Here is a 454709-nt window from a genome sequence, read left to right on the forward strand (position 1 = left end):
TTGCTCGGCCATCGGTGGCGGTCGCTCTGGCGTGATCGAAACCAACTTCCGCGAAGAATGCGAAACCGACCTGTTCGGCGAGCAAGCGGTTCTCTGTGGCGGTCTGGTTGAACTGATCCGCATGGGTTTCGAGACGCTGGTCGAAGCTGGCTACGAGCCCGAAATGGCGTACTTCGAGTGCCTGCACGAAGTGAAGCTGATCGTGGATCTGATCTACGAAGGCGGCATTGCCAACATGAACTACTCGATCTCGAACACCGCGGAATACGGTGAATACGTCTCTGGCCCGCGCATCCTGCCGTACGACGAGACCAAAAAGCGGATGAAAGAGGTTCTGACCGACATTCAGACCGGCAAATTCGTGCGTGACTTCATGCTGGAAAACGCCGTGGGTCAGCCGTCGTTCAAAGCGACGCGCAAGATCAACGACGAGCATTCCATCGAAGCCACCGGTGCGAAACTGCGCGGCATGATGCCGTGGATTTCGGCTGGCAAAATGGTCGACAAAGAAAAGAACTGATCCCTTTCGGGATTTTTCGATAAAATTGAACCCGGCAGCGACGGAAGCTGCCGGGTTTTTCGTTTCATGGTCAGATACTGGAAATAATCGGACCTAAGATCATGAAGCTGCCTACGCTCATCGCGCCCATCGTCCTCCTCGCGGCCTGCATCACCCTTGCCACACTCATCACGGCACAGGCGAATTCAGTGCCCCCGGTCGATGCCTTCGTCGAACCGCCCGCTGTCCATACGACATCCGCGGCCGAACAGTCCGACAGCCTCCACCTTATGTCCGGTCAAACGGCCCATGACGGCTGGGCTATGGGTGTGCATGACATCTGACGTTTGCTCACTCCGGTCGACGTACCCCAAGCCCGAGTTGCATGAGTTTGCGGCGCACCGGCGTGGCCCCGTGCAGCGCCGAAATCCCCGCCGCGCGCAGATCGCGCATCGGCTGTGACGCCAGCATCGAGGTGCGGTTCAGCGCGATGATACCGGCAGTGCGGGCGCGGATGTCGGTGATCCGGGCGCGGTGATAGGCGTCGAGCATTGCCGCATCGCCCAACTCCTCGGGGTTGGCCAGCGCCAGTTCTAGCAGCGTCGACAGATCCGTCAGCGACATATTCAGCCCCTGCGCCCCGATCGGCGGCAGCACATGTGCGGCTTCGGCCACCAGCGCCAAGCGTTCGCTGCTCAGCGTCTCGGCATGTTGCGCGATGATCGGCCAAAGGCTGCGGCGCGAGGCCAGCGTCAGCGGCCCGAGCAGATGGGTCGAGCGTTCGGTCATCGCCGCCTCAAACGCTTTGGTGCCTAACTGGTGGAGGGCGGCGGCTTTCGGGCCATCCTCCATCCAGACCACGGCCGACGAGGGTCGCCCCTTGTGATCGGGCAGCGGCACCAAGGTGAACGGCCCACCGGTGCGGTGGATCTCGGTCGAGACATTGCCATGCGGCAGCGGGTGGGTGACGGCAAAGGCCAGTGCTTTCTGCCCGAAGCGCGTGGTTTTGACCCCGATCCCCGCCGCCTGTCGCAGCGCGGAATTGCGGCCATCGGCGGCAATCACCATGCGGCACCGCCGGGCGCTGCCATCCGACAGACTGACGCGGGCCTCGGCTGTGCGGGTGAACAGCTTAGTCGCGGCGACGCCTGTCAGGAAGGTGACGTTGGGCAGTTCACCCAGCCGCCCCGACATCTCGCGGCGCAGCAGCCAGTTCGGCAGGTTCCAGCCAAACGGCTGATCCGAGATGTCATCGGCCTCAAAATCGCGGCTGACGCGCGCCTCAGAAGTGGTGCCGCCGGCATCGATGATCCGCATGGTCTCAAGCGGCATCGCATATGGCGCGAGCCGGGGCCAAAGCCCGGCGCTGTCCAGAAACGCCTGTGCGGGTTGCAAAAACGCTGTGCTGCGCATGTCGGCACCCTCGGCGTCGCGGTCGGTCACCGGCGGGGCGGGGTCGACGCAGAGCACGGAAAACCCGGCCTGGCCAAAGGCGGCGGCAGCGGTCAGCCCGGCAATCCCACCACCGGCGATCAGAATGTCGTGGTCCATCAGAGGCTCCTTTGCGCAGGTCTGCACCGGATAATAGCGCGGCACATCGCTGCGGCCATGCGGCAGATTTGGCTCAGGTCAGACCCGAGAGAAACCCGCTGAGATCATTGGTGTGATGATGGATGTGATCGGCAACCAGCCGCTCGGGCGCGACATGCACGGTGCGCATCCCCATCGCATGCGGCGCGGCGAGGTTGCGCGGATCATCCTCAAACATCGCGGCGCGGGCGGGATCGGTGCCGTCTTGGGCAAAGATCGCCTCAAAGGCTTCGCGCTCGGGCTTGGGCCGGAATTCCGCATGCTCAACGCCGTAAACCGCATCAAACAGCCCGCTAAGTCCCCGTGCGGCCAGCACTTCTTCGGCATAAGGCGCGGTGCCGTTGGTATAAACAATCCGCCGCCCCGGCAGTGCGCGAATGTGGGCGGCCAGCTTGGGATCGGGGGCGAGCACCGAGAAATCGATCTGGTGCACGTCATGCAGATAGGGCCCCGGATCGACGTCATGTTCGCGCATCAGACCGGCCAACGTGGTGCCATAGGTGTGCCAATAATGCTGACGCAGGTGATTGGCCTCCGCCTCGGCAACCCCCAAGGCTGACATCACATAAGCCGTCATGCGCGGCTCGATCTGCGAAAACAGCCGGGTTTCGGGCGGGTACAACGTGTTGTCGAGGTCAAAGACCCAATGCGCAACGTGTGAAAACAGATCCTTAGCCATAAGCCGGACGCTAGCCCCGCCGGGCGGTGGGCGCAATGGCCGTATTGCGGCGCCGGTGCCCGATCATTAAGGTGGCCGGATGCGGACCGGAGGAGACGCGCGTGAGCCAGAAGACGACGCCCCAGAAAGATGCCTATTCGATGATCCTGGAGGCGATCGACATCGGCACGTTCAAGCCCGGTGACCGACTGGTGGAAAGCGACCTTGCCGACCGGCTCGGGATGAGCCGGACCCCGATTAGGGAAGCCCTGCAACGCCTTGAAACTCAATCTCTTTTGTCGCGTGACGGGCGGTCTTTGATCGTCGCTTCGCTGGATCATAATCAGATGGCCGAGCTTTACGTGGTGCGCACCGAGCTTGAGGGGCTTGCGGCGCGGCTTGCAGCCCGCCACGCCACCAGTGAAGAGGTGCGCGTGCTGCGCGATATGGTCGAGGATGACCGGCGGCTGATCAATGACCCTTCGGCGCTGTCGCGGGCCAATCGGCGGTTTCACAAACAGATCCACCTCGCCTCGCACAACCGGTTCCTGGTGCAGCAACTTGACCTTGTGCATCGCTCAATGGCTCTGATGGCGACAACCTCGCTTGCCGCCGAGGGCCGGGGTGAAAATGCGCTCGCCGAACATGCGGCGATTGTGAGCGCGATCGAGGGCCGCGATGAGGCTGCGGCCTATGACGCGCTGAAGTCGCATATCTCGGTGGCGTTTGTGACGCGGCTGAAACTGGACAGTAAGAACGACGGATAGTCCACTGATCTTAGATGGTTTTATCAGGAAGGGTGTGATCGACTTGCTCTTGGTGGTTTGAGACGCCGTGATCAGTTTTGTCCCAGAAAAACGGTCTGAACAGCAGCTCGACCAACGCCTTATATGCCGCGATGGTGGCGAGCGGGAAATAGAACATCAAGGTCGGCACCCAAGGGATCAACCCGCGGTGTTGTGGGCTGGCCACTGCTGTGGCTCCGATGACAAGGCCCATGCATTCAGTTGAAAGAAAGAACGAAATTATAAAGACTTGCGCGCCATTGCTCATCCAATCCAGCAGCGGGTGGGGAAAGCCGAAAATGGCCAGCCAGAAGGACCAGAGCACCGGAGCCATTACAAACTGGCTCAGCGCGCCGAGAAACAGCACCTGAAAGCCGAAGAACCGCCGAAATCCGAGATCTTTCAGCAGTTTGCCGGGTCTGCGCATATGCACCCGGTAGGTGGCCATATATCCCTTGAGCCAGCGGGAGCGTTGTCTGATCCAAGGCCAGAACCGGCAGTTCGCCTCTTCCAAAGTCACGCTGTCGATCATCTCGATCCGAAAGCCGTGCCGCGCCAATCGCATGCCAAGGTCGGCATCCTCGGTGACGTTATAGGCATCCCATCCGCCCAAATCCTCAAGCACCTTGCGGCGGCAAAACAGCGTCGTGCCGCCCAGCGGAATGGCAAACCGCATGCGCGACATGCCGGGCAGAACGATGCGAAACCAGGTGGCGTATTCAATGGTGAAACACCGCGACAGCCAGTTTGCGAAGGGGTTGTAGTAGTCGAGAATGCCTTGCAGACAGGCGACATCGGGCGGGGCGGTGGCGAAATGTTTGGCTACGAGATCGATCTGGTCGGGGGCCGGATTGTCCTCGGCATCATAGATCCCGATGATCTCGCCCTCGCAAAACCGCAGACCATAGTTCAACGCGCGCGGCTTTGTCGTCAGATCCCCCGGTGGCACCACTACAATCCGCATCCACGGTGGCAGCTCGGCCTCGTCTAGTGCCGCGCGGGTCTGTTCGTCTTCCGCTTCGAGCAGCAACGTCACGTCAAGGCGGGATTTCGGATAGGTCAGCCGGGACAGGCGCGCCACCAATCGGTTGGCGATGGCGGTTTCCCGGAACAGCGGCACGAGAATCGATACTTTGGGGGGCGGTTTCCCCGGGGGTGGCGTCACCGCCGCCGGGGGATGGAACGGGCCGCGCAGACGGGCAATACAGGCCGCCGCCTTGACAAAAGCGATGCAGAACAAGGTGAACACCGCCCAACCCGCGGCAAGCGCATACAGAAAGGTGGGGGCGATGAACACCACCCCGGCAAACAGCGCCGCCACCAACGCGACACCGCGCATCTGCTTTGGCGTGGCGACCACGCGCATGTTACGACAACTGTCCTCGGCCGGAAGCCCGGTTTCAGCGAGGGCCACCAACCGGGCAGAGTGGCTTTTTGCGATGGCGGCGTGAATGTCGGCCTCGCTGGCGATGCCCATGACGATGGGCCCCGTCGCGGGCGGCAGCAGCGCAAGGATCGCATCAAATCGGTCTGGGTTGCAGGTGGCGATGACAAGGGTATCGCCCAGACGCAGCCACGGGATGATGCCGAATTCGAGACAAAGCAGGGGGTCAAGGCTCGTCGCGCAATCAGGATCAGGCGGGGCCTCGTCGAGGTTAAGCGATATCGCCGCCCACTGCGCCGCCTGGGCGCGCCGCACGTCTTGGGTGCTGGCATAACCCTCGGACAGCAGCACCTGATGCATCGGGGCCTGACACTGCGACTGGATCGTCAGCGCGCGCAGCAGATCGTCGGGGGACATCACCCCCATATCCACGAGGATACGCCCCAGCGGAAGCTGATAATAGCGACTGAGTCGCGCGGTCTGAAGGCCGCGCAATTGCAGTTGTGGAGGACTCATGTTCCCGGCCTTGTTGCTACTGGCCGAGAATGACGAATTTTACCTTAACATCCCGTTAACATTAACTTAACGGAAGATTAATCTGCCCTCGCAGGCGTTAACCCTTTGCCGCCATAGCCTCGGCAAATTGCTCGAACAGATAGAAACTGTCCTGCGGGCCGGGGCTGGCTTCGGGGTGGTGCTGGACCGAATACACCCGGCGGCTGTCAGAGTTCAGCGCAATGCCGCAGTTCGAGCCGTCAAACAGCGAAACATGGGTCTGAACCACATTGTCGGGCAGGGTGGCGGCATCGACGGCAAAGCCGTGGTTCATCGAGGTGATCTCGACCTTGCCGGTGACCATGTCCTTGACGGGATGGTTGGCGCCGTGGTGGCCGTGGTTCATCTTGATGGTGCGGCCGCCAAGGGCCAGCGCCAGCATCTGGTGCCCAAGACAGATGCCAAAGATCGGCAGATCGGTGTCGTTGAGCAGTGATTTGATCATCGGCACGGCATATTCGCCAGTTGCCGCCGGATCGCCGGGGCCGTTCGACAGGAAGATGCCGTCGGGGTCATGCGCCATCACCTCATCGGCAGTGGCAGAGGCGGGCAGCACGGTTACATCACAGCCAGCCGACGCAAGGCAGCGCAGGATATTGCGTTTCGCGCCGTAATCGATAGCAACCACCTTGTGCTTGGGGGCCTCTTGGCGGGCATAGCCCTCGGGCCAGGCCCAGCGCATTTCGTCCCAGCGATAGCTTTTGGCGCAGGTGACCTCTTTGGCGAGGTCGAGCCCCATCAGGCCCTTGAAGGCACGGGCCTTGGCCACCAGCTCTTCGAGGTTGAAATTGCCATCGGGATCATGCGCCAGCGCCACATGCGGCGCGCCTTGCTGGCGGATCGCACGGGTCAGGCGGCGGGTGTCGATGCCACCGATGGCGATGCGGTCGCGTGCGACAAGCCAGTCGCCCAACTCTTGCGCGACGCGCCAGTTCGAGGCGTCGGTTGGCATCCATTTGACAACCATGCCCTCGGCCCCGGAATCGCCGGTTTCGTCATCCTCGGGATTGACGCCGGTGTTGCCGATGTGGGGGAAGGTGAAGGTGACAATCTGACCGGCATAGGACGGGTCGGTCATGATTTCCTGATACCCGGTCATGGCGGTGTTAAAGCACAGCTCGGCCACGCGGGTTCCGGTGGCACCGAAACCGGTGCCGTAGAATACTGTGCCATCAGCCAGAACAAGGCAGGCGGTTGGCTTCTGATCAGCGCGAGCAGTCATGCGGCGACTCCATCTGGCGGTATATGGGGGCAAATTTGCGCGAACCTATGTCGTGAGAGGTACGGGGTCAAGGGGCTTGGTGTTTGCGCTAAAGATTTGAGTTTCCGTTTCGTTTCAGTGGGTTGTGCGAAATTGGCTGTGGTTGCCTCTGATCGGGGCTTGGCGTATGGTGCAAGGCTGGAAACAACCCATGGGGATGGGACATCATGAATCTACGCGCAGAGATCAATTCAGCGCTCAAACAAGCGATGAGAGACAAGGACGCACGACGTCTTTCGACCTTGCGTTTGATCAGTGCCGCCATCAAAGACCGCGAAATTGCGCTGCGGGGGACCGGCGAAGAAGAGACCATCAGCGAAGATGATGTGCTGGCGATCCTGAGCAAGATGGTCAAGCAACGTCAGGAAAGCGCGCGCACCTATGAAGAGGGTGGACGGCTGGATCTGGCGGAGCGCGAGCTGGAAGAGATCACGGTGATCGAAGAGTTCCTGCCGCGCAAGCTTAACGACAAGGAAGTGGCCAAGGCGATTGACGCTGCGGTGACAGAAGTGGGCGCGACGTCGATCCGGGACATGGGCAAGGTGATGGGTGCATTGAAATCGCGCTATACCGGGCAGATGGATTTCGGCACGGTCGGCCCGCGGGTCAAGGACCGGCTGGCGCAGGGATAACCTTGCGCAACGAAGGGCGGCGTTTCTAAGAATTGCACGCCTTTGGCGGATTCTAAAAATTGCACGCCTTTGGCGTGACACTGCGCCTCAGCCCCCATCCTGTCCTTCCCCCGTGGCCGGGGGAAGAGAGGGTTTGGCGGGCCTACCCAGACATTTTGGACGGTAATCTGCTTGGCTGCGTCAGCGGCGCAGGTCAAAGGCGTTCCGGATGTCGTGATCCTCGGCGATGCGGAAGCGTTGGACGAAGCGGGTCTTGAAGCTCACCCGTCCGCGCCGTGCGCCAAAGTTTTCACCATGATTGAGCAGGTAAAGCACGCGGGGCTGTGTCAGCGGCGTGAGGGCGCGTCCGGCGAGGCGGGCGAGGTAGGGGAACATGCGGTGTTCGTGCTGGCTCATCGCGCGCAGGAGGGCGCGTTCCGGCGCCCCGTTCGCGGTGTCGAACCGCAGAGCCGCGCAAGAGCCGCAGAGTTTCCAGAAGGGTTTGCGCAGGGGTTTTCCGAGCGTAGGAGGGCCAGCGAGCGCAAGCGTGTCGGCCCCGTGATCAAAGACATATCCGGTTTCGACAAGGTATCCGCCGGGGGCCTGCCCTGACAGCATATCCGCGACAAGGTCGGGATGGGCGATGTCGTCGGCGTCGAAGGTCATGGCGTAGCCTGCCGGGGCGTCCATCGCGCTCAGGTGATCGGTCAGCAGCGCCAGTTTGCGCCATTTGTCATTGCCCTCAAAGGCTTCGGTGAAGGGCAGAAACTGGATGCGCGGGTCATCGGGCAGGGTGTCGGGGCGGTCTTGGCCACAGATCACGGCCTGCCAGCGCCCGTCGGTCTGGCGCTGGAAGGCGGCGAGCGTGTCGATAAGCCGGGCGCAGGTGCTCTCCCAATCGCCAACGTGATGGCGGCCGACCAGGGGGATCAGGAAGATCACCGTCTCGGCGGGGGCTTTGGCGGGCGTGTCGCGCAGCGCCAGCGCGGCCTTTTCCGAGACTTGCAGCGCGGGGTCGCGGGCCAGCAGATGCGCGCCACCCAACAGGTGGGCCAGCGCCAGTCGCCGCAGCCGGGCAGATTTCGGGGTTGCCGGAGTTTGTGCCATCTGGTGTCAGCCCTGCGCGCTTAAAGGGGGGGGCGGCAAGTGCCGGGTCAGATCGTCATAGAGCGCTTTGCGTTCATCCTCGGACAGGAACGCTCCGATCTCGACCTCGCGGCCGCCGCCGCTGAGCGTGACGTAATTGGGCACCGGACCGCCCGCGCGGTGCAGGTGGGGACGGGCCCAGTAGGCATTGCAGGTCCAGGTCTGATCGGGCTTGCGTGGGTTATGACGCACGAGTGAAATTTCCTTTGGTGAGACCCGCAGAACCTCAAGCAATTGTCCATCGCGGTGATTGCGGTCCAGCGCGTACCACACCCCGCCAAGCGCCAGCAGCACAAAGGGCAGCAAGGCCCAGAGCAGCACGGTTCCGAGCAGGAAATAGAGCGGCAGGGTGGCGAGGGTGAAGCTGGCCAGCAGAAAGGCGGCATAGCCCTTGGGCGGCAGGGATTGATGCGGCCAGAGCCGCAACTCGGCCACCTCGGAGGCGGGGGTATGCGACCATCGGTACGGCATGGGGTAGGTATAAGAAGGCGGTCTGCCGCCGTCGATGGGAAAATGCGGGCACAGGTCGGGCAGGGTGCGGGCACGAGGGCGGGCACAGGGCGGACACGGTGCGGGCAGGGATTGGGCGGCCCAACTTTGGCGCGTTGGAGGGGGGGCTTGAGGTCGATGGGCCGCTGATCTTTGGCCTGCGAACTGCCGGACCCGCGACGTCATGTCTGCAAGCGCAGGCCTGTGAGCCGTTGCTCAAGCACTTTGACATGCAGGTGGTGGCCGGGGCCGGGCGCACAGGGAGCGAGCCAGGGGTGGTCGCGCGCCGCGGCCCCGTTTCGGGGGTATTGGGAGGCCCCGAAACCAATCTCTGTCACGGACGCAGGGCGCATATTGTGACCCCGCTCACAGCAAAGGGGCCGTGCCTTGAAAAAGTATTAACGGTGCAAGTCGTTATCCGGCTTGGGTCGGGCACAGCAGGCAAATGCCGCGGGTCGGTGTCTCTGTGGGGGTGGTGTCTGCGGTGGGGTAGGTCAGGAGCGGCAGCGACCCGGCTCCGAAGGCCGAGGCCCCGACAGGAACGACGATTGCGGCGAGGAGGGTGACAATGAGAGCGGTTGAGGCAATGCGAGGGGTCATGAAAACATCCTTTGTAAATCGATGCGCTCAAGCTCGCATGCTTACGTAGCGTAAGTCTGTGCGCCCGGTCACGTGCCGCCTCATTTCTGAAACCACATCCCCAACGCAAAAGGCCCGCGCAGAGCACGGGCCTTTCTGTGTCTTGGTCAGGCAGCGCGATTAGTGCGCGTGGCCTTTGTCCCAGTCTTCCTGCTTGGGCAGGATTTCAAAGGTGTGCTCTGGCGGCGGTGTCGGCAGAGTCCATTCCAGCGTATCCGCATATTCGTTCCAGTAGTTGTTGCGGGTCTCTTTTTTGCCTTTCAGCAGAGCATGCGCGACAATGTAGAAGAACAGCAGGAACGAGGCGAAGGACACAAAGGCACCGATCGACGACCACCAGTTCCAGGTGGCAAATGCCTCCGGATAGTCGATGTAACGGCGCGGCATGCCCTGACGGCCAAGGAAGTGCTGTGGGAAGAACGTGAGGTTCGCCCCAAGGAAGAACATCCAGAAATGCACCTGCGCCAGCTTTTCGTTGTACTGACGGCCGGTCATTTTGGCGAACCAGAAGTACATACCGGCAAAGATACAGAACACCGCACCCAGCGACATCACATAGTGGAAGTGCGCAACCACATAGTAGGTGTCATGATACGCGCGGTCCACGCCAGCCTGCGACAACACGATGCCGGTCACGCCGCCAACGGTGAAGAGGAACAGGAAGCCCATCGCAAACAGCATTGGTGCTTTGAACTCGATCGAGCCGCCCCACATCGTTGCAATCCACGAGAAGATCTTAACGCCCGTGGGCACCGCGATAACCATGGTGGCCAGCATGAAATAGGACTGCTGGGTCAGGGACATGCCGACAGTGTACATGTGGTGTGCCCACACAACAAAGCCCAGCGCGCCAATCGCGATGATCGCCCAGACCATCGGCAGATAGCCAAAGACCGGTTTGCGCGAGAAGGTGGCGATGACATGCGACACGATGCCGAAGCCCGGCAAGATCACGATATACACTTCCGGGTGGCCAAAGAACCACAGGATGTGCTGATACAGGATCGGATCGCCGCCACCGGCAGGATCAAAAAAGGTCGTGCCAAAGTTACGGTCAGTCAGCAACATGGTGATCGCGCCCGCCAGAACCGGCAGAGCCAGAAGGATCAGCCATGCGGTGACAAAGATCGCCCATGAGAACAGCGGCACCTTGAACAGGGTCATGCCGGGGGCACGCATGTTCAGGAAGGTGGTGATCATGTTGATCGCGCCAAGGATCGAGCTTGCGCCCGAAACGTGCACCGCGAAGATCGCCAGATCCATCGACAGGCCGCCTTCATTGGTCGACAGCGGCGGGTAAAGCACCCAGCCCACGCCAGAGCCCAGCTGATCGTTGCCGCCCGGGGCAAGGATCGACGAGACCGCCAGCATCGTGCCAGCCACATAAAGCCAGAACGACAGGTTGTTCATCCGCGGGAACGCCATATCCGGCGCGCCGATCTGCAGCGGCATGAAGTAGTTACCAAAGCCCCCGAACAGTGCAGGAATGACCACGAAGAACATCATAAGGATGCCGTGGCCCGTGATCAGCACGTTCCAGAGGTGGCCATTGGGCGTACAGACCGCATCAGATGCGATCATGCGCGCGCCTTCAAGGCACATATATTGCACGCCGGGCTGCATCAGCTCCAGGCGCATGTAAACGGTGAAAGCCACCGAGATGAAGCCCGCCAGCGCCGATATGACGAGATACAGGATCCCGATATCTTTGTGGTTGGTGGACATAAACCAGCGGGTAAAGAAACCGCGCTGATCCTCATGCTCGTGGCCGTGAATGGCGGCGTCAGCCATGTCTCGTGCCTCCTGCTTGACAAAACATGGGCGCTTGCACCAAGCCCGCACCCGGAATCTCAACCCGGTTCTAGATTGCGGTGCCAGCAACGGCAACGGGTCAGTTTGTCTTAGATCAAGAAAAAGTGTCGCGGGGGGGCAGGTTGCGACCTTGTGCCCCGACATTGGGCCACGGTCCCGTGCCCCAACACGGGCCTCGCGGGGGTGCGCGCGCAATGACGCGGGCGCAGGGGCCGTGCGACGCCTGCGGCAGACCGCTTGCGGAACGCCGCGCGCAAAGCCGTAGCTGAGCGCAGAGGCCGGGGTTTAGCTGGCGATGATCACCAGACCCACAACAGGAATCGCAAGCACGGCGAGCCAATACGGCAGGCGCCAATTGTACATTTGCGTGGGTCGATAGCATTTACCACAGTTCCGCGCGCCAAAGCGCAAACGGTGCGAGCAGCTTTTGCAACGGAATAAACGGCTGGTCACTGGATGGCTCCGGCGAATGAATGGTTCGAAAGGCCTGTTGCTGCCGTGTGGCGGCGCGAGGTCGTGTAATATGCGGTTTAAGTCTACTGTAATAAAGAGGTTAGGAAGCGGGAAATGGCTTGTCTAGTGAGCTAGGTCACACAGACGCTGCAGTGCGGAATTTTTATGGATTATTCACACGAACACGACTTTCAAAATGAAACTGCCGTGCCGTGGTGATTAATGTCCGGGCGCTCCGCATCGCTTTTGGGGGCAGAGTTGGCGGTAAAGTAAGCCGTTAACCTATTTCGCCGAATATTGCGTCGAATTGCGTCCGCAGGGCCACGTCAAGATCGTCCATGTTCACCGGCAAACCCAGATCGACAAGGCTCGTGACCCCATGTTCGGTGATGCCGCAGGGCACGATGCCGGTGAAATGCTCCAGATCGGGTTCCACATTGATCGACACGCCGTGAAAGCTCACCCATTTGCGCAGGCGGATGCCGATGGCGGCGATTTTATCCTCTTGCGGCTGTCCGGTGAGGCCCAGCGGCTTGTCACGACGCTGCACCCAGACGCCGACGCGGCCATCGCGGATTTCGCCTTTGACGTTGAACTGGTCCAGCGTGGCGATCACCCATTCCTCGAGCATCTGCACGAAACGGCGCACATCGCGGCCCCGACGTCCGACATCAAGCATTACATAAGCCACCCGTTGGCCCGGCCCGTGATAGGTATACTGTCCGCCGCGTTTGGAGGTGTGGACCGGGAAACGCTCAGGGTCGGTCAGGTCTTCGATCCGCGCCGAGGTGCCAGCGGTATAAAGCGGCGGATGCTCGACCAACCAAATCGCCTCATCGGCGCGCCCCTCGGCAATGGCTGCTGCTCGCTCTTCCATAAAGCGCACCGCATCGTCGTACTGCGTCAGGCCATCAGAGATGATCCACTCTACCATATCGGTTTTCCTCTCTGCCGGTTCGGGCCACAGTTTGGGCCACAGGCTGGCCCTTTGAAGACCCGCGCAAAGACCTGTCAAACCCACGCTGTGAAATCAAGGGAGGAAGCGGCGGGCTCCACGCGGAAACCCATCGCCCCAACCGGCGGGTGGTGCAGGGCTGGCGTGCAGAGCCCGTCCATTAAACGCGCATTTCCCCTGGTGGAAAAATTTTCGATTTAAGCGTGGTTTTGCTCTTGGCATCCCCACGGGCTTTGGCTAAACGGCACAAACCAATTCAAGTGTGCGGTCGTGGCGGAATTGGTAGACGCGCAGCGTTGAGGTCGCTGTGGGGTAACACCCGTGGAAGTTCGAGTCTTCTCGACCGCACCAATTGAACTGAGGACAGGGGGAACCCGCCTCAGCGGACTGGTAAGACCCCGGCACCAAGTGTCAGAGATCTGCCCCCCCCCCCTCCAAATTTCTAAAATGTTTACCTTGTATTGCAGACCGCTTGCGAATGGCTTTGGTGTGCCGTTCAGAGGGCGAAGTCCTCAGGTCCGCCCCAGATCGCGTGTCAGCCGGGCGACGGCAAGGTGCAGGCAGACTGAAAACACACCTAGTGTCAGCATGGCCGCGAACATCAGATCGGTTTTCGCCCGGCCATTCGCCAGCAGCATCAGATAACCCAACCCCCGCGACGCGCCGACCCATTCGCCGATCACCGCCCCGATGGGCGCATAAACCGCCGCGAGTCGCAGACCCGATCCCAAGGCGGGCAGGGCGGCCGGCACCCGGATGTGCCACAGGATTCGCGCCGGGCTGGCCTGCATCGTGCGCGCGAGGTCTAGAAAGCCTTGCGGCGTGCGCATCAAACCGTCGAAAAACGCCGAGGTGACCGGGAAATAGATGATCAGTACCGCCATCGCGATCTTGGACCACAGGCCAAAGCCCAGCCAAAGCGTGAGAATCGGGGCGAGGGCAAAGACCGGCAGCGCTTGGGTAAAGACCAACAGCGGCTGCACCAGAACGCGGACGGTGCGCGACGCGGCCAGCCCAATCGCCGTCACCACACCAAGCGCGGTGCCAATCACGAGACCAATCACCACTTCCATCGCAGTCACAAGGGTATGTTCGCCAATCAGGGCGCGGCTCTTCCACCACGCCTCGGCCACAAGGCCCGGCCCCGGCAGGATGAACTTCGGCAGGCCGGTCAGGCTGACCACGATCTGCCAAAGGGTGATGGCAAAGACGGCGGCCACCAACGCGGGAAGATATTTCATGCCACACCCGTACGCAGCAGCCGCAGCAAGGCGGCCTGACATTCCAGTGTTTCCAAAGCCTCTACCGGGCGCGGCACCGGCTGCGCGGGCGGCGCGCAATGCGTGAGGCCCGCCGGAGTCATCACCACGATGGCATGGCCCAGACGCGCGGCCTCGGCCGGGTCATGGGTGACCACCAGAACGGTTTTCCCCGCCAAAAGCTCGGCGGCCAGATCCTGCATCGCGGCGCGGGTCTGGGCATCGAGCGCCGAAAACGGCTCGTCGAGCAGGATCACCGGCTTGTCCTCCATCAGCGTGCGGGCAAGGGCAACGCGCTGGCGCTGCCCGCCCGACAGAGCGGCGGGGGTTTTATCGGCGTGATCCGTCAGCCCAACCCGCGCAAGAATGCGGGACAGCCGCGCGGTATCGGGCGTTTGCCCCCGCAATTGCGCGCCCAACACTACGTTGCGCGCCACGCTGGCCCATGGCAGCAGCAGATCATCCTGCGCCATATAGGCCACGCGGGGGGCGACGGTGCCGCAGTCGCTCGCGGTGATCTCGCCAGTGAACTCCGCCCCGGTCGCCAGACCCGAAATCAACCGCAACAGCGTGGATTTCCCCACACCAGAGCCGCCAAGAAGGCAGGTCCATTGCCCGGCTTCCAAGCGCAACGTGAGCGGCGCAAACAGCGCCGCGCCGTTGATCGCCGCATGGCCGCTGACCGTGATGCCAGGTGCCGGGATACCTGGGGGCAGGCTCATGGGGGACGGTTTCACGGGGTCAGGCCCATCTGCCAGAACCCGACTTCCAATTCGGTCGCGGTGCGGAAGGTGCGGCACAGCCGGTCCCAGCGCGGCACTTTGTCGAACTCGGTGCCCAAGCGACGGACCAACGCCGCATCCAGCATCGCACCGACATCGGCGCAGGCCGCCTGATACCCGTCGCCCGCATAAGCCGCGATCCACTCGGCGTAGGTGTCGGATGTGGCCTCTTGCGCCAACCGGGTGCCGATTTCGCCATAGCCCATGACGCAGGGCACCATTGCCGCCAGCAAATCCAGCAGATCGCCGCTGTATCCCGCCTCGAGCACGAAGCGGGTGTAGGCGAGGTTTTCAGCCCGTTCCGCAGTGGCAAACAGCGCCTCTTGCGACAGGCCCGCCGCCTCGCAAATCCCGATATGCAGCTGCATTTCCTCGGCCACAAGCGAATGCGCATGTTGCACCGCAGTCTGCATTTCGCCGTGGGTTTCGGCCTTGACCACCGCCAGCGCCCAGGCGCGGGAAAAGTGGATCAGATAGACGTAATCCTGTTGCAGATAATGCAGAAAAGCGGCGCGCGGCAGGGTGCCGTCCTTCATCCCCTCGACAAAGGCGTGGCGGGTATAGTCCTGCCACGCCTTGCCCGCCTGCGCCCGCAAAAGCGGGAAGGCACGGCCATAGATCTCGCTCATTGTGCGGTCACGTCGATGGCGATGGCGTCCACCGGGTTCAGGCTGTCGATCATGCCGCTGTCTTTGAGGAAGGCCTCAAAACGGGCATAGCGTCCGGCGTCAAAGGCGGCGGGGCGCAGGGCAAAGCGGGGCAGGGTGTCGACCCAGGCCTTGGCGTTCAATTCGTCCTGCAATTCACTCGAGGTGGCGGCGAAAATCTCCCAGCTTTCCTCGGGATTGTTGACGATGAACTGCGTGGCTTTTTCAGTCGCGGCCAGGAAACGGGCAATCTGGTCGGCGTCCATCCGGTCGGGGTTGGCGACATAGATCAGTTCGTCATACGACGGCACGCCTTCCTCTTCGATAAAGAAACACCGGCCGTCCACGCCTTCGATCTCCATCTGATTGAGTTCAAAATTGCGGAACGCCCCGATCACCGCATCCACTTGGCCCGACATCAGCGAGGGCGAGAGCGAGAAGTTGACGTTGATCATTTCGATGTCATCGGTGGTCACGCCGTGGCCGCCAAGCATGGCCTGAAGCACCGCCTCTTCGACACCGGCGACCGAATAGCCGATCTTTTTACCTTTCAGGTCAGAGAGTTGCGCGATCGGCCCGTCTTTGAGCACCAACAGGCAGTTCAGCGGCGTCGCCACCAGCGTTCCCACCCGTTTGAGCGGCAAGCCCTCGTGAATTTGCAAGTGCAGTTGCGGCTGATACGACACCGCCAGATCGGCCTGCCCAGCGGCCACAAGGCGCGGCGGGGCCGAGGGATCGGCGGGGGCGATCACCTCGACCTCCAGCCCTTGATCGGCGAAATAGCCGTTTTCCTCAGCAATGATAATCGGGCCGTGATCGGGGTTCACGAACCAGTCAAGCAGGAGGGTCATCTTGTCTTGGGCAAGCGCGGGAGACGCGGCCAGAAGCGCGACGGCGGTGATCAGATGTTTCATAATGGTTTCCTGTGGTTAACTTGAAGAGGCGGCGACGAGAACAATCTCGCCCGGCCAGATGTGTTGAACGGTTTCCGCCGCCCGCCAGGCGCGCAGCCCGGTGGCGCAGCACAGCGCAAGACGGGTGCCGGGGCCGGGCAGGTTCTGCGCAATGGCATCGGCAGGCAGGCGCAGGGCCGCGGGATGAAGCAGGGGGCTGTCCTCCCGCAGCTCGATGATCCGGTCGCTGTTCGTAAGCGCAGAACCCGCGACGAACCGAAAGGCCTCGGCAGGTTCCGGCGCGCTGTCAAAGCGAAAGCCCGAGGTGCGCAGGCTGCGTGCATCAAAGCGGACCAATTGGCCAAGCGGCGTGGGCGAGAGGCCGAGCAAAACGCTCAGCGCCATCTGCGCCTGTAGCGTGCCGATCAGGCCCACAACGGGGCCGAGCACGCCTGCGGTTTCACAGCTTGCGCCGCTGTCGGGCGCGTCGGGGAACAGCGCGCGCAGCGACGGCGCACCGCCACAAAAGCCGCCCGCATAGCCGCCCAACCCCAGCACAGACGCGCTGATCAGCGGCGTATTTTGCACAAGGCAGACATCCGAAAGCGTGTAGCTCACCGCATAGCTGTCGGCGCAATCGAGCACCAGATCGGCCCCGGCAATCAGGTCGGGCGCATTGGCCGGGGTCAGCCGATGGCCAAGCGCGGTGACGGTGATCGTGGCGTTAAGCGCACGACACCTTGCGGCGGCGATCTCCGCTTTGGGTTGGCCGCAATCGGCCTCGGTGAAATGCGTCTGGCGGTGCAGGTTCGACAGGGCAACGGTATCGCCATCGACAATGGTGATCTGCCCGACACCGGCCCCGGCCAACAGCGGCAGCACCGGCGCCGCCAGCCCGCCCGCGCCGATTACAAGCACCCGCGCGGCACAGAGGCTGGCTTGACCGGTCTCGCCGACCTCGGGCAGGATCATCTGGCGGGCATAGCGGCTCATCGCGTCGCCTCGATCCACTGCTTCACCCGCGCTTCGGGGTCGGCATTCAGGGTGATGTCGGTCACCGCCGAGACGATATCCGCCCCTGCCGCAAACACCCCCGCGGCGCGCTCGACAGACATGCCGCCAATGCCCACCAAGGGGATCGCGCCGAGGCGGGCCTTCCATTCGGTGACCCGCGGCAGCCCTTGTTGGTGCCATTTCATCTGCTTGAGGATCGTCGGGTAAACCGGCCCAAGCGCGACATAATCTGGCTTCATCGCCATCACCCGGTCCAATTCCGCATCGTCATGGGTCGACACGCCAAGCCGCAGTCCGGCCTTGCGGATCGCGCCGAGATCGGCCTCGTCCAGATCCTCTTGCCCGAGGTGCAGCCAGTCGCAGTCCAGCTCAATCGCGAGTTGCCAATGGTCGTTCACCACCAGAGTGGCCCCATGCGCACGGCAGAGATCGCGCGCTTGGACAATCTGATCGCGCACCACGGCGTCCGGCTGCTCCTTGATCCGCAGTTGCACCAATTTAACCCCAAGCGGCAGCGTCAGGCGCAGCCAATCGGAGTGATCGAAAATCGGGTAAAACCGGTCGAGGCTCATGACAAAAAGGCCTTTCCAATCACCGGGGTCGAGGCCTGCGCCATGTCGCGTGCCTCGATCGGATCGGCCTCATACGCCAGTTTGCCGGCCTCGACCGCTTGCATCATTGCGCGCGCCATCGCCGCCGGGTCGCCCGCGCGGGCCACCGCGGTGTTGAGCAGCACGGCGTCGTAGCCAAGTTCCATCGCCTGGGCGGCATGGCTGGGCAGGCCGATCCCGGCGTCGACGACCAAGGGCACCTCGGGAAATTCCGCCCGCAGCGCGCGCAGCCCGTAGGCGTTGTTCAGCCCCCGGCCCGAGCCGATGGGCGCGCCCCAAGGCATCAAAACTTCGCAGCCCGCCGCCAGCAGACGTTCGGCCACGATCAGATCTTCGGTGGTGTAGGGGAACACCTGAAAGCCGTCTTCGGTCAGGATGCGGGCGGCTTCGACCAGCTGAAACACGTCGGGTTGAAGACTGTCGGAATGGCCGATCACCTCCAGCTTTATCCAAGCCGTATCAAAGACTTCGCGCGCCATCTGTGCGGTGGTGACGGCCTCTTTCACCGTGTGGCATCCGGCGGTGTTGGGCAAGATCTTGACGCCAAGCGCCCGGATCATCTGCCAGAACGCCTGACCCGAGCCACCCGCCCCCTCGCGGCGCAGGGATACGGTGGCGACACCGGCACCGCTGTCGCGAAACGCGCGTTCAAGGATCGCCGGGCTGGGGTATTGCGCGGTGCCAAGCATCAGCGGGTTGGGCAGCTCTGTGCCATAAAACGCCTTCATCCTCAGCCCCCCTGCATCGGCGCGACGATCTCGATCCGGTCGCCGTCGGATAGCGTGTGCGCCGCGCGCAGGGCGGCGGGCACAAAAGCCTCGTTCACCGCTGTCGCCACCCGGCCCGAAAAGCCGCATTCGCCCAGCAATGCGTCCAGCGTTTGTGCCGTCACCTCGCGGGTGTCACCGTTAACCACGATCTTCATCGACCATCTCCGACTGTTGATTGTTAAGCGCCAGGTCCGCCACGCCCCGCGCCAAAGCGGGGGCCAAAAGATAGCCGTGGCGGTACAGCCCATTGGCATAAATCCGGCCACTGATGCGGCGGATGCGGGGCAGGTTGTCAGGAAAGGCGGGGCGCAGATCGACGCCGATTTCCAGCACCTCAGCCTCGCCAAATCCGGGGTTAAGCGCATAGGCCGCGCTCAGCAGTTCGAGCATCGAGCGGGCGGTGATGCGCCGGCTGTCTTCGCTCTCGATCATCGTCGCGCCGAGCATGTAAACGCCGCTGCCGCGTGGTACGACATACAGCGGGATACGCGGATGCAAGAGCCGCACAGGGCGGCTTAGCGTGACATCCGGGCAGCGTAGGATCAGCATTTCGCCTTTCACTCCGCGCAGATCATGCAGCACATCGCGGGCCTGTAACCCACGGCAATCTATCGCGTTTTCCAGATCGTCCGGTGCGGTTTGGCGGTGAAACACAACGCCCTTGGCCACCAGCCCGGCGTAGAGATCGGCCAGCGCCTGTCGCGGGTTCAGATGGGCTTCGTCTTCGAAAAACAGCCCACTGGCAAACCCGGTGAGATCCGGCTCAAGCTGTGCAATCTCGCCGCTGACCTCGCGAAAACCGCTGGTGCGGCGGGCAAACCGGCGCAGATCGGGCAGGTCGCGCCGCCCCGCCACCACCAGCGTTCCGCAGCGCTGCACCTGAGTGCGCGCGGCCCACCAATCAAACGCCTCTTGGCCCAGCCGCAGCACTGGCTCTTCGGCATTTTCGACCTCGCACCACGGGGCCAACATGCCCCCCGCCCACCACGAACAGCCATGCGGACCGGGCGGGCCGGCGGGGTCGAAGATCTGCACCGATGCGCCGCGCGCCGCCAACTCGCTGGCCACGGCCAAGCCCGCAACGCCGGCCCCTATGACGGAAAACAGCGTCACGCTGGCCAGACCGCGTGGAAATGATGCACCGGCCCATGCCCTTGACCGACGTGCAAGCCATCCGCCGCGGCAATCGCCGCTTGCAGATAGGCGTGCGCAGCCCGCGTCGCCGCCTCCAGCGCCAGCCCTTTGGCCAGACCGGCGGCGATGGCCGAAGACAGGGTGCATCCGGTGCCGTGGGTGTTTTTCGTAGGGTGGCGCGGGGCGGTGAATTCGGCCACAACGCCGCCCTGTGTGATCAAAAAATCGTGGCACATCGCACCGCTGGCATGGCCGCCCTTCATCAAAACCGCCTGCGCCCCGAGCCTGCATAGGGCTTCGCCTTGAGCGATCATCTCGGCCTGCGTGGCGGCCACCGGTTGGCCCAGCAGTCGCGCAGCCTCGGGCAGGTTTGGCGTGAGCAGGGTGGCGCGCGGTAAAAGCACAGCGCGCAGGGTGGCGACCGCGTCTTGCGCCAAAAGCGCATCGCCGGATTTGGCAATCATCACCGGATCAAGCACCAGCGGCCCGGCGAAATCTTTGAGACCCTCTGCGACGCACCCAATGATCTCGGGCGTCGCCAGCATGCCGATCTTGATGGCACGCACGTCGAGATCGTCGAGCACCGCCGCGATCTGCGCGGCAATCACATCCTCGGGGATGCCATGCACCGCTGTCACAGCGCGGGTGTTTTGGGCGGTGACGGCGGTGATCACGCTTGCGCCGTAAACGCCAAGCGCCGACATCGCCTTGAGATCGGCCTGAATGCCCGCGCCGCCGCCGCTGTCGGATCCTGCAATGGTTAACGCAATATGCGCCATAGGGTGCTCCTTAAAAACAGGGCACCGGACGGGGAACATATCGCTTGCACGAAAACCGTTCCCTACGCCGGAATTGCCCGGATCAGGTTCGATGGGTTAACGCTTGCGTCTCTCAGCCTCTTGCGAGGCACCCCAACGGTTGAAACGCGGATAGCAAGCACAAGGGACAGTGTCAAATCCGATATCGCGCGGGCATGGCTTGCGCTGCGGGCGCGGATATTTCCATATGCGGGGTAAGACGTGGACGATCGGACAGGCAGGACAGATGAGCAAAAGACCGACAGTCAATCTGGTGGGGCCGGGCAAGGTGGGGCAGACTTTGTTGCGCCTGCTGGCCGAGACCTGCGAGATCAAAGACATCTGCGCGCGCGACAGAGGCCGGGCCGAGGCCGCGCAGGCCTTTGCCGGGGCTGGGCGTGCGGCGGGCGAGTTGCGAGAGATGCGGCCTGCGGATCTGTGGCTTCTCACGGTGCCGGATGATGAGATTGCGGGGGTTGCGGCGCAACTGGCCACGCTCGATCTGCCCGCCGCGACTGTGGCGCATTGCAGCGGCTTCCACCCCTCCGACCTGCTTGCCCCCTTGGCCGCAAAAGGCTGGCAAGTGGGCAGCGCACATCCGGTTCTGTCTTTCGCAGATCCGGGGCAAGCGGCGCAGCAGTTCGCGGGCTGTTATTGCGGCATTGAGGGCGCGGCGTCGGGCCTGTTGACCGAGGTGTTCACCGGCATCGGTGGCAACTGCTTTCCGATCCGCACCGAGGCCAAAGCGCTGTATCACGCCGCCGCGGTGATCTCGAACAATTTCACCACGGTGTTGCAGGCCATGGCGCAACAGGCCTGGAGCGCGGCGGGGGTGCCGCAAGATGTGCGGGCCGGTCTGCACGAGGCGCTGTTGCGCGGCACGGTCGAGTCTGTGCTGAGCGTCGGGCCGCGAGCCGCGCTCACCGGTCCGGCCGCGCGCGGCGACAGCGCTGTTGTCGCGGCGCAGGGGGCGGCGGTGACGGCGTGGCACGGCGAGGCGGGCGCGCTGTATGACCAGCTGAGTGTCATGGCGCGGCGGCTAAAGGACAGCGGACAGGTCTGATCAGGGCAGAATTGCCAGCCAAACCCAGATCGTCAGGATCGACAGCGCGGTGGCGATCAGCACCGACGAGGCCGCCACCCGCCGCGCCACGCCGTACATATTGGCAAAGACATAAGAGTTGATCCCCGGTGCCATCGTCGCCGTGATCACCGCCGAGCGTGTCGCGCCGGTTGACAGGCCGGTGAGGCCGGACATGGTATAGGTGATCGTGGGATGCAGGATCAACGACACCGCGCAAACAAATGCAATGATACGGAAATCTCCGTCCGGGCGATAGCGGAACATAACCCCGCCCATAGCGAAAAGCGCGCAGGGTATCGACGCCTGCACAATCAATTCAAGCGCCGCTGTGACCACCCCAGGCAGGGTGACGCCCGAGAAATTGACCGAAAATCCCAAGAGAATGCCGATCACCAGCGCGTTGCGGAACATCGCGCGCAGCACCTTGGCGGGCACTTGTCGCGCCGGGGTGCCCCGCGCGCGGGCGATCTCCATCGCGGTGATGCCAATGCCGTAGCAGAAAGGCGAATGCAGAGCCACGATGGCAAAGTTTGCGCCCAAAGCCGCGCTGCCATAGGCGCTTTCGGTGATCGCGATCCCCAACATCACCGAGTTGGCAAAGAGACAGCAAAACCCGATGGCGACGGAATCTTCCCAAGCGCGTTTGAACAGATAACGCCCGGCCAAAAGCCCGACGGTAAAGCCGGTGAGCGAGCCGGTGTAGAAACTGACCAGCAGCGCGAGGTCGAAATGCTGGCCAAGATCGAGCGTTGAGATCGCTTTGAACAGCAGGGCGGGAATGGCGAAATTCTGGGTGAAATTCATCAACCCATCGACGCCGTTTTCGGTCAGCAGCCCGCGCCAAACCGCGAGATACCCGGCCCCGATCACCAGAAATACCGGCAGAATGACATCGAGCAGCGCCTGCATCTTAGCGGTCCGTTTTGTGACGTTGGGCCGGGGTCATGCGGGCAGCACCAACTGCATCAGGTCATGCGCGGGGGTGATGTGCTCCGGGGTTTCCTGGTCAACCTCGGCATGGTCCAAATCGATGTGCATATTGGTCAATACCGCGCGTTTCGGCGCGGCGCGCGCGATCCATTCAAGCGTGCGGTCAAGATGGGCGTGGCTCGGGTGCGGCTTGCGGCGCAGCGCATCGACCACCCAAATGTCGAGACCGTCGAGCACTGGCCAGACCTCGTCAGGGATCTCGGCCACATCCGGCAAATAGGCCAGCCCGCCAATGCGAAACCCAAGCGCGTCAATCGAGCCGTGGTTGACCTCGAACGGCGTGAGGGTAACGGGGCCGCCCGCGCCATTGATGGTCACATCGCCGTTGATGCCGTGCAGATCAAGGATCGGCGGATAGGGCGAGCCGTGGGGCTGGACAAAGGCATAGCCAAACCGCGAAATCAGCGCGTCTTGGGTGGGGCCATCCGCCCAAACCGGCAGACGCGATTTCATGTTGAATACGATCATCCGCAGATCATCGATGCCATGGGTATGGTCGGCGTGCGCATGGGTGAACACCACGCCATCCAGCGCGCCGGTGCCGGTGTCGAGCAGTTGGCTGCGCAGGTCGGGCGAGGCGTCGATCAGAACCGTGGTGGTGCCGTTTGCGCCGATCCGCTCTACCAGCATCGAACAGCGGCGGCGGCGGTTTTTCGGGTTGTCCGGGTCGCAATCGCCCCAATGGCCGCCAAGGCGCGGAACGCCGCCAGACGAGCCACAGCCGAGAATGGTAAAGCGGTATTCATCGCTCATTCCGGCACCCAAGCGGCGGCTTTGGTGAACAGCCGTTCAAAATTGGCCTCGGTTTGTGCGGCGAAATCAGCGTAATCGAGGCCAAAGGTCTCGGCCGCGCGTTTGGCGGTATGGGCGGTATACCCCGGCTCATTGCGGCGGCCCCGGAAGGGCGGCGGCGCGAGATACGGCGCGTCGGTTTCCACAAGGATCCGGTCAATCGGCGCGGCGGCAAAGATATCGCGCAGCTCCTGACTTTTCGGGAAGGCGGTGATGCCCGACATCGACAGATAAAAGCCAAGGTCGAGCGCCTGCTTGGCCAGCGCGGGGCTCGAGGAAAAGCAGTGCATCACACAGGCGTAAGGCGCGTTGCGGTGCTCGGAGGCGAGGATCTCGGCCATATCGTCATCGGCGGCGCGGGCGTGGATGATCAGCGGCAGGCCGGTTTTCTGTGCCGCTTCGATGTGAATGCGCAGGGATTTCTGTTGAATTTCAGCGCTTTCGGCGGTGTAGTGATAGTCGAGCCCCGTTTCGCCAATGCCGACAAACTTCGGATGCTGGGACAGCGCCACCAGTTCCTCGACGCTGGTCAAAGGTTCGTCTGCGGCGCTCATCGGGTGGGTGCCGGCGGCATAAAACACCGGCGCATAGTGGTCGGCCAGCGCGCGCACCTGCGGCTCGTTCTTCAGCTTGGTGCAGATCGTCACCATCCGGTGCACCCCGGCCTCGACGGCGCGGGCGACGATGGCATCGCGGTCCTCGTCGAAATCGGGGAAATCAAGATGGGTGTGGCTGTCGGTAATCTTCGGAGTGGTCATAATCCGCCTCACGCGGCCATATCGGACGCCGTTTTCTGGAGTTTGATCATCGTATCTAGGATGAGCGCGGCAGGGTCAAGATTGACCGCCCGGCCATGGCGCGCTCTGGCCGCAATCTGCTGTCCAATCTCGGCCCATGCCCGCGCGCTGCGCGCATTTGGGGCAAGGCGGGCAAACACCTCGGCCTCGTTGGGGGCGGCGGCGGGATGGGGCATCTCTCCGGTGGCACCGGCACGCGCCAGCCGGATCAACGCGAGGTCAAGCAGTGAGAAGATGGTGTTGACCTTGTCCTCGGCCCCGCGTGCGGTGGCAGCTTCGGCCAAGGCCAGCGCCCGGGCGCGGTCGAGCCGGGGCAGGGTGCCGAGCAGCGAGACAATCGCGGCGTAAAGCTTGGGCCCGTCATTAAGCGACAGGCGGATCGCATCGCCCACTGAACCGGAGGACAGTGCCGCCAAAGCATCGGCTTCTTGCGCGGCGACCGCGACCCCGGCCTGGTCTAGCGCGCTGGCCATATCGGCGGGTGCCAGAGGCCGCAACCGCAGGATGCGACAGCGCGAACGGATCGTCGGCAACAGCGCCGAGGGCTGGTGGGTGATCAGCAAAAGCGTCGCGCGGGCAGGCGGTTCTTCGAGCAATTTCAACAGGGCATTGGCGGCGGAGGGGTTCATCTCGTCCGCCGCATCCACGATCACCACGCGCCAGCCGCCATCCGCCGCCGACAGGGCGAACTTCGATTTCAGCTTGCGAACCTCATCGACCGTGATGTCGGATTTGAGCCGTTTGGCGCGATCATCCCAAGGGCGCACCAACTTGTACAACCCCGGCTCCGATCCGGCGGCAATGCGGCGCGCGACCGGGTGGTTGGGGTCGATATCCAGCGTTTCGGGCGGCGGCGGTGCGCCGAACATGCCATCGTCAACCGCACCCGGTGGGTTGGCGATCAGATAGCGCGCGATGCGCCAAGCCAACGTCGCTTTGCCCACCCCACGCGGGCCGGAAATCATCCAGCCGTGGTGCAATCGCCCCGAGCTTGCGGCCTCAAGAAAAGCCGCCTCGGCAGCGTCTTGTCCGATCAGGCGCGGGGTGTCGCGCGGGTGGGGGGCGCCGTCGGTCTGGTCGGGTTGGGGGCGGTCGTCGCTCATAGCTTCGCGTCCACCACTGCGGCCACGTCGCGCGCCACCGCGTCCATATCGCGCGCGCCGTTGATCACCCGGAACCGGTCTGAAAACTCATCGGCCAGCGCCAGAAACCCGGCGCGCATCTGCTCTTGCAGCCCGGCGCCGAAATCCTCGAACCGTTCCTCATGCCCACCCCGGCCTTTGGCGCGGGCCAAGCCGGTGGTCGGGTCCATATCGATCAGCAAGGTCAGGTCCGGCTCGCGCCCGATCATCAGGCTGTGCAACTGGTCCACAATGCCGCGCAGATCGCCGCGCGACAGGCCCTGATACATCCGCGTGCTGTCGGCAAACCGGTCGCAGATCACCACCTTGCCCGCCGCCAAAGCGGGCAGAATGGTACGTTCAAGATGATCGCGGCGGGCGGCGGTGAACAGCAAGATCTCGGTCTCGGCAGACCAACGATCGGGATCGCCTTGCAACACCAGCGCGCGGATATCTTCGGCACCGGGCGACCCGCCGGGTTCCCGAGTGAGAACAACCTCGCGACCAAGCGCCTGCAGATGATCTGCAAGCTGCCGGGCTTGGGTGGATTTGCCCGACCCATCAATGCCTTCGAAGGAAATGAACACCTTGCGCGCGGCTTAAGACGCGATGTCGGGCACCGGAGCACCCCACTGTTCGAGCAGGATTTTGGCGGCGGTGGTGACACGGCTCATAAAGCCGCCAGCCGCAACATCACGGTCGGCCACCAAGGGCACCACAGTGTCGGGCAGCCCCTCTAGCGTGATGATCATTTCGCCCAGCTTGTCGCCCTTGGCGATTGGCGCGGCGATGGGCGATTGAAAGACGGCTTCGGCATTGACCTTACCGCTTGCCAGCACCGGCACCAGCATCTCGATGTCTTCGGCTGGCGTCAGCCCGACGCGCATTTCGGCGCCCATCCAAACGTCAGCCTGCGCGACGATCTGGCCTTGGCTGGCCACTTTCGACTGGCTGAAATGGCGAAAGGCCCAATTGACGATCTGTTCGGATTGCTCGGCGCGTTCACGTTCGCTGTCGAGGCCCGAAACCACGAAAACAACCCGGCGGTCGCCCTGTTTGGCCGCCCCGACAAGCCCGTATCCGGCCTCGGCGGTGTGACCGGTTTTAAGCCCGTCCGCGCCAATATTCAGCTTAAGCAAGGGGTTGCGGTTGTTGACGTTCTGCGGCGCGCGGCCATCGAAGGTAAACTTGGTTTCGGCAAACATCGGATAGAATTCCGGGAAATCCTCGATGATCCGCCGGGCAATCAGCGCAAGGTCGCGGGTCGACATCCGGTGCCCGGCGGCGGGCCAGCCATTGGAGTTGATGAAGGTCGAATTGGTCATGCCCAATTGTTGGGCGCGGCGGGTCATATACCGGGCAAAGCCCGCCTCGGTGCCATCGGGCGACAGCGCCTCGGCGATCACCGCGCAGGCATCATTGCCCGACAGCACAATGATCCCGCGCAACAGGTCTTCGACGCGCACCCGGTCGGTGGTGTCGAGGAACATCGTCGAGCCGCCATAAGACATCGCATGCTGCGATACCGGCAGTTGCTCGTTTATGTCGAGCCGCCCGCCGCGAATGGCCTCAAACGCCATATACAGCGTCATCAGCTTGGACATCGAGGCCGGTGGCAAAGGGGTATCAGCGTCCTTGGCCAGCAGCACAGTGCCGGTGGTCAGATCAACCACAAAGGCGGATCTGGCACTGGTTTCAAAGGCTTGCGCATGCACAGATGTGCCCAGCGAGAGCAGGCAGGCAAAGAGGGGGGCAGCGAGATATCGGATCATGGAACTTCCGCTTCAGCGTGTCAGGCCCCGGCACGGGGGGCGGTTAATTCGTGACGGCATAGGCATCGGCAAAGCCTGCCGACTTGATGATCTTGAGGATATCGGCGCGTTCCGCCGATGTCGTGGCAGGCCCGACGAGAACCCGCCAAAAGGTTTTGCCCTGGCTCGATTGCTTTTTGACCGTCGGGATCAGCCCTTTGGAGCGCATCGTGGCCGCGGTGTTCTTGGCGTTCTTCTCGATTGAGAAAATGCCGATCTGGATGAAGGGTTTGGTGAGGCTTGATGTGGTCGGCGCAGGCTTGGCCGCTGGTTTCGGCTTGGGCGCGGGGGCCGCAACGGGGCCGGGGGCCGCGACAGGGCTCGTGGCAGGGGCCCCGGCAATGGCAGCGGCAGCCACATTGGCGACGGGATCATCCAGCGTGGTCGCGGTGATGGCATCGGGGGCGTCAAGTCCGGCGGCGTCGGCCGTCGCTTTGGGGGTTTCCGGTGTTTCTTCGCGGCGCAGGGCGGTCACGTTAAGATTGGTCGGTTGTCCGGCCAAAAGCGACAGCGCAGCGGCCGCATCAGACGATACCTGCAAGCGCGGGCCAGGATTGGAGCGCTCTTTGCGAAACAACGCTCCGATTACAAATTTGCCATTGGTGGAATTGCGGATGATCACCCGCTCAGGCTCGCTCACGTCGGGATGTGCGACCCAGACGCCGCCCAGCGAGGGGCGTCCGTCCCACAGGCCGGCTTCGGTCACCTGAAAGACATCCGGGGCCTCGACATCGCGTTCGATTAACCGGGTCGACCGGCTGGAAGGGGCCTCTGTGGTGCTGTCTTTCGCGCTGTTTTGCAGGAAGCCTGGAAGGCCGGCCCCGTTTTCACAGGCCGCCAGCAGCCAGAGCGCCGTGCCTGCCGTCAGCAGTCGCATGGCGGCTTTGCCACGCGGTGACCGCCCTTGGCTGCACGAGGTAACGCGCTGAATTCTCATCATTCTGCCCTTCTGCCATTGAAGCCCATTGTGGGCGCTTGCCGGTTTTCCGGTCTTGGTCTGACTGCCTGCGCGAGGTCTGCGCGCGTGCAGTTTATCCTTTGCCCGCCCGCAAGAAAAGGCCCGCTGGCCCGGATCGGCGGAAATCCTTCGTGACATGGCTTTGCAGAATCAGTTTGAGGTGTTTAACGAGGCGTCACGCGGAGGAGTGGCAGAGTGGTCGAATGCACCGGTCTTGAAAACCGACGTGCGTGAAAGCGTACCGTGGGTTCGAATCCCACCTCCTCCGCCAAACAATCTTCACCGTCTTCGGCTGCCTGTAAGGCGCTGAAAATTGGCGTAAATTTCGGTGTTCGAAATCCGCGATTACGTTGGAATCTCAATGGACCTGAAAAACAGGCACGTACCACCGCGTGGCGTCTCGAAACATTGCCATTTTTCCATATATCTTGGGGGTTTGCTAAAAACTTGCGCGAGTGTTCGAACAGCTTGGTAGAGGTCCCAACGGATCGGTCTAATTTTTTCAGTCTCGCCATCAAGATCTCGCCTTCGAGACGGAGGTCACGGATGCGACCTTCAAGAAGCCTGAATACAACTTCTTCCTTTGTCATGGCGATCCGCTCCACCAGCCTGTCGAGAGACACATTGTTTTCCTTGATACACTTCGTGAGTTGTCTCCGCATGGATGAGTCAGCAGCGCCAGCCGATTGTCGCGCCTGATCTATAAAGGTTTCAAAAACACCTAAAGCAAAGGATGAGGGTTGAGCTTGCGCAAGTAGATCTCGGACGCCGTCTTCAACAACTTTCCTGGGAATGGATTTCCTATTATTTTTGCAGTTCCTGTTAAAACACAGGTAGTAAGGATATTTTTTTAATTTTCCAGCAGACCAACATGCTGAAAGGGATCCACCACAGTCACCGCAGATTACAATGCCCTTTGCAGGGAACTCATCGATAGGGTCAGGACTCGTTCTCGTTTCATAGCCAGAACATGACGGTTGCGGCGAGGGCGATGGCGGAGAGGAAGACTTTCGGGCATCGGTCGTAGCGTGTGGCAATCCTGCGCCAGTCCTTCAGGCGCCCGAACATGATCTCGATCCTGTTGCGGCGTTTGTAGCGGCGCTTGTCGTATTTGACGGGCTTGGCGCGGGACTTCCGGCCAGGGATGCAGGGCTTTATCTCCTTGTCTTTCAACGCTTCCCTGAACCAGTCGGCGTCATAGCCCCGGTCGGCCAGAAGCCATTGTGCCGATGGCAGGCTGCCAAGAAGGGCCGCAGCGCCGGTGTAGTCGCTGACCTGGCCCGCGGTCATGAAAAACCGGATCGGTCGTCCCTCGGCATCGGTGACGGCATGCAGCTTGGTGTTCATGCCGCCTTTGGTTCGGCCGATCGCGCGCCCCCGCTGGTCGTCGGGCCCCCCTTTTTCGACCGCAGACTGCTCGCCGTGCGGTGCGCCTTCAGATAGGTCGCGTCGATCATCACCGTCTTTGGAACCGCTGCCTCCGACGCAAGGCCGTGCATCATCCTCGCGAAAATGCCCTTGTCGCTCCATCGTTTCCAGCGGTTATAGAGCGTTTTGGCCGGGCCGTATTCCGCGGGCGCGTCGCACCAGCGCAAGCCATTGCGATTGATGAATATTATCCCACTCAGAACACGCCGGTCATCCACCCGCGGCTTGCCATGGCTCTTGGGAAAAAACGGCCGAAGCCGGTCCATCTGCGCGTCCGTTGTAACCGCTCCGTTGCTACCGCGGTGATTTTGCCTTGATCCGGGCGACAAGGTCGGTGTCATCGACAAAGTCGTCGAGGAAGTCGTGCCAGGTCTGGGTTGTCAGGCGTGCTTCTCTGATCATGTCAGCCAGCTCTTCGATGCCGTAATCGGTGAGGCCAGTCATGCCCTCCTCTTGCCCTGTATAGATGCGGATGATGCTGCCGTAGGTCAGATTATCATCGTTGCGGATGATTGCCTCGAGGAGGTCTTGGTCTTCGCCAAGCATTTTCGCGACGTGGGCGATTGTGCAAACATGCGTCACTGCTGCCATCAGGCTGCCTTCGATTGCGCGGTTCCAACGGGCACCCAATTCCAAGGTAGCAATTCGTCGAGACGGTTGATCTTGTGATCATGGATGCGGTCGAGAATGTTGGCCAGATAGGCCTGCGGATTGAGGCCGTTGAGCTTGGCGGTCTCAACGATCGTCATGGCCCGGACAAGGGTTTCCGCACCGGTATCGGCCCCGGCAAAAAGCCAATTTTTGCGGCCTATGCCAATCGGTCTCAGGGCGCGTTCGGCCGGGTTGTTGTCGATTGCCACGCGGCCATCCTCAAGGAACAAGCAGAACGGCGTCTGACGGCTCAGACCATAGCGGAATGCCTTGGCGAGATCGCCTTTGCCGGGGATGCGCAGGAGCTGTTGTTCCGACCAAGCGAGGAAGGCTTCGACCTTCGGTTTGCTCAGCTTTTGGCGCGCGGCAAGGCGCAGATCGGCAGGCTGGCCTGCGATGTCGCGCTCGATATCGTAGAACGCCCCAATCCGGTCGAGCGCTTCACGGGCGATCTCGGATTTGGTGGATGCCCAGACGTCATGGAAGTCGCGTCGCAGGTGCGCCCAACAGGCGGCCTCGCGGAAGCGCGTGGTTCCGTCCGGTTCTGGGTCATAAAGCTTGGCATACCCCTTATAACCGTCAGCCTGCAGGATGCCGCAGCCTTCCGAGAGGTGCCGCAAAACATGCTCTTCTTTCCAGTCCGGGGCGAAGTAATAGATCGCCCCCGGTGGCGCTGAACCCGCCCATGGGCGCTGATCACGAACATAGGCCCATATCCGGCCCCTTTTTACGCCCTTGCCGAGGCCCTTGTCGCGCAAGGACCGGTCCAGCACACGGATTGGCGTGTCGTCCGCATGCAGCAGATCACTGCCCATAATATCAGCCTCGATCCGCTCGATAAGCGGCTGGAGGGTTTTCATGGCACGTCCACACCAGCTGACAAGCGTGCTTTCGGGAATATCTGCGCCCATGCGGGCAAAGATCTCGTGCTGGCGATACAAAGGAAGATGATCGTCAAACTTTGAGACCAGAATATGGGCCAGCAGGTTCGGACCCGCCATGCTGCCGGGGATCGGGCGGCTTGGAGCGGGCTCCTGCACCATCTTCTCGCAGCGACGACAGGACTTTTTGATGCGGGCAATCTGGATCACCTTCATCTGGGCTGCGATCATATCAAGCAGTTCGCTGACATCCTCGCCCACTACACGTAAATCACCACCGCAATCAGGGCAGCAAGTGCCAGGATCGAGTTCACGACGCTCGCGCGGCGTTGCGTCAGAGACGCGCGGACGACGGCGGAGCTTCGGAACTGCCGTCTCATCGGGTGCTGGCTCATTCTGACCTTCATCGATGAGGTCATCATCCCCTTCGGCGACAGCGACCAACAGGTCTTCCAGCGCCAGTTCCAATTGTTCGATCTCGCGCTCGATCTTTTCCGACGTTTTGCCAAAGGCCAGTTTCTGCAGCTTGGCGATCCGCAAACGCAGTGCCTGAACAAGTTGGTCATGGACACGCAACGTGGCCGATATCTTGGCATTCTCTGCCTGCAAAGCAGCGATCATTGCCTTCAGAACAGCGGGATCATCAGGAAGATTTACAACATGGTTTGACATGCGTCCAACTACCATGGCGCAAGTGGAAGCGCCATAAAAACAAGGCTAATCAGGCGGATAATTCACCCAACTCGAGCCGGTGGTGCGCCCCAGTTCGGGCGACGCCAATCTATCCCTTCCCACAACATTGCCAACTGCGCCGAGGTCAGCCGCGCCGCGCCCTCTGTCGCTGCGGGCCAGGGAAATCGACCGCGTTCGAGCACTTTGTAATAGAGGCAGAACCCCTGACCGTCCCAATAGAGAAGCTTCAGCCGGTCGCCCCTGCGCCCCCGGAAGGCAAAAACCGCACCGCCTGTCGGCTTCTGGCGCAAGACATCTTGGACCAGAGCTGCCAGACCGGCGATGCCCTTCCTCATGTCCGTGACGCCGCAGGCCAGATACACCCGAACGCCGGTCCCCGGGCCGATCATGCCGCCTCCACCGCTCGGATCAGCAGCGTCAGCAACGCCGCGTCCATGTTGCTGTCAAAGCGCAGGCAGCGCCCGCTGCGTAGACGCAATTCGACCGGCTTGGGCTCTGCTCCGGGGGACGCTTCGGAGATGGCGGGAACGCGGTGCGCGGGTGGAATATCGACAGCAAGGAACAGCACGCCGCTCTCCGGCGGCAAAAGCCCTTTCTTCTTCAGATCATGGCGCCAGGCATAAATTTGTTGCCGTGTCACATCATGGCGCTGCGCAACTTGCGTCACTGTCGCATTATCGATCCCGACCGACATGACGATCCCGAGCTTCTCTTCATCGCTCCACCGCCGCCGCCGCTCAAGTCCAAGAATTTCACCCCGCATCAACACCCCCGCATAAGACACGTCGCAAACGACGTCGTTATGCACGTGTCTTAGCCCATCACGCCAAAATCAGGCAGGCGGTAGCAACGGAGCGGTTACCGTCCGTTAGCCAGAAAAGGTTGCTCATCATCACCCCCGTCAGTTTGGGAGCTTGAATCACGCTGCCGACGTAGCCTCAAGCAGATCAATGGGTCCTGAGCCTAGATGGGCGCTTGCTGGTCGCTTTCTAAAAGCGCCTCGTGGGTATTGTCCCGTGTCTTGATTGCAATATCATTCATCTCGCCGGATAATCTCAAAATAACTTGTGAATGCACTACCCGATCAAGGTTCGGTGTCACCAAGAGATACGTGCTGGTAATCTGGGCAAGCGAAATTGCAGTCATCATAAGCGGATCCGCAAACCCAGAGTTGCTGGCTCCGACTAATACAACAGGGCTTTTCGCTTCTGACATGCCGAGCAGCTTCTCATTAGGAGAAAAATCTGCATGAATGTGCCTTGAAGCCCATTTATATCTTGGCCTCCAATGGTCCATTTCAACATGCCTCTCCATATCAGCGTAGTTTCGGTGCTTCAAATTAATGGCAGGCCACTCGCCATCTCTGTCTTTTGCGAGCGTCCTTCCAAGTTGTAGCTCGGCCGCTCCGCATCTATCGTCGAACGCTCGAAGCTGCTCTTCCGAAAATGGCGACATTTGTGCACGGTCGGCGTATTCGTTAAGTTGGCGAGCAGCTATGCGTGCAGAGAAATGAAAGCTCAATAGGTAGTTAAGCGCAGCTTCCTTACCTTCCTTTAGGATATACATGGCTGATAAAGTTAGTTCGTGCAAGGATCTCCACCGCGCCAGAGCGCCATCAGGATAGCCGCCCTTCAATAGGCAAATAATCTCTTGGGTGGCAATCAGTGCTTTAGGAAAAATTGCAGAGACCGCTGACATGATCACATGCGTGCCTTCCGCTTGATCGGCGTCAAAGTCTTTTGAATGAGCTTCACCCAATTCTTGAGAGATATGCCACATCATTTCAAGATGATCCAGAGCAGGCTTCCATCGTTCGAATGTGCGTTCTTCAAAGCCCTTTGTTTCATTTCTAATTAGATCCAACACCTCTTCAGAGATTTTCCGGTATTGTTGCAACGTGCTGCTGACGCAGTCGTCTACTGCTCCCCGAATGACGCCCTGAAGTCCTCCATTCAAGAAATCATTCATTTCCTCAAGGATTTCGTCTTCATCTTCTTGCGTGAATTCGATATTCACTTCTTCTTCGGTGCCATCATCCCATTCGAGGCACGCGTCGTGGCCGGACAGAATATGATCAACTATCTCTTTAATTGCTCTTTCATCCACCACACCATTTTCCTTAAGCTTCTTTTCCAGAGCAAGGCGCATGAGATTGCTCGGAATTTTCTCGATCTCCGCCTCGAGCACCCTCATTATTTTGTCCACAGAATTACCTTTAGTTTTTATGGCAGCAGTTTGCGTGCCGAGATCGTGACGCTGGTATAGCAGGGGTCAATGTTCGCGTATCGGCTCAGTTTGGAAGCTTTGCCTCTCCTGCATCTTGATTATTTAAGCAGTATGCAGCGGAGGACAGCAATCCGCCCATTCTGACGCACCGTCGTGAACGGCCCTAAGCGGCCTTTGGACCAGCCTTCCAATGCCGCAGCGCGGCTTCCCCAGACCGACCGTTTGTGCATCTTGCAGCATTTTCGGCGGCTGATAGATCGCAGCGCGGACACAGCCGCTATTCGCCGCAGATGCTCAATCCGTGTCGCCGGTGCGGGGTGTTCTACGATCTGCGCGAAATAGTGCCATGCGCCTTGGGACTCACCAATGTTTGTTGGGCGGAACCAATCATGCTCCTGAGGCGCTCACAGCTCAGGTAATGAGCACGACGATTCATGGCTGCTTCAATCTGGATTCGCATTGGCAGAACTTTATCTATCAACGCACATCTTCCGGTCTGACATCGCACAACATCACCAAATCGCCAGCTTCCGGAATTGGGCTGTCGATGGCCGGGCGCATGCGCGCTGTTAACCGGCCAGGAGCTTCGCGATCGCTTTCGCCTCGATCCCGGTCTGGTGCAGTTGCCCGTCTGCCGAGGCTTTGTAGGAACAAAAATACAAACCCTTTGCGCCCGATTCCTCGCCGCTTATCAAAGGACTGCCCATCTTATCCAAAACATGAGGCGACTCCGGAAGCACGGCCCTTAGATCTGTCCGATACCCAGTGCACAGAATGATCGCATCGAAACCACCAAAGGTTTCGTCAACAAATTGAACATCGCTTTCCTCTACCCGCGCAATCCCCGGCTTCACCGCAATCCGCCCGGCCTTGATCGCGGGCAAAGTCCCGACATCAATCAACGGCACACGGCCATCCTCGATCACTTGCGCCGCGGGACCTTTGCCTGCGCTTTGCAGACCGTAATCCTCTGGCCGCCCGATCTTGGCGCGCAGGATCGGCGCGGTGAGGGCATCGGCCCATTTATAGGGCAGGAATTTACGCAAACCCCCAAGCGACGTAATCGGAATACCAAACAGATCATGCGGCAGGATATTCACAGGGCCACGTACCGACAACGTCACGCGCGCCCCGGCATCGGCCAGATCAACCGAGATATCGCCACCCGAATTCCCGAACCCAACCACAAGCACGCTTTTACCGGAGAAGGCCTGCGCGGACTGATAGTCCGATGAATGCAGGATCGTGCCTGCAAAGCTGTCTGCCCCCGGCAGATCGGCACGATACGGCGTGCCATTCAAGCCAGTTGCGAAAATCACGGCATCGGCGACAACCTCGCCTTTGTTGTGAGCAACGCGCCAGCACCCATCCTGCGCACGCACAGTTTCGACAGTGACGCCGAATTCAGGCCTAAGCGCGAACGCGTCGGCATATGTGCCAAGATATTCCACCATCTGCGCGCGCGATGGGAGTTTCAGAAAATGCTTTGGCATCGGCATATAGGGCAGACCAGAGCGGCCCTTGACCGTGTGCAGATGCAGGCGTTCGTAATGCCCATGCCAGGACGGCGCGATCTTATCAAACCGCTCCAACATAGTAACCTTCGCCCCGGCTTTCTGGGCGCAGACCGCGCAGGCCAATCCGGCTGGTCCGGCTCCGATGATGACCACATGCATATGCGTTGCCCTACTCCGACATTCCTCAAGTGGAGTGCCTTTTCCTGCATGGTGCCGCTGAGTTGCGTCTCGATCAACCATCTTGTGCCCGCTGTTTCCTTGTTCAGTCATCCAACACGCGGTTCGAACGCGATTTCCGGTCTCCGCGGTGTGGGGAACGTGGTTTTGTGTCTGTTTGGCACCCGCTCGGACAATCCGGTTGAGCTGTGTTCGTTCGGTTTTGGTTGGTCATATCGTCATGTTGAAGCCGGTGGTGCACGGAGCCCGTGGATCGCAAGGCCAGCCTTTGATTATCCACGTCAGTACCTCTGGAGCGGATGATGCAAATTTCAAACGAACGGCCCTTAGCCGACTTTCGGCGATTATCCAGCAAACGGCAGCTAAGCTTCGGGACTTCCAAACTTCGCCTGCAAACAAAATTTTGAGGACTACACAAATCTTGAATAAAAAAATACTTCACTAAAATATGCCCCATCCGGAAAATGGGCGCCAGCATGCAGCGTGTCAAAAACGGTCAGGCAAAATTCCGCTCCACGTTTCAGTCGTTTTCTAACCCCACCGAAACCAGTGCCGACGCCATCAGAGCGCGCATCTCGTTGTTCTCAAATGGAAAGGCATTGAAAAACATTGCCACCGAGGTATCCGGCCGTCGCTCTCGCATTGCCTTGGCCCAGTATTGTGCTTTTTCATCATCGCCTCTGATCTTGCAAATCATCGCGGCGATGGCCCGGATTAAATAGTGGGCCCCCGGCGCACGCGCCCCTTTTTCTGCCCAGAGAAAGGCATTGTCGTAGTCTTCAAGTTGTAGATAGGCCAATCCGCGAGCGCATTGCATCGCATATAGGAGCGGATCGAGTGGACTGAGAGCAATGGCTTTTTCGAGTTGTGCCAGCGCCTCGTTCCCTCTTCCCGCAATGACGTCAGCCCAGCCATGCGCATAGAAACCCTGTGCGAAATTTGGGCTAAGTTCGACTGATCGGTCGATCCAGGGCATCCCAGCCTCCGGGTCACCCCTGAGCCAGTGCGCCCGACCCAATGTAAAATTACCAAAAGGGTCTACCGGATCAATCTCGACACATTTCTCTGCAAAGCGGCGGGCGTTGCTCACGTCTTGCGTCGTGTCGGTGGTGTACCTCAGAAAAGCTGTCTGAAAACTGGTAAAGGATCGTGCCGCGTAGGCCCGCGCAAACCCGGGCTCGAGCTGCGTCGCGTATTCAAAATGGCCTGCCGCAATCTGGTTGTCGGTCTTGTTGAAGCGGTACATGTGCTGCAGACCAAGGTGATAGATGCCCCAGGCATCCAAGTTTTCGGGCGGGCGCAGGCGGGCACGCCTGGCCTCGTTCAGGGGCACGTGCAGTTCGAGCGCCGAAATCACATGTGTCACGATATCGTTTCTGGTTTTGTTCACGTCACTGACCGTTCCGGAGAACCGTTCGCTCCAGATCACGGCCTGAGTGCGGGTATCCGACAGTTCCACCGACACAGCGATCACAGCGCCATAAATCTCCACCAGTCCGGTAAGGCAGTAGTGCGCGCCAAGTATTGCGTGGATAGCGGAAAGGTCCGGATCGTCGTGTCGAAAGCGGAATGTCGACCCCCGTGAAATCACCGTCAGCCACCGCAAGCGTGACAGGCAGGAAATCAATTCGGTCGGAATGGCATCGGCGATGGCGCTGTAGGCTTCGGAGTATCCGACCATTCGAAACGGCAAGATGGCAATCGAAGGACGCCCGGAGTCAGCCATCGTATCGTCAGTCGGCATTTGGGCTTCGGAAGTCTTGGCCTGCGCGGGCAAAGCTACATGAGCGATTCCGACAAAACGCACACCGCGACCACGTAGCGTTCGGATATACTTTTGTGTAACCCCATCATCGCCAAGAACTTTGCGCGTTGTCTTGATCACCGTGGAAATGGCAGCTTCGGACACGATCCGCCCGCCCCAAATCTTTTCGACGATCTCGTCCTTGTTGACCACACGGTCTTGATTCACCACCAAGAGCGACAGCAACTCTAACGCCCGCGGTTCGATCGCCAAGTCTTCTCCCGACTTGAGAAGCAAGCCCCGATCCATGTCCAGAGTAAAAGGCTCAAACTCATAGCGCATATTTTCTCTTTAGTCGACTGCGCGCAATTCACCAAGAAAATCTCAAGTTGTCCTCAAGCAAACGCAATCGCGATCTCGTAGATATTGCTCAGTCTTTCATGCATCACAGGAGAGCTCAAAATGTCGAAAATATCAAACTTCACTGCCGTTGTTATCATGTCCCTTGTCGGCACCACCGCGAGCGTCGCCGCCGAAACGGCCGAGGACAAGATCGCACGCGCAATGAGCGCTGCTCCGTCGGATATCAGTGATGACGCCAGGATCATGGATGTTGACGGCACAATCCTGCGAGAAGGATCGAACGGGTGGGTGTGCTTGCCGGGCATCGGTCTGATCCCCGGCGATCAGCATCCGATGTGCAATGATGCCGTCTGGATGAAATGGATGACAGCCGCGGGGTCAGGGTCTGCGTTTTCAACTGACGTCGTCGGGGTGTCCTACATGCTGATGGGCGACGCTATGGTGAACAACGACAATCCGATGGCCACGGACCCCAACGACGGTGGCGTATGGGTCCAGGAAGGACCCCACACAATGATGCTGTTTCCGAACATGGACATGCTCGCCGATCTCCCTCGCGATCCATATGCCGGAGGTCCCTATGTCATGTGGGGTGAAACGCCGCTGGCGCATGTCATGCTGCCCGTCGAGGCAAAGACGGCCCCCTGACAAGAATGGCGACACAAGGCACAATATCTGCAATTCTTACCCCAGCTGACCGCCAAGCGGCCTGTCGACGCAGCGGATCAAAACTGTTGAGCGCCGGGATCAACGAGAACTTTGGCGAAGCAAAGCAAAGGTCCCCCGCCAGAACGACGAAGTCTGTGGCCGGGCTGCAGACCGCACTTGGACCGCAACCAGTGAAAGGACAATTCATGCCAGCCGACGCAGCAATCAGGACCACCAAAGGCGGTGGACGTCTTTACGACAGTGTCCTCGAGACCATCGGCGATACCCCCGTGATCCGCATTAATAACATTTCGACCTATGGGGCCACGATTTACGTCAAGGCCGAAGCGTTTAATCCAGCGGGGTCCGTCAAGGACCGGCTGGCAGTAAACATCATAGAGGCGGCGGAACGGTCCGGTGCCCTGAAACCCGGTCAGACAGTTGTTGAGGCGACCAGCGGGAACACCGGGATCGGTCTCGCGATGGTTTGCGCCCAGAAGGGATATCCGCTTGTCGTGACAATGGCAGACAGCTTCTCGGTCGAGCGACGGCGCCTCATGCGTATGTTCGGTGCCAAGGTGGTTCTGACCCCGCGTGCGGAAAAGGGAATTGGAATGTACCGCAAAGCGGTCGAACTGTCTCAAAAGCACGGTTGGTTTCTGGCGTCGCAGTTTGAAACCGAGGCCAACGCCGACATTCACGAGAGCACTACGGCACGGGAGATCATCGCGGATTTTGCTGGCTCGCGGCTGGACTATTTTGTGAGCGGCTATGGCACCGGTGGCACGGTTACAGGAACGGCACGTGTCCTGCGCAAGGAGCGGCCGGACACCAAGATCATCCTGACCGAACCCGCAAATGCGCAGCTTCTGGGCAGTGGTCACGCGCAGGAACGCAACTCCAATGGCGCGCCCACACTCAGCCATCCGGCTTTTGAGCCGCATCCGATCCAGGGCTGGACACCGGATTTCATTCCAGCAGTGCTACAAGAGGCCATTGACGGCCAATATTACGACGATCTGATCCCGGTCACTGGTGCCGAAGGGATCAAACTTGCACAAGAATTGGCCAGAAAAGAAGGAATCTTCACCGGCATTTCGGGTGGGTCTACCTTTGCCATCTCGCTCGCGGTCGCGGAAACAGCCCCCGATGGGGCCGTAATCCTGTGTATGCTGCCAGACACCGGAGAACGCTACCTATCTACGCCGATGTTCGAATCTATTGAAGAAAACATGGATGACGATGAGCTTGCGATTTCACACTCCACACCCGGTGCCCAGATCGGCTGAATTTGGAACATAGGGATATTTTCGAAACCACGAGCCGTCGCTGCACTGCCGCGCTTACCATAAAAAATGCGCGACGTTTCCCGGCTTTCCGATGATCGATGAACTGACCTCCGGAAGCGTGTTGGTGTTCGTGAGAATCTTTTTTATCCGCCAGAGTTTTTTGCAAGAAATACGGCCTTGGCAAAATGCCAATTTGCCTTACCAGCTGCCGCCAGACACGGACTGGACCTGTCGCGGTTTGATGCCGCTCCTTTGATAGCATTTACTGGAACAAAGGAGACTGACTATGGGACTGAAACGGACGGACGAATTCCGGCAAGACGCTGTGCGGATCGCGCTGACCAGTGGGCTGACGCGCAAGCAGGTGGCTGATGATCTGGGTGTTTGAACCGCCCCGAGTTTACTGGAGGGTGCTTTGTTCAACGTCATGCTACTTTATTGATTGTGTTTAAGTTTGTATGTAAGCGGCGGCTGGAGGGCACCGGGCTTTCAGGTTGACGGCTTGAAGTTCCAAGGGAGCAGGTCGTCGATGCGATCTTTCGGATGGCCTGCGGCGATGGCTTCGAGGATGGGGTGGATAGCTCCCGCTCCACCCCGCGTCGCAATGTGCCATGCTGCAGTAGTTATAGAACGCTTATGAGAGGAGCTACGTAACCGCTCCGTTGCTACCGCCTGCCTGATTTTGGCGTGATGGGCTAAGACACGTGCATAACGACGTCGTTTGCGACGTGTCTTATGCGGGGGTGTTGATGCGGGGTGAAATTCTTGGACTTGAGCGGCGGCGGCGGTGGAGCGATGAAGAGAAGCTCGGGATCGTCATGTCGGTCGGGATCGATAATGCGACAGTGACGCAAGTTGCGCAGCGCCATGATGTGACACGGCAACAAATTTATGCCTGGCGCCATGATCTGAAGAAGAAAGGGCTTTTGCCGCCGGAGAGCGGCGTGCTGTTCCTTGCTGTCGATATTCCACCCGCGCACCGCGTTCCCGCCATCTCCGAAGCGTCCCCCGGAGCAGAGCCCAAGCCGGTCGAATTGCGTCTACGCAGCGGGCGCTGCCTGCGCTTTGACAGCAACATGGACGCGGCGTTGCTGACGCTGCTGATCCGAGCGGTGGAGGCGGCATGATCGGCCCGGGGACCGGCGTTCGGGTGTATCTGGCCTGCGGCGTCACGGACATGAGGAAGGGCATCGCCGGTCTGGCAGCTCTGGTCCAAGATGTCTTGCGCCAGAAGCCGACAGGCGGTGCGGTTTTTGCCTTCCGGGGGCGCAGGGGCGACCGGCTGAAGCTTCTCTATTGGGACGGTCAGGGGTTCTGCCTCTATTACAAAGTGCTCGAACGCGGTCGATTTCCCTGGCCCGCAGCGACAGAGGGCGCGGCGCGGCTGACCTCGGCGCAGTTGGCAATGTTGTGGGAAGGGATAGATTGGCGTCGCCCGAACTGGGGCGCACCACCGGCTCGAGTTGGGTGAATTATCCGCCTGATTAGCCTTGTTTTTATGGCGCTTCCACTTGCGCCATGGTAGTTGGACGCATGTCAAACCATGTTGTAAATCTTCCTGATGATCCCGCTGTTCTGAAGGCAATGATCGCTGCTTTGCAGGCAGAGAATGCCAAGATATCGGCCACGTTGCGTGTCCATGACCAACTTGTTCAGGCACTGCGTTTGCGGATCGCCAAGCTGCAGAAACTGGCCTTTGGCAAAACGTCGGAAAAGATCGAGCGCGAGATCGAACAATTGGAACTGGCGCTGGAAGACCTGTTGGTCGCTGTCGCCGAAGGGGATGATGACCTCATCGATGAAGGTCAGAATGAGCCAGCACCCGATGAGACGGCAGTTCCGAAGCTCCGCCGTCGTCCGCGCGTCTCTGACGCAACGCCGCGCGAGCGTCGTGAACTCGATCCTGGCACTTGCTGCCCTGATTGCGGTGGTGATTTACGTGTAGTGGGCGAGGATGTCAGCGAACTGCTTGATATGATCGCAGCCCAGATGAAGGTGATCCAGATTGCCCGCATCAAAAAGTCCTGTCGTCGCTGCGAGAAGATGGTGCAGGAGCCCGCTCCAAGCCGCCCGATCCCCGGCAGCATGGCGGGTCCGAACCTGCTGGCCCATATTCTGGTCTCAAAGTTTGACGATCATCTTCCTTTGTATCGCCAGCACGAGATCTTTGCCCGCATGGGCGCAGATATTCCCGAAAGCACGCTTGTCAGCTGGTGTGGACGTGCCATGAAAACCCTCCAGCCGCTTATCGAGCGGATCGAGGCTGATATTATGGGCAGTGATCTGCTGCATGCGGACGACACGCCAATCCGTGTGCTGGACCGGTCCTTGCGCGACAAGGGCCTCGGCAAGGGCGTAAAAAGGGGCCGGATATGGGCCTATGTTCGTGATCAGCGCCCATGGGCGGGTTCAGCGCCACCGGGGGCGATCTATTACTTCGCCCCGGACTGGAAAGAAGAGCATGTTTTGCGGCACCTCTCGGAAGGCTGCGGCATCCTGCAGGCTGACGGTTATAAGGGGTATGCCAAGCTTTATGACCCAGAACCGGACGGAACCACGCGCTTCCGCGAGGCCGCCTGTTGGGCGCACCTGCGACGCGACTTCCATGACGTCTGGGCATCCACCAAATCCGAGATCGCCCGTGAAGCGCTCGACCGGATTGGGGCGTTCTACGATATCGAGCGCGACATCGCAGGCCAGCCTGCCGATCTGCGCCTTGCCGCGCGCCAAAAGCTGAGCAAACCGAAGGTCGAAGCCTTCCTCGCTTGGTCGGAACAACAGCTCCTGCGCATCCCCGGCAAAGGCGATCTCGCCAAGGCATTCCGCTATGGTCTGAGCCGTCAGACGCCGTTCTGCTTGTTCCTTGAGGATGGCCGCGTGGCAATCGACAACAACCCGGCCGAACGCGCCCTGAGACCGATTGGCATAGGCCGCAAAAATTGGCTTTTTGCCGGGGCCGATACCGGTGCGGAAACCCTTGTCCGGGCCATGACGCTCGTTGAGACCGCCAAGCTCAACGGCCTCAATCCGCAGGCCTATCTGGCCAACATTCTCGACCGCATCCATGATCACAAGATCAACCGTCTCGACGAATTGCTACCTTGGAATTGGGTGCCCGTTGGAACCGCGCAATCGAAGGCAGCCTGATGGCAGCAGTGACGCATGTTTGCACAATCGCCCACGTCGCGAAAATGCTTGGCGAAGACCAAGACCTCCTCGAGGCAATCATCCGCAACGATGATAATCTGACCTACGGCAGCATCATCCGCATCTATACAGGGCAAGAGGAGGGCATGACTGGCCTCACCGATTACGGCATCGAAGAGCTGGCTGACATGATCAGAGAAGCACGCCTGACAACCCAGACCTGGCACGACTTCCTCGACGACTTTGTCGATGACACCGACCTTGTCGCCCGGATCAAGGCAAAATCACCGCGGTAGCAACGGAGCGGTTACGGTGATCCAGATTGCCCGCATCAAAAAGTCCTGTCGTCGCTGCGAGAAGATGGTGCAGGAGCCCGCTCCAAGCCGCCCGATCCCCGGCAGCATGGCGGGTCCGAACCTGCTGGCCCATATTCTGGTCTCAAAGTTTGACGATCATCTTCCTTTGTATCGCCAGCACGAGATCTTTGCCCGCATGGGCGCAGATATTCCCGAAAGCACGCTTGTCAGCTGGTGTGGACGTGCCATGAAAACCCTCCAGCCGCTTATCGAGCGGATCGAGGCTGATATTATGGGCAGTGATCTGCTGCATGCGGACGACACGCCAATCCGTGTGCTGGACCGGTCCTTGCGCGACAAGGGCCTCGGCAAGGGCGTAAAAAGGGGCCGGATATGGGCCTATGTTCGTGATCAGCGCCCATGGGCGGGTTCAGCGCCACCGGGGGCGATCTATTACTTCGCCCCGGACTGGAAAGAAGAGCATGTTTTGCGGCACCTCTCGGAAGGCTGCGGCATCCTGCAGGCTGACGGTTATAAGGGGTATGCCAAGCTTTATGACCCAGAACCGGACGGAACCACGCGCTTCCGCGAGGCCGCCTGTTGGGCGCACCTGCGACGCGACTTCCATGACGTCTGGGCATCCACCAAATCCGAGATCGCCCGTGAAGCGCTCGACCGGATTGGGGCGTTCTACGATATCGAGCGCGACATCGCAGGCCAGCCTGCCGATCTGCGCCTTGCCGCGCGCCAAAAGCTGAGCAAACCGAAGGTCGAAGCCTTCCTCGCTTGGTCGGAACAACAGCTCCTGCGCATCCCCGGCAAAGGCGATCTCGCCAAGGCATTCCGCTATGGTCTGAGCCGTCAGACGCCGTTCTGCTTGTTCCTTGAGGATGGCCGCGTGGCAATCGACAACAACCCGGCCGAACGCGCCCTGAGACCGATTGGCATAGGCCGCAAAAATTGGCTTTTTGCCGGGGCCGATACCGGTGCGGAAACCCTTGTCCGGGCCATGACGCTCGTTGAGACCGCCAAGCTCAACGGCCTCAATCCGCAGGCCTATCTGGCCAACATTCTCGACCGCATCCATGATCACAAGATCAACCGTCTCGACGAATTGCTACCTTGGAATTGGGTGCCCGTTGGAACCGCGCAATCGAAGGCAGCCTGATGGCAGCAGTGACGCATGTTTGCACAATCGCCCACGTCGCGAAAATGCTTGGCGAAGACCAAGACCTCCTCGAGGCAATCATCCGCAACGATGATAATCTGACCTACGGCAGCATCATCCGCATCTATACAGGGCAAGAGGAGGGCATGACTGGCCTCACCGATTACGGCATCGAAGAGCTGGCTGACATGATCAGAGAAGCACGCCTGACAACCCAGACCTGGCACGACTTCCTCGACGACTTTGTCGATGACACCGACCTTGTCGCCCGGATCAAGGCAAAATCACCGCGGTAGCAACGGAGCGGTTACGTCCAATGGTTAAAAGTTGCCTACAATGATGAGGCTGACGATTAGTGATCGTAGCAAAATTTTAGGAAGAATAGCTCAGTGGCAGACAGGTTAGAGCAAGCTTTGGCGGTGGCGCAAGCCGAGGCTGACGAAGAGCGAGATAGAATTCTTGCGGCGACAAGGGGACACTCAGATGAAGAGGCGCAGCAGATATGGGAAGAAGAACGGTCCATATGGCTGCAGTACCTTGAGGATGAGGTCCGTGTCGCGGAGACCAAGCTGTTACTCAGAGAGATACGAAAATACCATCTTCCAATACCCGAACCGATGGACACCAGATCTTGGCACCAATCAAAGATTAGCGATGGTCGCTATTTGTCTCAAGATGCCGAACGCTTCTTACAGCGCACGCTACTTGAGGAGCGCCGCGCGGCACGCGAGGATGCCAGGCGTGAGGCTGATCAAAAAAGAGCCAAAATCGGTACTTGGTTCGCTTTCCTCGGATTATTCTTGGCGTTTTTCGCCTTGCTGCAAGATATACCAATTGGAGAATTCGTAATTGATGTCATCAAAGAACTCAAAGCTGAGGCAGCTATAGACTAAGGTCTTCTTATGGCTGCTGCCCCGCAGCACTGATGTTCTATATGTGCGGCAGCTTTGGGCCGCTCCTTCCAATTGGTTGCCGATAGCCGAATGGAAGATTCGTCCCCCCGTAGGCGACCAGCACCATTTGCGGACACCCTTAAATATTTATCGAACTACAGCAGTGCTGTGGTTGTAATGCTGCAGTGCAGCATTACATGTTGATCAACAGCAACGAACCACCTTATTCTCCAGAAGGAGTGTCCACATGACCACGCAGAACACCCAGACCGCTATGTTTGACATCCAGAACCTGTTCAACCCCAAAGGCAGCCAAGATCTATTTAAGTCGGTGGCCAGCATGAACGAGCGCATGACTGCGATTTTTGTGGAAGCTGGCACCCGGTCGGTCGAGATCATGACTGCTACCACGAAGCAATCGCTGTCGAACCTCAGCGAGGTCGCACAGGTCCGCGAGGAGCCCGCTGAATACACCAAAGCTTACAGCGAATTTGCGCAAAAGCAGATGGACCTCCTGAAGCGCTCCGCGCAAGAAGTCGGCGAAGTGAACCAGAAAGCTGGCACCGAGACGCAAGAGCTGATTTCAGAGGTCGGTGAAGAAGTGAATGGCAAGGTCGCAGCCAGCGCCAAAGAAGCCACGGACAAGTTCAAATCTGCCGCCAAAGACGCCGCAGATAAAAGCGCATCTGACAAAACTGCTTCGGCTTCCAAAAAGTCCAGCTAAGGCATCATTCTCTTAAACTGTGACATGATGTGCGGCGGGTTCTGTGATGGACCCGCCTTTTTTTGTTAGGGGTGTCAGCACATTGTATTAGTCTGCTGTGGCACGTTTAACTCAATAAAATGATGCACAATGAATGAATAGCCGCAATGACGGGCCGCACCGCAGCATCTTGAAGTCATGGCCAAGATCGGCAACGGGCCGTCCATGTAGACGGCCCTGAGTCTCAGATTTCAATGGCTTCGGCGATAGCAAGTGCGTCTTCAAGTTCGACGCCCAAATATCTGACCGTGCTGTCCATCTTGGTATGGCCCAGCAGGAGTTGAACCGCGCGCAGGTTGCCGGTCTTCTTGTAGATCTGGGTGACTTTGGTCCGGCGCATAGAATGCGTGCCGTATGCGCTTGCCTCGAGTCCGATTGAAACTACCCAATTCCTGACGATGCGTGCATATTGCCGGGTCGAGATGTGAAGTCGCTCGTGAAAACGCCCAGGCCACAAATATTTTGATCCGACCATCAGGGGGTCTTGCATCCATTTGTCCAATGACGCCCGCGTGCCATCCGAAATTTCGAACCGCACGGGCTTCTGCGTCTTGCTTTGCAAGACCGAGGCACGTTCCTTGATTAGGCCGGAAGCCATGACATCTACGACCTTCAGTTTGACCAGATCGCACCCGCGCAGCTTGCTATCGATAGCCAAGTTGAAGAGCGCCAAGTCGCGATGGTTTTCGGCCAGTTCAAGACGAACCCTGATCGCCCAAACATGCTTGGGTTTCAGAGGTCGCTTCTGGCCCACGATGCGCCCCTTGTTCCAAGCAGGGCGAAGCGCGCGAATGGCAGGTAAGTTCGGTGTTTGCATGTCTGATCCTCCGATCCGCCACGCCCTCCACATCGACAACCCGACGTTGTCGGAGCATCATATCATGAAATGCTGCGGCGCATCCGAGGTCAGCAGAGAGCCCACATTGCCGTTTTTCTACACGGCAGCGAATGTCTGCTATTTCAAGTCAGAGAACGCGAGTGTCACTTTAGAAGGTCGTCCTCAAACGGGAAGCGCGACAGCAGTTCAATGCCCGTGTCCGTCACCAAGACTTGCTCCTCCAGCTTCACGCCTTCCTTGCCGCCAGCCTCGCCGATGTAGCTTTCCACGCAGAGTGTCATGCCAGCGACGATTTCGCCATCATAGCCTGCATCGGGAAAATCACCTTTGTGGTAAAGATATGGATATTCGCCTGTCATGCCGCAGCCGTGCGCAGAGAGGTAGTAACGGTTTTGGTAGAACTTTTGCGGAATGTTCCACGCGCGCTCAGCGTAGTCGCGAAAGCTCATGCCCGCATGAATGATACCCATGTTGCTAAGCACCTGCTCGTGTGCAACTTTATAGAGCTCTCGTTGAGCATCTGTCGGCTTGCCCGGACCGGAATGGAACGTGCGCGAAAAGTCGGAATAGTAGCCGTGGCAACCGACAACATCGGTGTCCAATGCGATCAATTCATTCTCGCCGATCACCTTGCTTGATGTTTCTTGAAACCATGGGTTAGACCGTTCACCAGCATTCAAAAGGCGTGTCTCACAATAATCTGCGTTTTCCGCGATCACGGATTGGTGCAGCACCGACCAAAGCTCATTTTCGGTCATACCAGGGCGGATTGCCTCGCGCAGCTTGGCAACGCCGTTTTCCGTGGCCCGCAATGACGCGTTGATGCATTTCATTTCTTCGCTTGATTTGACACAGCGCGCCATCTCGACAGGTTGCTGCGCGTCAACGATGTTGAGACCGCATTCCTTTAACGCGATGGCAGTTCCTGCATTCAAGCGTTCAAGTCCAACCGTGGCACCAGCCCCAACCAACTCGCTGATAAGGGCGCTCATCTCAACGGCCCATGCTGTTTCCCGTACCGCAATGTCAGGGCCTGCGGCGACGAAGCTGGCGGTTGATGAGGGGCGAACCTCATCGATGGTCTCATAACCTTCACCAAGGTGCAGGCAACCTGTGAATTCAAACAAGATGGATTTTTCAGCCGTCAGTAATAGATACCGCGACGGGGCATTGCGTTGGCAAAACACCTGCATGTTGCGCGCACCAGTCGCGTATCGAATGTTAATCGGATCAGACAAGATCACGGCATCCACATTGTAGCGCTTCATTTCTTGACGCACACGATTGAGGCGGTACATGCGAACGGCTTTCAAATCGATGCCTTCGCTTTCAGGTGCGCGGTCAAGAAGAGCGATACCTGCCAAATCACTGCGTTCTGCGTGCCAATCGAAAGTTGCCATTCGGTTGCTCTCCTGTGGATGCATTTCAGCCTGGTAGACAATTATCGCAGTGAGGCCACACAATGAACGCTTGAAAATCTCAGGCTCCAGCATAACCATCGGTTATGAGTAAACTTAGAAAACAGCTGCCGCCGCTTGATACGCTGATCTTTTTCGAAGCCGTGATGCGCAAGGGTGGCTTCACCGCAGCGTCAACCGAACTCTATGTCTCGCAAGCTGCTGTCAGCAAACGCATCCGACAGCTTGAAGACTGGTTAGGCACGCCGCTATTCGAGCGCAGCACGCGGAGCCTGAAACCCACTTTGGTTGGTGAAGCGCTTGCCGAACCCGTTACCATGGCCCTCGACTATTTGCGGACGTCGCTTGACGGTCTTAGATCCCCAGCGCACCCCTCCGTTCGGATAGCTGCCAATAATGCGGTCTCTATGTTCTGGTTATTTCCACGGCTTAGAGCGTTTACCTTCAGTCAGGCCTCTTGTCCGGTTGAAACCGTGGTCACAGATGATCCTTCACAACTGTTGGCTGCCGACAACGATCTTGCCATTATCTACGCCAATGGGCCGCCCGAGGGTTGGACGGGGCATAAGTTGATGGATGAGGAGCTGGCCCCCGTTTCGTCGCCCAGCGGCGTTCAACGATACCGCGAGAATCCCCAGAGCATGCCGCTACTTGAATATGAACGACATGCACCTGACTGGATCAACTGGGATGTTTGGGCGAGACGTCATACGTCATCCCCGCTGATGCTGCTGCCACGGGTTGTATGCCAAACCTATGGTCAGTCCATTGGGCGGGCGATTGCGGGCGAGGGTATTGCTTTGGCCAGCTGCACTTTGCTGCGCGAAGAAATCGCGTCAAACGCGCTTTTACCACTTGGGGGAGAGCGGCACAAAACGGGCAAAGGATATTTTTTAGTGCAGAGCAAAAAACGAACTGGCCAAAATGGTGTAAGTGCACTGGTTCGGTTCCTAACGGGTACAGACAACACGTAGCCGCGACCGAAAGCCGTCATTGGTGCAACAGCTGCGAAAGTCCGTTAAGTCCGCATAGCAAGCCTTGCGCAGTGTTCCGCAAACGGTCGTTTTGGAGAGCCCGTGCGGCGCAGCGAACGTTTCAAAAGAGCCCAACTTGACCAGTGCTGCGGCGCAACACCGATGTCAGCTTTCACGGATCCTCAGGACCACTGCAAAAGTGATTTATCTACTTCTCGATAAACAAGCGCAGAATGTTTTCCATCTGGATCAGTCTTCGTCATCCACAGGATCTGAGGCAGCTGTGATAGCAGACGACCTCACAAGCGTCGCTTCTGCCGTGTGTGTCATTCTGTCATATTTCAATGCAGCCAAAGTGTAGCGCATCGCGCGAAGTGACAAATTTATAAAGAAACCTGATGTTTTGAAACAGGATCTCGCGTAAAGCTATCAGTCATATACGCATGCCTTTGACAGAGTTGGGCTGATCGAAAACCGGGAGACGTACCTTGAAATCCAGAACCAAAGTCGTGATCATCGGCGGCGGCATCGCCGGGTGTTCGACCTTGTATCACCTCACACAAGAGGGATGGTCAGATGTCGTTCTGGTCGAACGTGATGAGCTGACCTCTGGCACCACGTGGCATTCGGCGGCGCAGGTCACGAACTTTGGCATGACCCAGACGATGGTTGGTCTTAAATCGCACTCCATCGCGCTTTACAAAAAGCTGCGTGACGATCCTGACTATCCGGTCGGCTATCACCATGGCGATGGTGGCATTCGCCTCGCCAACACCGAAGGACAGATGCAGGGCTATCGTCACTTCGCCTCCATGGCGCGTGGGATGGGCGTGGAATACGAGATCATCGACGCTGCGGAATGCGCGCGTCGTCATCCGTTGATTTCGACGGACAACCTGCTGGGCGGGCTATGGGACGGTCAGGACGGGGATATCGACCCGGCCCAACTTTGCCAGGCTTTGGCCTTTCATGCGCGCAGGGCCGGAGCAGAGATCTATCGCAACACCCAGGTGACCGACCTGACACAGCGCGCGGATGACACTTGGATCGTACATACCGAACACGGGGATATCGATTGCGATATTATCGTCAACGCTGGCGGTTACCGCGTGAACGAGATTGGCGCGATGATGGGCGTGCAGCATCCTGTCGCGTCGATGGAACACCAGTATTTCATAACCGAAGATATCCCTGCTATCGCTGCTGCCGGACACCGGATACCACTGCTGCGCTGCCCGATTTCGGATTACTATTCCCGACAGGAAAAGGGCGGTCTGTTGGTGGGGTTCTACGAACAGGACTGTCGGACCTGGGGTATGGACGGGATCAGCCCAAGCTTTTCGAATGATCTTTGCCCCGACGATTTAGACCGCGTGATGGACGTGCTGGAAGGCGCGTTTGAACGGATGCCCGTTTTGGCCGAGGTCGGCATCAAACGCATCGTAAATGGACCCATTACCTACACCATCGATGGCGCGCCACTGGTTGGCCCGATCCCGGGCAAGCGCAACGCCTATTGCATCATCGGTCTGCGCGCGGGCCTGGGCGAAGGTGGTGGGCACGGCTGGCTGCTGGCCCAGCAGATCGTGCAGGGCGACGCGTGCTATGACACCTGGGTGATCGACCCGCGCCGGTTCACCGGGCACGCGACCGTTGAACTTACGGCGCGAAAAGCGATTGAGGATTATCAAAACGAATTCCGGTTTCATTTTCCGCACGAACACCGCCCCGCCGGGCGCAATGCGAAGACAACGCCGTTGACGCCTGTTCTGGCGGTCGAAGGTGCTGAATTCACAGTCGTGAACGGATGGGAGCGTGTCGATTACATCAAGCCGACGCCGGATTTCCACCCCTCGCTCAGCTTCAATTTCGACGAAGCCTTTGATGTTGTGGCGGCCGAAGTGAACAATGTCGCCACGAATGTGGGGCTGGCAGAGGTCAACGGGTTCAACCGGATCGAGATTACGGGCAAGGATCGTCACGCATTCCTGGACCGGATGATCTGCGGAAGCGTCGCGAAACGCGACGGGCGTGTCGGGCTTGGCTACCTGCTGAACGATCACGGATGCATCAAGGGTGAGGCGACGGTTGCCAATCTACCCGCCTCGGACCGCGGACCGTCCCGGGTCTGGTATGGATCAGCGGCCGCATCGGAATACCACGACATGGATTGGCTGACCGAGCATCTTAACCCGAACGAGGACGTGCGCCTGCGCAGCCTGACGAACGATCATACGATCCTTGTCCTTGCGGGTCCAAACGCGCGCGCCGTGCTGTCCGATTGCGCGCGCGGCGACTGGTCTGCCACATCATTTCCGTGGCTTTCGGTCCGTGAATGCGCAATCGGCTTTGCCCCCGCCGTCGTAATGGGCGTCAGCTTTTCGGGCGAACTGGCGTATGAAATACACGTGCCCAATGCCTCGCTCTATGCCGCCTATCTCGCACTGCGGGACGCGGGTCAGGCCCATGGCCTGAAACTGTTTGGGGCGCGCGCCGTTGACTCCATGCGGATGGAGAAAGGATTCCTGCACTGGAAAGCGGACCTGATCACCGAATTTGACCCTTTCGAGACGGGGCTCTCGCGGTTTGTGAAACTGGACAAAGGAGACTTCATCGGCAAGAGCGCGCTGTTGAAACGTCAAGCTGCTGGGCCACGAAGCCGGTTGGTCACGCTCAAGATTGATGCAACCCACGCTCCGGCGCATCCGGGCGCGTCATTGATGCAGGACGATAAAGTGGTTGGCACAATCACATCCGGCGATTACGGCCATCGGGTTGGTTTAAACCTTGCTTACGCTTTCGTAAAACCTGATGTCGCAGCGACAGGTTCGACAATGCAACTTGATCTGTGCGGGAAACGTGTCGTGGCACAGGTCATCGATCCATCACCTTACGATCCAGAATTTGAACGGATGCGTGGTTGACAGATGCGTCCCAGGACGTGTGCCTAAGCGGCCATCTGCGCAATCGCAGCGAAGGACGGTTTCGTCCGCTCTACCGACCTTCGTCCTCCGAAAATGCTGCACCATGGATGAATGGCAGGTCTGGTGAAGCTGTGGCGCAGCATCGGCATGGTGGTTGGACGGCGGCTCCGGGCCGTCCTTACTTGGGCCTAAGGCACCTGATGGGCAAAATGCTGCGATCCGATCTAACGGCGGCAGAGTGCCCAGAGTCGCTGGTGCTGCACCGCGCACGAAAGTCCGATTTAGGACGGCTGGTTAAATCGCCTTAGAACTCACGGCCCAAAGCAGACAACAATCGATCGCGCAGTTTTTGACTGACCTCAATATTCGTTGACCTTTACGATGTGGTTCCTAATTGCATGGTCTCCCGCGCCATATCAGCCGCGAGCTTTGAAATGTCGTCTCGCGGCGTTCCGCGAAGCATTTCGACTCGAAGAGCAGATATATTGGCTTGATAGCGCCGCGCGAGGCGCATCGGGTCCGCGTCGAGCGGTAGTTCGCCCGCGATACGGGCAGCCTCGAAGCTCTCGGAGAACTCGACGCGCATTTGGTCGAGGTATTGCTTTGATGCCGCTGCAATTTCGGGATCAGTGGATGCTGTATCTACAACCGTTTTCATCAGCATACAGGCCTGACGTGATGGGTCTTCCTGCGCAAGATTTGCGTAGTTTTGAAACTGTGCGGCCAAACCGGTAAGGGGCGTTGCGGCCGTTTTCATTTGTGCACGAAAGCCTTTACGAGACACCTCAAAATACCGCTCAATCGCTAAAAGATATAGGTTCTCTTTGCTGTCGAACGCGGCATAAATGCTGCCCGGCTTCATGTGCAGGGTCGTTTCCAAATCCTTAAGCGATGTCGCGTGGTAGCCCTTGCGCCAAAACAGGGTCATGGCCGCATCAAGTGCGAGGTCACGATTATAATTTGCCGCGCGGGCCATGGGTTAGCCTTTCATTTCGGCAAGCTGTGACAGAATGCTCGTGTAATTGTCCACGCCTTGCGCCCCAGTGACAAGGTGTTTGCGGTCAAAAACCACGGCTGGGACGCCGGAAATGCCCTGTTGTTGCCAGAACTGTTCCGCGCTGCGCACGTCATTGGCAAAGCGTTGATCGTCAAGAACAGCCGCCGCTTCGTCACGGTCCAGACCGGTCTCACCGGCGATCTCGGCCAACACGATGTCGTCAGACAGATCACGCTGGTCGGTGAAATGGGCCGTAAACAGCGCCATTTTCAGATCATGCTTACGACCTTGGGTTTCGGCCCAGTGAAGCAATTGGTGGGTGTTGAACGTGTTGTGCATCCGCGAGTCTTCAGTCCACGCGAAATTAAAGCCAAGGCCGTCACCAAGCGCCTTCATCTGCTGGCGGGACTGCTCTGACTGATCCGGCGTGCTTCCGTATTTTTCGATGATATGTTCGCGGGTGTTCTGTCCTTCGGGGGGCATTTGCGGATTCAATTCGAACGGATGCCAATGGATTTCATGGTTGGTGCCAGCAGCGTCGAGCGCCTGAGACAACTGGCGATAACCGATGATGCACCACGGGCACATTACGTCGGAAACGATATCAATACGAAGTGGTTCTGTCATGTCATCTTCCTTAGTTGAGTACGGCGCGGTCACCCGCAAGCCAGAGGCGGAAATCGTTAAAGTCGAATAAGAGCGGCACCGTAATTACGACCAACAATAGGGTCAGAAAGAATTGATACTCATCGGGCCCTTCGGGGCGTGCGAATGTGATCAACGCCACCAATGGACCCCACGCGATGATGTGCCCAACTCCCGCCCATCGGGTGAACCCGCCGCTGACCAAAACGATCAACGTCGTCAGTGCAAAACCGGCAAAAACCAACGCCACAACCAGCCCGGCTGATGGTTGGCCAAGGAAAAACAAACTTGCCATATTGGTGCCGACAAGCACCACCAGCCACAGTTTGATCGCAACCGGAAGTGCGACGATGGATCGCCAGATATTCGCAAAACGATTTGAAGGTGCCAACATATCAAATTCCTGTTCTTACAGGGTGCCGGAGCGATTTCTCGCCCCGGCGACTGGATCATTCAGCAGCGATCGCTGTTGTCTTTACCCAAGCGTATTTCTGGAAAATTTGGTCAACAGGTGTTTTCGCAAAGTGGTTCGTGTAGTTCGACATCAGCTTTTGCGCGGCACCCAGAATGATTTCAAGGATGTTCGTTTCGATGTAACCTGCATCAAGAAAGGCTTGCGTGTCCGCATCCGCAACAAAGCCGCGATCGCGTACCATCGCCAATGTGAACGTGCGCAACGCTTCAAGTTTGGCTGTCGGCAGTGGCGTTTCGTTACGCAGTGCCTCGGTGATGGCGTCGTCGACTTTCATCATTTTGGCGATACCGGTGTGGGCTGGAACACAATAGTGGCAGTCGCTTTCAACGTTGATTGTCTGCCAGACGACGGTTTTTTCTTCGTCCGTAAAGGATGTCGCCATGAACTGCTGGTGGGCAAAGTTATAAGCGGCCAACAAGGGCGGGGCGGCGGCCATAGTGCCGTGCAGACCCGGAATGCGACCGTTGGCTTTAAGCGAAGTTTCCAAGAGCGGCTTGCCGGCCTCAGGTGCGGATTCTACGGTGTGGATCGGGAAGGTTGCCATGGTGTGTCCTTTCGGGAGCGAAGTTCTGATTTAGATAAACCCGACATAGATTGGATTGAGTGATCACTCAAGTTAATATTTGAGTGATCACTCAATAGTGAGCGGCTTGGTCAATGGCGAAGCATTGCAAGCGGCCAACCGTACGCCTTTAGTTATAACAAACTGACGGCGGCAAGCCGAAGGTCCACTTTCCGTCCGTGTCGTGTTTCGCTGCAAGGTCAGCGCAGAAAAGGCGGCCATTGCTCCTTAGTCCGCAAAGGACGGCTTGGTCCGCGACTTGAGAGTTCGCCCATCATCGATTTCCGCACGTGCAGCGAAGGTCCGGTCTGACGGGCCGCACCGCAGCATGGCGGAAGGTAAGCGAACGGCAGCAAAGGGCCGGCTTTGCCTCCAATGGCGACCGTCACAGTCAGGGTTTGCAAAGGTCGCCACCTGCGCGTTGCTGACCTTGATGCATGGTGCAGCATCAGAGCCGGTGTAGCTCACCAGTGAAGGGCCGCTTTCCCCAAACTGGTGACCCGCCCGCGCAAGCGCAGCGAACTCACACTATCCGCCCTGACTGCCCGTCGTCGTCTGATGAATAATGATTAAGCTCGAGCATCAACTTACAAGATTTTTATGATGTTCTGGGAAGAAGGTGAGATTACAAGGGCCAGATCGGCTGAATGGACTTTCACCGCCTCTCATGGGCAATGGCTGAATTCAGCAGATCAAGGTTTTGCCCGAGAAGATGCAGAGTTGCTGAAAAACATAGATCCCGAGCGCAAAGAGTGAAACACCGTCGCTCGCCCGAAATCGCTTAACTATCTGATAAACAAATGTTTACTTCAATTTACGCAGTCTCGCGGCGCGAAAAAATATGCGCACCGCGAAAAAATATGCGCGTCCCTACACCGGGCGAACGAACAGGCGGGTCACGCCGCGCGCCCGAAAAAAAAACCAGGCGTGAAAGGAGCCGCGCCGTGACCGTCCCGGGGCCCCAAGCCGCCAGCCCACAGCCTCCCTCTCGCTACAAGCAGCGCTGCGCGGCCACGAAATGGTCAAATATCGAGGTGCCCTGGGGTTGATGCAAGCGTCGCGTTCCGAGCGTCTTTCGTTTGATCCTTATTATATCATCACTGATGATATGAATGGTTCTTATCGAACGCCGCGACGTTTAAATCGGCTCGCTGACCTTTGACCCAAAACACGAAGGCGGAAATGAATGACTACCTTACGATATATATTCGTGGATTCGGGTCCACAACGTAGGTTGAACTCGCGGATAAAAAAGGCTTCGATAAAGTCGCCGTCATATAGGGAGTTTGGCTGTCAATGACCACAGAATTGCGGCATCAGCACTCCATTTCTGCGCGCTATGAAATGTCTCAATCGCTGGCGCAGGATGTTGAGCAAAGATCAGGTCCGCATCTGGTTCCGGCTATCGGCTTCGACGATGGCGAACACTACCTTCTGAGAGTCTACCCCAAGACCGGAGCAGCGGTCGATGAGGACGTACGAGCGCTTTTGTCCGGAACGCTCCGTCGTTTCCGGCGAGTGTTCGCAGTTGCGCGAATGCGTGACCTCTTCGTGGAAGCAGTCGAGCTTGTTAGTGACGATGCCGCTATTGCCGTCGTGCTGGTCTCATCGGGAACACCACTGGATTGTCTGTCGGCGCGGGAATGGAGCGAACTGCAAAGCACTGCACTGGAGAATACCGGCCGCGCGAAGATTTGGTTGGGCATCAAACGCATTGCAGAAGCACTCAATGCTTGTCACGGAGCGGGGCTCGTACATGGCACAATCGGCCGAAGCGCGATTTTTTTGGAGAGTGGACCCACCACGTTTCGGCTCGGCAGCTGCGAAGTGGCAGTCGCGATTGGCGATCCGGACCTCGGACTTGCTGTCCGAGCCTTGGGCCACACGGAAGCCCTCTCGTTCCGACGCGATTGGGCCGACCTTGGCCAGTTGGCCTCGGAACTGTTTGGTATCTCGACTGATTCCACGAGCGGTTCGGATACACATTACATCATGCTCGATGCGGAAAAGCAGCTCCTGCGGAATATGCTCGTCCCGCCGGTGCATCGGCATGTCGTTGGTAACGCAATCATCTCAGATATTGAAGCTGTCGCTGATGAGCTGGCCCGCATCGGCACAAGCGCAGAAAGCATACTGCTGGCGTATCCTGACCGGCGTGTCATCCTCTCGGACATTCCATCAGTCGTAAGTGGCGCGATATCACCAGACGACACCAATAAGTTGCTGCAATATGTAACTGACGACCTCGCTAAGAGCACGACTCGTGTGGCTCGGAGAGCGCCCAGCCACTGCGAAATTCAACTTATTAGCGATCATGCCTGCTATGATCTAAAACGCGCCGATGACCGTGTTGCCCGTATCGTAGGTTGTCGACCGCGCGCAAGTGACGACCACGTCCAAGGTGCGCAGACCCTCGTTCCGCAGGTGCGAGTTGTACTGAATCGAAGAGAGGCAGACGCCGAATGTCGCCGAGCAGGTCATGGAGCTGGATCTTGGTTGAACCTCTCAGGAGAGGAGCCTGAAAAAAGCGTGGCAGAGCGCGGACCGGCGACGACTGTATGGTACGCGCTTGTGCTCTCCGAGGTCTTTTCGCTTCTGTCGCAACGTTTCCGGGCCTATCCTGTTACAGTCCATGAAGCAGGCGGAGCGGGAGGACTAATTATTAAGTCCCGCATCGATTCGAAAATAGACGCGGCGAGGGCCGAACTGGGATTGCAACCTGCGGCGGCTGAGCTAACTCGGGAAATGGCGTTCTACGACAGCAGCGTCGAATGGACACTTTCGGAGTTCGACGGAATTGGATCCGGGCCGGCTGGCGCCCCGACCCTCGATTTTGACGGGGTCACGAAGCGTGATGGAGAGCAAGCCTATCACTTCTCAACGGACCGACCAATCAATGGCTTCACGCCTCGCTATCTACGGCCGAAGCCCGATAAAGGCTTACTTCAAGTTGTTAGTCGCCGACTTGCTTCTGTGGTGGCTGCGCGAGATCAGAACGATCTATTACGTGCGCTGGACGATCCGCGGAGGGTGCGGGCCGACTCCTTGATTGCAGAAATCGCCTCTCCCGGCTCGCCACCAGTGAAACTGGACACCTCAAAACACGCCGCCTGGAACGCCATCAGGAGGGGCGCGGCTCTGAATCTTGTGGTAGGGCCGCCCGGGGTAGGCAAGTCGTTCTTCGTTGCTGAGCTTATTGCGAGTATTCTCGACGCGACACCGGACGCCCGCATCCTTGTGTCGGCCCAGAATCACGAGGCACTGGCCTTAATGGAGAGTTCGTTAAAGAACAGACTCGCTGCAGCCAAACGTATTGTTGTACGCACCGAACGCGCTGACGTGGAGGTCTCCGACACCGCCTTGCGTGCGGATGCCCGTCGGTTTCTTTGGTCCATTGCAGAGGGTGATGCCTCGGGCCTGAATGGCTCGCAGCGTGGCCGAATCGCCAACGCATTAAATGGCCGCGGCGGCAACGAGAGACAGCAGCGTGACGCGGCTGCGATTCTGCGCGACACCGACCATCTCGTCATGCGCGCCGCAGACGTAACGCTCGCTACTACGAATTCCCACCGGATCGAAGCCTTGGTATCTGATGGTGAACAGTTTGATTGGGTGATCGTTGAAGAGGCCGCGCGGGCAAGCGGTGGAGAACTTATCGGTCCACTTCTTTTGGGGAACCGGCGGGTTTTGGTGGGAGACCATCATCAATTGCCGCCCTTCGAGGCGCAAATGCGCGAGAAACTCTACGGAGAGGAGGCCGCAAGCTGTCTTTTGCGAGACGCGGTAGAGCGTCTGGAAGTTTTGCCAGAATTGCCTCAAGAGATCAGCGAAGCTATTCAGACAATTCGAGACGACGACTGGTTGCGAGGGGATGTTCTTGGAACGGCCGCGAGGCTCGAGACACCTTTTCAGACCATTGCCGAACGAGAGGAGGCGACGTCTCGACCACAGGGAGAGGCATCAGGTGGGCCCGTGACCCTGTTGCGCGAACAAAGACGCATGCATCCGGTAATCTGTAACCTCGTCTCAAACATGTTTTACGGTGGTGCCCTCGTTTCGTCGGATCAAGTTACAGTTCGCCAGGACCCTGTCTTTGTCGGACGACCGGATCTCGGATCGCCACTTGTGATGCTCGACCTTCCCGCTCTTAGTCGGTCGAGCCAAGAAGTCATCGAAAAGCGTAAAGGCACGTCATGGGTAAACGAGGCTGAAATTGCCGCAGTAATTGCGTCGTTGCAGGAGATGCGCCCTCGGGTCGGCGCGAATGCGACTCTCGCGGTGCTATCCCCGTACAAGGGGCAGGTTGAAATGTTGGCGCGCTGTTTTGCCCCAATTATCAAGCCAATTGAGGACGGCAGGCGCACCCTTCATGGTTTCGAGAGCGCCAAGGGTGACGGGGTCTTTGCGCATACCGTGGATGGTTTCCAAGGCGGTGAAGCTGATCTCGTGATCGTCAGCCTCGTGCGCAACAACCAGCAGGTGGGGCATGGCGCTGTAGGATTTCTACGGAACCGACAGCGTCTCAACGTGCTACTAAGCCGGGCTCGTCACAAGCTGGTCCTTGCGACGAGCGCGCGTTTTCTCCGCCACGCCGTCGATGGCACTGATCCCGACCGTTTAGGTGGCACAGAGCTTCGCGTATTTCGAGACCTATTGGAAGAATTTGAGCATAGCAGCGTAGTAACGCTTTCTGACGGACGCATGGCTGCGACAAAGGTCACAATGGCTCTAAGCGGAGAATTTGCGTGAACCATCTGCTTTTACCGGCATGGCATTACACCGCGGCGGTGATCGTCGAACGCGTCTGGGGCTGGAGTCCTGTCGAAGAGGCGATCCTCTTGGCTTTCCTCAAGAAGCCAGGTTCAAGCGTGGATGTCGCATTTGATTTGGAGATTTCGGTCCAGGTTACAAAGTCCGCAGTCACGCGATTGATGCAGCATGGTCTCCTCGAATTGCGTCTCAGGCCTTCGCCAGCGCTCGCAGTGACCGAACCGGGGAAGGCATTCGTCTATGAGGGCATGCCACTGCCCGAGCGCTTGGAGATGCGCAGGGTAGGTATCAGCGCGGTCTACGAACCATTCGCGCGTAGTGTCCTGCCCCTCAGAGACTCTAAATTCCATCGCTTTTATAAGAAGCAGGATGGCGACATTTCACTCAGAGTCCCGCACGAAGGTCCGGCGATGAGCATCCACTCGACATTCGAAGCCTATGCTCGTCGTTTCGCTGAAGGGCGCCTGCGTGTCGGCGAGACAGTCAATTCTACTGACGCGGACACATCTCGGGTGGCCATGGGCATGATGGTTTTTCCTTTCAACGATATCCGCGACGGGGTGTTTCCTCCAGATGCAACTGACGCGTTTAAGGGGGTCATGCGGGATGCCGTTGAGGGCCGGACACCTCGTAAGAAATCGCGCCCCCAAAATCGTAATGTCGCTGATGACTCTCGCGTCGAGACAACGTTCCGACCCGAACAGATCGTGGCGGGGGGCGGCCCGCATCTCGACCGATTTATCTCTATCGTCGACGCAGCTCGCTCGGACGTCATTGTACTCTCAACGTTCGTTGCTCTGCAGGACGACCAGATAGGCCGAACAAATAAGGAGCGCCTATGCCAGGCGCTCGAACGCGCGGTGTCGCGTGGCGTGAACTGCCACCTCTTTCATGGCGCCCCGGCCGATGAGCATAAGCACGCCGAAGCGCTCAATGAGCTGCATCTGCGCCTACTGAAACACGCTTATCGCCCAGCCTGTGTGAGCGTCCACCTCAAAACGCGTGACACCCATGCAAAATTTCTTGCGGCCGATGACGGATACGGTGGCGCGGCAGTCGTGATCGGTTCGTGCAACTGGTTACAAACTCCCTTCTACTCTTTTGAGCTTTCGCTCGAGCTTCGCGAAGGCGTTGCAGCCGCTCGCGGCATTTCACTGTTGGCCGAAACTGTTTCCTCGCAGCCCGGCGCAGCGAGGGCTGTGGACGTCCTCCAGCGGTTGGCCGCTGAGGTCGGTCGGTTGCGTTCAAGCACTTTCGCTTGCGGAACCGGCAACGCAAACGAGGTAGGCGCGACCCTGCGGGTTCTGCGCGCCCATGAGCATCTTCATGTCCTGCGAACCGCCACGCGTGAGGCTGGGAAACGCATTATTTGTGGCACCAACCGGCTCGGCGCGCCGATGGAGCCAGCTCTGTTTGACCCATTACGCGAGGCCGAAGGCCGTGTGCTGGACCGCCGAATCCTTTACGGTGTCCCCTCCAAACCAATCCGAAAACGCCACATCCGTGAGGCTGAAGCCTTGGATGGCGGGGTTTACGCGGTGCCAATCAGCAATCCCACTTTACACGGAAAATTTTTCTTGTGGGATAGTGATGACATCGTTGTGACCAGCATGAACTTAGGCTCAAAGCAGGCCGACCCATTAAAGCCGCTGGACGAAGTTGGCCTTCACATCCATGCGCCGGGCGCAGCGGATATGCTCCACCAATACCTCGAAGAACATCTTGGGAGCATAACTCTCGACTAATCGATTCGTTCCCTGTTTTTAAGGTTCAGCACAAGCTTATGTGTCTGTGGGCTGAGAAACTACCGGGCACCTCTAAAAATTGCCCTGAACCCGGCGCTGCGGTATGATCTGAGCAGCGGACTGGCAAGCGGGTAAGACGATGGCACAGATGGGTTTCTTTGATCTTTCAGACGGCTATGCGAGCCTCGATGCCAAGAGAGACCCGCTGGTCGAGATCGATACCGTCGTGCCGTGGGAAGAGTTCCGCCCGACCCTTGAGCGGGTCTGGCGCAAGCCGGAGGCGGAGCGCAAGTCACGCGCCGGGCGCAAGACGATGGACGCCGGGCTGATGTTCAAGACGCTGGTGCTGAGCGCGCTTTACAACCTGTCCGACGACCAGATCGAGTTTCAGGTGCGCGATCGTCTGTCGTTCATGAGGTTCCTGGGTCTCGGGCTGGAGGATCGCGTTCCCGACGCAAAGACGGTGTGGCTCTATCGCGAGGCGCTGGCGCAGGCGGGTATGGTGGAAGCGCTGTTCAAGCAGTATGACGGGTGTCTGTCGCGCCAAGGCTATATCGCGCGCGGCGGGCAGATCCTGGATGCGTCCATTGTTCCGGTGCCGCGCAACCACAACACGCGCGAGGAAAACAAGACGATCAAGACCGGCAAGGTGCCCGAAGACTGGGCCGACAAGCCCGCCAAGCGGTCGCAGAAGGATACCGATGCCCGCTGGACGAAGAAGCACGGCAAGAGCCACTACGGCTACAAGAACCATGTGAATGTGGACCGCAGGCACAAGCTGGTGCGGCGCTATCACGTCAGTGACGCCGCGCAGCACCCCTCTTGTCTTATGAATTGAGCAGTTCCTGTGCGAAGCTGGCACAGCTGCACGGCACGGCATTTATGCCGGGCATCATTGATGTATTCGAAGATCGTCGATGAAGCTGATCATCGCTTAAGTGGGCGGTCGAGTTCCGCCTGCCCAAAATAAGCTGATTCCTTGCGCAATATCTCGTTCGCCTGGCGCAGTTCACGGTTCTCGCGTTCCAACGCCTTGATCCGATCGCGTTCCTCGGTGGTCACGCCATCACGCATGCCGCTGTCCTTCTCGGCCTGCTTAACCCATCCGTTTAGTGTCTGGGGAATACAGCTGATCTTGGGTGCAATTGCCGCAATTGCGCCCTCCTGCGTTTCATATGAACCTTAATGTTAAAACACCATCCGGACCGCACGTGCGCGGACCTCAGATGAGTAGCGATTTGCCATTTTTCTTTTTGTTATAACCATCATCCTTACTTAAGTTGATGGTCTTCGACAAACTCGGGGTGATTCAGTTTGCCTGCAAACCACGGGACGGTGGCGGCGATTGCGGTATATGCCTTCGGCGCAATGGGTGTTGCGGCGGTCTTTGGCGATGTAGCGTTCAAACGTATCTCGGAAGCTGTTGGCGCGCTGTAGAATGGCAACCTGGCCAGCCGTCCAGAGGGCGCGGCGCAGGCGGGCTTTCCTGTATTTTAATAGCGTGGTTTGGAAACTTAAGGATCGTAGCGTGACGCGCAACATTATGCGCCTCCCTGCAGTGGTGCGAGAAAATATGCATGATTAATTTGGGACGGAACAAACTGCAAACGGAAAAAACATAAGAAGGCGGTGTCGTTTTTAGTTCAGGGAAAAATGCGAAAGGCGCTACATTTTGCGCCGCAAATGGTCTGGACGAACTACAAGAAAAAGGCGAAAGTTCATCGGGGCCCCCTGCAGCACAAAGATACTCACACGAGAAGATTCCTTACGCTGAAACCAGACAGCATTAAATCCACGCGTTTTCGAACGGAAGATGTTGAAGTTGTTCTTGCTGCGATGATCAAGGAGTGTGTTGGTTCTGACAGAGCACGAGATGAAGAATGCATTGTTGGAAACGAAGTGATAGCTTAACCAGGACTTAGGGTCAGGACTCGTTCTCGTTTCATAGCCAGAACATGACGGTTGCGGCGAGGGCGATGGCGGAGAGGAAGACTTTCGGGCATCGGTCGTAGCGTGTGGCAATCCTGCGCCAGTCCTTCAGGCGCCCGAACATGATCTCGATCCTGTTGCGGCGTTTGTAGCGGCGCTTGTCGTATTTGACGGGCTTGGCGCGGGACTTCCGGCCAGGGATGCAGGGCTTTATCTCCTTGTCTTTCAACGCTTCCCTGAACCAGTCGGCGTCATAGCCCCGGTCGGCCAGAAGCCATTGTGCCGATGGCAGGCTGCCAAGAAGGGCCGCAGCGCCGGTGTAGTCGCTGACCTGGCCCGCGGTCATGAAAAACCGGATCGGTCGTCCCTCGGCATCGGTGACGGCATGCAGCTTGGTGTTCATGCCGCCTTTGGTTCGGCCGATCGCGCGCCCCCGCTGGTCGTCGGGCCCCCCTTTTTCGACCGCAGACTGCTCGCCGTGCGGTGCGCCTTCAGATAGGTCGCGTCGATCATCACCGTCTTTGGAACCGCTGCCTCCGACGCAAGGCCGTGCATCATCCTCGCGAAAATGCCCTTGTCGCTCCATCGTTTCCAGCGGTTATAGAGCGTTTTGGCCGGGCCGTATTCCGCGGGCGCGTCGCACCAGCGCAAGCCATTGCGATTGATGAATATTATCCCACTCAGAACACGCCGGTCATCCACCCGCGGCTTGCCATGGCTCTTGGGAAAAAACGGCCGAAGCCGGTCCATCTGCGCGTCCGTTAGCCAGAAAAGGTTGCTCATCATCACCCCCGTCAGTTTGGGAGCTTGAATCACGCTGCCGACGTAGCCTCAAGCAGATCAATGGGTCCTGAGCCTACCTGAGTAGGCGCGCGCAGTACGCAAACAAGGATATTTACTCTGGGCCCTCGACGCAAATTTTTGAACCAGAACGAGGCATTTGTGGAGGATGAAAATCATCCAAAAGCTTGAAGAAATTGCTGAAGAGAAAAACTGGATAGCATTCGCGAAGAAGCTTCGCGCTGCAATGTTGTCATATGAAGACTTTGGTGTCGGCAACAAAGGTGAGGTTCTGAGTAAAGTTGCGGCGTTGCAGGGGAAAAGCCCAGCAAGTCTACAGAATCCTCTTAGTGCTGAGAAGTGGATTGCTGACTATGCTCCGGACGAATACCCTCGGAAAAGTCGCGAGATTTCGATGACCAATGTACTGTTGCTAAAACAAATCCATTCTTTAAGCGCAAACGCAGCAGCTATCTATTCTCCGAGAGTATTCGCGTCAGAAATAGGTCGCAACGAATTAAAGCAGGCTTTGGAAGCAGTTAAGAAAGCCGAGGGTGTTCAGGGCACAGTTGGACATGAAAGATGGCAGCGGGCCCACAATTTTACACGGCTGGCTGAGGAATACATTTCTAAGAACTTGCCCCGCCTTTTTGATTGGCCGAATGCAGTTGCGAAATCTCGGAACAAGCAAGCGCCGCTTCCATGCGATTTAGAGATATGGTCTGACGGAGTTCCAGTAGTTGCCGTTGAGTTAAAGGTTGCGCGCCAGAAGAGTACTCGCAGTAATCGGGCTGAAACGCTGGGGTTAGCATCGTTGCTTAGCAATGAGTTTCATGAAGTATTACTTATTTATTCCCATGGACCCTCCAGACCATTAAGGGAAATTGTACAGCTACGTGATGAGCTAAATCTCCATAAAGTAAGAATTGCGACTCTCGACGAGAGCCTTTGTCGCACTGATCCTAAAAAGGCACTGCGGTTCTGGTGACTGACAGAGACAGAAAAATTGCGCAGCCTGTGAGATCAATATTGTTAAATATTGAGGGATTTTGGAATGCTCGTTGAAATTTTTGACTGTAAACGCATTTTCCACGTCTAAAATTCGTTCCGAGACGAAAAAGTGCCTTATCGGCTCGTGACGCTCTGGCGGACGAATTGGAAATTCATCTGAGGGATGTCGAGGTAAAAAAACTGCGTTCGGCTTGAGTTTTTGAAACGGGAATTTTTGAGAATAGACTAAATATTTGGGAGCTTTTTGAACGTAATGGGTAATCTTGAGAACACATCCAGCCCCTCAGAAATCGGCCCATCGCGCACCTTGTTCTCAGGACAGATGGGTGGCCACTAATTAGGTCGGTGTCTCGAGGAAAACTCAAGCGCTGCCCGCGTGAGACCTGACAAATGGGGCAGCATGGAAGATTTATCTAAATCTCGGCCCGAACCACCCTGCAACAAGATGAAAAATCACACTTTGTTGTGGACTTACCTCCTCGTGCACCCGAAAATGAGCAGTACAGGTTGCCCTACGATCAGGGTCTCAAGCGATCGCCCTGAGATAAGCCAGCCTCGTTTCTTTGACCTGAGAGTGTTGTCGGTTGAATTTTTGGGAGTGGCTGAAGATTAGAAAGTTGAGCTCATATAAAAAAGAGCAGTTGGTCGACATCTGCCGGGCTGTACGGTGGTGTTGGTTCAGCATTGCTGACATTGTTTATGCAATGCTGAACTTCGAATTAATCGTAGGCGTAATTTAATGTCAATTCTTCGGCTGCTTGGCGGCGACTCGGAACTCGCCCAATGTCATTTGGTATTATTCCACGGTTTGAACGGATCTATCGACGAGACATGGAGAGTCAATGTTTCTGGCGAAAATGAGTTTTGGCCTCTTTGGTTGATCGACGATATAGCCATGTTGGCGATATGGGCCGTCGAGTATGACGCCGCAATGAGTAGCTGGGCTGGCCATGCCCTCCCGTTGGAAGATCGCGGGCAAAATATTTGGCACCATTTGCGCGACGAGCCCCGGCTGCAACGCGGCAATATCGCGTTCATTGGCCATAGCATGGGTGGGTTGGTGGCAATTCAAACTCTCCGGTGCATTGAACGCGATCGAGCTGATAGAGACGCAGAAGAGTTTGGCCAACGGGTGCGCCGGATAGCGTTCTTGGGAACACCTCATCGGGGTTCTCGATTGGCTTCGAGTTTGTCGTGGATCGCGCCATTGCGTCCTACTCAAGCTATCCGAGACTTGCGGTCGGGTACGCCGCAATTGCGTGATCTTAGCGGTTGGTTTCGTAAACACGTTCACGGCAATCAAATTTTGACTCTTGGGCTCGCCGAAGGCTTGCGAACTGGCTTTTTTGCCAAGTTGTCTGCGAAAGTCGTAACCCCCGAAAGTGCAGATGCCGGGTTGGTCGACATGCCGACTATCGTCGATGAAACACATTTGACGATTAACAAACCGCTCAGCCGTGAAAATCAAGTATACAAAGCAATTCGAGCGTTTTTGCAGCGCCACCATGATGGGCGTGCGGCACCTACAAGAGTATTAGCAGCGGTCGATGCCATTGAGTCGAAAGTCGATGTTGGGCGTAGTGCATCTGAGGAAAGGCATAAGTTAACTCACGATGCCATCGCGCAGTTGAGTTCCCAGATTCCCTTTTCTGGCCCAAGAGATAGTCGGACGATTGACGAAGCACTTGATAAAAAGTTGGAAAGGCTGCTGCAGCGGCGTCTCTTCCCTCAGGTTGACGCTGTTGCTGAAGCTCGTGCGCTTCTAAGTGACACGGAGCATGGTGAGTTCATGGTCGCCTCCCTTGTATACCGGCATAAAGTTATTGCCTGGTGCGCGCGAATTATTGCGCCGAGTGAGCCTGCGGAAGCCGGGACAATTCTTGATCGCCATGCAAACTTGAAAGGTGAACTGGTAACGATTGCAACTTTTCGGATTCGTGCAGCTGAGGGCGATCTGGAAGCCGGGCTGAGCGAAATGGCGACGTATGAGACGAAGACATCTCGGGGTGCTTCCTATTTGGCAATTCTGCATCACCGAAGTCTTGAAGAGGCTATCGAGTGGCTGTCTAAAACGGAAATTGATCCGCTCGATCTTGATGACGGGGCGTTGTTTACCCATCTGGCCCAACTTCATCAGGCAGGACAGTGGCAAGATTCATTTGATCTTGCTCAGCGAATTGACGTTTTGCGGCTTGAATGTTGCGCCGCCTTAAACGGGGTGGTTGCAGGTATTTACCTTGCTGGTGCCATTCCGGACGCACGGTTTGACATAGTCCATCGCACCCAGCTTTTAGGTATGGATAGTCTACCGTTGAAGGACGATCCGCAGAGTTTATATCTGCGCCGAATTGCGTCTAATTGCTATTCCCGTTTGGCCGGTCTTTTGAAAGAACTTGACCTCCAGTCCATGGCACGGAGTAGCGCCGATTGGAGTCTTTGGCTCGACCTGCATGATCCGGATACCAAAGAAGATGCCCGACTGAAACTTGCGGAAAGTCTTGCGGATAAAGATGCTCTTTTGAGGAGGTTTTTATGGGCAAAAGAGTGCAGAATAAAAGTCGACTTAGATGCTGTAGCTCGAGAAATTGAACGACAGGTCGCACTTACGGGCGAGGCGCGGTTCGAGCATGCAGCTGCTCGTTTCGCGATGGCCATGGCCCATGATAAACCAATTGATGCCGTAAAGTATGTCGAGCGACATCGAGATCATCTATTCAAACATTTGGACGCGAGTCTTGTCCTTGGGATGGAAGCGGAGTTGCTGGCGCGTTCGGGTGAGACAGCGCGTGCACGCACGCGTCTTTTGGAGGCTGAAAAGGCCAGTATCGATCCCGCACTATTAGCACGCCTTCACGCGCTCATTGACCAAGCTGAGGGCAATGACGGTGTCCTTGAAAAACTGCAAAAGAACTTTGATCGCTCTGGTTCAATCCTTGATCACCGAGCATTGACTTTTGCATATGCAGAACGTGGTGCGCATACCGAAGTAAGAGAGCTCGGGAAAAACCTTCTTAAGCGTAGCGCGGATGCAAGAGATGCGCGTGTGGTCGTGATCGCTCTTTACGAGTCCGGTCAGCAAGACGATTCGCTAAAGTTATTCGACGACTACCCAGTCCTAATGCAGGAACCTAAAATGCGGCTCCTCCACGCTCGCGCACTTTTTGAACTGGGGAAACTCCGCGAAGCAACCGAGGTGTTGACTACTCTTAGAAATGAGAACGACGACCAAGCTGCGCGTGTTTTACACCTCCAACTTACAATCGCGATGGGCAATTGGGCTGCCTTGCAGGCATTCGTTGAAGCTCAATGGATACAGCGAGACGACCGGTCGGCGGTGGAACTGCTTCAGGCCGGACAGTTAGCACAGTTCATCGGAGCTTCACGGGGTGAGACACTTGTTCGATGCGCCGCTAATGAAGCGCCCGATAACCCCTACATTCTCTCAGCTTGTTACTTTGCAGCGTCAAGCGCAGGTTGGGAAAATGATGTGACCGTTTCAAGCTGGATCGAAAGAGCCGCGGAACTGTCGGAAAGTGCCGAGGCCGAGGGACCAGTACAAAGAGCATCTTTAGATCAATTCGTTGAGTGGATGCCCGCTTGGAAAGAGAAAGAGGCGCGCATAATAGAGCAAGCGGTGCGAGGAGAGCTTCCTCTCTTTCTTGTCGCAAAGTCGCTGAACCGTACTTTGACTCAGATGGTAATCTCTCAAGCCTTGTGGAACGTTGGTCAGCCCGATGTGAGAAAAAAAGCAATGCTCTTAACCACGTCGGGAAAATCTCGATCGGCGCCAGAAAATCCTCGAACAGTAGCTTTAGATCCTGTTGCGCTTCTGACCATGTCGATGACCGGATCCCTGGATGCGTGCCGCAAGACATTTGATAAGATATTCGTCGCGCACGAAACGTTAGCATGGCTCTTCGATGAGCGGACACAGTTGCGCTTTCATCAACCAAGCCAAGTTCACGCTGCACGTGCGTTACAACGATCCGTCACGGATGGAACCGTACGTGTGCACGAAGCAAGCAATGCCTTACCTGAAGGGCTGTTTCGGGAAGTAGGAAGAACCTTGGCAGAGCTTTTGACGGAGGCGACGACAAACAATGAAGACGGCCGCGAGAAGATCGTAGTGGTGGGGGGGCCAATTTGGAAAGTCGGTTCTGTTATGTCAGTTGAAGCGGAACTTGGTGATTACGCTCACTATGTCCGTTCTACTGCTGACATCGTCGAAGCCCTGTCGCAACGCGGTGTTTTAACGGCTGGCACGATCGCAGCTGCGCGCCGAGTTCACAAGCAAGGTGACGAAGTTGAAGTGAATTCTGTACCGAATAATGCGGTGCTTCTGCTTGATGACACCGCTGCTTCGTTGTTGTCGCAATCAAATCTCCTAAGTCCTCTTCGCCGGGCTGGTTTCGATGTGTTAATCCCAACTTCAGAGATGGAGGAGGCGCGTCAACTGATTGAGCATGATGCGCGTGCGGAGGATACACTTGCGATAGTCGAAAAGCTTCGGGCTTGGTTGGAATTGGGTATCCAAGAAGGTTGGATCCAGCTGGGGCGCGCAGTGAGACAGGATGGAGAAAATAATTCAAGCTGGTTCACACACCCATCAGCGGCGACCGCAAGGCTGACTGGGGACATCGACGCCTGTGTTTTTGATGACCGTTTCGTCAACTCGCATATGTCTATGGCATCTATGCAAGGAGCAATTCCGATCCTGACCTCATGGTCGTTGCTCGACATTCTTCGATCCAAGGGATCAATTAGCAAGTCTGATTGGAGTGAAGCGCGGACCACGCTTAGGCAGGCGGCTTACACGCTCGCACCTGTCGACAAGGACGAACTGTCTGAGTTTGTCGGGGGGGCCGCCGTGAAGGATGGCATCCTAATTGAGACAGCCGAACTTCGCGCGCTGCGCGAAAGCGTCATGCGGGTACGCATGAGTGACGTATTGCAGCTTCCTTTGGAGGCACAATGGCTTGACACAATCACAACCTGCTGCCTTCAAGTTCTTTCAGAGGTTTGGAATTCTGGCGGGAATCCCGCAGATGCCAGAGCCCGGTCGGACTGGTTGCTTGGTCTCGGTGACCCAGCGTGCTGGGCGCATCAAATAGGCGCAGACAAAGAGCAGTTTGGGCTTGCCAGACGTACTTGGCTCAAAATGCTTGCTTTGCTCGCAGTAGGTCGGGAAAACGATGTTGCAGGCCCATATGGGGATTGGCTTGAGGATCGTGTGCTTGCAAGCTTGAAAGAGGAAGAGCCGACACTCTTTGCTCAAGTTGTTGCCGACGTGAAGACACATACAAATGCGCTGGTTTCTCATCTGCTTGAAGTCGATTCCACGAAAGAGGTGACCGATGGAAATTGATCCAGATATTTACGGTAGCCTCTTGTTCGAACGCGCAATTGAAGCGATTCCGCCGTTGATAAGACATGAGATCCTGTTGGACGAAGATTTTCGGCAGAAATGGGGAGCAAGTACCCTCACAACTGTGCGGCTCGGGACGGACGGCCCACCTTTCGAATCCGGCAAACTCTATTATGCACTTCGATCAGTGCTCGACGGGTCCGGCGATGCTGTCGATCTGGTCGACGAAAACGGAGTGATCTGGAAAGTTATAGTGGAGAAAAATGTTGATCAAATCTTGGACTTCAAGATTTGCAGCGGCGAAGAATTATTTCGGTTAGAAGATCACTCACCACTGGCATGCGAAAAGGTGATACGGATCGCATGGCTTGATCGAATTGAAAAAGAGCTAATGCCACCATCCAGTTGGGTCGCTGATCGGAGACTGGAGCTGGCTGCGTCACCATTGAGCGATGCTGCATTTGTTGCTCTCGTGGATGACGTGGAAGTCATGCCTTCAAAGGTAGACAATGATCTGCGGATCAGCTTGAAAAATCGCCGCGCGGAGTTCCACAATTTCGTGCCAAATGACGTTCGATATTATACCCGGCTTGTCGGCCAAATCGGTGGTGAAGTTACTGCGTCAGATTTCGTCAACGCGGTCGCCGGCCCACATGTCGAACAACTCCTTGCGCGGTATGGCGCATCGGGGCTGCATCGAGCACTACTTGTCTGCGGGCATCCGACGATTTGTGCGCGCATCCCTGTCACGTCCTTGGCTACAGGTGAAGTACGGGAGTTATACGAATGGCTGGCCGTCAGTGGTGATCCAGTTTCGCGAGTTGCAGGCGTTGAAATATGGCTTGCGAATATAGCCGAGTATCCTGAACTTGAAGCGCCGGTAATCCAAATTATCAAGGCAGTTCTTTCGGAAGACGACGAGGATTCCAGCCCATACTCAGCTCTCTCGGCGGTTTTCTTATCATCGATGGGAGCCATCGCGAGGGGACGTGTGTTTGCAGAGGCACCTCCGTTTTTTCGCCGTCAAGCAGCACTCTCCCACGCGTCACTTGTTGTGCGGGCGATGTTAGATGTAGGATCCGATATGTCCGGTATAAAGAAGTGGTTGGATAAAACTGGCCATCCCCAGAACGCATTTCTCCAAGGTTTGATAGACCTTCGTCAGGAGCCGCGCTGGCTTCCTGAATATGCTTCAGCCCAACAATTGCGTGCAGAAATGATCGGGCGGCTTCGTATGGCTGTCGAGTCTCATAAAGACGCTATTGCGAGTGATGAACTGAGAGCACTGGTTATCGGAACAGATTCGTTGCTTGGCCAGACAATGCAGTGGCCATGGTCGATTCTCCCTGGTCCATTGGAGGGTGTCTCAGAAACCATTCAGCAAATGCCGGAAGATTTTTTGGCTGATGCTCGAAAGGCGTTTGCGTCAAACGAATTGAACACGAGTGAATTTTTGAAGGTAGTAAACATCGCGTACATCACCGGAGATGTCGAAGAAGTCGCGTCTCTCGCAGCAAATACTCTCGAGCGGCTTGACTTTCTCGTCAATACTGATGGGGAGGATCCGACTTCATTTCAGGTGCTTGCGGCCTTGTCCGCTGTTGCAGCCGTAGCCCGTAAACAGGATCTTGCAAGGAACGTTCGTGTACTTACACGGGTCAAACGTAGGTTGGGCCAGTTCCGTGATGACCCGGAAAATGAAGTTCACATCGCACTAATTGCTGCGGCATCCTTCGAGGATCTGGAGACATGGGCCAATTTCGTGGGGGAATGGGTAAATGAGATTTGTTTTTCGCTGGATACCAATGATAACGCGGGCAATCTCCTCAATATGCTGGGGCGCCTTAAAAAATTGGAGCCTACGCTTTCACGCCATTTCTCAACTGCTGAGGCCGCACTTTCCGCGTTGCAGCTTCAAACCTGTGTAGCGTCCCGGGAGATGGTGTAGGAACTGGCGTCCACCTGCTTCTTCATGGCTGGTGTTGCTCGTTCACTGGGCGGCGATCATCGTCGCCGTATCGGGATCGTTGCACACGGCACTCAGCGTTTCCACCGGCATGTAGCGACGTGAGACGGTCCACTCATCATTTTGTTCCAGCATGAGAGCGCCGACGTGCCGGACGACTGCGGCGCGGTTCGGGAAGATCCCGACGACGTTGGTGCGCCGTTTGATCTCCTTGTTGACGCGCTCCAAAGGGTTCGTGCTGTTCAACTTCGAGCGCAGGCTCTCGTGGTAGGCCATGTAGGCGAGGTCGTCGACGGCGCGCGTGGAGACTCCTTGAATGTAAGCTTCCTGGATCACCGCCATCAGCGCCTTCTCGGCCGTCCGGCGTGGCTCCAGAAACGCCGGGAAATAGCTGCCCTTGCGGAGCTTGGCGATGTTCAGTCCGATCTTGCCCGCGCGCGTATCCCATCGTCGCGGCCGGTATCCCCCGCTCGGCAGATTGCTTCGCAATCTCCTGCCGGGCAATGGTTGCGTTGGTTCTCACGCTCTGGTGTTCGCTCGCCATGCCCGGCTCCGCAAAGCGCAGATATTTCGATGTCCATCAGCCGCTGTGCGGCGTTCTGGATCAGCTCACGAAAAAAATCGTTCGACGTGTGCGTATTCCGGTGTATCCGCCCACCTATTCCGACAACATCCGCCCACCTGTACCGGGCTATCCGCCCACCTTTGACGCGTTGCCGTGAGGCACTTGGGTTTCGGTATCAGGTTTGGGCGGTTTCGTCACCTGCCTGAGCGTCCTTCTTTCTGAACGACTGCCCGTCGAGTTCGAGCCGGTAAGCGTTGTGCACGAGCCGGTCGAGGATGGCATCTGCAAAGGTTGGTTCGCCGATGACCTCGTGCCAGGTGCTGAGCGGCAGCTGGCTGGTGATCAAGGTTGATCCATTGCCGTATCTGTCTTCGACGATCTCCATCAGGTCGCGGCGTTGGCTGGCGTTCAGCCGGTCTGGCCCCCAATCATCCAAGATCAGCAATTGTGTTTTTGTCAGTGCCTTGAAGACGCGCGGGAAGCGGCCATCGCCGTGGGCCAGTTCCAACTCATCGAACAGGCGCGTGGTGCGTTTGTAGAGGACGGTTACGCCGTCGCGGCACGCTGCTTGAGCCAACGCGCAGGCCAGCCAGGTTTTACCGACGCCGCAGGGGCCGGTAATCATGAGATTGCGTTTGTCGCGTATCCATTTGCCGGTCAGCAGGTTTTGGAACAGCGCTTTGTCCAGCCCCCTGCGCGTTTTGTAATCCACGTCTTCCGGGGCGGCCCCGACATGGCGCAGGCGGGCGGTGCGCATGCGGCTTTCAAATCGTTTGGTCTCTCGGCTGGTGGCTTCTCTGTCGATCAGCAGCCCAAGCCATTCGGCATGCGTTAGATCGGCGGAGCCGTCTTGCCCAGCCATTTCGGCAAAGGCTTCTGCCATGCCGTCGAGCCTGAGTGTTTTGAGCTGATCCAGCGTTGGATGGTCGAGCATATCCTGTCCTCTTCAATGGAAGTAATCCGCACCACGGATATTGGGGTGTGTGATCGCGGGGCCGTCCGTGGTGGGGGTGCGGCGTTGGCGATCCAATCCATTCTTCAAAATGGAATGTAGGGATCGGTAAGTGTAGCTGTTGATGTGCAGCGCCCGCTCGCAGGCGGCATCGAGGCGCGCGGCTCCGAAGGTTTTGACAAGACGCAAGACGCCAAGGCAGGTTCTGTATCCCTGTTCAGGGTGACGGCGCTTGCGCATGACCATCTCGACAAAGGTCTCAACATTGGGCCCGATGCGAACCGCCTGTGTGCGGATGCGTTCCGGCGTCCAGTCGGCGCGATAGCGGTGGTTGGCGGGCATGTGATCGCGGATCGTGGAATGCTGGCGGTCGCCCGACGTGCGGGCATGGGCGGCAACACGCTGACCTTTATGATAAATCTCGACTGTGCGTGCTGTGATGCGCGCCCAAAGCTCCTGACGCAAAAGCTGGTGCGGCACAGAGTAATAGTGCCGCCCGATATCGACGTGGTAATCGAGACCGGCGCGGCACTTCTTCCATTCTGCATAGACGTATGGCTGATGGGGCAGCGGCTTCAATGCGGGTTTGTCCAGCGTCTCAAACAAGGCCCGACGGCTGGCACCAAGGTGCCGGGTGACCTTGCTGTTCAGCTGATCGCGCAGGGGTCGGATCGCTGCATTCAGCTCATCAAGGCCGAAGAAGGTCTGATTGCGCAGGCGGGCCAGAATCCAGCGCTCGGCCAGCAACACCGCGCCTTCGACCTTCGCTTTATCCTTGGGCTTGCGAGGCCGCGCGGGAACGACGACGGTATCGTAATGCGCTGCCATGTCGCCATAGGTGCGGTTGATCGCCGGATCATAGAAGCAGGCCTTGACAACAGCCGCCTTCAGATTGTCGGGCACCACCTGCGCAGGCACGCCTCCCAAAAAGCTGAAGGCGCGAACATGGCTGCTGATCCAATCCGGCAGGCTCTGTGTCCAGGTCGCTTCAACATAAGTGTAGTTCGATGCCCCAAGGGCAGCGACAAAGATCTGGGCCGTGCGTATCTCACCCGTTTCGGGGCAGGCAACATCAACGGTGTGGCCCGCATAATCGACAAACAACCGCTCACCAGCAGGGTGACGCTGCCGCATCACCGGCGACAGCTTGCCCTCCCAGCGGGTGTAAAGCTCGCAGTACCGGCTGTAGCCATAGCCATCTGGGTGCACTTCTCGATACTCTTGCCACAACAGCAAAAGCGTCACGCCCTTGCGGCGCAGCTCCGCGTGTACATAGGCCCAATCAGGCTGAGGGATTGGCTGGGAAATATCGCTACAGCGGCGAGGAAACAGCATCTGTTCCAGATCGCCATCCGACAGCCCATCGGGCAACGGCCAGATCAAACCAGCGTCACGGGCGCGGCTCAAATACTCGCGAAGGGTTGTGCGCCCAATCGCCAGACTCAACGCCATCTGACGCGTCGACAAACCCTCAAATGACAGGCGCAATGCCTCCCGTATCTTCCGCATCGGCAATCTCTTCACTGGGCCATCTCCCGTCCAAAAAGAACGGCAAAGTAGCCCGCCTCAGATCACCTCACAGCAGCACATCAAGGAGTGGGCGGATGCCCCGGAATCCCCGCGCGGATCAGATCGGTACAGGTGGGCGGATTAAATCGGAATCACTGGGCGGATGAGCCCGGAATGCGCAGACGTGCTTACGCGGTGCCACTGGCACCTCGGTCACGTCTCACCATCGCTCTTGGCGATCACCCCCGGAAGGTCAATCATGGTCTCGGTCATCTTGCTTTCCTTCGTTGTCATCGGCTTCAACAACCTCAAACCACGAAGATGCGCGGTGGCCGCCAGCCCGGCCGTGCGCGGCCTCCTACACCACCCGGTGGGGCACTACTCGAGCCTGAGAAGCATAGTTGTCTGGCGACAAGAGGTTGGATTTCGAAAACCACGTGGGCGCTCCTTGGGATTGAGCGGACGGCCCCTATTTTATAGCCCGGCAAAGCCGCTCCATTGTCACGACCTGCTCAAGGAGCGTGTTCGAACTTTCTCCCCAGAGGTCCGCCACTTGCCCTAGAGAAACGTTTCTCCCGATCTGGCTCCGGCCGGATTTTTCCGTTGTTTTCGAGGGTTATGCGGGGTGGGCTATTCACGTACCTCTCTGTCAGGTGAGCCTAAAGCGTTCTCTCCGGACCGATATTCTCCGGACCTGTTGACTGCGCCGATCTGGTGAAGTGCCGCAAGCGCATGATATTGTTTGTTTATTCAATATCGGATTTTCCGTTTGGACGCTGGTCTTGTTTGGTCATCGGCGACTACCATCGGAATTTCTCATGCCATGATCCGCTCGAGCCGTTGTTTCCGGCGCTCCCAGTCCGGCATCACTCGGTCCAGCAGGTCAAAGAAGGCAGTGCCATGGTGTGGCTCAGCGATGTGGCATAGCTCGTGGGTAATTACGTAATCGATGGCGTCAACCGGGGCTTCAACAAGGCGTCGATTGAGCAGAAGGCGGTGCGCGGGCGACATTGATCCCCACCGTTGTTTCATTTGTCGGATGATCATCCCTTTCGGCCGGAATGCTTCGGGCTCCGGGAAACGTTGCAGACTCTGTTCAACCTGCTCTCCGAACTTTATGCGCGCCCGGTTGCGGTACCAGCCCTCTACCAGTTCGCGCGTAATGTCTGTTCGGGTCTGGGCCGGCGGTTCTGGCCCGGCGCACCGTCAATACACAAGCTGGGTCCTACACGCTTGTCCTCACCGACGAAGGGGCCGCGATCCACATGACCAGCGCATCGGCTGCCACGCTGACCGTACCAGCGAACAGCGCAGTGGCCTTTCCGATTGGAACGGAGATCGAGGTGGTCGCTCTGGGCGCTGGCGTGGTCACCATCACGGGCGACACTGGCGTGACCATCAACGGCGTTGCGGCCGGGTCCGCGGATGTCGCGGCACAGTGGCAGGGCGCGGTTCTTCGGAAGTACGACACCGATGCCTGGCTGCTGATCGGCGCAGTGGGAGAGGTGGCATGAGGCTCATGGTTCCGGCGCATCACCAGGCAGCGCGCTCTCAGTTGGACAATGTAGCAGGGCAGGGGCCGTGGGCCGATCCCTTCGATGATCCATCCGGCACCGTGCTTTGGTCGCGCTGGATCGATGGCTCGACCTCCGGCACGGCAAAGGAGAACTGCGCGCTGTGGTCCAACAAGCAGGGGTTCTCGGGGTCCTCCAGCGCCTGCGAATGGCGGACGAATTCGGGTACAGGCCGGGCCAACGTGGAATTGCTGAATTGGGAAACACTGGCCGCCGGACCACTGATCATCCGGATGCGCTGCAAGGTCGAGACCTATGCGGTGTCGAAGGTCTGGTTGCTGTTCAACACGATCTTCACCGATCCGCTGTGGGAGATGTACGTCGACGTGACGCCCGACGGCACGGCACCCGCAGACCGGATCGGGTCCCACAGCCCGGAATGGTCGGATGTCTGGGTCGAGGAACACCCCTCACACCCCGGCTGGATGTTCATCAAGGCGCGGCTGGACCTGACTGGCGCGGCAGATGTGGACGGGGCCTTCACGGTGCACTTGACGGATGGAGACCAGAGCGATGAGCTTTTTCCGTTGGACGATTTCACGATGATCCGCGTGCAGGACCTGACGGTAGAGGTGGAATAACGGCGAGGGCACTCCGCTAACGCGACCACTTTCAAGTCATCAGGCGGCGGCGCAACCGCTCGTCCGGGATTGCGCACATGTCGGAGCGGCCAAAGCGATATCGATTGCGAGCGATCCGTCGATAAAGCCATTCCCGGACCGCCTTCGGCAAGATGCGCATCGCCGTGGCAAGCCGTCCAACCCCGCCAAGTTTCTCGCCAATGCGGATGATCGCCTCCATGCCGGACCACGCCTGACCGTTCTCCAGCAGAAGCCACGTCTCCGGGTCGGCGGGATCGAGACCATAGTGGCGCACCAGCGCGGTGCCAGGTGGCGACTGCACGGTGCAGATCCGGAATTGCTCCGTCCGGTCCAGCCGGGCAATCGTCCGCGCGCCCCAGGAACAGACGGCGCATTCGCCGTCCATCACCGCAATCGGACCCTCATCGACGAAAAGCGGCACGTGTGGATCGTTTCGATAAGAGTAAGGCGGTCGCGCGTCCAGTTCGGCCATCTACACGTTCACCTTTGCCAAGCAGCTGCCCGCATAGCCTATCCGATAAGGCGATCGCTGGAAACGGTCTGAGCGTTGACCACGCGACCGGCATCGTCGACCAACAGCGCGGTCGGGTTTCTCGACCTCGACATTATCCGCGCTCTGGCTTCATCCATGTCGACCTCGGTCCGGCGCGGCCGGAATGGCGACGCTGGGTGCGGCGGGCGTCGAGCTGGCGCAGCAGGTCCTGGCTGAAACCCCAACGGCCATCCTTCCGCTCGTCCCTTATCTCGACACGCTCCGTTGGGTGTCTATCGCTGTCGCCCTCGACGGGATCGCAGTCACGATCTACGCCCGACTTGATGATTGGAAACGGGGGCAGAGATGATCGCCAGCATTCTCGGCGAGATCGCCGCCACCCCAGGGGCGCCGGCCGCACTGCGCTACGGTGCAATTGTGCTCGCCATCGTTCTGTTCCTGCTGTCGGTCCGCCGCTCCGGCGAGAGCGTCGGTCGCATGGCGGAACGCCTTGAACCGAGGGAGAGGACCAATGAAACTCAACGCCGGATGCTGGAGGCATCAGCTCGACGTCCTCGTGATCGCGACGAGCTGGTTAACCGGCTGCGCGACGGCAGGTTTTGAGACCGGCGGCGTGGGGGCATGCCCGCCGGTCGTGGAATACAGCAGGGAGCTTCAGGCGCAGGCAGCCGAGGAATTGGCTATGCTGCCGGACGGATCGGCTGTAATCAAAATGATGGGCGACTATGCTGTCATGCGGGACCAGGCGCGGTTGCGACTCGGATGAATTCCGGAAACAAAGAACTTTGGAGAATTGTGACTTCACCAAGTTCTGCGAGCCGAACCGAACGTTCAAAAAGACTTCGGCGACCGGTCAGCATGTTGCGCACATAACCTCGCTATCTGCCGTTATTGTAGCAGGTGGGGCGGCGCGTCGGGATTTGCTCTTGAATGTGGTTTCTTGCGCGGCTTTTTGGTTGTTGGCTCAATGATCTTAGCAGCCGGACTGGCCTCTCTCTCGAGACGTGCCTTACGAAGACGCTCTGTCTTGAACTGGCGGTGTTTCTTCTCTTCGTCGAGGATGTCCTGCACAGCACGTGTTGTCTTGTCCATCGGCGTTTCCGCTCGGGGTGTCGTCATTTTGAATAAATTCGATTTTGTCAGCTTCGCCATGAATTAACTCCTAAGTGAAAATCTCGCGGGACATGAGGGACCTCCAAGCAGGCCGTGGAGGGGTGGGTGACACCCTCCCGTCGAAGTTTCACGGTTTACTGGTTGCGATCAAACAGGTCGTCAATCTTTGCTGCGCCGTCATTCGCATCATCTCGCGGCCACAGTGCCAACCCCAGGATCGGGGGAAGTGCCGTTTTCAGACGACGTTTCGGCCTCCATGCCTCTCAGGAACTTGAAGAGATCGCTGTCCGTCGTCAGGACAAGCGTGGTTTGACCGGAAATCATGTCGTTGTAGGCCTGCATGGTTCGCGTGAACTCATAGAACTCTGCCGCTCGGGGATTGATGTTGTAGGCCCGGGCATAGATATCCGCCGCGGTGGCGTCGGCCACACCGCGGATTTCTTCAACGGCACGATATGCTTCGGACTGAATCTTGTTCAGGTCCCGCTCACGGTTGCCGCGGATACGCGCAGCCTCGCCGTTACCTTCGGAAAGGAAGCGCTCAGCAATCTGACGTCGTTCGGAAATCATGCGGTCATAGATTTTAGGTCGCACGCTTTCATTATAGTTGATCCTCTTGAAGCGGATATCGAGAAGCTCGATTCCGAACACACGGACCTTCTCTGCGGCAGCCGTGAAGATCTCCTCCTCCACAAGCGCCCGTCCCTTCTGGATGGGAACCAGCGAACCAATATCCTGAGCAATTTCCTCGTCCGTCAAGAGCGTGTCCCTCAACGGAGTTCGACCCTTGGTCGTTCGGATGATCTCAATGAGTTCATGCTTGGCGACTGCATTGCGGGTCTCGCTGCCGAGAATGTCATCAAGCCGGGATTGAGCACTGCGTTCATCGCGCAGACGAAGGAAATACTGCAGTGGCTCAGTGATCTTCCACCGCGCAAACAAATCGACGGAGATGTAGAGCTTGTCCTTAGTGGGCATGTCGGAAGGGTTGCCATCCCACTCCAGAACCCGGCTATCAATCCTGTTGACCGTTTGAACGAAGGGCAGCTTTACCTTCAACCCCGCAGATGTGATCGGTTCACCGACAGGTTTACCAAACTGGGTGATAATGGCCTGCTCAACCTCACCTACCGTGTAGACCGTGCTTGAAGCCGTCACGACGGCGGCGACCACAATTCCTGCAAGAATGCCTAATCCGATTTTCATGGCCGGTCCTCCTGTTGGCGATCTAAATTCAAAAGCGGCAGGATACTGTTGGAGGGTCCATCAACGATGATCTTCGATCCGATGCCGGGCAAAACTGCCTGCAGCGTTTCAATGTAAATCCGCCGCCTCGTGACTTCCGGTGCCTTTTCATATTCGGCGAAAAGCGCTGTGAACCGCGCCGCGTCGCCTTCCGCTTCGTTGACCCTTTTCAGCCGGTAGCCATCAGCCTCTCGGATACGTTGATCTTTTTCGCCTTCAGCTAGTGGGATAACCTTGTTGTATTCCCGGCGCGCCTCGTTGATCAGGCGCTCCTTCTCTTGCTGGGCCTGGTTGACCTCATTGAAGGACGATTGAACCGGACCCGGCGGGTTGATGTTCTTCAGTTGCACCTGGTCTATGCTGATGCCCATCGCGTATTTCGTGGCCAACGCCTGCATTTTCAAAAGCGCTTCGTTTTCGATCTCTTGCCGACCGATCGTAATGACCTCGTCTACTGTCCGATCACCGACCACCTCACGCATCACGGATTCTGAGACGTAGCGCAGCGTCGCGCGGGGCTCTCGCACCTCGAACAGGAACTTCAAAGGCTCGGAGATCCGGTATTGCACAACCCATTCCACGAGGGCGGCGTTCAGGTCGCCCGTCACCATCTCGGTTTCGCGACGTCCGTCAACCGGGCTTTGAAACGGCTCGGTCGCGCCCGGCGTCGAGAAGCCAAACTCCTGCTTCAGCTGGCGCTTCACCGGTACGAGCGTGGCGACATCTATGCCAAGTGGGAACTTGAAATGCAGACCGGGCGGAACCTCTGATTTGTACTTTCCAAAACGCTGAACAACGGCGACGGAGTCGCTCGGGACGGTATAATAGGAGGTCCAGACCCCGATGGCGGCAAGAGCGATTGCTCCGACAACCACAAAGCCCTTCACCGACGGTGGCCCGCCAGGGACCATACCGCCCAGTCGTTCACGTCCCTTGCGGAGCAGTGCATCAATCTCCGGGCTGACGCGTTTCTTCGTGGTGTTCCAAGGCCCCCGATCTTCTTGGGCTTTTTCTTGGTCGGGCATGTCGCCTCCTTTCTCGCTCGCGCGGATTTATGATGTCGCTGATCAGTCGCGGCGTTGGTCGGTGACGCGCCCGGTCGCGGCCAAGATGGCCAGGGTCGGCATTCCTTCGCTTTTGCCTTTTAGAGGTCAGCGGGCGAAACGGTCAGATTCTTCGCCAGTCTGCGATGCGGAACCAGAGGACGCAGCTTCACCGCAACCGGGGCTTTCCAGACGCCCGCAAGTTCATCCCGCGTCTGCGCTCGGCACTCGTTGCTGCGCCGAGTTGCCGGGTCTGCACAGCCCAGCCTTCCGTCCTCATTTACTTCAGGATCATTAGACCCGCGCTGACGCATGTTAGCCCGGGCCAACCAGGTCACGTCGAACTGGCCCAACATGCCGGCATATTGATGCTCGCGGATGTGGCAGTGAAAAATGAGAGGATTTTCTTAACAGCCGTTGCTCATGTCAGGATCTTGGACGCTCCAAGCACGTCCAACTTTTCTGATCTCGACCCACAGTGAAAAAATCCCCGGTCAGCTTCGGCGGAAGGTCCTGGTTGGAGATTGGGTGGCAACCGGATGAATCGGCCCTCGGGCGGTGCTATCGATCTGGTGCATGGCTTTGGCGGTTCCAGAATTTGCCGGGCTTCTGGACCAAGTCGCCTTTCGGGACGCACCTGTGTTCAGTTAACTGATCCGTGACAGTTCGCGACCTGAAGGAGTGCGATAGACTGCCTGTGAAGAGCATTAACCCCATTTTGGGTCAGGACATTTTTGAAGGGAGCACGAAATGCATATCGAAGTCAGCACCGACAACAGCATCGACGGAAGCGAGGCCCTGACGAGCCACATCGCAAATCTGGTTCAGCGCGATCTGGCCAACATGGAAAGCCACATCACCAGGATCGAGGTCCATCTGAGTGACGCCAACGCCAACAAGACCGGCCAGGATGAGATGCATTGCATGTTGGAGGCGCGGCTCGAGGGGCTGCAGCCGACGGTCGTCAAGGAGTCGGCTGCAACTGTCGAACAGGCCGCGAAGGGCGCAGCGGTCAAGATGAAACATGCGCTGGAAAGCATTATCGGAAAAAGATCGGACCGTCGCTGACATTTCTGAAGACGTCTCTGGGCACAAAGACAGGACCGCCATTCTGAGCCTGAGCGTGGCCGACCTGGACCTGTCGCGGTTTGATGCCGCTCCTTTGATAGCATTTACTGCAACAAAGGAGATTGACTATGGGACTGAAACGGACGGACGAATTCCGCCAAGATGCGGTTCGTATCGCACTAACCAGTGGGCTAACACGTAAGCAGGTGGCTGACGATCTGGGTGTTGGCATGTCAACGCTGAACAAATGGATCACCGCGCACCGAGATACAGACGTGGTTTCCAAAGAGGATTTAGACCTCGCCAAAGAGAATGATCGGCTTCGGCGCGAGATCAGGCTCCTCAAGGAGGAGAGGGAGATCTTAAAAAACCGTTCCCGGCCGCAGCCCGCCTGTGCGCAGTATAAACAGCCTGTGCTATGCTGCGCCTGAAGGGCAGTTGCCGATGGCTTATTGGTGGGCTGGACCCCGTTAAAAAACGTGGCACATGGGCTGATGCGCACTTGAGAGTGGTGACGCCGCCATCGCGGTGATCCCGGTTAGGAAGATGACGAACTTGCATAGCCCACGCCCTTCGCCTTGAACGGAGGAGGTGCCATGACGAAGCGTAAATCCGGTGGCCACCCGGACTTGAAGATGGTCAATCCCAATGCGGCCGCGATCGACATCGGCTCGACGATGCACATGGCGGCTGTGAACCCTGACACCGACATCATGCCAGTGCGCGCCTTTGGGACATTCACACAAGATTTGCACGACCTTGCCGACTGGTTCCGGTCGTGCGGTGTCACCAGCGTGGCCATGGAGTCGACCGGCGTTTACTGGATACCGGCCTTCGAGATCTTGGAAGCGAATGGCTTCGAGGTCATCCTCGTGAACGCCCGTTACGCCAAGAATGTGCCTGGCCGCAAAACCGATGTCAGCGATGCCGGATGGCTGCGTCAGCTACACTCCTATGGTCTGTTGCGTGGCAGTTTTCGGCCTGAGGCCGAGATCGCCACCTTGCGCGCCTATATGCGCCAGCGCGAACGCCTGACAGAATATGCCGCCGCTCACATCCAACACATGCAGAAGGCGCTGATGGAGATGAACCTGCAACTGCATCATGTCGTCTCCGATATCACAGGCGGGACCGGTATGCGGATCATCCGCGCCATCGTCGCTGGCGAGCGTGATCCGGAGGCTCTCGCCGCGTTCCGGGATGTTCGCTGCAAATCCTCTATGGACACGATCAAGGCCGCGCTGGTCGGCAACGACCGTGAGGAGCATGTCTTTGCCCTGACACAGTCGCTGGAACTTTACGATTTCTACAAATCGCAGATCGAAGCATGCGACCGCAGGCTCGAGACGGCGGTCGGAGCGCTGACTGCCAAGGCAGATGGAGATCTGGCCCCACTGCCCAAGGCACGGATCAAGTGCAAGCAGCACAACGCGCCGTCTTTCGATGTGCGCGCTGCACTTTACGGGGTGCTGGGCACGGACCTGACGCAGATCCATGGCCTTGGGCCGTCGCTGGCTTTGAAGCTGGTGGCCGAATGCGGCACGGATTTGCGCGCGTGGAAGGAGGCCTGCGATCACGACAGTGTAGACGAGCGTATGGTCCTTGATCGTGCCCGGCATTCCGAAATGGCTGTGCGGGATCATCTTCATGTCGGTCAGCATCGCCAGCATCCGCGACACCGCGAACACGCTGGCGATCAGACCCGACGCCGTGGCGACCAGCGCCAGTGCCACCGTCAGATAGAAGCCGGTCTGGCCGAGGGCGGGCTGGGCTGCTTCGGCCAGCGCGTAGTCCTTGGACGCCACTATGCGGTCGAGCGGAAGGCTGGAACCGACCGCGAAGGCGACAAGCAGATAGACGACCACGCAGATCGCGATGGACAGGATGATGGCCCGGCCGACGTTACCCGCGCCGATCATCACGCCGGTGCCCATCGCGATAGCGCCGAGGAGGGTGATGCTGTCTTTCTTGTAGGCGTCCGCCATCAGAGTTCCTTTTGGGTTTTGCGTCGGGTCGCCACCCAGAGCAGAGGCAATCCGGTGACCAGGCCGAGGCCAAGGACCGCCCATGTCGCCCGCCCGAGATCCCCGCTGACCGCCTCGCCACCGAAATGGGCGAGCAGGAAGCTTGCCGGTATGATCCCGGCCAGTGTCGCGAGCGCGAAGCGCCAAGCATGCAGTCGGCTGAGCCCGGCGGCGTAGCTGATCATGTCGAAGGACACGAAGGGCATCAGGCGGCTGCCAAAAACCGTCGCCGTCAACGCAGTCTGCGATCCGAGCAGGCCTGCGTCGACCCTTTCGCCAAACACCCGCCGCAAAACATCGTGTCCGAGAACACGTGCGAGCCCGAACGCGATCAGGGCGCCAAGCTCAGCGCCGATCACCACAAACGCCGTTCCCCAGAGATGTCCGTAGGCGGCCCCGGCGGCCAGCGCGATCGGCGCGCTCGGGATCGGGCTCGCCACGACAGCGACGGTCATGAGCGTGACAATCAAAACCGGCCCCCAGATGCCAGCGCGCGCGACCAGCATATCGAGACGCTCGCCGTCCATCAGTCCGCGCGCCTCGGTGAACACCGACGGCGCGAACTGCCAGACGCCGAGCAGGGCGATCCCGAGGATCGACAGCGCCACGAGGATGATTGCACGCAGATTCATCTCAGATCGACGCGATGGCTTTCGCCAGAAGGTCGCGGACCTCTCCCGCGACGGTCGTCAATTCCGCGTTCTCGATTGCCTGCATCGACGCCACCGGATCGATGGCGCTGACCTCCACTCCGCCCTCGACCTCGCGCAGGATGACGTTGCAGGGCAGCATCGCGCCGACGCGTGGCTCGATCCCGATCGCCTGATGCGCCATCTTCGGATTACAGGCGCCCAGGATGCGATAGGCTGGCATCTCGACATCGAGCTTCTTTTTCATCGTCGCCTTGACGTCGATCTCGGTCAGGACGCCAAAGCTATGCTCCGCAAGCGCTTTGCGCGTGCGGGTGTCGATGTCGTCGATATCTGCGCCGGAGAAATTGCGATTGATAGTATAGGTCATTGCGAAGTCCTTTCATTCATTTTCGAAGATATTTTGCCAAGGCGGCTATGGCCAAGACCACGAGAACAAGGATCAGGATCCATGTGATCCAGCCAAACCCCATTCCGTAGCCCATTTCGTTCGAGTTCATTGTCGCTCCTCCTGTTTTTCTGTTGCGCGGTGCGCATGCCGCCATTCCTGCCGGGTCGAACGGAAGTTGAGAGCGCCTACCAAGCCCCCGGCAAGCTGTTCCTTCTCGGTTCAGACAAGGAGGCAGTGTCTTGTGTCCAGGGCGCAGCTCAAAGAATGTCACCGACGACAGCGCTTCATGATCTCTGAATACGCAGCATTTCTTGAAGCGCTTTCCGATCAAAATTCAGAGAAGCGTTGTTCTCGCTTTCGATAAGCACCTGTTCATTGAGCGCCATGATGGCTCCACGCGCTGTGGGCGAGAATGACCGGCTCAACTTGCCCATTGTGTCTACCAGCCGCGTGACCACATCGACGTCGGAGGTCCCGTAGCGTGCGATCGCCGAAAAGGCATTACATGCCAGTTCCTCGATGACGACGACTTCAGTCAGGATACGCAACTGTCCGGTCTCGTCGGAGCGGATCGGCGAGGGCCGCGCTTCGCTACGGTGCAATCACGCTGGCCATCCTTCTGTTCCTGCTGTCGATCCACCGCACCGGTGAGCGCGTTGGGCGGATCGCTGAACGTCTCGAAAACACGGAGAAGGCCAATGAAACTCAACGCCGGATGCTGGAGGCAGCGGCTCGCCGTCCTCGTGATCGGGGCGACCTTGCTGAGCGGCTGCGCGACGGTTAGTTCTGACCGTCGCGGGCTCGGGGCGTGTCCGCCCGTTGTCGAGTACAGCCAGAAGTTTCAGGAGAGGGCGGCCGAGGAACTGGCCCTGCTGCCAGGCGGTCGGCGATCGCGGAGATGCTGAGCGACTTTGCAGTGATGCGAGATCAGGCACGCGGTTGCATTCGCTAAGTCGCGGCTTCTCGATCGATGTCGCGCATTACGCATTTCTCCGGCAACCTATATCGTCGATTTCCTGGGGGCCAGAGTCTGCCCGATGCAGCATGTCGCCACGTCTCCCCCCTCCGCCTGGCTCTGTCTCCAGTGATATGCAGGGACTTGGGCCGCGACCTATTTCTTCTTGTGCTCGCCAAGATTGGTCAAGGCTTTGCCCTTCGTGAAGTCTGCTGTTGCAACGACCTTTTCCTTCACCTTTTTCGGCTTCTTCGCTTCTCGGTTGCCACGTTGCTTGTCGCCCTTGGACATTTGAATTTCTCCTGGTCCTGCGTGTTGTCTTAGTCTTTCAGCTTCCAATCAATTGATATCCATAAATGCTCCTGCAGTTCGTTGAAGCTCGACTTCACAAGCGTCGAACCGAGTTGCCGCCAGCGATGATCGCGTTGATCAAGTCCGCGACGGCGCGATGCCTCTCCGTTTCGAGTTCGGTGCCGACGGCGTTCTCGTGCGTGGCCGCAGCGTCGCGAAGAACGCCCAAGATCTCGTGCTCTGGAAGCAGTCCGCGATCGTTCAAGGCAAGCAGGAGCGCCTCGCAGATCGATAGGGCAGCCTGGCCTGCATGTTCGCTCGCCGTGGACATCCGGTTTCCTTTCGTGGCATCGTGAACCGGGGAAAGGTGAGGTTCACATGCGTCCGCACTTCTCGCATGAAGTGCTCTATACTGGACTGATCCAGAGCAGTGCCCGGGCCGATTTCAGCTCTTGGGTCAAAGCACGCCGGGAGGCCCCATGACATCAGTTGAACACAGCCCCCTTACCCGCAAGCTTTCGGCCTTCGTCGCCCTGTCTGATGTCGAGTTGGCCGTGCTTGAACGACTGCACCAGCGCCGTCGATCCTTCGTTGCGGGGACCGATATGGTGCATCAGGGCCAGTCGTCTCAGGCCGCCTATATTCTGTCCGCGGGTTGGGTCTGTTCCTACAAGCTACAGGCCGACGGGACGCGGCAGATCGTGGATTTCCAAGTGCCCGGGGATTTCCTGGGGTTGCGGAGCGTTCTCTTGCGCACCTCGGACCACAGTTTCGAGCCTATCGTGGACATCGAGGCTGCCGAAGTGCTGACGAGCGACCTTCTGGACGCGTTCGCGCAGACCCCACGCCTGGCGACCGCAATTCTCTGGGCGGCGTCAAGGGACGAGGCGATGGTCGTGGAACATCTCGTCGGGATCGGTCGGCGTGATGCGGACGCTCGGATGGCGCATTTTCTCCTGGAGCTGGCATCGCGCCTGGCGCTGGTGGGCATGGGAAGCAGGGAAGGGTACGACTGTCCTCTGACGCAATACCACCTCGCCGATGCCCTGGGTCTGAGTGCGGTTCACGTGAACCGGGTCCTGCGGCAGCTTCGCGAGAGTGGGTGTGTCACCTTCCGGGACGGTCATGTTACAATTCATGATCATGACCGTCTGGTGGACCTTGCCGAATTCGATCCGGCCTATCTAGATCAGATCGGACCGCTCCTGAAATGAGAGGGCCGCCCTCCCTTTTTCGGCAGGCGGCCCCGGTGATCACGTCAGACGCGAGCGGTTAGGCGAGGGCGTGGGTCGCCGCGTCGAGTTCCTTGTTGGTCTCGGCGTCGTTCTTCGCCGTGTTTGCCTTCTCAGCTGCCTGGTAATGCGTAAGCGCCGAGTCCTTCTTCGGGCCCGAGGGTGCCTTGTCCCAGGCGGCTTTCACTGACATCATCTTGTCGGCTGTCTTTGTCTGTTCGGGTGTCATTGGGAATGTCCTTTCATGGACGTTCCGAAAAATAAGAAGCGCGCCAACATGCCGACCCTTTCGGGTTCGGCACGCCCGCACGCTTCTCGGGTACTTTAAAAAAATGCCCACCAAATATTCGGCGGGCACATCTCACCTAGCCGATGTCAGCGCCTCGCCGCACTGACGCAGGTTAGCCCCGGCGCGTGCGGCAGGTCGAATGAGGTTGCGGCACTCAGGCCACAATGGTTTGCTGGTGGGAGATCCTCAGCCAGGTGTCGTCATCGTTGAGGTATGTTGAGGCGCAGAGTGCCTTGTAGATCGATATGTCGGCTTTCTCCGCCGAGACACGGTAGGTCAGAATGGCGATGTCATGACACCGCGTGACGCGACGTTCGGCCATGGCCACGGAGCGCCAGCCGGTGCTCTGCTTTAGATGGGTCCAGATCTGGTCACCCTGGAGGATGCCGGCTGGATAAGGGAAGATCATGATGGCGTTGTTTGCTGTCGTCGCCCGCGCGTTGTCCGCGCCACTGGTCCAGAAGTGTTCCTCCATGTCCCATAGAACGCTCTGTTCGTGCGGCGATAGCGTCCCGGTCTTGTGCGCTGAATGACCCATTGGCGTCGATGTCTGAGCGGAAACGGTCATTCGCCAGACCCCGACCCGCCAACCATAAACATCTGAAACAGCACAAAGATGATTGCGAGCACGGCCCAGATCGCGCCGCTTGTACCCGGGCGGCCAACGGCCACCGTCGAGGCAGCTCGCTTCAGGGTCTGCGACGGGGGGCTTTCCGGAAGCAGCTGGCTCAAGTCTCCTGCGACCCTGCGGTGATCGCTTTCGAGCGTGGGAACATCCGGAAATCGAGCAAGCAGCTTTCCCAACCGGGATCGCGCGGCATCGCGCCCCAGCGCGACCAACTCAGCGGTTTCTTTCCATGGATCGAGGCCGAGTCGCGCGAGCGTGGAGAGAACCGTGACGACATATCCGTTCCGGTCCTCCCCGACCGACGCATAGAGAAATCGCTCGAACTCGGGCGGGTGTGGTTTGAGAACATTGGGGGCGGCCATTGTCATTCCATTCCTTGGTTGCAGGAACGCAGATCGCCCCTGTTTTCCAAAGGATACGCGCAGGTCGGTCTCGCCGCCCTTACACAGGTCAGTGCGGACGACTGCCCCCAGGAAGGTCGCAACCGGTTCGGTGCCCGGGACTAACATGCGTCAGCGTCAGTGCGACGATCCCGAGGTACAAGGGGAGAAATCGTTCGACTGGTCCGTCCCTGACTTCACGGGACCGTCACCAGTGGTGAGCGACGTATCTGCCAACATCGTGGTGACCAAAGATGAACATGCGGTCGACCAGATCGACGGTGACGTTTTCGAACGCGTTCACGCTGCCGGGTTATCCCGGCAAACTGCCTGCGGGCGACTACGAAGTTCTCGTCGAAGAGGAGCTTCTCCAGGGGCTGAGCTTCGAGGCTTACCGACGGACGGCGACCTACTTGACGGTGCGCGGCAGGGGCAACCATGCCGGACGTACAGAGTTGCGCGCGATTTCTGAAAACGACCTGATGGAGGCGCTGAGCCGGGATCAGGCCGCGACCGAGACGAACTATCACAGCGATGCGGCGCTTTCTCCGCCAGAGGATCGAAAATGACATTTCCCGAATGGACGAAACCCGGTGCTTACGGTGCCTTGGTTGGCGCGGTTGCTATCTCAATTCTTGGCTTCACTTGGGGTGGCTGGACAACCGCAGGCAGTGCGGACGAGATGGCCCAAAGCTTTGCGGCTGAGGAAGTCACATTGGCGATGGTGCCAGTTTGTGTAAATCTGTCAGAAGCCGATGCAGAACGCACTGCAAAACTGGCAACACTGCAAGAAGCTTCAAGCTTTCAGCGGCGCAATGCCATGATGGAAACCGGCTGGGCCACATTGCCGGGCACTGATGCCCCAAGCCGGGATCTGGCAGACGCCTGCCTTGCGGGGCTTGAGTTAGATGGATCGTAAATCTCCGTTATCGGAGCTGCGACTTCAGCAATCAAACAGTGCCCATGTCGCAGCGGATATACCAACAATCATGGTCCTAATCATAGGGTCGATTACCGCAGTCCTGCTGTTTGCACTACCTACATTCGCCCAAACCGCCAGTCAGCCAATGCCAGAGAACGCCAGTGCTAAAAGTTATGGTGATGGATGGGAATGTAACGTTGGGTTCAGGCTGAACGAAAATGCCTGCGTCGCTGTGATCGTGCCGCAAAACGCATACGACACGAACCGGTCCTACGGTTCCGGGTGGGAATGTCTGCATGGGTTTCGCAGGACCGACGAAACTGCATGTGTAGCAGTAGAGGTGCCTGAGGGTGGGTTCTTGGATCCCTCAGGCGAACGGTGGCGTTGTTTGCGCGGCTACATCAAGGTCGATGACACATGTCAGGAGATCGTCCTGCCAGCGAATGCATACTTGGCAGATGCCTCATATGGCTCGACGTGGACGTGCGAACGTGGGTTTGAAGCAACTGGCGACACGTGCACAGCCATTGCGGTTCCGGCAAACGCCTATCTGAACGGATCAGGATACGGTCAGCCATGGACATGTGAACGCGGTTTTTTCCAACAAGCCGATCTGTGTGAGGCTGTCGTGATCCCTGCGAATGCTTACTTTGACGGTGCAACCTACGGCACCGGTTGGAAGTGCGAACGCGGATATGCGGTCGCCGGCCAAAGCTGCGAAGCTATAGACATCCCTGCACATGCCCATCTGGACCGGTCGGAAAATCGCTGGGAATGCGACAGGAACTTCCAAAAATCAAAAGGTCTGTGCGTGCTCAAAAACTAGGCGCACCGCGCGGCAACGCCGACTTCAAAATGCGCAGGTGAGGACAGTACTGTCCTCCGTGCCGACCAAAAAAGGGAACTACAATGCAAGCCAAATCTGAAACCGTCGACACCATCCGCCGTCCTGTCAGGGGCGCGCAAGCGCCACCAATGACCCATAGCGAACCCAAACATGCGACGTCAATCACGCAGGTCACAGCGCCACCATCGGCAGTCGTCTATTGCGAGGGGAACTTCGCGCAAATCGACGGCAAGACAGCAAATGGCCTTGTGCGCCATTCAGAGGCGTATCGAATCCTTTCTGTCATCGACAGCACCTATGGCGGACAAGACAGCGGAACCGTTCTTGACAATGCCGTGAACCACATACCGATCTTTGGTCATCTGGATGCCGCAGTTGCCCATGAAGCCGTCATTCCCGATACGTTGATCTATGGGATGGCCCCTTCAACGGGGCGGCTTTCACCTGCGGATCGAGGCGTTGTTCTAAATGCAATTGAGCTTGGCATGAACATCGTTAGCGGGCTGCATGAATATCTAAGCGATGACTGTGAAATAGCCAACGCCGCATCTGAACGGAATGTCACGATCCGCGACATCCGCAAGCCGAAACCCAGCAAAGACATGCGGTTATTCGATGGCAGTGTCGGTGGTGTCAAAGCTCTGCGGATTGCAGTTCTTGGGACCGATTGCGCCATCGGTAAGCGAACGACGGCGACCGTTTTGGCACGCGCCCTGAATGCGAACGGTATCAAGACGGTGCTTGTCGGCACGGGCCAGACCGGCCTGATGCAGGGCGCGAAATACGGTGTCGCAATGGATGCCGTGCCACCCCAGTTCTGCTGTGGCGAGCTTGAAGGCGCGATTGTTGCGGCTTCTGAAGCTGAACAACCCGATGTCATTTTGATCGAAGGTCAGGGCGCACTGAGCCATCCGGCGTTCTGCACATCGGCATTTATTCTGCGGGGCAGCCAGCCAGATGCTGTCATCCTTCAGCACGCGCCAAAACGCGCACATCGCTGCGATTTTCCCAGTATGCCAATGCCCACATCGTCAAGTGAGATTGCCTTGATCGAGGCCTTTGCCGACACAAAGGTCATCGGTGTCACCCTCAATCACGAAGGCATGACAGAGGCCGAAATCACCGCCACCATCGCGGCCCAATCCCACAAACTCGGGTTGCCCGTTACCGATGCGTTGGCCCGACCGGCTGCAAATCTGCTTGCGATGGTACTCGCCGCATACCCCGGTTTGACACAAAGGCCGTCTGTGGCCGCGATATGAGCTGCCCGCGCATCGAGGTGGACCTCAGCAAGATACGTCGCAACACGCAGACCCTTGTTAAGCGCTTAGGCCCGCGTGGGATCGGCGTCACAGGCGTGACCAAGGCTGTCTGTGGGCATCCAGCGATCGCTCAGGCCATGCTCGATGGTGGGGCAGCCGGGCTTGCAGATGCACGTGTCCGCAATGTGCAAAGGCTACGTTCGGCAGGCATGACAGGCCCTATCACTCTGATCCGTACGCCGATGTTAAGCCAGGCCGACCAAGTCGTTCAGTCCTGCGAAGAGAGCTATAACACAGAGCTTTCGGTCATTTCGGCGCTGGCTGCTGCCGCGATCCGCAATCGTTCCGTCCACGGTATCGTCCTCATGGTCGAAATGGGTGATCTGCGCGACGGGATACTACCCGAGAACCTAAAAGGTATTGCACAGCAGGTCATGCAAATGTCAGGGGTTGCATTGAGAGGGATTGGCGCGAACTTTGCCTGTCTGAGCGGGATCGCCCCTACTGCGTCTCAAATGGCCGCTTTTTGCGACCTCGCGAATGAGATCGAGGGGGTATGTGGCCCGTTCCTCAAGATTGTTTCTGGTGGCAACTCAGCCAACTTGCCCTGGGCACTTGGCGAACACGCGACGGGTCGCGTCAACGACCTTCGTCTGGGTGAGGCGATCCTACTGGGTGTTGAGCCAGTGTCTGGCGACCGGATCGATGGGATGTACACAGACGCCTTTACGCTTGTCGCAGAAGTCATTGAAACGGGTTCAAAACCTGCGCCTTCCGCCATCGCTCTGGTCAATCCAACTATGGCAAGACGTCGCATCGCGCACGCCAGTGGTGTTTCCAAGCGCATGATCCTCGCGATGGGACATCAGGACACCGATATTCTTGGGCTTTCAATGCCTGTTGGAAACACATTGATCGGTGCAACCAGCGATCATCTTGTCATTGGAATGCCCGGCACCCCGCCGACGCTGGGTTCCGAGGTAAGATTCCAGATGAATTACAATGCGTTGATGCGTGCCATGGCTGCACCAGACATCGAAGTGACACTGTTGGGTGATCCAATCACACGATCATCACGGCGCACCCAAGGCAAGGTCGATCACTTGGCGCTGGTTTGAAAGACCTCGCTTGGTCCGGCCGTCCCTAAGCCACAAAGGAAACTGAAAATTGACGAAACTCACAAAAAGCAATCTGTTCAAAGTGTATGACTCTAAACCGGAAACCCCGATGGAAAAGACGACGCGTGTCGTCAGACAAATGGTCGACGAAGAAACGGAACAACGTGACGCCAAGAATTCCCGACTGCGCAACGACCGCCTTGAAAGAGAAGCAAACACACCACCTGTAACCAAAAATTCAGCAGCGTCTAAATCGCGTCGCTCGAAAGCTGCTTCGACCCGGTAGTTGAACTTCGGCGGCTATGTTTGCGTGATGTGCGCCGCCGGGAAATGGTCACTTCAATCAGGATGAGATCGGCCAGGGCTGCTCCCAGAACTTCCAGACGTCCCTGCCGATCACAAGGAACCATCCATGACAAACGCAGAGCGATCCCCAGAAAAAATCCACTATATCTGCCAGACTTATGTTGAAATGAAAGCTGGGCGCAACGGGCAGACTGGCCTGAAAATTGCAAAGCAACTTGAATATTCCACAGCTTCAGAAGCACAAAACAGAGCCGAACGAGAGGCTCAATCAGAGGATTGCGCAGGCGCGGACGCCTACATGGTGACTGAAGATCCAGCCAGTGGAGAAGTTGGCGAACCGAGCTTCCTCGTAAGGCTTGGGAAGGTCCCAGAACTTGACGATTTCTAGAATCCTGAAAATGGCCGCGGTCAACCGGGACTTCCGGCTCTCCGAAGAGGCGTGCATCCTTGGACGGTGATCGTGACATGACAAGCCGCGGCCGCGCGTCTGGCATGTGCGTTAGCATAGGATGTCGTCTGCGATACAGCTTCCCCCAGCCGACGCCGCTGATCGCGCTGCTGAACGTCCACTACTCACGCTTTGGCGATCTGGAGGGCGCCGACTATCTCGTAACGTCGCCGAGCGTGCCGCTCGAAAGCTATCGGGACGGCTTCGGCAACTGGTGTACGCGCCTCTTGGCTCCGGCGGGCGACTTCTCCCTGTCGACGGATGGCATCTTCCGCGACACGGGCCGGCCCGATCCCGTTTTTCCCGACGCGCAACAGCACGCGGTCCAGGATCTGCCATCCGATACGCTCGTGTTCCTGCAGGGCAGCCGGTACTGCGATACCGATCTTCTTTCAGAGGAAGCCTGGCGTCTTTTCGAGACCACGGAACCCGGTTGGTCCCGCGTTCAGGCGATCTGCGATTTCGTGCATGGGCATGTCCGCTTCGACTACATGCAGGCGAAAGCGACGCGCACCGCATCGCAGACGATGGCTGAGCGACAGGGCGTCTGCCGCGATTTTGCCCATCTCGCCATCGCCTTGTGTCGCTGCATGAACATTCCGGCCCGCTACTGCACCGGATATCTGAGCGACATTGGTGAACCTCTCCCGCATCCGCCTGGAGACTTCGCCGCATGGATGGAGGTCTTTCTCGCTGGTGAATGGCACATGTTCGACCCGCGCAACAACAAGCCGAGGTTTGCGAGAATTCTGATCGCGCGCGGGCGCGATGCCGCCGATGTACCGCTGACCCAGACATTCGGTGAAAATACGTTAACGGAATTCAAGGTCTGGACGGATGAACTGGCCTGAATGATCTTGGCCTCCTTTTCGATACACCATCGTAAATCACGTCGCCAATCCCCATATGTAAAGTACCGATGTCAAACATCCCGGTCCATCATGGATGAGGAGTTGGCTCCGGCCAATCAAAGGATCGATGACATGTCCTTCAAGGACCTGACAGCTCGGGTTGCGGCCGCAATGAAGCTGAGGCCTGCCGAAACAGCGAAGACCCCTGCCAAGCAGAACGAGTCCAATGCCGCTGGCAAGGAAGCGCCAGCGAAATCCAAGACATCTTGAGACGCACACAAGCCGCGCGCCCCATTCTCAAAGGGGGCGCGAACCACCCGCAGCAGCATGGAGGAACACGTCAATGGAAGATCTGACGAGCAAGACTGTCGCGGTGTTCGCCCGACCGTTCACTGTACCTGGCTTCAACGAGACGCTCCCGGCGGGAGAGTACGAGATCGAAACGGAGTTGGTTTCACCCCCGGATCAAAAGGATCCCGCAGCTTGGAAGGCCTCCGTCCTGGTGAAGCTTCATCCCCGAATATCGCATCCCGGTCTTGCGCGAGCCCTGACCGTTTCCCTTGCCGACCTCGACCACGCACGCGCGAGGGATAAGTTGACGGGCAAGGCGTTGTCCGACCTCTTTCTCGAGGAAATGCTGGCCGATCCGATGGTGCGCCTCGTGATGAAGGCCGATGGCGTCTCCGAGGCGCATTTGCGAAATCTCTATTCTGAGCGTGGGACGCCTGATCCCGATCTAAATGGGCCGGCGTCAGCGACGACCACCCAAAGAACGCGGGACGATGCGTCAATCCGGGCCGCCGAGAACGAAGGAATGCCTTCAAGATCGGAAACGCTGTCGCGATCGCGCAGCCGCCACTTAGCGGGACAGATTTGATGTCGGGCAGGGCCATGGCCGAAGGCGCAATGCCATACACCGTGACCGTAAGGGCTCGGCGCGACGTTCCGCAGGAACGCCAATGCCTGCGGTGCGAAACCCTGTTCTGGAGCGAAGGGTTCGGAGAGCGGATCTGCAGGCGCTGCAAGGGATTGAACGCCTGGCGAAACGCCGTGCCCGATAGCTCCGGGTCATCACGCCGCCGCTGATCCGCATCGACGTGCGTGCCGTCTTCCTCGAACCACACTGGACCCCATTTTGCCCTGCCTCGACATCGTTCACACTACAACCTACCGATACCGTCAGGCGGTCTCTCTCGGACCGCACAGGGTGATGCTGCGTCCCCGCGAAACGCGGGAATTGCGTCTTTTCTCCCACGAGGTCTCCATTACCCCGACGGCGACCGTAACCTGGGCGCATGATGTGGCCGGCAACGCGATCGGCACCGCCATCTTTGACGGTCCGACAGATCATCTGGTGATCGAAAGCCGCGCCACCGTGGAACTGACCGCGCCAGCCTGGCCGGTCTTTGCCATCGCTGCAGCGGCCGCCCAGTACCCCTTTGTCTACGCCGCCGACGAATGGACGGACCTGGGTGCGTTGACGGTGCCGCAATACGATGACGTCGATGGCCGCCTTGCCAGATGGATCGAGGGCTTTGTCATGGCACGCCCGACCGACACGCTGTCTCTGCTGAAGGACATCAGCAATGGCGTGTTCTCGCAGATTTCCTACCAGAGCCGCGACGACGAAGGCACCCAGTCGCCGATCGAGACACTCGACAGGGGATGGGGCTCGTGCCGCGATTTCGCTGTCCTGCTTGCAGAGGCAGTCCGCCGTCTTGGCCTCGGGGCCCGCATCGTCTCGGGCTATCTCTCCGATCCCGAAATAGGCCTCGTTGGGTCGGCGGGTTCTGGATCTACCCATGCATGGGTCGAAATATTCATCCCCGGTGCTGGTTGGATTTCCTTTGATCCAACGAACCGGAGCGTCGGGTCCGGAAACCTGATACCGCTCGCTGTGGCCCGGAACATCGCGCAGGTCACGCCGGTAGCAGGCACGTTCCTCGGAACGAACGTCGATCTGCTTTCGATGGAGGTATTGGTAAGAATGGAGAGTGCTTCGGCTCAAAACAACTCGCTCCTGGCCCAAGGAGGCCGGGCGGACATCGCGCTTGTCTGATGGCGTTTCGGTGGGACTGGCATGCGGTAGCTAGTATAAACCAAGCAATACCAATGCCTTAACGACCGGAGAAGGTTGGATATCAGGCCCATCCCCTCCGCCACATTTTCAGCTTCGTGCGCTGAAAAAGATCAATTAAATATTTCTACTGGCGGCCTGTTCTCACATTGGTTCTCGCAGCACGCGCCAGGTTGCGCTGTTCAAAAATCAGGCACAGCAGCTCAAAGACCGCCTTGTCGCGCTTTTCCCGGGGACAAGTCGCGGGCATCGTCTCAAGCGCCCGCTTTGCTAGCTTTATGCTGGGCGCGAGATCTGGCGGCGCGGCCCGCGCTTCGGCTTCATCTCGGCGGGAGAGGTTTAAGTCATCGGCGTCCGATGCTCTAATCCGGCTGCGACGGCCATCCTGCTGGGAGGGTCCGAGTTTGAACTCACGCAGAGTTGCCAAGATCGCGCACGGAGAGCTTGCTTAAAGACTGGCCTGATGCACCCTGGGCCTGCTCCAAATGGATGCGAAAGCCCTTCGCCCTTTTGATGTGGTACTTGCTGAAATCTTCGCGCAGGTTCCAAGCATCAAAACGCTCCAGCGCGGCAAGTTCCCGGTCAAGTGACTTATCGGGAAGCTGGCGCGCGAACCTGCGGTAATTAGAATTACCAAGCGTGGGTCGCTCGTTTATCTCATTTGGAAGTTTAGATCATTGTGATCTTCCTTCTGGGCCTAACTTGAAAAGGCGATTAGGTGATGAGCAGGCATGCCGGCATGAGGCAAAAAGCCGGGAGGTCTGCGCACCACCTTAGCGTTCGCTATTGCGTAGTTTTGAGGTCGAGGGCCCGGGTGCTTTCAGGGAAGAGTTCTTGGGCTACGGGCTTGGAAAAGACCGTTCCACAGGCCTGGTAGAAGGCCGTCAGCTTTGCGCGGCCTTCCTTGATCTCGCAAACCGCAAACCCCTCAGCCGCTCTTCGCTTCTTGCCCAGCGCAAATCCGCAACCCCCTCAGCCAAATGGCGCAGGCCACGGTATCAAGCGCGGGCCTGTCAATCGCCTTGTTCCATCGTTGCAAAATCGACCCTCGCTAGGGATCGGCACCCCACCTTTGTCCCATGTTCATTGAGCGGTGTTAGGAATATCCTTCGACCGAGCGGCAGTTGGCGGCAGGGGATGCATGCGTTTGGCCGATGTCTGCAAAGAGACAGACGTTCGCCAGATCTATTGCGATCATTTTGCCCATCGCTGAGCATCGCGTTTTCGGGAAGGAACGGAACGTCGACAAAACGTGCCATTTTAACAGCAGGTTGCCATCACCGCCGGGCGGCTTCACTGTACTGACGTCGGTGGGGTATCGCAGGACTGCGTCGTCGTGCCTATCGGACAACCACGTAACTCAGACCGGCCGGGCCAAAGCTCCCGAGGATCACCATGCCAGAATACGCCCCGCTAGAGCTTCCCGACAACCCGGCTCTGACCGACAACATCACCCATTTCGCCCGCGCTCTGCGCAAGGCGGGCCTGCCAATCGGGCCGGGCCGGGTGATCGAGGCGATCCGGGCGGTCGAAGCTGCGGGCTTTACCGAGAAGGTGGATTTCTACTGGACGCTGCACGCCTGCTTTGTCAATAAACCCGAACAGCGCATTGTTTTCGCCCAGATCTTCCGGCTCTACTGGCGCGATCCGCGGTATATGGAGCATATGATGTCGCTCATGCTGCCCGCCATGCGCGGCGTGCAGGAAGAGCGCAACGCCAAGGCGGCTGAGAAACGCGCTGCCGAGGCGCTGCTCGATGGTGCTGATCTGCCGATCCCCGAAGAAGAGCCGGAGGCGCGCGAGGACGAGACGCAGATCGAGATTGACGCCTCGATGACCATGTCATCAGAGGAAAAGCTGCGCAGCCTCGATTTCGAACAGATGAGCACCGCCGAAATGGCCCGCGCCAAACGGATGCTGGCGCGGTTGACCCTGCCGGTGCCGCCGATCAAATCCCGACGGACCCGCGCCAGCCACACCGGCCACCGCTATGATTTCCGCCAGACCCTGCGGCTGTCGATGCGCCGGGGCGGGCAGCTGCATGAACTGGCGCTGAAAAAGCCGCGCCTGCGCTGGCCCAATCTGGTGGTGATCTGCGATATTTCCGGCTCGATGAGCACCTATTCCCGCACCATCCTGCATTTCCTGCACGCGGTTTCGAACGAAAAGGGCGCGGGCTGGGCCAAGGTGCATGCCTTCACCTTTGGCACCCGCCTGACCAATATCACCCGCCACCTGAAAACCCGCGATGTTGATGCCGCCTTGGCCGCTGCCGGGGCAGAGGCGCAGGATTGGGAGGGCGGCACGCGGATTGGCCAATGCCTGCACGACTTCAATCGCGACTGGTCCCGCCGGGTGATGGGGCAGGGCGCGGTGGTGCTGTTGATCACCGATGGGTTGGACCGGGGCGATCCTGAGCGGCTGGAGCAGGCGATGGAGCGGTTGCACCTGTCGTCGCGGCATCTGCTGTGGATCAATCCGCTTCTGCGCTGGGATGGCTTCGCGGCCAAGGCCTTGGGCATCCGCACCATGCTGCCGCATGTCGATACCTTCCGCGCGGGGCATAGCATCGAAAGCCTTGAGGCGCTGGCCGAAGCGATCTCGAAACCCGGCGATCCCGGTGAAAAGGCGCGGCTCATGGCGGACTTGGCGTAACTCCGATCTGTCAACAGATCGGCACCGATCCATTGATGGATCGGGCCCTGTTACAGCGCCAGTGCGGTGGTCGACTTGATCTCTTCCATCGACAACAGCGCTGTGACGTTGTGCACTTTCACCTCTGAAATCAGCGCCTGATAAAAGGTGTCATAGGCCCGCGCATTGGCCACCCGGACCTTCAGGATATAGTCGATATCGCCCGCCAGCCGATGCGCCTCTTGCACTTCGGGCCGCTCTTGAAGCGCTTTCAGAAACGCCTTCTGCCAGGCCGCATCATGCTCGGAGGTGCGGATCAGCACAAAGAAACACGCCTCGAACCCCAGCTTCTCGGCATCAAGGTAGACCGTCTGATTGCCGATGATCCCGGCCTCGCGCATTTTGCGGATCCGGTTCCACACCGGCGTCTTGGAAGACCCCACAACCTTGGCGATTTCGTCCAAGGACCGGCTGGCGTCTTCCTGCAGGGCCTTGAGTATTTTCCGATCCGTGTCGTCAATCCGAGCCATGTTTCTGTCTTTCGAGGTTTTGCGAAACGAACGTTCCAGTTTGGCGCATTGATAGAACGTATATCCTTATTGGCGCAAGCTACTAGCGCAGAAACGGGAAAATTTCCTATATATCACCCAGAACACGTAGGAGCCCGTCATGCAGCATTTTCCGATCTTCGTGAACCTCGCCGGACAACGCGTTGTTGTCTCTGGTGGCGGCGATGCGGCTGTTGCAAAGCTGCGTCTGCTGCTGAAAACCGAAGCCGCGCTTGTGGTGTATGCCGCCGCGCCGGTGGCTGAGATTGTCAAATGGGCCGATGAGGCGCGCCTTGTGCTGGTGCGTCGTGCGCTGGACGCGGGCGATATTGCGGGCGCGCGGTTGTTTTATGCCGCGGACGAGGATGCCACCGAGGATGCACGCAGTTCTGCGATTGCCCGGGCCGAGGGCGCGCTGGCCAATATCGTCGACAATCTGCACGACAGCGAATTCATCACCCCCGCCATCGTCGACCGTGACCCCGTCACCATTGCCATCGGCACCGAAGGCGCCGCGCCGGTGCTGGCGCGTGCGATCAAGGCCGATCTCGAGGCGCGTCTGCCGGTGCGGCTTGGTCCGCTTGCGCGTATTGGCAAAGCGTTCCGCAAGGCGGCCGATGCGCTGCCGATGGGCCGGGCCCGCCGCGACTTCTGGGCTGATTTCTATTTTGCCGCCGGTCCCCGTGCCTTTGACGAACGCGGCGAAACTGGCGCGAACGCAGCGCTCGACACCCTGCTGAGCGATCACCTGTCGCGCCCATCGCGCGCGGGCCATGTGGCATTCGTTGGCGCAGGCCCCGGCGATCCCGAACTGCTGACGCTCAAGGCCCGCCGCGCACTTGACGAGGCTGATGTGGTGATCCACGATCGGCTGATCAGCCCCGAAATCCTCGAACTGGCGCGCCGCGAGGCGGTGCTGCTGGATGCGGGCAAAGAGGGCTTCGGCCCGTCGATGAAGCAAGACGACATCAACGATCTGATCGTCCGCCATGCGGGCGAGGGCGCGCAGGTTGTTCGGCTGAAATCCGGCGACAGCACGGTCTTTGGCCGGTTGGACGAGGAAATCGACGCCGTGGATGCCGCCGGGATCAGCTGGCACATCGTGCCCGGCATCACCAGCGCCTCTGCCGCCGTCGCCGCCATCGGCCAGAGCCTGACGAAACGCGGCCGCAACTCTTCGGTGCGCTTCCTGACCGGCCATGACACCAAAGGCTTTGCCGATCACGACTGGCGCACGCTGGCCCGCGACGGCGAAGTTGCGGCGATCTATATGGGCAAGAAATCCGCCCGCTTTATCCAAGGCCGCCTGCTGATGCACGGCGCCGATCCCGCGACCCCGATCACCCTCGTCGAGAACGCCAGCCGCGCCAATCAGCGCATTGTGGAAACCTGTCTTGTCGATCTGCCCGCCGATCTTGCCGCGGCTTCGGTCGATGGCCCCGCGCTCACTTTCTATGGTCTGGCCCCGCGTGAAGCGGCCCTTGCGCAGCAAGGATTGGACCAAACCGACATTCAGCTGACCCAGGAGCTTGCCTGATGCCCCGTCAATTTACCCCCAAAGTCGTCACCGCCAACGCCCTGATCGAAGGCGATGTGATCTATCTGACCGAAGATGACCGCTGGACGCGGGCGCTGGCCGAAGCCGAAGTGCTGACCGATGAAGCCCACGCCGAGGTGCGGCTGCTCGAGGCCTCTGGCCGCCATGCCGAAGTGGTTGGCGCGTATCTGGCCGATGTCGCCCTGCAGGACGGCACGCCGCATCCCACTCACTTTCGCGAAGATTTCCGCCGCACCGGACCTTCCAACTATTTCCACGGCAAACAGGCCGAGCGCTGAAAAAATCCGTCAACGGATTTTGCAAATTTCATTGATGAAATTTCGCGCCCAGCCCAACGCAAGGATCAAGACATGTACAGCTATAACGACTTCGACCGCGCCTTTCTGACCGAGCGCAACCGCCAGTTTCGCGGACAGGTAGAGCGCCGTATCGACGGCTCGCTCACCGAAGAGGAATTCCGCCCGCTGCGCCTGATGAACGGCGTTTATCTTCAGCTGCACGCCTATATGCTGCGCGTCGCCATTCCTTATGGCACGCTGAATTCGGCCCAGATGCGCATGCTCGCGGTCTTGGCGGAAAAGTGGGACAAGGGTTATGGCCACTTCACCACCCGTCAAAACATCCAGTACAACTGGCCGAAACTGAACGATATTCCTGACATGCTAGATGCGCTGGCCGAGGTGAACCTGCACGCCATCCAGACCTCAGGCAACACCATCCGCAACGTCACCGCCGACCATTTCGCCGGTGCCGCCGCCGATGAGATCGAAGATCCGCGCCCGGTGGCCGAACTGATCCGCCAATGGTCGACCGACCACCCGGAATTCCAGTTCCTGCCGCGCAAGTTCAAGATCGCTGTCGCTGGCGGCCCGCATGACCGCGCCGTTGTTCTGGCGCATGACATCGGCTTGCAAATCGTCGAACAAGACGGCGAGATCGGCTATCGGGTTATCGTTGGTGGCGGCCTTGGCCGGACCCCGATGATTGGCAAGATCGCCCGCGATTTCCTGCCCAAGGCGGACCTGCTGCCTTATCTTGAGGCCATCGTCAGCGTCTACAACCTGCTGGGCCGGCGTGATAACAAGTACAAGGCGCGGATCAAGATCACCGTGCATGAGAATGGTCTGGAAAAGATCCAAGAGCTGGTCGAAGAGCGCTTTGCCGTGCTTAAAGAACAGTTCGGCGGCGTCGATCAAAAGATGCTGGCCGAGATCGAGACGCATTTTGCCGCCCCCGATTTCAAATCCTCCGGCACAGGCGCCTTTGAGGCCGCTTATACCAACGATCCCGGCTTTCGCTCCTGGGTCGACACCAATATCGAAACCCATCGCCGTGCCGATCATGCCATCGTCTCGATCTCGCTCAAGGCGCATGGCAAGACGCCGGGTGACGCAAGTGCCGCGCAAATGCGCGTCATGGCCGATCTGGCCGAGACCTATGGCTATGACGAGCTGCGCATCAGCCATGAGCAGAACGTGATTCTGCCGCATGTGGCCAAAGCCGCGCTGCCTGCGCTGTATCAATCGCTGAAGACCGCTGGTCTGGGCACCGCCAACATTGGCCTCGTGTCCGACATCATCGCGTGCCCCGGCATGGATTATTGCGCGCTGGCCACCGCCCGCTCGATCCCGATTGCGCAAGAGATTGCCACCCGGTTCGACGAGCTGAAGCTGGAGCATGAGATTGGCGATCTGAAGATCAAGATCTCGGGCTGCATCAACGCCTGTGGGCACCACCATGTCGGCCACATCGGCATTCTCGGGCTCGACCGGGCCGGGGTAGAGAACTATCAGATCACCCTTGGCGGCGACGGCACCGAAACCGCGAGCATCGGCACCCGTGCTGGCCCCGGTTTTTCGGCGGACGACATCGTGCCGGCGATTGAACGGCTTGTGGTGGGCTATCTCGACCTACGCAGCAGCCGGGACGAGACCTTCCTTCAAGCCTATCGCCGTCTGGGGGCAGAGCCGTTCAAGGCGCTGCTTTACCCGCAAGCGCACGAAAAGGCGGCCTGAGGTCCAATCTGGTCCCGACAGCAAAAAGAAGGCCGCCCCGTTCCGGGTGCCTTCCCCTGAGTTTACGCGAAAGGCAAAGCCCTTGACCGCACAGACCAACATAGAAGACCTGCGCGACACCATCGCCACGCTCAACACCGAGTTCCGCCACCACGGCGCGACCTCGGTTCTGGCGGCGGCCCTGTCGCGGCCAGAGTTCGGCAAGATCGCCATGGTGTCGAGCTTTGGCGCGGAATCGGTGGCGCTATTGCACCTTGTGGCGATGGTGGACAACACCACGCCGGTGCTGTTCATCGACACCCAGATGCTGTTTCCCGAGACGCTGGTGTATCAGGCCGATGTGGCCGAGCGTCTTGGCCTGAAAAACATGCGGATCATCCGCGCGGACAAGGCCGAGGTCGCCAAACGCGACCCTTACGGCGCGTTGCACATGAACAACACCGACGCCTGCTGTGCGCTGCGCAAAACCGAGGTGCTGGAAAACGCGCTGGGGGGCTATGATGGCTGGATCACCGGGCGCAAACGCTTTCAATCGGGCACGCGGGCCGAGATGAAATTTTTCGAGGTCGAAGACGGCACCGGCCGCATCAAGGTCAATCCGCTGGCCTTCTGGGCACCGGGCGACGTTGCGGCCTATATGGACGAAAACCGACTGCCGCGGCATCCGCTGGTGGCGCAGGGCTATCCCAGCATTGGCTGCGCGCCCTGTACCTCCAAGGTGGCACCGGGCGAAGACCCGCGCGCCGGACGCTGGCGCGGGGCCGACAAAGAAGAATGTGGCATCCATTTTGTGAACGGCAAAATGGTGCGAAAAGGAGAAGCAGCATGAGTGATACAGTGATCGTGCGCGACACCGGCTTTACCGCCGACGACTGGACCGAAGGCTTTGACGGGGCAGGGGTTTTGGACCTTGGCTCTGATGCCGACATTGCGGCTTTGGGCGATCTGACCGCCCTGCGCATGGTGCGGGTGGATTTCCCGAGCTTCGCCGATGGGCGCGGCTTTACGCTGGCGCGGCTGTTGCGGCTCAAGGGCTTTGTTGGGCGGCTGCGCGCGCAGGGCCATGTGCTGGCCGATCAATACGCGATGGCGCGGCGCGCCGGGTTTGACGAGGTGGAAATCTCGTCCGATCTGGCGGCGCGCCAGCCCGAAGACCAATGGGTGTTCCGCGCCGATTGGCGGGCTCATGATTACCAATCGCGTCTGCGCGCCAGCGTTTAAGCCGTTGATACCACGAGAAGGGGGCGCGCCGCGACAGCGCGTCGCTTTCTCTCTGCCCCATCACAGATTAAAGGTAAGGTGTCGGCCTGATCGGTCGGCAAAGGATACATGACAGAGTTGAGCAAAGTGACCGAAGCCAAAGCCATCAAAGTGCCGACCCTGCCGGACGCCCAGAAAGTGACGCAAGTCACCCACTGGACCGACCGGCTGTTTTCCTTCCGGGTGTCGCGGCCCGCATCGTTGCGGTTCCGCTCGGGCGAGTTTGTGATGATCGGCCTGATGGGCGAGCCGCACCCCGAGACCGGCAAGCAAAAACCGCTGCTGCGCGCCTATTCCATCGCCTCGCCGTCCTGGGATGAGGAGCTGGAGTTCTATTCGATCAAAGTGCAGGATGGCCCGCTGACCTCGCGCCTTCAGCACATCAAGGTTGGCGATGACCTTATCCTGCGGCCCAAGCCCGTCGGCACGCTGGTGCATGACGCGCTGCTTCCCGGCAAGCGGCTGTGGTTCTTTGCCACCGGCACCGGCTTTGCGCCGTTTGCCTCGCTGTTGCGCGAACCGCAGACCTATGAGGATTACGACGAGATCGTAATCACGCACACCTGCCGCGAAGTGGGTGAGCTGACCTATGGCCGCGCGCTGATCGAGAGCCTGAAAACCGACGAATTGCTGAATGAGGTGATTGGGGAAGGGTTCTGGAAGAAGATCAAATATTACCCGACCACCACCCGCGAAGAGAGCGCCAAGATGGGCCGGATCACCGATCTGATGCGCTCGGGCGAAGCCTTTGCCGATTTGGGCGTGCCGCCGCTGTCGCCGGAAACAGACCGTGCGATGATCTGTGGCAACCTGGCTTTCAACCTTGAGCTCAAGGAAATGTTCGAGGCTTACGGTCTTGTCGAAGGGGCGAATTCCAACCCGCAGCATTACGTGGTGGAAAAAGCGTTTCTCGACTGAGCTCTCGGCAAAGAGCAAATTCCATTGATGGAATTTTCAAAATCTATCAATAGATTTTGGCTCCGCTTTGGGGCGACGGTTACATGCTATTCTGCGCCGGGGCCAAGCTCCGGCGTTTTTCATGCGTGCCGGAGAGACTCAGAGCAGGAAGGCAAGCGTGAACGGCAGCGCCGCCACCGACATCAGCGTCGACACCACGACAAGCCCGGCCACGCTTTCGCTGTCAGCGCCGTATTTCTCGGCCAGCATGTAAGACGTCACCGCAACAGGCGCGGCCAATTGCAGGATCAGCACCCCAAAGGCCTCCGGCTCCAGCCCAAACCACAGCCCCGCAGCGATGCCGCAGACCACGCAGATCGACACCTTGAGCGCCGACAGCAGCAGCGGCCGGGCCAGTGCTCCGATCTGCAGCCGTGCCACCGCCACGCCCAGCGTGATCAACATCATCGGGATCGCCATCTGCCCGATCAGCGACAGCGTATTGGTGACAAACTGCGGCGTTTCCCATCCCTGCCACATGAACAGCCCGCCCAGCAGCGTCGCCGCAACCAGCGGTTCACGCACCACCTTGGACAAAGAACCGCCGCCCGACACCAGCCAAATGCCAAAGGTGAACTGGATCACCGCTGAGACCGCAAAAACCACGACCGCATAGCCCAGTCCCAGCTCGCCAAAGGCAAACAGCGCCAGCGGCAGGCCCAGATTGCCGGTGTTGCCAAAGATCAGCGGCGCGAGTAAAGTTCGTGTGTCAAGCCGCCCGAAACGCACCATCCCCCACATCACCAGCGTGACCATCGCATAGGCCGCAAGGCTCGCCAGTGTCAGCGCTGCCAGCGCAGCAGGCGCGACTTCGGTCTGCATCAGCGACACGAAAATCAGACAGGGAATCGCCAGCGACATCGCCAGACGGGTGACGAACTCCACCCGGTATTCAAATCCAAGCTTGACCCAAGTGAACCCCACCGCCGCCAGCAAAAACACCGGCGCAACGATTTCGAGCACTTTCAGAGCAATTTCCACGGCCATTTTCCTGAACTAAGGCAGCCCGCGCGAGGGGCTCAGACGTCTGCCGACCCAAAAAGCCGGCGCATCCGCAAAGCTGAAACGAAAAACGCCGGATTAAGCAACCCGGCGTTTCTGTGATCTTAATCTGATCGGTTATTTCTGCGGAAGTGGGCCGATCATCATAATCATCTGACGGCCTTCCATCTTCGGCATGTTCTCGACCTTGCCGATTTCCTTGGTGTCTTCGGCCACCCGCTCAAGCAGCAAACGCCCAAGGTTCTGGTGCGCCATTTCACGGCCCCGGAACCTCAGTGTTACTTTGACCTTGTCGCCATTCTCAAGAAATTTGAAGACGTTACGCATCTTGACGTCGTAGTCATTGGTGTCCGTATTCGGCCGGAATTTCACCTCTTTGACTTCGATGATCTTCTGTTTCTTGCGCGCCTCGGATTCCCGCTTTTGCTGTTCGTATTTGAACTTGCCGAAATCCATGATCTTGCAGACCGGCGGCGCGGCGTTGGGGGAAATCTCAACAAGGTCGAGCCCGGCTTCCGCGGCCATTTCCATAGCGCGGGCGGGCGTCACGACGCCGACATTTTCACCTTCTGCGCCAATCAGGCGGATTTCGGGGGAGCGAATACGATCGTTTACGCGCGGGCCGGTGTCACGGGTGGGCGGCGCGTTGTGGGGTCTGCGGGCTATGGCGTTGATCCTTGGACTGTTAAAGAATTCTGAGGCTGCAAGGTAGTGGTCACAGATCGGTCTTTCAAGCGTATAATCAGGGGAATTGCGCCCTTCCTTATGCTTTTCCCCTTGCGCATGCTGCAGTTGCATCGCAGGTCTGACAACCAAGAGGGTAGCGGATTTTCGCAGGACCCTTCAACAAATTTCGAGGGATTGAACGAGATGAAGAGCATCATCTGGGTTGTTGTGGCCGCCGCTGTGATCGGCGGGGGTTATTATGTGTACACGGCGCAGCAAACGCCCGACATGCCGGTGGCCGAAACCGGGGCCGCTGTTGAGGCCCCTGTCGCGGTCGAGGATGCCTCGGACGCGGCGGGCGACGTTGTGGTTGAGGAAAGCGTAGCTGAGTCGGTCGAGGCGTCTGTGGAAGATGCGGTTGAGGTCGTGGAAGAGGTGGCCGAAGCGGTCACTGACGCCGCCGCCGAGGCCGTTGACGAGGTTGCAGCGGCCACAGGTTCCGTTGCTGACGCGATCCAGGACGTGGTCACCGAGGTCGTCGAGGAAGCCGCAGTTGCCGCAGACAACGCCGAGGCCGTGACTGGCGATGTGACTGACACCGCCACTGCGCTGACCGAGGCGGCTGTGGATGCTGTGGCCGGCGCGGCGGACGGTGCCGGTGACACGGTCGCTTCGCTGAGCGAGACTGTTGCCGAAACTGTATCCGAGGCGGTGAACAAGGCCGTTGACGACGCGACAGCGATGACCGAAGCGCCCGAAGAGGTGGCCCTGGTTGCAGAAGACACCGCCGAGGCGGTCGAAGCGACAGCCGACAAAGCTGCGGATGCGATGGCCGCCAACAAGACGGCAGACACTGGCGCTGCTCAGGTAGAAACCACTGTGGAGGCCGAAGCCATCGTGGAAGCGGACACCACAGCCGAAGCAGCAGTAGAGGCTGACGTAGAAGCCGCAGCTGAGGTCGCGGTTGACGCAGCCACCGACGTCGCAGAGGCCACAACTGAGGCCGCAACAGAAACCACAGAAAGCGCCACTGACGTGGCCGAATTTGCGGTTGCCGACATCGAAAAAGCGGCCGAAGACGTGGCGGACGCCACCGAAGAGGCTTTTGCTGAGGTGACCGGTGAGGTTGACGCAACCGTTGAAGCCGCTGCTGACACCACAGTTGAAACAACAGACGAAGCCACAGACGATATCACTGTCGATCCGGCGGAGTTGCTGACCGTCGAAGGCTTTGATTTCGACAAGGTTATCGAGTTGATCGAGGGCAGCGAGCTGAATGCTTTTGCCAAGGCACCGCTGAAACTGGCGCTGGAACAGGCGCGTGACAAGCCCGAGCTGCTGGAAGCGGCGCTTGAGCGGATCAAAGAAGCGCTCGAGATGTAAGACCAGCCACAGGGCTGTAAGGCAAACCGCGTCCGGGCTCCGGGCGCGGTTTTTCTTTGCGTTTTTCTCTGCGTTACAGGCGGTTGGGCTGTGTCATCACCCGCGCCGGGGCTGCGGCCGGGTCGGAATTTCCTTGAGCAGCCCGCCGATGCCCATCCCGGCAATATCATCGTGGCTCACCTTGATCCCGCAAGCCACCCGCGACAATACCCAATCCGCGCCATTCAGCGCCGGAGACCGCGCACAGCCGGGCAGGCCGATCACAGACCGCGCGCCCAATGTCCCCAGAAACAACAGGTTACCGGGATCGACCGGCATGCCGAAGCGAATGACCTGACCGCCCGCACGCCGCAGCGCCTCGGGGGCCACGTCATGCGGGTCTGAGGTGGCCGAGCCGGTCAGAACCAGCACAAGGTCGCTCTTCACCCGGCCCAGCGCCTCGGCAATGGCTTGCGGGCGGTGCGGCACCGGGATCACCGCGTCGAGTGTGATGCCAAGCGCAGCCAAGCGTTCGGCAATGGCGGGCACGCCCTTTTCGCCGGCCCCGCCGGGAATTTCCGTCACGATCAGCGTTGCAGTTCTCAACACCGGTTGCGCCATTGTCACCGCACCGCGCGCGGCATCGCAGGCGGCGGCAAGGTCTGGCCCCGGCACGCCGTATGAGATGATCTTGACCGTGCCCACCATGGCGCCCGCGCGCATCTGTTGATAGGCGGGCACCGTCGCAAGGGTGATCATCGGATTGACCCGATTAAGCCGCACCAGCGCGGGCACATCCAGAACCGCCACCCCCGGAGCCTCGGCAATCAGGTTCACCCGCCCGGTGAACGCCTCGGTCAGCCGCAGCCCCGCCGCCGCCGGATCTGGCACCAGCGCCGCGGCCAGCTGCGCGGCGGCGGCGTTCTCATGCACATCATCGCGGTCAAGCCGGGCGACGATCACTTCGGTCTCGCCCGCCGCTGTCAAATCCGCCACATGCGCCTCGGTCAAGGTCACGCCTTTGCGCAACCTCGCGCCGTTCAATTGCACCGAATGCGCCAGCACCGCGCCCGCGCCATCGGCCACCGGGACCGGGCCAAATTTCATGCGCCTTTCCTGAGCACTTGGGTGATCTCAGCCAACACCGCCAGCGCGATTTCGGCCGGGCTGGTCGCGCCGATATCAAGGCCGATGGGGCCGTGAATACGCTCAAGATCCGGCTCGGCAAACCCCGCCGCGCGCATCCGCTCCAGCCGCTTGGCATGGGTGCGCTTTGACCCCAACGCGCCGATGTAAAACACCCCCGAGCGCAGAGCGGCCTCAAGCGCGGGATCGTCCAGCTTGGGGTCATGCGTCAGCAGGCAAAGCGCGGTGCGGGAGTCGAGGCCCAGCTCGGCCACGGCCTCATCGGGCCAGTCCTGCAGCAGCCGGGTGCCGGGGAACCGCGCCTCAGAGGCAAAGCTTTCGCGCGGGTCGATCACCGCCGGATCATAGCCCGCGTCGCGCGCCATCGCCACCAGATGCTGGGCGATATGCACCGCACCGACCACCACCAGCCGCAGCGGCGGATTGTGAATCGCCACAAAAGTCTCGCCATCGTCCTCAAACCCCGAGCGGTCCATACGAAACCGCATTTGATGGCCGTCAAAGTCCAGCCGCCGTGCGCCCGTCGTGGTATTGACCACATAGGCAACAGGCCTGCGCGCGGCGCGGGCGGCCACCAGATCAGCCAGCATATCGGCGGGCAGGGCGGGGCCAATCGGCTCGACCAGCACCTTGATCGTGCCGCCACAGGCCAGCCCAACCGCAAAGGCATCGCCGTCCGAAACACCGTACTCCAAAGCGCGCGGCTTGCCGTCGTCCAACGCTTCGAGCGCCTCGACCACAACCGCGCCTTCGACGCAGCCGCCCGAGACCGAGCCCTCCATTTCGCCGTCCGACGAGATCACCAATTGCGCCCCGATCCGGCGCGGGGCGCTGCCCCAGGTCTCGGTCACGGTGGCCAGTGCCACGCCTTTGCCAGCGCGGTGCCAGTCGAGCGCAATTTCCGGAATGCCTTGCATATTCGGGGTCCTCCTCGGCGCGACACTATCAGGTTTGGCAGGGGTGTCTTGCCCGAACGATGCGGGACTTTGGTCGCAGCCGCAGGTGCGTTAGGCCAGCTCTGACAGGAACAGATCAAGGTCCACCGTATCCAGCGGCTTTTGCAGCAGCGGCACGCCCAAGGTATTGCACCGCTGTTGCAGCGTCAGCGAGCGTTGGGCGGAAATGATCCGCGCCGGGATCTCGCCGTACCGTTCGGTGATCTCGCGAAACAGCGTGGTGCCGGTCATGCCATCGCCAAGGTCTTCGTCGATCAACATGGCGTCGGGCGTAATCTCCAACTCTTCGAGCAGCTCAAGCGCGGATTCGGCATTGGCCACGTCAATCACATCCGCGCCAGCGCTTTCCAAAGCCATCGTCAGGGCGCGGCGCATGTCGGCATCGTTTTCAACCAGAAACACCATGCGGCCATTGGCCTTGGCGCGGGTCGGCGCAACGCGGGCACTTGTCGAGGACGGCGCGCGCGCCGCAGAAGAGGCCAGCGGCACAGTGACCGAAAAGACGGTGCCCCGGCCCGGTTCAGAGCGCAGGTCAAGCGCGTGGCCCAGCCCGGCGCAGGCGCGATCGACGATGGCAAGACCAAGGCCCAACCCTTCGGAGGCCGAGGCGGGGGCGTTGACCCGGCTGAACTCGGCAAAGATCAGATCGCGGTTCTCTTCGGCGATGCCGGGGCCGGTGTCCCAGACCTCGATCCGCACCGCATCGCCGCGATGACGCAGCCCCATCAGCACCTTGCCGCGTTCGGTATAGCGCACCGCATTGCCCAGCAGGTTTTGCAGGATACGCCGCAGATACGAGGGGTCGGTGTCCACCTCAACGCCGGTCGGCACCACCCGCAGATCAAGGCCCTTCTGCGCCGCCAAAGGCTCAAGCTGGGTGTGCAGCGCCGAAAAGATCGGATCAAGCGAGACCGCGCGCACGTCAAACTCCGCCCGGCCAGAGTCGAGCTTCGAGATGTCGAGCAGCGCCTCGATGATGTGCTCGACCGATTCCAACGCCGAGGCAACCTTGTCGAGGGTGTCATTGCCCACCGCCGACAGCGCCTCGCCTTGCAGGGTGCCGACAAACAGTTTCGCGGCCGACAGGGGCTGCAACAAATCATGGCTCGCCGCCGCCACAAATCGGCTTTTCGACGCATTGGCGCGTTCGGCGGCCGAAAGCGCAGAGGCCAGTTCGGTGGTGCGTTCAGCCACCCGCGCCTCGAGCCGTTCGTTCATTTCCTGCAACGCGCGGGCGGCATTACGCTCGGCAGTGACATCGGTGAACGAGATAACAAAGCCGCCGTCCGGCAACCCCTGGGCAAAGGCATCAAGCGTCAGCGCCGCGCCCTGCGCCGCTTCAAACCGCAGCGCGCCGCGATGCTTGGGACGCGCCGCCCAGTCAAGCAGCCGCTTGCGTGACATGCCTTGCGACAGGGTGAAATCCTTGGGCATCTGGCCAATCAGCGCCTCAAACCGCGCGCCAAGTTGCACCCGGTTCATCGGCAGCTTCAACAGTTCGGCCACCCGCGCATTCCAGCCAATCAGCCGCGCGCCATCGTCAAAGATGCAGACGCCTTGATTGAGATGCTCGAGCGTGGCGGCGATTAGACGGGCCTGTTTGTCCTGCATCCGCGCGCGCTCTTCTCGCTCCAGCCGGATCAGGTCGGTGACGTCGGTTTGCAGCACCACGGTGCCCATATTGGTGGTGCGCCGCTCGGACACCTGAAGCCAGAGATCCTGTTTCAGCTGCACGTTGAACATGGCGTTGCGGTTGCGGTGGCGGGTCTTGCGCATCGCGGCCCAGCCCGCCGAGGTTTCGCCTTCGGGCAGGGCAAGGTAAATCGATTGGCTGACCAGATCGACATAGTTGTTGAACGGCAGCCCCGGCGTCAGCTTATGCGCAATGTCGCGCATATCGAGGCAGAACCGGCTGTTGCTCAGTACCAACCGGTCGTGACTGTCAAACAGGGCAAAGCCTTCGTTCACCGCCTCGATCGCATCGGCCAGATTGGCCCGCGCGCTTTCGGTCTCGGAATTGGCCTGCTCCAGCCGCAGGTTGCTGTCGTGCAAAAGGTCAAGCGCGCGCTCAAGATCGCGGGTGCGCGAGCGCACCTGATCCTCAAGCAAAGCGGCGCGTTCAAACTGCGCATAGGCCAGCCCGGAGGGATCTTGTTGCTGTTCGACCCGCCGCATCAGCGACTGGGTGATACGCAACAGCTTTTCGTTCTGCCGTTCCAGAGTGTCGGCGTGATTGACCAGCGTCATGCGGCATCGTCCGGCGGAAAGAAGGCGACGCCGGTCATCGTGTGGTTCACGTGCAGGGCGCCCAACTGCTCGCCATAGGTGGAAAAGCCGCGCACGTTGTGACGGCGCAGCACGTCCGATACCGCGCGGCTTTGCTGGTTCTGCCCGGCCTCAAGCCGCCGCAGGATGCAATCACAGCCGAGGATCATCTCGGGCTTGCGGTTGCCGGCCAGCGCGGTCAGCTCGTCCTCGAGGTGGCTGGCCATGTCGAGCGTATCAGCCAGCGTCAGCACCATGCCTTCGTCAATTGCGGAGAAAAACACCAGCTCGCCATGCTCATTCACCCGCTGGATTGCGCGCACATGGTGGCGGCCGCCAAGCTGCACCACCACCGGGTGGGCTGCAAAGGTGAACTGGTCAAGCTGTTCGGGCACCTTGCCAACAATGCGGGCATATTCCTGCGCTGCCGGTTCGGCGTTGATCTGGCGCACGATGCGGTTTTGCGGGTCGGCGTCTGTCACCACCATCTTGGTCTCAGTCGGGGTCAGGTGATTGAGGCTGAACACCCGGATCGGGCAGTTCGACCGCACCAGCGACACAACGGCGGCATTCTCGCGGGTTTCGCCATCAAGCGACAGCAAGGTCCGCTCAAACGCCTCGCCATCCCCGGCCGAGCCGCCAAACAGCGGCACGCCGCCAAGGCCCGCCGAAAGCACAGCGGTCAGCTCGTCTTCGCGCAAAGACAGGCCATCAACGGCGAGAAAGGCGAATTCCGACGAAAAATCCGGCGCGGCATCGGCAAGCGCCACGCGGTGGCGGATCAGATTGTCGATCTCGGATTGCGGCGCGATCTCTGCAAGGCTTTCGACGAGGTAACAGGAGGCGCGAAAATGCGTCGGCAACAGGCCGAGCGCCACGATCTGCCCTTCTTCATAACCCTCTGCGCCAATCTCTCCGGCGGTGGTGCAGGCGGCCACATGGCGGGCATCAAGCCGGCTGTGCGCCTCGGTGGTGAGCGCGGCGAAATCGGCACTGCTGCTGACAAACATCAGGACAAGCTCGAACGGACCGGGGCCAAGCCCCGACGCAATGGCGCCGACTGGATCGGTATCACTGACCGAGACCTGCGCACAGCGCAGGCTCGATGGGTCTCCTCCCAGGGCGGCCGAAACTTTTGTCGGTCCGTCCAAAACGTCCGTATTCCCGGATTGTTTGATTACGTGTTGCGCGAAAGCTTACGCCTGTTGCGATTGCTCTGGCAAGATGCCGCTGAACCGCGCCTCTTGTGCCACCAGCACTGCCTGCGTGCGGCTTTGCACCCCAAGCTTGCGCATGATCGCGGTGACATGGGCCTTTACCGTGGTTTCGGCAATCGACAGATCAAAGGCGATCTGCTTGTTCAGCTTGCCCTCACAGATCAGTTGCAGAATGCGCGACTGCTGGTTGGTGAGCGAGGCGAGCCGGCCCACCGCGTCATCCTTGGCCGAGGCGGCATCGGGCGAGGTCGGGACAAAGCCATCGGGCGTATAGGTTTCGCCGTCGCGGATCTTGGTCAGCGCCTTGTGGAATTCCGATTTCTGGCTGTGCTTGGGCACAAAGCCCGAGGCCCCCGCCGCCAGCGCCTTGGAGATCATCCGGTTGTCGGCCATCGACGACACCACGATCACCGGGCATTTGTTGCCCAATGCGGTGCGCAGGCGCAGCAACCCGTCAAGCCCGTTCACATCCGGCAGATTGAGGTCAAGCAACACGATATCCGGCATCGCCGAGCCCATAACCTTGATCAGCCCGGCCTCGAGATTGGCCGCCGTATCCACGTCTACCCCGGCGCAGATCGAGCGCAACGTCAGCACCAGCGCATCGCAAAACAGCGGATGATCGTCGATCACCAGCGCACGCGCGATGCCGGTCAGCGGGGTGGGGGACTCTGCGGTCATGGGCTCTGGATACCTGCTATTGTTATGTCTCCAGTGTAAGTGGGTAGCTTAACACAGGTCTCTTGTCCAATAGTCGCATGTGTGAGGCCACCGTCAAAAACGCGACCTCGGCACTTTCGTATTATAGCCCGCTCAAGGCCATTGCGCCTAGGCTGCCCCCTGAGGAGACTTGATGCATGAAACTGACTGATTCCCGCGAAATAGCCGCGCCGCCAGAAACCGTCTGGGCCGCCATTCTGGACCCTGAGGTGCTCAAACAATGTGTGCCCGGATGCCAAGAGATGACCGGCACCGCCGAAGAGGGGTTTGAGGCCACCGTTGTGCAAAAGGTTGGCCCGGTGAAAGCCACCTTCAAGGGCAAGGTGTCCTTGTCGAACATGCAACCGCCCGAAAGCCTGACGCTAAGCGGCGAAGGCAAAGGCGGCGCTGCCGGTTTTGCCAAGGGCGGGGCCGATGTGCGTCTGACGCCGCAGGGCGAGGGCACCTTGCTTAGCTATGATGTCGAGGCCAAGGTTGGCGGCAAGCTTGCGCAGCTTGGCAGCCGGATCATTGACGGGTTCGCCAAGAAGATGGCCGACCAGTTCTTTGACAACTTCAAGGCCGCCGTCGAGGGCCCCGCAGATCCGGACGCCGCCGAGACCGTAGAAACCGCGGATGGCGAAGAAAAGAAAAAGGGATGGTTCAAGCGTCTGGTCAACTGACCCGGCACTGCGGACTGTCACACGATAAAAACACCAAGGGAGGACTTCATGACCAAGGTAACGATGACCGTAAACGGCAAATCCGTGAGCGGCGAAGTGGCGGGCAACACGTTGCTTGTCGATTTCCTGCGCGGCGACCTGCGCCTGACCGGAACGCATGTTGGCTGTGACACCAGCCAATGCGGGGCCTGCGTCGTGCATGTGAACGGCAATGCGGTCAAAAGCTGCTCGATGTTTGCAGCCGAAGCCGAGGGGGCCGAAGTGGCCACCATCGAAGCCCAGGCCAATGCCGACGGCTCGCTCAACACCATCCAGCAGGCATTTCAGGACTATCACGGCCTGCAATGCGGCTTTTGCACCCCCGGCATGGTGATGTCGGCCACGGCGCTGCTCAAGGACAACCCCAAGCCGACCGAGACCGAGGTGCGCGAATACCTCAAGGGCAATATCTGCCGCTGCACCGGCTATCACAACATTGTCCGTGCGATCATGGCGGCCTCTGGTCAGGACGTCCCGGCCATCGCAGCTGAATAAATAACGGCCCCACGCACCGTAGGGTGGGTTTCAAACCCGCCATTCCCCAGGGAGGATATTTCATGCCCAAAGATCATGGCATCGGAGCCAGCCCAAAGCGCCGCGAAGACGTGCGCTTTTTGACCGGCACCGGCAATTACACCGACGATTACAACGTTCACGGACAGGCTTATGTCCACTTCCTGCGCTCTGATGTGGCGCATGGCAAAATCAACGGCATCGATACAACGGCGGCTGCGGCCATGCCCGGCGTCGTGCGCATCTTTACCGGCACCGATTTCGAAGGCGTCGGCGGGTTGCCCTGCGGCTGGCAGATCACCGACAAGTTCGGCGATCCGATGAAGGAGCCGGCCCACCCGGTTCTGGCCCAAGGCAAAGTGCGCCACGTTGGCGATCCGATTGCCGCGATTGTGGCCGATACGCTGGCACAGGCGCGCGATGCGGCCGAAGCCATCGAGCTTGATATCGAAGAGCTGCCCGCCGCCGTCAACATGAAGGCCGCGCTCGAAGAGGGCGCACCGCGGGTGCATGACGATCTGTCGGACAACCTGTGTTACGACTGGGGCTTTGTTGAAGAGAACAAGGCCGCGGTGGACGAGGCGATTGCCAATGCCCACCACGTCACCACGCTGGAACTGGTCAACAACCGTCTGGTCGCCAACCCGATGGAGCCGCGCGTCGCCGTGGGTGACTTCAACCGCGCCTCGGGCAACTCCACGCTTTATACCACTTCGCAAAACCCGCATGTGATCCGGCTGTTGATGGGCGCATTTGTGCTGGGCATCCCCGAGCACAAACTGCGCGTTGTCGCCCCCGATGTGGGCGGCGGTTTCGGCACCAAGATCTTCCACTACGCGGAAGAGGCGTTCTGTACCTTTGCCGCCAAAGCGCTGAACCGCGCCGTCAAATGGACCTCGACCCGCTCTGAGGCGTTTATGTCCGACGCGCATGGCCGCGACCACGTCACCAAGATTGAACTGGCGCTGGATGCGGACAACAACTTTACCGCGCTGCGCTGCCTGACCTACGCCAACATGGGCGCCTACCTCAGCACGTTCGCGCCGTCGGTGCCGACATGGCTGCATGGCACGCTGCTGGCGGGCAACTACAAGACGCCGCTGGTTTATACCAATGTAAAGGCGGTGTTCACCAATACGGTTGCGGTCGATGCCTATCGCGGTGCGGGCCGTCCCGAGGCGACCTATCAGGTCGAGCGGGTGATCGACAAAGCCGCGCGCGAACTGGGGGCTGATCCGGTCGAGCTGCGCCGTCAGAACTTTATCACCGAGTTCCCGTATCAGACGCCTGTTGCGGTGGTCTATGACACCGGCGATTACCATGCCACCATGGACAAGATGCTGGAAATGATCGACCGCGACGGTTTTGCCGCGCGTCGGATGGCAAGCGAAGCCAAGGGCAAGCTGCGCGGTCTGGGCATCAACTGCTTTATCGAGGCCTGCGGCATCGCGCCGTCGAACCTTGTGGGCCAGTTGGGCGCGCGCGCCGGGCTGTATGAATCGGCCACGGTGCGAGTCAACGCCACCGGTGGTCTGGTCGTGATGACCGGCTCACACAGCCACGGGCAGGGGCATGAAACCGCCTTTCCGCAGGTGATCGCCGAGATGATCGGCATCAACGAGGATCAGGTCGAGATCGTGCACGGCGACACCGCCAATGCGCCGATGGGCATGGGCACCTATGGCTCGCGCTCTCTTGCGGTGGGTGGCTCTGCGATGGTGCGGGCGACCGAGAAGATCATCAACAAGACCAAGAAGATCGCCGCCCACCTTCTCGAAGCCGCCGATGCGGATATCGAGCTGAAGGACGGCAAATTCTCGGTTGCCGGGACGGACAAATCGGTGGCTTGGGGCGATGTTTGCCTTGCTGCCTATGTGCCGCACAACTACCCGCTCGAAGACATCGAACCGGGTCTGGAGGAAACGGCGTTCTACGACCCGTCAAACTTCACCTATCCCGCAGGGGCCTATGCCTGCGAAGTCGAAGTTGACCCCGAGACCGGTAAGACCACCATCGAAAAGTTCGTCTCGGCGGATGACTTCGGCAATGTGGTCAACCCGATGATCGTCGAAGGCCAAGTGCATGGCGGCATCGCCCAAGGCATCGGTCAGGCCCTGATGGAAGCCTGTATCTATGACGAGGACGGCCAGCTTTTGTCGGCGTCTTACATGGATTACACCATGCCGCGTGCCGATGATCTGCCGCTGATGGAAAGCTACCGTGTGGATCACTCTTGCCAGACGCCCTGCACCCACAACCCGCTTGGGGTGAAGGGCTGTGGCGAGGCCGGGGCGATTGGGTCGCCGCCGACCGTGATCAACGCCATTCTGGACGCGCTGTATTCCGGCGGTCATAATATCGATCACATCGATATGCCCGCGACGCCTGCGCGCGTCTGGGCTGCGATGAACGGCCAATAAGGGAGGGCTGATATATGTATAGCTTTGATATCGAACGGCCCACGACAGTGGCCGAAGCCGTGGCGGCGCTGAGCGACGAAGAGGCGATGGCGCTGAGCGGCGGGCAGACTTTGATCCCGACGCTGAAACAGCGGCTGGCCAGCCCGTCGAAACTGGTCTCGCTCAGCGGGATTGCCGAACTGAAAGGCGTGAGCCAGGAGGGCGACACCCTGACCATCGGCGGTGCCACAACCCACGCCACCATCGTGGCCGAGTGCGGGGCCTATCCGGCGCTGGTCTATATGGCGAACCTCATCGGCGATCCGGCGGTGCGCAACCGGGGCACCATTGGCGGCAGCCTTGCCAACAATGACCCCTCGGCCTGTTATCCGGCGGCGGCTTTGGGATCGGGTGCAACCATTGTGACCAACAGCCGTGAAATCGCGGCGGACGATTACTTTCAGGGCATGTTCACCACTGCGCTGGAAGAGGGCGAAATCGTCACCGGGGTCAAACTGCCGATCCCGGAAAAGGCGGCCTATATCAAGTTCGAACAGCCCGCCTCGCGCTTTGCGCTGGTCGGGGTTTTCGTGGCCAAATACGCCGACGGCGTGCGCGTCGCGGTGACGGGCGCATCTGAGGAAGGCGTGTTCCGCTGGACTGAGGCCGAACAGGCGTTGTCGTCGAACTTCTCGGGGGATGCGCTTGCGGGCCTGTCCGTCTCGGGCGATGGCATGATCAGCGATCTGCACGGCACCGGCGCCTACCGCGCGCATCTGGTGGCGGTGATGACTAAGCGGGCGGTTGCCGCTGCGGGCTGATACCCTCTCACACACCTGAAAAGGGGCGGCCTGTAATGGGCCGCCCCTTTGCGTTTGTGGTGTGTATAGCCGCGTCGGTCAGGCTGGTTGACGGGGGGCCGATTGAGGTGCGGCCTCAACGGTTTTCACCAGCGCATTAATCTCATCGGCAATAATCTGCGGGTGATCTTCGGGCGTGAAGTGCAACCCGCCTTCGATCCGGCGCAGCGGGGCAGACAAATCCTTAGCCAGTCGCTCACCAAACTCGATCTTCTGAAACTCATCCGCCGCGCCCCAGACGATGCGGGCGGGAATCCCCAGCGTCGGCAGTTGATCCGCGATTGTCTGCGTGTCCTTGTCATCAAGCGCCCGCGCCTGGCGCACAAAGGCCGCCGCCTCGCCGTGGTCGTCGTAGTGCGGCGCGTGGGTCTTGAAGGCAGCATGAGCGGCGGCCTCGCTCTCATGGCCCATCTTGAAAATCAGCCGCAGCAAGGTGTGGAACGATCCATCCGGCGCATGCTTGGCGACGATCCCAGCTTTGGCCACCGCGCTGACCAGCGGCACCGGCCAAGAATCGTAGCAGATCGCGTTGGTCAACAGCAGGCCGCTGACCATCTCGGGATGCCTCACCGCAGCGATCTGCGCGACACCGCCGCCAAGGTCATGCGCGGCCAGAACCGCCCGCGTGATGCCTTGGCTGCGCATCCAAGCAACAAGATAGTCGGCCTGTTTCGCAACCGAGATGTCGCGGTCTTCGCCCTCGGGGATCGACGCGCCATAGCCGACCATCTCCCACGCCAAAACCCGCCGACCGGTGATCAGAGGGGCGACATCGCGCCAAAGGGCAGGGCTGGTGGGGATGCCGTGAATGAGAATGACTGGATCACCTGATCCGGTCTCCTCCCAACGCATGGTGATGCCATCGACCTGTGTGGTGCGGCTTTGCATGGCTTGATCCTTCCTCGGTTAAGCGACTGCTGCCGGACCAACCCACAGCGGACCGAGATCGTTCCAGTGCTGTCGCTTAACAGATCAAATCACCGCCAAAATCCGCCATAGTCCGCGCGAGCAGTCAGCGCATCCGCCGCGCCATATCCAGCATCCGGGCGGAAAAGCCCCATTCGTTGTCATACCAGCCAAAGATCCGCAGCACTCCGCCCAGCGACACCGAGGTTTCGCGCCCGGCAACGATCAGGCTCTCGGGGCGTCCCCGCAGATCGGTCGAGACCAGCGGCACCTCGGTATAGCCAAACAGCGTGGAGTCCGCCGATTGCACCAGCGCGTTCAACTCGGCGGCGGTGATCGGATCGCGGGTTTGTACCGTCAGATCAATCGCCGAGACGCTGGCAGTGGGCACCCGTATCGCCCGTGCCTCGATCCGACCGGCCAGATGCGGCAGCACCACGCCGATCAGCCGCCCGGCGCTGGTGGTGGTCGGCACCATCGACAGTGCCGCCGCCCGCGAGCGGACCAGATCGCCACGCGGCGCGTCCACCGTTGGCTGTGATCCGGTGTAGCAATGCACCGTGGTCATATGGCCCGATTCCACGCCCGCCGCTTCGTCGAGCAGGCGCAGCAAAGGGGCCAGCGCATTGGTGGTGCATGAGGCGTTGGAAATCACCTTTTGCTGTGTCAGCAGCTCTTGGTTGGCCCCAAGCACGATGGTCTCATCCGCCGCAGGCGAGGGGCCCGAGATCAGGATGCGCGCGGCCCCGGCGCCAAGCCCCCGCTCGGCAATCTCGCGGGTCTGGGCCTTGCCGGTGCATTCCATCACGATGTCGACGCCAGCCAGATCGAGCGTGGAAATATCTGGCGCATCGCTAAAGGCAATCGAACGCCCCGCCGCCTGAAGCGCGCCGTTATTGCCTGTCACGCCGCCGGGAAAGGGGCCAAAGATACTGTCAAAGCCAAACAGATAGGCGCAGGTGTCCAAAGGCGCGATGTCGTTGATGCCGACAATCTCGATGTCGGGATGATCGGTCAGGACCATCCGAGTGATGCTGCGTCCGATCCGGCCAAAGCCGTTGATAAAGATACGAAGGGTCATGGGGGCCTGCCGCGTTTAATGTGCGTCAACAGGCGCGACCTTAGTCGTGTGCAGGACGGGAAGGCCAGTGCAGAATCGCAAAGAGTTCGGCTGTTAGCGCCAAACCTGCGACCATTTGCGGGGCGTCCTTACAAAACGTGACTTAAATCTTCATGTGCCAGCGGCTAGGAGTATCAGGTATGATAGGACAGCTACTGGGAGGTAGGCCATGATCCCGGAACTAGGACAATTCGCACTCGCTTTGGCGCTGGCGTTGGCGCTGGTGCAATCGGTGGTGCCGATGGCGGGGGCCGCGCGCGGCAATCTCGTGTGGATGCGCACGGCGCAGATGACGGCGCTGGGGCAACTGGTGTTTGTGGCCTTGGCCTTTGCGGCGTTGATGTGGGCCTTTGTGGTCAGCGATTTCACCGTGGTCAACGTGGTCCAGAACTCCAATTCGCTCAAACCGATGCTGTTCAAGGTCGCCGCCACATGGGGCAGCCACGAAGGCTCGCTTTTGCTCTGGACGCTGATTCTGACGCTGTTCGGGGCCGGGGTGGCGATGTTCGGGACCAATATCCCGCATGCGCTTCGGGCGCGCACCCTGTCGGTACAGGCGTGGATTTCGCTGGGGTTCCTCAGCTTTATGTTGCTGACGTCGAACCCGTTTGACCGGGTGTTTCCGCCGCCTGCGGATGGCAATGACCTCAATCCGCTGTTGCAGGATGTCGGCCTCGCGATGCATCCGCCGCTGTTATATATCGGCTATGTCGGTTTCTCGATCGTGTTCAGCTTTGCCGTCGCCGCCTTGATCGAGGGCCGGGTCGATGCCGCCTGGGCGCGGTGGGTGCGGCCCTGGACCTTGGCGGCCTGGATGTCGCTGACGGCCGGCATCGCGCTGGGCTCTTGGTGGGCGTATTATGAGCTTGGCTGGGGCGGCTGGTGGTTCTGGGATCCGGTTGAAAACGTCAGCTTTATGCCGTGGCTTCTGGGCACCGCATTATTGCATTCGGCCATCGTGACCGAGAAGCGCGGAGCGTTCAAAAGCTGGACCATCCTGTTGGCCATCCTCACCTTTTCGCTGTCACTGCTCGGCACCTTCATCGTGCGCTCGGGGCTTTTGACCTCGGTCCATGCCTTTGCAGTCGACCCCGAGCGGGGCGTCTATATCCTTGGGCTTCTGGGGGTCTCTATCGGTGGCTCGCTCACGCTTTACGCGGTGCGTGCACCGGCGATGGAAGGCGGCGGATTGTTCGCGCCCGTCAGCCGCGAAGGCGGGCTGTTGATCAATAACCTGCTGCTGGCTGTGGCCACCGGGACCGTGCTGTTTGGCACGCTCTACCCGCTGTTCCTTGAGGCGATCACTGGCGACAAAATCTCGGTCGGGCCGCCGTTTTACAACGCGTCGTTTGTGCCGATCATGATGCCCTTGGTGCTTGTCATGGCGCTGGGTCCGTTCCTGACGTGGAAACGCGCCGACCTCAAAGGCATCTTGCAACGGCTGCGGCTGGCGATGGTGCTGGCGGCGCTTGGCGCGCTTGCGGTCTGGTACTTCGTCACCGGCGGACCGGCGCTTGCCGTGCTGTCCTTTGGGCTTGGCATCTGGCTGTTCGTCGCCACGCTTCAGGAATGGGGCAAGCGGATCAAACTGTTCAGCGCTCCGCTCAGCGAAAGCCTGCGCCGGGCGCGCAATATGCCCCGCGCCAGCCACGGCATGACACTGGCCCACCTCGGGCTTGCGGTCTGTATCTTTGGCTTTGTCGGCTCGTCGGCGTGGAAAGAGGAAGTGGTGATCTTTGCCCAGCCCGGCACGGAACTCCAGATTGCCGGGTTTGACATCACTTTTGAGGGCGTCGAACAGGTGCGGGGGCCGAACTACATGGCCGCGCGCGGCACGCTGGCGGTCTACCGCGACGGGGCCTTTTTGCAGAACCTCTATCCGGAGCGGCGCAACTATCCGGTGGCGCAAAGCCAGACCACGGAAAGCGCCATTCGCCACACTATCGCCGGCGATCTTTATGCCGCCATCAGCGAACCTGCGGCTGAGAATTCCGGCAATGCCTGGACGCTGCGGGTGCTGTATGAACCGCTGATCAACTTCATCTGGTTCGGGTCGTTCATGCTGGTTCTCGGCGGTGCCTTGAGCCTCAGCGACAGGCGTTTGCGCGTGGGCGCGCCGCGCCGGGCCAAGACACCCCAAATGGCACAACCGGCGGAGTAACGGCGATGCAACGAATTTTGGTCATGCTGCCGATTGCGGTGGTTCTGGTGCTGGGCGGCTTCTTTCTTTGGGGCCTCAATCCCGACCGCGATCCGGGGGCGATCCCCTCGGTGCTGATCTCGAAACCGGCCCCGGCATTTGATCTGGGGCCGATTGCGGGCGTCGATGTGCCGGGGCTGGCCAAACCCGATCTGGCGACGGGCGCACCGGTGTTGGTCAATGTCTTCGCCTCGTGGTGCGTGCCCTGCCGGGCCGAGCACAAGGTGCTGACGCGACTGGCGGCGCAAGAGGGCTTTCCGCTTTATGGTATCAATTACAAGGACAAGCCCGAGGATGCGAAGGTTTGGCTCGAGGAATTGGGCAACCCCTACGCGCGCATTGGATCGGATGAAACCGGGCGCGCGGGCATCGAATGGGGCATTTCTGGCGTGCCGGAAAGCTTTCTGATTGATGGCGCGGGGATTGTGGTCTGGCGCTATGTCGGCCCGATTGTGACCGAACAGGCGCAGGGTGATTTCCGCAAGGCTTTGGCCGCTGCGCGCGGCGGGGCAGGATCATGAAACATCTGCTTGCCATGCTGCTGATCGTGCTGGCCGGGGCCGTGGCGGCGGTAGAGCCTGACGAGATCCTCGATGATCCCGCGCTTGAGGCGCGGGCGCGGCTGATTTCCAAGGATATCCGCTGTGTGGTCTGCCAGAACGAACCGATTGACAGCTCTAACGCCGGGGTCGCGCGCGACATGCGGCTGCTGATCCGCGAGCGGCTGGTGGTGGGCGATAGCAACGCGGAGGTGGTGCAATATCTCGTGGATCGCTACGGCGATTACGTGCTGTTCAAGCCGCCGTTCAAACCCGAGACTTATGCGCTCTGGCTGGGGCCTTTTGTGCTGCTTGGCCTTGGCACCTTGGCCGCGGGCATGGCCCTGCGGCGGCGCAGGCAAATCGGTGCCGCGGCTCCGGGCCTCAGCGCCGATGACGAAGCGCAAGTGGCGGAGCTGATGGCCCGCTACGCGCAAGACTCCGACAAGAAAGACAGCTGACCGATGACATTCTGGATACTCGTTGCGGCGATGGCGCTTGGTGCCGTGCTGATCGTCCTTTTGCCGCTTTGGCGCACGGATGGGGTGCAGGTGGGCCACCGCGACGGCGCCCTGGCAATCTTTGTCGACCAGCTCAAAGAGGTCGAGGCCGAGCGGGCGCGCGGGCTTATCTCCGAGACCGAAGCCAAGGCGGCGAGCCTTGAGATCAAACGCCGGATGCTGGCTGTTGAACGCGAAGGGGCCAGTGGTCCGGCGCGCACCGGCGGCGCGGTGGTGTTGATGGTGCTGGCGGTGTCGGTGCCGGTGCTCGCCGGCGGGGTCTATTACATCACCGGCAGCCCCACGGCGCAAAGCCTGCCGTTTGCCGAGCGCGGGGCCGAACGGGCCGAGGACCGTCAGATTGTCGATCTTGCTGAAAAGCTTCGCCTGCGGCTGGAGTCCGAGGAAAATGGCGGTCCGACCGAAGGTTGGGAGCTTTTGGCCCAAACCTACGTCAAGATGGGCCGCTACGCCGACGCCGCCAACGCGCTCGCACGGGTGCTTGACCGCGACGATGCCCACTCGGGACACATGACGCAATATGCCGAGGCTCTGATTGCCGACAACGATGGGACCGTGACCGCCCAGGCGGGCCGCGCCATCGACGAAGCGCTTGAAATGGATGTGCTCAACCCGGCGGCCAGCTATTACAAGGCGCAGTGGCTCGAGCAGGAGGGCCGCTCTGCCGAAGCGCGCCAACTGTTGGTTCTGCGACTGCGCAATGAGACCAGCGTACAGCCGTGGATGGAGATTTTTGTCCGTCAGATCAATCGCATCGCGCAGGATACCGGTGATGCACCGGTGGCGGTCTCGGATTTCGTCGAACTGCGCGGGCCGACTGCCGAAGATGTCGAAGCCGCGCAGGATATGACCGCAGGCGAGCGCGGTGATTTCATTCAGTCGATGGTGGCGCGCCTGGCCGAACGGCTTGCGGACGAGCCGGATGATCTCGATGGCTGGCTGCAATTGGGCCGTGCTTATGGCGTGCTGGGCCAGACCGACAACGCGCTGGCCGCCTATCAATCTGCCGCTGGCTTGCTCGACCCGCTGGCCGCCAATGATCCGCGCCGCCAAGTGGTGGCTGAGGGGCTGGACGCGAACGGCGGCTAAAGCGAGCGTTGCGCAGGCGCACACTGCGGATCGCTTGGCAAAGGCAAAGCGCGCAATAGACACGTGACGACAAAGCCGCCCCTCACCGGGGGCGGCTTTTTTTTCAGCTGACAGGTCTGTGCAAAATTCCCGGCGTATCCATCGGGCTGTGGTCTGCGCGGAGTGTGACCGCGCGACCCATTGCGAACGCCCCGTTCAGGCCCCGCCGCTCGCCTTTTCAATCGCCTCGAACACCGCCTTTTCGCTCAGCAATTCCGGCAGTGCGATGCCTTCGGGCGCGGCGGGGCCATAGACGGCGTTGAACGGGATGCCGAACCGATTGAACCGCTCAAGATAGGCCGAAATCGCCGGGTTGGGCCGGGTCCAATCGGCCTGCATCGCCACGATGTCGTCACCCGCCAGCGCCTCCGACACCGGCCCACGATCCAGCACCAGCGCCTTGTTGGCCTTGCAGGTCAGGCACCAATCGGCTGTGACGTCGACAAAGACAATCTTGCCCGCGATAACCAATTCGCTGATCTGGCGTTCGTCAAAGCTGGCCCAGCGGGTGGCATTTGTCGCCGCCTCTGCCGGGGCCGGGGCCCGCAACGCCGAGAGCGCGATGGCAAACACCGCAAGCGCCGCAACCGCCGCGCCGCGAAACGGCAAGCGGGGCAGGCGCAGCAGCACAAGGCAAGCGGCCATCAAAAGCGCGACGATCCCAGCGGTGGCAAGCCCCGCCACACCGGCGAGCACAAAGAACAGCCATGCCGCCGTCAGCGCCAACAGCACGCCCATCACGGTTTTCAAAGCCACCATCCATCGGCCCGGTTTGGGCAGCACGGACACCACCCCCGGAAACGCAGCCACCGCGAGGTAGGGCAGCGCGAGGCCGAGGCCAAGCGCGGTAAAGATCACCCCGATCTCGAGCCCGCCGCCCGACATGGCAAAGGCCACAGCCGTGCCCAGAAAAGGTGCCGAACAGGGCGTGGCCAGCACGGCGGCAAAAGCCCCCGTAGCAAAGTCACCGACATGGCCGCTGCCCCCGGCACCCGCCATGCGCGTTTGCATGCTTGAGGGCAGCGAGAGGTTGAACAACCCGAACAGGTTGGCGGCAAACATCACCAAGATCACGATCATCACGGTCAGGAACACCGGGCTTTGGAATTGCAGACCCCAGCCCACCGCATGGCCCATTTGTTGCAGCAAAAAGGTCACCGCCGCCAAGGCCCAGAAGAACACCAGCACCCCAAGCGCCGACAGCAGAAACCCGCGGCGAATGCGGGCGCGGCCGCTTGCGGCGATCTTGGCGGCCGACGACAGCTTGATCGACAGCACCGGCAAGACACAGGGCATCACGTTAAGGATCAGCCCGCCCAAGACGGCGATCAGCGCCATGTACACAAGGCCCCGGCCTGCGGCGGGGGGCGGTGGCGGCGTGTCGGCCATAGGCGCAGTCACCGTTCCGGCAAAGGCCCCATCCGTCACGGTGAGCCGCAAAGGCGCGCCATCCGACGCGGCGTAAAACAGCGGAAAGCGCGCCCATAGCCGGGTGCCATTCGCGCCCAGCCGCAGTTCGGGTTTGCCAAAGACCGCATCGCTTTGCTCGGGGAAAATATCAGGCGTGCGAAACCCTGCAGTGCGGGTCACGGCCAAGGTCAGGTCTGTGTCCGAGACATGCGCCGCCTCGACAGTCAGCCCGCTGGCCGCGCCATCCTCGGGCACCTGTGCCAGCGCTTTGGTCAGGATCTCGGCGGCCTCGCCATCGATCCCGGTTCCGGCGGGCAGCGGCAACGTCAGGGTGAAATCCTCGGGGATGCAAACATCTTTGCAGACCAACAGCCGGACCTCTGTGCGCAATGTCGTGGCGGCTCCGGGCTCGGCCAGGGTGATCTGGATCGGAAAGGTCACCGCCTTGCCATAGCCGAAATTCTCGATGTCGAAGGCGGTAAAGCGGGTTGGGGCGGGAAAGAGCAGCTCGGTCTTGGCGACATTCTCCGCCTCTGACCAGTCAAGCTCGGGGGGAAGGCCAACTTCGCCGGGACTGCGCCAATAGGTCTTCCAGCCGTCTTCCAGCGTCAGCACAAGTCCGGCGGACAGGGTGCCGGCCTCGGGGGCCACGCCGTCCTCGGCTGTGACCAGCCGGGCGGTGAGTGCGTTTGCCGCGTAGGTTTCAGATGTCGCCGCGCCTGCCGTGATCGGCAAGGACAGACAGAGCAGGGCACAGAGGAACCGGGCAAGACGCATGTGATCTCCTTTTTGCCAGAGATATAGCGGATTTACCCGACAGATGCGCCATCGGTTTGTTCACGTCGCGGGGGGGAATCGGTCACTTTGGCGCGAGGGCGTGCAGGCGGGTCAGCCGCGCGGCATCCGCAGCACCACGTTGCGGCCGCTTTTGACATAGCTCAGCTGGCCATCACTGATTGCGGACACCCGACCACCGTCGATCCTGTCACCAACCTTGACCTTTTTGTAGCGGCCATTGGCCAACCGAACGAGCGCTTGGCGGCTAGACGGTTTGCCGTAGACACCGATCAGGTTGACCTTGCGCAGGTTGATCGCGTTCTTCTCGGTTGCCGCAGCCGCCACCGAGGTGCCCGACGGGATCGAGGGCTGCACAGTGCGCGGTTGCACCGCAGCGGTCGGGGTTGGCGCAGGAGCCGCGGCCGGGGGGGCGGGATCGGGCGCGCGCAGGGCCTGCGCGACAAGGACATCGATGTTGGACGGGCGGCGCTTGGGCTGAACCGAGGCAGCGACGGCAAAGGCGCTGGCCTCAACATCCTGCTCGGCTTCGACCTTGATTTCGTCTTGCTCGGGGCGTTCGCGCGGCCGCTTTTCCCTCAGTTCCGCAAGGCTGATCCCACCCAGATTGGCGCGCTCATTCTGTTCGATCAGATCGCCGGGCCGGGGCCGGGGGCGAATGCCGGTCAAGGTTTCATCCACCACAGCCGTCGTTACGGGGGCGGGCGCCGGGGCCAATGTCTGGTCTTCGGGGTCGGTGGTTGTATCCGCCGGAGCGCCGTCGGTTGCCTCGGGCGCGTCAGCCTCGGGCGCGGCGGCGTCAGGTTGCACAACAGGCAGGGCGGTTTTGACCTGCTTCTCGACACCCGAGCGCAGCGGCGGTTTAAGCGGTGGCGGACCCGCGACCAGCAAAAAGCCAGCAGGGTGGCGCACGCCCGCAGGTGTCGGCTCGATCAAGCCGTTGGCATCAAAGGTAAAACCCGCGTCTGCCGCATAGGGATCCGTTTGTCGGCCCGGAATGCCATCAGTGTCGGCCTCGCGCATGGTCGGGATCGCCACGGCGTCACCGACGTTGACCGACGGATCAATTGACGCCACATGCAGATCACCAACCGCGCGTTGATCAAGGTCGGCGGGGGGCACGGGCGCACGCTGCCAGATCCCGGTCGCGGCATAGCGAGCCTCGGCCTGTTCGGGGGTAAGCGCCTCGGCCTCAAACGGGACCGATAGCCCGCCAATCTGGCCGTCAACCAAGTCTTGTGACAGGGCTGGAACGCCTTGGTTTAGCGCGGCGAGGTCAACGGTCGCAGCATTTTCGATGTCAATCACGGCCCCGGTGGCGGGCAAGGCGAGCGCGGTTTCGGGCACCACAACCGCCTCGATGGGGGGCTCTGTCGCGGGGGTGACCGTCGGACTGATAATTTCGTCGATCTCGGGAATTGCAGCCGTGGCGATCGCTGTTTCGGAGTTCCGAGGGAACAGGCCCGCCAATCCCTCGTCCAGAAAAATCGACGCTATGGCGGCCGCCGCGAGCATAAGCAGGACCAAGGCCGCCGTCAGGATTAACCCAAAGAACCGCGGCTTGCCGCCGATCTTGTGCTGGCCGCCGCGCGCGCCAAAGACGGTCATCCGCTCGCCTTCGGCGATCACCGCGCCCGAGGCGGCAGCAGCCGAAGCCGCCCGGCGTTTGCCGAACTTCGGCTTGCGGATATCGGCAGGCGCGGCCTGGGCGGGTTCTGGCGATTGCGGCACCCGGCGGCTGGCAAATCCAACGCTCTTGGCCGCAGTGGTGGCGGCCTCGGCGCTGGGATCAAGCGGCGCGATTGTCGGCGGGGCCGGGACTGGGGCTGAGGCTGGCGCCTCCGGCTCGGGTTGGGCCTTGGGCCGCATGGTAAAGGAGGCGCGGGCGCTGGCGGCAACGTCAGCATTTGGATCGCGGGGTTTGGGCGCGGCAACAGGCCCGGTGTCGCGGCGGCCCGGCATGTCAGAGGGCAGGGCGCTGATCGTTCTGTCCGGGCGGGGCGCATGCGACTCTCTGTGGGCGCGGATGCTGGCAAAACCGGGCGCAGGGGGCACGGCGCTGGCGGCGGGGGCCGCCCCAACGGCAGGATTTTTGAGCGCGGCACGGGCAAGCTTTTGCGCGGCAGCGGCGGTTGCTTTTGCGCTTTCGGGCTTGGCCGCAGGTTCGTTCGGCGCGGCGGGTGCCTTGGCTGCGGGCGCAGGGTTTGCCTTGGCGGGCGCATTGCGCAGCACCGGAGAGGCAGCTGCCGCCTTGGGCGCGGCGTTTGGCTTGGCGGCTGGTGTCGCATCCAGTCGCACATCGGGCTGTGCCGACGGTGGGGGTGAATGCGCGGCCTCAGGTTTCGGCGTTTGCTCGGGCTTGGCCTCCGCCGGGGCCTTATCCTCGGGGCCTGTGGGCTTTTGCGGTTGCGAAGGTTTGGCCTTCGCTTCGTGTGGCGCTTCATCAGGCGCGGCATCCGCTGGCGGCGTCGGTTCAGGACGCGGTGCAACTGCCGCAGCCTTTTCCTTGGCCGGAGCCTTGGGTGCATCCGCCGGAGCCTTGGGCGCATCGCCCCGCACCGTGATCGGCATCTCATCGCCCTGCACGCTGGTCCCGCGCGCGAGGGTGGTCAGCGCGGTCTGCGTCGGGCCGAAAAACGGTTCGCGGACGAATCCGGCATCACTGGCCACATCCGAAACAAAACCCAGCGGCTGAAACCCATGCGCCAACGCAAAGCTCTCGGCCTCGTCCAGCGTCTCACGCGCGACGGCGGCGATGTGGATTTGGCCGTCCTTGGCCTGAAAATCATAGACCAGCTCATCGATGGAATAAGGCGTGGCCCCGTCCAAAGCAGCCTCGACTGCCTCGGCCACGGAAACGCCGTCTGGCGCCGCGATATCGAGAAATTTCACCTGTTCCGTCGGCAGGATCAGCTTGACGGCACCGGCATCGACACCATCTGAGGTGGCGGCGGTGCGCAGGGCCTTAAGAGCGTTGGACAAATCGGTACCATCCGGCGAAACCTCGCCCAGTCGATACCATCCGCCCCCCGCATCGCCATAGGCAGACGCACGGCGCAACAGGGCGATTCCCGCAAATGACAGCAGCAAAGCAAAATCAGGTTTCATCCGTCCGGCTTTCGCACTCCTTTCGCGGCCACACAAGTCACGCGATCGTCAACCATTACTTAGAGCAGCTTCCCGCCGAGAAAAAGGCTTTGCGCCAGAATGTCGCCCCGCATAGGTTGAAAGAAAGGGCCGCTTTGCACAAGCAAAAGGTTATTAGGGCTAGTATAACACAAAGGTCAGATCAATGTTGAGACGTTTGATTGTAAACACTTTTGTCATTTTAGTCGCAACGATTCCTCTGGCGGCGCAAGAAACACCCGCCCTGCGACAAATTATTGTCACCGGCGAGGGCGAGGCAGTTGCCGCGCCCGATATGGCGACTCTCACCTTTGGCGTGTCGCATCAATCTGCGACGGCTGAAGCCGCGATGACACTGGTGAACGATGGCGTGCGGGCGCTGTTCGAGCGGTTGAACACGCTTGGCGTGCAGCCCCGCGACATCCAGACCACGACGCTGGGGCTTGATCCGATCTGGAGCGAGCGGGATCGGCTTGCGCCAGGCGAGGCTGCTGAAATCGTCGGGTTCAACGCGCGCAACGATATGTCGATCCGGTTGCGGAATTTGGAAGGGATTGGCGAGGTGATCGGGCTTTTGGTCACCGATGGTGCGAACCGGCTGTACGGCATCAGCTTTGGCCTGCGCGATATGGACCCGCTGCAAAACGAAGCCCGCCGGCGCGCGGTGGCCGACGCTGGCGCGCGGGCGCAACTGTATGCCCAGGCGGCCGGGGTAAGGCTTGGCCCGGTGCAGCAAATCTCGGAACCCGGCGGATATCAGAGCCCCGGTCCGCTTTATGCCCGCGCAGAAGCGATGATGGCGAGCGACGTGCCGGTGGCCGCAGGCGAGCTGTCGGTTCGGGCGCAGGTCACGATGGTTTTCGGTATCGCCGAGCCATGAAGGCCCTTAGTGCGCGGCGCTTGGCAGGAAGAAAGCATTGCGCTCCATCAGTCCCGACAGGCGATAGCCCAGCCCGGTGAACGTCTCGTGCAGCCGTGTCTCATAGCCGCGCACCGCCCAGGCCTTTTCGGCTTCGAGCACGATCATCGGACGGCAGGTTTCAATCACCCGGCGCGCGCCCAGAATGGCAGGCCATTCGTGGCCTTCGAGATCAAAGTGCAGGATAGAGACGCGGCGCGAGGCGTCGACCAGATCGTCAATCCTTGCGACCTCGGCCTCGACCGTGCGGTCGGGCATCGCGTCGTCCACCACGCGCGCCCGGGCGGCCATTGGGGTGCCATTGTCGGCGGTTGTCTGAAGCGTAAGCTGTCCGGCCACTTCGCCGACGGCCAAAGGATGCAGGCTGACATTGCGCAGCCGGTTCAGGCGTATGGTTGCAACTGCCGCCGCGTGGCTAAGTGGGACCGGTTCGAAGGTATGCAGCGTGGCACCGGGCACCAGAGCCTGCGCCAATGCGGGCAGGAAATCGCCAATAAAGGCACCGCCGCTGATGATGTCACCCGCCCCGGCATGGCGCCGCATCAGGCGCAGGGTCTGGGGTTCATAAACCTCACCGCGCAGAAGCGCCTCGGGCACCTCGCGTTTGGCATAGGCGTCGGGGACGCAGTAGAAACCGTATTCGTTGACGGCCCGCGTGTGCGGGAAATCGCAGGTGTCCGGCGCCGGATGTGACCCGGCGGTGGGGCATGTTTGATGCAGCATTTCAACGGATCTTTCGGCTGACGTCCTAAATCTGCGACACCTTTAACCGGGTCTCCTTGCCACAAAGTAAAGACGCGCCCCAAAATCAATCGGAGCGCGTCTTTGTCATTTTCGAATCCACGGCCAGTCGTGAAATGCCGCGCTATCAGGCCGAAGCTTTGATCAGCGCTTGGTCGAGATCGGCAATCAGGTCTTTCGCATCTTCGATCCCGATGGAAATCCGCACCACATTGGGGCTGGCGCCGGCCGCTTTCTGCTGTGCTTCGGTCAGCTGGCGGTGGGTGGTCGAGGCCGAGTGGATCACAAGGCTGCGGGTGTCGCCAAGGTTGGCCACATGGCTAAACAACTCGAGCGCATCAACAAATTTGACGCAGGAGTCATAGCCGCCCTTAAGCGCAATGGTGAACAAGCCACCCGCACCTTTGGGGCAAAACTGCTGCTTGCGCGCCTTGTGCGGCGAGCTGTCGAGGCCCGCATAAGTGACGCCTTCGACAGCATCATGGGTTTCCAGCCAAGCCGCGATCTTTTCAGCGTTTTGAACGTGGCGATCCATCCGCAGGCTGAGCGTCTCGATCCCCATCAGCGTGTAATGCGCGGCTTGCGGGTTCAGCGTCATGCCAAGATCGCGCAGGCCGATGGCGATGGAGTGGAAGGTGAAGGCCAGCGGGCCAAAGGTCTCGTGGAATTTGAGGCCGTGGTAGGCGGGATCTTCGGCGCTGAGCGAGGGGAACTTGTCGGAGGCGGACCAATCGAAATTGCCCGAATCGACGACACAGCCGCCGGTGACGGTGCCGTTGCCTGTCAGGTATTTGGTCAGAGAATGCACCACCAAGGTCGCGCCATGCTCGATCGGTTTGCACAGGTAGGGCGTGGCAGAGGTGTTGTCGACGATCAGCGGAATGCCGGCGTCGTCGGCCACTTTGGCTGCGGCTGCCATGTCGGTGATATAGCCGCCGGGATTGGCGATGGATTCGCAGAAAATCGCGCGGGTGTCATCGTCGACCGCTGCGGCAACCGCCTCCATATCGTCGAAATCGACAAAGGTCGCGGACCAGCCGAACCGCTTGATGGTCTGGCTGAACTGCGTGACCGATCCGCCATACAGCCGGGTCGAGACCACCACATTCTTGCCCGGACCCATCAGCGGGAACAGCGCCATGATCTGTGCGGCGTGACCCGAGGAACAGCAGACTGCGCCGACACCGCCTTCAAGCGTGGCAACCCGTTCCTGAAGTGCTGCGACAGTCGGGTTGGTCAGGCGGGAATAGATATAGCCGACTTCCTGAAGGTTGAAGAGCGCGGCGGCGTGCTCTGCATCGCGAAACACATAGGCGGTGGTTTGATAGATCGGCACTTGCCGTGCACCTGTGGCCGGGTCTGGGCGTGCGCCTGCGTGCACTTGCAATGTGTCGAAGCCGTAGCTGGGGCCGTCAGTCATGGAATCCTCCCGAGTTGAAATTTTCGGCAGGTTAGGCAGGCCCCGGCGCATTTACCAGACTGCAAACGGCTAATTTTCACGCGGCGGCCGGGCTGATCTGTCAACAGATCAGGTCCGATCCATCAATGGATCGGGCTTTGCGCACGGGTGCGGGGATATGAGATTTAGAACCGCGCGCGCGATCCAGTCGCGGGTCACTTGCCTTTGGGCGTACAGTGTCGCGCCCGAACGTGCCGCGCAGCGGACCAACCATCCGCACAGAAGACGCGCAGTGTTCCCGCGGCGACCAAGCTGATCTGTTGACAGATCAGCACCGATCCATTGATGGATCGGGTTTGCGCACCGGTGCAAGGTTAGCGCATCCAGAAGCCTTCGCGCTTGATCTTGTTGCGGATCGCCTGTTCGCGACCGGGAAGATTGTCCTGATCAAACATATCGCGCACCTTCTGGCCGCGTCCTTGATAGATCATCCGCAACGCAGGCTCATATTCTTTCAGCCGTTTCTTGATCTTGTTGGGCGAGGTCACGATTTCCAGCGTATCCACCACCGCTTTGCTCTCGCGGGCAAACAGCAGCGGCAGCACCCGGTAGTGACAGGAATGCGACCCGTCGAGGAAACCAGCGGGCAGGGCATCCCGTCCACCGCCGAGCGCATGGATCACCAGCGGCAAGGCGACCTGATCCAGCCAGGGGTCCATCGCTTGGCAGACAAGTTCTTTTGGCGGCGCGTCGCGTATCGCCAGCGCATACTCAAGGAATTTATCCCCAAACACCTTAGGGCATTTGTAATAAAAGAACCCGGCGTTGAAATAGAGATAGCGCTGCCAGTATTCATCCGGCTGGTCCAAATCGAGCGAGCTATCGAAATCGAGGCCGAACCTGTCGTAAAGCGATTTCCAGATTTCGGTATAGCCCGGCCCATACAATTCCAGCTTGGGCCACGTGCCTTCGCGCCGCATCGACGCGCCCGGCCGGTCGAAATCAAACGGCACCTCGCGCAGGTCAGCGGTGATCAGCGTATCGGTGTCGAAAAATACAAAAGGCTCGCCCTCGGGCAGGGCGGCAAGCGCTTCGATCTTGTTGCCATAGGGGTAGTCCTGCCCGAAATGCCGGCTCTCAAACGGGAGGAAATCAACGCCCAGTTCCAACAGCAGATTGCGCAGGTCTTCATTCTTGATGCGCGGGTCTTTCTGCCACAACGGGCCGGGTTGCGGCTCGGCAAGGAACAAGCGACCCCGAAAACCACGATTGTAATGGCGGAAAGAGGCGGCAAACAGCAGAGCCTCATATTGCAACCGTCCGTTTTGACCGACGATCACGATGTTGAACGGCGTATCGCCGATTGGGTCTGCCACCTGTCTGCCCCGCTTGCTTTTACGTCTTTTGTTGCGGACTATAAGACGGAATTGCATTTGCCAAAAGCGGTTTGCGGCCAAAAATACCTCATATCGCGGCGTAATTAACAAAATGATTACAGGGGAAAGACCTATGCATTTAATTCTTATCCTGATTGCACTCATAGCGGGTGCTGGCGGCGCAGGGCGCGACGATGCGGAGAGGGACGTGGCGAGTGGCCCTTCCAAGGGGGCCATCTCTGACACCGGGGCTGACACCGGGGCTGAATCTGGGGCTGATACTGGCACCAGCTTGACCGCAGAGCCGCAGGTGCCGACCGGACGCTTTACCACCGCCACGGAAATCCGATCGATCCTTGACGCCACCAAGGGAAACTGGGTGGCAGTGCGCGAATATGACGGGCGCGATCTGGTGTATTTCACCCATCTGCTCGCCTGGCGCTGCGGGCTGGCCCAGATGGAATACGGCATAAACGGCGGTGCGATGCAGGTCTTTGCCCTGCCGCCGTGCCACGAGGATATGGCCACGCCCAATGCGCTGTTGCCCGAGGATGGCCTGCCTTACGTCGGCTTTGGGCTGGGATCGGTGCAAACGATCGAGCTGCGGATCACCTATGACGATCTTGGCGCTGACGCGATCACAGTCGACCGGCGCGGCGTGCTGATTCCCTGAGGCATCTGTCGCGCAAGCGTCTGAAACGGCAGCGCGAACTCCGGGTTGCGCCAGATCCAGCGCCCGGCGGCCATGGTGGCGGCGATGCGGCCACTGGCGCGGTGCAACACCACCAGATCCGCGCGTTGGCCGGGCACAAGCCGGCCCCGGTCCTTGAGCCCCAATATACCCGCAGGCCGGGACGCGATAAGCGACCACGCCCCGGCCATCGGCAAGGCACCCACCCGCGCAAGGCGCAGCGCGGCGCGGGCCAGCGCCTCTGGTGTGCCGTCAGACACCAGCGCATCACACATCCCGACAGCAATCAAATCGCGGGTTGCCGGGGCACCGGCCACGCCGCTGCCTTGCAAAACCCCCTGAGCTGGCATCAGAACCGGATCGCCCCAGGCCCGCGCCACCTCGGCGGCGCCTTGGCCCGCGGGGGCGACACAAATCTTGGCCCCCATCATCGCCAGCCGTTCCCGCGCCTGACCATCCCGGTCGCCGTAACTGCCGGACCTGAGGCCGCTTTGATCAAAGGCATGGGCGAGGTTGCAGAGAAACCGATGCACCTCACTGCTGCGATTGCGCAGAGTGTCCGCGATTTTGCGCATCTCACGCGTGGCGGGGCAGATGGCATTGCCCAGCGTATCGACGAACAGCACCGCATCAATCAAACCGCTGTCGAGCACCGAGAGCAATAGTGCCTCGCTGTCCATCATATGGGTGTCACAGCGCAGCATCACCCGCAGATCAGTCCGCGCCTGTTTGCGGAGCTTTGCCAGCGCGGCCAGCAGGGCACAGGCGGCGTCGGGGCTGTGATCGGGGGTTTGCCAGCCCCAGTCCAGGACCAGCCCGGCGGTGGTGATCCCCTGCGCGGCAAGGCTGGCCTCAAACGTCGACAGGTCGCCCAAGTTGCCCAAGGGGCCGGTGGCAGGCCGCTGCGCGCAGGCATCAACAATACCGGGCAGGATATCATAGCCGGGTAGGGCAATCTCGGGGGCCGGGCCATCGGTGATCCTGCCGTCCGCAAGGGTCAGCGCGCCCTCGGCAAATCCGGTATCGCACAGGATGCGGGCTTCGGTGATGCGAAGAGGAAGGGAGAGTACCGACATTTACCTGCTCATGCGTTGGAATACACGCATTGGTAAAGTACGGATATGTCGGCTGCATGACAGGTGGCTTATAATCTTGCGAAACGCGGTGCAAAATCGCAGTAAATCTATGCGCTAAAACAGAGCCTTCCAGTGGGCGGTCATGCTGCGTCGCGGCATCAAGGCCTATCCGCCAAGCGCCGCCCGACGGATCAGATGAAAGCGGCCTGTGTCTGCGTCCGACCCCAGCAATGAGAGCGCATCGACAGTGAAGGGCGCGGGCAACAGAGGCGCGAAATGCGCCGTCAAAGCCGCATGGGTCGCGGCAATCTCGTCTTCCTTCAACGGGCCGGTCAGGGTGATGTGAAACTTGAAGCTCTCCATCACATGCGGATAGCCCCAGCGCTGCAAGTTACGCTCCTGATCGGATGAGAGCCGGGCCTTGCGCCGCCGCGCCAGTTCCTCCGGCGTTGGGGGCGCACGAAAGCCATCGAAGTGTTGCACGACATCGGCAGCAAAATCGCGCAGCGCAGCGGTGTCGCCCAGCGCGGTCAGCGCCAGAAACCGCCCGATGCGGCGCAGCTCCAACCCTTCGAGCACCACCGGACCCCGGCCAAGCGCAAACGCCTGCACCGCGCTTTCCAGTGCCGTGGCTTCCATACCGGGGGTCAGGTGGAACGGCGGTTTCAGCGTGCCATGCGGGCCGTATTTGCGCGGCCGCTCGGTCAGCGCCTCGGGCGCGCGGGGCAGGCCGGGCACATCGGGCGCGACGCGCGATTGGCCCGACACCGGATCCCAGCCCAGCCAATCGGCCAGCGCCTCGGCCAAGGGGCCTGGGGGGATGGTGTAGTACAGGGCATAGCGGTCAGACATGGCGTTTCCTTTGGTGCTTTACCGCAAACTGTGGCGCAGGCGGGCGCGCAAATGGCGGTCGATCGTGTCCCAGACCAGCCTGATCCGGCGCGATGATTTAACCTCGCGGTGCGCCACGAGCCAGACCGGATAGCGGATCGGGTTTTGACCCGGCAAAAGCCGCACCATGCCCGGTGTGCTCTGGCCCAGGAAATCCGGCCCGATGCCGATGGCCACGCCCTGCCGCGCCAACTCCCAATGCACCAGATGGTTGTCACTGCGAATGGCCAGCATGTCGCGGGTCAGCGTGATGCCATAGGTGGCAAAGGCGGCGATCATCGCCTCGGCGCTGTCCATCGCGACAAAGTCATGCCCGGACAGATCGTCAAACCCCTGCGGCGTGCCGCGCCGGTCCAGATAGCTTTGCGCTGCGTAGAACCAGCCGCTGTCTTCGGCAATTCGCTTGGCGGTCAGCGCGGGGTCTTTGGGTTCGGTGTTGCGGATGGCAATATCGGCCTCGCGGCGGCGCAGATCGGTCACCGCATTGGTCGCGGCAATCTCGATCTCAAGCCCCGGCGCGCTTTGGCGCAGCTCGGCCACCACCGGCGGCAGCAAATGGGCAGAATAGATCTCGGAGGCGGTGATACAGACATGCCCGGCGATGTCCTGGCTCTGCCCCGAGGCCGCCAGCGAAATGCGGGTGGCGGCGTCACCCATCGCGCGCACATGGTCCATCAGCTCCAGCCCCGAGGGCGTCAGTTCCAGCCCGCGCCCGGTGCGCTCAAACAGGACCACGCCAAGCTCGTCCTCAAGGGCGCTGACCTGACGGCCCAGTGTTGGCTGCGCCATGCCAAGCGCGCGCGCGGCGGCAGAGAGCGAGCCTTCCTCGGCGGTGACGAGAAACGCCCGCGCCCGGTTCCAATCAAAGGTGACACTGCGCCAATCCATGCGAAAATGCATAACAGTCCTGCCGGATTGGTCAATTCCCGCAATGCCTGTGCATAGGGTACAAGTTGCCAAATGCACGTAAGGAGGCCAGCGATGAAAGCGGCGATGTATAACGAGTATGGCGGGGCCGAGGTGGTCGGGATCGAAGACCTTGCACAGCCGACACCGGGGCCGGGCGAGATTTTGGTAAAGCTCGCGCATGGCAGCGTAACGACCGCCGATTGGCGGCTGCGCGCGGCGGCCTTTCCCGGCGTTCTGGCGGTGCCCGGTCGGCTGATGTTCGGGCTAAGGCGTCCTCGCGCGCCAGTGCTGGGCAGCGAATTTGCTGGCACGGTGGTGGCGCTGGGCGAGGGGGTGACTGAGTTCGCGCAAGGGCAAGAGGTCTTTGGCTTTGTAATGCTGGGCGCACATGCGGAATACCTTGTGGTCAAGGCGGACGGCGCGGTGCTGCCGGTGCCCTCTGGCCTGACGTTGAAGGATGCGGCGGCGGTGCCGTTTGGCGGCCTTTCGGCACTGGTGTTCCTGCGCGACTTTGCCAAGGTCAAGCCGGGTCAAAAGCTACTGGTGATCGGGGCATCGGGGGGCGTTGGCGCCTACACGGTACAGATCGCGCGCATTTTGGGCGCTGAGGTGACTGGTGTTGCCTCGGGCGAACACGCGGAATTTGTGCGCACTTTGGGGGCGCACGAGACCGTGGATTACCGGACGCAAAAGCTGGGCACATTGACCACGCGGTTTGATGCGGTGATCGACACGGTCGGCGCGGCGGATTTTGCCACGGTCCGCCCACTGCTAAAACCGCGCGGCGTGTTTGTGCCGTTGAACTTTGGTCTGCGTGAGGTGGGGCAGGCGTTGTGGACCGCGCTGACCCGCCGCCGCCGCGTGCTGATCGGGGTGAGTGGCGATACCAAGGAGGACCTGCGCATTCTCAGCCGTTGGATCACCGCGGGCCAGTTGCGCCCGGTGATCGACAGTCGGTTTCCGCTGGCCGGTATCCGCGACGCCTATGCGCGTGTCGAAGGGCGCCATCGGCGCGGGGCGGTGTTGCTGGATATGGCGGCCTGAGGCGGGGCGGCCTGAGATGGAGTGGCCTTGAAACGGCACGGCCTAAATACGGAGCGGCCTACGCTGCGCTAGGGCGTCTTGCGCCCCAGCCGCGCGCTCCGGCCACCACGGCGCTTCTTGAGATGGCCGCGCCGATTGGGCAGCTCTGCCATGATCGTCGCGCGCTCATCACCGCTCATCACCGACCACTTGGTGATTTCATCAATCGAGCGCAAACACCCGGCGCAGATCCGCGCGTCGGGATGGATGACGCAGATATTAACGCAGGGGCTTTCGATTTCGTCGCGTTTCCAGACCTGATCTTTCATCCGTTCGCCTTTCGTCATGTCCGCCCCAGATGCGCCATCCGGTCCAGCACCCCTTGCAGGATATACGAGGCCGCCACATGGTCGATCACCTCGGCGCGACGTTTCCGAGACGTATCCGCCTCGAGCAGCGCGCGTTCGGCGGCAACGGTGGACAGCCGCTCATCCCAGAACGAGATCGGCCCCTCCCAGAGACGCGCGAAATTGCGGGCAAAGGCGCGGGTTGACTGACAGCGCGGCCCTTCCGAGCCATCCATATTGCGCGGCAACCCAAGGATCACCCCGCCGATGCTGCGCTTGGCGATGATCTCTTGCAGGCGCGCGGCATCAAGGCCGAACTTCTTGCGCCGCACGGTTTCGAGCGGCGTCGCCACGCTGCGGAAACTGTCAGAGACAGCAACGCCAATGGTCTTGTCCCCAAGATCGAGCCCGATCAGGGCGGTCATTGGCGGCACGGCGCGGGCAAATTCTTGGATATCATCAACAATCATGCCCCCCTGTACCCTGTCCCACCGGCAAGGGAAAAGCCCGTTAAAGGCACCATGTCGTGATTGACAGGCATTGTGGCGGATTTGATAGGCGGGCACACTGGCTTAGTCTTTTAGAACCACCCATGAGAGCCACCGGGATTCGAACCACATGAAGCGATATTCAGCCTTTGCCGTCGCCCGCGAAGCCGCGCGTTATCACCTTGGATGGGAGCGGGCCTGGGCCTCGCCCGAGCCAAAGAAGCACTACGATGTGATCATCGTCGGCGCAGGCGGGCATGGGCTGGCCACGGCGTATTATCTGGGCAAGAATTTCGGCATCACCAATGTCGCGGTGATCGAGAAGGGCTGGCTTGGCGGCGGCAACACGGGCCGTAACACCACCATTATCCGGTCGAACTATCTGCAAGATCCCTCAGCCGCGATCTATGAGAAATCCCGCTCGCTGTATGAGACGATGAGCCAGGATCTGAACTACAACGTGATGTTTAGCCCGCGGGGCGTAATGATGCTGGCGCAGACCCAGCATGAGGTGCGCGGCTATCAGCGCACGGCCCATGCCAATGCTTTGCAGGGCGTCACAACCGAGTGGATCTCGCCGCAGCGGGTCAAGGAGCTGGTGCCGATCATCGAACTCTCGGGTCCGCGTTACCCCGTGCTCGGCGCGCTCTGGCAGGCCCGTGGCGGCACCGCGCGCCATGATGCGGTGGCGTGGGGCTATGCGCGCGCCTGTTCGGCGATGGGCATGGACATCTTGCAGAAATGCGAAGTCACCGGCATCCGGCAAGAGGCGGGCCGCGTCACGGGGGTGTCGACCTCCAAGGGCGAGATCACCTGCAACAAGCTTGGCATGATCGTCGCGGGCAACTCTGGCGTGCTGGCCGAGATGGCAGGGTTCCGTCTGCCGGTGGAATCGGTGGCCTTGCAGGCGCTGGTGTCGGAACCGATCAAGCCCTGCATGGATGTGGTTGTGATGGCCAACACCGTGCACGGCTATATGAGCCAGTCTGACAAGGGCGAGATGGTGATCGGCGGCGGCGCGGATGGGTACAACAACTACACCCAGCGCGGCAGCTTTCACCATATCGAGGAAACCGTGCGGGCGCTGGTCGAGACCTTCCCGATGATCTCACGCCTCAAGATGCTGCGCCAATGGGGCGGTATCGTGGATATGACGGGCGACCGGTCGCCGATCCTGTCAAAAACCCCGCTAGAGGGCTGTTTCATCAACTGCGGCTGGGGCACTGGCGGCTTCAAGGCGATCCCCGGCTCGGGGTGGGGCATGGCAGAGTTGATGGCCAAGGGGCACTCGCCGCTGACCGAGGCCTTCTCGCTCGACCGGTTCCACGCTGGCCGCTTCATTGATGAGAGCGTGGCGGCGGGGGTCGCGCATTGATCGCTGCCACTCAAATTCCAGTTTTAGCGCATTCAGGGCGTGCACATCGCCCTGAACGAAACCTGCTTGCGACTTTGTTCGGATTTCTGGGTCAGGATGAGCGCGGCTCCACGCCTCAAGGTCTGACCACGAATACCCTGCATACATCTGCCACGCCTCTCATACGCTCTATGCTCCAAGCGGGCAGACTGGCATTTAAGACGTCGTATTTTCGTGAAGGAAGCGTTCGGCGCGGTTCAGCGGCGTTAACGTCCACTGCATCGGACATGACGGCATCGGACATCGCGGGATCGGCCATTCTCCGCCGCACCGCCGCGAAAAACACACCCTCGCTCGGGAACCACTTCACACAGGCCGACGTTGTCTCTGTGAAGTCAATGAGCAAGGGAGTATCCCAATGTCCGACCATACAAACAACGATCACATCGATCGTCTTGACCGTGAGCACACCAACACCACGACCACAACAACCACCAACTCTGGTGGCAACGGCGGCATGGCGTTTATTGTCGGCATCCTCGTTGTTATCGTGGCTGTGCTGGCTTGGGTCATGTTCGCAGGCGGCGACATTCCCGGCGGCTCGAGCGGGTCCTCAGACCTTAACGTCAACATCGAAAGCACCGCCCCGGCAGCTGAACCTGCACCGGCAGAAGGCGCAACCGAAGCACCGGTCGACGCGCAGTAACCCGGCACCTGCCGACCCCCTACACACCTCCTCGCTAAGGCGGGCGTCCCCGGACGCCTGCCTTTTGCCGTTTCAGGACCAAGATCAGAGGCCGCGCCCATGCTGACCCTTCATTGCCCCTATTGCGGCGTTCAGGCCGACGAAACCGAGCTGTCCCCCGGTGGCGAGGCCCATCTCACACGCCACGGCCCCGGCTCGGATGACGGTGAGTTCCACGACTACCTGTTCTCGCGGCAAAACCCGCGCGGCGTGCATTTTGAACGCTGGCGGCACGCGCATGGCTGCGGCAAGTGGTTCCTTGCGGCGCGCTGCACCCAGACGCTCGAAGTCTTTGGCACCTACGAAGCCCAGACCACCGAGCCGCCACAGCACATCCGCGACGCGATCAGCGAAAAACGCCCCGGATGGGAGAGGCCGCAATGACGATTGACCTCCCCAACACAACGCATTTCCAAGGCCAGCCCCGCGCGAAAGGGTCCGACACATGAGCACACGCCTCGCCACCGGTGGCCGTCTGATAGATCGGACGAAACAACAATCCTTTACCTTCAACGGCAAGCGCCTGACCGGGCACGCCGGCGATACTTTGGCCTCGGCTCTCTTGGCCAATGATCAGGTCCTGATGGGCCGTTCGTTCAAATACCACCGCCCGCGCGGCGTGGTTGCCTCTGGCGCTGAAGAGCCCAATGCGCTGATGGGGCTGGGTGAGGGCGACCGCTTTGAGCCCAACCAGCGCGCCACCACAACCGAGCTATTCGACGGGTTGAAAGCCGCGAGCCAGAACCACTGGCCCAGCCTTGAGGCCGACGTTGGCGTGGTCAACTCGGCCTTCTCGCTGTTTCTGCCTGCCGGGTTTTATTACAAGACCTTCATCCAGCCGCGCGCCTTCTGGAAACACATCTACGAGCCGTTCATTCGCAAATCCGCCGGTCTTGGCAAAGCACCGGACAAAGACGCGCGCGACCCCGACACCTATGAGCATTTCCACGCCTACGTCGATGTGCTGGTGGTGGGTGGCGGCATCGCCGGACTTGAGGCCGCCAAACGGCTGGGCGAGACCGGGGCCAAGGTGCTTTTGGTTGAACAGACGGCATTTTGGGGCGGACGTGCGCCTGTGGACGGCGGCGAGATTGAGGGCGGTAGCGTTGACGCCTATATCGCCGCGCTGCTGGCTTCGCTCAACGCGATGGACAATGTCACCCTGCGCAATCGCTGCATGGGGGCAGGAGTCTATGACCACGGTTATGCGCTGGCGTATGAGCGGCTGACCGACCACGCGCCCCACGTTAAAGGCCCGCGTCACCGGCTTTGGCGCATTCGCGCCGGTCATATTGTGACGGCCACCGGGGCGATCGAACGGCCGCTGTCGTTTGCGGGCAACGATGTGCCGGGTGTGATGCTGGCCTCGGCGGTGCGTGACTATGTGGTCAACTGGGCGGTCAGCCCCGGCGACCGCACCGTTGTCGTGACCAACAATGACGACGCTTACCGCACCGCCCTTGCGCTGCGCAAAGCCGGGCTTGCCGTGCCTGCGATCATTGACGCCCGCGTTCTGCCCAAGGACAGCCCGTTGATGGCCGAGGCGCGCGCGCTGGGCATTCGCATCTTGCAAGGCCATGCGATTGACCACGTTCAGGGCGGCAAGCGCGTCACCGGCGTTGCCATCTGTTCGCACGCGGGCGAAGGCGGCGCGGTGATTGACGAAATCCCCTGCGAAGCGGTGGCGATGTCGGGCGGCTGGTCGCCCGTGGTGCACCTGTGGTCGCATTGCGGTGGCAAACTGGTCTGGGACGACGCCCACGCCATGTTCCGCCCCGATCCTGACCGAGCGCCGACGGGCGACAAGGGGCAAGCTTACGTTACCGCTGTTGGCGCCGCCAATGGCGCGTTGACGCTGCAAGCGGTGCTGGAGGATGCGGTCTCGGGGGCCGCTGGCCTTGCCGATGGCGCGTCGGATACGGCGGCACCGCAGGCGATCACGCAAGACGAGGCGCCGCTCGCGCCGGTCTGGATGATGCCGCAGGGCGCGAGCATCAAGCACCGGATGAAAGCCTGGCTGGATTATCAGAACGACGTCAAGGTTTCGGACGTTCAATTGGCCGCGCGCGAAGGGTTTGAGAGCGTTGAACACGCCAAACGCTATACCACGCTCGGCATGGCGACCGATCAGGGGAAGCTCAGCAATATCAACGGTCTGGCGATCCTGTCAGGCGCGCTGGGCGCTGAGATCCCGCAGGTTGGCACCACCACTTTCCGCCCGCCATATACGCCGATTTCAATGGGCGCGATTGCTGGCCCCGCGCGCGCCGAAACCTTTCAGCCGGTGCGCGAAACTCCACTGCACGACTGGCTTGACAAGAACGGCGCGGAGTGGGAGCCGGTTGGCCAATGGCGCAGGCCCTATGCCATCAAACGCCCCGGCGAAAGCACGCATGACGCGGTCAACCGTGAGGTGAAAAACACCCGCGAAAACCTTGGGCTGCTCGATGCCTCGACCCTTGGCAAGCTGATCGTGAAAGGCCCCGATGCGGGCAAGTTCCTCGACATGCTGTACACCAACATGATGTCGACGCTGAAACCCGGCAAATGCCGTTATGGGCTGATGTGCAACGAAAACGGCTTTCTGATGGATGACGGCGTGGTGGCGCGGATCGACGAGGAGACGTTCCTGTGCCACACCACCTCGGGCGGGGCCGATCACATCCATGCGCATATGGAGGATTGGCTGCAATGCGAGTGGTGGGATTGGCAGGTTTACGTCGCCAATGTCACCGAACATTACGGCCAAATTGCCGTTGTCGGCCCCAAGGCGCGCCATGTGCTTGAGGCGATCGGCGGGCTGGATGTCAGCAAGGAAACGCTGCCCTTCATGGGCTGGGTCGAGGGCGAATTGGCCGGTATCCCGGTGCGCGTCTTCCGCATTTCGTTCTCGGGGGAACTCAGCTTTGAGATCGCGGTCAAGGCGGGCTATGCGCGCCAGCTTTGGGATCTGTTGCTGACCATCGGCAAGCAATACAGCGTCATGCCCTACGGCACCGAGGCGCTGCATATCCTGCGGGCCGAAAAGGGCTTTATCATGATCGGGGATGAGACCGACGGCACGGTGATCCCGCAAGACCTCAACATGCAATGGGCGATTTCGAAGAAGAAAGACGACTTCCTTGGCAAACGTGCGCATCAGCGGCCCGAGATGGCGCGCGCGGATCGCTGGAAGCTGGTCGGGCTGGAAACGCTTGATGGCTCGGTGCTGCCGGACGGCGCCTATGCGGTGGTTGAGGGCGAAAACGCCAATGGCCAGCGCAACGTGCAGGGCCGCGTGACCTCGACCTATTATTCGCCAACGCTCGACAAGGGCATTGCGATGGGGCTGGTGCTGCATGGGCCTGACCGGATGGGCGAGGTGATCAGTTTTGCCAAATCCGATGGCACCACGATGATCGAAGCCCGGATTGTCGACCCGGTGTTTTATGACAAAGACGGGGAGAAACAGAATGTCTGATGTGATGCCAACGCCCGCGCCGCTCCTGGGCAATGCGCGCTATGATGGGCTGATTTCGGTGCGTGAATCCGCGCCCCAAGGCATGATTGTGCTGCGCGGCGATCTGGCCTCGGTGCCGATCAAGAACGCGGCCACCGGCATCAGCGGTCTCGACATGCCATCGGCGCGCGGCGTCCGCTTTGAAGGCGAACGGGGCGTGGTGTGGATGTCGCCCGATGAACTGCTGTTGCTGTGCCCTTACGGCGAAGTCGCAGGCGCGTTGCGCAGCCTGTCAGGCACGCTGAGCGACAGCCACGCGCTGGCGGTCGACATCTCTGACGCGCGCTGCATGTTCGAACTGCGCGGCTCTGGATTGCGCGATGTTCTGGCCAAGCTTACCCCCGCCGATATGTCCACCGATGCCCTGCAACCGGGCGAGGCGCGCCGCTCGCGGCTGGCCCAAGTGCCCGCGGCCTTTTGGCTGCAAAGCGAAACATCGGCGCGGGTGATCTGTTTCCGCTCGGTGGCGCGTTATGTTTTCGACCTGCTCAAAACGGCGGCGCAACCGGGCTCAACTGTCGGGTTTCATTAATCCGTCCTGCGCGCGTCATGGTAAATATAGCCGCGTTTCTGACGCGGGCAGGGTTGACCTTGCCCGCCGACGCGCTCAATTAATACCAGAACGTGAACACAATTTAGGGGGTGTTACCCATGGCATTCGAACTTCCCGATCTTCCGTATTCCCACGACGCATTGACCGGCCTCGGCATGAGCCAGGAAACCTTGGAATATCACCACGACATCCACCACAAAGCGTATGTCGACAACGGCAACAAGCTGATTGCTGGCACCGAATGGGAAGGCAAATCGGTCGAAGAGATCGTTAAAGGCACCTATGACGCCAATGCCGTTGCGCAATCGGGCATCTTCAACAACGCCTCGCAGCACTGGAACCACGCCCAGTTCTGGCAGATAATGGGCACCCAAGGCAAAGACATGCCGAGCGAGCTGGAAAGCCGCATCAAAGATGCGTTCGGCACCGTTGACGATTTCAAAAAGCAATTCGCTGCCGCAGGCGCGGGCCAGTTCGGCTCCGGTTGGGCTTGGCTGGTTGTTGATGGCGACGGCACTCTGAAAGTCACCAAGACCGAAAACGGCGTCAACCCGCTGTGCTTTGGCCAGACGGCTCTGCTGGGCTGTGATGTGTGGGAACACTCCTACTACATCGATTTCCGCAACAAGCGTCCGGCGTATCTCGACAACTTCCTCGATAACCTGGTGAACTGGGATAACGTGGCAGAGCGTCTCTCGAACGCCTGATCACATCCGATCACCTGACATCACGAAAAGGCCCGTCACATCCGGTGGCGGGCCTTTTTTGTGCCCGGCGCTTCGGCGGATTGTGCGGTGCATCGGTGAATTTTCGGACCGCTTCGCCGGGGTATTGCCGGCCACTCCTTGCGCCAAATATTCAAGCCAGACCCGCCAAACAGCCGTTGCAACTTGGTCGCCCGGCTGACTAACTGCGCCCGACTTCCCAACCCCTATTCAGACGGACACCGGCATGACAAACGCCTCTGACACTCAGGCCCGTATCGGCGTGCTCTCCATGGTTGGCGCCTGCCTCGTCTGGGGGCTTTCCTCGCTGTATTACAAGATGTTGGCCCATATCCCTGCGATCGAAGTGCTGGCCCATCGCACGCTGTGGTCGGCGGTGTTCTTTCTTGTCGTCATCTCGGTGCAGGGGCGGTTGTCGGTGCTGGCGGCGTCGGTGTCAGGGCGGCATCTGGGCAAGGTGATTTTCGCGGCACTGATGATCTCTTGCAATTGGTTCATGTTCATCTGGTCGGTCAGCAATGGCCGCGCCACCGAGGCCAGCCTGGGCTATTACATCTTCCCGCTGGTGGCGGTGGTTCTGGGCCGGGTGGTGTTTGGTGAAAAGCTGGTGCGCATCCAATGGCTCGCCGTTGGCATGGCGACCTGTGCGGTGGCGCTGTTGACATGGGGGCTGGGGGTGCCGCCGTGGATTTCGCTGATCCTCGCGTTTAGCTTCGGCATGTATGGCCTTGCAAAGAAAAGCATATCTTCCGGTCCAGTCATATCGGTCTGCGGCGAGGTGCTGGTGCTGACGCCCATCGCACTGACCGTTCTGTTTGCCTTTGGATCACCGGGCGGTGCCGGGATCGAACGGGTGCTGGCGGTGGGGCAACCGGGGGGGCTGAGCACGCTTGATCTGGCGCTGTTGATCGGCTCTGGCCCGATCACCGCACTGCCGCTGATCCTGTTTTCCAGCGCCGCGCGCAAGGTGTCGATGGCCACCGTGGGGCTGGTGCAATACCTTAACCCCACGGTGCAATTCTTTGTTGCAGCAGTGATTTTTGCCGAACCGATCACCCGCTGGCACGGCATCGCCTTTGCGGTGATCTGGCTGGCGCTGGCGATCTATACCACCAGCAGCCTGCGTCAGGACAAAGCGGCCCGCAGGCTGGCCACGCAGTCTTCGACTGACGCGGTGCTGCCCCAGAAATCGCGCAGCGAGGCTTCGGCAAAGCCCTGATCGATCACGTGATCGAGCAGCACCAGCAGCGGATCCCAATAGCCCGCGACGTTCAGAAGGATCACGGGTTTCGCATGCAGGCCAAGCTGCGCCCAGGTCAGCACCTCAAAGAACTCGTCAAGTGATCCGGCCCCGCCGGGCAACAGGACAACCGCATCGGCGTTCATCAGCATGACCTTTTTGCGTTCATGCATCGTTTCGGTCACGACAAAGGTCGACAGGTCACGCTTGCCGACTTCGCGGTCCATCAAGTGTTTGGGGATCACGCCAAAGGTTTCGCCGCCATGCTCTTGCGCACTGCGCGCCACGCGCCCCATCAGCCCGATATCACCCGCGCCGTACACCAGCCGCCAGTCTTGCGCCGCAAGCGCTTGGCCCAGGGCCTCGGCGGCTTGGGCAAAGGCGGGATCTATGCCGTCCCGCGATCCGCAATACACACACACGGAGATGTCGGCCATTGTCACTCGCTCCTGATTGGGGGGTCTTGTAAACTGCGGTTTATGTTGCGCGTGCAGCATGGGAAGTCAACGCGACAGGGCAGCGTTAGCCCCCGCACAACCGGCCCGGACGACAGGCCTGTGTGCAATCACGGGGCGAATATGTCGCCGGAAATCCACAAATCGACCGGCAAACCCGCCTCTGACCGTGATTTTTACGTTTTTTCCCAGAGCTTGCCCGGTTATCTGTGCAAATCTGCAAGAAAAGACGTGCAGCGCGCCGTGGTCTGCCAATCGGCGCGCGAAGGGGATGAACGATGACGAATTGGACAAGAGTGTTGGGCGGGGGGGCTGTCGGCGTGACCGTGGCGGTTGCGGCCTATGTGGCGTGGTCGGTGGACGGGTTTTATGACGCCGATCCAGCCGGTGAACCTGCGGCGGCCCTTGTTCCGGCACCGTCCTCCGATACCGCGCCCTCCGAGCCGGTTGCAGCCGAAACCGGTGCTGGCACGTCAACGCCTAACGCCGCCGTCGCCGAATCCTCCGAGGTGGTCACGGATCAGCCTGCATCGCCCCCACTCGCCGCCCCCACCTTCGATCTGATCCGCATAGAGCCTGACGGCGCGGCTTTGGTGGCCGGACAGGCCTTGGCCGGTGCCGACGTGACCGTCTTCCTCGACGGTGACGGAATCGCGGCGACCCGCGTCGGCAGCGACGGCAAATTCGCCAGCCTGATGGACATCCTGCCCAGCAGACAGCCGCGCGTGATGACCTTGTCGATGCGAATGGGCGCGGAAGAGGTCTTTGCCGCGTCCGAGATTATCGTCGCCCCCTTCGGCTCTAAATCCGAGCCAGAGCAAGGTGCCGCTTTGATGCCAGAGGGCGCGACCAGCCCGGACGACACCGCAAGCGAACCGCCTGTCCCGGTGGACGTTGCCGCCTTGGTTCCCGGAGATACCGCTCAGGCGACAAACGCCCCGCGTGTTCCCGCGCCCGAAGCCGCCCAAACGGCTGACGCGCCGGTGGAGCAGGTGGTGCCAAACCCGCTGCCCGACCAAGAAGAAACGGCGCAGGCCGCCGGCACCTCTGACGCGACGGGCGATGCTGTCGCAACAACAGACGCGCCCAGCCCGGATCCTGCGCCCGATACGGTCGCCTCCGGCGAAACCGAAGCAACGCAGAACACCCCTGAAAATCTGACAACGGCCACGGCAACAACAGACGCGGACACCACGGCTCCAAACCCGACACCCTCGGCCAATCCGTCGCAAGACGGTCAAAATACGGTGCCCAACCCCGTCCAGCCTAAGGCCGATACCCCGTCAGAATTTGCCGACGCACCCACCCGCGAACTGCCAGCCAACGGCAGCAATGTCGACAAACCGTCGACCCCTGACAGCACATCAGCCACGGTCCAACCGCGCACTGAGGCAGCAAACGCGCAAGCGGCAACGCCCATAGAACAAGCGCTTGCGCCGACCGCCGATCCAGTGGTCTCTTCCACAAATGACGCGGAGGTTTCCGCCACTGAAATCGCCGATGCCCCCCAGTCCGAGAGCCAAAAGCCCGCCCAGATTCTCACCGACGGCCCCGCCAATGCCGAGGCATCCACACCCGCAAATAAAACGCAGGAGAGCGACAGCGAAGCGCGGACCAAGACCGCGCTCGCCATTGATGCGCCCAAGCCCAAACCGTCAGACACCGCCATAAATGACACCGCCACAATTGACCCTGCCAAAGACACCCCAACGCTGCTTGCCTCAGACCAAGACGGCGTGCGCGTGCTGCCGGGGCCAGAGGTGCTCGACCGGGTGGCAATCGACACAATTTCTTATGACGACGCGGGCGACGTGGCGCTGGCGGGGCGCGGGGCCGGAACCAGCGGCGGCGGCTTTGTCCGGGTCTACCTCGACAACACGCCGATCACGTCGTCTCGCATTCGCCCTGATGGCTCGTGGCAGGTCGATCTGCCCGAGGTCGACAAAGGCGTCTACACCCTGCGCGTCGATGAAGTCGGCGCCAACGGCGAAGTCAAATCACGCGCCGAAACGCCGTTCAAACGCGAAGACCGCGCGCTGCTCGAACGGGTGTCCGAAGACGCCGAAGGCAACGGCCCCGTCAAGATCGTGACCGTTCAGCCCGGCAACACCCTGTGGCAGATCGCGCGCGATCGCTATGGCGAGGGCTTGCTTTACGTCCGGGTGTTCAAGGCCAACACCAGCCAAATCCGCGACCCCGATCTGATCTACCCCGGCCAAGTCTTCGACCTCCCCGAAGAGGCAGAGACCGCCAACTGACACCGGTCCAAATCATGCTCAAACCTCTGCCGAGAGCACCCCTGCTTCTTCTGTTTGAAAATACCTCGGGGGGAGGCCAAAGGCCGATGGGGCAGGGCCCCGAACTCCACGCCAACCGCAATCACCTGCGTTATCGACCCGGCAAAAGCCCCGCATCAACCTGCAACCCGCCGAACGGGCTTTTCGCACAGCCAAACCCCGGCGGCAGCCCATCATCCGGGGCCAAATCGATGATACGCTGCTCATACCGCCGCCGCAGGCAAGACACCGCGCCGCCGCAGGTATCGCGCCATTGCAGCCAAAGCGCCTGATCGCGTTGCAAGGCTCCGCGGTTGCGGCGCGCCCCGTGATCGCGCGCCTCATAGTACAGCCGCGCCATCACCCGGTCGAGATCCCCAAGCAACAGCGTCTGGCAGATCGCCCGTTCCGAGGCGGTCAACCGTCCGTTGCAGGGAAAGCTTGGCGTTGACAACGCGGGCAGAGCCGCCAGAAGCGTGGCGGCCAAAACGGCCGGGCCCAAGACATGTTTCATCACTGTAGTGTCCTCGCAAAATGCCCCTGCGATGACCCAAAGCTAGCACGGCGGGGCCAGCACACCTAGCCCCGCTCGCGTGGACGTGAAGCGCGCGCTTAAGCCGCCTCATCCTCGGCCTGTTGGCGACGCCACAGGCTGGCATAGCGGCCATCGCGCTCAAGCAAGGCGCTGTGCGTCCCGCGCTCGACAATCTCGCCGTCTTGCAACACCACGATAAGATCGGCCTCGGCCACCGTCGACAGCCGGTGCGCGATCATCAACACCGTGCGCCCCTTGGCGGCCAACTCAAGCGCGCCTTGGATCTCCTGCTCGGTCTCGCTGTCCAGCGCCGAGGTCGCTTCGTCAAGCAGTAGGATCGGCGGGTTCTTCAGCAAGGTGCGCGCAATGCCCACACGCTGTTTTTCGCCCCCCGACAGCTTGAGCCCGCGTTCGCCGACCGTGGTGTCGTAGCCATCGGGCAGCGAGCTGATGAAATCGTGGATCTGCGCGGCCTTGGCGGCCTCGATCACCTCTTCGCGCGTTGCCCCTGCGCGGCCGTATTCGATGTTGTAATAGATCGTGTCGTTGAACAGCACCGTATCCTGCGGCACCACGCCAATGGCGTCATGCAGGCTGTCCTGCGTCACGTCGCGCACGTCCTGACCGTCGATGGTCAAGGCGCCAGCGGTGACATCATAGAACCGAAACAGCAGCCGCCCGATTGTGGATTTACCCGACCCCGAGGGGCCGACGATGGCGATTTTCTGCCCGGCCCCAGCGGTAACACTCACCCCTTTAAGGATCGGACGCGCCGCATCATATCCGAAATGGACATCGTTAAGGGCAACTTCACCGCCGCTGATCTTCAACGCCGGCGCGCCGGGTTTGTCCGAGATTTCAGCGGGTTGCTCCAGAAGGTTGAACATCTCTCCCATGTCGACAAGGCTCTGGCGGATCTCACGATAGACGGTGCCAAGGAAGTTGAGCGGCATGGTGATCTGGATCATGTAAGCGTTGACCATGACAAAATCGCCGACGGTCAAATCACCGCGCTGCACCCCCAAGGCGGCCAAGACCATCACACCCACCAACCCGGCGGTGATCAGCAGGGACTGGCCGAAATTCAGGAAGGCCAGCGAGTATGAGGTCTTGAGCGCGGCCTTCTCATAGCCCGCCATCGCCACGTCATAGCGCGCAGCTTCGCGGGCTTCGGCGCCGAAATACTTGACGGTTTCAAAGTTCAGCAGACTGTCGATGGCTTTTTGATTGGCGTCGGTGTCCTGATCGTTCATCTCGCGGCGCAGTTTCACCCGCCATTCGGTCACGGTGAAGGTGAACCAGACATAAAGCGCAATCGTCACCGCGACGACGGCCAGATACCAGACATCAAACAGAAAGAAGAGAACGATGGCGATCAGCAGCAGTTCAAGCACAAGCGGCCCGACCGAGAACAGCATGAAGCGCAGCAGGAACTCGACCCCCTTGACCCCGCGTTCAATGATCCGGCTGAGACCGCCGGTCTTGCGGGTGATGTGATAGCGCATCGACAGGCGGTGAATGTGGGTGAAGGTCTCGAACGCCAGCTGTCGCAGGGCTCGCTGGCCCACGGCCGCAAACAGCGCATCGCGCAGTTGCTGAAAGCCGTTGGTCAGCAGGCGGGCCATGCCATAGGCCACGGTCAGGCCGACCGCGCCGAGCATCATCGCCGAAGCCTCGCCGCCCAAGGTATCGACAGCTGCCTTGTAAAGCATGGGCGTGCCGACGGCGATCAACTTGGCGAAGATCAGAATGGCCATGGCACCAACCACCCGCTTTTTGACCCAAGGATGATCCTCGGGCCAAAGATAGGGGGCCACACGGCGGATCGTGCGCCAAGCAGAGCGGCGTTCGGCATCGGCGGGTTTTGCAGAGGCGGCCTCGGCGGTTTGCGCGTCAGTGGCTGTCATGTAAGTCTTCTTTCCGTCATCAAAGTGCGGTCATGGCACGCGGGACGCGCAACAACCGAAACCGGGCAAAAATCTTTGAAAGATTTTTTCTCCGAATTTTTCAAAAATTCAGATACGGATTTTATCCAAAAATCCGTTCCCCTCTCATTCTGCTGCACGCAGCGGCAATTCGGGTTGCGTCGCGTCGGCCGGCACAGGCACCGGCGCGGCATCCTCGACCCAAAGGATTTCCGGATGTTTGACCCGCCGCGCTTTGCGGCGCAGCGCCCAGTCGCGCGCGGCCTGGCTTGAACGTCCCTGACCCAACCGCGCCAACAGCCGCGCAATCCAGAACACATAGGTCCAGAACCACACCCGCGCCGCCAGCATCGCCGGGGTGAACACCAGCGTCAGCACCGTCGCGATGCCAAGCCCGAACACCACCGCCGTCGCCAGTTGTTTCCACCACAGCGCCGTCGGGCTGTCGATTGAAAAGCCACCGTTCCAGAAATCCAAGGATAGCCCGACCATCATCGGCGCCAGCCCGGCCATCGTGGTGATCGTGGTCAACAGCACCGGGCGAATGCGGTCTTCTGCGGTGCGCACAATCGCCTCGATCCGCGGCATGTAGCGGCTGTATTCCATATAGGTGTCGATCAGCACGATGTTGTTGTTCACCACGATCCCCGCCAAGGCGACAATCCCGGTGCCGGTCATGATGATCGAAAACGTCTGGTCCATCACCAGCATCCCAATCAGCACGCCAGTCGTCGACAGCACCACCGCCAACAGCACCAGCACCGCGTTATACACCGAGTTGAATTGCGCCAGCAGAATGATGAACATCAACCCCAGCGCCCCGGCAAACGCCGTTTGCAGGAAGGCCTGGCTTTCGGCCTGATCCTCTTGATCGCCGGTCCATTCGGTGGAAACCCCGGCACCAAGAGGCGCGTCGTCCAGCCAATCTGTCAGCAGAGCGATACGCTCGTTGGCCGTCAGGGGAACCGCGCGCAGGGCCTCATCGGCAAGCGCTTCGTCCAGCGCGCTGCGGCTCTGGCCCTCTTCAAAGGCAGTCACGACATAGCCTGTCGCGCCAATGGTCAGCACCTCTGTGTCACGTTCGGTGGCAGCCCGGCCATAGGCCAGAATGCGCGCGCGCGCCCCTTCGCCACGGGCAAAGGTGAACATCCCGGCCCGGACCCCGGCCTTGACGTCGAAATAGCGCTTTTGATCGACGCGGGTGATCTCGGCCAGCTTGGCCACCGGCTTGCGCGTGACGAAGTTCGACAGCGGGACAAGCCCGTCGGCCGTACGCACCTTCAGCGTGTCCAAAGTCGAAAGCACCCGGTCTTTTTCGGGCAGGCGCACGCGGATTTCGATCTCTTCGTCCGAGCTGTCAACCCGCATGGTATCGAGCAGAATGCCGCGCGTCACCAATTGCACCATCGCGCCAACAGTGGCCACATCCGCGCCAAAGCGTCCGGCTTTTTCCACATCAACGTCGATTTGCCAGTCGATGCCGGGCAGGGGCAGCGTGTCTTCGATCAGGTGCAGCCCCGGCGTGGCCTCAAATCTTTCGCGCGCCATGCGGGTGGCCGCGATCAGCTGGTCCCAGTCGTCGCCCTTGATCCGCAGGTGAACCGGCTTGGCCGAGGCCGGGCCGCGGGCTTGGGCCAGGATTTCGATGCGGATGCCGGGGATCTGTTCCAGCTGCGCCTGCAATTCTTCAAGCACGATGTCGCCATCCAGATCGGGCCGGTCGCTGCGGTCTTCCCACGGGATGGTCTCAAGCTGGATCTGGCCGATGGTGTCCTTGGGGGGCTGTGCGCCGCCGGTGTTGGAATTCAGCCCGCCACTGCCCGCAAACGCAAAGGCGTTGTCGATGCCGGGGTGGGCCAGAACGACCGCCTCGGCCTCGCGCACAATCGCGTCTTTTTCCGGCAGCGAGAGGTTGCCGCGCGCCAGCACATAAACGATGGCCTGCTCCGGCTCGCTTTCCACGAAAAACTCGACGCCCTTGCTGTTTTCCGCGAAATAGCCAAAGACCGCGACGACAAAGGCCAACACAGAAGCGGCGGCAACGATGGGCATGATCGGATTGCCTGCGATCAGCTTGATGAACCAGCCAAACAGCGTGCGCTTGCGCCCGGCGCGAATGCGTTTGCGCTGCCAATGAAACTCAACCGCGCCCAATGTGACCGAAGCCATGAACGCTCCGGCCAGAAAGATCGCCGTGCCGAGCCACAGCGGCATGCGGCCCGCCAGCACCTCAGCCGGGGCGTTGGCCAAAAGGTAAGCGGGGTTCAGCACCTGCATCGCGCCGACAAACAGCACCAGCAAGGCGACCGGCACCAGAGCGGCGCGGATGATCCAGGGGAACCGCGCTTCGAGCCATTTTGACGAGTGGTCAAAGGTGCGGCTCATCCGGCCCGTGACGCCGCCCAACACCGGCAAATAGATCAGCGCGACGATCAGCGAGGCGGACAGAACAAAGATCAGCGTGACCGGCAACATCCCCATGAACTGCCCCGGAATGCCCGGCCAGAACAGCATCGGCAGAAAGGCGCAGAGCGTTGTCGCGGTCGACGACACGATGGGCCAGAACATCCGTTTCGCGGCCTCGACATAGGCGTGCATCGGGCCGACGCCGTCGGAAATCCGCTTGTCGGCGTATTCCACCACGACGATTGCGCCATCGACCAACATGCCGACCGCCAAAATCAGGCCAAACATCACAATGTTCGAAATTGTAATGCCCATGAGGCCGAGAAGCACGAAGCAAAGTAAAAAAGATGTAGGAATCGCAAATCCGACGAGGAGCGCAGGCCGCGTGCCCAGCGCCGCCAACACCACAATCATCACCAAAGCGATGGCGGTCAGCACCGAGCCTTCAAGCTGGCTGACCATTGAGGCCACGACGCGGCTTTGATCATTCGAGGTGCCGACGTCGACAGCGGCGCGCAGCTCGGGCGGCCAGTCCTGCTGCGCCTCTTCCACCACCAAACGCACCGCTTCGGCGGTGTCGATCAGGTTAAAGCCTTTGCGTTTCACCACCTGCAAGGCCACCGTTTCCTCGCCGTTAAAGCGTGCGGTGCCGATGCGGTCTTCGAAGGTCAGCTGAATGCGGGCGAGATCGCCGAGCGTCACCACCCGGTCGCCGTTGATCTTGACCGGCAGGTTGTAGATGTCCTTGGGTTCGTCAAAACTCGACGGGATCTTGATGGCGAAACTGCCCTGCGCGGTCTCGACCTCACCCGCCGCAATCAGCTGGTTGTTGTTCTGGACCACACCAATCAATTCGCCGGCGGTGACGTTGTACGCCTCAAGCCGCAGCGGATCGATCAGCACCTCCAGCATCTCGTCGCGGTTTCCGGCAATCCCGGCCTCCAGCACCGCATCCAGCGCTTCAACGCGGTCCTGCAAGTCTTTGGCAACGCGCGCCATTGTACGCTCGGGCACCGCGCCGGTCAGATTGACGATAACGATGGGGAATTCGGAAAAGTTGATCTCGGTGATCGAATATTGCTCGGCCCCGTCGGGAAAGGCGGCCTCGGCGGATTTCATCGCGTCGCGGACATCGGCCATGACCTTGGTCTTGTCCCAGCCGAACTCGAATTCCAGCGCCACACCGGCATAGCCTTCTGAGGCGGTGCCCGACAGGGTTTTCAGCCCATCGAGATCGGAGAGCTCGGTTTCCATCGCCTTAACCAGCAAGGTTTCAGAATCCGCCGCCGAGATGCCGGGGAAGGGAACCGAGACAAACAGCGCCGGGATTTCGATGTCCGGTTCGCCCTCTTTCGGCAGGCCGACATAGGCAAAGCCGCCCGCCAAAAGCGACAGCACAATGAAGGCCATGACCATCCGGGCGCGCGAGGCGGCCCAGTCGACGATACCGGTCATTGTGTCACCTCCGCGCTGGCCTCTCGGAAGGTCGGGATCACCTTGACGCCGTCTTCGACGTATTCCTGTCCCAGCGTGATCACATCGACCCGCTCGGGCAGATCCGCCACCCAGACGCCCTCGCGACTGTCGCGCAACAGCGTGACCGGCAGAAAGGCGACGGTGTTGTCGGGCGTGACGCTGCGCAGGCCCAACGCGCCCGCGTCGTTCAAGGTGAGCGCCGATTGCGGCACCAGATGTGCCATGACCCCGGCGGCGGAAATGCCGATTTCGGCGGTTTGGCCATCCCGGATCGCCAGATCGCTGTTCTCGGCGGTGATTTCCACGCGAAAGGTGCGGGTGGTCGGATCGGCCGAGCGCGACAGAAAGGTAACGTCGCCCGTGACCTCATTGCCATCGGACAGGCGCGCGCCGGCCTTGGCCCCAAGCGCCACGCGCGAGACTTCGGTTTCGGGCACATAGGCCACCAGTTTGATCGGATCGAGCTGGATGATCGTGGCGCAAAGCGCGCCGGGTTGCAGCAAGGCGCCGAGCTCTGCGGCGTCGGATTCGAGCAGCCCGGCGAAAGGCGCGGTGATTTTCAGCCGGTCGATTTCCTTTTGCGCGGCGGCGACCGAGGCTTCGGCCGAGCGGATCGAGGCCTGCGCGCCCTGAAGCCCGGATTTCGCCACCTCAATCCCGGCGCGCGCCGCGCTTACCGAAGCTTCGGCGCTGCGCACGGCAGCTTGGGTCGCGGCGACGCGGGTTTCCGAGGCAAAGCCATCGGACTTGAGCTTCTTGGCGGCGCGTTCGTTGATCTCGGCCTCTTGCAGCCGCGCGAGTGCCTCTTGCAGGCGGGCTTCGGCCTCGGGCACGCCGGCCTCGACGCCGGGCACGCGGGCCTCGGATTCGGCCAGACGGGCCAGCGCCTCATCCATCATCGCGACGCGGGTGCCGGGATCAAGCTCGCAGAGCAATGCGCCCCGTTCGACAAACGCGCCTTTGCGCAGAGGGTCCGAGCGCACGAGACCGCTGGTTTCGGCCTGCACATTCACTTCGCGCGCGGCTTCGGTCTGGCCGCGCAGAATGACGGCACTGTCCACAACGCGGGCCTCGGAGTGGCGGGCAACAACGCGCACGCCCTCGGGTTTGGGGGCAACTTCGGCCATTTGTGTCGGGGCGCTGGCCTCTTCGGCCGCGTCCGGGGTTTCCTGACCAAGCACCTGCGTCAGGTGGTTTTCGCGGGCGAACTCGAACAGCGCCTCGCGTTGGAGCACCACAATCAACAGCACGGCGCTTACCGCAATCGCAGTCAGAACGGGAATAAGTCGCATGCGGTGCTCACTTTGGTTATCACACTGGCCCCTGGGCAGACCTCTGGCCGGATCGACCGGGCCACAGGGCACGCAGCCCGTATAAAGCGACTGCGCTAAACTAACCAGTTCAGAATAGCCATTTCGACAATCTGCCGCAAGCAATGGGCCAAATCGCTTGCAATCTGGATCTGGCGCGAACTGCGGTGGGCGCGGAGCGGCTCTTGGCACTTGGGGCGGGCCGCGCTAAGAGAGGCACAATGACCCGGGGCACCGACGTTTCTGGACGCAGCAAGAGGCAACGCCGTGAGTAACAACGACAGTTTCATCGAAGAAGTGACCGAAGAGGTCCGCCGCGACCGGTTGTTCCTGCTGCTCAAGCGGTATGGCTGGATTGGGATCGCTGCCGTTCTTTTGATCGTCGGCGGCGCGGCATGGCGCGAATATACGCAGGCACAAGATCGTGCCGCGGCCGAAGCCTTGGGCGATTCGATTGTTGCCGCGCTTGAAACCGAGGATGACACCGCCCGCATCGCTGCCCTTGGCGCGGTCGAGGCCGGGTCTGTCGGCGGATCGGCGCTCTTGGCGCTGCTGACCGCGTCTGAGCAAAGCGCAACCGGCCTAGACGGCGAAGCCGCCACAACGCTGGGCGACATTGCCCGCAATGGCGAGGTGCCGCAGATCTATCGCGATATCGCCAGCTTCAAGCTGTTGCTGGTGCAGTCCGAGACGGTGGACGGGGCCGAGCGCCGCAGTGGCTTCGAGGCGCTGGCCCGTGCGGGCAGCCCGCTGCGCCTGTTGGCGGAAGAGCAGATTGCGCTGATTGATGTGGAAACGGGTGACACCGAGGCCGCACTTGAGAAATTTCAGGCCATCCTTGCGGATGCCGAAGTGACCGCGGGCTTGCGCCAGCGCGTTTCGCAGGTGATTGTCGCTTTGGGCGGCGAACTTGGCGCGGCCTAAGCAGGTGACGACCCGCTGACACCGGCCGCCCAGGATAGGGCGGCGTGCGGCGGCATTGGATGACATACGGGGGCGGATCAGGTGAAAACGGCAACGATCAGGACACTTCTGGGCCTCGCGGCGATTTCTGTGCTGGTGTCCTGTGACCGCGCCAGCGATGCGATCCTGCCCGGCGCACGCGAAGCTATTCGCGCCGACGAAGACACGCTCGCCCCCCTCAACGCGCCCGCAGATGCGCTGGGTCTGGCGGCGACAACGCGCAACGCCAACTGGTTTCAGGGCCACGGGTCGCCTGCCACCCGCACCAGTCACCCGGCGTTTGGCACGGCGGTGACGCCGCTGTGGTCGGCACCGATTGGCAAGGGCGACACCCGCAAACACCGCATCACCGCCGATCCTGTGGTGGCCGGTGGCCAGATCTTTACCCTCGACAGTGACGCGCTTGTCACCGCCACCTCAACCGGCGGTGCCACGCTCTGGACCCGCGATCTCGCGCCCGAGCGTGACGGCGCCGGGCAGGGCTCGGGCGGCGGTCTGGCGTTTGGCGGTGGGCGGCTTTACGTGACCTCGGGTTATGGCACCGTCACGGCGATTGACCCGGCCACCGGGGCAGAACTCTGGAGCCAAAAGCTGCAGGCCAGCGGCTCGGCGTCGCCCAGCTATGGCGACGGGCTGGTGTATCTGGTGGCGGGCGACAAGACCGCCTGGGCGCTTGAGGCCGACAGTGGCCGCATCCGCTGGCAGATCGACGGGCTGGAAGACATCAACAACGTACACGGCGGCCCCGCCCCGGCGGTGACCGATCAATATGTGATCTTCGGCTATGGCTCGGGCGATGTGCAGGGCGTGTTCCGCAAAGGCGGGCTGCGGCTGTGGAACGCCACGATTGCCGGGCAACGCGATGGCTTTGCCATCAACCGGGTCAGCGACATCACCGGCGATCCGGTGGTGGTGGGCGATACGGTCTATGCCTCAAATCACTCCGGGCGCCTTGTGGCGCTGAACGTCGGGTCGGGCAAACGCAAATGGACGGTGCGCGACGCCGCGCTTCAGCCGGTTTGGGTGACAGGCGGGGCGGTGTTCTTTGTGTCGGATCGCAACGAGCTTAAGCGGGTCAATGTCTCGAACGGGGCCGATGTCTGGTCGGTCGAGCTTCCGGGCTATACCACCCAGCGTCCACGTCGCCGCGAAAAGATCTATGGCAACTACGGGCCGATTGTGGCCGGTGGCCGGCTGTATGTTGCGGGCGGTGACGGGCAGCTTCGGGTCTATGATCCGGCCAGCGGCCAACAGACCCGCACGGTCGAAATTCCCGGTGGCGCGACCTCCAATCCGGTGGTGGCAAACGGGGTGATGTATATCGTCACCAAAAAGGGCCAGTTGCAGGCCTACGGCGGCTGATGTATCGGGGGCGCTTGATACGTTCCGGAGCCCGAGTAATCTGATGTCCTTTACCCTCGCCATCGTGGGCCGCCCCAATGTGGGCAAATCCACGCTGTTCAACCGCCTTGTCGGCAAACGCCTTGCCCTGGTTGACGATCAGCCCGGCGTGACGCGCGATTTGCGCGAAGGCGATGCCCGTCTGGCGGACCTGCGCTTTACCGTAATCGACACTGCGGGCCTCGAAGATGCCACCGATGATTCGCTTCAGGGCCGGATGCGGCGGCTGACCGAACGGGCGGTCGACATGGCCGATGTCTGCCTGTTTATGATCGACGCGCGGGTCGGGCTTACGCCGGTCGACGAAATGTTTGCCGAGATCCTGCGCAAGAAATCCAAGCACATCTTGCTGGCCGCCAATAAGGGCGAAGGCTCTGCCGCCGACGCCGGTGTGATCGAGGCGTGGAGCCTTGGACTGGGCGAGCCGATCCGGATGTCGGCGGAACACGGCGAAGGGCTGAACGATCTGTACACCGCGCTGGTGCCGATCGCCGACGAGCTGTCGTTGGTGGCGGTCGATGACACGCCGGAAACCGATGTGGCGGTGGGCGAAGACGGCGAAGAGCTGCCAGAGCACACGCCGACCCGATCCAAACCGTTGCAGATTGCCGTGGTTGGCCGGCCCAACGCGGGCAAATCAACGCTGATCAACCAGATCCTTGGCGAAGAGCGGCTGTTGACGGGCCCCGAAGCCGGCATCACCCGCGACGCGATTTCGCTGTCGATTGACTGGGAGGGCACGCCCTGCCGGATTTTTGACACCGCAGGCATGCGCAAAAAGGCCCGGGTGCAGGAAAAGCTTGAGAAGCTGTCGGTGTCCGATGGCCTGCGCGCGGTGAAGTTTGCCGAGGTGGTCGTGGTGCTGCTGGACGCGGAAATTCCGTTTGAACAGCAGGATTTGCGGATCGCCGATCTGGCCGAGCGCGAAGGCCGGGCCGTCGTGGTGGCGGTCAACAAATGGGATGTCGAGCCCGAGAAACAGGCCAAGCTGAAAGACCTCAAAGAGTTCTTCACCCGGCTGTTGCCACAGTTGCGCGGTGCGCCGCTGGTGACGGTGTCGGCCAAGACGGGCAAGGGGCTGGACCGGCTGCACGACGCGATCATTCGCGCGCATGACATCTGGAACCGCCGGGTGACGACCGCCATGCTCAACCGCTGGCTTGAGGCGATGGTTGCTTCGCATCCGCCCCCCGCGCCGGGTGGCCGCCGGATCAAGCTGCGGTATGCGACGCAGGTGAAAACCCGCCCGCCGGGCTTTGTGGTGATGTGTTCGCACCCCGACAAAATGCCCGACAGCTATTCGCGTTATCTGGTCAACGGGCTGCGCGACAGCTTTGACATGCCGGGCACGCCGATCCGGATGACATTGCGCGGGCAGGGCGACAAGAACCCCTACAAGGGCAAGAAGAAGTCCACGCCGTCGCGGCTGCGCAAGCACCTTGGCAAAGGCCGCGCTGACGAGAAATGATTTCGCCACGCCTTCGCGTGTCGACAGGCTGGGGGCTTCGCCCCCAGACCCCCAATCCCAGATTTTGATATGATGGTGCGTCGATGCTTAGGTGTCGCGCGAAAGAGTGTTGCGCTTAGTGTGTTGCGCGGAGGTTCCGCACCGCCACCAGGGCAAGCAGCGCCGCACCGGCCAGCGACAACCCGAGCGCCGACAGCGCTCCATTGGGGACATTCGCAACGGCCACGCCGATCAACGCCCAGATCACGGCAATCGGATAGCTCGGCACATCGGGGCGGTGGCGCATGATCCGGTAGGCCACCATCAGCGCCAGCGTGAGACCGGCCCAGGCCGCGATCTTCTCATCCGTCACGCCAAACCCCGCGAGCAAAAGCGCAAGCGATACGCAAGACGCGCCTGTCAGCCACCCCGCGTAAAGCCCGATTGGCCAGTGCCCGAACCAACCGTCCTGCCGGGGCGCGCGCAGCAGCGCCAGCAGCGCCGCGGCCCACATCACCCAGATCCAGACCGTCGCCCAGAACGCGCTTTGCTGTGCAACAGCCAGCCACGGCGCGCCCGCCAACAGCGAGAGCAGCAAGGGCAGGCGCACCGGCTCCCACGCGGGATCATCTGCGCGTTTGAGCATTTGGAACCCGGTGCCAATGATCATCCAGATGTAAATCACGCCCCATATCGCAAAGGCGTACCCGGCGGGTTGGGCCGGGGGATCGATCTGTGGCACCGGGAATTGGTCCGGGTCAAACCCGTTGAATCCGGGCGTGGCGAAAGGAGCCAGCGCAAAAGCGATGGCCGCAACGAACAGGAGAATGGCGAGAGCGCGTGTCATAATCACGCAACCTAACGCTGTTTTCAGATTAGACCAGAGTGCCCGTGACGGAAAGTGTCGTTTTTCCGCGCAGATAGGGGTGCAGTGCTTCGGGAAGCACCACCGAGCCATCCGATTGCTGCCCATTCTCCAGCACCGCGATCAAAGCGCGCCCTACGGCAAGCCCCGACCCGTTGAGCGTGTGCAGGAATTCGGGCTTGCCGCCGCCTTCGGGCTTCATCCGGGCGTTCATGCGCCGCGCCTGGAAATCACCGCAGACCGACACCGACGAAATCTCGCGGTAGGTGTTCTGACCGGGCAGCCACACCTCGATGTCATGGGTGCGGCGCGCGCTAAAGCCCATGTCGCCGGTGCACAGCACCACGGTGCGATAGGGCAGGCCCAGCCGCTCCAGAATGCCCTGCGCGCACTCGGTCATCCGGTCCATCTCGGCGCGGCTTTGGTCGGGATGCGTGACCGACACCATCTCGACCTTTTCAAACTGGTGCTGGCGCAGCATGCCGGCGGTGTCGCGGCCCGCGCTGCCGGCCTCGGAGCGGAAGCACTGCGAATGCGCGACATAGCGGCGGGGCAGATAGCTTTCGGCCACCGTCATCCCGTGCACGATATTGGTCAGCGTCACCTCGGAGGTCGGCACCAGCCACCAGCCATTGGTGGTCTGATAGCTGTCTTCGCCAAACTTGGGCAGCTGCCCGGTGCCCAGCATCATTTCCTCTTTAACAAGCACCGGCGTCCAGGTCTCGGTCAGCCCGTTTTCCTCGACATGGGTGTCGACCATGAACTGCGCCAGCGCACGGTGAATGCGCGCCACGCCGCCCGAGAGCACCACAAAGCGCGAGCCCGAGAGTTTGGCGGCGGTTTCAAAGTCCATGCCGTCCTTGACGCCCGCCAGATCGTAATGCTCTTTGGGTGCGAAATCAAAGGCGCGCGGGGTGCCCCAGCGGCGGACTTCGACGTTGTCATCCTCGTCCGCGCCGTCGGGCGTGTCGTCAAACGGCACGTTGGGGATCGACATCAGCGCATCGGTGAGCGCCTGATCCAGCTCTTTGGCTTTGGCCTGCATCTCCGAGACTTCGGCCTTCTTTTCGCCCACCAGCGCGCGGAGCCGTTCAAACTCGGCCTCGTCGCCTTTGGCTTTGGCGGCACCGACCTCTTTGGCGGCGGCTTTCTGATCGGCCTGCGCGGTTTCGGCGGCATGGATCGCGGCGCGGCGGGCCTCGTCGATTTCGAGCAGAGACGACGACGCGTTCTCTAGTCCACGGCGGGCCATGGCCGCATCGAAGGCGGCGGGATTGTCGCGGATGGCGCGGATGTCGTGCATCTCTATCGTCCTCTGATCTGGGTTTGAGTCGCGCGGGGGTTATGCAACATGTTGGCCGGGTTGGGTAGGGTGGTTTCAGGTGTCGTCGGGTGGTGCGGGCAGGGTGGCTCGCCAAGCGCGCCAAGCTTTGTAAAAGGCATCGTACTCAAGTTCCTCCTGCGGCCAATGCGCAGGCCACTGGCCATCTGGCAAGGTCACGGTGCCATCCCCAAACATGTGATCGGCGTGTTCTGCCAATTGTGGTAGATTGGCAAAATTAACATCCCTGGCCGCCGCGCCTCGAAGAGTAGCGGCGCTCAGGGATGTTGAACTTTCAAACCGCGCCCAACTGAGGTCCGCCCCCTGCAACCGTGCCGCGATGAGGCCAGCCCCCTGCAACCGCGTGGCCCTAAGGTCCGCCCCCTGCAACCGCGCCTCCCCGAGGTGCGCCCCCTGCAACCGCGCCGCCCCGAGGTGCGCCCCCTGCAACCGCGCCTCCCCGAGGTTCGCCCCCTGCAACCGCGCCTCCCCGAGGCCCGCCCCTTGCAACCGCGCCCCCCCGAGGTGCGCCCCCTGCAACTGCGCCCCCCCGAGGTGCGCCCCCTGCAACTGCGCCCCCCCGAGGTGCGCCCCCTGTAACCGCGCCGCCCCGAGGAACGCCCCCTGCAACCGCGCCTCCCCGAAGTTCGCCCCCTGCAACTGCGCCGCCCCGAGGATCGCCCCCTGCAACCGCGCCGCCATGAGGTTCGCCCCCTGCAACCGCGCCGCCCTGAGGTTCGCCCCCTGCAACCGCGCCGCCCTGAGGTTCGCCCCCTGCAACCACGCCGCCATGAGGTCCGCCCCCTGCAAGTGTGAGCCGTCAAAGCGTGCACCGCGTAGGTCGTGTTCGGCGAGGTCCGCACCACGCAGATTTGCGCCGCGCAGGTCGAGACGATAGCCACGGTATGAACCGAGAATATCTTTCCAGCGATTCAGCGCGGCTTTATAGGTCTCCAGCGCTTCGGGCTCATGGCCGTCGTCTGGCAGGGCGAATTCGGGGCAGGGTAGGTCAAAGACAAAGCCATCCGTCGCGCCATTTGCTTTAGCCTCCAGTCCCAGTTGATGCGCGCTGCGCCGACCGATGACGTTTAACGCCACCTGAATGTCTTCGCGGATCGTCAGGTTTTGCCTAGCAGCGGCCTGCTTTTCGCGGAACGTCTTCAGCCGCTCCTCCCAATCCTTCTCAAGCGGGCCGTCGTCTTCACTGTCCTTCACCTCCAGTTCCGGCCAAGGCTCGGCTTCGGAGGCAGGCGCATTCTGGCGGATATAGACGCAGAGGATTTCCATGATCTGCACATGGTCGCGGTCGCTGTCCTTTGAGATCCGCTCCAATGCATAAATCGCGCCGATGCGGACTTCGAGGTTTGGCAGGGTGACTTCTTCCATCATGGGCTGTGAGTAGTCCGGCGTGTCGTCGACATTCACATAAGCAGGCTTTCCACTTTTACGCCGCCGCTGCCGTTTCTGGATTTTCTCGGCTCCTAAACCTTGCACCGCGGTGTTGATCCGGTCGGTAATGTGGCCTTGCTCGGTCACATCCACCTGTTTTTGCGCCACCACAGAGCGCCAGACCAGAAACGGGATGCCGATGATTGCGGCAAGGAACAGGCCAATGTTGCGCACGGCTTCGTGACTGTCCGGGCCTGCATGAGGGCCGACGCCGATGACCGCCCCCATGACAAGGAACAGCGCGGTGAGACAGAATGCCGCCAAAACCAGCGCCACAAGCATGAGAATGGCACCAATCAGGCCACCCAAGGGTTTGGATTTGGTGAAATCGGGCAGTTTGCGATAGCCCAGCCAATCGATCCATTTGTCCATCTCGGCACCTGTCTGACGCTCTCTCGCATCACCCTAGGCAAGCCTGCGTGGCATTCCCAGACCGAATGTCGCCCGCGCGGTGTGGATTAGCCGTGGCGCGGCTTGCAAACCGACGTGGCCGCGCATAGGTTCCGGCAAAATTCGCGGGGGCTTTCTTCGCGGCAGACACATCTTGAAAGGACGCCCTAAATGGACAGTAGTGCAATCGCGCAGTTCGTTCCGCTGATCCTGATCTTCGCGATCATGTATTTCCTTCTGATCCGCCCACAGCAGAAGAAGATGAAACAGCACACCAATATGGTCAATGCGCTGCGCCGGGGCGATCAAGTCGTCACCCAAGGCGGGCTGATCGGCAAGGTGACCAAGGTCAAAGAAGGCGACAACGAGATCGAAGTCGAGATCGCCGAAGGCGTCAAAGTGCGCGTCGTTCAGGCGACCATCGCACAGGTGCTCAACAAGACCGAGCCCGCCAAGGCCTGATCGCCGTCCCATATTCTGACCGAGGAGCGGCGGATGCTGCAGATCGATCTCTGGAAAAGAGTGTTCATTTGGGCGCTCTGTGCGGTGGGGCTGTTTCTTGCCCTGCCGAACGCGTTTTACACCCGGGTCGAGGTGTCGAATGACGCCGTGACCGCGATTGAGGTGCAGGGCGAAACCACCGAGTTGGCCGAACAGGCGGCGGGGTGGCCTTCGTTCCTGTCGTCGTCGCTGGTCAATCTGGGCCTCGATCTGCGGGGTGGTGCGCATTTGCTGGCCGAAGTGAAGGTCGCGGATGTGTATGAAAGCCGGATCAAGTCGTTGTGGCCGGAGGTGCGCGATGTGTTGCGGCCCTTGCGCAGCGATGTTGGCACGGTGCGGCGGCAGAACTCGCAAGGTGATGAGCTGCACGTCAAGATCGGCAATCCCGACGGGATGGAGGCCGCTTTGGCCGCCGTGCGTGCGCTTGCACAGCCGGTTGTGTCGCTGACTGCCGCGGGCGAGCAAGACCTTGCCGTGCGCGGTGAAAACGACGTGCTGATTGTCACGCTGTCGGATGCTGAAAAGCTGGCCACCGATGAGCGGACCGTGCAGCAATCGCTTGAAATCATTCGCCGCCGGATTGATGAAGTTGGCACCCGCGAACCGACGATCCAACGTCAGGGCAGCGACCGGATCCTGATTCAGGTGCCCGGCCTCGGCTCGGCGCAGGAACTCAAAGACATCATCGGCACCACTGCCCAGCTGACGTTTCAGCCGGTTGTGGGCCGTTCGGGCGATGGCACTGCGTCGCCCGGTATCGGTCAGGAAATCCTGCCGTCGCTCGACGAGGCAGGGGTGTTTTACATCCTTGAGGAAAACCCGGTTGTTACGGGTGAAGAGCTGACCGACGCGCAGCCTGCGTTTGATCAAAACGGGCGGCCTGCGGTCAACTTCCGGTTCAACCCGTCGGGCGCGCGCAAATTTGGCGATTACACCGCCGAGAATATCGGCAACCCCTTTGCCATCGTGCTTGACGCCGAGGTGATTTCCGCTCCGGTGATCCAGAGCCACATTCCGGGTGGGTCCGGCATCATCACCGGCAACTTCTCGGTCGAAGAATCGACCAATCTGGCGGTGCTCTTGCGTGCCGGTGCCTTGCCTGCGGGGCTTGAGTTCCTCGAAGAGCGGACCATCGGCCCGGAACTGGGCGCCGACAGCATCGACGCGGGCAAGATCGCGACGATTGTGGCCTTTGGCGCGGTGCTGGTCTTTATGGCGCTGAGCTATGGCCTGTTCGGTATCTTCGCCAACATCGCGCTGATCCTCAACATTGCGCTGCTGTTTGGCCTGCTGAGCCTGATCGGGGCGACGCTGACCCTACCGGGGATTGCCGGGATTGTGCTGACGGTCGGTATGGCGGTTGATGCCAACGTGCTTATTTTCGAGCGTATCCGCGAAGAGCTGCGCACCGCGCGCGGGCCGGCACGGGCGATCGAACTGGGCTATGAAAAGGCGCTGTCGGCGATCATCGATGCCAATATCACCACCTTCATTACGGCTGTGATCCTGTTTGTCATGGGCTCCGGCCCGGTGCGTGGTTTTGCGATCACGCTGGGCTTGGGCATTCTCACATCGGTGTTCACCGCGATCTTTGTGACGCGGCTGATCATTGTGATGTGGTTTGAACGCCGCCGTCCCAAAACCATCGAGGTATAAGCCCATGCGTCTTAAACTTGTTCCGCAAGAGACCAACTGGGATTTCTTCTCCCGGCCCAAACTGTGGCTGGGGATCTCGGTTGTGATGATCGTTCTAGCGCTGGTGTCGTTTGGGCTTCGTGGCTTGAACTATGGCATCGACTTTCGGGGCGGCACCACAATCCGCACCGAAAGCGCGCAGCCAGTGGATGTGGGGGCCTACCGTGATGCGCTGACGGCGCTCGATCTGGGCGATATCACCATTTCCGAGGTTTTCGACCCGACGTTCGACGACGATCAGAACGTGGCAATGGTGCGTATTCAGGCGCAGGACGGCGAAGAATCCGTTTCGGCGCAAGTGGTGGCCGATGTTGAGGCGGCGCTGCAATCGGTGACGCCGGACATCAAGTTCATCTCGGTGGAATCGGTTGGCCCCAAGGTTTCGGGCGAATTGATCCAGACGGCGGCGCTGGCGGTCATTCTGGCGATTGCGGCGGTGTTGATCTATATCTGGCTGCGGTTTGAGTGGCAGTTCGCGCTCGGCGCGGTGATTGCGCTGGTGCATGACGTGGTCCTGACCATCGGGGTGTTCTCCGAGCTTCAGATCAAGTTCGATCTGGCGATTATCGCGGCGCTGCTGACCATCGTTGGCTATTCGCTGAACGATACCGTGGTGGTGTTTGACCGGGTGCGCGAAAACCTGATGAAGTTCAAGAAACGGCCGCTGCGCGAGGTGCTGAACCTCTCGATCAACGAGACGCTGAGCCGGACCTTTATGACCTCTGTCACCACGCTTTTGGCGCTGATTGCGCTGTTTGTGCTGGGTGGCGATGTGATCCGGGGCTTTGTGTTTGCGATGATCTGGGGCGTGATTGTCGGGACGTATTCGTCGATCTTCGTGGCCTCGACCGTGTTGCTGATGCTGGGCGTCAAGCGCGACTGGACCAAGACCAACAACGACACGACCGGCAATCAGTTCGGTAATGTTGATGCCTGATCATGTTGGCGCCTGACTGGCTGGCCCCGGTGCTTTTGGTGCCGGGGCTGGGCTGGATGGTGCTGACCATCACCGTCGCGGGCATTGTGCGCGGCTTTACCGGCTTTGGCACCGCTTTGATCTTTGTGCCTGTGGCGGGGCAATTCCTGCCTGCCGCCGATGTCATCCTTATCATCACCATGACCGGTATCGGATCGACCGCCGCGCTATTACCGCGCGCATGGAAGGATGCGGACAGGGCGGAAGTCGGGCTGATGGCGCTCTGTGCCATGCTGACCGCGCCGCTGGGGGTGCAGGCGTTGCAATTGCTGCCGGACGGCACCATCCGCTGGTCGGTGACGGCGATTGCCGGGGGCACTTTGCTGGCGTTGATCACCGGGTGGCGCTATCGCGGCGAAGTCGGGCGGTTGGGCCTGGGCGTGATCGGACTGGCGGCGGGGTTTCTGGGTGGATTGACCGGACTGACCGGGCCGGTGGTGATCCTGTTCTATCTCGCCGGGGTCAAGGCCGCGCGGGTAGTGCGGGCCAATACGATTTTGTATCTGGCGCTGCTGGATGTGGTGATCTTTGCCAATCTGTTTGTCGCCGGTGTGTCGAACCCTGCGATGATCACGGTGGCTTTGGTCTTGGTGGTGCCTTACGTGGCCACGTCATTGATCGGCCAGCGGCTGTTTGATCCGAAGTATGAGCGGCTGTATCGCTGGGTGGCTTATGGGGTGATTGCGGTCGCCGTTGTGGCGGGCGCGCCGGTGTTGGACTGACCCGGTGATTTCGTCACGCCTGCGCGTGCCGACAGGTTGGGGGGCCAGCCCCCCAAACCCCCCGCGGTATTTTAGAACAGAAGAAGGACTAGGGCAGTTCGTTGTCACAGGTGGGGCCGATCAGTTTGAGAGGGAATTTGCCGATCTTGTGGTACTTCCGCGTTTCTTTTGGTGGGCAATCGGGGTATTCCTCGGGGCATGCGAATGAACGAAATATCATATAGTGACGCGGAGCCGATTGATGGCTATGGCCCCGGATTTTTCCGCGTTGGCGGCAAGGTGCATCAGGGCCATGTGATCACCGCCCATTCGGGCACACGTGCTTGGGGTGGGATGGACGACGTTGCGCCCTTGCTCGCAATGGCGGGTGAGGTTGATGTGCTGTTTGTCGGCACGGGCGGTGAGATTGCGCATATTCCTGCCACGTTGCGCTCTGCGCTTGAGGAGGCGGGGCTGGGGGTTGAGACGATGTCTTCGCCTGCAGCCTGCCGCACGTACAATGTGCTGTTGTCCGAGGGGCGCCGGGTGGCGCTGGCGGCGCTGGTGGTGGAGGCGTCAGAGTGACGCTGGCCGCGCAATCCGCTTGCTGCGCCTGACACCATTGGCAATCGTTGCGTCATGACAGTGCAGGCTGACAATGTAACCGTGACCCGTGGCGGAATCCCCGTGCTTGAAGGGGTGAGCTTTGTGCTGCCCCCCGGGCATGCCTTGGTGTTGCGCGGGCCCAATGGCATTGGCAAGACCACGCTGTTGCGCACGGTGGCGGGGCTGCAAGCGCCGTGGCGCGGCACGCTGACCGGGGCCGAGGACCGGGTGGCCTATGCGGCGCATGCCGACGGGTTGAAGGCGACGTTGAGCGTGGCAGAAAACCTGACATTCTGGGCGCAGGTCTTTGGCGAGAGCGATATTGCACCGGCGTTGCAGGCGTATCGGTTGGACAGCCTCGCCACCCGCGGGGCCGGGCAGCTTTCGGCCGGACAGAAACGCCGGTTGGGACTGGCGCGGTTGATGGTGACGGGGCGGCCAATCTGGATCTTGGACGAGCCGACGGTGTCGCTGGACCGCGAGGCGGTGGCGATGTTTGCCGATGCTGTTCGCGAGCATCTGGGGCAGGGCGGCATGGCGCTGATTGCCACCCATATCGAACTGGGATTGGACGGCGATGCGCTGGATGTCAGCCAGTATCGGGCGCGTCCGCGCGAGAGTGACGATTTCGACGAGGTGTTCCTGTGATCGCGCTGCTCAGACGCGACCTTGTGCTTGGCATTCGCGCCGGGGGTGGCTTTGGCCTTGGGCTGGCGTTTTTCCTGATCGTGGTGACGCTTGTGCCGTTTGGCGTGGGGCCGCAGTCGGACCTGCTGGGGCGGATTGCGCCCGGTATCCTGTGGCTTGGCGCTTTGCTCGCCTGCCTGTTGTCGCTTGACCGTATTCTGGCGCTGGATTGGGAGGACGGGTCGCTTGACCTGCTCGCCACCGCGCCTTTGCCGATGGAAAGCATCGTTTCGGTCAAGGCTTTGGCGCATTGGCTCACCACCGGCCTGCCGCTGGTGCTGGCCGCGCCGGTGTTTGGCGTGTTGCTCAATCTGGCCGGTCCGGGCTTTCTTTGGCTGACGGTCTCGCTTGCGATTGGCACCCCGGCGTTGTCGGTGATTGGCACCTTTGGCGCGGCGCTGACCGTGGGGTTGAAGCGCGGCGGCTTGCTGTTGTCGCTGCTGGTGCTGCCGCTGTACGTGCCGACGCTGATCTTTGGCGCCGAGGTGGCGCGGCGCGGGGCGGACGGCCTGGAGGTGCAGACGCCGCTGATGATGCTGGCGGGGATCTCGCTGGGCGTGATCGCGCTTTTGCCGTTTGCCAGCGCCGCAGTGCTGCGGGTGAACCTACGGTAACGTCGGGTTTACCCTCTTCGACCAAAATCGCGCTGGCAACGCGTCACATTCACGAATAGGTATCTGTTATGGCCAGTCTCTGGGAATATGCGAACCCTAAGAAGTTCATCGACACCTCGGACAAGGTGATCCCCGCACTGTGGGTCCTGTCTTTGGGGTCGCTGGCTGTTGGCTTGATCTGGGGGTTCTTTTTCACGCCGGACGATTACCGCCAAGGGTCCACCGTCAAGATTTTCTACCTGCATGTGCCCGCCGCTTTGATGGCGATCAACGCGTGGTTCATGATGCTGGTAGCCTCATTGATCTGGATCATCCGACGCCACCATGTCAGCGCTTTGGCGGCACGCGCCGCAGCGCCGGTGGGCATGGTGATGACGCTGATCGCGCTGATGACCGGGGCGATCTGGGGCCAGCCGATGTGGGGCACCTGGTGGGCCTGGGATCCGCGGCTGACCTCGTTCCTGATCCTGTTTCTGTTCTATCTCGGCTATATTGCGCTGTGGTCGGCGATTGAAAACGACGACACCGCCGCCGATCTGACCTCGGTGCTTTGCCTTGTCGGGTCGGTCTTTGCGGTGCTCTCGCGCTATGCGGTGAACTTCTGGAATCAGGGGCTGCACCAAGGCGCGTCGCTCTCGCTTGATGCCGAGGAAAACGTCGCCGATATTTTCTGGTATCCGGCTTTGGTGGCGATGGCGGGGTTTGTGCTGTTGTTTCTGGTCTTGGTGCTGATCCGCACGCAAACTGAAATTCGCGCCCGTCGGATGCGGGCGCTCTTGGCGCGGGAGCGGATGCAATGATTCCCGAATTGGGCAAATATGCCGTTCCGGTGCTGTCGGCCTATGGCGTCAGTTTTGCAGCTTTGGGCCTGATCATCTGGGCCAGCCTGCGCCGGGCGCGAAAAACACGCGCCCAGCTGGAAGATGTTGAAAACCGCCGGAAATCTCAGCGGTCGCAATAAGCTCCGGGTTGGTTGACTGGGCAATTTGCCTTTTGGGCATCTGTCCCCTGTGCGCCGACGACTGCGAGCAACAGCAGGATCGCGGCCTGTACCGTTACAAGAATCATTCTCATCCGTTTGTCCTTTGTCTGCCTCATGGACCCATCTCTACGTGGGCTGATCGTCAATAAACGGGGAATAACCGCGCTGTCGCCTCACGAAAACGCGATGCGCGGAAGGCCGCACATTTTTGGCCCTTTTTGCGCCTTGGGACAGGGCAGGCCAGAGCCCTTCGCATAAATTTGCCGCGCAAAGAAAAACGGCCCGAGGCTTGCGCTTCGGGCCGTTCAAGATTGGCAGGCCGGGCCTTAACCCGGCGCAGCCGTTAGGATTTGGCGAGGTTGCGCAGCACGTAATGCAGCACGCCGCCGTTTTCGATGTATTCAATCTCAACCGCGGTATCGATCCGGCACTTGAGAGTGATCTCTTTCACCGAGCCATCCGCCATCGTGATTTCGCAGGGCACTTCGGCCAGCGGCTTGATGGTGTCCAGACCCTTGATCGAAACCGTTTCCTCGCCGGTCAGACCAAGCGATTTGCGGGTGTCACCGCCGGTGAATTCGAATGGGATCACGCCCATGCCAACGAGGTTGGAGCGGTGGATACGCTCAAAGCTCTCGGCCACAACCGCTTTCACACCCAGCAGCGCCGTACCTTTGGCCGCCCAGTCACGCGAAGAGCCCGCGCCGTACTGCTCGCCACCAAAGATCACCAGCGGAGTGCCGGCTTCCTGATGCGCCATGGCCGCCTCAAAGATCGAGGTCTGTGCGCCATCGGGGCCTTTGGTATAGCCGCCTTCAACGCCGTCGAGCATCTCGTTCTTGATGCGGATGTTGGCAAAGGTGCCGCGCATCATGACTTCGTGGTTGCCGCGACGCGAGCCGTAGGAGTTGAACTCGCGCACAGGCACCTGACGTTCGATCAGGTACTGACCGGCGGGCGTGGTCTCTTTGAACGAACCAGCAGGCGAGATGTGGTCCGTGGTGATCATGTCACCAAGCAGAGCCAGCACTTTCGCGCCTTCGATGTTCTCGATTTCCTTGGTGTCCATCGTGATGCCCTGGAAGTAAGGCGGGTTCTGGACATAGGTCGAGGCAGCGGGCCAGTCATAGGTCTTTTCGTCGGTGGTTTCGACGCCCTGCCATTTTTCGTCGCCTTTAAAGACGTCGGCATATTTCGACAGGAAGGCTTCGCGTGTCACGGTTTCGCCCACCAGATCAGCGACTTCCTTGGTGGAGGGCCAGATGTCTTTGAGATAGACGTCATTGCCGTCCTGATCCTGACCCAGCACTTCGGTGGTGATGTCGACGTTCATGTCGCCCACCAGCGAATAGGCCACAACCAGCGGCGGCGAAGCGAGGTAGTTGGCGCGCACGTCGGGCGAAATACGGCCTTCGAAGTTGCGGTTGCCCGACAGGATCGAGGTCGCCACCAGATCGTAATCGTTGATCGCCTTCGAGATCGGCGCTTCCAGCGGGCCGGAGTTGCCGATGCAGGTGGTGCAGCCATAGCCAACAAGGTTGAAGCCGATGGCGTCGAGGTCTTCTTGCAGACCGGCAGCTTCGAGGTAGTGCGACACCACCTGCGAGCCCGGTGCCAGCGAGGTTTTCACCCAAGGCTTGCGGGTCAGACCCTTTTCGCGCGCTTTGCGTGCCACAAGGCCCGCGCCGATCATCACGTAGGGGTTCGAGGTGTTGGTGCAGGAGGTGATCGAGGCGATCACAATCGAGCCGTCGTGCAGCTGGTGTGCTGCGTCTTCGGTCTTGTACCACCCTTTGTTGTGGTGGCCTTCGTCACCGGGAATGACGCGAGGCTCGGGCGCGCCGCCTTCACCTTCCCAACGGACTTCTTCCTTGGGTGCGGCATCTTTGGCGGAACGCACGCCCTTGATGTACTTGGAGAATTCCGCCGATGCGGAATCAAGCGCGATGTAATCCTGCGGACGTTTCGGGCCGGAGATCGCGGGCACGATGGTGCCCATGTCCAGCGCGAGCGTGTCGGTGTAGACCGGATCATAGTTCTCGTCGCGCCACATGCCGTTGGCCTTGGCATATTCTTCGACCAGCGCGATGCGGTCTTTGTCGCGGCCGGTGTTTTCCAGATAGCGGATGGTTTCGCCATCGATCGGGAAGAAGCCACAGGTCGCGCCGTATTCCGGTGCCATGTTGGCAATGGTCGCACGGTCGGCCAGCGGCAGTTTGTCGAGACCTTCGCCATAGAATTCGACGAACTTGCCAACAACGCCCTTGGCGCGCAGCATTTCGACGACTTTCAGCACGAGGTCGGTGCCGGTTGTGCCTTCCATCATCGCGCCAGTCAGCTTGAAGCCGATGACTTCGGGGATCAGCATCGAGATCGGTTGGCCGAGCATCGCGGCTTCGGCTTCGATCCCGCCAACGCCCCAGCCCAGAACCGCCGCGCCGTTCACCATGGTGGTGTGGCTGTCGGTGCCGACGAGCGTGTCGGGATAAGCGACTTCATCACCGTTCTGGTCCACATCGGTCCAGACGGTCTGCGACAGGTACTCAAGGTTCACTTGGTGGCAGATGCCGGTGCCGGGCGGCACAACGCGGAAGTTGTTAAACGCGGATTGGCCCCATTTCAGGAAGGTATAGCGCTCCATGTTGCGCTCATACTCGCGGTCGACGTTCATCTGGAACGCGCGCGGGTTGCCGAATTCGTCGATCATCACCGAGTGGTCGATCACGAGGTCGACCGGGTTCAGCGGGTTGATCTTTTCAGGGTCGCCGCCCAGCGCAACGATACCGTCACGCATGGCCGCAAGGTCAACAACGGCAGGAACGCCGGTGAAATCCTGCATCAGCACGCGCGCCGGGCGATACGCCAGCTCGCGGTCGCCTTTGCCGCCGTTCTTGGCCCAATCGCCAAAGGATTTGATGTCGTCGGTGGTGACGGTCTTGCCATCCTCAAACCGCAGCATGTTCTCCAGCACCACTTTCAGTGCCGCAGGCAAACGGGAGAAATCGCCAAGTCCGGCCTCTTGCGCGGCAGGAATGGAGTAATACGACAGGCTCTTGCCGCCCGCCGTGATCGACTTGCGGGTCTTGGAGGTATCCTGACCAACTGTAATGGGCATGAAATGGCTCCCTTTCGATGTTGCCAAGGGTTTCGCTAACGCAGCAATAGCCCCGGTTGGGGTATGCAATCAAGGGGGGTGTGACGTTTTGTATGCAATAGTATGCAGAAAAGCGGACCCAAGTCACAGTCGGGTGCTGTTTCACTCACAATCGCAAAACCTTGATTGGTTATTACAGCCATCGCCAGATAGTTAATAGAGTGCGACGACATGGGGAATTTTTATGCGATTTAACACCGTCCTAAGCGCGCTGGCCCTCGGGTTGGCGGGGGCCTTGCCAATGACAGCGGCCGACGCAGAGGACGGCGGCGCGCCGATTGTGGTGGAATTGTTCACCTCGCAGGGCTGTTCCTCTTGTCCGCCCGCCGATGAGCTTTTGCACAAACTTGCGGCACGTGATGATGTTTTGGCCTTGGCGCTGCACGTCGATTACTGGGATTACATCGGCTGGAAAGACAGCTTTGCCTTGCCCGGCCACACCAAGCGGCAAAAGGGCTATGCCAAGGTGGCGGGGCGGCGGATGATTTACACGCCGCAGATGATCATCAACGGCACCGATCATGTGGTGGGCAATCACCCGATGGATGTGGCCGAGATTATCGCCCAGCACGAGGCCCGGTCTCGCGTGGTGGCGATTGCTGTCGAGGTGGTTGAGGGCAAAGCGATGATGACGGTGCGTGCCACGGGCACGGTGCCTGGCGAGATGCGCATCATGCTGGTCGATTACGATCCCAGCGCGACGGTTGAAATCACCCGGGGCGAGAACGCCGGACTGACCGTCAGCTATGCCAATATCGTGCAAAGCTGGCAGGAGCTTGGCCGTTGGGATGGACGCGAAGATTATCGTGCCGAACTGCCCGAAGTAAGCTCGGCGGCGGTGTTTGTGCAGTCTTCGGATCTCGGGCCGATTTTGGCCGCGCACAAGCTGCCCTGATTACCAAGCCTTTGACCATACAACGCTGATCTTACAGCCCTGTTTCCTGCGCCTTCACGCGGGTTTCGCGATACCAGACATAGACCCCGGAGACGACGATAACCGTCGCGCCAATCACGGTGGCCCGGTCGGGGAATTCGGCGAAAATCAGCGCGCCCCAGAGCGTGGCAAACAGCAGCCCGCAATAGGTGAACGGCGCCAGTGTTCCGGCCTCGGTGATCTGTAGCGCGCGGATCAGCAACAACTGACCAGCCGCCGCGACGGCTCCGATGATAAGGATCAGGCCGATGGTCAGCGCATCGCTCGGCATTTCACCCACCACGGGCAGAATCGCAGTCATCACCACCGCGCCAAAGGCGGCGGTATAGAACAGCGAGGTCCAGGCATCCTCATCACGGCCAACAAACCGGGTGATCAGCGTGTAGGCCGAGAAAAACACTGCCGCGCCAAGCGGATAGATCGCGGCGGGGCTGAAAACCTCGGTGCCGGGGCGGATGATGATCAACGCCCCGATCAGCGCCGCGCCAATCCCGAGCGCGCGGCGCAGGCCAATGGCCTCACCCAGAAAGATCGCGCCGCCAAGGGTGATCAGCACCGGGTTGAGATCCATGATCGCAGTGTTTTCCGCCAGTCCGATCCGGCTTAACCCGTTGAAAAAGCAGAAGGTGGCCGAGAACAGGCAGATTGAGCGCAAAAATTGCAGCTTGGGGTAACGCGTTTGCAATGTGCTTTTCAGGCGCGGCAGCACGATCAAAAGCACCACCAGCGTCTGTCCGGCATAGCGCGCCCACAGCGTGGTTGGCACGCCGATCCGCGAGGTCAGTTCCTTGGCCAAGACATCCGTGATCGAGAACAGCAGCATGGTGCAGATCATCAAAAGGATGCCACGGCCAGTGTCAGTTCCGGGCAAGGACGGCGCAAGTTTTCTAAGCATGACAGAAGCCTTACGGCGAAGTCATGGCACTGTCCATCGGTGTTGCATCGCCCGCGCATTTGCACAGGCGGCCAACCCAAAAACTGGGGCGTTCGCTTGCAAGTTGCTCAGGCTGTCAGCTCGCAACCTGCTCAGTCAGTCAGCTCGCCACTTGCGCAGTCTTATTACCTCGCCACTTGCTCAGTCCTATTAGCTCGCCACTTGCTCGACGCAAGCTTCGGTTTCCTGATCCCAAACGCTGCCTTGCGCACAAGACATCGCCTGATGGCCGCCAGAGCAACTGGCAAAACTGACAACAGGAAGCACAGCCAGAAGGGCCGCGCAGAACAGGGTCTTGATCATCGGGTCTCTCCCATCTTTCGGCAGGCTACGCCTGCCACGGGCACAGCATAGCACACAAGGGAGAGTCGCTCCAAATCGCGGGCCAAGGCCGGGCACCGCGCACAAAAAAACCTCCCGCCCGGGAGGGCGGAAGGCTTTGGTTCGCATGACCGTAGATTAGACCTTGCCGAACACGCGGGCAAAGATCGTGTCGACATGTTTGGTGTGATAACCCATGTCGAACTTTTCCTTGATCCCGTCTTCGCCCAGCGCGGCCACCACATCGGCGTCGGCCAAAAGCAGTTCCTGGAAGTCGAGACGTTCTTCCCAGACCTTCAGCGCATTGCGCTGCACCATCGAATAGGCATCCTCGCGCGACACACCGGCTTGCGTGAGCGCCAGAAGCACCCGCTGGCTCATCACCAGACCGGGGTATTTGTTCATGTTGTCGAGCATGTTGTCGGGGAAAATCAGCATTTTCTCGACCACACCCGCCAGACGGTGCAGGGCAAAGTCCAGCGTGATGGTGGAATCCGGGCCAATCGCGCGCTCGACCGACGAATGCGAAATGTCGCGCTCATGCCAAAGCGCCACGTTCTCCATCGCGGGCACCACCGACATGCGCACCAGACGGGCCAGGCCAGTTAGGTTTTCGGTCAGCACCGGGTTCTTTTTGTGCGGCATCGCCGACGAGCCTTTCTGGCCCATCGAGAAGAATTCCGCCCCTTCCAGCACTTCGGTGCGCTGCATGTGACGGATTTCCACCGCGACGTTTTCGATCGACGAGGCGATGACACCGAGCACGGCGAAATACATCGCGTGACGGTCGCGCGGGATGACTTGGGTGCTGATCGGCTCGGGGATCAGGCCGAGTTTCTCGCAGACATGCGCCTCGACCGCCGGGTCGATGTTGGCGAAGGTGCCAACCGCGCCGGAAATCGCACCGGTGGCAATCTCTTCGCGTGCGGCGATCAGGCGGGCTTTGTTGCGGTCCATCTCGGCGTAGAAGCGCGCGAAGGTCAGGCCCATGGTGGTGGGCTCGGCGTGGATACCGTGGCTGCGGCCAACGCGCACGGTGTCTTTGTGTTCCAGCGCGCGGGTCTTCAGCGCGGCCAGCACCCGGTCCATGCCTTTGAGCAGCAGATCGGTGGCGCGCACCAGTTGCACATTGAGGCAGGTGTCGAGCACATCCGACGAGGTCATGCCCTGGTGGACGAACCGCGCCTCATCATTGCCGATGATCTCAGCGAGATGGGTGAGAAAGGCGATGACGTCATGTTTGGTGACGGCTTCGATCTCGTCGATGCGGGCCACATCAAATTCGACATCCTTGGCTTTCCACGCCGCATCGGCGTTCGCCTGCGGGATCACGCCAAGCTTGGCCTGCGCGTCACAGGCATGGGCTTCGATTTCGTACCAGATGCGGAATTTGGTGGCGGGTTCCCAGATGTCGGTCATTTCCGGGCGAGAATAGCGGGGGATCATGGCGGGCCTCTTCGTCTTGCGGGGGTTGCGCGCGGTCATACGCGCATGGGGCAGGGGGAACAAGAGTGCGTGGCGCCGCGGCCCGTTCGGTTGAATTTTCCACAGTTCCACAGGCAGTGGCCCCATTTTCGCCCCATTGTTGCGGGATTGACATCAGTCAAAGGCAAACACCGAAGAGGATGGAGCCATGTCCAACGCAACGCTCACTGCTGGTTTCGAGGCCGGCGCACTGGTGGAACGCGACCAGCAAAGCTATCAGGCCAAGCACGAATACAACAAAACCGAGTTGATCGCGCATGCGGCGAGAGCGGCAGGTCGCGGTGCCTTTGGCATCGGGATCGAGGCGGCGAAGTTGCGCAAGGGGCGTCAGAAGATCGAACTGGATGAATACGTGAAGTTCCGGCTGTACGACCCGGCGGCGCATTCGGAGCAAGAGCGGGGCGAGTTCATCTCGTGGCTGTTGCAGAACCCGATCATCCATGAGGTCAACGATCTGCATTGGTTTGCGGTGACCGAGGACAAATGGCTGTCGTCCAAGCTGCTCGAGGCGGATGGCCTTCCAGTGCCAGACACGCTGGGCGTGATCGACAGCACGGGGCGGGCCTATCACGGAACGCAGCCGTTTGACGGCCCCGAGGCGCTGCGCGCGGCGATTGGCGGCGGGTTAGAGGCACCGCTGTTTGGAAAGAACATGCGCGGGTTGGGCTCGGTTGGGGTGTTCACGATCACGGCGGCCGATTGCGAAGGTCTGGCGCTGCGCGATCACGGCGAGATGTCGTATGATCATTTCTTTGCCAGCATCATTGGGGAACATGCGTTTCTGTTGCAGAAATTTGTCAGCAATTGCGGATTTTTGCGCGACTACACCGACACTACGGCCACGGTGCGGATGGTGAATATGGTCGATGGCGACGGCATCTATGTGCCCGCCGCGGTGCTGAAACTGCCGTCACAGCGCAATCAGGCGGATAACTTCTGGCGCGATGGCAACATGCTGTGCAGCATCGACCCGGAGACCGGCGAAGTGCTGACATTGGTGCAGTCGGAGGGGCCGGAACTGGTGCACATCGAGCGTCCGCCCGAGACCGGCAAAGAGATCATCGGCTCCCGTCTGCCCCATTGGGAAGCGCTGCGCGCGGTGAACGAGAGGGTGGCCCGGCTGCACGCACCGCTGCGGTATCAGAGCACCGATATCGCCTTGACGGATGAGGGTCCTGTGGTGATCGAAGTCAATGCGGGCTCGTCCTTTACGCTGCCACAATACGCCTCCGGCAAGGGGTTCATGACACCCAAGGTCCGGCAGTTGTTTCGCAGTTGGGGCAGCAAGATCGTCTGGGAATAAGGTTTGCGAAAGCATCGCCGTTCCACTGCCCGGGCCCGATCCATCAATGGATCGGTGCCGATCTGTTGACAGATCGGGGGTGCGTCGTCTCAATGCGTCCCCGTGCACGGCGCGCTTCTCCACGGTCAATGAGGCTGCAGCCATCGCAAGGCACGATGCAGGGGCGCCGATCCATCAATGGATCGGAACCGATCTGTTGACAGATCGGCCCGCTCTTAGTCCGCCGCTTCCGTACTAATTTCAGATGTGCGTTCCAGCGTGCGATGCACCGGGCATCTGTCGGCAATCTCCAACAGTCTGGCCCGTTGTTCTCCACTGAGGTCGCCCTCCAGCCGGATCACGCGCTTGAAGTGGTCAGCCTTGGTGTCTGATCCGGTACCAGCATCCTGCGCGTGCACCTTATCGTGGCTGACGTCCACGCTCACATGCGCCAACGGCCAGCCCTTGCGCCGCGCATACATCCGTATGGTCATCGACGTGCAAGCCCCCAGACCGGCGGCCAGAAATCCATACGGCGACATGCCCTGATTGGTGCCGCCATAGGCCTCGGGCTCATCGGCGAGCGCATGGTGAAACGGTCCGCTGCTGACATCCTGAAGGAACCCCGCCGGATCGGCCTCGGCCACGCGCACGATGCCTTCGGGGGCACCGGGCGGTGGCGCGGGTGGCCTGAGATCAAGATAGCGCCCGGCCCAGGCGGAAATCACCTCGGCGGCATATTCGGCGTCTCGCGCGCGCGAAATCAGGTGGTCGGCGTCGTCGAGGGTGACAAAGCTCTTGGGGTGTTTTGCTACCATAAAGATATTGGCCGCATTCTCGATCCCCACGACAGCATCCCGTGGCGCATGCAGCACCAGCAGCGCCCGGCGCAGATCGGCAATCGCCGGGCCAAGGTTCTGTGCCGCCACGTCGCGCACGAAATCGCGGCCGATCTGGATGTCGCGCCCGCCAAGCGAGACCCGCGCCGCGCCGTGCTGTTCAATCTCGTCCAACGCGCCTGCGAAGTTGTGAGTGACATGGCCCGGATCAAAGGGCGCACCCAGAGTGGCCACCGCCTTGACCTGTGGCAACCGCCCCGCCGCCCGCAAAACTGCCGCGCCGCCCAGCGAATGCCCGATCAGCAAGGCCGGTGGCATGCCCCGGTCGGTCAGCGCCGCGCAGGCCGCCACGAGATCCTCGACATTGCTCGAGAACGTGGTGTTGCAAAACTCGCCCTCGGAATGCCCCAGCCCGGTGAAATCAAACCGCAGCACCGCGATGCCCATCGCCGCCAACCGCCCCGAGATGCGCCGCGCGGCGGGAATGTCTTTGGAGCAGGTAAAGCAATGCGCAAACAGGGCCGTGGCAAGGTGCGGCCCGTCGGGCAGGTCCAAACGCGCCGCCAGCAGATCGCCAGAGTGACTTTTGAAAGTGAAACGTTCGGTCGGCATGGTAGTCCTTTCAGTGTGGCCCATTGCCAAGAGTAGGGCGCAGTCGCCCCCCGTTCCATGTTCATGTCAGCGCTGTCACGCGGGTGTGAGCAGTTGCGTTCTGCCGCGAGGCAAAGTGGCGTTGGTTTGCGATAAACCGGACAGTCCGTCCCCGAGGAGACTTGCCCTGATCCTGCGAACAGTCGCGGTCGCGCGCCATCCGAGAAAGGTCCGGATTTCCCGGTGTTTTATACAAATTTGATCTGGTTGATGAAATCGACCCAAGGAACAGTCGACGGTTTGCCCGGCGCGCGCCAAAGCATGACCGCGCGGAATTTTTCTCTTGTAGTGATGTGGCGCGTCGCTGGCGGGGGCAATAATAGCCTGCACTTTGCGCCGGAACAGGCGGGATTGGTGGCCAGCCGGCGGGTTTCAGGCGACGAACCGGTGGGGGCACAAGACTGATTGTCTAAATTGCAGTTTAAATACTCTGCATCTTTGGCTCTGGAACGGTCACTCTCTGGTGCAAAATCCCGCTATCCGAGGGGCTTTAGGCACGCCTCAGCCGCACTGCCCACTGCGCTGCACCGGCGGTTGTGTTGCGGATGGCTGGAGCGGGCTTCAGTAGCCGCGCCAGATCCACCCGCCGCCCAGAACCCGGCTGCCTTCGGATTCGTAAAACACACAGGCTTGCCCCGGCGAAACGCCTTCTTCGGGTGTCAGCAATTCAACCTCGGCTTCGGTCGCAGACAACGGCCGCAGGATCGCCGCACGCGGGGGGCGGGTGGATCGGACCCGCACCAGGATTTCGCGTTCCGCCAGATCGTCAAATCCGCCATCGCCCAGCCAGTTGACCTCGCGGACAGGGATGGTCCGGGTGGTCAGCATTTCTTTAGGCCCAACAATCACTTGCTGGGTTTCTACATCCAGTTTGACCACGTAAAGCGGCTCGCTCAACCCGCCGATACCCAACCCCCGACGCTGGCCGATGGTATAGTGAATCACGCCCTTGTGCTGCCCCAGAATCCGCCCGTCTGCATGCACGATTTCGCCGGGTTCCGCCGACCCCGGACGCAATTTTTCGATAACTTTTGCGTAGTTTCCATCCGGCACAAAGCAGATGTCCTGACTGTCGGGCTTGTCGGCCACGGTCAGCCCATGCTTGGCGGCAAGCTTGCGGGTGTCATCCTTTGAGGGGAGGTGGCCCAGAGGAAAGCGCAGGTAGTTGAGCTGCACTTGCGTGGTGGAAAACAGGAAGTAACTCTGATCCCGGTTGCCGTCCGCCGCGCTGTGCAATTCGGCCCCGTTCGCGCCCATCTTGCGCTGGATATAATGCCCGGTGGCCATGCAATCGGCATCGAGATCGCGTGCAGTTTCGAGCAGATCCTTGAACTTCACCCGCTCATTGCACCGGATGCAGGGCACCGGCGTCGCGCCGCCCAAATAACTCTCAGCAAATTCGTCCATCACCGCGTCACGAAAGACATTTTCGTAATCGAGCACGTAGTGCGGAAAGCCCATTTCCTCGGCCACGCGGCGGGCATCGTGGATGTCACGCCCGGCGCAGCAGGCGCCCTTTTTGGCCAGCGCCGCGCCGTGATCGTAAAGCTGCAGCGTGATCCCGACCACGTCATAGCCTTCGCGCGCCAGTTCGGCCGCCACGACAGAGCTGTCGACGCCGCCCGACATCGCCACGACAACGCGGGTCTGGGCCGGTGATTTGGCAAAGCCCAGCGAATTGAGCGCCTCTGTTGTGACGGTGGTCATGCGAATCCCTTTCTCGAAGTCCGCAAGAATATATGAAAATGCGACATACTCTCAAGGGCGGGCTTCATCCGAGGTTAAGGTACTGCCGCCATCCTTGTCTTAACAGAAGGGCAAGGATGTGATGTTTTTGAAAAAAGTTGAAGGACCACGGGCGATAACGCTCCCCGATGGTGAAGTCATGACGCGGGCCGATCTTCCGCCGGCCCAGACCCGAAGGTGGGTGGCCTCTCGCAAGGCCGCCGTGGTGCGTGGGGTGGTTTACGGGCTTATCACCCAGGAAGAGGCGCAGAAAAAGTATTCAATTTCAGCGGATGAGTTCCGCGAATGGGTCACCGCAGTATCCCAGTTTGGCGAAGAAGCGTTAAAAGCGACAACCTTGCAAAGATATAGACAACCATGAGTTGTGTTCCGGTTTTTCCCCTGCTACGGTAACGGTCGGTTAACCTTTGTTGTTCAGGTTAAGCGGGTAACGGGACTGTCGATGGAGACGAATAGATGCGTGTTTTACTAGTTGAGGACGACCCGACGACGGCAAAAAGCATTGAATTGATGCTGACCCATGCCAACCTGAATGTCTACTGTACAGATTTGGGCGAAGAGGGCATCGACCTGGCCAAGCTCTATGATTACGATCTGATCCTGCTGGATCTTGGATTGCCGGACATGAATGGCCACGAGGTACTGCGCCAGTTGCGTATGGCGCGCGTGGAAACCCCGATCCTGATCTTGTCTGGGTCGGATGACACCGAAAACAAGCTTAAGGGTTTCGGATTTGGTGCGGATGATTATCTGACCAAACCGTTTCACCGCGAAGAGCTTGTCGCGCGCATTCACGCCATCATTCGCCGGTCGAAAGGCCATTCCCAATCTATCATCCGAACCGGCCAAATCTCGGTCGATCTGGATGCCAAGACTGTGGAAGTGGGCGGACGTGCCGTGCATCTGACTGGCAAAGAATACCAGATGCTTGAACTGCTTAGCCTGCGGAAAGGAACAACCCTGACAAAAGAAATGTTCCTGAACCATCTTTATGGCGGAATGGATGAACCGGAATTGAAAATCATTGACGTGTTCATTTGTAAACTACGCAAAAAACTGAGTACGGCCACGGGCGGCGAAAACTATATCGAAACGGTCTGGGGCCGCGGCTATGTCCTGCGCGATCCGGAACCGGTCGAACTTGATGATGGCAGCCGTCTGGCCATCGGCGCCTGATCGCAAACCGTCTGGACCCTTCGCTGCCACCGCCCTATCACATGGGAAGTTAGGCGAGGGGTCCCGATGACGCAGGATATCGACGTTTCCAAATTGACTGAAGAACAGGCGCGCTCCGAGCTGGCTGAGTTGGCTGAGGCGCTTGGTGCGGCCAACGCAGCCTATCACGGCGAAGATGCGCCGGAGATTTCGGACGCCGCGTACGACAGTCTCAAACGTCGAAACGCCGAGATCGAATCGCAGTTCCCAAACCTCAAACGCAGCGACAGCCCTTCCGATCAAATCGGTGCCGCCCCCGCCGAGGGGTTCTCGAAAGTGGTGCACGAGGTTCGGATGATGAGCCTCGGGAATGCATTCGATGACGGTGATGTTCTGGATTTTGACGCTGGCGTGCGGCGCTATCTCAACCTGCCAGCCGACGCGCCGCTCGCCTATACGGCGGAGCCCAAAATTGATGGATTGTCGCTGTCACTACGTTACGAGAAGGGCAAGCTTGTCTCTGCCGCGACACGAGGCGACGGAGAAACCGGCGAAAACGTAACGGCCAATGCGCGTACAATCGCTTCAATCCCACAGTCTCTCGACGGTGCCCCCGAGCTTCTCGAAGTGCGCGGTGAGGTCTATATGCGCCATGCGGATTTTGAATCCTTGAACACGCGTCAGGCGCAACGTGGCGGCAAAACCTTTGCAAATCCCCGCAATGCCGCCGCCGGCTCTCTGCGCCAACTGGATTCGGAGATCACCCGGGATCGCCCGCTCGCCTTCTTCGCCTACAGCTGGGGTGCCTTGAGCGCCCCCCTGGCCGACACGCAATCAGACGCGATCAAGCGGCTGGCACAATTGGGTTTCGAGACCAATGATCTCACCCGGCGCTGTGAAACACCTGCGGAGATGATCGCGCATTATCGCGACATCGAAACCCGCCGCGCCACTTTGGGCTATGACATCGACGGCGTGGTCTACAAGATTGACCGCCTCGATCTTCAGGCGCGGCTTGGATTTCGCTCGACGACGCCGCGCTGGGCCATTGCCCATAAATTCCCCGCCGAACTGGCATGGACCCGGCTCGAAGCAATTGACATACAGGTCGGCCGAACCGGCGCGCTTAGCCCGGTGGCGCGATTAACTCCTGTCACGGTTGGGGGCGTCGTGGTTTCAAATGCCACGCTGCACAACGAGGATTATATCCTTGGCCGCGACAGTCGCGGCGAAACCATCCGCGACGGTAAGGATATCCGGATCGGTGATTGGGTGCAGGTCTATCGCGCCGGCGATGTGATTCCGAAGGTGGCCGATGTCGATCTGTCCAAACGGCCCGAGGGCACGGAACCCTATGCTTTTCCCACAACCTGCCCGGAATGCGGCTCTGAGGCGGTGCGCGAAGAGGGCGATGCGGCGCGCCGCTGCACCGGCGGTCTGATCTGCCCGGCGCAACAAATCGAAAAGTTGAAACATTTTGTGGGCCGCTCCGCCTTCGATATCGAAGGGCTGGGCGCGAAACAGGCCGAGCAATTCTATCGCGATGGCTGGATTGCCGAACCTGCCGATATCTTCACGCTAAAAGAGCGCTACGGCTCGGGCATGCAACAACTGAAAAACCGCGAGGGCTGGGGCGAGAAATCGGCGCAGAAACTGTTTGATGCCATCGACGAGCGGCGGCGCATTCCGCTGGGCCGGGTGATCTTTGGCCTTGGTATCCGGCACGTCGGTGAGCAGGCCTCCAACATTCTGGCCACGCATTACGGCAGTTGGTCCGCCTTTGATGCGGCGATGTCAGAGGCGCAGCCAATGGACGGCCCGGCCTGGGAGGAATTGCTTGGGGTCGACGGCGTCGGCCAGATCATGGCGGCGTCGCTGGTTGCGGCTTTCGGGCAAGAGGCCGAACGCGCGGCGATCACGCGGCTGATAGATCAACTCAACGTTCAGGATGCCGCCAAACCCAAGGTCGACGGCAGCCCAGTGGCGGGCAAAACCGTGGTCTTTACCGGTTCGCTGGAAAAAATGACCCGCGCCGAGGCCAAAGCCCGCGCCGAGGCGCTTGGGGCCAAAGTGTCCGGCTCGGTTTCTAAGAAAACCGATTTGGTGATCGCGGGGCCGGGGGCTGGGTCCAAGGGCAAGAAAGCCGTGGAACTGGGGATCGAGACCATCGATGAAGACACCTGGCTGGCTTTGATCGGGGTATGAGCACGCGGCCTGAAACGTTGTTTCCGCTGTTCGCGGGCTTGGAAACCTTGCCCGGCGTCGGCCCCAAGATCGCCAAGTCGCTCGCCGGACTGGCGATCGAGGCCCCACGCGATATGCTTTTTACCTTGCCGCATTCCGGAATCGACCGACGCAAACGCGATACGGTGCAGGGGGCAGATTTGCCCGGAGTTGTGACCGTCGAGGTTGAAGTTGGCCGCCATATGCCGCCGCGAAGCCGCTCCGGGGCCTACCGGATCAATGTTCAGGACGCCCAGACCTCGTTTCAATTGGTGTTTTTCCATGCGCGCGGCGATTATCTGAGTAAAATTTTACCCAGTGGCCAGCGGCGGGTGGTGTCGGGCAAGGTCGAATTGTTCGACGGAATCGCCAACATGGTGCACCCCGATCATATTCTGCCGGTGGCCGAGGCGGGCGAAATCCCTGATTTCGAACCGATTTACCCGCTGACGTCCGGCGTAACCCAGAAGGCGATGCACAAGGCGGCGCAGGGTGCGTTGACACGTGCGCCTGATCTGGCGGAATGGATCGAACCATCTCTCTTTGCGCGGGAGGGCTGGCCTAATTGGCAGGCGGCCCTGGCTGCGGCACATAATCCTGAGGATGCCCGCGCGCTCTCACCGACAGATCCGTCGCGGGTGCGTCTTGCCTATGATGAGTTGCTGGCCCATCAATTGACGCTGGCCCTTGCGCGGCAAAACCGACGGAAAACCGCAGGACGGGTCAGTCAGGGCACGGGGCAGTTTCAATCCAAGGTATTGAAATCCCTTCCATACACGCCGACTGCGGCGCAAAGCCGGGCGATTTCAGAGATTGCCGCGGATATGGCGCGCGACCAGCGGATGAACCGGCTGTTGCAGGGCGATGTCGGCTCGGGCAAGACGCTGGTGGCCTTCATGGCGCTGCTGATTGCGGTCGAAGCCGGCGGGCAGGGCGTCATGATGGCCCCGACCGAAATCCTTGCGCGTCAGCATCTTGAAGGGTTGCAGCCTCTGGCGGCAAGCGCGGGGCTTGTGCTTGAATTGTTGACTGGGCGCGACAAGGGCGCTGAGCGGGCGGCGAAACTGGCGGCGCTGCAGCGCGGCGATATACAGGTTTTGGTCGGCACCCATGCGGTGTTTCAAGATGATGTGGAATTCTGCGATCTGCGGCTGGCGATTGTGGACGAACAGCACCGATTTGGCGTGCGTCAGCGGCTGGCGCTTGGGGCCAAGGGCGTTGCGGCAGATGTGCTGGTCATGACGGCGACGCCGATTCCGCGCAGCCTCGCCCTCGCGCAATACGGCGATATGGATGTCTCGATCCTTGATGAAAAACCGCCCGGACGCAAACCGATCACCACCGCATTGGTGTCAACTGACCGGCTTGACGAGGTTGTGGGCCGAATTCGCGCGGCTGCCGAGGAGGGGCGTCAGGCATATTGGGTCTGTCCTCTGGTCGAGGAAAGCGAAGTGTCCGATCTGATTGCGGCCGAGGAACGGTTCAAGCGTCTGCGTGCCGCCTTGGGCGAGGGCAAAGTCGGACTGGTGCACGGCCAGATGCCGCCCGCCGACAAGGATGCCGCGATGCGCCGGTTTCAGTCTGGCGAAACCTTGGTTCTGGTGGCCACCACGGTGATCGAGGTGGGGGTTAACGTGCCCAATGCCACGATCATGGTGATCGAGCGGGCCGAGACCTTTGGTCTCGCGCAGTTGCACCAGCTGCGCGGTCGTGTCGGGCGGGGGGATCAGGCCTCAACCTGCTTGCTGATGTATCAACCGCCTCTGGGCGAAGGCGGCCGTAAGCGGCTGGAGACATTGCGCAATACCGAAGACGGCTTTGTCATTGCCGAGACCGATCTGGAAATGCGCGGTGCTGGCGATGTGATTGGCACGGCGCAATCCGGGCTGCCGAGGTTCCGCGTGGCAGACCTCGAATCTCAGACCGGATTGATGGAAACGGCCCAGACCGACGCCCGTGCCCTTTTGCACACCGACCCGAAGCTGGAATCGGCGCGGGGCCGTGCGGCGCGTGTTCTACTTTGGTTGATGCGGCAGGATGAGGCCATCCGTTTGATATCAGTGGGTTAGCACCTCTCGTTTCGATTTGTTCCTCGATGTTCTCAGAAAGTTCTTTACAGAACGTTTCCAATATGAGAACAAATAGGCAACACGAAACGGGAGACGCCACTATGAAGTACACGCTGACCAAGACCTGCCGCCGCGCCGATCTGAGCTTTGTTCAGGATGCTTTCGGGGCCGTTTCCCTTGTGATTATGCTGGTGGGGTCGCTGCATCTGCCCGCGTTGTTCTAGACATTCTTCTGCCTGCACTCGCGTCCCGCGCGCCTGTCCCCATTCGCGCGACCTGCCTCATCCCATCCCCATGGGACTTCGGGGTCTGCCTCATCGCCCCCACTCGTGACGCGAGAGCTTTACTGGCCGCCTTCTTCGGAAGGCGGCCATTTTTTTACCAAAAAATGTGTAATATCAGGCCGATACGGCCGTCGCCTGCCGTGCGGCTTCGGCGGTGGCCTCGACTGCCAGCAGAATCGAGGCATGGCGGTTCTTATAGTCGCGCGCGGGCAAAAGCACCTCGTACCCCTCGAACGGGGCTGACGGCACTGGCCCGTCTTCTTTCAGCATCCGGCGCAATTCATCACCGGCGCGGTCAAGTTCGTCCGGGCTGCGCCCGATCACTACCGACCCCAGAACCGAGGCTGCAGATTGGCCAAGCGCACAGGCTTTGACGTCCTGCCCGAAGGCGGCGACCTTGCCGTTTTCCATGGTGACATCAACCGTGACGGTCGAACCGCAGAGCGGCGAGCGCTTCTTGACGGTGGCATCGGGTGCGGCCAGCCGGTCGGTCAGCGGAATATCCGCTGCCAGCGCCAGAATACGGGCAGAATAGAGCTTGATCAGGTCGGTTTCCGGCATCTCGGCTTTCTCTTTTGTCTTGGGTTTCATAAATAGGCACGACACGCTCCCATGCAAAAGGTTTTTCTCTATGTCCTTCGATCCTGCGACCTTGGTCTATAACGATGCGGGCCTGATTCCGGCCATCGCACAGGATGCCACGAGCGGCGAAGTGCTGATGATGGCGTGGATGAACGCCGAGGCGGTGGCACGGACATTGGCGTCGGGCAAAGTGACCTATTGGTCGCGGTCACGGCAGAGTTTCTGGGTCAAGGGCGAGAGTTCGGGCCATGTACAGGGCTTGGTGAGCTTCCGCGTGGATTGCGACCGGGATTGTCTGGTTGTCACCGTGAACCAATCGGGCCCGGCCTGTCACACCAATCGGCGCAGTTGCTTTTACACCGAGGTGCGCGATGGGGTGGAAGTGGAGTTGATGCAGCCGGAAGGTTAGGGGGCTTTGCCCCCGCCCGCCCCAAGAGGCGGTCTCCCCCAAGGTATTTTTGAACAGAAGAAGCGCAGGCCGTCAGAGGCCGACCATTGTGCGGATGTCGTGTGCCGAGTGGCCCTCGGTGCGGTAGAGCGCGATGGCGCGGGCGTCGTCGCGTTTGGCGAGGCGTTTGCCGTGTTCGTCGCGGATGAGCTTGTGGTGATGATAGATCGGCGTTGGGTGGCCAATGAGTTTTTGCAAGACGGTATGGATGTAGGTGGCGTCGAAGAGATCCGCGCCGCGGATCACATGGGTGATGGCCTGATCAGCGTCATCGATCACGATGGACAGGTGGTAAGACGCGGCCATGTCGCGGCGGCTTAGGACCACATCGCCAACGGTTTCGATCATGGTTTCGGCGGTAACGGGGCGGTGGCCTGGGTTTTCGCCCTCTTCAATAAAGATAGCCCTATCAATTTGTTGCATGGCCATCTTCATGTCGAGCCTTAACACCTGATCCTCTGGCAGTGGGCCGGTGCGCGGGTGAGTGCGACAGGTTCCGGGATAGATAATCCCGTCGGGTCCGAGCAGCGGCGCGCCTTCTTGTGGGGCGTTGGCGGCGGCTTGGATGTCGCGCCGGGAGCAGCTGCAAGGATAGAGCAAGCCGCGCGCCCAGAGCGCCTTTAGCGCGTGGCGGTAGCGCGCGGTGCGGGCGGATTGATGCCAGACCGGCGCGGGCCAATCGATGCCCAGCCAGCGCAGATCGTCATAGATTTGCGCCTCCCATTCCGGGCGCGCGCGGCTTTGATCGATGTCGTCGATGCGCAGGTGGAGCACGCCGCCCTGCGCCCGCGCCATGTCATGCGCCAGCAGCGCAGAGTAGGCGTGGCCCAGATGCAGCGGGCCGGTGGGCGACGGGGCGAAGCGGGTGCGAAACACCAGGGCGCGGCCTAGGCAGCGTCGGCTTTTGTGCCCAGCCAATCAGTCCAGGCGTCTTTGGCGCGGTCGGTGTAGGCCTTGTAGCGGTCTTTGCGGCCGCGGCGTCCGCCTTTGAGGCCATCGACCGGGCGGAACAGGCCGAAATTGACGTTCATCGGTTGGAAGGTTTTGGCATCCGCGCCGCCGGTGATGTGGTGGATCAATGCGCCCATCGCGCTGTCGTGCGGCACCTCGGGCAGCGGCTGGCCGAGGATGTCAGCGGCAGCAAGACGCCCGGCCAAAAGGCCCATCGCAGCGCTTTCGACATAGCCTTCGACGCCGGTGATCTGGCCAGCAAAGCGGATGTTGGGGCGCGATTTCAGCCGCATCTGCGAATCCAGAAGCGTTGGCGAGTTGAGGAAGGTGTTGCGGTGAATGCCGCCGAGGCGGGCAAAGCTCGCCTCCTCAAGGCCGGGGATCATGCGGAGCACTTCGGTCTGCGCGCCGTATTTCATCTTGGTCTGGAAGCCAACGATATTATACAGCGTTCCCAGCGCGTTATCGCGGCGCAATTGCACGACGGCATAAGCTTTGACGTCGGGCTGGTGCGGATTGGTCAGGCCGACAGGCTTCATCGGACCAAAGCGCAGCGTCTCGCGGCCACGTTCGGCCATCACCTCGATCGGCAGGCAACCGTCGAAATATCCGGCGGTTTCGCCCTCGTGAAACTCGGTCTTGTCGGCGGCCAGAAGCGCGTCAATAAACGCCTCATACTGCGCCTTGTCCATCGGACAATTGAGATAGGCTTTCTGCTCTTCCTCGGTCTCGCCCTTGTCATAGCGCGACTGCATCCAGGCCTTCGACATGTCGATCGACTCGGCATAAACAATCGGCGCAATCGCATCGAAAAACGCCAGCGCGTCGGCACCGGTTTCCGCCCGGATCGCTTCGCCCAAGGCCGACGACGTCAGCGGCCCGGTGGCGATGATCCAATGGCCATCGGTGGGCAGTTCGGTGATCTCGTCATAGTCCACACGCACATTCGGCAGGGCCATCAGCGCCGCTGTCACCGATTCCGCAAAGGGATCGCGGTCAACTGCCAGTGCGCCGCCTGCGGGCAGGCGATGTTTGTCGGCGGTGGCCATGATCAACCCATCCGCGGCGCGCATTTCCCAATGCAGCAGGCCGACGGCGTTCTGTTCATCGTCGTCCGAACGGAACGAGTTGGAACACACCATCTCGGCCAGATTGCCGGTGCGGTGCGCAAAGGTTTCGACCTTGGGCCGCATCTCGTGGATCACCACGTTGATGCCCAGTTTTGCGGCCTGCCAAGCCGCTTCGGATCCGGCCATTCCGCCGCCGACGATGTGCAATTCTTGTGTCATGCGCGCTCACATACGCCCTTTTGGGCGCATGTCAAAGGGGCGCTATTGCTGCCAGTCGGGGGTCCGCTTGTCGAGGAAGGCGCTGATGCCTTCGGTGGTGTCACGGTCGAGCATGTTTTCCACCATGACCTGCCCGGTATAGGCATAGGCCGCGTCGAGTCCCATCTCGGCCTGCGCGTAAAACGCCTCTTTGCCGATGCGCACCGCAGAGCCCAGTTTCTCGGCCACCCGCGCCGCCAAAGCCGCGCTTTCGGCGGCAAGGCTTTGCGCGGGCACCACACGGTTGATCAGGCCCAGCGTTTCGGCCTCGTCTGCTTCGATAAACTGCCCGGTGGACAGCATTTCAAACGCCTTCTTGCGCGGGATATTGCGCGACAGGGCCACCATCGGCGTCGAACAGAACAGTCCGATGTTCACCCCGTTGACGCCAAAGCGCGTGCCCTCGGCGGCAACCGCCATGTCGCAACTGGCGACCATCTGGCAGCCGGCCGCGGTGGCGATGCCGTGGACCTGCGCGATCACGGGTTGGGGCAGGCGGGTCAGCCCGGTCATCACCTGCGCGCAACGGCCAAACAGATCGGCGAAATAGGCACGCCCGCCATCGCTGGCTTGCCGCCCCGCAGTCATTTGTTTGAGGTCGTGACCGGCGCAGAACGCCTTGCCAGTGCCCGAAATCACCACGGCGCGAATCGTATGGTCCTCGCGCAGCGCGTCAATCTGGGCCTGAAACGCCGCCAGCATCTCGTCGCTAAGCGCATTGAGCCGCTCGGGCGCGTTCATTTTCAGGTGGGCCACCGCCCCGGTGTCGTAACGTTCCAAAATCGCCATCTTGCCCTCCCAAGCCTTGCGCGGCAGCGTAGCGGGGCGCAAGGCATGAGGGAAGAATGACAATTGTAATTAACGCTCAGGAAATGACGGATTTTTTGTCCGAGGTGTTTCCGCAGGTTGAGGGCATGTTCGCCATCGACAGCCTCGACGAAGAGTTTCTGGTGATGCGGCTTCTGGCGTCCGAGCAGCATTTGCGCCCCGGTGGCACCGTGTCTGGCCCGGCGATGTTCGCGCTGGCGGATGTCGGGGCCTATGTGGCCACAATGGCGCGGATCGGGCGCGAGGCGCTGGCGGTGACAACGAATTGTTCGATTGATTTCATGCGCAAACCCGCCGCCGGGGCGGATGTAATCGGTAAGTTTCGACTGCTAAAGATGGGCCGCGCGCTGAGCGTGGTGGACTGTTTGCTATATTCCGAAGGCCAAGAGACCCCGGTGGCCCGCGCCAGTCTGACCTATTCGATCCCGCCGGCGCGTTAACGACGCGTATGAAAAAAGGCCCGAGGGCAAGCCCCGGGCCAGGGAAGAGGTCTGACAGGGTCAGGGATCAACCAGCGCGGACGCGCTTACCCTTGCCAGAACGAGCGGGCGGCCTCTGTGTTGGCCGCGTCGCGCGTTACGCCGATGTCACGCAACAGGTGATCATCGAGATGTTTGAGATGGGTTCGGGTGCGCCCACGTGCCTCCCATTTGGCAATCATCACAACAACCTTGAGCGCGACAGCCGCAAACGGCGTCATTGGGCGGCTATTGAAATAGCCGAGGCCCTGCGCGGGGGAGGTGTGATCGTGTGCCATGAGAGTACCCTTTCCAAATTGTATTGACACAATGCGGCGAGCCGCTGTACAATTTTGATACAATGTGGCGCGCTATGGGTCTATGGAATTATTGTGATGGATACAATTTCGATTGGTGATATATCGGGCTTTGACGGGCCGAAATACCGCGCCGTGGCCGAAGCAATCCGCGCCGCCGTTGCCCGAGGCGAAATGGCTGTGGGGCAAAAGCTTCCGCCGGTGCGGGAACTGGCCTGGACCTTGCAGATCACCCCCGGCACCGTCGCGCGCGCCTATACGCTGTTGACCGACGAGGGGCTTTTGCAGGCCGAGGTCGGGCGGGGGACCTTTGTTGCCGATGCGCAGTCGGGCGGATCTGAAACGCCGCCGTTGCTGATCCAATATCCGATGCAAAACGCCGATACCGTGCCGATGCTCAGCCCGTGCCTGCCAGATGTCGGCCAGGTGGATGCCATCCGCCGCGCTATGCGCAGGGCAGCGGAACGCAACACCGCCGACCTGCTTGATTACCCGTCCAACAAACCCTACGAACCGGCGCGCAAGGCCGCCGCGCGGTGGCTCAACACCCATTTGCCAAGCCCGGTGCGCAGCGATGAGGTGGTGCTAACCCATGGGGGGCAGAACGGAATTTGCCTTGTCATGCAATGCGTTCTGCGGGGCAGGCGGCCTGTGGTCTTGGTCGAGGAGCTGTCGTATCCCGGCTTCCGCCGCGCCGCTGAAATCCTGCGGGCCGAGGTTGTGCCGGTGCCAATCGACGAACACGGTCTGATCCCCGAAGAGCTGGATCGCCTTGCGCGCACCCACTCGGCGCAACTGCTCTGTACCTCGCCTGATGTGCAAAGCCCGACGTTGGTGCACACGCCGTTGAAGCGCCGCCGCGAGATTGCCGCCGTGGCCGAAGCGCGCGGTTTCGATATCCTCGAGGACGGATGTTATCGCCGTAGCGGAACGCCGCTGCCGAACTATCGCATGATCCTGCCGGGGCAGAGCTGGTACGTTGCGTCGATCTCGAAATCGCTGACGCCGGCCTTGCGGATTGGCGTCGCGCTGGCGTCGGACAATGGTGTGGCGGCGCTGCGCCGGGTGGCGGAATACGGGTTCTTTGGCCTCTCGCGTCCCTTGGCCGATCTGACCGAATTGCTGTTGGGCGACCCGGCGGTGGATGTTTTGGCGCAGAAGGTGAGCGATACAATTGCCCGGTATGTGCGTGCCGCGGTGAACGCGCTCGGCACGCATGACCTCTCTTGGCACGAAAGCGTTCCGTTTGTGTGGTTGCGCCTGCCCGAGGGTTGGCGGGCGGCGGCGTTCTGTCAGGCCGCTGAGGCCGAGGGCCTGCAAATCCGCAGCGCCGAAGGCTTTGCCCTGCGCGAAGCCCGCGTGCCCCATGCCGTGCGCATCGCAATCAATGCACAGGTCAAGCTTGAGACGTTCGAGGATGCGATGCAGCGCTTGCGCCGATTACTGGACGATCCGCCGGAAAACATTGGCGTTTAGTGGGGTAAATTGATACCTATTTTGCAACCATATGATTTTGCAGGTAAAATTCGGATAAGCGTGCCTTGACTGTGCAACTGCACCCTTTATAACCCGGCCATCGAATTTGGTGGCGCGTGGTTTATGCGCCCAATCTCCAAACCCAAGGGTAACCTGACATGAAAACCTTTTCTGCGACCCCGGCAGATATCGAAAAGAAATGGATCGTGATCGACGCTGAAGGCGTTGTTCTCGGCCGTCTCGCTTCGATCATCGCCACGCGTCTGCGCGGCAAGCACAAGCCTTCCTTCACGCCCCACATGGATTGTGGTGACAACGTGATCGTCGTCAACGCGGACAAGATCCAGCTGACCGGCAAGAAGCGCGAAGAGCACCACTACTGGCACACCGGCCACCCGGGCGGCATTAAATCCCGCACCAAACAGCAGATCCTCGAGGGTGCACACCCCGAGCGCGTTGTGACCCTCGCGGTCAAGCGTATGCTGCCGGGCAACCGTCTGGCGCGCGTTCAGATGACCAACCTGCGCGTCTATGCCGGCACCGAGCATCCCCACGAGGCGCAAAGCCCCGAAGTGCTCGACGTCAAGATCATGAACTCGAAAAACACCCGGGTGGCGAAATAATGGCTGAGCAAGTGAATTCCCTCGAAGACCTGAACGCCGTCACTGCCGGAGTTGAGGCTGTTGCCGAGGTTGAAACCCCGCGCGAGCCTGTTCGTGACGAACTGGGCCGTGCCTATGCCACCGGCAAACGTAAGGATGCGGTTGCCCGCGTCTGGATCAAACCCGGTTCGGGTAAAGTTTCGGTTAACGGCCGCGAGCTGAACGTCTATTTCGCACGTCCCGTGCTTCAGATGATTCTGCGCCAAGCGTTCTCGGTTGCCGGTGTTGAAGGTCAGTTTGACGTGCAAGCCACTGTCAAAGGCGGCGGTCTTTCCGGTCAGGCCGGTGCGGTCAAGCACGGCATTTCCAAAGCGCTGCAGCTGTACGATCCCTCGCTGCGTGCCCCTCTGAAAGCCGCAGGCTTCCTGACACGCGACAGCCGCGTTGTGGAACGTAAGAAATACGGTAAGCGCAAGGCGCGCCGGAGCTTCCAGTTCTCGAAGCGTTAATCGTTTCGCATATCGAATGGAAAGGCCGCCTCGCAAGGGCGGCCTTTTTGCTGCGCGGTGCGTCGAACGCGCAGAGGGGCTTGACGTGGGCCGCACGAAAGCTGATCCCTCGGGCATGAAAACCTATAGCATCCAAGACGCAGGACAATTGGCTCAGGTGGCAAGTGGCACGGTAGACCCGGCCAAGCTGACGCTATTCTCGACGATGAAAAACGAGATGGGCTTTTTGCGCGCGTTTCTGGCGCACTACAGGTCGATCGGCTTTGAGCAATTTCTGATCTTTGACGATGCCTCGGACGACGGCACATTCGAACATCTGGCGGCCCAACCCGACTGCGTGGTGATGCACTCAACCTTCGGGTTTGGCGACGAAATCCTGTACCGCGATCCCGACGGCGAGACCCGCAAGGAACGCGCAGGCACCTACTTCAAGATCGCTCTGCCGCATCTGTTCTTCGATGGCGCCTATGTGGCCTATGTCGACGCCGACGAATTCCTGTTTCTCCCGCCGGGTGTCACCTCTATCGCCGAGGTTATCGCGCACCTGACGCGCGAAGGCGCGCCGTCGGCGATTGCGACAGTGGTGGAATTCTTCCCAAAAGACGTGGCCGGGCTGCGGGGCGAGATGCCGCAAAGCTTTGACGGATTGCTGAAGGCGTACCCCTATTTTCAGTCCGAACCCTTGGTGAACCTGATTGCAGGGCATCAGCCGGAGCTTACTGGAAAATCAAAAACATCACGTCTTTTCAAAGACTTTGAAGTTGAACCTAAGGTGGTGCGCAAGGGGCTGCACAGGCTCTACATGCCATCCAAAGCCCGCAAGGCGCAGCAGTTCCAGAAGTCGCCCCGCCACAAAACGCCTTTGGTTCTGCGTGATGCAAAAAGCCGCCTGACCGGATCGCATTACGCCAATCTCGCCCCGAGTTCCGACGTGCTCCTGACGGTTGCGCACTTCGTGTTTACCGTGCAGTTCAGCCAGAAAATCGAGAGGGCGCAGGCCTGGGGGGCGCATGCCAATGCCGCGTCGAAGTACCGCTATTACGCCGAGTTGCTAGAGCGGATGCAGGCGCGGGACGGCAGCTTTCTGGACGAGAACTCTGTGGAATTTCAGAACGTTCAGCAGTTCATCGATTGCGGATTGATGGCCTATCCCAAGACATAGCGCGCCGACGGCCAGACCTCGGCAATCTGTGGCAGCCGCTTGGCCACCGCCTCATACACCGGGGCGTAGTGGCGGGCGATTTCGGCGGTCAGATCCTCGGGCACGCCCGATCCTTTGGCCCGCGCATTCACCTTTTTCGCACCGGCGTCCGGCTCTACTGGCACATCGGCAAAGGCCGCCAATTGGGCAATACCGTCCGCCGTGAACACTTCCTCAAACAGGCAAATATGTCTGTCCTCGGGCGCGAACACCGTCTCCATCGCCTCTAATGTCATGTCGTACCGTGTGCGCGCTGCGGCCTCGGCACCGGCGTAAAACGCCCGCAGAGCGGCGTCATTGTCCGTCGCCTTGGCCACGCGTCCGCGCTCCATTTCCATACGCAAATGTGAGCGTATCCGATCCACCGGATCGCGCATCGAAAAGATTGTTTTCGTCGTGATATCAAGCTCCTCAAAGCCAGCCTTAATCTTCTGCAAGAGCGGCGCGGGCAGGGCGGCATAGCTGGGGGTGATGTCGCCGGTCATGGTGGTGCCGGGTTGGCTCAGCAGCGAGTCGAAGTAATCGAAGTACCACTCCCGGTTCTGCTGCAAGCGCCACCGCAGATGGGCAGCGGGTTCCGACAGTCCGGCCTTGCGCTTGGCCTCGGCGCGGATCCTCTGCCAGGTCGAAGGATCGGGCACGCGGTAGCGGGCAAACACCGACCCGAGATCGCTCTCCCAGATCTGATACTCGCCCAGCCGCCCGAAATTCGCGCCGGTCTGGCGGTTCAGGTAAGCTTGGATCCAGCTTGATCCGCATTTCTGACCACCAAGGCCCAGGAAGAAAGTTTTGCCGCTCATAGTCATGCCTTACGCGTCTGGCGGGATCAGGCCAAGCCCCCGCAGGTAGATCCCGATGCCGGCCTCAAGCAATTCTTCCGGTGGATAGGGGCTGCGCGAGCCCGGTGCGCCGCGCGCAAACAGCTCGACAACCCCGTGGCTCATCGCCCAGATATGCGCCGAAAACATCGCGGCGGGTGGGCGTTTCGCCTCGGGGATATGCTGCGACAGCCCCGCCGCCGCCTGCTCCAACACGCCGCGCGCCTTGGCCGAGGCTTCGGCGAGATCGGCCGTTTTGTTGACCGAAACGCCGCTTTCAAACATCGCGATGTAGTGGCCGGGATACTTGCGCGCAAAGGCAAGATAGGCCCGCCCCGTCGCCTCAAACGCCGACAGCGCCGAAGGTTTGCCGCCGTCATAGGCGAATTCGATCACGTCGGCGAAAATCTCATAGCCCTGAAGCGCGGCCTCGGCGATCAAATCTTCGCGCCCCTCAAAGTGGCGATAGACCGCCGCCGGCGTCACCCCCGCCTGTTTGGCTGCCTCTGACAGCGTGAACCCGGTCGGCCCACGCTCTTCGATCAGCCGCAGGGCGGCATCGATCAGCGCCTGACGCAGATTTCCGTGGTGATAGCCGCGTTTAGGCATCACGGGCCTGTGCCGTCCAAAGGTCCGGTCCGCCTGCGATCAATGGGTCGATCTGGCCCAAAGCGGCAACATCCTTATTGGCATAATCGATCTGGCACAGCACAGCCCGGATGGCATTCAATCGCGCACGGCGTTTGTCATCGGTGCGCACGATGGTCCAGGGGGCGGCGTCGGTGTGCGTCCGCTCCAGCGTCTCGGCGATGGCGTCGGTATAGGCGTCCCAACGCTTCAGCCCTTCAACATCGATCCAGCTGAGCTTCCAATGCTTAAGCGGGTCCCCTTCGCGCTGCAAAAACCGGCGCAGCTGCTCGCCGCGACTGACGTTCAGCCACAGCTTGATCAGGGTAATCCCCTCATCCGCCAGCATATTTTCAAAGTCGGGGGCCTGACGGAAAAACCGTTCGCGTTGATCATCGGTGCAGAAATCAAACACCTTTTCCACCACCGCGCGATTGTACCAGCTGCGGTCGAAAAACGCGATCTCGCCGCCCGAGGGCAGGTGATCCACGTAGCGCTGGAAATACCACTGGGTGGCTTCCTTTTCCGTCGGTTTCGAAAGCGCCACCACGCGCGCCACCCGTGGGTTCATATTCTCGCGGAACCGTTTGATCGTACCGCCTTTGCCCGCCGCATCCCGGCCCTCAAACACCACGGCGATGCGCGCACCGCTGTCCTTGACCCAAGTCTGAAACTTGACCAATTCGATCTGCAGCGCGGCCATATCCTTTTCATACGCCTTGCGCGGCATGCGTTCGGAATAGGGATAGCCCTCTGACAGCATCTCACCCTTTTCGGCACGGCGTAGCGCATCGCGGATGGATTTGGGGGCTTCGGTCTCGAAATAGGTGCTGATGGCACCGTCAAAAGGTTTCGCCATAGGGCCTCGCATATTTTTATTGAAATATGGCGGTTTACGCCGCCGGGTTCAATGTTAATGGTCTTCACGACCGGCTTTAGACCCCAGTTCACGTTGCGGCATCACCGCCCGATCCAAAGAACACGCGACCGTCGAACACCCCAAACCCACTTAGGTCTTCTTCTGTTTGAAAATACCTCGGGGGTGAGGCCAAAGGCCGAGGGGGCTGGCCCCCTTTCTCCCATCACACCAAACGCCACCGCACCAAAGCCAAACCCGCTACAGCCCGGCACGCGCGGCCGCGCGGTGCACCGCGTCGATAACCTCCTGCGGCGCAGCGTGATGCGGCATATGGCCGATCCCCGGCATCCGAACAAGGTTGGCCCCCGGCAATTGCCGGCTTAGTAGCTCGGAGTGCACCGTAAGCGGCACGATGGTATCGTCTTCGCCATGCAGGATTTCGGCGGGCATCGTCAGGCTGTGATAGTCTTCAGACATGGCGACCACTTGCGGCCTAAGCGTGATGATCTGACGGGCGTTGGCACGCAGGCTCTCGCGGCGCAGGGTCAGCCCGGCTCCGATATCGCGGCCATAGCGCAGCGGCGCGACCTGCGGCGTAAAGATCGCCTTGAGCGCGTTTTCCACCCGCGACGGCGGCGCAAAGGCGGTGATCAGTGGCACCAACAAGGTACTGCCCAGCCAGGACGAATTGACGTGATACAGCCAATCGAGGCCGCCGGGCCAGGGATTGGACACCGCGCCCAACAGCACCAGCGCCGAGGTCTCCTCGGGGCGCTCCAGCGCCCAAGCCAGCGCAACCGCACCGCCGTACGAATGGCCCAGCACCACCGGCGCAGTCACGCCAAGCTTGTCGGCAGCGCGTTGCAACAATCGGGCCTGCTCACGCGGGCTTTCGTCGTGGGTCTGAAGCCGCTCGGTCCATCCCAGACCGGGGCGATCAAAGGCAATGACGCGGAAATCGCGCGACAGCGGTTCGATCAGACCAAAGGTAAAATCGCGCAGGTTGCCCGACGCGCCGTGTAACAGCACCAGATCCGGCCCTGCGCCGGTGACAAGCGCGTGCACCGTGGTGCCGTCAACCTCGATCAACTCCCCAAGCGGGCGGTACTGCGCCTCGGCCTGTGCTTCTTTGAAATCCGCACGCCGGTCGATCAGGAATGCGCCACCGGCCAGAACTGCAACAGACAGTAGGGCAAGGGGCAGACCTGCGATCATCTCAGCCCCGCAGGTCGGTCGATTTCTGGCCGATCTCGTCCATGTCGAACGGGGTCGTCAGGTACAATTCGCTGATCCAGTTGCCGTACAAAAGATGCGCGTGACTGCGCCAGCGGTTCTGCGGCTTTTTCGCGGGATCATCGCCGGGGTAGTAGTTCATCGGCACGTTGATTGGCGTGCCATTGGCCACGTCGCGGTCGTATTCTTCTTTGAGCGTGCCACTGTCATACTCGAAATGGTTGAAAATATAGAGCGCGCGGTGCGCCCGATCCTCAACCAGACAGGGGCCGGAATCAGCACTGCCCAGCAGCGTTTTCAGCCCCGGCGCGGCGTCGATCTCGGGTTGTTTCATCTCGGTCCAGCGGCTGACCGGGATCACGCAATCATCTGAAAAGCCGCGCAGATACGGCGAGGCCGGGTCAAGATTGCTGTGGCGGAAACAGCCAAAGGCCTTGGCATCCAGCATGTGTTTCTGCACGCCGTGGAAATGGTTGATCATCGCCATCCCGCCCCAGCACACGCCAAAGGTGGAATGCACGTTGGTCTGGGTCCAGTCCATGATTTCGCAGAGCTCATCCCAATAGGTCACGTCTTCGAACGGCAGATGTTCGATCGGCGCGCCGGTGATGATCAGCCCGTCAAATTTCTCGTGCTGGACCTCGCGAAACGAGCGATAAAAGCTGTCCATGTGCTCGGCCGAGGTGGTCTTGGTCTCATGCTCGCTCATCCGGATCAGCGACAGCTCGATCTGAAGCGGCGAGGCGCCGATCAGCCGGGCGAACTGGGTCTCGGTGGCGATCTTCTTGGGCATCAGGTTCAGCAAACCGATACGCAGCGGGCGGATGTCTTGATGCTCGGCCTGCGCCTCCGACATGACCATGACACCCTCGCGCGACAGCACGTCAAAGGCAGGCAGGTCGTTGGGGAGCTTGATCGGCATCAGATGTTCCTTTTTATCGAGCCAGAGAGATAGGGCAGAGCGCACGGCGGCACAAGGCGCAGGCCAGACGTCAGCCAGAGATCAATCGGCTTTGGCGTCGATGGCGCGGGCAATAACGTCTGTGAAATCGGCCTCGTCCCGCACGCTGGCGATATCGTCGGCGGTGACGGTCACGCCCCAATTGCGCGCCATCGCGGCATACAGCGGCTGGCGGTGGGCCAGCGCGCGGCCATAGGTCCAGCGGATAAAATCATCGGGATCGACAGCGGCCTCGTCACAGCCCTTTTCCGCCAGATACTCCTCCCAGCAGCGCGCCAGAAACGCGGGTTGATAGGCCATCGGCTTGGGCGCGCGGTTAAAGCGGCGGATCAGCTCTTGGGTATGCGCCTCGGACCCTTCGATCCAGATCATCAGCGCGCGCGACGACAGCTCGCTCATCACCGGATCGGCGCGGTCTTCGGGATCGACCCATTCGCAGATCGACCCGCCGGTGTCACAGATGAAATGCGGATAGCCGTAAAGCGCCTGACCCCGGTCAATGAAATAGCCGGTGTCGCGCAGCGCGCTGATCTCGGCCTGACGGAACTGATCTTGCCGCCGGGTGTATTCTGCCATCGGCAGGCCGCCAAGATCGGGGTTGCCGGGTTTGCCCAGATAGGCCGACACCGGCGTCAGATTGTGGAACGAGATGTTCGAGCCGATATAGATCGAATCCGACATCAAGAGATCGCGCAGAAACGGCACCTGCATCGCATGTGCCTTGGCATTGTCGGCGATGTATTCGCCCATGTACCGGGTGCCAATGCGGTAATCGATGGAATAATGAAACCAGGCACCATTGTCGCGCAGGGTGTTGGAAACATGCGTTTTTCCAAGGCCGGACATGCCAAAGAACAGCACGCGTTTTTGCGGCGCGGCGCGCCAGTCGTCAGCAGAAGAATACAGCATGGCGCAAGATCCTGATTAGTCCCTGCCTCGCCTAGCATGATCTCCGAGTACGAAAAAGCCCCGCCGCGCCAAGGCGCAGACGGGGCGTTTCCGTGAGGGATGTCGTGCTGGTTTAGAAGGCAAAGCCAAGTGTCAGGCCAAAGCCGGTGGCGGTGTTGTCGCTGAACTTGGTCGGGGTGCCGGATTCGGCATCGCCAAGCCAGGCATGCTCAACGCCGGCCGTGATCTTGGCTCGGCCCATCGTGTAGCTGCCGCCAAGGCCGACGGAGGTATAGCCGTCAGTGGGCGAAAGCCGCGATGCTTCGCCGCCCTTCTTGGATTCGTGGCCGACGCGGGCAAAGACCGAAAACTGGTCCGACAGCTGACGCCCGATACCAAGTTGATAGGTGAAAGTGTCGTTGTCAAAGCCGGTGATTTCCGACCCGGTTTCGGATTCGTAAGCGCCGGGCGAGACTGACCATTTCGACCATTCGGTCCATTTGATCGAGCCAAACACCAGCGTTTTGGGCGCAACGCCGGATTGGAAATCCAAAGTAAGCGATTGCGGCATGATGATCGGCGTGTCGGTGGTGGTGGCGATGGGGGTCATCGTCGGGACGCCGCCGGGAAAGCTCAGCTGCGTATAGCTTTCGTCAGCTCTAAACTCATGCTCGATCTGAGAGCGGTAGGTCATCGCCACGCGCGCGGCATATTCCGGGATCTGGAACGCCGCACCCAGGACAAACCCGAGATCGGTCTCACGCGAACTCGATGCGGCATAGTCGCTCACGATGCTGCCGGGCAGGGGCCCTGCGCGGCCGTCCGGATCCGAGGCGCCATTTGCCAGCGGGAGCGGGATGTTGATGTCTGCCGATGAGGTGAGCAACGACGGACCACCATAAACCGACACTTGGTCGGTCACGTCATATTTGACCAGCAAATCAACTGCGGTGCTGCGCCACTCGGCAGTCAGCCCTTCATAGAGACCCGCGCCATACGAGGCGTCCGCCGCATACGGCTGCGACAGCACAATCGCGAAATCAAGCCGGTCCGCGAGGGCCATCTTGAGGCCAAAGCCGATATGCTGCGTGGCGTTCGCCATGCTGCCGGTGCTCCCGCCACCGACAAACCCGGGATAGTCGCCATCAACGCTCGGCGTGGTCTGCGAAAAGGAGAACTGCACATAGTTGCCCTCCTCAAACAGGATCGAGTCGGCGGGGCGGGCACGTTCGATGCCTCCAGCCTGAGCGATACCTGCAACGAAACATGCCGCGGAGGCGGCACTTGCTACATACTTCATTTGAATTTCCCTGTCTCTTCCCTGCTAAAACGCTAGGGCCTAGGGGTCTTTTCGGTCAATCGCTGACCCGGCGTCACACTTGGGGTTGTGCCGCTACGTTACATTTTCGTGACATCAACCTGGCGTATCGATCTCAGGTTGTGGGCCGCGGTGTGGATATTCAGGTAATTCCCGCCAAAGATTATCGCCGCGCCAAGCAGCACAAACAGGTCGAGCGGTTCTTGATAAAGCAGCATTCCGACAATCGCGATCACCGGCAGGCGGGCGAAATCAATTGGCATGACCACAGAGGCCGAGGCCAGTTTCAGCGCCGTTGTTAGACAGAAATGCGCCACCAGTCCGGCGCAGGCGATCAGCACCACCCAAGGCAGGATATCCAAGCTGGGAACCGTGATGTCGCCATCGTATCCAGCGCAGATCAGTCCGAAAAACGCTTGCATCACAGTCAGGTAGAACAGGATGCAGGTGATTGTCTCCGTGCGGGTCAAGAGCCGGGTAAACACCGCCGAGCCAGCAAAGCCAATCGCCGCCAAAGCCGCCGTAAGCTGGCCGAACTCCAACGTTTCGGGGTTAGGGCGGGTGACCACAAGGATGCCGACAAAGCCGATGACAGCGGCCAGCACCCGCACCTTGGTCAGCCGTTCGCCAAGGATCAGCGGCGACAGCACAATGACCCAAAGCGGCGAGGTGAACTCCAGCGCAAAGACCTGCGCCAGCGGGATTGCGGTGATCGAATAGAACCACAGGTTCTGGCCGGTGAAATGGCTGAGGTTGCGAATAAAATGCACGCCAAGGTTGCGTCTTGACACCTGTTTCAAGGTGCCCGCCGCGCCGGCCACGACCACCACAATGACCACGCCAATCAGGCTTCTGAACAGCATGATTTCAAAGGTATCGAGGTCAAGGCTCACCGCGCGGCCCGCGATGGCCATCGCAGTGAACGACACGATTGCGCCGATCATCCAAAGCGCGGCCCGGATGGTATCGCTCATGATGTCACCGGGCTGTCGGCGGCAGTCGAAGAGGGGCGTGAGGTATGCAACATGGCGCGACAGGACCATAAGATAGGGCAATTGAAAAGAGCCCTGTCGCTTGGGTTTTACTATAGGACTTTATCGCTTTGGGAGGTTAATGCATGCCCGCCTCAAGCGGCAGACGGCAACAGCCCTCAAACAGGGTTTCCTGCTCGCCGATCCTCAGAAGTGTTGCAATCGCATAGGGATATTCGCGGTCGCTCATCCCGTCACTGCACAGTTGCGGGCGCAGAATTGAGGTGGTGGCGCCGCCCTCGTTGCTGTGATGCAGGGCCGCGGGAAAAGCCGGGCGTCCGGCGGCGACCAGAGCGCTGTCGAGCACGAGGCTGACGGCGCTATAGGTCGGGTCGGAGTAGACCGCCGTGGTTTCGGCCAGGCGGATCGACCAGAACGGTTCGGCCCCGGAACATAGCAGACCCACGGGCAGAGTGGTGTCGCCGAGGGTGGCAATCGCGTCAGGTTCGAGAAAGCGCATGGCAATCCAGCCATTGGCCTCTTGCCACAGGATGCGGCCCCAGGTGCCGGTTGCGTCGGTGTCGATCACCTCGATTGCGGTGGTGTCATGGGGCAGGTCGCCGATGTCTTCGCTGCTGCCATCGGGCGCGGCGCGGACATTGAGCGTGTCGTCCGACGCAACTCCGGTGACGCGGTGATAGCTGGGGTCGGCGGTGGCTGTGGTGGCAAGCAAACTGGCAAAAAGCGCAAGACGCAACATGGGGCGGGCTCCTGGTCCGGGTTGAGAACAGGCAGGAGTATAGCGCGGTTGTGGGGAATTGCTGTCGATTCGCTTGGGGCGGGTATTGCGGGGAAAAAGGGGCGCTGCCCCTCGGCCTTTGGCCTCACCCCGAGGTATTTTCAAACAGAAGAAGCAGGGGGGCGGCACTTCGGTGTTCCCGGTGCCGCCCCTTCAAGGCTTATTCCCACTCGATGGTGCCCGGAGGCTTCGAGGTTACGTCATAGGTTACGCGGTTGATGCCTTTGACTTCGTTGATGATTCTCGTGGCGGTTTCGCCAAGGAAGTCGTGGCTGAACGGGTAGTAATCGGCGGTCATGCCGTCGACACTTGTGACCGCGCGCAGGGCGCAGGCGAAATCATAGGTACGGCCATCGCCCATCACGCCAACGGTGCGCACGGGGAGGATGGCGACAAACGCCTGCCAGATTTCATCGTAGAGCCCGTGCTTGCGGATCTGGTCGATATAGACCGCATCCGCTTTACGCAGGATCTCGAGCTTCTCGCGGGTGATCTCGCCGGGGCAACGGATGGCAAGGCCGGGGCCGGGGAATGGGTGGCGACCGATAAAGGACGCGGGCAACCCGAGTTCCTGACCCAGCGCACGGACCTCATCCTTGAACAGCTCGCGCAGCGGCTCGACCAGTTTGAGGCCCATCTTTTCCGGCAGACCGCCAACGTTGTGGTGCGACTTGATCGTCACCGAAGGGCCGCCCGAAAAGCTGACCGATTCGATCACATCGGGGTACAGCGTGCCTTGGGCAAGGAACTCGGCGTCTTCAATCTCATTGGCGTATTTCTGGAACACGTCGATGAACAGCCGCCCGATGATCTTGCGTTTGGTTTCCGGGTCGCTTTGGCCGTCAAGCTCGCCAAGGAACAGCTCGGATTCGTCGGCGTGGATCAGCGGAATGTTGTAATTGTCGCGGAACATGGCGACAACTTCGTCGGCCTCGTTCTGGCGCAGCAACCCATGATCGACAAAGACGCAGGTGAGCTGATCGCCGATGGCTTCGTGTAGCAGGACGGCGGCGACCGAGGAATCAACGCCGCCGGAGAGGCCGCAGATCACCTTTTTGTCGCCAACCTGTTCGCGGATCTTGCGGATCGCTTCTTCGCGGTAGGCGCCCATCGTCCAATCGCCCTTAAAGCCAGCCGCACGCACGAAGTTTTCGTACAGGGTTTTGCCATTGGGGGTGTGGTGGACTTCGGGGTGGAACTGCACCGCATAGAACTGGCGGTCGAGATCGGCGGTGATTGCAAAAGGCGCGCCGGGCGAGGTGCCGTAGACCGTGAAACCGGGCGCAATATCAGAGACATGGTCGCCGTGGCTCATCCAGACCTGCTCGCGGCCCGAGCCATCCATGAACCAACCGTTCAGGAACCCAGGCCGGGTGTCCGACGGTGTCACCCAAGCGCGGCCAAACTCGGCTGTGGCATGTTCGCCGGCCTCAACCGTGCCGCCAAGGTCGTGCATCATGACCTGCTGGCCATAACAGATCCCAAGGATCGGCACGCCAAGGTCATAGACAGCTTTCGGCGGGCGGGGCGACCCCTCGCGCATCACCGAATCCGGGCCACCGGAAAAGATCACCGCCTTGGGGGCAATCTCGGCCAGAAGCGCATCGGTCACGTTCTGATAGGGGTGGATTTCGCAATAGACATTCAGCTCGCGCAGGCGACGTGCAATCAGCTGCGTCACCTGGCTGCCAAAGTCGATGATCAAGAGGCGGTCATGGGTATCCTGTGTCATGAAAATGGCTTTAGGCGGGGCCGGGAATAAGGGCAAGTGCTAACCCATGCTGTCGGATCTGTGACGGCCCTGTTTCTTGCCGCGATTGACGTCGGCGCGGTAAGACCAGATCGCGATGCCAACCCAGACAGTCACATAGATAAAGCCGCCCGCAAACAGGAACTCGCCGGGAATCGGGCCAACATTGGCGCGGTCCGCAGCCTGCGCCCAGCTTTCCACCGGCGTTGGATGCACCGCGATCTTGCCGCCAAAGGCCAGCGTCTGGATCAGCAAAATCCACAGGTAGTTGCTGCGAATGCGCCGCCCGACCGAGGTGAGAAAGCCGACGTGATAGCGCGGGTGCAGGTAATCCTCGGCCAGGGTCTTTTGCCAGTTCTCCTCAAGGTGCAGATCACCGTCATAGAGCATCGGCGCATAAAAATGGTTCTCAAGCCAGCGGGCACGGGCGCGCCAGACGTTGAAATAGCGATAGCGCCGCGCCTCGAGCATCAAGAACAGCAGGATCAGCACGCCAACCAGCACCAGTGGCAAGGGCGAAGAACTGGGCGAGGAAAATGAGATCGACAGCGCCACGCCAAGGGTCACCACCGCCCAATTGGTTGTGGTGTCGAGGCGCGTGCGCCAAATCGTGCTGCGATAAACCTCGCCACGATACAAATGGGCCACCGCCGTTATTTCCGACGATGTCAGTGACTTGCGTGTCTTGCTCTCGCTCTGGGCCTCGGTCTGTGTATTCATGCCACCACCGGTGTTGCCCGCTCCCCGGGTCCATCATGCACAGCCGGTGGGCGCAGGTCAAAGGAAGTCGGGCGCTTTCCTTGGCGCAGGCTTGGCTTTGCGATATGCGACGGGCAGGAGGAACGTCATGGAACGCATTTTGACAGAGTTCGGCATGGGCACCTCGCTTCGGCGGGGCGATTACACCCAGGCCGCCAAGCGGGCGATTGAAAACGCGCTATGGCACAATTCGATCAATGCCGCCGAGCTGTTTGGCTTTGACAAAAGCGACATGCGAATCGCGGTGCAGATCGCGGTACAACAGCCCGATCTGGTGGACCGTGATGCGGTGGCGGCGGTCTTTCCTTATGGCCAGCCGGTGATTGATGTGGTGCAAGGCGGGCTGGATATTCCCCGGCCCGAAGGCACCGGAAACCCGACGGTGATCGCCCATGTGGCGCTGACTGTTTCGTTTGATATGGAGCCTGTGGCATGACCGAGCGGCGATTGATCATCGAAATGGGGCAGGGCGTTGATCTGCATGGGCGCGACTATACCAAGGCGGCGGGGCGGGCGATTGATGACGCGCTGCGCCATTCCAGCCTGCATGTGGTGAAACGTCTGCAACTGCGCCCCGAGGCGGTGCGGGTTCAGGTCACGCTCGGGGTGCAAGAGCCGTCGCAGGTTAAAACCGCTGACCTTGTCGGCAAATTCCCCTTTGGCGAGGTCACGATTACCCCGGTCTATGGCGGCATGGACGTCATCCATCCCGGAAGTGACGATATTCAGGTCGTTGCCAGCGCCGCGATTGAGGTGTTTTTGCCCGAACAAACCGGATGGACGCTGCGTTACTCTGCAGGTTAGGGCCGAATGCGCGGGCCTGTATGTCGTTTTCCCGCCTCAAATGGCGGATTTCCCCCAAGCGCTTTGCCGGGGCTGTTGTAAATCCGGTGTAACAACCGGCCAACGGCCCGGCAAAGATCGAAAGGGTGACCGACATGTCAGACGTAGCAGCTCCTCGGCGGGCACGGGGCGGAGGCGGCGCGGCGCGTCGTGCGGAGCGTTCTGCCGTCAGCTTTGCCACCGCGAAATATATCGAACGCAATATCCCCAACTTCGAGATCCTGAACGAAGAAGCGCTGGCGATTATTGAAGCCAATGCGGAAACAGTTCTCGAAGAGATTGGTGTCAATTTCGTCAACAATCCCGCCGCCTGCGCGCTGTGGAAAGAGGCCGGCGCCGATGTGCAGGGCGAGCGGGTGCACATCCCGCGCGGTCTTGCTCGCAAGCTTTGTGAAACCGCACCCTCCAGCTATACGCAACACGCCCGAAATCCGGATCGCAACGTGGTGATTGGTGGCAAAAGTCTGGTCCTTGCCCCGGTCTATGGCCCGCCCTTTGTGCGCGATGTCGCGGGGGGGCGCCGCTATGCCACGATGGAGGATTTCCGCAAATTCGTGAAGCTCGGCTATATGTCGAAATGGCTGCACCATTCCGGCGGAACGGTCTGTGAGCCGACCGATGTGCCGGTGAACAAACGCCACCTTGATATGCTGCTCGCGCATATGACGCTGTCGGACAAGCCGTTTATGGGGTCCGTGACAGAGCCGAGCCGCGCGCAAGATTCGGTCGAGATGTGCGAGATCCTGTTCGGCAAACAATTCGTGCAGGACAACACGGTGATGACCTCGCTCATCAACGTCAATTCGCCGCTCACGTTCGACGATGTGATGATGGGCGCGATGGAGGTTTATGCCAAGAACAACCAGGCCTGCATCCTGTCGCCGTTTATCGTTGGCGGCGCGATGGCTCCGGTGTCGGTGGCGGGCACGCTGACCCAGGTTCTGGCCGAAGTGCTGGCCGGAATCGGCTATTCCCAACTGGTGCGCCCGGGCGCGCCGGTGATCTTTGGTGCCTTTGTAACCTCGATCGATATGAATTCGGGCGCGCCCACGTTCGGCACGCCGGAAGCCTCGCAAATCCTTTATGGTGCGGGGCAATTGGCCCGCCGCATGGGGCTGCCGTTCCGGTCGGGCGGGGGGCTGTGCGGCTCGAAATTGCCTGATGCACAAGCGGCTTACGAGACGGCACATACCCACAACGCCGCGCTGCTGGGTGGGGTGAACTTCATGCTGCACGCTTGTGGTTGGCTTGAAGGCGGGCTGGTGTCGAGCTTCGAGAAATTCGTCATGGACGCCGATCAGCTTGGCGTGCTGCACCAGATGGCGCGCGGCGTTGCGTTTGATGAAAACGCCCAGGCGATGGGCGCGATCCGCGAAGTCGGCCCCGGCGGGCACTACCTTGGCTGCGCCCACACCCAGGCCAATTTCAAGGATGCCTTCTGGAAGACCGACCTGCTCGATTACAAGCCGTTCGAGACATGGGACGAAGAAGGCGCACGCGATACCATGACGCTGGCCGCAGAGAGGGTCGAGCGGATGCTGAACACCTATCAGCAGCCGCAAATCGACCCGGCAATAAACGAGGCACTGGCGGGGTATGTCGCCAACAAAAAGGCCTCGATGCCAGACGCCTTTACCTGACATTTGCCTCAGGCACGCGCCGCGCCCGGTTCCGCCGGGCGCGTGCGATCAGACAGGCATGCAGTCAGGCGGGCCCGCGATCAGTCACGCTTGCAATCAGCCCGGCCCGCAATCAGGCGGGCGTGCGCACCAGCTGCGCCTCACCCATCATCGACACCAGCACCTCGACATGCTGCGCCACGCTATAGCTGGCGCATCGCTTGAGCCGCGCCGTATCAAGATCGGACTCGATCTCGATCAGCCGGATCAGCGCGGCGCCACTGCGGCGCGGGGCAGGCCCTCCGAGGCATCGCGCAAGGTGAACTTCGCGGCGATATTCCAGAAGTCCGGCCCGTGCGGCGCGGATAAGCAGGCGGGGTCGGCGAAGCTGGCGAAGGGTGGTCAGGGCGTCTTGCATGGCGTGTCCTATCACTGAAAACATACTGTCCACAGCAGTGTGACACAGCCGGTACGGGTGTTGCGCCGGACCGCCCAACAGAGTGCGCCTCGATCAGGATTGTTTATCCTTTAGAAACAATGATGTTTCCACGTTGGTCACAATTAACCAATGAGTAACCATATCACCTTTAGGTTGTGGATATCTTTGTAAACGTCGGGATGGGTGTCTTGTGCAAGAGTGAGTTTGGACCGTCGCAGGTTATCGAAATGCGGGGTGCGGCAACCGGGGATTGGCCCGGCTGGGTGCCTGCTGCGGCTGCACATTACATACACCATGTGGAACACGGGCTGTCCTTGCGACAGCTCGCGCGGTTGTCGGGATGTCATCCGTCAACCGTGCTGCGACAGGTGCGGCGGCTGGAAAGCCGGCGTGACGATCCGCTTGTCGATGCCGCGCTCCGACACCTTGGAAACACTGCAACAGGTAAGGTGCCATCGCGTACGAAAGGCAGACACATGGCGGCACACTCCCGGCAGGAATGCGCACAGACGGATGATGAAACACTGGATCGCGAGGCCCGCCGCGTCCTGCGACGGCTGAGCGAGGCCGGGGCGGTTCTGGCGGTGGTGCCCGACATGGAGAAATCGGTGGTGGTGCGCGAAACCGCCAGCGGCACAACCCAGCGCACCGCCGTTGTTGATACGTCCATTGCCGAGGCGTTGGCGCTGAAGGAATGGATCGACTGCAAGACGCCGGGCCGCATCGCCCGCTATCACATCACGCCCGCCGGGCGCGCGGCCTTGGCCGATTTGCTGGCCGCTGAAAAGGATGCATTGGACGGCACCAAGGACGCCCGCGCCACGCCGCAGGGGATGGCCGAGGCGCAGGCTCCGTTTTGCGCCGGCGCTGATCCGATGGAAAAGCCGCGCAACCGCAGGGTCCGCTACACCAACACCGAAACCCCGCTCACGTCGCTCGCTCGGCGGCGCGACAAGGACGGCACCCTGTTCCTCTCCGATGCTCTGGTCTCGGCCGGCGAGCGTTTGCGCGAAGATTTCGAAGTCGCTCAAATGGCACCGCGCACCACCCAGAACTGGGATCAGTTTCTGACTGGCGGGGCCGACACGGGCCCCGGCCGTGGCGACGGCCCTTTGGCCGCCACCGAGGCCCGCCGCCGTGTTGCCAATGCGCTTGGCGATCTGGGACCGGGGTTGGGCGATGTCGCCCTGCGCTGTTGTTGCTATCTCGAAGGGCTTGAAATCACTGAGAAACATATGGGTTGGTCGGCGCGCTCGGGCAAGATTGTCCTGCGCATCGCGCTTCAACGCCTGCGCCGGTTCTATGACGAGATCAAGGGCGCCGATGCGATGATCGGCTAAGCCAAATCCACCGAATGCCCCGCGGGATCAACCCTGCGGGGTCACTCCACCAGCGTGTCAAACTCCCGCGCGCAGGCAATATCGATCTCCGACAAGCCCTCGGCCTCATGCGTGGTATAGCTTAGCGTGCAGTAGCCCCAGCCAAAGGCGACATCGGGGTGATGGCCATGCCGGTCCGCCATCCAGGCGGCCAGATTGGCCAGATACACCGCCTTGGCAAACCCCTTGACCGCAATGCGCCGGGTGATCGTCGTGCCATCCTGCGACAGCGCCCAATCCCCATGCAGCACCGCCATCTTTTCGCGCGCGCCATCCCGGTCCAAAACCGGCGTGTCGGCAGAGCAGCTGCCACCAATATTACAAACTGTCATACTCTCACCTCACGCGGCATCGGATTTCGGGGGGTAGGCGGGGGCGTGCAACCCAAGGCTCTGGGCGCGGCGCACATCGGCCAGCAAGTCGCGCTCGGCGGCGGCAAAAAGATCGTCCAGATCCTCGATCACGAAATAAATCGGCTGGTGAATATCGATCCGGTAGGGCGTGCGCAGGATGTCGATAATGTCAAAAGGCCGCCGCTCCGGGCCGGTCTTGCCCACGCTCCACGGCAACTCAGTCACGGATGAGGCCAGCCCCGAGCCGAGCGCCTTGTAGCCACCGTTCTCAATCACCAGGCCGAACTCGATCGAGAACCAGTACAGCCGGATCAGCCAGGCATAGTCCTTGCTGTCGGCCTTCAACCCCGCCGCGCCAATGGCCTGTGAAAACCCGGCGAATCGCGGATCGGCCAGCAGAGGCGCATGGCCGAACAGCTCGTGAAAAATGTCGGGCTCTTCAATGTAATCGAAATGCTCGCGCCGCCGGATAAAGGACGCGGCAGGAAATTTTCGCTCCGCCAGCATCCGGAAGAATCGCCCAAAAGGAATCAGCGCCGGCACCGGCTCCACCTGCCACCCGGTCAAATCCCGCAGCGTCTCCGACACCTCGGGGCATTGCGGCACCCGTGTGCGCGGCAGGTCCACCCGGCGCAACCCGTCGAGATAGGCGCGGGCAGAATGGGCCTCAACATTGGGCAACTGCTGGTCATACAGATCGCGCCAAACGGCGTCTTCCTCGGCGGAATACGCGATAAAGCCCCGGTCGTCGGGCAGTTTCGCACTATAGCTTGTGGTCTTGGGCATTGGTGATCCTCCTCAACCAAGATTGCGCCTGCCGACGGGAAAATTCTTGCCTTTCTTGCCTGTCATGCGCGAAAATGGGGCAAGACATCCCTGAAATCGGCTGGGAAAAGGCAAAATGACCCTAGATATCGACACGACCGACCGACACATCCTGAAAATCCTGCAAACCCACGGCAAAGCCAGCATCCAAGAGATCGCCGATCAAGTGGCGCTGTCGACCTCGCCATGTTGGCGGCGGATCAAACGGATGGAGGATGCGGGCCTGGTCACCGGCTACACCGCCCGGCTCAATCCCAAACTGCTTGGCCTGCACGCGCTGGCCTATGTCTTTGTCTCGCTGATGGATCACCGCGAAGAGACCATTGCCGCCTTCGCCCGGCTGGTCGACAGCCAGGAACGGATCATCGAATGCGCGTCTGTGACTGGCGAAAGCGACTACATCCTGAAAATCGCCGCCCGTGATCCCGAAGACCTCGACCATTTCCTGATGCGCGGCATCCTCTCGGCGGGCCTTGTCCGTGCCAGCCACACCCATTTCGTGTTGCGCCGCACCAAACCCACGTCACCCTGGCCGCTGCTGTAAAACAACAAAAGACCGAGGCGCACCCCGGTCCTTCTTCTGTTCTTAAATACCGCGGGGGGGCCCGTAGGGCGGGGGCAGAGCCCCCAACGCCAACGTTTATTCCGCCGCAACGCCTTTGGCTGCATCCGACAGATAGCCCAGCAGCGTTTCGGGCGAGGACACGCCATAAGGGTCTTCGCCGTGGTTGTCCGACAGGCCGGGCTCTTCAAACCAGGCCTCGATCACGCCGTCGTTGATGATGGCCGCATAGCGCCACGAGCGCATGCCAAACCCAAGGTTATCCTTGGCCACCAGCATCCCAAGCTTGCGGCTGAATTCGCCCGACCCATCAGGGATCACGCTGACGTTTTCAAGTTTCTGCAATTCGGCCCATTTGTTCATCACAAAGCTGTCGTTCACCGACATGCAGTAGATCGCGTCGATGCCATGCGCCGCGAAAGTCTCGGCGTTCTGCTCAAAACCGGGCAGTTGATAGGTCGAGCATGTGGGCGTGAACGCGCCGGGCAGCGAAAACAGGATCACGCGTTTGCCAGCAAAGTAATCAGCGGTGGTCATGTCCTGCCAGCGAAAGGGGTTGGGGCCTTCGATGCTGTCATCGCGGACGCGGGTGTGGAAGGTCACCTGGGGGAGGGTGTAACCAGTTTTCATTGTGCTCTCCATCGTTCGTCTGGATCAAAATTTCGGGTCCGGAGCGATTCCGGATTGCCGTTTTTGGACTATGCTGCAGGTGCGAAGTCAACCCTTCGCGGGTGCAGAAATAGCGGCTATGTGGGAGAGGCAACCTTGCAGTGAGCGGTACTGGCAAACAGGGGATGGTCGACAGCATGGCAGTGTTGTCGAACTGGCATGGCTCACTGCAAGTGCTTATGGTATAGGCAAGACAACTTGATCCAGTCGCGGGGAAATTATCGTGCGAGACCTCAAAATCCCGGAACAGCGCCATCCGGAAAAAGCCCATCGCCCGGACAATGCCCAGCCGAAGAAGCCCAGCTGGATCCGGGTAAAGGCCCCCGGCGGCGAGGGGTACAACACCACCCGCAAGATCATGCGCGAAAATAATCTGGTGACGGTCTGCGAAGAGGCGAGCTGCCCCAACGCTGGCGAATGCTGGTCGCAGGGTCACGCCACCATGATGATCATGGGCGACATTTGTACCCGTGGCTGCACCTTCTGCAACATCGCCACCGGCAAGCCCGACACGCTTGACGCGTTCGAGCCGGGCCGTGTGGCCCATGCTGTTGAAAAGCTGGGGTTGAACCACGTTGTGATCACCTCGGTCGACCGCGACGATCTCAAGGATGGCGGTGCCGATCACTTTGCCCAGACCATCCGCGCCATTCGCCACCGCTCGCCCAAGACCACCATCGAAATCCTGACCCCCGATTTCCTGAAATGCGCCCCTGAGGTGCTCGAAATCGTGGTCGAGGCCAAGCCGGACGTGTTCAACCACAACCTTGAAACCGTCCCCGGCCTCTATCCCGAGGTCCGCCCCGGCGCGCGCTATTTCCACAGCTTGCGGCTGTTGCAGCGGGTCAAAGAGATGGACCCGTCGATCTTTACCAAATCCGGCATCATGGTTGGCCTTGGCGAAGACCGTCAGTCGGTGATGCAGGTGATGGAAGACATGCGCGCCGCAGACATCGATTTCCTGACCATCGGCCAGTACCTGCAACCCACGCCCAAACACCACGCGGTCGAGCGGTTTGTGCATCCCGATGAATTTGCGACCTACGAAAAAGCCGCCTATGGCAAGGGCTTCCTGATGGTGTCGGCCACGCCACTGACCCGCTCGTCTTACCACGCCGGTGACGATTTCGCGCGCCTGCGGGCCAACCGCGAAGCCAAGCTCGCCAAGGTTTAAGCGCCTCAGGCCCTCGCAGGTTTTCCTCGCGAGGGCTTCATAAAGCCGTTCAGCCCGAGGCCAATCGCCGTGTCATTGCCCGCCCAAGCGGTGGGAACGCCGCCGCCAACCGCAGGGCGCGCAGGGCCAGACCGCGGCGCAAGCTGCTGTCACTGTTCAACATTTTCCGCCCACGTTCCGACAGCCGGATCACTTTTGCCCCCTCGGGGTGGCGCGCGGCGGTATAGCCGTCGGTCCGTCCGTCAATGATCCGTTGTGCCAGATCGGCGGCATCGGCGATCCCGAGGTTCATTCCGCGCCCGCCAACAGGCGAATGGCAATGCGCCGCGTCACCCGCCAGAAACACCCGACCTTGCTGATACTGTTTCACCTGCCGCACCGAGATCGTGAACGTCCCCCGCCGCCGCACCCGCCGCACGTCCATCTTGACCGGCAGCGCGGCCAGCGCATCTTCGCGCGACGAGATGATCCGAAACCGTCCTTCCTCCAGCGGCACCACCACCAGAATATCGCCTTGATCGAGCAGGAAAGCCTGAAACCGGGTCGGATCGCGCCAACCCTCGGCATCGACATCGGCAATCGACCACAGGTTCGGAAGATCGAAGCCGGGAAATTCAAACCCCATCGCCGCGCGCACCGCGCTGTGCGCGCCATCCGCCCCGATCAGGTAATCGGCCTCCAGCGTGCCATCCGCAGTCTCAACCAGAACACTGTCTTCGCTCTGTGAGACGCCAAGGAATTCAACGCCATAGCGCACGATCTCGCCATAGTGGGTCAGCGCGGTTTCAAGATGAGTTTCCGTCCGGTCCTGGGCCAGCCCCCAAAGGCGGCTGGCGTCGTCAAACCCCAACGGCAAGCGTGCGACCTCTTGCGCGCGCAGATGAAAGCTCGCGCCAGTAAATGCCACGGCCTCGGCCAGAATCGCATCGGCCACGCCGGACGGGCGCAGAATATCAATCGAACGCGCCTGAAGCCCCACCGCCCGCGACAGATGTGACGGGCCGGGCCGCTTTTCCAGCGTTGTTACGCGGGCCCCCAAACGGGCCAATTCCACCGCAGCGGTCAGCCCGGTTGGCCCGGCGCCGGCAATCACCACATGCATCATATCCCCCCAGATATGGTCCGAAGGGTATCCTACACCGATTCTCGGCTAGTACCCGGTGTCTGGCGTCGCAGGCAGCGGCAATGCTTTGACATATGCGGCAATTGCGGCACGGTCCTCGGCGCTCAGCTTGGAGATATTTTCGACCACATTGGCCATATGCCCGCCAGCGCTGTCGAACTCGGGGGTGAATCCGGTCTCGAGGTAATAGGCGATGTCGGTGGCCGACCATGTCAGCTTGTCCGGCGTCAGCGCCGGAATGGTGCCTTGCCCCGATGGGTTGGGCGCACCGGCCATCCACCGGCTGCGGTCAAGGCCGCCCAGCACATTGCGCGGGGTGTGGCATTCGGCGCAATGGCCCAAAGCCTCAACAAGATACCGCCCACGGGTCATCTCCTGCCCGAGATTATTGCCGGTCATCACCCAATCATCCTTAAGAAACAGGACCTTCCAACCGCCAAGGCTGCGCCGGATGTTGAAGGGAAATCCCACGCCATGCGGCTGCGACGGTGCGGCACTGGCGGGCAAGGTCTGGAGATAGGCGTACAGGTCGACAATGTCGCGCGCGCCCATGTGGGTATACGTCGTATAGGGAAATGCGGGGTAATAGTGCTGGCCCTCGGGCGAGACGCCATGCAACAGCGCATTCGCGAGATCCTGTAACGACCAATCGCCAATGCCGTGCTCGGGATCGGATGAAATATTGGGCGCGGTAAAGGACCCGAACGGCGAGGGGAATCCCTGGCCGCCTGCCAAAACCAGCTTGTCCTCGCCCGAAGCCCCCGGTGCCGCGTGACACGAGGCACAGCCCGCCGCGTTGAACACCGCTTGGCCGCGATCAACATCACCGCCCGAGGCATCCTCGAACGTGTCTTCGGCCACAGATTGCGGGGCGGTCATAAACCAGCCAATCCCGGCCGCGACAAGCGCGACCGGGATCAGAACCTTCAGAACTCTAGCCATTCAGCCAGATCACTGCGGAATGCGATAGTCTTGGTGGCACGCTTTGCAGGTGCCGCCCAGCCCGGCCAGAATCGGGCCAAGCGCCTCTTTGCCGTTGCCAGCCTCGGCTGCGGCCTTTTCGGCGGCCATGCCCAGATCGGCCCACTTTGCCTCGAAACCAGCGGTGTCGGAAAAGATGGTTTCCTTGGCGGTGGTGCCGTCGTTCATACCGCCGTCGGACCCTTCGGGAAACAGCGTCGCGATATCAATCATCGAAGCGCCGTGGATTGACTTTGCCGCGGCAGAGGCCGCTTCGGCGTCATACTCGATTTCGCCTTTGGCCATGCCGCCCAAAGTGCCGAGGTTAAGCGCAATGACCCACATCGCGCCCTGACGGGCCTTGATCTGGTTTTTGTATTCTTGTGCAAAAACAGAGCCACCCGACAGCATTGCCGCAGCGGCCAAAACAGTAACAATCTTTTTCATAAGTACCTTCCCGGAGTTGGTGCCCAAATCGAACTCTAGTATGCATGGTAAAGATCGCAAACACATTCTTAAACGCTGCAAGGTGGGTGCGTATTTATGCACAACGACAACTGGGACGACCTGAAATTTGTATTGTCCGTGGCCGAATCCGGCTCGGTCAGTGCAGCCGCGCGCAGGCTTGGCGTCAACCACGCAACGGTTTTGCGGCGGATTTCGGCGTTTGAAGCGGCGCATGGGGCCGAGGTGTTTGAACGCTCGCAACAAGGGTATCGGCTGCGCCCGGATCGCGCAGAAGTGATTGAAGCGGCGCGCGAAGCGGCAGTGGCCCTAGACCGCGTGAGCCACATCCTTCGTATGGGCGGCGCGGCAACCGGCGATGTGCTGCGACTGACCTCGACCGATACGTTTTGCACCACGGTTCTGGCCGCTGGATTTGGCGAGATCGCGTCGGCCATGGCCCCGCACCGGGTCTGTCTGATGTCGAGCAATGCGCATTTGGACATGGGCCGTTTGCAGGCTGATCTGGCGGTGCGCCCGGCGCTTGCGCGCCCTGCCGACATGGCGGGCGAGATCGCGGCAGAGCTGGGCTTCGGCACCTATGCGGCGGACCCTGACGAAAGCCGCTGGCTTGGGTTGGAGGGCGCGTTGTCGCGCGCGGCCCCGGCGCAATGGATGGCCAATGCCGTGGCTCCGGGCCAGATCGTGGGCTGCGCCGACAGCTTTCTGGTGCTGCGCAACATGGCGGCAGAGGGGCAGGGACTCGCCGTTCTGCCGCATATCCTTGCCGCCGACTGCGCCGGACTGGTGCCGGTGGCGCGGGGTATGCCGACGATGCGAATCCCGATTTGGGTCTTGTGTCACAAGGACTTGGCCGGATCGCCGCGGCTGCAAAGCTTTGTCGATGTGGTGACACAGGTGTTGCAGGCGCACGCCAAAGCGCTGGCCGGTCCGGCCTAGCGCCGGGGCCCGCCAAAGGGCAGTCGCTCGGCCGTCAGCGCCTCTGGCCAGCCGACCCAACGTTCGATGGCATAAAGCGCCAAACAGGCGGCAATCACGCCAAACACCAGCATCACTTTGCGTGGCGACGGCGGGTTGCGCGCCCAACGCGCCATGCGCAACAGCCAGTTCATCGGGGCCGCCGGTGGGGGCCGGTGGGGCAAAACGCCTGGGGTCGCCGCCTCATTCGGTAAAACGCACTTTGCCGATATAAGGCAGGTTGCGATTGCGCTGCGCATAATCGATGCCATAGCCCACGACAAATTCATCCGGGATCTCGAACCCGATCCAATCGGCCCGGAAATCCACCTCGCGCCGGGTCGGTTTGTCGAGCAACGCAATCGAGCGCAGCTTGGCCGGGTGGCGCGATTTCAACAGCGAGATAACATGGCTCAGCGTATGCCCGGTGTCGACGATATCCTCGACCACCAGCACATCACGGCCCTCAATCGCGCCGCGCAAGTCCTTGAGAATGCGGACTTCCCGGCTTGATTCCATCGCATCGCCATAAGAGGAGGCTTCGATAAAATCGACCTCGACCGGCAGGTCAAGCTCGCGCACGAGATCGGCGATAAACACGAACGACCCGCGCAACAACCCGACCACCACGACCTTTTCGGTGTCGGCGAATTCGCTGCGGATCTTCTGGCTCAGTTCCTCGATCCGGGCGGCAATTGCCTTGGCCGAGATCATCTGATCAATGACATAAGGACGCGCTGACATGGGCCACCCCTTGAATTTTGTTGTCTGTCGGGCGACACGGTGCCCCGCAACGTCATGACAAATCCGGGGCCAGATGCCAACCCATTCCGAAACCCGCCGCCTGCCGTATACCGCCCAACAGATGTATGATCTGGTGGCCGATGTTGCGCGCTATCCCGAATTTCTGCCGTGGTGCGCCGCTGCGCGCATCCGCCATCAAGAGCTGCGCCCTGACGGGTCGACCTTGCTTGAGGCGGATCTGGTGATCTCGTTCAAGGTGTTCCGCGAACGCTTTGGCAGCCGCGTGGTGCTATGGCCCGAGACCAAGAAGATCGACACCGAATATCTGGATGGGCCGTTCAAATACATGAAGTCCAACTGGGGCTTTGTCGATGCGCCCGACGGCGGCTGCGATGTGTCGTTCTTTGTCGATTTCGAGTTCAAGAACCTGATCCTGCAAAAGATCATCGGTGTGGTGTTCAACGAGGCGATGCACCGGATCGTGCGCGCCTTCGAAACCCGCGCTGCGGCGCTTTACGGCTAGGGTCGCCCCGTTAGCGCACTGAAGATGCACTGAAAACTCCGCGCCCTTGTCCTGCTTCTGACGCAATTGCCGATGAAAAGGGGCGGGTTAGAAACCATCGCGGAGACTGCAAGAAATGCAGATATCGTCTTTCTCGTTCGGGTCACCGAGCGCGTCCTCGTCCAACAGCAAGAATGCTAAGGATCTTGGGACAGACAAAACGACAGAGGCTTCGTCTGTCGAAAAAACCAACAATGGCAACAAAGCCGAGGCGCAGGCCGCCAAGTCGGAGAAACCCGGCAAGGTGAAAGAAACCGAAAGCGCGCCGCCGGCGGCCAAGGCTGAAAGCACCAAAGCCGCAGAGCCGTCAGCACCGGCCGCTAAGGCCGAGCCAAGCGCACAGGAAAACAAGGTTTCAGACCGCGCCAGCAGCGAAAACAGCCTGTCACTCGCGGCCGCCAAGCCCGCGCCGCAGGACCAGTCCGTGGCCCGTGCGCAGGCGCTTCAGGTGCAGGCCGAAAGCCAGATGACCTCGTTGATCTCGGGTCTGAAAGAAACCCCCGGCACCGAAGTCTCGATCATCAGCCGTCAGGACGGCGAGGCGCGGACCGCCAATCTGGGGGCGGCTTTGAAAGGTTACGCCCAAGCCTCGGCGATGCAGGCCAGGGCTCAGAGCGGTTTTGACGCGCTTGTCTAAGCCGTCTCTGCGCGATTAAAGCCCGGCACAGTCTGCCGGGCCCGTCTCAACAGACCAGTCTCTCCCGACCTGCCGGATTTTCGATCTGGCGGGTCGGGTGTCGTGACAAAAGCGCTATGCGGCGTTGGCCGGTTGCGGCTTCCACTCGATGCCATAGACCCGCTGCATCCGCTCCTGATAATAGTCGCTCAGCACCGGAAACCCCTCAGCCAGCTTAAGAAATTCCTCACGGTCGAGCACAAGCACCTTGCTGTCTTCCAGCGTGCGCACGGTGCTGGCCCGCCGATTGTGACCCAGAATCCAGCGCTCGCCAAAGTGGTCGCCGGCTTGCAGGATCGACGTCGTCACCTCGCCGGTCACCTCGTCCTCATAGGCCAGCTCCATCTTGCCTGAGATGATGGTGTACACCCCGTCGGCCCGATTGCCCTTTTCAAACACCCGGTCCCCGGCGCGGAAATGCGCATAGCGCGCGGCATGGGATTGTTCGCCGCCGATCTGCACCACCGAGCGGCGGCTGAGTGCATCAAGCATCCAGTTCAGCAACACGCGCACCTTGGTGCCGACACCGGGCAGGAAGGCGGCGTAATAGGCGCGCCACAAAATCCACGCCGGAAAGCCCGAGAAGTTCATCCCCCAGACCTGCGCCACACCGCGCCGCGCCCCGAGCGACGCCAACGCGCCTTGGGATTTATAGTGGAACGGCTTGAGCGGCTGACCCTTGATGGTGGCGGCGATATTCTCGGCCAAAGTCCGCGCCTCGCGCACGGCAAACTGTGCGGTCGGGGGGGCGAAATCGCCGCGTTCCGTCGCGCCGTCTTTCATCGGGATCATCGCGCAATCACCGAGCGACCAGACGTTGTCATGCCCCTTGGCGCGCAGTTCCCGCGTGACATCGATCCGGCCCTGCACCTTGGGCAGATCCATTTCGCAGACCAGCTTTGACGGCGCATTGCCGATGGTGGCAACGATGGTCCGGGTGGGAATTTCCTCACCAGTGGTGGTCACCAGACAGGTGCCCGTGGCCGCAGCAACGCCGGTGTTCAGCTTGACCTCAATCCCGTGGCGGGCCAGTTCCTTGGCGGCATAATCGCCCAGCTTTTCAGGCAGTTCGCCCAGCACGCGGCCCGCAAATTCCACCACCACAACACGCACCTCATCGGGCGAAATATTGGGGTAGAACTTCAGCGACCGGTCGATCAGCTCTTTCATCTCGCCCACGGTCTCAACGCCCGAGAACCCGGCACCCACCACACAGAAGGTCAGCGCTTCTTTCTTCACCTCGGGCAGCTCGGTGATCTCGGCATGTTCGAGCCGTTCGATCACATGCGCACGCAGGCGGCGGGCATCGTCGAGCGTTTTCATCGTCAGCGCGTGATCGGTAAGCCCCGGGGTGCGGCTAAGATCCACCCGCTGGCCGGTGGCAATCACCAAATGGTCATACGACACCTCGGTCGGGCGGCGCTGAACGCCTTGGAATACGGTCACAATCTTGCGGTCAAGATCGACGCTGTCGACCTTGGCTTTGCGCACAAAGACATTGCGCAACAGGAACCGCAGCGGTGTCACCGCATGTGGGGCGGCGATGGATCCGGCAGCCACCTCGGGCAGCAGCGGCTGAAACACAAAGTAATTGGTGTCGTTGATCAGCTCGACCTGCGCGTCATCACCCAGTCGCGATTTGATCTCGCGCGCCGCGAACATTCCGGCAAATCCGCCGCCGAGGACAAGAATTTTCTGTGCCATATCGGCCCCCTTGGTTGGCCCGGCCTGACGCAGTCTCTCTGACTGTCGCCGCGCCGCAGCATGGCCGGAGTTCTAGCGGTAACTTATCACGTTTACAATAAAAACGTTAAAAATCAATTGCATACAAATGAATACCAAAAGTAAATTTTACGCGCGTAAAGTAATTTTACGTGAGGTTCCAACGCTCTAGAGGCTTGGCGGACCCTGCGCAAATCGGCCATTTCTCGCGGATTCCTGCCTGTTGATGGCGGGGCCGGGGCGGCCGAAACGGGGAGCCGTGCGGCACCAGACACGCGACCGGATGACTTAACGTCACCTCACCGCACTGCGATTCGCGATCACCGCGTCCTTGGCGCATGAAAAAGGGCCCCGAAGGGCCCTTGTCCTGTCCGTACTCGATAACCGTGCGTCAGCTGGCGTGGTCGTAGGCGCGTTCGCCGTGCACCGCGAGGTCAAGCCCGTTGGTCTCGGTCTCCGCATCGACGCGCAGCGGGGTGATCGCCTTGACGACATAGATCAGCGCGACGGTGACGACCGTGGTAAACACCCCGACAATCACCAGCGACCCGAACTGCGCAATAAAGCTGCCGGCGCCAAAGACCGCGATCATGATGGTGCCAAAGATGCCGCCAACGCCGTGGACCGCAAAGACATCCAGCGTGTCGTCGATCTTGAGCGCGTTACGGATCAGGTTCACCGCTTCCTGACAAAGCACACCCGCCACGGCGCCGATGATCAGCGCCTCGACCGGGCCGACAAAGCCCGAGGCCGGGGTGATGGACGCCAGACCGGCGATGGTGCCGGTGACGATGCCCACAAGGCTGGCCTTGCCGAACTTGATCTTCTCCCACAGCGCCCATGTCAGCGAGGCGGTCGCCGCCGAGATATGCGTCACGGTGATCGCCATGGCTGCGCCGCCGTCTGCCGCCAGTTGCGAGCCGCCGTTAAAGCCGAACCAGCCAACCCAGAGCATCGCCGCGCCGATCATCACGAAACCGGGGTTGTGCGGCGGGGTAGAGCGGTTCTTGCGCGGCCCAAGGAACACCGCGAGCAACAGCGCCGCGAGGCCTGCGGTTTCGTGCACCACAATGCCACCGGCAAAGTCGCGCGCGCCGATCTCGCCAAAGATACCGCCGTCCGACAGCATGCCGCCACCCCAGATCCAATGCACCACGGGCGCGTAGACCAGCAGCATCCACAGGCCCGAGAACAACAGCACAAAGCCAAAGCCCACACGTTCAACATAAGCGCCAACAATCAGCGCCGGGGTGATGATCGCAAAAGTCATCTGAAACGCAAAGAACGCCACCTCGGGCAGGGTGCCCGACAGGCTCTCAGCCGTGACCCCCAAGAGCATCAGCTTGTCGAGCCCGCCCCAAAGCCCGCTGTCGCCGCCGCCAAAGGCGATGGAATAGCCGACAACGAACCACAGCACGCTCATCAGACAGGCGATGGCATAACAGTGCATGAAAACGCTAAGCACATTGCGGGCGCGCACAAGCCCGCCATAAAAGAGCGCAAGCCCCGGCAGCGTCATGAAGAGGACCAGCGCCGTGGCGACCATGATCCACGCGGTATCAGCTCCGTTCATCCCTCGAATTCCTTCCTGAGTGGCAGTTTCAGGGCAGAAAGCGCATCGCAGCTGCGAAAAAAAGCAGCAACTGGACCGGGTGGCGCACAAAAGCGGGGCATTCGTGATGTGCCCGTAAATTGTGCAGTTAAGCGTGGGGTGTGCTTAAATCGCGCGCAGTTTGTGCAAAAGAAGGCCCAGCGCGTGGTCACGCGCCGCCAGTCGCACGCCGGGCCGCCCAAGCGCGCCAAACTCTATGGTCTCGGTCTGTGTGTCGGTCGGGGTGGCAATCGCGAAACAGACCCGGCCTTCGGGCTTGAACTCTGATCCGCCGGGGCCTGCGATCCCGGTGATGGCAACCGCGAGCGTCGCCTTGGCGTGGCGTCGCGCGCCCTCTGCCATCTCGCGCGCCACCTGTTCCGAAACCGCGCCAAACGCCTCTAGCGTCGCGGCGCTGACACCCAACATCTCTTGCTTGGCGGCGTTGGAGTAGGTCACAAACCCCCGGCCAAAGATCTCGGACGACCCGGCCACATCCGTCAGCGCCGCCGCTACCATGCCGCCGGTGCAGCTTTCGGCGCAGGTCACTGTGGCCCCATGCGCGCGCGCCTCGGCCAGAATGTCGTCAGCCAGACTCATCAAACCAGACTCATCGGACCAGGAAACCATGCGCGATCACCGCCAGCACGATTGTCACCAGCGCCGCCGCGATCCCGGCTAGCACGTCATCAAGCATCACGCCAAGCGCATCGCCGCGCCGGTCGGCGGTGCCAATCGGGCCGGGCTTGAGGATGTCGAACAGCCGAAACAGCACAAACCCCGCCACGATTCCCGGCCAAAGCCGCAGCACGTTGGCATCCATAAACGTGGCACCATATGACACCGGCAGCAGCGCCAGCCATTGGCCCGCGACCTCATCAATCACAATCTCCGACGGGTCATGATCGGCCTGACCGCGCGTCTCTTGGATCGTCGCCCACCAGCCCACGGCAAAGACCACCAAAGTGGCGGCAAACAACAGCCATGGCCCGCCCAGCACATGCAGCGCCCAGGCAAACGGCAACGCCGCCAACGACCCCCAAGTGCCGGGGGCAGGGCGTAGATAGCCGACGTAAAACCATGTTGCGATGATACGGCTCATTTTGTCACCAACAGAACGCTGGCTTGCGCCGCGATCCCCTCTTCGCGGCCGGTAAAGCCGAGTTTCTCCGATGTGGTGGCCTTGACCGACACTTGGTCAACATCCACCGCCATAATCTCGGCCAAGGCCGCGCGCATTGCACCTGCATGTGGCCCCACTTTAGGCCGCTCACAGATCATCGTGACATCGGCATTGCCAAGCTCGAACCCCATTTCCCGTGCCAGATCAATGGCATGACGCAGGAAAATATGGCTCTCGGCCCCCTTCCACTGCGGATCAGAAGGCGGGAAATGCTGGCCAATATCGCCGCGTGCAAGCGCGCCATAGATCGCATCGGTCAGCGCATGCATGCCCACATCGGCATCTGAATGCCCGCGCAACCCGCGTTCATGCGGCACCGGTACACCACACAGCATCACATGGTCGCCATCGCAAAACCGATGCACGTCATAGCCATTGCCGATCCGCATGTCGGGCGCTCCTTTTAGCAAATCTTCGGCCCGCGCGAAATCGCCGGGCAGGGTGATCTTGAGGTTCTGTTCTGCGCCAGCCGTGATTGCCACGTCCAGCCCGAAAGCACGCGCCACCTGCACATCGTCAAGCGCCTCGCCGCCAAAGGCGCGGTGGGCGGCCAGGATGGCATCGAAGTGAAACCCCTGCGGCGTCTGCGCCCGAAACAGCCCGGCCCGATCCCGCGTGCCGGTCACATGGGCCCCATCGCCGGTCCACAGCGCATCCGTGACAGCAAGTGCCGGGGCCGCGCCGGGGTGGGTGGCCAAAGCATCGATCACCTCGTCGATCACCGCAGGCGTCACGCAGGGCCGCGCCACATCATGGATCAGCACGGCGTCAAAGCCGCGCCCGTCCAGCGCCTCAAGCCCCCGGAGCACGCTTTCGCATCGGCTGGCCCCGCCAAGCACAATCGTCGCCGCAAGCCGTTGGGTTTGCTGGCTATCCTCAGGGTGAACCACCAGCACAGTCTCGGTGATCCGGGGCAGATCAAAGGCGGCAAGCGTCCAGTCAACAACCCGGCGCCCGGCAAGGGGCCGCCATTGCTTTGGCGCGCCCGGGCCCGCCCGCGTGCCGCGCCCTGCGGCCATGATCAAAGCTGCGATTTTCATGCCCGCGTGATATTCCCTGCTGATCCAAGTGGCAATTGCCCCTGTATCGCTGCCCTTTTTTTAGGCAAGCGACCTTTTCGCAGCCGTCAAATGGCTGCGAAGCGTTGAATGTGCCCCGGTCAAGGAGTACCCCGGATGAGTATGCACAAGGATTAAGCATTTGACCATTCAGGTGGCAGATATCACGCTCAACCCCCCGGTTTTCCTCGCCCCCTTGGCGGGAATCACCGATCTGCCGTTCCGAAATCTGGTGCAGAGCTTCGGTGCCGGGCTGGTGGTGTCGGAAATGGTGGCCAGCCAAGAGATGGTGCAGGCCAAGCCGGGTGTGCGCGAAAAAGCCGAGCTTGGCTATGGCGTCGCGGCGACCGCGGTGCAGATTGCCGGGCGCGATGCCTATTGGATGGCCGAGGCCGCGCGGATTGTCGAAGCCAACGGCGCGCGCCTGATCGACATCAACATGGGCTGCCCGGCCAAGAAAGTGACCAGCGCCAGTGGCGCGGGCGCGGCGGGATCGGCCCTGATGAAAGACCTCGACCACGCGCTCACCTTGATCGAGGCGGTGGTGGCGGCGGTCAAGCTTCCGGTCACGCTCAAGACCCGGTTGGGCTGGGACGATGATCTGCTGAACGCGCCGGAATTGGCGCAGCGGGCCGAGGCGGCGGGGGTCAAGATGATCACCATCCACGGCCGCACCCGCTGTCAGTTTTACAAGGGGCGCGCCGATTGGCAGGCCATCGCGAACGTCAGCAACGCGGTGTCGATCCCGGTGATTGCCAATGGTGACATCACCAATAGCGAGGGGGCAAAAGCCGCACTCGAGGCCTCTGGCGCGCAGGGCGTGATGATCGGGCGCGGCGCACAGGGGCGGCCCTGGATCCTGGCGCAAGTGGCGCATGATCTCTTTGGCACCCCGGCGCCAGTGGTGCCTGTGGGTAAGTCTTTATCAGATATAGTATCAAGGCATTACGAGGATATGTTGAAGTTTTACGGTAACGAACTTGGCCTGCGCGTCGCGCGCAAGCATTTGGGGTGGTACATGGATGGCGCGGGCACTGAACCGGGCCTTCGCCGTGCGGTCCTGACGGCGCGTGACCCGGCGCAGGTGCTGGCACATCTGCCCGACGCGCTCGCGCCCTCGGCAGAGGTGGCAGCATGACCGGACTGCACCACACTGCCGATAATGTGGTCTGGTCGTCGCTGCCGGTGCCTGCGGTGTTGATCGACGCTGACGACCGGATCATCGATGTGAACCCTGCCGCCGAGGGGTTTCTGAATTCCTCAGCCAAAGCCGTGCGCGGCGATCCGGTCTGGGACCGGTTGGCCGTTGATGCACCGCTGGAGGAAAGCTTTATCCGCGCCCGCGCGCAGGGCACGCCGCTGTTCGTCAACGATGTGGATGTCGGCACCGGCGACCGCGCGCCTTTGCAGTGCAATCTCCAGGTTTCGCCGCTCCAAGGTGAAGACGGGACGATGCTGGTGCTGATTTCGCCGCGCGAACTGGCCGGGCGTATGACCCAAAGCCAATCGGTGAAATCTGCTGCCAAATCCGCCATCGGCATGGCCGAAATGCTGGCCCATGAAATCAAGAACCCGCTGGCCGGGATCGCCGGCGCTGCGCAGCTTCTCAGCATGGGCCTTACCGCAGAAGACCTTGAACTTACGGATCTTATTGTCGGAGAGACCCGTCGCATCGTGAAGCTGTTGGAACAGGTCGAACAGTTCGGAAATCTGTCGGCACCGGTGCGCCGCTCGGTCAATGTGCATGACGTGCTAGACCGCGCGCGGCGCTCTGCGCTTGTCGGCGCGGCGGCGCATATGAAGATCACCGAAGATTACGATCCTTCGCTGCCGCACGCTTGGGGCGACTCCGATCAGCTGTTGCAGGTCGTGTCCAATCTTATCCGCAACGCGGCTGAGGCCGCGGGCCCCAATGGCGGCACGATCCGGCTGCATTCCTACTATGAACGCGCGTTTCGGCTGCGGCGTTCGGATGGCACCGGCCAGACCCTCCCGCTTCAGGTCGAGGTCATTGATGATGGCCCCGGGCTTCCCGAAGACCTGCGCGGCGACATCTTTGATCCCTTCGTATCGGGGCGGGAAAACGGCACCGGGCTGGGCCTGGCGCTGGTGAGCAAGATTATTTCGGACCATGACGGATGGATCTCCGTCACTTCCGTGCCCGGACGCACGGTTTTCAAAATTTCGCTTCCGATGGTGCCCAAGGGCACGGAAGCAAAGCCGACCCAGGAGTCTTAGGTTATGGACGGTACAATTCTTGTTGCAGACGACGATCGCACCATTCGCACAGTGCTCACCCAGGCGCTGACGCGGGCGGGGTGCAAGGTGCACGCGACCTCATCGCTGACCACGCTGATGCGCTGGGTGGGCGAAGGCAAGGGCGACGTGGTGATTTCCGATGTGGCCATGCCGGACGGCAACGGCTTGGAAATGCTGCCGAAAATAAAGGCGGATCGGCCCGATCTGCCGGTGATCGTGATCTCGGCGCAGAACACCATCATGACGGCAATTCAGGCCGCCGAGGCCGAGGCTTATGACTATCTGCCCAAGCCGTTTGACCTGCCGGATCTGATGAAACGCACGGCCCGCGCGCTTGAGGCGCGCACGGCGCCCGCGCGGCCCGCACCCGATGTGCCCGATCAGCCGGATGAGCTGCCGTTGGTGGGCAAAACGCCGGTGATGCAGGCGCTGTATCGGTTGGTGGCGCGGGTGATGAACACCGATTTGCCGGTGTTGATCTCGGGCGAAAGCGGCACCGGCAAGTCGTTGATCGGTCGTGCGCTTCACGATTTCTCGGACCGACGCACCTTGCCGTTTATCACCGTCACCGGCAACGATCTGCGCGATATCGAAGGTCCGGCGCGCATTCTGGCGCGGGTCAAGGGCGGCACGCTGCTGTTTGACGAAATGACTGACATTCCTGATGAAATTCAGGCCCGCATCGTGCGGATGATCGACACGCCGGGTGAGCATGTGCCGCGCTTTATGGCGACAAGCCAGGGCGATCTGGCCGAAGCGCTCGACAAGGGGCGGGTGCGGCAGGATCTGTATTATCGCCTGTCTGGGGCCACGATTCAGGTGCCGTCGCTGCGCGAACGGGTCGAGGACATCGCGCTGTTGACCGATCACTTCCTGATGCGGGCCGAACGTGACGGTGCGCCGAAACGTTGGCTGTCCGACGATGCCGCGGACCTGTTTCGCGCCTACAGCTGGCCCGGCAACGTGCGCCAGTTGGAGAACGCGGTGCGCCGTCTCAGTCTGACCAGCCGCGCCGATGAGATCACCCGCACCGAAGTCGAGCTTGTGCTTGGCAACCAACCCGAGATGGAGCCTGTTCTGTCGGGCGGCAGCAGCGAAAAGCTGGGCGCGTCGGTGTCGCGGCACCTGCGGCGGTATTTCGATCTGCACGGGGCGTTGTTGCCGCCGCCGGGGCTTTACCAGCGGATCCTGCGTGAAGTAGAATTCCCGCTGATCGAGATTGCGTTGGAAGCGACAGGCGGCAATCAGGCCAAATGCGCCGAATTGCTTGGCATCAACCGGAACACCCTTCGCAAAAAAATCACCGACCTCGATATTCCCGTGACACGGCGCCGCAAGTTGATGTAAAACAGCCACATGAGTGGCCCCGATGTCGCAGTTCCTATGCTGCGGCGGGAGAAAGCCACAATATATGGCGGTTCGCTGCGCAAGCAGCACATCAAGGCGAGGGCGGTCTGTGGCCACAGGGGCACATGCATCGACAAGCAATTTGGCCGGCGGCGGCAATAATCCGCCGAGGCGCATGGTCCGGTGGGACAACCTGCGGCACTGGGTGCGGCGCAGGCGTGTACAGAACGTGGCCACGCTGGGGCTGGTGCTTTTGGGGCCGGTTTTGGCGTTCGCCACCTTCCTTGTCATGGGCCCGCTCAACATGGGGGCCAGTGCGCCGGGCCTGCGGCTGATCCTGCTGGGCGATTTCGTCTATGTCCTGCTGATTGCGGCTTTGGTGCTGCAACGGGTGGCGCGTATGGTGGCGGCACGGCGCGCGCGGTCCGCCGGGTCGCGGTTGCACCTGCGGTTGACCGGGGTGTTTGCGCTGATGGCGCTGATCCCGACGGTGACAGTGGCGGTCTTTGCGGTGCTCACCATCAACATCGGGCTGGAAACCTGGTTTTCGGACCGGGTGCGCCAAGTGGTGGGGGCCTCGCTCGCCGCCGCCAAAGCCTATCAGGCCGAACAGCGCGAGGATCTGTCGGAAGACGCCCGCGCCTTGGCCAATTACATCGATGCCCAGCGCCGCAACGTGCAGCGCGATCCAACGACCAACCTGCGCAAAGTGTTGACCGACGGTCAGTCGCTGATCCAACGCGGCTTGCGCGAGGCCTATCTGATTGACGGCACGGGCGAGCTGCGCACGCGCGGCGAACGCTCGTACCTGTTTGATTTCGAACGCCCGACCCCGGCACAGATTGCCGCGAGCCACAGCGAGACGCCGGGGCAAGACAGCCTCAGCCTGATCGAGGATTGGGCCAACGGCGAATTTCGCGCGATTGTGCCGCTTGAGGCCTATCCCGATCGCTATCTCTATATCAGCCGGGTGGTTAACGGCGAGTTACTCAACCTGTTGGACAACACCCAACAGACCGCGCAATTCTATCAACAACAAGAGAGCGAACGCGGCAGACGGCTGTTTGATTTCGCGCTGATCTATCTTGGCTTTGCGCTCTTGCTGGTGCTGGCGTCGATCTGGCTTGGCCTGTGGTTTGCCGAGCGGCTTGCGCGGCCTGTGGGCCGTCTGACCGGCGCGGCGCAGCGGGTGGGTGCCGGCGACCTTGATGTGCAGGTGCGCGAGGAAGAGGGCGATGACGAAATCGCCATGCTCAGCCGTTATTTCAACCAGATGACCAAGCAGCTCAAGGGCCAGCGCGAAACCCTGCTCGACAATACCCGCCAGATTGAGCGGCGTCGCCGTCTGTTTGACAGTGTGTTGTCCTCGGTCACCTCTGGCGTTGTTGGCCTAGACGATGAAGGGCGAATTTCCTTTGTGAATCGCTCGGCCGAGCGGCTGTTGGGCTGGAGCGAGGACCGCCAATCTGTGCCGCTGACTGTGGCGGTGCCCGAGTTCGGGCCGCTGTTTGCCCAGCTGACCAGCGGCGAGCGCACTGTGGTGCAGCACGATATCAAGGTGGTGCGTGAGGGGCGGCAGGAAAACCTGCTGGTGCGCATGGCCACCCGAAGCCGCGAAGATGGCGGGCTTGAAGGCTATGTGGTTGCGTTTGATGACGTTTCCGATCTTGTCGCCGCCCAGCGGATGGCCGCCTGGGGCGACGTGGCCCGCCGCATCGCGCATGAGATCAAGAACCCGCTGACCCCGATCCAGCTCTCGGCTGAGCGGATCAGCCGCAAGTTCAGCCGCGAGCTTGAAACGAACAGCGCGGTCAAGCTTGAAGAGCTGACCGGGGTGATTGTGCGCCAGACCAACGATCTGCGCCGGATTGTCGATGAATTCTCAAAATTCGCGCGGATGCCCGAGCCGGAGCGCGCGCCCGAAGACGTGGTACACCTGCTGCGCGGCGCGCTGTTGTTGCAGGAAAGCGGCCAGCCGGATGTGAGTTTTTCCGCCGAATTGCCGGACGGCAAATTGATGGCCGATCTTGATGCCACGATGATCAGTCAGGCGCTGACCAACCTGATCAAGAACGCCGGCGAGGCGATTGAGACCCTGCAAGAGCGCGGCGCACCCGAGGGGCACAGCCCGATGATCCGCGTCACCTGTGGCGTCGAGGGGCGCCAAGCGGTGATCCGGATCATGGACAACGGCATTGGCCTGCCCGAAGACCGGGCGCGCCTGTTCGAGCCTTATGTGACCACCCGCGACAAGGGCACCGGCCTCGGCCTGCCCATCGTCAAAAAGATTATCGAAGAACATGGCGGCAGCCTCGCGCTTGACGATGCACCGCCATTTAACGGCCAGCCCAGTACAGGCGCGATGGCCGTGATCCGTCTGCCTTTGGCGGCGGAACCAACCAGTGTGAGTGAAGAGGACCGAGGGGAACCGAGCAAATGAGCGATATTTTAATTGTCGACGACGAACGCGATATCCGTGAGCTGATCGGGGATATTCTGGAAGATGAAGGCTATTCGACCCGCCTTGCCGGTGGATCGGATGAATGTATGGCGGCGCTGAACGAAGAGCCGCCCGCGCTTATGATCCTTGATATCTGGCTGAAAGACAGCCGAATGGATGGGATCGACATCCTCAAGACGGTCAAGCGCGACAACCCCGGCATCCCGGTGGTGATCATCTCGGGCCACGGCAATATCGAGATTGCGGTCGCCGCGATCAAACAGGGCGCTTACGATTTCATCGAAAAGCCGTTCAACATTGACCAGCTTCTGGTGGTGATCCGCCGCGCGATGGAAACGTCGCGCCTGCGACGTGAGAACCAGCAGTTGAAGCGCAAGGAAACCACGGCGGCCGAGATGGTCGGCGACAGCGCCTCGTTCCGCGCGCTGGTGAGCCAGTTGGACAAGGTGACGAAATCCAACGGTCGGGTGATGCTGACCGGCCCTGCGGGCAGCGGCAAGGAAGTGGCCGCGCGCTATATCCATGCGCAATCGGGGCGGGCAGAGGCGCCGTTTGTGACGGTGAATTGCGCCTCGATCGAGCCGGAAACCATGGAAGAGGTGCTGTTTGGTCGCGAATCGACCGAACGCGGTGTCGAGGCCGGTCTGCTTGAGCAGGCGCACGGCGGGGTGATCTATTTCGATGAGGTCGCGGATATGCCGCTGGGCACCCAATCCAAGATCTTGCGGGTGCTGGTCGATCAGCAATTCACCCGTGTGGGCGGCGCCGATAAGGTGCGGGTTGATCTGCGCGTAATCTCATCGACCAACCGCAACCTGGAAGAGGAAATCGAGGCCGAGCGCTTCCGTCAGGAACTGTTTCACCGGCTGAACGTGGTGCCGATTGCCGTGCCCTCGCTTGAGGAACGCCGCGAGGATATTCCGGTGCTGGCCGAGTATTTCATCAAGTCCTGCAACGACAGTCAGGGCCTGCCGATGCGCCAGCTTTCGGACGAGGCGATTGCACTGATGCAAACGATGACTTGGCCGGGCAACGTGCGCCAGCTCAAGAACCTGATTGAGCGGGTGCTGATCCTTGGCGATGGCACGGGCAATATCGAGGCGCATGAACTGCCGCAGGACGCGCCGACCGGTCAGGAAGAGGGCCGGGTGGTCTTGGCGGGCACTTTGGCGACCTTGCCACTGCGCGAGGCACGCGAGGCGTTTGAACGCGAATACCTGCTGACCCAGATCAACCGATTTGGCGGCAACATCAGCCGCACGGCCTCTTTCGTCGGGATGGAGCGCTCGGCGTTGCACCGCAAGCTGAAATCGCTTGGGGTTGTGACCTCGGCCAAATCCGGCGCGCGGGTGGCGCGGGTGGATGAAGCCACGGCGCAAGTGGGTTAAAACGGTGCGGACAGATCGCGCCAATCGGCGCGCCCTCATCGGCGCGGGGCTGTGTCTCGCGGTGTTGGCAGGCTGCGATGCCCCGGTGACACAGCAGGCCTCTGCGCCGGGGCTTGCCTTGTCAGAGACCGCCAACACGACCGAAGCGCAGATTGATGCGGTGAGCCAAGCGCTGCGCGCGCTCGGCCCTGGCGTTGATCCGAAAGAGGCCGACCGCGCCGCGCGCATTGCAGTGCTCAAACCGCTGGAACTGGCGCAAGAGTGGAACGTGGTCGACGCGCCATTGACCCATAATTTCAAGGTGATCCACGGGTTGCGCCCCAAGGGCGTTTGTCAGGATTGGGCCAACGCGCTCGCCCCGGTGCTTCAGGCCGAAGGCTTTCGCACCTTGCAGGTCCATATCGGCATGGCCAACGCGCGAAACGTTAAGCTAGAGCACGTTTCGGTGGTGATGACCGCGCGCGGCCAGCCGATGGCCGAGGGGCTGCTGCTTGATCCCTGGCGGATCGGGCAGGGGCGGCTTTACGTCGAGCGGGTGGCGCAAGATCCGCGCTACACATGGGAAACGCTTGAGGCTGTGCGCGCGTGGCAGGCCGATCTCAAGGCGGGCGCAGACGCGCAAAGCTAGGCAGGCCCGCGATAATCCTGCACAGCCGGGGGCAATGACGCGGTGCAGCATGGCATTGACCGGCCTTTTCGGTTCTGCCAAGGATAGCGTTCGCGAGGCAGGGCAGGGAGCCCAATCATATGAAGGTCATCATCTGTGGTGCCGGGCAGGTGGGCTGGCAGATCGCCCGCCATCTTTCGGGCGAACGCAACGACGTGACCGTCGTCGACAACAATCCCGATCTGGTGCGCCGCGCCACTGATACGCTGGATGTGCAGGGCATTGCTGGTTTCGCCAGCTATCCCGACATCCTTGCCCGTGCGGGCGCGCGTGACGCCGATATGATCATCGCTGCGACCCACTCGGATGAGGTCAACATGGTGATCTGTCAGGTGGCGCATTCGGTCTTTGCTATCCCGCGCAAGGTCGCGCGGCTGCGGTCGCAAAGCTATCTCGACGCGATTTATTCTGATCTCTACCGCCGCGATCACATGCCGATCGATGTGGTGATCTCGCCGGAAAAAGAGGTGGCGGATGCCGCCCTGCAACGGCTCTCGGCCCCGGCGGCCTTTGACACCGAAAGCTTTCTGGACGGTCAGGCGCAATTTCTCGGGCTGCGGCTCGAAACGGATTGCCCGGTGCTCAACACGCCGCTGCGCCAGTTGACCGACCTGTTTTCCACCCTGCGCTCGGTCGTGGTGGCGATCCGGCGCAAAGGCACACTGTTTGCCCCCGCGGCTGGCGATCAGCTTTTGGCGGGTGACGATTGCTATGTGATGAGCCATGTCGACGACGTGCCCCGCACGATGGAGATTTTCGGCAAGAAACAGGCCAAGCAGGAGCGCGTTGTGATTGTCGGCGGCGGCAATGTCGGGCTGGCGGTGGCACAGGCGCTCGAAGAGCGTGCCGTGCGAATCCGCGCCAAGGTGATCGAGAAAAGCCGGAAATGTGCCGAACATGCAGCGGATATTCTGGAGCGGACCATTGTGCTGAATGGCGACGGGCTGGATGCGCAGCTTCTGAAAGAGGCCAATATTCACCGCGCCGATGCCGTGCTGACCGTGACCGACGATGACAAGGTCAACATGCTCGCGGCGGTGCGCGCCAAGGCCGAGGGCTGCCCCTATGCCATCGCGCTGATCAACGATCCGACGCTGGTGCCGCTGATGGGGCCGCTGGGGATCGACGCCTATATCAACCCGCGCGCCACGACCGTGTCGTCGATCCTGCGCCATATCCGCCATGGCCGGGTGCGCGGTGTCTATTCGGTGGGCGACGCCGAGGCCGAGGTGATCGAAGCCGAAGTGCTCTCAACCTCGCCCATCGCCGGGCAGCGCATCCGCGACATCGACTTCCCCGAAGGCGTCTTGGTTGGTGCGATCTTGCAGGATGGCAAGGTGGTGCGCCCCACCGGTGCGCTCAGGATCGAAGAGGGCAATGTCATCACGCTGTTCGCGATGACCAAGGACGTGCCGGAAGTCGAGCGCCTGCTTCAGGTCTCGATCGACTTCTTCTAGATGACCAACCACCTCAAAAACCTGCCGTTTTTCCTTCAACTTGCGGGTTTGACCGGGATTTGGATGATGGTGCCGGCGGCGCATGCGCTGTCGGCCGAGAATTTCCATCAGGCGCGCAGCTTCTTTTACGCCGGGCTTTTGACGCTGATCTTTGTCAGCCTTGTCGGCATCGCGATTTCCAACCGGCCGCACAATCAATCCGGCCTGCGTCAGTTGATGGGGCTGCTTGGAGCGTTTACCGTCATTCCGCTGATCATGGCGGTGCCGTTTTATGAGGCGTTGCGCACCACCAGTTTCCTCAATGCTTATCTTGAGATGGTGTCGAGCTTTACCACCACCGGGGCCACGCTGTTTGCCCCCGACCGGCTGTCGGACACGCTGCATCTGTGGCGTGCGCTGGTCGGCTGGATGGGCGGTTTGCTGATGTGGATCACGGCGGCGGCCATACTTGCGCCGCTCAATCTTGGTGGTTTCGAAGTCACTGCGAGCGCCGAACCCGGCGGCGGCGAGGCGCGGGTGGCAACGATGGAGGGGGCCGATCCGGTAACCCGGATGATGCGCACCTCGTGGCGGTTGATCCCGGTTTATGCCGGGCTGACGCTGGCGCTTTGGGTCTGTCTCTTGGTGGTCGGCGAGCGGCCCTTGGTGGCGTTCAGCCATGCGGCTTCGACCATGGCAACCTCGGGGATTTCGCCCATTGGCGGCGTGCAGAACGGCGTGTCGGGCATGGTGGGCGAGGCGCTGATTTTCCTGTTCCTGCTGTTTGCACTGTCGCGGCTGACCTTTTCCAACGACACCGTGACCGGCGCGGCGGCCAGCCTGAAATATGATCCGGAATTCCGGCTGGGGCTGATGTTTGTGGTCGTGGTGCCGGGCTTTTTGTTCCTGCGCCACTGGGTCGGGGCGTTTGAGGTTAACGAGGTCAACAACGTCTTTGGCGCGTTCCGCGCGCTGTGGGGCAGCATGTTCACCGTGTTGTCGTTCCTGTCGACCACCGGATTTCAAAGCGGCGATTGGGCCGAGGCGCGCAGTTGGTCGGGCCTTGATAACCCCGGCATGATCCTTTTGGGGCTGGCGATGATTGGCGGCGGCGTGGCGACAACGGCGGGCGGGGTCAAACTGTTGCGGGTGTTCGCGCTGTTCCTCAATGGCCGCCGCGAGATCGAGCGTTTGGTGCATCCCTCATCGGTCGGCAATGCCCGCGCCGTCAGCCGCAGGATTCGGCGCCACGGGGCCTTTGTCGCCTGGATCTTTTTCATGCTGTTTGCGATTTCGCTGGCGGTGATCACTGTGGTGCTTGGGGCGTTTAACGTGCGGATGGACGCCGCCATTGTGCTGGCCACCTCGGCGCTGTCGACCACCGGACCGTTGGTGAATGTGGCGTTGAATGCGCCAATCGTGCTGGTCGAACTCAACAGCGGAGCCAAGCTGGTATACGGCGCGGCGATGGTGCTGGGGCGGCTTGAAACCCTCGCCATCATCGCACTTTTATCGCCCAACCTCTGGAGGAATTGACTTTTGCTGCAGTGCAGCATAAATAGGAGTTGATTAGGGGCTGGAAACTCCATCCCCGGCACGACATACTCTCGTTCCAGTGAGGGGGCCGATCCGCGGCAACTACGGCAAGAACAAAGGCAATTTTAGCATGGCTTCGGACAGACAGAACCTTCAGGACGCGTTCCTGAATCACGTGCGCAAGACCAAGGTTCCGGTGACGGTTTTCCTTATTAACGGCGTCAAATTGCAGGGCGTGATCACTTGGTTTGATAATTTCTGCGTACTTCTGCGCCGCGACGGACAGTCGCAGCTGGTGTATAAACACGCGATCTCTACGATCATGCCGGCGCAGCCGATCAACCTTTATGATGGTGATGATAGCGCTTGAAAGAGCATGCCACGCATGTGACCCGCGCTTGGGTCCTGCATCCCGATATCAAAAATGATTTCGACCGCCGGGCCGCTGGGCCGGCGCTCGATGAAGCTGTGGCTTTGGCTGCGGCACTCCCCAATCTTGAGGTTGCGGGGGCCGAGACCGTGCGCCTTCCCAAGGCGCATCCGGGCACATTGTTCGGTTCCGGCAAGATTCAGGAACTCAAGGCCCGCATGCAGGGTGCCGATGTCGAGCTTGTGCTGATTGATGGCCATGTCTCGCCGGTGCAGCAGCGCAATCTTGAAAAGGAATGGGGCGTCAAACTGCTTGACCGCACCGGGCTGATTCTCGAAATCTTCTCGGACCGTGCTGCCACCCGCGAGGGTGTGCTTCAGGTCGAGATGGCCGCGCTGTCGTATCAGCGCACGCGGCTGGTGCGCGCCTGGACCCACCTTGAGCGGCAACGTGGCGGGCTGGGGTTCGTTGGCGGTCCGGGGGAAACCCAGATCGAGGCCGACAGACGGGCGATTGACGATCAGTTGGTGCGCCTGCGCCGTCAGCTCGACAAGGTGGTGAAAACCCGCGATCTGCACCGCAAGGCCCGCGCCAAGGTGCCGTTCCCGATTGTCGCTTTGGTGGGCTATACCAACGCCGGGAAATCCACGCTGTTCAACCGGTTGACCGGGGCCGAGGTGATGGCCAAGGACATGCTCTTTGCCACGCTCGACCCGACAATGCGCGCGGTCGAGCTGGACAACGGGCTAGAGATCATCCTGTCCGACACCGTGGGCTTTATCTCGGATCTGCCGACCGAGTTGGTTGCCTCGTTCCGCGCCACACTGGAAGAGGTGCTGGCGGCGGATGTCATCTGCCACGTGCGCGACATTGCCCATGATGGCACCGAGGAACAGGCGCAGGACGTGCGCACCATCCTCAACGGCTTGGGCGTGCCAGAAGAAACCCCGCAGCTTGAGATCTGGAACAAGATCGACAAGTTGGATGACGAGGCCCGCGCCGCCCATCAGGCCCGCGCCGCGCGCGATCCGGACATTGTGACTCTGTCGGCGGTCACGGGCGAGGGGATGGACGACTTTCTTGACGCCATCACCCGGCTGCTGGACGCCGAAAAGCATGACACCACGCTGGTGCTTGCCTTTAACGACGGGCGCAAACGCGCCTGGCTGTTTGAGCGCGGGCTGGTGACGCAAGAGACGCAAACCGAAGACGGGTTCGAGCTTCAGATCCACTGGACCCGGAAATTGGAAGCGCAGTTCAACCGGCTGTAAACTGTGCAGTTTCGGCGCAGGGTGCCGGTGACATCATCGCAAAATAACACCAAGGTGCGCAGGATTTGCGCACCTTAGGGGGCCGGGATCAGCCGGGTGATGCCGGTCGCCGCAGCGCGCGCCAGTTCCTCGTCCAGTGACATCGGGATGTATTCGCCGCGCCGCCACAGGCTCCCGAGATCGTCGTAGTGACGCGACAGGAAGTGGCCTGATTGCCCGGTCGAGGTGACAAAGACTGAAGAGTCCGGATCGGCAAAGTCATAGACCCCGCGATAGCCCGCGCCGTGCACGTTAAGATAGGGGTTTGGCCCGGTGCCCAAGGTGCGCCCGCGCATCAGCGTTTGATCGCCGCCCGAGGTCGATTGGCGGATGTTGACGAAATAGCGCAGCACCGGCACCTGACCCAAGACCGGATGATCATGGGTCGCCTGATGCGCATCCCCCCAGCGCAAGGCCGTGAGATCGCGGCCAAAATTCTCTTCGAGCCAGACAACCGCATCCTCCAGCGCCAGCCGGGCGATATCGACACAGGTTTCCGAGGGCGAGGATTGCAGGATGTCACACCACGCGCTTGCGCCATCGATGTCGCGGTAGACCCGCTCGATAAACAGCGGTTCAACGTGGTTGTAGGCGTCGGCCAGCGGCCCGATGTCATCGCGGATCAGCCGGTCCTGGAGCGCCCGCAGCCAGGCGGCATAGATCAGCGGTTCGGGCAGGTGCTCGTTCATCTCGCCGTTCCACTCCGACAACAGCGACAGCGCCACTTCGCGCTGGCCCGCCAATGTGCCGGCCGGGGCAGCCTCGCCGGTGAACCACAGATCGGCCCCGATCAATGGCAACAGCGCGCGGGCGGCATTGCTGACGGTGTCCAGCTGCGCCTCGGTAAAGCTGTCGCGGGTGTGGACCTCGCGCCCCTGCATCAGCCGCTCCCAGCGCTGAATGCGCTGGCTGTCGCCCCAATCAAACGAGACATGGTCAGGGAAGGGCCGGTCGATGACCTTGTTGTTGGTGTTGCCGACAATGCCGCCCTCGGGGCGCACAAACGACGGGTTATCCTCATACGGCAGCCGGCCTTGCCAGCGGTTCTCGGCCATCCAGCCCTTGGTTGGCAGGCGCCCCATGCTTTCATGCCGCTCAGACCGGCGCGGCATCTGCCCGACCAGTTGCAGCGCGATGCCGTCTTTGTCGGCGAGCGTGAGCATTTGGCTCGGCGCGACCACCTTTTCCCCCGCCGCCAGCCCTTCGTCCACCGATTGCGCGTACATCAGCGACATCGCGGCGCTGGTGGTGGTGTCCTGATCATTCAGCGCCGTCCAGGCCAGCGCGGCCACATGGCCAACCGGCGTGATTTCGCCCAGATTGTAGTGCGAACCGGGCAGCACCGGGCCATTGTCGGTCCAGCGCAGGGTCAGCGTCACCGGGGCCTCGTCCTTGATCCGCACAATCGAGCGGCGGGTTTCAAACGGTTTAAAGCCGCCGGGCGTGCGGTATTGCTGGGTGTCGTCGGGGTTGAGCTGCTCGATATACAGGTCCTGATCGTCGAGATACGACGAGGTGATCCCCCAGCCAAGGTTGGGGCTTTTGCCCGCCATCACAATCGGCACGCCGGGCACGGTTGCGCCGATCACGCCGCCGGTGTCCAGCTCGAGCCGGGCCAGATACCAGATCGCCGGGGCGGTAAAGCCCAGGTGCGGATCATTGGCAAGGATCGTGCCGCCACTGGCCGAGCGCGAGGCCGCCGCCGCCCAAGCGTTTGACGCGCCCGCCAAGCCGCGCGGCGCAAACGGCGACAGCGGATGCTGGGGCAGTTGGGCATAGCGGGTGGCGCCATAGCGTTGGCCCGGCACAAGCTCGGCGTATTTCGGCAATGCGGCCACACCTGTGCCCGGCGCATCGGGCATGATATCGGCCAGTCGCGCCTCATCACGGATCAAAAGCGAGGTGCGGGCGCGCAGCACCTCTTCTTGCAGGTTGCCCGACAGCTGAACCGCGAGAAGCTTTACAAGTGCAATTGAATCAGCGGGTTGCCAGGGTGCGATCGGCACATCAAACACAAAGAACTCGGGCGCACCACGGCCCAACGCATCGCGGTTGATCTCTTCAAGCCGGGCATTCACCCCGGCGGCATAGGCATTCAGCGCGGCAAGGGTGCGAGGGTCTTGCGCCGCCACCGATTTCACCGCCTGCGCATGCAAATCCAGACGCCGCATCAACGTGTCGGTCGACAGCGTCTGGCGGCCAAAGACTTCGGACAACCGGCCCTGCACCGTGCGCCGCAGCACCACCATCTGCCACAGACGGTCTTGGGTATGGGCATAGCCGAGCCCGAAAAACACATCCGCGTCAGCCTCGGCAAAAATATGCGGCACATTGGCGTTGTTGCGCACGATCTCAATCTCGCCGCCCGGGCCTTTGACCGTCAGCGTCTTGTCATAATCCGGCAAAGAGCGCGACGCGAGGTAGTACACCGCCACCACCGCAATCGTCACCATCACCACCAAAGTGGTCGCCAGCCGGAACAGCCATTTGAATAAGCCCGCCATATGCGTTTTGCCTTGCCTTGTCCGTGTTGGTGTACGGGTTAGTGTACCGGTTAATGTGCGGGCCTCTTGTCTTCCGGCCAGTCTCGGGTGAGAACCCATTAAACGAAACCAATGCAAGACAAAAGCAGGAGGGTGCGCCATGGCGAAACTGGCATTTTTGGGGTTGGGTGTCATGGGCTATCCGATGGCTGGATATCTCGTAAAGGCCGGCCACGATGTGACCGTCTATAACCGCACGGCGGCCAAGGCCGAAAGATGGGCGGCTGAGTATGGCGGAAGCGTCGCCGCGACCCCGGCCAAGGCGGCGCAAGGCGCTGATTTCGTGATGTCCTGTGTCGGCAACGACGATGATCTGCGCGCGGTGTGCCTTGGCGAAGACGGGGCCTTTGCCGGCATGGCGACAGGCGCGACCTTTGTTGATCACACCACGGTGTCGGCTTCCGTGACGGCCGAGTTGTATGAGGAGGGCAAGGCCAAAGGCATCGCCTTTGTCGATGCGCCGGTCTCGGGCGGGCAGGCGGGGGCCGAAAACGGCCAACTCGTGGTGATGTGTGGCGGCGACCAAGACGCCTATGACCGTGCCGCGCCGATGATCGACGCCTATGCCAAGGCCTGCCGCCGCTTGGGCGAAAGCGGGGCCGGGCAGTTGACCAAGATGGTCAATCAGATTTGCATCGCCGGGTTGGTGCAGGGCCTCTCGGAAGGGCTGCATTTCGCCCAGAAGGCCGGGCTCGACGGGCGCGCAGTGGTCGATGTGATCGGCGGCGGCGCGGCGGGATCGTGGCAGATGGTCAACCGGTTTGAGACCATGCTTGACGGCGCGTTCGAGCATGGCTTTGCGGTGGATTGGATGCGCAAGGACCTCGGGATTTGCCTGAAAACCGCCGATGAGGTCGGCGCAAGCCTGCCGGTCACGGCGCTGGTCGATCAATTCTATAAAGACGTGCAAAAACTGGGCGGTGGCCGCTGGGACACCTCAAGCCTGATCAAACGGTTGACCGACGCCGGCTGATCGCCAAAGCATAGCCCGCCTCAGCGCGACCAGTGTCCGGGGCGGGCCGCTTGAACATAGCTGTACCTTTCGGCCCGCCTCAGGCGATGGTTCAGCCCTTCTCTGGCTCGAAAATATCCCGGGGTGAGGCTGCAAGCCGAGGGGCAGCGCCCCTTTCTGCCCCCAATGCCCCGCGTCCTGTCACGCCCACCTTCGGACCAGATGCCAAACCAACCACACCCCATTGCCAATATCGTGCAAGTTGTTGGCATTGCGTGCAGGGTCCTGACGATTGGGCATTGTATTTGCCACCAATCCCGCCTTATGTTGACGACAGGCACCTAGGCGGTTTCCGCTGTGCCCGAGAGTTTCGCTGTCTTTGACGTCGCGCGGGCCAGATGCCCGCACCCTTCCAAGACAGACCGATCTGATCGCCGGACCATGAAAACGACGTGGCGACGATCAAGAAGACCAGCCCGAACCGCGAAATCGGCGGGCGATAAACGGGCGGACGGCAAACATGCCGAACCGTCGGAGAAGAAACGCGATGCAACGCGCGAGACATCAGCAGGCAAAAGCAGGGGCCACCATTGGCCTCGCACCCATGCCTGTGCTGACCGCGCGGACCACCGCCCCAATCGGACATTTCCTGCAATCGGCCGCCCCGCCCGGATCACTTCGGGCGGCCCAGTCGCTGTGGGAAAGCATGAAAGTACAATGGCCAAGAAAATGCTTATCGATGCCACCCACGCGGAAGAGACCCGCGTTGTGGTGGTTGACGGAAACAAGGTTGAGGAATTCGACTTTGAATCGGAAAACAAACGCCAGCTTGCTGGCAATATCTATCTAGCAAAGATCACGCGGGTCGAACCGTCGCTGCAAGCGGCGTTTGTGGATTATGGCGGAAACCGCCATGGTTTCCTCGCGTTTTCCGAGATCCACCCCGATTATTACCAGATCCCCGTGGCCGACCGCGAGGCGCTGATGGAAGAAGAGCGTGCGTATGCCGAGGCATTGCGCGCCCGTGACGAAGACGAAGAGTCGCGCCCGAAAAAGCGCAGCAGCCGTCGCCGCAGCTCCTCCAAAGCGGAAAAGACCACGACCAACGACGCGGTGGAAACCCGCGAGGTTGAGGGTATGGAAACCATCGATCTGACCGAGGGCGATGATACGCTCGAAGGTCTGTCGCCGATGGAAACCGTCTCCGGCACCCCGGTCGATGAGCCCGCGGATGGTGCACAGGACGGTACGCAGGACGCGGCGAACACCGACGCTCCGGTTGCGGCCTCCGAGCCTGAAACCGCAGCAGATGAGACCGCGACCGAGACCCAGGACGACACTCCGGTTGAGGCCACTGAAGACGCGGCACAACAGGCCGAAGCCCCCGGTGACTTTGAAGCCGATGTTGAGCCTGCGGACGAAGATGCCCCGCGCAAACCCGACGCCACTGAAAAAGACAGTGAAATCGAATCGGTTGCCGAGGAAGATGACGAAGCTGACATCCGCCCGCCGCGCAAACCGCGCCCGCGCCGGTATAAAATTCAGGAAGTCATTAAAGTTCGCCAGATTATGCTGGTGCAGGTCGTCAAAGAAGAGCGCGGCAACAAAGGCGCGGCGCTGACCACCTACCTCAGCCTCGCGGGCCGTTACTGCGTGCTTATGCCCAACACCGCGCGCGGTGGTGGCATCAGCCGCAAGATCACCAATGCCCCCGACCGCAAGAAACTGAAAGAGATTGCCAACGAAATCGACGTGCCGCAGGGCGCGGGCCTGATCATCCGGACCGCCGGTGCCAAACGCACCAAATCCGAGATCAAGCGCGATTACGAATACCTGCAACGTCTGTGGGAACAGATCCGCGAGTTGACGCTGAAATCCATCGCGCCGGCGAAAATCTATGAAGAAGGCGACCTGATCAAACGCTCGATCCGCGATCTTTATAGCCGCGACATCGACGAAGTGTTGGTTGAGGGCGAACGCGGCTACCGCATCGCCAAGGACTTCATGAAGATGATCATGCCGTCCCACGCCAAGAACGTGAAACTCTATCAAGAGTCGCTGTCGCTTTTCGCCCGCTTCCAGGTCGAAAGCTATCTTGGCGGGATGTTCAATCCGACCGTGCAGCTGAAATCCGGTGGCTACATCGTGATCGGCGTGACCGAGGCGCTGGTGGCGATCGACGTCAACTCTGGCCGGGCCACCAAAGAAGGCTCGATCGAGGACACCGCGACCAAGACCAACCTTGAGGCCGCCGAAGAAGTCGCGCGCCAGTTGCGTCTGCGCGACCTTGCCGGTCTGATCGTGATCGACTTTATCGACATGGACGAGCGCAAGAACAACGCCGCCGTCGAGAAGAAGATCAAGGACAAGCTGAAAACCGACCGTGCGCGCATTCAAGTTGGCCGCATCTCGGGCTTTGGCCTGATGGAAATGTCGCGCCAGCGTCTGCGCCCCGGCATGATCGAGGCGACAACCGCGCCGTGCTCGCATTGCCACGGCACCGGGTTGATCCGTTCCGATGACAACCTTGCCCTGCAAGTGCTGCGTCAGATCGAAGAGGAAGGCACCCGCCGCCGCTGTAAAGAGCTGTTGGTGCGCTGCCCGGTTTCCATCGCCAACTACCTGATGAACGCCAAGCGCGAACATGTTGCGCAGGTTGAGGCGCGTTACGGCGTGGCGGTGCGGATCGAAGGCGACCCGTCGCTGATCAGCCCCGATTTCCACATCGAAAAGCTGAAAACCGCAACCCGCCGGGTGGCCGAAGTGGTCGCGCCTGTGGTCTCTGCCAATACCACGCTGATGGATCTGGTGGACGAGAATACGGTTGAGGAAGAGATCGAGGAAGAGACACAGGTTCAGGCCGAGTCTCAGACTGAGGCGGAAGTTGAAGCGCCCGAAGTGGCTGGTGATGACGAGTCGCCCAAGCCCAAGAAGCGCCGTCGTCGGCGTCGTCGGCGCAAGCCCAAGTCGGAAGACGGCAATGGGTCTGACGAGTCCGGCGAAGCGGGCGATGAAGATGATGGCACGACGTCTGATGCGGCACCTGTCGCTGCCGAGGCTGCATCCGATGATGCGGTGAGCGAAGACGCTGCGAGTGAAGATGCTGCGGCCGAAAAGCCCAAGCGCAAGCGCTCGACATCGAGCACCCGTCGCCGGTCGAGCAAGGCAAAGACGGAAGCTGCGGATGGTGCGGCAGAAGCCGCGCCAGTGACCGAAGACGCTGTTGCTGCGGCACCTGTTGCTGAGGGTGACACCGCCGAGCCGGTTCAGGCGGAAGCTCCAGTCGCGGTGGAAACGCCTGCTCAGGACGACACCCCTACCGAGACGGCAGATGCCGCTCGTGAGGACGCGCCAGCCGACGCGGCAGAGCCTGTGCAGGATGCTGCACCGGTCGAAGTCGCTCAAGCGCCGCAAGTCGCAGACGAGGCGGAGATGGTGAACGAGGCCGTGAGCGCCGTGGACGCCATCAACCACGAAGCGCCTGACGTCGCGGATGCCCCGATTGCCGAGGAAGCCGCGCCAGAGGCTGTTGCTGCGCCTGAAGTTGCTGAGACTGAAGCTGCCGCGCCTGAAGTTGCTGAGACTGTAGAGGCAACGCCTGAGGCCGAGCCCGAGGCAGAGCCAGCTCCGGTGGCGCAAGAGACCCCAGAGCCGGTGGTGGAAGACATCCCGGAGCCTGTGCTGGAAACCGCAGGGGCCGAACCCGAGGACGAAGCGGACGACCCGGACAAGCCGAAAAAGCGCGGTTGGTGGTCGATGGGCCGCTAAGCCGGTCGCGCTCTGACAGACACAAAAAAGCCCCGGCATCGCGCCGGGGCTTTTTTCGTTGCGCTGGTGGCAGTGTCAGCCGCCCTTGCGGATCACATAGATCTGCGCCGCGCCATCCTCGCGCGTTTCGACCATGGCATGGCCGGCCTCGTGGCAGAAATGCGGAACGTCGATCACCGCCGCCGGATCATCGGCGCGCAGTTCAAGAATGTCGCCATTGGCCATCGATTTCAAACGCTTGCGCGCCTTGAGCACGGGCAAAGGGCAGAGCAGGTGGGTGGCATCAAGTGTTTCAATCATGGCTTTGGTCTAGGATGGCGGGCGGCTTGTGTCCAGCGCCTTACTCTTGCCCTAAAACCCCGTTAAAGTTGCATAAAAATCGAGAGTGATCAGATGGACGGGCGCGCAACAGGCGAAGTCAAAAAACGCCGGGTGTTTTACATTCCGGGCTACGATCCGATTCATCCCCGCCGCTACCGCGAGCTTTACCGTCGTGAAGGCGCGATACAGGCCGAAATCTCGGGGTATGACATCGCGCTAAAGCCTCGAAAATCCAACGAAAATTACGGCTGGCACGTGGTCGGAGAGATCGACGGCACCCGCGTCGAGACCGAATTTGAATGCCTTGTCTGGTCGGATATCGTGAAGCAATCGATGGGCCACGGCATCGCCATGAGCTATGTTCGCATGCTCTATACCGCCGTTGCCTATATCGGGTCGGGCGCGCTTTGGCGCTTGGCCAAGTTGCAAAAAGGCCCTGTGATTGCAGCGCTTTACCCGGTGTTCATGATGTTGTTTCAGGCGGTTTTGGCCGTCGGGGTAACAGTCGGTTTTTTCAAGGCCGGGTTCTGGCTGGCACCGTGGATCGGGTTTCTGGGGCCGGTGCTTGGTGCCGCTGTGGGCGCGGTGCTGGCCTGGGCGATCCTTGATCTGTTCCGGCGCTGGGACAACAAACTTTTCGTTTATTATCTGATGCATGACTATTCCTACAACGCGCGCGCCATGGGGGCGATGCCAACCGAGCTTGAGGACCGGATTGCGCAGTTTGTGGAAAGCATCGCAGCGGCCTGCAATGAGCCGGTCGACGAAATCCTGGTGATTGGCCACTCTTCGGGCGCGCATCTCGGGATTTCGGTGTTGTCCGATCTGATCCGCTCGGGTCGGGTGCGGCCCGATGGGCCCAAGATCGGCTTCATGACATTGGGCCATGTGGTGCCGATGGTGACGTTCTTGCCACGCGCTTGGCGGCTGCGCGCCGATCTGGCGTATCTGTCTGAACGCGAAGAGCTTTTCTGGATCGACGTCACCGCGCCCGGCGATGGCTGCGCCTTTGCTCTGTGTGATCCGGTTGCGGTCTCGGGCGTGGCGGGGCCGGACAAGAAGTGGCCTGTGGTGTTCTCGGCGGCCTTCACCAAAGCGTTGTCGAAAGAGCGCTGGAAAGAGCTGCGCTGGCGGTTTTTCCGGCTGCATTTCCAATATCTTTGCGCCTTTGACCGGCCACGTGACTATGATTACTTCCAGATCACCGCCGGGCCGAAAACGCTGGCCGCACGTTACCATGATCGCCATCCGTCGAAATCGCGGATCGAGCGACCGGTCAACACCTATACCTCGACCACGCCATGAGACGCCCGCCCAAGCCGCAATCCCGCGCTGACAAGGTCTCGCTTCTGCGCTACATGGCGTTGTTTCGCAAAGATATTCTGTCGGCCCAGCCGGGGCGGCTGTACCGTGCGTGGATGGCGGAATTTCGCACGCCGTTTTTCCGGTCTTACATGATCAACCAGCCCGATCTCGTGAAGCGTGTGCTCAAGGAGCGGCCCGACGACTTCCCGAAATCCAACCGGATTGGCGAAGGGCTGCGCCCGCTGCTCGGCAATTCGGTGTTTCTGACCAATGGCGATGTGTGGAAGCGCCAGCGCCGGATCATCGACCCGGCGTTTGAGGGAGGGCGGCTGCGCGATACCTTTCCCGCGATGTGGGCGGCGGCGCAGAGCGCGACTCGCAGGTTGGTGAAGAACGCCGGGGAAGAAGTTGAAATTGAAGCGGAAACCAGCCACGCTGCCGCCGACGTGATCTTTCGCACGCTGTTTTCTATCCCAATCGAGCATAACATCGCGGCCAAGGTGTTTTCGGAATTCCGCGATTATCAACGCAGCCAACCGATTCTCAATCTCGCGGCCTTTGTGCCCTTGCCGAAGTGGATGCCGCGATTCTTTCGCCGCGATACCCGGCAGGCCGCCGCGTCAATCCGCAGGCTGATCACCCAGCTGACGACCGACCGCATGGCTGAAATCAAGGCCGGCACTGCGCCAGATGACCTTGCGACCAAGATCATGACCACCCGAGATCCGGTGACGGGTGAGGCATTTTCGACCGAAGAAATGGTCGATCAGGTGGCGATTTTCTTTCTTGCGGGGCATGAAACCAGCGCCTCTGCCCTGGCCTGGGCGCTGTATATGTTGGCGCTGTATCCCGAGTGGCAGGACAGGGTAGCCGAGGAAGCCAAGGCGCTGGAAAACAGTGATTTTTCGGTGATGAGCAAGCTGCAGACCTCGCGCAATGTGTTCCGCGAGACGCTGCGGCTTTATCCGCCGGTGCCGATGATGGTGCGCGAGGCGACCTGTCCGGAGCAGTTCCGCGACCGTGACATTGCGCCGGGCAGTCAGATCGTGCTGAGCCCTTGGCACCTGCATCGCCACGAGCGGCTCTGGGAGCGACCGGATGAATTCGACCCGGCGCGCTATGGCACCGAGAACGGCAAGACCTGCCTGCGCGAGGCGTATATGCCGTTTTCCGCCGGGGCGCGGGTCTGTACCGGGGCGGGATTTGCGATGGTTGAGGGGCCGCTGATCCTGTCACATCTGCTGCGCGATCTGCGTTTTGAAGTGAGCGACAGGCCCGAACCGGTGCCTGTCGCTCATTTGACTGTAAGATCGGACAAGGGAATTTACCTCAAGGTGACAAAGCGATAGAGCTTTGCAATCAGAGGGGCTTACCCGCCGTTCTTCAGAGTTTCCTCGAACTTCCTGATCTTATCGTCCAAGAACTTCCGACCGCGTTTTTCCGCCGTCCGAACGCGCACAGCGGTCAGAAAAGCTTCTTCGGCGGTGGTCGACGAAGCGCCCAACACCTTGGCCATAGCGGTCATCAGGGTTTCGTCGTCCATAAGCTCGGACGCTTCAATAACGTCACGGGCGAGATCGTCAGCAAGGTCTTCTGTCACACCCATGTTTTTGGTCCTAACGCGTGTTTTCAGTCAGGCGGCGTTTGACGTAGTCATTCACCGTTCCGATCATTGTATCCATATGATCGTTCTCGAAAAAGTGCCCGGCGCCATCAATCTCGGTATGGGTGATGGTGATGCCTTTTTGCTCATGCAACTTGCCAACCAAAGTGGTGGTATCGGCGGGCGGGGCCACGCGATCGGCGGTGCCGTTGATGACCAGACCCGACGACGGGCAGGGCGCGAGGAACGAGAAATCATACATATTCGCGGGCGGGCTGGCCGAAACAAAGCCGGTGATTTCCGGGCGACGCATCAAAAGCTGCATCCCGATCCATGCGCCAAACGAGAAACCGGCAACCCAGCAATGCTTGGAGTTGTTGTTCATCGATTGCAGATAATCGAGCGCCGAGGCGGCATCAGAGAGTTCGCCTACGCCTTGATCGTATTCGCCCTGCGATCTGCCAACGCCACGGAAGTTAAACCGCAGAACGGTGAACCCCATGTTATAAAAGGCATAATGCAGGTTGTAGACAACCTTGTTGTTCATCGTGCCGCCAAACTGCGGGTGCGGATGCAGGACAATCGCAATCGGCGCATCGCGCTCTTTTTGCGGGTGGTAGCGGCCTTCAAGCCGTCCTTCGGGACCGGGGAAGATAACCTCGGGCATGTGCGGTGATACTCCTCGCAAAGGTGCCGGCAATTGTTGACTAAATTGCTCAGTCACCTTAGAATGGTTCTAAACCCAATCCCGAGAGGGTTGGGGGCTGATCGCAGATAAGCCTATTAGATAACAAGGTCAACAAGTCAGCGGGTTTAACCTGCGGGGGAACGGATGAAGCTGAGCACCAAAGGGCGCTATGCGATGGTGGCGCTGGTCGATATTGCGCTTCAATCTCAGGATCGGTTGGTGACGTTGGGAGAGATTTCTCAACGCCAGGATATTTCGTTGCCCTACCTTGAGCAGTTGTTCGTCAAGCTGCGCCGGGCCGAGCTTGTGGCGTCGGTGCGCGGGCCGGGGGGCGGCTATCGTCTGGCGCGGCCTGCGACCGAAATTCGGGTGGTGGATATTCTTGCGGCGGTCGATGAGACGGTGGACGCGATGCACAAGGGGGCCGGGGCCAGTGGCGGTCTGTCGGGCAGCCGGGCGCAATCGCTGTCGAACCGGTTGTGGGAGGGGCTGTCGGCGCATGTCTATGTGTTCCTGCATCAGACCCGGCTTTCGGATATTGTTGGCAATGAGCTGGCCCCTTGTCCGGCGGTGCCGGGGCTGTTTTCGGTGGTTGACGATGGCTGAGTTTGGGGGCTTTGCCCCCGTCCCGTTGGGACTCCCCCACGATATTTTTGAACAGAAGAAGGGCTGGGGTCTTGCCTAGGGTCTATCTCGATCACAATGCCACCGCCCCTTTGTGCGATGCGGCGCGCGCAGCGATGATTGCGGCGATGGATGTGGTGGGCAACCCGTCTTCGGTGCATTCCGAAGGGCGCAAGGCCAAAGGCTTGGTAGAACAGGCACGAGCGCAGGTGGCCGAAGCGTTTGGCGCGGGCGAGGCGGACATCGTCTTTACCTCGGGCGCGACCGAGGCGGCCGGTCTGGCTTTGGCCGGGCGCGGGCTGGTGTCGGGCGGGGTTGAGCACGACTGCGTTGGCGCTTGGACCGAGGATGCGCTGGCGGTGGACGGTGCGGGCCGGGTGACGGTTTCGGATGCCGCGACCAGCGCGGTGCAGGCGGCCAATAGCGAAACCGGGATCTTGCAGGACTTGCCGCCGGGGCTGGCGCTGACCGATGCGGTGCAAGCCTTTGGCAAGGTGCCATTTTCGTTCTCGTGGTCAGGCGCACAGATGGCGCTGATCTCGGCACATAAGCTCGGTGGGCCCAAAGGCGTGGGTGCGCTGGTGTTGCAGCGCGGCCTGGATGTGGCCACACAGATCCGCGGTGGCGGGCAGGAAATGGGCCGCCGGTCGGGCACCGAAAATGTGGTTGGCATTGCCGGATTCGGCGCGGCGGCAGCACAAGCGGCGCGCGATCTGGACGCGGGAGTCTGGGATCACGTAGCGAAACTTAGAAATATTCTAGAAAAAGCCATTGAGGCCAGTTCAAAAGAGATTATTTTAGTCGGGAAAGATACATCGCGTTTGCCCAATACCTCCTGCCTGATTGCGCCGGGCTGGAAGGGGGAGACGCAGGTGATGGCGATGGACCTTGCCGGTTTCGCAATCAGCGCCGGGTCGGCCTGTTCCAGCGGCAAGGTGAAATCCAGCCGCGTGCTGCGCGCGATGGGATACGATGAGATTGAGGCGGGCTGTGCCATTCGGGTGAGCCTTGGGCCTTTGAATACAGAAGATGACGTGCTGCGTTTCGCTGAAACATGGTGCCGAGGATATGAAAAGCATCGCGCCCGTGCGGCGTGACACCGGAGGGAATAGCATGGCAGCTCTTGACCAAACTCAGGTCAAAGACGGCGTCGATCAGGAGACCGTTGACGCGGTCCGCGAGGTCAGCACCTATAAATACGGCTGGGAAACCGAGATCGAGACGGAATATGCGCCCAAGGGCCTGACCACGGATATCGTGCGTCTGATTTCGAAGAACAACGAAGAACCCGAGTGGATGCTGGAATGGCGGCTGGCGGCCTATGAACGCTGGCTGACCAAGACAGAGCCGGATTGGGCGATGGTCGATTACCCTGAAATCGACTTTCAGGATCAGTATTATTATGCCCGTCCCAAGAGCATGATGGAAAAGCCCAAGTCGCTTGACGATGTCGATCCGGCGCTTTTGGCGACCTACGAAAAGCTGGGCATTCCGCTGAAGGAACAGATGATCCTTGCCGGTGTCGAGGGCGCGGAAAATGCGCCTGCCGAGGGCCGCAAGGTGGCTGTGGATGCGGTGTTTGATTCGGTTTCGGTGGGCACGACCTTCCAGGCCGAGCTGAAAAAGGCCGGCGTGATCTTCTGCTCGATCTCCGAGGCAGTGCGCGAGCATCCCGAGTTGGTCAAGAAGTACCTCGGCTCGGTTGTGCCAGTGTCGGACAACTTTTACGCGACGCTGAACAGCGCCGTGTTCTCGGACGGCTCGTTTGTCTACATCCCGCCGGGGGTGCGCTGCCCGATGGAGCTCAGCACCTATTTCCGCATCAACGCCGAGAACACGGGCCAGTTTGAGCGCACGCTGATCATCGCCGACAAGGGCAGCTATGTCAGCTATCTTGAGGGTTGTACCGCGCCGATGCGCGATGTTTCGCAGCTGCATGCCGCGGTGGTTGAGATCATCATCGAAGAAGACGCCGAGGTGAAGTATTCCACCGTACAGAACTGGTATCCGGGCGATGAGAACGGCAAGGGCGGCATCTATAACTTTGTGACCAAGCGCGCCGATTGCCGGGGCGACCGGGCCAAGGTGATGTGGACGCAGGTTGAAACCGGCTCTGCGGTGACGTGGAAATACCCGTCGTGCATCCTGCGCGGCGATGACAGCCAGGGCGAGTTCTATTCCATCGCCATCACCAACAATCACCAGCAGGCCGACACCGGCACCAAGATGATCCATTTGGGCAAGCGCACCAAGTCGCGCATTGTCTCTAAGGGGATCAGCGCGGGCGTGGCGCAGAACACCTATCGCGGCCTCGTGTCGATGCACCCGAAAGCCAAGGACAGCCGCAATTACACCCAGTGTGACAGCCTTCTGATTGGCGACAAATGTGGGGCGCATACGGTGCCGTATATTGAGGTCAGGAACAATTCTTCGCGCGTGGAACATGAGGCGACAACCTCTAAGGTCGACGACGACCAGATGTTCTATTGCCGCCAGCGTGGCATGGGCGAAGAGGAAGCGGTGGCGCTGATCGTCAACGGCTTTGCCAAGGAAGTGCTGCAAGCGCTGCCGATGGAGTTCGCTCTGGAAGCGCAGCAGTTGGTGGCGATTTCCCTCGAAGGGTCTGTCGGATAACGCAGCGGTGGGGCGGGCAAAACGCCCGCCTTGCAGTAAGGGTGCCCAGGTTCCTTGGCACCCGAGCGCTGACCGGCGTGAAAAGGCAGTGGAAAGGCCAGATATGATTCCGCGTATCAACCGTCTTCGCAAACGTTTGCGCCTTGGCCGTCCGGTCGAGAGCGTGAAGCTTCAGCTTGTTCATGCCCGCGTGCAGGACGTGCCTGTCACCTTTTGCGTCAACATGAAGAATGACCCGGTGCAGCGCAATCATCGCCGTGGGCAATTCTATGAGATGTCCGAACTGTCGCGGCTGACCTCGATCTTCCCCAAGGGCGGCGTGTTTGCCGATATCGGCGCGAACGTCGGCAATCACACGTTGTTCGCGGCCAAGTTTCTCGGGGCGTCCAAGGTGATCCCGTTTGAACCCAACCCCAAGGCGTTTGATCTGCTGGTGCAGAACGTGTTGGTCAATGGGCTGGGCGATGTGGTTGATCTCTCGATGCTTGGCGTTGGCGTCTCGGATGAACAGACCGGCGGCTTCGCCATGCAGGACCGCGACCGCAATCTTGGCGGGGCCAAGATGCTTGAGGGCAGCGGCGATCTTGAGGTGCATCGCGGTGATGCGCTTTTGGCCGAGGTGACGCCCGATTTCATCAAGATCGATGTCGAAGGCATGGAGATGAAGGTGCTGGCCGGTCTGAGCGGCGTGCTGGAACGCTGCCGCCCGGTGATGATGGTCGAGGTTGATAATGAGGTTGAAGAGGCGTTTCTGGCTTGGGTGGCCGCGCAGGGCTATGCCGTGCTGTCGACCCACCAACGCTATCGACTGAACAAGAACCACCTGATTTGTGATGCGGGTGATCTGGACCGGCTTAAGCCGGTTTATGACGCCACCGCCAAACAGCCGGAACCGGCGTTGGAAGGTGAGGCATGACTGGCATACAGGACGGCGCACACACATCAAGGGTTGCGATAGCCGCATCGACTCTACCTGCAGTTGGTGCCTTCGCGTAATGATTAATAATTTACTAACATTAACTGCGGATCGGCCGCGTTCTCGCCTTCTTTCGCTGCCAGTTTCACTTCGAAACCGGGCCGAGGAGATGCGCAGCGATGGTCAGACAGGGGCAAGCGACGTTCAATGCACGCGTGGCGCGGATCAACGCGGGCCACGTCAGTTGCATGCCGCGGCCCGGCGTCTCGGACGGATCCGGCGGCGGATGGATGGCAAAGGGCGAAGCATCCCGCATCGGCCAGCGCCGCAGAGTGACACGGGGCAAAGCCACACCACTGGCCTTTGTCGTCTCGCTGGTCTTGGGCGTCCTGTCCTATGTGCTGTCGCAATACGCGTGGTTTCACCTGATGGGCCTGCCCGACACATCGATGACAAGCGATATCCGCATGGCCGTCGAAGCGGTGGCCGCAGTGGCGGTGCTTCTGGCGCTGTCACAGGTGTTTTCGGCGTCGTCGAAACTGCTGGTGGCCGTGCGGCTGGTGGGGATCGCCTTGGCGATGGTCACGCTGCACAATCTGGTTCACATCTATCCGGACATCTTCGAAATGGCGGTATCGCGGGATTGGGTCAACACGATCAAATCCATGTCCGAACCCAATTCGATCCTGTTTCGCGGCGTGTCTTACACGCTCTCCTAATCCCACAAAATTCCGAAATCAGCGCAGTGCAGCCCCGGCGGGCCGCGCTGCCTTCATGCGTTCATACGAGGTAAAAAATGCTGGAAATCAAGAACCTGCACGTCAAACTTGAAGAAGAAGACAAGCAGATCCTCAAAGGCGTCGATCTGAAAGTCGAAGCGGGCAAAGTCCATGCGATCATGGGCCCCAACGGCTCGGGCAAATCGACGCTGTCTTATGTGCTGTCGGGCCGCGACGGCTATGAAGTGACCGAGGGCAGTGCCACGCTCGAAGGCGATGATCTGCTTGATATGGAGCCCGAAGAGCGCGCCGCGGCGGGCCTGTTTCTGGCGTTCCAATACCCGGTGGAAATCCCCGGCGTTGGCAACATGACCTTCCTGCGCACCGCTCTGAATTCCCAGCGCAAAGCGCGCGGCGAAGACGAGCTTTCGGCCACCGATTTCCTCAAGATGATCCGCGCCAAGGCCAAGGATCTGAAGATCGACGCCGAGATGCTGAAGCGTCCGGTCAACGTCGGCTTCTCGGGTGGTGAGAAAAAGCGCAACGAAATCCTGCAGATGGCGATGCTTGAGCCCAAGATGTGCATCCTCGACGAGACCGACTCTGGCCTTGACGTTGATGCGATGAAACTAGTGGCGGATGGCGTGAATGCGCTGCGCTCCGAGGGCCGTGGCTTTCTTGTCATCACCCACTATCAGCGTCTGCTTGACCACATCAAACCCGACGTGGTGCACATCATGGCCAATGGCCGCATCATCAAAACCGGTGGTCCCGAGCTGGCGCTGGAAGTTGAAGAACGGGGTTACGCCCATCTGCTGGAGGAGGTGGCATAATGGCGCTGCCGCAAACCAAACAGGATGTCACCGAGGCACGGATTGCCGCGCTCGACCTGCCCAAAGGCGGCTGGTCGGACAGTGCCCGTCAGGCGGCGTTGGGCCGTCTGCGCGAAATGGGTCTGCCCGGTCGGCGCGATGAGTACTGGAAATACACCCGCCCCGACACGCTGACCCAGATCGACGCCCCGCGCGCCGCGCTGTTCAACCCCGAAGAGACGCCGGTGTTTAACGATGTCGACCGGTTGAACGTGGTCTTTGTTGACGGTGTGTTTGATGCCGAAGCCTCGGACGATCTGTCGCTCGAAGGCGTGGTGATCGAACGTTTGGCCGCCGCCAAAAGCGATCTGCATTGGGCCAAGCCGATCTATGGCGCGCTGGAAACCAACGGTCAGGTGCCGGTGCAACGCCCGCTTGCCGCGCTCAACACCGCCTTTGCCAGTGATGGCCTGTTGATCCATGTGTCCGGCACGCCGTCCAAGCCGATCTCGATCAGCTATGAGCACCGCTCGGAAACCTCGGACGCGATCCTGCACCACGTTGTTAAGGTCGACAGCGGCGCTGAAGTCACGATCCTTGAAAACGGCCCCGGTGCCGCGCGGATGAACACCGCGATGGAGATCGATGTGGCTGACAACGCCACGCTGCACCACATCCGCACCCAAGGGCGCGATCATGAGCGGCGTGCGGCGACGCATATCTTTGCCCGTCTTGGCACGGAATCGGTGTTCAAAAGCTTTACACTGACGGCCAATGGCAAGCTGACGCGCAACGAGTGTATCATCGAACTGACCGGTGACGATGCGGTGGCGCACGTCGCGGGGGCCTGTGTCGGTGATGGCGATTTTCTGCATGACGACACCGTGTTCGTGACCCATGACGCGGTGAATTGCGAAAGCCGTCAGGTGTTCAAGAAGGTGCTGCGCAACGGCGCGACCGGCGTGTTCCAAGGCAAGATCCTGGTGAAAGCGGGCGCGCAAAAGACCGACGGCTACCAAATCTCGCAATCGCTTCTGCTTGACGAAGACAGCCAGTTCCTCGCCAAGCCCGAGCTTGAGATCTATGCCGATGATGTCGCTTGTTCGCACGGGTCGACCTCGGGCGCGATTGACGAAGAAGGGCTGTTCTATCTGCGTTCGCGCGGTGTGCCGCAGCCGCAGGCGGTTGATCTTCTGACGCTGGCCTTTCTGGCCGAAGCGGTGGCCGAGATCGAGAACGAGGCGCTTGGTGAAGAGATCACCGCCCGGATCGAGGATTGGCTCATCCGGCACCGGGACTGATCCGGGGCGATGGCGATCACATCGGACATCGTGGCCACCTATCGGGGGCCGGGCGCTGTTGTGCGCAGGCTGTTGGCGCGTGGCCAACGCGAAGACCGGGCGCTGGCCATTCTTATGGCCGGCTGCCTGTTGGTGTTCGTGTCGCAATGGCCCCCGCTGGCGCGTCAGGCGCATATCGAGGGCGTAGAGCTGAACCCATTGCTTGGCGGTGCGCTGCTGGCTTGGGTGATGATCGCGCCGATCCTGTTTTACGCGCTGGCGGCGGGCACGCATATGCTGGCCAAAACGATGGGCGGGCAAGGCAGCTTTTTCGGCGCGCGTCTGGCACTGTTCTGGGCGTTGCTGGCGGTGTCGCCGCTGTTCTTGCTCAACGGGTTGCTGGCCGGGTTTGTCGGGCCGGGACCGGGGCCAAAGGCGGTGGAGTTCCTGTCCTTCGCGCTGTTCGTGTGGTTCTGGCTGGGTGGCTTGATCGCTGCTGAGAGGCCCGAGGCATGACCCGCTCTGACCTGACCGAGATGATCGTCGACACTGCGATTGCGCCGCGCAAGGCGGCGGACCGGCTGATCGCGCTTGGCCTGTCGCGCCATGTGCTGTGGCAGGCGCTTACGCTGATGATCGTGCTCAATGCGATTGTTTATTGGCTGGGCACAACGGCCGCGCCAACCGGGCAGCCGCTGCCGCCGATGCTGGCCACACCGTTCATGTTTGCTCTCACGCTCGGCTGCGGCGCGGTTGTGACCGTTTTTGCCGTGACCTTTGTGGGCAAATGGCTGGGCGGCAGCGCGCAGCTTGTCGACGTGCTGGTGTTGATCACCTGGCTTCAGCTTTTGCGCCTGCTGGTGCAGCTTGCGGCCATGGTGCTGTCGGTGATCGTGCCGGGGCTGGCCTTGATGGCGGTTATGGTGATCAATATCTATGGCCTCTGGGTCTTTGCAAATTTCATCGATGTGGCGCACCGTTTCAATTCGCCACTCAAAGCTTTCGGCGTCATTCTGATGGCCGGGATGGGCATCGCTATGGGCCTGGCCGTGATGTTATCGCTCATCGGGGCCACCGCAATTGGAGTATCCGCGCATGTATGACGTGAACGCAATCCGGGCCGATTTCCCGATCCTGTCGCGCGAAGTGAACGGCAAGCCGTTGGTTTACCTCGACAATGGCGCGTCGGCGCAAAAACCGCAGGTGGTGATTGATGCGATCACGCAGGCCTATTCGATGGAATATTCCAACGTCCACCGCGGCCTGCATTACCTGTCGAACCTCGCGACCGAGAAATACGAGGGCGTGCGCGGCACCATCGCGCGGTTCCTGAACGTGGCGGATGAGCATGAGATCGTGATGAACTCCGGCACCACCGAGGGCATCAACACAGTCGCCTATGGCTGGGCGATGCCGCGGCTTGAAGCTGGCGACGAGATCGTGTTGTCGGTGATGGAACACCACGCCAATATCGTGCCCTGGCATTTCCTGCGCGAACGGCAGGGGGTGGTGCTGAAATGGGTTGATGTCGAGGCGGATGGATCACTTGATCCGCAGGCGGTGATTGATGCAATGGGGCCGAAGACCAAGCTGATTGCAGTCACCCAGATGTCGAACGTTTTGGGCACGCGGGTGGATGTAAAGGCGATCTGTCATGCCGCGCGCGCGCGCGGGATTGCGACGCTTGTCGACGGCTCGCAGGCGGCAGTGCATGGCCCAGTTGATGTGCCAGACATCGGCTGTGATTTCTATGCGATCACCGGGCACAAGCTGTATGGCCCCTCCGGCTCTGGCGCGATGTATATGCGCAAGGAGCGGATGGCCGAGATGCGCCCCTTCCTTGGCGGCGGTGATATGATCAAGGAAGTCCACCGCGACGAGGTGATCTATAACGACCCGCCGATGAAGTTCGAGGCCGGGACTCCGGGGATTGTCGCCACCATCGGGCTTGGCGTGGCGCTGGAGTATATGATGGGCGTCGGGATGGAGAACATCGCCGCCCATGAGGCCGCGTTGACCAGCTATGCGCGTTCGCGGATGGACAGCCTGAACTGGCTGAATGTGCAGGGCAAGGCACCGGGCAAAGGCGCGATCTTTTCGTTCACGCTGGACGGTGCGGCGCATGCGCATGACATCTCGACCATCCTCGACAAAAAGGGGGTGGCGGTGCGCGCCGGGCATCACTGCGCCGGGCCTTTGATGGATCATCTTGGGGTGACGGCGACCTGCCGGGCCTCGTTTGGGATGTACAACACCGAGGCCGAGGTGGACACATTGATCGAAGCGCTTGAATTGGCGCATGATTTGTTTGCCTGAACACGGAAAGTTTGGGATGTTTGAAGGGACGTAGGGGGCCAGCCCCCTCGGCCTTTGGCCTCACCCCCGAGGTATTTTTGAACAGAAGAAGCCGGGGGGCTTGTGCGGTTTCGTTTGGCGGGGCTCAGCTTGCCGGCGTTGCATGGGGGTGTCTGATGCGCGTTGGAGGCTTTGCGGCGTAGAGGGCGCGTCTAGGTGCGGTGGATTTCGGGCGACTGGCGAGCGACTTTTGTTTCGACATGGTTTTGCGCCTTGGCGAGATCGGCGTGAAACTGCGCGGTGGCGTCGGCTCTGTGGGACAAGTCCTTTATTCGCAACAGATACGCCGGATGGACCGTGACCAGAACCGGGTGGCCCAAACGGCTTGTCTCAAGGCCGCCGCGGCGCTTTATGAGGTCTTTGCCCGTGCCGGTGAGCGCCTGCAGCGCGGTTGCGCCCATTGCCACGATCAACTGCGGATCATGGCGCGTTTCCTCGAGATCCAGCCACCAGCGGCAATGCTCGATATGATCGCGTTCGGGCGATTGATGCAGCCGGCGTTTGCCCATTGGGCGAAAGCGGAAATGTTTCACCGCGTTGGTGAGGTAGACGTCGTCGCGCGTCAGCCCGGCCTTTGCCATCGCGTGGTCCAGCACCTGTCCCGCCGGGCCAACAAAGGGGCGCCCTTCGAGATCTTCGCGGTCGCCGGGCTGTTCGCCCACGATCATCAGCCGTGCGTTCAGCGCCCCTTCGCCCGGCACCGCCTGGGTGGCCATGCCGTGCAGTGGGCAGCGAGTGCAGCCGCGGATCGCTGCCTCCAGCCCCTCCTTCGGCATCTGCCACGCGCTGTCATGCGCGGCCTGTTGGCGGGCGGCCGGGGTGGCAAAGGCGGGGGGCAAGGTCGGGGCGGCTTCGGCCATTTTGCGCACCCGCGATTCCGCTTCGGCCAGCATCGCGGGGATGGCGCGGGTTTCGGGCATGTTCTTCCAATATTTGCGCGGCATCTCTGAGGTCATCGCGCCGATTTTCACCCGCGCGGGATTGAAGATGTTGCGAAAATAGGTGGTCCAGAGCCCTTCGGCGGCATCCTCGGGCAAGGGGGGCTTGGTCTGGCCGGGGCCAAAGTGCAGCGCACCATCCTCGAAGATCGCGGTCTTGTCGGGGGTAACGATGCGCCAATCCATATCGGCAAAGCGCCGGGTGAAGAACGGCGCGGTGGGTTCGAGCGCATGGAATGTCGGCTCGAACCAAGCGGCAAAGCTGCGGCGCGCGGCATCGGGCTGGCCGATCTCGCGAAAGCGGACGAAGGCTTTCATCTTGTGGGCATCGCGGCTGACGTTCTTGGCCATCGCCTCAAGCTGCGCCACCGCCGGATCGGCCCGATCTGACATCAGATGTTTCTCGCGTTGCAGCCGCCACAGCAGCGCATAGGCGCGCGCAAACCGCTCGGGATCGCGGTGCCAGATCGCCAGACGGGCGGTGGAGACAAACGCCTTGGGCACCATCGGCGGCGGGCCCTTGGGCGGAATGCGGGCAGAGGGTAGGGCGCTTTCGCCGCCAAACAGATCGCCCCCGTCCTCGCCCCATTGCCACAGCACTTCGTCGGGCGGCACACCGCGCATCATCAGGCCACGCGCCGCATCGCGCCAAGCCTCCCAGGTTCCGATTTCAGGCAGGGCGATGGTCTGCATCAGAACAGGCTCAACTGCTCCGGCGGCGGCGCAAAGCGCGCGCGCAGATCGACGCTGTCGGTAAGACCACCCGGCGTCCAGCCGCCACAGGTCACAAAAGCGCGGGCCTTTTTCATCAACGCGCCGATCTTGAGCAGATCTTCATAGCGCAGCGTGCGATTGCGGCGCGCGGCGAGGATGCGATTGACCGTGCGCACGCCAAACCCCGGCACCCGCAGCAGCAAATCGCGGGTTGCGGTGTTCACATTCAGTGGAAAAATCGCCCGGTGCTGCAAGGCCCAGGCCAACTTGGGATCAATCTCAAGATCGAGGTTGCCGCCCTCGGCCGCGCCGGTGATTTCGTCCAGCCCAAATCCATAGAACCGCAGCAGCCAATCCGCCTGATACAGCCGGTGTTCGCGTTGCAGCGGCGGGCGGATCAGCGGCAAGGCCTTGGTGGCATCGGGGATCGGCGAGAAGGCAGAATAATACACCCGCTTGAGTTTATAGCCGGAATAGAGCCGAGTGGCATTGCCAAGGATCGTCGCATCATTCGAGCCATCCGCGCCGACGATCATCTGCGTCGATTGCCCGGCAGGCGCAAAGCGCGCCGGGCGTTTGCCGCCGTGACTGCGATCCTTCGCCGCCTCATGGCGCAGCCGCACATCGGCCATCGCGCGGCGAATCTGATCGGGCTTTTTCTCGGGTGCCAGCCGGGTGACGGCGGCATCGGTGGGCAATTCGACGTTGATCGACACCCGGTCGGCCAGCAGCCCCGCTTCGGCCATCAGCTCAGGCGCGGCGTCCGGAATGGTTTTCAGGTGAATGTAGCCTTTGAAGCCGTGGTCATGCCGCAGCTTGCGGGCGATCCGCACCATTTCCTCCATCGTGTGGTCGGGCGAGCGGATGATTCCCGACGACAGAAACAACCCCTCGATATAGTTGCGGCGATAGAATTCCAGCGTCAGCGTCACCACCTCATCGACGGAAAACCGCGCGCGTTCAACGTTGGACGACACGCGATTGACGCAATAGGCGCAGTCATAGATGCAAAAATTGGTCAGCAGGATTTTGAGCAGGCTGATGCAGCGCCCATCCGGCGCATAGGCGTGGCAAATGCCCGAGCCTTCGGTCGAGCCGAGGCCGCCCTTGGTCGAATCCCGCCGCGTTGTGCCCGACGAGGCGCAGGAGGCATCGTATTTGGCCGCATCGGCGAGGATCGCCAGCTTTTGTTCTATGGTTTTCGTTGTCATGTGTTCTTGATATGTTCTTGCGGAGGGTGAGGCAAGACCACGACCGAGCTCAGGCGTAGGACAGGCGCTTTTTCGCGCAGAAGATGGTTGCAGGGGGGCGGCGTTTCGGGTTAGAGGCAGAGCAGGCATTCGTTGCGTCCTCGCAGTGTGCGTCGCCATCCAGGGCGGTGCATGTGGGGCGCAGGCGGTGCCGCGAAGACAATGCGGACCCATAGCTCAGCTGGATAGAGTGTCGCCCTCCGAAGGCGAAGGTCGTAGGTTCGAATCCTACTGGGTCCGCCACTTCCTCTCATTTTCTCTAAAGTGCGATCTATCGCGGGTTCTGCGTTGGTTTTCCTATGAAAACCTCAGCCGTCGGGCCCTTCGAGGGGCATGACCGTGCCTTCGAACTGAAACTCCAGGCCCGATGGGGGATAGCGGCACTCGACCGTGCCGTCGAACTCGGCGCTCAGCATTCGGTCGATCATGATACTGCCAAAACCGCTGTCCTCGGGGGCTGTGATTTCGGGGCCGCCGGACTCTCGCCATGACAAGGCAAGGTGGTCTTGCGCAGCACCGGACAGCGACCATTCAATCTCAACCACACCGTCGGTGGCCGACAGGGCACCGTATTTCTGCGCGTTGGTGAACAGTTCGTGAAACGCCATCGACAGCGCCTTGAACTGGCTCGGTCCAAGCCGAACCTCCGGGCCGCTGTGAGACAGACGCTGACGGTCGCCGATCTGGTCCTGAAGCGGGCAAATCAACGCGCCGATCTCGGCAGACTGCCAGTGATTGGCCGTCAGGATATTGTGCGAGGTCGACAGGTTGGTCAGCCGATGCGTGAGCTTATCGCGCTCATGCGGCACACGGCGCAGCGATTGTTTGACCAACGCGGTGATCACCGTAAACACATTGCGGATCCGGTGCTGCATCTCGCCAGCCACCATATCAAGCCGTTGCAGCGTTAGAACCTGCTCGGTCACATCCCGCAAAATCACCGAATATTCCCGCGCGCTGTAGGGCGCCTCGGGGTTAGAGATTTCAGTGACCGAAATGTCGAAGTATTTGGATTGGGTCCGGGCTTTGGCCTCGAAACGGCGGGTCTCGCCCGTGGCCATGATCGCTTTGGTCGAGGTGAGAAACCATTTTTCTTCGCCCTCGAGGGGCAGAAGTTCATCCACCGGGGCACTTTTCACCCTGTCATCTGCAATATCGAAGTGGCCGGCCACGGCGGTATTGTGGCGCTTGATATACCCCTGTTCATCGCAGCGCATGATGCCAACCGCAGCGCTTCTGACAATTGCAGCAAGCTCTTCGGCCTCGTTGCGGGCCTCGCGCAGATGGGCCTCAAACCCCAGTCGGCTTGAGGCGTCAAAGAACACGAAATCGATCCGATCGGGGAACTCATCTGTTGCGGACCGCAAGGTCGCGTTCATCAGAACGCGCTGCGGGGTGGTGTCGCTCTCGGCGCGCAGCTTGCAGGAAATCTCGCGCGCGGCCCCCTCAAGGCGCACCATCGGCGCGATCTGCGTCTCGAAATACAGCTGCGATTCGGACGACAGGATATCGGACAGCCGCGCCTTGGCCACCAGATCCTCGGCCCGCTGACCCAGCCAACCGGCCAGCGCCGGATTGGCAAACAGCACGCGCCCGCGCAAATCGGTGACCAGAAAACCGCAGGGCGCGTCGAGCGCGACCTGTGCGGCAATGCGGTCGCTTGGCCAGAGGCCGGGATCACTCAAGCTGGTCAAGGAAAAGCCCTAGCTCCTGTACCGTGATTTCGGGGTCGGTGATATGCGGGCAATGGCCGGTGGCATCAATCACCCGCAGCGTGCTTCGCGCCATATTCGCGTCAAGCCACTCGCCGACGGCCACCGGGGCCAGCGCATCATCCGAGCATTGCAGGATAAGTGCGGGATGGGTGACTTTCGCCATTTCGTTGCGGTAATCGGCCATAAAGGTGACGCGGGCAAAGTGCCGGGCGATTGTCGGCTCGGCGCTGCAAAAGCTTTGTTTCAGCCGGGTGGTGGCGGCTCCGTCCTCGGGCTGACCGGCGATGATCGGGGCAACGTGATCGGTCCAGCCCAGGTAGTTCTCCTCCATCATGCCGATCAGGCTGTCGATGGCGGCACGGTCAAAGCCGCCGACATAATCGCCCTCGTTGATGAAACAGGGCGAGGGGGCCACCAAAGCCAACGCGCGAACCCGCTCGGGGGCGATCAGGGCGGCGAGACAGGCGATTGTTGCCCCGACGGAATGGCCCACCAGCACGCAATCGGTCAGATCCCGTTCGGTCAGAATGGCAACAAGGTCTTTGGCGTGCGCTTCAAGCCGTTGGTAGGCGGTGAAATCATAATCTTTCCACGCCTGCGTGCCCATCCCGGCCAGATCATAGATAATCGTTTGATACTGCGCCGTAAATTCCGGCTCGACGGCGGACCACATGGTTTGATCGCACCCGTACCCGTGAACAAAGACAAGCGTCTGTGCACCAGCGCCGCGGACAAGTGTTTTATGACGGTCGATATAAGACATGGCGTACTCTTAAGTCCAAGTTTTCAAGCCGTTGCCCTTACAGCGGTATCGCGGACGCAGGCCATTCGCAAGAAACCAGAAACACATACTTTGTAACACCCGACCACAGGTTTGCAGCGACATGCGACTTTCCGGTTTCGCGGGATGTGATTGACCACATCTTGCGCACAAAAGCGTCACGGCAAACTTTTCACTTCTGTTCAATTATATGGACACCCAAGGGGCTAATCAACGATTTTGGCCGTGTCTTACAGGGATTTTACCGGGTTTCGGTGAACATTGTGCATGTCTCACAGGGGCCCGCGCTCTGCCGAATTTGGTGCGTAGGTTTGCAATGGCTGACGGTCTTGTCGGCCAAATCCGTGACAGTCCGGGAACTTGCCGCCGTCGACATGCGTTAAACCCCAAGGCAGTGCGCAGTAGTGACCGGAGAGGGATGGCATGGCAGATATACTCAATCGCCCGACCGTCCGCGTTCCCGTGCCCGCGCGTCGGCTCAGCCGCGCTAGGCCAGAGACACCTTGGCCTCGATTGCCTACACCGTAGCCCAGACCGCTGACGCCCGAGCCAAGCTCTGCTTCATCCCTGAAAAACCGTTAGAATTTGAATGAAATTGGAGTAGCAGGACTTGGAACAAGAGCCTTTTTTCACGTTTCAACCGTACCACATGGCCTTGGTTGCGGTTGGCGTGATCGTTATTCTGGCGCGCTGGTTGCCGCGGTTGTTTTCCTCGCGAGAGCCGGTGTCGGCGCCGCTGATGATCGTCTTCGGGGCTGGGATTTCGCTGCTCTTGCCGGGTGTGTCGCCGCTTCCAGACCCGCGCCAAACCCCTTTGCCGTGGGAGTTGGTCAGCGAGTTGACCGTGATTGTCGCGCTGTTTGGCGCGGGCATGCGGATCGACAAATTGCGGCCGTGGTCTCGGTGGATCCCGACCTTTCGCATGCTCGCGATTGCGATGCCGCTGACGATTTTCGCCGTGGCTGTGCTTGGGGTGATGGTTGGCGGGTTGACCGTGGCCGGTGCCTTGCTGCTTGGCGCGGTGCTGGCACCGACCGATCCGGTGCTGGCGGCGGATGTGCAAGTCGGACCGCCGCAGGAAGGCGCCGAACATCCGGTGCGCTTTACCCTGACCACCGAGGCGGGATTAAATGACGGGCTGGCGTTCCCCTTCGTTTACCTTGGCTTGATCGTCGCGGCCGAGGGGATGTCGCCCGAGGTCTGGCTTTGGGATTGGGTGCTGCTTGACGTGCTGTATCGCATCATTGTCGGCGTTGGCATGGGCTGGGCCGGGGGCCGGGCGCTGGCCTTTGTGCTGTTCTCGGTGCCGCGCAAATCGATCCTTGCGGAAACCGGGTCTGGCGTGGTGGCGCTGGCCGGGGTGTTGCTGTGTTACGGTTCGACCGAGCTGGTTGAGGGTTATGGCTTCATCGCTGTCGCCGTGCTGGGCCTGACCCTGCGCCGGGTCGAGGAAGACCACCACTTCCACCGCCGTCTGCACGATTTTTCCGAAGCCATCGAGCATGCCTTGACCGCGCTTTTGCTCATCGCGCTTGGCATCGTGTTGCCCAGTCTGTTTGCCGATCTGCAATGGACGCATGTGGCGATTGCCTTGGCGCTGATCGCGGTGATCCGGCCTGTCACCGGCTGGCTGGCCCTGGCCGGGACCGATCTTCGCCGTCGAGACCGCGCAGTGGTGTCGATCTACGGCGTGCGCGGCATCGGCTCGATTTACTACCTCTGTTATGCGGGCAGCCACATGGAGTTCGCCAACGAGGCGCAGCTTTGGTCCTTGGTGGGTTTGGTCATCCTGATCTCGACCATCCTGCACGGGTTCACCGTGGGCTGGGCGATGGATCAGTTGAAAGACGCCTGAGGCGACGGGGTCGCTTGCACAGCCGGTCTTATTTGGTCGCCTTCGCGACGGGCCGTCCTTTGCTGCTCCCGCGAAGGTCTTACTAAGTCGCCACCATGACGGGGTGACTTAGTTTAGTAAAGTCCGCCACCGGCGTCCCATTGCCGCTTCTGTGCATGTCTTTTTCAGTCGCCTCCGCGACCGTCATATTCAGTCGCCTCCGCGACCGTCATATTCAGTCGCCTCCGCGACGGGCAAGCGGGAGTAATACAGCGCGAGGGCGGCAATGTCCTGATCTGTCAGCGTCATCGCCGCTTTCTCCATCAGTTCTGCCCGCGCCGCGCCGCCGCGGCGGCCATCGCGCCAGAGGTGCAGCTGTTGTTCCAGATAGGGCTGCCACTGGCCGTTGAGCGCGGGCATCTGTGCGGGCTTTACGCTGCGGCCCGGCCCGTGGCAGGCGGTGCAGGCGGGCACGTTGACAGTGCCGCGCGTGGCCAGTGCCTCACCTTGCGCCAAAAGGCTGGCGTCTTCGGGGGACAGCGGGGCGAGGGTGGTCGCGGAAGCGGGCTGTTTGGCGAAATACGCCGCCGTCTCTGCCTGCTCGGCGTCTGAGATCAAGGACACCGCCTGCGCCATGAACCCACTGTCGCGCGCACCCGAGCGGTAGGCGCTCAGGCTGTCGGCGATGTAATCTTGGCTGAGGATATCAAGTCGCGGCACCTTTCCTCCCGGCGTGCGCCCCTGCGGCCCGTGGCACGAGACGCAATAGGCCACGGCGCTTTTAACCTCGGGCGCAGTATAGCCGGTATCGGCATAGCCGGTGTCAGCCTCATCCCGCAGAGTTTCGAGATAGGCCACCACGGCCCAGACCTCATCCTTGCGGGTGGCGGGCCAATGCGGCATGCCGCTCATGATGATGCCGTCCTGGATAATCAGATAAAGGTGCTGCGGCTCCCAATCGCCAGGCAGCGCTTTGATCGCGGGCGGTTGTGGCTCCATCGACAGTGCGGTGGCCGGGCGCGCCTCGCCGGGGCGGGCGTGGCAAAAGGCGCAGGCGGTCTCATAGTGACCCTGGCCCAGCGCGGCGAGGCCGGGGGCGGTGAGGTCAGGCACCTCCTCAGCATCCGGCGCACGCAGCCGGATCGAATTGCGAAAGGTGGTGTTAAGCACCCAGGACACGCCCGGCCAATGCCCCGCACGCGCCGAAACGTTATACAGCCCAAGGCCAACCACGGCGGCAGCCCCCAGCGCGCCAAGCACCGCCAAAGCGGCAAGGGTCAGGATGACAGGTCTCATGTGGGTGCCTCCGTCGTGGGCTGGGCCAGCCCGCGTTTCATCAGCCAGACTCCGGCCAGCAGATAGGCCGGCGTGCCGATCCCGAGCATCAACAGCCCGCCCAATTGCTGCGCTCCAAGGTCCGGTGCCATGCCACAGGCCCCGGCAAAAAGATCACGCGGCGCAAGGATCAGCAGCGCGCCCAGCAGCGTCATGTGCATCGAGGTCAACAGCATCGCACCCGCACCTGCAAGCCGCTGCCCGGCGCGAAAGGCCCCCGCCCAGACCAAGAGGCCGACCAGCAGGAAGCTGGCCTGCTCAAGGGCGAACACCAAGCCAGAGCCACAGGCCAGCCCGTACATCCTTGGCAGGTGCCAGCCCCAGACCACGGCAAACTCCAGCACCGTCGCCAGCAGCGGTGACACCGCCAGCAGTCGTGCCAACCCCGGCCAGCCGAGCACCAGCAGCGGCGCGGCAATCGCGACCAGCGTCATATGGCGCAGCATGTGCAGGGGGAACATCGGCATCTGCCACGGCACCCAGAGCAGCGCCAGCAAAGCCAGGCCCAGAAATGCCAGGCCAGTATGGGCCGGGACAATAGATGCCGGGGGACGGATCATCGGCAGGTTCCGATCAACAGCACCGGCAGGGTCACATAGACCACGCCGACAAACGAAATGATCGCCAGCAGAAAACCGGCGCGGCCCATGAACCTGTGGCGGGTCTCGTTGCCACTCTCAGGGGTGGTGCGCGCGTGATGGCCCGCAATGTTCCACTGCCGCCATGCCTGCCAGCCAAGCCACAGGATCAGGCCCAGCGCCAGCGCCGTGGCGGCCATCACACCGGTGCGCAGCGGCAAGACACCGTCGCCGCCCTCTGCCAACCGGCCACAATACAGCGCGGTTGCGGCGTAACTGGCGGCGAAATGCAGCGCCCAGATTGTGGGGCAGAGCACCAGCCGCCACAGGCTGCCCGCAGCCTCGGCGAACTCTTCGGCTTGGGGATGGCGCGGCCCGGTGCTCATGGCGACACCCCCGGAGCCACGCCCAAGGCACTTGCAGGCACCAGAGCCGTGAGGTGCCAGAACCGCGCAACATGGCATAGGTCGGCGTCAAAGTGCGAACACAGCCCTTGCCGCCTCCGGCTGCCAGCGGTCTCCTCAAGCTCTTCGGTCTCTGGGCGGGGTGCGGTGTTGCTCATGACAACAGCCCCGGAGCCACGCCCAGAATGAACCCGGTGAACAGCGCCGTCAGCCCCATGAAGTGCCAAAACAGCGCGACATTGCACAGGTCGGCGTCATAGCGCGGGGTCATCTTGCCTGCGATGCTGCCCGCAAGGCAGTAGCCCTGCATGATAACTGCCAAAATGCTATGCGCCGCCAGCCAAACCGCAAAGGCCCACATCATCGCCGGGTAGACGTGGCTTGTCGGGTCCAGCGCCAGCACCGACCACACCATGAGCGCGGCGCCGGCGACTGTCGCCACCAGCCCGCCCGCCAATGTCACCCGGCACAGGCCGACATGGCCACGTTTGTTGACCTCGCGCGCCAGCACCGTCGCCCCCCAGGACAGCACCAGCAGCAAGGTGCCCGCCGCGACCATCGCGCCATTGGCGTGCAACGCGCCCTCGGGCAGGAAATCCGCCCGCGCGGTCCAGTAAAAGAAGAAGCCAAAGATCAGGCTGGCAAAGGCGGTGGCATCGCCAAGCATGGTGATGAACACCCCCCACCAGCCGACGGACTTTGGCCCCGAGGCATAGACCGGCAAGCGCAGCCCAAGACCGGCGTCGCGCATGTCTCCGGCGGGCACCTGCGCCGTCGCGGTCCACAGCCAGTAGAGCACGCAGACAATCGCAAACGCGCCGCAGATGATCGCAGGGGTATAGATGTGGAAGGTGGGAAAGATGAATGCCCCGCCGGTAAAGCCCGCCGCCATCAGCGTGATCCACGCCGGGCCGGTGACGCGCTGCACCAGTACCGGCGTCGCGTCGATCACCGAAGTCACCATGGTTTCGCGCACCGCGCCCGGTGCATCGGGCAGGTAATAGCGACCGGCGTCCATCCGCGCGACCAGCTTGTCCTGATCCCACAATGGATAACGCGAGGTGATATGCGGCACCGAGCGCACGCCCCAAGCTTCCTCTGGCACCTCATGCGACCATTCCAGCGTGCCCCCGCCCCACGGGTTGCGCGCAATGGTGCCCTGATGGCCCTTGGGTCGCAAAAGGTCATAGAGGAACACCGCAAACCCGGCGGCCACCACAAAGGAGCCTACCGTTGAGATCATGTTCAGCAAATCCCAGCCCGCACTGGCGGGATAGGTAAAGATGCGCCGGGGCATGCCTTGCAGCCCGGTCAGGTGCATCGGCAGGAAGGTGACGTTGAACCCGGTAAAGATCAGCCAGAACGCCCAGCGGCCCAACCTCTCGGACAACAGCTTTTTGCGGAAGAATGGGAAGAAGTAATAGATCCCCGCGAACACCGGAAAGACCATGCCCCCGAACAGGGTGTAATGCAGGTGGGCGACAATGAAGTAACTGTCATGCGCCTGCCAGTTAAACGGCACAATCGCCAGCATCACCCCGGTCAGCCCGCCTGCGACGAAAATCGCCAAGGCGCCTGCAATCCACAGCATCGGCAGGCTCATCTTGACCCGACCGACCATGAGGGTGGCGACAAAGGCGAAGAGCTGTACGCCCGTAGGGATCACCACCGCCTCAGACGCGGCGGAAAAGAACCCCAGCGAGATTGACGGCAAGCCGGTGGTGAACATGTGGTGGACCCACAGGCCGAAGCTGAGGAACCCGGTGCCGACCGCGCTTAGCACAATCCACGAATAACCCACGATAGGGCGCTGGGCGACGGTGGGCACAATCATCGCAGCAATGGCGATGGAGGGCAGGAAGACGATGTAAACCTCGGGGTGGCCAAAGATCCAGAACAGGTGTTGCCAAAGCAGCGGGTCGCCGCCGCGCGTCGGGTCAAAGAATGGCCAGTCGAAGGACCGCTCGAGTTCGAACAGGAAATCCCCGGCAATCAGCGGCGGGAAGGCAAACAGGATCATCGCGCCGACCACCAGCACGTACCACGCATACAGCGGCATCAGGTTGATCCGCATTCCCGGTGGGCGGCATTTGAGCGCGCCGACGATCAGCTCGACCGCAGCGGCGATTGAGGCAACCTCGATAAAGCTGAGACCAAGCAGCCAGATGTCGGCCCCGATGCCTTCGTCCTGTGTCGCAAGGGGCGGATACATGAACCAGCCAGCCTTGGGCGCGGCGTCAAACAGCAGCGATCCCATCACGAAAATGCCGCCGATCAGGAAGCACCAATAGCCGTAGGCCGACAGACGCGGGAACGGCATGTCGCGCGCGCCAAGGAAGGCGGGGAGGAGCAGGATGCTGATCGCCTCGAACATCGGCACCGCGAACAGGAACATCATCGCCGAGCCGTGCATAGTGAAGAACTGGTTGAACCGGTCGGCATCAAGAAAGGTGTTCTCGGGCACAGCCAATTGCACCCGGATCGCCAGCGCCAAGAGGCCCGCCACCAGCATAAAGAAGAACGCGGTCATGGTGTACCAGACACCGACCTCGGAGTTGTTGACCGCCGACCAATAGCGCCAGCCTTGCGGGGTCTTCCACGCACGGCGCAACTCGGTCTGGCCACGCTCTTGCTCGGCCTGCGAAACTGGCTCGGCCAGCATCTCCGCGCTGGGCGGATAGGGGCCTTCGGGGGTCAGATCGGCGGCGCGGTTCACCGTCATTTCAGCGCCTCCAGATAGCGGGCAAGGTCATCAATCTCGGGCTGGCTCAGGTGGTCATAGGTCGGCATTTTCACCTCGGGCTTAAGCGTCTCTGTGTGGCCGATCCAGCGGGCGAAATCCGCCGCCTCGGTGCCCAGGATCCCGGCCCCCAGCGACACGCGGCTACCGACATGAGTAAGGTCAGGGCCAACCAGTCCGCGCGCTTCGGTGCCGCGAATGGCATGGCACGCGGCACAGCCTTCGCGGGCAAACAAAGCCGCACCGCGCTGGGCGTCGGGGGCGGTGATCGAAGCGGCATCACTGGCCTCATGGGTTAGCCAAGCGTCGAAGGCCTCAGGCTCCATCACCACGGTCTCAAACGCCATCAACGCATGTGACGCCCCGCAGAATTCGGCACATTGGCCGCGATAGACGCCGGGATTGGTCGGCTCGAACGACATAAAGGTTTCGCGCCCGGGGATCATATCGGTCTTACCGCCCAGCGCCGGCACCCAGAACGAATGGATCACGTTGTGCGCCGCCAGTACCAGACCGGTGCGCGTGCCCACTGGCAGCCGCAGCTCATTGGCCGACACAATCGGCGCCTCGGCCCCCTCGGGCCAGTATTCCACCCGCCACCACCATTGCTCGCCAGTGATTTTCACCTGCAGCCCGTCGCCGGGGTCACGCTGGTTGGTCATCATTGGCAGGGAATAGATCAACAGCGCGCCAAGCAGCACCACCGGAAACAGGATGCCGCCGCCGACAATCACCGCTTCGGCCCATTTGCGCGACATCGCCCCCACGTTGAACCGCGTCACATAGAGAAACAGCGCCGCGACGGCGAGCCAAAGCACGACAGCCCCGACAAGCATCACCCAGAACAGCGAGAGCAGTTCAGAGGCGTCGGTGCCCGCGGGGTTAAGAACGGACTGACGCCCGGTGCAGCCCGCCAGAAGTACTGGTGCCGCCAAGGCAATGCCGCATCTTGGGCGGGTGAAATATCTCACGCGTGGTGTCGTCACGATGTCAAATGCTTCATGTCAGAGCTGCCCGGCGTCTGGCCGTTTGAATTCATAATCGGTCACGTAGCGCGCCAGATTGCATTGCCAATCCAAAATATCGCCACCGCGCTGGCATCTGTACGGGGCGGCCCGGTCAAGACACGGTCGGATGGGCAAGTCGCTGCGATCCTTGCGCCCCTCGTGTAGCCCGCCGCGTGCGCTACTCTGGTTGAACCTGTGGATCGCCAGCTTTCAGCCGCCAGCCATTCGCGGCCTGAAGAAAGGTCGCGGACTGGATGTGCTCGAAATCGCGCGCAGCGGCGCCTGCGGCAAAGCGGTCAACCTGCACCTCGCTGCCCCGCAGGAGCAAGAGATTGAAATCATTCGGCTCTCCGCGCACCCGGTTCGACAGGCCGGTCCCGGCATGGACCTGCAATACGGCGCGGGTGTCATCCAGCTCGACAAAGGTTTCGGCGCGCCAACTGTGCAGATGGCCCGACAGCACGATATCGGTGCCCGCCGCGCCGAGCGTATGGATCGCTCCGGCGGCGCCGCGCATCAAGGTCTTGGTGTCGCCGGGGCGGTGTTGCAGCGGGTGATGCAGCACGGCGATGCGCAATGCCCCCGGCGAAGTCTCGGCAAAGCCGCGCTTCACCCGGCGGATGTCATTCCAGCTGAACCAGCCGCGCTGCACCGCCAAAGGATCGACCGTGTTGATCCCCAGAACGGTGGCCTCGGGCGTGTGGACCACCGGATTGAGGTTGCGATTGATGTATTTGCGGTACTTGGCGAAGGGCCGCACCAGCCGTTCCACCACGTTGTACAGCGGCGTGTCATGGTTGCCCGGCACCACCAGCACCGGCGCGTCGATCGCATCAATAAACGCGCGCGCCGCGCGGAATTGCGAGGCGCGCGCGCGTTGGGTCAGATCGCCGGAGATGGCCACGAGATCGGGGGCCAGCCCGTTGACCTTGGCAAGCAGGGGGCGCATCAACTCTGGCCGGTCGCGGCCAAAGTGCAGATCGGAGAGGTGGACCAACCGCTTCATCAGCGCTTGTCCACATCCTGCGGTGGCGCGATCACTTGCAGCGCGTCGGTCTGCATCCACAGATGAAACGGTCCGGCAATCTGATCCCGTTCGCCATCGCGCGCCACCAGCAGCGATTTGCGTTGGGCGGTGATCCGAATGTCCTTGGCACAGATCAGCCGGAAGTCGCGGTTGCGCACCGCAAAGCCCAGCGCCATTTTCACCACCTGCACAAACAGCATCGGGCCGCTGGTGTCCTGCGCCAGCAAGAGCGCGAGCTTGCCGGTCTCGACACAGTCGGCCCCGTCGCCGCCGAATTGCCGCAGCTGGTAGGCATTGCTGCAGACAAAGGCCAGCGGCGTGCGGATGTCGTGCACCTCGCCATCGGCGGTGATCTTGAGCGTGAGCGGGCGGGGCGGGCGCAGGATGCCAGCGAGCAGCGTCCAATAGGCGGCAATCCGGCTGCGGCCCCAGCGTTTGTACACCGTCTCACGCCGCCGCAAAATCAGCGGATACAGCCCGAGGCTGGCGTTGTTAAGGAACAGCTTGTCGTTGATCTTGCCAAGCTTAAGCATCTGCCGGCGGTCGTTTGCAATGACAGCAATCGCCTCTTGCGGGTCCTCGGGGATGCCAAGCGAGCGGGCGAAATAATTGAATGTTCCGAAGGGGATGATGCCCATCGCGGCGGAGGTGCCGACCAGCCCCGAGGCCACGCCATTGATCGTCCCGTCACCGCCTGCAACCACAACAACCTCGGCGCCGTTGTCGGTGGCCTGTCGCGCTTTACTGGCGATGTCGTCCTTGGAGTTCAGCGTGGTGATTGAGGCCTCAAGCCCCGCTTCGGACAACCAAGTCCGCAGGTCGTCGACACTCGGGCCCTCGGTGCCGCGCCCGGATGTCACGTTCAGCAACACTTCGACACTGCGCGCGGGTTTGGTGGCGTTGTCCGGTCGGTCTTGTGGCGCCCAAGCGCTCTGCCGGTCGGTGACGGGTATCTGTGTTGCGTCCTGCATAGCCCTCGTTCCCGGCGTTTCCGCTTTATCCGATGTTGCGACGCGGTCGCAGCCCGGCACCGCACAGATGGCCCGGACGTTCCCACGCCAACGGGGCCGACAGTCCGGCCCCGCTGGTGGCTCAACACCCGACGGTTTCAAAGGTTCCACGCATCCTGTGCGCGTGTGTCACTTGCCATCCGAACCGCGCTTTTTGCGCAAAACAGCATAGGCCACGGACACGGCGGTAAAGCCGCCCAAAAGGATCGCGGTCCAGGTGGCGGCACCGGCGTCGCCCGTCATCGCCTCATGGCCAAGGTAGACCAGCACAAAGCTCGCCGGGATGATCCCGGCAAAGGTGGCAAGCGCAAACCGCCACAGATGCAGTGTGCTCAGCCCCGCGACATAGCTGATCATATCGAACGACACGAAGGGCAGAAGCCGACTGCCAAACACCAGAAACGTCAGCGTATTTTGCGATCCGAGCAGGCTGGCCCCGACGTTCTTACCGAAGTGACGCTCGACAAAGGGCCGCCCAAGCCAACGCGCCAGACCAAAGGCGATCAGCGCACCCATTTCCGCGCCCAGCACCACCAGAACCGTGCCAAACGCATTGCCATAGGCCGCCCCAGCCACCATCGCAATCGGGGCCGAGGGCAGGGGGCTGGCCACCACCGCCAGCGTCATCAGCGCCACCACAAGCACCGGCCCCAGCGCGCCGGCCGCATCAATCCAGCGGCGCATGTCGGCGCGTTCGGGCAATACGCTGTCTAACCCGACAAGCTCGGGGAAGGCCGCAATGACAAACAGCAGACCAAAAGCAATCAAAAGGCTTATCCGGATCAGAATGGCCTTGTCTCCTATGAGGCAAAATCAGGCAGGCGAAAGGGGGCCCGCACCCGGTCCATAGGCAAGCATCGCGCAATGTGCAGTAGGAAAATCGCGTTGGCAATTCACGCGAGGGGGGACGCAGTGATTAAGTGCAACTTTGATACAAATTACGACAAACTCGGGCTATACGCTTTAAACTTATGTCAACTATCTTGCCATTATCTGGGCAAAGGCAGCAGTAAGACACATGGTGCCGGCCCGGCAGCGTTGCAAGCGCGCCCCTCGTGGGCTGTGTATCGGGTTGCGCCCCACCATGTGACCCAAGTTACGGAGCCTATCGAGTGACCCAGTTTTCCCGCCGCACCTTCCTGTCCACCACTCTTGCCACCTGTGCGCTGCCCGGCGCGGCGCTGGCGCATAAATTTCAGATGCCGGAAAAGTATGTGCCGCAGCTGGTAAACACCCGGCGCAAGGATTGGCTTGCTGGTGATGTGCATGTGGTGCCGGATGATTTCTACCTGTTCTTTATGCTCGAAAACGGGATCGCCATCCGATACGGCGTCGGCGTTGGCCGCAAGGGGCTGTACGAGGCGGGGACCTTCACGGTTGAGCGCAAGGCAGAATGGCCGTGGTGGCGGCCAACCAATGCGATGATCCGGCGCGAGCCCGGCAAATATGCCAAATACAAAGACGGCATGAAAGGCGGGCCAAACAACCCGTTGGGTGCCCGCGCGCTTTATCTGTATGACGATGCGGGCCGTGACACCTATCTGCGCATCCACGGCACCAATGCGCCCCAGACCATCGGCTCTGCGGTGTCGAACGGCTGCGCCCGGCTGACCAATGACCACGTCAAAGACCTGTACAAACGGGTTGAGGTGGGTGCCCGCGTGTACCTTTATCCCAAGCAGAACGCGGCCTGACCCTTGGCTTGGCCGCAAATGCACCCCCGCAGGGGCGGTCACTCCAACGCTGCGCCGGTTACAATCCGCGACAAAACCACAGCAGTCAGCGCCCGAAATTTGCTGTAAACGCCCAGCATGGAAACCCTGCCCAATATACTTGTGGTCGACGATCACCGTGACATCCGCCAATCGGTTGCGCGCTATCTTGAGCGCAACGGATTTCAGGCCAGCATGGCGGCGGATACCGCCGAGATGGACAGCCTGCTTGCGGGCGCGACTTTCGATTTGATCGTTCTGGATGTGATGATGCCGGGCGAGGATGGCGTGAGCGCCTGCAAACGCCTGCGCGACAGCAGCGATATTCCGATCCTGATGCTGACCGCGCTGGATGGCGAAGACGATCTGGTGACCGGATTTGGCAGCGGGGCCGATGACTACCTGTCCAAACCCTTTAGCCCGCGCGAGCTTTTGGTACGCATTCAGGCGATCCTGCGCCGGGCTGGCAAACGCGCCGAGGCGACCGACAGTCTTGCCGGCAAGACGGTGTCGTTTGGCGGGGTGGTCTATGACGTGGATGCCCGCCAGATCCGCGCCGAGGATGGCCGCCACGAGATATTGACCTCGGGCGAGGCCAAATTGCTGTGCATCTTGATTATCCACGCGCGCGAGGTGCTGAGCCGGGATGATCTGCTGATGAAAAGCACCGGCCGGGTGGCTGGGCCGATGGACCGCACCATCGACAACCAGATCAGCCGCCTGCGCAAGAAGATCGAGCCGGATGTGCTGCGCCCCCGGATCATCGCCACCATCCGCAACGGTGGCTATTCCCTGACCAGCGATGTCGAGATCGCGCCGTGACGACGCCGGGCTGGCGGATGCGCACGCAGGTTGTCCTGTTGGTGCTGGCGGCGGTTGTGGCCGGGCAGGGGCTAAGCCTGTGGCTGTTTGCCGACGAACGCTCGCTTGCGGTGCAGGCCGCGCTCGGGGCCGAGGCGGCGGGGCGCGCGGCCAATGTGGCGCGGCTGATCGAAACCGCGCCAGTCAGTTTGCATGACCGGATCGTGACGGCGGCAAATTCGCCGTTGGTGACCTTTGAACTGAGCACTGAGGCCCATGTGGCCGATGGCGAACACCACGCTGATGAGCTGGTCGCCTTGCGGATCAGGGCGCTGATGGGCGACAGCTTCAGCCGGGCGATCCGGGTGGAAGTGCATGAAATCGCTGGCACAGTTCTGCCGGTCCCCAACCTCACCCCCGAGCTTGCCGCCGTGCACGCCGACATGATGCGCGGCACTTTGGCGGCGGTCGAACTCGAGATTTCAATCGCGCTGACCGGGGGCAATTGGCTTAATGTCGCCACACGGTTCGAGCGTCCGCCCTGGCAGGTGCGCGCCAGTTCGGTGACCTCTTTTGTGATCACCGCGGGGCTGGTTGTGGCCGCGATCTTTTGGTTTGTGATTGCGCGCCTGACGCGGCCCCTGACGGCGCTGACCGCGGCCACCGACAGGCTGGGCCGCGGCGAAAACGTGCCGGATCTGGTGCCCAGCGGCCCGCGCGAGGTGCGGGCGTTAACCCAGTCGTTCAACATCATGCAGGACCGGCTGAGCCGCTTCGTGGCCGACCGGACCTTGATGCTGGCGGCTTTGGCGCATGATCTGCGCTCGCCGCTGACGGTGATGCGGGTGCAGTCCGAGATGGTCGACGATGCCGAAACCCGCGAGGCTTTGGGCCGCTCGGTCGAGGAAATGTCGGATATGGTCGAAGCGACGCTGGCCTATGCGCGCGGTGTTGGCGCACAGGAAGAGGTGACGCCGATTGCCCTGTCAGACCTGATCGCACGCAGTGCGCGGGGCGGCCCGGTGTCGGTGGCCCCGCGCGATGACCTTACGGTGATGGTGCGCCCGCAGGCGATGACCCGCGCCCTGCGCAACCTGATCGACAACGCGCGGCGCTATGGCACGCAGGCCGATGTGGCCTGGACGGCGCGGGACGGTTGGATCTGGATCACGATTGACGATATCGGGCCGGGCATTCCCGCCGATCAACTTGACCACGTTTTTGAACCCTACGTGCGGCTAGAGCAGAGCCGGTCACGCGACACCGGCGGCACCGGCCTGGGCCTGTCCATCGCCCGCAGCATCGTGCTGGCCCATGGCGGCAATCTGAGGCTGCTCAACCGGGCGACAGGCGGGTTGCGGGCGCAGATTGCGCTGCCGCTGTCGCAGGGGCCAGTGGCGAAGCCCGGCGATGAAGCGAACACAGCAATTACAAAATGATACACGCCCCGGCGCGCGTCAGATGTTAATCGAACGTCAAGGTTAATCCGGCAAAGAAGGGGAGCAATGCGCGCGCCCAACCCTTTGCCGCAGGCCGCCCACATGCGGATAAGCGCGCCTTCGCGTGCCGAAACTATCACGCCCAATCGAAAGAGAAGTGACGATGCTGAAATCCCTACTTACCCCGGCCGTTCTGGCCTTCGCCCTCGCGCCGCTTGCCGTATCGGCCCAAGAGCTGTCAGACGCGCGGATCAAGGAACTGGTCTATGAGGCCATTCTGGAAAACCCCGGCATCGTGATGGAGGCTGTGCGCCTGCTTGAGCAGCAAAATCAAGACCAACAGAATGCCGCCGCCGCCACCGCGCTTGGGTCGATGGGCGACAAGCTGAACAACGACCCAAATGCCCCGGTGCTTGGCAATCCCGAGGGGGACGTGACCGTGGTGGAATTCTTTGATTACAATTGCCCCTATTGCCGGCGCGCCATGCCCGAGGTGGATGCCTTGATCGCGCAGGACAAGAATGTGCGGCTGGTTTATCGCGAATGGCCGATTCTCGGCGATGGCAGCGTCTTTGCCGCCCGCGCCGCACTGGCCGCGCGCAAGCAGGGCAAATACGAAGAATTTCACGTGGCGATGATGGGGATGCAAGGCCGCGCCGAAGAGGCCAGCGTGCTGCGGATCGCGCGTGACGTGGGGCTTAATATCGATCAGCTGCGCATCGATATGGAGGCGCCGGACGTGTCGGAACACATCGACACCTCGATGGAGCTGACCCGGACGCTTGGTTTTTCCGGCACGCCGTCGTTTGTGATCGGCGATGCGCTGATCCCCGGTTTCGTGGAAAGCGATGTGCTGGTGAAACAGGTGGCTGAGACCCGCGAAAAACAAAACTGATATTGGCGGCGGGCATCCAGGGCATCGCGTCTTTGGTGCCCGTCACTCTGCTATGGCGGGCTGCCTCCGCAAGACGGCATGGCGTTGGCTGGGCGCGCAGCTTGGTTCATCTCGGTTATCTGTGAACGCCAGATGGCCCCGATTTGCAGGGACAATCCCGCCGGGAAGGGTCAATGCGAAAATCTCCGCCGATGGCCGGAGCGCCCCGCCATTGCGCCCGCGCGCAATCCGGTGTTTGAAGGCAAATTGACACGACACTTCGGAGATCCGACCATGTTGGCGCATGAAAGTCAGAAATCTATCGCAAGGCGGCGCGGCACTGGCAGCCGTTGCGCAACAACCGTTTGCATGCGGCACCTGCGCGCCGCGCGCCGTGCGCTTTTGTCGGCCACGCTTGGGGTCTTTGCAATGGTTTTGCCGCTTGGTGCACACCCGCATGTCTTTATCGACGGCGGCATCGACTTTGCCTTTGACGGGACTGCCAACCTGCAAGGGATCACCGTCACCTGGATTTATGACCCGTTCGAGACGCTTTATATGCTGTCTGAAATGGACGTCACGCCCTCGGGGCCGGACGGATTTACAGACGAAGAACGCCAGATTGTCGAAGCCAACCTGTCGGATTTTCCGGCAGATTTTGATGGCTCCGCGCATCTGAGCATCGGGGCAGAGCCGGTCGCGCTTGGCTGGCCCAGTGATCTCACGGCGCAGATGAGGGGCGAGCGGCTGGCGCTGACGTTTACCCGCACGCTTGATGTGCCTCTGCCGATGGACGGGCGCGCGCTGACGGCGGCGTTTTATGAACGGACGTATTTCTTTGATTTCAGCCTGACCGAAGACAGCAAGATCACCGGCAGCGGCGATCTGTGTTCGGCCACGCGCGATCCGTTCAAAGCCTCGGAAAAGACTGCGGAAATGCAGCAGGCTTTGGCCAAACTCAGCCGCGAGGAAAGCCCGGCTGACAGCAATGTCGGGGCCCAGTTTGCGGATCGTGTGGTGGTGACATGTGGCAACGGCTGATCCTGGCGCTCGGGCTTTTGGCGGTTGCCGGGGCGGGGCTGTACCTCAACTGGCCCGCGATCCTGACGTGGACCGCTGAGACCCAGCGCGCGTTTCAGAACACGATGGCGAGCGGGCTGCGCGCGGCGCAAAACGGCGATCCGCGCGCCTTGGCATCGCTGAGCCTCGCGACGTTTTCCTATGGGTTGGTGCATGCCGCGGGGCCGGGGCACGGCAAGATTTTGCTCGGGGCCACTGCTGTCGCATCGGCCGCGACATGGCGGCGGATGGTGGTGCTGTCGCTGGTGTCGGGGCTGGCGCAGGCTTTGAGCGCGATCCTGCTGGTCGTGGCCCTTGTCAGCGGGCTCAAGATCCTGTCGGGCAGCGATGCGGTCGATCTGGCCGAGGCTTGGCTGCGCCCGCTGAGCTATGGGTTGTTCGTGGCGATCGGCGGCGTGATTGTCTGGCGGGGGGTGCGCATTCTGCTGCCTTCTGCGCCGCAAGGGCACGACCCTACGCACGACCATCCCCATGACCATCCCCATGATCACTCCCAGTGCGGCCACGCGCATGGCCCGTCGGTGTCCGACATCGAAGCGCTGAAAACCTGGCGTGACAGCGTCGCGCTTGTGGTCAGCATCGCGATCCGGCCCTGCACTGGCGCGCTGTTCCTGCTGGTGATTGCTGCGCGGCTTGAGATTCTCTGGGTCGGCATCGTCGCCACCTTTGCGATGGGTCTGGGCACGGCGGTGTTCAACGCGGGGGTCGCCACCTCTGGCGTTTTTGCCCGCCGTTTGGCGCAATCGGGTGACAGCCGCACCCTTCAGATGTCTGCCGGGTTGCTGCATGTCACCGGTGGCGCGCTGATTGTTGTGCTCAGCCTCGCGTTCCTTCTGCCGACATTGTGACCGCGCGTGCGCCGCAGGCGGGGGGCCATGGCTCGATCTTTGTCGCTGACACGCTAGACTTTTATCGACGGCAGCGGCGTGTCGAAGGGGCCGCATTTGGCCGGGCCGGTGCAGGCACAGACTTGGCAAGGATCGACGGAATGAACAAAATGCGATGGGCCCTCCCAGTCCTTATGGCGGGTTTTCTGGCCGCACAGGCGGCGACGGCGGGGCCGGTGCCCTTTGACGCAAACTGGAAAGAACAGGGCTTTTTGCGTCTGTTTTCCAATGATTACAGCCTTCAGGGGCGCAAACTTGGGGTGACGTCGGACGGCACCGTATCGCTGCTGTGGCGGCCCGTGGGCGAGGATGCCCGCCAGACCGGTGGTGCAAGCTGGCGTTGGGGGGTCACAAATGGCGTGGCCGCCACCGACCTGACGCGCAAAGGCAGCGATGACCGGAACCTTGCGCTGTATTTCATCTTTGTCGATCCGGCCCGCGCAGAGGCTCTTAAAACCCGCAGCGCCCGCGCCATTCTGCGCGAAGACAGCGCCCGAGCGCTGATTTACGTCTGGGGCGGCGCGCACCAGCGCGGCAATGTCTTGCCCAGCCCCTATTCGCCACGCCTCAAGACCGTGGTGCTACGCCCATCCGGGACGGGAGACCACCGCGAACGTGTTGATCTAGCGAAAGATTTTCGCCGGGCCTTTGGCACGGCCCCTGGCGCGCTCTTGGGCTTGGCAGTGTCGGCAGACAGTGACGATACCAAAGGGCGCATCTCGGGTTCAATCAGCGATTTGACGCTGGAGTGAGGGCGTCGGGGCCGTGGCGCATCTGGTTGCGGTACGGCCTGCGCCTGCGGCGCAGTGCGTCGCAGACGCCGGAAGTATTTCAAAGCGAAACCTCGGCGCAGCGCGTGGGGTACAAAGCGGCGCGCAAAGTGTAGGGATCGCCCGCTTTGAGTGCGCCGTCTGCATGAAATCAGCTTAAAGTGGCATTTTGCGTGGCGGCTTTGCAAATGCTGCACTAGCATAATGCTCAGCGTTTATTTCATTTTCCGCCCAGAGCCCCCCATTTCGCTCTGTTTTCAGGAGTTCATTGATCATGACACATTGGCTTTTTGCCGCCGCCCCTTTGGTGTTGTCCGCCAGCGTTGCAGGGGCCGAGCCGCTGCCTGCGCTCACCCTCGAACCAGGCGCGACAAGCGTTTCGGGCCTGTCGAGCGGGGCGTTTATGGCGGTGCAACTTCAGGTGGCCTTTTCGGCTGGCATCTCGGGCGCGGGCATCGTGGCGGGCGGGCCTTTTGACTGTGCCGACCGTTCGCTGTGGCGCGCGCTGAATGTCTGTATGGCCCCGATTTTTGTCAACGCCAGCCCGCGCCGTTCGTTCAGCGCGATGGAGGCCAGAGCCGCAGAAGGCAGCATCGATCCGCTGGCCGGGGTGGCGGATGACCGGCTGTATCTGTTTCACGGCAAGGCCGACGATACCGTGGCGCGGGCCACGATGGATGCGCTGGCCGAGACCTATGACATGCTTGGGGTGGCAGCGGAAAACCTCACCTATGTGACATCGGTGGAGGCCGGCCACGCCTTTATCACTGAACAAGGCAGCTTGACCTGCGCCGACACCGCGCCGGATTTCCTGAACGATTGCGATATTGATCAGGCGGGCGACATCCTGACCCAGATCTATGGCCCGCTTTCCCCGTCGAAACCTGTGCGGGATGCCGGATTTTTGGTGTTCGATCAGGCGCAGTATACCGACGGGGCCAAGGGGATGGGCGCGGTCGGGTTTGCCTATATCCCCGAGGTCTGTGCGGCGGGGGAAAGCTGTCGTTTGCACATCGCCATACATGGCTGCAAGCAGGGCCAGCAGTACATTGGCGAGACTTATGCCAGGACGACCGGGTTCAACGCATGGGCCGAGGCGAACCGGATCGTTGTGCTTTATCCCCAAGCCGTGCGGATCCCGACGCCGTGGTACAACTGGTTTGGCGGCAATCCGAACGGGTGCTGGGATTGGTGGGGGTATTCGGGGTCGAACTATCTGACCCAAACCGCGCCGCAGCCCGCCGCCATCGCCCGCATGGCCGCCGCTTTGGGTGCGCCATTGCAGGATTAGGCGAGCGCTGGGGGAGATGATCACGCCGGTCAGATGGGGCAGGGTAGACGGTATCGAGATTGCGTGTGTGTCGACGAGCGCGTTGTACCCAACCCTGCAGAGACCGTCCTGCCCCTAATTGGTGGGACGCATCGCTGGCAGGACACACGGCCGGAACCGCTATTTCAACAGGCGCGCGAGATCCTAAATTTGTAGTCGGTTGCGGCTAGACGCCAGGCCGATCTGTCAACAGATCGGTACCGATCCATTGATGGATCGGGCTGCTGCCTGATGGCGGGCAGTTTGCGACTACGATCCAGACGTTTCTAAAAATCGATGTTCGGCGCGATTAGGGTGGGGACACCGGCGTTATGGTCGATCCGGAGGAGCAATCGAAAGGGCACCAAGGTCGAAACCTCGTCCCTGGCGGCTTTACGTCTTTGATGTCGTGCAATATTTCGTGCTAAATCGCGCGACAGCCAAGATTGCCTCACACAAATGGACCGCCCCCTCCCATGACCAAGACCCAACCGCTCGCCTCTGAAACCCCCGGGCCGTTCTGGCTTGAGGACGACACCCACCGGCGCTGGTTGGCGCAGGACGCGCTGCGCCAGCTAGAGTTCTTTCGCGCAAGTGCACGGCCCGAGGGCGGGTTTTACATTCTGGGCCATGACGGCGCGCCAATGGCCGGCGAGGTGCAAGAGTTGCACACCACGACGCGTTTGGTGCATTCCTTCACGCTTGGCAAACTGGCCGGGGGCGCGGAGTGTGACGCGATCATTGATCACGGCATGGCCTATCTGAAAAGTCACCACCATGACAAAGATCACGGCGGATACCTTTGGGCACGCGATGGCGACGCGGTGCACGACGGGCGCAAACTGGCGTATGGCCATGTGTTCACGCTTTTGGCCGGGGCCAGCGCCAAGATGGCCGGGCACCCCGATGCCGATGCGCTGATCGAGGATGTCAGCGCCGTGCTCGACCAGCATTTCTGGGAGGAAGAGCGCGGTCTGTTCGCGGATGAATGGAACCGCGATTGGACGCCGTTTTCCACCTATCGCGGCATGAACGCCAACATGCACAGCGTCGAGGCGCTGTTGACCGCGTTTGAGGCGACCGACCGCGAGGTCTATCTCGACCGGGCCGGGCGCATTCTCACCTTCTTTCTGGGCCAAATCGCGCCTGCCTTTGACTGGCGGTTGCCCGAGCATTACACCGCCGATTGGCAGGTTGATCGCGGCTATTCCAGCAATCCGATGTTCCGCCCCGCGGGCACCACGCCGGGGCATTCCTTTGAATTGGCACGGCTTTTGCTGCAACATTGGGATCTGAGCGGGCGCAAGGACGCCACCGCCCCCGAAACCGCAAGGCGGGTGATGGAACAGGCGCTCTCCGATGCATGGGACCAAACGCGCGGCGGCTTTGTCTATACGCTTGATTTCGATGGCACCCCGGCGATCGAGGATCGCTATTGGTGGCCGGTGACCGAGGCGATTGGCGTGCTGGCGGCCTTTATCAAGCTCGAGCGGAACCCGGCGGATGAGGTCTGGTATCGCAGGCTCTGGCAGTTTGCCGACGCGCATTTCGTCGATCATGACAGGGGCGGCTGGTTCCACGAGATCGACGCCGAGGGCAAACCAACCGAGTGGCAATTTCCCGGTAAAGGCGATATCTATCACGCGCTTCAGGCCGAGCTGTTTCCGCTGGCTCCGGGTTTGTCCAACCTCGCCCGCGCGCTGCCGGATATAAACGGTTAACGCGCGCCTTTCGCAAGGCGCGCGTCGGGATCAGAGCGGCTGAGGCAGGCCCTCAGTTCAGGCGCAGCCCGGTGTCAGGTGCGAAATACGACACCTTGCCAAGATCAAAGGCCAGACGCTGGGCCACCCCCGGCGCTGCCGAGGTTTCCGCGTGCAGCCGGGCGGTGACATGTTTGCCGCCCAGTTCCAGCACCGCAAAGGTATCGGCGCCCGCCGGTTCAACGATGTCGATCACGCAATCGGCCTCTTGCCCATTGGTGCCGGTCTGCGCCGCAGCGTCTGCGATGTTTTCCGGGCGCACCCCGATGATGACATCTTCGGGCAAGCTGAGGTTCTTGGTATCGTTCAGAACCATCGGCGCGCCGTCTCTGCGCGCGATTTCAATGCTGGTGCCGGTGCCATTGGCCCGCGCTTTGGCCGGGATCAGGTTCATCGCCGGGCTGCCCATGAAATCCGCAACAAACAGGTTGGCGGGGCGGTTGTAGATCTCGGCCGGGGTGCCGATCTGCTGGATCACGCCGCCTTTCATCACCACAATCTTGGTCGCCAGCGTCATCGCTTCGATCTGGTCGTGGGTCACATAGACCATCGACGCCCCAAGCCGCTGGTGCAGCGACTTGATCTCGGTGCGCATCTCGACGCGCAGCTTGGCATCAAGGTTGGACAGCGGTTCGTCGAACAAGAATAGCTTGGGATCGCGCACCAGCGCACGGCCCATCGCCACCCGCTGACGCTGGCCGCCCGACAACTGGCCGGGTTTGCGATGCAGCAACGGCTCGATCTGCAATTGCTGTGCCACATGGGCCAGTTTCTTGTCCTGGGTGGCCTGGTCGATGCCGCGCACCTTCATGCCGAAGGTGATGTTCTTGGCGACGGTCATCGTCGGGTAAAGCGCATAGGACTGGAACACCATCGCGATGTCGCGGTCTTTGGGGCTGACATTGGCCACGTCACGCCCGCCGATGTGCATCTCGCCGCCCGAAATAGGTTCGAGACCGGCGATGCAGTTCAGCAGGGTCGACTTGCCACAGCCCGATGGGCCAACCAGCACAAGGAAGTCACCCTGTTCGATCGACACGTTGATATCCTTGAGGATTTCGGTGGTGCCATAGCTCTTGAACAGGTTGTTGATTTCAAGGATCGGAGCCATTTGTGTTATCCTTTCACGGATCCGGCGGTCAGACCGCGGACGAAATATTTACCGGCGACGACATAAACAAAGAGGGTGGGCAAACCTGCGATGATCGCGGCGGCCATATCCACGTTGTAGGCTTTGACGCCTGTGGTCGAGTTGACGATATTGTTGAGCGCGACTGTCACCGGCTGGGTGCCGGCCTGGCTGAACGAGACCCCAAACAGGAAGTCGTTCCAGATCTGGGTGAACTGCCAGATGACGGTCACAACGATGATCGGCAGCGACAGCGGCAGGAAGATCGACCAGAAGATGCGGAAGAAGCCTGCGCCATCCACCTTGGCCGCCTTGGTCAGCTCAGACGGGATCGACACGTAGTAATTGCGAAAGAACAACGTGGTGAAGCCCAGACCATAGATGACGTGAACAAAGATCAGCCCCGGAATGGTGCCCGCCATGCCCATCAGCCCCAGCATCCGCGCCATCGGCAGCAGAACCACCTGAAACGGGATGAAACAGCCAAACAACATCAGCGAAAAGAACAGGTTTGCGCCGCGGAATTTCCACTGTGCCACGACATAGCCGTTCAGCGCGCCAACCAAAGTCGAGATCGCCACAGCCGGGATCGCAATCAGCACCGAGTTCCAGAAATAGGGCCGCACGCCTTCACATTGGATACCGGTACAGGCGGTGGACCACGCGGTGCGCCAGGCGTCAAACGTCACATCGCGCGGCAGTGAGATAAGATCGCCGGTGCGGATTTCATCGAGGCTTTTCAACGATGTGGTGATCATCACGAACAGCGGCATCAGATAGAACAGGGCGAAGATACCCAAGGTGATATAAAGCAGCCAACGGAGCGCGATCTTGCCGGCCTGGCTTTCGCTCGGGGCCTGCGTAACTGAAAGATCAGCCATCTTTGGACCTCAATTCTGAATAGAGATAGGGAACCACGATCGCAAAGACGACCAACATCATGACCATTGCGGAACTTGCCGCCTGACCGATATCGCCGCGCGAAAACGCCATCGCGTACATGTAGGTTGCAGGCAAATCGGTGGCATAGCCGGGCCCGCCGCCCGTCAGCGCGATGACAAGGTCAAAGCTCTTGATGGCAAGGTGCGACAGCACGATGAAAGCCGACAGAAAGATCGGGGCCATCGCCGGAATGATGATCGCGGTATAAACTCGCCATGTCGGGATGCCGTCAACCTGGGCCGCTTTGATGATCTCGCCATCGACCGAGCGCAGGCCCGCCAAGAACAGCGCCATCACAAAGCCAGAGCTTTGCCAGATCGCCGCCAAAACGATGGTATAAATCGCCATGTCGGGGTTCACCAACCAGTCGAAGGTGAAATTCTCAAACCCCCAGCCGCGCACCATCGCCTCGAGCCCGAGACCGGGGTTGAGGATCCATTTCCACGCGGTGCCGGTGACGATCATCGACAGGGCCATCGGGTAGAGGTAAATCGTGCGGATCGCGCCTTCGGTGCGGATGTTTTGATCAAGCAGAATGGCCAGCACGAGGCCAAGCACCATTGCGATCACGATGAACAAAATGCCGAAAACAAAAAGGTTGCTGAAAGCCGTGTCCCAGCGCGGCGATGCGAGCAGCCGCTCATATTGGATGGTGCCTTCGATTTCATATTTGGGAAGCAGGCGCGAGCGTGTCAGCGAAACCCAGGCTGTCCAGGCGATAAAGCCGTAGACGAAAACCAAAACTGCGATGAACGAGGGGGCCAGAACGAGCTTGGGCGTGTTTTCTTCAAGCCACTTAAGCATTGGATAAGTCTCCAAAGGTGGCCCCGCCCCCCAATAAAGCCGGTGAAAGCTGGGGGGCAGGGCTGGCGTTTACATGCTGTTTGCGATTGCGTCAGACAGCATCTTGACGGCATCCGCCGAGGACATGTCCGAGTTGAAGTGCGCGGTCACGACATCGGTGATTGCGCCGGCCTGTGCGCCGCGAAGGGCCATACCGTGGGCATAGCTTGGCAGCAGCGAACCGCCTTCAGAGCTGGCGGCCATGTCTTTGGCCGACAACAGTGCGCAAGAGTCGAATTCATCAAGCGACACATCGGTGCGCGCGGGGATCGAGCCTTTGTTGAGGTTGAACACCTTCTGGAAGTTCTGACCGACAACCAGTTTGGCCAGCAGTTCCTGACCGGCTTTCTTGTCGTCGCCGTCCACGTCGAACATCGCAAAGCTGTCAACGTTGTAGAGGAAGCCATCGCCCGGCACCGACGCGCAGAGGAAGTCTTCGCCCGGCACTTTGCCAGCCGCCATGAATTCGCCTTTGGCCCAGTCGCCCATGATCTGGAACGCCGCTTCGCCGTTCATCACCATCGCTGTCGCCAGGTTCCAGTCACGGCCCGAGAAGTTGGTGTCGACAAAGCCGCGCATGATGCGCATCTGGTCAAACACGGCAACCATTTCGTCCGAGTTCAGGGTCTCGGTGTCGAGATCGACAAACGCCTTGCGGAAGCCATCGGCCCCGAGGATGCCAAGCGCCACGGCTTCGAAAACAGTCGCGTCCTGCCAGGACTGACCGCCGTGGGCGAGGGGGATGATGCCAGCGGCTTGCAGCTTTTCGGCGGCGGCGTTGAACTCATCCCAGGTTGTCGGCATGTCGATGCCATTGGCGCTCAGGACTTCGGCGTTGGCCCAGATCCAGTCGACGCGGTGCACGTTGACCGGTGCCGCGCACCAGGTGCCTTCGCATTTCATGTGGTCCGCGATCGAGGTCGGCAGAACCGAGGCCCAATCGTTGGCTTCGGCAACAGCAGAGATATCGGCCAGAACGCCTTCTTCGTACCATTCCTGAATCGCCGGGCCTTTGAGCTGAACCGCGGTCGGTGCGTTGCCCGAAAGCACGCGGGCCCGCAGGGCTGTCATTGCCGCGTCGCCGCCGCCGCCAGCCACGGGCATATCCGTCCAGGTGCCACCGTTATCCGCGAATTCCTTTTGCAGGACCGCAACAGATTTGGCTTCGCCACCGGATGTCCAGTAGTGCAGAACTTCGGCTGTCGGCTCTGCGACGACCGCGCTTGCCGCGACCATTGCCAGACCAGAGACTGCGCCCATTACATACGATTTCATTTGGTTTCCTCCCATGAAAACACCGCAAATGCGGATATTGTGCCAGCGACACTGAGCTTATCTGGCTGTCCATGCAATCGGCTCATGGCGGCTATTCCCGGCGGTCATGCACAAATTGCGGCAGGACGTTACAGCTTGTTACCTGAGGCTGGATTCTGTTTCATGCAGTTACATAACAAGGGCTCTGAAAGGCCCATGCCTGCCGCAACCTGAGGAGGAGCGCCGGTGACGATTCCCCGAATACTGGTGGTCGATGACGATCCTGACATGCGCCAGATGATGACGCAGTTCCTGCGGCGCAACGGATCAATCGCCTTGCCCGCCGCGACCGAGGCCGAAGTGCGGTCGCACCTTGCGGGCGGGCGGGTCGATTTGATCTTGCTCGATGTGATGCTCGGCGATGAGAACGGCATCGAGATTTGTGGCCGTCTGCGCCGCGAACAGGATGTGCCGATCATCATGGTGTCGGCCTTGTCGGCGGATCATCAGCGGATGGAGGGCTATTCGGTCGGGGCCGACGATTACATCGCCAAGCCGTTCAACCCCGAATTGCTACTGGCGCGGGTCAAGGCGGTGCTGTCGCGGGCGCGGCGGTCCTCGTCTTTGGTGCACCGTCGCAACACCCGCAGGTTTGCCTTTGCCGGGTGGAGCTATGACGCCAAGCGCAACGAAGTGCTCTCGCCCGCCGGGGTGCAAGTGTCTCTGTCGCGGCGCGAAACCGCGCTGTTGCAGGTGCTTTTGGCCAACCCGCATATTCCCCTGACCCGAGACGAGATTGCCGCCGCGCTCGACGTGACCGGCGAAACGGCGCAAACCGGCGAGGCGCTGGGCCGTGCCATTGATGTGCTCGTCGGGCGGCTGCGGTCCAAGATCGAGGTAAACGCCAAAGACCCGCAATTGCTGCGGACCGAACGGGGCGTCGGCTATGTCTTTGCCATCGATGTCGCGGAAGCAGAGGCATGAGGCGGATGCGCCGCCTGGATGTGATTGGCAGTTTTCTGGTGCTGGGGGCCTTTGTGTCGGGCGGGTTGGCGGTGGGGCTTTGGCTGTATTCCAACGCCAGTTGGCAGGCGCATGGGGCCCGCGCCTACGCCGCCGGGATCACGCTGTATAACGCGGTGCAGAACGGCACTGCCCCCTCGGATGGGGTGCGCATTCTGCCGCTGTCGGCTGAGGACGTTGCCCGCGCCGAGGCCGGCGTCTTTCGCCAATTGTCCAGCGCGCCGCGTGCTGCGCGCCTGACCATCGTGCCGATGTCGCAAGACGCCGCCAACACCGCGACCGGCGCGCCCTTTACCATCGCGATCCTTTCGGAGGATCTGGTCTACCGTTTGGCCGAGCTCACCAGCCGCCAAGGGCGGTCGGCGGCGGAAACCACCGGCGAAGTCTTTCGCCTTGTGGCGTCCTATTGCAGCGATCCGGTGGTCGTGGTGCGCATGGGGGCCGAACCTTGGCTGCGGGTCGATGGTGCCTCGGTCTGGAACTGCGACGCGGCCCCCCGAGACTTGCGCATGCTGGCGGTGATCCTGGCCGTGATCTCGCTTGGTGGGCTGTTGACCGTGGTGCTTAACCTGTCGTCCGATTTCACCCACTTTGCCGAGCAGCTGCGCAATCGTCGCCGCATTGGCGGGCCGGAAGCCTATGAAATCCCCGGACCGCACGAGTTGCAGGAAATCGTCGACGCGGTGAACAGCTTTCTACAGATGGAGCGTCAGCAACTGGCCAGCCGCGCCGCGGTGTTGTCCGGGGTGAGCCATGATCTCGGGACGCCGGCCACCCGTTTGCGGCTGCGCTCGGCCTTGATCGAAGACCCCGAATTGCGGCGCAAGCTTGAGGCCGATATCGACAGCATGACCGGCATCATCGAAAGCGTGCTCACCTATACGCGGGCGGAAATGAACGTCGAAATCCCGCGCCGGATGTCGCTGAGTTCACTGATTGATGCGGTGGTGGCCGATTATCAAGACGTTGGCAAAGGGGTCAAATTCCGTCAGGGCGACGATATTATCGTGCAGGGCGGGCAATCGGTGTTCATGTCGCGGCGCGGGCACAGCGTGCTGGCCCATGACCGCGACATCACGGTGATGGGGCGGCCAATCTCGCTGGAACGGGCGATCACCAATCTGATCGAGAACGCGCTGAAATACGGCCGCCGGGCCACTGTCGCGCTTGAGGCCGATGCGCGCACGGCGACGATTGTGATCGAGGACGAAGGCTCAGAAAATTCTGCCAAGGACATCGAGGCGCTGATGGCCCCGTTCCAGCGCGGCGACAACACCACAACAATCGACGGCTACGGGCTTGGCCTAACGATTGTGGAAACCATCGCGGTGTTGCACGGTGGCGGACTGTCGTTTGAGGATTCCGCCAAGGGCGTCTCGGCGCGGCTTACCATCCAGCGGGGGTAAGCCGCGTGGATTAGCTAGTAAACTCCGTCGCGAACCGGTCACGCAGCAGGTTTTTCTGCACCTTGCCCATCGTGTTGCGCGGCAATGCGTCGAGGATGACAAGCCGTTGCGGGTGTTTGTACCGGGCAAGCTCGGATTGCACCGTTTGCATGATCGCTTCTGGGTTGGGCGCGCGGGTTTGGTCTGCGACCAGAATGCCGAGCACGGTTTCGCCGAAATCCGGGTGCGGCACTCCAATCACCGCGCTTTCCAGCACGCCGGGCTGGTTGTCGAGCACAAGTTCGATTTCCTTGGGATAGATATTGTAGCCGCCGGAAATGATCAGATCCTTGTTGCGCCCAACGATATGCACATAGCCGTCTGCATCGATCCGCCCAAGATCACCGGTGATAAAGAACCCATCGGTGCGCAGTTCAGCGGCGGTTTTCTCGGGCATCTGCCAATAGCCTTTGAACACGTTGGGCCCGCGCACCTCGATCAGGCCGATCTCGCCTTGGGGCAGGGTGCTGCCACTCTCGGCATCGGTGATTTTCAGCTCGACGCCGGGCAGCGGGAACCCCACGGTGCCCGCGCGCCGCTCGCCGGAATAGGGGTTTGAGGTGTTCATATTGGTTTCGGTCATGCCGTAGCGCTCAAGAATACGGTGGCCGGTGCGGCTTTCAAATTGCACATGGGTTTCGGCCAAAAGCGGCGCAGAGCCTGAGATGAACAGCCGCATATGTGCGGTGGCGGCGCGGTCGAACCGGGCGTCATTCAGCAGACGGGTATAGAAGGTCGGCACCCCCATCAGCGTGGTCGCGCGGGGCAGGTGGGCAAGCAGGGCGTCGACATCGAATTTCGGCAGATAGACCATGCTGGCACCGGAAGCGAGCACGACATTGGTGGCCACAAACAGCCCGTGGGTGTGAAAGATCGGCAGCGCGTGCAGCAGTACATCCTCGTCCGTGAAACGCCATTCACGCACCAGAGTTTCGGCGTTGGACAGCAGGTTGTCCTGCGTCAGCATCGCGCCTTTCGAGCGTCCGGTGGTGCCCGATGTGTAAAGGAACGCCGCCAGATCGCTGCCCGCACGCGCCACGGTGTCAAAGCTGTTTGGCTTGGCGGCGGCCTTGTCCGCCAAGGTGCCCGAGCCATCGGCGTTCATCGTCTCGACCTGCGCGCCAAGGGGGTGGCCAAGCTCTTGCAGGCTGGCAAAATTGGCCCCGTCGCAGACAATCAGCGCCGCACCACTGTTTTCGATGAAATAGCCAAGTTCGGCTACAGTATATGCAGTGTTGAGCGGGAGGAACACCAAACCGGCCTGCGCGCAGGCGGCATAGAGCGCCAGCGCTTGCGGCGATTTCTCAACCTGCGCCGCGACCCTGTCACCGGGTTTGAGGCCGCTGTCGGTCATCGCGTGCGCCAGTCGGGCGGCAGATGCGAGGAAATCCTGATGGCTGAGCGTTTCGCCGTTTGGCAGGTGCAGGAACGGCGTGGTTTTCCCGGCATGGGCGCCAAACAGACGGTCATAAAGCGGGTTGGTCATCATCGGTCTTTCTGGCTGGGTCCGGCGGAAACTGTCATGTGTTTTTGCGCCACAGGGGCCGGGGCGTAAAGGTTTTTAACCGCACGGCTGCCAGTTTGCGCCCCGCGCGAACCCGCCGCCCAACGACGTGCGCAGAAAATTTGAAATTGTCCCTTGACCCTCCAGTGACTGGAAACCCTATCTGTTGCCCTGTAACGCTTTTCAGGAGGTCGAGATGGCCACGCACACAACTGCAACTCTCTTGGTAGAAGGGATGACCTGCGCATCCTGCGTCGGCAGGGTCGAGCGCGGATTGGCAGCCCTTGAGGGGGTCACTGATGTCTCGGTGAACCTTGCCACAGAAGGCGCGCGTCTGACTGTGACTGACGCGGCGGCGATGGACCGCGCGGCCTTGGCCCTGACGGACCTGGGCTATCCGGCGCGCACCGCCAAGGTGGTGTTCAACATTGCGTCGATGTCCTGTGCCTCTTGCGTGGGGCGCGTTGACAAGGCGCTGGCCGCGGTGCCGGGGGTGCGCGAGGTTAATGTGAATCTCGCCTCTGAAACCGCGACTGTGACCTATCTTGAAGGGGTCACCAGCACCGCAGACCTGATGCGCGCGGCCGAGGAGGCGGGGTATCCTGCCACGCCCGTCGAGGCGGGCAAGACGCAAGACACCGCCAGCCGCAAGGAGGAAGAGGCGCGCGCCCTGTCGCGCCGGGTGGCGCTGGCCGCTGCTTTGGCGCTGCCGGTGTTCCTGATGGAGATGGGCAGCCACCTTATCCCGGCGGTGCATATGTTGATCGAGGGCACAATTGGGCGTCAGGCCAGTTGGCTGATCCAGTTTGTCCTGACCACTGCGGTCTTGTTCGGACCGGGGCGGCAGTTCTACCTCAAAGGCTTTCCGGCGCTGCTGAAAGGTGCGCCCGACATGAACAGCCTTGTCGCGGTGGGCACTGGTGCGGCCTATGGCTATTCGCTGGTGGCGACTTTCCTGCCAAGCGCGATGCCCGAAGCGGTGCGCGCGGTGTATTTCGAGGCGGCGGCGGTGATCGTGGTGTTGATCCTGATCGGTCGCTGGCTTGAGGCCCGCGCCAAGGGGCGCACCGGGGCGGCGATCCGCAAGCTGTTGCAGCTTCAGGCCCAGACCGCACATGTGCTGCGCGATGGGGTGCCGGTTGAGGTAAACATTGATGCGCTGCGCAGTGGCGATCTTGTGGTGGTGCGTCCGGGCGAACGCATTGCCGTTGATGGCGAAGTGACCGAGGGCGACAGCCACGTTGATGAAAGCATGATCTCGGGCGAGCCGGTTCCGGTGACCAAATCGATCGGCAGCGATGTGACCGGCGGGACGGTGAATGGCACCGGCAGTCTGACGTTTCGCGCCACGCGGGTTGGGGCCGACACTACGCTGGCCCAGATCATCCGCATGGTCGAAGAGGCACAGGGTGCCAAGCTGCCGATCCAGGGCCTGGTCGACCGGATCACCCTTTGGTTTGTCCCGGCGGTGATGGCGCTGGCGGCAATAACGGTGCTGGTCTGGCTGGTGCTCGGGCCTGATCCGGCGCTGACCTATGCGCTGGTGGCCGGGGTTTCCGTGCTGATTATTGCGTGCCCCTGTGCGATGGGTCTGGCCACGCCAACCTCGATCATGGTCGGCACCGGACGCGCCGCTGAAATGGGGGTGTTGTTCCGCAAAGGTGATGCGCTGCAAGAGCTGTCTGGCACCCGCGTCGTCGCGCTCGACAAGACCGGGACCGTGACCGAGGGCCGCCCCGAGCTTACCGATCTGGTGCTGGCCGAAGGGTTCGTGCGTGCCGATGTGCTGGCGCAGATTGCGGCGGTCGAGGCGCGCTCGGAGCATCCGATTGCCGAAGCCATTGTGCGCGGGGCAGGGGCCGAGGGCATCCAGCCCGCCGAGGCGACCGGGTTCACCTCGACCACCGGCTATGGTGTGCGGGCTATGGTGAACGGGGCCGAGGTGCTGGTGGGCGCTGACCGGTTGATGACGCGCGAAGGCATCGATCTGGGCGATCTGGCCGAAACCGAAGCGGCGCTGGCCGCCAAGGGCCGCACCGCGCTGTTTGCCGCCATCGACGGGCGGATTGCGGCGGTGATTGGCGTGTCCGATCCGGTGAAACCGGCCAGTCGCGCCGCCATTGCGGCCTTGCATGCGCAGGGTTTGAAAGTGGCGATGATCACCGGCGACAAACAGGCGACGGCGGATGCGATTGCTGCGGAAATCGGTATCGACGAGGTGATTGCCGGTGTTCTGCCCGATGGCAAGGTGGCCGCGCTTGACGATCTGCGCCGCTACGGCCCGGTGGCCTTTGTCGGCGATGGCATCAATGATGCGCCCGCGCTGGCCCATGCGGATGTTGGCATTGCCATTGGCACCGGCACCGATGTGGCGATTGAAAGCGCGGATGTGGTGCTGATGTCGGGCGATCTGCGCGGGGTGGTCAATGCCTTTGAAGTGTCGCATCGCACCATGCGCAACATCCGTCAGAACCTGGGCTGGGCCTTTGGCTATAACGTCGCGCTGATCCCGGTGGCGGCGGGGGTGCTTTACCCGGCCTTTGGCACCTTGTTGTCGCCGGTGCTGGCGGCGGGGGCGATGGCGCTCAGTTCGGTCTTTGTGTTGACCAACGCCTTGAGATTGCGCCGGATTGCCCCGGTGATGGATGAAAAGCTATCGGCGCGGGGCACAGTGGCCCCGGTCATGGCATCGGCGCAATAGGAGGGCCGTTCCAATGAATATCGGAGATGTGGCCGCACAGTCCGGCGTGTCGAAAAAGACGATCCGTTATTATGAGGAGGTTGGGCTGATCACGCCCAACCGCGCCGCCAATGGCTATCGCACTTTCCGCGAGGCGGATCTTGAGACTTTGGCGTTTCTCAGCCGGGCCAGAGCGCTGGGCTTTGCGATCGAGGATTGCCGCAAGCTGCTTGCGTTTGACAGTGACGCAGAGTGTGAATGTTCGCAGGTCAAGGCGCTGGCCGAGGCGCATTTGCGCAGCCTTGAGGCCAAGGCCGCTGAGATCGAGGCGATGCGCCTGTCGCTGACCGATCTGATGTCGCGCTGCGCTGGTGACGAAAGCACCGACTGCCCGATCCTTGGTGATCTGGCCGGGGCAAATGAATCCAGTGAGGACGAGGCGGCTGGCACTGCGGCGCTTGAAACGACGGGGGCGCGTGGCTGACGGTCGGGCTATTTGCCTGTCGCGTCCAACGGTGTGCGGTCTTTGAGGCGCTGGCCAAGGGCGCTGTCTTCTAGCCGGAGGTAGCGCAGCGCTTCGTCGAGGGTCGACATCACGGCCATCTCGAATCCGGGCACCCCGGCCACCGCTGCGGAATAAAGCTCCGCCGCGCGGCGGGGGGCACCGTCGGGGGTAAGTATCGCTTTGCGGCTGGGTTGGCGCTGGCGCTGGTTGAGGCTGGTGATCAGGTCGGCAAAGCCGCGGATGTCTTTGTCGGTCAGATCCAGATGCGTCACATCGCGCATGTCATCGAATTCGACCATACCCTCGGCATAGGCCGGATTTTCCTCCAGCGCGTCGAGCACCTCAAGGATCTCCGTGCGCGTCACATGCCCGCGAAAGGTCTTGATGACCAAGCCATCGTCGGCACTTACCCAGCACGTCACCGGCATTATGGTATCCCCAAACATATCCCGAGCCTTGCGGACTAGCATATTACCGTCGCTCGCTATGAAAATACGTGTATGAGGGCGGTAGTGCAAGGCGTCTGCTCTTTCAGGTTGAAACCTGATTAAAAGTGACACGACTTCAGCGCGATGATTGCCCAATGAAGGGTTGACATACGCGCACCGATAGCGCATTTGCCAGACATCGCTGCGCTGCCGCGTGAGCACGCCGGGCCCAAACGAGGGCCATCAGCGATACCAGACTTCAGTTCCCCATCACGCAGGGTTCCTGACGCGACGACCGGATTTCGCGGGGCACGCCCGCTTGTCCTGAGGTCTCGCGCACCCTCATCGGCTGCCTCGTGGTGGCTTTGCAACAAGGGCTTTGCCCGGGTGTCCGACCCGTGTGGCCCGTGAAGGATACGATTTGTTCGATTTCGATATGCTGGGTCTTGCGCCCTCCCTTAACGAAGCGCTGACCCGCGCCAAATTCTCTCAACCCACCCCGATCCAGGCCAAAGCGATCCCGCTGGCGATGGAAGGGCACGACATCCTTGGACTGGCCCAAACCGGCACCGGCAAAACGCTGGCCTTTGGTCTGCCGCTGATTGACCACATGCTGGCACAGCCGATCAAGCCCCTGCCGAAAACCGCCAAGGCGTTGATCCTTGCCCCGACCCGCGAGCTGGTGAACCAGATCGCCGAGAGCCTGAAAACGCTGACCCACGGGTCGCGCATTCATGTTGTGACTGTTGTTGGTGGCCAGTCGATCAGCCGTCAAATCAACGCGCTTGCCAAAGGCACTGACATTCTTGTCGCCACGCCGGGCCGCTTGATGGACCTGATGGACCGTCGCGCTGTTGATCTTGGTGAGGTCAAGCACCTCGTGCTCGACGAAGCTGACCAGATGCTCGACCTTGGCTTTATCCACGCGCTGCGCAAGATCGCGCCGCGCCTTGGCACGCCGCGCCAAACCATGCTGTTTTCGGCCACCATGCCCAAGCAGATGGAAGAGCTGTCGCGCGCCTATCTTAACAACCCGCGCAAGGTGCAAGTGTCGCCTCCGGGCAAGGCCGCTGACAAGATCACGCAGTCGGTGCACTTCCTTGAAAAAGGGGCCAAGCCGTTCAAACTGCGTCAGGTTCTTGAGCAAGACAAAGACGCGCTGACCCTGGTATTCTCGCGCACCAAACACGGTGCCGAGAAGCTGATGAAAGGTCTTGTGGCCGACGGTTTCAACGCCGCCTCGATCCACGGCAACAAAAGCCAAGGCCAACGTGACCGCGCGATCAAAGCGTTCCGCGATGGCACGATCAAGGTGCTGGTTGCGACCGACGTTGCCGCGCGCGGCATCGATATTCCGGGCGTCGGCTATGTGATCAACTATGATCTGCCGGAAGTGCCGGACAACTATGTTCACCGCATCGGCCGGACCGCACGTGCGGGCCGTGAAGGCGAGGCGATTGCCTTCTGTTCGGCGGAAGAGGTTGATCTGCTGGTGCAAATTCAGAAGCTGATGAAGATGGATATCCCGGTCGGCAGCGGCACCCAGCCTGTGGCGGTCAAAGACCCGACCCGTGGTGGCGGTGGTCGCAACACCAACCAGCGTCGCCGCAGCCGTGGCCCGCAGGGTGGCGCAGGTGCAGGTGCAGGCGCAAGCCATGGCGCACCGGCCAAACGCCGCCGTCCGCGTCGCAGCAAAGCGGCCTGAACCGGTCCAATATTAGCAAAAGGCCCCGCAGAACACTGCGGGGCCTTTTTCGTTTAAGCGGTTTTCGCGTGGGCTGTTGGTCAGCGCGGATTTACCAACTGGCTGAAATGTATTGGGTTTCCATGAATTCGTGCATGCCTTCATGCCCGCCTTCACGGCCCAGACCCGATTGTTTGACCCCGCCAAAGGGGGCCGCCGGGTCCGACACCAGCCCACGGTTCAGCCCGACCATCCCGTATTCAAGCCGCTCACAGACGTGCAACCCGCGCTTGAAATCCTCGGTAAAGACATAGGCCACCAGCCCGTATTCGGTGTCATTGGCGCGGGCGATGACATCCTCCTGATCGGTGAAGGTCTGGATTGCGGCCACGGGGCCGAAAATCTCATCCTGCACACAATCGGCGTCGGAGGACACATTGGTCATCACCGTCGGCGGATAGAAAAACCCTTTGCCTTCGGGCACTTCGCCGCCCAGATGCAGCTTGGCACCCTTGGCCACCGCATCATCAACAAAGCACTGTACCTTGTCGCGGGTTGACGCATTGACCAGCGGGCCGATGTCCACCCCGTCTTCCAGCCCATCGCCCATCGTCAGGGCCGCCATCTTTGCGGTGAACTTCTCGGTAAAGGCCTCGGCCACGGCTTCGTGCACATAAAACCGGTTGGCGGCGGTGCAGGCCTCACCGATATTGCGCATCTTGGCCAGCATCGCGCCTTCGACGGCGGCGTCGATGTCGGCATCGTCGAACACCACAAACGGCGCATTGCCGCCCAGTTCCATCGCCGGTTTGAGCACCTGATCCGCAGCCGATTTCAACAGCTTGCGGCCCACACCGGTCGAGCCGGTAAAGCTTACCACCCGCACGCGGGGATCATGCAGCATGTAATCGACCAACGCGCCGGTCTGTTTCGACGGCAGCACATTCACCAGACCCGCAGGCACACCGGCCTCTTCCAGCACCTCCATCAGCGCCAGCATGGTGAGCGGGGTTTCGGAGGCCGGTTTGATGATCACGCCACAGCCTGCGGCAAGCGCCGGGGCGATCTTGCGCGTGCCCATCGCCGCCGGGAAGTTCCACGGTGTGATCAGCACAGCCAGACCGGCGGGTTTGTGCTGCACCATGATGCGCGCGCCCGAGGCCGGGGCGTGGGTGAGCAACCCATCGGCGCGCACCGCCTCTTCGGCAAACCAGCGGAAGAATTCGGCGGCATACCCTGCCTCGCCCTTGGCATCGGCGCTGGCCTTGCCGTTTTCCAGGGTGATCAGCCGGGCAAAGTCGTCAAGCCGCGCGGTCATCAGCTCCCATGCTTTGCGCAACACTTCCGAGCGGGCGCGGGGCGTGCGGGCGGCCCAATCCTTCATCGCGGCTGCGGCGGCATCCATCGCGGCATCAGCATCGGCGATTTCGGCTGAGGCGACCGAGGTGATGACGCTCTCATCAACCGGATTGATCACATCGAACCGGGTGCCATTGGCCCCGGCGGTCCAGCTGCCGTTGATGTAGAGATCGGTTTTCAGGGCGGCGAAATCGATATCGGCTTTGGTCATCTCTCAGTCCTTCTTCACGTATCTGCGGCGCGTGCCGCGTTGGCCGCAAGGTGGCCCCGCCGCGATGCAAGCGCAAGGGCGATGTGCGGCGGACAGGGTCCGGGGCGCAGCGGTGCTAAAGGGTTGGGCCGGTTACAGCGCCGTCCAGGCCGCATCATTGCGCGACGAGGCGATACAGGCCGCGATAAACCGCATGCCGGTCAGGCCGTCCTCAAGACCGGGCGTATGTGCGCCCTCGGCCACCGGTCTGCCGTCTTCTGCGGCGCGGATCAGCTCGGCGGCGTCGGCATAGATCGTGGCGAACCCTTCGAGATAGCCCTCGGGGTGGCCCGGCGGCACCCGCAGCCCGCGTTGTCCGGCCGCGTTCGCGCCGGCCCCGCCGCGTGTCAGAAGCTGTTTGGGCGCGCCAAACCGGGTAAAGGCCATCACGTTGGGATTTTCCTGCGCCCAATCGAGCCCGCCCTTGGTGCCATGTATCCGCAACCGCAGGCCATTTTCGTTGCCCACGGCAACCTGACTGGCCCAGAGCATGCCCTTGGCCCCGCCGTCAAACCGCAGCATGACGTGCACGTTGTCATCCACTTGCCGCCCCGGCACAAAGGCATCGAGGTCCGCCGACAGCGCCTTGGTCGTCAACCCGCTGACATAGCTCGCCAAATTATGCGCGTGGGTGCCGATGTCCCCGACACAGCCGCCCGCGCCCGAGCGCGCCGGATCGGTGCGCCAATCGGCTTGTTTCGAGTGGGTCTCCTCGGCCAGCCAGTCCTGCACGTATTCCACATGCACCAGCCGGATCTCGCCCAATTCGCCCGCGCGCACCATCTCGCGCGCTTGTCGGATCAGGGGATAGCCGGTGTAATTATGCGTCAGGATGAACTGCTTGCCGCTGTCTTTGACCGCTTGGGCCAGCGTCTCGGCGTCTTGCATCGTGGCGGTCAGGGGCTTGTCACAGATGACGTGAATGCCGGCCTTGAGAAAGGCAATCGCGGGGGCGGCGTGCATGTGGTTGGGGGTGACAATCGCCACCGCATCAATGCCGTCGTCGCGCGCGGCCTCGGCGCGGGCCATGGCGTTGAAATCGCTATAGGCGCGGTCGGAGGCGATGCCCAAGTCGGCAGCAGAGGCGCGGGCGCGGTCGGCATCCGAGCTGAGCGCCCCGGCGACCAAATCCCATTGCCCGTCGATCCGGGCGGCGATGCGGTGCACGCCGCCGATAAATGCGCCCTGACCGCCGCCCACCATGCCAAGCCGCAACCGTCTCATGCCTCGATCCCCAGCATCCGGCGGATCTGGGCTTGGTCGGTCTCGCCGCCGGCGAAATCGTCAAACGCCTTGTCCGTCACCTCGATGATATGGCGTGCGATGAACGGCGCGCCCTCGGCTGCGCCCTGTTCGGGCGATTTCAGGCAGCATTCCCATTCCAGCACCGCCCAGCTGTCATAGCCATATTGCGCCAGTTTCGAGAAGATGCCGCCGAAATCGACCTGCCCGTCGCCCAAGCTGCGGAAGCGTCCGGCGCGACCGGTCCAGCCTTGGAACCCTGAGTAAACGCCTTGGCGGCCATCGGGATTGAACTCGGCATCCTTGACGTGAAAAGCGCAGATCCGTTCGTGGTAAATGTCGATGAACGACAGGTAATCCATCTGTTGCAGCAGGAAATGCGAAGGGTCGTAGTTGATCCGGCAGCGGCTGTGATCGTTGCAGGCCGCGAGGAACATCTCATAGGTCACGCCGTCGAACACATCCTCGCCAGGGTGGATTTCAAAGCCGATGTCGATGCCGTTGTCCTCATAGTGGTTAAAGATCGGCATCCAGCGGCGGGCGAGTTCACCAAAGGCTTCGTCAATCAGCCCCTCGGGGCGCTGCGGCCACGGGTAAAGGTAGGGGAAGGCCAGCGATCCGGTAAAGCTGACCGTGGTGGTTAGCCCTAATTTGCGGGCGGCAACGGCGGCCTTTTTCACTTGATCGACGGCCCAGGCCTGTCGCGCCTTGGGGTTGCCATGCACCTTTGCCGGCGCAAAGGCATCGAAGGCCTCGTTGTACGCCGGATGCACGGCAACAAGCTGGCCTTGCAGGTGGGTCGACAGCTCGGTGATCTCGACACCGGCATCGGCGCAAATGCCCTTGATCTCGTCGCAATAGGTGTCGGACTCGGCGGCCTTATCAAGATCAAACAGCCGGGCATCGAAGGTCGGGATCTGCACGCCTTTGTAGCCAAGGCCAGCGGCCCATTTGGTGATGTTTTCCAGCGAGTTGAACGGCGCGTCGTCGCCGGCGAACTGGGCAAGGAACAGGGCGGGGCCTTTGATCAATCCGGGCATATGGGTCTCCGATTTTCAGGGCTGGGGGGTGTAACGGACAAAGGCGAACTGGCGTGCATCCGGGTGCCAACAGGGCACGTTTAGGGTGCCCTGGCCGCCAAAAAGCGCCAAAAGCGTGCGGGGGGTGCCGCCATCGGCAGGCATCAAGCGCAGCTCGACATCACGCCCGAAGGGGTGGCCCTCGGTGCCGTGTGGATAAGCGAGGTAACAGACGTGGCGGCCATCCGGCGCAGGATGCGGGAACCAGTCGACGCTGTCGCCCTGGGTCATCTGTTGCGGATTGCTGCCATCGCGGCGCATCCGCCACAGCGCCATGTCGCCGCCGCGGTCGGAATTGAACCAGATCCACTGGCCATCCGGGGTGTAATCGGGCCCGTCATACTGGTGTGCGCCGGTGATCAAGATGCGTTCCGCGCCGCCCGCAAACGGGCAGGTGGCAATGCCGAAGTCGCCATCGCGGATGCAGGTATAGGTGATCTCGGCTCCATCCGGCGAAACCCCGTGAAACCAGCTTGGGGCGTGTTCGGTGATCTGTCGTGGAGTGCCGCCGCAAACGGGCAGGGCGTGGATCAGCGCGGTGCCCCGGCCCGGCGATTGCGACACCACAAGCGCGCTTCCATCCGGCGATATGCCGTGGTCGTTGTTAAGACGGTTCAGCGCGCCGGTGTTGATCGGCGTCAGCGCCGGGTTGGCAAGGTCGATCCGGAACAGGCGACCCTCGGCATTCACGATCAGCGCGCGGCCATCTGGCGTCCAGTTCGGGGCCTCGACGTGCCTGTCGGTCTGAAGCACCACGCGGGTCTTGCCGCTGTCGATATCGATGATCTCAATCGACGCGCGCATCAGGCGCGCTCCGATGGGGTGCCCGATCCCAGTGGGCATGGCGGCAAAGCCGGGCAAGCGCCGGGCGGGATCGGGCGTTGGCTCATTTGCGCTGGGGACCTTCGCGCTCGGCCGAGGCGGCCCAAAGGTTGATGTTGGCGTCCTTGGCGTGCTGGTCGATGCGGGCCAGCTCGTCCTTGGAGAAGTCGAGATTGCCAACCGCGCCAACGCAATCCACCACTTGTTGCGGCTTGGACGCGCCAATCAGCGCCGTCGTCACCCGACCGCCGCGCAGCACCCAAGCCAGCGCCATCTGCGCCAGCGTCTGGCCACGCTCTTCGGCGATGCCATTCAGCGCGCGGATGTTTGCGAGCGCCTCATCGCTGAGGAAGTCCTCGCGCAGCGATTTGCCTTGGGTCAACCGGCTGCCTTCGGGAATGCCACCGAGGTATTTGTTGGTCAGCATGCCCTGCGCCAGCGGCGAGAACACGATGGAGCCAATGCCCAGATCGTCCAAAGCATCCAGCAGCCCGTCTTCCTCGACCCAGCGGTTGAGCATGGAATAGCTCGGCTGGTGAATCAGACAGGGCGTGCCCAGCTCTTTGAGGATCGCGGCGGCCTCGCGGGTGCGCTGCGCGTTGTAAGACGAGATGCCAGCATACAGCGCGCGGCCCGAGCGCACGATGTAATCCAGCGCCATCATCGTCTCTTCCAGTGGCGTATCGGGATCGAAACGGTGCGAATAGAAGATATCGACGTAATCCAGCCCCATCCGTTTCAGCGACTGATCGCAAGACGCGACAAGGTATTTGCGGCTGCCCATTTCGCCATATGGCCCCGGCCACATGCCATAGCCGGCCTTCGACGAAATGATCATCTCATCGCGGTAGGGTTTGAAATCTTCGCGCAGCAACTGGCCAAAGGCCAATTCCGCCGTGCCCGGCCCCGGACCATAGTTATTGGCCAGATCGAAGTGGGTGATGCCGTGATCAAAAGCGGTGCGGGTGATCGCACGTTTGGTCTCATGCGGTGTGTCGTCGCCAAAGTTGTGCCACAGCCCCAGCGAAATCGCCGGAAGCTTGAGCCCCGAGCGGCCGCAGCGGCGGTACTGCATTGTATCGTAACGTGTTTCTGACGCGGTCCAGACCATGCGTTCCTCCTAGGCCAGTACCACCAGCGCAGCCGTGAGGCCGATGTCCTCAGGGCCGTCGCGGGTGGTTTCAAGCGTGATTTTTGTTTTGGTGTCGCTGCAATGCCGGATCGCGGTCAAAACGTCCACCACATGCATCTAAATTTCCCGAGAGCCGGGATACCATCGCGCAAACGAATCTCACGCTTCCCTGAAATCGATTACATGGTCATTTAAGCAGGAAAGAAATTTCTTGTAAACGATTACATCGCACTTATCATGACTAGGGGCGCAGGCGTAAATACTGCGCTTGGCAGACCTATACTGCGGGGCGCGACCATGATGCAGAAGACGGCAAGAATACAGGATGTTGCGCTGGCGGCGGGGGTGTCGACCGCCACGGTCAGCCGCGCGCTGTCAAATCCCGAAAAGCTTACCGAAACCACGCGGCAGGCGGTGTTCGATGCCATTCAAAGCACCGGATACCGGGTCAACCGCGCCGCGCGCAATCTGCGCAAACAGCGGGCCGGGGCGGTTCTGGTTCTGGTGCCGAACCTCGGGAATCCGTTTTTTTCCCAGATACTTGCGGGCATCAGTGCAGGGTTTGCAGGAAGCGACACCTCGGTTCTGATCGCCGATACCGCCGACCATCCCGAGCGGGAACGCGTGTTGATCGACTATTTTCGCGACAGTCGGATCGACGGGATGATTTCACTTGATGGCAACCTGAGCCACGACGATTTGGCGCTGTTTACCCAGGAAAGCGTGCAAGACCGGATCGTATTTGCCTGCGAATGGGTGCAAGGGGCGAACTTTCCGTCTGTCCGCTCGGACAATGAAAAAGGCGCGCGTTTGGCCGTGCGGCACCTCTATGATCTGGGCCACCGCGACATCGCCCACATCACCGGCCCCGAGGGCAACGTGCTGACCCGCACGCGGCGCGCAGGCATGATGCAAGAACGGGAAAGCCTTGGGCTGAAGGTGCGCGATGAATGGGTGATCCGAGGGGATTTCTCAGTGAATTCAGGATATTCAGCCGCACAGTTGATCTATGAAATGAAGGAAAGGCCGACGGCCGTGTTCTGTGCCTCTGACATGGTTGCATTTGGCCTAATATCAGGGCTTAGCGCCTGCGGACTGTCGGTGCCGAAGGACATTTCCGTGGTCGGGTTCGATGATATCGAAATGTCGGAATTTTATGTGCCAGCGCTGACCACGATCCGGCAAAACCGCCGGGAAATCGGTATAAGATCGGCGCGTAACCTGCTCGGGTGTATGGATAAAAAGTGGTTGGATCAGGAGGGTGATCCAGAGCTTATTGACGTCGAATTGGTGGTGCGGGAAAGCACCGCGCAGATGACGGTGTAAGCCGGGCGCGAGGCCCGGCCTACCGAAATATCAGGTCATCACGTCAGGGGCTGAGCGGCCGGTGCGTTGCTGCAATTCGCTCAAATCACCAATCGCGGCGGCAACATCAGCCAGGGCGGCCTGGGTCTCGATTGTCAGATCGCCGTCAGCCGGCATGTAGCGTTCGAGGTACACCCGCAGAGTCGCGCCCTCGGTGCCGGTGCCAGACAGGCGCAAAACGCCACGGCTGCCGCCTTCGAACAGGATGCGAATGCCCTGATTTTTGCTCACCGAGCCATCGACAGGGTCGTGGTAGGCAAACTGATCCGCCTCGGTCACGGTCAGCCCGTGCAATTGGGTGCCGGAAAGATCGGGCAGCTTGGCCTCAAGATCCGCCATCAAACCATTGGCCTTGTCGCTGTCCACCGCCTCGTAATCATGGCGGGAATAGTAATTGCGGCCATAGGTTTTCCAGTGGTCCATCAGGATGTCGGCCACGGAAACCTTGCGTACTGCCAATACGTTAAGCCACAGCAGCACGGCCCAGAGCCCGTCTTTCTCGCGCACGTGGTCCGACCCGGTGCCCGCGCTTTCCTCGCCACACAGCGTTGCGCGACCAGCATCAAGCAGGTTGCCGAAGAATTTCCAGCCCGTGGGCGTCTCAAAGCACTCGATCCCCAGCTTTTCGGCCACCCGGTCACAGGCCTGCGACGTCGGCATCGACCGCGCCACACCAGCCAGACCTTTGTCGTAGCCCGGCGCCAGATGCGCATTGGCGGCCAGCACCGCGAGGCTGTCGGACGGGGTGACGTAGATGCCCTTGCCCAGGATCATGTTGCGGTCGCCGTCACCATCCGAGGCGGCGGCGAAATCGGGGCCTTCGGCGCTCATCACCAGATCGACCAGCGGCTTGGCCCAGATCGGGTTGGGATCGGGGTGGCCCTTGCCGAAATCGACCTTTGGCACACCGTTCATGACCGTGCCTTTGGGCGCACCCAATGTGCCCTCAAGAATGGCGGTGGCATAAGGTCCGGTGACGGCGTGCATCGCGTCGAACTTGAGCGAGAAACCATTGGAGATCATTGCGCGAATGGCATCGAAATCAAACAGTTGCCCCATCAACTTCGCGTAGTCCTCGACCGGATCGACAACCTCGACTGTCATGGTGCCAACAGCGGTTTCGCCAATCGCACCAAGGTCGATATCGCCGGTATCCAGCGTGTGATATTCCGACAGCGTCTTGGTCTGCTCGAACATATCGGCAGTGACCTTTTCCGGGGCCGGTCCGCCGTTGGAGATGTTGAATTTCAGGCCGAAGTCCTCATCAATCCCGCCGGGGTTGTGGCTTGCCGACAGGATAAGCCCGCCGTCCGTGCCGCGCTGGCGGATCAGGTTGGACGCCGCAGGGGTGGACAGCAGGCCGTTTTGCCCGACGATGGCGCGTTTGGTGCCATTGGCGGCGGCCATCCGCAGGATTGTCTGGATCGCTTCGGCGTTGAAATACCGGCCATCGCCGCCGACCACAAAGGTCTTGCCCTCGGCACCACCGATGCCGTTGAAGATCGACTGAACAAAGCACTCAAGATAATGCGGCTGCATAAAAACCTTGGTCTTTTTTCGCAGCCCGGACGTGCCGGGTTTCTGGCCCTCAAAGGGGGTGCAGGAGTGTGTCACTCGGGACATGTTTGCGGTCCTTTCTCTGCTAAAACAGGGGGTTGGCGGTTGCCAGCCTGCATGGTTGCGCCGATAGCGGCGATTTGTGGGGAGGTGGCGAAATCCTTGACGTCCACCGGGGTGCGGCGGCGCCAATTGGGGTGTTCGTCGATGGTTCCGGGCAGGTTCGGCGCGTCGATCTGGCCAAGCACATCGTCAAGCTGAACCGCGACCATGGCCGCAGGCGAATGCGTCAGCGCGCCGTGGATGACGCCTGCGATTTCGTCCGGTCCGGCGGTCGAGCGGATATCGCAATTGGCCCGCAGGCTGTTGCGCTGGTGGCTGCGATGGCCGTGTCTATGGCCGGCCTCAGACGGGGAAATCCAGCCGATATCGCGCCACAGCTCGACGTCGGCCCCATACCAAAAACCGCGCAGGGTCGGCGTGTCATGGGTGGAGAAGCAGGCCAGCGCAAAGGGCCGCAGATCGGCTGCGGGATGCAGCCAGCCATCGTCGCGGCTTTCGTATTGCCAGACCGCATAGGAATAGAGCCCGGCGTCGTTCATCTTGTGCCGGAATCCGGCGGGCACAAGGCCAAGATCTTCGCCCACAACCACACAATTGGCGCGGTGGGCTTCGATGGAAATAACTGCCAGAAGCGCTTCGAAAGGTTGGGAAATATAGGCACCGGGGCTGTCATCGTCCGGCACCCAGTAGCTGCGCATCAGGCCCAGCGCATGATCAATCCGCAGCAACCCGCATTTGTCCATCAGCTTGCGCAGCATGGCGCGCAAAGGGGCGTAACGTGCCGCTGCCAGACGACCCGGAGCATGGGCGACAAGATCCCAAGATTGGCCCTCGGGGCTCAGCTGATCGGGAGGCGCGCCAATGGTGACGCCGTGGGCAATCGTGTCGCCGTGCATCCAGGCTTCGGCGCCGCCCGGACGGGCCCCAACGGCAAGATCGAGGTAAAGCCCAAGCGACATGCCTGACGCCAAAGCGGCGGCTTGCGAGGCGTCAATCTCGGTTTCGGCACGCCATTGAAGCCAGCGATGGAACAGGGCGCGTTTGCCAGCGGCTTTGACCGCGTCGGCGCCGGGGGCCTGCAGGTTTGCGGGCCATTTTCTGTAGTCCGGGCCGTGCTTCTCACTCAAGGCTTCGAAGCAAGAGAATGCCTCAAGTGACGCATTCTCTGTGGCGCAGAAGTCTTTGAATTTCTTGGACCTTGAGGATTTAAGAAACTCGGCCTCAAGTGCCGGTCGTTGCCGAGCGCGAAAGGCGGCGTAGTCGATAATGTCACTGTCAGGGCTGGGGCCAAGCCCGCCGGCAACCGCAATATGATCGGCGTTGAAAAAGCCGCGGTGGGTGGGCGAATACGGGCTGATCACGTCGCTCGCGGCCCAACCCAACGCGGACACCGGATTGATCCCAAGAAACTGCGCGCCGTTCTGGCCCAGAGCCGTGGCGGTGGTGGCCAGATCTTCATAGCTGCCGAGGCCGCCGTTGTCGCCGGAGCGAAGCCCATAAAGCGCGGCTGTCACGCCCCAGCTGCGATGGTGCCCGGCGCTGTCGGACAACAGCGGCGCATGGGCAGGACGGGCCATGAGGAAGCTTTCCTCGGTCCAGCCATCGCCTGACAGGTGCAGGGTGTAATAGCCGACGTCGAGCGCGGGCAGCTCAAGTGTATCGGTGCTGCGGCCTGTGGCGGTTTCGGTGCCATCCTCGGCCACCACAGACCACGCACAGCGGGCTGACAGCGGCAGCGACAGGGCGTGACCTGCGCGCAGGATCACCTCATCAGGCACGTGGCGGTGGGCCTTTTCGGCCTTATGAAGCGCCAAGGCGTCGCGCACGGCGGCCTCGGTTCCGGCCTCGACACCCAGCGCAGCCAAAAGCGCGCGCAGAGTCGGGACAGAGGTTTCTTTGCGGGCCCCGGTCAGATCGTGGAAATCGAGGTGCACCCCGGAGAGTTCGGCCAGCTGGCGCAGCGCTGCATCGGCGCTCATGCTTCGGGCTCCTCGCGCAGCACAAAGGCCGCGACGGAATGCGCCGCAACCCGGGTGCGGCGCACGGTCATGGCCGCCTGCGCCTGATGCGCCTGCGAGGTGTCGATTTCGCGCACCCATTGGCGTTTGCCGGGGTCGGGCAGCACCAGCACCTCGGCGCGCGCTTCGCGGTTGAACGCCAGCAGCACCGTATCAAGCGAGGCATTGCCCGGCGCGTTTTCGGCACAGCCGCGCAACACGAGACACAGGCTCGACAGCCCCGGATCGCGCCAGTTCAGGCAAGAGCCGTCAAACGCCCGCCATTCAACATCACGCCGCCCGTCGCTTTCGCGTTTGGCCCCGTGCAGGAACACGTTTTGGCGCACAACTGCATGATCTTTGCGGAATTTCACCAGCGCGGCGGTGAAGTCGATCTGGTCTTCGTCAAGCGCCGTCCAATCGATCCAGGCGGTGGGATTGTCCTGACAGTAGGCGTTGTTGTTGCCGTTCTGCGAGTTGCCGCCTTCGTCGCCCGCCAGCATCATCGGCGTGCCTTGCGAAAGCATCACCGTCGCGAGGATATTGCGCTGCCGCCGTTTGCGACCGGCGAGGATCACCGGGTCATTGGTTTCGCCTTCGACGCCGAAGTTGTCAGAGTGGTTGGCGTGGTGGCCGTCTTTGTTGTTCTCGCCGTTGGCCTCATTGTGGCGTTCGACGTAAGCGGTTGTATCCGCAAGGGTAAACCCGTCGTGCGCGGCGGCGAAATTGACCGAAGACCACGCGCGTCGGCCGCGCTGGTCAAACAGGTTGGCCGAGCCGAGCAGGGCCGATCCGAGATCTTGCGCACTGTGGCCATCGCCGCGCCAGAACCGGCGCACGGTGTCGCGGTAGCGGTCGTTCCATTCGCCAAACAGCGGTGGAAAGTTGCCAAGCTGATAGCCGCCGGGGCCAATGTCCCAAGGTTCGGCAAACATCTTGACGCCCGACAGCACCGGGTCCTGCCGCATCGCCGTCAGGAAGGCCCCGCCAGCGTCAAACCCCTGCCGTGTGCGGCACAGGGTGGTGGCGAGGTCAAAGCGGAAGCCATCGACGCCCATCGCCTGCACCCAAAAGCGCAGGCTGTCCATCACCATGCGCAGCACAAAGGGGTGCGAGGTATCAAGCGTATTGCCGCAGCCGGTGTCATTCACATTATAGCGCGGCTGGCCGTCAAGCAGGCGGTAATAGGCGGCGTTGTCAAAGCCACGAAAGCTTAGCGTCGGGCCCATATGGTCGCCCTCGGCGGAGTGGTTGTAGACTACATCGAGGATCACCTCGATCCCGGCATCGTGGAAGCGTTCCACCATTGCGCGGAAACCCTTGACGCCCGCCGGGCCAAGATAGCGCGGCTCGGGCGCGAAGAAGCTTATTGTGTTGTAACCCCAGTAGTTTACCAGACCTTTATCACGCAACATCGGTTCGGATTTCAGCGCCTGAACCGGCAGCAGTTCGATGGCGTCGACGCCGAGCCGTTTGAGATGGTCGATCATCGCGTCCGAGGCGAGGCCATCATAGGTGCCGCGTTGGTCTTCGGGGATGTCGGGGTGCTGCATCGTGGCCCCACGAACATGCGCCTCATAGATCAGCCCGCCATCGTGACCCCGATTCAGCGTCTTGGCATCGAGCGGAAACAGCGCCGGGTCAGAGACCACCGATTTGGGCACATGCGGCGCGCTGTCGGTTTCCGAAAAGCTGAGATCAGCCTCCGGCGCATCGGGGTTATAGCCGTAGGTGGCCGGATGATCGGTGAAGTCGCCATGCAATTCACGGGTATAGGGATCAAGCAACAGCTTGTTGGGGTTGAACCGGTGGCCGTGATAGGGCGCATAAGGCCCGTTCACGCGGTAGCCATAGAGCGTGCCGGGCTGCAACCCCGGCATATAGCCGTACCACACCGCGCCAATACGCTCGGGCAGGTCGATGCGCTGTTCCTCGCGGGTGCCATCGGGTGAGAAGATGCACAGCGTCACGCGGGTCGCGTTTTCCGAAAAGACGGCAAAGTTGGTGCCTTCACCGTCGAAATGCGCGCCCAGCTTGTGGGGGCGTCCCGATCGGATCTCTGCCGTGATCGGCGCGGGTTTGTTCATGCAGTCAGAACCTCGTTGTACAAATCAGCATAGGCTTGGGCCGAGATGTCCCAGCCCACCCCCTGTGCCATCGCGGCGCGCTGCAGATCCTGCCATTCGCTTTTGTTGGCATAGGCGCGGAACACTCGGTCAAGCACTTCGGATACGCCTTCGATGCCGACATCGTCAAACAGGAAACCGGTGCCAACCTTGGCGCGGATCGCCGCCACATTCGCCTCGATCACCGTATCGGCAAGTCCGCCGGTGCGCGCGACCACGGGCAGGGTGCCATAGCGCAGCCCATAAAGCTGGGTCAGGCCGCAGGGTTCAAACCGCGACGGGATCAGGATTGCGTCGCTGCCACCTTGCAGCAGATGCGAGAACGCCTCGTCATAGCCGATGTAACAGCCGACCTTGCCGGGGTAGTCCGCCGCCGCCTCTTTGAACGCCGCTTCCAGTTCCGGCGCGCCAGAGCCAAGCAGCGCCAGCTGCCCGCCACTTTCGACAAGATGCGGGATGGCATCGGCGAGGGCGTCGAGACCCTTCTGTTCGCTCAACCGGCTGATGACGCAGAACAGCGGTCCGTCGTGATCGGCGTCAAGGTCGAGGCGCGCACAGATTTCGGCGCGGTTCGCGGCCTTGCGCTCAAGGGTTTGCGCGTCATAGCTTTGCGGCAGCGCCTTGTCCTTGGCCGGGTTCCAGGCGTCAAGATCGATGCCGTTAAGGATGCCCGACAGCACGTCTGAGCGCGCATTCAACAGCCCCTCAAGCCCCATGCCAAACTCGGGGGTAAGGATTTCGCGGGCGTAAGTCGGGCTTACCGTGGTGATCCGGTCGGCAAAGGCCAGACCGGCCTTCAGGAACGAAATATCGCCGTGATACTCCATACCGTCGGCGTTGAACCAATCCCAACGCAGGCCAAGCTCTTGGCCCTCAAACGCGGCATAGCGGCCTTGGAACGCGATGTTGTGGATTGTCATCACCGTCTTGGGCACCGGCCCGCCGGGTTGTTTGAGGTAGACCGGCGTCAGCCCGGCCTGCCAATCGTGGGCATGCACAACGTCAGGCTTCCAATTGGCCAGCCCGGCAAAGCTGATCCGCGCCGCCGCTTGCGCTAGGGAGGCAAAGCGGCGGTGGTTGTCGGGCCAGTCCTGGCCGTTGGGGTCGCTGTAGGGTCCGCCGGGCCGGTCAAAGAGTTGCGGCGCATCGAGCAGGAGGAGCGTGATGCCCTCCGCCTCGACTTGCACAACCCGACCCGGCCCACCGGGAAGGTCGCCAAAATTGGCAACTTCTGTGCCTTTGGCCAAAAGCGGCATCAGCGCGGGATAAGCCGGCAACATGGTGCGGGCATCGATGCCCAGAGGCTTGAGCGCTCCGGGCAGGGCACCCGCCACATCCGCCAGCCCGCCGGTTTTGATAAACGGCGCGCATTCCGAGGTGACCATCAGCACATTCATATCAGGCTTCCAGTTTGTCGATCATGGATTGGGTGATCAGGCAAATGCCGCCTTCCGAACGGCGGAACCGCTTGGCATCAAGCTCGGCATCCTCGCCCACGACAAGCCCCTCGGGGACTTTCACGCCACGGTCAACGATACAGTTCTTGAGCTTCGCCTTACGACCGACCTCGGCATACGGCAGACAGATCACGCCGTCGAGTTCAGCAAAGGAATGCGTGCGCACGCCAGTGAACATCAGGCACCGGTTGAGCTGCGAGCCGGAAATGATGCAACCACCCGAGATCATGGAAGAAATCGCATTACCGCGACGGCCTTCTTCGTTGTGGATGAACTTGGCCGGGGGCACCAATTCCGAATAGGTCCAGATTGGCCAGTTGGTGGCGTAGATGTCCAACTCGGGTTTGAAATCGGTCAGGTCGATGTTGGCCTGCCAATAGGCATCAATGGTGCCGACATCGCGCCAATACGGCGTATCCTCAAGCCCGGACATGACGCAAGAGCGGCCAAACGGGTGCGCATAAGCCGCGCCCTCGGCGACGATCGCCGGGATGATGTCATGGCCGAAGTCGTTGGTGGAATTCTCGTTTTTGGCATCTGCCTCAAGCAGACCATAGAGGTATTCCGCCTCGAACACATAGATCCCCATGCTGGCAAGCGAACGGCTGTCGTCGCCGGGCATTGCTGGGGGATTTTCGGGTTTCTCGACGAATTCGAGGATCTTGTCGCTCTCGTCCACACCCATGACGCCAAAGGCTTTGGCCTCGTCGCGCGGCACTTCGATACAGCCAACCGTGACCTTGGCGCCCGATTTGACGTGCTGTTCGATCATGAACGAATAGTCTTGTTTATAGATGTGGTCGCCGGCCAGAATAAGAATGTATTTCGGGCCATAGCCGCGCAGAACGTTGATGTTCTGGGTCACGGCATCCGCGGTGCCCTTGTACCAGTTCTCTGCGTTAAGCTGTTGGGATGCGGGCAGAATATCGAGGCTCTCGTTGCGCTCGGCGCGGAAAAAGCTCCAGCCGCGTTGCAAGTGCCGGATCAGGCTGTGGGCTTTGTACTGCGTCGCCACGCCGATCCGTTTGATCCCCGAGTTGACCGCATTCGACAGCGCAAAGTCGATGATCCGGGTTTTGCCGCCAAAGAAAACCGCCGGTTTTGCCCGAATGTCTGTCATTTCCTTAAGTCGGCTGCCGCGTCCCCCCGCCAGCACATAGGCCATCGTTTGTTGCGCGAGAATATGTCGTGCGTCTGTCATCGGGTCCTCCCCCTTGATGATGCAAATTTAACTTTAGTTACTCGTACTTATTAAGCTTTCTTAAACTTTAGGAACATGGTCGCCAGCGGCGGAATGGTCAACTCTAGCGATTGTTCGCAGCCGTGCGATGCCACTTCTGTGGTCTTGAGATCGCCAGGATTGACCTGACCGCTGCCGCCATAATCGGCGCTGTCGGTGTTAAGCGCTTCGACCCAGGTGCCCGCCTCGGGCACGCCAATGCGATAGCCGGTGCGGGTGACGGGCGTAAAGTTCGACACCACCAGAACCGGGTCGCTGCCATCCTTGCCCAGCCGCATCCACGAGAATGTGCTCTCGTCGGAATTGCCGCCGTCGATCCAGCGGAAACCCTCGGGCTTGCTGTCGAGTTCATACAGGGCCGGCGTGCCGCGATAGAGGTGGTTGAGGTCGCGCACCAACTCCTGAACGCCCTTGTGGGTGCCATAGTCGAGCAGGTGCCAATCGAGACTGCTCTCGTTGTTCCACTCGTCCCACTGGCCAAATTCGCAGGACATAAACAGCAGTTTCTTGCCCGGATGCCCCCACATAAAGCCGTAATAGGCCCGCAGGTTGGCAAACTTCTGCCATTCATCGCCCGGCATCCGGTCGATCATCGAGCCTTTGCCGTGCACCACTTCGTCATGACTGATCGGCAGGACGAAATTCTCGGAGAAGGCGTAGTGCAGCCCGAAGGTCATCTTGTCGTGGTGATATTTGCGGTGCACCGGATCTTCGCCCATGTAGCGCAGGGTATCGTTCATCCAGCCCATGTTCCACTTGAAGCCAAAGCCCAGGCCGCCGGTGTCGGTGGGGGCGCTGACGCCGGGAAAGGCAGTGCTTTCCTCGGCAATGGTCATGATGTCGGGCTGGTCGGCATAAACCGCCTCGTTCATCCGCTGCATAAAGCTGATCGCTTCGAGGTTTTCGCGCCCGCCGTGGATGTTGGGCACCCATTCGCCCTCTTTGCGCGAATAGTCGCGATAGAGCATCGAGGCCACGGCATCGACGCGCAGACCGTCGATGTGATATTCCTGCACCCAGAACTTGGCGTTGGAAATCAGATAGTTGGCAACTTCTGTGCGACCGTAGTTATAGACCAGCGTGTTCCAATCGGGGTGATAGCCCTCTTTCGGATCTGCATGTTCGTACAGCGAAGAGCCGTCAAACGCCCCCAAGCCGTGCACGTCGGTCGGGAAGTGGCCGGGCACCCAGTCAATGATGATCCCCAGACCGGCCTGGTGGCAGGCATCGACGAAATAGCGGAAATCATCGGGTGTGCCAAAGCGCGAGGTCGGCGCAAACAGGCCAACCGGCTGATAACCCCAAGAGCCGCCAAACGGGTATTCGCTGATCGGAGTGGTCTCGATATGGGTAAAGCCCATGTCGGTGGCGTATTTCACCAGCTCGTCGGCCATCTCACGATAGCTAAGCGAGCGGCCGTCTTCTTCGGGCACGCGGCGCCAGCTTTCCAGATGGACCTCGTACACCGAAATTGGCCGGTCAATGCGATGTTCGCCACCGCGTTTGCCCATCCAGTCGCCGTCTTGCCAATCGTATCCGTTCAGATCACGCACAACCGAGGCGGTGCGCGGCGGCACTTCGGCACCAAAGCCAACCGGATCGGCCTTGAGCGGCAGAACCTGTCCAGCCTGATCGAGCAATTCGTATTTATAGGCGGTGCCATCGGTGATCCCGGCAAGGAAAATCTCGTGCACACCGGTCGCGCCACGCCGACGCATGACAAAGCGGCGGCCATCCCAACCGTTGAAATCACCCACCACCGACACGCGCTTGGCGTTCGGGGCCCAGATGGCGAAATGCGTGCCCGCAACGCCTTCATGCGTCATCACATGTGCGCCGAGCGCTTTCCACAGATGGCCGTGCGTGCCTTCACCCAGCAGGTATTCATCGAATTCGCCCAGCACATTGCCAAACGAATAGGGGTCATACTCTTCCCAAGTGTCGCCCGCGCGGGTCATCCGCAGCTTGTAGGCAAAGGATTTTTTCCGCCGCGGGACAATCGCGGCGAAAACACCGTCGCCCCCCTCGACCCGATCCAGAGAAGCAACCGACTTGCCGGTCTTGGCGTCAAGAACCTCGACGCTGTCGGCCTCCGGGCGGAACACCCGGCAGACAAGTTTTCCGTCCGCTTCGTGCATGCCCAACACAGCAAAAGGATTGCCATGTTGGCCAGACGCGAGCGAACCCGCTTCATCGGGATGGATCAGGGGGGCTTCAGTCATGCAGATTTCTCCATTCCACCTGTGTTGACGGAGCTGACGCGCCAGATGTCACGCGCATAGCCCTGGATGGTGCGGTCAGACGAGAACCAGCCCATATTGGCTGTGTTCTTAAGCGCCATGGCCGACCATCCGGTCGTGTTGCGATAGGCCGTGTCTACCCGGCGTTGCGCATCAAAATAGCTGTCGAAATCACAGGTCACGAGGAAATAATCGTGATCGTAAAGATTGCCGACAAGCTCATGATAACGCGTAACTTCGTCAGCGCAAAACACTCCGTCAACAATCTGGCCAAGAACCCGGCTAAGACGCGGGCTGGCTTCGATCGCTTGGCGGGCAAAACCGTGGATTTGACGGCGTTCCTGCACTTCTTGCGCGGTGAGACCAAAGAGAAAGAAATTCTCGGCCCCGACGTGTTCGCGAATCTCGACATTGGCCCCATCAAGCGTGCCAACCGTCAGCGCGCCGTTGAGGGCGAACTTCATGTTGCCGGTGCCCGAGGCTTCTTTGCCAGCGGTCGAAATCTGTTCCGACAGGTCCGCCGCCGGGATCAGGCTTTCGGCCATCGTGACATTGTAGTTGGGCGGATAAACCACTTTGAGCAGGTCTTTGGTGACCGGGTCATTGTTGATCTTGGCCGCGACGTCGTTGATCAGATGGATGATCTGCTTGGCCACGTGATAGCCCGGGGCCGCTTTGCCGCCAAAGATTTTGACGCGCGGGGTCCACTCAGCATTCGGATTGTCGCGGATGTCGTTCCAGAGCGCGATGGTCTCGAGAATGTTCATCAGCTGTCGTTTGTATTCGTGGATCCGCTTGATCTGCACGTCGAACATCGCGTCGGGGTCGACCTGCACACCGCAGGTTTCGGCGATCCAGTTGCTCAGCTCCACTTTGTTAACGCGCTTGGCGTCGTGGAACTGGCGGAGAAACGCTTTGTCGCCCGCTTTGTCGTTCAGCTTTTTGAGTTGTTCGAGGTCAGCCACCCAGCCATCACCGATCTCGGAGTTGATCAGGTTGGTCAGCGGCTGGTTACAGGTGTGCAGCCAGCGGCGCGGCGTGATGCCGTTGGTCTGGTTGATGATCCGGGTCGGGTGGATCTTGTGCAGGTCGGCGAACACGGTTTCCTTGACCAACTCGCTGTGCAGCGCCGAAACGCCGTTGACCTTATGCGCCATGATAAACGCCAGTTCGCCCATGTGCACGTGATCATGATCGATGATCCGCGGGCTGCCCGGATGCTCGGTCTGATGCGCGTCGTCGATGGCGCGAATGATTTCCAGGTGCCGGGGCAGGACATAGCCCATCAGGCCAACGTGCCATTTTTCCAGCGCTTCGGGTAGAAGCGTGTGGTTGGTGTAGCCAAGGCAGTTGCGCGCGATCTCGATGGCTTCGGGCATGGCGAGGCCATGCACATCCACCAGTTGGCGCACCAGTTCCGGACCGGCAATCGCCGGGTGGGTGTCATTGAGCTGGATCGCGACATGATCGGGCAGGGCGCGGATATCATCGTGATCCGACAGATAGCGCCGCATCAGATCCATCAGCGAGGCGGCGGTGAAGAAGTATTCCTGCTTCAGGCGCAGCTGTTTGCCCGCATCGGTGGTGTCATCGGGATAGAGCACGCGGCTGATGGTGCGGGCCAGCGCTTCGGAGCGACCAGCAGCAAGGTAATCACCACGGTTAAAGCTTTCGAGGTCAAAGGCACCCGGTGCCTTGGCCGACCAAAGGCGCAGCGTGTTGCCCCAGATGCCCTGCCAGCCGATCACCGGCGTGTCATAGGCGGTGGCCCAGACGGTTTCCGACGGCATCCACTGGGCCTTGCCCTCGATATGTTCGACATGGCCGCCGAACTGGATCTTGTGGCGCACTTCGGGGCGTTCAAATTCCCAGGCGTGGCGTTGGCTCAGCCAGGTTTCCGCAGTCTCGACCTGTTTGCCGTCCGAGAATTTCTGCTCGAACAGACCGTGTTCGTAGCGAATGCCATAGCCGTAAGCCGGGATGCCGAGCGTCGCCAGCGAATCCATAAAGCAGGCCGCAAGACGGCCAAGGCCGCCGTTGCCCAGCGCCGCATCGGGTTCGTCCAGAACGATGGTGTCATAGTCCTGACCCAAGCCCTCGATGGCTTCGCGCGCTTCTTTATCAAGACCGAGGTTGGCGGCCATGTCTTCGACAAGACGCCCCATCAGGAATTCCAGCGACAGGTAATACACCCGCTTCGCGCCAGAGGCATAGGTTTCGCGCGTGCTGCGATACCAGTGGTCAACCATGCGATCGCGCAGGGCCAACGACAGGGCAATCCGCCAGTCATAAACTGAAGAATGCTCCGCGTCCTTGCCCAGCGAATAGCGGATATGGTGGAGAATTTCGTCTTTCATCTTACAACTCACAGCAATGGCTTTGACGCACTGTTAGCGCTAAACGTCGCATTCCGCCACTCGGAAGATATCCGGTCGGCGGATTTGCCACATAATAGCGCCGAGTGTGCAAAGTTCGGCAGATTGCAAGAGCATTGCGTCGATAACACGGAACTCATGCGTGTGTCAGCAGCAAACTTTCAAACCCATGAAAATGATAGAGGTTTGCATAGGTTGGCGGCTGCGCGATCTCAAGCCGGGGCAGGCGCGTGAACAAGACCTGCAAGGCAATCTGCAATTCAAGCCGTGCCAGCGGTGCGCCGACGCAAAAGTGCCGTCCTGCGCCAAAAGCGACGTTTGCCTTGATCGGTCGATTCGGATCAAAGCGGTTCGGGTCGTCCCAAACCTGCGGATCGCGGCCCGCCGCGCCGAGTAAAAGCCCGACCTTGGTGCCGCGCGCAATGGTGCTGCGCCCGATCTCAAGGTCTTCGTATGCCCAGCGGATGAACATGTGCAGCGGCGGATCGTAGCGCAGGATTTCCTCGACCGTGCCACCGATGCTGGCATCGTCAAACCACTGCGGTTTGGCTCCATGTTCGATCAGCGCGTTCACCCCGTTGCCCAACGTGTGCACCGTCGCCTCATGCCCGGCGTTAAGCAGCAGAACGCAGGTGGCAATCAGCTCCTCGGCACTCAGCGTGTCGCCATCCTCTTCGGCGGCAATCAACTGGGTGATCAGATCGTCGGCGGGGGTTTTGCGGCGGGTGGCGATATGGTCCGACAGAAAGGCAGCAAAGTCGCGGGCGGCGGCATTGGCGGTGTCTTCGATCTCGCGGTCGCGCCGGGCCTGATACATCGCCACCATATCGTTGGACCAGCCGAGCAAGCGGTCGGCCATATCGTCGGGCACGCCCAACAGCCGCGCGATCACGATCACCGGTACCTTGGCGGCGTAATGCGGCAACAGATCAAACGCACCCTCAGGCCGCGCATCAATCAGGTCGTGGCAGAGCCGTTCAATCTCGGCCGCCATCCCGGCGATTTGCCGACCGGTAAAGGCGCGCACCACCAGTTTGCGCAGCCGGGTGTGGCGGGGTGCTTCCAGTTCCAGCATCGAATTGTCGTCGATGGCATAGAAGTCGGTCAGGTGGTCGGGCCGGGGCCGGCGCAAATCCTCGGGGCATTCGCGGCCCATCCGGCTGTCGCGCAGCGCGGCATTCACACTGGCGTGGGAAAACGCGCAGTCCATGTTGAAATCGCGCCAATAATGCACTGCACCCTGCGCGCGCGCGGCGGCATAAAACGGATAGGGATTCTGGACAAAGTCCGGGTCGGTCGGGGATTGGATAAGCACTGTCATGGCCCCATCCTCACCGGCTGGCTTCCCTTTGCAAGGCTTGCTGGGTAAAACCACAGGCATGTCGGCAAAAACCTCCTCTTTTCGCGGCCTTGCCGTGCTTTACGTCGCCTGTATCGCGGTGGTGAGCGCGGGGGTCTGGCACACCGGGTTCCGCCAAGGGCTGGATCAGGCGGCACGCCAGGGCGAGGCCAGCCTGTCACTGGCCGCCGACCGGTTGACCGCGCAGCTTCAGCACCACGCTGAGGTGGCGGTGTTGACCGCTGATCACCCGGCGCTCGCGGCATTGCACCAAGGCGGCGACCGCGCTGCCGCTGAGGCGCTTTTGCTGGATGTCGCTGACAAAACCTCGGCTTTGACGATGTTTTATGTCGATGCGGCGGGGCAAGTACTGGCCGCGTCAACCGATCTTGTGCCCAAAGATCTGGCGCAAAGCCGCTATCTGCGCCGGGCCATGCAAGGCGCGCTCGGTTCGGATCATCTGGTCAGCGAGACGTTTGGCGTGCGGGCGTGGTTCTTTGCGGCACCCACCTTTGACGCGACGGGCCGGGTGCGCGGCGCGCTGGTGCTGGGTGTTGATATTGAACGGCTTGAGGAAAACTGGCGCGGTGACCGTCCGGCGATTTACTTCCTCGACCGCGACGGGCTGGTGTTCATCTCGAACCGGTCTGAGCTGTTGTTTTGGCGCAAGCCACCGGGTGCCATTGGCCCCGAAACCCCGCAAGGCCAACAGCCGCGCACCGTTTCGGTTGGCGCGCATGATGTCTGGTGGCTGAATTGGTCGCCGTATGTGCCGCGCCGCGCGCTGCATCTTAGCCAGGATTTGCCAGTGATCCGCATGCGGGCCGAGGCGTTGATCGATACTGGCCCGGCGTTGCGCATGGCGTTGTGGCAGGCGGCGGCGGTGACGGCGCTGATGGCCACCTTTGGCGCGCTGTTGTTTCTTGCGGGGGCGCGGCGGCGCGTGCTGTCGCAGGCCAATGCGCGGCTGGAAAGCCGGGTGGCCAACCGCACCCGCGCGCTTTCGGATGCGAACACTGCGCTGCGCCGCGAGGTGGGAGAGCGTCAGGACGCCGAAGCCGCGCTCAAACGCGCGCAGGCCGATTTGGTGCAGGCGGGCAAGCTGTCGGCGCTCGGCCAGATGTCGGCCGGGATCAGCCACGAGCTGAACCAGCCGCTGATGGCGATCGAGCAATATGCCGAGAATTCCGTCGCCTTTCTAGACCGCGACAAGCCCGAAACCGCGCGCGAAAATCTGGGCCGCATTGCTGCGATGGCGCGGCGCATGGCGCGGATCATCAAGAACCTGCGCGCCTTTGCCCGCAACGAAAGCGAGCCGATGGGCAAGGTCGATATCCTCGCCGTGATCGACAGCGCGACGGAGCTGACCGAGGCGCGTTTGCGGCTGGGCAATGTGACGCTGAACTGGCAACGTCCGGCGGGGTCGGTGTGGGTTTGGGGCGGCGAGGTGCGGCTGGGGCAGGTGTTCGTTAACCTGATTTCCAACGCTGCCGACGCGATGGAGGGCAGCGACCACCGCGCGCTCACCATCACGCTGGTCGATGGCGCGCGCCCGGTGGTGACCCTGCGCGACACCGGGCCGGGCATTGCCGATCCCGACCGCATCTTTGATCCGTTTTATTCCACCAAACAGGTCGGCGGGCCAGATGGCATGGGGCTGGGCCTGTCGATTTCGTATGGTCTGGTGCAAAGCTTTGGCGGCACCATTCGTGGCACCAATGCCCCCGGCGGCGGGGCGATCTTTACCGTTGAACTGGACCGCTGGTCCGAAGACGAGGAGGCCGCCGCATGAGGCAGGTGCTTTTGGTTGATGATGATGCGGGCCTGCGCGATGCCCTGTGCCAAACGCTCGAGCTGGCGGATTATGCGACGGTGCCGGCGGCGTCCTTTGTGGTGGCCAAGGACCACATCACCGAAGGGTTCGACGGCGTGATCCTGAGCGACATTCGCATGCCGGGGCGGGATGGCTTTCACCTGCTCGATTATGCCCGCTCGGTTGACCCGGAACTGCCGGTGATCCTGCTGACCGGTGAGGGCGATATCCCGATGGCGGTGCGCGCCTTGGGGGCAGGGGCCTTTGCGTTTCTCGAAAAACCCTGCGCCACCGAGGATCTGTTTGCGGTGCTGGAACGGGCACTGCGGGCGCGCACGATGGTGCTGGAAAACCGCCGGTTCAAGAGCCAGATTGCCGCCGGAGACCCTGCGGCGCGGATGCTGTTTGGCACCTCTGCTCGCGCCGAAACTCTGCGCGCCGAGGTGCGGCAGGTGGCGGCGTCAACCGCCGATGCGCTGGTGACCGGGCCGCAGGGCTCTGGGATTTCCAAGGTGGCGGAGGTGATCCACCTATGCTCGGCGCGCGCCAAGGGGCCGTTTCAGAAACACGCCGCCCGCACTCTTGATCGCGCGGCGCTGCACGAGGCGTTCAAACGCTCCGAAGGGGGCGCGCTGTTTCTCGACGGCATCGGCGATCTGCCCGCCGACAGCCAGCTTGAGCTGCTCGATCTGCTCGAGCAAGGGCAGGGCGTGCGGCTGATTGCCGGGGCGGTGGACGGGCTGGAACCGGCGTTTGAAGACGGCCGCATGACCGCCGATCTCTACTATCGGCTGAACGTGCATCCGGTGCGCATTCCGGCGCTGTCCGAGCGGCCTGAGGACATCCCGGTGCTGTTTCGCCACTATGTTGAGCAGGCCGCCGAACAGGCCGGTATTGCCGTGCCGGAGACCAGCCCGGACCACGCCGCCGCGCTGATGGCGCAAAGCTGGCCGGGCAATGCCCGCTCATTGATGTCGGCGGCGATGCGCTTTGTTTTGGGCATGCCGGAGGAGGTGGCGCGCAGTGCCGAAATGGGCCTGGCTGAACAGATGGCACAGGTCGAACGCTCTCTCTTGATTGCCGCGCTCAGCCGACAGAACGGCCGCGCGTCAGAGGCGGCCAAGCAGCTGAAACTGCCGCGCAAAACCTTTTACGACAAGCTCGCGCGGTATGGAATCAAGCCCGAGGATTATCGCCGTTGAGCGCATAGGGATGAGGGGACCGCACGCTCAGATGAGCCGCTGTTAACCAGATATTTGCCATGTTTGCCGCCTACCACAGGCAAGCGAGGCAGAGATGCTCCAATATTCAGTCCGGCAAATTGCCGATGATATCGTGGCCCGCGAGGGCGGTTATGTGAACGATCCCGATGATCCCGGCGGCGCCACCAATCACGGCGTCACCATCCACACCATGCGGCGTCTGGGGCTTGATCTTGATGGCGATGGCGAGATCACTGCCGAGGACGTCAAGACGCTGACCCGGGATCAGGCGGTCGATATCTTTGTCCGGCACTACTTTATCCGGCCCGCGATTTCCAAGCTGCCGGTCAGCATTCAGGCCAGCGTGTTTGACATGTATGTCAACGCGGGCGGCAATGCGGTGAAAATTCTGCAACGGCTGCTGCGCGACATGGGCCATACGATCACGGTCGATGGAGCCATTGGCCCGCAAACCGCCGCCGCCGCCGCCCAGGCCGAGATGGCCGGGCCCCGGCATTTCGCTGATGCCTACGGGATTGCGCGGCGCAACTATTACTTTGGCTTGGCCGACAAACGCCCGGCGAGCCGCAAATATGCCCGCACACGCGCGGGTGGCAAAGGCGGCTGGATCAAACGCGCCGAGGACTTCGTCTCGCCGCGCTATCACATGACCGAGGCCGAGTTTAATCGCCGGGTGGCGGCATGGGGTTGATCGAGCGGGCGCTGTCGCTGGTGTTCGGCGGTGGGCGCAATGCGCTGGCCGAAACGGTCGAGGTGTTTCGCGAGAATGCCGAAAACGGCGCGGAACGCGAGGCCACTTTGCACAGCGCGACGCTGGCGCAATTTGGCAAAGAGTTCCGCGTGGTGCGGCGCGGCTGGTTCGACCGGCTGATGGACGCGGTCAACCGGCTGCCGCGCCCTGCGATGGCGCTTGGCACCTTGGGGCTGTTTGTTTCGGCGATGGCCGATCCGGTGTGGTTCGCCGCCCGAATGCAGGGCATCGCGTTGGTGCCAGAGCCGCTTTGGTGGCTGCTTGGGGCCATCGTCAGCTTTTATTTCGGGGCGCGTCACCAGTCCAAAGGGCAGGATTTCCAGCGCGAACTGGCGCAAACCGTATCGCGCGTCCCCGAGGTGGTGAACAATCTGCGCCGGCTTGAGGATATCAGCGCTGCGGATGCGCCAAAAATCAGCAACGCGAACCCCGCGCTCGAGGCGTGGCGTCACGAGGCGGCGTGACGCTGCGTTTGCACTGGCCCCGTATGCCGCATTAAGCCAGTCTCGCGCCTGACAGGTATCAGCCAAGGGCGCGAGACATGAATTACGAAGCCATCACCCTCGACATCACGGATAACATTGCGGTTTTGACGCTGAACCGGGCCGACGTGATGAACGCGCTCAATTCGCAGATGCGGGCCGAAATCAACCACGCGGTGCGCGACGCAGGCGAAAAAGCCCGCGTCTTGGTGATGACCGGGGCGGGCGCGTCCTTCTGTTCGGGGCAGGATCTGGGCGATGCCAGTTCGGCAGCCAATCTCGATCTCGAACGGGTCCTGCGCGATGAATATGTGCCAATGCTGCGCGCGATCTTTGACTGCCCGATCCCGACGATCTGTGCCGTGAATGGCCCGGCTGCCGGGGCCGGGGCCAATCTTGCGCTGGCCGCCGATGTGGTCATCGCGACGCAAAGCGCCTTCTTCCTGCAGGCCTTCACCCGCATCGGCCTGATCCCCGATGCCGGCGGCACCTATTGGCTGCCCCGCCAGATGGGCGCGGCCAAGGCGATGGGTGCGGCGCTGTTTGCCGACAAGATCACCGCGCAACAGGCCAGCGATTGGGGCATGATCTGGGAGGCGGTCGAGGACGAGGGCTTTGACGCCCATTGGAAAGCCCGCGCCGCCCATTTGGCCAATGGCCCGACGGCGGCCTATGCCCATGTCAAAACCGCCATTCGCGGCTCGTATGAGAACACTTTGGATGAGCAACTGCTGCTCGAGGCAAAATTACAGGGCCAATGCGGCAAAACCCGCGATTTCATGGAAGGCGTGATGGCCTTCATGGAAAAACGTCCCGCCAAATACGAAGGGCGCTGACCTGCACCAACGCCCTTGCTTCTTCTGTTTCTAAATACCTCGGGGTGCGCCGATTAAATGGCGCACCTTCGGTTAAACGGTCCTATGGCGCACCTTCGGTGCGACGGGGCTGGCCCCTCAGTCCCGAACGCGCAGCATACGCCGAGGCCGAAAGTTAGACCCAAACTTAAGCCCGCCGACGGCGTCCACCAGTCCGCCCGGCACGCCCGCGCCCTTCCTGACCGGCTTTCACCGGCGGTTTATTGAACGAAATCCATTTGCCGCCATGCGCGTCATTGTCGGTCAACAGGTTGGCGGCGCGGATCGCCTCCATCTCCGAGCCCGGCCGAACCTGCATCGAGCCCAGCCCGAACAGCGTCACAAAGGTCTCATCGTCGATGTCTTCGGGCAGAATGATGCCCGCCGCCAGCACTTCGGCCTTTTTCTCGGCAATCTTGAGCTGCGTCACCGGCATCGCAACCGGGTTCATGATTGCAGAGGTCATGCCCGCGCCCATCGCCATCGGCAAAAACGCGTTGTTGATGCCGTGACGGTTGGGCAGACCAAACGATACGTTGGACGCGCCGCAGGTGGTGTTGACGCCCAGCTCATCGCGCAGACGACGCACCAGAGTGAACACCTGCTTGCCCGCCGTCGCCATCGCGCCGATTGGCATCACCAGCGGATCGACCACGATGTCATGCGCCGGAATGCCGAAATCGGCGGCGCGTTCGACGATCTTTTTCGCCACGGCAAAGCGCACATCGGGGTCTTCGGAGATGCCGGTGTCGTCGTTGGAAATCGCCACCACCGGCACGTTGTATTTCTTGACCAGCGGCAGAACCAGCTCCAGCCGGTCCTCCTCACCCGTCACCGAATTGAGCAACGGACGGCCATGCGCGGCGGCCAATCCGGCCTCCAAAGCGCCGGGCACCGAGCTGTCGATGCAAAGCGGAATGTCGACAAGCCCTTGCACCAGCTCGACAATCTTGGTCATCAGCGGCGGCTCGGTTTCATTCGGGTTCGGGTTGGAGTTGTACACCACGCCCGCGTTGATATCGAGGATGTTGGCCCCGGCCGCCACCTGCGCCAGCGCGTCTTTTTCAACGGTTGAGAAATCGCCCGCTTCCAACTCTGCCGCCAGCTTTTTGCGGCCGGTGGGGTTGATGCGTTCGCCAATCACGCAGAAGGGCTCGTCAAAGCCGAGGACAGCGGTTTGGGTTTTTGACTCGACGACAGTGCGGGTCATGCGGCAACTCCTGTATGGCGCTTCAGGATATCTGTAAGCGCGGGATCGGTGAAATCTTGCAATGTGATCTGTGCGCCCGCCGCGCGCAGGGCGGCGTCGTCCAGTGCCGAGCGGATGCCAACGCCGTAAGCGCCAGAGGCGGCAGCGGCGCGCATGCCCGACGGGCTGTCTTCGAACGCGATGCATTCGCCGGGGGCAACGCCAAGCTGGCGCATCGCCTCTTGGTAGGGGTAGGGATCGGGCTTGCCGCGCGGGCATTCCTCGCCAATCACAATCACCTCAAAGGCATCGCGCAACCCAATCGCGCCCAGCATCGCCTCGGCATTCAGCCGCATCGCGTTGGTCACAATAGCACGCGGCCAATCCTCGGCAACGGCCCGGGCCACCAGATCACCAACGCCGGGCATCCCCGGAAACGGGCGCGGCAGGCGCTCGCGGAACTGCGCTTCTTTCCAGTCCGACAGGCCCTGATGATCGGGCTCATCGGGCAGGAAGTCGGCATAGATATCGACGTTCAGCCGCCCGTGCATATGCTGCATATAGCCTTCGTCGGTCAGCTCCATCCCCCGCGCGGCCCAAATTTCCTTGTAGACCTGCAGGTGGATCGAGTCCGAATTGAGCATGGTTCCGTCAAGGTCAAAAAGCAGCGCTGGCATGGGTGTCCTTAGTCCGCGTTCACGGGTTTGGTGGCGTCGCCGCCGTTTTCAATCGCCCAGGTGGCGTTGGATTTGATGCCGCCCAGCGGGAAGAAATGCACCTTTTCGATGTTGAACTCCGGATTGGCGGCTTTGTGCAGCGCCAGTTCGGTGACCACATCGGTTGGCTCATAGGGCAACAGCAGTTTCGACACGTCCATCGCGCGTTTTTGCAGCACTTTCAAGGAGGGGCCGACGCCACAGGCGATGGCGAACTTGATCAGCGTCTGCAATTTGGCCGGGCCGGCGATGCCGATATGGATCGGAATGGTGATGCCCGCGTCTTTGAGCGCATCAGCCCAGGCGATGATCGGCTTGGCGTCAAAGGCAAACTGCGTGGCCAATGCCATCTCGGCGTCGGTGGTTTCGTTAAACTTGTTTTTCCAGCGCAGCGCCGCGTCGACATTGGCATTGCCGCCGTTGGGATCGATGTCGCGGTTGCCTTCGGGGTGGCCCGCGACATGCAGGCGTTTGAAGCCGGCCTTGTCAAACAGACCGGTTTCCATCATCGCAATCGAGCTGTCGAAATCGCCATGCGGCTTGGCAACACCCCCGGCGAGCAGCAGTGCCTGATCGACGCCAGCCTCGCCTTTGTACATCGCGATCCAGTTTTCCAGCGTCGCGGCATCCTTGATGATGCGGGCGGGAAAATGCGGCATCACCGGAAAGCCATCCTCGGCAAGGCGGCGCGCGGTGGCGACCATATCCTCGATCGGGGTGCCTTCGATATGGGCGATATAGACGCGGGTGCCAGGGGCCAGCAGATCGCGGAAATTCTCGACCTTTTCGGCGGTGCGGGGCATCACTTCGATGGAATACCCGGTCAGAAACGCCGCAACCTCGGCCAAGGCCATCCGGTCCGGTGTGGTGTCGCGCTTTCTGAAATTAAGCAGAGCCATTGCGGCCTCCCATAGCTTTTGCGGCGTCATCGGATCAGGTCTGACCAGAGCCAGCCCATCCGTCGTTTGCAATGAGAGCTTTGATCCGGTCGCGATCATATTCAGCGTCCAGTCGCGCCGCTTCGCTTGCGGCCACGTCCGAGGCTTCGCCCTCAACCGGATAGGGAGTGGCCTTGCGCCATTCGGCCAGATATTCATCCGTGCCGCCTGCGCCCACCTTCATGGCTGCGCGGTCAATGGCCTGCTCGAAACGTTCGGGCAGTTGCACCTTGGAGGCACGACGGCCTTTGCCCACGATCACCTGCGCCGGGATGTCCCGCCAAAAAACCACTGTCACGTCAACCATGCGATTCCCCTTCTCCGATTGCCCCTCAATAGATCAGGGGGCCAAGGTGCCACGTCTCAATTTCGACAGAACACCGCGTTGCAGCGACCTGCGTGTTCCCTGCGCCCTGAATAGGCGGTGGCGCGCGCGGGGGGAAGTGTGAAGCGGTCTCATAATATTCATGCAGATGATGAGGCCGGTTCATTGGTGGTGTGGGCGCCATTGGCCCGCAGGGTTCAATTGAGGTTGATACCAGACAGTGGCTTGCGCGAAGGCGAGCGCGTGCCTATCGTAGTCAGCAACACGATAATCGGAGGGCGTATAATGGCGCCCAAGCGTCCCAAAGGTGCGGGCGCATTCCCGAAACCGGTAGAGAGCCCCGCGCCGAAACCGCCCAATCCGGACGAGCTTTATGCCGCGCTGGATCTGGGTACAAATAGCTGCCGCATGCTGATTGCCCAACCCAAGGGCAGTCAGTTTCATGTGGTGGACAGCTTCTCCAAATCGGTGCAGCTGGGATCGGGGCTGGAACGCTCTGGTCGACTGTCGCGTGCCTCGATGGGGCGCACGGTGCAGGCGATGCGGATCTGTGGCCAAAAGCTGCGGCGTCATAAGGTGACGCGGATGCGGCTGGTGGCGACCGAGGCCTGTCGGCGCGCCAAGAACGCCCGCGATCTGGTGAAATTCGTCAAACGCGAAACCGGCTTGCAGCTTGATATCATCGAGCCGGAGGAAGAAGCGCGTCTGGCGGTGATTTCCTGCGCGCCGCTGGTCAGCACCAAGACCGAGCAATTGCTGGTGGTGGATATCGGCGGCGGCTCGACCGAATTGGTGTGGATCGACCTTTCGGCGGTGCCCAACCCCGACCGCCCCCGTGCGATCATGCGGTTGCACACCGGATTTCAAAACGCGGGCAGCCCGTTTCCGGTGGCACGGGTGGTGGATTGGATCTCGGTCCCGCTGGGGGTGGCCACGCTGCGCGACCAGTTCAACGATGTCGAAGATGACGCCGCGCGCTATGCGCTGATGTCGTGGTATTTTGAGGAAAACCTCGCCGATTTTGCGCCTTACAAGGATGTGCAGGCCCGCGAAGGCTTTCAGATTGTCGGCACCAGCGGCACTGTGACAACGGTCGCGGCCTCGCATCTTGGGCTGAAACGCTATGACCGGACCAAGGTGGACGGGCTGCGAATGACCTCGGATCAGATCGACAAGGTGATCAACCAATACCTTGAACTGGGCCCCGAAGGGCGGCGGCGCGATCCGCGCATCGGGCAGGACCGGCACGCGCTGATCATGTCGGGCGCGGCGATCTTGCAGGCGCTGTTGCGGTCTTGGCCGACAGATCGGCTGTCCGTCGCGGACCGGGGGCTGCGTGAGGGTCTGCTCTATGCGCAGATGTCGGCGGATGGGGTGCTAGAAGACGGGCCGTTTTGACGGTACTGTTTACAATGGGCGCTGCGCGCGCTTAATGAGCCCTTCGGGCGTGAATGGGGGCTTTGCCCCCAAACCCCCAGGATATTTTTGAACCAGAGAAGTGCTGGACCATGGCAAAGACACCGACAGGCAAGAACACCTCCGGACGGGGGCAGCGCGACCTCAAGGTGAAGGTCAAGACCGCGCGGGGGCGCAAGCTCTCGTCGACGCGCTGGCTGCAACGGCAATTGAACGACCCCTATGTCAAGCGGGCCCAGACCGAGGGCTATCGCGGACGTGCGGCCTTTAAGATACTGGAACTGGACGAGAAATTCCGCTTTCTCGTGCCAGGGGCGCGGGTGGTTGACCTTGGCTGTGCGCCGGGGGGCTGGTGCCAGGTGGCCGTTAAGCGGATCAACGCGCTGAACGAACGCTCGGGCAAATCCGTGGGCACCATTCTGGGCATCGATTTGCAAGAGATCGAGCCGATTGCCGGGGCCGAGCTGCACCAGCTCGACTTTCTGGATGAGGGTGCCGACGAACAGGTTAAGGAATGGCTGGGCGGCAAGGCCGACGTTGTGATGTCGGACATGGCCGCTTCCTCCTCGGGGCACAAACAGACCGACCACCTGCGGATCATGATGTTGTGCGAAGCGGCGGCGTATTTCGCCTTTGATGTGCTCGACGAGGGCGGGACATTCGTGGCCAAAGTGCTGGCGGGCGGGGCCGAGGGCGATTTGCAAAAGCTGCTCAAGCAGAATTTCACCAAAGTCTATCACGTGAAACCGCCAAGTTCGCGCGCCGACAGTTCCGAAAAATTCGTCATCGCCACCGGGTTCCGCGGCATTCCGGACAGTGATGAACATCAGGACGGCGACGAAGTAGAATAGCCGCCGAAATGGAATAGCAACGGCGACGTAGTAGAATAGAAAAAGACCGGCCCTTATGTGAGAGGGGCCGGCCTTTTTAAGCGCAAGCGCAGTATTCCGTTTCAGTCTTCTTGTTTGCGAATAACGCAGGTGAAGATGAAACAATCGACAGCGGCGATCACCGCGAGTCCAAGCAGAACGACCATGATTTGTCCCGATCTTTATTTGAGATGAACCTACGGGAGCGCCGCAATTATGACAAGGTTAATGCCTTATTTTGGTTAAATTTCAGCGGTTTGCCGGTTGATCTTTGCGCAAGTGGAACCGGTCTTTCGATAGGCTTGTGATTGCCTTAAAACAGGAAACAAACCGCCCGCCACTTGCGGCGCAAATGTGGCGGTGCGATTCCCTTTGCGGCAATTTAGCCCGCCAAGGCGCGGCTCAGATTCTCATCAATCTTTTCCAAGAAGCCCATCGTGGTGAGCCATTTCTGATTTGGCCCAACCAACAACGCGAGATCTTTGGTCATCGCCCCGGATTCCACTGTGTCGATGATCACCCGCTCCAATGTCTCGGCAAAGCCCATCAGCGCCGCGTTGTCATCAAGCTTGGCACGGTGCTTCAACGCGCCGGTCCAGGCATAGATCGAGGCGATTGAATTGGTCGAGGTGGCCTCGCCCTTTTGGTGCTGGCGATAGTGGCGGGTGACGGTGCCGTGGGCGGCCTCGGCCTCGACCGTCTGGCCATCTGGCGTCATCAGGATCGAGGTCATCAACCCCAGCGAGCCAAAGCCCTGCGCCACGGTATCGGACTGCACATCGCCGTCATAATTCTTGCAGGCCCAGACATAGCCGCCTGACCATTTCAGCGAGGAGGCGACCATATCGTCGATCAGACGGTGCTCGTACCAGATTTCCTTTTCCGCGAAGGCCTCTTTGAACTCCTCGTCAAACACCTGCTGGAACAGGTCTTTGAACCGCCCGTCATAAACCTTGAGGATGGTGTTTTTCGTCGAGAGATACACCGGCCAGCCCAGATTTAGCCCGTAGTTTAGCGAGGCGCGGGCGAAATCAATGATCGACTGATCAAGGTTGTACATCCCCATCGCCACGCCCGCCGCCGGGGCGTCAAACACTTCGCGCTCGATCACCGTGCCGTCGGCGCCTTCGAACTTCATCGTGATCTTGCCTGCGCTGGGAAAGTGGAAATCGGTGGCTTTGTATTGGTCGCCAAAGGCATGACGGCCCACCACAATCGGCCGGGTCCAACCGGGGATCAGGCGCGGCACATTGCTGCAAATGATTGGCGCGCGAAACACCACGCCGCCGAGGATGTTGCGAATGGTGCCGTTGGGCGAGGGGTACATTCGCTTGAGGCCAAATTCCTCAACCCGTTGTTCATCCGGCGTGATCGTGGCGCATTTCACCCCAACGCCGACCTCTTTGATCTTTTCCGCGGCGTCGAATGTCACCTGATCATCGGTGCGGTCACGCTCTTCTATCCCGAGATCGTAATACAGCAGGTCAATGTCGAGGTACGGCTCGATCAGCTTTTTCTTGATGAAATCCCACATGATGCGGGTCATTTCATCGCCGTCGAGCTCTACAATCGGGTTGTCTACCTTGATCCGGGTCATTTGGGCCTCGCGCTGTTTGGCTGTTGGAATGCTTTCCCTTTATCCTAGAACGCTGCGCGCGCGAAGCAATGTATGCAGTTGTATACCTTATTTCCGCTCAAGCGCGTGCTTCTGCCCACCGAAGGTGCAACATCAGGGCGGTGGCACTGGCCGAAAACACCAGCATGCCGATAATCAGCGGCACCGGCGTGCCGTTAAAGGCAAAGCCCACCGGGATCGCCAGCATCACCGAGATGACCGTCGCAACTGCGCCTGTGACGCTCGCGCCAAGGCCCGCGATATGGCCCAAAGGCTCCATCGCCAAGGCGTTGAGGTTGCCAACGCACATGCCGGTCTGGAAAAATACCGACATCTGCCAGACGAGGAACAGGCCGAATTGCACGTCAATCGGCAGCGAGAATTGGAACAGCACCAGCATGGCGAGCGACAGGAATACCTGCGCGATCAGCGTGATTGTCACCAACAGCCGCATGCCATAGCGCAGCACCAGCGCCGAGTTGAGAAATCCCGATGAGCCCGCCACCAGCGCCACAACGCCGAACCAGATGTGAAAGCTGTCGGCGCGGCCAAAAGTTTCGGCAAAGATTTGCTGCACCGACGACAGCACCGCGAACAACATCCCCAGCGCCAGAGAGAGCGCGGCAATCGCGGTGCGGACCGAGCGGTGAGAGAATACATCGCGGGTGCCGCTGACCAAGGCGGCCCAGGTCAGCGGGCGGCGCATCGGTCGGGGCAGGGGCTCTTGCAAGCGCAGCACCATCCACGCCGCGGAGACGGCGGCGAACACGATGAACATCAAGAACACCGAACGCCAGCCGCCCCATGCGATAAGAACCGCGCCAAGGGTGGGTGCGATGGCCGGAACGATGGTGAAAAAGATCATCACAAAGGACATCAACCGCGCCATTTCGCGGCCCGAATACAGATCGCGGATAATCGCCGTCGATACGATGCGCGGCGCGGCGGCGCCAAACCCCTGAAGGGCGCGCGCGGCGAGGGCGAACTCCAGCGACCCGGCGCTATAGGCCAGCACGGCGCCCAAAACGTAGATCGCGCAGCCGACAACAATCACCGGCTTGCGGCCAAAGGTGTCTGACAGCGGCCCGGCGATAAAGGTGCCCACGCCCATGCCAAAAATGAACGAGGTCACGATCAGCTGCGCGCGGTTGGGCGCGTCGGGGCTAAGATCAAGCGCGATCTGCGCCATCGCTGGCAGCATCGCATCCACAGCCAAGGCCACGGTCGACACCAACATCGCCATCATCACGATGAATTCGGTTTGGGAAATACGCTGACCGGACATCACACACCCGCTTGGCACGCCGCAAAACGCCGCGCGTTACCAAAGCGGGATAGTTCAGCGCGCAAGCCCGGTCAACGAACAGCCGGTTGTGCGCAGACGCACCGTTAAAAATGCGTCAGGCGGTCTGTTCGCGCAGTTCCGCGATCACCTTGGCCCACAGCTCGGGCGGCTGCGCGCCGGGCACCGCATGTTTGCCATCAACGATAAAGGTCGGCACGCTCGAGACGCCCATTTCGCGGAAGGCGGTGTCGCGGTCGCGGGTTTCCTGCACGTCGCTGTCGCTTTGCAACAGGCGCAGGATCACCGAGGCGTCCATCTCGAGCGCGTCGGCGATATCGGCCAGCGTGTCATGATCGCCAATATCGCGGCCATCGACGAAATAGGCTTTGAACAGCGCCGAGACCATCGCGGTCTGACGGTCTTCGATCCCGGCCCAATGGATCATCCGATGCGCGTCAATCGTGTTGGGCGTGCGCTGGATGGCATCGAGGTTCATGGGAATGCCAGCCTTTTCGGCGTGTTGATGCACTGGCAGATAGGCTTTCACCGCACCATCTTTGCCGCCAAACTTGCCCTCAAGATAGGCGCGCCGATCCATGCCGTCCGCCGGCATCTCGGGGTTAAGCTGGAAGGGCTGCCATTCGATGGTAAAGGGATGATCCACCGCCGCTTCGAGCGCGCGATCAAGGTAGGTTTTGCCGATGTAACACCACGGGCAGATCGGATCGGAAATAATGTCGAGCTTAACCATGTGACGGCACCTATTTTGAATACTTTCGAGGCATGTAGCAGTGGCACCGGCAAATTGCGAGGGGGCTAGGGTGCGAAGCTTTCGCGCAGGGCGCGCCGCGACAGTTTGCCATTGGGGCCGGTGGGCAGGGCGTCTAGCCGGCGGAACAGACGCGGCTGTTTATAGCGTGCAAGCCGTGCGGTGGCGCGCGCGGTCAGAGCGTCGTTCAGATCACTCTCGGCGGTGTAAAACGCAGCGATAACAAAGGTGTCGGGCTTGATTTCCACGTCCGTCACCGCAATCGCGGTGAGGCCCGGCACGTCTTGCAACGCGTGTTCGACCTCTTGTGGCGAGACGCGGAACCCGCCTGCGTTCATCATATCATCGGCGCGGCCAAGATAGGCAATCTGGCCGTCCGCCTCCATCCGCCCCAGATCGCCGGTGTGAAACCAGCCGCCGTGGCGTTTGGCCGCCGTGGCCTCGGGCGCGCCAAGATATTCCAGCATCAGGCCGGGGTCACTGTCGGCTACGCAAATCTCGCCGGGCTCGCCGAGCGGCACCGGGCCGTCCTCATCGCGGATCGAAATGCGGCGGCCGGTTTGTGGCGTGCCGAGCATGCCGGGGCGCGAGGGTTGCGCGGGGTTTGAGGAAATGAAAGTGGAACATTCCGACATGCCGTAAGCTTCGAAAATCTGGGAGCCGGTGGTGGCGTGCCACGCCGCACGCAGGCTTTCGGGCAGCTTTTCCCCGGCGGCAAAAGCGTGGCGCAGCTTGGGCAGATCGGGCATCGGCGCGGTCAAAAGCTTGCGGTAAATTCCCGGCGCGGCGGCAAACAGCGTTGCGTCGTGGCGCTGCAGCAACTGCGGCAGCATCATAGGATCAGTGCCCGGCGCGGGGATCAGCGCGGTCGCCCCGGCAGCCCAGGGATCAAGCAACCCGGTGCCCAGCGTGAAGGTCCAGTTGAAGGCACCCGCGTGGCACAGCCGGTCGTCGGGGCCGAGGTCATACCAGCCCTGCACCATCATCTGGCGCGCCCAGACGGCGCGGTGGGCATGCACCACGGCGCGCGGCGTGCCCGAGGTGCCAGAGGTAAAGATGATATAGGCGGGCCGATCTGGCGCGCCCATCGCGAACGCGGCGGGGGGCAAGGCGGCCATGTCATGCAGCGCGGCGGCGCTGAGCATGGGCACGTCGGTGTCAGCGCAAGGCACCAACGGATCGCGCAGGATCAGCGCGGGCGAAAGGATGGCGATGATCTTGGCGGTCTCGGCCTCGGACAGCTGCGCCGAGGTCGGCACCGGGATCAGCCCGGCGGTGATACAGCCGAGGAAGGCGAGCGGGAAATCCGGCGTATTGCCCAGCCGCATCAGCACCCGGTCGCCGGGCTGCAATCCGCGTTGCAACAACCCGGTGGCGATGCCGCGCACGGCGCTTTCCAGCCGCGCATAGCTCCAGTTGTCGACCTGCGTCGCGCCAAGCAAGGCAAGCGCGGTTTTCTCAGGCTGGGTGCCCGCGTGGCGCAGCACAAACCCCGCCAGATTGAACGGCGCGGGGCAGGGCGGCGGCGGCCCCTGATCAAACAGGCTGAGGGTGGGATTGGGCAGGGTCATCTTGGGACAACGGGATAGGCGCGCATCGACAGAGTTGCAAGCGCCGTGGCCGCTGCCTATAGCGATGGCATGACGCAGAAAGACAATGCCAACCTGATCCGTGTCGCCCGTGACAAACGCGGCGAGTTTGTCCACACCGAGCCGCTCGATTTGGGCGAGCGTGTGCGCGAGCTGCGCAAGGGGCATGGCTGGACGCTGGAACAAGCCGCGCAAAAGGCCGGGCTGGCGCGGTCGACCCTGTCCAAGATCGAAAACGGTCAGATGTCGCCGACCTATGATGCGCTTAAAAAGCTGGCGCTGGGGTTGGATATTTCGGTGCCGCAGCTGTTCACCCAGCCGCAAAACGAAAAGGTCAACGGCCGCATGTCGGTCACGCGCGAGGGCGAAGGCGCGGCGCAGGCCACCACCACCTATGAGCATGATCTGCTGGCCGAAGGGCTGACCAAGAAAAAGATGCTGCCCTATCGTGCCCGCATCCGCGCCCGTTCGATCGAAGAGTTCGACGGATGGGTGCGCCACGACGGCGAAGAATTCCTGTTCGTGCTGACAGGGGTGATCCGACTTTATACTGAATTTTACGAACCTATCGAGCTGCGTCGCGGCGACAGCGCCTATTACGACGCCACCATGGGCCACAACGTTATTTCGACAAGCGATGACGACGCCACCATCTTATGGGTGACTTCGCTTACTTGAACCAAAAAGCCGGAGCGCTTCGGCTGCATCAGCTTACCTCGCGAACCATAGTGTACCGCCAGCATGCCATCACAGCGCGATTACGTCAGCGCACCCCAATTACGTCAGCAGACCCCGAGTCTGTCAGTGCGCCTCGAGTTCGGTTGCCTGCCGCGCCAGGCTTTGAACAAAAGCCCAATCTCGCAGCTCTTCCACCGCTTCCAGTTCGGTCAGATCATGCTGTGCCGCAAGATGCGCAGCAAGCACCCTTTGATCCAACGGCCTTCGACCGATCACGCGTTCATCCAGTCGGGGAAAACGCGACTTCAACCGTTTCAGGTTGTCGGTCCAGTTGTTGCTTATATCGTTCCAGTCCATACGGCGTCCCTTTAAAAGTCCACCCTCGCGACCGCCACTTTAGCAGGATCACAGAGTCCCTCAAGTAGGGTATTTATAAAAAACGAGACTTAAGATTTTGCTACTAAAAATCCGGAACAAAGCGAAAACTTGTTAGGATTTTGGCCAAAGATGCCCGCGCCGAAATCGGGTCGGGCACTGGCGGGACGCTATAAAAGCAAGCCGCCAAGGGGGCGGTGTCGATGCGCGGCGCAGAGGAAACCGGCCAAAGCCAATCGCCCCGCGCATCGGGATTTCAGGATCAGAGGATGGTTTCAACCACCGCATCAGCGATCTTGACCGGAGCCTTGATGACGGCCTTGACCGGGCTGCACGCGGCAAGGGTGCCGCCCAACAATAGCAGGATGATAAACCGCAAAAACCTATTCCTCTTCATACCACCAGACGTCTGGTTGCCAGCCAATCCAGTCACCATACATCGGGATGTGGTCGGGGTATTTGAGTTCCTTGGCATGGGCAATACGGCTGATGTTGAATTGATAGATCGGGATCACATAGCGGCCCGTGGTCAGGATCCGGTCAAGCGCGCGCACCGAGGCGACAAACTCATCGCGGCTTTGCGAATTCACCAGCTTGTCGATCATCGCTTCGGCGGCGGGGGACTCCATCCCCATCCAGTTCTTCGACCCCGGTTCCTTAATCCCGTCGCGGCCCCAGTACAGCCGCTGCTCATTGCCAGGAGATAGCGAGACGCCGACCCGGTAATACGTCATGTCGAAATCGTAATCGTTGGTACGATCTTTGTATTGCGCATTGTCCACTGTCGAGACTTTTGGCGTGATTCCAAGACGTTCGAGGCCTTGGGTGTAGATGTCGATGATCGACTCGTTCTCGGAAGACCCTTGGGCGAGCAGGATTTCAAAGGTGAAGGGCGTGCCGTTTGCATCCTTCATCACGCCGTCCTGCACGGTCCAGCCCGCCTCTTCAAACAGCGCCATTGCGGCACCGATATTCTTGCGATTGCGGGCCGACCCGTCGCCTTGGGGCAGGGTATAGCCCTCTAGTGCGCCGGGTGGCAGCTGATCTGCGAAGGGCATGAGATAGTCGCGCACAAGGCCCTCGGCGGGGCCGTCCTGCATCGCCAGAACCGAGTTCGAGAAGTAAGAGGTGATGCGCGGTTGTTCGCCACCGGTCAGGGTTTCGTTGATGTATTCGAAGTTAAAGGCGTGGATCAGAGCGTCACGCACCCGCCAATCCTGAAAAATCGGGTTGCGGGTGTTCATCACGAATCCGGTGATGCCCGAGGGGCGCTGGTGCGGGATGACGGATTTGACAACATCGCCGCGGTCGATGGCCGGAAAGTTGTACAGGGTCTCCCACTTGCCCGCGTTGAATTCGCGGTTGGTGTTCGCTTCGCCGGCCTTGAACGCCTCGAAGGCAACCGAACCATCGCCGTAAAACTCCATCCGAATCTCATCGAGGACATTGGTGCCTTTGCGGAATGGCACGTCCTTGCCCCAATAATCGGGGTTGCGCTTGAGCGAGACAAATCGGCTCGCCTCGAAATCATCGATCACATAGGGTGCCGACGTGATCGGCACATTGTCGAGACCCGAGGCGGTGAAGTCCTTGCCCTCCCATTGCGCCTTTTTCAGGATCGGGCGCAACCCGAGCAGCATCACCAATTCACGATCTTCGGTGTTGAAGGTAAAGCGGATCTTGTTGGGACCGCTCTGCTCCATGCTCTCGATCTTGCTCCACAACCCACGGTAGCGCGGGTGGCCGTCGGTGCCGAGCGTCTCATAGGACCACATCACATCTTCGACAGTGACCGGGCTGCCATCCGAAAATTTGGCCTCTTCGCGCAGGGTAAATTCGGCCCATTCGCGATTCGGCCCGACCTCAATCGATTCGGCCAAAACGCCGTAAAGCGAGAACGGTTCGTCGTAGCTTCGGCCCATAAGTGACTCATAAACAAGAAATCTAAGCTGCCAGGGGGCCGAGCCTTTTGCGATGTGCGGATTGAGACTGTCGAAGCCTCCGGTTTCGCCCGTCACCATCCGACCGCCGGTGGGCGCATCGGGATTGGCATAGGGCAGATGCGCAAAATCTGGGGGCAAAGCGGGGTCGCCATACATAGCTATGCCATGCTGGGGCTCTGCAGAGGCGATTCCCCCTAGGGAAACCAGCGCGACGGCGGCCCCAATGGTTGCAAGTTTATGGAAAAACACTGGACGCATTTTGAGAACAATCTCCCGGAAGCCTTGTTTACTTGGCTCGGAGCGTAACGGGGGATTTCCGCCTTTTCAAACTTTTAGCTTGGAGGACGGCGCGAGATTGCTTATAAAGGGGTCACTGCTCGATAGGTTTCTTGCCTGTATGAAACCTGCCTCAATAACTTAACCCCGGCTTCGTGCCGGGGTTTTTTTTGTCCGGATGCCGGGCAATTTCCCATATTTCAAGCGAAAGTCCGCTGGTTTGGCAGCGCGCACTGGCGCTTGGCCTTTTGCAACCGCAGCGATTAGGCTGCAGTGCAGAATCGGCGTATCAAAGGAGAGCTTTCCATGTCGCTCAAAGGCAAAACCGCGGTCATCACCGGATCGAATTCAGGCATCGGGCTGGGCATCGCCCGCGAAATGGCAAAGGCCGGGGCGGATGTGGTGCTCAACTCCTTTACCGACCGCGACGAAGACCATGCGCTCGCCAAAGGGATTGCCGAAGAGTTCGGCGTGACCGCGCGTTACATCAAGGCGGACATGTCCAAGGGCGAGGAATGCCGCGCACTGATCGAACAGGCGGGCACCTGCGATATCCTGATCAACAATGCCGGGATTCAGCATGTCGCGCCGATCAATGAGTTCCCGGCTGAGAAGTGGGATGCGATCATCGCGATCAACATGAGCTCGGCGTTCCACACCACCGCCGCCGCTTTGCCGATGATGCGCAAGGCGGGCTGGGGCCGGGTGGTGAATATTGCCAGCGCTCACGGGTTGACGGCCTCGCCGTTCAAGTCAGCCTATGTCGCGGCGAAACATGGTGTGGTCGGCATGACCAAGACCGTGGCGCTGGAAACCGCGCAAGAGCCGATTACGGCGAATGCGATCTGTCCGGGCTATGTGCTGACGCCGCTGGTCGAGGCGCAGATCCCCGACACGATGAAGGAATACGACATGAGCCGCGAGGATGTGATCAAGAACGTCATGCTCACGCGGCAACCGTCGAAAGAGTTCGCCACGGTCGAGCAATTGGGCGGCACGGCCGTGTTCCTCTGCTCGGACGCGGCGGCGCAGATCACCGGCACCACGATCAGTGTCGATGGCGGTTGGACGGCGTTGTAACGCGTTAGAACATCAGGGGGCTTTGCCGTCGTTGAAAAGAGGGGGCTTCGCCGCAGGTAGAATAAGAGGGGGCTTCGCCCCCGGCCTGCGGCCTCCCCCACGATATTTTTAAACAGAAGAAGGACGGGCGCAGTGCCAAAGACGGTAAGGATCAATTTGGCTTTGCAGGGCGGTGGCGCACATGGGGCGTTTACTTGGGGCGCGCTCGACCGGTTGTTGCAGGAGGAGTGGCTCGAGATTGCTGCGATTTCGGGCACCTCGGCCGGGGCGCTGAACGGCGCGGCGTTGAAGTCTGGCTGGGTCGAAGATGGCCGCGAGGGCGCGCGTGCAGCGCTTCGCGTGCTGTGGGGGCAGGTGAGCGGGCTGGGCGATCTGCGCATTCCCGCATGGATGCAGGGCTTTGTGCCCGATCCTTATGTCGCCGCGCGGACGCTGGAAATGTCGCCGCTGGTGGCGATTTCGGATGCGGTGAGCCGCATGGTGTCGCCCTACGATTACGGCCCGTTTTATCGCAACCCGCTGGAGCGGATTGTGCGCCGGTTCAACTTTGATCAGATTTGCGAGCAGAGCCGTGGGCCGGCGCTGCATATCTGTGCCACCCGGGTGCGCGACGGCAAGGTGAAGGTTTTCACCGGGGATGACATCGATGCCAAGGTGATCATGGCGTCAGCGTGCCTTCCTACGATCTTTCAGGCGGTGGAAATCGCCGGGCCGGATGGCATCTCTGAGGCCTATTGGGACGGCGGCTATACCGGCAATCCGGCGCTGTTTCCCTTGTATCATCCTGAGCTGCCAAATGATATTTTGATAATCAATATCAATCCGTTGGAGCGTAAAGAGACCCCCCGGAGCGCGCAGGACATTCAAAACCGCGTCAATGAGATCAGCTTTAATTCATCGCTTCTGCGCGAGTTGCGGGCCATCGATTTTGTGCAGCGGCTGATTGCGGATGGCAAGATTGTCGAAGGCAGCATGAAGAATGTGCGCATTCACATGGTGGCCGATGATGACCTGATGAATGATCTCAGCGTGGCCACCAAAACCGTGCCTTTGCCCTCGGTGATTGGCCAGCTTCACGATGCGGGCTATGCGGCGGCCGAGGGGTTTTTAGCCGATCATGCCGCATCCTTGGGCAAGGCGCAGACGCTTGTTCTGCGCGATATGTTTGCCTGAGGGGTAAGGTGGCGCGGGGGATTGTCAGCGCCCCTGCGTCGACAAGCGGTTAGGCTGCGCTGCGATAGTGGCGCAGGACGTAAAGGCGGATGGCAGAGGCCAAGCCGCAATCAGAGCCCCGGTCTTCGTCAATTTCGGCCGCCAAGGCATTGATAGGCCTGCCTTTTGCCAGAGCGATTTCACGGAACGCCCGCCAAAAATCATCCTCGAGCGAGACCGACGTGCGGTGCCCACGCAAAGTGAGAGATCTTTTCTTTGGCCGACCGTTCATCAATTTTCCCCACGGTGGTGATCAAGGTGGTGTCCATGTCCCGGGCTGATTGCAGGGGCGGTTCCGTTTGGAAACCGGCATAACCCTTTGACATCAGTCAGTTCTAGCGGAACCCTCACCTACATTCACCCTAAAATCTATACAAGTATAAATAGTATAATGTAACTTTAAGGCGAATTGCCGTCATCTTTGGCACTTGATGGTGGCATCTCGAGGCGGGTTTGATCAAGCCCATTTCGCTGTTTTTCGGCCTCTCGCGCCTCGGCTTGTTTCTGCCCCGCGGTGCGGCCGAATTTGACCGCATTTTCAGAGGCCTTGTCCTGCCGGTCGCGGCGCGCCTTTTGTTTGCGAACCTGTCTGAGATTGATGATATTGGCCATTGTGCCCTCGCGCTTCTTCGATTTGAACCTAGTCAAAGTTGCCGCAAGGTCAAAAAAAAACGCCCGGACTGGGTGGGCCAGTCCGGGCGTGACGTGGTCGCGCAGAAGCTTACTTCGGGCCAACCATGTTTTCAGGGCGCACAACACGCTCGAATGTTTCTTCGTCAACGAAACCTAGCGCAACGGCTTCTTCCTTCAACGTGGTTTTGTTTTTATGTGCCGTCTTTGCGACCTTGGTCGCATTATCATAGCCGATTTCGGGGGCCAGCGCGGTCACCAGCATCAGCGACTCGCGCATCAGCTTTTCGATCCGGTCGCGGTCTGCTTGCAATCCGACCACCAGATTATCGGTAAAGGCCGAGGCGGAGTCGCCCAAAAGCTGCATCGATTGCAACACGTTATAGGCCATCATCGGCTTATAGACGTTAAGCTCGAAGTGGCCTTGCGAGCCGGCGAAACCGACAGCGGCGTCATTGCCAAAGACATGCGCGCAAACCTGTGTCAGCGCTTCGCACTGTGTCGGGTTGACCTTGCCCGGCATGATCGACGAACCGGGTTCGTTTTCCGGCAGGATCAGCTCGCCAAGCCCACAGCGCGGGCCAGAACCGAGCAGGCGGATGTCATTGGCAATCTTGAACAAGGAGGCCGCAACAACCTTGAGCGCGCCCGAGATTTCGATCATCGCGTCATGCGCCGCCAGCGCCTCGAATTTGTTGGGCGCGGTGATGAAGGGCAGGCCGGTGATTTCAGCCATATTGGCAGCAACCGTGGTGTCCCAGCCCGGCGAGGTGTTAAGCCCGGTGCCGACGGCGGTGCCGCCCTGTGCCAGCTCATATATCCGGCCCAATGCGTCTTTGACCCGCTGGATGCCCATCGCGATCTGATGGGTGTAGCCGCCAAATTCCTGGCTCAGCGTCAGGGGGGTGGCATCCTGGGTGTGGGTGCGGCCAATCTTGATGATGCCGTCAAATTCCTCGACCTTTTTCTGCATCGCGGCGTGGAGTTTCTCCAGACCGGGGATCAGCACGTCATGCGCAGTCATCGCGGTGGCGATGTGCATGGCGGTGGGGAAGGTGTCGTTCGACGACTGGCCCATGTTGCAGTGATCGTTGGGGTGAACCGGGTCTTTGGTTCCGAGCGTGCCGCCAAGGATTTCAATCGCGCGGTTGCCGATCACCTCGTTGGAATTCATGTTCGACTGGGTGCCCGAGCCGGTCTGCCAAACCACCAGCGGGAAGTTGTCGTCGAACTTACCCTCGTACACTTCGCCAGCGGCTTCGATGATCGCGTCGGCCACCCGAGCGTCAAGCTTGCCCGAGTCTTTGTTGGCCATGGCGCAGGCCTTCTTGATCACGCCAAGCGCGCGCACGATGGCGATGGGCTGTTTTTCCCAGCCAATCGGGAAGTTCAGGATCGAACGCTGGGTCTGAGCGCCCCAGTATTTGTCCGCGGGAACTTCGAGCGGGCCGAAGCTATCGGTTTCTGTACGGGTTTCGGTCATCGGGGCACTCCTTGACGGTTTGTCCCTTCAATACCGCAATCCCGGCAGAGTTCAATGATGTATACGACGGAATACAAACGCGCAGGCGGGTGGCAGTTTGCCCCGGCCCGCGGTTATTTGCGAAAACTGTCCAGGCTGACGACCTCGGCATCTTGATGATCGTCTTTGCTGGCTTTGTCAGAGGCTGGTTTTTCATCTTCCTCATCGTCCGCCAGCGCGGCGAGGCCCGGTTCGTCATCCTCGTCTTGCGACTCAAAGCGCAGGCCGAATTCGACCGACGGATCAACAAAGGTCTTGATCGCATCGTAGGGAATATACAGCGGCTCGGGCGCGTCGCCAAAGTTCAGCGTGACGGAAAAGCCCACGTCAGTGACATCAAGGTTTTCGTACCAATGCTGCATCACCACCGTCATATCGGTGGGATAGCGATCGATCAGCCACTGTGCGAGCTGCACATCGCGGTGGGTTGTGTCGAAGGTGATGAAAAAATGATGCTCTCCGGGCAGGCCACGCGCCGCCACGTCATCCAGCACTTCGCGGATCAGTCCGCGCATCGCGCGATGCATGAGGTTGCCGTAATCGATGCTGCTAGCCATGTTTTATTCCCGTAACCCTCTCTTGGATCATAGTGGATTCGGATCGAAACAAAAGAGGGTCACGCACTCTGGGGTCACATTAGGTTAACAGCGCCCAGACCCCATGCCGCGAGGGCCGTTGCCGCCAATGCGATGGGTACCGAAAGGCGCAGGCCAAACAGGGCGACCCCGGCCAGCGCCGAGAGGCCGAGGGCCACAGGCGCCAGGCTTGTGAGCACGGGCAGGGTGAGGGTGGCCGGACCGACCGACCATGTGGCGGCCTGGTCAAACAGCACGCCGATGGCGAACCAGACCGAGAGATTTGCGATCACCCCGACCACCGCCGCCGTCACCGCCGAGAGCGCGGCATTGATGCGCGGGCGGGCGGTGATCTGCTCGAGGTAGGGCGCACCGGCGAAGATCCACAGGAAGCACGGCGTGAAGGTCATCCACAGCGTCAGCGCGCCGGCCAGTGCAAAGCCGGTCCAGCCGTTGGCGTGCGATCCGGCGAGATGGCCGACGAACTGCGTCACAAGGATCAGCGGGCCGGGCGTGGTTTCGGCCAGCCCGAGGGCGTCGATCATTTCCGCCGTGGTGATCCAGCCCTGCGCTTGCACCACCTCTTGGGTCATATAGGCCAGCACGGCATAGGCCCCGCCGAAAGTGACCAGTGCGAGTTTGCCAAAGAACAGCGCCAGATCGAGCAGGAAGGGCATATCGAGCGCCCAGAGCACCACCAGCGGCAACAGCCACAACCCGCCCCAGATCGGCACCGCGAGGAGCGGCGGTTTGCCGGCGGGTGGCATTGGCGCGGGGTCTTGGAATGGGCGCGCGCGCAAGGCACCGTACAGCGCCGCGAGGCCGATGATCAGCGGAAACGGCAGCTGGAACGCGAACAGCGCGACGAAGGCTGCGAGGGCCAAGATGACGTCAGCGGCCCCGTGCAGCGCCTTTCGCGACAATCGCCACAGCGCTTGCAGCACGATGACGATCACGGCGGCTTTGATGCCGAGGAACACTGTCTGCACCACCTGCACATCGCCGAAGCGGAGATAGATTGCGGCCAGCGCGGCAATCACCACCGCCCCCGGCACCACAAACAACAGCCCCGCCAGCACCCCGCCAAAGGTGCCGCGCAGGCGCCATCCGGCATAGGTGGCCAGTTGCATCGCCTCGGGGCCGGGCAACATCATGCAAAAGCCCAAGGCGCGCAGGAATTGCGCCTCGCTGAGCCAGCCCCGGTCTTCGACCAGCTCGCGGTGCATCACCGCGATTTGCGCGGCCGGGCCGCCAAAAGACAACAGGCCAATCCGCCCGAAGGCGCGCAGCATGTCGGCGTTGGTCGGTGTCATGGGCGGGACCTCTCGTTGGCCCGACTGTTGGGTCGGTTCCTGGGATCGGTCATAGCTGGGGGGAGGATGGGGATACAAGGTGTTGGGGCGCAGGGGGAGGCGTGGCGGGAGGGCTTTCGCCGTGCCTTCGCACGTCGACAGGTTGGGGGCTTTGCCCCCAAACCCCCAGGATATTTTTAAGCCGAAGAAGATGGACGTGACGCGCCATTGCCACGTTGGGCGCAAGATGATGGGCGCAGTGATGTAGGGCGCTGTTATGCGAAGTGGGTGTCAAATGGGGGGGTAGTGCAGGTTTCTGTTGCCAGGTACCTGCGAACCCCGCCTGAAGCCGCTAAGCGACAGGACTTAAGATTTCGACAGTTCGGACTGCTTACGCAGCCATCGCCATCGGAGCTTTGTTGTCATTTGCAACTAGCTTGAATGTACCGATAACGGTGGTAACTCACCGAGACAAAGCATACCCCTTTAGACGTTCGTCGATCCTATTTCGTCCCCATGATCCCCAAATGAAGGATGGTTGGTGGAGACGCCGGGTACCGCCCCCGGGTCCGAACCGCTTATTACGAGCGCGTTTATGTCCATAGTCCCGAAGGACAAGGTTCAATATAGGGCGGGCTTGCGGGGATGTTAAGGGGGCGGGTGCGGAAATGTAGGGAATTTGCCGCGGTTTGTCAGGCCCGTGCGCGGGTGCTGCGAAACAGGGTGTAGAGCCCGCTGAGCACGATGACGGCGCTGCCGAGCAGGGTCATCAGGTCGGGGCGCTCGCCAAAGACCGCAATGCCGAGGATCATCGCAAACACCAGCCGGGTATAGCGGAACGGCACCGTGGTTGCGACCTGGCCCACCCGCATCGCGGCGGTCAGGCAGGTGTAGGCCAGAACGCCGACCGCGGTGGCGGCCATCAGGTGGGCGGAGGAGGGCAGATCGGGGAGCGGGCCGGGGCCCGTGACAGCAATCATGATCAGACCGGCAATGATCAGCGAGAGAAAGCCATAGACGCCAAGCTGGACGTTCGACATCGACGGCGGGCTGGCGCGGGTGGCCAGATCACGGCCGGCAAAGCCCAGCATCCCCAGAACCGCAAACAGGCTGGTGGCGGCGAAGGACTCGGTGCCCGGGCGCAGGATCATCAACACGCCGATGAACCCGACCACAATGCTGAGCCAGCGCCGCCAGCCGACAACCTCGCCAAAGAACACCACCGCGCCAAGCGCCACCACCAGCGGTGTGGCCTGCAGGATCGCCGAGACCAGCGAGAGCGGGGCCAGCGCGATGGCAAGTGTGAAAAACAGGCGGCCCAGCACTTCGCTGGTCGAGCGCAGCAGCAGCGGGCGGGAAAAGATCGCCGGGTGAAACAGCCTTTGGCCGCTGAGGCGCGCCCAGACAAGGAAGGCCGCCATGCCGCCGAGGCCAAAAATCAACAGGCCCATGCCAACCGAGACCTGTGCCATCGCCGCCTTGAGGAACATATCCTCAAGCGCAAACAGCGCCATTGCGGCGGACATCAGAAAGGGGCCGCTTTGGCGCAACATCACAGGGGCTTTCAGTTGGGGGCAGATTACCCCAGCGGGCTTATCTTGAGCTTGGTCACGCGGTTGTCCTTGCGGCCTGTCACCTCAAACCGGAAGCCATGGAACGAGAACACCTGACCCACCGCCGGAATAATCCGCGCGCCGTGGATCACCAGACCGGCGACGGTATTGGCCTCTTCGTCGGGCAGATTCCAGTCGGTGGCGCGGTTGAGATCTCGGATCGTCATGGCACCGTCGACATGATAATGGCCATCGTCACCACGGCGCACCGGATGATCGGCGTCAGGGTCAAACTCATCGGTGATCTCGCCGACGATCTCTTCGAGAATGTCCTCAAGCGTGATCAGCCCTTCGAGCGAGCCATATTCATCGACCACCAGCGCAAAGTGGGTGCGGCGGCGCAGGAACTGGCGCATCTGATCGTCAAGCGAGGTGGTGTCGGGCACGAAATAGGGTTTCATCGTGACCGATGTCACGTCAAAGCCTTCGAGCAATCCGGCCTGATTGTCCGAGCCATCCACCAGCCGATACATTGCGCGCAACAGGTCTTTGGCGTGGATCACGCCGATGATGTTTTCGGGGTCGTTCTTGTACACCGGCAAGCGGGTGTGGCGGCTCTCAAGACATTGGTTGAGGATGTCGCGCGGCGGGGTGTCGGCGTCTATCATCTCGATGCCCGAGCGGTGCAGCATGATCTCTTCGACGGTGCGGTCGGACAGGTCGAGCGCGCCCAAAATCCGGTCGCGGTCTTCCTTGAGCACAATGCCTTCGGAATGGCCGAGGTTCAGCGCGCCGGCAATCTCTTCGCGCACAGCAAGGATGTGGCTGTCGGGGTCGGTTTTCACGCCAAACAGGCTGAGCATCCCGCGCACCAGAAAGCGCACGGCGCTGACGATAGGCGAAAAGACGCGAATGATGATTTCGATCGGGGCCGAGACGATGGCCGCAGCGCGTTCGGCATTGGTGATCGCATAGGTTTTCGGCAGCACCTCGGCGAAGATCAGCACCAGCAGCGTCATGATCAGCGTCGCCAGCGCCACGCCGCTTTCGCCAAAGACGCGGGTGAACAGCGCCGTCGCCAGTGAGGTGGCGAGGATGTTGACCAGGTTGTTGCCCAAAAGCACCGAGCCGATCAGGCGTTCGTTGTCTTCTGTGATCTTAAGCGCCCGCTGCGCGCCACGATTGTTGCGGTCTGCCTGCGCCCGCAGTTTGCCGCGCGAGGCGGCGGTCAGCGCGGTTTCCGAGCCGGAAAAGAAGCCGGACATCACCAACAGCAGCAGGATGGCTGACGAGGTGATCCAGAATGCGCCATCCAGAAGCGGCGGGGAGGGTTCCATAAGATTGACTTTCGCTTGAACTCTGGGGGTTATGGGGCCGTAACCGGCTGCAATCAAGGGAGCGCCGCATGAAGAGTGCCGATCTGGGGCGGATCGAGGGGCCGGTGTTGCTATTTGGCGGGCCGTATTCCAATCGCCACGCCACACAGGCGCTGCGGGCCGAGGCCGCGCGGCGCGAAATTCCGCCGAGTGCATGCATTTTGACCGGCGATGTGGTGGCCTATTGCGGCGATCCGGCGGGCACTGTGAAAGAGGTGCGCGATTGGGGCTGTGCGGTGATTGCGGGCAATGTGGAAAAGCAGCTGGCCGAGGGGGCGGGCAATTGCGGCTGTGGCTTTGAGGAGGGCTCGACCTGTGATCGGCTGTCGGCGGGCTGGTACGGCTTTGCGGATGCGGCGATGACAGAAGAGATGCGCGGCTGGATGGCGGAACTGCCGGATATCGCGGTGTTCACGCAGGGCGCGCGGCGCTACGGCGTGATTCACGGCGGTGTCGCGGACATCAGCCGGTTTTTGTGGTCCACCTCGCCTGAGAGTGCGTTTGCCGAGGAGGTCGCGCGCTTGCAAGCGCTTGTCGGGCCGGTTGATGGCGTGGTTGCCGGGCACAGCGGGCTGCCGTTTGTGCGCGATGTCGCCGGGGTGGCTTGGATCAACGCCGGGGTGATTGGCATGCCGCCGCATGATGGCGGGCGGGATGTACGCTTTGTGGTGCTTGGGGCCGATGGGCCGGTGATCGAGACGCTTGCCTATGACTGGCAGGCGGCGCAAGCCGAGATGCGCGCCGCCGGGTTGACGCAGGGCTATGAGCTTGGGCTCGAAACCGGGGTTTGGCCGTCTGAGGATGTGCTGCCGGAGGCGTTGCGCCGCAAGTCGCGCCGGAGTTAGTCGCGGGCGAGCGGGTGATGCTCGAGCACCAGTTCGCGCAGGCGTTCTTCGAGCACATGGGTGTAGATCTCGGTCGTGGCCACATCGGCATGGCCCAGCAAGGTCTGGATCGCGCGCAGATCGGCGCCGTTTTGCAACAGATGGGTGGCGAAGGCGTGGCGCAGGGTGTGTGGGGTCACATCCGCCACCGAAAACCCGGCCTGCGCCGCCAGCGACTTGATCAGCGTGAAAAACCAGTGCCGCGTCAGATGCCCATCCTTGCCGCGCGAGGGGAACAGGAACGGCGAGGGCGGTTTGCCCTTTTGGCGCGCGTCTTCTTCGGCTCCGTCGCGGATCGCCAGCCATTCGGTCAGCGCAACCCGCGCAGGGGGCGACAGCGGCACCATCCGTTCCTTGCCGCCCTTGCCGCGCACGAGGATCAGTCGGGGATCGCCGCGCACCGCCGCAACCGGCAGCGACACAAGCTCGGTCACCCGCAAACCGGTGGCATAGAGCACCTGCATCAGACAGGTCGCGCGCACCCGGTCCTGCCGCGTGCGGCCGTGGGTTTCTGCCGCCTGCAACAGCCGTTCAACATCATCAATCGACAGCGTCTTGGGCAGGCGCTTTTCCTTGCCGGGGCCGGTGATCTGGATCGCAGGGTTGTCCATGCGCCAGCCTTCCTCAAAGCCAAAGCGATAAAGCTGCTTGATCGCCGACAGCCTGCGGGCGCGGGTGGATTTCGCCAGCCCGTCGGCCTCGCATTGGATCAGATAGCCTTCGATATGGTCGCGCTGCGCGGTCTCGAAGCTCTGGCCTTTGTGCGCCAGCCACTGCGCCACGTCGCGCAGATCTCGGCCATAGGCCAGCAGGGTGTTGTGCGCAGCGCCCAGCTCGGCGGCCTGCGCCTCAAGAAAAGCGGAAATATGCGCGTCGTCGACCGGCATCAGCCCTCAGCCGTGAGCAAAAGCGCCTGCAACGCGGTGCGGCGGGCAATATCCTCAAGCCCGATGGCACGGAAGGTCGACAGCGCGTCAGAAAGGGCCGCATCGTCGCCCAGATGCCCCTGATAGGCCAGCGACATGGCGCGCAAAATAACCTCGCCCAGCCGCTTTTCATCTAGCATGTCCTGCAAATGCGCGGGCGGTTTGCCGGCAAAGCCCTGCGCGATGGCGCGGGCGCGGGGGCTCGGCGCAGGGGCGTCCTCGGGTTGGCCCTGTGCGACGGCCACGGCGAATTTGTGGCTGAGGCCAGCAGGCTCGACCCCACGCGACAGGGTCTCATACTCAGGCGACAGCAAGATCATCTGAAGCTTGATCGCCGCAGCCGAGCCAGCAAGTTCATGTTTGGCCACGGCAGCGGCATAATATTTCGAAAACGGCGTGGCGAGATCGGCGTCAAACATCACCGACCAAACCCGGCGCAGCGCCGTGCTGATCGAGGCCATGTCACCCACCGCCAACTCGCGCTCAAAGCGCTGGATTGCAGCGGCCCGGTCCCAAACGCTTCCCGAGGCGGACGGGCGGCCCAGCGTGTAAAAGGCAAACAGCTGCTGTTCGGGCAGCGCACCGGCGCGCACCAAACGCTCGGCGGCTTCGATCTGGGCCTTCCAGCCGCTGTCACCGTTGAGATCGGCATTGGCAAAGGCGCGGGGCAGGGTGTGCGTCGGCACCGGCTCGCCCAAGGCCTCATGCAGGCGGAATTCCAACGGGGTCAGGCGCAGCGAGGGCGGCAATGACGGCAGGTCTTCGGCCAATTCGGGATCAAGAAACCCCAGCAGCAAAGAGTATTGCGCGGTGGTCACATCGCCAAGGGCAAAGCCGGTTTCCAAAGTCGTGAGCGCCAGTTCCCAGCGCCCCGACAGCGCCAGACAATAGACCCGCGCACTCAGGTCAGGGGCAAGCCGGGGCCGCCCCGCGAGCACTTCGCAGGCCGCGACAGCAGGACCGGCGAGCAGCGACAGGTCAAGCACCCGCGCAAACAAGTCGCGGTCGGCGGTGGCATCGGTGAGGGCCAGCAATTCGGCGGATTGGGCCACCGCGCCCATGCCGATCAACCGGTCGATGCGCGCCAGAAGAAAATCGCCACGGGTGTCTGTCGGCGGCAGGGCTTCGGCCAGCAACAGCGCAAACAGCAGCGATTGCATCGCCGGTTGGCCATCGACGTTCTGCGCGCGGATCAGATCGGCCAGCCTGTTGGCTTCGCTCGCTTGCCACAGGGTCTGGGGAAAGCCGGTGACTTGCGGCGGCAACAGCCCAACAGCATCGACATTGGGCGCATCAAGCGGTTCGACCGTCACGTCGGGCCTGGTGGCATCGCGGGTGACGGCAGGCTCTTTAGTCGGATTTTTGACCGGACGCTTAACCGGAGGAGCCAGGGCGGCGGCGTCGGGCACAAGGCCATAATCGCTGTCTTCCGAGGGCTGTCGATCCAGCCACTCAATCGCCGACAACGGATCTTGCGCCGCCAGCGGCGACGCCAATGCCGACATCAGCGCAAAATGCAGCGCTGCCCCGCCAAATACCCGGTTAACCCGCATCCAGCACCACCGGTTCGCGAATCTCTTGGGCGGGTGGAGAGAAGTCGACGCCAAAATACGGGCCGACATAGGCATAGCCCACCAGCGCGATTCCGGCCAGAACAGCCAGATAAAAGAGATACTTGATCAATCGTCCCATGGTGTAACTGCCTCTGCCTTAAACTTTACGGTTTCCGCTGCGGCGGTTTTTTTCCTCTTATATCTGGCCTTTTTTGCAAGTTCACGTCATTCACGTCCGAGATACGAAATTTTGAAGCCAATCGGCAAAAATCGGCAAGAATATGCAGTGGCAGGTGAAGAAAACCATCGTGATGGTTGGGATGATGGGCGCGGGCAAGACGGCCGTGGGCCGCGCCGTGGCGCAGCGGCTGGGCGTTTCGTTCCTTGATTCCGACGCTGAAATCGTCGAAGCCGCCAATATGTCGATCGCGGAGATCTTTTCGCGCGATGGCGAGCCGTTCTTTCGCAGCAAGGAAACCCAGATCATCGGTCGCCTGCTTGAAAGCGAGCGCTGTGTGCTGTCGACCGGGGGCGGTGCGTTTTTGTCGGGCACCAACCGCGAGATGATTGCCGATCAGGGCGTGGCGGTCTGGCTGGATGCGGATCTTGATCTGCTGTGGCAGCGGGTGAAACACAAAGACACCCGGCCGCTTTTGCGCACGGCGGACCCCTATGCGACGCTGAAGGACCTGTATGAAAAGCGGGTGCCGCAATACGCCAAGGCGGATGTGCATGTGAAGGCCGACAAGTCCTATTCGATCGATCAAATGGCGCGCCGGGTGATCGAAGACCTCGAAGCGCGCCCCGACGTTCTGGAGAAGATACAATGATCGAAACCGTGCATGTGCCGCTGGATGACCGGGCTTATGACATTCGCATCGGTGGTGGGCTTCTGGCCCGCGCCGGTGCCGAGATCGCGCCGCTTTTGGCGCGGCCCCGCGTGGCGGTTCTGACGGATGAAAACGTTGCGGCGGCGCATCTGGAGGGGTTGCGCGCCGGGCTGGCCGCCGAGGGGATCGAAATGGTTTCGCTGGCGTTGCCGCCGGGCGAGAGCACCAAGAGCTGGCCCGAGTTTTCCCGCGCGGTTGAATGGCTTTTGGCGCAAAAGGTCGAGCGGCGCGATGTGGTGGTGGCGCTTGGCGGCGGAGTGATCGGTGATCTGGCGGGCTTTGCCGCTGCGGTTCTGCGCCGGGGCGTGCGCTTTGTGCAGGTGCCGACCTCGCTTTTGGCGCAGGTGGATTCCTCGGTCGGTGGCAAGACCGGGATCAACGCGCCGCAGGGCAAGAACCTGATCGGTGCCTTTCACCAGCCCTCGCTGGTGCTGGCCGACACCGATGTGCTGAAAACCCTGCCGCCGCGCGATTTCCTCGCTGGGTATGGCGAGGTGGTGAAATACGGCATGCTGGGCGATGCGGCGTTCTTTGACTGGCTTGAAGTCAACGGCCCGGCGATGGCGGCGGGCCACGACGGTGCGCGCATTCATGCGGTGCGCCGGTCCTGTGAGATGAAAGCCGAGATCGTGGTGCGCGACGAGACCGAACAGGGCGACCGCGCGCTGTTGAACCTTGGCCATACGTTTTGCCATGCTTTGGAGGCGGCGACCGGCTATTCCGACCGGCTTTTGCACGGCGAGGGCGTGGCGATTGGCTGTGCAATGGCGTTTGAGCTTTCGTCGCGGCTGGGCCTGTGTTCGCAGGAAGATCCTAGCCGGGTGCGCGCGCATCTTAAGGCGATGGGGATGAAATGCGATCTGGCGGATATTGCCGGGGATTTGCCTGCGGCCGAGGTGCTTTTGGACCTGATGGGGCAGGACAAGAAGGTGATCGACGGCAAGCTGCGGTTTATCCTCGCGCGTGGAATTGGCGAGGCGTTTGTGACTTCGGATGTGCCCGGTGACGCGGTGCTGGGCGTGCTGCGCGACGGGCTTTCGGCGCGCTGAGGCTGTTAAAATGAGCGCTTCCGCGCACTTTTATTCAGCAGGGTGAGGGGTGACGCTTTTGCCTCTGGCGGTGCGTTTGGGCGCACTGGCTTTAAGCTGCTGAGAAGCGGTTCAGGGGCAGGTTTGCCCAGAACGCGCCTCGTCTAGTGTTCTGCGAGTCGTCTGCGCCTCAAGGACCTTTGGCCGCCTTCGGCGGTCGCTGCGCGATCCTTGACCCGCAGCCGACTCACGGGGTGAGGGTTTGGAAGATCGGTTTTAGGTCGCCGTAGCCGGTAAAGCGGCGCTCGAACGGCAGGCCGAGGCGCTCTGCGCAAGCTTTGGCCTTTTCTGTCAGATCGGGGTCGTCGATCTGGGCTTGGTAAACCAATTTTTCATAATTGCCGAAGTACATTTCTCGGAGTTCTGGGTGGCGGTCGAGGCCGAGAGGCTCCCAGACGAAGGCATCGAACTGGCGCACAAGGAAATCAGTGAGGTAAAAGGCGGTGAATTCATCGCGGGCGGCGAAGGCGGCGTTGCCTTCGAAGAAGCTGTAGCAATGTGGGCCGGGGACCATCTCGACGCCCATCTCGGCGCAGGCGGCTTGCAGATGGCCGCCGGTGCCGCAATCGGCATAAACGACGAACAGCCGATCATAGGCCGCGCGGTGCTTGGCCACGGCGGCGCGCACGGCGTCGGTGATCCGGTCGGGGGTGTTGTGCAGTTTTGCCGGCAGGCAGGTCAGGTCGAGGTGATCCCAGCCATTGGCGGCTTTGAGATCGAGGATCTCACGTGCCAGGGCGCCGCAGGCGATCAGCAGGATGCGGCCCTTGCCTTTGGGGGCAAGGCCCGCTTCGGTCAGGGTCGCATCGCTGATCATGGTGGCTTATCCGGCCATCTGGTTGTGTTTGCGCGCGACGTATTCCTTGGCGGTTTCCACCGCCACGGCCGCATCACGGCAATAGGCATCGGCGCCGATTGCTTTGCCGAATTCCTCGTTCAGCGGCGCGCCGCCGACGAGCACGATGTAATCGTCGCGAATGCCCATTTCGATCATCGTGTCGATGACGACCTTCATATAGGGCATGGTGGTGGTCAGCAGAGCGGACATGCCGAGGATATCCGCCTCTTCGGCCTTGATCGCCTCGAGATAGCTTTCGACCGGGTTGTTGATCCCCAGATCGACCACTTCAAAGCCCGCGCCTTCCATCATCATCGACACAAGGTTTTTGCCGATGTCGTGGATGTCGCCCTTGACCGTGCCGATCACCATTTTGCCCATGCGCGGCGCGCCGGTTTCGGCCAGAAGCGGCTTGAGGATGGCCATGCCGCCCTTCATCGCGTTGGCGGCCAGCAGCACTTCGGGCACAAACAGGATGCCGTCGCGGAAGTCCTTGCCGACGATTGTCATCCCGCCGACAAGTGCCGTGGTCAGCACGTCGTAGGGCTGCCATTTGCGCCCGAGCAGGATGTTGACGGCCTCTTCGATTTCATCGCGAAGACCGTCGTACAGATCGTCGTGCATTTGCAGGACAAGCTCGTCGTCGTCCAGTTCCGAAAGGATGATGTCGTCTTCTTCGTCGGACATTTGTGATTCCTTTTGTTGGGCTGCGGTGGCCCGGGTTTTCTCAGCTATGGCCAGAATGCCGCTGGTGCTGTTGGCAAATTGCGACATGGATCGCGCTTTGACCGACGAAAGCGGCGTTTGACCGGGGGCGTGTGACAGAGGGTTTGCGGATGTTCTGATTTTGTTCTATCGTGACGGCATGGATGACCTGCCAGTTGAGATCGATGCGCGCCGCCGCCCCGGACGCGGGGCCAATCGCAATGAGACCGGGCGCTATGAGCGGCATGCCCGGGTTGCGGGGCATGACGGTTGGGAGATTGAGGAAGACCTTCCCATCGCCCGTACCGAGGTTCGCGAAGAGCGGGCGCGCAGCCTGATCACCTATAACCGGTCGCCGGATTTGCCGTTCGACCGCTCGATCAACCCGTACCGGGGCTGCGAACATGGCTGTATTTATTGCTTTGCCCGGCCGAGCCATGCCTATCTTGGCCTGTCGCCGGGATTGGATTTTGAGACGCGGCTGGTGGCGCGGCCCAATGCCGCCGAGGTTTTGACACGCGAATTGCGGGCTGGGGCATACCGGGTTGCCCCGATTGCAATTGGCACGAATACCGATCCCTATCAACCGGTTGAGCGGGACCGCCGGATCATGCGCGCCTGTCTTGAGGTTTTGGCCGGGTGCGATCACCCGGTGGCGATTGTCACCAAAGGCACGCTGGTCGAGCGTGACATTGATATACTGGCCCCGATGGCGCGCAAAGGGCTGGTGCGGGTGGGGATTTCGATCACCACGCTCGACGCCGATGTGGCGCGCAAGATGGAGCCGCGGGTGCCGGGGCCGAAACGCCGGCTGGCCACCGTCCGTCGGCTGACCGAGGCGGGCATTCCGGTGCGCTTGATGGTGTCGCCCGTCGTTCCCGCGCTGACCGATCCCGAACTGGAAGCGATCTTGCAGGCCGGGCATGACGCCGGGGCCGATGCCGCCAGCTGGATCATGCTGCGGCTGCCGCGCGAGGTGTCTCCGCTGTGGCAGGCCTGGTTGGCCGAGCATTATCCGGGTCGGGCCGGTCGCATCATGGCGCGGCTGCGCGAAATGCACGGCGGTAAGGAATACGACGCCCGTTGGGGCCGCAGGATGCGGGGCGAGGGGCCTTATGCCGAGATCATCGCCGCGCGTTTCAAACGCAAGGCCCGCGAACTGGGATTGGATCGCCAGGCACCGGCTTTGCGATGTGATCTGTTCACGCCACCGGTTTTGCCGGGCGATCAGTTGCGGCTGTTCTGACATGCGTCGTTGGCACAGCTTTTGCGCCGGCGTCGCCACCGACGCGCAGGGGCTTGGCCGACAAGATGTCATGCGGGTCATGTGGGTGTCCTTAGCCGCGCTTGCGGCGGCGGTTGCGCGGCTTTTCGGGCGGGGCTTCGCCGGACCCGTCGCTTTCAGAGCTGAAGCCACCGATGGCGGCAACGATTTGATCGAGCGTCGGGCGCGGACCTGCTGGGCGGGTTTCCAGCGCCTCGCGCATGGCGCGCAGGTGGTTGGGCATGGTGCCGCAGCAGCCGCCAATGATCTTTGCGCCCGCGTTGCGCGCCATGACCGCGTAGTCGGCCATCAGTTCGGGCGTGCCATCGTAATGGATGTGGCCGTCGACGTATTTCGGGATACCAGCGTTGCCCTTGGCAATCAGCGGCAGATCCGGGTCTTGCGCCGCAAAGCTTAGCGTGGTGCGCAAAAGATCCGAGGCACCGGTGCCGCAGTTGGCCCCGAAGGCCAGCGGCGGATTGGGCAGACCCTGTGCCAGCGCCACCATATCGGCAGCGGTCAGGCCCATCATCGTGCGGCCGGCAGTGTCAAAGCTCATCGTGCCACACCAGGGCATACCGGCGAGGGCAAAGGCCTCGGCGGCGGCGCGGAATTCTTCGGGGGCGGAGATCGTCTCAACCCAGAGCACATCTGCGCCCCCGGCCTTAAGCCCCTCGGCCTGTTCGTGGAACATTTCAACCGCGACAGCGTGCGACAGGGTGCCAATCGGCTCCATAATATCGCCGGTGGGGCCAACAGAGCCGGCCACGATCACCGGGCGACCGGCCGCATCGGCAACTTCGCGGCCCAGTTCGGCGGCGGTGCGGTTCAATTCCAGAACGCGGTCCTGCGCGTTGTGCAGTTTCAGACGCGAGGCGTTGCCGCCAAAGGTGTTGGTCAGGAAGATGTCAGACCCGGCATCCACCGCACCACGATAGAGATTGCGGATTTTCTCGGGTTCGTCGACGTTCCACAACTCGGGCGCATCGCCAGACATCAGCCCCATATTGAACAGGTTGGTCCCGGTGGCACCATCGGCCAACAGCCAATCGCGTTCGGTCAGAAGTTTGCTCAGCGCGTCGGTCATCGGGGGTACTTTCCTGTCAAATGGTCCTGCGGCGGATGCCATAGGGCGCGACAGGGCGCAAATACATAATTCTCAAGATCATTATGAGCCGCACACCCAAGCGGTATGCGGGAGATGGAAAAGGCGGCCCCGAAAAGCCGCCTTGATCGACGCGCGCCGGGGCGGCGTCAGACCTCTTTAAGAAGCTGGCCTTTGGCCTCGGCCAGTGCCTCGATCATCTTGGTGCGGATCTCGGCTTCGGTGGCTTTGTCGCCCAGATCGCCCGAAACCTTGCGCACCACGTCTTCGTGGCCGACTTCTTCGAAGTCTGATTTCACCACGTCCATGGCATACGCATTGGCATCCTCGCCGGTTTTGCCCAAAAGCCCGGCGGCCCAGAGGCCCACAAGCTTGTTGCGGCGCACTTCGGCTTTGAACTTCATTTCCTCGTCATGGGCGAACTTGGCTTCGAAAGCGTGCTCGCGGTCGTCGAATGTGGTCATGGCCTGTCCTCTGGTGACGAAATGGGTCGTTCAAGATATGCCGTCCCGCGCGCTTCGCCGCAAGGGGGGAGGTCCGCTTGCGACAATGCGGAGCATGGCGTATGAGGGCGCACGCGCGGCGGGGACTCGGCCCCAAGCTGCGCCTTGGCAGGAAAGGTCGCGAGATGGCGCGTCGCAAGAAGATCTATGAAGGCAAAGCGAAAATTCTTTATGAAGGCCCCGAACCCGGGACCATCGTGCAGTACTTCAAGGATGATGCCACGGCGTTTAATGCCGAAAAGAAAGATGTGATTGACGGCAAAGGCGTGTTGAACAACCGCCTGAGCGAATATTTCATGACCGGGCTGAACGAAATCGGCGTACCGACCCATTTCATCAAGCGGCTCAACATGCGTGAGCAACTGGTGAAATCCTGCGAAATCATTCCGTTGGAAGTGATTGTGCGCAACTTTGCCGCCGGTTCGATGAGCAAGCGCTTGGGCATCGAAGAAGGCACCCGCCTGCCGCGTCCGATCGTGGAATACTGCTACAAGGACGACAAGCTCGGCGATCCGATTGTGACCGAAGAGCATATCGCTGCCTTTGGTTGGGCCAGCCCGCAAGACATGGACGATATTCTGAGCCTCGCTTTGCGGGTCAACGATTATATGTCCGGTCTGATGTACGGCGTCGGCATCAAACTGGTGGATTTCAAGATCGAGATCGGCCGGGTGTATGACGGTGACTTCCAGCGCCTTGTTGTGGCCGATGAAATCAGCCCCGACAGCTGCCGCCTGTGGGATCTCAAGACCGGTCAAAAGCTTGACAAGGATGTGTTCCGCCAGGATCTCGGCTCGCTGACCGACGCCTATACCGAGGTGGCGACGCGTCTGGGTGTGATGCCGCGCAATGCGACTCCGATGGAAAAGCCGAAGCTTATCAACTGATTGCGCCGCGTTGTTGCGGTGATGGTTGAGGTTTGAACGAAGTGAAAGACCCTTGGGCGGTGTCCCGAGGGCGACAAGAAGGACGAATGGCATGAAAGCGCGTGTGCATGTGATGCTGAAAAACGGTGTGCTTGATCCGCAGGGCGAAGCGGTGCGCCACGCGCTTGGCGCGCTGGGGTTTGACGCGGTCAACGGCGTGCGTCAGGGCAAGGTGATCGACCTTGATCTGGCCGAGGGCACGACCGAGGCGCAAGTGACCGAGATGTGCGAAAAGCTACTCGCCAATACGGTGATCGAAAGCTATCTCATCGAGATGAACTGAGCGGCGCAAGCCGTTCAAACCGCTGACTAATTCAGGAGTGCCGCGATGAAAGCTGCCGTCCTCGTCTTTCCCGGATCGAACTGTGATCGTGACATGGCCGTGGCCTTTGAAACGGCGGGTTTCGACGTTTCGATGGTCTGGCACAAGGATCATGCGCTGCCTGAGGGCGTCGATATCGTCGGCGTGCCGGGCGGGTTTTCCTATGGCGATTACCTGCGCTGCGGCGCGATTGCTGCCAATTCGCCCATCTGCCGCGAGTTAAAGCAACACGCCGAGGCGGGTGGCTATGTGATCGGTGTCTGCAACGGCTTTCAGGTTCTGACCGAGACCGGGCTGCTGCCGGGGGCGCTGCTGCGCAATGCCGGGCTGAAATACATCTGCCGCTCTGTGCCGCTGATCGTTGGCACCGAAGACAGCGTGTTTACCCAAGGCTATAGCAAGGATCAGGAAATCCTGATTCCGATTGCGCACCACGATGGCAACTATTTCGCCGACGATGCGACGCTCGACCAGCTTGAGGCTGAGGATCGGGTGGCGTTCCGCTATGGCGACAACCCCAACGGATCGGCGCGTGACATCGCCGGGGTGCTGTCGGGCAACCGCCGGGTGCTGGGCATGATGCCGCACCCCGAGCGCGCCGCAGAGCCCAGCCACGGCAACAGCGACGGCAAGCCTGTTTTTGATGCGCTGGCCGCCGCGCTTGAGCGGGTAACCGCCTGAGATCACGCCACTGTCGCTTGAGCGGGCGGCGGCAGAGGCGTAGACTCGTTGCAATGGAAAAAACCCCTCGAAGAAGCGCCCGACCGGGCGAACGGTTGTTGCGCCGTGGCGGCCCGCTAAGCTGGCGTGTCCGCTTGGCGCTGTTTGCGCTTTTGGTGCTGGCGGTGACGACGGTGTGGTTTACCAACCGGCTGCTGACCGACCGCTTTACCGAGACCACGCGCAACCGGGCCGAGCTGCGCCTTGCGCTGTATTCCGGCAACGTGCTGTCCGAGTTGCGGCGCAATTCCATCGTGCCGCAGCTTTTGGCGCGCGATCCTGCGTTGATCGGGGCGTTGAACTCGGCGGATTATTCGCAATCAACGCAACGGCTTATCTCATTCGTGGATGAAATCGGCGCGGCTTCGTTGATCCTTTTGGATGGCGGTGGCCGGGCGGTGGCCGCGACCGACCGCAATATTCTCGGCTCGATCCACCGGCAAGAGCCGTACTTCATCGGCGCGCTGCGCTCGAATGCGACGGTGTTTTCCGCGCTGCCGCGCGAGGCTGGTGGCTACAAATTTGCCTATAGCCGCCGGATTGAAAGCAACGGCGAATTGGTCGGCGTGATTGTTGTTGAGGTCGATCTGCAAAAGTTTGAGCGCGCTTGGGTGGGGATCGCCGATGCGGTGCTTGTGACCGACAGCGAAGGCGTGATCATCCTCGCGACCGAGCCGCGCTGGCGTGGGTTGGCCGAGGCCGATGCGCTCAAGCGTGAACCGGCCGACAGCGCCATCGAACGCGCTTTGCGCGCCACCACCGACTGGACGCACATCCCGGCCGATGCCTATCTCAAAGGCGAGGCGGTGCTGCGGATGGAGGGGCGGATTGCCTTTCGCGGCTGGCGCATTGCCAGTTTCACGCCCTATACCAGCGTGCGCGAAAAGGTGAATGCGGTCTTGGCGATGGAGATCATGGGCTTTGCCATTCTGCTGGCGCTGGCGTTCTATTTCCTCAGCCGCAAGACCGCGGTGCGCATGGCGCTGTTCCAACGGGAATCAGCGGAATTGCGGGCGCTGAACACCCGCCTGCAACGCGAAATTGCCGAACGTGAGCGGGTGCAAAAGACGTTGGCGGTGGCTGAACAGACCCTAGCGCAAAGCTCGAAACTGGCGGCTTTGGGCGAAATGTCGGCGGCGGTGAGCCATGAGTTGAACCAGCCTTTGGCGGCGATGAAAACCTATCTGGCGGGCGCGCGGCTGTTGATCAATCGCAACCGCCCGGATGAGGCGCTGTCGTCTTTTGCGCGGGTCGATGACCTGCTTGATAGGATGGGCGCGATCACACGGCAGCTTAAAAGCTATGCCCGCAAAGGCGGCGAAACCCTCAGCCCGGTTGATCTGGGCGAATCGCTGTCCTCGGCGCTGGCGATGATGGAACCGCAATTGAAGCAGCGGCATGTGAACCTCGCGCGGATCCTGCCGCCACAGCCGGTGCGGGTGATGGCCGACCGGGTGCGTGTCGAGCAGGTGATGGTGAACCTGTTGCGCAACGCGCTTGATGCCACCAAGGGCCTGCGCGATCCGCAAATCGAAGTGATGCTTTCGGGTTTTGGCGAGATGGCAACCCTGAGTGTGCGTGACAATGGCCACGGGATCGACGATCTCGATGAGCTGTTCGAACCGTTTTACACCACCAAACAGCCGGGCGAGGGCGTTGGCCTTGGGCTGGCGATTTCTTCGGGGATTGTCAGCGATTTGGGCGGTCGTTTGACCGCGCGCAACGGCGAAGATGCGGGTGCGGTGTTTGAAATGCAACTGCCCATCCTAGATGATACTGTGGACAATGAAGCCGCAGAATAATTTTGATCGAACAAGAGGTGAGGGCGTACCATGGCAAAGCTCATGAAGATCGCGATCGTCGATGATGAACAAGACATGCGCCAATCGATCGGCCAATGGCTGGCGCTTTCGGGGTATGACACCGAAACATTTGCCAGCGCCGAAGAGGCGCTTAAGGCGCTGACGCCGGACTATCCCGGCATCGTGATCAGCGATATCCGCATGCCCGGCATGGACGGGATGCAGTTTCTCAAACGGTTGATGTCGACCGACAGCGCGCTGCCGGTGATCATGATCACCGGTCACGGCGATGTGCCGATGGCGGTTGAGGCGATGCGGCTCGGGGCGTTCGACTTCCTCGAAAAGCCGTTCAACCCCGACCAGATGAGCCAATTGGCCAAGAAGGCGGTGAATGCCCGGCGGCTGACGCTCGACAACCGGATTTTGCGGCGTGAGCTGTCGGATGGCGGCCAGCTGATGAAAAAGCTGATCGGGGCCAGCCCGGTGATGGAGCGGCTGCGCGAAGATATCCTCGATCTGGGGCAGGCGGATGGCCATGTGCTGATCGACGGCGAAACCGGCACCGGCAAGACGCTTGTGGCGCATGCGCTGCATGCTGTCGGCTCGCGGGCGGGCAAGAAATTCGTGCTCGTCAGCTGTGCAGCGCTTGAGGAAGAGGCGCTGGCGCGGCGTTTGTTTGGCCCGGTTCACCCCGACGAGGCGCGCCTGCCTGCGGTTGAGGAAGCGCGCGGCGGCACGCTGGTGCTTGAGGATGTCGAGGCGCTGAGCGAATCGAGCCAAGCGCGTTTGTTGAACTTTATCAATGAACAAGGCACCCCGGCCGAGACGCGGATCGTTGCGATTTCCAACATGCAGGAACAGGACCGCACGCCCGAGGATGCGATCAAGCCGAACCTGTTTTACCGTCTGGCCGCGCTGCGGATCACCGTGCCGCCGCTGCGCCAGCGCGGCGAGGATATCCTGACGCTGTTCACCCGCCTGTCCGAGCAATTCGCCGATGAATACGGCTGTGAAACGCCCGAGGTCTCGGCGCAGGAAGCGGCGCAACTGTTGCAGGCGCCTTGGCCCGGCAATGTGCGCCAGCTGATCAACGTGGCCGAACGCGCGGTGCTGCAATCGCGGCGCGGCTCGGGCACGATTGCCTCGCTGTTGATGAACGATCACGAAGAAATGCAGCCGGTGATGACAACCGAGGGCAAGCCGCTCAAGGAATATGTCGAGGCGTTTGAGCGCATGTTGATCGACAATACGATGCGGCGCCACAAGGGCTCGATTTCGTCGGTGATGGACGAGCTGTGCCTGCCACGCCGGACGCTGAACGAAAAGATGGCCAAATATGGTCTGCAACGGTCGGATTACCTAGGCTGACTTGCGGCAAATTGCGCGGCAATGTCGCGGCTTGGCAGGGTGACGCCGGATTTCGCGTGGCATTCGCCGCGCGAATTTGGCAAGAGCGGGCGCGTGACGGCAAGGACACCAAAACGCGATGCGCATTCGGTTCGACAAAGGCCCCGACGGGGCAGCGGTGGCGTTTGACCAACCGCTGCGGCTGATCGTTGCGCAGCGGCCCGATGAGGTGCCCGCCGCGCTGGCAGATTTGTCCGAGGCACAGGCCAAGGGGGCCTGGGTGGCGGGCTACGCCAGCTATGAACTCGGCTATGCGTTGGAGCCGAAATTGGCCGCGTTGATGCCCGAAGGCCGGAGGGTGCCGCTGCTGTGTTTAGGGGTTTATGACCGGCCCGAACCGGCGTCTGATATGCCAACCAGCCCGAGCACGCTTGGTGCCTTCCGGCCTGATTGGGACGCGGCCCGCTATCGGGCTGCGTTTGATCAGGTGCATCATCTGATCGGCGCGGGCGACATCTATCAGGCCAATCTGACCTTCCCCTTGCGCGCGCCCGCGACTGGCGACACCGCCGCGCTCTACGCGGCGCTGGCCGCCCGGCAAAAAGTGGCCCACGGCGCGCTGATCGAACAAGACCACGGCCCCGAGATCCTGTCGCGCTCGCCCGAATTGTTCTTTCGCATCAATGCCTCCGGCCGCATCACCACCCGCCCAATGAAAGGCACTGCGCCGCGCGGGGCCACGCCCGCCGACGACCGGGCCTTGCGGGAGGGACTGACGCGTGACGAGAAAAACCAAGCCGAAAACTTGATGATCGTCGACCTGTTGCGCAATGATCTGTCGCGTCTGGCCACGCCGGGCAGCGTTTCGGTGCCCGAGCTGTTTAAGGTCGAAACCTACGAGACCCTGCACCAGATGGTCAGCCAGATCGAGGCACAACTGCGCCCCGGCACCACCTTGGCCGAGGTCTTTCGCGCGCTGTTTCCCTGTGGCTCGATCACCGGCGCCCCGAAGATCCGCGCGATGGAGATCATCCGCGCGCTTGAGCCTACGCCGCGTGACATCTACTGCGGCTCAATCGGCTGGGCCGCCCCGGACGGGCGCGCCGAATTCAACGTGGCGATCCGGACGCTGATGATTGAGGATGGCGAAGCGGTGCTGAACGTGGGCGGCGGTCTGGTCTGGGACAGCTCCGCCGAGGCCGAATACGAGGAGGCACTGTGGAAAACCCGTTTCGCGACATTCCCCACGGCACCCGCCTGATCGAAACCATGCTGTGGCAGCCGGGGCAAGGATTGGGGCAGGGCGTGGCGCTGGCCCACCGCCACCGCGACCGTATGGCGCAATCCGCCGCGCGCTTGGGCTTCCCTTTCACGCCCGACAGATTCGATGCCGCCCTCGCCGCAATCACCGGCGATGCCCCACTGCGCCTGCGCCTGACCCTGAACGCCATCGGCGACCTTGAATTGACCTCCGCCGCCGTGCCGCCGCCGCCAATCGGCTGGCGCATCGCCGTCGCCCCACAGCGTCTCATCGCCTCTGATCCCTGGCTTAGCGTCAAATCCACCCGCCGCGCCCTCTACGACACAACCCGCGCCAATCTGCCTCAAGGCATCGACGAGGCGCTGTTTCTCAACGAGCATGGCTTTGTCTGCGAAGGCACAATCACCAATCTGCTGGTCGAACACCGTGGCCGCTGGCTTACCCCGCCACTCTCAGACGGCGTCCTCCCCGGCGTCATGCGCGCCGAGCTCCTGGCCCAAGGTGCCCTCAAAGAGCAACAGATCACCCTAGCCGACTTCAAATCTGCGACACGCCTGCGGCTGTGCAACGCCCTGCGCGGCCAAATCGAGGTCGCAGAACGCGTCGACTGGCCGCACTGACCCAGTCTTCTTCTGTTTAAAAATACCTCGGGGGAGGCCAAAGGCCGGGGGCAGAGCCCCTCTTTCTGTTCCCGATCACAGCGACCCCAAACGTCAGCCCTCTGACCGCATCAACATCCCAAACAGATCCCGCGGATCATCCGGATCGGCCAGAAGATCAAGATCGAGGTAATAATCGCTGCCCCGGATCCGGTCGCGGACATAGCGCAGGGCCGAGAAATCTTCGATCGCGAAGCCCACGGAATCAAACAGCGTCACCTGCTGCGCAGACTTTCGCCCCTGTGCCGCGCCGGTGATCACCTGCCACAGCTCGGTAAAGGGATGGTCGTCGGGCATCTGTTGCAGCTCGCCTTCAATCCGGGTCTGTGCCGGGAATTCCACAAACATATCCGCCCGCGCCACAATATCGCGGTGCAGCTCGGTCTTGCCGGGGCAATCGCCGCCGATGGCGTTGATGTGCACGCCGCTGCCGACCATGTTGTCGGTCAGGATGGTGGCATTCTGCTTGTCGGCGGTGCAGGTGGTGATGATCTGCGCGCCCTCAATCGCCTCTTCGGCACTCACGCACGCCACCACAGTCAGCCCTTTGCCCGCCAGATTGCGCGCGGCTTTTTCGGTGGCGCGCGGGTCGGTGTCATAGAGGCGCACCGTGTCGATCCCGACCAGCGCTTTCATCGCCAGCGTCTGAAATTCCGCCTGCGCCCCGTTGCCGATCATCGCCATTGTGGTGGCCCCCTTGGGCGCAAGGTATTTCGCGGCCATCGCCGATGTGGCCGCCGTGCGCATCGCGGTGAGGATCGTCATCTCGGTCAGCAGCACCGGATATCCGGTGTAGACATCCGCCAAAAGTCCAAAGGCCGTAACGGTTTGCAAGCCTTCCTTCGTGTTCTTTGGGTGGCCGTTGACGTATTTAAAGCCATAAGCCTCGCCATCCGACGTCGGCATCAATTCGATCACCCCGACATCAGAATGCGACGCCACGCGGGGCGTCTTGTCGAACAGTTCCCAGCGGCGGAAATCAGCTTCGATATAACCGGCAAGATCACGCAGCATCGGCTCGACGCCGACGTGACGGATCAGCCGCATCATGTTGTCGACCGAGACGAAAGGCACCAGCGCCTTGTCAGACGGAGCCAATTCAGAGGGTTTGAGCGGTTTCAAATGGGGCTCCATCACAGGTAGGATCGGGTGGGGCGGTCGAACACTCGCCGGCCCAGGGCCGAGGCGGCAAGGTCGACCATGGACTGCGCGGTGCGGCCGCGTTCATCAAGAAAGGGGTTCAACTCGACCATGTCCATCGAGGTCATCAACCCGCTGTCGCAGATCATTTCCATCACCAGATGCGCCTCGCGGATTGTCGCGCCGCCGGGCACGGTGGTGCCAACAGCGGGAGCGACCGACGGGTCGAGGAAGTCGACATCAAGCGAGACATGCAGCGCGCCGCCCGCCTCGGCGACTTTGGCAAGGAAGGCCGCAAGTGGGGCGCCGATGCCGGTTTCATCAATCGCGCGCATGTCGTGATAGAGGATATCGCTGTCTTGCAGCATCGCGCGTTCTTCGGGATCGACCGAGCGCAGGCCGATGATGCAGATGTTTTCCTCGGGCACAGGGGCGGTGACCTTTGGAAAACCGGAAAATCCTTTGCGTCCCGTGGCATAGGCCAAAGGGGTGCCGTGCAGATTGCCCGTTGTCGTAGTTTCGGCGGTGTGGAAATCGCTATGCGCATCCAGCCAGAGCACGAATTGCGGTCGGCCTTTGCTCGCGGCATGGGCGGCGACTCCGGTCACTGTGCCGAGCGAAATGGCGTGGTCGCCCCCAAGGAAGATTGGCAAGCCGCGGCTCATCGCCTGCTCGGCCTCGCGCATCAGCCGATAGGTCCAGGCGATTGTTTCCTGCGGCTTGTGCAGGCGGCCATCACCGCTGTCTTCGGGGTGGCTCGCGGGCGAGAGATTGCCATCGTCGATGACTTTCAGCCCGAGGGCCCTAAGCGCCCGCGCCAGCCCGGCCGTGCGAAAGGCATCCGGGCCCATCAGGCAACCGTCGCGGCGTTTGCCACTGTCCATAGGGGCACCGATCAGAAGGCAGGTCTTGGGTTTCATCGCAAAGCTCCACATGTCGATTTGCAGCCACTATGGCCGATAATTTGATTGTGGTGCAGCGATCAAAATGGTCGTATCGGGCAGTCACTTGCCAGATAGACGGAGAAAACCTGCATAATGGACGCCACGGATCAAAAACTGATTGGTGCCTTGCGCCACAATGCACGGGCGTCGCTGTCGGATCTTGCGGCTCGGCTTGGCCTGTCGCGGACCACGGTGCGGGCGCGACTCGAACGGCTGCAAAGCAAGGGTGAGATTGTGGGATTTACGGTGGTTTTGAAGGCCGATGCTCAGACCGACCCGGTGCGTGGCATGATGATGATCGGAATCGAGGGACGGGGCACCGACCGGATCATGCGGCAATTGCAGGGGCTGTCCGAAGTCAGGGCGCTGCATTCCACCAATGGCCGCTGGGACGTGATTGCCGAGATCGGCACCGAGACGCTGGAGGCGCTTGACGATGTTCTGGCGCGGATCCGGCGGTTTGACGGGGTGGCGCATTCTGAAACGAGTCTTTTGCTCGCGACCCGTAAATCCGGGTGAGGGGGCCGATCCATCAATGGATCGGTTCCGATCTGTCAACAGATCGGGGCTGTGGCGCGGCGCTGTTCGGTCTTGATAGACTAGTTACGTTGCGACATTTAGGGCGCGATCCGATCCATTGATGGATCGGTGCCGATCTGTTGACAGATCGGGTTGGCGTTCAGATCATGCGCGCGCGGCCTTGAGCCAGACCAGCACCAGCACTGCCGAGATCAGTGCGTTGTAGTTCGCCATCGTAAGCCCAAGCAGAAACGGCTCGAACGTATCGCATAGCACCAGTGCCGGCGCGTCACTGCCGCCGGGCAGCAGTTCGCCGCTGGTCAGTCCGCCGAGCCCGTCACCGCTGCTGGTGCAGCTGGTCGGACCTTCCCACCATTTGCGCTCGACCCCGCTGTGAAAAACACCGATCGCGGCAGTGGTCGCTGCGGCCAATGCGCCAGCCAGCGGCAGAAGACGGCCGGGCAGGGCCAGTGACAGCGCGCCCAGCAGGATGGCCGCCGCATGGGGCCAGCGCTGCCAAAGGCACATCGCGCACGGGGCCCAGCCAAAGGCCTGCGCGATAAACGCCCCGCCCAGCAAAGCCAGAGATCCGCCAGCGGCGAGAAGGACAAAGGTGGCGCGTGTCATAGGTATCTCACAAGGACGAAGCCGCCGATCAGGACGGCCATGAACAGGGTCAGCGTCAGGCCCAGCCGACGCTCGATGAAGTCGCGGATCGGGGTGCCGCAGTAGTAGAGCAACCCTGCGACCAGGAAGAATCGGATGCCGCGGGCGATGATCGACGTGGTGATGAACGTTGCGAGCGGCATGCCGGTCCAGCCCGACATAATGGTGATCACTTTATATGGGAACGGTGTGATCCCGGCGACCAATACGGCCCAAAAGCCGAAATCGTTGAACTTGGTGTTGAATTCGGCCATCGCGTCGGCTTTGCCCAGTGACGCCAGGATCGGCGCGCCGATGGAATCGTAGAAGAACGCTCCGATGGCATAGCCCAGCATCCCGCCAAGCACCGACGACACCAAGGCCACAAGCGCGATCAGCCATGCCCGTGACGGGCGCGCGATGATCATCGGGATCATCAAAACATCGGGCGGAATGGGAAAAACCGAACTTTCCACAAATGATACGATGGCCAGAAACCACAGCGCACGCGGGTGCTCTGCGAGGGTCATGGTACGGGCATAAAGCGCTTTCAACATGCGCGTCTCAGAGCATGAGGCCGAGGTGGGGTCAAGACTGGAACAGAATGTGATTTCTCCTCTGGACGAAGCGGTCGCGGGACGGTATGCGGTGACCTGTGCCCAAGTGGCGGAACGGTAGACGCAGGGGATTCAAAATCCCCCGCCCTAACGGGTGTGTGGGTTCGAATCCCACCTTGGGCACCATTTCAGATTTCATCCTTGCTAAGTGTCGTAACGCCTTGAACGGATAGGTGGTTTCTGCGGTTCGAACACCGCTTTTTCGGCTGATGGCCAGAGGGTGCGAAAACACCAGTTTGAGTAATGTTCTCCGCACTTCAAGATTGCCTTTTTCCCAAACTTCATAAGGGCTTGAGAGAAACCGCATCGAAAGTTCGAACATTTCTTCAAACGGGTGCGCTGGATGTGACATTTGCGTGATGGAGTCCCGTATGACTGCCTTTTCTTGCTCAAGTTCAGAGATGCGGCGCTCGTATGCGGCGATCAGCTTGCTGTTGTTCTCGGCCTGAACCAATCGCCCGAGCAGATTCTCGACATCCCGGTCCAGTTGACGCATATTGGCCTTGAGGCGCTTGCTCTCATCCGAGGCTGAACGGCTGCGTTCCTCCCAAGCAGCCCGGAAGGTACGTTCCGCCAGTTCGAGCGTGGTTCGAGCGGGAGTTAGTGTTTTCAAATACTCAAAAAATTGCGACTCAACATCGTCACGCCGCATAGATTTTCCCTTCTCAGAACACCCGCGATAACGACAGAGATAGTAAGGGTGCCGCTTACCTGTATGACTTTTCGACCAACAGGCCGTGACGGGGTGGCTGCAAACCTCACAGACGAGGAAATTCCGGAGGGGAAAATCCTCTGCGATATTGGCCCGTGCTGGCGCGATTTTACGCTCTATCAAACGTTCCTGATTAATCTGATAGGTTGAAAAAGAGATGAGGGGATCGTGCCTTGCTTGCGTAAGAGGAATATCCCATTTCGGATACTCGACATAACCTGCGTAGAGCACATTGGTCAGCATCCTTTTGACCTTGTCGAAGTGGACTTCTGTGCCGCGATAGCTTTTGGGAAATTCAGGTTTCGAGTCCAAGAAGCGTTTAACTTCAGCCTGTGTCTGAAAGCGTCCCGAGGCGAAGCCCTCCAAAGCCTCTTTCACGATACCCGCGAGAGGCTCACTGAGCATCAGCATCTTTCCCCCGCCGGGAGCTTTTTCAAGGGTATAACCAAAGGGGGCGTTGAAGAACCAGTACCCACCCTGAAGGCGTGCTAAAGATCTCCGGCGAGACTGCTCTGCGTTTTTGACGCGATCATGTTCTGCGATTGCAGCCATTACAGTCTCGATAAATCGGCCTCCTGCGTCTTCCCCGAATTTTTGGTTGGGGCTTTCAATTGTTGCCCCGCTCGCAGTGATCTTGTCGCGAAGCGTCGCGTGATGTCGTCTACTACCACAATGTAAGGCTTGGCTCCTGCGGCACGGAGAAATGCGAGGAGTTCGTTCATTCCGGGGCGGTCTGCATACCGCCCCGAGATGACATCAGTGAAGATTTCTACGACCTCATAGCCGTTGTGGTCTGCATATTCGCGGCAACTGCGTTCTTGGCTTGACAATCCCGCGCCATCGCTTGTCTGCTTTGCCGAGGAAACGCGAAGGTACAGAATGCATTGCTTCTTTTTTGGACTGCTGGGGGCCTTGATGATCATTTTGGATCCTTTCGGGTTGGGGGCAAATAGCGGGTTACCGATGATTTGATCAAAAATTCGGTGTGGGCGGTTTGAAGTTCCTTTTGCAATTATTTATTCAAACACTGGCAGCGCGCATTCGCAGGCTTTGGTTTGGTCAATTTCTGGAAGGCCTGCTCAGGATAGCGTTGACTTAAATTGGCCCTACACCACGCGGACTCGTGATTACCCGGCGTCACGGCAAAAATCTTCAGCCAATGTTTGAAGCCTGCGGTTCTTGTTCGCTGCGGTCAGTGCGTGTTGAGCCGCCGAAACCCCAAAACCCACTTCAACAAAAGCCGTCATGATCTGCCGGACTGCGGCACTCCAGTGCGGGTCGTTTAATTCTTCTGAGCTCGGGCAAGCACTGACCGCCAAGGGTAGCCGCGTTCCGGCTGCTGGTTCGACAGATGGCGTTGCCATAGTGCTCATACTTGAGGGGTGCTCATGATGCATAATTTGATCCTTCTTCAAAGCGAGCAATCGTCGGAATAACGAGCTTCTGCCCTAATGCTTTCCGAAGTGCGGATCGGAGTCAAACCATTGTTTTTGCAAGATTTACTTACAAAGATTCAAGGAAAATTCTGCATGAAGCACGCTAAATTCGTTGCGATGTCTAGTAAACGTAGCACCGTCGGTTCCTACGTAACTAAACGTGACAAGCATGCTAGTTTTTGCTGACATGGGAAACCGAATCAGCTTAATGCGAGGCGCGGGTTCGAACTGAGTTCGAGCGACTTCGAGCTGTTATCCTACACGTTGGCAGCGGAAGAATTTTAGCGACCTTCATGCTGGGCGCAGTGGATGACCGGCCCCAGCCCGTAGCTTAGGCTCAGGACCCATTGATCTGCTTGAGGCTACGTCGGCAGCGTGATTCAAGCTCCCAAACTGACGGGGGTGATGATGAGCAACCTTTTCTGGCTAACGGACGCGCAGATGGACCGGCTTCGGCCGTTTTTTCCCAAGAGCCATGGCAAGCCGCGGGTGGATGACCGGCGTGTTCTGAGTGGAATAATATTCATCAATCGCAATGGCTTGCGCTGGTGCGACGCGCCCGCGGAATACGGCCCGGCCAAAACGCTCTATAACCGCTGGAAACGATGGAGCGACAAGGGCATTTTCGCGAGGATGATGCACGGCCTTGCGTCGGAGGCAGCGGTTCCAAAGACGGTGATGATCGACGCGACCTATCTGAAGGCGCACCGCACGGCGAGCAGTCTGCGGTCGAAAAAGGGGGGCCCGACGACCAGCGGGGGCGCGCGATCGGCCGAACCAAAGGCGGCATGAACACCAAGCTGCATGCCGTCACCGATGCCGAGGGACGACCGATCCGGTTTTTCATGACCGCGGGCCAGGTCAGCGACTACACCGGCGCTGCGGCCCTTCTTGGCAGCCTGCCATCGGCACAATGGCTTCTGGCCGACCGGGGCTATGACGCCGACTGGTTCAGGGAAGCGTTGAAAGACAAGGAGATAAAGCCCTGCATCCCTGGCCGGAAGTCCCGCGCCAAGCCCGTCAAATACGACAAGCGCCGCTACAAACGCCGCAACAGGATCGAGATCATGTTCGGGCGCCTGAAGGACTGGCGCAGGATTGCCACACGCTACGACCGATGCCCGAAAGTCTTCCTCTCCGCCATCGCCCTCGCCGCAACCGTCATGTTCTGGCTATGAAACGAGAACGAGTCCTGACCCTAGTGGTGTACACCTTTCGGTCCGATCAAATATCTATCGTCATCGCAGTCAAGACGGTCTCGTAACTTCTCGACCAGTCGCATTGATCGGGTCACCGGGCTCTCGCGTTGGCTTGGGTAGGCAAGTTGATGAAGCTGACGGCGGGCGAAGACTTCGCCACCTTAGAGGATTGCGACATGCCAACCGCATCCCCGTGCGGGACGGACTAAGCCGCTCCGCGGCAGGGGCGCTTGTAAAACGCGGATCAATAATGGGCCACAGAAGCGGCTGCGCATCGCAGTTGTAGCGGAGTAAAACTCCGCCAGTTTGTGTCCTTCGTTTAGTCGGAGGGCGGGAGATGTATTCTGTGGATATTTATAATCGTGTGCGCCGTGCCTGCTTGAAGGACGGCATGTCAGCTCGAGAAGCGGCGCGTTATTTCAATAAGGATCGCAAGACGATCGCGAAGATGCTGCGCCATGAGTTGCCGCCCGGATATCAGCGTTCAGAACCGCCGCGTCGGCCAACGCTTGATAATTACGTTGGTGTCATCGACGAGATACTGCGCTCCGACAAAGCCTTGATCAAAAAACAGCGTCACACGTCGAAGCGCATTTTTGAACGACTGCGTGATGAGCATGGGTATGCAGGCAGCCTCACGACGGTGACGTATTACGTGCGTGAGCAAAAGCGGCGCACCAAAGAAGTGTTTGTGCCGTTGTCGCATCGGCCAGGCCACGCACAGGTTGATTTTGGCGAGACCCTCGGCGTCATCGGCGGGGTGGAGCGCAAAGTCCACTTCTTTGTGATGAGCTTGCCGCATTCTGATGCGGTGTTTGTGAAGGGTTATCCAGCAGAGACAACGGAAGCATTCTGTGATGGCCACGTCTCGGCCTTTGCCTTCTTTGGCGGCATTTATTACCTGGCAGGCGATTGCGTAGCAATCTGCCGAGAGGGCCCCAATCCATTCTTTACGACAATACCAAGATCGCTGTGGCGCGTATTCTGGGGGACAGAACGCGAGTCCGGACCCGTCGGTTTACGGAATTGCAATCGCATTACTTGTTTGATGACAGGTTCGGGCGGCCTGCGCGAGGAAACGACAAAGGCAATGTCGAAGGCATGGTAGGTTACACACGTCGCAACTTTCTGGTGCCCGCGCCGCGCTAGGGTCAGGACTCGTTCTCGTTTCATAGCCAGAACATGACGGTTGCGGCGAGGGCGATGGCGGAGAGGAAGACTTTCGGGCATCGGTCGTAGCGTGTGGCAATCCTGCGCCAGTCCTTCAGGCGCCCGAACATGATCTCGATCCTGTTGCGGCGTTTGTAGCGGCGCTTGTCGTATTTGACGGGCTTGGCGCGGGACTTCCGGCCAGGGATGCAGGGCTTTATCTCCTTGTCTTTCAACGCTTCCCTGAACCAGTCGGCGTCATAGCCCCGGTCGGCCAGAAGCCATTGTGCCGATGGCAGGCTGCCAAGAAGGGCCGCAGCGCCGGTGTAGTCGCTGACCTGGCCCGCGGTCATGAAAAACCGGATCGGTCGTCCCTCGGCATCGGTGACGGCATGCAGCTTGGTGTTCATGCCGCCTTTGGTTCGGCCGATCGCGCGCCCCCGCTGGTCGTCGGGCCCCCCTTTTTCGACCGCAGACTGCTCGCCGTGCGGTGCGCCTTCAGATAGGTCGCGTCGATCATCACCGTCTTTGGAACCGCTGCCTCCGACGCAAGGCCGTGCATCATCCTCGCGAAAATGCCCTTGTCGCTCCATCGTTTCCAGCGGTTATAGAGCGTTTTGGCCGGGCCGTATTCCGCGGGCGCGTCGCACCAGCGCAAGCCATTGCGATTGATGAATATTATCCCACTCAGAACACGCCGGTCATCCACCCGCGGCTTGCCATGGCTCTTGGGAAAAAACGGCCGAAGCCGGTCCATCTGCGCGTCCGTTAGCCAGAAAAGGTTGCTCATCATCACCCCCGTCAGTTTGGGAGCTTGAATCACGCTGCCGACGTAGCCTCAAGCAGATCAATGGGTCCTGAGCCTACGACAGCTTTGATGATTTGAACGCGCACCCGGAGCAGAAGTGTTTGGAACGACAAAGTGATACATTGCGCGGCCACACCCAAACTATAGGCGCACGCCTGGTATCGGATTTGGATGCTCTAATGGGATTGCCCGTCGCAGAATATGAAGCCTGCGATCACGTCAGCACGCGGGCTACGTCGATCTCGATGGTGCGTTATCGCAGCAATGATTACTCGGTGCCGGTGGCTTATGCCCACCATGATGTTCACGTGCGTGGGTTTGTGCATGAGGTCATCATTGGATGTGGCAACGAGATTATTGCACGGCATAACCGATCCTACGCATCAGCGGATATGATCTTTGATCCATTGCACTTTTTGCCCCTGCTCGAACAAAAGGTGGGGGCTTTGGATCAGGCTGCCCCTTTGCTGCGCATTCCGACGCATTCGGTCGGCTGTTCCGACAACATCCGGTCAGTCATTCCGGGGTATCCGGTCACTTGAGGATCGTCGCCGCGAAGGCATGGTTTTTGATGTCAGGCCGTGGGGCCTTCGTCAACTTTTTCTGTGGCACCTGTCGAGCGGCGCATTGAATGGCCGTCCAGTTCGAGGCGATAGGCGTTATGGACCAAGCGGTCGAGTATGGCATCGGCGAACGTGGGTTCGTCGATGACGTCGTGCCAGGCTGCGACCGGGAGTTGGCTGGTGATCAGGATCGAGCCGCGTCCATGGCGGTCCTCGACGATCTCCATGAGATCGCGACGCTGACCGGCGGTCAGGCGGTCCGGCCCCCAGTCGTCGAGAATGAGCAGGTCTGCCTTTACCAGCGATCGGAAAAGGCGTGGAAAGCGTCCGTCGCCATGGCCCAAGTCGAGATCGGCGAACAGGCGTGGCAGCCGCTGGTAGATGACGGTGAGGTTGTCGCGGCAGGCTCTCTGGCCCAGGGCGCAGGCAAGCCAGGTCTTCCCGACCCCGCAGGGGCCGGTGATCATCAGGTTGCGGGCGTCTTTGATCCAGCGTCCGGTAGCGAGTTGCTGGAACAATGCCCGGTCCAGTTTGCGCGGTGTGCGGAAGTCGACGTCTTCAATGGCTGCCCCGACGTGGCGCAGCTTTGCCGCTCGCATGCGGGTCTGGAACCGCCGGGTATTGCGGGTAGCGACCTCGCGGTCGACCAGTAGGCCAAGCCATTCGGCGTGGCTCAGGTCGGTGGTGGCATCTTGCGCCTGCAAGTCGACGAAAGCCTCGGCCATGCCGTCGAGCTTCATCTGTCGGAGCTGGTCCAAGGTGGGGTGGGTCAACATCGTTTGTCCTTGCAATGGAAGTAACCGGGGCCGCGGATATTGCCGTGCTGGATCGCGGGCCCGTCCGCGGCGGGTTCGGGCTGGTTGCGATGCAGGTTGTTCTTCAAGATCGAATTGACCGACGAATAGGACCGCGCCCCGATCGTGAGCGCCCGCTCGCAAGCCGCCTCCAGCGCCTCTGGGCCGTGTGGTTTGGCCAGGCGCATGATGCCGAGGCAGGAGCGGAAACCCTGCTCGGGGTGGCTGCGGTCGCGCAGGATCACTTCGACCAGCGTCGCGGTATTGGGCCCGATCTTCGCAGCCCAGTTCTTCAATCGTTGCGGCGACCATTCGGAGTAACGCCGATGGCTGGCTGGCATGTGATCGGCGATGGTGGTGTGCTTGCGATTGGAGGACGTTCTGGCGTGGGCGGCGACACGTTTGCCGTGGTGGAAAATCTCGACCGTCCGCGCAGTGAGCCGGACCCAGACCTTCTCCCGCAGCAGGCTGTGCGGGGCCGAGTAGTAATGCTTGTCCACCTCGACGTGATAATCGAGTCCGACAGTGCATTGCTTCCATTCAGAAAAAACGTAGGGGGCCGCGGGCAAGGACCGCAGTGCGGATCGCTCGACCTGATTGAACAGGGCCCTGCGGCTGGCACCAAGATGCCGGGTCACCCGATCATTGAGCTGGTCGAGGAGGCTGCGGATCGCCGCGTTCAGTTCCGCCAGCGAGAAGAACCGCTGGTTGCGCAGACGCGCTGCGATCCAGCGCTCTGCGATCTGAACTGCCACCTCGACCTTCGCCTTGTCCCTGGGTTTGTAGGGCCGTGCTGGCACGACAGCAGTGCCGTAATGCGCGGCCATGTCGGCGTAGGTCCGGTTCACTGCCGGTTCAAAAAAGCAGGCCTTGGTCACGCCGGACTTCAGGTTGTCGCATACCACCTGCGCCGGGACGCCGCCGAAGTAGCTGAAAGCTCGGCAGTGCGCGCCGATCCAGTCTGACAGGCTCTGGCTCCAGCTTGCCTCGGCATAGGTCAGGTTCGAGGCCCCGAGTGCGGCCACGAACAACTGCGCCTGACGAACCTCGCCCGTGCCTGCGTCGATCACCTCCAGCGTGGTGCCCGCGTAGTCGACAAAAACCCGCTCCCCGGCGACATGGTGCTGGCGCATCACCGGCGTCAGACGCCCGTTCCAACGGCGATGCAGATCGCAGAACCGGCTGTATCCATAGCCTTCCGGATGAACGGCGCGGTATTCCTCCCACAGCAAGGACAGTGTCACGCCCGGGCGCTTGAGCTCGCGATGGATCGTCGGCCAATCCGGTTGCGCCTCGACAAGTCGGCTGGCACCACCGATCGGTTGAAACAGCAGCGCTTCCAATGCGGCGTCCGTCATCTCCGCCGCAAGCGGCCATGTGAGCGCGGCCCGTTCAATCCGCTTCAGATACTCACTGGCCGTGCTTTGCCCGACGCCAAGGCTCGTCGCTATCTTCCGGGTCGATAATCCGCTGGCGTGAAGCCGCAGCGCTTCTCTGATCTTCCGCATCTTCAGTCTCTTCATGGGGCCGCCTGCTCTGTTTGAAAGAACAAGCGTAGCCCGCCACAGGACTGCCCGGCAGCGTCACAACCTCACCCCGAAAGGGTGACCGGATACCCCGGAATCGGTGACCGGATCAGATTGGAATGGGTGACCGGATCAAATCGGAATCCCCGACCGGATCACCCCGGAATGCGCAGCCCATCTGCGTTGAAGTCACGATCCAGCAGGTTTGGCGCGATATTGAACTTGTGATTGCTGTCTGTGGTCACCTTGTGTTTGCGCGTCCTGACCACAGATATGCCGTTCTGACGCATCAAGCGCCCGACACGGCGGTGCCCGACATCCAGACCAATCTCTTTCAGTTCTTCGGTCATCCGTGGCCTTCCATAACTGCCCAAACTAAGACGGGACTGTTCTTTGATGTGGGCCAAGGTCACCAGATCTGACCGCTGCCGACGGCTGGCAGGACGACTGCGGAAGGCACGTAGACCGCGTGCGCTGACACCAACGACATCGCACAAGCGATTGGCTGGGAAGCTGGACATGTGCTCTTCGATGAACCTAAACCTCATTGCTTTAGACCCGCGAAGAATTGGGTGGCCTTCCTAAGAAACAGCCGCTGTCTCCGGGATGGGCGCCAATGCAAATCCGAGGGTCTTGGCGCGCCGTTGAAGGTTTGACAGCACACGTTGCCGATGTCGTTCGTCATAAGCTGCGGCGCCTTGATCTTGGTAAGTCATGCCGTGCCGCACAGCGTTGTAAAACAGAACTGCGATCTTGCGCGCCGTTGCGGTCACCGCCTTCTGCTTGCCGATCCGGGCCGAGAGGCGTCGATAGAACGCACCGAGGGCCGTGTCACTTCGGCCAATCGTGACGGCTGCAAGACGCAGAAGTGCAGCGGCGCGGCTTGAAGATCGGCGTGTCCGCGAAGACAGCAGCTTGCCACCAGAGATCTTGTTGCCCGGCGCCAGACAGAGCCACGACGTGAAGTGCTTGGCGCTCTTCCACGCGCGCAAATCCGTGCCGCATTCGGCCACCAGCTTCAAAGCCAGCGACGGCCCAAGGCCATGGATCTGCGTCAGGTCCGTGCCCAGCACCCCGTAAAGTGCAGCGCGCACATCGAAAGACGGCGCGTTGTGCTGCTTGCACTTGATCCGTGCCTTGGGCAGTGGGGCCAGATCTCCATCTGCCTTGGCAGTCAGCGCTCCGACCGCCGTCTCGAGCCTGCGGTCGCATGCTTCGATCTGCGATTTGTAGAAATCGTAAAGTTCCAGCGACTGTGTCAGGGCAAAGACATGCTCCTCACGGTCGTTGCCGACCAGCGCGGCCTTGATCGTGTCCATAGAGGATTTGCAGCGAACATCCCGGAACGCGGCGAGAGCCTCCGGATCACGCTCGCCAGCGACGATGGCGCGGATGATCCGCATACCGGTCCCGCCTGTGATATCGGAGACGACATGATGCAGTTGCAGGTTCATCTCCATCAGCGCCTTCTGCATGTGTTGGATGTGAGCGGCGGCATATTCTGTCAGGCGTTCGCGCTGGCGCATATAGGCGCGCAAGGTGGCGATCTCGGCCTCAGGCCGAAAACTGCCACGCAACAGACCATAGGAGTGTAGCTGACGCAGCCATCCGGCATCGCTGACATCGGTTTTGCGGCCAGGCACATTCTTGGCGTAACGGGCGTTCACGAGGATGACCTCGAAGCCATTCGCTTCCAAGATCTCGAAGGCCGGTATCCAGTAAACGCCGGTCGACTCCATGGCCACGCTGGTGACACCGCACGACCGGAACCAGTCGGCAAGGTCGTGCAAATCTTGTGTGAATGTCCCAAAGGCGCGCACTGGCATGATGTCGGTGTCAGGGTTCACAGCCGCCATGTGCATCGTCGAGCCGATGTCGATCGCGGCCGCATTGGGATTGACCATCTTCAAGTCCGGGTGGCCACCGGATTTACGCTTCGTCATGGCACCTCCTCCGTTCAAGGCGAAGGGCGTGGGCTATGCAAGTTCGTCATCTTCCTAACCGGGATCACCGCGATGGCGGCGTCACCACTCTCAAGTGCGCATCAGCCCATGTGCCACGTTTTTTAACGGGGTCCAGCCCACCAATAAGCCATCGGCAACTGCCCTTCAGGCGCAGCATAGCACAGGCTGTTTATACTGCGCACAGGCGGGCTGCGGCCGGGAACGGTTTTTTAAGATCTCCCTCTCCTCCTTGAGGAGCCTGATCTCGCGCCGAAGCCGATCATTCTCTTTGGCGAGGTCTAAATCCTCTTTGGAAACCACGTCTGTATCTCGGTGCGCGGTGATCCATTTGTTCAGCGTTGACATGCCAACACCCAGATCGTCAGCCACCTGCTTACGTGTTAGCCCACTGGTTAGTGCGATACGAACCGCATCTTGGCGGAATTCGTCCGTCCGTTTCAGTCCCATAGTCAATCTCCTTTGTTGCAGTAAATGCTATCAAAGGAGCGGCATCAAACCGCGACAGGTCCACATCTTGGCGGAATTCGTCCGTCCGTTTCAGTCCCATAGTCAATCTCCTTTGTTGCAGTAAATGCTATCAAAGGAGCGGCATCAAACCGCGACAGGTCCACTCGTATGACAACGCCCTCGCCGAGACGATCAACGGCCTCTACAAAACCGAGCTGGTCCATCGCCAGGGACCGTGGCGCAACATGCAGGATCTGGAAATGGCCACCCTCGGATGGGTCGATTGGTTCAACAACAGACGCTTGCTTGGCCCCATCGGAAACATCCCGCCAGCAGAGGCTGAAGAGAACTTCTATGCACAGCGCGACGTGCTCGATATGGTCGCGTGAAATGAAGCTATAGGTCTCCGGTGAAACCGGGGCGATTCACGGATGTGGGATCTGCATCTCACACCAAATGGTCCGGCCCTAACCCGAGGGCGCTTCGTGGATACAAGTTCCAACCGCAGACTGTGGTAACGAAAAAAAATCCATTTTGGTGCATTGCGCTTCGCTCGTCAGTCGTTTATCAGCCGTCCCGTGAGTTTCGACTTGCAGATTGTCGACCGTAAGCAAAGGAATGCAAGCAGTCGATGAAGTGCCCCTATAGCTCAGCTGGTAGAGCAACTGATTTGTAATCAGTAGGTCCGCGGTTCGAGTCCGTGTGGGGGCACCATTTAAACTCTTGAAAATGAACAATAAAACGAACAGTGGCGGATTGCTGCGCTCTGGTTTTTGCAACATTTTTGCAACAAGTGCATTTCACCAAGGAATCGCATCGTCCCAATCAGGAAAATCGAAACTTGCAAGAATCTCGTCTGCGTCTGGGACACGCCTCTCTGCGCTCGCGATGAAAAACCAATCGCCACGCTTGCGATTAAGTGACCATGGAATGGCTCGAAGGTTCCAAGGCACATGCAAGCCACAAATCATCTGATCTCCTGTTTTGTTCTTTCCGACAAGTTGAACGATGTGATCCACTTCATGTGGGATGCCCGTCGCTATTTGAAGCGCCTCGGACGCTTCGTAGATTTGGAAAATCTGCTGTTTCTGCTCGTCGGATAACCAAGGAGGAACGGCGTTTATTTTATCAGCACGCACCATCGCGGCTTCAAAAGTTCGCCTTACTCTGTTGCGATGGAAATAACGCTGATGTTTGGTCGGTAACGCGTCAACCGACGCCTCCCACTCAGCCTTGCGCTTGGCTTCACATGCCCCTGTCTCGCGCTCAGCTTCAGCGGCTTCCGCCGCCACTTCTGCGGCGTTCATCCCGCAACTAAAATTATCGAGCATGTCTGCTCCTTTCTGCTGATCGGCATCGGAAATACAACTAGGGTCAGGACTCGTTCTCGTTTCATAGCCAGAACATGACGGTTGCGGCGAGGGCGATGGCGGAGAGGAAGACTTTCGGGCATCGGTCGTAGCGTGTGGCAATCCTGCGCCAGTCCTTCAGGCGCCCGAACATGATCTCGATCCTGTTGCGGCGTTTGTAGCGGCGCTTGTCGTATTTGACGGGCTTGGCGCGGGACTTCCGGCCAGGGATGCAGGGCTTTATCTCCTTGTCTTTCAACGCTTCCCTGAACCAGTCGGCGTCATAGCCCCGGTCGGCCAGAAGCCATTGTGCCGATGGCAGGCTGCCAAGAAGGGCCGCAGCGCCGGTGTAGTCGCTGACCTGGCCCGCGGTCATGAAAAACCGGATCGGTCGTCCCTCGGCATCGGTGACGGCATGCAGCTTGGTGTTCATGCCGCCTTTGGTTCGGCCGATCGCGCGCCCCCGCTGGTCGTCGGGCCCCCCTTTTTCGACCGCAGACTGCTCGCCGTGCGGTGCGCCTTCAGATAGGTCGCGTCGATCATCACCGTCTTTGGAACCGCTGCCTCCGACGCAAGGCCGTGCATCATCCTCGCGAAAATGCCCTTGTCGCTCCATCGTTTCCAGCGGTTATAGAGCGTTTTGGCCGGGCCGTATTCCGCGGGCGCGTCGCACCAGCGCAAGCCATTGCGATTGATGAATATTATTCCACTCAGAACACGCCGGTCATCCACCCGCGGCTTGCCATGGCTCTTGGGAAAAAACGGCCGAAGCCGGTCCATCTGCGCGTCCGTTAGCCAGAAAAGGTTGCTCATCATCACCCCCGTCAGTTTGGGAGCTTGAATCACGCTGCCGACGTAGCCTCAAGCAGATCAATGGGTCCTGAGCCTAGGGACCGACACCAAAGGGTGGGTTTCCTGAAGGCAATCAGCAGTGGGCGGATTGGGGGACAGTCTCGGAAAAGGTAATGCCCAGCGAAACGGACATGGGTACTAACAATCAGAGTGTCAACCTTGGCAGTGCGCTATTTTGCTTCTTCGCTCTACATTCACCGCGTCACCCCTTAAAAACATCTCCCATTTGCCTAACAAAATCGCACCGCAACTTGCTAACTCGTTTAACCGATGGCAATCTATCTCCATGGTAGCCAAAAATTTCAAATTACAAAAACGCGCTGGTAAAGCAGAGTATTCTGGTCGACGCAGGACAGCGACTCGTTTGTCAGGATTTAAGAGCCATGACGAAGCGACTGGCGGAAAGTTGCTCCGCGTTGATACGTTGGTATTCAAGGCTTCGTCAGGTATTCCTCTGAAGTTGTGCTTTTCAATGCCTGACATAGATCCTGAAAAATACTCAGGGTTCGGTTTCTACTTTCGTGCAAATTCACAAATTTCGTTGACTTGCGACCAAGAATGGTTCGGATCGCGGCACTACTCGAATTACGGATCAGCTGAATCGTTCAACAAATGCGGATATATTTGGCAGAATGAGAAGCATACAGAATTTACTATCTTTTTGACACCAGAAGGTCCATGCGAAATTGAAATTTTCGAGCCAGGGTGCGGGGAAATCTGGCACCCATTTTTCGAAGAAGCTCGGGAAAGTGTTCTACGAAACATCCATCTTTTTGCACCCGAGGCAAATTTTTACACAAGTGAAGGCAATGTCAAAATTTCTGACGTACCTGCGAAAAGGGAAAAGTGTTTCGTCACCAAAGAGTGCAATCGCTGCGCGAGGTTTCTTCCTATCAATTTGCCTTTCGAACGAAATACGCTTTCGTTCTCTAATCACTGCGTCGCAAAAAGACCATGTCGTCACAGAGGTTTTGGAATTATAACTGATCTCGATCACGATTGTGATGTAGAATTAGAGTTTGGATTTCAATTAGAATGCCGATTCTGCAAGAAATTCGTAGTTAATGCGGCACTAAACCCGCAGCGTTCCGCTGATCAAATGAAAGAAGACGCCCAACGACGACGGCATTTCGAGTTGATGATTTCGGAGCTGGGAAACAACTCGGCTCAAATGACGTTCCGACACGAGACCGGGCAAGAGTTAGCAACATATATTTGGGAGAAATTCGAAAAGAAGTGTTTCAAGTGCAAGGAACTGTTGGCAGATAGAAAGGAAATGCATCTCGACCATACGCGGCCTTTAGCACTGTTGTGGCCGCTAGATGAAACGGCAACGGCGCTTTGCGGCAGTTGCAACTCCAGAAAGAGAGATCGGCAGCCAAAAGATTTCTATACTAGTCGGGAGCTCATTGAGCTCAGCAAACTTACTAGTATACCATTGGATCAATTAGAGAATCCTACACCAAACTTGGAGATTTTGGAGAAGCTCTTGAGCAACCCCAAATGGCTATTCGATGACTTTCTTAATAAGGAGTACCTAGTAGTAGAAAAAGATGGAAAGGTTCCAGCTGAGCTGATTTGTAAATCGCTTGATCGGGTACTACAAATTTCTAAGCTTGATGCGGGTGGCTTTAGCTTCGCAAATGCATGGAACAATCACTTCTTAGAGTAAACTAAGTACTGGTGCTCAACAGTGCTTCCTTTGTCCTTTATTCCATGCGATTCTGATGCTTCCACGCTTTCGGAAAAAACATCGACTAAATTGAAGCCATCAAAATTGAGTAGTTGAAGCTTCTCCGCCATATTGACTGCCTTATTTTTTCCCACATGCAGAACGACAGGCCCGCCGCTCTTTAAAACACGGCCAAAGCTCTGAAAAATGTCTTCGTAGACAAGTAGTGATTTGTCCTTGCTGCCCTCGATAAATTGGGCGCTTGCATCATCGAAGTCGGAAATTGACCAGCCGGAAAACCAGAATCGCATCCAATTTGTCATGTAAAATCTTGTTGATGAGGCGAATGGTGGGGATGTAATTATTACGTCAGCACATCCATCACTCAACTCAGACAAATCTCGAACATCGGATTTGATCGACAAACCTTTAGAAAAATCTGGCAAGCCTTCCTTACTTGAAAGCGATGAGTGCACCTTTGTTCTCAAATGAGAGATAACGTTTTTGTAGATAAATTCCCCAGTCGGGGCATATGGTGTCAGCGGATGACTATTTCGCGAAAGCGCATAAGGTCGGTTGCCATGTAAAATATGAAGCATCGCAGAAAAAACCAAACACCAATTTGCATCTTTCAGGTCTTTTGTCTCACCGAAAAAGTCTCTTGCCTTCAATACCTCCTGAAAGGTGGCAGGTTCAAAGTACTCGACAATGGTCTTATTGAAGCGAATCTTTTGAGTTTCATCTACGGTCCGTTGAGATACGGGGCGTGTTAATATCCATTCAGCCAATGCCTCAATGACGTAGTCACATGACCGCCTTGTTGTCTGCCCAGTTTTGGCGTTGGATAAGGCAACTGCCATGTCACTTAGGTCGTTTGATATTGAGCTCCTACCAGCTATGACCGCTTCGAGTGGAATCGTCCCAGAGCCAGAAAATGGATCGAATACCGTTTGACCTTTAGATGAAAAAATTTGAACTAAATGATGTGCTAACGCGGGTTTTAGTTTCCCTTGGTAGGAGCAAAGCGAATGCAGAGGAGTTCCCCAGTTTCTTTTTGCGAACGCTCCTTGCTTGTGAGGCAAGTCTTCCTTGAATTCTTTCCATAAGCGCTGATCCATTTTATTTCCTGAATACCAGAAGCCGTTGGCTCAGTTCTGCCCCTCGATTGGAATGCCGCTTCCTCAAGATGATCTCATCCTCAAGCTTAAACCCGACACTTTCAAAAACTGCGGCCAATACGGAGTGGGTTGGAACATGGACTCCACCGTAAATGCTGTCGCCAATATCAATGCAAACAGGCGAACCGCTTCGAACTTGGCCCCAAATCCCTTCTGCAACTATTTTCATATGTTCAAAATATCCAGCGACCATTTTCGGAATTCGTTTATCATAACAATTTTGAGCAATAGCTTCGACGACCTTCTGTGCTTCATCAAGAACGATAAGTCCGGATGCCTTTGACACGTCGTTGATTGCAGAGGTTACGACAGCTTGGCGAAATTTTTGCAGATCCAATTTACTGCTCAGGAACCCTAAATACCAAAGCTCCAGCTTCATATTTCGAATGTAATTGGTTCCGTTCAAATATGGAGGGCTGGTGATAACACCGTCAAACCTTGGCGCAGTATCAGTGTGTAGTTGTTTTGCGTTCGATCCTAAGAAAACAATATTTTGCCCGTTTGGCAATCCGTCTAGCTTGAGGTCACTTTGAAAGAGGCTAAGTTTTTGGATTACAAGCTCCAATATGTCTGGAATTGGCTTGAGCAGCTCTTTCTCCGTTTTGAATCTGACATCTCCAGCACGACGCAACAAAGAAGCCTCTAGAAGGCTAGTCGAAACTGCAATCCTCATTAGGCGCCTCGAGAGATCATCTTCGAGCTTTATCTCCAGCGTTTTGAGTTTCAGAATTTTCTCGAAACTGTTTTCACGAAAATATTCGACTGTACCAAACACGCCTGAATAGCTTGATTTTAGAGCAGTGTCGCTTGGTGCAATGTCGGTGTCATTTCGTATCAGCTGCTTTAACGCCTGAATCTTTTCAACGGCTTTAAGACGTCTTGACGGTTTCATTTCTAGACAGATAGTTTTTAAAGAAACCAATTCCACAAGGAACGGATTGACTTCAGTATACCCACACGAAACTCCTATTTGAGCCAGTGCGATAGGTGTGGTGCCAACGCCACAAAAAGGCTCAAGAAGATTTTGGGGATTATCGAATTTTGCATCAATAATTTGCTTCACAAATTGAGATGAATACCCCTCCAGATAAGGGAACCAATCATGAAAAGGTTCGCCTCGTCCACCAGAATGAGTGACATCCTTGGCGTTTACCGCTGTGATTTTGCTGTTCTGAAGTTGAGTTAGTTGCGTCACAGTCTGCTCTCAATTGTTTTTGCGGTTCGGCGGAACCATCTTGACCTCCATCGTATGATCAAATGACGGAATGTTACACCGAAAACATGTTTGCCTGTCCAAACATTGTAAGCGACTGGCAAATGCATGTTATAAGTCTGCGGACAGTCAGAACCACCCTGTCAATTGCGACACACGAATACTTTGCGGCATGAGGTATTGCGATGCAAAGGCGGCGACGATCAAGGCGATGCCAGTGTCACCGTGACCGGAGGCATTGCGCGATTGCGTGATGATCTGGTTACCTGCCGCTGTCGTCTGTGTGGTGAACGAGGCAAGGTCTTCTTCGATCTCTTTCCGCATAGCGAGGTCATGGGCAAACTTGAGGTCGCCCGACGCGAACAGGACGGCAAGGTTTTCGATCATCAGAGTCTTGGACGCGTTGACGTATCGTCCCGACCGACGCCACTCCTGACCACCCGTCATTTGCACTGCCGTGTGATCCACCGACTGCTCGTGCATCATGTCAGACACCACACGACCGATGCTCGTTCCGTCGATCACGAGTTGCGACTTGCCCCCGAACGGTGGCGCGTTGCGCAGGCGGATCAAGTAGTCGACCACATCGACATAAGACACGCCGCGAAACTTGTCGGCAAAGACGACCGTGCGCTCGCGCGGGCCGAGTTTGACGCGTGTTCCATCATGGACGGGCAACTGCTGATCCTTGATCACCACCGCAGACGAGAAGTCGTTTGCCTGCCCCAAATCAGCACCGACGAAGTATCTGACAAATCCGGTCACTCTCTCAATTGCAGGGTCATGTCCTGTCTCGTTGATCACGCGACCGTCAGGCATGTAGTTGAGGTTCAAAACCGAGGACATATTGCATTCTCCATACTGGTGGCGTTCTCAATGGCGGACAGATCAAAGTAAGACAGCCCGTCTGATAGAAATTCGCACATGACCTCCTGACGGAAGCGCGTTGCCGACAATTGCGACCGCAGACGTTCGACGCGGGACGCAAGTCGCGGGATGGACGTGCCGGGAACTTTGATCCGATGCACGTTGTCTTTGGGTTCAAGGAACAGCGATGCGAACAGGTTGTTCTTTCCGGCGGGTGTTGAGGCGTAGAACGTTTGCCCGTTGTCACGCAGCATGGGCAAGATCGACACGACGACATCCTCGCCACCGTTCGTTCCCGGCAAATACGCCATCTCGTCCACAAGCAGCAAGTCGGCGGTATAACCCCGAATGGTCGCCCCCGACGCAGGCACAGCAATGAAGCGCCCGCCGTTCGAGCATTCAATTTCTGTCTGGGTCGCGCGTTCGACGACCAGATCAGTCGCACGCAGGTATGCTTGAACCTTGCGGGTGATTTCGCGCGTCTGACGCTCCGCAGGCGCAACGCAGATGATTGTGCCGCCGCGCTTCAACTCACGCACACCACACGTCGCGAGGACGCAGGACTTGCCCGCCTGACGGCACACGAGAAGCGCGACCGTCTGCGCGTCCGACGTGATCGCCTCAACCTGCCAAGGATCGACATGCGTGGCCGAAGGCACCTCCTGTTGCAGAAAGTGGAGCATCTCCGCACCGGGGTCGAGGTCGCGTTCGATCAGCGAGCAAAAGTCGTGGAGACCATCAAACGGCATCGCGACGCTCCGCAAGGCGCATTAGGTGACATTGGGTGCAGTCGCCATGCTCGTTGCGCGGCGAGACGTGTCCGCGTTTACACGCCTTGCCTGTGAGGAACAGTTTGCCGCCCACGTCGATCATGATGCGCTTCGCGTGGGGCAATTGCGCCCAATCAGGATTGCCTGCCTTTGTCGCAACCGCGACGCGACGGCCATACGAGCGCCACCCTTCAAATTCGCGATGGGTCATAGGATCGAGTCCTCCTTCGTGACGGACAGAACGTGGTGACGCATCCGGCGCAGGAGTGGTTCGCGCGCTTCCGGCACCTCGTCGCAAACCTCATTCAGGATATTGCGCAGCGTTACCCATTCCTTGCTTTCGGCCAGCGACACATTCACCGTCAAATTGGTTGCCAGCTTTCCTTGCATGGAGGCAATATCGCGCAGCACTTTCCGCAGGCCTTCCATTGCGGCGAGCGCAAAAGAGTCATCTTCGGATTGTTCTGCCTTGGTGATCAAGCGTTCGACCCGCTTCGCCAACGACTCGTAGGTCATGGCAATGTCCATGCGGTCCTGATTGATCACCTCCGTGTCTGCCTCAATTGAGGCGACGCGGGTTTCGGCAAGGATCGAACGACGCATTTCTTCGGTGATCTTGTCGTCCCGATACCGCTGCACCGTCGTGTAATCGACGCCAAGGCGGCGAGCGATCTCGGCCAGAGAGCGGCGTTCGAGAACAATGTCTTTGATGATCTCGTTCTTGTCCGCACGCATGTCGATGATCGCACGACGACCAGAGTGTTTGTTGCCGCCCTGTGCCATTAGGAGGACTCAGCGTTTGCCGCGCGCTCCATCAGATCGAATTTGGTGCGCGCATGTGCAGGCAATTCGTCAGGCGAGTGGAAGGTTTTGATTGTATAACCCTCTTTGTCTGCCTGCATCCGACGGTTCACGATGCCGTTGCCCGTTTGCATGTCCGCGCGGACATACCGGACGCGTTCGTGGGTGTCGTCGAAAGTGAACGTCTTGGACGGGGTGACAGTTGGGCGGCTCGTGTTGCGGGTTGTCACGTCACCGTCGCCGCTGATCACGGTCAGGGTCGTCCCTGCCTGTTCTGCTGCTTCTTTGGCCGCGCGATACTTGGCAGGATCACGAGCTTCCTCGCGGGTCAGACTGTGCGGTGGTCGCACGCCCTTAGGATACCAGTTGCCATTGGCATCTTGTTCAAGGCCTGCCGCGTGCATTTTGCGCTGGTGGATTTCCTCGTCGATGATGTCCACAAGGGTTTTCTTCTTCGGGGTCTGCGCGTCGAGTTGACGTTGCACGTCCTTCTTTTCGTCCAGAACGCGGCTGTTGAAAGTGTGCAGGTCGTCGAGGCGCTTTGCCTGATCGGTGACCGTCGTGGTGAGGGTTTGAACCTGCTGCATGAGTGCTTGCAGGGCGGCTGTCGTATCGTCGGGCATGGGATGCTCCTTTGTGTCCAAAAAGAGCGCGACGTTATCGGGACGCCGCGCTCAATCTGTGATGGACAGATCAGGAGCGACGCACCGCTGCGCTCATGAGTTAAACTTATTCGGTAGCGATCAGATTGCCGACCGCCATAAAAAGATGTTGCTGATGTAAATCAGGTCTCACTAGGCCGCGCGCGGCTGCTTGAGGTCTCGCCAACGACACCGCAGGCGTTCGACCGCCGCTTCGTGCTGCGCGCGGGCAGCAGGTTTCGGTTCAGTGGACGGGTGCGGGAAGTCGTCGCCCTCCATCATCGCACGCAGGCGCGCGGCCAGCACACCACCGTCCCAACCAATGAGGGAGCAGAGCGAGTTGCGGTGGCGTGCCATTGCACCTGCTTTGTCGGTCAGGAACGTGATTGCCTGATCCTGATCCGATTGCGTCGTGAAGGACGCATTGCTTTCGTTTCGGATGCTGACAAAGAGGTCGCGGTATGCCTGCATGATGATCGAAGTCACGAAGGCCTCTTCCGGCGTCTGTGGGTTGCCTGCGTTGATCATGCCCAAGGACAACCGGGATAAGTCGTGCCGGGCATGACATGGCGCACATGGGCGGCGTAGACGATCTTGTTGGCGGCGATCCTCTGCCATTTGGCAGGTTCGTTGAACCACACGACATAGACGACGCGTGGCGTCAGGTCGTCGCCCAGCTTGAACACGCCGCGCGTGGGCAGATCAGCATCTGCAAGTGAACGCTGGGTCAGTGGGAGGGGTCGCCATTCAGTCATTGGTGCGCAATTCATGTGCCACAGATATGATCGAGCGCCACGGTATGTCGATCTGACCGAGGCGGTTGGTGATGCGCACGCCTGTGTCTGTGGGGTAGACCATGTACGCGGGCGAACGGTCGATGGGATGCGCCGTTTGATCGTTGACCAATGCTTTGAGTTGATCGCCAAGATCAGAGGCGTTCTCGACCTTGAGGTTTGCTGTGCTGTTCAAAACCGTGACGGTGATGGTCGCCGTCGATCCGTCGATAGATGCGGAGAACGTCATAGCGTTCCTTTCATGATGATGCGCGCCCAAGTGCCAAGCCAGTCGAACCCGCCTTGGGCGCGCGTTTCGTCAGAAAGGTTCGACATGTGATGCGTATCACCTAGCCGTCAGACGGATGTGGACAGAAGCAGGTGGCGCGGCAGGATTGTTGGGTGCTGAAACGGCGCATATCGACTGCCACGCAGCAGCGCGTCAAAGACGGGCGTTGCCCCATCGTCTGGCATACTGTGTCGGAATTGACCAAGACGACCGCGTGCGCCGCAGCAGATCGTGTCTCTGGCGCGGTGTCGGGAGTATGCGTCGATGGCAAGTGCGTCAGCGCGCCCGATATGCCTATATTCCAGTGACCTTTTTGGTCAGTTATTTGCCTGCGTTGCAAGACACGTTGCAAAAACTAACTAACCCCTTGATCTCCAAGATCGGAACTACTGATTAGTTATCACAAGGGCTGGGATTTTCGACTAGTTGCGACCAAGTCGCATCGAGTGGGCGGAGATTTCTGGGCGAGATCGGCAGGCCCAAAGCAATTCGATGCTCAAGGTGTGTCAGCCTGTGTCACCCAAAAATGAACCGACACGCCAGAAACGCTTTGTTTCCAACGTCGTGTGTCAGTGTGTCAGTTGTGACAATATAATAATAGTAGCAGCGAAAGGCCTCCTTGCGCGCGCAGCCGCTGGCAATTCTCGTATTTCACACGCTGACGATTTACCCCCGTCACAGGCGTCACAACTGACACAAATGGTCTAATCACTTATCATAAAACCGGAAAAGGCGTGTCACCCCCTGACACGCCCATCCCACTACTGACACACTTTGACTTAGAACGGCGGATCACCGTTCAACTTGTCGGTTTGCGCGACCTCCCACGCGCGCCACCCGTTCAGACGTTCGACACCAAACTCCGCAGGATCGACACCGCCGAAGTCGATTTCTTCATCGTCAACACCGTATGTTTGCATCGTGATCCGCGACACAGCCGCTCGGAACTCGTCCAGAGAACCGAGGTAGTGACCGCGCTGCCGCGTCTCCATCATTGGCGTTGCTGACGCGTCGCCGTTAATGTCGGTGTAGGTGTGAACCCTTTCGCAGAACATCGCCTTTCGGGATTTCTCAGCTTGCGGGATCAAGTCGAGGAATTTATTGGCGATCTCCTCAGGCGACGTGTTGCGACCACCCGCCTGATGCACAAGTTTGGTCAAGGTCTTGTTCGACATGACGCCTGTTGCTTTGAGATCATGGGGACAAACACCACGTTCTGCAATCTCATGCAGCACAGCAATCAGGGGATCAGACGCCACCTTGTCGCGCGCCTTCGCCTCTGTGCCATAACCGAAGGTCAACGCCTGTCGGTCAACGGGATAGTCGAGCAAGTAGCGCAGCACTATGCTTGCGCCCTCGTCTGACCGCATGAAGGCATGGTATGGCTCCCAGAAGGCATATGCCGCCTGCTGACCGTCCGTCGTCGTCATATCGTATGGTTGCTCGACCTCAACAATCGTCCACCGCCTATCGTCGAAGTCGATATGAACGGCTTGAGTTTCGTTGGTCGAAGCGATCAAGCGGTGGACATTCTTTGCCTGCACCGTCGCCCTAAACTTCTCCTCATACGTCCATGATGGCGACGATATGAACGATTTGAGTTTTGCCGCCGTCGCGTGCGAACCGTGGAATATTGACTCCTCGGCAGCAATAAACGTGGCACCGAAGATCGAGCGGTTGAAGCGAGAAAAGAGGCGTTCTGACTCTTGCACTTTCTGGACGTATCGCCCGCCAAAAATTGGCGTGAGGACGCGCTCTTGGAGGAATGACTTGCCACCGCCTTGACGACCGCGCAATGCGATTGCTGTTGGTGGTGACGGTTCAGTTGGGTGTTGAACGGCATCGGCAAGCCACATAGTCACCCAATGCGCGAGGCCTTCGTCGCCGGAGCAAAGTACATCGCGGACATATGACTCGAACACTGATGCGTCGCCATCTTTAGGTGCGACGGCAAAACCGCGCCAGACATTGTATGCAGGCCCGCTATAGTCGATGGGTTCGCACACCACCCCTTTAAACCGTGCGTGATCAGGATCGCGCAACCATAGGTGAGCGGTCGGCATTAGAGACTTTCCCATTCGCACAACTTGGTCAGATGTTTCGTCGAAGAGCATCTGTTTGGCAAATGTTGTGAACTCGGCAGCGTCTTTGTCGATATACTCAACAGTGCCGTTGATCGTGATTTTCGACCAACGACGATTGAATTTTTCCACCTGACGATAGTGCAGTGGCGTTGGCGTGCCTTTCTCACGTCGCTTTGCGCCTTTCAGCAGATTGACGATCTCGATTTCAGGAAGCGGGCCTTCTTCGAAAACGCTGTGAAAATTGGCGTCGCCATTAAGGCGTCTGACTTCGGCATCCATCTCAGTGTCTGGCCAACCACGCGCCTGCATGGACATGGCGACGCGCATCAGCAGATCATTACGCCCAGCGGGATCGTGAGGCACCTTGTAACCTATGTCCGACGTGTCGAGCGTTGGTGTGGCGTTGACGATATCGGCAACCATCTGGACAGATAGGCGACAGCGTTGGTCAATATGTTCGAGCAACTCAAGAACACTGATCTCGTCAAAGGCACCTTTGATGCCTTCATCGTCCATCAGCCAAGCTAGTTCGCAACTCTTACCATTGATCGGCAACCAAACGGCTGTCGGCTCGGTATCAGGCGTCACGACCGTCTGCGTTTCTTTCGGAAAAACCTCAACGTCTCGCCCCTTGGCAAAGCAAGATTTTGGAAGACGCTTGCGCAAGGCGACGAGATACAGGTGCATTTGCTTTGCCGTGATCGGTTCATCGACGAAGACCACCACACGCAAACCGCGTGACTTCGTACGGAAGGCGACACAGCGCGTGTGCAAGCGTTCACGCAAGGCGAGAACGTCGTCTTCGGGCATGTCGTACCAGTCGAGGTCGAGAACACCCCACATGCACGTGCTGTCCGCGCGCACTGGTGCAACACCTACGGGCTGTCTGCCCGCGATGTGCTGGCCGACGAGTTCGAGCGTCAGTGGTCCTGCCACTGTCTGCGGCTTGCCGTTGACTTTGCCTTTGTCGTCGGCAGCCATGTTGCCGCGCATTTGAATGTGCCGTTTGTCATAGCCTTCGAAAAGACGAATCATGAGTTCGGCGGGTTCGTTTAGATTATTGTCCATACCAATTCAGGTTGGACCTGCATCAATGGTTCATGGTCGAACGGCGACCGTCTATAAACTAGTTATAGCGCATGTCGCTTGCTTTTCAGTGTTGTCCAATCGCGAACCAGTGGGGCAGGCCTTAAACCTGCCCCACTTCTTTTTGTTTCGCCCATGCCATCACAGCTTCGAGGTCGTAACGCACGGTGCGTTCGCTCCAATAAATCGCTGGTGGCGAGTCCCCCGCGCGCTTCCATTCATAGAATTGGCGTTCTGAGATTTGCAGGAAGTCGCAAACCTGACGAGGAGTCATAAGTTTGGGGAAGGTGAGTCGAAATTCCAACTCTTCGATGCGCTGTTCAAGAGCGCGTACTGCTTCATGGGACATGATAACGGAGTCCTTTCGTCGTGTCCTAATCCAGACAGACGACCCTCCGTTGATATGCGCTGGTGCGGGTCTTCACTTGATCCGCTATCCAACGCGGCGCAATCAAGTATCACTGTTGCCCCCAATATGGACGCGGAATTTACTACCGCGAGACGTTACCGCCGACATCGAACATTTAGTGCGATTAAGTTAAGTCTTCAATAACGAAACAAGGTTCTACCTTAATTCGCTGCAAGATCACTTTTTCGATTTCAGCAGGCGCGCGGTGATTGCCCATCCGTTTCATGTACTTCATCAACATGTCATTGCCTTTCCCACCTGACACGTCGCCGCGCAGGTAGTGTATCACATAATCAGGCAAGAACGCCTCTGCACCCGCCTGCATAAAGTGGCGTCTAGGCTCAGGACCCATTGATCTGCTTGAGGCTACGTCGGCAGCGTGATTCAAGCTCCCAAACTGACGGGGGTGATGATGAGCAACCTTTTCTGGCTAACGGACGCGCAGATGGACCGGCTTCGGCCGTTTTTTCCCAAGAGCCATGGCAAGCCGCGGGTGGATGACCGGCGTGTTCTGAGTGGGATAATATTCATCAATCGCAATGGCTTGCGCTGGTGCGACGCGCCCGCGGAATACGGCCCGGCCAAAACGCTCTATAACCGCTGGAAACGATGGAGCGACAAGGGCATTTTCGCGAGGATGATGCACGGCCTTGCGTCGGAGGCAGCGGTTCCAAAGACGGTGATGATCGACGCGACCTATCTGAAGGCGCACCGCACGGCGAGCAGTCTGCGGTCGAAAAAGGGGGGCCCGACGACCAGCGGGGGCGCGCGATCGGCCGAACCAAAGGCGGCATGAACACCAAGCTGCATGCCGTCACCGATGCCGAGGGACGACCGATCCGGTTTTTCATGACCGCGGGCCAGGTCAGCGACTACACCGGCGCTGCGGCCCTTCTTGGCAGCCTGCCATCGGCACAATGGCTTCTGGCCGACCGGGGCTATGACGCCGACTGGTTCAGGGAAGCGTTGAAAGACAAGGAGATAAAGCCCTGCATCCCTGGCCGGAAGTCCCGCGCCAAGCCCGTCAAATACGACAAGCGCCGCTACAAACGCCGCAACAGGATCGAGATCATGTTCGGGCGCCTGAAGGACTGGCGCAGGATTGCCACACGCTACGACCGATGCCCGAAAGTCTTCCTCTCCGCCATCGCCCTCGCCGCAACCGTCATGTTCTGGCTATGAAACGAGAACGAGTCCTGACCCTAGTGTCGTGCTGGCTGAGGATCGGAATGCGCTCGTCATTGATGGTCGAAGTCAAAGCGTCGAGTTGGTCGATATGTCCCGTCTTTGAATGTGCCGGGAATACGAAGTCAAAGCCGCCCGCCCGAATTGCCGTCAACGCGCTAATCACCGTGTCACAGATGGGCAGGGTGCGCGCGAGTTTATTTTTCATTTTCGGCAGGTGGATCGTCCGCATTTGTAAGTCGACTTGATCCCAACGAAGCGAGCGAACGTTTCCTGCACGTATGCCTGTGAACAGCATCACGATCCAAGCTGTGCGGCGCAGGGCATTGTCTACGCCCATGATCGCATCCCACATGGGCGACCAGTCGTCCTCGTCTATGTCGTGGGCATTACATGCCAGCGTCCATTTCGTTTCGGTTTCGCCGGAGCTAGGCGCACGCACCCTCTTGCCCGCCACAGGGTTTGGGACATTTGCATAATTGAAAGCAGAGCCAAGTGCCGTTCGCACATGACGAGCGGTTGCCTTCAAGTCGCCTTTGGCGAGGGTGTTCACCACATCCTGCACGCACGCGGAGGTCACATCGGCAACATGCATCTTAAGAATGTCAGGGGCGTGACGTTCCAATTTGGAGGTCATGTCGGCGCGGTGTTTGTCAGACATCGACCCCATCGCCTGTGACGTGTCGCAATGTTTGTCCCAGCCGTCACGCACGGTTGTGATGTTTGGACTGGTGCGGGCTTGCTGGCTTTTGGTGTCGCCTTGTTTGCTCGCCTGCATGGCGTCCATATCGGGGAAAGCGCCAATTTTGATCGACTTCACCTTGCCGCCGACGCGCTTCTTTAAATACCATGTCGAACGCAGTTTCCCGACATTCAAGTAAAGGCCCGGAAAGCGGTCGCCATCATGTCGGTACATGCCAGCAGGCGCTTTCAGTAGTTTAGCGTTCTTTGTGAAGTCGATTGCGTCGGTCATCTATCCATCTCCGTTTTTGCAACGTTTTTTGCAACAGACATGTTCACTAAGACGCATTCCGGCGCAGTGTCAACCGACTGATAAATGTTGCAAAAATTGGATAACCAATTGTTTTATATTGGAACTGCACCAACATGCGCCAACTGTATAAATTTCAGTGGTTGTTTTGTAATCAGTAGGTCCGCGGTTCGAGTCCGTGTGGGGGCACCATTTTACACAGTAAAAACAATACATTGAAGGCCGCCCGTTAAGGCGACTATCGTTGTTTTGGTAGGGTCTGCAACAACTCTACAACATTAAGCAGCTTTGCCTTCGGAATCGCGTTCTGCGAGTTCAGCATAGCGGCCATCGGCATAATGGTAGCAGATGCCATCATCACGCTCATGCCAGACGCCAAGCAAGAAGCCAGAATCGTGATGCTTGTCCAAGATGCGCTTGGCTTCTTCGATCTCTGACAACGCTTGCGCGTCGGTCATTGGCATTTGTTCCGAGCTGTTGAACATGTTCTCCTCCCACCAACTATGCGGCAGGTCATCTTCGAAACGCAGATAGTAGTAGCGACGGTTTTCCGTTTGGACGCGCAGTTCACGCACGCCCATGCCACAATCAGCGACAGCGGATGCAAGTTTGCAAATTTCAAAGCTCATGCTGCTGCCTCCAATTTGAGGTCGTCAGCAGCGACACACCAAACGGTTTGCATATCGCGAAGGATGTCGGCAGTTTCTTCAACGCGTGTGACTGCAAAGCCGTGCTCTTTGTCGGTCATTAAAATCGACAGGACTTCTAAGTCGTCTTCGTCTTGAAGGTAGAGCTTCTGTCGAGCGACGAAGACGCAACCGGCTTGGAAAGCAATGTCGTTTGCATCAGGGTGCGTTGCGAGGATCGCAAGTGCACGATGAAGGTTTTTGTCTTGAATGGTCATGGTGTAGCCCTTTCGTGGCAGTTGTGGTTAGTTGCCCTGTTGGCAGGAACACCATCACTCGGAGGACATACCCTTGGCTAAGCACCTACTTCCAACTACCTGCTTTGAGACTGCATTCATCGAGTACTTGCGGCTGCGATTTGAGTTTGAACCGCTGACGCACTATGCGATGGCAGCAATTCATGTTTGCGATGAAACAAGCCGCGAATACCCTGACTTTGTGAAAGGGTTTCTCGCATGGTTCGCTTCAAGTTTCTTGTTTAGCCAGAAAGGTGCCTTACCAACGCAAGGTCACGCAGCAAACCCAGCGGGGGCAAGGTGGGGACGATATAGGGACTGCCATGATCTGCTTGAAGGTTGGCTCAACGACGACCTAGACGCTGCCTTACGACGGCAAGAGACAAAGTTGATCATTCTTGAGGAAGTCCAAATCAAATTGGCTGAGCAACGTGACGATGTAAGCGTTGATGGACGAAAACGAGCAATGACCAAAAAGCCAATGGGCGTGATCTTTGGTGAAATTGGCGACGACTTGGGCATGTCTGCGGATACAGTGAAACGCTGGTACAATAAGGCAAGCGAGATGCCAGAGGAATTTGCTTCATACATCGAGCCGGTGGCGCTTTTGAAAATTGACGGTCAATTCACCATCGAAACGCGCGAAGTGGGCAAGCAGGGCGAAATAAAGTTCATGCGCGGTAAAAAACTTCGGCCATAAGGCAATTTGCCAAACTGATGAACATGCACACCCCTGCTGATTGCAATGTGGGGTTGATAAGTGTCTATTGTACAAGACCTTATTGCCCAAGACGGATTAGTGAAAAACATGATTGAACAGCCCGTAACAATTTATTTTGATCTCGACCAAAACTCTCGACCCAGTATTGGTGCAATTGGCCGCGCGATGGTTGAGTTCGAGAAGATGGCGGGAGAAGCCATTTATTTGATGGAACCCGCAATTGAATTCTCGTTGGTCTATGAGTCCTCTGGCGAGGGGAGCCTTCGAATAATTACAATGCTACGAGGTGTTGTTAGTCGCGAGCGCTTGGCGACGCTTGCGATAATTCTGACAACAACTCTGTTCAACAATGCCGTAGGCCATTTTCAAGGCAAGGGCATGGACGAGATTATTGAAGCATTGAGCGACGAAAACACCACCCTAACAGATGCCGATATTGCGCGTATCGCGGAGGCTGTTGCGAACATCGAGCGCTCCGAAACCGTGAAAGCCCCTCGGAGAGAGTTCTACAAAGCAGTGGAACAGGATCAGGCGATAACTGGTGTCGCCGCTGTTCCAAATGATCGAGCTGAAAGGCCGAGCGTGATCGTTCCACGCGAAGAGTTTCAGGAACGTGCGACCCGATACACCCCAATTGAAAGTGACGTTGTCCCCGAACCAAGGACAGTGCCAGAACGGATCGAAGTTGTGTTGGTTCAACCCCCGCTAATCGACAGTAACCGCCAGTGGAAACTATTTGCCAACGGTCACGAATTTGGCGCGAAGATGCTCGATGAACGCTTCAAGCAGCAAATTCTCGACGGCTCTACTGATCTTAGATTGGCAGGAGGTGTGATACTCGACATTACGCTTGAGACGACACAAGTCAACGAAGGCGGTTTATGGCACAACAAGTCATATGCGGTTTCAGAGGTCCACGGTTGGCGGCAAAATCCGCAACAGGCAGACCTATTGCTTTCGCATCGTAGCGATGAAGATGACCAAGATGACCAAGACGATAACCAGAATAGGCCACGCTGACAAAAAACCGACCCAATTGATAAACAATTGAAGCAACACGACAGCCAAGGCTATCGCGAGCAATTCCGCGACTAGCTTAATTAGGCGTTTGTGGAACTTATCGTTCAACTCGGAAGGCTCCTTTGCGATGATTTGACGAGCCTATGCCAAATCTACTGCCAAATGGTAAGTGTTCTTCATTGCGGCGGCAGATTTTACCAAAACCCGCGCAGCGGCGCTTCTCCGATGTGTGCACCGATTGAACGATGATCCGACAGCCACAAAGCCAGCGACGCTGACACAGCCAAGTCAGCATGGCCGAACTTCGTCCCGCCTTCGATGCGCACGCGCCCTGTCGATCCCACGTCAGCCTCAAAGCTCTCAAGCTCTTGGCGCAGCAGGTCGCGGGCCTCGAAGTTGCCAATGCTCAGGTCGCCTGTGTGGATGGCTGAGTTGAGCGCCGACAGCAGCCGCGTGCGCCCGACGTTGTTGAATGTCTGGCCGCGCTCCTTGGTTTCGCTTTCATTTTCGCCTGACACCATCTGGACGCGGGTGTGCTGCACTGACTTCGTATTCAATATGTCACAGAAGGCGCGGCCCACGCCTGACGCGTCCACGACGAGATAAGCGCGGCCAGCAATCGCGGGGTCCATCATCAGGTTCCGTGTCACAGTGGCGAGATCAGCGTAGGACATTGCGGGCAGATGATCCGCACGCACGATCTCGCGGCGACGTTTGGTCAGGTCCTGCCGTCCGTTGGAATCGTAGAACGGCACACGCTCGTCGATGCAGATTGAATATGCGTTCCGGTCCTGTGCCTGCGCAATGTCCAAGCCCACGAGGAAGCGGCGATACCCTTTGACGATCTCAACCGCCGGATCAGCGTTGGGCAGGATCAAATCCTCGCCACGTTCAAAGACCTGCATATAGGTTTCCTAACATCAGTTGTGGGGTGTCGGTGTAGGCGGCAGCGATTGCCGCCGAGTCGAAAAACTGGTGTCCACGCCCCATCCAGTTGAGGCCGTGTTCCACGTCAAATTCGAACTTGGACAGAACCTTTCGCTGACGCGCGACCAGCTTCGCCATGCGCGGCAAATCAAGTGAACAGGCGCGGATGCGTTCAACTTCGGGATACATTTCCCAATCGCTCCACATCTCATAGGCTTTGCCCGACTTGCCACCCGGTGTGGTTATCAGGATTGTCTTTGCGTTGTCTTCCGCAATCGAAAGCGTCGAGCCGAAAACATCATCAGGGATAAATGCAGCCTCGTCATAGATCAGCAGTCCGTTTTTAACGCCGTAACCACGGGCCTGCTCACCGTTTTGACCTGCGGGAACGCAGACAACCGAAGACCCATTCTTGAGGTGCAATTCGGTCATGGTCCGCCGCTTCGTTTCAATCGGCAGGGCCATCTTTTCCCAAGTGTAGGCAATCTTGGCGAACAGCAATTGAGACTGGGCCAACGTCTTCGAAAGGATGATCACCTGATGCTCTGGCTTGGACAATTCCTGCCCCGCCATGACACCAACAGTTGTCGATTTGCCGATCCTGCGGGACGCCAGCACCATGATGATGTCTGACGCAGAGTTCATGAGCGTGCGTTGCCATTCGTCGGGTGCGCCATCGACCACCCGTTCAAGCAGCAGTTCCGGCTTTATCCGCTCGTTGAGGGTGCGTAGGAAAAGGCCAAGATCATTCGACATAAAGCGGAATCCGCCGATCTTCGATCACCTGCCGGAATGTATCGAACGCCTCAGGGTGCGCGTTGAACACGACCCACAAAACGTCCATCAGCTTTTGAACGTCGGGATGCTCATTCAGCCCAAGCACGATGGTCGTCTTCTCACGTAGGTTGGAATAGACTTTCAGCAGGTTCTCGTAGGATTTGTTCTGATCCCGAAGCAATTGCATCATTGGGGCTAGCACTTCGAGCAAGCCTTCACTGCCACCATCGGCCATGCCGTTCAGCGTCCGATAGAGCCGCTGCTGTTCTTTGAGGATGCCCTCAATACCGCCTTCGATCTTGTCTTGGGCGCTGTTCACCTCTTGGTCGAGCGACGTTGCATCCAGCTTGTTGGCCTCAACGAGAACGATCTTTTCGACCTCCGGCGTGATAAACCGTTTGCGGAACCGCGTCAGGCTTTCGAGATCCACGCAGCACCTTTTGGCGATCTCTTTGAACTGGCGGCGGCGCAGGACGCAATCGAGAACGACCTCGACTACGTCAGAGCGGGCGCGGATTGTGGAACGGCGACCGTTGCCCGATTCCACGGGCAACGCGTCCTTGATGCGGTCATAGTTGATGCTCATGCCGCTGCCTGACGTGTCAGGGTCAGGCCAGCCAAGCCGACCATATGCGGTGCCATGCGGCTAATGACGCGACGGGCATCTGCGGCATAGAGCGGGTGTGCTGCAACATCGCGAATGAAGTCGGGTTCTTCCGCGCTGTAGAGGCAATCTAAGATGGCATTGCGTGCAAGGGTCACATCGAACTCCCGCACCTTGCGATAGATACCCGACAAGAATTCGCGGGCTGTGGCATCTGCTGCCTTGTTGAGATCAGCCATCAGTCACGATCTCAACTGTTGTGCCGGATTTTTCGGCCTGTGCCTTGGCACGACGGTAAAGTTGCGCGTCACGCGCCTGAGATCGGCTCAGCCGGATTGGATCAGGCGTAAGGGCTGCTTTGATCGAGGCGGGATCGTCATTACGTTCTAGCAATGTTCTGAATTGTCCCGCGTCGGCTTGATCCTTTGCGGCTGCATCGGCAGCAGCGCGTTTGCGGTCCTTCAATTCATCAAGCATCTTTTCGGAGTTGGCTTTTAGGGTCAGGACTCGTTCTCGTTTCATAGCCAGAACATGACGGTTGCGGCGAGGGCGATGGCGGAGAGGAAGACTTTCGGGCATCGGTCGTAGCGTGTGGCAATCCTGCGCCAGTCCTTCAGGCGCCCGAACATGATCTCGATCCTGTTGCGGCGTTTGTAGCGGCGCTTGTCGTATTTGACGGGCTTGGCGCGGGACTTCCGGCCAGGGATGCAGGGCTTTATCTCCTTGTCTTTCAACGCTTCCCTGAACCAGTCGGCGTCATAGCCCCGGTCGGCCAGAAGCCATTGTGCCGATGGCAGGCTGCCAAGAAGGGCCGCAGCGCCGGTGTAGTCGCTGACCTGGCCCGCGGTCATGAAAAACCGGATCGGTCGTCCCTCGGCATCGGTGACGGCATGCAGCTTGGTGTTCATGCCGCCTTTGGTTCGGCCGATCGCGCGCCCCCGCTGGTCGTCGGGCCCCCCTTTTTCGACCGCAGACTGCTCGCCGTGCGGTGCGCCTTCAGATAGGTCGCGTCGATCATCACCGTCTTTGGAACCGCTGCCTCCGACGCAAGGCCGTGCATCATCCTCGCGAAAATGCCCTTGTCGCTCCATCGTTTCCAGCGGTTATAGAGCGTTTTGGCCGGGCCGTATTCCGCGGGCGCGTCGCACCAGCGCAAGCCATTGCGATTGATGAATATTATCCCACTCAGAACACGCCGGTCATCCACCCGCGGCTTGCCATGGCTCTTGGGAAAAAACGGCCGAAGCCGGTCCATCTGCGCGTCCGTTAGCCAGAAAAGGTTGCTCATCATCACCCCCGTCAGTTTGGGAGCTTGAATCACGCTGCCGACGTAGCCTCAAGCAGATCAATGGGTCCTGAGCCTAGTGTTTCGTTCCGATTGACGGTCGAACTCAACATCCGTGCGCCTAGCGAGATCATCGTTTCGGATTTCTCCTCCATGATCTCTTTCATGGCAGCGACGCCGTGGCCTTGGAATTCAAGCATCCCTACTTCTGCGCCTTCGGGTAACGTCCAGATTGTCCCTGCACCGATCTGCGTTGGCACCTTGTCAGCTGGGATTGATCCGGCCACCCAAGGCGTCGGCGCAGCCGTCAAAAAGATAGCGTGTTCTCGATCTGCGCTGTTCTTAAAGTGCGATATGGCGACTTTGCACAACGATAGAAACGGCGGGGTGACATGCTCAGGCCGCAGCCCTTCATGGCTGACCATGACAAACGGGATATAGGTTAGAGGCTGACCGTTGATCATCGGGATATGGTTTTCGCCAATATCGACGCGGTTCTTATGCTGATCGCGGGTGAAGCGGCGGAACTGGTAGACGCCAGCCTCAAGGATCAATTCGTAGGTGACGTCTGCGTCTTCCCATTGCTCGTCAGAGGACAGATGCACGCGAGTCAGGACTTTGCGGCCATCGACAAAACCTGTCGAGAAGTCTTCGATGGATTCCGCGTTGAAGGTCGAGAAGTGCGGAACCGTGTTGGCCGTTGTACCCTCAGTCGGCAGGTCGAGCAGAATACCGTAGTGGCCCATTGTTGCGACTTCGCGCACCATGTCCTCAATCAAAACCTGCATCGGCGCATCTTCGTAGGTCGCGTTCAACCGCATCGGCTCAAGGCGTGCAGGCAGCTTGATCACAGGGTCTTTGCGCAGGGCAAGGCCGACAAGTGCGCGGAGCGTCATTTCCGGTGCGCCATAGAAACAGGCGCGGTCCAGATAGTGTGCGTAGTTTTGCGCGGTCATCCCGTCTGGTTGCGGCACATATGTTTGACCCTGTTCCTTCACGGCATCCTCGCCAGCGAGACAGGCGCGGATCAGATGGTATTGCGATTGCAGGCGGTCCCAGTTTGATCGTGTCATGGATTAAGCCTCTAGGACGATGGCAAATAGGTGACGGTAGGGCAGTTCAAAACGCCCGCCGCCAGCGTGGACACGCAGGCCGTCGCGACAGCGATCAACCATCACGGCATCAACTGTCATGTCGCGCTGTTCGGGGTTCATCAGCATTGTGCGAAGGGCTGTTTGCAGGGCAGCTTTTGAGATTGGAATAGAAAAGGCAGTCGAGGAAGAAACGGTTTTCTGGGCGAGCGTGCAGGCCTCGCCTCCATCAGCGGTGAATGTAATTTGCATGGGGTGTGCTTTCATTAGTGTGAACGGCCATCCGAAAGGATCAGCGCGAAAGATGGCCGTTCAGATGAGCCAAACCGCGCAGATCGAACATAAGTGGAACCCATGAAACATCGTTAGCACAAAAGCAGGTGGCAACATGTGTTGGACCTGATATATTTCCGCGAGACTAGGCCATCGGCCCTTAAAAAGAACATTGGCGAGGTGAAATGAACACTCAATCAATTGAAAACGACAAAATAGAAGTAGACCAAACCGATCCTCTGCTCAAATCAGGAATTTTTGCAGCATGTGGCTCTACTTCAGCAATGAGTTTAGTGGCGGATGGTTTGTTTATGCTGCGTGAGCGCGGCAAAGATATGTCGGGTATTGCAGCGGTTTTGCCTGATGGAAGCTTTGCCAAAATTCGCCGCGCAGGCTTTACGAGTTTGAATTTCAATTCGATGTTCTACTTGGTTGGAATCGAGGCGAAACACGCCATTGGCTGCACTCAAGACGCTAAAACTCTTGGTGAGGCCGAAGATGGTATCAAGGATATTTCGCTATCAGATCTTTCCCTTTTGGGAGGGCAAATGTCTATGGGATCGTTGTCAATCGCATTTGATGGACATATATCGAACTTTGATCAAATCAAAAATGAGCTAATTGAGCGCGGTTCCGTATTTCAATCTGACTCGGAGGCGGAAATCGTTCTCCACCTGATGGCCCGCTCTCTCCAAAGAAATATACCAGATCGCCTAGCTGATGCGCTCAGAAAGATCGAAGGTGAATTTGCTTTGTTAATTCTGACAAAAAAGAATCTTGTCGGAGCAAGGTCGCCTGACGGTGGACGGCACCTTTTCTATGCCGAAAACCCTACTGGAATTGCATTTTCATCGATGCCGCAGCCGCTTGAACGCTTGAACTTTTCTTCGGCAGCCTCAGTAAAGGCAGGGGAGTTAATCGTTGTCGATGTGAGCCTTAAGGTTCCCAAAGTTTCTAAGCAGGAAGTGTATAGACAAGCCGATGGTAATAATGATGAAAATGAACTTTTGTTTGCTTCACTAGACAGTACGGTGCCCTCCAATCGCTCTGACGAAGAACGCGAAAATGCCCTATCTCACAATGGTTTTGTCGAAGGATCAGGCGTGCTTTTCCAACGATTGCGAGAGTTCGACATTCTCCAAGAGCAGGATGCAAGTGCAGAGATATTGCACCGCGTAGAAGGCCTAGACAGCAAGATAGTTTCAATTCGAAACCTTCAAAAAAATCTGAAAAGTTTCAATTGATATGAGTTGGTTTGGTGGTGCTTCAAAAGCGTATGCGCAAATTGTTCTTTTGTTTGATAAGATCGATGGATTAGCAAAAGATGTGGAAAAAAATGCAGAAAATATTTCAGAAAATAGAAGTATGTTATTTGAATTGCGTGGCTTGGTAGCAAATTCACCCACTTTTGAGATTCAAAGGCAATTGACAGAGAGTATGCAGCGGATAGCGGTTCTTGAGGAGCGACTGAGGCAGTTGGAGTCTCAGCAGGCAAAACAACCCGAGCGACCCTTTGATAAGCGATTGAAGGATAATTCAAAAATCAAAAGTTTGCCGCCTGAATGAAAAATTTCTCAGATGTTTCCGACTGTGGGGGTGGGTTTCCGCATTAGCAGCAGGGGGTTCCAAAAGGTGCCGGTATGTATCTGCGGCTTGGCCACAACTGGATGTTGCAGCGTTGTTGCAGAGCGTCACCAACCGCTTGATCCGCAAGTGCAATTCACCAGTGCGATTGATAGGTAATCAATTGCTTGCAGGCAACTATGCCAGCACTGTTGACGTATCACGGATAGATCGCTCCGAGTGACAGTGCAGCGCGTCCGCATCGTGGCATCGTCAGTCGCAAGTTAAACTGTCACTCGCGTTAATAGAGATACATACTATTAAGAGCAGTGACAGTTTAAAACGGTCCTCAATCCTTGCCATATTGCGCATTGCGCCACGGCCATGCTGCTGGCTGTGCATCCGCCGCCATCGCACCCACATCGAACTGCCAACCCTCAGCCGTTGTCACCGCGCCGCGCAACACCGCGCCTTCATCATCGAGCCACGGCTCATACTCCAACGCCTCACGCATCGCCCGCACTTCCTGCATGTGCCGTGACGCTTCGATCATTGCGTCAAACTTCTGCGCATTGTCGTCTTTGCGCCGCACAGGCTCCCGCCAGTCAACGATCTCGGCACGATTGCACAGGTATCGCCATCCACCATCCGCAAGCCATGCACGCGACCACTGCTTTGATCCCTTCGTGCGCACCTCAATGAACTCGGCCTGTTGCTCCATCGCCCAGCCAAACAGATCGCCAACAGCGCCTTTAATACCATTGGCTGACATACCGTCGAACTTGCGAAACAGCGTTTGCGCCAGCTTTGCCGACTGCACCCGCACAGGCGCACGCGCATATTCCAATTCATCGGGCAGCAGATCGTCGAACCGCAGCACTTCATCGACTTTCACTGGCAACACCATGTTCGTAAACAACCTGATCTCGCAGCCCTGACGCACATGCCGCGCCCTTGCCGCCGCCTGCATCATAGCGCCCTCGCACACGACCCAGCGCACGTCCTCAACGCGCGGATCGGTGTGGCGTTCACAGTGAGCCATTCCAGCCCCGCCAACCATCGCAATCGGCCGCTTTGGATACCATTGCGCAACGGGCACAATCGGATCACCGTCTTGATGGATCGCGCGTGCCATGTCTTCAACATCCAGCGGTGCAGGCAATGGCCGACCAACAATGTCGATCTTGCCCCCAGCCCAATCATTCAGACCTTCGACAGCATTGAACCATCCGGCGAGCATCATGTTTTCGTCCATAAGCGCCTTATATGAGAACAAATGACGCCCCTCAGAAATACGCGCCACATCTGCACGAAATTGCTCGGCCAGTGCTTTGTCTTTCTTGTCGGTTTCATCCCATTCCTCAACACGGTCGCATGTGCCGTAGAGAAGTGATTTCTTCGATGCGTTGATCGGGATTTGCATCACCTTTGCATCTGGGTGCTTTTCAACTTCAATCGACACCCATTCATCCACGGGCAGGATCGCCTCAACCATTGACCGTTTGATCGTTGCGGACAGGATCAGCACAGGCACGCGCGGTCGGTTTGTCTCACTGTCCCACGGGATGCCTGCAATCTTCTGCCGCCAGTTCAGGTAGACGCCTTTCTTGTTCGGTGTGACACGCAGGCGATTGAGTGAGCCAGCCTCAAGCGCATCGCGCAGACGACGCCAGAACGAGGCATACTTATACCATTGCCCATCGTAGTCAGTTGCCGCGTTCAGCGCCTCGCTGACTGACATGTCCGGTGTGATCTCGACCTCCGGTGCAAGTGCCGTTTCAGCCTTGATCAACTCTTTGCAGAGATCGACCGTGAACCCTGCGGCTTCGAGCCGTTCTATGGTCAGCCCAGCCTTGAACACCTTAGCCAATTCAAGAAGCCAGTCGCCCATGTCATGACGCATCACGTCGCAAAGGTCTTTGATCTCGACATAGCCACTCTTAATCAGCGCACCGAGGAAGTTTTCGTCGATCACGACGAAGTTCGGCACGCGACTTTGTCCGTGTTCCTTGGCGATCTGCAACGGTAGGTGCGCATGGGTTCGGATGCGCAGATCATGCGTCAGGGATTTGTCTTGCTGCTCCCACCAAAGGCAGCCCGCACGGTCTGAACATTGCGCCACTTCATTGCCGCAGAATGCTTGGCGGGTTTCTTTGACAATGCCTTGCACCTTGGAGATTGCCTCGTGCTTTGTGCATACCGGACGTCCGTTCATTTCTTGGCCGCGACCAAGCTCTGTGTAGGGTCAGGACTCGTTCTCGTTTCATAGCCAGAACATGACGGTTGCGGCGAGGGCGATGGCGGAGAGGAAGACTTTCGGGCATCGGTCGTAGCGTGTGGCAATCCTGCGCCAGTCCTTCAGGCGCCCGAACATGATCTCGATCCTGTTGCGGCGTTTGTAGCGGCGCTTGTCGTATTTGACGGGCTTGGCGCGGGACTTCCGGCCAGGGATGCAGGGCTTTATCTCCTTGTCTTTCAACGCTTCCCTGAACCAGTCGGCGTCATAGCCCCGGTCGGCCAGAAGCCATTGTGCCGATGGCAGGCTGCCAAGAAGGGCCGCAGCGCCGGTGTAGTCGCTGACCTGGCCCGCGGTCATGAAAAACCGGATCGGTCGTCCCTCGGCATCGGTGACGGCATGCAGCTTGGTGTTCATGCCGCCTTTGGTTCGGCCGATCGCGCGCCCCCGCTGGTCGTCGGGCCCCCCTTTTTCGACCGCAGACTGCTCGCCGTGCGGTGCGCCTTCAGATAGGTCGCGTCGATCATCACCGTCTTTGGAACCGCTGCCTCCGACGCAAGGCCGTGCATCATCCTCGCGAAAATGCCCTTGTCGCTCCATCGTTTCCAGCGGTTATAGAGCGTTTTGGCCGGGCCGTATTCCGCGGGCGCGTCGCACCAGCGCAAGCCATTGCGATTGATGAATATTATTCCACTCAGAACACGCCGGTCATCCACCCGCGGCTTGCCATGGCTCTTGGGAAAAAACGGCCGAAGCCGGTCCATCTGCGCGTCCGTTAGCCAGAAAAGGTTGCTCATCATCACCCCCGTCAGTTTGGGAGCTTGAATCACGCTGCCGACGTAGCCTCAAGCAGATCAATGGGTCCTGAGCCTAGGGTCAGGACTCGTTCTCGTTTCATAGCCAGAACATGACGGTTGCGGCGAGGGCGATGGCGGAGAGGAAGACTTTCGGGCATCGGTCGTAGCGTGTGGCAATCCTGCGCCAGTCCTTCAGGCGCCCGAACATGATCTCGATCCTGTTGCGGCGTTTGTAGCGGCGCTTGTCGTATTTGACGGGCTTGGCGCGGGACTTCCGGCCAGGGATGCAGGGCTTTATCTCCTTGTCTTTCAACGCTTCCCTGAACCAGTCGGCGTCATAGCCCCGGTCGGCCAGAAGCCATTGTGCCGATGGCAGGCTGCCAAGAAGGGCCGCAGCGCCGGTGTAGTCGCTGACCTGGCCCGCGGTCATGAAAAACCGGATCGGTCGTCCCTCGGCATCGGTGACGGCATGCAGCTTGGTGTTCATGCCGCCTTTGGTTCGGCCGATCGCGCGCCCCCGCTGGTCGTCGGGCCCCCCTTTTTCGACCGCAGACTGCTCGCCGTGCGGTGCGCCTTCAGATAGGTCGCGTCGATCATCACCGTCTTTGGAACCGCTGCCTCCGACGCAAGGCCGTGCATCATCCTCGCGAAAATGCCCTTGTCGCTCCATCGTTTCCAGCGGTTATAGAGCGTTTTGGCCGGGCCGTATTCCGCGGGCGCGTCGCACCAGCGCAAGCCATTGCGATTGATGAATATTATTCCACTCAGAACACGCCGGTCATCCACCCGCGGCTTGCCATGGCTCTTGGGAAAAAACGGCCGAAGCCGGTCCATCTGCGCGTCCGTTAGCCAGAAAAGGTTGCTCATCATCACCCCCGTCAGTTTGGGAGCTTGAATCACGCTGCCGACGTAGCCTCAAGCAGATCAATGGGTCCTGAGCCTAAGCGACAACGGGTCTTTGCCCCCTCGTCACGAGCCCACTTCCGGCCCATAGCTGCCGTTTGCGAATGCACCGCGCGCAGCGGTGCGGCTTCACCAAATCAGCCATTGCGGCTGGGAATTGCAGCACCAAGCGCTCTGATCAGTTATGGCCATTGTTGCCAGCTGCTTTTCTCCTCATATTGCAAGCGATAGTTTGAAGCGCTGGGCACACATGGGCGACATGAAGTCGGAACTACGGATAGCAGTCGTCGGGATGGGACCACGTGGTCTGGGTGCATTGGAAGCCCTTGCAGCGCGCATTTACAAAGGTGCCCCATCTTTGCAAGTGGATGTTTTCGATCCCTGTCCAGTTTGCGGGGCCGGTCCAAACTTTGACCCTGACGAACTTTCAGTCTGCCTATTGAATATCCCGATGCGGGATATCGAAATTCGCCCGCCCGTTTTCACAGTCTGCGGACGTTTTGCCGAGTGGCTGAAGACTGCACCCGGCCCTGACACCTTTCCAATGCGGGCCGAACTGGGACAATACCTTGAAGCGCGGTATGCGGATCTCAAGGCTGACGGAAGGTTGGCGATGACCCATTCACCTGCCGCCGTCACCGATTTGAAGCAAGGAAACGACGGCTGGTATCTGCGCGCCGCAGACGCATGGCACGGGCCGTATGCCGAGGTGCTGTTGTCGCTTGGCCAGCCAGAGGTCCAGCCGGACGAACAGCTTGCCGAATGGCAACAACATGCTGAGGACTCTGCCGGCATACTGGCTCAGGCGTATCCTGCAAAAAGGCTCCAGTCCAAGGCCGAGGGTTTGTCAGGATGCACGGTTGCAATCCGCGGTCTGGCGCTTTCGGCTTTCGATGTGCTGAGAGTTCTGACAACCCTACAGGGCGGCAGATTTGAAGACGTGCGTTATGTTGCTTCGGGGCATGAACCTGCGCGCATTCTTCCATTCTCTTTGGACGGCAGACCGCCCTTCCCAAAGCCCGAAACCGATAGGTTGGACGCGCGCTTTGAACCGACGCGAGAAGAGACAAAGGCATTCTCGGACAATATCGCAAATGCAGCTACCGCTACGCCGAAGAAGGCACAAGAGCTTTTGACCGCCGCACTTTTACCGGTCGTTACGCGGATTTTGCGGAAGGTCGAAAACGATGCAGAGGCATCCGGCGTGGCGGACTGGCTTGAGACCGAATGGTCCGCTCCCGGTTCGCAAGAGACGGACAGTCCGATTGAAACACTCCGGGTCGGTATCGCGATAGCGGAAGGCACGTGTTTGCCATCTATTGGCTATACGGTCGGGCAGGTCTGGCGAAAGTGGCAGAACGCGCTGCGGAGCGGGTATAATCCGGCCAACACCCCGCCCAACACCGCCAAAACGATTGTCGCGTTTGACGAGGGGCTGAAGCGGTATTCCTACGGCCCGCCAATTTCATCAAGCCGCGAGCTTGCCGCGTTGGTTGATGCGGGCCTTGTTGATCTGGACTATGCCGTCGACCCTGATTTCACACTGACTGATGGCGGTTGGACCTTAAAATCGGAGACTGGGTCGATCGAAGCCGGCGTTATGATCGACGCTGTTATGGCATCGCCCGACCTGTCGATCTTGCGCACCCCATTGCTGGTTGGGCTGATAGACGAAGGACGGCTGTGCCCAATCACAGATAGGCTTGCCGCGCATACCGCCAAGGATGGCCAGCTTATCGGTCGGGAAGGAAAGAGGTCACCGGGGCTTTGTCTTTTAGGCCGTTTGGCACTGGGTAGCGTTGTGGCCGCCGACTCCCTTCACGACTGCTTCGGTGAAGCGTCGCACCGCTGGGCGCAGGGCGTGGTGGAGCGGTTGGGACCATCGCATTTCGGGACCGGCTGATTCACGAGTTGCGCGAAGCTGAGCCGATATCGCGTTAAAACCCCACAGGCTAAATAGCAACCTCGGCCCGAAGCTGCCGTTCACTGAGCGACAGAGCGCTGCGATGCAGCTTCTGCAGACCGGACACTTATGCCATTTGCCGCAATGCGAATGACCATGCCCAAACATTACAAACTCACATTGACTGATTGACGTAGATACCTAACAGTTAAAGAATTCATTCAATAATTGTAACATGGATTTCAAGGGATTTCACGATGACATCAATGGGAGCAAAATGGCATCGTTGGGATCCACACATTCACAGTTGCGTATTCCGGTGTATCCGCCCACCTATTCCGACAACATCCGCCCACCTGTACCGGGCTATCCGCCCACCTTTGACGCGTTGCCGTGAGGCACTTGGGTTTCGGTATCAGGTTTGGGCGGTTTCGTCACCTGCCTGAGCGTCCTTCTTTCTGAACGACTGCCCGTCGAGTTCGAGCCGGTAAGCGTTGTGCACGAGCCGGTCGAGGATGGCATCTGCAAAGGTTGGTTCGCCGATGACCTCGTGCCAGGTGCTGAGCGGCAGCTGGCTGGTGATCAAGGTTGATCCATTGCCGTATCTGTCTTCGACGATCTCCATCAGGTCGCGGCGTTGGCTGGCGTTCAGCCGGTCTGGCCCCCAATCATCCAAGATCAGCAATTGTGTTTTTGTCAGTGCCTTGAAGACGCGCGGGAAGCGGCCATCGCCGTGGGCCAGTTCCAACTCATCGAACAGGCGCGTGGTGCGTTTGTAGAGGACGGTTACGCCGTCGCGGCACGCTGCTTGAGCCAACGCGCAGGCCAGCCAGGTTTTACCGACGCCGCAGGGGCCGGTAATCATGAGATTGCGTTTGTCGCGTATCCATTTGCCGGTCAGCAGGTTTTGGAACAGCGCTTTGTCCAGCCCCCTGCGCGTTTTGTAATCCACGTCTTCCGGGGCGGCCCCGACATGGCGCAGGCGGGCGGTGCGCATGCGGCTTTCAAATCGTTTGGTCTCTCGGCTGGTGGCTTCTCTGTCGATCAGCAGCCCAAGCCATTCGGCATGCGTTAGATCGGCGGAGCCGTCTTGCCCAGCCATTTCGGCAAAGGCTTCTGCCATGCCGTCGAGCCTGAGTGTTTTGAGCTGATCCAGCGTTGGATGGTCGAGCATATCCTGTCCTCTTCAATGGAAGTAATCCGCACCACGGATATTGGGGTGTGTGATCGCGGGGCCGTCCGTGGTGGGGGTGCGGCGTTGGCGATCCAATCCATTCTTCAAAATGGAATGTAGGGATCGGTAAGTGTAGCTGTTGATGTGCAGCGCCCGCTCGCAGGCGGCATCGAGGCGCGCGGCTCCGAAGGTTTTGACAAGACGCAAGACGCCAAGGCAGGTTCTGTATCCCTGTTCAGGGTGACGGCGCTTGCGCATGACCATCTCGACAAAGGTCTCAACATTGGGCCCGATGCGAACCGCCTGTGTGCGGATGCGTTCCGGCGTCCAGTCGGCGCGATAGCGGTGGTTGGCGGGCATGTGATCGCGGATCGTGGAATGCTGGCGGTCGCCCGACGTGCGGGCATGGGCGGCAACACGCTGACCTTTATGATAAATCTCGACTGTGCGTGCTGTGATGCGCGCCCAAAGCTCCTGACGCAAAAGCTGGTGCGGCACAGAGTAATAGTGCCGCCCGATATCGACGTGGTAATCGAGACCGGCGCGGCACTTCTTCCATTCTGCATAGACGTATGGCTGATGGGGCAGCGGCTTCAATGCGGGTTTGTCCAGCGTCTCAAACAAGGCCCGACGGCTGGCACCAAGGTGCCGGGTGACCTTGCTGTTCAGCTGATCGCGCAGGGGTCGGATCGCTGCATTCAGCTCATCAAGGCCGAAGAAGGTCTGATTGCGCAGGCGGGCCAGAATCCAGCGCTCGGCCAGCAACACCGCGCCTTCGACCTTCGCTTTATCCTTGGGCTTGCGAGGCCGCGCGGGAACGACGACGGTATCGTAATGCGCTGCCATGTCGCCATAGGTGCGGTTGATCGCCGGATCATAGAAGCAGGCCTTGACAACAGCCGCCTTCAGATTGTCGGGCACCACCTGCGCAGGCACGCCTCCCAAAAAGCTGAAGGCGCGAACATGGCTGCTGATCCAATCCGGCAGGCTCTGTGTCCAGGTCGCTTCAACATAAGTGTAGTTCGATGCCCCAAGGGCAGCGACAAAGATCTGGGCCGTGCGTATCTCACCCGTTTCGGGGCAGGCAACATCAACGGTGTGGCCCGCATAATCGACAAACAACCGCTCACCAGCAGGGTGACGCTGCCGCATCACCGGCGACAGCTTGCCCTCCCAGCGGGTGTAAAGCTCGCAGTACCGGCTGTAGCCATAGCCATCTGGGTGCACTTCTCGATACTCTTGCCACAACAGCAAAAGCGTCACGCCCTTGCGGCGCAGCTCCGCGTGTACATAGGCCCAATCAGGCTGAGGGATTGGCTGGGAAATATCGCTACAGCGGCGAGGAAACAGCATCTGTTCCAGATCGCCATCCGACAGCCCATCGGGCAACGGCCAGATCAAACCAGCGTCACGGGCGCGGCTCAAATACTCGCGAAGGGTTGTGCGCCCAATCGCCAGACTCAACGCCATCTGACGCGTCGACAAACCCTCAAATGACAGGCGCAATGCCTCCCGTATCTTCCGCATCGGCAATCTCTTCACTGGGCCATCTCCCGTCCAAAAAGAACGGCAAAGTAGCCCGCCTCAGATCACCTCACAGCAGCACATCAAGGAGTGGGCGGATGCCCCGGAATCCCCGCGCGGATCAGATCGGTACAGGTGGGCGGATTAAATCGGAATCACTGGGCGGATGAGCCCGGAATGCGCAGCAGGTGCTTAGAGGCACATGATCTCAAATAGAGACCTCATAAACCAACGCGCTTTTCGCCTATTATTTCGGCCCCAATATCGTCAATCCCCCACATTCACATGTAAGTCCAACCAATGATAGCGCTCCAAGTTAACAAGAGATTTTTAACAGAATGGGCGGGACGTGTGAAATCGCTGCAAGTGCAGGGTTTGCGTCTCGCAAACGCGAAAGCGGCCATTCAAGTGCCGAATGGCCGCTCCAGCCATGCTGCACGCCCACCAAGGTCATAAGTGCGCAGCAAGCGGGCTTTGCAATGTCAGGCAGCGATGGGCGGCCTCGCAGACATGCCCGCCCGCTACAGATCTTGGGCCAGTTAGATGCCTATGCGCTGCAGCATCCTCAACGCAGTCGCTCATCGATCGCATTACATTCAAATCGGTCAAGGTTGACAACGCTGAACAGCTGGGGATTCTCTGGAATTTTCAAATAGTCGCTTGTATAACGCAGGCTAAAAATGTTCTTTTCTGCCCGCGACAGAAATCCAGTAGAAAATTGATCTTTAAAGAATGACGAGTGATAAACGAACGGCTATGCTGCCACGCCGATCATGACCTCGGTATGGTTTATTCTGTAAACAAAATGAAGGAAGCATATATTGAGACGCAACGATACGAGTATTATCGGCGATATGGGAGAAGCCGAGGCGCTAAGTCTCTTGCAAGGACGAGGGTACAAATGTGAGAACCTTAATGACAAACGGCGAAACGCTTGGACATATGATCTTGAGATCGGTACGGCTCGCGGAAAATTTTTGGTTAGTGTGAAAACCGCACGGGCGAAGAGAGATATTTCCCTTGGCAGGCCACTAAGTTTAAAACGGCTTGAGAACGATGCATTCATGATGATTTTGATGCCCTCAGGGAAAAATCAAGAAACCCGATTTGAGCCAGGCGGCTATCACCTTTTAATCTTGCCGGGCCAAGTCGCACGGGATGAGGCGCTTTCTTCGCACTACCACTACTGGGGAAATGACAGTGAAAAGGCAGAAAATAACACTGTCCGCATCAAAGATAAACTTGATCGCCCTGGCGGCCGATCCAACTCCGGCGAGGTCTTCTCGAGTTGGAATGATAGATTTCGAGACGCTTGGCATCTGTTGCCAGAGCCATAAGCACAATTGGAATCCAAAATTCCACAGATCCCGAGAGGATATAACTCTAAATTTAGACGTCATTAGTTTTAGGCATTGCTGGTCCAGTCGGGTGCAAAGGAGCGGCGGCAGAACGGAACCACCGTTGCTCCCGGCCCAAAGCTGACCCTCACTGCTCAGCCCATGCCGCGCTGCCGTATACTTATTACGACCATTCGCTCATCGCGCGGAACATTCGGAGTTCGAGTGGCAAGAGTACAGACCATTCCTCTCTCACTTGTTCGAAATGAGTGAATGTATTCTTTGGTGTATCTTTATGTGTCTGACAGGTACGCCTGAGCAACATCAGCTGGATCAACCGACCAGACGTGGTGAGACCACTTCCACTTCTTGGTACCTTCGTACTCGTTGAAAGAACCCCGGCCGGATCGGCGTTCTTTCGAATTGCACGTCAGTATCAAGCACGCCGTCAGGCGTGGCAAAAAAACAATCTCTGAAAACACCCGACTAAGGGCGATTATGACAATTCCAAACTTCTTTTCGTCGCTCCAGCGCCGCCGACGTTCAAACCCCAGTATCTCACCACGCATAGCCGACCCCCACCTAAGACACGTCGCTAACGACGTCGTTCAGCACGGCTCTTAGCAAATCATCAGGAAATCAGGCAGGTGGTCCCAATGAAGTGGTTACCCTTGAGGAGCCGGTTCTCCCGTCGAAGTCTATCATTCTCTTAAGCGAGGCTCAAATCCTCTTTGGAAACCACGTCTGTATCTCGGTGCGCGGTGATCCATTTGTTCAGCGTTGACATGCCGACACCCAGATCGTCAGCCACCTGCTTGCGCGTTAGCCCACTGGTCAATGCGATACGCACCGCATCTTGGCGGAATTCGTCCTTTCATTTCAGTCCCATAGTTCATCTCCTTTGGTGCAATAAATGCTATCAAAGGAGCGGCATCAAAACCGCGACAGGCCCATACATAGTCCGAAGGGTAGTATCACGATGCTGATGCCTGCGCCAAGGTCAGTTATGCTGTCCTGACCAAATGGGCCAGTGATGCCGTTACCAGTGAGTGTCTTTGTGATACGTCAACGGTGGATACCAAGAGCTTGCTTGGGGCCCCGGCAGTACCGATAGCATAAGCCTGCTGCGGCGGGGTGCCAGATAACCCTTGGTGATGCGGATACAGCAACATGACGCGGTCGCATGCGTAGAGCTGTGAGTAAGCCATCATTTGGTACACATCGCCTTGTCTGATGCCTTGCTTTGCATCCTCGATGCGGGGAGAGATGCGCTTCCATTTTGTATCGATGACCATGATAATATCATCCTTATGACGGATTATGATGTCAGGGCGTGTTCTAAATCGACCTTGCTCTCCCTCAAACAAGCAGTCCCGCTGACCTCCTTGTGAAGTAACTCTGAACGGGGTGCCAGCAAGCGCTCGTTTGAGGAGCTTGGTGACATATTCCTCAAAAAGCACATTCATTTCGAACAAGAGCGCATGGCCGTCGCTGGCCCCCGCATTCGTTGTTTGGTGACGATCTCCCAAAAGCAACTTGGCAAGTGACAGCAACTCGCGCCATCGGTCATTGGTACGATCAAGTGTAATACGGTCCCAGCGAAGCGCCGAAGGTGCGACGTCGGTAATGTCGGCGTAGGCAAATGAGAGCTCGCGCAAAGACCGTAGGTTATCCGCGGCGGTTGCAGCTCGAGACAGTTTAGAAATAGCGGCCTTCATGACGCGATTGACATCAATGTCCGGAGAAAGCTCATCATACTGGCAAGCCAGGTGCTGAGGCTGTGCCGCCAGAACAGAAAACTGCCTTGTGACATTCAGACGCCCACGTAGTGCTGGCAGATCATCCGTGTGGGCGATATAGCGACGCGGGATCCCATGACGCACAGCTTCTGTCATCTTGTTACAGAATATCCTAATCAGGATCTCAAGCAGAGTGTCGCGTTGCCACCCCAAACTTGCCGTTGTCTGTGCGTCAATACGAAGATCGCGCGCCACTGACAGCATCTGAACAAGACGGCGGCGCAGAGTTTCTGGCGCTGCGTCTTGCTCTCCTGGCGCATCAATTTTAGGGAGTATCTCAAGCTGGCAGTCTGCGGCGGAAACCACCCCGACGACACCCCGAGCGCGCAGGTGTTTCCGGCGGTGTTCTAAAACACCTTCGCCGCTGCTGCCCGAAAATGCAGAATTGCGTGCCACTTTCGCCAATCGTTCGGCCTGACCTTCGGAAATGGGATCGCTGTCCGTTCCAAAGGCGATCTTTTCCCACTCTCGGATGCTGAACTGGTTCATCAGTCGGTCAATCGGGCATAGTCAAAGCCTTCATCTGCATTCTTTAGGCTCCAGCGGAACCGGGTTGGGCCATCCGCTTCAATGTCCATGCCAGGAGGTGCCTTCAACAGCTCTCGCTTTAGAAAGCCGCCAATGGTTGTCTCTTCATGCGCCTCGGCGTCCCCCAATACTGCAGCAACCTTGTGCCAATCCTCGAAGAAGTATTCGGCCAGAAGAGGAATCACCTTATGGCGCATTGTTTGATCAACGTCATTGCGGGACGCACAGCCAATGAAATAGGCATGCCCGATCCGATGCTCACGATCATATAGGTACTCAATACGATCGTTGATGACGTGCAAAATCTTGGGCAGGTCAAGTCCGCAACGCCGTGCCGCGTCGCGGAGGGTTTCAGGATCAGGTTCGATCTCTTTAAATTCGAATCTTCGGCGCAATGCGGTGTCGAGGAGCGCAATCGAGCGGTCAGCGGTGTTCATGGTGCCAAGGATATGCAGATTGCTGGGCAGCCCGAAGTTCTCGCCAGAGTAGGGCAGACGAACCTTCAAAGCATTTTGCATCCCCAACCGTTTGTCCGGTTCGATCAAGGTGATCAGTTCGCCGAAGACTTTGGAAATGTTGGCGCGATTAATTTCGTCGATGATCAGCACATGCGGGAGCTGTTCGAGAAGCTTATCCTCATTAACCCCATTGATCAGCCGGAGAAGGGCAGGCTTCTTTAGTTTGCTTTCGCCAAGGCGATAGATCGAACGCATCGTGAAATTTGAATCGTATACTTCTGATACAGAGAGACCCTGGCGGTCCAGCCAGAGCCATTTCACCGCCCTGCGATGGCAATATCTTTGATCATCTCTCTGGCTGTACTCATACTCTCCCGTCACCTCTCCGATTGCTCGGAACCGACTATTGCCCTTCGAAACAATCAGGATATCCCCGACCTGAACTTGGTTGCGGAAGGCATCGACGAGTGCGACTTGGCCGGATTGTTTCGTGACGGGGCCTTCGCGGCGCCCCTCGGCGCGACATATCTTCAAAATTTCTTCAGGGTTGGAATATTTGGTATCGCTGAAATCAATGTCTTCCCATCCCAAAAGGGTGTGACCTTCCGATACGGCTTCTTCAAAGAAGTGCTGTTCCGATGGATCATTTCCCGCAGCAATCGACATTTTGTAAACCTGACGGCCCTCCAAGGAGAAGTCGTCGTCTCCACTGGTTTCGGCTCCGCCGAACTGAGCTTGCTCTGCCATTCGCCGGATGACGCCTGGAACGGTTTGCAATCTAAAACCGGTTCCAGACCCGCCGTCTCCCTCCGCATCGGTGGTAGGTTGCCGGCCTTCGACGAAGTCCTCGTAAGACATCGATTGGTGGAAGGTTATAAATTCGATCCGTTTCTCCACTTTGAGGCGGTTGTATGCCTCCATAACCACCTTACGGTCTTGCGGGACCTCTTCGCCACAAAGGCGCAACGCCTCGGTCGCGGTCGCATGTGTTTTACCGGTGCCTGGGGGGCCGTAAAGGATCAGGTTTTTCGCTTGTTCCATATCTAATCTCTGGTTTGGCCGTGTCGATGCTTCCCGCTTGGTCGCCTCAACGGAACCAGTCAATTGATAAGTGAATTCGCTCGTGCTGCTTGGCTGCGGTTCTGTGTAGGTGGGCTTGGGAAGGCCGGTTATTTCTTGAAACTTTGAACTCAAGAGTGCGCTGCAAATGTTTGGGTGAGAGTTTTGCAAACCTATTTCTTTTCCAAAGTCCCCCGCTCTGATCGTAACGGTGGCCTGTCCCGCCTCCCGGGCAGGTTCGATATGGTAGTTCAGTGCACAAGCTCTGATGCGGTCGGCATCTCGGATGAGGTGGCTATAGCGCCCTGGCGGCTCCACAGGGGTGTTGTCCTGATCGACTATAATGTAGCCAGCATTGTGGAGGTGTGCTGCTGCCGCACCAGTTGACCATCCGCCGTTAAATTTCGTTTTTTTCCAGATATAACCGACCACGGGCTTCGTCGGATAGGGAGCTTTGGCCGTACCCATTGTCGAACGGACCCAAAAGTCTTTTGGAGTGCCGAACGCCGAAAATATATCAGCATGCGCGCCCGTTTCTACAAACTCATCGTACGCCACCATGGCCGCTTCAACATTCTGTCGAGAGAAATCGGCGGGTTGCCTGTCTTTCTCTCTGTTGTCGATCAGTTCAAAGCCCAGTTCTTTCAAACGCCCGAATGACTGGCTTTCACCGAAGCCGTTGAAGAACTCCTTAGCAGTCAAGGCATGCCCGTCTGGTAACTTCGCGACCGCCGCGGCTACGATCGCTTTTGCGGGGTAACGTAGCGCCTCACCGTCGTCGTGATCGGCCTCAGCGACCGGTCGTATCGTCCAAACCTGCGGCTTTCCGAAGCTGCGTTTCTGTAAAAATGCTTCGAGGCCCTCGGCGTCGCAGTCATCCATGGCAGCGATGATTTCGGATTTAGTCAACTCTCGAAGGTAATGTGAGTGTTCCAGTTTGTTGGGCATGGATGAGCTGTTGCGAACAAAGTCAGCATATAGGCTGATGGATTGGCGTAGGCTTGCCAAGCCGTTCCTAAGATTGCCATCAATCTGCACAGGCGATGGATTGGGAGCCTCCCTCCTTTCATCCTCGGTGCTATAGTCGAACTGATGCAATAGGTTTTCTATCTTTTGGCCATCCAGGACTTTATCCAAATCACCCATCGCTTTTTCAACGCGGCGCGCTGTGCTAATTCTGGAACCTATCGATCTATCACTCTGACCTTTGGCTTCGAGCCATTTTCGAAATTCAGTTTCTTTCATCTTTAACTTTCAATTTTCAGGCTGCGGCTGCCGCATCGTCGATGCTTCCCATGACCCGAATGATTTTGGCAGACTTTGTTGCAGCAAAGACCGAACAATTGAGCAGTCTCCGACGAGGCTGGCGGGATGATTTTGACGAGACTATGCGAACTTCGAATATTTCTTTATTAAATGCCTTGCGGTGTTTGTCAAAGACGTTGTTCGCCGATTTCATGGGGCGGCTCTGATTTCAGGGGCGTTGATTTCGTTTTCGGGGTTAAGCCAGACTGGCCCGATCAGTTGCCAGTTGCGGGTTTTATCTGACCAGCGTTCCAGATGTTGTGCGCGTGCATTTGCATAGAGAGTGGCGCAGCCTGTGAGCGTTGCGCGATCTTGGCCATCATGACGTACATTTGGCATAACGAAGCGGATGGCGCTGTGCAGGTGCTCGCCGTTATACTAACTGGCGAAGGATTTCACCCAAGTCTGCGCATCTTCTTTGGTTGCAAAGCCCTTGGTCGGCCAGTTCGGGCGGTATTTGCGGGTTCGGAACAGAGCTTCTGAGAACGGGTTGTCCTCGCGCTGGAAGCGTGATCTTCGCACGCCGCTGACGCGACGCCGACTGTAGGACGCTGAGATGCCCAGTTTCTCCATGGTGGTTTTCATCGTTGCACCCTTCATCGAGCTGCCATTTTCGGCATGCAGGATCAGTGGACGCGCGATACAGCCCTCGGCCAGAACGGCCCGACGGATAAGGGCGGCCGCCAGTTCCGCGCCTTCGCGCTCATGGACTTCCCAGCCCACAATTTTCCGGCTGAAGATGTCCACCCCTCTTGTCCTATGATTGAGGCGGCTCCTGTGCGAGATTGGAGCCGCTGACCGGCATTGCATTTATGACGGGCAGTGGCGGGGGTCGCCAAAGACGCCTATCGCGCCTTCCAGCAGCTGGTCGCGCCATTGCTTGATCTGGTTGGGGTGCGGACGATGATCCCTCTTACTTCCGCCTACGTGCAAGTTCGCGATAAAGCGCAGGTGGCGATACACCGATCTGATCAGCAACCCTTATCCATTCACCTGTCGGTGGCTCACCGTGTAGCTCAATCCATGCGTCCAGCCTGTCGGACACCCGGCGCAGGCGCAGGATCTCGATGCGCGCTCTTTGGGCTTGGATCTCTTTGGCATGGGTTTCGATCAGGCTTAAAGCCGCGTCTGGCTGTTTGCGTAGCGCAGACAGAAAGGTGGCGCGGGGCAAGATCGCCATTTCGGCATGCATGCGTGCAATCGCATCGCAATGATAGGTCGTGGCGAACAACGACGCTTCGGCCAGCGCCATTCCAGCCGTGGCAACGCTGAGCGTCAATGCTGTTCCATCAGTGAGTGGACGCACAAGTTCGACCATGCCGGATCGAACAAGATACATCGAATGAACGCGATCCTCCCTGCGAAAGAGAACGGCCCCCTGCGCGAAGCTCCTCATCAGCGCGCCATCAAATATATGCTGCCAGTCTGACATGATAGAAATCATACGGAATTGCCGCAGTGTCCAATAGGGTGTTCTTAATAAATGTGAGGACAAAAAATGAAAACGAAGCTGATTTTGATGGTGACGGCGCTGCTTGGTGGAACGGCTATCGCGGCGCAGACAGCGCACTCCGGCCATGGCGAGGGCATGGATCACGACACACATTCTCACGGCCAGCCGCTCCAAAACACCATCCTCACTGAACCGGGACAAGGAGCTTTCGCCGCCCTGTCCGAAGTCGTGCGCGTGCTGGAAGCGGATCCTGACACAGACTGGGGCCAAGTCGATCTGGCTGGCCTACGGGCACATCTGGTCGACATGGACCGCTTGATCTCGGACACAATCGTGGAGGAGACAGAACTGCCAGACGGCCTTTCCGCGATGGCAACGGGGGCAGCCGACACGCTCGCCACGATCCGCCGCATGGTGCCTGCCCACGCGGCCCAGCTTGCGCAGGACAACCGTTGGACTGTCGAGGCCGTCGACGCAGAAAACGGAGTAGAGCTTCGCGTGACGAGTGACGACCCGTCTGTGGTGGCCCGAATACGAGGGCTGGGATTTTTTGGACTTATGGCAAGCCAAGACCATCACCGCGAACATCATATGATGATGGCGCGCGGAGAAGCCGCCCACGCCCACTAACGTGATGCGTCCGGCCCAAAGTCCCGCTCCATATTGCAGCGCAGGGGATAGGAGGTCGACGACAGACTGACGTTCGCCCTGTTGAGTTGGACGGCAGTTTTGCCCCGCTCAGCCGACCCTCGCTTTTCGAAAATGCTGCGCCATGGCCGAATTGCCGGTCTTATGAAGCTGCGGCGCAGCGTTGGCGTGCTGGATGGAAGGCGGCTCTCGGCCGTCCAAGTCGACTAATGCCGCGAGGCACCCAAAGGGCACGCCGCAAAGCGGCCAGGAGACCACATTCATTGCACTTCGGACCAATACCGCAACAACCGAAGTGAGTTAGCATCTTCGGAGCAGCAATATGAGATCTCACTGAACTGCCATCGGTCGCAGCATGTCATCGGTGTCGAGGTGAAGTGCGCTGCGCCAGAGCGGAGTCTTAAATACATGACACGCCGTCTTGCCGACAGCATCTTCGCGGCTCTCGATCAGCAATCCCGCCCATTCGAGCGGCCGCAGCACGCAAGCTGAGAATGTGGCCATCTCTCGCCACCCTGCGGTATGCCAATCTTTCGGTTCGCCATAGAAGCTTTCGAACAAGGCAGCCTCGGTGGTACCATGGTCGGCCTCAACGTTTATCACGTTCAGCCAGACATCCCAATTTCCGGAGGGGCGGCCTTCAAAACGCGCATAAGACGCGTGATCGACCCGGGACACAAAGTAAGGGATCAGCTCACCAAACAGACGGCCAGGGGACTGCGACAGCTCTGTGCCACGTTTGGTCAACCTGAACTCACCTTTGAAGTGACGCCCCAAGCGCAGGGAGATCAGCAGAAAATGCAAAATTTCAAGCGGAGGAAATTCATATTCATTGATCACTTTGTTGTAGCGAAACATTTCTGCGGCACTTTTGCCCGGCCAGTCGAAATTCTCGACAGCCCAATGCACAAAGATCCGTTTGAAGGCATTGGTTTTAGTCAAACCGATTGAACCGTGCGTCCGCGTATACTGCAGAATCAGGAGGCCGCCACGAAGCAGCGGGGAATGCGCGAGATCAGGGTGGTCATCGGCGAGAGTGCGGAAATCTATCATTTTGGGATTCTGCCACAGACGGCGTTGTAGTTCTATGACGTACGCACCGCGTTGCCTTGCTGCTTGCTGAAATCCGCGCGTTCAGCGAACGGCGGGTTCGACGGGCCGCACCGCAGCGCACCCTCCTGTTACGAGGCTACTTGAATGTCAGATGTCGGTATCAGCGCAGGGCAGCGTCGCACCTGCAGCGAACGAACGCTGGATGCCCGCTGCCCGATCGGCCCTGTGGCCTGCAGAACTCAAGAAGCGCACGTCATTTTGGCCAAATGCGAAGTAGGGCGGTGGTCCGCCGCCGCAATGGAGATGTAGATCGGCAGGTGTTGCTCTCTTCAATTTGCTTTGCGCGGCTCATGCCGGATATCGCAGCTGCGAATTCGGATCTGAGCGCTGCGAAAGAAAGAAATTCGCAATTAAACGCGCCGTAAGTTCCGCGGGTTGACCTTTTTGTCGGTCACATGTCGGCTCTCATTTTCTTTCTTTATTACATTTTTACAGCTGGTTACGGAGTTTGTCGGCTCATGACGCCTCAGGCGTTTTTGCCACTCTGAAGTCGAATCAAACCCGGGCCTGCCGTTGGGAAAATATTCCCACGTCCCGTGCACAACAAATGATGAAAGTGCACGAAATGACCAAGAAGACCCGCAAATCCGCAAGCGCCCCCAAAAGCCACCGCCGCGATCAGAATGCGATCGACATGAGCCAAATCTCGAGCGACGAGCTCGACACGCTGGTCGCGATGCTGTCGCTTCAAAGCCGTCCCAAGGCACTCGATCTCGAGGGGTTGCTTCCGCAGGGTTCGTACCTGCGCCGGCTCTGTTCCTGCTTCGGTAAATCCGACGCAGGCCCCACGGTTGCCCTGTTCCAGTTGATCGCGGTGGCCGCGTCTTGGCTGACCCAGAATGGGGCCGCGATCCAGATCCCGGGACTGCACCCCAAGCGTCCGATCCTCTGGACCATCGCTCTGACCCAAGACGAACACGGCGCAAGGCGCGCCACCAAAAAGATGAATGAGATCTTGTTTCCAAACGAGGATGCGCCCGGTGTGCGGCGACTGGTGACAGAGGGCAGGGACCTCAACTGGATCAATGACTTGGCAGACAACAACGGGGCTTTCTGGCTTCAGCATGACGCCGGTTATATTCTTCAAAATGCTCTGAAGAGCAGGCCGATGCGGGAGGGAATGCTAACCGCCGCCGTTCACGACCAAATCTCTTTTTCCACGAAAGGCACCAAAGGCCGGTGCGTGCTCGACGACCCGCATTTCACCTTTCTGGGCCTGAGCACACGAGCCCGCTGGCGGGCGCAGATCGATGAAACCAACATGCTCGACAGCCTTTTCCAGCGCTTCACGTATGTGTTGGCCGAGCCCGCGGTTAACAAAGTCGTGTTCGACACGCCCTTTCCGTTCGAGGAGACCTGTCCGGACGCCAAACAGCGCCGCTTGGGCGAGATCTGGCGCTCTCTTTGCCTGCAACCCGGGGCCAAGGGCGCCTACGAAGTGGAGGATGCCGTTGCACCGTATCTTCTTCTATGGTGGCGCGGTCTGAGGGCGCAATGGGGCGATGGGGCCCTGCCGGCCGCCTTCGTTCAAAGCGCCGGGGATACGATCCAAAGCTACCTGGTGATCCTGCACTTTTTACTGGGCCGGTCCGGGCGGAAGATCGATATCGAGACCGCCGAGCTCGCGACCAAATATGTGGAATTTCACCTGGAAAGCACGCTGACGCTTTTGCGGGAGAGTGACACGGACCTGCGCGACCGGGTCAAGAGGGTCGCATCGGGGTACCGGAAGCTTCTTGCCCGGGATGGCAACACAGTCAACGCGCGGGATGTTTGTCGCAATCTCAGCAAGCAACAGCGTGAAGAAATTTCTTCGAGTTTCGTCTCGACCGTTCTCATGGCCTTTGATCGGCTCGCCAAGCAGCCTGACGGTTTTTCGGAAGCTTTCAGCCGGGCCGAAACGCTTAGAGACCATGAGGAAGGCCACGCCGAGAGCCGTCGAAATCGGGATAAAGACGGCGTTGCGCCGCGCGACAAGCGGGAACTGTACCGCAACACCAAGCGGATCACCCGCGTGTTGGCTTACGCCAAAAAGATGACGCGGGGCCGTGCTGTTGCCCCAGGAAATGTTGTCGATCTTGATTCCGAAAGCCCGCGCGTCGCGCTGACCACGCACGTGCATGCACGGGAAAAAGTCAGAGATTTCAACGATAGATAATTTCTCTGCGCCCATTGCCGTTTTCTCCGCTCCCCGGGGTGAGAGCGTCGAAAACGGCAAACGGCGCAAACGAAACCAAGCCTGAAAGGGCCAGCGGCACAGGAAAGGACAGAGCCGCTTTTGTCACCTCTTGCATCACGCGAGGGGCACCCACGAGGAATATAAAATGTTCGATATACATGTCACTTTCACCCCACTGCACGTTTTTGCAGCAGCGCATGCAGAAGGGTTGCAGAACGCTTCCCTTTTGTTGGGCGGTCGCCCGTGGCTGCGCCGCTGCCAGCGGCTGTTGCAAGATCTCGGTCAGCCTGGCCCGGTCACGCGGCGCATGCGCCGTGAGGCAGAAGCCCTGCATGGCCTGCTGACGCTGCAACATGTCCATGATCTGGAGCGCCCGGAGGCTGCGTACTTCTCCGCAATCGACCTCGACGATCCTGCGGTCGGAGAGATTTGCCTCCTCTCCGAAGGGCTGGCCGAGGCCCTCATGGGGGAGCTGATCCATGTCTGAAGCGCAAGTGCTTTACGGGGCTGTGCTGGGCGCAATGCGCGCCTTGCATGCCGCTCAGGACGCCTTCGTTAACGTCATGGCTGACGGCGCGGTGACGGCCGAGGACGAGGAGCAGCTGACCTGGCTGGCCTCGGTTTCGCTTTCCAAGGAACTCTTCGACAGCGCCTCGCAGCGAAGGGTCCGCAAAACCATCGCATACCTTAAATGCAGGGTCGCGGAGGAAAGCTGGACCGAGTTCATGCCGGACATCCACTGCCAGAGCGGTGGCTATGACAGGCCTCGCATGACGCGCCTGGGCCAAGTTCTGGACGGGTTTTGCGACGCCATGACGCTGCTGGACACATGCCTGGTTGAGGTGCGATGCCAGTTGGATGCCGGTCAGGTGTTCCGACAATTGAGCATATGAAAACAGCTTGCCCCGCGTCCTGATGGACAGCGGGGCAAGCGGCTTCCATGTCGATCCGATTGGGGATTGCATCCCTCAGATCACTGCGCATCGCGGTATACACGAGTTTCCGGCAATCAGGCGGGCGTTTTAGGGGCCAATCACCTGAACCCATCACAAAGGTCGCGGGCCCGGGAAATCTCTGAGATCACTTCCCGGTTGTCTGTTCACTTCAGAGTTGCTTAGATGGAATCCAATGACACCTCAGACCCAAATCCCCGACCTCGAAATCACCAATCTTTCAGAGCTTGGCGCACTTTGGCAAAACACGACAGTGCGCGCTTTGGTTGCGAATAGCGCTGATTTGGCTGGTGAGCCTGAAACGCCCCAGCGAATTCGTGGCGCAATCGGCCGGAAACTGTATGAAAGCGCGTCGCTGCCTGCGCAAAAGGGGCAAGCGTGCAGTTTTGATCCGGTTTGTGGGTACGACCTATTTCACCGCGTGCAGGGCAACATGAAAAACGGCCGCGCGCTCCCGATGCCCTTTGTCATCCAATGCGATGCGATGGACGGGGATTTGTTGGTCACCCTGCACCTTTTTGGGCGCGCCGGAGCGTGGCAGCACGAATTTCGCGCGGCATTGGTGGCAGGGCTGCGAAATGGTCTCACGGACGGTCATGGCGGGACCACCCCAAAGACCGTTCTCATGCTCACAGCCGAGGCGGCCTCTGGTCTTACAATATACCCCCTCGCGGCGCCGATCGTGATTGAGTTCGTCACGCCGGTCATTCAGCGCAGAGGGAACCAAGCGATTTTTGACCCGGTCACATTGTTGACCGGGCTGGCCGCGCGGGTCGAGGGGATGGCGTGGTGGCACGGAAACGCGCTTTGCTATCGGCCCGAAGACGTGGCGGATGCGGCCCGGGCCATGCTGGACAAGGCGCAAATGGCGATGCAAGAGGTTCCGTTTGTCCGCAGCCATGGCCAAGGGCACACATCCGTCGGACAGGTCGGTCTGCAAGGATCAATGCGTTGCCCGCCGCCAAACGCCTTGTTAGGCGCGCTTTTGCAATTCGGTGTTCAAACACACCTCGGTGCCCGCACCAGCGCCGGCGCGGGCCGCTACCTCCTCAAGCTCGAAGCCTAAAACGCGGTAGCGCGGTCAGATCTCTGGAGCGGAAAAATGCTTAAAGCGATCCGGACTTTGGTCTCAATCCGCTGTAGCGCGGTCAGATCTCTGGAGCACAGACCAACGCACAACCGACCGCCTGCGTGACGTCTCAATCCGCTGTAGCGCGGTCAGATCTCTGGAGCTCATGGCGGCGATGGACCTCGAATTTACCGCAGCGTCTCAATCCGCTGTAGCGCGGTCAGATCTCTGGAGCCCTCCCTCTGCAACCATTTGATAAAGTTTAGAAAAGAGAGGTTTTTTCCAAGCGGGTCCACGTTTCTTGTTCAGTTTGCGTCCTCCTTCACGTAAATGGCGTATTTTACGCCATTTAATTCAGCGTTTTCAATGGATAACGCGATTTCCAAGCGAATTTTGCCCAAATCGTGCATCCTAATGCAGTATCAGCCGAGGAAATACGTCATGTCGACCCCCAATTTTTCGGATCTTTTTCAAGCGTGCATTGGCCCCGCGCGACTGTGGTCTGCCTGGACCAAGGTGCGTGGCAATGGCGGCTGTTCCGGTGGCGACGGGCAGACCATCCCCCAGATCGAGCCAAATGCCCGTGCGGTTCTTGCCGCCCTTGCGGAAGAGCTGCGCAGTGGAACCTATCATCCGCGCGGATACCGCCGTCTGGATGTGCGCAAGACGTCTGGCGGCACCCGTCCTCTGGCGATCCCCTCGGTGCGGGATCGGGTGGCGCAAACCGCCGTAGCGCAAGAACTGACGCCGCTGTTCGAGCCGTTGTTTCACGACGACAGCTATGGCTACCGCCCTGGAAAGTCGGTGGATCAGGCCGTGCGGCGGGTTGATATGTTGCGTCGGTCGGGGCTGCATTGGGTGGCAGAGGCCGATATCACCCGGTGTTTTGAAATGATCCCACATGACCCGATGCTGTCGCTGTTGGCAAAGACTCTGGAGGGCAGGGGAGGTGCGGCTGAGGTCGTAGATCTGGTGGCCCTGTGGCTTGAACACGCGGGTCAGACGCTGGGTACGCCGGGGATTGGGCTGCCGCAGGGCTCACCTTTGTCGCCATTGCTCAGCAATCTGTATCTTGACCAGCTCGACGATGCCTTGGCGAGTGACAATATCGCGGTGGTCCGGTTCGCGGATGATTTCGTTTTGCTGGCCCGCTCGCGGAAGGCGGCAGTCAGGGCGTTGGATCGTGCCGATACGGTCCTTGGTCAGCATGGCCTGACGCTGCACTCCGAAAAATGCGATATCCGTGCCTTTGATGATCCGTTCAAGTTCCTCGGTTATATGTTCGTGCGGTCACTGGTGATGCGCTCGGTTGGCGATCCCGCCGAAGATGTCTTTGCCCTGATGCGCGATATCGGGCGGCAAGACGTCGAAACCGCCGCGGAAAAAGAGATGGAAATCCGGGCGGGGTATGATGCGGGGCCGCGTGTGTTGCATATGCAAACGCCTGGGCGGCGCATCGGGTTGTCCAACCTTAGCTTTGAAGTGCAGGCGCGCGAAGGCCACCCCTTGATGACCTTGGCGCATCACCGTGTTGACCGGATCGAGATTGGGCCCGGAGTGACCTGCGCGCCCGAAGTTATCGAACATGCTTTGGCCACAGACACCGATCTGGCCTATGTCAGCGGTGCGGGGGAAACGCTGGGGTGGCTGTCCCGTCCCGGGTTTGATCGGGCGGGGCTTCATCTGGCTCAGGCGCGCGTGGCGCTGGATCCCGAACGGGCGGCCAGTCTGGCCCGCGCGATCGTTGATGCCCGTTTGCGCAATATGCGATCACGGTTGCAGGTGCTCAACCGAGGCGGCGGGAAGACCGAGGTGGTCCGCGTGGCCAAGTCACTGGGCCGTGTGATCCGTAAACTGCCCGGCGCAGGAACTGTCGCTGCTCTGCGCGGGCACGAGGGGGAAGCGGCCGCGCTGTATTGGCCCGCACTGGGCCTGCTGTGCCCCGAAGCCACTGCGCCATTCCGCCGCCAGCGTCCGGCACGCGATCCGTTGAACGCGTCTCTGAACTATCTTACCGCGCTGTTGGCGCGGGACGTGCGTGCGGCAATCATTGCGGCGGGACTGCATCCGGGGTTTGGCGTGCTGCATGCCCCGTCTGACGGGAATGAGGCCTGCGTCTGGGATATGATGGAGGCCCCGCGCGCGATATACGCCGAAGGCATCGCCGTTGCGCTGTTCCGGCGCGGGACCTTAAAGTCTGAGATGTTCACGAAATCCGGCAAATCAGTAAGGATTGCGCCAGAGGGCCGCCGCGCTTTGATCCGGGCGTATGAAGCCGCGATGGAGCGTAACCGCTCCGTTGCTACCGCGGTGATTTTGCCTTGATCCGGGCGACAAGGTCGGTGTCATCGACAAAGTCGTCGAGGAAGTCGTGCCAGGTCTGGGTTGTCAGGCGTGCTTCTCTGATCATGTCAGCCAGCTCTTCGATGCCGTAATCGGTGAGGCCAGTCATGCCCTCCTCTTGCCCTGTATAGATGCGGATGATGCTGCCGTAGGTCAGATTATCATCGTTGCGGATGATTGCCTCGAGGAGGTCTTGGTCTTCGCCAAGCATTTTCGCGACGTGGGCGATTGTGCAAACATGCGTCACTGCTGCCATCAGGCTGCCTTCGATTGCGCGGTTCCAACGGGCACCCAATTCCAAGGTAGCAATTCGTCGAGACGGTTGATCTTGTGATCATGGATGCGGTCGAGAATGTTGGCCAGATAGGCCTGCGGATTGAGGCCGTTGAGCTTGGCGGTCTCAACGATCGTCATGGCCCGGACAAGGGTTTCCGCACCGGTATCGGCCCCGGCAAAAAGCCAATTTTTGCGGCCTATGCCAATCGGTCTCAGGGCGCGTTCGGCCGGGTTGTTGTCGATTGCCACGCGGCCATCCTCAAGGAACAAGCAGAACGGCGTCTGACGGCTCAGACCATAGCGGAATGCCTTGGCGAGATCGCCTTTGCCGGGGATGCGCAGGAGCTGTTGTTCCGACCAAGCGAGGAAGGCTTCGACCTTCGGTTTGCTCAGCTTTTGGCGCGCGGCAAGGCGCAGATCGGCAGGCTGGCCTGCGATGTCGCGCTCGATATCGTAGAACGCCCCAATCCGGTCGAGCGCTTCACGGGCGATCTCGGATTTGGTGGATGCCCAGACGTCATGGAAGTCGCGTCGCAGGTGCGCCCAACAGGCGGCCTCGCGGAAGCGCGTGGTTCCGTCCGGTTCTGGGTCATAAAGCTTGGCATACCCCTTATAACCGTCAGCCTGCAGGATGCCGCAGCCTTCCGAGAGGTGCCGCAAAACATGCTCTTCTTTCCAGTCCGGGGCGAAGTAATAGATCGCCCCCGGTGGCGCTGAACCCGCCCATGGGCGCTGATCACGAACATAGGCCCATATCCGGCCCCTTTTTACGCCCTTGCCGAGGCCCTTGTCGCGCAAGGACCGGTCCAGCACACGGATTGGCGTGTCGTCCGCATGCAGCAGATCACTGCCCATAATATCAGCCTCGATCCGCTCGATAAGCGGCTGGAGGGTTTTCATGGCACGTCCACACCAGCTGACAAGCGTGCTTTCGGGAATATCTGCGCCCATGCGGGCAAAGATCTCGTGCTGGCGATACAAAGGAAGATGATCGTCAAACTTTGAGACCAGAATATGGGCCAGCAGGTTCGGACCCGCCATGCTGCCGGGGATCGGGCGGCTTGGAGCGGGCTCCTGCACCATCTTCTCGCAGCGACGACAGGACTTTTTGATGCGGGCAATCTGGATCACCTTCATCTGGGCTGCGATCATATCAAGCAGTTCGCTGACATCCTCGCCCACTACACGTAAATCACCACCGCAATCAGGGCAGCAAGTGCCAGGATCGAGTTCACGACGCTCGCGCGGCGTTGCGTCAGAGACGCGCGGACGACGGCGGAGCTTCGGAACTGCCGTCTCATCGGGTGCTGGCTCATTCTGACCTTCATCGATGAGGTCATCATCCCCTTCGGCGACAGCGACCAACAGGTCTTCCAGCGCCAGTTCCAATTGTTCGATCTCGCGCTCGATCTTTTCCGACGTTTTGCCAAAGGCCAGTTTCTGCAGCTTGGCGATCCGCAAACGCAGTGCCTGAACAAGTTGGTCATGGACACGCAACGTGGCCGATATCTTGGCATTCTCTGCCTGCAAAGCAGCGATCATTGCCTTCAGAACAGCGGGATCATCAGGAAGATTTACAACATGGTTTGACATGCGTCCAACTACCATGGCGCAAGTGGAAGCGCCATAAAAACAAGGCTAATCAGGCGGATAATTCACCCAACTCGAGCCGGTGGTGCGCCCCAGTTCGGGCGACGCCAATCTATCCCTTCCCACAACATTGCCAACTGCGCCGAGGTCAGCCGCGCCGCGCCCTCTGTCGCTGCGGGCCAGGGAAATCGACCGCGTTCGAGCACTTTGTAATAGAGGCAGAACCCCTGACCGTCCCAATAGAGAAGCTTCAGCCGGTCGCCCCTGCGCCCCCGGAAGGCAAAAACCGCACCGCCTGTCGGCTTCTGGCGCAAGACATCTTGGACCAGAGCTGCCAGACCGGCGATGCCCTTCCTCATGTCCGTGACGCCGCAGGCCAGATACACCCGAACGCCGGTCCCCGGGCCGATCATGCCGCCTCCACCGCTCGGATCAGCAGCGTCAGCAACGCCGCGTCCATGTTGCTGTCAAAGCGCAGGCAGCGCCCGCTGCGTAGACGCAATTCGACCGGCTTGGGCTCTGCTCCGTAACCGCTCCGTTGCTACCGCCTGCCTGATTTTGGCGTGATGGGCTAAGACACGTGCATAACGACGTCGTTTGCGACGTGTCTTATGCGGGGGTGTTGATGCGGGGTGAAATTCTTGGACTTGAGCGGCGGCGGCGGTGGAGCGATGAAGAGAAGCTCGGGATCGTCATGTCGGTCGGGATCGATAATGCGACAGTGACGCAAGTTGCGCAGCGCCATGATGTGACACGGCAACAAATTTATGCCTGGCGCCATGATCTGAAGAAGAAAGGGCTTTTGCCGCCGGAGAGCGGCGTGCTGTTCCTTGCTGTCGATATTCCACCCGCGCACCGCGTTCCCGCCATCTCCGAAGCGTCCCCCGGAGCAGAGCCCAAGCCGGTCGAATTGCGTCTACGCAGCGGGCGCTGCCTGCGCTTTGACAGCAACATGGACGCGGCGTTGCTGACGCTGCTGATCCGAGCGGTGGAGGCGGCATGATCGGCCCGGGGACCGGCGTTCGGGTGTATCTGGCCTGCGGCGTCACGGACATGAGGAAGGGCATCGCCGGTCTGGCAGCTCTGGTCCAAGATGTCTTGCGCCAGAAGCCGACAGGCGGTGCGGTTTTTGCCTTCCGGGGGCGCAGGGGCGACCGGCTGAAGCTTCTCTATTGGGACGGTCAGGGGTTCTGCCTCTATTACAAAGTGCTCGAACGCGGTCGATTTCCCTGGCCCGCAGCGACAGAGGGCGCGGCGCGGCTGACCTCGGCGCAGTTGGCAATGTTGTGGGAAGGGATAGATTGGCGTCGCCCGAACTGGGGCGCACCACCGGCTCGAGTTGGGTGAATTATCCGCCTGATTAGCCTTGTTTTTATGGCGCTTCCACTTGCGCCATGGTAGTTGGACGCATGTCAAACCATGTTGTAAATCTTCCTGATGATCCCGCTGTTCTGAAGGCAATGATCGCTGCTTTGCAGGCAGAGAATGCCAAGATATCGGCCACGTTGCGTGTCCATGACCAACTTGTTCAGGCACTGCGTTTGCGGATCGCCAAGCTGCAGAAACTGGCCTTTGGCAAAACGTCGGAAAAGATCGAGCGCGAGATCGAACAATTGGAACTGGCGCTGGAAGACCTGTTGGTCGCTGTCGCCGAAGGGGATGATGACCTCATCGATGAAGGTCAGAATGAGCCAGCACCCGATGAGACGGCAGTTCCGAAGCTCCGCCGTCGTCCGCGCGTCTCTGACGCAACGCCGCGCGAGCGTCGTGAACTCGATCCTGGCACTTGCTGCCCTGATTGCGGTGGTGATTTACGTGTAGTGGGCGAGGATGTCAGCGAACTGCTTGATATGATCGCAGCCCAGATGAAGGTGATCCAGATTGCCCGCATCAAAAAGTCCTGTCGTCGCTGCGAGAAGATGGTGCAGGAGCCCGCTCCAAGCCGCCCGATCCCCGGCAGCATGGCGGGTCCGAACCTGCTGGCCCATATTCTGGTCTCAAAGTTTGACGATCATCTTCCTTTGTATCGCCAGCACGAGATCTTTGCCCGCATGGGCGCAGATATTCCCGAAAGCACGCTTGTCAGCTGGTGTGGACGTGCCATGAAAACCCTCCAGCCGCTTATCGAGCGGATCGAGGCTGATATTATGGGCAGTGATCTGCTGCATGCGGACGACACGCCAATCCGTGTGCTGGACCGGTCCTTGCGCGACAAGGGCCTCGGCAAGGGCGTAAAAAGGGGCCGGATATGGGCCTATGTTCGTGATCAGCGCCCATGGGCGGGTTCAGCGCCACCGGGGGCGATCTATTACTTCGCCCCGGACTGGAAAGAAGAGGATGTTTTGCGGCACCTCTCGGAAGGCTGCGGCATCCTGCAGGCTGACGGTTATAAGGGGTATGCCAAGCTTTATGACCCAGAACCGGACGGAACCACGCGCTTCCGCGAGGCCGCCTGTTGGGCGCACCTGCGACGCGACTTCCATGACGTCTGGGCATCCACCAAATCCGAGATCGCCCGTGAAGCGCTCGACCGGATTGGGGCGTTCTACGATATCGAGCGCGACATCGCAGGCCAGCCTGCCGATCTGCGCCTTGCCGCGCGCCAAAAGCTGAGCAAACCGAAGGTCGAAGCCTTCCTCGCTTGGTCGGAACAACAGCTCCTGCGCATCCCCGGCAAAGGCGATCTCGCCAAGGCATTCCGCTATGGTCTGAGCCGTCAGACGCCGTTCTGCTTGTTCCTTGAGGATGGCCGCGTGGCAATCGACAACAACCCGGCCGAACGCGCCCTGAGACCGATTGGCATAGGCCGCAAAAATTGGCTTTTTGCCGGGGCCGATACCGGTGCGGAAACCCTTGTCCGGGCCATGACGATCGTTGAGACCGCCAAGCTCAACGGCCTCAATCCGCAGGCCTATCTGGCCAACATTCTCGACCGCATCCATGATCACAAGATCAACCGTCTCGACGAATTGCTACCTTGGAATTGGGTGCCCGTTGGAACCGCGCAATCGAAGGCAGCCTGATGGCAGCAGTGACGCATGTTTGCACAATCGCCCACGTCGCGAAAATGCTTGGCGAAGACCAAGACCTCCTCGAGGCAATCATCCGCAACGATGATAATCTGACCTACGGCAGCATCATCCGCATCTATACAGGGCAAGAGGAGGGCATGACTGGCCTCACCGATTACGGCATCGAAGAGCTGGCTGACATGATCAGAGAAGCACGCCTGACAACCCAGACCTGGCACGACTTCCTCGACGACTTTGTCGATGACACCGACCTTGTCGCCCGGATCAAGGCAAAATCACCGCGGTAGCAACGGAGCGGTTACTCTGCTCCGGGGGACGCTTCGGAGATGGCGGGAACGCGGTGCGCGGGTGGAATATCGACAGCAAGGAACAGCACGCCGCTCTCCGGCGGCAAAAGCCCTTTCTTCTTCAGATCATGGCGCCAGGCATAAATTTGTTGCCGTGTCACATCATGGCGCTGCGCAACTTGCGTCACTGTCGCATTATCGATCCCGACCGACATGACGATCCCGAGCTTCTCTTCATCGCTCCACCGCCGCCGCCGCTCAAGTCCAAGAATTTCACCCCGCATCAACACCCCCGCATAAGACACGTCGCAAACGACGTCGTTATGCACGTGTCTTAGCCCATCACGCCAAAATCAGGCAGGCGGTAGCAACGGAGCGGTTACGATGGAGCGGACGGCAATGTCGGTGCACCGCAAACAGAAACGCAAGGGGCGTGCGCGGCTCCTTGATGAAGCGCGCGCCTTGGCCCGGCATGTGCGCGCCCCTGATATCCCCATGGTATTCGGATTGCAGGACCACTGATCCGCTGTAGCGCGGCCGTAGTTCCGGAACTTGCAATGGTGGCCCTGGCAGTCGGAGTGGGATAGTCTCAATCCGCTGTAGCGCGGCCGTAGTTCCGGAACTCGAGCGTGACGCGGAATGGGCCGACGCTTTCGCAGCAAAGGTGGCCGCGCAATGTCTCAATCCGCTGTAGCGCGGCCGTAGTTCCGGAACTCGACGGGGCCGCGCAATGACCGACACAGCAGCAAGTCTCAATCCGCTGTAGCGCGGCCGTAGTTCCGGAACGAAAAACCCCGAGTCCGTACTCCGGAAAGTCTCAATCCGCTGTAGCGCGGCCGTAGTTCCGGAACAAGGACATCGAGCCGTGCAATGAATGCCGGGGGGTCTCAATCCGCTGTAGCGCGGCCGTAGTTCCGGAACTGACCTGCGGAAACCGGAAGTGCCGCAAGGAGGTCTCAATCCGCTGTAGCGCGGCCGTAGTTCCGGAACACACCTTCCAAAACCACCTGTGATTAATCCATATAATTTCAGGCTTTCCAAGCGAATTGTCATTTTTTCACAACGATAGCGGCAGATGAGGGATTTTTCAAAATTTGCTGTCATAAATATGATAAGATACAATGACTTAAAGATTTTCCAAGCGTGTTTATCTGTTTTTGGTGCTATTTCAGGGGGTTGGCTATGGCTCGGGGTGAAATGCTGACGGTGTTCACTTATGATATCTCTCGCGACAAAAAACGTCGGCGTGTCGCCAGAATTCTGGAAAACGCGGGCACGCGTGTTCAATATTCGGTATTTGAAGGGCGCATGACACGACAACGTGCTGCCGCGGTATCGCAACGCATCGCGGCCGAGTTGGACGGCGGCGATAGCCTGCGCGTCTATGCGATCGGTGCGAACGGAGAGCGGCGTACTTTTTTGGCGACGCGCTCCCGCCTGAACCCGCAGGCGACTACTGGCTGGTCTGACCGCTTCACTTTTTCGCGCCCGTCGCCGGTTTCAACGCTGCCGCAAGTCGTCCGCCATTCGCCATTCTTGCGTCATCGGCAAATTGGTCGAGGCCGTGAATTATCACCTTTTCGTCTCTGTTTTTGAGCGTCGACCAAGTCTGATAAAGTACATCTTCCTGTTTGACTGTTTTTCCATATCCTTGCAGATCAGTCACTTGAACCTCTTCCCACGACGGCAGATCTTTTGCAGATTGGGCGTGCCGTTCAAAGCTGTCTGTAAGCGGCTTAAATGCATCACGAACCACGTACTCCTTGGTTTGATCCGCATGGCGTTTCATTGTCAGATCTACCATTGCCGCTCTGCATCGCCCTGCGCCAAACGCTTTTGCGTGGCCTATGCGGTGCTTGGCATGCGGACGATTGCCGAGCGTTACAGCAAACAGAAGCGCTCCAAGCTCTGCCATCGTGACATTGTGAAACCTGATCCTTCCCCGGAAATGCATCGGCACAAGGTTCTTAGGACGGTTGCCCGGTATCGAGGGGTGCAAAAACCGAAGGGTTGCTGCGCTTTCTGTCTGCGGATCTACGCGGCGGTTCTGAAACCGATCGGTCACTCGGTCTGAAATCGTATAGTCTGCGGGGTAAACCTTGCGCGCAATGCTGTCATAGATCTTCGACTCCCCCGTCGGGCCACCAAGAACCAGCGTGTAAGATATGTGATCTTTGGCGGCATTGTGTTCATTCACCAGATAGGCAGGTTCGAACGAAAGCCGCGATTTCAGGTGAAGCGCCTGATGTAAATTTGGGTTGCTTTCCACCCCCTCTGCCTCATGAATGAAACCGAACAGGGCTTCGACAAAATCCGGAGTATAGGTCGCGTCGTGGGCCGGGTTATGGGCCTTGTTCTTGCGAAATTCGTCTATCTTTTTTTGGAGAGATATGGGGTCTTTGGACGCATATTTGGGCTTCACATCGTCTAAATTCTGCAACCGGCTATTGGTAATAGCCGCCAGATAGGCCCGTAGGTTCCCGCGTATAGTAGGTCCAGGTAGCAAATAAGTTTGGCCCATCTTGATTGGGCCTGTGATCCCATTTCGGTCTTTTGTGGCTCCAATGAGCATGGGGGTATCAAATAGCCAGCTCACGTCGACATGGCCGCTGACGCCAGCCTCGAGGGGTTCGTCATGCAGATTTGGTTTACCAAAGGCTTGGACAACGATGTCCTCGGGTAAAAGGATATTGTCAGGATCGACAGAAATTGTTCGATATGGGAGCGTGACGCGGGGATCTGGCATACGTTGACTGAGTGCGCTGTCCACTGCGACAGGCTCTGGCTTCTTCAATTCAGAGGCGTCGGGAACAGGCCGTTTCGTCCCTTTCTTCTCAAACCAGCCAAATCCCTTCGATCCGCCGAAGCCAAGCTGCAGACCATTTTCTTCGATGTCTGTCTTCAGGGCGTCCAGTAATTTCCGTTCGTCATCACTCAGACCGGGCGACCGCGAAGAAAGTTGGAGGCTGAAACTCACTCCGTAGTGGGCGCGAACGAAGAATAAAGCTCCATCCGCTGGCCCCTGGGTCAAAGGATTCAACTTAACCGAGGGAAATTCGCATTCGCCCTCTGTCTTGATCTCCTTGACCATGACTTTGAGCTTTGCCCGGTAACCTTCATCGCCAAACAATCGCTTGACCGTGCAGAACTGACTTGGTCCAGACGTGGTTTCGACTGGCACTTCGTTTGTCAGGGTTTTGTCCAAAGCAGTGAGCCAAGCCGCGCGTTTACGCAAAGCGCCTGAAACACCCGTCTCCAAAATCCGTGGGTCGCCGGTCTTGGAGACCAAAGGCCTCAGATAGTTAGCTTTATTTTCGTCGTCTTGTGTCGAGTTGCTGAGTGATGGGTCATGGACAAGAAACGGCCCACGGCAAAAGAGCTCAATAACTTCGGCTTGCTTCGAAACGGGTTCGATTGAAACGACTACCGGATCATCGGCGGTCACGCCTTCGTCGAAGGACACCCGTTCTGTCGTCAGTTCGACTTTGCCTACCAGTCGCATACGGCCGAAACTGTCAGCTTTGTTCGACGCTATTTCCAAGCCGTCAGGCCCAGCGAAATGTCTAAGAACCGTCAAGAGGCTGGCGGTCAGATCATCAAGCTTGTCATCCCCCAAAGGGCGAATGCACAATTCTATCTGGCAGGTGGCCCCAGTATCAACGTATTCCTTTGCAAACAGCTTGTTGGCCTCGGCTACCCCTGTGCCACCATGTACGCGAGTTCTGCGAACGACGATGATCTTTGCGTTTTCGAGGGCCGTGCCGAATACTAAAACACGGCCAGCTCCGTGGGTCTCCTTAGCGTGAGCTTCGCCGAATAATTCGACCGCAAGGTCGGCCTCCACCTTTCGCAATGCACCTTTCAATGTGCTGCCCGGTATCCATGGCTGAACACCTGCATCCTGTGTTGGTGTCGAATTTCCGCGGACAATCTCGGCGACTTTGCTCTCGCTCTGCTCGTCTTTGCGATCTGTTCCGGACCCAATATGAAGGATCGAAGCCACTTCAAGCTGAAACCTAACCCAAGTTCTTATCATGCCATGATCTCCTTGAGTTCCATTTCACCAAAACCGTTTTCCGCAACGAACGGGCAGTTTTCCCAATTCAATTCGTGGCCGAAAGCTGTCGAACGGCACAGACCGAGCGAGAGTATATTCCCCATAGCGACACAGTCATCCGGATGAAGATCTATCTCAAAAACAGAGCCGGGGTCGGTCAAAATCCAGTTTCTGTATCGACCGTCAGGCTGATATCGCCGTGATTGATAGCCGCCGCGCAACGTTTGACGGGCGTAGAATTCGCCTAACGTTGAATTCGGCAGGATAGATTTCCAGAAGGAGACATATGCCGAACGTGCATCTTCTCCATCCGAATGCATGGCAAGCAGTGCTGGCGTTTTCACAATCAGAGCCACTTTTCCGGGAGCGGCGGGTTTTTGATGACCCAGGCTGGCGTACCTTACACTGTTTACTGAAGCGTTCGTCTTTCCAAGCCCGCTCAAGCCAGAAGCTATTGTGTTCAGGATCGTGGTCCGCACAGAACCATCTAAGCCGGCCAAATCCAGTTTTGCGTGATAGATATGGTTTTCCGGATCCACCGCAATTGTCGCAAACAATTTTTCGGCCTCTGCGATCCTTTTGGACGCTGCGATGGCAGTGTGCACGCGCTCTTCATAGAGTGTGTGGTGTTCCAAAGCGTCACCGCAAGGTGCTTTCCAATCAAGTTGGAATTTTGGCACCGTGTTGATGTTTGCCTTGTCCCTATCCAGCAGGTCGAACGTTTTGGTGGCATCCCCGTGATCTTGAACCAAACTCAAAGGCGATAGGACGCCCTCCTTTCGCCTTGCCGTGCCGATGTGGATTTGCGCCAAGGCCGCTACCATATCAGGAGCGTGAATGTCATGCCCCATAAGCTCAAGGTTCCGCGCGAGACATCCTTTCAGGGCGCCGCCGGGAATGTCTTCGGACCCCAGATACGCATTGTCCACGATCCGATCGGCATCTACCAAATAAGGGCGATCCAACTTGAAAGTCCAAATGAGCCGATCATTCTCGGGCAGTTGAGATGCGGTCTCAGCGACCTTGGCCGGTGTAACTGTAGGGCCGTCGACACGCGAGACTTTGCCGAACCCGATGCTCGCGTGACTACCAATTGTAACGTGGAAATCTAAGGCACGAAGCACAAGCGTTCTGGCAAAATCGGCTTCGATGTCGTCACCATATACGGTGAACTGCCCAGAGAAGGGGACGATTGCCCCAGGTGTGGCGCACTGTTCCAGCACGACCAGTTGCCCGGTCGCAGCCGCGCCGGACACGTCGTCGATGCGGACGCGGTGGTAGGCTGACTTTGGCCGCGCGCTTCCTGTCACGCTCGCTTTAAGGTCGTCGAAAAAGATGCGTGTGGCGGCCGGCTTGAAATTGCCGTTCTCAGCAGAGATTGCATCCCCTGAATCCGCGCCGAACAGGTTCTTTATCCGCGGGTCTTTCGCATCAAGCATTGCTTTAGCGGCTTCAAGAACGATCCCACGCAACTGATCTTGTGGCAATATGAGATTGCCTGACCTGTCCCGCAGGGCGACTTTGTCCAGACCGTGCCGACCCGCATTTAGGCCCGGGAAAAGAAACGGCGCTTCAATCGCCAGCGAAATCTCGAACCGATGCCGCTTCATGCCGCGCCCTCCGCGGAAAACCCGGTGTAGGGCAAGAGTTGGGCAATCTGCGCCAGCGCAAGAGACGTCGTCGGCCGCTCCAACGACGACAAGTCAGCCACTTTGGATGTCATGAGATGGTGGTCTGGGACGTCTTCGCCATGAACCCGTTGGAAGTGGTCTTTCAAGCGTTTCAGAACCTCCTCGTTGCCCGAAGGGGAACAGGCTGTTGCGCCGATGTGGCGCATATCCGCCAACGCGCCATGTAGCAAAGTGCGTGTAAGTCCGTCTGCGTCGTCGTCAGTCAGCTCCGCACAGAAATATTCAATCCGCTCGACGTCCGACGCCACGAATACATCCTGTCCAACGGAATATCCGCTGCCGTATTGTTCGATCCGATACGGCAGTATCTCTGCGTGCGGCAGAGCCGCGCTCTCGAATACGTCGATGGTAAACGCCCCGGACCCCTCAATCTGTCGAGCCTCCAGAGCGCTTTTCACTTGAACCTCTGCATTCTGCGCCAAAGCCCGCATTTGGCGGATCGGCGTCTTTTTGTTCGCGATGATGCAAGCTGCGCGATGATGCAATTTGCGCCCGGTGCCGCCCTGAGGGCGAAACATATAGTGTTCGGTGACGTCAAAGAAGATGTGCAAAAAGGGCAGGGCGAGCCATGCTGGCATAACAAAGGTCATGTCGTCGCCGCCCCAAAGCAAGGTATCAAATCTGGGCACGATCCACGTGCCTGCTTCCCGGTGCACGCCCGGGGTCTCGGCCCAATCATTCAGCGCCTCTGCCAGCGTTTGGCGCATATCCTTCATCGCATCTGAAAAAGCCGTCTTGTCATTATAGGCACCGCGAAGCGTGCTGCCCCCGATGCCATCGGCATAGATCACCGCCATTTTACCTTGGATCATTTCCGGCACGCCGGTTGGATTTCCCAGCATTTCATCGAAATCATACGGCGTGCGAAAACCATCGCGGTTAAGGAAATCCGGGCGCGCTCTGGTGCCTTGCTGTCTGCGTGCGGCGACGCTGTGTGAAACCAGCCGTTTGCCGCCGGAAGGATTGGCAATTTCTACCTGCGCAGGCCGCTTGAGATCCAGTGCACAGGGACGCTCTCCAGCATCGCCGGGATCGGGCACACTCCAGCTTTGGTATTGCATGATCCGCGCGGCCCGAAGCGCAGTTTCCGGTGTGTCGCCGAACCCGTAAACAACGGACATGTGGCACCATGGTGCCTTTGCCATCACCTCGGATATAGTTTGGCGCACCGCAGGCTCGTCGGTTCCATTGGGAAGGCGAAACAATGCCTTGGCGCCGCCGAATTCAACTTTTTCCGGACGATACGGTGAAAGACCAAGCCCAAAGACGTGGTGCAAATCTTCTAAAAGCAAAGAGCTGCCGCGGATTGTTGAAATGTCTTGGGTATCAAAAACGGTGGCGTCAAAATTGACGCCTTCGATATGACAATACATAAATTCTAATCCGCTTGTGAGAAATTCATCTCTAACGGTAGGTGCGGTTCCACGATTTACCAAGAAATTTCTTGGATCCGGGGTGTTTGTTGGGCCAGAACCAATCCGCAAAAGCGCGGGCACGTCTCCGGAGCCTGCATCATGGAAACCAACGCTCCGCCTACGTCTCAATCCGCTGTAGCGCGGGCACGTTTCCGGAGCGCGAAAATTTCCCCTCAATTTTACGCAAATCGTCTCAATCCGCTGTAGCGCGGGCACGTTTCCGGAGCAAGCCTACGGCACTGTACTTTGGAACACCGGGTCTCAATCCGCTGTAGCGCGGGCACGTTTCCGGAGCCCACCAATGCCACCAAGACTTTGTGGTGCAGTCTCAATCCGCTGTAGCGCGGGCACGTTTCCGGAGCCGAGCAAGGACTATTTAGGCAGGAGTTTCTGCGTCTCAATCCGCTGTAGCGCGGGCACGTTTCCGGAGCGAAGCATTCGCCCAGGCCGCGAAGGACGGGTTCACGCCTGTCCTCGTCTCAATCCGCTGTAGCGCGGGCACGTTTCCGGAGCATCGCAGCTTGCTTCACCTGTCACTGGTGGTTGTGTCTCAATCCGCTGTAGCGCGGGCACGTTTCCGGAGCCCAAGGTCCGCTTCCTCTGCACGAGGCAGGGTCTCAATCCGCTGTAGCGCGGGCACGTTTCCGGAGCCTACCTTCTGCAACTGCCTGATTTCACTGTAGATACAGGAGCTTTTTCCAAGCAAGGTTGCATTTTTCGCGGTTGCGACTCCGATTTCTCGATCTCCTTCCGGTATGGGTGGTAATCACCGTTACTTTACAGGATCTTGCGCGTTTTCCAAGCGTGTTTTCAATGGTTTTCCGGAGTTTGGCTCCCATCCGCCGGCAAAAAAGGTGAGGGAAAACCCGGCGATAAGTACAATGGTTAGCCAGATATTCCGCGAAAACCAGATTTTTCTTCGATGATACTCAAGTGTCAGGACGGTCCAGACCAGATTGGTTGCCGTGCCGATTGCAAAAACTTGCAACAAGAACCCGAAAACGTCTTTGGCGATATGATCGTACCATCCCGGCAGATCCGAGGTTTCGGCCCAAGCAAAGGGAAACCACAAGGCCGCCAAAGCCAATCCCAGCCCAAGCGGCACACCAAGTGAGACGATCCTGTTTAATTGTTCGCCACGCTCGGCCATCATCCGGGCCTCAATCGCTTCGGCGAACTCTGTGGCGCTGGCCAGTTCTTGCTCAACCTCGGCATGCAAGTCCGCGATGCCAAATGCCGCATAAAGCCGTTCAAACAACTCTTTTGGTTGAAGCTGAGATGAGACATTGGAAAAATGATGCAGATGCGTGTGTTCCAGGAACGCTTGACGGATGTCGGATAGCCGGTCGAGGTATTCGCGGCGCCGCTTGGCCGACCACCGACCAGACTCGTTTTTGAAAGCGACCACCAGATCCGTCAGATCTTCTGAGAATTGCAGCAGGCGGAACAATTCAAACACGCAGAGAAAGTGCATGTGGCGATAGTATTTGTCGAAATCACCGCAAAGCTGCCCCTTGGCAAATTCGCCGGCACCGATGGCACAGATATGCGGCGCAGTGATTAGGTACCGCGTGCTGCGCCAGTTTTCGGCCTGGGGATGAGGTGCATGGCGATCGTAAAAGATCTCATCCTTCAAGTGCTTCATGAAACACGGGCTGTAGTAGTTGGGTTTGCTGCCATCGACTTTCGGGTCGGCCTCGGCCAGCCGCATCAAGTCTCCGTCCGAGATGGCCGCAATGGTTTCGGCCTCTTTTCTGTCGTTGTCGGTGAATGAACCGTGCGTTTCCAACGCAACCACGCTGGACATATAGGCGCGCTCTTCGCCTTTGATGCGGGCCGTTGCGTCATTGCCGACAAACTTGATCGGGTGAAGAAGTTGGGTGATCCAAGGGAAAAGTGCGTCCTCAAGCGACCCTTGGCTGTCGGGCCGATGGGCGGCACCGCCAATGGGCTCGCCGGTTTCGAGGTCCACCACGCGGTGCAGGGAATCTCCTGCAACGTCAGCTGCGTCATTCCAGTATCTCGGATAGACGCGCCGCAACCAGTCGGTTGCACACATCGCTTCTGTCAGGGTGAAGGCGTGAGGTTCCGGCGTTGCTGCAAGTGCCGCGTCCTTGTTTGGCAGAAACTGCGTGCGCGCGACACCATTCACGCTGACTTTGATCGACACCACGGCGGTGCCACGGAAGCCGTTTTCGTCATTCTTTTTGCCGAGGAACCGAAGTTCGCAACGCTCGATATCCGCGACGAACCGCGTCAGTCGGATGCAGCCTCTGCCATTCGTTTCGAGTTTGTCGGCACCAATTCTGCGTGTGCCCGGCATTGCGCGCCGATAAGTGTTAAAAGCCGGAGACACACCTCTTTTGCTCTCACCGAACAACCGGTCAGCGACAAAACGGTGAAAATAGCTTCTGCGATCGAAATCGCCCAGTTGCGGCGCTGACAGTGCGTGCCAATTCCTGATAAAATCTTCATCTACCGGGCTTTGGTCGAGCTGGAACGGATAGTGAAACCAGATTTGGTGCCGAGCCACCGTCAAATCACTTGATTGGAGCGACACCTTCGCCTCCCGAGATATTCGTTCAGGTTGAACGGCCTTTAGATCACGCCGCGCTTTGCTCTTGCAAGCCTGTTGGGCCGGACTGGATGTGCCGAGGGAGTTTACCCGGCATTTAACAGTTCGCTGCCGAGCGCGATCCGAACCGCTTCCTTGCCAAATTTGCCCATCCGTTTCAGAGGGGGCGTGCCGCCCCCTTCGGTAACGAGGTGCTGGCCGAGGCGCGGTATCAAACCGCGGCAGGTCCAGACCATACAGGCTGCGAACTTTCACGCCGACAGCGCTATGCCGTTTTGTGCGGCCAATCTCGGCCCCTTGGCGGCTTCCGTGGCTTGCGCGAACCTTTTGGTCACCTTGGTCAGATCGAGCTGCTCAAGCTCAATGTATTCCTTGAGTGTGGCCAGGGGAAATCCCTCTGGGAGGTAGTTCGTGATCCCGACATCTTCATTGCGATGGCCCATCAAGTAGCGCCGAGCGGTGTCGGGAACCGACCGGCCGACACAATTGGTATTGAATGTGGTCCGCATGGAATGAAGATCCTGGCGCTCGCAATACAATTTGCGAGATTTCCGGTGGTAGGTGAAATTCTTTGTGAAGTTTTTTGTATAGGTAAGGCGAGAGCACTTCGACCGCGACACGCGGGCGAAAATACGGCCTTTGCCCGCGTGTCTTTGCCGCTCCACAAGTTCGAGAAATCCGAGTTCGATCAGTTGGCTGTGAATGGGAACAAGGCGCCGGGCATTGTTGCTCTTGGCAGATTGCCCCGTTCCGCGTTCGATCTCGAAGAAGTGGATGGCATTGTCACAGCGTATGTTGGCCGGTTTGAGCTGAAGTATCTCCTCGCTGCGCATGCCATGGAGACGTGCGATCAAGGGAACCCAATAAATGTGGTCATCGATCTTTGTCTTGGGCGAGTTCCATTTGTCGGTCGACAGCAATGCTGTGAGGTCACTGCTGGTCCAGGTCTTGCGCCGGGTTTCGGGCAGAGATTCACGCATATCGCCGATCACGGCCTCGCCCAACACGAATGGCTTGAACGGGTTGTGTGATATGCGCCCCTGTTCGACGGCGTGATCCAATGGCGCGGAGAGGTACTTTTGATGTCGTTGAAAGGTTCGGGGCGAAATCACCTTTGTCATGGCTTTTTCCCGAACAGCGTCTGCCTCTTCTCCGCAGAGGTCATCCTTTTTGATCTGCTTTTCGGCCTTGGCAAGCCGCGCCGTCTCTTGAGACTTTTCATGTGCGATGAATTCCATACAGCTGAGGTGCCGCAGATTGGGTGAGCGTCCATGGTTATTGGGCAACTTCTGAAGCAAGTTGTTGAATTCGATCCACATGTTGTTGGATGCCGCTGAAAGCCGAATGTCGCCAAATAGATCTGCTACAATTTTCCGAGTTGACCGGATCGTGTCGGCATCCTTGCCGAAGCGCGCGCCCTTGCCTGCGTCTTGAAAAACGTAGGCCCCCGCTACGCGCAGCCCATTAATTTTATCATCGAACCAATCGTCCCAAAAGTCGAGTACGCGAGGATCACTCCCATCCAAGATTTCCGCAGGCTTCAGCTGGTCGGCGCGCAAAGAAATGGAGCGGTCCACTCGCTCGTAAACGACAATCTTATCGGGGTGTGCCGCCTGTGACGTGGGTTCGCAGGGCGCGGGGCACAACGAACTTTCTTTCTTTGTATCGATAGGGGCGCAAGTCTCGGACGCCTCGCGTGCGATATCTCCGGATCCATCTATGGTGAGAGCAGTTGGGGCACCGGCCTGAAGAGCCATGCTGGGAACGGCCTGCGACACGGACAAAGGGGGTGCCGAAGGGGTGGCAGGCATCGGGGCGGTCTGCGCGGAAGGCGCGTATGCAGAGATCGGTGATTGCGGTTGGCCCATTTGCTGGAGTGCTTTCGCCAGATGAGGGTCCGGTTCGCCGAAACGGCCACAGGCGCGGCGATCTTTTTCATCGCTGACGGCAATCATCGTACGGACCATCTTGTCAGCGAGGAGAGCGTAGTCCTCTTCCGTTTCATCAAGGGAAATGTTGAGGCGCTTGGCAATGTCTCTGAGCGGTTGGACCGCTGGGCTTTTGTCGCACAGAAAGATGGCGTTGTGCAGCGCAGCACGTGCGGCAGCTTCCATTGCCAAGGCTGCTTCGGCCGCTTCCCTTGTTCGCGGACCCGACAGGGCGCGCAAGCGATCGGCAAATTCGATCTCGCTCCGGGCGTAGGTGACCAGGATCTCGGTCATCATCTCGGGTGGCATGTTTTGCTCCGCATTGAAGCAGATCTCGCTAACGGCGGTCAGTCGCCGGGCGAGCTCTGCGGCATCGCGGGGGACATGCGTGCGAAGGGGAAAGCAGAAGAATTCGGGTTTGAATCGATGACTTGCAGCCGATGGAACGCGGCGGCGCCAGTAATAACCAGAGGGTCTGAATTCGAGGTGGGGTTGTTGGATCGACATGGCGAAAGCGCCTCCTGAAGTTGGAGGTGCCGCAAATCAGGCTTGGGGTTTGTGCAGAGCTTTGTGCAACGGTTTGTGCAAAGCAGAACGCAAAACCCCCGGGCCTCTTGCGAGGACCCAGGGGTTTTTGCCTTAACTTCAACGCTTTGTGGAAGTTTTGGCTCCGGCGGTAGGGATCGAACCTACGACCAATTGATTAACAGTCAACTGCTCTACCGCTGAGCTACGCCGGAACACGAGGGGTGATATAGCGAGGCCGGATGGGGGCGTCCAGAGGCTTTTGGCAGAAAATTGCAGAAAATTTCAGAACCGGCGTTCAAGCCCGTAGGCATGATCAAATCCGTGGCCCAAAGGCGGGGAAACCTGGCCTTTACCTGTGAGATCAACGAGATGCGCGAACACATTGCGCGCCGCGGCAGGCAGAAGCGCCGCGGGCACGTCGGTGTAGAGCCGTGCGGCGAGCTCTTGGGCGGTGGCCGGGCCGGTTTCTAGGGCCTCAAGGATCTCGGTTTCGCGCCCTTCACGATGCCGGATCAGCCAATCGAGGCGGGCGGCCGGGTCATCGATTGGCGCGCCGTGGCCGGGGTAGAAACGCGACCAGCGGTGCTTGGCCAATCGGGCGCAAGAGGCCATGAAATCGGTCAAATCGCCGTCGGGCGGCGAGACCAGAGAAGACGCCCAGCCCATGATGTGATCGCCGGAAAACAGCGCATCGCCCCAAGCGAGGCAAATGTGATTGCCCATGTGGCCCGGGGTGTGCAGCGCGATGAGCGACCAGTCTTTAGTTTCGAGACGTGCTGCGTCGGGCAGCAGGATATCGGGGTGGAAGGCGCGGTCGATTCCTTCGCCGCCGCCAGCGAATCCCCCTGCGGCGAGGGTGGTCATCACAGCGCTGCGGCCGGATTCGGCACCGCCGAAGGCATAGATCGGGGCCCCCGTCGCCTCGGCCAAGGGGCGGGCGAGGGGGGAGTGATCGCGGTGGGCGTGCGTCACGACGATGTGAGTGATGCGCCCGCCCTCGGGCACGGCGGCGAGGATGGCTTGCAGATGCGCGGCGTCTTCGGGGCCGGGGTCGATCACGGCAATGTCGCGGCGGCCCAGCAGATAGGTGTTGGTGCCCCAGAAGGTCATCGGCGACGGGTTGGGCGCCAAAATACGGAGCAGATCGGGGGCAAGGGCTTCGGCCAAGCCGGCCGTGGGCTGGGATTCCTGAGGGGTCATGCGGGTTTTCCTTCTAAGCCACCGACGGACCCGCTAAGCCTTAGACATGTCGTTCGAATGGCTCAAACGTTATATGCCCCGGAGCCTGTATGGCCGGGCCGCGCTGATCCTGGTGTTGCCAGTGGTCACCTTGCAACTTGTCGTGACGGTCATCTTTGTCCAGCGGCATTTCGAGGGGGTCACAGAACAGCTTACCCGGTCGGTGCGGGACGAAATCAGGCTGATCATTGCGCAAGCCGAGCCTAGCGACAGCCCGGATGAGGCGATGGCAGCGATGATGCGGCTGGCGCGTCCGCTCGATTATGCGCTGAGTTGGGGCACACCGGATGTAGAGGGTGATCAGCGGCGCTGGTTTGATCTTTCGGGGCTGGTGGTGGTTCGGGAATTGCGCGACGGGCTTGGCCAATTGCGCGCGATTTCGCTGCCAAATGACCGGGATACGGTGATTTATATGGACTTGTCGCAGGGCACGTTGCGGATGCGGTTTGACCGCAAGGGCGTGTCGGCGACCAACCCCCATCAGCTTATCCTGAATATGGTGCTGTTCAGCCTGATCATGACGCCGATCGCCTTTATCTATTTGCGCAATCAGCTGCGCCCGATCACCCGTTTGGCCGATGCTGCCGAGGCGTTTGGACGGGGCCGCACCGTTGCCTATTCACCGTCTGGCGCGAATGAAGTGCGCGCGGCGGGGCATGCGTTTCTGGACATGCGGGCGCGGATCGAGCGGCAGATCGAACAGCGCACGCTGATGTTGTCGGGGGTGAGCCACGATCTGCGCACGCCGCTCACGCGGTTGAAGCTCGGGCTGTCGTTGCTCGATGACGATGAGGTCGTCGATCTGCAAGGCGACATCCATGATATGGAACGGATGCTCGACGAGTTTCTTGAATTTGTGCGGGGCAATGCAACGGCGGGCGAGGCCGAGCCTGTCGATCCGATCGCCTTGGTCGAGAAGATTGTCGAGGATGCGCAGCGGGCGGGCAAACCGGTGCGCCTGGTGCAAAAGGACGGCGCAGGCGAGGTGGCCTTGAAGCCGATTGCCATTCGGCGTGCGGTGGACAACCTGATCGAAAATGCAGTGCGCTATGGCGGAAATTGCGAAGTCAGCGTGGTGATGACCGGCAAGAGCCTGCGCATCCGGGTCGAGGATGACGGGCCGGGTATTCCCGAACACCAGCGCGCCGAGGCGATGCGCGCCTTTGTGCGGCTCGACAAGGCGCGCAACCAGAGCCGTGCACCGGGGGTTGGGCTGGGTTTGGCGATTACCACGGATATCGCGCGGGCACATGGCGGCGTGCTACGGTTGGGACAAAGTGATCGTCTGGGCGGGCTGATGGCCGATCTGGTGATCGGACATTAGGCGAAAATGTTTCGCGCGCGAAACAAATGTATTTATTATCAGCATCTTAACGCGCCGTTCGGTGCGGACCACTGCTGGCTGTTCAAGCCATGCGCCGCGCGCGTTCACGCGACCGTGCTTTGGGTGCCCTGGTGAACTTTGG

Annotated in this window: 423 protein-coding genes, 6 tRNA genes, 1 other RNA gene, 17 pseudogenes, 2 CRISPR repeat arrays, 1 riboswitch and 1 other annotated feature (2 of these 451 cut by a window edge); of the genes and pseudogenes, 198 read left to right on the forward strand and 249 right to left on the reverse strand. The window is 60.1% G+C overall.

The genetic code is table 11. The features are described from left to right. Both ilvC and ACW9UO_RS00275 read left to right on the forward strand, forming a co-directional pair. Nucleotides 1-520, forward strand: partial view of a ketol-acid reductoisomerase gene (ilvC, locus tag ACW9UO_RS00270; RefSeq protein WP_457087050.1) — the 3' portion only. 503 nt of this gene lie to the left of the window's left edge; only the last 520 of its 1023 coding nucleotides appear in the window; its start codon lies beyond the left edge, outside the window; the stop codon is at nt 518-520. Nucleotides 521-621: 101 nt separating this feature from the next. Then, nucleotides 622-843 (forward strand): hypothetical protein, encoded by a 222-nt coding sequence (locus tag ACW9UO_RS00275; RefSeq protein WP_457087051.1) that lies wholly within the window; start codon nt 622-624, stop codon nt 841-843. Between the two features lie 7 nt (nt 844-850). On the opposite strand, the gene ACW9UO_RS00280 is transcribed toward ACW9UO_RS00275, so the two are convergent. Further along, nucleotides 851-2050: a UbiH/UbiF family hydroxylase gene (locus ACW9UO_RS00280; protein WP_457087052.1), complete on the reverse strand. Its 1200-nt coding sequence runs from the start codon at nt 2048-2050 to the stop codon at nt 851-853. A 73-nt stretch (nt 2051-2123) separates the two neighbouring features. Then, the gene (locus ACW9UO_RS00285; RefSeq protein WP_457087053.1) at nt 2124-2768 is read right to left on the reverse strand and encodes a pyrimidine 5'-nucleotidase; all 645 of its coding nucleotides are present in this window, start codon (nt 2766-2768) and stop codon (nt 2124-2126) included. A gap of 140 nt (nt 2769-2908) precedes the next feature. On the opposite strand from ACW9UO_RS00285, the gene ACW9UO_RS00290 reads away from it, so the two are divergent. Beyond that, nucleotides 2909-3514 carry a GntR family transcriptional regulator gene (locus ACW9UO_RS00290; RefSeq protein ID WP_457088687.1) on the forward strand — a complete coding sequence of 202 codons (606 nt, stop codon included), beginning with the start codon at nt 2909-2911 and terminating at the stop codon, nt 3512-3514. 10 nt (nt 3515-3524) lie between these two features. On the opposite strand, the gene ACW9UO_RS00295 is transcribed toward ACW9UO_RS00290, so the two are convergent. Together ACW9UO_RS00295 and carA are read right to left on the reverse strand one after the other, a co-directional pair. Next, nucleotides 3525-5432 (reverse strand): glycosyltransferase, encoded by a 1908-nt coding sequence (locus tag ACW9UO_RS00295; protein ID WP_457087054.1) that lies wholly within the window; start codon nt 5430-5432, stop codon nt 3525-3527. Between the two features lie 97 nt (nt 5433-5529). Further along, nucleotides 5530-6693 carry a glutamine-hydrolyzing carbamoyl-phosphate synthase small subunit gene (gene carA / locus ACW9UO_RS00300; RefSeq protein WP_457087055.1) on the reverse strand — a complete coding sequence of 388 codons (1164 nt, stop codon included), beginning with the start codon at nt 6691-6693 and terminating at the stop codon, nt 5530-5532. A gap of 206 nt (nt 6694-6899) precedes the next feature. On the opposite strand from carA, the gene ACW9UO_RS00305 reads away from it, so the two are divergent. Continuing rightward, nucleotides 6900-7364, forward strand: coding sequence for a GatB/YqeY domain-containing protein (locus ACW9UO_RS00305; protein WP_457087056.1), 465 nt, complete (start codon nt 6900-6902; stop codon nt 7362-7364). A 180-nt stretch (nt 7365-7544) separates the two neighbouring features. Here ACW9UO_RS00305 and ACW9UO_RS00310 read toward each other — a convergent pair whose 3' ends face one another. From ACW9UO_RS00310 to lipB, 5 genes are all read right to left on the reverse strand, one after another. Beyond that, entirely contained in the window at nt 7545-8450 is a 906-nt protein-coding gene (locus tag ACW9UO_RS00310; RefSeq protein WP_457087057.1) for a hypothetical protein, read from the reverse strand. Between the two features lie 6 nt (nt 8451-8456). Further along, a complete protein-coding gene (locus ACW9UO_RS00315; RefSeq protein ID WP_457087058.1) occupies nt 8457-8960 on the reverse strand; it encodes a DUF2244 domain-containing protein in 504 nt (167 codons plus the stop codon). Nucleotides 8961-9392: 432 nt separating this feature from the next. After that, nucleotides 9393-9578 (reverse strand): hypothetical protein, encoded by a 186-nt coding sequence (locus ACW9UO_RS00320; RefSeq protein WP_457087059.1) that lies wholly within the window; start codon nt 9576-9578, stop codon nt 9393-9395. Between the two features lie 159 nt (nt 9579-9737). Further along, nucleotides 9738-11408, reverse strand: coding sequence for a cytochrome c oxidase subunit I (gene ctaD / locus ACW9UO_RS00325; protein WP_457087060.1), 1671 nt, complete (start codon nt 11406-11408; stop codon nt 9738-9740). Nucleotides 11409-12159: 751 nt separating this feature from the next. Continuing rightward, nucleotides 12160-12816 (reverse strand): lipoyl(octanoyl) transferase LipB, encoded by a 657-nt coding sequence (gene lipB / locus ACW9UO_RS00330; RefSeq protein ID WP_457087061.1) that lies wholly within the window; start codon nt 12814-12816, stop codon nt 12160-12162. Between the two features lie 285 nt (nt 12817-13101). Here lipB and ACW9UO_RS00335 point away from each other — a divergent pair. Then, nucleotides 13102-13188 (forward strand) — tRNA-Leu (locus ACW9UO_RS00335). 161 nt (nt 13189-13349) lie between these two features. Here ACW9UO_RS00335 and ACW9UO_RS00340 read toward each other — a convergent pair. From ACW9UO_RS00340 to thiD, 10 genes are read right to left on the reverse strand one after another with little or no spacing between them, the layout of a single operon-like run. Then, nucleotides 13350-14078 (reverse strand): ABC transporter permease, encoded by a 729-nt coding sequence (locus ACW9UO_RS00340; RefSeq protein ID WP_457087062.1) that lies wholly within the window; start codon nt 14076-14078, stop codon nt 13350-13352. Beyond that, on the reverse strand, nt 14075-14818 hold the full coding sequence (locus tag ACW9UO_RS00345) for an ABC transporter ATP-binding protein (RefSeq protein ID WP_457087063.1): 744 nt from the start codon (nt 14816-14818) through the stop codon (nt 14075-14077). Before ACW9UO_RS00345 ends, ACW9UO_RS00340 begins: the two co-directional genes overlap by 4 nt. An 11-nt stretch (nt 14819-14829) precedes the next feature. Further along, nucleotides 14830-15507: a thiaminase II gene (gene tenA / locus ACW9UO_RS00350; protein ID WP_457087064.1), complete on the reverse strand. Its 678-nt coding sequence runs from the start codon at nt 15505-15507 to the stop codon at nt 14830-14832. Continuing rightward, complete coding sequence (locus tag ACW9UO_RS00355; protein WP_457087065.1) at nt 15504-16439, reverse strand: ABC transporter substrate-binding protein; 936 nt, start codon at nt 16437-16439, stop codon at nt 15504-15506. The genes tenA and ACW9UO_RS00355 overlap by 4 nt, the downstream gene beginning before the upstream one ends. A gap of 15 nt (nt 16440-16454) precedes the next feature. Continuing rightward, entirely contained in the window at nt 16455-17411 is a 957-nt protein-coding gene (locus ACW9UO_RS00360; protein WP_457087066.1) for a HesA/MoeB/ThiF family protein, read from the reverse strand. Beyond that, nucleotides 17408-18004, reverse strand: coding sequence for a thiamine phosphate synthase (locus ACW9UO_RS00365; RefSeq protein ID WP_457087067.1), 597 nt, complete (start codon nt 18002-18004; stop codon nt 17408-17410). The genes ACW9UO_RS00360 and ACW9UO_RS00365 overlap by 4 nt, the downstream gene beginning before the upstream one ends. Next, nucleotides 18001-18771, reverse strand: a complete 771-nt coding sequence (locus ACW9UO_RS00370; protein WP_457087068.1) for a thiazole synthase — start codon at nt 18769-18771, stop codon at nt 18001-18003. The genes ACW9UO_RS00365 and ACW9UO_RS00370 overlap by 4 nt, the downstream gene beginning before the upstream one ends. A 2-nt stretch (nt 18772-18773) precedes the next feature. Further along, nucleotides 18774-18968: a sulfur carrier protein ThiS gene (gene thiS / locus ACW9UO_RS00375; protein WP_457087069.1), complete on the reverse strand. Its 195-nt coding sequence runs from the start codon at nt 18966-18968 to the stop codon at nt 18774-18776. Further along, nucleotides 18952-19926 (reverse strand): FAD-dependent oxidoreductase, encoded by a 975-nt coding sequence (locus tag ACW9UO_RS00380; protein WP_457087070.1) that lies wholly within the window; start codon nt 19924-19926, stop codon nt 18952-18954. The genes thiS and ACW9UO_RS00380 overlap by 17 nt, the downstream gene beginning before the upstream one ends. After that, entirely contained in the window at nt 19923-20726 is an 804-nt protein-coding gene (gene thiD / locus ACW9UO_RS00385) for a bifunctional hydroxymethylpyrimidine kinase/phosphomethylpyrimidine kinase (RefSeq protein ID WP_457087071.1), read from the reverse strand. The genes ACW9UO_RS00380 and thiD overlap by 4 nt, the downstream gene beginning before the upstream one ends. Nucleotides 20727-20768: 42 nt before the next feature. Further along, nucleotides 20769-20871: riboswitch (TPP riboswitch) on the reverse strand. Nucleotides 20872-20991: 120 nt separating this feature from the next. Between thiD and ACW9UO_RS00390 the strand changes: the two genes are divergently transcribed. Further along, nucleotides 20992-21807, forward strand: coding sequence for a Rossmann-like and DUF2520 domain-containing protein (locus ACW9UO_RS00390; RefSeq protein WP_457087072.1), 816 nt, complete (start codon nt 20992-20994; stop codon nt 21805-21807). Here the strand turns inward: ACW9UO_RS00390 and ACW9UO_RS00395 are convergent, their stop codons facing one another. From ACW9UO_RS00395 to ACW9UO_RS00425, 7 genes are read right to left on the reverse strand one after another with little or no spacing between them, the layout of a single operon-like run. Beyond that, on the reverse strand, nt 21808-22737 hold the full coding sequence (locus tag ACW9UO_RS00395; RefSeq protein WP_457087073.1) for an AEC family transporter: 930 nt from the start codon (nt 22735-22737) through the stop codon (nt 21808-21810). 33 nt (nt 22738-22770) lie between these two features. Then, on the reverse strand, nt 22771-23571 hold the full coding sequence (locus ACW9UO_RS00400; protein ID WP_457087074.1) for an MBL fold metallo-hydrolase: 801 nt from the start codon (nt 23569-23571) through the stop codon (nt 22771-22773). Continuing rightward, nucleotides 23568-24368, reverse strand: a complete 801-nt coding sequence (locus tag ACW9UO_RS00405; RefSeq protein WP_457087075.1) for a TatD family hydrolase — start codon at nt 24366-24368, stop codon at nt 23568-23570. The genes ACW9UO_RS00400 and ACW9UO_RS00405 overlap by 4 nt, the downstream gene beginning before the upstream one ends. A gap of 8 nt (nt 24369-24376) precedes the next feature. Beyond that, on the reverse strand, nt 24377-25510 hold the full coding sequence (locus ACW9UO_RS00410; protein ID WP_457087076.1) for a DNA polymerase III subunit delta': 1134 nt from the start codon (nt 25508-25510) through the stop codon (nt 24377-24379). After that, nucleotides 25507-26115, reverse strand: a complete 609-nt coding sequence (tmk, locus tag ACW9UO_RS00415; RefSeq protein WP_457087077.1) for a dTMP kinase — start codon at nt 26113-26115, stop codon at nt 25507-25509. Before tmk ends, ACW9UO_RS00410 begins: the two co-directional genes overlap by 4 nt. A 12-nt stretch (nt 26116-26127) precedes the next feature. Next, nucleotides 26128-27300, reverse strand: a complete 1173-nt coding sequence (locus tag ACW9UO_RS00420; protein WP_457087078.1) for a D-alanyl-D-alanine carboxypeptidase family protein — start codon at nt 27298-27300, stop codon at nt 26128-26130. Nucleotides 27301-27343: 43 nt separating this feature from the next. Further along, entirely contained in the window at nt 27344-28279 is a 936-nt protein-coding gene (locus ACW9UO_RS00425; protein ID WP_457087079.1) for an SPOR domain-containing protein, read from the reverse strand. 199 nt (nt 28280-28478) lie between these two features. On the opposite strand from ACW9UO_RS00425, the gene ACW9UO_RS00430 reads away from it, so the two are divergent. Beyond that, nucleotides 28479-28568 (forward strand) — tRNA-Ser (locus ACW9UO_RS00430). A 550-nt stretch (nt 28569-29118) separates the two neighbouring features. On the opposite strand, the pseudogene ACW9UO_RS00435 reads toward ACW9UO_RS00430, so the two are convergent. The 9 genes and pseudogenes from ACW9UO_RS00435 to ACW9UO_RS00475 form a co-directional block, all read right to left on the reverse strand. Continuing rightward, nucleotides 29119-29334 (reverse strand): annotated as a pseudogene (locus tag ACW9UO_RS00435) (zinc ribbon domain-containing protein); the annotation flags it as partial. Then, a protein-coding gene (locus ACW9UO_RS00440) for an IS5 family transposase (protein WP_457087080.1) occupies nt 29255-29991 on the reverse strand; the annotation gives its coding sequence in 2 pieces (ribosomal slippage) (nt 29255-29688 and nt 29688-29991; 738 coding nt in all). The pseudogene ACW9UO_RS00435 and the gene ACW9UO_RS00440, both read right to left, overlap by 80 nt. A 28-nt stretch (nt 29992-30019) precedes the next feature. Further along, nucleotides 30020-30316 carry a hypothetical protein gene (locus ACW9UO_RS00445; protein WP_457085819.1) on the reverse strand — a complete coding sequence of 99 codons (297 nt, stop codon included), beginning with the start codon at nt 30314-30316 and terminating at the stop codon, nt 30020-30022. After that, nucleotides 30316-31929, reverse strand: coding sequence for an IS66 family transposase (gene tnpC / locus ACW9UO_RS00450; RefSeq protein WP_457085818.1), 1614 nt, complete (start codon nt 31927-31929; stop codon nt 30316-30318). The genes ACW9UO_RS00445 and tnpC (ACW9UO_RS00450) overlap by 1 nt, the downstream gene beginning before the upstream one ends. Nucleotides 31930-31991: 62 nt before the next feature. Then, nucleotides 31992-32339 (reverse strand): IS66 family insertion sequence element accessory protein TnpB, encoded by a 348-nt coding sequence (gene tnpB / locus ACW9UO_RS00455; RefSeq protein WP_457085817.1) that lies wholly within the window; start codon nt 32337-32339, stop codon nt 31992-31994. After that, the gene (gene tnpA / locus ACW9UO_RS00460; RefSeq protein WP_457085816.1) at nt 32336-32713 is read right to left on the reverse strand and encodes an IS66-like element accessory protein TnpA; all 378 of its coding nucleotides are present in this window, start codon (nt 32711-32713) and stop codon (nt 32336-32338) included. Before tnpA (ACW9UO_RS00460) ends, tnpB (ACW9UO_RS00455) begins: the two co-directional genes overlap by 4 nt. Nucleotides 32714-32913: 200 nt before the next feature. Then, nucleotides 32914-34143 (reverse strand): DUF5677 domain-containing protein, encoded by a 1230-nt coding sequence (locus ACW9UO_RS00465; RefSeq protein WP_457087081.1) that lies wholly within the window; start codon nt 34141-34143, stop codon nt 32914-32916. A 602-nt stretch (nt 34144-34745) separates the two neighbouring features. Beyond that, nucleotides 34746-35852 (reverse strand): flavin-containing monooxygenase, encoded by a 1107-nt coding sequence (locus ACW9UO_RS00470; protein WP_457087082.1) that lies wholly within the window; start codon nt 35850-35852, stop codon nt 34746-34748. A 538-nt stretch (nt 35853-36390) separates the two neighbouring features. Next, nucleotides 36391-37956 (reverse strand): winged helix-turn-helix domain-containing tetratricopeptide repeat protein, encoded by a 1566-nt coding sequence (locus tag ACW9UO_RS00475; protein ID WP_457087083.1) that lies wholly within the window; start codon nt 37954-37956, stop codon nt 36391-36393. A gap of 120 nt (nt 37957-38076) precedes the next feature. Here ACW9UO_RS00475 and ACW9UO_RS00480 point away from each other — a divergent pair, with 120 nt between their 5' ends. The 11 genes and pseudogenes from ACW9UO_RS00480 (at nt 38077) to ACW9UO_RS00530 (ending at nt 46142) form a co-directional block, all read left to right on the forward strand. After that, nucleotides 38077-38625, forward strand: a complete 549-nt coding sequence (locus ACW9UO_RS00480; RefSeq protein WP_457087084.1) for a hypothetical protein — start codon at nt 38077-38079, stop codon at nt 38623-38625. 206 nt (nt 38626-38831) lie between these two features. Continuing rightward, nucleotides 38832-39914, forward strand: a complete 1083-nt coding sequence (locus tag ACW9UO_RS00485) for a PLP-dependent cysteine synthase family protein (protein WP_457087085.1) — start codon at nt 38832-38834, stop codon at nt 39912-39914. A gap of 91 nt (nt 39915-40005) precedes the next feature. Continuing rightward, on the forward strand, nt 40006-40170 hold the full coding sequence (locus ACW9UO_RS00490) for a hypothetical protein (protein ID WP_457087086.1): 165 nt from the start codon (nt 40006-40008) through the stop codon (nt 40168-40170). 493 nt (nt 40171-40663) lie between these two features. Continuing rightward, on the forward strand, nt 40664-41041 hold the full coding sequence (gene tnpA / locus ACW9UO_RS00495) for an IS66-like element accessory protein TnpA (RefSeq protein ID WP_457085816.1): 378 nt from the start codon (nt 40664-40666) through the stop codon (nt 41039-41041). Continuing rightward, nucleotides 41038-41385, forward strand: a complete 348-nt coding sequence (gene tnpB, locus ACW9UO_RS00500) for an IS66 family insertion sequence element accessory protein TnpB (protein WP_457085817.1) — start codon at nt 41038-41040, stop codon at nt 41383-41385. The genes tnpA (ACW9UO_RS00495) and tnpB (ACW9UO_RS00500) overlap by 4 nt, the downstream gene beginning before the upstream one ends. A gap of 62 nt (nt 41386-41447) precedes the next feature. After that, nucleotides 41448-43061: an IS66 family transposase gene (gene tnpC / locus ACW9UO_RS00505; RefSeq protein WP_457087087.1), complete on the forward strand. Its 1614-nt coding sequence runs from the start codon at nt 41448-41450 to the stop codon at nt 43059-43061. Continuing rightward, on the forward strand, nt 43061-43357 hold the full coding sequence (locus tag ACW9UO_RS00510; RefSeq protein WP_457085819.1) for a hypothetical protein: 297 nt from the start codon (nt 43061-43063) through the stop codon (nt 43355-43357). The genes tnpC (ACW9UO_RS00505) and ACW9UO_RS00510 overlap by 1 nt, the downstream gene beginning before the upstream one ends. 16 nt (nt 43358-43373) lie before the next feature. Next, nucleotides 43374-44525, forward strand: a pseudogene (tnpC, locus tag ACW9UO_RS00515) (IS66 family transposase); the annotation flags it as partial. Continuing rightward, a complete protein-coding gene (locus tag ACW9UO_RS00520; protein ID WP_457085819.1) occupies nt 44525-44821 on the forward strand; it encodes a hypothetical protein in 297 nt (98 codons plus the stop codon). The pseudogene tnpC (ACW9UO_RS00515) and the gene ACW9UO_RS00520, both read left to right, overlap by 1 nt. A gap of 93 nt (nt 44822-44914) precedes the next feature. After that, on the forward strand, nt 44915-45418 hold the full coding sequence (locus tag ACW9UO_RS00525; RefSeq protein WP_457087088.1) for a hypothetical protein: 504 nt from the start codon (nt 44915-44917) through the stop codon (nt 45416-45418). Between the two features lie 247 nt (nt 45419-45665). After that, on the forward strand, nt 45666-46142 hold the full coding sequence (locus ACW9UO_RS00530; RefSeq protein WP_457087089.1) for a phasin family protein: 477 nt from the start codon (nt 45666-45668) through the stop codon (nt 46140-46142). Nucleotides 46143-46365: 223 nt separating this feature from the next. Here ACW9UO_RS00530 and ACW9UO_RS00535 read toward each other — a convergent pair whose 3' ends face one another. Together ACW9UO_RS00535 and ACW9UO_RS00540 are read right to left on the reverse strand one after the other, a co-directional pair. Then, on the reverse strand, nt 46366-46998 hold the full coding sequence (locus ACW9UO_RS00535; RefSeq protein ID WP_457087090.1) for a tyrosine-type recombinase/integrase: 633 nt from the start codon (nt 46996-46998) through the stop codon (nt 46366-46368). A 164-nt stretch (nt 46999-47162) separates the two neighbouring features. Beyond that, on the reverse strand, nt 47163-48419 hold the full coding sequence (locus ACW9UO_RS00540) for a M24 family metallopeptidase (protein ID WP_457087091.1): 1257 nt from the start codon (nt 48417-48419) through the stop codon (nt 47163-47165). 104 nt (nt 48420-48523) lie between these two features. Here ACW9UO_RS00540 and ACW9UO_RS00545 point away from each other — a divergent pair, with 104 nt between their 5' ends. Next, complete coding sequence (locus ACW9UO_RS00545) at nt 48524-49411, forward strand: LysR family transcriptional regulator (RefSeq protein WP_457087092.1); 888 nt, start codon at nt 48524-48526, stop codon at nt 49409-49411. 488 nt (nt 49412-49899) lie between these two features. Further along, the gene (locus ACW9UO_RS00550; RefSeq protein ID WP_457087093.1) at nt 49900-52335 is read left to right on the forward strand and encodes a GcvT family protein; all 2436 of its coding nucleotides are present in this window, start codon (nt 49900-49902) and stop codon (nt 52333-52335) included. Nucleotides 52336-52711: 376 nt separating this feature from the next. Here the strand turns inward: ACW9UO_RS00550 and ACW9UO_RS00555 are convergent, their stop codons facing one another. Genes ACW9UO_RS00555 through ACW9UO_RS00570 form a run of 4 tightly spaced genes read right to left on the reverse strand, consistent with a single transcriptional unit; the run spans nt 52712 to nt 54996 of the window. Further along, entirely contained in the window at nt 52712-53311 is a 600-nt protein-coding gene (locus ACW9UO_RS00555) for a TetR/AcrR family transcriptional regulator (RefSeq protein WP_457087094.1), read from the reverse strand. A 3-nt stretch (nt 53312-53314) separates the two neighbouring features. Then, the gene (locus ACW9UO_RS00560) at nt 53315-53959 is read right to left on the reverse strand and encodes a DsbA family oxidoreductase (RefSeq protein WP_457088576.1); all 645 of its coding nucleotides are present in this window, start codon (nt 53957-53959) and stop codon (nt 53315-53317) included. Between the two features lie 10 nt (nt 53960-53969). Next, the gene (locus ACW9UO_RS00565; RefSeq protein ID WP_457087095.1) at nt 53970-54371 is read right to left on the reverse strand and encodes a hypothetical protein; all 402 of its coding nucleotides are present in this window, start codon (nt 54369-54371) and stop codon (nt 53970-53972) included. A 55-nt stretch (nt 54372-54426) separates the two neighbouring features. Beyond that, a complete protein-coding gene (locus tag ACW9UO_RS00570) occupies nt 54427-54996 on the reverse strand; it encodes a carboxymuconolactone decarboxylase family protein (protein ID WP_457087096.1) in 570 nt (189 codons plus the stop codon). Nucleotides 54997-55614: 618 nt separating this feature from the next. Between ACW9UO_RS00570 and ACW9UO_RS00575 the strand changes: the two genes are divergently transcribed. From ACW9UO_RS00575 to ACW9UO_RS00590, 4 genes and pseudogenes are all read left to right on the forward strand, one after another. Then, nucleotides 55615-55770: a hypothetical protein gene (locus ACW9UO_RS00575; RefSeq protein ID WP_457087097.1), complete on the forward strand. Its 156-nt coding sequence runs from the start codon at nt 55615-55617 to the stop codon at nt 55768-55770. Between the two features lie 540 nt (nt 55771-56310). After that, nucleotides 56311-59763 (forward strand): DEAD/DEAH box helicase, encoded by a 3453-nt coding sequence (locus ACW9UO_RS00580; RefSeq protein WP_457087098.1) that lies wholly within the window; start codon nt 56311-56313, stop codon nt 59761-59763. Further along, nucleotides 59760-61529, forward strand: a complete 1770-nt coding sequence (locus tag ACW9UO_RS00585; protein ID WP_457087099.1) for a phospholipase D-like domain-containing protein — start codon at nt 59760-59762, stop codon at nt 61527-61529. The genes ACW9UO_RS00580 and ACW9UO_RS00585 overlap by 4 nt, the downstream gene beginning before the upstream one ends. Before the next feature lie 139 nt (nt 61530-61668). After that, a pseudogene (locus ACW9UO_RS00590) lies at nt 61669-62352 on the forward strand (IS5 family transposase); the annotation flags it as partial. A gap of 45 nt (nt 62353-62397) precedes the next feature. Then, nucleotides 62398-62502, reverse strand: a sequence feature (AL1L pseudoknot). Here ACW9UO_RS00590 and ACW9UO_RS00595 read toward each other — a convergent pair. The 3 genes and pseudogenes from ACW9UO_RS00595 to ACW9UO_RS00605 form a co-directional block, all read right to left on the reverse strand. Then, nucleotides 62467-62729: pseudogene (locus tag ACW9UO_RS00595) on the reverse strand (transposase); the annotation flags it as partial. (Overlaps the previous feature by 36 nt.) A gap of 137 nt (nt 62730-62866) precedes the next feature. Further along, a pseudogene (locus ACW9UO_RS00600) lies at nt 62867-63038 on the reverse strand (IS110 family transposase); the annotation flags it as partial. A gap of 433 nt (nt 63039-63471) precedes the next feature. Then, nucleotides 63472-64241, reverse strand: a protein-coding gene (locus tag ACW9UO_RS00605; RefSeq protein ID WP_457088577.1) for an IS5 family transposase whose coding sequence is annotated in 2 segments (ribosomal slippage) — nt 63472-63905 and nt 63905-64241 — 771 coding nt in all. Because the reading frame shifts where the segments join, the coding sequence is not laid out codon by codon here. Nucleotides 64242-64407: 166 nt separating this feature from the next. Here ACW9UO_RS00605 and ACW9UO_RS00610 point away from each other — a divergent pair. The 3 genes from ACW9UO_RS00610 (at nt 64408) to ACW9UO_RS00620 (ending at nt 72562) form a co-directional block, all read left to right on the forward strand. Continuing rightward, nucleotides 64408-65226, forward strand: coding sequence for a hypothetical protein (locus tag ACW9UO_RS00610; RefSeq protein ID WP_457087100.1), 819 nt, complete (start codon nt 64408-64410; stop codon nt 65224-65226). Nucleotides 65227-65988: 762 nt separating this feature from the next. After that, nucleotides 65989-70614: an HTH domain-containing protein gene (locus ACW9UO_RS00615; protein ID WP_457087101.1), complete on the forward strand. Its 4626-nt coding sequence runs from the start codon at nt 65989-65991 to the stop codon at nt 70612-70614. Continuing rightward, nucleotides 70604-72562 (forward strand): hypothetical protein, encoded by a 1959-nt coding sequence (locus ACW9UO_RS00620; protein ID WP_457087102.1) that lies wholly within the window; start codon nt 70604-70606, stop codon nt 72560-72562. The genes ACW9UO_RS00615 and ACW9UO_RS00620 overlap by 11 nt, the downstream gene beginning before the upstream one ends. Nucleotides 72563-72604: 42 nt before the next feature. On the opposite strand, the pseudogene ACW9UO_RS00625 reads toward ACW9UO_RS00620, so the two are convergent. Next, nucleotides 72605-73188: pseudogene (locus tag ACW9UO_RS00625) on the reverse strand (transposase). Here ACW9UO_RS00625 and ACW9UO_RS00630 point away from each other — a divergent pair. Further along, nucleotides 73084-73302 carry a hypothetical protein gene (locus tag ACW9UO_RS00630; RefSeq protein ID WP_457088690.1) on the forward strand — a complete coding sequence of 73 codons (219 nt, stop codon included), beginning with the start codon at nt 73084-73086 and terminating at the stop codon, nt 73300-73302. The pseudogene ACW9UO_RS00625 and the gene ACW9UO_RS00630 sit on opposite strands and share 105 nt — an antisense overlap. An 18-nt stretch (nt 73303-73320) precedes the next feature. Here ACW9UO_RS00630 and istB (ACW9UO_RS00635) read toward each other — a convergent pair whose 3' ends face one another. The 3 genes from istB (ACW9UO_RS00635) to ACW9UO_RS00645 all read right to left on the reverse strand — a co-directional run bounded on the left by istB (ACW9UO_RS00635) (nt 73321) and on the right by ACW9UO_RS00645 (nt 76770). Then, nucleotides 73321-74079 (reverse strand): IS21-like element helper ATPase IstB, encoded by a 759-nt coding sequence (istB, locus tag ACW9UO_RS00635; protein ID WP_457087103.1) that lies wholly within the window; start codon nt 74077-74079, stop codon nt 73321-73323. 12 nt (nt 74080-74091) lie between these two features. Beyond that, nucleotides 74092-75606 carry an IS21 family transposase gene (istA, locus tag ACW9UO_RS00640; protein ID WP_457087104.1) on the reverse strand — a complete coding sequence of 505 codons (1515 nt, stop codon included), beginning with the start codon at nt 75604-75606 and terminating at the stop codon, nt 74092-74094. 816 nt (nt 75607-76422) lie between these two features. Further along, nucleotides 76423-76770 (reverse strand): M48 family metallopeptidase, encoded by a 348-nt coding sequence (locus tag ACW9UO_RS00645; protein ID WP_457088578.1) that lies wholly within the window; start codon nt 76768-76770, stop codon nt 76423-76425. A 101-nt stretch (nt 76771-76871) separates the two neighbouring features. Here ACW9UO_RS00645 and ACW9UO_RS00650 point away from each other — a divergent pair, with 101 nt between their 5' ends. Both ACW9UO_RS00650 and ACW9UO_RS00655 read left to right on the forward strand, forming a co-directional pair. Further along, nucleotides 76872-77120 (forward strand): hypothetical protein, encoded by a 249-nt coding sequence (locus ACW9UO_RS00650; RefSeq protein ID WP_457087105.1) that lies wholly within the window; start codon nt 76872-76874, stop codon nt 77118-77120. Continuing rightward, nucleotides 77117-77761 carry a hypothetical protein gene (locus ACW9UO_RS00655; RefSeq protein WP_457087106.1) on the forward strand — a complete coding sequence of 215 codons (645 nt, stop codon included), beginning with the start codon at nt 77117-77119 and terminating at the stop codon, nt 77759-77761. The genes ACW9UO_RS00650 and ACW9UO_RS00655 overlap by 4 nt, the downstream gene beginning before the upstream one ends. Nucleotides 77762-77792: 31 nt before the next feature. On the opposite strand, the gene ACW9UO_RS00660 is transcribed toward ACW9UO_RS00655, so the two are convergent. Next, the gene (locus ACW9UO_RS00660; protein WP_457087107.1) at nt 77793-78254 is read right to left on the reverse strand and encodes a thiol-disulfide oxidoreductase DCC family protein; all 462 of its coding nucleotides are present in this window, start codon (nt 78252-78254) and stop codon (nt 77793-77795) included. Nucleotides 78255-78426: 172 nt separating this feature from the next. Between ACW9UO_RS00660 and ACW9UO_RS00665 the strand changes: the two are divergent. Both ACW9UO_RS00665 and ACW9UO_RS00670 read left to right on the forward strand, forming a co-directional pair. Further along, nucleotides 78427-78624, forward strand: a pseudogene (locus ACW9UO_RS00665) (YcbK family protein); the annotation flags it as partial. After that, nucleotides 78621-78878, forward strand: a complete 258-nt coding sequence (locus ACW9UO_RS00670; protein ID WP_457087108.1) for a hypothetical protein — start codon at nt 78621-78623, stop codon at nt 78876-78878. The pseudogene ACW9UO_RS00665 and the gene ACW9UO_RS00670, both read left to right, overlap by 4 nt. A 285-nt stretch (nt 78879-79163) precedes the next feature. Here ACW9UO_RS00670 and ACW9UO_RS00675 read toward each other — a convergent pair whose 3' ends face one another. The 3 genes from ACW9UO_RS00675 to hflK all read right to left on the reverse strand — a co-directional run bounded on the left by ACW9UO_RS00675 (nt 79164) and on the right by hflK (nt 81658). Beyond that, entirely contained in the window at nt 79164-79427 is a 264-nt protein-coding gene (locus ACW9UO_RS00675; RefSeq protein ID WP_457087109.1) for a hypothetical protein, read from the reverse strand. Nucleotides 79428-79574: 147 nt separating this feature from the next. Then, entirely contained in the window at nt 79575-80594 is a 1020-nt protein-coding gene (gene hflC, locus ACW9UO_RS00680) for a protease modulator HflC (protein WP_457087110.1), read from the reverse strand. After that, nucleotides 80591-81658: an FtsH protease activity modulator HflK gene (gene hflK, locus ACW9UO_RS00685; protein ID WP_457087111.1), complete on the reverse strand. Its 1068-nt coding sequence runs from the start codon at nt 81656-81658 to the stop codon at nt 80591-80593. Before hflK ends, hflC begins: the two co-directional genes overlap by 4 nt. A 768-nt stretch (nt 81659-82426) precedes the next feature. On the opposite strand from hflK, the gene ACW9UO_RS00690 reads away from it, so the two are divergent. The 3 genes and pseudogenes from ACW9UO_RS00690 to ACW9UO_RS00700 form a co-directional block, all read left to right on the forward strand. Next, nucleotides 82427-82744: an HPF/RaiA family ribosome-associated protein gene (locus tag ACW9UO_RS00690; RefSeq protein ID WP_457087112.1), complete on the forward strand. Its 318-nt coding sequence runs from the start codon at nt 82427-82429 to the stop codon at nt 82742-82744. A gap of 128 nt (nt 82745-82872) precedes the next feature. Further along, a pseudogene (locus tag ACW9UO_RS00695) lies at nt 82873-83127 on the forward strand (transposase); the annotation flags it as partial. Nucleotides 83128-83340: 213 nt separating this feature from the next. Further along, nucleotides 83341-84312: pseudogene (locus tag ACW9UO_RS00700) on the forward strand (IS110 family RNA-guided transposase); the annotation flags it as partial. On the opposite strand, the pseudogene ACW9UO_RS00705 reads toward ACW9UO_RS00700, so the two are convergent. The 6 genes and pseudogenes from ACW9UO_RS00705 to ACW9UO_RS00730 form a co-directional block, all read right to left on the reverse strand. Then, a pseudogene (locus tag ACW9UO_RS00705) lies at nt 84304-84648 on the reverse strand (amino acid permease); the annotation flags it as partial. The pseudogenes ACW9UO_RS00700 and ACW9UO_RS00705 overlap by 9 nt on opposite strands. An 80-nt stretch (nt 84649-84728) precedes the next feature. Further along, complete coding sequence (locus ACW9UO_RS00710; protein ID WP_457087113.1) at nt 84729-85400, reverse strand: TVP38/TMEM64 family protein; 672 nt, start codon at nt 85398-85400, stop codon at nt 84729-84731. A gap of 1 nt (nt 85401) precedes the next feature. Continuing rightward, complete coding sequence (locus tag ACW9UO_RS00715; RefSeq protein ID WP_457087114.1) at nt 85402-85788, reverse strand: DUF302 domain-containing protein; 387 nt, start codon at nt 85786-85788, stop codon at nt 85402-85404. Between the two features lie 305 nt (nt 85789-86093). Then, nucleotides 86094-86411, reverse strand: coding sequence for a DUF2254 family protein (locus ACW9UO_RS00720; protein ID WP_457087115.1), 318 nt, complete (start codon nt 86409-86411; stop codon nt 86094-86096). A gap of 509 nt (nt 86412-86920) precedes the next feature. Then, a complete protein-coding gene (locus ACW9UO_RS00725; RefSeq protein ID WP_093164402.1) occupies nt 86921-87055 on the reverse strand; it encodes a hypothetical protein in 135 nt (44 codons plus the stop codon). 94 nt (nt 87056-87149) lie between these two features. After that, nucleotides 87150-87386 carry a hypothetical protein gene (locus ACW9UO_RS00730; protein WP_457087116.1) on the reverse strand — a complete coding sequence of 79 codons (237 nt, stop codon included), beginning with the start codon at nt 87384-87386 and terminating at the stop codon, nt 87150-87152. 148 nt (nt 87387-87534) lie between these two features. Between ACW9UO_RS00730 and ACW9UO_RS00735 the strand changes: the two genes are divergently transcribed. Then, a complete protein-coding gene (locus ACW9UO_RS00735) occupies nt 87535-88269 on the forward strand; it encodes a Crp/Fnr family transcriptional regulator (protein ID WP_457087117.1) in 735 nt (244 codons plus the stop codon). A 58-nt stretch (nt 88270-88327) separates the two neighbouring features. On the opposite strand, the gene ACW9UO_RS00740 is transcribed toward ACW9UO_RS00735, so the two are convergent. The 3 genes from ACW9UO_RS00740 to ACW9UO_RS00750 form a co-directional block, all read right to left on the reverse strand. Then, complete coding sequence (locus ACW9UO_RS00740; protein ID WP_457087118.1) at nt 88328-88516, reverse strand: hypothetical protein; 189 nt, start codon at nt 88514-88516, stop codon at nt 88328-88330. Nucleotides 88517-88730: 214 nt separating this feature from the next. Beyond that, nucleotides 88731-89144: a hypothetical protein gene (locus ACW9UO_RS00745; RefSeq protein ID WP_457087119.1), complete on the reverse strand. Its 414-nt coding sequence runs from the start codon at nt 89142-89144 to the stop codon at nt 88731-88733. Next, nucleotides 89141-89566, reverse strand: coding sequence for a hypothetical protein (locus tag ACW9UO_RS00750; RefSeq protein WP_457087120.1), 426 nt, complete (start codon nt 89564-89566; stop codon nt 89141-89143). The genes ACW9UO_RS00745 and ACW9UO_RS00750 overlap by 4 nt, the downstream gene beginning before the upstream one ends. A gap of 272 nt (nt 89567-89838) precedes the next feature. Here ACW9UO_RS00750 and ACW9UO_RS00755 point away from each other — a divergent pair, with 272 nt between their 5' ends. The 12 genes from ACW9UO_RS00755 (at nt 89839) to ACW9UO_RS00810 (ending at nt 100070) form a co-directional block, all read left to right on the forward strand. Beyond that, entirely contained in the window at nt 89839-90153 is a 315-nt protein-coding gene (locus tag ACW9UO_RS00755; RefSeq protein WP_457087121.1) for a hypothetical protein, read from the forward strand. After that, nucleotides 90150-90503, forward strand: a complete 354-nt coding sequence (locus ACW9UO_RS00760) for a hypothetical protein (protein ID WP_457087122.1) — start codon at nt 90150-90152, stop codon at nt 90501-90503. The genes ACW9UO_RS00755 and ACW9UO_RS00760 overlap by 4 nt, the downstream gene beginning before the upstream one ends. Continuing rightward, nucleotides 90493-91332, forward strand: coding sequence for a hypothetical protein (locus ACW9UO_RS00765; RefSeq protein WP_457087123.1), 840 nt, complete (start codon nt 90493-90495; stop codon nt 91330-91332). Before ACW9UO_RS00760 ends, ACW9UO_RS00765 begins: the two co-directional genes overlap by 11 nt. 83 nt (nt 91333-91415) lie before the next feature. After that, nucleotides 91416-92615 (forward strand): DUF1611 domain-containing protein, encoded by a 1200-nt coding sequence (locus ACW9UO_RS00770; protein WP_457087124.1) that lies wholly within the window; start codon nt 91416-91418, stop codon nt 92613-92615. Beyond that, nucleotides 92612-93733 (forward strand): alanine/ornithine racemase family PLP-dependent enzyme, encoded by a 1122-nt coding sequence (locus ACW9UO_RS00775; RefSeq protein WP_457087125.1) that lies wholly within the window; start codon nt 92612-92614, stop codon nt 93731-93733. The genes ACW9UO_RS00770 and ACW9UO_RS00775 overlap by 4 nt, the downstream gene beginning before the upstream one ends. Nucleotides 93734-93782: 49 nt before the next feature. Beyond that, the gene (locus tag ACW9UO_RS00780) at nt 93783-94019 is read left to right on the forward strand and encodes a hypothetical protein (RefSeq protein ID WP_457087126.1); all 237 of its coding nucleotides are present in this window, start codon (nt 93783-93785) and stop codon (nt 94017-94019) included. Between the two features lie 126 nt (nt 94020-94145). Further along, nucleotides 94146-94427, forward strand: coding sequence for a hypothetical protein (locus ACW9UO_RS00785; protein ID WP_113913424.1), 282 nt, complete (start codon nt 94146-94148; stop codon nt 94425-94427). Between the two features lie 104 nt (nt 94428-94531). Further along, nucleotides 94532-95338, forward strand: a complete 807-nt coding sequence (locus tag ACW9UO_RS00790; RefSeq protein ID WP_457088579.1) for a transglutaminase-like domain-containing protein — start codon at nt 94532-94534, stop codon at nt 95336-95338. Between the two features lie 90 nt (nt 95339-95428). Beyond that, the gene (locus tag ACW9UO_RS00795; RefSeq protein ID WP_457087127.1) at nt 95429-95608 is read left to right on the forward strand and encodes a hypothetical protein; all 180 of its coding nucleotides are present in this window, start codon (nt 95429-95431) and stop codon (nt 95606-95608) included. 73 nt (nt 95609-95681) lie between these two features. Then, a complete protein-coding gene (locus ACW9UO_RS00800; protein ID WP_457087128.1) occupies nt 95682-96215 on the forward strand; it encodes a hypothetical protein in 534 nt (177 codons plus the stop codon). Nucleotides 96216-96473: 258 nt separating this feature from the next. Continuing rightward, nucleotides 96474-97397 carry a transglutaminase family protein gene (locus tag ACW9UO_RS00805; protein ID WP_457087129.1) on the forward strand — a complete coding sequence of 308 codons (924 nt, stop codon included), beginning with the start codon at nt 96474-96476 and terminating at the stop codon, nt 97395-97397. A gap of 1413 nt (nt 97398-98810) precedes the next feature. Next, nucleotides 98811-100070: a vWA domain-containing protein gene (locus ACW9UO_RS00810; RefSeq protein WP_457087130.1), complete on the forward strand. Its 1260-nt coding sequence runs from the start codon at nt 98811-98813 to the stop codon at nt 100068-100070. A 50-nt stretch (nt 100071-100120) separates the two neighbouring features. Here ACW9UO_RS00810 and ACW9UO_RS00815 read toward each other — a convergent pair whose 3' ends face one another. Then, complete coding sequence (locus ACW9UO_RS00815; protein WP_457087131.1) at nt 100121-100579, reverse strand: Lrp/AsnC family transcriptional regulator; 459 nt, start codon at nt 100577-100579, stop codon at nt 100121-100123. Between the two features lie 139 nt (nt 100580-100718). Between ACW9UO_RS00815 and cysG the strand changes: the two genes are divergently transcribed. The 6 genes from cysG (at nt 100719) to ACW9UO_RS00845 (ending at nt 106348) form a co-directional block, all read left to right on the forward strand. Beyond that, entirely contained in the window at nt 100719-102134 is a 1416-nt protein-coding gene (gene cysG / locus ACW9UO_RS00820) for a siroheme synthase CysG (protein ID WP_457087132.1), read from the forward strand. After that, nucleotides 102134-102433: a DUF2849 domain-containing protein gene (locus tag ACW9UO_RS00825; RefSeq protein ID WP_457087133.1), complete on the forward strand. Its 300-nt coding sequence runs from the start codon at nt 102134-102136 to the stop codon at nt 102431-102433. Before cysG ends, ACW9UO_RS00825 begins: the two co-directional genes overlap by 1 nt. Nucleotides 102434-102505: 72 nt before the next feature. After that, nucleotides 102506-104170, forward strand: a complete 1665-nt coding sequence (locus tag ACW9UO_RS00830) for a nitrite/sulfite reductase (RefSeq protein ID WP_457087134.1) — start codon at nt 102506-102508, stop codon at nt 104168-104170. 82 nt (nt 104171-104252) lie between these two features. Next, on the forward strand, nt 104253-104999 hold the full coding sequence (locus ACW9UO_RS00835; RefSeq protein ID WP_457087135.1) for a phosphoadenylyl-sulfate reductase: 747 nt from the start codon (nt 104253-104255) through the stop codon (nt 104997-104999). Continuing rightward, nucleotides 104996-105391: a DUF934 domain-containing protein gene (locus tag ACW9UO_RS00840; protein ID WP_457087136.1), complete on the forward strand. Its 396-nt coding sequence runs from the start codon at nt 104996-104998 to the stop codon at nt 105389-105391. Before ACW9UO_RS00835 ends, ACW9UO_RS00840 begins: the two co-directional genes overlap by 4 nt. A gap of 108 nt (nt 105392-105499) precedes the next feature. Continuing rightward, nucleotides 105500-106348: a ferredoxin--NADP reductase gene (locus tag ACW9UO_RS00845; RefSeq protein ID WP_457087137.1), complete on the forward strand. Its 849-nt coding sequence runs from the start codon at nt 105500-105502 to the stop codon at nt 106346-106348. Between the two features lie 138 nt (nt 106349-106486). Here the strand turns inward: ACW9UO_RS00845 and ACW9UO_RS00850 are convergent, their stop codons facing one another. Then, nucleotides 106487-107368 carry an AEC family transporter gene (locus tag ACW9UO_RS00850; RefSeq protein WP_457087138.1) on the reverse strand — a complete coding sequence of 294 codons (882 nt, stop codon included), beginning with the start codon at nt 107366-107368 and terminating at the stop codon, nt 106487-106489. A 138-nt stretch (nt 107369-107506) separates the two neighbouring features. Continuing rightward, entirely contained in the window at nt 107507-108187 is a 681-nt protein-coding gene (gene infC, locus ACW9UO_RS00855) for a translation initiation factor IF-3 (RefSeq protein ID WP_457087139.1), read from the reverse strand. A gap of 72 nt (nt 108188-108259) precedes the next feature. On the opposite strand from infC, the gene ACW9UO_RS00860 reads away from it, so the two are divergent. Beyond that, nucleotides 108260-109438, forward strand: a complete 1179-nt coding sequence (locus ACW9UO_RS00860; protein WP_457087140.1) for a hypothetical protein — start codon at nt 108260-108262, stop codon at nt 109436-109438. A gap of 96 nt (nt 109439-109534) precedes the next feature. Here ACW9UO_RS00860 and ACW9UO_RS00865 read toward each other — a convergent pair whose 3' ends face one another. From ACW9UO_RS00865 to ACW9UO_RS00885, 5 genes are all read right to left on the reverse strand, one after another. Next, entirely contained in the window at nt 109535-110524 is a 990-nt protein-coding gene (locus tag ACW9UO_RS00865) for a molybdopterin-binding protein (protein ID WP_457087141.1), read from the reverse strand. Further along, on the reverse strand, nt 110521-111480 hold the full coding sequence (locus tag ACW9UO_RS00870) for an XdhC family protein (protein ID WP_457087142.1): 960 nt from the start codon (nt 111478-111480) through the stop codon (nt 110521-110523). Before ACW9UO_RS00870 ends, ACW9UO_RS00865 begins: the two co-directional genes overlap by 4 nt. A gap of 90 nt (nt 111481-111570) precedes the next feature. Beyond that, on the reverse strand, nt 111571-113766 hold the full coding sequence (locus ACW9UO_RS00875; protein WP_457087143.1) for a hybrid sensor histidine kinase/response regulator: 2196 nt from the start codon (nt 113764-113766) through the stop codon (nt 111571-111573). Continuing rightward, nucleotides 113763-114935 carry an FIST N-terminal domain-containing protein gene (locus ACW9UO_RS00880; protein ID WP_457087144.1) on the reverse strand — a complete coding sequence of 391 codons (1173 nt, stop codon included), beginning with the start codon at nt 114933-114935 and terminating at the stop codon, nt 113763-113765. Before ACW9UO_RS00880 ends, ACW9UO_RS00875 begins: the two co-directional genes overlap by 4 nt. A gap of 45 nt (nt 114936-114980) precedes the next feature. Beyond that, nucleotides 114981-115682 (reverse strand): response regulator, encoded by a 702-nt coding sequence (locus ACW9UO_RS00885; RefSeq protein WP_457087145.1) that lies wholly within the window; start codon nt 115680-115682, stop codon nt 114981-114983. 176 nt (nt 115683-115858) lie between these two features. Here ACW9UO_RS00885 and ACW9UO_RS00890 point away from each other — a divergent pair, with 176 nt between their 5' ends. The 4 genes from ACW9UO_RS00890 to ACW9UO_RS00905 all read left to right on the forward strand — a co-directional run bounded on the left by ACW9UO_RS00890 (nt 115859) and on the right by ACW9UO_RS00905 (nt 120155). Further along, nucleotides 115859-116383, forward strand: a complete 525-nt coding sequence (locus tag ACW9UO_RS00890) for a CoxG family protein (RefSeq protein WP_457087146.1) — start codon at nt 115859-115861, stop codon at nt 116381-116383. A gap of 48 nt (nt 116384-116431) precedes the next feature. Beyond that, a complete protein-coding gene (locus ACW9UO_RS00895; protein ID WP_457087147.1) occupies nt 116432-116917 on the forward strand; it encodes a (2Fe-2S)-binding protein in 486 nt (161 codons plus the stop codon). A 62-nt stretch (nt 116918-116979) separates the two neighbouring features. Next, nucleotides 116980-119355: a xanthine dehydrogenase family protein molybdopterin-binding subunit gene (locus tag ACW9UO_RS00900; RefSeq protein WP_457087148.1), complete on the forward strand. Its 2376-nt coding sequence runs from the start codon at nt 116980-116982 to the stop codon at nt 119353-119355. 14 nt (nt 119356-119369) lie between these two features. After that, nucleotides 119370-120155 (forward strand): FAD binding domain-containing protein, encoded by a 786-nt coding sequence (locus ACW9UO_RS00905; RefSeq protein ID WP_457087149.1) that lies wholly within the window; start codon nt 119370-119372, stop codon nt 120153-120155. A gap of 78 nt (nt 120156-120233) precedes the next feature. On the opposite strand, the gene ACW9UO_RS00910 is transcribed toward ACW9UO_RS00905, so the two are convergent. Together ACW9UO_RS00910 and ACW9UO_RS00915 are read right to left on the reverse strand one after the other, a co-directional pair. Further along, on the reverse strand, nt 120234-121082 hold the full coding sequence (locus ACW9UO_RS00910; protein WP_457087150.1) for an alpha/beta fold hydrolase: 849 nt from the start codon (nt 121080-121082) through the stop codon (nt 120234-120236). 124 nt (nt 121083-121206) lie between these two features. Continuing rightward, nucleotides 121207-122181 carry a type I glyceraldehyde-3-phosphate dehydrogenase gene (locus ACW9UO_RS00915; protein ID WP_457087151.1) on the reverse strand — a complete coding sequence of 325 codons (975 nt, stop codon included), beginning with the start codon at nt 122179-122181 and terminating at the stop codon, nt 121207-121209. A gap of 208 nt (nt 122182-122389) precedes the next feature. Here ACW9UO_RS00915 and ACW9UO_RS00920 point away from each other — a divergent pair, with 208 nt between their 5' ends. The 4 genes from ACW9UO_RS00920 to ccmI are packed head-to-tail and all read left to right on the forward strand — an operon-like array spanning nt 122390 to nt 126569. Then, complete coding sequence (locus ACW9UO_RS00920) at nt 122390-124381, forward strand: heme lyase CcmF/NrfE family subunit (RefSeq protein WP_457087152.1); 1992 nt, start codon at nt 122390-122392, stop codon at nt 124379-124381. A 5-nt stretch (nt 124382-124386) separates the two neighbouring features. Further along, the gene (locus tag ACW9UO_RS00925; protein WP_457087153.1) at nt 124387-124941 is read left to right on the forward strand and encodes a DsbE family thiol:disulfide interchange protein; all 555 of its coding nucleotides are present in this window, start codon (nt 124387-124389) and stop codon (nt 124939-124941) included. Further along, nucleotides 124938-125420: a cytochrome c-type biogenesis protein gene (locus tag ACW9UO_RS00930; RefSeq protein ID WP_457087154.1), complete on the forward strand. Its 483-nt coding sequence runs from the start codon at nt 124938-124940 to the stop codon at nt 125418-125420. The genes ACW9UO_RS00925 and ACW9UO_RS00930 overlap by 4 nt, the downstream gene beginning before the upstream one ends. 3 nt (nt 125421-125423) lie before the next feature. Then, nucleotides 125424-126569 carry a c-type cytochrome biogenesis protein CcmI gene (gene ccmI / locus ACW9UO_RS00935; protein ID WP_457087155.1) on the forward strand — a complete coding sequence of 382 codons (1146 nt, stop codon included), beginning with the start codon at nt 125424-125426 and terminating at the stop codon, nt 126567-126569. A 195-nt stretch (nt 126570-126764) separates the two neighbouring features. Here the strand turns inward: ccmI and ACW9UO_RS00940 are convergent, their stop codons facing one another. Further along, entirely contained in the window at nt 126765-128795 is a 2031-nt protein-coding gene (locus ACW9UO_RS00940) for a protein-disulfide reductase DsbD family protein (RefSeq protein WP_457087156.1), read from the reverse strand. Between the two features lie 111 nt (nt 128796-128906). Further along, nucleotides 128907-131921, reverse strand: coding sequence for a hypothetical protein (locus tag ACW9UO_RS00945; RefSeq protein ID WP_457087157.1), 3015 nt, complete (start codon nt 131919-131921; stop codon nt 128907-128909). 313 nt (nt 131922-132234) lie between these two features. Here ACW9UO_RS00945 and ACW9UO_RS00950 point away from each other — a divergent pair, with 313 nt between their 5' ends. Continuing rightward, nucleotides 132235-132819 (forward strand): SIMPL domain-containing protein, encoded by a 585-nt coding sequence (locus ACW9UO_RS00950; RefSeq protein ID WP_457087158.1) that lies wholly within the window; start codon nt 132235-132237, stop codon nt 132817-132819. A gap of 6 nt (nt 132820-132825) precedes the next feature. On the opposite strand, the gene ACW9UO_RS00955 is transcribed toward ACW9UO_RS00950, so the two are convergent. From ACW9UO_RS00955 to ACW9UO_RS00965, 3 genes are all read right to left on the reverse strand, one after another. Continuing rightward, complete coding sequence (locus tag ACW9UO_RS00955; protein ID WP_457087159.1) at nt 132826-133581, reverse strand: FkbM family methyltransferase; 756 nt, start codon at nt 133579-133581, stop codon at nt 132826-132828. Between the two features lie 145 nt (nt 133582-133726). Next, the gene (locus ACW9UO_RS00960) at nt 133727-135019 is read right to left on the reverse strand and encodes an O-acetylhomoserine aminocarboxypropyltransferase/cysteine synthase family protein (protein WP_457087160.1); all 1293 of its coding nucleotides are present in this window, start codon (nt 135017-135019) and stop codon (nt 133727-133729) included. A gap of 353 nt (nt 135020-135372) precedes the next feature. Continuing rightward, on the reverse strand, nt 135373-136374 hold the full coding sequence (locus tag ACW9UO_RS00965; protein WP_457087161.1) for a hypothetical protein: 1002 nt from the start codon (nt 136372-136374) through the stop codon (nt 135373-135375). A 133-nt stretch (nt 136375-136507) separates the two neighbouring features. Here ACW9UO_RS00965 and ACW9UO_RS00970 point away from each other — a divergent pair, with 133 nt between their 5' ends. Then, a complete protein-coding gene (locus tag ACW9UO_RS00970; RefSeq protein ID WP_457087162.1) occupies nt 136508-137047 on the forward strand; it encodes a hypothetical protein in 540 nt (179 codons plus the stop codon). Here ACW9UO_RS00970 and ACW9UO_RS00975 read toward each other — a convergent pair. The 3 genes from ACW9UO_RS00975 to ACW9UO_RS00985 all read right to left on the reverse strand — a co-directional run bounded on the left by ACW9UO_RS00975 (nt 136987) and on the right by ACW9UO_RS00985 (nt 139920). Next, nucleotides 136987-138141 carry an amidohydrolase family protein gene (locus tag ACW9UO_RS00975; protein WP_457087163.1) on the reverse strand — a complete coding sequence of 385 codons (1155 nt, stop codon included), beginning with the start codon at nt 138139-138141 and terminating at the stop codon, nt 136987-136989. The two genes, ACW9UO_RS00970 and ACW9UO_RS00975, sit on opposite strands and share 61 nt — an antisense overlap. A 165-nt stretch (nt 138142-138306) precedes the next feature. Then, the gene (locus ACW9UO_RS00980; RefSeq protein ID WP_457087164.1) at nt 138307-138993 is read right to left on the reverse strand and encodes a DUF1045 domain-containing protein; all 687 of its coding nucleotides are present in this window, start codon (nt 138991-138993) and stop codon (nt 138307-138309) included. Nucleotides 138994-139011: 18 nt separating this feature from the next. Beyond that, nucleotides 139012-139920, reverse strand: a complete 909-nt coding sequence (locus ACW9UO_RS00985) for a LysR family transcriptional regulator (protein WP_457087165.1) — start codon at nt 139918-139920, stop codon at nt 139012-139014. A gap of 93 nt (nt 139921-140013) precedes the next feature. Here ACW9UO_RS00985 and ACW9UO_RS00990 point away from each other — a divergent pair, with 93 nt between their 5' ends. Continuing rightward, nucleotides 140014-140985 (forward strand): NAD(P)-dependent alcohol dehydrogenase, encoded by a 972-nt coding sequence (locus ACW9UO_RS00990; protein ID WP_457087166.1) that lies wholly within the window; start codon nt 140014-140016, stop codon nt 140983-140985. Between the two features lie 68 nt (nt 140986-141053). On the opposite strand, the gene ACW9UO_RS00995 is transcribed toward ACW9UO_RS00990, so the two are convergent. Continuing rightward, a complete protein-coding gene (locus ACW9UO_RS00995) occupies nt 141054-141293 on the reverse strand; it encodes a DUF1289 domain-containing protein (protein WP_457088580.1) in 240 nt (79 codons plus the stop codon). A 14-nt stretch (nt 141294-141307) separates the two neighbouring features. After that, complete coding sequence (gene ruvX / locus ACW9UO_RS01000) at nt 141308-141781, reverse strand: Holliday junction resolvase RuvX (protein WP_457087167.1); 474 nt, start codon at nt 141779-141781, stop codon at nt 141308-141310. 148 nt (nt 141782-141929) lie between these two features. On the opposite strand from ruvX, the gene ACW9UO_RS01005 reads away from it, so the two are divergent. The 7 genes from ACW9UO_RS01005 (at nt 141930) to rarD (ending at nt 149894) form a co-directional block, all read left to right on the forward strand. Further along, on the forward strand, nt 141930-143174 hold the full coding sequence (locus tag ACW9UO_RS01005) for a sarcosine oxidase subunit beta family protein (protein WP_457087168.1): 1245 nt from the start codon (nt 141930-141932) through the stop codon (nt 143172-143174). Between the two features lie 397 nt (nt 143175-143571). Further along, a complete protein-coding gene (locus ACW9UO_RS01010) occupies nt 143572-143859 on the forward strand; it encodes a hypothetical protein (RefSeq protein ID WP_457087169.1) in 288 nt (95 codons plus the stop codon). A 99-nt stretch (nt 143860-143958) separates the two neighbouring features. Continuing rightward, nucleotides 143959-144282: a sarcosine oxidase subunit delta gene (locus tag ACW9UO_RS01015; protein ID WP_457087170.1), complete on the forward strand. Its 324-nt coding sequence runs from the start codon at nt 143959-143961 to the stop codon at nt 144280-144282. A gap of 61 nt (nt 144283-144343) precedes the next feature. Continuing rightward, the gene (locus ACW9UO_RS01020; RefSeq protein WP_457087171.1) at nt 144344-147358 is read left to right on the forward strand and encodes a sarcosine oxidase subunit alpha family protein; all 3015 of its coding nucleotides are present in this window, start codon (nt 144344-144346) and stop codon (nt 147356-147358) included. Beyond that, entirely contained in the window at nt 147351-147929 is a 579-nt protein-coding gene (locus ACW9UO_RS01025; RefSeq protein WP_457087172.1) for a sarcosine oxidase subunit gamma, read from the forward strand. Before ACW9UO_RS01020 ends, ACW9UO_RS01025 begins: the two co-directional genes overlap by 8 nt. Nucleotides 147930-148048: 119 nt before the next feature. Continuing rightward, nucleotides 148049-148657, forward strand: a complete 609-nt coding sequence (locus ACW9UO_RS01030) for a superoxide dismutase (RefSeq protein WP_457087173.1) — start codon at nt 148049-148051, stop codon at nt 148655-148657. Between the two features lie 244 nt (nt 148658-148901). Then, complete coding sequence (gene rarD / locus ACW9UO_RS01035; RefSeq protein ID WP_457087174.1) at nt 148902-149894, forward strand: EamA family transporter RarD; 993 nt, start codon at nt 148902-148904, stop codon at nt 149892-149894. On the opposite strand, the gene ACW9UO_RS01040 is transcribed toward rarD, so the two are convergent. Continuing rightward, nucleotides 149801-150352, reverse strand: coding sequence for an LOG family protein (locus ACW9UO_RS01040; RefSeq protein WP_457087175.1), 552 nt, complete (start codon nt 150350-150352; stop codon nt 149801-149803). The two genes, rarD and ACW9UO_RS01040, sit on opposite strands and share 94 nt — an antisense overlap. 296 nt (nt 150353-150648) lie before the next feature. Here ACW9UO_RS01040 and ACW9UO_RS01045 point away from each other — a divergent pair, with 296 nt between their 5' ends. Then, nucleotides 150649-152628, forward strand: coding sequence for a LysM peptidoglycan-binding domain-containing protein (locus ACW9UO_RS01045; RefSeq protein WP_457087176.1), 1980 nt, complete (start codon nt 150649-150651; stop codon nt 152626-152628). A 130-nt stretch (nt 152629-152758) separates the two neighbouring features. Here the strand turns inward: ACW9UO_RS01045 and ACW9UO_RS01050 are convergent, their stop codons facing one another. The 4 genes from ACW9UO_RS01050 to ACW9UO_RS01065 form a co-directional block, all read right to left on the reverse strand. Beyond that, a complete protein-coding gene (locus tag ACW9UO_RS01050) occupies nt 152759-153160 on the reverse strand; it encodes a lysozyme inhibitor LprI family protein (RefSeq protein ID WP_457087177.1) in 402 nt (133 codons plus the stop codon). 98 nt (nt 153161-153258) lie between these two features. Further along, a complete protein-coding gene (locus tag ACW9UO_RS01055) occupies nt 153259-155088 on the reverse strand; it encodes an ABCB family ABC transporter ATP-binding protein/permease (protein ID WP_457087178.1) in 1830 nt (609 codons plus the stop codon). A 144-nt stretch (nt 155089-155232) separates the two neighbouring features. Then, nucleotides 155233-158967: an efflux RND transporter permease subunit gene (locus ACW9UO_RS01060; RefSeq protein ID WP_457087179.1), complete on the reverse strand. Its 3735-nt coding sequence runs from the start codon at nt 158965-158967 to the stop codon at nt 155233-155235. Then, nucleotides 158964-160280: an efflux RND transporter periplasmic adaptor subunit gene (locus tag ACW9UO_RS01065; RefSeq protein WP_457087180.1), complete on the reverse strand. Its 1317-nt coding sequence runs from the start codon at nt 160278-160280 to the stop codon at nt 158964-158966. The genes ACW9UO_RS01060 and ACW9UO_RS01065 overlap by 4 nt, the downstream gene beginning before the upstream one ends. 285 nt (nt 160281-160565) lie before the next feature. On the opposite strand from ACW9UO_RS01065, the gene ACW9UO_RS01070 reads away from it, so the two are divergent. The 3 genes from ACW9UO_RS01070 (at nt 160566) to der (ending at nt 164130) form a co-directional block, all read left to right on the forward strand. Then, nucleotides 160566-161222 (forward strand): hypothetical protein, encoded by a 657-nt coding sequence (locus tag ACW9UO_RS01070; RefSeq protein WP_457087181.1) that lies wholly within the window; start codon nt 160566-160568, stop codon nt 161220-161222. Between the two features lie 81 nt (nt 161223-161303). After that, entirely contained in the window at nt 161304-162623 is a 1320-nt protein-coding gene (locus ACW9UO_RS01075) for a PQQ-like beta-propeller repeat protein (protein WP_457087182.1), read from the forward strand. 43 nt (nt 162624-162666) lie between these two features. Then, a complete protein-coding gene (gene der / locus ACW9UO_RS01080; protein ID WP_457087183.1) occupies nt 162667-164130 on the forward strand; it encodes a ribosome biogenesis GTPase Der in 1464 nt (487 codons plus the stop codon). A 115-nt stretch (nt 164131-164245) separates the two neighbouring features. Here the strand turns inward: der and ACW9UO_RS01085 are convergent, their stop codons facing one another. The 3 genes from ACW9UO_RS01085 to ACW9UO_RS01095 form a co-directional block, all read right to left on the reverse strand. Then, on the reverse strand, nt 164246-164956 hold the full coding sequence (locus ACW9UO_RS01085; protein WP_457087184.1) for a hypothetical protein: 711 nt from the start codon (nt 164954-164956) through the stop codon (nt 164246-164248). Nucleotides 164957-164984: 28 nt separating this feature from the next. Continuing rightward, nucleotides 164985-166277, reverse strand: a complete 1293-nt coding sequence (gene serS, locus ACW9UO_RS01090; RefSeq protein WP_457087185.1) for a serine--tRNA ligase — start codon at nt 166275-166277, stop codon at nt 164985-164987. 75 nt (nt 166278-166352) lie between these two features. Beyond that, complete coding sequence (locus ACW9UO_RS01095; RefSeq protein WP_457087186.1) at nt 166353-168116, reverse strand: pentapeptide repeat-containing protein; 1764 nt, start codon at nt 168114-168116, stop codon at nt 166353-166355. Nucleotides 168117-168305: 189 nt separating this feature from the next. Between ACW9UO_RS01095 and yajC the strand changes: the two genes are divergently transcribed. The 9 genes from yajC to ccmD all read left to right on the forward strand — a co-directional run bounded on the left by yajC (nt 168306) and on the right by ccmD (nt 174875). Further along, nucleotides 168306-168596, forward strand: a complete 291-nt coding sequence (yajC, locus tag ACW9UO_RS01100) for a preprotein translocase subunit YajC (protein ID WP_457087187.1) — start codon at nt 168306-168308, stop codon at nt 168594-168596. 33 nt (nt 168597-168629) lie between these two features. Further along, a complete protein-coding gene (gene secD, locus ACW9UO_RS01105) occupies nt 168630-170291 on the forward strand; it encodes a protein translocase subunit SecD (protein WP_457087188.1) in 1662 nt (553 codons plus the stop codon). 4 nt (nt 170292-170295) lie between these two features. Then, nucleotides 170296-171267 carry a protein translocase subunit SecF gene (gene secF, locus ACW9UO_RS01110; protein ID WP_457087189.1) on the forward strand — a complete coding sequence of 324 codons (972 nt, stop codon included), beginning with the start codon at nt 170296-170298 and terminating at the stop codon, nt 171265-171267. 2 nt (nt 171268-171269) lie between these two features. Next, entirely contained in the window at nt 171270-172028 is a 759-nt protein-coding gene (locus tag ACW9UO_RS01115; protein ID WP_457087190.1) for a TSUP family transporter, read from the forward strand. Nucleotides 172029-172226: 198 nt separating this feature from the next. Continuing rightward, a complete protein-coding gene (locus ACW9UO_RS01120; protein WP_457087191.1) occupies nt 172227-172592 on the forward strand; it encodes an Mth938-like domain-containing protein in 366 nt (121 codons plus the stop codon). 54 nt (nt 172593-172646) lie between these two features. After that, nucleotides 172647-173261, forward strand: coding sequence for a heme ABC exporter ATP-binding protein CcmA (gene ccmA, locus ACW9UO_RS01125; protein ID WP_457087192.1), 615 nt, complete (start codon nt 172647-172649; stop codon nt 173259-173261). Further along, on the forward strand, nt 173258-173914 hold the full coding sequence (gene ccmB / locus ACW9UO_RS01130; protein ID WP_457087193.1) for a heme exporter protein CcmB: 657 nt from the start codon (nt 173258-173260) through the stop codon (nt 173912-173914). Before ccmA ends, ccmB begins: the two co-directional genes overlap by 4 nt. A gap of 68 nt (nt 173915-173982) precedes the next feature. Continuing rightward, nucleotides 173983-174714, forward strand: a complete 732-nt coding sequence (locus ACW9UO_RS01135; RefSeq protein ID WP_457087194.1) for a heme ABC transporter permease — start codon at nt 173983-173985, stop codon at nt 174712-174714. After that, nucleotides 174711-174875, forward strand: coding sequence for a heme exporter protein CcmD (gene ccmD / locus ACW9UO_RS01140; protein ID WP_457087195.1), 165 nt, complete (start codon nt 174711-174713; stop codon nt 174873-174875). The genes ACW9UO_RS01135 and ccmD overlap by 4 nt, the downstream gene beginning before the upstream one ends. 364 nt (nt 174876-175239) lie before the next feature. Here the strand turns inward: ccmD and acnA are convergent, their stop codons facing one another. Then, nucleotides 175240-178011 (reverse strand): aconitate hydratase AcnA, encoded by a 2772-nt coding sequence (gene acnA / locus ACW9UO_RS01145; protein ID WP_457087196.1) that lies wholly within the window; start codon nt 178009-178011, stop codon nt 175240-175242. 223 nt (nt 178012-178234) lie between these two features. Between acnA and ACW9UO_RS01150 the strand changes: the two genes are divergently transcribed. Beyond that, complete coding sequence (locus ACW9UO_RS01150; protein ID WP_457087197.1) at nt 178235-178945, forward strand: DUF1223 domain-containing protein; 711 nt, start codon at nt 178235-178237, stop codon at nt 178943-178945. A 31-nt stretch (nt 178946-178976) separates the two neighbouring features. Here the strand turns inward: ACW9UO_RS01150 and ACW9UO_RS01155 are convergent, their stop codons facing one another. The 3 genes from ACW9UO_RS01155 to purB form a co-directional block, all read right to left on the reverse strand. Further along, the gene (locus ACW9UO_RS01155) at nt 178977-179879 is read right to left on the reverse strand and encodes a DMT family transporter (RefSeq protein WP_457087198.1); all 903 of its coding nucleotides are present in this window, start codon (nt 179877-179879) and stop codon (nt 178977-178979) included. A gap of 189 nt (nt 179880-180068) precedes the next feature. Continuing rightward, on the reverse strand, nt 180069-180221 hold the full coding sequence (locus tag ACW9UO_RS01160) for a hypothetical protein (RefSeq protein WP_457087199.1): 153 nt from the start codon (nt 180219-180221) through the stop codon (nt 180069-180071). 156 nt (nt 180222-180377) lie between these two features. Further along, a complete protein-coding gene (gene purB / locus ACW9UO_RS01165; protein WP_457087200.1) occupies nt 180378-181685 on the reverse strand; it encodes an adenylosuccinate lyase in 1308 nt (435 codons plus the stop codon). Nucleotides 181686-181872: 187 nt separating this feature from the next. Here purB and ACW9UO_RS01170 point away from each other — a divergent pair, with 187 nt between their 5' ends. Continuing rightward, nucleotides 181873-183027 carry a sugar-transfer associated ATP-grasp domain-containing protein gene (locus ACW9UO_RS01170; protein WP_457087201.1) on the forward strand — a complete coding sequence of 385 codons (1155 nt, stop codon included), beginning with the start codon at nt 181873-181875 and terminating at the stop codon, nt 183025-183027. Between the two features lie 215 nt (nt 183028-183242). Here ACW9UO_RS01170 and ACW9UO_RS01175 read toward each other — a convergent pair whose 3' ends face one another. Both ACW9UO_RS01175 and mnmA read right to left on the reverse strand, forming a co-directional pair. Beyond that, the gene (locus ACW9UO_RS01175) at nt 183243-184457 is read right to left on the reverse strand and encodes a bifunctional alpha/beta hydrolase/OsmC family protein (protein ID WP_457087202.1); all 1215 of its coding nucleotides are present in this window, start codon (nt 184455-184457) and stop codon (nt 183243-183245) included. Nucleotides 184458-185057: 600 nt separating this feature from the next. After that, nucleotides 185058-186203 (reverse strand): tRNA 2-thiouridine(34) synthase MnmA, encoded by a 1146-nt coding sequence (gene mnmA, locus ACW9UO_RS01180; protein ID WP_457087203.1) that lies wholly within the window; start codon nt 186201-186203, stop codon nt 185058-185060. 121 nt (nt 186204-186324) lie between these two features. Here mnmA and sciP point away from each other — a divergent pair, with 121 nt between their 5' ends. The 5 genes from sciP to ACW9UO_RS01205 all read left to right on the forward strand — a co-directional run bounded on the left by sciP (nt 186325) and on the right by ACW9UO_RS01205 (nt 191913). Further along, nucleotides 186325-186603 carry a CtrA inhibitor SciP gene (gene sciP / locus ACW9UO_RS01185; RefSeq protein WP_457087204.1) on the forward strand — a complete coding sequence of 93 codons (279 nt, stop codon included), beginning with the start codon at nt 186325-186327 and terminating at the stop codon, nt 186601-186603. A 95-nt stretch (nt 186604-186698) separates the two neighbouring features. Further along, a complete protein-coding gene (gene ctrA, locus ACW9UO_RS01190; RefSeq protein WP_457087205.1) occupies nt 186699-187418 on the forward strand; it encodes a response regulator transcription factor CtrA in 720 nt (239 codons plus the stop codon). Between the two features lie 66 nt (nt 187419-187484). Then, a complete protein-coding gene (ligA, locus tag ACW9UO_RS01195; RefSeq protein ID WP_457087206.1) occupies nt 187485-189602 on the forward strand; it encodes an NAD-dependent DNA ligase LigA in 2118 nt (705 codons plus the stop codon). After that, nucleotides 189599-191689 (forward strand): ATP-dependent DNA helicase RecG, encoded by a 2091-nt coding sequence (recG, locus tag ACW9UO_RS01200; protein ID WP_457087207.1) that lies wholly within the window; start codon nt 189599-189601, stop codon nt 191687-191689. Before ligA ends, recG begins: the two co-directional genes overlap by 4 nt. 101 nt (nt 191690-191790) lie before the next feature. Beyond that, nucleotides 191791-191913: a hypothetical protein gene (locus ACW9UO_RS01205; RefSeq protein WP_457087208.1), complete on the forward strand. Its 123-nt coding sequence runs from the start codon at nt 191791-191793 to the stop codon at nt 191911-191913. Between the two features lie 174 nt (nt 191914-192087). On the opposite strand, the gene ACW9UO_RS01210 is transcribed toward ACW9UO_RS01205, so the two are convergent. Next, nucleotides 192088-192564, reverse strand: a complete 477-nt coding sequence (locus ACW9UO_RS01210; protein WP_457087209.1) for an iron-sulfur cluster assembly scaffold protein — start codon at nt 192562-192564, stop codon at nt 192088-192090. Between the two features lie 40 nt (nt 192565-192604). Between ACW9UO_RS01210 and hisI the strand changes: the two genes are divergently transcribed. Continuing rightward, entirely contained in the window at nt 192605-192964 is a 360-nt protein-coding gene (hisI, locus tag ACW9UO_RS01215; protein WP_457087210.1) for a phosphoribosyl-AMP cyclohydrolase, read from the forward strand. Nucleotides 192965-193036: 72 nt separating this feature from the next. Here the strand turns inward: hisI and gluQRS are convergent, their stop codons facing one another. Genes gluQRS through ACW9UO_RS01230 form a run of 3 tightly spaced genes read right to left on the reverse strand, consistent with a single transcriptional unit; the run spans nt 193037 to nt 196071 of the window. Beyond that, complete coding sequence (gene gluQRS, locus ACW9UO_RS01220) at nt 193037-193882, reverse strand: tRNA glutamyl-Q(34) synthetase GluQRS (RefSeq protein ID WP_457088581.1); 846 nt, start codon at nt 193880-193882, stop codon at nt 193037-193039. Nucleotides 193883-193890: 8 nt separating this feature from the next. Continuing rightward, nucleotides 193891-195243 (reverse strand): methylenetetrahydrofolate--tRNA-(uracil(54)-C(5))-methyltransferase (FADH(2)-oxidizing) TrmFO, encoded by a 1353-nt coding sequence (trmFO, locus tag ACW9UO_RS01225; RefSeq protein WP_457087211.1) that lies wholly within the window; start codon nt 195241-195243, stop codon nt 193891-193893. A gap of 42 nt (nt 195244-195285) precedes the next feature. Then, nucleotides 195286-196071 carry an enoyl-CoA hydratase gene (locus tag ACW9UO_RS01230; protein WP_457087212.1) on the reverse strand — a complete coding sequence of 262 codons (786 nt, stop codon included), beginning with the start codon at nt 196069-196071 and terminating at the stop codon, nt 195286-195288. An 83-nt stretch (nt 196072-196154) separates the two neighbouring features. On the opposite strand from ACW9UO_RS01230, the gene ACW9UO_RS01235 reads away from it, so the two are divergent. Further along, on the forward strand, nt 196155-196550 hold the full coding sequence (locus tag ACW9UO_RS01235; protein ID WP_457087213.1) for a PaaI family thioesterase: 396 nt from the start codon (nt 196155-196157) through the stop codon (nt 196548-196550). Between the two features lie 86 nt (nt 196551-196636). Here the strand turns inward: ACW9UO_RS01235 and ACW9UO_RS01240 are convergent, their stop codons facing one another. After that, nucleotides 196637-196867, reverse strand: coding sequence for a DUF1127 domain-containing protein (locus tag ACW9UO_RS01240; RefSeq protein WP_457087214.1), 231 nt, complete (start codon nt 196865-196867; stop codon nt 196637-196639). Nucleotides 196868-196963: 96 nt separating this feature from the next. Here ACW9UO_RS01240 and ACW9UO_RS01245 point away from each other — a divergent pair, with 96 nt between their 5' ends. From ACW9UO_RS01245 to ACW9UO_RS01260, 4 genes are all read left to right on the forward strand, one after another. Continuing rightward, nucleotides 196964-198361 carry an aminotransferase-like domain-containing protein gene (locus tag ACW9UO_RS01245; RefSeq protein WP_457087215.1) on the forward strand — a complete coding sequence of 466 codons (1398 nt, stop codon included), beginning with the start codon at nt 196964-196966 and terminating at the stop codon, nt 198359-198361. Between the two features lie 158 nt (nt 198362-198519). After that, nucleotides 198520-198984 (forward strand): 50S ribosomal protein L13, encoded by a 465-nt coding sequence (gene rplM / locus ACW9UO_RS01250; protein WP_457087216.1) that lies wholly within the window; start codon nt 198520-198522, stop codon nt 198982-198984. Beyond that, complete coding sequence (gene rpsI, locus ACW9UO_RS01255; protein ID WP_457087217.1) at nt 198984-199472, forward strand: 30S ribosomal protein S9; 489 nt, start codon at nt 198984-198986, stop codon at nt 199470-199472. The genes rplM and rpsI overlap by 1 nt, the downstream gene beginning before the upstream one ends. Before the next feature lie 115 nt (nt 199473-199587). Continuing rightward, nucleotides 199588-200634, forward strand: a complete 1047-nt coding sequence (locus ACW9UO_RS01260; protein ID WP_457087218.1) for a glycosyltransferase family 2 protein — start codon at nt 199588-199590, stop codon at nt 200632-200634. On the opposite strand, the gene ACW9UO_RS01265 is transcribed toward ACW9UO_RS01260, so the two are convergent. From ACW9UO_RS01265 to ACW9UO_RS01315, 11 genes are all read right to left on the reverse strand, one after another. After that, entirely contained in the window at nt 200619-201473 is an 855-nt protein-coding gene (locus tag ACW9UO_RS01265; protein WP_457087219.1) for a hypothetical protein, read from the reverse strand. The genes ACW9UO_RS01260 and ACW9UO_RS01265 overlap by 16 nt on opposite strands. Nucleotides 201474-201482: 9 nt before the next feature. After that, complete coding sequence (locus tag ACW9UO_RS01270; protein WP_457088582.1) at nt 201483-202100, reverse strand: TetR/AcrR family transcriptional regulator; 618 nt, start codon at nt 202098-202100, stop codon at nt 201483-201485. Beyond that, complete coding sequence (gene ppk2 / locus ACW9UO_RS01275) at nt 202093-202977, reverse strand: polyphosphate kinase 2 (RefSeq protein ID WP_457087220.1); 885 nt, start codon at nt 202975-202977, stop codon at nt 202093-202095. Before ppk2 ends, ACW9UO_RS01270 begins: the two co-directional genes overlap by 8 nt. A 258-nt stretch (nt 202978-203235) precedes the next feature. Further along, a complete protein-coding gene (locus tag ACW9UO_RS01280) occupies nt 203236-204192 on the reverse strand; it encodes an alpha/beta fold hydrolase (protein ID WP_457087221.1) in 957 nt (318 codons plus the stop codon). A 1-nt stretch (nt 204193) separates the two neighbouring features. Next, complete coding sequence (gene metA, locus ACW9UO_RS01285) at nt 204194-205132, reverse strand: homoserine O-acetyltransferase MetA (RefSeq protein WP_457087222.1); 939 nt, start codon at nt 205130-205132, stop codon at nt 204194-204196. An 81-nt stretch (nt 205133-205213) separates the two neighbouring features. Beyond that, nucleotides 205214-206080, reverse strand: a complete 867-nt coding sequence (locus tag ACW9UO_RS01290; RefSeq protein ID WP_457087223.1) for an ATPase — start codon at nt 206078-206080, stop codon at nt 205214-205216. Nucleotides 206081-206192: 112 nt separating this feature from the next. Next, nucleotides 206193-207359, reverse strand: a complete 1167-nt coding sequence (locus ACW9UO_RS01295; RefSeq protein WP_457087224.1) for an OmpP1/FadL family transporter — start codon at nt 207357-207359, stop codon at nt 206193-206195. Between the two features lie 98 nt (nt 207360-207457). Beyond that, on the reverse strand, nt 207458-208351 hold the full coding sequence (locus ACW9UO_RS01300) for a DMT family transporter (protein WP_457087225.1): 894 nt from the start codon (nt 208349-208351) through the stop codon (nt 207458-207460). 136 nt (nt 208352-208487) lie between these two features. Then, on the reverse strand, nt 208488-209108 hold the full coding sequence (locus tag ACW9UO_RS01305) for an SH3 domain-containing protein (RefSeq protein WP_457087226.1): 621 nt from the start codon (nt 209106-209108) through the stop codon (nt 208488-208490). Between the two features lie 199 nt (nt 209109-209307). Continuing rightward, nucleotides 209308-210879 (reverse strand): glutamine-hydrolyzing GMP synthase, encoded by a 1572-nt coding sequence (gene guaA / locus ACW9UO_RS01310; protein ID WP_457087227.1) that lies wholly within the window; start codon nt 210877-210879, stop codon nt 209308-209310. Between the two features lie 39 nt (nt 210880-210918). Continuing rightward, entirely contained in the window at nt 210919-211617 is a 699-nt protein-coding gene (locus ACW9UO_RS01315; RefSeq protein WP_457087228.1) for a DUF2270 domain-containing protein, read from the reverse strand. 127 nt (nt 211618-211744) lie between these two features. Here ACW9UO_RS01315 and ACW9UO_RS01320 point away from each other — a divergent pair, with 127 nt between their 5' ends. From ACW9UO_RS01320 to ACW9UO_RS01330, 3 genes are all read left to right on the forward strand, one after another. Next, on the forward strand, nt 211745-212092 hold the full coding sequence (locus ACW9UO_RS01320; RefSeq protein WP_457087229.1) for a Lin0512 family protein: 348 nt from the start codon (nt 211745-211747) through the stop codon (nt 212090-212092). Beyond that, nucleotides 212089-212460, forward strand: a complete 372-nt coding sequence (locus tag ACW9UO_RS01325) for a Lin0512 family protein (protein WP_457087230.1) — start codon at nt 212089-212091, stop codon at nt 212458-212460. The genes ACW9UO_RS01320 and ACW9UO_RS01325 overlap by 4 nt, the downstream gene beginning before the upstream one ends. Nucleotides 212461-212594: 134 nt before the next feature. Next, the gene (locus tag ACW9UO_RS01330) at nt 212595-214139 is read left to right on the forward strand and encodes a trimethylamine methyltransferase family protein (protein ID WP_457087231.1); all 1545 of its coding nucleotides are present in this window, start codon (nt 212595-212597) and stop codon (nt 214137-214139) included. Nucleotides 214140-214251: 112 nt separating this feature from the next. Here the strand turns inward: ACW9UO_RS01330 and ACW9UO_RS01335 are convergent, their stop codons facing one another. After that, nucleotides 214252-214536 carry a DUF6477 family protein gene (locus ACW9UO_RS01335; RefSeq protein ID WP_457087232.1) on the reverse strand — a complete coding sequence of 95 codons (285 nt, stop codon included), beginning with the start codon at nt 214534-214536 and terminating at the stop codon, nt 214252-214254. 497 nt (nt 214537-215033) lie between these two features. Here ACW9UO_RS01335 and ACW9UO_RS01340 point away from each other — a divergent pair, with 497 nt between their 5' ends. Continuing rightward, a complete protein-coding gene (locus ACW9UO_RS01340; protein WP_457087233.1) occupies nt 215034-215897 on the forward strand; it encodes a DUF6456 domain-containing protein in 864 nt (287 codons plus the stop codon). Nucleotides 215898-215938: 41 nt separating this feature from the next. On the opposite strand, the gene ACW9UO_RS01345 is transcribed toward ACW9UO_RS01340, so the two are convergent. After that, the gene (locus ACW9UO_RS01345) at nt 215939-216268 is read right to left on the reverse strand and encodes a 4a-hydroxytetrahydrobiopterin dehydratase (protein ID WP_457087234.1); all 330 of its coding nucleotides are present in this window, start codon (nt 216266-216268) and stop codon (nt 215939-215941) included. Between the two features lie 9 nt (nt 216269-216277). Next, on the reverse strand, nt 216278-217075 hold the full coding sequence (gene phhA, locus ACW9UO_RS01350; RefSeq protein ID WP_457087235.1) for a phenylalanine 4-monooxygenase: 798 nt from the start codon (nt 217073-217075) through the stop codon (nt 216278-216280). Between the two features lie 115 nt (nt 217076-217190). Here phhA and ACW9UO_RS01355 point away from each other — a divergent pair, with 115 nt between their 5' ends. After that, nucleotides 217191-217658, forward strand: a complete 468-nt coding sequence (locus tag ACW9UO_RS01355) for an Lrp/AsnC family transcriptional regulator (protein WP_457087236.1) — start codon at nt 217191-217193, stop codon at nt 217656-217658. 96 nt (nt 217659-217754) lie between these two features. On the opposite strand, the gene ACW9UO_RS01360 is transcribed toward ACW9UO_RS01355, so the two are convergent. Further along, a complete protein-coding gene (locus ACW9UO_RS01360) occupies nt 217755-218306 on the reverse strand; it encodes a peroxiredoxin (protein ID WP_457087237.1) in 552 nt (183 codons plus the stop codon). Between the two features lie 262 nt (nt 218307-218568). Between ACW9UO_RS01360 and lipA the strand changes: the two genes are divergently transcribed. Then, nucleotides 218569-219519 carry a lipoyl synthase gene (gene lipA / locus ACW9UO_RS01365; RefSeq protein ID WP_457087238.1) on the forward strand — a complete coding sequence of 317 codons (951 nt, stop codon included), beginning with the start codon at nt 218569-218571 and terminating at the stop codon, nt 219517-219519. Nucleotides 219520-219568: 49 nt separating this feature from the next. Here the strand turns inward: lipA and ACW9UO_RS01370 are convergent, their stop codons facing one another. The 3 genes from ACW9UO_RS01370 to ACW9UO_RS01380 are packed head-to-tail and all read right to left on the reverse strand — an operon-like array spanning nt 219569 to nt 222049. Next, nucleotides 219569-220624 (reverse strand): FAD-dependent oxidoreductase, encoded by a 1056-nt coding sequence (locus ACW9UO_RS01370; RefSeq protein ID WP_457087239.1) that lies wholly within the window; start codon nt 220622-220624, stop codon nt 219569-219571. A 45-nt stretch (nt 220625-220669) separates the two neighbouring features. Beyond that, complete coding sequence (locus tag ACW9UO_RS01375; RefSeq protein WP_457087240.1) at nt 220670-221584, reverse strand: c-type cytochrome; 915 nt, start codon at nt 221582-221584, stop codon at nt 220670-220672. 9 nt (nt 221585-221593) lie between these two features. Next, nucleotides 221594-222049, reverse strand: a complete 456-nt coding sequence (locus tag ACW9UO_RS01380; RefSeq protein ID WP_457087241.1) for a c-type cytochrome — start codon at nt 222047-222049, stop codon at nt 221594-221596. Between the two features lie 96 nt (nt 222050-222145). Between ACW9UO_RS01380 and ACW9UO_RS01385 the strand changes: the two genes are divergently transcribed. After that, nucleotides 222146-223006 carry a LysR family transcriptional regulator gene (locus ACW9UO_RS01385; protein ID WP_457087242.1) on the forward strand — a complete coding sequence of 287 codons (861 nt, stop codon included), beginning with the start codon at nt 222146-222148 and terminating at the stop codon, nt 223004-223006. Here ACW9UO_RS01385 and ACW9UO_RS01390 read toward each other — a convergent pair. Together ACW9UO_RS01390 and hpt are read right to left on the reverse strand one after the other, a co-directional pair. Next, a complete protein-coding gene (locus ACW9UO_RS01390; RefSeq protein ID WP_457087243.1) occupies nt 223003-223179 on the reverse strand; it encodes a hypothetical protein in 177 nt (58 codons plus the stop codon). The two genes, ACW9UO_RS01385 and ACW9UO_RS01390, sit on opposite strands and share 4 nt — an antisense overlap. A 49-nt stretch (nt 223180-223228) precedes the next feature. Beyond that, nucleotides 223229-223768 carry a hypoxanthine phosphoribosyltransferase gene (hpt, locus tag ACW9UO_RS01395; RefSeq protein ID WP_457087244.1) on the reverse strand — a complete coding sequence of 180 codons (540 nt, stop codon included), beginning with the start codon at nt 223766-223768 and terminating at the stop codon, nt 223229-223231. Between the two features lie 73 nt (nt 223769-223841). Here hpt and ACW9UO_RS01400 point away from each other — a divergent pair, with 73 nt between their 5' ends. Then, on the forward strand, nt 223842-224291 hold the full coding sequence (locus ACW9UO_RS01400; RefSeq protein ID WP_457087245.1) for a type II toxin-antitoxin system RatA family toxin: 450 nt from the start codon (nt 223842-223844) through the stop codon (nt 224289-224291). A gap of 115 nt (nt 224292-224406) precedes the next feature. Beyond that, nucleotides 224407-224967: a hypothetical protein gene (locus ACW9UO_RS01405; protein WP_457087246.1), complete on the forward strand. Its 561-nt coding sequence runs from the start codon at nt 224407-224409 to the stop codon at nt 224965-224967. Nucleotides 224968-225081: 114 nt separating this feature from the next. Here ACW9UO_RS01405 and ACW9UO_RS01410 read toward each other — a convergent pair whose 3' ends face one another. The 5 genes from ACW9UO_RS01410 to ACW9UO_RS01430 form a co-directional block, all read right to left on the reverse strand. Further along, complete coding sequence (locus ACW9UO_RS01410) at nt 225082-226710, reverse strand: FAD-dependent oxidoreductase (protein WP_457087247.1); 1629 nt, start codon at nt 226708-226710, stop codon at nt 225082-225084. Between the two features lie 409 nt (nt 226711-227119). Continuing rightward, the gene (locus ACW9UO_RS01415) at nt 227120-228301 is read right to left on the reverse strand and encodes an ammonium transporter (RefSeq protein WP_457087248.1); all 1182 of its coding nucleotides are present in this window, start codon (nt 228299-228301) and stop codon (nt 227120-227122) included. A 144-nt stretch (nt 228302-228445) separates the two neighbouring features. Continuing rightward, a complete protein-coding gene (locus ACW9UO_RS01420) occupies nt 228446-228919 on the reverse strand; it encodes a CinA family protein (RefSeq protein WP_457087249.1) in 474 nt (157 codons plus the stop codon). A gap of 10 nt (nt 228920-228929) precedes the next feature. After that, nucleotides 228930-229421 (reverse strand): phosphatidylglycerophosphatase A family protein, encoded by a 492-nt coding sequence (locus ACW9UO_RS01425; protein WP_457087250.1) that lies wholly within the window; start codon nt 229419-229421, stop codon nt 228930-228932. Then, a complete protein-coding gene (locus tag ACW9UO_RS01430) occupies nt 229418-230542 on the reverse strand; it encodes a bifunctional 2-C-methyl-D-erythritol 4-phosphate cytidylyltransferase/2-C-methyl-D-erythritol 2,4-cyclodiphosphate synthase (RefSeq protein ID WP_457087251.1) in 1125 nt (374 codons plus the stop codon). Before ACW9UO_RS01430 ends, ACW9UO_RS01425 begins: the two co-directional genes overlap by 4 nt. A 172-nt stretch (nt 230543-230714) precedes the next feature. Between ACW9UO_RS01430 and dusB the strand changes: the two genes are divergently transcribed. The 10 genes from dusB to hflX all read left to right on the forward strand — a co-directional run bounded on the left by dusB (nt 230715) and on the right by hflX (nt 243295). After that, nucleotides 230715-231698 (forward strand): tRNA dihydrouridine synthase DusB, encoded by a 984-nt coding sequence (gene dusB, locus ACW9UO_RS01435; protein ID WP_457087252.1) that lies wholly within the window; start codon nt 230715-230717, stop codon nt 231696-231698. Further along, entirely contained in the window at nt 231695-232798 is a 1104-nt protein-coding gene (locus ACW9UO_RS01440; RefSeq protein ID WP_457087253.1) for a two-component system sensor histidine kinase NtrB, read from the forward strand. Before dusB ends, ACW9UO_RS01440 begins: the two co-directional genes overlap by 4 nt. Before the next feature lie 3 nt (nt 232799-232801). Beyond that, the gene (locus ACW9UO_RS01445) at nt 232802-234166 is read left to right on the forward strand and encodes a response regulator (RefSeq protein ID WP_457087254.1); all 1365 of its coding nucleotides are present in this window, start codon (nt 232802-232804) and stop codon (nt 234164-234166) included. A 175-nt stretch (nt 234167-234341) separates the two neighbouring features. Further along, the gene (locus tag ACW9UO_RS01450; protein ID WP_457087255.1) at nt 234342-236606 is read left to right on the forward strand and encodes a sensor histidine kinase NtrY-like; all 2265 of its coding nucleotides are present in this window, start codon (nt 234342-234344) and stop codon (nt 236604-236606) included. Next, the gene (gene ntrX / locus ACW9UO_RS01455) at nt 236603-238015 is read left to right on the forward strand and encodes a nitrogen assimilation response regulator NtrX (RefSeq protein ID WP_457087256.1); all 1413 of its coding nucleotides are present in this window, start codon (nt 236603-236605) and stop codon (nt 238013-238015) included. Before ACW9UO_RS01450 ends, ntrX begins: the two co-directional genes overlap by 4 nt. 4 nt (nt 238016-238019) lie before the next feature. Continuing rightward, on the forward strand, nt 238020-238643 hold the full coding sequence (locus ACW9UO_RS01460) for a hypothetical protein (RefSeq protein WP_457087257.1): 624 nt from the start codon (nt 238020-238022) through the stop codon (nt 238641-238643). Nucleotides 238644-238762: 119 nt separating this feature from the next. Next, nucleotides 238763-240139 carry a Trk system potassium transporter TrkA gene (trkA, locus tag ACW9UO_RS01465; protein ID WP_457087258.1) on the forward strand — a complete coding sequence of 459 codons (1377 nt, stop codon included), beginning with the start codon at nt 238763-238765 and terminating at the stop codon, nt 240137-240139. Continuing rightward, nucleotides 240140-241654 (forward strand): TrkH family potassium uptake protein, encoded by a 1515-nt coding sequence (locus tag ACW9UO_RS01470; RefSeq protein ID WP_457087259.1) that lies wholly within the window; start codon nt 240140-240142, stop codon nt 241652-241654. It abuts the gene before it with no gap. 130 nt (nt 241655-241784) lie between these two features. After that, on the forward strand, nt 241785-242024 hold the full coding sequence (hfq, locus tag ACW9UO_RS01475; protein ID WP_457087260.1) for an RNA chaperone Hfq: 240 nt from the start codon (nt 241785-241787) through the stop codon (nt 242022-242024). Continuing rightward, nucleotides 242021-243295 (forward strand): GTPase HflX, encoded by a 1275-nt coding sequence (gene hflX / locus ACW9UO_RS01480; protein WP_457087261.1) that lies wholly within the window; start codon nt 242021-242023, stop codon nt 243293-243295. Before hfq ends, hflX begins: the two co-directional genes overlap by 4 nt. A 74-nt stretch (nt 243296-243369) precedes the next feature. Here the strand turns inward: hflX and ACW9UO_RS01485 are convergent, their stop codons facing one another. Next, nucleotides 243370-245838 carry a penicillin acylase family protein gene (locus tag ACW9UO_RS01485; RefSeq protein WP_457087262.1) on the reverse strand — a complete coding sequence of 823 codons (2469 nt, stop codon included), beginning with the start codon at nt 245836-245838 and terminating at the stop codon, nt 243370-243372. A gap of 139 nt (nt 245839-245977) precedes the next feature. Here ACW9UO_RS01485 and ACW9UO_RS01490 point away from each other — a divergent pair, with 139 nt between their 5' ends. Beyond that, nucleotides 245978-246850, forward strand: coding sequence for an NAD(P)-dependent oxidoreductase (locus tag ACW9UO_RS01490; protein WP_457087263.1), 873 nt, complete (start codon nt 245978-245980; stop codon nt 246848-246850). Between the two features lie 696 nt (nt 246851-247546). Beyond that, nucleotides 247547-250597 carry an Rne/Rng family ribonuclease gene (locus ACW9UO_RS01495; protein WP_457087264.1) on the forward strand — a complete coding sequence of 1017 codons (3051 nt, stop codon included), beginning with the start codon at nt 247547-247549 and terminating at the stop codon, nt 250595-250597. 75 nt (nt 250598-250672) lie between these two features. Here ACW9UO_RS01495 and ACW9UO_RS01500 read toward each other — a convergent pair whose 3' ends face one another. After that, nucleotides 250673-250897, reverse strand: coding sequence for a sulfurtransferase TusA family protein (locus tag ACW9UO_RS01500; RefSeq protein WP_457087265.1), 225 nt, complete (start codon nt 250895-250897; stop codon nt 250673-250675). A 93-nt stretch (nt 250898-250990) separates the two neighbouring features. Between ACW9UO_RS01500 and ACW9UO_RS01505 the strand changes: the two genes are divergently transcribed. Continuing rightward, nucleotides 250991-252223, forward strand: a complete 1233-nt coding sequence (locus tag ACW9UO_RS01505) for a hypothetical protein (protein WP_457087266.1) — start codon at nt 250991-250993, stop codon at nt 252221-252223. Further along, the gene (locus ACW9UO_RS01510; protein WP_457087267.1) at nt 252220-253572 is read left to right on the forward strand and encodes a cytochrome P450; all 1353 of its coding nucleotides are present in this window, start codon (nt 252220-252222) and stop codon (nt 253570-253572) included. Before ACW9UO_RS01505 ends, ACW9UO_RS01510 begins: the two co-directional genes overlap by 4 nt. A 20-nt stretch (nt 253573-253592) precedes the next feature. Here the strand turns inward: ACW9UO_RS01510 and ACW9UO_RS01515 are convergent, their stop codons facing one another. Both ACW9UO_RS01515 and ACW9UO_RS01520 read right to left on the reverse strand, forming a co-directional pair. Next, complete coding sequence (locus ACW9UO_RS01515) at nt 253593-253829, reverse strand: hypothetical protein (protein WP_457087268.1); 237 nt, start codon at nt 253827-253829, stop codon at nt 253593-253595. Between the two features lie 10 nt (nt 253830-253839). Next, nucleotides 253840-254493 carry an alpha/beta hydrolase gene (locus ACW9UO_RS01520; protein WP_457087269.1) on the reverse strand — a complete coding sequence of 218 codons (654 nt, stop codon included), beginning with the start codon at nt 254491-254493 and terminating at the stop codon, nt 253840-253842. Between the two features lie 165 nt (nt 254494-254658). Between ACW9UO_RS01520 and iscR the strand changes: the two genes are divergently transcribed. The 10 genes from iscR to ACW9UO_RS01570 all read left to right on the forward strand — a co-directional run bounded on the left by iscR (nt 254659) and on the right by ACW9UO_RS01570 (nt 263815). Next, nucleotides 254659-255120 (forward strand): Fe-S cluster assembly transcriptional regulator IscR, encoded by a 462-nt coding sequence (gene iscR, locus ACW9UO_RS01525; protein WP_457087270.1) that lies wholly within the window; start codon nt 254659-254661, stop codon nt 255118-255120. 71 nt (nt 255121-255191) lie between these two features. Further along, nucleotides 255192-256235: a cysteine desulfurase family protein gene (locus tag ACW9UO_RS01530; protein WP_457087271.1), complete on the forward strand. Its 1044-nt coding sequence runs from the start codon at nt 255192-255194 to the stop codon at nt 256233-256235. 16 nt (nt 256236-256251) lie between these two features. Further along, complete coding sequence (gene sufB, locus ACW9UO_RS01535) at nt 256252-257772, forward strand: Fe-S cluster assembly protein SufB (protein ID WP_457087272.1); 1521 nt, start codon at nt 256252-256254, stop codon at nt 257770-257772. A 103-nt stretch (nt 257773-257875) separates the two neighbouring features. Next, entirely contained in the window at nt 257876-258688 is an 813-nt protein-coding gene (locus tag ACW9UO_RS01540; RefSeq protein ID WP_457087273.1) for an FkbM family methyltransferase, read from the forward strand. A gap of 179 nt (nt 258689-258867) precedes the next feature. Beyond that, nucleotides 258868-259407, forward strand: coding sequence for a hypothetical protein (locus tag ACW9UO_RS01545; RefSeq protein ID WP_457087274.1), 540 nt, complete (start codon nt 258868-258870; stop codon nt 259405-259407). Nucleotides 259408-259484: 77 nt separating this feature from the next. Beyond that, nucleotides 259485-260240, forward strand: a complete 756-nt coding sequence (gene sufC, locus ACW9UO_RS01550) for a Fe-S cluster assembly ATPase SufC (RefSeq protein WP_457087275.1) — start codon at nt 259485-259487, stop codon at nt 260238-260240. Next, the gene (gene sufD, locus ACW9UO_RS01555) at nt 260240-261520 is read left to right on the forward strand and encodes a Fe-S cluster assembly protein SufD (protein ID WP_457087276.1); all 1281 of its coding nucleotides are present in this window, start codon (nt 260240-260242) and stop codon (nt 261518-261520) included. Before sufC ends, sufD begins: the two co-directional genes overlap by 1 nt. Nucleotides 261521-261529: 9 nt before the next feature. Continuing rightward, entirely contained in the window at nt 261530-262015 is a 486-nt protein-coding gene (locus ACW9UO_RS01560; protein WP_457087277.1) for a YIP1 family protein, read from the forward strand. After that, entirely contained in the window at nt 262012-262602 is a 591-nt protein-coding gene (locus tag ACW9UO_RS01565; protein ID WP_457087278.1) for a YIP1 family protein, read from the forward strand. The genes ACW9UO_RS01560 and ACW9UO_RS01565 overlap by 4 nt, the downstream gene beginning before the upstream one ends. After that, nucleotides 262595-263815 (forward strand): cysteine desulfurase, encoded by a 1221-nt coding sequence (locus tag ACW9UO_RS01570; protein WP_457087279.1) that lies wholly within the window; start codon nt 262595-262597, stop codon nt 263813-263815. The genes ACW9UO_RS01565 and ACW9UO_RS01570 overlap by 8 nt, the downstream gene beginning before the upstream one ends. Nucleotides 263816-264006: 191 nt before the next feature. On the opposite strand, the gene ACW9UO_RS01575 is transcribed toward ACW9UO_RS01570, so the two are convergent. Together ACW9UO_RS01575 and ACW9UO_RS01580 are read right to left on the reverse strand one after the other, a co-directional pair. Further along, nucleotides 264007-265485, reverse strand: coding sequence for a UdgX family uracil-DNA binding protein (locus ACW9UO_RS01575; protein WP_457087280.1), 1479 nt, complete (start codon nt 265483-265485; stop codon nt 264007-264009). Then, a complete protein-coding gene (locus tag ACW9UO_RS01580; protein WP_457087281.1) occupies nt 265485-266717 on the reverse strand; it encodes a putative DNA modification/repair radical SAM protein in 1233 nt (410 codons plus the stop codon). The genes ACW9UO_RS01575 and ACW9UO_RS01580 overlap by 1 nt, the downstream gene beginning before the upstream one ends. 205 nt (nt 266718-266922) lie before the next feature. Between ACW9UO_RS01580 and ACW9UO_RS01585 the strand changes: the two genes are divergently transcribed. Further along, nucleotides 266923-266999, forward strand: a tRNA-Arg gene (locus tag ACW9UO_RS01585). 65 nt (nt 267000-267064) lie between these two features. On the opposite strand, the gene ACW9UO_RS01590 is transcribed toward ACW9UO_RS01585, so the two are convergent. Next, the gene (locus ACW9UO_RS01590) at nt 267065-268450 is read right to left on the reverse strand and encodes a sensor histidine kinase (RefSeq protein WP_457087282.1); all 1386 of its coding nucleotides are present in this window, start codon (nt 268448-268450) and stop codon (nt 267065-267067) included. Further along, nucleotides 268434-269234: an alpha/beta fold hydrolase gene (locus ACW9UO_RS01595; RefSeq protein WP_457087283.1), complete on the reverse strand. Its 801-nt coding sequence runs from the start codon at nt 269232-269234 to the stop codon at nt 268434-268436. The genes ACW9UO_RS01590 and ACW9UO_RS01595 overlap by 17 nt, the downstream gene beginning before the upstream one ends. A gap of 628 nt (nt 269235-269862) precedes the next feature. Here ACW9UO_RS01595 and ACW9UO_RS01600 point away from each other — a divergent pair. Next, nucleotides 269863-271107, forward strand: coding sequence for a cation:proton antiporter (locus tag ACW9UO_RS01600; RefSeq protein WP_457087284.1), 1245 nt, complete (start codon nt 269863-269865; stop codon nt 271105-271107). A 189-nt stretch (nt 271108-271296) separates the two neighbouring features. On the opposite strand, the gene ACW9UO_RS01605 is transcribed toward ACW9UO_RS01600, so the two are convergent. The 9 genes from ACW9UO_RS01605 to ACW9UO_RS01645 form a co-directional block, all read right to left on the reverse strand. Beyond that, complete coding sequence (locus ACW9UO_RS01605; RefSeq protein ID WP_457087285.1) at nt 271297-272382, reverse strand: c-type cytochrome; 1086 nt, start codon at nt 272380-272382, stop codon at nt 271297-271299. After that, complete coding sequence (locus ACW9UO_RS01610; protein WP_457087286.1) at nt 272379-272981, reverse strand: cytochrome c oxidase assembly protein; 603 nt, start codon at nt 272979-272981, stop codon at nt 272379-272381. Before ACW9UO_RS01610 ends, ACW9UO_RS01605 begins: the two co-directional genes overlap by 4 nt. Then, entirely contained in the window at nt 272978-273385 is a 408-nt protein-coding gene (locus ACW9UO_RS01615) for a hypothetical protein (RefSeq protein WP_457087287.1), read from the reverse strand. Before ACW9UO_RS01615 ends, ACW9UO_RS01610 begins: the two co-directional genes overlap by 4 nt. After that, on the reverse strand, nt 273382-273561 hold the full coding sequence (locus ACW9UO_RS01620) for a hypothetical protein (RefSeq protein ID WP_457087288.1): 180 nt from the start codon (nt 273559-273561) through the stop codon (nt 273382-273384). The genes ACW9UO_RS01615 and ACW9UO_RS01620 overlap by 4 nt, the downstream gene beginning before the upstream one ends. Further along, nucleotides 273558-276125, reverse strand: a complete 2568-nt coding sequence (gene ctaD, locus ACW9UO_RS01625; RefSeq protein WP_457087289.1) for a cytochrome c oxidase subunit I — start codon at nt 276123-276125, stop codon at nt 273558-273560. The genes ACW9UO_RS01620 and ctaD (ACW9UO_RS01625) overlap by 4 nt, the downstream gene beginning before the upstream one ends. Beyond that, nucleotides 276122-277132 (reverse strand): cytochrome c oxidase subunit II, encoded by a 1011-nt coding sequence (gene coxB / locus ACW9UO_RS01630; protein WP_457088583.1) that lies wholly within the window; start codon nt 277130-277132, stop codon nt 276122-276124. The genes ctaD (ACW9UO_RS01625) and coxB overlap by 4 nt, the downstream gene beginning before the upstream one ends. Nucleotides 277133-277328: 196 nt before the next feature. After that, nucleotides 277329-278156 (reverse strand): metallophosphoesterase family protein, encoded by an 828-nt coding sequence (locus ACW9UO_RS01635; protein ID WP_457087290.1) that lies wholly within the window; start codon nt 278154-278156, stop codon nt 277329-277331. Then, nucleotides 278156-279148: a diacylglycerol/lipid kinase family protein gene (locus ACW9UO_RS01640; protein WP_457087291.1), complete on the reverse strand. Its 993-nt coding sequence runs from the start codon at nt 279146-279148 to the stop codon at nt 278156-278158. Before ACW9UO_RS01640 ends, ACW9UO_RS01635 begins: the two co-directional genes overlap by 1 nt. Nucleotides 279149-279316: 168 nt before the next feature. After that, on the reverse strand, nt 279317-279976 hold the full coding sequence (locus ACW9UO_RS01645; protein ID WP_457088584.1) for a TVP38/TMEM64 family protein: 660 nt from the start codon (nt 279974-279976) through the stop codon (nt 279317-279319). A gap of 323 nt (nt 279977-280299) precedes the next feature. Here ACW9UO_RS01645 and ACW9UO_RS01650 point away from each other — a divergent pair, with 323 nt between their 5' ends. The 9 genes from ACW9UO_RS01650 to ACW9UO_RS01690 all read left to right on the forward strand — a co-directional run bounded on the left by ACW9UO_RS01650 (nt 280300) and on the right by ACW9UO_RS01690 (nt 289780). Further along, nucleotides 280300-280881, forward strand: coding sequence for a L,D-transpeptidase (locus tag ACW9UO_RS01650; protein ID WP_457087292.1), 582 nt, complete (start codon nt 280300-280302; stop codon nt 280879-280881). Between the two features lie 117 nt (nt 280882-280998). Next, nucleotides 280999-281721: a response regulator gene (locus ACW9UO_RS01655; RefSeq protein WP_457087293.1), complete on the forward strand. Its 723-nt coding sequence runs from the start codon at nt 280999-281001 to the stop codon at nt 281719-281721. Continuing rightward, nucleotides 281718-283139, forward strand: coding sequence for an ATP-binding protein (locus tag ACW9UO_RS01660; RefSeq protein ID WP_457087294.1), 1422 nt, complete (start codon nt 281718-281720; stop codon nt 283137-283139). Before ACW9UO_RS01655 ends, ACW9UO_RS01660 begins: the two co-directional genes overlap by 4 nt. Before the next feature lie 163 nt (nt 283140-283302). After that, entirely contained in the window at nt 283303-284034 is a 732-nt protein-coding gene (locus tag ACW9UO_RS01665; RefSeq protein WP_457087295.1) for a DsbA family protein, read from the forward strand. Between the two features lie 348 nt (nt 284035-284382). Further along, nucleotides 284383-285054 (forward strand): DUF1007 family protein, encoded by a 672-nt coding sequence (locus tag ACW9UO_RS01670; RefSeq protein ID WP_457087296.1) that lies wholly within the window; start codon nt 284383-284385, stop codon nt 285052-285054. Continuing rightward, nucleotides 285039-285941 (forward strand): nickel/cobalt transporter, encoded by a 903-nt coding sequence (locus tag ACW9UO_RS01675; RefSeq protein ID WP_457087297.1) that lies wholly within the window; start codon nt 285039-285041, stop codon nt 285939-285941. Before ACW9UO_RS01670 ends, ACW9UO_RS01675 begins: the two co-directional genes overlap by 16 nt. A gap of 173 nt (nt 285942-286114) precedes the next feature. Continuing rightward, nucleotides 286115-286732 carry a DUF3047 domain-containing protein gene (locus ACW9UO_RS01680; RefSeq protein ID WP_457087298.1) on the forward strand — a complete coding sequence of 206 codons (618 nt, stop codon included), beginning with the start codon at nt 286115-286117 and terminating at the stop codon, nt 286730-286732. Nucleotides 286733-287024: 292 nt separating this feature from the next. Next, entirely contained in the window at nt 287025-288041 is a 1017-nt protein-coding gene (locus tag ACW9UO_RS01685) for an extracellular catalytic domain type 2 short-chain-length polyhydroxyalkanoate depolymerase (protein WP_457087299.1), read from the forward strand. 494 nt (nt 288042-288535) lie between these two features. Beyond that, the gene (locus ACW9UO_RS01690) at nt 288536-289780 is read left to right on the forward strand and encodes an AGE family epimerase/isomerase (protein WP_457087300.1); all 1245 of its coding nucleotides are present in this window, start codon (nt 288536-288538) and stop codon (nt 289778-289780) included. A gap of 52 nt (nt 289781-289832) precedes the next feature. Here ACW9UO_RS01690 and ACW9UO_RS01695 read toward each other — a convergent pair whose 3' ends face one another. The 4 genes from ACW9UO_RS01695 to ACW9UO_RS01710 all read right to left on the reverse strand — a co-directional run bounded on the left by ACW9UO_RS01695 (nt 289833) and on the right by ACW9UO_RS01710 (nt 294008). Further along, entirely contained in the window at nt 289833-290930 is a 1098-nt protein-coding gene (locus tag ACW9UO_RS01695; RefSeq protein ID WP_457087301.1) for an ABC transporter ATP-binding protein, read from the reverse strand. A gap of 5 nt (nt 290931-290935) precedes the next feature. Then, nucleotides 290936-291829, reverse strand: coding sequence for a carbohydrate ABC transporter permease (locus ACW9UO_RS01700; RefSeq protein WP_457087302.1), 894 nt, complete (start codon nt 291827-291829; stop codon nt 290936-290938). Beyond that, nucleotides 291822-292694, reverse strand: coding sequence for a carbohydrate ABC transporter permease (locus ACW9UO_RS01705; protein WP_457087303.1), 873 nt, complete (start codon nt 292692-292694; stop codon nt 291822-291824). Before ACW9UO_RS01705 ends, ACW9UO_RS01700 begins: the two co-directional genes overlap by 8 nt. 69 nt (nt 292695-292763) lie before the next feature. Next, nucleotides 292764-294008 carry an ABC transporter substrate-binding protein gene (locus tag ACW9UO_RS01710; RefSeq protein ID WP_457087304.1) on the reverse strand — a complete coding sequence of 415 codons (1245 nt, stop codon included), beginning with the start codon at nt 294006-294008 and terminating at the stop codon, nt 292764-292766. A gap of 225 nt (nt 294009-294233) precedes the next feature. Between ACW9UO_RS01710 and ACW9UO_RS01715 the strand changes: the two genes are divergently transcribed. Together ACW9UO_RS01715 and ACW9UO_RS01720 are read left to right on the forward strand one after the other, a co-directional pair. Continuing rightward, nucleotides 294234-294971 carry a response regulator transcription factor gene (locus ACW9UO_RS01715; RefSeq protein ID WP_457087305.1) on the forward strand — a complete coding sequence of 246 codons (738 nt, stop codon included), beginning with the start codon at nt 294234-294236 and terminating at the stop codon, nt 294969-294971. Between the two features lie 5 nt (nt 294972-294976). After that, a complete protein-coding gene (locus tag ACW9UO_RS01720) occupies nt 294977-296416 on the forward strand; it encodes a sensor histidine kinase (protein WP_457087306.1) in 1440 nt (479 codons plus the stop codon). A gap of 10 nt (nt 296417-296426) precedes the next feature. On the opposite strand, the gene ACW9UO_RS01725 is transcribed toward ACW9UO_RS01720, so the two are convergent. Beyond that, nucleotides 296427-297941: a malonate--CoA ligase gene (locus tag ACW9UO_RS01725; RefSeq protein ID WP_457088585.1), complete on the reverse strand. Its 1515-nt coding sequence runs from the start codon at nt 297939-297941 to the stop codon at nt 296427-296429. Between the two features lie 214 nt (nt 297942-298155). On the opposite strand from ACW9UO_RS01725, the gene ACW9UO_RS01730 reads away from it, so the two are divergent. Both ACW9UO_RS01730 and ACW9UO_RS01735 read left to right on the forward strand, forming a co-directional pair. After that, nucleotides 298156-300660: a heavy metal translocating P-type ATPase gene (locus ACW9UO_RS01730; RefSeq protein WP_457087307.1), complete on the forward strand. Its 2505-nt coding sequence runs from the start codon at nt 298156-298158 to the stop codon at nt 300658-300660. 13 nt (nt 300661-300673) lie between these two features. Next, entirely contained in the window at nt 300674-301123 is a 450-nt protein-coding gene (locus ACW9UO_RS01735; RefSeq protein WP_457087308.1) for a MerR family transcriptional regulator, read from the forward strand. 8 nt (nt 301124-301131) lie between these two features. Here the strand turns inward: ACW9UO_RS01735 and ACW9UO_RS01740 are convergent, their stop codons facing one another. Beyond that, nucleotides 301132-301590 carry a hypothetical protein gene (locus ACW9UO_RS01740; RefSeq protein ID WP_457087309.1) on the reverse strand — a complete coding sequence of 153 codons (459 nt, stop codon included), beginning with the start codon at nt 301588-301590 and terminating at the stop codon, nt 301132-301134. A gap of 403 nt (nt 301591-301993) precedes the next feature. Here ACW9UO_RS01740 and ACW9UO_RS01745 point away from each other — a divergent pair, with 403 nt between their 5' ends. Next, entirely contained in the window at nt 301994-303277 is a 1284-nt protein-coding gene (locus ACW9UO_RS01745; protein ID WP_457088586.1) for a DEAD/DEAH box helicase, read from the forward strand. 91 nt (nt 303278-303368) lie between these two features. On the opposite strand, the gene ACW9UO_RS01750 is transcribed toward ACW9UO_RS01745, so the two are convergent. From ACW9UO_RS01750 to ACW9UO_RS01775, 6 genes are all read right to left on the reverse strand, one after another. Next, on the reverse strand, nt 303369-304826 hold the full coding sequence (locus ACW9UO_RS01750; protein ID WP_457087310.1) for an NAD-dependent succinate-semialdehyde dehydrogenase: 1458 nt from the start codon (nt 304824-304826) through the stop codon (nt 303369-303371). A gap of 132 nt (nt 304827-304958) precedes the next feature. Further along, complete coding sequence (locus tag ACW9UO_RS01755) at nt 304959-306089, reverse strand: Gfo/Idh/MocA family protein (protein WP_457087311.1); 1131 nt, start codon at nt 306087-306089, stop codon at nt 304959-304961. Beyond that, entirely contained in the window at nt 306086-307147 is a 1062-nt protein-coding gene (locus ACW9UO_RS01760) for a sugar phosphate isomerase/epimerase family protein (RefSeq protein WP_457087312.1), read from the reverse strand. Before ACW9UO_RS01760 ends, ACW9UO_RS01755 begins: the two co-directional genes overlap by 4 nt. Nucleotides 307148-307162: 15 nt before the next feature. After that, nucleotides 307163-308029: a TolB family protein gene (locus ACW9UO_RS01765; RefSeq protein ID WP_457087313.1), complete on the reverse strand. Its 867-nt coding sequence runs from the start codon at nt 308027-308029 to the stop codon at nt 307163-307165. 43 nt (nt 308030-308072) lie between these two features. Next, on the reverse strand, nt 308073-309119 hold the full coding sequence (mgrA, locus tag ACW9UO_RS01770) for an L-glyceraldehyde 3-phosphate reductase (protein WP_457087314.1): 1047 nt from the start codon (nt 309117-309119) through the stop codon (nt 308073-308075). 9 nt (nt 309120-309128) lie between these two features. Next, nucleotides 309129-309257: a hypothetical protein gene (locus ACW9UO_RS01775; RefSeq protein WP_457087315.1), complete on the reverse strand. Its 129-nt coding sequence runs from the start codon at nt 309255-309257 to the stop codon at nt 309129-309131. A 180-nt stretch (nt 309258-309437) separates the two neighbouring features. Here ACW9UO_RS01775 and ACW9UO_RS01780 point away from each other — a divergent pair, with 180 nt between their 5' ends. Next, entirely contained in the window at nt 309438-310466 is a 1029-nt protein-coding gene (locus tag ACW9UO_RS01780) for a LacI family DNA-binding transcriptional regulator (RefSeq protein WP_457087316.1), read from the forward strand. Nucleotides 310467-310496: 30 nt separating this feature from the next. Here ACW9UO_RS01780 and ACW9UO_RS01785 read toward each other — a convergent pair whose 3' ends face one another. The 8 genes from ACW9UO_RS01785 to ACW9UO_RS01820 all read right to left on the reverse strand — a co-directional run bounded on the left by ACW9UO_RS01785 (nt 310497) and on the right by ACW9UO_RS01820 (nt 324881). Further along, nucleotides 310497-312128, reverse strand: coding sequence for an alpha-D-glucose phosphate-specific phosphoglucomutase (locus ACW9UO_RS01785; RefSeq protein WP_457087317.1), 1632 nt, complete (start codon nt 312126-312128; stop codon nt 310497-310499). Continuing rightward, on the reverse strand, nt 312116-314104 hold the full coding sequence (locus ACW9UO_RS01790; protein WP_457087318.1) for a 4-alpha-glucanotransferase: 1989 nt from the start codon (nt 314102-314104) through the stop codon (nt 312116-312118). Before ACW9UO_RS01790 ends, ACW9UO_RS01785 begins: the two co-directional genes overlap by 13 nt. Next, on the reverse strand, nt 314101-316209 hold the full coding sequence (glgX, locus tag ACW9UO_RS01795) for a glycogen debranching protein GlgX (RefSeq protein WP_457087319.1): 2109 nt from the start codon (nt 316207-316209) through the stop codon (nt 314101-314103). The genes ACW9UO_RS01790 and glgX overlap by 4 nt, the downstream gene beginning before the upstream one ends. Next, a complete protein-coding gene (gene glgA, locus ACW9UO_RS01800) occupies nt 316206-317645 on the reverse strand; it encodes a glycogen synthase GlgA (protein ID WP_457087320.1) in 1440 nt (479 codons plus the stop codon). The genes glgX and glgA overlap by 4 nt, the downstream gene beginning before the upstream one ends. A 1-nt stretch (nt 317646) precedes the next feature. Beyond that, nucleotides 317647-318906: a glucose-1-phosphate adenylyltransferase gene (gene glgC, locus ACW9UO_RS01805; protein WP_457087321.1), complete on the reverse strand. Its 1260-nt coding sequence runs from the start codon at nt 318904-318906 to the stop codon at nt 317647-317649. 50 nt (nt 318907-318956) lie between these two features. Then, nucleotides 318957-321167 (reverse strand): 1,4-alpha-glucan branching protein GlgB, encoded by a 2211-nt coding sequence (gene glgB, locus ACW9UO_RS01810; RefSeq protein ID WP_457087322.1) that lies wholly within the window; start codon nt 321165-321167, stop codon nt 318957-318959. Beyond that, nucleotides 321164-323542: a glycogen/starch/alpha-glucan phosphorylase gene (locus ACW9UO_RS01815; RefSeq protein ID WP_457087323.1), complete on the reverse strand. Its 2379-nt coding sequence runs from the start codon at nt 323540-323542 to the stop codon at nt 321164-321166. Before ACW9UO_RS01815 ends, glgB begins: the two co-directional genes overlap by 4 nt. 154 nt (nt 323543-323696) lie before the next feature. Further along, nucleotides 323697-324881, reverse strand: a complete 1185-nt coding sequence (locus tag ACW9UO_RS01820; RefSeq protein ID WP_457087324.1) for a cytochrome P450 — start codon at nt 324879-324881, stop codon at nt 323697-323699. A 58-nt stretch (nt 324882-324939) separates the two neighbouring features. Here ACW9UO_RS01820 and ACW9UO_RS01825 point away from each other — a divergent pair, with 58 nt between their 5' ends. The 5 genes from ACW9UO_RS01825 (at nt 324940) to ACW9UO_RS01845 (ending at nt 330004) form a co-directional block, all read left to right on the forward strand. Continuing rightward, a complete protein-coding gene (locus tag ACW9UO_RS01825) occupies nt 324940-326691 on the forward strand; it encodes a sensor histidine kinase (protein ID WP_457087325.1) in 1752 nt (583 codons plus the stop codon). Beyond that, nucleotides 326688-327914 (forward strand): sigma-54-dependent transcriptional regulator, encoded by a 1227-nt coding sequence (locus tag ACW9UO_RS01830; protein WP_457087326.1) that lies wholly within the window; start codon nt 326688-326690, stop codon nt 327912-327914. The genes ACW9UO_RS01825 and ACW9UO_RS01830 overlap by 4 nt, the downstream gene beginning before the upstream one ends. Nucleotides 327915-328008: 94 nt before the next feature. Continuing rightward, the gene (locus ACW9UO_RS01835; RefSeq protein WP_457087327.1) at nt 328009-328626 is read left to right on the forward strand and encodes a holin-associated N-acetylmuramidase; all 618 of its coding nucleotides are present in this window, start codon (nt 328009-328011) and stop codon (nt 328624-328626) included. Continuing rightward, nucleotides 328617-329150, forward strand: a complete 534-nt coding sequence (locus ACW9UO_RS01840; RefSeq protein WP_457087328.1) for a holin family protein — start codon at nt 328617-328619, stop codon at nt 329148-329150. Before ACW9UO_RS01835 ends, ACW9UO_RS01840 begins: the two co-directional genes overlap by 10 nt. A 77-nt stretch (nt 329151-329227) precedes the next feature. Further along, on the forward strand, nt 329228-330004 hold the full coding sequence (locus ACW9UO_RS01845; protein WP_457087329.1) for an enoyl-CoA hydratase-related protein: 777 nt from the start codon (nt 329228-329230) through the stop codon (nt 330002-330004). Nucleotides 330005-330170: 166 nt separating this feature from the next. Here ACW9UO_RS01845 and ACW9UO_RS01850 read toward each other — a convergent pair whose 3' ends face one another. Genes ACW9UO_RS01850 through ACW9UO_RS01865 form a run of 4 tightly spaced genes read right to left on the reverse strand, consistent with a single transcriptional unit; the run spans nt 330171 to nt 333172 of the window. Continuing rightward, nucleotides 330171-331232 carry a dihydropteroate synthase gene (locus ACW9UO_RS01850; protein WP_457087330.1) on the reverse strand — a complete coding sequence of 354 codons (1062 nt, stop codon included), beginning with the start codon at nt 331230-331232 and terminating at the stop codon, nt 330171-330173. Continuing rightward, on the reverse strand, nt 331229-331888 hold the full coding sequence (locus ACW9UO_RS01855; protein WP_457087331.1) for an HAD family hydrolase: 660 nt from the start codon (nt 331886-331888) through the stop codon (nt 331229-331231). The genes ACW9UO_RS01850 and ACW9UO_RS01855 overlap by 4 nt, the downstream gene beginning before the upstream one ends. 8 nt (nt 331889-331896) lie before the next feature. Further along, a complete protein-coding gene (locus ACW9UO_RS01860; RefSeq protein ID WP_457087332.1) occupies nt 331897-332826 on the reverse strand; it encodes a methylenetetrahydrofolate reductase in 930 nt (309 codons plus the stop codon). Between the two features lie 34 nt (nt 332827-332860). After that, entirely contained in the window at nt 332861-333172 is a 312-nt protein-coding gene (locus ACW9UO_RS01865) for a virulence factor (RefSeq protein WP_457087333.1), read from the reverse strand. 303 nt (nt 333173-333475) lie between these two features. Here ACW9UO_RS01865 and ACW9UO_RS01870 point away from each other — a divergent pair, with 303 nt between their 5' ends. Beyond that, nucleotides 333476-334588 carry a Ppx/GppA phosphatase family protein gene (locus ACW9UO_RS01870; protein ID WP_457087334.1) on the forward strand — a complete coding sequence of 371 codons (1113 nt, stop codon included), beginning with the start codon at nt 333476-333478 and terminating at the stop codon, nt 334586-334588. 110 nt (nt 334589-334698) lie between these two features. After that, a complete protein-coding gene (locus ACW9UO_RS01875) occupies nt 334699-335457 on the forward strand; it encodes an RlmE family RNA methyltransferase (RefSeq protein WP_457087335.1) in 759 nt (252 codons plus the stop codon). A gap of 400 nt (nt 335458-335857) precedes the next feature. On the opposite strand, the gene ACW9UO_RS01880 is transcribed toward ACW9UO_RS01875, so the two are convergent. From ACW9UO_RS01880 to ACW9UO_RS01895, 4 genes are all read right to left on the reverse strand, one after another. Next, nucleotides 335858-337072: an NADP-dependent isocitrate dehydrogenase gene (locus tag ACW9UO_RS01880; protein ID WP_457087336.1), complete on the reverse strand. Its 1215-nt coding sequence runs from the start codon at nt 337070-337072 to the stop codon at nt 335858-335860. 97 nt (nt 337073-337169) lie between these two features. Further along, complete coding sequence (locus ACW9UO_RS01885; RefSeq protein ID WP_457087337.1) at nt 337170-338375, reverse strand: MFS transporter; 1206 nt, start codon at nt 338373-338375, stop codon at nt 337170-337172. Nucleotides 338376-338490: 115 nt separating this feature from the next. After that, a complete protein-coding gene (locus ACW9UO_RS01890; protein ID WP_457087338.1) occupies nt 338491-339126 on the reverse strand; it encodes a DsbA family oxidoreductase in 636 nt (211 codons plus the stop codon). 65 nt (nt 339127-339191) lie between these two features. Next, nucleotides 339192-340715: a class I adenylate-forming enzyme family protein gene (locus ACW9UO_RS01895; protein WP_457087339.1), complete on the reverse strand. Its 1524-nt coding sequence runs from the start codon at nt 340713-340715 to the stop codon at nt 339192-339194. 69 nt (nt 340716-340784) lie between these two features. Between ACW9UO_RS01895 and ACW9UO_RS01900 the strand changes: the two genes are divergently transcribed. Further along, entirely contained in the window at nt 340785-341411 is a 627-nt protein-coding gene (locus ACW9UO_RS01900; RefSeq protein WP_457087340.1) for a helix-turn-helix domain-containing protein, read from the forward strand. A 123-nt stretch (nt 341412-341534) separates the two neighbouring features. Here the strand turns inward: ACW9UO_RS01900 and ACW9UO_RS01905 are convergent, their stop codons facing one another. Next, nucleotides 341535-341768, reverse strand: a complete 234-nt coding sequence (locus tag ACW9UO_RS01905; RefSeq protein ID WP_457087341.1) for a hypothetical protein — start codon at nt 341766-341768, stop codon at nt 341535-341537. 401 nt (nt 341769-342169) lie between these two features. Continuing rightward, the gene (locus ACW9UO_RS01910) at nt 342170-343987 is read right to left on the reverse strand and encodes an extracellular solute-binding protein (RefSeq protein ID WP_457087342.1); all 1818 of its coding nucleotides are present in this window, start codon (nt 343985-343987) and stop codon (nt 342170-342172) included. A 324-nt stretch (nt 343988-344311) separates the two neighbouring features. On the opposite strand from ACW9UO_RS01910, the gene ACW9UO_RS01915 reads away from it, so the two are divergent. Both ACW9UO_RS01915 and ACW9UO_RS01920 read left to right on the forward strand, forming a co-directional pair. Then, nucleotides 344312-345085 (forward strand): 3-hydroxybutyrate dehydrogenase, encoded by a 774-nt coding sequence (locus tag ACW9UO_RS01915; RefSeq protein ID WP_457087343.1) that lies wholly within the window; start codon nt 344312-344314, stop codon nt 345083-345085. A gap of 132 nt (nt 345086-345217) precedes the next feature. Then, complete coding sequence (locus ACW9UO_RS01920; protein WP_457087344.1) at nt 345218-346258, forward strand: patatin-like phospholipase family protein; 1041 nt, start codon at nt 345218-345220, stop codon at nt 346256-346258. A gap of 49 nt (nt 346259-346307) precedes the next feature. On the opposite strand, the gene ACW9UO_RS01925 is transcribed toward ACW9UO_RS01920, so the two are convergent. The 8 genes from ACW9UO_RS01925 to ACW9UO_RS01960 all read right to left on the reverse strand — a co-directional run bounded on the left by ACW9UO_RS01925 (nt 346308) and on the right by ACW9UO_RS01960 (nt 353206). Further along, nucleotides 346308-346529 carry a ribbon-helix-helix domain-containing protein gene (locus ACW9UO_RS01925; protein ID WP_457088587.1) on the reverse strand — a complete coding sequence of 74 codons (222 nt, stop codon included), beginning with the start codon at nt 346527-346529 and terminating at the stop codon, nt 346308-346310. 167 nt (nt 346530-346696) lie between these two features. Further along, on the reverse strand, nt 346697-346909 hold the full coding sequence (locus ACW9UO_RS01930; protein WP_457087345.1) for a DUF4169 family protein: 213 nt from the start codon (nt 346907-346909) through the stop codon (nt 346697-346699). Between the two features lie 109 nt (nt 346910-347018). Beyond that, nucleotides 347019-348410 (reverse strand): class II fumarate hydratase, encoded by a 1392-nt coding sequence (gene fumC / locus ACW9UO_RS01935; RefSeq protein WP_457087346.1) that lies wholly within the window; start codon nt 348408-348410, stop codon nt 347019-347021. A gap of 113 nt (nt 348411-348523) precedes the next feature. After that, nucleotides 348524-349006, reverse strand: coding sequence for an SspB family protein (locus tag ACW9UO_RS01940; RefSeq protein ID WP_457087347.1), 483 nt, complete (start codon nt 349004-349006; stop codon nt 348524-348526). Nucleotides 349007-349080: 74 nt separating this feature from the next. Continuing rightward, a complete protein-coding gene (gene chrA, locus ACW9UO_RS01945) occupies nt 349081-350337 on the reverse strand; it encodes a chromate efflux transporter (protein ID WP_457087348.1) in 1257 nt (418 codons plus the stop codon). 284 nt (nt 350338-350621) lie between these two features. Next, nucleotides 350622-350972: a transfer-messenger RNA gene (gene ssrA, locus ACW9UO_RS01950) on the reverse strand. 36 nt (nt 350973-351008) lie between these two features. Next, a complete protein-coding gene (locus ACW9UO_RS01955; RefSeq protein WP_457087349.1) occupies nt 351009-351869 on the reverse strand; it encodes a DMT family transporter in 861 nt (286 codons plus the stop codon). Nucleotides 351870-351895: 26 nt separating this feature from the next. Continuing rightward, nucleotides 351896-353206, reverse strand: coding sequence for an HlyC/CorC family transporter (locus ACW9UO_RS01960; protein ID WP_457087350.1), 1311 nt, complete (start codon nt 353204-353206; stop codon nt 351896-351898). A gap of 68 nt (nt 353207-353274) precedes the next feature. Between ACW9UO_RS01960 and ACW9UO_RS01965 the strand changes: the two genes are divergently transcribed. Beyond that, complete coding sequence (locus tag ACW9UO_RS01965) at nt 353275-354090, forward strand: metallophosphoesterase family protein (RefSeq protein WP_457087351.1); 816 nt, start codon at nt 353275-353277, stop codon at nt 354088-354090. Here the strand turns inward: ACW9UO_RS01965 and ACW9UO_RS01970 are convergent. Genes ACW9UO_RS01970 through ACW9UO_RS01980 form a run of 3 tightly spaced genes read right to left on the reverse strand, consistent with a single transcriptional unit; the run spans nt 354087 to nt 356747 of the window. Beyond that, nucleotides 354087-355016, reverse strand: coding sequence for a site-specific tyrosine recombinase XerD (locus ACW9UO_RS01970; protein ID WP_457087352.1), 930 nt, complete (start codon nt 355014-355016; stop codon nt 354087-354089). The genes ACW9UO_RS01965 and ACW9UO_RS01970 overlap by 4 nt on opposite strands. After that, nucleotides 355016-356608 (reverse strand): hypothetical protein, encoded by a 1593-nt coding sequence (locus ACW9UO_RS01975; RefSeq protein ID WP_457087353.1) that lies wholly within the window; start codon nt 356606-356608, stop codon nt 355016-355018. Before ACW9UO_RS01975 ends, ACW9UO_RS01970 begins: the two co-directional genes overlap by 1 nt. Then, nucleotides 356598-356747, reverse strand: coding sequence for a hypothetical protein (locus ACW9UO_RS01980; protein ID WP_457087354.1), 150 nt, complete (start codon nt 356745-356747; stop codon nt 356598-356600). The genes ACW9UO_RS01975 and ACW9UO_RS01980 overlap by 11 nt, the downstream gene beginning before the upstream one ends. A gap of 142 nt (nt 356748-356889) precedes the next feature. Between ACW9UO_RS01980 and ACW9UO_RS01985 the strand changes: the two genes are divergently transcribed. Together ACW9UO_RS01985 and aroB are read left to right on the forward strand one after the other, a co-directional pair. Beyond that, entirely contained in the window at nt 356890-357438 is a 549-nt protein-coding gene (locus ACW9UO_RS01985; protein WP_457087355.1) for a shikimate kinase, read from the forward strand. Further along, nucleotides 357435-358547 carry a 3-dehydroquinate synthase gene (aroB, locus tag ACW9UO_RS01990; protein ID WP_457087356.1) on the forward strand — a complete coding sequence of 371 codons (1113 nt, stop codon included), beginning with the start codon at nt 357435-357437 and terminating at the stop codon, nt 358545-358547. Before ACW9UO_RS01985 ends, aroB begins: the two co-directional genes overlap by 4 nt. A gap of 226 nt (nt 358548-358773) precedes the next feature. Here aroB and ACW9UO_RS01995 read toward each other — a convergent pair whose 3' ends face one another. After that, on the reverse strand, nt 358774-359403 hold the full coding sequence (locus ACW9UO_RS01995; RefSeq protein WP_457087357.1) for a DUF1638 domain-containing protein: 630 nt from the start codon (nt 359401-359403) through the stop codon (nt 358774-358776). Between the two features lie 6 nt (nt 359404-359409). Beyond that, the gene (locus ACW9UO_RS02000) at nt 359410-360111 is read right to left on the reverse strand and encodes a corrinoid protein (RefSeq protein WP_457087358.1); all 702 of its coding nucleotides are present in this window, start codon (nt 360109-360111) and stop codon (nt 359410-359412) included. 178 nt (nt 360112-360289) lie between these two features. Here ACW9UO_RS02000 and ACW9UO_RS02005 point away from each other — a divergent pair, with 178 nt between their 5' ends. Continuing rightward, nucleotides 360290-361375, forward strand: a complete 1086-nt coding sequence (locus ACW9UO_RS02005) for a PA0069 family radical SAM protein (RefSeq protein ID WP_457087359.1) — start codon at nt 360290-360292, stop codon at nt 361373-361375. A 91-nt stretch (nt 361376-361466) separates the two neighbouring features. Here ACW9UO_RS02005 and bmt read toward each other — a convergent pair whose 3' ends face one another. Both bmt and ACW9UO_RS02015 read right to left on the reverse strand, forming a co-directional pair. Then, nucleotides 361467-362480, reverse strand: coding sequence for a betaine--homocysteine S-methyltransferase (bmt, locus tag ACW9UO_RS02010; RefSeq protein ID WP_457087360.1), 1014 nt, complete (start codon nt 362478-362480; stop codon nt 361467-361469). Between the two features lie 167 nt (nt 362481-362647). Further along, nucleotides 362648-362962: a DUF1476 domain-containing protein gene (locus ACW9UO_RS02015; RefSeq protein ID WP_457087361.1), complete on the reverse strand. Its 315-nt coding sequence runs from the start codon at nt 362960-362962 to the stop codon at nt 362648-362650. Nucleotides 362963-363126: 164 nt separating this feature from the next. Between ACW9UO_RS02015 and purC the strand changes: the two genes are divergently transcribed. From purC to ACW9UO_RS02050, 7 genes are all read left to right on the forward strand, one after another. After that, nucleotides 363127-363888 (forward strand): phosphoribosylaminoimidazolesuccinocarboxamide synthase, encoded by a 762-nt coding sequence (gene purC, locus ACW9UO_RS02020; protein WP_457087362.1) that lies wholly within the window; start codon nt 363127-363129, stop codon nt 363886-363888. Between the two features lie 91 nt (nt 363889-363979). Next, on the forward strand, nt 363980-364210 hold the full coding sequence (purS, locus tag ACW9UO_RS02025) for a phosphoribosylformylglycinamidine synthase subunit PurS (RefSeq protein WP_457087363.1): 231 nt from the start codon (nt 363980-363982) through the stop codon (nt 364208-364210). Nucleotides 364211-364255: 45 nt separating this feature from the next. Then, nucleotides 364256-364930: a phosphoribosylformylglycinamidine synthase subunit PurQ gene (gene purQ, locus ACW9UO_RS02030; protein ID WP_457087364.1), complete on the forward strand. Its 675-nt coding sequence runs from the start codon at nt 364256-364258 to the stop codon at nt 364928-364930. 53 nt (nt 364931-364983) lie between these two features. After that, on the forward strand, nt 364984-366771 hold the full coding sequence (locus tag ACW9UO_RS02035; protein ID WP_457087365.1) for a sensor histidine kinase: 1788 nt from the start codon (nt 364984-364986) through the stop codon (nt 366769-366771). A 30-nt stretch (nt 366772-366801) separates the two neighbouring features. Then, on the forward strand, nt 366802-368139 hold the full coding sequence (locus tag ACW9UO_RS02040; protein ID WP_457087366.1) for a sigma-54-dependent transcriptional regulator: 1338 nt from the start codon (nt 366802-366804) through the stop codon (nt 368137-368139). Between the two features lie 118 nt (nt 368140-368257). Beyond that, on the forward strand, nt 368258-369379 hold the full coding sequence (locus ACW9UO_RS02045) for an aminodeoxychorismate synthase component I (RefSeq protein ID WP_457087367.1): 1122 nt from the start codon (nt 368258-368260) through the stop codon (nt 369377-369379). After that, nucleotides 369337-369999 carry an aminotransferase class IV family protein gene (locus ACW9UO_RS02050; protein ID WP_457087368.1) on the forward strand — a complete coding sequence of 221 codons (663 nt, stop codon included), beginning with the start codon at nt 369337-369339 and terminating at the stop codon, nt 369997-369999. The genes ACW9UO_RS02045 and ACW9UO_RS02050 overlap by 43 nt, the downstream gene beginning before the upstream one ends. Nucleotides 370000-370092: 93 nt before the next feature. Here the strand turns inward: ACW9UO_RS02050 and ACW9UO_RS02055 are convergent, their stop codons facing one another. Next, nucleotides 370093-371088 (reverse strand): ornithine cyclodeaminase, encoded by a 996-nt coding sequence (locus ACW9UO_RS02055; protein ID WP_457088588.1) that lies wholly within the window; start codon nt 371086-371088, stop codon nt 370093-370095. Nucleotides 371089-371171: 83 nt separating this feature from the next. After that, on the reverse strand, nt 371172-372098 hold the full coding sequence (gene rocF, locus ACW9UO_RS02060; RefSeq protein ID WP_457087369.1) for an arginase: 927 nt from the start codon (nt 372096-372098) through the stop codon (nt 371172-371174). A 117-nt stretch (nt 372099-372215) separates the two neighbouring features. Here rocF and ACW9UO_RS02065 point away from each other — a divergent pair, with 117 nt between their 5' ends. After that, nucleotides 372216-372641, forward strand: coding sequence for an Lrp/AsnC family transcriptional regulator (locus ACW9UO_RS02065; protein WP_457087370.1), 426 nt, complete (start codon nt 372216-372218; stop codon nt 372639-372641). Between the two features lie 165 nt (nt 372642-372806). Here ACW9UO_RS02065 and ACW9UO_RS02070 read toward each other — a convergent pair whose 3' ends face one another. Beyond that, a complete protein-coding gene (locus ACW9UO_RS02070) occupies nt 372807-373268 on the reverse strand; it encodes a disulfide bond formation protein B (protein WP_457087371.1) in 462 nt (153 codons plus the stop codon). Beyond that, a complete protein-coding gene (locus tag ACW9UO_RS02075; protein WP_457087372.1) occupies nt 373265-373843 on the reverse strand; it encodes a YqaA family protein in 579 nt (192 codons plus the stop codon). The genes ACW9UO_RS02070 and ACW9UO_RS02075 overlap by 4 nt, the downstream gene beginning before the upstream one ends. Before the next feature lie 100 nt (nt 373844-373943). On the opposite strand from ACW9UO_RS02075, the gene ACW9UO_RS02080 reads away from it, so the two are divergent. Then, nucleotides 373944-374029: transfer RNA gene (locus tag ACW9UO_RS02080), tRNA-Leu, on the forward strand. A gap of 259 nt (nt 374030-374288) precedes the next feature. After that, nucleotides 374289-374435 carry a hypothetical protein gene (locus ACW9UO_RS02085; protein WP_457087373.1) on the forward strand — a complete coding sequence of 49 codons (147 nt, stop codon included), beginning with the start codon at nt 374289-374291 and terminating at the stop codon, nt 374433-374435. Between the two features lie 135 nt (nt 374436-374570). Here the strand turns inward: ACW9UO_RS02085 and ACW9UO_RS02090 are convergent. Together ACW9UO_RS02090 and ACW9UO_RS02095 are read right to left on the reverse strand one after the other, a co-directional pair. Further along, nucleotides 374571-375167: pseudogene (locus ACW9UO_RS02090) on the reverse strand (recombinase family protein); the annotation flags it as partial. Then, a complete protein-coding gene (locus ACW9UO_RS02095) occupies nt 375167-375538 on the reverse strand; it encodes a recombinase family protein (protein WP_457087374.1) in 372 nt (123 codons plus the stop codon). The gene ACW9UO_RS02095 and the pseudogene ACW9UO_RS02090, both read right to left, overlap by 1 nt. A 921-nt stretch (nt 375539-376459) precedes the next feature. Between ACW9UO_RS02095 and ACW9UO_RS02100 the strand changes: the two genes are divergently transcribed. Then, a protein-coding gene (locus ACW9UO_RS02100) for an IS5 family transposase (protein ID WP_457088577.1) occupies nt 376460-377229 on the forward strand; the annotation gives its coding sequence in 2 pieces (ribosomal slippage) (nt 376460-376796 and nt 376796-377229; 771 coding nt in all). 358 nt (nt 377230-377587) lie between these two features. Beyond that, nucleotides 377588-378393 (forward strand): annotated as a pseudogene (istA, locus tag ACW9UO_RS02105) (IS21 family transposase); the annotation flags it as partial. A 26-nt stretch (nt 378394-378419) separates the two neighbouring features. Here istA (ACW9UO_RS02105) and ACW9UO_RS02110 read toward each other — a convergent pair. Then, nucleotides 378420-379189 (reverse strand): IS5 family transposase gene (locus ACW9UO_RS02110; RefSeq protein ID WP_457088577.1). Its coding sequence is split into 2 segments (ribosomal slippage): nt 378420-378853 and nt 378853-379189, totalling 771 coding nucleotides; the frame shifts between segments, so codons are not numbered across the junction. 197 nt (nt 379190-379386) lie between these two features. Here ACW9UO_RS02110 and ACW9UO_RS02115 point away from each other — a divergent pair. Beyond that, on the forward strand, nt 379387-379749 hold the full coding sequence (locus tag ACW9UO_RS02115; protein WP_457087375.1) for a Mu transposase domain-containing protein: 363 nt from the start codon (nt 379387-379389) through the stop codon (nt 379747-379749). Nucleotides 379750-379781: 32 nt separating this feature from the next. On the opposite strand, the gene istB (ACW9UO_RS02120) is transcribed toward ACW9UO_RS02115, so the two are convergent. The 5 genes and pseudogenes from istB (ACW9UO_RS02120) to ACW9UO_RS02140 form a co-directional block, all read right to left on the reverse strand. Continuing rightward, nucleotides 379782-380546 carry an IS21-like element helper ATPase IstB gene (gene istB, locus ACW9UO_RS02120; RefSeq protein WP_457085811.1) on the reverse strand — a complete coding sequence of 255 codons (765 nt, stop codon included), beginning with the start codon at nt 380544-380546 and terminating at the stop codon, nt 379782-379784. Then, a complete protein-coding gene (gene istA, locus ACW9UO_RS02125; protein WP_457085812.1) occupies nt 380540-382087 on the reverse strand; it encodes an IS21 family transposase in 1548 nt (515 codons plus the stop codon). Before istA (ACW9UO_RS02125) ends, istB (ACW9UO_RS02120) begins: the two co-directional genes overlap by 7 nt. Nucleotides 382088-382266: 179 nt before the next feature. Beyond that, nucleotides 382267-382671: pseudogene (locus tag ACW9UO_RS02130) on the reverse strand (IS3 family transposase); the annotation flags it as partial. Then, nucleotides 382672-384033: an IS110 family RNA-guided transposase gene (locus tag ACW9UO_RS02135; protein WP_457085813.1), complete on the reverse strand. Its 1362-nt coding sequence runs from the start codon at nt 384031-384033 to the stop codon at nt 382672-382674. A gap of 213 nt (nt 384034-384246) precedes the next feature. Next, nucleotides 384247-384501 (reverse strand): annotated as a pseudogene (locus tag ACW9UO_RS02140) (transposase); the annotation flags it as partial. A gap of 164 nt (nt 384502-384665) precedes the next feature. Between ACW9UO_RS02140 and ACW9UO_RS02145 the strand changes: the two are divergent. Both ACW9UO_RS02145 and ACW9UO_RS02150 read left to right on the forward strand, forming a co-directional pair. Further along, nucleotides 384666-384890, forward strand: a pseudogene (locus tag ACW9UO_RS02145) (integrase core domain-containing protein); the annotation flags it as partial. 249 nt (nt 384891-385139) lie between these two features. After that, nucleotides 385140-385215 (forward strand) — tRNA-Thr (locus ACW9UO_RS02150). An 86-nt stretch (nt 385216-385301) separates the two neighbouring features. On the opposite strand, the gene ACW9UO_RS02155 is transcribed toward ACW9UO_RS02150, so the two are convergent. Together ACW9UO_RS02155 and ACW9UO_RS02160 are read right to left on the reverse strand one after the other, a co-directional pair. Then, nucleotides 385302-385832 carry a hypothetical protein gene (locus ACW9UO_RS02155; RefSeq protein WP_457087376.1) on the reverse strand — a complete coding sequence of 177 codons (531 nt, stop codon included), beginning with the start codon at nt 385830-385832 and terminating at the stop codon, nt 385302-385304. Between the two features lie 61 nt (nt 385833-385893). After that, nucleotides 385894-386663, reverse strand: a protein-coding gene (locus ACW9UO_RS02160) for an IS5 family transposase (RefSeq protein ID WP_457088577.1) whose coding sequence is annotated in 2 segments (ribosomal slippage) — nt 385894-386327 and nt 386327-386663 — 771 coding nt in all. Because the reading frame shifts where the segments join, the coding sequence is not laid out codon by codon here. Between the two features lie 325 nt (nt 386664-386988). On the opposite strand from ACW9UO_RS02160, the gene ACW9UO_RS02165 reads away from it, so the two are divergent. Further along, nucleotides 386989-388374: a hypothetical protein gene (locus ACW9UO_RS02165; protein ID WP_457087377.1), complete on the forward strand. Its 1386-nt coding sequence runs from the start codon at nt 386989-386991 to the stop codon at nt 388372-388374. Here the strand turns inward: ACW9UO_RS02165 and ACW9UO_RS02170 are convergent. The 13 genes from ACW9UO_RS02170 to ACW9UO_RS02230 all read right to left on the reverse strand — a co-directional run bounded on the left by ACW9UO_RS02170 (nt 388359) and on the right by ACW9UO_RS02230 (nt 398837). Then, a complete protein-coding gene (locus tag ACW9UO_RS02170; RefSeq protein ID WP_457087378.1) occupies nt 388359-389492 on the reverse strand; it encodes a DNA methyltransferase in 1134 nt (377 codons plus the stop codon). The genes ACW9UO_RS02165 and ACW9UO_RS02170 overlap by 16 nt on opposite strands. Before the next feature lies 1 nt (nt 389493). Then, entirely contained in the window at nt 389494-390747 is a 1254-nt protein-coding gene (locus ACW9UO_RS02175; RefSeq protein WP_457087379.1) for a hypothetical protein, read from the reverse strand. A 147-nt stretch (nt 390748-390894) separates the two neighbouring features. Further along, on the reverse strand, nt 390895-391599 hold the full coding sequence (locus ACW9UO_RS02180; protein ID WP_457087380.1) for a hypothetical protein: 705 nt from the start codon (nt 391597-391599) through the stop codon (nt 390895-390897). Further along, nucleotides 391596-392381 carry a terminase large subunit domain-containing protein gene (locus tag ACW9UO_RS02185; RefSeq protein ID WP_457087381.1) on the reverse strand — a complete coding sequence of 262 codons (786 nt, stop codon included), beginning with the start codon at nt 392379-392381 and terminating at the stop codon, nt 391596-391598. The genes ACW9UO_RS02180 and ACW9UO_RS02185 overlap by 4 nt, the downstream gene beginning before the upstream one ends. Further along, nucleotides 392371-392613 carry a hypothetical protein gene (locus ACW9UO_RS02190; protein WP_457087382.1) on the reverse strand — a complete coding sequence of 81 codons (243 nt, stop codon included), beginning with the start codon at nt 392611-392613 and terminating at the stop codon, nt 392371-392373. The genes ACW9UO_RS02185 and ACW9UO_RS02190 overlap by 11 nt, the downstream gene beginning before the upstream one ends. Next, nucleotides 392610-393185 carry a hypothetical protein gene (locus ACW9UO_RS02195; protein WP_457087383.1) on the reverse strand — a complete coding sequence of 192 codons (576 nt, stop codon included), beginning with the start codon at nt 393183-393185 and terminating at the stop codon, nt 392610-392612. The genes ACW9UO_RS02190 and ACW9UO_RS02195 overlap by 4 nt, the downstream gene beginning before the upstream one ends. Next, nucleotides 393185-393826 carry a hypothetical protein gene (locus ACW9UO_RS02200; protein WP_457087384.1) on the reverse strand — a complete coding sequence of 214 codons (642 nt, stop codon included), beginning with the start codon at nt 393824-393826 and terminating at the stop codon, nt 393185-393187. The genes ACW9UO_RS02195 and ACW9UO_RS02200 overlap by 1 nt, the downstream gene beginning before the upstream one ends. Nucleotides 393827-393997: 171 nt before the next feature. Next, nucleotides 393998-394372, reverse strand: a complete 375-nt coding sequence (locus ACW9UO_RS02205) for a hypothetical protein (RefSeq protein WP_457087385.1) — start codon at nt 394370-394372, stop codon at nt 393998-394000. Continuing rightward, nucleotides 394369-394599: a hypothetical protein gene (locus ACW9UO_RS02210; protein WP_457087386.1), complete on the reverse strand. Its 231-nt coding sequence runs from the start codon at nt 394597-394599 to the stop codon at nt 394369-394371. Before ACW9UO_RS02210 ends, ACW9UO_RS02205 begins: the two co-directional genes overlap by 4 nt. Then, on the reverse strand, nt 394592-394867 hold the full coding sequence (locus ACW9UO_RS02215; RefSeq protein ID WP_457087387.1) for a hypothetical protein: 276 nt from the start codon (nt 394865-394867) through the stop codon (nt 394592-394594). The genes ACW9UO_RS02210 and ACW9UO_RS02215 overlap by 8 nt, the downstream gene beginning before the upstream one ends. A gap of 818 nt (nt 394868-395685) precedes the next feature. Beyond that, nucleotides 395686-398058, reverse strand: a complete 2373-nt coding sequence (locus ACW9UO_RS02220; protein ID WP_457087388.1) for a primase-helicase family protein — start codon at nt 398056-398058, stop codon at nt 395686-395688. Between the two features lie 121 nt (nt 398059-398179). Then, entirely contained in the window at nt 398180-398425 is a 246-nt protein-coding gene (locus ACW9UO_RS02225) for a helix-turn-helix transcriptional regulator (RefSeq protein WP_092835054.1), read from the reverse strand. A 184-nt stretch (nt 398426-398609) separates the two neighbouring features. Next, entirely contained in the window at nt 398610-398837 is a 228-nt protein-coding gene (locus tag ACW9UO_RS02230; protein WP_457087389.1) for a hypothetical protein, read from the reverse strand. 60 nt (nt 398838-398897) lie between these two features. On the opposite strand from ACW9UO_RS02230, the gene ACW9UO_RS02235 reads away from it, so the two are divergent. Continuing rightward, nucleotides 398898-399667, forward strand: a protein-coding gene (locus ACW9UO_RS02235) for an IS5 family transposase (protein WP_457088577.1) whose coding sequence is annotated in 2 segments (ribosomal slippage) — nt 398898-399234 and nt 399234-399667 — 771 coding nt in all. Because the reading frame shifts where the segments join, the coding sequence is not laid out codon by codon here. On the opposite strand, the gene ACW9UO_RS02240 is transcribed toward ACW9UO_RS02235, so the two are convergent. From ACW9UO_RS02240 to ACW9UO_RS02250, 3 genes are all read right to left on the reverse strand, one after another. After that, nucleotides 399651-400643, reverse strand: coding sequence for a tyrosine-type recombinase/integrase (locus ACW9UO_RS02240; protein ID WP_457087390.1), 993 nt, complete (start codon nt 400641-400643; stop codon nt 399651-399653). The genes ACW9UO_RS02235 and ACW9UO_RS02240 overlap by 17 nt on opposite strands. A 296-nt stretch (nt 400644-400939) precedes the next feature. Beyond that, the gene (locus ACW9UO_RS02245) at nt 400940-401290 is read right to left on the reverse strand and encodes a hypothetical protein (RefSeq protein WP_457087391.1); all 351 of its coding nucleotides are present in this window, start codon (nt 401288-401290) and stop codon (nt 400940-400942) included. Next, complete coding sequence (locus tag ACW9UO_RS02250) at nt 401287-401565, reverse strand: hypothetical protein (protein ID WP_457087392.1); 279 nt, start codon at nt 401563-401565, stop codon at nt 401287-401289. Before ACW9UO_RS02250 ends, ACW9UO_RS02245 begins: the two co-directional genes overlap by 4 nt. Nucleotides 401566-401638: 73 nt before the next feature. Here ACW9UO_RS02250 and ACW9UO_RS02255 point away from each other — a divergent pair, with 73 nt between their 5' ends. Both ACW9UO_RS02255 and ACW9UO_RS02260 read left to right on the forward strand, forming a co-directional pair. Continuing rightward, the gene (locus ACW9UO_RS02255) at nt 401639-402283 is read left to right on the forward strand and encodes a hypothetical protein (protein ID WP_457087393.1); all 645 of its coding nucleotides are present in this window, start codon (nt 401639-401641) and stop codon (nt 402281-402283) included. A gap of 99 nt (nt 402284-402382) precedes the next feature. Next, nucleotides 402383-403324 carry a hypothetical protein gene (locus ACW9UO_RS02260; RefSeq protein ID WP_457087394.1) on the forward strand — a complete coding sequence of 314 codons (942 nt, stop codon included), beginning with the start codon at nt 402383-402385 and terminating at the stop codon, nt 403322-403324. A gap of 194 nt (nt 403325-403518) precedes the next feature. Here the strand turns inward: ACW9UO_RS02260 and ACW9UO_RS02265 are convergent, their stop codons facing one another. The 8 genes from ACW9UO_RS02265 to ACW9UO_RS02300 all read right to left on the reverse strand — a co-directional run bounded on the left by ACW9UO_RS02265 (nt 403519) and on the right by ACW9UO_RS02300 (nt 408260). Beyond that, on the reverse strand, nt 403519-404229 hold the full coding sequence (locus tag ACW9UO_RS02265; protein ID WP_457087395.1) for a hypothetical protein: 711 nt from the start codon (nt 404227-404229) through the stop codon (nt 403519-403521). After that, a complete protein-coding gene (locus ACW9UO_RS02270) occupies nt 404216-405007 on the reverse strand; it encodes a terminase large subunit domain-containing protein (RefSeq protein ID WP_457087396.1) in 792 nt (263 codons plus the stop codon). Before ACW9UO_RS02270 ends, ACW9UO_RS02265 begins: the two co-directional genes overlap by 14 nt. Continuing rightward, nucleotides 404997-405614 (reverse strand): hypothetical protein, encoded by a 618-nt coding sequence (locus ACW9UO_RS02275; RefSeq protein ID WP_457087397.1) that lies wholly within the window; start codon nt 405612-405614, stop codon nt 404997-404999. The genes ACW9UO_RS02270 and ACW9UO_RS02275 overlap by 11 nt, the downstream gene beginning before the upstream one ends. After that, entirely contained in the window at nt 405611-405871 is a 261-nt protein-coding gene (locus tag ACW9UO_RS02280) for a hypothetical protein (protein WP_457087398.1), read from the reverse strand. Before ACW9UO_RS02280 ends, ACW9UO_RS02275 begins: the two co-directional genes overlap by 4 nt. Beyond that, entirely contained in the window at nt 405864-406154 is a 291-nt protein-coding gene (locus tag ACW9UO_RS02285; RefSeq protein WP_457087399.1) for a hypothetical protein, read from the reverse strand. Before ACW9UO_RS02285 ends, ACW9UO_RS02280 begins: the two co-directional genes overlap by 8 nt. After that, nucleotides 406151-406920, reverse strand: a protein-coding gene (locus tag ACW9UO_RS02290) for an IS5 family transposase (RefSeq protein ID WP_457088577.1) whose coding sequence is annotated in 2 segments (ribosomal slippage) — nt 406151-406584 and nt 406584-406920 — 771 coding nt in all. Because the reading frame shifts where the segments join, the coding sequence is not laid out codon by codon here. Before ACW9UO_RS02290 ends, ACW9UO_RS02285 begins: the two co-directional genes overlap by 4 nt. Nucleotides 406921-406949: 29 nt before the next feature. Continuing rightward, nucleotides 406950-407990: a DUF4055 domain-containing protein gene (locus ACW9UO_RS02295; protein ID WP_457087400.1), complete on the reverse strand. Its 1041-nt coding sequence runs from the start codon at nt 407988-407990 to the stop codon at nt 406950-406952. Between the two features lie 3 nt (nt 407991-407993). Continuing rightward, nucleotides 407994-408260 carry a hypothetical protein gene (locus tag ACW9UO_RS02300; RefSeq protein ID WP_457087401.1) on the reverse strand — a complete coding sequence of 89 codons (267 nt, stop codon included), beginning with the start codon at nt 408258-408260 and terminating at the stop codon, nt 407994-407996. A 206-nt stretch (nt 408261-408466) separates the two neighbouring features. Between ACW9UO_RS02300 and ACW9UO_RS02305 the strand changes: the two genes are divergently transcribed. Then, nucleotides 408467-409525 carry a class II glutamine amidotransferase domain-containing protein gene (locus ACW9UO_RS02305; RefSeq protein ID WP_457087402.1) on the forward strand — a complete coding sequence of 353 codons (1059 nt, stop codon included), beginning with the start codon at nt 408467-408469 and terminating at the stop codon, nt 409523-409525. Between the two features lies 1 nt (nt 409526). Then, nucleotides 409527-409847, forward strand: a complete 321-nt coding sequence (locus ACW9UO_RS02310; RefSeq protein ID WP_457087403.1) for a hypothetical protein — start codon at nt 409527-409529, stop codon at nt 409845-409847. 346 nt (nt 409848-410193) lie between these two features. On the opposite strand, the gene ACW9UO_RS02315 is transcribed toward ACW9UO_RS02310, so the two are convergent. The 3 genes from ACW9UO_RS02315 to ACW9UO_RS02325 all read right to left on the reverse strand — a co-directional run bounded on the left by ACW9UO_RS02315 (nt 410194) and on the right by ACW9UO_RS02325 (nt 413744). Next, the gene (locus tag ACW9UO_RS02315) at nt 410194-412059 is read right to left on the reverse strand and encodes a hypothetical protein (protein WP_457087404.1); all 1866 of its coding nucleotides are present in this window, start codon (nt 412057-412059) and stop codon (nt 410194-410196) included. Between the two features lie 48 nt (nt 412060-412107). Beyond that, a protein-coding gene (locus tag ACW9UO_RS02320; protein ID WP_457088577.1) for an IS5 family transposase occupies nt 412108-412877 on the reverse strand; the annotation gives its coding sequence in 2 pieces (ribosomal slippage) (nt 412108-412541 and nt 412541-412877; 771 coding nt in all). A gap of 97 nt (nt 412878-412974) precedes the next feature. Continuing rightward, a protein-coding gene (locus ACW9UO_RS02325; RefSeq protein WP_457088577.1) for an IS5 family transposase occupies nt 412975-413744 on the reverse strand; the annotation gives its coding sequence in 2 pieces (ribosomal slippage) (nt 412975-413408 and nt 413408-413744; 771 coding nt in all). A 220-nt stretch (nt 413745-413964) separates the two neighbouring features. On the opposite strand from ACW9UO_RS02325, the gene ACW9UO_RS02330 reads away from it, so the two are divergent. After that, nucleotides 413965-415683 (forward strand): FAD/NAD(P)-binding protein, encoded by a 1719-nt coding sequence (locus ACW9UO_RS02330; RefSeq protein ID WP_457087405.1) that lies wholly within the window; start codon nt 413965-413967, stop codon nt 415681-415683. Nucleotides 415684-416098: 415 nt separating this feature from the next. Here the strand turns inward: ACW9UO_RS02330 and istB (ACW9UO_RS02335) are convergent, their stop codons facing one another. Both istB (ACW9UO_RS02335) and istA (ACW9UO_RS02340) read right to left on the reverse strand, forming a co-directional pair. Next, nucleotides 416099-416857, reverse strand: coding sequence for an IS21-like element helper ATPase IstB (istB, locus tag ACW9UO_RS02335; protein WP_457087103.1), 759 nt, complete (start codon nt 416855-416857; stop codon nt 416099-416101). 12 nt (nt 416858-416869) lie between these two features. Beyond that, nucleotides 416870-418384 (reverse strand): IS21 family transposase, encoded by a 1515-nt coding sequence (istA, locus tag ACW9UO_RS02340; protein ID WP_457087104.1) that lies wholly within the window; start codon nt 418382-418384, stop codon nt 416870-416872. 818 nt (nt 418385-419202) lie between these two features. Between istA (ACW9UO_RS02340) and ACW9UO_RS02345 the strand changes: the two genes are divergently transcribed. Continuing rightward, nucleotides 419203-419718 (forward strand): hypothetical protein, encoded by a 516-nt coding sequence (locus ACW9UO_RS02345; RefSeq protein WP_457087406.1) that lies wholly within the window; start codon nt 419203-419205, stop codon nt 419716-419718. Nucleotides 419719-420430: 712 nt separating this feature from the next. Here the strand turns inward: ACW9UO_RS02345 and ACW9UO_RS02350 are convergent. From ACW9UO_RS02350 to ACW9UO_RS02370, 5 genes and pseudogenes are all read right to left on the reverse strand, one after another. Beyond that, nucleotides 420431-420568, reverse strand: a pseudogene (locus ACW9UO_RS02350) (helix-turn-helix domain-containing protein); the annotation flags it as partial. A gap of 154 nt (nt 420569-420722) precedes the next feature. Beyond that, nucleotides 420723-422006 (reverse strand): McrC family protein, encoded by a 1284-nt coding sequence (locus tag ACW9UO_RS02355; RefSeq protein WP_457087407.1) that lies wholly within the window; start codon nt 422004-422006, stop codon nt 420723-420725. Beyond that, nucleotides 422006-424807: an AAA family ATPase gene (locus tag ACW9UO_RS02360; RefSeq protein ID WP_457087408.1), complete on the reverse strand. Its 2802-nt coding sequence runs from the start codon at nt 424805-424807 to the stop codon at nt 422006-422008. The genes ACW9UO_RS02355 and ACW9UO_RS02360 overlap by 1 nt, the downstream gene beginning before the upstream one ends. A 438-nt stretch (nt 424808-425245) precedes the next feature. After that, the gene (locus ACW9UO_RS02365) at nt 425246-425614 is read right to left on the reverse strand and encodes a hypothetical protein (RefSeq protein ID WP_457087409.1); all 369 of its coding nucleotides are present in this window, start codon (nt 425612-425614) and stop codon (nt 425246-425248) included. A gap of 166 nt (nt 425615-425780) precedes the next feature. Continuing rightward, on the reverse strand, nt 425781-426299 hold the full coding sequence (locus ACW9UO_RS02370; protein WP_457086735.1) for a Crp/Fnr family transcriptional regulator: 519 nt from the start codon (nt 426297-426299) through the stop codon (nt 425781-425783). Nucleotides 426300-426365: 66 nt separating this feature from the next. Here ACW9UO_RS02370 and ACW9UO_RS02375 point away from each other — a divergent pair, with 66 nt between their 5' ends. Continuing rightward, complete coding sequence (locus tag ACW9UO_RS02375; protein WP_457087410.1) at nt 426366-426950, forward strand: hypothetical protein; 585 nt, start codon at nt 426366-426368, stop codon at nt 426948-426950. 348 nt (nt 426951-427298) lie between these two features. On the opposite strand, the gene ACW9UO_RS02380 is transcribed toward ACW9UO_RS02375, so the two are convergent. Continuing rightward, nucleotides 427299-428021 (reverse strand): hypothetical protein, encoded by a 723-nt coding sequence (locus ACW9UO_RS02380; protein WP_457087411.1) that lies wholly within the window; start codon nt 428019-428021, stop codon nt 427299-427301. Nucleotides 428022-428646: 625 nt separating this feature from the next. Between ACW9UO_RS02380 and ACW9UO_RS02385 the strand changes: the two genes are divergently transcribed. Further along, entirely contained in the window at nt 428647-430239 is a 1593-nt protein-coding gene (locus ACW9UO_RS02385; RefSeq protein WP_457087412.1) for a hypothetical protein, read from the forward strand. Here the strand turns inward: ACW9UO_RS02385 and ACW9UO_RS02390 are convergent. After that, nucleotides 430226-430420 carry a hypothetical protein gene (locus tag ACW9UO_RS02390; RefSeq protein WP_457087413.1) on the reverse strand — a complete coding sequence of 65 codons (195 nt, stop codon included), beginning with the start codon at nt 430418-430420 and terminating at the stop codon, nt 430226-430228. The genes ACW9UO_RS02385 and ACW9UO_RS02390 overlap by 14 nt on opposite strands. On the opposite strand from ACW9UO_RS02390, the gene ACW9UO_RS02395 reads away from it, so the two are divergent. The 4 genes from ACW9UO_RS02395 (at nt 430406) to cas1 (ending at nt 434607) form a co-directional block, all read left to right on the forward strand. Next, nucleotides 430406-430747: a hypothetical protein gene (locus tag ACW9UO_RS02395; RefSeq protein ID WP_457087414.1), complete on the forward strand. Its 342-nt coding sequence runs from the start codon at nt 430406-430408 to the stop codon at nt 430745-430747. The genes ACW9UO_RS02390 and ACW9UO_RS02395 overlap by 15 nt on opposite strands. Further along, nucleotides 430740-431153: a hypothetical protein gene (locus ACW9UO_RS02400; RefSeq protein WP_457087415.1), complete on the forward strand. Its 414-nt coding sequence runs from the start codon at nt 430740-430742 to the stop codon at nt 431151-431153. Before ACW9UO_RS02395 ends, ACW9UO_RS02400 begins: the two co-directional genes overlap by 8 nt. A gap of 313 nt (nt 431154-431466) precedes the next feature. Further along, nucleotides 431467-432279: a CRISPR system precrRNA processing endoribonuclease RAMP protein Cas6 gene (gene cas6, locus ACW9UO_RS02405; protein ID WP_457087416.1), complete on the forward strand. Its 813-nt coding sequence runs from the start codon at nt 431467-431469 to the stop codon at nt 432277-432279. A gap of 444 nt (nt 432280-432723) precedes the next feature. After that, nucleotides 432724-434607 carry a CRISPR-associated endonuclease Cas1 gene (cas1, locus tag ACW9UO_RS02410; protein WP_457087417.1) on the forward strand — a complete coding sequence of 628 codons (1884 nt, stop codon included), beginning with the start codon at nt 432724-432726 and terminating at the stop codon, nt 434605-434607. Here the strand turns inward: cas1 and ACW9UO_RS02415 are convergent. From ACW9UO_RS02415 to tnpB (ACW9UO_RS02425), 3 genes are all read right to left on the reverse strand, one after another. Continuing rightward, nucleotides 434585-434881, reverse strand: coding sequence for a hypothetical protein (locus tag ACW9UO_RS02415; protein ID WP_457085819.1), 297 nt, complete (start codon nt 434879-434881; stop codon nt 434585-434587). The genes cas1 and ACW9UO_RS02415 overlap by 23 nt on opposite strands. Next, a complete protein-coding gene (tnpC, locus tag ACW9UO_RS02420) occupies nt 434881-436494 on the reverse strand; it encodes an IS66 family transposase (protein WP_457085818.1) in 1614 nt (537 codons plus the stop codon). Before tnpC (ACW9UO_RS02420) ends, ACW9UO_RS02415 begins: the two co-directional genes overlap by 1 nt. Before the next feature lie 62 nt (nt 436495-436556). Next, nucleotides 436557-436904, reverse strand: coding sequence for an IS66 family insertion sequence element accessory protein TnpB (gene tnpB / locus ACW9UO_RS02425; RefSeq protein ID WP_457085817.1), 348 nt, complete (start codon nt 436902-436904; stop codon nt 436557-436559). Nucleotides 436905-437116: 212 nt separating this feature from the next. Between tnpB (ACW9UO_RS02425) and tnpA (ACW9UO_RS02430) the strand changes: the two genes are divergently transcribed. The 4 genes from tnpA (ACW9UO_RS02430) to ACW9UO_RS02445 all read left to right on the forward strand — a co-directional run bounded on the left by tnpA (ACW9UO_RS02430) (nt 437117) and on the right by ACW9UO_RS02445 (nt 439810). Next, the gene (tnpA, locus tag ACW9UO_RS02430; RefSeq protein WP_457085816.1) at nt 437117-437494 is read left to right on the forward strand and encodes an IS66-like element accessory protein TnpA; all 378 of its coding nucleotides are present in this window, start codon (nt 437117-437119) and stop codon (nt 437492-437494) included. Continuing rightward, nucleotides 437491-437838, forward strand: a complete 348-nt coding sequence (gene tnpB / locus ACW9UO_RS02435; protein WP_457085817.1) for an IS66 family insertion sequence element accessory protein TnpB — start codon at nt 437491-437493, stop codon at nt 437836-437838. Before tnpA (ACW9UO_RS02430) ends, tnpB (ACW9UO_RS02435) begins: the two co-directional genes overlap by 4 nt. A 62-nt stretch (nt 437839-437900) precedes the next feature. Further along, nucleotides 437901-439514: an IS66 family transposase gene (gene tnpC, locus ACW9UO_RS02440; RefSeq protein WP_457086980.1), complete on the forward strand. Its 1614-nt coding sequence runs from the start codon at nt 437901-437903 to the stop codon at nt 439512-439514. After that, on the forward strand, nt 439514-439810 hold the full coding sequence (locus ACW9UO_RS02445) for a hypothetical protein (protein ID WP_457085819.1): 297 nt from the start codon (nt 439514-439516) through the stop codon (nt 439808-439810). Before tnpC (ACW9UO_RS02440) ends, ACW9UO_RS02445 begins: the two co-directional genes overlap by 1 nt. Before the next feature lie 11 nt (nt 439811-439821). Here the strand turns inward: ACW9UO_RS02445 and ACW9UO_RS02450 are convergent, their stop codons facing one another. Then, nucleotides 439822-440094, reverse strand: a complete 273-nt coding sequence (locus tag ACW9UO_RS02450) for a transposase (RefSeq protein ID WP_457087418.1) — start codon at nt 440092-440094, stop codon at nt 439822-439824. A gap of 231 nt (nt 440095-440325) precedes the next feature. Next, a CRISPR array of direct repeats spans nt 440326-440800; the repeat unit is 37 nt; unit sequence GTCTCAATCCGCTGTAGCGCGGCCGTAGTTCCGGAAC. Nucleotides 440801-441007: 207 nt separating this feature from the next. Between ACW9UO_RS02450 and cas2 the strand changes: the two are divergent. Beyond that, nucleotides 441008-441160, forward strand: a pseudogene (cas2, locus tag ACW9UO_RS02455) (CRISPR-associated endonuclease Cas2); the annotation flags it as partial. A gap of 124 nt (nt 441161-441284) precedes the next feature. On the opposite strand, the gene ACW9UO_RS02460 reads toward cas2, so the two are convergent. The 7 genes from ACW9UO_RS02460 to ACW9UO_RS02490 all read right to left on the reverse strand — a co-directional run bounded on the left by ACW9UO_RS02460 (nt 441285) and on the right by ACW9UO_RS02490 (nt 453204). Further along, complete coding sequence (locus ACW9UO_RS02460; protein WP_457087419.1) at nt 441285-443846, reverse strand: RAMP superfamily CRISPR-associated protein; 2562 nt, start codon at nt 443844-443846, stop codon at nt 441285-441287. After that, nucleotides 443843-445477 carry a hypothetical protein gene (locus ACW9UO_RS02465; RefSeq protein ID WP_457087420.1) on the reverse strand — a complete coding sequence of 545 codons (1635 nt, stop codon included), beginning with the start codon at nt 445475-445477 and terminating at the stop codon, nt 443843-443845. The genes ACW9UO_RS02460 and ACW9UO_RS02465 overlap by 4 nt, the downstream gene beginning before the upstream one ends. After that, complete coding sequence (locus ACW9UO_RS02470) at nt 445474-446931, reverse strand: hypothetical protein (protein WP_457087421.1); 1458 nt, start codon at nt 446929-446931, stop codon at nt 445474-445476. The genes ACW9UO_RS02465 and ACW9UO_RS02470 overlap by 4 nt, the downstream gene beginning before the upstream one ends. Before the next feature lie 97 nt (nt 446932-447028). After that, nucleotides 447029-447624: a CRISPR direct-repeat array (repeat unit 37 nt; unit sequence GTCTCAATCCGCTGTAGCGCGGGCACGTTTCCGGAGC). Nucleotides 447625-447745: 121 nt separating this feature from the next. Further along, nucleotides 447746-449533, reverse strand: a complete 1788-nt coding sequence (locus ACW9UO_RS02475; protein ID WP_457087422.1) for a hypothetical protein — start codon at nt 449531-449533, stop codon at nt 447746-447748. Nucleotides 449534-449799: 266 nt separating this feature from the next. Further along, nucleotides 449800-451983 carry a tyrosine-type recombinase/integrase gene (locus ACW9UO_RS02480; RefSeq protein ID WP_457087423.1) on the reverse strand — a complete coding sequence of 728 codons (2184 nt, stop codon included), beginning with the start codon at nt 451981-451983 and terminating at the stop codon, nt 449800-449802. 158 nt (nt 451984-452141) lie between these two features. Further along, a tRNA-Asn gene (locus ACW9UO_RS02485) sits at nt 452142-452216 on the reverse strand. Between the two features lie 70 nt (nt 452217-452286). Continuing rightward, a complete protein-coding gene (locus tag ACW9UO_RS02490; RefSeq protein WP_457087424.1) occupies nt 452287-453204 on the reverse strand; it encodes an MBL fold metallo-hydrolase in 918 nt (305 codons plus the stop codon). A gap of 46 nt (nt 453205-453250) precedes the next feature. Here ACW9UO_RS02490 and ACW9UO_RS02495 point away from each other — a divergent pair, with 46 nt between their 5' ends. Next, a complete protein-coding gene (locus ACW9UO_RS02495; protein WP_457087425.1) occupies nt 453251-454567 on the forward strand; it encodes an ATP-binding protein in 1317 nt (438 codons plus the stop codon). 82 nt (nt 454568-454649) lie between these two features. On the opposite strand, the gene ACW9UO_RS02500 is transcribed toward ACW9UO_RS02495, so the two are convergent. Further along, on the reverse strand, nt 454650-454709 hold the 3' end of the coding sequence (locus ACW9UO_RS02500) for an ATP-binding protein (protein WP_457087426.1). 1560 nt of this gene lie beyond the right edge of the window; 60 of the gene's 1620 nt are visible here — the last part of the coding sequence; its start codon lies off the right edge, out of view; the stop codon is at nt 454650-454652.

The sequence above is a fragment of the Marinovum sedimenti genome, assembly GCF_054052205.1.

Coding starts and splice junctions, on each gene's coding strand:
- ACW9UO_RS00275 (WP_457087051.1), top strand. CDS start 622: ATGAAGCTGCCTACGCTCATCGCGCCCATCGTCCTCCTCGCGGCCTGC.
- ACW9UO_RS00280 (WP_457087052.1), bottom strand. CDS start 2,050: ATGGACCACGACATTCTGATCGCCGGTGGTGGGATTGCCGGGCTGACC.
- ACW9UO_RS00285 (WP_457087053.1), bottom strand. CDS start 2,768: ATGGCTAAGGATCTGTTTTCACACGTTGCGCATTGGGTCTTTGACCTC.
- ACW9UO_RS00290 (WP_457088687.1), top strand. CDS start 2,909: ATGATCCTGGAGGCGATCGACATCGGCACGTTCAAGCCCGGTGACCGA.
- ACW9UO_RS00295 (WP_457087054.1), bottom strand. CDS start 5,432: ATGAGTCCTCCACAACTGCAATTGCGCGGCCTTCAGACCGCGCGACTC.
- carA (WP_457087055.1), bottom strand. CDS start 6,693: ATGACTGCTCGCGCTGATCAGAAGCCAACCGCCTGCCTTGTTCTGGCT.
- ACW9UO_RS00305 (WP_457087056.1), top strand. CDS start 6,900: ATGAATCTACGCGCAGAGATCAATTCAGCGCTCAAACAAGCGATGAGA.
- ACW9UO_RS00310 (WP_457087057.1), bottom strand. CDS start 8,450: ATGGCACAAACTCCGGCAACCCCGAAATCTGCCCGGCTGCGGCGACTG.
- ACW9UO_RS00315 (WP_457087058.1), bottom strand. CDS start 8,960: ATGCCGTACCGATGGTCGCATACCCCCGCCTCCGAGGTGGCCGAGTTG.
- ACW9UO_RS00320 (WP_457087059.1), bottom strand. CDS start 9,578: ATGACCCCTCGCATTGCCTCAACCGCTCTCATTGTCACCCTCCTCGCC.
- ctaD (WP_457087060.1), bottom strand. CDS start 11,408: ATGGCTGACGCCGCCATTCACGGCCACGAGCATGAGGATCAGCGCGGT.
- lipB (WP_457087061.1), bottom strand. CDS start 12,816: ATGGTAGAGTGGATCATCTCTGATGGCCTGACGCAGTACGACGATGCG.
- ACW9UO_RS00340 (WP_457087062.1), bottom strand. CDS start 14,078: ATGAAATATCTTCCCGCGTTGGTGGCCGCCGTCTTTGCCATCACCCTT.
- ACW9UO_RS00345 (WP_457087063.1), bottom strand. CDS start 14,818: ATGAGCCTGCCCCCAGGTATCCCGGCACCTGGCATCACGGTCAGCGGC.
- tenA (WP_457087064.1), bottom strand. CDS start 15,507: ATGAGCGAGATCTATGGCCGTGCCTTCCCGCTTTTGCGGGCGCAGGCG.
- ACW9UO_RS00355 (WP_457087065.1), bottom strand. CDS start 16,439: ATGAAACATCTGATCACCGCCGTCGCGCTTCTGGCCGCGTCTCCCGCG.
- ACW9UO_RS00360 (WP_457087066.1), bottom strand. CDS start 17,411: ATGAGCCGCTATGCCCGCCAGATGATCCTGCCCGAGGTCGGCGAGACC.
- ACW9UO_RS00365 (WP_457087067.1), bottom strand. CDS start 18,004: ATGAGCCTCGACCGGTTTTACCCGATTTTCGATCACTCCGATTGGCTG.
- ACW9UO_RS00370 (WP_457087068.1), bottom strand. CDS start 18,771: ATGAAGGCGTTTTATGGCACAGAGCTGCCCAACCCGCTGATGCTTGGC.
- thiS (WP_457087069.1), bottom strand. CDS start 18,968: ATGAAGATCGTGGTTAACGGTGACACCCGCGAGGTGACGGCACAAACG.
- thiD (WP_457087071.1), bottom strand. CDS start 20,726: ATGGCGCATATTGCGTTAACCATTGCAGGATCCGACAGCGGCGGCGGC.
- ACW9UO_RS00390 (WP_457087072.1), top strand. CDS start 20,992: ATGAGCAAAAGACCGACAGTCAATCTGGTGGGGCCGGGCAAGGTGGGG.
- ACW9UO_RS00395 (WP_457087073.1), bottom strand. CDS start 22,737: ATGCAGGCGCTGCTCGATGTCATTCTGCCGGTATTTCTGGTGATCGGG.
- ACW9UO_RS00400 (WP_457087074.1), bottom strand. CDS start 23,571: ATGAGCGATGAATACCGCTTTACCATTCTCGGCTGTGGCTCGTCTGGC.
- ACW9UO_RS00405 (WP_457087075.1), bottom strand. CDS start 24,368: ATGACCACTCCGAAGATTACCGACAGCCACACCCATCTTGATTTCCCC.
- ACW9UO_RS00410 (WP_457087076.1), bottom strand. CDS start 25,510: ATGAGCGACGACCGCCCCCAACCCGACCAGACCGACGGCGCCCCCCAC.
- ACW9UO_RS00420 (WP_457087078.1), bottom strand. CDS start 27,300: ATGATCCGATATCTCGCTGCCCCCCTCTTTGCCTGCCTGCTCTCGCTG.
- ACW9UO_RS00425 (WP_457087079.1), bottom strand. CDS start 28,279: ATGATGAGAATTCAGCGCGTTACCTCGTGCAGCCAAGGGCGGTCACCG.
- ACW9UO_RS00445 (WP_457085819.1), bottom strand. CDS start 30,316: ATGGCAGCAGTGACGCATGTTTGCACAATCGCCCACGTCGCGAAAATG.
- tnpC (WP_457085818.1), bottom strand. CDS start 31,929: ATGTCAAACCATGTTGTAAATCTTCCTGATGATCCCGCTGTTCTGAAG.
- tnpB (WP_457085817.1), bottom strand. CDS start 32,339: ATGATCGGCCCGGGGACCGGCGTTCGGGTGTATCTGGCCTGCGGCGTC.
- tnpA (WP_457085816.1), bottom strand. CDS start 32,713: ATGCGGGGTGAAATTCTTGGACTTGAGCGGCGGCGGCGGTGGAGCGAT.
- ACW9UO_RS00465 (WP_457087081.1), bottom strand. CDS start 34,143: ATGAGGGTGCTCGAGGCGGAGATCGAGAAAATTCCGAGCAATCTCATG.
- ACW9UO_RS00470 (WP_457087082.1), bottom strand. CDS start 35,852: ATGCATGTGGTCATCATCGGAGCCGGACCAGCCGGATTGGCCTGCGCG.
- ACW9UO_RS00475 (WP_457087083.1), bottom strand. CDS start 37,956: ATGCGCTATGAGTTTGAGCCTTTTACTCTGGACATGGATCGGGGCTTG.
- ACW9UO_RS00480 (WP_457087084.1), top strand. CDS start 38,077: ATGTCGAAAATATCAAACTTCACTGCCGTTGTTATCATGTCCCTTGTC.
- ACW9UO_RS00485 (WP_457087085.1), top strand. CDS start 38,832: ATGCCAGCCGACGCAGCAATCAGGACCACCAAAGGCGGTGGACGTCTT.
- ACW9UO_RS00490 (WP_457087086.1), top strand. CDS start 40,006: ATGATCGATGAACTGACCTCCGGAAGCGTGTTGGTGTTCGTGAGAATC.
- tnpA (WP_457085816.1), top strand. CDS start 40,664: ATGCGGGGTGAAATTCTTGGACTTGAGCGGCGGCGGCGGTGGAGCGAT.
- tnpB (WP_457085817.1), top strand. CDS start 41,038: ATGATCGGCCCGGGGACCGGCGTTCGGGTGTATCTGGCCTGCGGCGTC.
- tnpC (WP_457087087.1), top strand. CDS start 41,448: ATGTCAAACCATGTTGTAAATCTTCCTGATGATCCCGCTGTTCTGAAG.
- ACW9UO_RS00510 (WP_457085819.1), top strand. CDS start 43,061: ATGGCAGCAGTGACGCATGTTTGCACAATCGCCCACGTCGCGAAAATG.
- ACW9UO_RS00520 (WP_457085819.1), top strand. CDS start 44,525: ATGGCAGCAGTGACGCATGTTTGCACAATCGCCCACGTCGCGAAAATG.
- ACW9UO_RS00530 (WP_457087089.1), top strand. CDS start 45,666: ATGACCACGCAGAACACCCAGACCGCTATGTTTGACATCCAGAACCTG.
- ACW9UO_RS00535 (WP_457087090.1), bottom strand. CDS start 46,998: ATGCAAACACCGAACTTACCTGCCATTCGCGCGCTTCGCCCTGCTTGG.
- ACW9UO_RS00540 (WP_457087091.1), bottom strand. CDS start 48,419: ATGGCAACTTTCGATTGGCACGCAGAACGCAGTGATTTGGCAGGTATC.
- ACW9UO_RS00545 (WP_457087092.1), top strand. CDS start 48,524: ATGAGTAAACTTAGAAAACAGCTGCCGCCGCTTGATACGCTGATCTTT.
- ACW9UO_RS00555 (WP_457087094.1), bottom strand. CDS start 53,311: ATGGCCCGCGCGGCAAATTATAATCGTGACCTCGCACTTGATGCGGCC.
- ACW9UO_RS00560 (WP_457088576.1), bottom strand. CDS start 53,959: ATGACAGAACCACTTCGTATTGATATCGTTTCCGACGTAATGTGCCCG.
- ACW9UO_RS00565 (WP_457087095.1), bottom strand. CDS start 54,371: ATGTTGGCACCTTCAAATCGTTTTGCGAATATCTGGCGATCCATCGTC.
- ACW9UO_RS00570 (WP_457087096.1), bottom strand. CDS start 54,996: ATGGCAACCTTCCCGATCCACACCGTAGAATCCGCACCTGAGGCCGGC.
- ACW9UO_RS00575 (WP_457087097.1), top strand. CDS start 55,615: ATGATGTTCTGGGAAGAAGGTGAGATTACAAGGGCCAGATCGGCTGAA.
- ACW9UO_RS00580 (WP_457087098.1), top strand. CDS start 56,311: ATGACCACAGAATTGCGGCATCAGCACTCCATTTCTGCGCGCTATGAA.
- ACW9UO_RS00610 (WP_457087100.1), top strand. CDS start 64,408: ATGAAAATCATCCAAAAGCTTGAAGAAATTGCTGAAGAGAAAAACTGG.
- ACW9UO_RS00615 (WP_457087101.1), top strand. CDS start 65,989: ATGTCAATTCTTCGGCTGCTTGGCGGCGACTCGGAACTCGCCCAATGT.
- ACW9UO_RS00620 (WP_457087102.1), top strand. CDS start 70,604: ATGGAAATTGATCCAGATATTTACGGTAGCCTCTTGTTCGAACGCGCA.
- ACW9UO_RS00630 (WP_457088690.1), top strand. CDS start 73,084: ATGGTTGCGTTGGTTCTCACGCTCTGGTGTTCGCTCGCCATGCCCGGC.
- istB (WP_457087103.1), bottom strand. CDS start 74,079: ATGCTCGACCATCCAACGCTGGATCAGCTCAAAACACTCAGGCTCGAC.
- istA (WP_457087104.1), bottom strand. CDS start 75,606: ATGCGGAAGATACGGGAGGCATTGCGCCTGTCATTTGAGGGTTTGTCG.
- ACW9UO_RS00650 (WP_457087105.1), top strand. CDS start 76,872: ATGACCAGCGCATCGGCTGCCACGCTGACCGTACCAGCGAACAGCGCA.
- ACW9UO_RS00655 (WP_457087106.1), top strand. CDS start 77,117: ATGAGGCTCATGGTTCCGGCGCATCACCAGGCAGCGCGCTCTCAGTTG.
- ACW9UO_RS00660 (WP_457087107.1), bottom strand. CDS start 78,254: ATGGCCGAACTGGACGCGCGACCGCCTTACTCTTATCGAAACGATCCA.
- ACW9UO_RS00670 (WP_457087108.1), top strand. CDS start 78,621: ATGATCGCCAGCATTCTCGGCGAGATCGCCGCCACCCCAGGGGCGCCG.
- ACW9UO_RS00675 (WP_457087109.1), bottom strand. CDS start 79,427: ATGGCGAAGCTGACAAAATCGAATTTATTCAAAATGACGACACCCCGA.
- hflC (WP_457087110.1), bottom strand. CDS start 80,594: ATGAAAATCGGATTAGGCATTCTTGCAGGAATTGTGGTCGCCGCCGTC.
- hflK (WP_457087111.1), bottom strand. CDS start 81,658: ATGCCCGACCAAGAAAAAGCCCAAGAAGATCGGGGGCCTTGGAACACC.
- ACW9UO_RS00690 (WP_457087112.1), top strand. CDS start 82,427: ATGCATATCGAAGTCAGCACCGACAACAGCATCGACGGAAGCGAGGCC.
- ACW9UO_RS00710 (WP_457087113.1), bottom strand. CDS start 85,400: ATGAATCTGCGTGCAATCATCCTCGTGGCGCTGTCGATCCTCGGGATC.
- ACW9UO_RS00715 (WP_457087114.1), bottom strand. CDS start 85,788: ATGACCTATACTATCAATCGCAATTTCTCCGGCGCAGATATCGACGAC.
- ACW9UO_RS00725 (WP_093164402.1), bottom strand. CDS start 87,055: ATGTCCAAGGGCGACAAGCAACGTGGCAACCGAGAAGCGAAGAAGCCG.
- ACW9UO_RS00730 (WP_457087116.1), bottom strand. CDS start 87,386: ATGTCCACGGCGAGCGAACATGCAGGCCAGGCTGCCCTATCGATCTGC.
- ACW9UO_RS00735 (WP_457087117.1), top strand. CDS start 87,535: ATGACATCAGTTGAACACAGCCCCCTTACCCGCAAGCTTTCGGCCTTC.
- ACW9UO_RS00740 (WP_457087118.1), bottom strand. CDS start 88,516: ATGACACCCGAACAGACAAAGACAGCCGACAAGATGATGTCAGTGAAA.
- ACW9UO_RS00745 (WP_457087119.1), bottom strand. CDS start 89,144: ATGACCGTTTCCGCTCAGACATCGACGCCAATGGGTCATTCAGCGCAC.
- ACW9UO_RS00750 (WP_457087120.1), bottom strand. CDS start 89,566: ATGGCCGCCCCCAATGTTCTCAAACCACACCCGCCCGAGTTCGAGCGA.
- ACW9UO_RS00755 (WP_457087121.1), top strand. CDS start 89,839: ATGAACATGCGGTCGACCAGATCGACGGTGACGTTTTCGAACGCGTTC.
- ACW9UO_RS00760 (WP_457087122.1), top strand. CDS start 90,150: ATGACATTTCCCGAATGGACGAAACCCGGTGCTTACGGTGCCTTGGTT.
- ACW9UO_RS00765 (WP_457087123.1), top strand. CDS start 90,493: ATGGATCGTAAATCTCCGTTATCGGAGCTGCGACTTCAGCAATCAAAC.
- ACW9UO_RS00770 (WP_457087124.1), top strand. CDS start 91,416: ATGCAAGCCAAATCTGAAACCGTCGACACCATCCGCCGTCCTGTCAGG.
- ACW9UO_RS00775 (WP_457087125.1), top strand. CDS start 92,612: ATGAGCTGCCCGCGCATCGAGGTGGACCTCAGCAAGATACGTCGCAAC.
- ACW9UO_RS00785 (WP_113913424.1), top strand. CDS start 94,146: ATGACAAACGCAGAGCGATCCCCAGAAAAAATCCACTATATCTGCCAG.
- ACW9UO_RS00790 (WP_457088579.1), top strand. CDS start 94,532: ATGTGCGTTAGCATAGGATGTCGTCTGCGATACAGCTTCCCCCAGCCG.
- ACW9UO_RS00795 (WP_457087127.1), top strand. CDS start 95,429: ATGGATGAGGAGTTGGCTCCGGCCAATCAAAGGATCGATGACATGTCC.
- ACW9UO_RS00800 (WP_457087128.1), top strand. CDS start 95,682: ATGGAAGATCTGACGAGCAAGACTGTCGCGGTGTTCGCCCGACCGTTC.
- ACW9UO_RS00810 (WP_457087130.1), top strand. CDS start 98,811: ATGCCAGAATACGCCCCGCTAGAGCTTCCCGACAACCCGGCTCTGACC.
- ACW9UO_RS00815 (WP_457087131.1), bottom strand. CDS start 100,579: ATGGCTCGGATTGACGACACGGATCGGAAAATACTCAAGGCCCTGCAG.
- cysG (WP_457087132.1), top strand. CDS start 100,719: ATGCAGCATTTTCCGATCTTCGTGAACCTCGCCGGACAACGCGTTGTT.
- ACW9UO_RS00825 (WP_457087133.1), top strand. CDS start 102,134: ATGCCCCGTCAATTTACCCCCAAAGTCGTCACCGCCAACGCCCTGATC.
- ACW9UO_RS00830 (WP_457087134.1), top strand. CDS start 102,506: ATGTACAGCTATAACGACTTCGACCGCGCCTTTCTGACCGAGCGCAAC.
- ACW9UO_RS00840 (WP_457087136.1), top strand. CDS start 104,996: ATGAGTGATACAGTGATCGTGCGCGACACCGGCTTTACCGCCGACGAC.
- ACW9UO_RS00845 (WP_457087137.1), top strand. CDS start 105,500: ATGACAGAGTTGAGCAAAGTGACCGAAGCCAAAGCCATCAAAGTGCCG.
- infC (WP_457087139.1), bottom strand. CDS start 108,187: ATGCAACTGCAGCATGCGCAAGGGGAAAAGCATAAGGAAGGGCGCAAT.
- ACW9UO_RS00860 (WP_457087140.1), top strand. CDS start 108,260: ATGAAGAGCATCATCTGGGTTGTTGTGGCCGCCGCTGTGATCGGCGGG.
- ACW9UO_RS00865 (WP_457087141.1), bottom strand. CDS start 110,524: ATGAAATTTGGCCCGGTCCCGGTGGCCGATGGCGCGGGCGCGGTGCTG.
- ACW9UO_RS00870 (WP_457087142.1), bottom strand. CDS start 111,480: ATGCAAGGCATTCCGGAAATTGCGCTCGACTGGCACCGCGCTGGCAAA.
- ACW9UO_RS00875 (WP_457087143.1), bottom strand. CDS start 113,766: ATGACGCTGGTCAATCACGCCGACACTCTGGAACGGCAGAACGAAAAG.
- ACW9UO_RS00885 (WP_457087145.1), bottom strand. CDS start 115,682: ATGACCGCAGAGTCCCCCACCCCGCTGACCGGCATCGCGCGTGCGCTG.
- ACW9UO_RS00890 (WP_457087146.1), top strand. CDS start 115,859: ATGAAACTGACTGATTCCCGCGAAATAGCCGCGCCGCCAGAAACCGTC.
- ACW9UO_RS00895 (WP_457087147.1), top strand. CDS start 116,432: ATGACCAAGGTAACGATGACCGTAAACGGCAAATCCGTGAGCGGCGAA.
- ACW9UO_RS00900 (WP_457087148.1), top strand. CDS start 116,980: ATGCCCAAAGATCATGGCATCGGAGCCAGCCCAAAGCGCCGCGAAGAC.
- ACW9UO_RS00905 (WP_457087149.1), top strand. CDS start 119,370: ATGTATAGCTTTGATATCGAACGGCCCACGACAGTGGCCGAAGCCGTG.
- ACW9UO_RS00910 (WP_457087150.1), bottom strand. CDS start 121,082: ATGCAAAGCCGCACCACACAGGTCGATGGCATCACCATGCGTTGGGAG.
- ACW9UO_RS00915 (WP_457087151.1), bottom strand. CDS start 122,181: ATGACCCTTCGTATCTTTATCAACGGCTTTGGCCGGATCGGACGCAGC.
- ACW9UO_RS00920 (WP_457087152.1), top strand. CDS start 122,390: ATGATCCCGGAACTAGGACAATTCGCACTCGCTTTGGCGCTGGCGTTG.
- ACW9UO_RS00925 (WP_457087153.1), top strand. CDS start 124,387: ATGCAACGAATTTTGGTCATGCTGCCGATTGCGGTGGTTCTGGTGCTG.
- ACW9UO_RS00930 (WP_457087154.1), top strand. CDS start 124,938: ATGAAACATCTGCTTGCCATGCTGCTGATCGTGCTGGCCGGGGCCGTG.
- ccmI (WP_457087155.1), top strand. CDS start 125,424: ATGACATTCTGGATACTCGTTGCGGCGATGGCGCTTGGTGCCGTGCTG.
- ACW9UO_RS00940 (WP_457087156.1), bottom strand. CDS start 128,795: ATGCGTCTTGCCCGGTTCCTCTGTGCCCTGCTCTGTCTGTCCTTGCCG.
- ACW9UO_RS00945 (WP_457087157.1), bottom strand. CDS start 131,921: ATGAAACCTGATTTTGCTTTGCTGCTGTCATTTGCGGGAATCGCCCTG.
- ACW9UO_RS00950 (WP_457087158.1), top strand. CDS start 132,235: ATGGCGACTCTCACCTTTGGCGTGTCGCATCAATCTGCGACGGCTGAA.
- ACW9UO_RS00955 (WP_457087159.1), bottom strand. CDS start 133,581: ATGCTGCATCAAACATGCCCCACCGCCGGGTCACATCCGGCGCCGGAC.
- ACW9UO_RS00960 (WP_457087160.1), bottom strand. CDS start 135,019: ATGACTGACGGCCCCAGCTACGGCTTCGACACATTGCAAGTGCACGCA.
- ACW9UO_RS00970 (WP_457087162.1), top strand. CDS start 136,508: ATGCATTTAATTCTTATCCTGATTGCACTCATAGCGGGTGCTGGCGGC.
- ACW9UO_RS00975 (WP_457087163.1), bottom strand. CDS start 138,141: ATGTCGGTACTCTCCCTTCCTCTTCGCATCACCGAAGCCCGCATCCTG.
- ACW9UO_RS00980 (WP_457087164.1), bottom strand. CDS start 138,993: ATGTCTGACCGCTATGCCCTGTACTACACCATCCCCCCAGGCCCCTTG.
- ACW9UO_RS00985 (WP_457087165.1), bottom strand. CDS start 139,920: ATGGATTGGCGCAGTGTCACCTTTGATTGGAACCGGGCGCGGGCGTTT.
- ACW9UO_RS00990 (WP_457087166.1), top strand. CDS start 140,014: ATGAAAGCGGCGATGTATAACGAGTATGGCGGGGCCGAGGTGGTCGGG.
- ACW9UO_RS00995 (WP_457088580.1), bottom strand. CDS start 141,293: ATGAAAGATCAGGTCTGGAAACGCGACGAAATCGAAAGCCCCTGCGTT.
- ruvX (WP_457087167.1), bottom strand. CDS start 141,781: ATGATTGTTGATGATATCCAAGAATTTGCCCGCGCCGTGCCGCCAATG.
- ACW9UO_RS01005 (WP_457087168.1), top strand. CDS start 141,930: ATGAAGCGATATTCAGCCTTTGCCGTCGCCCGCGAAGCCGCGCGTTAT.
- ACW9UO_RS01010 (WP_457087169.1), top strand. CDS start 143,572: ATGTCCGACCATACAAACAACGATCACATCGATCGTCTTGACCGTGAG.
- ACW9UO_RS01015 (WP_457087170.1), top strand. CDS start 143,959: ATGCTGACCCTTCATTGCCCCTATTGCGGCGTTCAGGCCGACGAAACC.
- ACW9UO_RS01020 (WP_457087171.1), top strand. CDS start 144,344: ATGAGCACACGCCTCGCCACCGGTGGCCGTCTGATAGATCGGACGAAA.
- ACW9UO_RS01025 (WP_457087172.1), top strand. CDS start 147,351: ATGTCTGATGTGATGCCAACGCCCGCGCCGCTCCTGGGCAATGCGCGC.
- ACW9UO_RS01030 (WP_457087173.1), top strand. CDS start 148,049: ATGGCATTCGAACTTCCCGATCTTCCGTATTCCCACGACGCATTGACC.
- rarD (WP_457087174.1), top strand. CDS start 148,902: ATGACAAACGCCTCTGACACTCAGGCCCGTATCGGCGTGCTCTCCATG.
- ACW9UO_RS01040 (WP_457087175.1), bottom strand. CDS start 150,352: ATGGCCGACATCTCCGTGTGTGTGTATTGCGGATCGCGGGACGGCATA.
- ACW9UO_RS01045 (WP_457087176.1), top strand. CDS start 150,649: ATGACGAATTGGACAAGAGTGTTGGGCGGGGGGGCTGTCGGCGTGACC.
- ACW9UO_RS01050 (WP_457087177.1), bottom strand. CDS start 153,160: ATGAAACATGTCTTGGGCCCGGCCGTTTTGGCCGCCACGCTTCTGGCG.
- ACW9UO_RS01055 (WP_457087178.1), bottom strand. CDS start 155,088: ATGACAGCCACTGACGCGCAAACCGCCGAGGCCGCCTCTGCAAAACCC.
- ACW9UO_RS01060 (WP_457087179.1), bottom strand. CDS start 158,967: ATGACCGGTATCGTCGACTGGGCCGCCTCGCGCGCCCGGATGGTCATG.
- ACW9UO_RS01065 (WP_457087180.1), bottom strand. CDS start 160,280: ATGCGACTTATTCCCGTTCTGACTGCGATTGCGGTAAGCGCCGTGCTG.
- der (WP_457087183.1), top strand. CDS start 162,667: ATGTCCTTTACCCTCGCCATCGTGGGCCGCCCCAATGTGGGCAAATCC.
- ACW9UO_RS01085 (WP_457087184.1), bottom strand. CDS start 164,956: ATGACACGCGCTCTCGCCATTCTCCTGTTCGTTGCGGCCATCGCTTTT.
- serS (WP_457087185.1), bottom strand. CDS start 166,277: ATGCACGACATCCGCGCCATCCGCGACAATCCCGCCGCCTTCGATGCG.
- ACW9UO_RS01095 (WP_457087186.1), bottom strand. CDS start 168,116: ATGGACAAATGGATCGATTGGCTGGGCTATCGCAAACTGCCCGATTTC.
- yajC (WP_457087187.1), top strand. CDS start 168,306: ATGGACAGTAGTGCAATCGCGCAGTTCGTTCCGCTGATCCTGATCTTC.
- secD (WP_457087188.1), top strand. CDS start 168,630: ATGCTGCAGATCGATCTCTGGAAAAGAGTGTTCATTTGGGCGCTCTGT.
- secF (WP_457087189.1), top strand. CDS start 170,296: ATGCGTCTTAAACTTGTTCCGCAAGAGACCAACTGGGATTTCTTCTCC.
- ACW9UO_RS01115 (WP_457087190.1), top strand. CDS start 171,270: ATGTTGGCGCCTGACTGGCTGGCCCCGGTGCTTTTGGTGCCGGGGCTG.
- ACW9UO_RS01120 (WP_457087191.1), top strand. CDS start 172,227: ATGCGAATGAACGAAATATCATATAGTGACGCGGAGCCGATTGATGGC.
- ccmA (WP_457087192.1), top strand. CDS start 172,647: ATGACAGTGCAGGCTGACAATGTAACCGTGACCCGTGGCGGAATCCCC.
- ACW9UO_RS01135 (WP_457087194.1), top strand. CDS start 173,983: ATGGCCAGTCTCTGGGAATATGCGAACCCTAAGAAGTTCATCGACACC.
- ccmD (WP_457087195.1), top strand. CDS start 174,711: ATGATTCCCGAATTGGGCAAATATGCCGTTCCGGTGCTGTCGGCCTAT.
- acnA (WP_457087196.1), bottom strand. CDS start 178,011: ATGCCCATTACAGTTGGTCAGGATACCTCCAAGACCCGCAAGTCGATC.
- ACW9UO_RS01150 (WP_457087197.1), top strand. CDS start 178,235: ATGCGATTTAACACCGTCCTAAGCGCGCTGGCCCTCGGGTTGGCGGGG.
- ACW9UO_RS01155 (WP_457087198.1), bottom strand. CDS start 179,879: ATGCTTAGAAAACTTGCGCCGTCCTTGCCCGGAACTGACACTGGCCGT.
- ACW9UO_RS01160 (WP_457087199.1), bottom strand. CDS start 180,221: ATGATCAAGACCCTGTTCTGCGCGGCCCTTCTGGCTGTGCTTCCTGTT.
- purB (WP_457087200.1), bottom strand. CDS start 181,685: ATGATCCCCCGCTATTCTCGCCCGGAAATGACCGACATCTGGGAACCC.
- ACW9UO_RS01170 (WP_457087201.1), top strand. CDS start 181,873: ATGTCCAACGCAACGCTCACTGCTGGTTTCGAGGCCGGCGCACTGGTG.
- ACW9UO_RS01175 (WP_457087202.1), bottom strand. CDS start 184,457: ATGCCGACCGAACGTTTCACTTTCAAAAGTCACTCTGGCGATCTGCTG.
- mnmA (WP_457087203.1), bottom strand. CDS start 186,203: ATGACCACCGTCACAACAGAGGCGCTCAATTCGCTGGGCTTTGCCAAA.
- sciP (WP_457087204.1), top strand. CDS start 186,325: ATGTTTTTGAAAAAAGTTGAAGGACCACGGGCGATAACGCTCCCCGAT.
- ctrA (WP_457087205.1), top strand. CDS start 186,699: ATGCGTGTTTTACTAGTTGAGGACGACCCGACGACGGCAAAAAGCATT.
- ligA (WP_457087206.1), top strand. CDS start 187,485: ATGACGCAGGATATCGACGTTTCCAAATTGACTGAAGAACAGGCGCGC.
- recG (WP_457087207.1), top strand. CDS start 189,599: ATGAGCACGCGGCCTGAAACGTTGTTTCCGCTGTTCGCGGGCTTGGAA.
- ACW9UO_RS01205 (WP_457087208.1), top strand. CDS start 191,791: ATGAAGTACACGCTGACCAAGACCTGCCGCCGCGCCGATCTGAGCTTT.
- ACW9UO_RS01210 (WP_457087209.1), bottom strand. CDS start 192,564: ATGAAACCCAAGACAAAAGAGAAAGCCGAGATGCCGGAAACCGACCTG.
- hisI (WP_457087210.1), top strand. CDS start 192,605: ATGTCCTTCGATCCTGCGACCTTGGTCTATAACGATGCGGGCCTGATT.
- trmFO (WP_457087211.1), bottom strand. CDS start 195,243: ATGACACAAGAATTGCACATCGTCGGCGGCGGAATGGCCGGATCCGAA.
- ACW9UO_RS01230 (WP_457087212.1), bottom strand. CDS start 196,071: ATGGCGATTTTGGAACGTTACGACACCGGGGCGGTGGCCCACCTGAAA.
- ACW9UO_RS01235 (WP_457087213.1), top strand. CDS start 196,155: ATGACGGATTTTTTGTCCGAGGTGTTTCCGCAGGTTGAGGGCATGTTC.
- ACW9UO_RS01240 (WP_457087214.1), bottom strand. CDS start 196,867: ATGGCACACGATCACACCTCCCCCGCGCAGGGCCTCGGCTATTTCAAT.
- ACW9UO_RS01245 (WP_457087215.1), top strand. CDS start 196,964: ATGGATACAATTTCGATTGGTGATATATCGGGCTTTGACGGGCCGAAA.
- rplM (WP_457087216.1), top strand. CDS start 198,520: ATGAAAACCTTTTCTGCGACCCCGGCAGATATCGAAAAGAAATGGATC.
- rpsI (WP_457087217.1), top strand. CDS start 198,984: ATGGCTGAGCAAGTGAATTCCCTCGAAGACCTGAACGCCGTCACTGCC.
- ACW9UO_RS01260 (WP_457087218.1), top strand. CDS start 199,588: ATGAAAACCTATAGCATCCAAGACGCAGGACAATTGGCTCAGGTGGCA.
- ACW9UO_RS01265 (WP_457087219.1), bottom strand. CDS start 201,473: ATGAGCGGCAAAACTTTCTTCCTGGGCCTTGGTGGTCAGAAATGCGGA.
- ACW9UO_RS01270 (WP_457088582.1), bottom strand. CDS start 202,100: ATGCCTAAACGCGGCTATCACCACGGAAATCTGCGTCAGGCGCTGATC.
- ppk2 (WP_457087220.1), bottom strand. CDS start 202,977: ATGGCGAAACCTTTTGACGGTGCCATCAGCACCTATTTCGAGACCGAA.
- ACW9UO_RS01280 (WP_457087221.1), bottom strand. CDS start 204,192: ATGATCGCAGGTCTGCCCCTTGCCCTACTGTCTGTTGCAGTTCTGGCC.
- metA (WP_457087222.1), bottom strand. CDS start 205,132: ATGCCGATCAAGCTCCCCAACGACCTGCCTGCCTTTGACGTGCTGTCG.
- ACW9UO_RS01290 (WP_457087223.1), bottom strand. CDS start 206,080: ATGCTGTATTCTTCTGCTGACGACTGGCGCGCCGCGCCGCAAAAACGC.
- ACW9UO_RS01295 (WP_457087224.1), bottom strand. CDS start 207,359: ATGAAGTATGTAGCAAGTGCCGCCTCCGCGGCATGTTTCGTTGCAGGT.
- ACW9UO_RS01300 (WP_457087225.1), bottom strand. CDS start 208,351: ATGAGCGATACCATCCGGGCCGCGCTTTGGATGATCGGCGCAATCGTG.
- ACW9UO_RS01305 (WP_457087226.1), bottom strand. CDS start 209,108: ATGTTGCGTCTTGCGCTTTTTGCCAGTTTGCTTGCCACCACAGCCACC.
- guaA (WP_457087227.1), bottom strand. CDS start 210,879: ATGACACAGGATACCCATGACCGCCTCTTGATCATCGACTTTGGCAGC.
- ACW9UO_RS01315 (WP_457087228.1), bottom strand. CDS start 211,617: ATGAATACACAGACCGAGGCCCAGAGCGAGAGCAAGACACGCAAGTCA.
- ACW9UO_RS01320 (WP_457087229.1), top strand. CDS start 211,745: ATGGAACGCATTTTGACAGAGTTCGGCATGGGCACCTCGCTTCGGCGG.
- ACW9UO_RS01325 (WP_457087230.1), top strand. CDS start 212,089: ATGACCGAGCGGCGATTGATCATCGAAATGGGGCAGGGCGTTGATCTG.
- ACW9UO_RS01330 (WP_457087231.1), top strand. CDS start 212,595: ATGTCAGACGTAGCAGCTCCTCGGCGGGCACGGGGCGGAGGCGGCGCG.
- ACW9UO_RS01335 (WP_457087232.1), bottom strand. CDS start 214,536: ATGCAAGACGCCCTGACCACCCTTCGCCAGCTTCGCCGACCCCGCCTG.
- ACW9UO_RS01340 (WP_457087233.1), top strand. CDS start 215,034: ATGGCGGCACACTCCCGGCAGGAATGCGCACAGACGGATGATGAAACA.
- ACW9UO_RS01345 (WP_457087234.1), bottom strand. CDS start 216,268: ATGACAGTTTGTAATATTGGTGGCAGCTGCTCTGCCGACACGCCGGTT.
- phhA (WP_457087235.1), bottom strand. CDS start 217,075: ATGCCCAAGACCACAAGCTATAGTGCGAAACTGCCCGACGACCGGGGC.
- ACW9UO_RS01355 (WP_457087236.1), top strand. CDS start 217,191: ATGACCCTAGATATCGACACGACCGACCGACACATCCTGAAAATCCTG.
- ACW9UO_RS01360 (WP_457087237.1), bottom strand. CDS start 218,306: ATGAAAACTGGTTACACCCTCCCCCAGGTGACCTTCCACACCCGCGTC.
- ACW9UO_RS01370 (WP_457087239.1), bottom strand. CDS start 220,624: ATGATGCATGTGGTGATTGCCGGCGCCGGGCCAACCGGGCTGACCGCT.
- ACW9UO_RS01375 (WP_457087240.1), bottom strand. CDS start 221,584: ATGGCTAGAGTTCTGAAGGTTCTGATCCCGGTCGCGCTTGTCGCGGCC.
- ACW9UO_RS01380 (WP_457087241.1), bottom strand. CDS start 222,049: ATGAAAAAGATTGTTACTGTTTTGGCCGCTGCGGCAATGCTGTCGGGT.
- ACW9UO_RS01385 (WP_457087242.1), top strand. CDS start 222,146: ATGCACAACGACAACTGGGACGACCTGAAATTTGTATTGTCCGTGGCC.
- ACW9UO_RS01390 (WP_457087243.1), bottom strand. CDS start 223,179: ATGAACTGGCTGTTGCGCATGGCGCGTTGGGCGCGCAACCCGCCGTCG.
- hpt (WP_457087244.1), bottom strand. CDS start 223,768: ATGTCAGCGCGTCCTTATGTCATTGATCAGATGATCTCGGCCAAGGCA.
- ACW9UO_RS01400 (WP_457087245.1), top strand. CDS start 223,842: ATGCCAACCCATTCCGAAACCCGCCGCCTGCCGTATACCGCCCAACAG.
- ACW9UO_RS01405 (WP_457087246.1), top strand. CDS start 224,407: ATGCAGATATCGTCTTTCTCGTTCGGGTCACCGAGCGCGTCCTCGTCC.
- ACW9UO_RS01410 (WP_457087247.1), bottom strand. CDS start 226,710: ATGGCACAGAAAATTCTTGTCCTCGGCGGCGGATTTGCCGGAATGTTC.
- ACW9UO_RS01415 (WP_457087248.1), bottom strand. CDS start 228,301: ATGAACGGAGCTGATACCGCGTGGATCATGGTCGCCACGGCGCTGGTC.
- ACW9UO_RS01420 (WP_457087249.1), bottom strand. CDS start 228,919: ATGAGTCTGGCTGACGACATTCTGGCCGAGGCGCGCGCGCATGGGGCC.
- ACW9UO_RS01425 (WP_457087250.1), bottom strand. CDS start 229,421: ATGAGCCGTATCATCGCAACATGGTTTTACGTCGGCTATCTACGCCCT.
- ACW9UO_RS01430 (WP_457087251.1), bottom strand. CDS start 230,542: ATGAAAATCGCAGCTTTGATCATGGCCGCAGGGCGCGGCACGCGGGCG.
- ACW9UO_RS01440 (WP_457087253.1), top strand. CDS start 231,695: ATGACCGGACTGCACCACACTGCCGATAATGTGGTCTGGTCGTCGCTG.
- ACW9UO_RS01445 (WP_457087254.1), top strand. CDS start 232,802: ATGGACGGTACAATTCTTGTTGCAGACGACGATCGCACCATTCGCACA.
- ACW9UO_RS01450 (WP_457087255.1), top strand. CDS start 234,342: ATGGTCCGGTGGGACAACCTGCGGCACTGGGTGCGGCGCAGGCGTGTA.
- ntrX (WP_457087256.1), top strand. CDS start 236,603: ATGAGCGATATTTTAATTGTCGACGACGAACGCGATATCCGTGAGCTG.
- trkA (WP_457087258.1), top strand. CDS start 238,763: ATGAAGGTCATCATCTGTGGTGCCGGGCAGGTGGGCTGGCAGATCGCC.
- ACW9UO_RS01470 (WP_457087259.1), top strand. CDS start 240,140: ATGACCAACCACCTCAAAAACCTGCCGTTTTTCCTTCAACTTGCGGGT.
- hfq (WP_457087260.1), top strand. CDS start 241,785: ATGGCTTCGGACAGACAGAACCTTCAGGACGCGTTCCTGAATCACGTG.
- ACW9UO_RS01485 (WP_457087262.1), bottom strand. CDS start 245,838: ATGGCGGGCTTATTCAAATGGCTGTTCCGGCTGGCGACCACTTTGGTG.
- ACW9UO_RS01490 (WP_457087263.1), top strand. CDS start 245,978: ATGGCGAAACTGGCATTTTTGGGGTTGGGTGTCATGGGCTATCCGATG.
- ACW9UO_RS01495 (WP_457087264.1), top strand. CDS start 247,547: ATGGCCAAGAAAATGCTTATCGATGCCACCCACGCGGAAGAGACCCGC.
- ACW9UO_RS01500 (WP_457087265.1), bottom strand. CDS start 250,897: ATGATTGAAACACTTGATGCCACCCACCTGCTCTGCCCTTTGCCCGTG.
- ACW9UO_RS01505 (WP_457087266.1), top strand. CDS start 250,991: ATGGACGGGCGCGCAACAGGCGAAGTCAAAAAACGCCGGGTGTTTTAC.
- ACW9UO_RS01510 (WP_457087267.1), top strand. CDS start 252,220: ATGAGACGCCCGCCCAAGCCGCAATCCCGCGCTGACAAGGTCTCGCTT.
- ACW9UO_RS01515 (WP_457087268.1), bottom strand. CDS start 253,829: ATGGGTGTGACAGAAGACCTTGCTGACGATCTCGCCCGTGACGTTATT.
- ACW9UO_RS01520 (WP_457087269.1), bottom strand. CDS start 254,493: ATGCCCGAGGTTATCTTCCCCGGTCCCGAAGGACGGCTTGAAGGCCGC.
- iscR (WP_457087270.1), top strand. CDS start 254,659: ATGAAGCTGAGCACCAAAGGGCGCTATGCGATGGTGGCGCTGGTCGAT.
- sufB (WP_457087272.1), top strand. CDS start 256,252: ATGGCAGCTCTTGACCAAACTCAGGTCAAAGACGGCGTCGATCAGGAG.
- ACW9UO_RS01540 (WP_457087273.1), top strand. CDS start 257,876: ATGATTCCGCGTATCAACCGTCTTCGCAAACGTTTGCGCCTTGGCCGT.
- ACW9UO_RS01545 (WP_457087274.1), top strand. CDS start 258,868: ATGGTCAGACAGGGGCAAGCGACGTTCAATGCACGCGTGGCGCGGATC.
- sufC (WP_457087275.1), top strand. CDS start 259,485: ATGCTGGAAATCAAGAACCTGCACGTCAAACTTGAAGAAGAAGACAAG.
- sufD (WP_457087276.1), top strand. CDS start 260,240: ATGGCGCTGCCGCAAACCAAACAGGATGTCACCGAGGCACGGATTGCC.
- ACW9UO_RS01560 (WP_457087277.1), top strand. CDS start 261,530: ATGGCGATCACATCGGACATCGTGGCCACCTATCGGGGGCCGGGCGCT.
- ACW9UO_RS01565 (WP_457087278.1), top strand. CDS start 262,012: ATGACCCGCTCTGACCTGACCGAGATGATCGTCGACACTGCGATTGCG.
- ACW9UO_RS01570 (WP_457087279.1), top strand. CDS start 262,595: ATGTATGACGTGAACGCAATCCGGGCCGATTTCCCGATCCTGTCGCGC.
- ACW9UO_RS01575 (WP_457087280.1), bottom strand. CDS start 265,485: ATGCAGACCATCGCCCTGCCTGAAATCGGAACCTGGGAGGCTTGGCGC.
- ACW9UO_RS01580 (WP_457087281.1), bottom strand. CDS start 266,717: ATGACAACGAAAACCATAGAACAAAAGCTGGCGATCCTCGCCGATGCG.
- ACW9UO_RS01595 (WP_457087283.1), bottom strand. CDS start 269,234: ATGTCTTATATCGACCGTCATAAAACACTTGTCCGCGGCGCTGGTGCA.
- ACW9UO_RS01605 (WP_457087285.1), bottom strand. CDS start 272,382: ATGAGACCTGTCATCCTGACCCTTGCCGCTTTGGCGGTGCTTGGCGCG.
- ACW9UO_RS01610 (WP_457087286.1), bottom strand. CDS start 272,981: ATGATCCGTCCCCCGGCATCTATTGTCCCGGCCCATACTGGCCTGGCA.
- ACW9UO_RS01615 (WP_457087287.1), bottom strand. CDS start 273,385: ATGAGCACCGGGCCGCGCCATCCCCAAGCCGAAGAGTTCGCCGAGGCT.
- ACW9UO_RS01620 (WP_457087288.1), bottom strand. CDS start 273,561: ATGAGCAACACCGCACCCCGCCCAGAGACCGAAGAGCTTGAGGAGACC.
- ctaD (WP_457087289.1), bottom strand. CDS start 276,125: ATGACGGTGAACCGCGCCGCCGATCTGACCCCCGAAGGCCCCTATCCG.
- ACW9UO_RS01635 (WP_457087290.1), bottom strand. CDS start 278,156: ATGAAGCGGTTGGTCCACCTCTCCGATCTGCACTTTGGCCGCGACCGG.
- ACW9UO_RS01640 (WP_457087291.1), bottom strand. CDS start 279,148: ATGCAGGACGCAACACAGATACCCGTCACCGACCGGCAGAGCGCTTGG.
- ACW9UO_RS01655 (WP_457087293.1), top strand. CDS start 280,999: ATGGAAACCCTGCCCAATATACTTGTGGTCGACGATCACCGTGACATC.
- ACW9UO_RS01665 (WP_457087295.1), top strand. CDS start 283,303: ATGCTGAAATCCCTACTTACCCCGGCCGTTCTGGCCTTCGCCCTCGCG.
- ACW9UO_RS01670 (WP_457087296.1), top strand. CDS start 284,383: ATGCGGCACCTGCGCGCCGCGCGCCGTGCGCTTTTGTCGGCCACGCTT.
- ACW9UO_RS01675 (WP_457087297.1), top strand. CDS start 285,039: ATGTGGCAACGGCTGATCCTGGCGCTCGGGCTTTTGGCGGTTGCCGGG.
- ACW9UO_RS01680 (WP_457087298.1), top strand. CDS start 286,115: ATGGCGGGTTTTCTGGCCGCACAGGCGGCGACGGCGGGGCCGGTGCCC.
- ACW9UO_RS01685 (WP_457087299.1), top strand. CDS start 287,025: ATGACACATTGGCTTTTTGCCGCCGCCCCTTTGGTGTTGTCCGCCAGC.
- ACW9UO_RS01690 (WP_457087300.1), top strand. CDS start 288,536: ATGACCAAGACCCAACCGCTCGCCTCTGAAACCCCCGGGCCGTTCTGG.
- ACW9UO_RS01695 (WP_457087301.1), bottom strand. CDS start 290,930: ATGGCTCCGATCCTTGAAATCAACAACCTGTTCAAGAGCTATGGCACC.
- ACW9UO_RS01700 (WP_457087302.1), bottom strand. CDS start 291,829: ATGGCTGATCTTTCAGTTACGCAGGCCCCGAGCGAAAGCCAGGCCGGC.
- ACW9UO_RS01705 (WP_457087303.1), bottom strand. CDS start 292,694: ATGCTTAAGTGGCTTGAAGAAAACACGCCCAAGCTCGTTCTGGCCCCC.
- ACW9UO_RS01710 (WP_457087304.1), bottom strand. CDS start 294,008: ATGAAATCGTATGTAATGGGCGCAGTCTCTGGTCTGGCAATGGTCGCG.
- ACW9UO_RS01720 (WP_457087306.1), top strand. CDS start 294,977: ATGCGCCGCCTGGATGTGATTGGCAGTTTTCTGGTGCTGGGGGCCTTT.
- ACW9UO_RS01725 (WP_457088585.1), bottom strand. CDS start 297,941: ATGACCAACCCGCTTTATGACCGTCTGTTTGGCGCCCATGCCGGGAAA.
- ACW9UO_RS01730 (WP_457087307.1), top strand. CDS start 298,156: ATGGCCACGCACACAACTGCAACTCTCTTGGTAGAAGGGATGACCTGC.
- ACW9UO_RS01735 (WP_457087308.1), top strand. CDS start 300,674: ATGAATATCGGAGATGTGGCCGCACAGTCCGGCGTGTCGAAAAAGACG.
- ACW9UO_RS01740 (WP_457087309.1), bottom strand. CDS start 301,590: ATGTTTGGGGATACCATAATGCCGGTGACGTGCTGGGTAAGTGCCGAC.
- ACW9UO_RS01750 (WP_457087310.1), bottom strand. CDS start 304,826: ATGACCAAAGCCGATATCGATTTCGCCGCCCTGAAAACCGATCTCTAC.
- ACW9UO_RS01755 (WP_457087311.1), bottom strand. CDS start 306,089: ATGAGACGGTTGCGGCTTGGCATGGTGGGCGGCGGTCAGGGCGCATTT.
- ACW9UO_RS01760 (WP_457087312.1), bottom strand. CDS start 307,147: ATGCCCGGATTGATCAAAGGCCCCGCCCTGTTCCTTGCCCAGTTCGCC.
- ACW9UO_RS01765 (WP_457087313.1), bottom strand. CDS start 308,029: ATGCCCACTGGGATCGGGCACCCCATCGGAGCGCGCCTGATGCGCGCG.
- mgrA (WP_457087314.1), bottom strand. CDS start 309,119: ATGGTCTGGACCGCGTCAGAAACACGTTACGATACAATGCAGTACCGC.
- ACW9UO_RS01775 (WP_457087315.1), bottom strand. CDS start 309,257: ATGCATGTGGTGGACGTTTTGACCGCGATCCGGCATTGCAGCGACACC.
- ACW9UO_RS01780 (WP_457087316.1), top strand. CDS start 309,438: ATGATGCAGAAGACGGCAAGAATACAGGATGTTGCGCTGGCGGCGGGG.
- ACW9UO_RS01785 (WP_457087317.1), bottom strand. CDS start 312,128: ATGTCCCGAGTGACACACTCCTGCACCCCCTTTGAGGGCCAGAAACCC.
- ACW9UO_RS01790 (WP_457087318.1), bottom strand. CDS start 314,104: ATGAGCGCCGATGCAGCGCTGCGCCAGCTGGCCGAACTCTCCGGGGTG.
- glgX (WP_457087319.1), bottom strand. CDS start 316,209: ATGAACAAACCCGCGCCGATCACGGCAGAGATCCGATCGGGACGCCCC.
- glgA (WP_457087320.1), bottom strand. CDS start 317,645: ATGAATGTGCTGATGGTCACCTCGGAATGCGCGCCGTTTATCAAAACC.
- glgC (WP_457087321.1), bottom strand. CDS start 318,906: ATGACAGACGCACGACATATTCTCGCGCAACAAACGATGGCCTATGTG.
- glgB (WP_457087322.1), bottom strand. CDS start 321,167: ATGACTGAAGCCCCCCTGATCCATCCCGATGAAGCGGGTTCGCTCGCG.
- ACW9UO_RS01815 (WP_457087323.1), bottom strand. CDS start 323,542: ATGAAAGACGAAATTCTCCACCATATCCGCTATTCGCTGGGCAAGGAC.
- ACW9UO_RS01820 (WP_457087324.1), bottom strand. CDS start 324,881: ATGACAGTGCTTATCCAATCCCCGACCGACCCGGACTTTGTCCAGAAT.
- ACW9UO_RS01825 (WP_457087325.1), top strand. CDS start 324,940: ATGTCGGCAAAAACCTCCTCTTTTCGCGGCCTTGCCGTGCTTTACGTC.
- ACW9UO_RS01830 (WP_457087326.1), top strand. CDS start 326,688: ATGAGGCAGGTGCTTTTGGTTGATGATGATGCGGGCCTGCGCGATGCC.
- ACW9UO_RS01835 (WP_457087327.1), top strand. CDS start 328,009: ATGCTCCAATATTCAGTCCGGCAAATTGCCGATGATATCGTGGCCCGC.
- ACW9UO_RS01840 (WP_457087328.1), top strand. CDS start 328,617: ATGGGGTTGATCGAGCGGGCGCTGTCGCTGGTGTTCGGCGGTGGGCGC.
- ACW9UO_RS01845 (WP_457087329.1), top strand. CDS start 329,228: ATGAATTACGAAGCCATCACCCTCGACATCACGGATAACATTGCGGTT.
- ACW9UO_RS01850 (WP_457087330.1), bottom strand. CDS start 331,232: ATGACCCGCACTGTCGTCGAGTCAAAAACCCAAACCGCTGTCCTCGGC.
- ACW9UO_RS01855 (WP_457087331.1), bottom strand. CDS start 331,888: ATGCCAGCGCTGCTTTTTGACCTTGACGGAACCATGCTCAATTCGGAC.
- ACW9UO_RS01860 (WP_457087332.1), bottom strand. CDS start 332,826: ATGGCTCTGCTTAATTTCAGAAAGCGCGACACCACACCGGACCGGATG.
- ACW9UO_RS01865 (WP_457087333.1), bottom strand. CDS start 333,172: ATGGTTGACGTGACAGTGGTTTTTTGGCGGGACATCCCGGCGCAGGTG.
- ACW9UO_RS01870 (WP_457087334.1), top strand. CDS start 333,476: ATGGCGCCCAAGCGTCCCAAAGGTGCGGGCGCATTCCCGAAACCGGTA.
- ACW9UO_RS01875 (WP_457087335.1), top strand. CDS start 334,699: ATGGCAAAGACACCGACAGGCAAGAACACCTCCGGACGGGGGCAGCGC.
- ACW9UO_RS01880 (WP_457087336.1), bottom strand. CDS start 337,072: ATGACCCGGATCAAGGTAGACAACCCGATTGTAGAGCTCGACGGCGAT.
- ACW9UO_RS01885 (WP_457087337.1), bottom strand. CDS start 338,375: ATGTCCGGTCAGCGTATTTCCCAAACCGAATTCATCGTGATGATGGCG.
- ACW9UO_RS01890 (WP_457087338.1), bottom strand. CDS start 339,126: ATGGTTAAGCTCGACATTATTTCCGATCCGATCTGCCCGTGGTGTTAC.
- ACW9UO_RS01895 (WP_457087339.1), bottom strand. CDS start 340,715: ATGACCCTGCCCAATCCCACCCTCAGCCTGTTTGATCAGGGGCCGCCG.
- ACW9UO_RS01900 (WP_457087340.1), top strand. CDS start 340,785: ATGACGCAGAAAGACAATGCCAACCTGATCCGTGTCGCCCGTGACAAA.
- ACW9UO_RS01905 (WP_457087341.1), bottom strand. CDS start 341,768: ATGGACTGGAACGATATAAGCAACAACTGGACCGACAACCTGAAACGG.
- ACW9UO_RS01910 (WP_457087342.1), bottom strand. CDS start 343,987: ATGCGTCCAGTGTTTTTCCATAAACTTGCAACCATTGGGGCCGCCGTC.
- ACW9UO_RS01915 (WP_457087343.1), top strand. CDS start 344,312: ATGTCGCTCAAAGGCAAAACCGCGGTCATCACCGGATCGAATTCAGGC.
- ACW9UO_RS01925 (WP_457088587.1), bottom strand. CDS start 346,529: ATGAACGGTCGGCCAAAGAAAAGATCTCTCACTTTGCGTGGGCACCGC.
- ACW9UO_RS01930 (WP_457087345.1), bottom strand. CDS start 346,909: ATGGCCAATATCATCAATCTCAGACAGGTTCGCAAACAAAAGGCGCGC.
- fumC (WP_457087346.1), bottom strand. CDS start 348,410: ATGACCGAAACCCGTACAGAAACCGATAGCTTCGGCCCGCTCGAAGTT.
- ACW9UO_RS01940 (WP_457087347.1), bottom strand. CDS start 349,006: ATGGCTAGCAGCATCGATTACGGCAACCTCATGCATCGCGCGATGCGC.
- chrA (WP_457087348.1), bottom strand. CDS start 350,337: ATGACACCGACCAACGCCGACATGCTGCGCGCCTTCGGGCGGATTGGC.
- ACW9UO_RS01955 (WP_457087349.1), bottom strand. CDS start 351,869: ATGTTGCGCCAAAGCGGCCCCTTTCTGATGTCCGCCGCAATGGCGCTG.
- ACW9UO_RS01960 (WP_457087350.1), bottom strand. CDS start 353,206: ATGGAACCCTCCCCGCCGCTTCTGGATGGCGCATTCTGGATCACCTCG.
- ACW9UO_RS01965 (WP_457087351.1), top strand. CDS start 353,275: ATGAAGAGTGCCGATCTGGGGCGGATCGAGGGGCCGGTGTTGCTATTT.
- ACW9UO_RS01970 (WP_457087352.1), bottom strand. CDS start 355,016: ATGCCGGTCGACGACGCGCATATTTCCGCTTTTCTTGAGGCGCAGGCC.
- ACW9UO_RS01975 (WP_457087353.1), bottom strand. CDS start 356,608: ATGCGGGTTAACCGGGTATTTGGCGGGGCAGCGCTGCATTTTGCGCTG.
- ACW9UO_RS01980 (WP_457087354.1), bottom strand. CDS start 356,747: ATGGGACGATTGATCAAGTATCTCTTTTATCTGGCTGTTCTGGCCGGA.
- ACW9UO_RS01985 (WP_457087355.1), top strand. CDS start 356,890: ATGCAGTGGCAGGTGAAGAAAACCATCGTGATGGTTGGGATGATGGGC.
- aroB (WP_457087356.1), top strand. CDS start 357,435: ATGATCGAAACCGTGCATGTGCCGCTGGATGACCGGGCTTATGACATT.
- ACW9UO_RS01995 (WP_457087357.1), bottom strand. CDS start 359,403: ATGATCAGCGATGCGACCCTGACCGAAGCGGGCCTTGCCCCCAAAGGC.
- ACW9UO_RS02000 (WP_457087358.1), bottom strand. CDS start 360,111: ATGTCCGACGAAGAAGACGACATCATCCTTTCGGAACTGGACGACGAC.
- ACW9UO_RS02005 (WP_457087359.1), top strand. CDS start 360,290: ATGGATGACCTGCCAGTTGAGATCGATGCGCGCCGCCGCCCCGGACGC.
- bmt (WP_457087360.1), bottom strand. CDS start 362,480: ATGACCGACGCGCTGAGCAAACTTCTGACCGAACGCGATTGGCTGTTG.
- ACW9UO_RS02015 (WP_457087361.1), bottom strand. CDS start 362,962: ATGACCACATTCGACGACCGCGAGCACGCTTTCGAAGCCAAGTTCGCC.
- purC (WP_457087362.1), top strand. CDS start 363,127: ATGGCGCGTCGCAAGAAGATCTATGAAGGCAAAGCGAAAATTCTTTAT.
- purS (WP_457087363.1), top strand. CDS start 363,980: ATGAAAGCGCGTGTGCATGTGATGCTGAAAAACGGTGTGCTTGATCCG.
- purQ (WP_457087364.1), top strand. CDS start 364,256: ATGAAAGCTGCCGTCCTCGTCTTTCCCGGATCGAACTGTGATCGTGAC.
- ACW9UO_RS02035 (WP_457087365.1), top strand. CDS start 364,984: ATGGAAAAAACCCCTCGAAGAAGCGCCCGACCGGGCGAACGGTTGTTG.
- ACW9UO_RS02040 (WP_457087366.1), top strand. CDS start 366,802: ATGGCAAAGCTCATGAAGATCGCGATCGTCGATGATGAACAAGACATG.
- ACW9UO_RS02045 (WP_457087367.1), top strand. CDS start 368,258: ATGCGCATTCGGTTCGACAAAGGCCCCGACGGGGCAGCGGTGGCGTTT.
- ACW9UO_RS02055 (WP_457088588.1), bottom strand. CDS start 371,088: ATGATGCGGCTGATCCGTCACGTCGGCGTCGAGCCGATGCTGCGTGAT.
- rocF (WP_457087369.1), bottom strand. CDS start 372,098: ATGAAACCCAAGACCTGCCTTCTGATCGGTGCCCCTATGGACAGTGGC.
- ACW9UO_RS02065 (WP_457087370.1), top strand. CDS start 372,216: ATGGACGCCACGGATCAAAAACTGATTGGTGCCTTGCGCCACAATGCA.
- ACW9UO_RS02070 (WP_457087371.1), bottom strand. CDS start 373,268: ATGACACGCGCCACCTTTGTCCTTCTCGCCGCTGGCGGATCTCTGGCT.
- ACW9UO_RS02075 (WP_457087372.1), bottom strand. CDS start 373,843: ATGTTGAAAGCGCTTTATGCCCGTACCATGACCCTCGCAGAGCACCCG.
- ACW9UO_RS02095 (WP_457087374.1), bottom strand. CDS start 375,538: ATGATCATCAAGGCCCCCAGCAGTCCAAAAAAGAAGCAATGCATTCTG.
- ACW9UO_RS02115 (WP_457087375.1), top strand. CDS start 379,387: ATGGGATTGCCCGTCGCAGAATATGAAGCCTGCGATCACGTCAGCACG.
- istB (WP_457085811.1), bottom strand. CDS start 380,546: ATGTTGACCCACCCCACCTTGGACCAGCTCCGACAGATGAAGCTCGAC.
- istA (WP_457085812.1), bottom strand. CDS start 382,087: ATGAAGAGACTGAAGATGCGGAAGATCAGAGAAGCGCTGCGGCTTCAC.
- ACW9UO_RS02135 (WP_457085813.1), bottom strand. CDS start 384,033: ATGACGAAGCGTAAATCCGGTGGCCACCCGGACTTGAAGATGGTCAAT.
- ACW9UO_RS02155 (WP_457087376.1), bottom strand. CDS start 385,832: ATGCTCGATAATTTTAGTTGCGGGATGAACGCCGCAGAAGTGGCGGCG.
- ACW9UO_RS02165 (WP_457087377.1), top strand. CDS start 386,989: ATGGTAGCCAAAAATTTCAAATTACAAAAACGCGCTGGTAAAGCAGAG.
- ACW9UO_RS02170 (WP_457087378.1), bottom strand. CDS start 389,492: ATGGATCAGCGCTTATGGAAAGAATTCAAGGAAGACTTGCCTCACAAG.
- ACW9UO_RS02185 (WP_457087381.1), bottom strand. CDS start 392,381: ATGCCGTTTGATGGTCTCCACGACTTTTGCTCGCTGATCGAACGCGAC.
- ACW9UO_RS02190 (WP_457087382.1), bottom strand. CDS start 392,613: ATGACCCATCGCGAATTTGAAGGGTGGCGCTCGTATGGCCGTCGCGTC.
- ACW9UO_RS02195 (WP_457087383.1), bottom strand. CDS start 393,185: ATGGCACAGGGCGGCAACAAACACTCTGGTCGTCGTGCGATCATCGAC.
- ACW9UO_RS02200 (WP_457087384.1), bottom strand. CDS start 393,826: ATGCCCGACGATACGACAGCCGCCCTGCAAGCACTCATGCAGCAGGTT.
- ACW9UO_RS02205 (WP_457087385.1), bottom strand. CDS start 394,372: ATGATCAACGCAGGCAACCCACAGACGCCGGAAGAGGCCTTCGTGACT.
- ACW9UO_RS02210 (WP_457087386.1), bottom strand. CDS start 394,599: ATGACTGAATGGCGACCCCTCCCACTGACCCAGCGTTCACTTGCAGAT.
- ACW9UO_RS02215 (WP_457087387.1), bottom strand. CDS start 394,867: ATGACGTTCTCCGCATCTATCGACGGATCGACGGCGACCATCACCGTC.
- ACW9UO_RS02220 (WP_457087388.1), bottom strand. CDS start 398,058: ATGGACAATAATCTAAACGAACCCGCCGAACTCATGATTCGTCTTTTC.
- ACW9UO_RS02225 (WP_092835054.1), bottom strand. CDS start 398,425: ATGTCCCATGAAGCAGTACGCGCTCTTGAACAGCGCATCGAAGAGTTG.
- ACW9UO_RS02230 (WP_457087389.1), bottom strand. CDS start 398,837: ATGGGTCCTGAGCCTAGACGCCACTTTATGCAGGCGGGTGCAGAGGCG.
- ACW9UO_RS02240 (WP_457087390.1), bottom strand. CDS start 400,643: ATGACCGACGCAATCGACTTCACAAAGAACGCTAAACTACTGAAAGCG.
- ACW9UO_RS02245 (WP_457087391.1), bottom strand. CDS start 401,290: ATGAGCTTTGAAATTTGCAAACTTGCATCCGCTGTCGCTGATTGTGGC.
- ACW9UO_RS02250 (WP_457087392.1), bottom strand. CDS start 401,565: ATGACCATTCAAGACAAAAACCTTCATCGTGCACTTGCGATCCTCGCA.
- ACW9UO_RS02265 (WP_457087395.1), bottom strand. CDS start 404,229: ATGCAGGTCTTTGAACGTGGCGAGGATTTGATCCTGCCCAACGCTGAT.
- ACW9UO_RS02270 (WP_457087396.1), bottom strand. CDS start 405,007: ATGTCGAATGATCTTGGCCTTTTCCTACGCACCCTCAACGAGCGGATA.
- ACW9UO_RS02275 (WP_457087397.1), bottom strand. CDS start 405,614: ATGAGCATCAACTATGACCGCATCAAGGACGCGTTGCCCGTGGAATCG.
- ACW9UO_RS02280 (WP_457087398.1), bottom strand. CDS start 405,871: ATGGCTGATCTCAACAAGGCAGCAGATGCCACAGCCCGCGAATTCTTG.
- ACW9UO_RS02285 (WP_457087399.1), bottom strand. CDS start 406,154: ATGAAACGAGAACGAGTCCTGACCCTAAAAGCCAACTCCGAAAAGATG.
- ACW9UO_RS02295 (WP_457087400.1), bottom strand. CDS start 407,990: ATGACACGATCAAACTGGGACCGCCTGCAATCGCAATACCATCTGATC.
- ACW9UO_RS02300 (WP_457087401.1), bottom strand. CDS start 408,260: ATGCAAATTACATTCACCGCTGATGGAGGCGAGGCCTGCACGCTCGCC.
- ACW9UO_RS02305 (WP_457087402.1), top strand. CDS start 408,467: ATGAACACTCAATCAATTGAAAACGACAAAATAGAAGTAGACCAAACC.
- ACW9UO_RS02310 (WP_457087403.1), top strand. CDS start 409,527: ATGAGTTGGTTTGGTGGTGCTTCAAAAGCGTATGCGCAAATTGTTCTT.
- ACW9UO_RS02315 (WP_457087404.1), bottom strand. CDS start 412,059: ATGAACGGACGTCCGGTATGCACAAAGCACGAGGCAATCTCCAAGGTG.
- ACW9UO_RS02330 (WP_457087405.1), top strand. CDS start 413,965: ATGGCCATTGTTGCCAGCTGCTTTTCTCCTCATATTGCAAGCGATAGT.
- istB (WP_457087103.1), bottom strand. CDS start 416,857: ATGCTCGACCATCCAACGCTGGATCAGCTCAAAACACTCAGGCTCGAC.
- istA (WP_457087104.1), bottom strand. CDS start 418,384: ATGCGGAAGATACGGGAGGCATTGCGCCTGTCATTTGAGGGTTTGTCG.
- ACW9UO_RS02355 (WP_457087407.1), bottom strand. CDS start 422,006: ATGAACCAGTTCAGCATCCGAGAGTGGGAAAAGATCGCCTTTGGAACG.
- ACW9UO_RS02360 (WP_457087408.1), bottom strand. CDS start 424,807: ATGAAAGAAACTGAATTTCGAAAATGGCTCGAAGCCAAAGGTCAGAGT.
- ACW9UO_RS02370 (WP_457086735.1), bottom strand. CDS start 426,299: ATGTCAGACTGGCAGCATATATTTGATGGCGCGCTGATGAGGAGCTTC.
- ACW9UO_RS02375 (WP_457087410.1), top strand. CDS start 426,366: ATGAAAACGAAGCTGATTTTGATGGTGACGGCGCTGCTTGGTGGAACG.
- ACW9UO_RS02380 (WP_457087411.1), bottom strand. CDS start 428,021: ATGATAGATTTCCGCACTCTCGCCGATGACCACCCTGATCTCGCGCAT.
- ACW9UO_RS02385 (WP_457087412.1), top strand. CDS start 428,647: ATGACCAAGAAGACCCGCAAATCCGCAAGCGCCCCCAAAAGCCACCGC.
- ACW9UO_RS02395 (WP_457087414.1), top strand. CDS start 430,406: ATGTTCGATATACATGTCACTTTCACCCCACTGCACGTTTTTGCAGCA.
- ACW9UO_RS02390 (WP_457087413.1), bottom strand. CDS start 430,420: ATGTATATCGAACATTTTATATTCCTCGTGGGTGCCCCTCGCGTGATG.
- ACW9UO_RS02400 (WP_457087415.1), top strand. CDS start 430,740: ATGTCTGAAGCGCAAGTGCTTTACGGGGCTGTGCTGGGCGCAATGCGC.
- cas1 (WP_457087417.1), top strand. CDS start 432,724: ATGTCGACCCCCAATTTTTCGGATCTTTTTCAAGCGTGCATTGGCCCC.
- ACW9UO_RS02415 (WP_457085819.1), bottom strand. CDS start 434,881: ATGGCAGCAGTGACGCATGTTTGCACAATCGCCCACGTCGCGAAAATG.
- tnpC (WP_457085818.1), bottom strand. CDS start 436,494: ATGTCAAACCATGTTGTAAATCTTCCTGATGATCCCGCTGTTCTGAAG.
- tnpB (WP_457085817.1), bottom strand. CDS start 436,904: ATGATCGGCCCGGGGACCGGCGTTCGGGTGTATCTGGCCTGCGGCGTC.
- tnpA (WP_457085816.1), top strand. CDS start 437,117: ATGCGGGGTGAAATTCTTGGACTTGAGCGGCGGCGGCGGTGGAGCGAT.
- tnpB (WP_457085817.1), top strand. CDS start 437,491: ATGATCGGCCCGGGGACCGGCGTTCGGGTGTATCTGGCCTGCGGCGTC.
- tnpC (WP_457086980.1), top strand. CDS start 437,901: ATGTCAAACCATGTTGTAAATCTTCCTGATGATCCCGCTGTTCTGAAG.
- ACW9UO_RS02445 (WP_457085819.1), top strand. CDS start 439,514: ATGGCAGCAGTGACGCATGTTTGCACAATCGCCCACGTCGCGAAAATG.
- ACW9UO_RS02450 (WP_457087418.1), bottom strand. CDS start 440,094: ATGCGGGGTGAAATTCTTGGACTTGAGCGGCGGCGGCGGTGGAGCGAT.
- ACW9UO_RS02460 (WP_457087419.1), bottom strand. CDS start 443,846: ATGATAAGAACTTGGGTTAGGTTTCAGCTTGAAGTGGCTTCGATCCTT.
- ACW9UO_RS02465 (WP_457087420.1), bottom strand. CDS start 445,477: ATGAAGCGGCATCGGTTCGAGATTTCGCTGGCGATTGAAGCGCCGTTT.
- ACW9UO_RS02470 (WP_457087421.1), bottom strand. CDS start 446,931: ATGTATTGTCATATCGAAGGCGTCAATTTTGACGCCACCGTTTTTGAT.
- ACW9UO_RS02480 (WP_457087423.1), bottom strand. CDS start 451,983: ATGTCGATCCAACAACCCCACCTCGAATTCAGACCCTCTGGTTATTAC.
- ACW9UO_RS02490 (WP_457087424.1), bottom strand. CDS start 453,204: ATGACCCCTCAGGAATCCCAGCCCACGGCCGGCTTGGCCGAAGCCCTT.
- ACW9UO_RS02495 (WP_457087425.1), top strand. CDS start 453,251: ATGTCGTTCGAATGGCTCAAACGTTATATGCCCCGGAGCCTGTATGGC.